The organism is Veillonella sp. T14073-2 (genome assembly GCF_002959875.1).
Classification (GTDB): Bacteria; Bacillota; Negativicutes; order Veillonellales; family Veillonellaceae; genus Veillonella; species Veillonella infantium.
Map to the genome: position 1 here is coordinate 1 of NZ_PPDC01000006.1, position 461,373 is coordinate 461,373.

Consider the following 461,373-nt stretch of genomic DNA (forward strand, 5'->3'; position numbering starts at 1 on the left):
TCCCATCTCGAACACAGTAGTTAAGCTCATAAACGCCGAAAGTACTTGGCTGGAGACGGCCTGGGAGGATAGGAAGCCGCTGATTAAGCTAAAGGCACACCTGAGGGTGTGTCTTTTTTGTTGTATGGCTTCCTATCCTCTCAGGGTACCTGGTGAGCAGGGCAGTAGAAGATGGAGGAATGAAATGACGACAGATTCACTGCATCGCTTAGTTCGGAGCGTAAGATGGACATGTAGCGAAGCTACATAAGTCCATCCACAGCGACGAACACCCAGTATCCTGGAGGGAAGAACCGTACATGAGAACTCACTGATTAAGCTAATCCTGCTAGAGCCGTCTCCAGCCAAGGTTGTACAAGTATTCTCTATGGATAGTAATCTAAGGGGCGGCGTGGGAAACCTAGGGCAATAGGGCGTAAAGGAGCGTAGCGACGCGTACGTCCATTGCATCAGGTTCGACGAAGCCCTACAATTAGCACCGTACATTAAAGAATTATTTTAAATACCGTCATGGGCGAGTGTGATAGGAAGCTGCGGCTAGTGGTAGAATTTTAACTTCATCTAAACGATACCGCGGTGCGTAGCACCTACGGTATCGTACCGTAAACCAGTTGAGTAACTCTAAGTACTTGTAATTAGAGCGGTAAATATAACTTCTATTGTAGTAACTATATAAAATATAAAAGCCCTATAAGCTACTTTAAATAGTTTATAGGGCTCATTTTTATTCATATGAATTTAACACGAAATCAATTTATAACAAAAAAAAGAGCCGCCGAAGCGACTCTTTCTTATTATTCTACACCAACCATTACGCTAGTGGATTTGATAACAGCCACAACTTCTTTGCCAACTGTTAAGCCTAATTCCTTAACGGATTGAACTGTAATATCAGCTGTAAGAATGTTATCGTTACCTACATTAATCTTTACAATTGCGTTTACAGCACCTTCTTGAATTTCAACGATTGTACCTTTTAATTGGTTTCTTGCGCTTAATTTCATGGAGTACTCCTTGTAAAAAAATATACAATATAAATTTATATTTATTATATCATTATACAAAAAAATAACCGTGATGTATATCACATCACGGAATTTTATATATGGAGCGGGCGAAGGGAATCGAACCCTCCTCTCAAGCTTGGGAAGCTCGCATTCTACCGATGAACTACGCCCGCATGATGTACATATTGTATCATACAATAATATTTACATTCAAGTGGAGCTTCTTTATATACTCTATACCCATAGTGGTTGCTGTATTGTGTTGATATAAGAATTGATGTATAAAATAATGAGAAAGGAGGCATATGTATGTCAAAAATTTATAAAATTCATAAATGGTTATCTATAGTTTCTGTGCTATTTTTCTTAATGTTCTGTATTACAGGTCTTGTCCTTATGTTCAGAACTGAATTAAATGCATGGGCTCAAGGAGGGTCACATCATTCCTCGTTATCAATGGCGATGAGCCAACAAGAAATGTCTATTTTTAATTATGCTGATGAAGGTGCCCTATTAGTGAAAGAAAAATATCCGTCTAAGGATATTTTAAATATTTCTCCAGCTATGGGGGCTACACATATTTTACGGTATCGTATTATTGATTCTTCCGCAACTGTAGCGCCTCCAGCGCGTATGGGGATGGGAGGGGATTATGTATTATATAACCCTAAAACAAAGTCTCTCATAACTACGCATCATGAAACGCCTGAGCATCCTTGGGTTCGAAGTGTGTTACATACGCTTCACCAATTACATACTCGATTAGATCTTGGCAAAACAGGAATTTATATTGTAACGATTTTATCTTTAGTATGTGGGTTATCTATTATTTCTGGTGTTTTTTTATATGGTCCATTTCGTAAAAGCTTTGCCAAATCTACTGTATTGTCTAATTATATGAAATTAAGTATATTACACCGAGAATTTGCTATGGTTGCCACTGTATGGGGATTTATATTATGCATTACAGGTGTATGGATAGGTGGATTTTTTATTGCTAATGACAGCTATAATGCAGATGTACTACACACTGCAAAGCAAGAACTTTCAGTTGGTCAATCTGACATTTTACAACCATCTGAAGCTATCTCTCGAATTATGAAAGCATACCCAGATCGTCAACTTATATCTATAGATTATCCATCTAAATTTAATAATCATCATTATGCATTTTATTTAGGTGCTGTTAATGATGATGATCCAGCTATGTTCTTGGGCCAACCAGTCTATGCTAATTTATATACTGATTCTACTAAGGATATGTATTCTACAAAAAATATCCCCTGGTATTTTACAGGCATGACTACAATGATTAATCTCCATATTCATAATCATAATACGATGGCTCTTAAAATATTATGGGCCATCTGGGATATTGTTCTTATTGTAGGCATTGTGACTGGTATTATTATGACTATTAAAAGGAAATTTGGCAGAGCTAGTGCTATAGAATCTAAAGTATCGGCTGAGATAAAACATGTTTGGCGTACACCAATCTGTTGTGGTACCTTAGTATTACTTGGATTTATTATGCCACTTTGGTCTAATCCAGTTACAAATACTATAGCAGGTATTTGTTTAACTATTCCTCTAGTAGTATTTTTTATTTCTTTAATTAGAGGATTTAATCATTAATTCATTGTATATTTTATACACTTAATCAATGAGGTTCATCATAAGTTTATTGATTTATTTCGAACTAAAATGATAAAATAATATATATTAGTTATAATTTTATGTAGTAAAATTTGTATTTATTTTATGATTGAGAAAGTGGTAGTTACTATGAATTATATAAAAGCATTTATTCAGTCTGAATCATCTGGCGGTATTATGCTCTTATTAGCCGCTATTCTTGGTGTTATTACAGCAAATTCTCCGCTAGCAGAACAGTATTTCTCCTTAATGCATGTGTATTGGGGCCCTATGGATATATTGGAGTGGGTAAATGATGGATTAATGGCTCTTTTCTTCCTATATGTAGGGCTAGCTATTAAATCAGAAATGATTTCTGGTGAGCTGAATACAAATTCAAAACGACTACTACCAGTATTAGCTGCTCTTGCAGGCGTTGTGACACCAGCTTTAGTATATTTCTTAATTGCTGGATCTGTGCCTGAGTATACTCATGGTTGGGGAATTCCAACAGCTACTGATATTGCATTTGCCATAGGTGTAATTATGATGCTCGGTAAGCGTGTATCACAAGCTATGAAGGCATTTCTTTCTGCATTGGCGGTTATAGATGATTTAATCGCTATTATTGTTATAGCTATCTTTTATGGTGCTGGTGTTGATTTCCCATACTTGATTGGTGCTGCTATCGTTACCGGTGCACTGTGGTATACTAATAAACAGGGATATGTTAGACCTGTATTATACGGTGTATTAGGTGCAGCTCTCTGGTACTTTGTATTAAAGTCTGGTGTTCATGCAACCATTGCAGGTGTTGTGTTAGCTATGACTATTCCTGCAACAGGTAAACTTGATGGTGAAACAGTATATCCTATGCATAAATGGGCTGATAAACTGAAGAATTGGGTCAATTTCTTGATTATTCCTTTATTTAGTTTCTTAAATGCTGGTGTATCCTTTACTGATGTTTCAGCAGATCACCTATTCCATCCTGTTGTACTAGGCGTTTCATTAGGCCTTATTTTAGGTAAACAGTTTGGTATTTTCTCTGCTGTTTTCGTTTTAGTTAAATCTAAGATTATTAAGATGCCTACTAATACAACATGGCCAGAGGTTTATGGTACAGCCATTATTTGTGGTATTGGTTTTACTATGAGCTTATTTGTAGCTACATTGGCATTTCCACCTGGTGTAACTCAAGAAATGTCTAAAATTGGTATCTTTATAGGATCTATTATTTCTGGTTTAATAGGTGCTATAGTTTTAATTGTAGCTTACAAAATAAGATCTATTAAGAACAAATAATGAACTTATTATATTAGGAAGGAATCATATGGAACGGATATTTGTACTTTTACGTTCTCCTGGTTCGGCTACTGCCGTTTTACTAGGAGCTACACTTATTGCATTAATCGTAGCGAATTCTCCATTGGTAACACAATATATGTCTCTGGTTAATTTGAAACTAGGTCCATTAACAACGATGGAGTGGGTTAATGATGCATTAATGGCGATTTTTTTCCTCTTTGTTGGATTAGAAGTAAAACGTGAATTGGTAAGTGGTGAACTTAATACGAATGCTAAGCGTATCATGCCAGGTATTGCTGCATTATTTGGTGTATTAGTACCTGCTATTATTTACTATCTTTTTGCTGGATTTAGTGAAGTTTACGTTCATGGATGGGCTATTCCTACTGCCACAGATATTGCCTTTGCTATAGGTGTAATAACTGCATTAGGCTCAAGAGTTCCTAACTCGATGAAAGTATTTTTGACCGCCTTAGCTGTTATTGATGACTTAATTGCCATCATTGTTATTGCTATATTCTACGCAGCAAATCTCAACCTGTTCTATTTATTCGGTGCTGTAGTTGTAACGGGGTTATTGATTTATTGTAATCGGTCTGGTTACGTTAGATCTTTGTCTTATATCATTCTTGGTATCATTTTATGGTACTGTATTCTTCGTTCTGGTTTACATGCTACAATGGCAGGTGTAATCTTGGCGATGACAATTCCTGAACGGGGCAAGATTGGTCGTAAATATGTTAGACCAATGCAACATTGGGAACATTATTTATCTAACTGGGTAAGCTTTGTTATTGTTCCTATTTTTGCTTTCTTTAATGCCGGTGTAAGTCTTGGTGGATTTGGTGTAGCAGATTTAACACATCCAGTTGTTTTAGGCGTTGCCCTAGGTCTTATTTTAGGGAAACAAATCGGTATCTTTGGTGCTATGTTTGGCATGATTAAGCTAGGTATTGTACCTATGCCAGCAGAAGCTAACTGGAAATTTATTTATGGTACATCCATTGTATGTGGTATTGGTTTTACTATGAGTATATTTGTTTCCGTTCTAGCTTTTGATCCAGGTCATGCTCAAGAGATGGCTAAAGGTGGGGTATTAATCGGCTCTATTATTTCTGCAATTATAGGTTATACATACTTACGTATAGTTGGTGCTAATCGTAAAGAGTGCCATATTGGTTTGTATCATAACTGCTAAAATTAAATAGTATTAGTAAAGTCTCCATTATTGACTCCCATACATCTAATGTTAAATTACATTTTACTTAGATAAAGTAGTCCATAATGGAGATTTTGTTTCATTGGTATCTTAGATTTCTATGATATATATGTAGTATTATAGTTGAAATGTAGTTAATAAAGTGCGTTATACATGCATTTTTTGTATTACTATCTCAATATGGTTTATAGATTATTTAAAACTATATAGTATACTATTTGTCGTAAGGTGGGGTGTATATGGTAAAAAAAATAATTATTGCATGTACGCTTGTTTGTATGACTACAATGGTATCATCTGTATCATTGGCGAAAACGATTGATAAGGGACAACGGGGGCACCATGTAAGTAAGGTGCAAACAATGTTAAAGCATCAAGGTTTTTTGCATGATTCTGTAGATGGCATTTATGGTCATAACACAGAACAGGCCGTACGAAAATTTCAAAAGTCAAAGGGACTCGCTGTCGATGGGCGTGTTGGTCCTGCAACAATGAATGCTTTAGAAAAGATGGAGACTCGATATGGTGGTCATGGCACAGCATTAAGTCATGATGGTGTGCCGAATAAATACTCTCGAGTGTTAACTATGCAGGCTAGTGCATATTCTGCTCAAGATCCTGGAAATGGAAATTATACGGCTACAGGTAGTCGCTTGAAGAAGGGAATTGTATCTGTAGATCCAAAATTAATTCCATTAGGTACGAGATTATACATTGAAGGATATGGTTATGCTGTAGCTGACGATGTTGGTGGTGCTATTAAAGGTCATAGAATTGATTTAGCCTACGATTCACGTTCTGAAGCATTGCAGTTTGGTCGTCAAACTGTGAAGGTTTACGTTTTATAATAAAAGCTCTCTAGTTCATATATTATTGTAATAGACTATAAGGTCTAATTTTACAGTATTATAGGAGGTCTAGAGAGTTTTTTGTTTTGCCGAATTATAGTGTTTTTATAACCTCGAATATTCGGAAATTATGGTATAATAAATAATAGATATATTTGAGATGACTCATGATTTTTATTGAATGAGTATAATCAATAGTTATATGATGAATGGTAAAGGAAATTCTATGGATAAAGTACGGCGTGTGGAACGAATGGTGGCAATGACAAAATTGTTAGTTGATTCACCGCAAAAATTGATTCCTTTAAATTATTTTTGTGACTTCTTTGGCATGGCTAAATCTACAGTTAGTGAAGATTTAACCTGTGTTAGACAGTCTATGGAACACTTTCAACTGGGCACATTAGAAACAGTAGCTGGTGTGGCAGGCGGGGTACGTTTTATTCCTCATCGGAAAGGTACTCAAGCAAATGATATTCTACGAGATGTACAGGCTCGTTTAATGGAACCAGATCGCATTATCCCTGGTGGGTTTATTTATATGTCTGATATCTTGTATGATTGGCATGTAATGACACGTCTTGGGGAAATTATAATGACTCGCTTTATGGACCGCAATCCAGATTATATTTTGACGGTTGAAACGAAGGGGATTCCTTTAGCTGTCATGGTGGCTAGAGCGTTTAATAAACCTCTCGTTATTGCTCGTCGTGATAGTAAAGTAACAGAAGGGTCTGCTATTAGTATTAACTATGTAACTGGCTCCTCTGGTCGTATTCAAACTATGACGCTTACTAAACGTGCTATTCCACCGAATGCTAGGGTCTTAATTATCGATGACTTTATGAAAGCTGGAGGTACAGCAAAAGGTCTTAAAGAACTTGTTCTTGAAATGAGTGGTATTGTAGTTGGTACGGGTGTTCTTGTATCAACGGCAGAACCAAACCCAAAATTAATTGATGATTATGAATCACTATTTACCTTCTATGGTATCGATGAAAATACAAAGAAAATAAGTATTGAACCAGTATTTGATGAAGAGTAAAGATTAATATTAAGTACATAATAGGTTGGTATAATAGTTTTATATTAAATATTAGCCAATGGGTTAAAAATGTAATTAATATTAAAATGTCAAACATATAAGAGATGATAGATAATAGATAGGAGATTACTATGAATATTGCAAGCCTTATTTTAGCTGCTGGTAAAGGTACGCGTATGAAGTCTAAATTGCCAAAGATATTGCACAAGGTTGGCGGCAAAGCAATGGTAGAGCGCGTTCTTGAAACAGTTCAGTCAATCGGTACAAATCGCGATGTGGTCATCGTAGGTTTTGGTGGTGATGCAGTACAAAATTATTTAGGTGATCGCGCTGAATTCGTTCGCCAAGAAGAGCAAAATGGTACAGGGCATGCCGTAAAAATGGCTCAACCAGTGCTTGGTGATTATGATGGTACAATCTTATTGTTGTGTGGTGATACTCCACTCATTACAAAAGAAAGCTTAGAGGCTCTTTTAGAGGAGCATAAAAACTCTGGTGCAGCTGCTACAATTTTAACAGCACATATGCCTGATCCAACTGGTTATGGTCGCATTATTCGTAATGAAGCAGGTTCTGTAGTTCGCATTGTAGAACAAAAAGATGGTAAACCAGAGGAATTAGCCGTTCAAGAAGTAAATACAGGTATGTACGCCTTTGATAGCAAAAAATTATGGCCTTGCTTAGATCAACTATCTGACGATAATGCGCAAGGTGAATTGTATATCACGGATGTTGTAGGTATTCTCGTAAATGGTGGCGATACAGTAAGCGCTTATATGACTAAAGACTTTGAAGAGTCTCTAGGCGTAAACTCTCGCTTGCAATTAGCCGAAGCAGAGTCTATTTTAAAACACCGTAAAAATATTGAATTAATGACAGCCGGTGTAACAATTATCGATCCAGCAAATACTTACGTAGCTCCAGAGGTAACAGTAGGGGCGGATACAATCTTGCATCCTGGTACAATTCTTGAAGGCGATACTGTAATTGGTGAGCGTTGTGAAATTGGTCCACATACTCGTTTAACAAATGTGAAAGTTGGTAACGATACGATTATCCACTTCACGTATGGTCATGACTGCGAAGTAAAAGATGGTGTAGATGTAGGTCCATATGTTCACTTGCGCCCTAATACAGTGCTGGGCAATAAGGTTCATGTAGGTAACTTCGTAGAGGTTAAAAACTCCAATGTTGGGGAAGGCACCAAGTTCCCACATCTTTCTTACATTGGCGACAGCGATGTAGGTTCTGGTGTTAATATTGGCTGTGGTACAATTACCGTAAACTATGATGGTAAAGTTAAACACCGTACTACAATTGGCAATGGCGCTTTTGTAGGTTGTAATAGTAATTTAGTAGCTCCTGTAACTGTTGGTAATTATAGTTATGTTGGTGCAGGTTCTACCATTACTAAAAATGTACCAGATAAGGCGTTAGCGGTAGGCCGCAGTAAGCAAATTGTGAAAGAAAATTGGGTAACAGACGATACTTTCAAAAAGAAATAAGAAAATATTATAAATTTTTAACACAATTTGGGCAAAATAGTATACAATAAAAAGGCAATAGTGTGTATCTGTAATGGATGATTATGGATAAGTAACCAGTATAGGAACAAATGAAAGGGTAACAAAATGGCATTTGAAGACGGCAAAAAACTCAAGATTTTCACAGGTAATGCAAATCCTGCATTGGCAAAGGAAATTTGTGATTATTTAGGTTTGCCTTTAGGTGAAGCATTTGTAGGTCGCTTTAACAATGGCGAAGTACAAATTATGATTGATGAAAGCGTACGTGGCAAAGATGTATTTATCATTCAACCAACAAGCTATCCTGTAAACGATAATTTAATGGAATTAATGGTTATGGCTGATGCGTTAAAACGTGCTTCTGCTCGTCATATTACAGCTGTAGTTCCTTACTACGGTTATGCTCGCCAAGACCGCAAAACTCGTGGTCGTGAACCAATTACTGCAAAATTAGTAGCAAACTTGATGCAAACTTCTGGTATTACACGTCTTGTAACAATTGACTTGCATGCAGGTCAAATTCAAGGCTTCTTCGATGTGCCTGTAGATCATTTATATGGTGCATCCATTTTAGCTAAATATATTAATGAAAAAAATCTTGAAGATGTTATTGTAGTATCTCCAGATCTTGGCGGTGTTACAAGAGCTCGTGATTTGGCTGACCGCATTGGTGCGCCAATTGCAATCATTGAGAAAAAACGCCCTGAACCAGGCGTAGCTAAAGTTATGAACCTCATCGGTGATGTAAAAGGCAAAAACTGTATCATCGTTGATGATATTGTAGATACAGCAGGTTCTCTTGTAGAAGGTGCTAAAGCATTAGAAGAATTTGGTGCTAAATCTGTTATGGCTGCTGTTACCCATGCTGTATTAACAGATCCAGCAAGTGAACGCATTGCAAACTCCAACATTAAAGAGCTTATCGTAACAAACACAATGCCATTACCAGAAAATTGCAAATTAGACAATGTAACGCAATTATCTGTAGCTCCATTATTGGGCGAAGCAATTATGCGTATCTTTCATGAAGTTTCAGTAAGTAATTTATTTGATAAATAATAGGTGATTCTTGAAGTTAGTAGTAGGCCTTGGTAACCCAGGCAAGCAATATGAAGCGACAAAACATAATATTGGATTTATGGTCATCGATGCCATTGCGGATAGCATTTCTCATACTCCTTGGAGAGAGGAACAAAAGGCAGAGGTGTGCAGTATTAATGTAGCTGGTGAAAAGGTATTGCTTGTAAAGCCTCAAACATTCATGAATGCCAGTGGCGAATCTGTAGGTCCACTAATGCGATACTACAAGATCGATCCATCTGATGTGTATTGTATTTATGATGATATGGATTTACCGGTAGGCAAATTACGTATTCGACCAAATGGTAGTTCTGGTGGGCATAATGGGATTAAATCCTTAATTTCTCATATAGGCACCGAAAACTTCCCGCGTTTTCGCGTCGGTATTGGTCGTCCATTACCACAATGGACTGTCATTGACCACGTGTTAGCACCATTTAGTGAAGAATCACAAGAGAAGGTACAAAAAGGTATCAAAGATACAGTAAAGGCTGTATTAGGTACTTTAGAGGTGGGCATAGACAAAGGGATGAATCAGTTCAATCCTAAGCGTCGTCCACAGCGATAAATAACATGCATAAGGGCATGAGTCTCATAGAGATTCATGCCCTTTTTACGAGGTATAGATGAGTAATCAAGAAAAAATGCCCTTTGTAGAGGCTTTAGAATCATATAAGGAACAACATTTTGTGCCCTTTCATACACCTGGTCATAAGATTGGTGTTGAAGCGCCTCAGTTACTAAAAGACTGGATGGGACCGGCACTGCCATATGATTTAGGGGTTATGTATGCTCTAGATGATTTACATGAACCTGAAGGGGAATTAAAAGAGGCTCAAGACTTAACAGCTGAGTTATATGGTGCTGATCACTGTTGGTTTTCCATCAATGGCACTACGGCCTTAATCGAAGCTATGATTATGGGAACTGTAGGTCCCGATGAAGCAATCATTATTCCTCGAGAAGCACATCGTTCCGTTATTAGTGGATTAGTGTTATCTGGTGCGAAACCTGTTTATATGGATTGCCAATTTGATGAGCGATGGGGCATACCTTTAGGTGTATCTTTAGAAGATGCCGTTAGAACCATGGATGCTCATCCAGAGGCTAAGGCGATTCTCTTAGTGTATCCAAACTATTATGGTGTAGGTGTAGATATTGTAAAGATTGTAAAAGAAGCGCATAAACGAGGGATGATTGTTCTTGTTGATGAAGCACATGGACCTCATTTACCATTTTCAGAAAATTTACCTGTTGAAGCCATTGCGGCAGGTGCAGACTTAGTGGCACAAAGTACGCATAAATCGGTAGGTTCTTTGACGCAAACCTCTTGGTTATTAGGCCAAGGCGAAAGAATTAATAAACGTCGTATTACACAAATGCATCAAATGCTACAAAGTACGAGTCCCAATTACATATTCCTTGCCTCTTTAGATATGGCGCGTCATCAATTAGCCACCGAAGGTAAGGCGCTAATAAGTCGAACCGTAGAATTGAGCCTATATTTGCGTCATGAGCTCAATAAGATTTCAGGTATTACTACTATGGAATATATAGACATTCAAGAGCGAGTAGTAAACTATGATTGTACAAAGGTACTAATTGATGCTAAAGTACTTGGACTGACAGGTGTTGAGTTTGAACGGATGTTGCGAGAATATCGTATTGAGGTAGAGTTAGTGCAAGCGCACCATGTGTTAGTACTCATTACTATTGGCGATACAAAAGAGTCTGTAACGTCTCTCATTCAAGCAGTACAAGCTATAAGTGATACGATATTACATACATCTAAAGTAGATAATAGTAACGTGGTGGAGCATGCAGAAAATCTTAGTAAAGATTCTTCATTGCTACCTAAGCCTATTGTGCGTGTAACTCCTCGCAATGCTATGTATGCTAATCGTGAGCAAGTGCCTTTACGAGATGCACTGCATCGTATTGCAGGAGAGACTATTGCTTATTATCCTCCAGGGATTCCTTGTGTAGCGGTAGGTGAAGAGATTAGCTCCTCTGTGTTACAATATATAGAGAATCGGAAGGCTCTAGGGTATGTGCCGAATGGAGCCGATGATATGTCATTGGAAACAATCTGGGTGTTACAGGAGTAATTATGGGGACTTTAATTATCTTAGAAGGCGGAGATGGTAGCGGTAAGGCTACACAAACTAAACTTTTAGTAGAACGCTTGACTAAAGAGGGGCATGCCGTTAAATCTGTGAGCTTTCCAAACTATGATAGCGGTGCTGCTATGCCTATCAAAATGTATTTAGCTGGTGAGTTTGGCAAAGATGTACATGATGTAAATCCTTATGTGGCAAGCTCCATGTATGCCATAGATCGCTTTGCATCCTTTAGAACTGATTGGGAAGAGTTCTATAAAAATGGAGGCATCATTATTGCAGATCGCTATACGACGTCTAATATGGTACACCAAATGGTTAAATACAATGATCCAAAGGAACGTACTGCATTTTTAGATTGGCTTGAAGACTTTGAATTTAACAAATTTGCTTTGCCCACACCTGATGCAGTATGTCTCTTAGATATGCCTCTCGAAGTGAGTGAAGCCCTTATGGCGGAGCGCACTGGTAAAACGGGCGGTAATACAGGGGATATTCATGAAGGAAATCATCAATATTTAGTAGCTGTTCACGATGCCTATGAAGAGCTAGTAGAACGCTATCAATGGCACCGAATTCCTTGTGCTACAAAAGATGATTCCAGTCAATATGCATTGCGCACCATTGAAGAAATTCATAACGATGTATATCAAGCAGTAGTAAATCTACTACCTTAGGATAGGGCGACTCTTTTAAAAGTCGCCTTTTTCTTATATAATATTAATATTGAGCATGTATTGATAGGAGGGGCTATGACATATTTTGATTCTATAATTGGTCAAGATTCGATCAAGGCACACCTATCGGAACTTGTAAGTCGCAATGCATTGCCACATAGCCTTTTGTTTTATGGTGAAGCAGGTCTTGGCAAGCTAGATATGGCAATCGGTTTGGCATCCTTATTATTAGGACGTCAAGTATTCTCTCAACCCAAGGGAGAATCGTATTTAGCTGACGTTAAAGAAGCACGTCTTGCTAATGGTGAGACTGAAAAACGTATTGAAGCAGAAGGTTTGCCTATCTATATGGATAAGGGGGATGCCTTTTGGATTCGTCCTATGAAGACGACCTTAAAGGTGGAACAGTGGTATTCCTTATTGCAAGATCATCTGTCAGTAGCAGGTAATGGTAACCGCGTAGTTATTGTAGAGGATTTTCATACGGCTAACGCAGTCATGGCAAATGCTATGTTAAAAACCATTGAAGAACCGCCAGAACAGGTGTATTTCATCATTATTACGAATAAAATTAACACCGTATTGCCGACCATCGTTTCAAGATGTATGGGCGTTGGTTTTAACAGTGTTGATGTAGATACGATTCGCACGGCACTTGTGGCACGTGGCATCACAGGTGATATTGAGCAGGCTTTATTGGCAGGTCATGGCAATCCACAGTTAGTGGAAAAATTGGCTACTCAAGGTCGCATTGAAATGCTAGAGTTAGCTGTTAAGGTAATGGACATGCTCGCTTTTGAAACAAGATGGTTTTCCATGATTTCTCTAGCTTGTGAAAGCTTACCTCGTGAAAGTCTAACAGAATTGATGCATTGGTTACGTCTTGTAAGTAGAGATATGATGGCTCTTAAAATGGGGGCTCAAGACGGACAATTACAAGTACCTATGTACAAAACTCAATTATTACGATTATTACCGCGCTGGTCTATGCAAGCATTGTCTCAGGTCATTACTGAAACATTGCAAGCGGAACGGGCTTTGCGTTTACATATAAAAACCGCTCTCGTGGTGGACGGTCTTAGTATCGCCCTTCATGATGCTCGGGAGGAGGATTAAATGCTAACCATAGTTGGCGTACGCTTTAAAAAGGCTGGGAAGATTTATTATTTTCTGCCTGAACAATTAGAACTATCCGTTGGTGATGGGGTTATCGTTGAAACGGCACGTGGCGTTGAATACGGTACAGTTGTGATCGGACCAAAAGAGGTCTTTGAAGATACTGTTGTAGCCCCTGTTAAGCCAGTTATTAGAAAGGCGACACCAAAGGACTTAAAACAAATTGAGAAGAATAAAGAGCGCGAAGAAAAAGCCTTTGATATTTGTCTCGAAAAAATCGAAAAACGTAAGTTACCTATGAAACTTATCAATGTGGAATACACATTTGATATGAATAAGATTATATTTTTCTTTACCGCTGATGGTCGTATTGACTTCCGTGAGCTTGTTAAAGATTTAGCAACGGTATTTAGAACGCGCATCGAGTTGCGTCAAGTAGGCGTTCGCGATGAGGCTAAGGTTTTAAATGGTATCGGCGCTTGTGGTCGACCTTTATGTTGCTCTAACTTCTTAGGTGACTTCACACCTGTATCGATTCGTATGGCTAAGGACCAAAATTTGAGTCTGAATCCTACAAAAATCTCAGGTGTATGCGGTCGTTTAATGTGCTGTCTTAACTACGAAGATGACTTATATAAAAAAGGTGGCGACCTATATGTGAAGAAGGAACGCCCTCAAGCCCCTCAAGATGTGGCGCCTCCAGGTATTGGTAAGGAGGTCGTCACCGATGAAGGCATCGGTAAGGTCTTGAAGGTAAATCATCACAAGCATACTGTAAAGGTACAGCTTGAAGCAGGTCGCACCATTGATTTGAAATGGTCCGAGGTGGCATTGCCTGATGAATGATCAAGAAAGACTTGATGATTTAATTATAGATGGCTTACAGCTTTATCAGCGTACTGATATGTTTCGCTTTTCCTTTGACGCTATTGCGCTCATTCACTTTTGCCGTTTTAACGGTCGTCATACCTATGTTGACCTGGGGACGGGAACGGGTGTCATGCCACTCATTGGTACGTCATTAGGAGCGGGCCATATAACGGGCATTGATATTAATAAGACTATCATTGAGTTGGCTCAACGTAGTGTTGAATACAATCATAAACAAGATGTGGTAACGATGTTGTGTGGTGATTATCGTCATATGTCGTATCGGGATGTACATTACAAGCCTTTTGATGGTGTTATTGTAAATCCTCCTTTTTATGATTATGAAAGCGGTGCAAAGCCCACTTCTGATGAAAGAGCGGTAGCTCTTCATGATAAACATACATCGTTACAAGAAGTTTTGAAAGCTGTACAGTCCTTTATTAAGTGTAAAGGTCGTTTATGGATGATTTATAGTGCTAGTCGCTTACAATATGTGATGCATGAACTGGAAATAGCTAACTTTCAAGCTAAGCGAATTCGCTTTATTCACGGTATGATAGATAAACCTGCGAAACTTGTACTAATAGAGGCTCTCTATCAAGGTCAGGCTGGTCTTGTGTTAGAGCCACCACTAATCGTTTATGAAAAGCCTAATGTGTACACAAAGGAGGTGTCCTCTTGGTATGAACGATAACGAATGGGGCATCTTATATTTAGTGCCTACACCGATAGGTAATTTAGAAGATATGACCTATCGGGCAGTTCGTATCTTAGGTGAAGTAGATGCTATCGCTGCCGAAGATACGCGCCATACAGGCATATTATTAAAACATTTTGACATTAAGAAGCCTTTGATTTCTTATCATGAACATAATAAGGACGAAAAAGGTGCTTATATTATAGAGCTTTTGTTAGAAGGACAGTCCATTGCTTGCGTTAGTGATGCAGGCATGCCGGCTATATCTGATCCAGGGGCTGACCTAGTAATAAAAGCGATTGAAGCAGGTATAACGGTGGTACCACTGCCAGGTGCTAATGCGGCATTAACAGCGCTTATTGCATCAGGCTTAGATACTAAATCCTTTGCCTTTGCCGGATTCTTACCCAAACGGGGCAAACATCGGGTTGAAGAACTACAGCGACTTTCACAAGTAACGGGAACCTTGATGTTTTATGAAGCACCTCATCGTTTGCAAGAGGTCTTACAAGATATGTATGAAGCCTTTGGCAATCGATCTATCACGGTGGCAAGGGAATTGACAAAGAAGTTTGAAACCTTTGTACGCACCGATTTAGAGAGCCTTGTAAATGATTTGGAACAGCTCACGTATAAAGGGGAATTCGTCCTCATTGTAGGTGGTGCTGATACAGTAGAGTCTGATGCTAGTGCTGTTTCGGATGAACCAGTATCGTATGTAGATGCTGTACAAGCCCTTGTAGAAACAGGGATACCTAAAAAAGAAGCAATTCGCCAGGTGGCAAAGCGTTTTAACGTTTCCCGCCGGGATGTATATAATATTGTAGAACGTTAAACCTTCCCATTCGAAGGTTAGAAGGAGGCTCATCATGGGAGACACAAAAAAAACGTATTATATTACGACACCAATTTATTATCCAAGTGCTAAGTTGCACATTGGTCATACGTATTGTACATCTGTAGCTGATACAATCGCTCGATTCAAGCGTTTGGCTGGTTATGATGTACGTTTCTTGACTGGTTCTGATGAACATGGTCAAAAAATTCAACGTGCTGCAGAAGCGCAAGGTATTACACCTCTTGAATACACTACGAATATCGTAAATGGCTTTAAGGCATTATGGGAAAAGATGCATATCTCTAACGATGACTTCCTTCGTACTACTGAAAAACGTCATGAAAAGGTAGTGCAAGAACTCTTTACAAAAGCTTATGAAAAAGGCGATATTTACAAGGCTGAATATGAAGGTTGGTACTGTACACCGTGCGAAACATTCTGGACTGAGCAAAAACTTGGTGAAAATCATACATGTCCAGATTGTGGCCGACCTGTAGAGAAGGTTAAAGAGGAAAGCTACTTCTTTAAACTCGCTAAATATACAGATCAATGGTTGAAATTTATCGAAGAAAACCCTGATTTTATTCAACCTGAATCTCGTCGTAACGAGATGATTCAATTTGTAAAACAAGGTCTTGAAGACTTGGCTGTTTCTCGTACATCCTTTGACTGGGGGATCAAGGTACCATTCGATCCTAAACATGTTGTATATGTTTGGTTCGATGCATTAGTGAACTATATTAGTGCACTCTCTCCATTTGATGGGGATGGCGAATTATACAAAAAATACTGGCCAGCAGATCTCCATTTAGTAGGTAAGGAAATCGTACGTTTCCATACAATTATTTGGCCTATGATGCTCATGAGCCTTGAGTTGCCATTGCCTAAAAAGGTATTTGGTCACGGCTGGATGATCGTTGACGGTACAAAGATGAGTAAATCTTTGGGGAATGTTATTGATCCAATTCCATTGATCGATACCTATGGTGCAGATTCTTTGCGTTATTACTTATTAAGTGAAATCACGCTTGGCAATGATGGTAACTTCACATTGCCTAATTTCGTTACAAAGATCAATGCTGACTTATCTAACGACTTAGGTAACTTATTGAACCGCACTATTGCTATGATTGAAAAATACCATGGTGGTGTGATTACAAAATGCGATGATATGGATGATTTGGATCGTGATGTTTCCACATTGGCTGTTCAAACGACAAAAGATTTTGAAGCAGCTATGGAAAATATGGAGCTTAATAAAGCTATTAAGTCCGTATGGGCATTTATTGGTCGCATGAATAAATACATTGATGAAACAATGCCTTGGGTATTAGCTAAATCTGAAGACGATCATGATAAAGCGCGCTTGCAATCTGCTATGTATCACTTGGCAGAGGCATTGCGTATCATTGCTATTTTAGTAAGCCCTGTTATTCCTGTAGGGGCTCCAAAAATTTGGGATCAATTAGGTCTTACAGGTTTTGGTAGTGCTACTATTGAGGATGCAAAAGTTTGGGGCTTAATTTCTACAGGTACTAACGTTGTAAAAGGCGATCCTATTTATCCTCGTTTTGAAATTCCGGAAATGGTAGAAGTAGTTGCTAAAGAGGAAGTTGAAAACTCTGTAGATACATCTAATATTCCACCATTGAAAGAAAATATTACGTACGATGACTTCGAAAAACTCGATCTTCGAGTAGCAAAAGTTGTAAGCTGTGAAAAGGTTCCTAAGTCCAAGAAATTATTGAAGTTTGTCTTGGATATCGGCATTGAAGAGCGCACAGTATTAAGTGGTATCTCTCAATATTACGAACCAGAAGCTATGGTTGGTAAAAAGGTAATTTACTTGTCTAACTTGGCTCCTAAGAAGATGATGGGCATCGAGTCTTATGGCATGATTTTGTCTGCATCTGATTGGGAAGAACATTTAGAAGTAACAAATATTGAATCATTACCAGCAGGAAGTGTGGTTAAATAATGAAACTCTTTGATACACATGCTCATGTGAATGACGGTCGTTTTGATAATGACCGGGATGAGATGTTACAAGCCTGCTTTGATGCTGGCGTAGAATACATTATGATTCCAGGGGTAGATAGAGATACTGTTGAATCAGGACTAGCTTTAGCAAAACAGTATGATCGTTTATATGCTGCTGTAGGCACACATCCTCATGAGTCAAAAGATTTTACAGAAGAAGACTACGAGTTCTATAAGGATCAAGCACTTAACAACGATAAGGTCCGCGCTATCGGTGAAATCGGATTAGATTATTATTATGATTTTTCTGACCGTGAAACACAGAAACGCGTATTCATTCGTCAATTAGAACTCGCTCGTGAAGTAGATTTACCGATCATCATTCATGATCGCGATGCACATGGCGATATTATGAATATCTTACGCAATGAAGGTAAGGATAACTGGGGGATTTTTCACTGCTATTCTGGCAGTTGGGAAATGGCAAAAGAAGCTATTAAATTAGGATTCTACATTTCCTTTGCTGGCCCTGTTGTATTTCCTAAGTCTACTAATCTTAAGGAAGTTGCTCGTCAAGTACCCTTAGATAGAATACTTATTGAAACAGATTCGCCATATTTGACACCACCTCCATTTAGAGGCCGTCGCAATGATCCAAGCAAAACTCAATTTGTAGCAGAGGAAATTGCAAGTCTTAAAGGCATTGATGTTGCTGAGTTTTCAGAGATTGCCTATAATAATGGTAAACATGTATTTGGTATTAAATAACTTGATTGCTCGTAATCATGTATGCTAGTAAATAATATTGGTCAAATTCTAAGAGCTTTAGTATTAGATATTACAAAATACACCAAGTATAACTAGAATAATAAATTATAAAACGCGATTCTCCCATATCGGTGAGAATCGCGTTTTTCTATGGTATACTTAAGTATATTCATACTGAACTATAGTAAGTCGAGGTTAGTAGCATGAAACGTATTGCATTTATAGATTTAGGATCCAACTCCGTTCGTTTTGTTATTTATGAGATTTCTAAGACCGGTAGTTATCGACTCATATATCAAGAAAAAGAAAGTGTTCGCTTAAGTGAAAATATGTGGGGCACTCATGAGTTAACGAAAGAGGCAATGGAGCGTTCTTTACGCGCATTAAAAGGCTTTGTTCATATGGCGAATGCTATGGAGGTAGATACCATAAAAGCTGTTGCTACGGCTGCAGTACGTCTAGCTAAAAATGGAGATGCTTTTATTAAAGCTGTAAAAGAACGAACTGGTCTTAATTTAGAATGTATTGCTGGTGAAGAAGAGGCTCGCCTTGGGTTCCTTGGGGTTATTAATACGATTGGGCTCAAAGATTTTATTATCTTTGACTTAGGTGGTGCTAGTACAGAGGTAACGCTAGTAAAAAATCGACATATCGTGAAAGCTGTTAGCTTACCTATAGGGGCTCTAACCTTAACAGGAACCTATCAAAAAGGTGATGAGTATACTCCTAAAGAACTAGAGAAGATGACGAAGGCCGTAAAGAAAACCATTAAGGAACATACGTGGCTTCAAAATATAAAACTACCTCTATTAGGTATAGGTGGTACAGCTCGTAATATTGCTAAAATAGATCAACGTAAACTATCATATCCTATTACGAAGCTACATAATTATGAACTACCATATCATAGATTTCACGAAATCTTGGAAGATGTAAAAGGTAAATCCTTAGAGGCTCGTAAAAAAATTAGTGGTTTATCATCGGACCGTGCAGATATTATCATTGCAGGGCTTACTATTGTGGATGAACTATTTAACTATGTAAATACTAAGACCCTCGTTGTGGGCGGTTGCGGTTTACGGGAAGGTTTGTTTTACGATTATTATGGAGAGAATTATTTAGGTGGAAATTCAATTATCGAAGATATTTTAGTCCACTCTGCGGAAAATGTGCTGCTAAGTATGACAAAGCATGAGCTAGTGCATGCTAAGTATATTACGAAATTAGCTACCACTTTGTATGATGCATTAGAGCCACTTCATAAGGCGGATAAGAATTTTAGACGATGCTTAATCGCAGCGGGATTATTGCATGATATAGGCAAACGAGTTAACTATTATAGTCATGCCCGCCATGGTTGTTACATGTTAGTTAATAGTAATTTATATGGCATTTCCCATGTGGAACAAGCTTTTAGTGCATTTTTAGTGATGAACTCTCATGGATTGACGCCAAAGGAATATAAAAATTTCTTGTATGGTAAATTATTAGATCAAGAGCAACGCTTATTAGGGCAAAAACTTTCCATTATTTTAGCCATAGCAGAGGCTCTTGATGAAAGTCATGAACAATTTATTAAGCGGTTAGAGGTAAATATTAAATATACGAGTGTAGTTATAAAGGTATTTTACCTAGAGGGACGCGATGTAAGTGTCACGAAAACTGCTGTAGAAAAGCTTTCAAAATCTTTCAAAAAGGAATTCAAGAAAATATTAGAAATAGAGTGGCATGAATCTCGTAAGGAGGCATAATGGCATTACCAAAAGCATTACGATATGCGGTGTTACATGTGGGCTCCAGTAGCATGAGCATTACCATATTAGAGTATAAAGGCATAGACGATGTACGTGTCATCGATTATGCAGCGCGAGAAGTAACCTTTGGGGAGGAGTTATTTCAAACCTCTCGGTTGAGTTTTAAAACAATTGAAGAAATCTGTCATATTTTAAAGGGATATAAGCAATTAATGGCCGATTATGGCGTGACTCGTTCCAAACTATATGGTACGACAGTAATACGTGAGGCTACTAATCGTCGTAGTATTTTAGATCAAATTTATATTCAAACAGGGATGCGTGTTGAGGTCATCGATATGCCGAAAGAGGTATATTACAAATACGCCTTACTATATTACAAGATGACACATCAATACCATCTAACTGATCCTACAAAGGCTACATTATTCTTAGATATTACATCTGGTGGGGTCGGTTTAACAGTTTGGCGTGGTGAAAGCTTACTGTTCCAACGCAATATGCATAGTGGTTCCTTACGTGTTATGGAGTCATTTAATCGAAATCAACGATCTTCTATATCATTTCCAAGGGCTATTACGGAATATTTACACCGTATGATTGGACCACTCCGTGAAGAACTACAAACCTTTAATATTGATAGTATTGTCTTATCTGGTGACGAAGCGCAATATATGACTCATTTAATGGGACAAGAAAATAATAAAGAAGATATCATTACTGTTGAGCCAGAACGATTTAAAGGTCTTATAAATTCTTTTGATGGTGTAACTGCAACAAAGTTGATGAACCGTTATAAATTACCTGAATATAAGGCTAATATTTTAATGCCTACCATGATTTTGTTTAATGAAATTATTACGGCTATAGGGCCGAAATCATTAATTTTTAGTAGCTTTTCATTCTCTCAAGGCATTAGTTGGTTCTATGGGGTAGAGTCAGAGAATAATCCATTTATGTATCAGTTGCGGGAGCAAAATGCACAGTTAGCCCGTGCTGTGGCCGCAAGATATCATACAGACCGTATTCATGATGCGGAGGTAGAAAAGTTTAGCGCTTTATTCTGTGATGCTTTACGCCATAAAGGCTTACCAGAACGATGGGGATATTTATGTAGTATAGCTGCCATTCTTTGCTCGGTTGGCAAGTTTGTAAATTTACGAAATCATGGAGAGCATGCGTATCATATCGTAATGGGAACCGATATATTTGGGCTTTCAGAAGAAGAAAAACAAGTAGTAGCTAATGTTGTATATTATCACTACAAGGGAACGCCAAATGATGACGATGCGTATTTCAATGCATTGACAGAATTACAAAAAATTCAGGTTACAAAGCTTGTAGCAATTATTCGTGTTGCTTGTGCACTCGATGCGGGGAGCAATCAAAAAATCTCTGATGTAACATTGGAAGAAAGAGATAATGTACTATATGTATTCTGTCGTACTAATGAGGATATCTCCTTAGAATGGTGGACCTTTAATCGAGATTCTGAATACTTTACAGAGGTATTTGGTATGGAAATCGTACTAGTAAGGGGAGGGGATCGTCATGTTCAATAATGCAAAGTATTATTTTAATCGTGAATTGTCTTGGTTAAAGTTTAATCAGCGCGTCCTATTAGAGTCTATTGATACAAATACTCCTTTATTAGAACGACTCCGATTTATTGCCATTGCCAGCTCTAATTTAGATGAGTTCTTTATGATTCGCGTAGCTGGTTTACGTCATCAAGTTGTGAATGGTATTGTTAAGTACGATGCTGCTCATATGGATGCTAAGGCACAGTTAAAGGCTATTGATGAATCTGTACAACGTCTAGTATCGATGCAAAGTACGTATTTGAACAACGTACTGACTGAGCTTGAATCATATGGTTTCTATTTTATTAAACCTGATCAGTTAGATGTAAAATCAAAAGCTTGGTTACGTCATTACTTTGAAGAACATATTTATCCCGTAGTAACACCATTGGCTGTTGACTCTGGTCATCCATTCCCATTTTTAACAAATCATACCATCAATGCTATTGTGCGTATCTTTCAAATACAACCAGATGGTACTAAGGATTATAAGATTGCTATCTTGCCTATTCCATCTGTACTGGATCGCATTATTGAAATCCCAAGTCGAGGTAATAAAGAACATCGATTCGTTTACCTAGAGGACGTCATTACATATTACGCAAATCAGTTTTTCCAAGGTTATGGCATCGAAGATTATATGGTATTTCGTATCACTCGTGATGCGGACTTAGAAATCGATGAAGAAGAAGCCACAGACTTGCTATCGGAAGTAGAGGCATCTTTGCGTCGTCGCCGTCGTGGTGATGCGGTACGATTAGAGGTGTGCGGTGAGGTAAAGGATAATTTATTAGACTTTGTGCTTACTAGTGTTGAATTAGAACCAAAGGATGTATACCGTATAGATGGTCATCTTGATTGTCGTATGTACTTTAATTTCTGTAACTATCCAGGCCTTGACCAGCTTCGTTATGTACCATTTGAACCTAAACTACCTAGTGAATTAGTTAATCATGAAGGTGAAAGTCTATTTTCTGTTATTGGAAAGCAAGATCTTTTCGTTCACCATCCTTTTGAGTCTTTTGCTGTAGTAGAACAATTTATTGCACAAGCAGCTACAGATCCAGATGTGCTTGCTATTAAACAAACCTTGTATCGCGTAAGTGGAGATTCTCCAATTATTGCATCCTTGATTAAGGCTGCGGATAATGGCAAGCAAGTAACCGTACTTATGGAGGTTAAAGCACGCTTTGATGAAGAGAATAATATCCATATGGCACGCCGCTTAGAAAAGGCAGGTTGTCATGTAATTTATGGTTTGAAAGGTCTTAAAACTCATTCTAAGATTACCATGGTTGTGCGTAGAGAGGATGCAGGTATTAGACGTTACGTTCATTTAGCTACAGGTAACTATAATGGTAAGACGGCTCGCATGTATACGGACTGTGGCATATTTACGTGTAACGATGAATATGGCGATGATGCATCTCGTTTCTTTAACTTAATTTCTGGCTATTCCGATCCTCCAATTTGGAATAAATTTATTGTCGCCCCTTTAAATTTGCGGGAAAAAATAATGGAATTAATTGACCGTGAAATAGAATTCGCTAAACAAGGTGAAGAAGCATATATTATTGGTAAAATGAATTCCTTGCTTGATAAAGAAGTTATTGCTAAATTATATGAAGCCTCTGCTGCAGGTGTTCGCATAGATCTTATCGTTCGTGGTATTTGCACACTAAGACCTGGTATTGCCGGTGTCAGCGATAATATAACGGTACGTTCAGTGGTAGGACGGTTCTTGGAACATCATCGTCTATTCTATTTCCAAAATGGGGGAAATGAAAGTCTATTCTTATCTAGTGCAGACTGGATGCCAAGAAATTTAAATGAACGTGTGGAACTTATGATTCCTATTGAAGATAAACAACATAAGGAGCGTGTTAAAGGTATATTGGATTTATATTTAGAAGATACCTTAAAAGCTCATATTATGAGAGCCGATGGTTCATATCGTAAAATTAATGATCGAGAACATCCGATTTCTGCTCAAGAAGAACTTATGAAAGAGGCTATTGCCCATGAGCATAAGGAGTCAATGACCGTAATTGAGCGTTTACAACCAATGTTTAAAATGAATAAATAATGAAATTCACACGTAGTGTTGAATGATGAATTTTAATACATTTTCATAATAGTGAAAAAGCCTGTTTTTACAGGCTTTTTTACATATATATATTTTTAAAAATGAGATAAAAATGAAGTTTCGGGATGTGTAGAAAAAATTGGTAACAATTCAAAAACACATAAAAATACAATTTATATTATAAAAAAAACTAACATACTATATATAGTAGTGGTATCGTATATATGTACACAATTCGGAATATATTGTATAGTATTAAAAAATGTCGATATGTACGTACACAGTGGACTTTTGCGAAAAATATAGAAAATAAAATAACTTAAAATTCAGTATTTACAAGCGTTTATCTCTTATTGTTAACCTATATCGTTTGACAGGTTATATCTATCTGTAGTAGAATAATTACATTACAGGAGGGATTACAATATGAGAATTCATAAGACACACAAACGATATATTTCGTCTGTTGTTGCAGGATTGATTGTAACAGCTGTAACTATGACAGGTTTTTCTTATAATGATAAAACTGTTACCGTTATGGTAGATGGTGCAGCACACACTGTTAGAACGCATTTAAATTCTAACGAAGGTATCGTACGCGATGCTGGGGTTAAATTAAATCCAAATGATAAAGTTATTTCCAGCTCGACATCTGTTCAAAATGGTACAACATTAACTGTTGTACGTGCCATCCCAGTTTACGTAACTGTTAATGGTAAAACTAGAGCTGTTTTCACTACAGAAACAACTGCACAAGGCGTTGCTAATGAACTTGGTTTTAAAATGCCTAACTATGCCGTAGTAGGTGATGCAAATGGTTCTGTATTAAGTGGTACACATATCACAATTGCACAAGTAACAAGCCGCTCCTTGTCCACAGTAGATCAAGAAATTGCTGTTCAAGTAATTCGACAAAAAGATGATACAATGGCACAAGGTGAAGAAGAGGTTGTTCAAGTTGGTCAACCTGGTTTAGAACGTGTACAACGTGAAACATTATATAGTAATGGTACGGTTATTAAGACAAATGACGTATCTAAAGTAACACAACGCGAAATGGTACCTACTATTATTAAAGAAGGTACTCGTGAAGTGACTACATCTCGTAATATAGCTGGTCGCTCATCTCGTGCTATCGTAATGGAAGCTTCTGCTTACCTTGCTGGCGATGGTGATGGCGCTGGTATTACAGCTACAGGCGTTCCTGCAGTACGTGGTATTGCAGCTGTTGACCCAGATGTTATTCCATTAGGCACACGTTTATTTATTCCTGGTTACGGTGAAGCTATTGCAGCCGATACAGGTGGTGCTATTGTAGGTAATAAAATCGACCTTGTAATGGACTCTTATGGTGAGGCCATGGACTTTGGTCGTCAAGACGTTACAGTATACGTATTGGACTAATATAATAATTTAGAGGATATATCTAATAGATATATTCTCTTTTTATTTGGTTTATATAGTTATCGCCTGCTTAGTAAATATATATCATAATATATCATACTTAGTAAGCAATCATTATGTATACTAAAAGGGCGCCTTATGATTAAGGCGTCCTTTTTTAGTCTTCAATATATGGAATTAGATATTCGTATTTTGTACCTTTTAATTTATCTTTAGGGATAAATCGTAAGGCGGATCCATTGATACAGTAGCGAAGTGAGCCGTTAGGGCCATCTTCGAATACATGTCCTAAGTGAGCATTGCCAATGCGGCTGCGCACTTCGATACGATTCATACCATGAGAGTCGTCTTGGTAGTATTTAATAACATCCTTAGCGATTGGTTTTGTAAAGCTAGGCCAACCACAGTGAGATTCGAATTTATGAGCAGAAACGAAGAGGGGTTCTCCCGTAGTGATATCTACGTAAAGGCCTGCTTTGAATTCATCAGTTAGCTCATGGCTGAAAGGCGCATCTGTAGCAGAGTTTTGTGTAACTTCGAACTCTTGCGGAGATAAAGCCTTGAGCTCTTCCTCAGAAGGCTTATTATAGGCGTTGTCATCTACAAGTGGTTCATTGGATAGGTCTAGTGGAATATGACAATAGCCATTAGGATTTTTATCTAAGTAATTTTGGTGATATTCCTCGGCAGCGTAGTAGTTTGATAGAGGTAATACTTCAATGGCAAATGGCTTACCTTCGAAGGATTGGGCACGTGCTAATGTACTTTCAATAATAGGCTTGTCCGCTGTATCGGTATAGTAGATACCAGTTCGATATTGAATACCTACGTCACCACCTTGTTTATTAACACTGAATGGATCAATAGCACGTAGGAAATATTGAATCAAATGGTCCAAGGAAAGTGTGTTTGCATCGTAGGTCACCTTGAGGGCTTCTACGTGGCCACTATTGTGACATACATCTTCATAACTTGGATTTTCAGTAGGGCCATTAGCATAGCCTACTTCGGTGGAAAGGACGCCTTCGATTTTTCTGATGTATCCTTGTAGGCCCCAGAAACAACCGCCTCCTAAATATATAGTGTGTTCGCTCATTTAATCACCCCATACTTCTTGAGCTATTTCTTTAACTAATGTAAGTTTAGCCCATTGTTCTTCTTCGGTCAATTGATTGCCGATTTCACAAGATGCAAAGCCGCATTGAGGGGATAGATAAAGTCTTTCGAGTGGAATATATTTGGTAGCTTCTTTAATACGTTCCTTGATGATTTCTTTATCTTCTAATTCAGGGCGTTTGGTTGTAATCAAGCCTAATACAACCTTTTTATTAGGAGACACTTCGCGCAATGGTTCAAAGCCACCAGAGCGGTTATCATCAAATTCTAGATAATATGCATCTACATTTTCTTTGGCGAATAGAATTGGTGCAACTGGTTCATAACCACCGCTAGCAGCCCAAGTAGAGTTGTAATTACCACGGCATACATGAGTTGTGAATGCTAGATCATGAGGTCGGCCTTCTAAGGCTAAATTATTAATGCGTAAATATTTGGCTGTTTCGCCTTCAATAGTTACACTTTTATCTTTTTGACGACCAGTCCAATAACCGTGGTCACAGCACATACCCCAAGTACAATCGTCAAATTGAATGTTGCGGCAACCTGCCTCGTAGAGGTCTTTAATAACTTGACGATATGCAGCAGCAATATCTTGAATTAATTCTTCTAAGTCAGGATAGAAGGAACGTGTTGTAATACCATTATTTTCGCGGAATAATTCAGCTAAGAATTGAGATGGAGCAGGAATGGTTTGACGAGCTGTAGTATGTTCGTCTTCAAACTGTTTTACAAATTTGAAATGCTCTACAAATGGATGGTTAGTGCCTGTGATTTTACCAGTAAGGGCGAGAGAACCAGGCGCTGTTTCTTGACCATGGAATTTATAACCGTGTTCAAGTTCAATTTCCTTTACGCCATTGAATCCCCACATGAAATCTAGATGCCAATAGGCACGGCGGAATTCACCGTCAGTAATAACAGGAAGTCCTGCAGCTTTTTGTTTTTGAATGAGGTCTGTAATGAGACGATCTTCTACAGCTGTTAGTTCTTCCTTAGTAATATTTCCTTTTGTAAAAGCCTCACGAGCTTCTTTTAATTCTGCTGGGCGTAGGAAAGAACCTACGATATCAAAATGGAATGGTGCTAATTGTTTGGACATATATAATCCTCCTTATATTAAACGGTATAACCGATAGATTCGATAGGTTTATTATAACTAAGGATGAGTATATATAAAAATATCAATATATTAATGTTACACATAGCTTTTAGTTATATCTGTGCGTTATTTTATGGTTTTAGTTATATCAAAATGTGATGTTAAGTTATAGTATCTACTCTGTTGTACAGTACCCAATGCTTTGGAAAGGGTTAATTTATAGTGTTGAGTTTTATGCATATGCAAAAAAGCACTCCAAATAGGAGTGCTTTTACTTGCAGTTAAACTATTATGAAGAGTCATTTAAACTATCATCAAATATAATACGATATTATTCCTTTGTTTTAGGTAATTTAATGTGTTTACCATAGTTACCTACATATTGTTCTAACGCTTGGATATATTCTTGCCCTAAACGGCTACGATGCATTTTATTATTTGTAATGTAACCGATATGCATTAAACCTTCCTCTGCAAGAGGCACGGAAATGATATTTTCACCGTTTACTTCCTCATCTATTACGCCACTAGATACGGTATATCCATCTAGACCAAGCAATAAACTGAAGAGAGAAGCCCGATCGCGTACCCTAATATGTTTTGGACGGACAACGGTACTAAAAATCTCTTCAGAGAAATAGAAGGAATTGTGATCGCCTTGTTCGAAAGAAATATAAGGATATTCCTCAAGTTCATCCATAGACACTACAGCCTTATTTGCTAATGGATGGTTTTTGCCAATAAAAATATGAGGATGAGCCGTAAATAATTCTGTAAAGGTCAATTCATTGGTGTGAATTAATTTTTCTAATACAGGGCGATTGAAATCATTATAATAGAGTAAACCAATTTCGCTCTTCATATGAGCTACGTCATCGATGATTTCATAGGTTTGTGTTTCTCGTAAGGATACATCGTATTGATCGATGCCTGCACCTTTTAAAAGTTCTACAAAGGCGTTAACTGCAAAGGAGTAATGTTGTGTAGAAACAGAGAATTGTTTTTTACCACCGCTTTGGCTTTTGTATTGCTCCTCTAAAAGTGCAGCTTGCTCTAATACTTGGCGTGCATAGCCAAGGAAGCGCTCTCCCTCTTTAGAAACAGTAATGCCTTTATTAGTGCGATCGAAAATGGTAATGCCCATTTCCTTTTCTAATTCTTTAATAGCCTTTGTAAGGCTAGGTTGAGATACAAATAATCTCTTAGCAGCTTCACTAATACTGCCTATATTTGCAATTGTTGTGACATACTTTAGTTGTTGTAAGGTCATAATTGGCCTCCTTTTATATATTACACTATTTATACTACTCGATTATAAGTATTTAAGCAACGTTATATATGTGTTACAATGTACTAATAGAATAAAGGAGGACCTATGCTAAAACAAGTCATCGTCGTAGAAGGAAAATCTGATATACAACGCATTGCTCAAGCTATAGAGGCTGACTGCATAGCAACTGAAGGCTTTACTCTTCGAAAAGGCGTTATTGATATGATACGCGTTGCTTATGAAAAACGTGGCATCATCATATTAACTGATCCTGACACGGCAGGGGAGAGAATTCGCCGAGTATTGACGAAAAAATTTCCCAATGCACAACATGCTTTTGTCCCTCGTGATGAAGCTTTTGCGAATGATGATATTGGCATAGAACAAGCATCTCCAGAGTCAATCCGAAAAGCTTTATCCACTTTACATGTAGAATCTTTAGAATCTTCTAACGAATTTTCTATGGTAGACCTCGTTCGTCATGGTTTATCTGGTATGCCTGATAGTGCAGCTCGACGAGCTATTATTGGTGCTAAATTGGGGATTGGTTATGGAAATGGGAAACAGTTTTTATACCGTTTAAATCATTATGGTATAACTCGAGATGCTTTTGAAGATGCTGTGAATAGTTAAAATAGGAGTTAAGATGTTAGAATCAGTAATTGCAAGCCCTGAGGTAGTGCATTATATATGTAAACGCTTCGATATTAAAATGAGCAAGAAATTAGGGCAGAACTTTCTTATTAAACGCGGCATTGTTGATGAAATAGTACATGCTGCTGAATTGACACCAGGTGAACCTGTACTAGAGGTAGGTCCTGGCATCGGTACATTGACACAGGGGTTAGCACAAAGTGGGGCAGATGTAACGGCCATTGAATTAGACCGACGTTTATTAGAGGTCCTAGACACTACTTTGGCCTCCTATGATAATGTACGTATTATTCATGGCGATGTGTTGAAACTTGATGTACCATCCATCATGAATCATAAACCATTTAAGGTGGTTGCTAATTTACCGTACTATATTACAACACCTATTATTATGTCTCTATTAGAAAGTAAATTACCAATTGAGCGCCTCGTTGTAATGGTACAAAAGGAAGTTGCCTTGCGAATGGTAGCTAAGCCAGGTACAAAGGATTATGGTGCATTATCTGTAGCGGTACAATATTATACTGAACCGGATATTGTGCTTGATGTACCACCTAAATCTTTCTTGCCAGCTCCAGCGGTGACGAGTTCTGTCATTCGCTGCGTATTACGAGATAAACCACCTGTTGATGTGATTGATGAGAAACTATTCTTCCGAGTTGTGAAAGCTGGTTTTGCGCAACGACGTAAAACATTTTCCAATACGATGAAAACTACGGGATTATCAAAAGATCGAATCGAAGAGCTGTTAGCAAAAGCGAATATCGATGGTCAACGAAGAGGGGAAACATTTACCCTTCAAGAATTTGCCGATGTAGCCAATGCGTGGGCTTCTTTAATTAAATAGTATAATGTAAAAAGAGCTTATTAGATTGATAATATCATTCTAATAAGCTCTTTTGTATTAATAAGCTCTTTTTATGCTAATAAGTATTTTGCATAAAAAAGGACCCGAATGGGTCCTTTTTGTTTAGTAAAGAATGCCAGCCATCGTTGTAATGAGGAAAGCATTTGCAAAGTCGATTAAGAATGCACCTACCAAGGAAACTACGAGCCATGCACGAGGGGATGGACCGTGTTTGCCCGCCAAGGATAACATGTTAACTAACGCATTTGGTGTAGCACCTAAACCGAAGCCGATGGCACCAGCGCCGAGCATAACAGCATCGTAGTTGCGACCAAAGATGAAGTAGATAAGGTATGCAAATACACAGATAAGTGCCATTTGCGCTACTAAAATAGTAATCAATGGTAATGCAAGATCGATTAATTGAACTAGTTTCAAGCTGTTAATAGCCATTGTTACGAATAAGGATAATGCTACATTGGATACTGCATCGAGAGCGGCATCATTGATTTTGTAGGCTTTAGTGAAGTCACCGAAGTTACGAATTACAGCAGCACAAATCATGGCACCGATGTATGCAGGTAGTGGAGTAAGGATGGATAAACCAGCACTTACGATAGTACCGATACCTAAAGCAAGGCCAATCCACATACAAATCGTTAAAAGATCTTGAGAGTTGAATTGCTTGCCGCCACCTTCAACGTGATCTTCCATCATGTCGATGCCTTCATCTTCCATTAACTCAGGATTTTCGTATGGTGTTTTAACTTTGTGCATTTTAATAATGCGTTCGCCTACAGGAGCACCGAGAATTGTACCAGCAACCATACCGAATGTTGCTGCTGCAACTGCAGCAGATGCTGTACCAGGGATACCAAGTAATTGTTCGTAGTATGGACCAAAGGCACCAGCCGTACCAAGACCACCGATCATAGATACGGAGCCAGCCATAATACCGATGATTGGTTCAATGCCTAAAGCTTTAGCAATCATAATACCTGCAGTGTTTTGAACAACAATCCACACTGCACAAGCTAGGAAGAAGAAGATAATGAAGATACCGCCCTTTTTGAGGACTTTTAAAGATGCCATCAAACCGATAGTAGTAAAGAAGGCAAGCATTAAGAATGTTTGTAGGGAACCTTCGAAGGTAATGTTCAAAATCTTGTAGTAAGAAAGAATAGCAGTTAAAAATGCAAATGGCAAAGCCCCTACAGCTGGTGCAGGCATACACATACGTTGTAAGAACTTGGAATGTTTGTTAATCCAAGTACCAATGAATAACGTGATTACAGCAAGGCCTACAGTTTGGATCATGGACAGTTTTAAGGTCCATACATCGTTGACTAAAGCTAAGTCAATAAGTGGCATAAAATCACTCCTTTAAAATAAAAAATAAAACTATATTTTATGGTATCATGAATGGTCGAAAAAGACTATAGAATATATAAGGTATAATAATTATATATTATTTATTTTCAACACTCACAACAACATTAAAACCATTTAGTTATTATATATCTATAATTAGATATATATCTTTTGTAGTACATTTATATTATATACAAAAATACGAGAAAGTAATAGTAAAAATCACTTATTTACATAATCATACTATATGTATTCGACTAAATTCTGTGATATTCCTGCCTATTATAAAAAAATAAACTGGAATATATTTCCAATTTTTATATATTGAGAAATATATTCCAGTTAATAACAGGAAAGCGTTTCTATAGTTCGTGATGAAGTTTTGGAGTGGTTAAGAATGTAACATCAGGATTACGTTCCTGAACCCAACCCATTTGCCACTCATTGGAAATGAGGACTACGGTGCGATCTCGATTATCCTTAACAATCATCGCATTATCTACACCTTTTAAAGAAGCGATATCTACTTCACCATCAATCCAACGAGCAACACTGTATGGTAATGTATTATTTAATAAATCAACACCATATTCATTTTTTAAACGGTATTCCAGAACCTCGAATTGAAGCATACCTACAGCGCCGACTACGAAGGAATCAAGAGCACCTGGTTGTTCAAAGATTTGAACAGCGCCTTCTTGGGCTAATTGTGTCATCCCTTTTTGGAACTGCTTACGCTTCATAGTATCTTTTGGCGATACGCGAGCAAAGAACTCTGGTGGGAATACAGGGAAGTCACCAAAGGTTACCTTGTGTTTTTGAGCACACAGTGTATCACCTACACCCATTGTACCAGCGTCAAAGACACCGATAATATCTCCTGGATATGCATCCTCTACGATGGTACGTTCTGTAGCCAAAAACTGTTGAGGCTGAGATAGACGAATCGTTTTATTGGATTGGCGATGCAATACGGACATGCCCTTTTCGAACTTACCAGAACAGATACGCATAAATACGATACGGTCATGGTGGTTAGGGTCCATATTCGCTTGGATTTTAAATACTAAGGCAGAGAAGTCTTCGCTTGTAGGTTGGACCATTTCTTCCACAGCTTGGCGTGGAGCAGGAGATGGAGCAAGTTCTAAGAATTTCTCTAAGAATGGTTTTACCCCAAAGTTAGTCATTGCAGAGCCGAAGAACATAGGAGTTAATTCACCAGCACGAACCTTGTCAAAATCGAATGGATCGCCTGCAACATCTAATAATTCAATATCATCAAGTAATGCTTGGTATACATCATCACCTAATAATTCTTTCATACGAGGGTCAGTCAAAGCTCCTTTTTCAGAGGCTAACTTTTCTTGACCATGTGTTTCATCTTTTGCGAAAAGCTCAATAGTTTCATGTTCTCTATCGTATACGCCTTTGTATTCGCCGTTTATACCAATTGGCCAGTTCATAGGGCATGTACGAATGCCAAGAACATTTTCGATTTCTTCCATCAAATCAAATGGGCTACGACCGAAATGGTCAATTTTATTTACAAATGTAAAGATAGGAATACCGCGTTCTTTAGATACAGCAAATAGTTTTTTTGTTTGTGCTTCTACGCCTTTTGCTACGTCAATCAACATGACAGCACTATCTGCAGCCATTAAGGTACGATATGTATCTTCAGAAAAGTCCTGGTGACCAGGGGTGTCTAGGATATTGACGCGACAACCATCATAGTCAAATTGCAACACAGAACTTGTTACGGAGATACCACGTTGCTTTTCGATTTCCATCCAGTCAGATACGGCGTGTTTTGCTGTTTTACGAGATTTAACGGACCCCGCTAAGTGGATAGCACCACCATATAAAAGTAATTTTTCTGTTAATGTAGTTTTACCCGCATCCGGGTGAGATATGATAGCAAACGTACGACGACGTTGCACTTCTTCTAAAAATGTCATAGTTCACCTCTATTGTTTCGTTTGTAAAAGCATTGTCTTATTATATAACTTTTACATCATTCATATCTTTAAAATTATACATGATTTTGGTAGTTATGACCACTAAATTGTAGTATAATGAGATTTCAAAGAGCGGCTTAGGGGAATAGCCGTTATTTTATGTTAAGGAGGGGACCATGCGGTTATTTATTGCGGAAAAGCCATCCATGGCTCGCGAAATTAGTAAATGCTTGCCGGAAAATAAGAATATCCAAAAACGGAATGGCTACTTTATCCAAGGTGATGATGTGGTGACATGGGTTGTAGGTCACGTATTACATCAAGCAGAACCGGGTGATTACGATGATAAATATGTTCGCTGGCGCCCTCAAGATTTACCTATTGTGCCTGATGAGTGGAAATTACTGGTTACGGATAGTAGTCGTCAACAGTTTGAAACGGTGAAAGACCTTATCGGTAAAGCTGACACTATCGTTAACGCCGGTGACCCGGATAGGGAAGGGCAATTGTTAGTTGATGAGGTTTTATATTATGTAGGAAATACAAAACCTGTACAGCGAATTTTATTAAATGCATTGGACGAAAAATCTGTTCATGCAGCACTTAATGATTTGCGAGATAATAAAGACTTTCACAATTTATATCAATCTGCACTGGCCAGAGCGCGTGCAGACTGGCTTATTGGAATGAACCTATCTCGCGCATATACCTTATCTGAACGATATAAAGGTAATAAGGTAACATTACCTATAGGTCGTGTTAAGACTCCAACGTTAGCCTTAGTAGTTCGTAGAGAACGTGAATTAGCCGCATTTAAACCGGTCGATTATTTCACACTAAAGGTTTTATATAATCATCCAAATGGTGTGTTCTGGGCTACGTGGCAACCTACAGATGAACAAAAGGGGCTTGATCCAGATGGTCGTCTCATAAATAAGGCTATTGCAAATGAATTGGTTGAGCGCTTGCAAGCTGGTCCAGATGGTATCATTAAGACGGTTACAAAATCTAAAAAGAAAGATGTACAACGCCTACCATTATCCTTGTCATCTTTACAGGTATTGGCTGGTAAAGCATTCTCCTATGATCCGCAAACTGTACTTGATACAGCACAGAAATTATATGAGAAAAAGTTGACTACGTATCCTCGTTCTGATTGTGAATATTTACCGCCAAATCAGTATGGTGATCGCAATGCTATTCTCAATAATTTGCAGAATGCTGGAGATGAAAGGTTAGCACAATGGGCTAGTGATGCTGACCGCTCTATTAAAAGTCGCGCTTGGAATGAAAAGAAAATTACGGCCCATCACGCAATTATTCCTACTACGGTAGCTTGCAATATGAATAGTTTGTCTCGTGAGGAGCGCAATATTTACTTCCTCATTAGTCAGGCTTATATTGCTCAATTCTATGGTGAGCACGTGTATGAACAAACTAAAATTGTAGTGGAACAATGTAAGGAAGAGTTTGTTGCTAATGGTCGTGTAGTTATAGACGAAGGATGGAAGTTACTTTATAAACGACAAAAGTCCAAATCGGTGACAGATAATGATGAACCTGATTTAACTGATGAACGTGGCGCAGAATCTGACTCTAAAAAAGAGGCTATTGAAGAAACGGATCATTTGCCGGCTGTTAAGAAAAATGATTCTGTTCTTTATACAGATTCCTCTGTAGAGGCGAAACAAACAAAACCACCATCTCGTTTTACACCATCTACATTGTTGCAAGCGATGAAGGAAATTCATAAATTTGTAAAAAACGAAGATTTGAAAAAACAGTTAAAGGCTGTATCTGGTATAGGCACAGAGGCGACTCGTGCTAATATTATTGACGAACTCATCAGTCGTGGTTTTATGAAGACTTCGGGGAAGAAGCAAGTTCTATCACCTACTGAAACAGGCTATCTTTTAGTAGACGCATTGCCTGATGAATTGTTGTATCCTGATGAAACGGCAGTTTGGGAAGAACGTTTGGCCCTCATGAGTGAAGGGGAGGATACATTGGATTCCTTCTTGTCTGATCAAGTTAAGTTTTTACAGTTATTGATTGATAAGCTTGGCTTTGATAAACAGGTAAACTCTGGTCAAATGATGCCAAATGTAGTTCGCACGATAACGAATCAAAATCGTAAACGACCTATGGATAATGAAAATGTAGATTTATCTACTTTGCCTATATGTCCGAAATGTAATAAGGGACGTATGCAACAGCGTAATGGTAAATATGGTGCTTTTTTAGGTTGTACCAATTATCCAACTTGTAAACATACACAACCAATCGATGGAGAGACTTCAACTGGTGAAAGTAATATCACTTTATCTGAAGAAGATAAGCAATATAAATGCCCACGATGTAAAGAAGGTTATTTTGTTAAACAAGAGGCGAGAGGCCGAATTAACTGGGTTTGCAGTAATCGATCTCAATGTAAGACACAATGTTCTGATGTAAATGGCATGCCAAGTATTTATGCGAACAAATAAAAAAGACGCGTACAGATTAATCTGTACGCGTCTTTAGTTTTATTTGCGTTTACCGCGACGTCCAGTTTGAGATGTAGAGGTACGACGTTGGCGTGTGTTAGCACCTTTGTGGCCACGAGCTTTATGAGCTTTAGCCTTTGTAGATTGATAGGAACTCGTAATCTTAGGCTTGCCAGAAGATTTTGCACGTTTTGGAGCAGCACTTGCATTACCTTTAGTCTTAATTTGTCCATCTTTAGTATATTTAGTAAGCGTTGCTTGGATGGCACGCTCAATACGTCGTAGCCAAGATTCATCCTGTGGCGTAGCAAATGTAACAGCTACACCAGAATTACCAGCACGACCAGTACGACCAATACGATGGATATAGTAATCTACGTCGCGTGGTACGTCGTAGTTATAAACATGTGTAATGCCTTCAATATCGATACCGCGAGCTGCAATATCTGTTGCTACTAAGATTTGTGTCTTAGCTTTTGCAAAATCGCGCAATATTTGAGTGCGGCGACCTTGTGTTAAATCCCCATGCATTTCAGCAATATTTAGGCCTGCAGCAGTTAACTCATAGGATAAGCGAACTGCACCTTCACGTTTATTACAGAAAACAATGGCCAAGAATGGATTGTCTTCTTCAATCATTTTGATGAGGCGTTCTGTTTTTTCCTCTGGATTCATCATGTACACACGTTGATCAATAGATTCTAATGTAACATGCTTACCTTCTGCTGTTACAGAGGCTGGGTTTGACATATAAGCTTTTGCAAGGTTTCTAATCTTATCTGGGATTGTTGCAGAGAATAGTAAAAGTTGTCTATTAGCATCTGTTTGGCTGATGAGATTTTCAATGTCCGGTAAGAACCCCATATGAAGCATTTGGTCGGCTTCGTCGAGTACGACACGACGAATGCAATCTAGGTGAAGTGAACCACGCTTAGCATGATCTAATAGACGGCCAGGTGTACCTAAAATAACTTGAGGGCGACGTCCTAATTGTTGTAGCTGTGCTTCAATCGTTTTGCCACCGATAAGAGGGAGGATATCCACATTTAAAATGGTACCTATTTCTTTTGCTTCATCAGAAATTTGTTTTACTAGTTCTCGCGTAGGTGCAATGATAAGTACTTGTTCTTGATGAACATCTGTGTGAACCCGTTGAAGAATAGGTAATAAGAAGGCTAATGTTTTGCCTGTACCTGTTTGAGCTTTTGCTATGACATCATTCCCTTTGAAAACTACAGGAATGGCTTGTTCTTGAATTGGAGTGGGCTCCTTGATACCTTGTTTTTGAAGGGCTTGGATGAGCTCATCGCAAACACCTAGAGATTTAAAAGATTTCATGGATCGTCCTTTCTATAATACATATTATATTTATTATACCTTATGCAGATAGGAGGGGCAAATAAATTGAATTGTTATAGCTAGACCACAGTAGTAGTGGGGGTGCGATAGACTATTTTAAATACATAGGTGTGAAATTATATTGAAGATCACAACTAGTTGATAATAAATCGATAAATAACGATGTGATGAATATTTATGAGAATGGAAAATATTAAAATATAAATGTTTAAAGAAATTTCAAAGTTATAAATGAGAATGATTAAATTATCAGTAATGATAATCTTAGTAGTATTTCTTATTTTCTGTCTGCACTATGAATTATGAGTAGATAGATAAATATTATACTTAGTGGGGTTTGTTTTGAATAATCATAAAGTGATTTTCATAGTTAATATGAGAAAAAAGTATATATATAAGAAAGAAAATAACCATAAAATTGATAATAATTGTTGAAATTAATGCTCGATTTGGTATAATATCTTAAGATATTAATACGCATTATTATTTGGTGTGTTTAATATGAGGTTGTTAGGTACAATAATTAGGAGGTGTCGTATGGCTATCAAAAAGTTAAAAGACATGAAACCAGGTGAGTCTGGTCTTATTGTTGCACTACATGGCAGTGGCAATGTTAAGCATCGTCTAATTGACATGGGTCTCGTACATGGTACAAAAATCCATGTTATGAAGTTTGCCCCTTTGGGTGATCCAGTGGAGATCAAAGTAAAAAACTTTGAATTAGCACTTCGTACAAGCGAAGCTGGCATGATTGATGTAGAGGTTCAATAGGAGGTTCACATGGCAGAAAAAGGGCAAATTCGTATTGCCTTAGCAGGTAACCCTAACTGTGGTAAAACGACAATGTTTAACAATATCACAGGGGCGAAGCAACACGTTGGTAACTATGCCGGCGTTACAGTAGAAAAAAAAGAAGGTTATACTAATTTTAATGGTCAAGAGCTATTATTTATTGACTTGCCAGGTACATATAGCTTAACAGCTCGTTCCTTGGATGAGTTAGTAGCTCGTAATGTTATCGTAAACGATAATCCAGATGTAATCGTAAACGTTCTTGATGCATCTAACTTGGAACGTAACTTGTATTTAGCGGCACAATTGTTGGAACTTGAAAAGCCAATGGTTATTGCTCTAAACATGTCTGACGTTGCTGAAGATATGGGCATTAAATACGACCTTAAAAAAATGGCTGAATTAACAGGTGCTACCATTGTTAGTACAGTAGGCCGTACAAATATTGGTACAAAAGAGTTGTTAGAAGCAACAATTAGCGTAGCTGCTTCTCAAAAAGCACCTGGTGTAACAGTTGACTATGGCGATTTACTAGAAGGCAAAATTGCTGAGCTTGTAGAAGAGCTTAAGAAATCTGGTACTGTTACATATCCACTTCGTTGGATTGCTATCAAGCTATTGGAAAAAGATGCTGATGTTATTGGTAAGGTTATGCGTTTTGATAATACAGAAGCTGTTATTCAAAAAGCTGAAGCTATTCGTGAGGAAATTAAAAATCAAGTTGATCTTGATATCGTATTCCAAGAATATCGTCACCGTTTTGCTGTAGAAGTATATAATACATGCTTAACACAAGCGCCAACAACATTGGAAACACGTTCTGATCGTTATGACAAAATTTTAACGCACCGTATTTGGGGTTTACCAATTTTTATGTTGGTTATGTGGTTATTGTTTAACTTCGTAAATACAGTTGGTGCTGTTCCACAAGGTTGGATTGAAGATGGCTTCACAGCATTGCAAGCATGGGTTGTAACTGCTATTCCAGAAGGTCAATTACAATCACTTATCTCTGATGGTATCATCGCCGGCGTAGGTGCGGTTCTTTCTTTCGTACCATTAATTCTATTATTATTCTTGGGCATCTCTTTCTTAGAAGATACTGGCTATATGGCGCGTGCGGCATTCGTTATTGACCGTGTAATGCGTGCTTGTGGTTTACATGGCAAATCCTTTATTCCATTGTTATTAGGTTTTGGTTGTTCCGTACCATCCGTAATGGGCGCTCGTATCCTTGATAACTATAAGGATCGAATGGTGACTATCTTGATTACACCATTTATGAGCTGTTCCGCTCGTTTGCCTGTATATACATTGTTTGCAGCAGCATTTTTCCCACCTGAATGGTCTGGTACTGTAGTATTTGGTGTATATGCATTAGGTATTGTATTTGGTATCATCTTTGCTAAAGTTTTCCGCAAATATTTATTCTCTGGTGAAGCTGAACCATTCGTAATGGAATTACCTCCATATCACTTGCCTACCTTAAAAGCAACTTTGATGCATATGTTTGAACGCGGTATTTTGTACCTCAAAAAAGCTGGTACATTTATCATGGCTGCATCTATCTTAGTATGGTTCATTACAGCGTATCCAATGGATGTTGAATACTCCAAAGATTATGATGCGTTGCATGATCAAGTAGCTCAAACATATGAAATGAAAGATGCAGAAACTTTGTCTCATTTTGGTATTACTACAGATGAACAAAAAGACCAAGTTAATGAAATCGTTGATAATATGAAATCTACCGTAGCAGATGCTACTTCAGCAGCAGAAAGTAATCAAGAACCTGCTCCTGAAGTTGCAGTAGAAGAAGATTCTGAAGCACCTGAACTATTTAATGATATTAAAGATGAAAATAAAGACTTGTTCCCTGCAGCATGGGCAATGTACAAAAACAGTGCTAACTTAGATGCAGAAAATCAAAAAATTGATGAAGAACAAAAATCTGAAAAATTAGAACAATCCTATGCTGCTATGTTTGGTAAAGCAATTAACCCAGTTCTTGAACCATTGGGCTTCGATTGGAAAATCGGTGTATCTCTTGTGGCTGGTTTAGCAGCTAAAGAAGTCGTTGTATCTACATTGGGTACTATTTATGCAGTAGGTGGTGATACAGATCATCCTCAAGCATTGACTGATTATTTACAAAATGACCCACACTTCACACCATTAATTGCATTAACATTGATGCTATTCGTACTAATCTATCCTCCATGTATCGCAGCTTTAGCTGTTATTAAACGTGAAACTGGTTCTTGGAAATGGATGTTGTTCATGTTCTGCTATGAAAATGCATTTGCATGGATTGCATGTTTCATCTTCTATAATATAGGTCGCGCATTAGGTTTCTAATCTAGAGTCGCTAAATAGGAGAGTTTAGCCACTTTTAGATTCTTTAAACAAAAATGAATTAGAAAAATGCGATTTTGTTATAAGTAATTTAAAAATAATACTTGATAATTATCAATATTCGTGGTTAAATGATAATGAGAAAAGGGAAATATCCTATAGATATTGCTTTTATCTTATTTATCACTAAGACACATATTGTAATTTAGTAGATATTGAGAAAGAGGCATAATAATGGATAATCTTGTTATAGGACTCATAGTTGTATTAGCATTAGCTTATATCGGTACTAAAATTTATAAGCAAGTGTCTGGAAAAGGTGGTTGCGGCTGTGGCGGTGGCTCCGATTCTGGCTCTAAAAAATCTTCTGGTTGCGGTGGTAACTGCAGCTGTGATGGTTCCAATAAGGCATTAGGCATAAAACGTACCGCTAAGTAAGCTAATACGAATTCTGAATTTGATAGAGGGGTCTCTATAATGGGCTCCTCTTTTCAAATATAGTAATTAAATTTTTTATCATATTTAGTAGAAAGGAATATTATCATGTTCAACATCGATCAAAAAAATCTTAAAAACGCTAATTTATTCGCAGCAGGTCTTGCATTGGGTACTGTAGGTCTTAAAGTTTTAACTTCTAAAGATGCTAAAAAAGTATATGCTGGTATCGTAGCAGCTGGCCTTCGCGCTAAAGAAACTGTATTAGAAACAGCTGAAAAAGTACAAGCATCCGCATCTGATGTATTAGCAGAAGCTCAAGAAATCAACGAAGCACGCAACGAAGAAATCTTTGAAGAAAATAAATAATAGAAGGATTTAACTATGTTACAATTTTCTGTTGTACGAAAACTCAGAAATCGCTTGCATGTTAAGGTAACAGGTCATCGCTTTACAGAAGCTGAAGCTGCTTATGTAGAGGATACATTACTCCTTAATGATGCAGTTGTAGATGTAACCTTCTACACTCGTAGCAGTCAAATCGCCATTAAACATAATGGCGATTCTGATTCTGTGCGTGATGCAGTGTTAGCTCTACGCGATTTAGATTTGTCTGAAGCTCCTGCTTTGAACGAATATTCACCACGCTTGGTAAATAAAAAATATCGTGAAATGATGATCAACCGCACTGCACTTTACTTAGGTAAAAAAGCAGTGCTTCCTGCACCGATTGCGGCTGCATGGGCTTGGTTTGACGGTGTTAAATTTATCGGTAAAGCCATTAAAACATTGTGGCAACGTAAGTTAACAGTAGAAGTACTTGATGGCGTAGCTATTGGTGCTGCTTTACTTCAAAAAGACTACCCTACAGCTGGCGCTGTTATGTACCTATTGGGTATTGGCGATATCTTAGAAGAATGGACTCACCGTAAATCCGTATTGAATCTTGCTCAAAGCATGTCCTTGAACGTAGATAAAGTATGGGTTTTAGTTGATGACATTGAAGTGAGCAAGCCAGTTAACGAAGTTGTGGCAGGTGATAAAATCATTATTCGCCAAGGTGAAGTGATTCCATTGGATGGCGTCGTTATCGATGGTGTTGTTCTTGTTAATGAAAGCTCCATGACTGGTGAACCAGAAGCGGTTCGTCGCGATCAAGACAGTTCTGTATATGCAGGTACTGTTGTTGAAGACGGTAAAGCTATTGTAGAAGTACGTAGCACATCCAAAACATCTCGTTACGAAAAAATCGTTAACCTTATCGAAGAGTCTGAACAAATGAAATCCGGTATGGAACAACAAGCATACCGCATGGCTGATAAATTAGTTCCAATAAGCTTTATTGGTGCTGGTTTGACATACTTGTTGACTCGTAATGTGATGAAAGCATTGTCATTCGTAATGGTTGACTTCTCTTGTGCTCTTAAATTATCCATTCCATTAGCAGTACTTTCCGCTATGCAAGAAGCATCTAAACGCGGTATCACTGTTAAAGGTGGTAAATTCTTAGAACAAATTGCACAAGCAGATATGATTGTATTCGATAAAACAGGTACTCTTACAAAAGCAGAACCTGAGTTTGAACAAATCATTCCATTTAATGGTCATGATGCAGATGAAATGTTAAAATTGGCTGCATGTATTGAGGAACATTTCCCTCATTCCATGGCAAAAGCAATTGTACGTGCTGCTAAGGATCATTCCTTGCCTCACAAGGAAATGCACTCCGACGTAGAATACGTTGTAGCTCATGGTATTGCATCTAAAGTTGGCCGCTACCGTGTACGCATTGGTAGTGCTCACTACATCTTTGATGATGAAAAAACAAAGATTCCTGCAGATGAACAAGAAAAGTTCAATAATTTACCAAATTCATCTTCCCATATTTACCTCGCTATTGGAGGTACACTAGCAGCGGTTATTTGTATTAAAGACCCTGTTCGTGAGGAAGCAAAACAAGTTATAGCTGATTTACATACATTGGGCATTAAAAAGGTTGTCATGATGACTGGCGACTCCAAACGTAATGCACAACGTGTAGCTGACGAACTCGGCATCGATGAATTGCATGCTGAAGTATTGCCAGAAGATAAAGCGGCTTATGTAAAACAAGCAAAAGCTGAAGGCTATACTGTTATGATGGTAGGGGATGGTATTAACGATTCCCCAGCAATTTCTGAAGCACATGTTGGTATCGCTATGAATGAAGGTGCACCAATCGCTCAAAAAATTGCAAATGTTACTATTTCTTCCGATCATCTACAAGCTCTTGTAGATTTACGCCGCATTTCTATGGCATTGATGAAACGCATCAAAGCTAATTACAATGGTATCGTTGGTTTCAACGGCGCCCTTGTTGGTGGTGGCGTTCTCGGTATTATGCCGCCAAGCCAAACAGCATGGTTGCATAATCTATTCACATTGGGTATTGGCTTAGAAAGCATGACTCCATTGTTGAAGAAAGAAGAACAAAAGGAAACTGTTCCTACAATTGATGTAACAGCTGACTCTGTAGTGGCTTAATTAAAAGCCTCCATATAAGGTATTTATTTACCTATATGGAGGTTTTTCTTTTTTGATGACATTTATCTATGATTATTGTAAAATACAAAGAGATTACATATCATAGGAGATCTTTATGAACACATTAATAGATATTTGTAAAAGATCCATCTACTTGAATATATTTATCGTAGTAATTCCTATTATTGCGTATATGATTCATAATGGATCGAGTGCGACAGTAGCACTTGCATGGTATTTGCTCTTATCGTTAATAATGCCTTGGGCATATTTATCGTTTAAAAGTAGTACCTTTGGCGAGGGTAAATCGATTAGCCGTATTGCCTATTTTATAAGTTGGATTATAATTCATGGTATTAGCTATAAAGGTATTTTTCTTGGTATAGATTTATCTATGTTATGGAGCTGGCCAACAGTTGGTCGAGATGTAGCTTTCTTAGTAGCTATGTATATTGGTGTTACTATTAGCTTGATTTTGGCATACGGTCTTACTCGTTTAGTAGGAGGCCGTAATGAATAAGAATTTCTGGTTATTTACCGTTGTCTGTGCATTATTTGTAAGTGCTGTAACGACAGTTCTATCTTTAAGTGGCGCGCTAGCTTTACCAATTTTAGTATTCCCCGTGTTGTCCCTCGTAATACCTCTTATGGTACGAAGACTTAAGAATGCTAAATTTAATGACGATCTACCATTGAGTATGGGATATCATATGTATAGTTGGGCTTGGTGGACTGTATTTTCATTTCTGCATACGCCCTTTAGCTTTACTGCAGATAATGGAATTGTAACAGCGTTGCTTCTCTTCGTGGTGTATTTTATAGTTCAAGTACTTATTGAACTTTGTGGGTTGCTAGCTACTAAGTTTTTCAATCGAAATCATCGATGGGGAATGGTAGATGAAGCACTCGATATAATTGGATATACTATTCCAATTCCATTCTTATATATTGGTTCACTTCTCTATATTGATCTACAAGATCCAATGGTTTATTTCATGTATGCGTCATCTATGAATGTAAATATACTCTTTGCAGAATTGGTGTCATTACTTATATCCTTATTGGTATTTGTATTCTATTTATATCCAAGAGAAATAGCCTATAAAGGTATACGATTATTTCGTATTGTTTTAACTGCTGGTTTATGGCTCGCTATGAATGCCCATATTTTATATGGTGGTTATATTCCAGAGTTTGTTTTATCTTTAGTTCCTACCGTTTTTCCAACGTATCAAGGTAATCCGCTAGTGTTTGTTACCCCAACTTTGTTAGAAGCTGGTATGACAGGTGTAGCAGTGATTATAGGTGCATTGGTAGAGCGTGGTATTATTTCACGACGCCGTGAACGTATTTAATTTCTAGTTTCGACTTATATCCGTAAGGAATGAGAACGAAGGAGGATCTATGAACAACAATGAACGTCTAGTGGATGATAACTCAACTGTATCAATCCAAGGCAATGAAACGACTAACTCCGTTGAACGTAAAAAGGTTAAAAAAGAGAAAAAGAGTGGTATTACTATTCGTGAGCTTACCATTATTGGTTTGTTGGCGGGGATTACAATCGCATTAGGTGTATCTGGATATGGGATTATTCCATTGGGGCCTCTTAATGTGACAACTCTACATGTACCGACTTTGATCGGTGCTATTGTAGAGGGCCCTAAGGTAGGTGCCTTTGTAGGCTTTATCTTTGGTTGCTATAGCTTGTGGCAAAATATTACAGCACCTAATATTTTATCCCCACTATTCATTAATCCAATCATTTCTGTGTTACCACGTATACTTTTCCCTGTATTAGCATATTTAGTATACTTATTATTGTGGAAAGCACCTCAAGGTCCACGCATTCTTGTATCTGCATTTATGGGTACTGTATTCCATACAATTATGGTTATGGGACTTATCTTCTTGCTTTACGCAGATATGTTTGCTATTAAAATGAACCTAAGCCCAGATCAAGTATTAGGCTCTATTGTATTCTTATCTGTTACGCATGGTATTCCAGAAGCTGTTTTTGCAGCTGTTATCGTTACTCCAGTTGCATTGGCATTACGTAAGGTATTGCGTAAGGATACTCCTAAGAAAGAAAAAACTGATGCTGTTACAAGCACTGCAACAACAGTAGGAGCGGATGCAAATAAAACTACTGAAGTTAATAAAATAAAATCTGTAGAAGAAAACATAACTAAATAGTATTTTACAGGCTTTTCATAAATATGATAAAATAAATATCATTCGATAAGTATTGAGGAGGATAACCATGGCTAAACGTATTCGTACTATCAACACTGAATCCTTGCAAAAAACTGCTAAAACTGGCGGTTGTGGGGAATGTCAAACATCTTGCCAATCTGCTTGCAAAACAAGCTGCACAGTTGGTAACCAAGTTTGCAAACAAAAATAATAAAGAGGCTCGCTTAGCGGGCCTTTTTTATTTATGTGTATAATACATACTTTATATGGTATATCTTTATGACTCTTTTCATAACGTTTAGCGTGGAAATGTGGTACAATTATCTAGAAAGTTCTATATAGTAGAACTTTTACCATACATAATAATTGGAGGTACCATGTTAGAATTAAAACCAATGATCCATAAGTTTCGGATGAAGGATAACTATTACTGCTTAGATGTTAATAGTGGTATTATTCACGTTATCGACGAACTCATTGATAGAGTTCTTGACATATATGATGGCACTAATCGCGATGCAGTACATGCTGCATTAGATGATAAAGAAGATGCCATAGAACTTGATGAGATTATGGATGAGTTAGATGAGCTCATTAAAGCAGAGCAATTGTTTGCTCCGATGAGTACAGAGTTTAAACTTGTAGTAGGTGAAAAACCTATTGTTAAGGCATTATGCTTAAATATTGCTCATGATTGTAATTTAGCATGTAAATACTGTTTTGCCAGCCAAGGTGATTACGGCGGTGTAAAACGTGAATTAATGAGTTTTGATGTGGCGAAGCGTGCAGTGGACTTCCTCATTAAAATGAGCGGCCCTCGTCAACATTGTGAAATAGACTTCTTTGGTGGAGAACCTTTATTGAACTGGGATGTTGTTAAACAAACAGTTGAATATATTGAATCCATTCAAGAAAAGCACAATAAGATTTTCAAGCTTACATTGACTACAAACGGCATGCTGTTAACACAAGATAAAATCGACTATGTAAACGAACATAAGATGAGCCTTGTATTATCTTTGGATGGTCGTGAATCTGTACATAATGCGATGCGTCCTGTAGCTGGTAGTGGTGCGGAATCTTATAAATATATTGCTAAAAACCTTATTAATGCAGTAAAACAACGCCATGGCCTTGAATACTACGTACGTGGTACGTATACACATAAAAACTTGGACTTTACAAAAGATGTTATGGCTATGTCTGATCTTGGCTTTGAACATTTGTCCATGGAGCCTGTAGTAGGTGAAGAGGGGGACTATGTTCTTCGCGAAGAGGATTGGCCTGTATTGGAAAAAGAATATGAAAAATTAGCAGATATTTATTTACAACGTCAATTAGATGGTTGGGGCGAGAAGTTTAACTTCTTCCACTTCCGTATGGATTTGTATCGCGGTCCATGTATGGCTAAACGCCTTCGTGGTTGTGGGGCAGGTCATGAATATATGGCAGTCGTACCTAATGGCGATATTTACCCATGTCATCAGTTCGTAGGTAAAGACGGATATGTGCTTGGTAATGTGTATGATGGATTACAAAATACAGAAATTCCTAAAGATTTCCGTAATACACATGTATTCTCTAAACCAACTTGTGCTGAATGTTGGGCGAAATTCTTCTGTTCTGGTGGTTGTCATGCTAATAACATTACATTAGGTGGCGATTTAGAAACACCTTATGAATTTGGCTGCCGCTTACAAAAGAAACGTATTGAATGCGCTATTATGATTCAAGCCGAGCTAGAACAAGCTGGCATTGATGGCAGTATTCCTGTAGCATTAGGTTAATAGCCATTAATTCTCCGTCTATAGTAGGAGTTTATATGAAACAAAATAGTAATCAAACTATAGAACGCTGGGGAATTCGTTATACCGGTATAGTTCAAGGGGTCGGATTCCGGCCCCTTGTTTCTATGTGGGCACATTCCCTAGGTTTAACAGGTTTTGTATATAATGATAGCCAAGGTGTTTACGTCGAGATACAAGGTTGTACTAGTGATTTGCAGTTATTTTTAGATGCGATTCAAGATGATCAACCTCGATTGTGCCGCATTACAAGTCAACGGGTACAACATCTTACTATACAAAACAATGAAGTTGAGTTCTCTGTGAAGCCCTCTCCATTAGGAGAAGATGTTAGTACGTTTATTAGTGCTGATACAGCGCCATGTGATGACTGTCTTAAAGAACTAGAACGGGACAAGCGTAGGAAAGAATATCCTTTTATTAATTGCACAAATTGTGGTCCTCGGTATACGATTATTAAATCTCTACCTTATGATCGTGAGCGAACGACGATGGATGAGTTTCCTATGTGTGAAGCTTGTAAGGCTGAATATGAGGATATAGAGGGGCGCCGTTATCGTGCTGAACCTAATGCCTGTTCTCTTTGTGGGCCGCATTATACTCTATATAAACCTAATCGTACGGTTGTAGATACAGTAAATGTATGGAATACGACCCGTGAATTAATCAACGAAGGTAGTATTATCGCTATTAAAGGGGTAGGTGGTTATCATCTTGTATGCGATGCGCGAAATGATGTAGTTGTACAACGGTTACGGAATCGTAAGAATCGGCCTCATAAGCCACTAGCTATTATGGTGGGTTCATTAGATACAGCTATAGAGTTAGTTCAAATTAGCGATGTAGAACTGGATGTATTGACGGGGATGGAACGTCCTATTGTGCTATTAGAAAGAAATCATAATAGCACTGTCCGTTTAAGTTCTCACGTAGCACCTGATAATCATATGCTAGGCGTAATGTTGCCTTATACACCGATGCACGAGGTCTTATTACCCTCTGATGCAGTCTGGGTTATGACTAGTGGTAACAGAAGCGGTGATCCCGTTTTATATGATGATAATCAAGCCTTTGAAGAGTTAGGGGCAGTTGCTGATTATTTTTTGGTCCACAATCGGAAGATTTATGCACCTCTCGATGATTCTGTTGTAACTGTTATTCATAAGAAACCTCGATTTATTCGTCGCAGTCGTGGCTATGTACCAGAACCTATTCATTGTGAAATTTCAGGGCAAACTTCGATATTAGCCATGGGTAGTGATTTAAAAAATGCTTTCGCTGTGAATAAAGGTTCTGAAGTTCTTGTAGGACCACATATTGGTGATCTACAGAATGCATCCACTCATGCAACTTTGGAGTGGACTATTGACCGATATGAGAAATTATTTTCTATACAACCAGAGAAAATCATTGTAGATAGTCATCCTCAATTTTTCTCTTCTCACTTAGGGGAACGTATTGGTAAAAGTTCACAGATTTCTGTTATACCTGTCCAACATCATCATGCTCATATCGCATCAGTTATGGCAGAACACAATCTAGAAGGGCCTGTTCTTGGAATTGCCATGGATGGTACAGGATATGGTCCAGATGGAAGCGTATGGGGCGGTGAATTTCTCCTTTGTAAAGGCAACGAATATCAACGATTAGCTCATATCCATGAAGCGCCGCTACCAGGTGGAGAAAAAGCGGTTTCTGAGCCATGGCGTCAAGCCTTATGGTATATCAGAAATTATTATGGTAATGATATTCCACCTGTTTACCAAGATTGGATAAATAGGCTACCTAAAGGTTGGGAAATATTAGATAAAGCATTACAATCTACAATGCCTATGATTCAAGCAACGAGCTGTGGACGTTTATTTGATGCAGTAGGTTCTCTTTTAGGATTAGGAATGATTCATACCTATGATGCGCAAATTGCTATTGCATTAGAATCTTTATGTGGTGATGAAAAAGGCACATTGCTTGATTATAACTATGACGGGCGAATTCTTGATTTTACTCCAACTGTTCAATCTATTATGGATGGTGTTGTTAAAGGTGAATCTAGAGCTCATCTTGCAGTATCATTCCATAAAACAGTTGCCATTGCATTATGTGAAACTTCAGCCGATTTAATGGAGCGATATAATATTAGTGATGCGGCCATATCAGGCGGTGTATTTCAAAATCGCAAATTAGTAGAGTTAATATATCGCGCTTGGCATGTAGGCAATTTATATATGAATGAGGCTGTTCCTTCCAATGATGGGGGCTTAGCACTCGGCCAATTATGGATTGGTAATCAGAAATAGTTATATACTCTTGTAGCTAGTATCACTTAATAAATACTATAATTGTGATACAATAATATTAGAAATATTTATATATAATGAGTTTACTTACATAAAAGTAAACTTATAGAATTTGTTATTAAAGTAATATATAAGGAGATAATATGTGCTTAGCTGTACCAGCACAGTTAGTAGCTGTGAATGATGTTATTGGCACTGTAGAATTAACAGGTGCCACCCGTGACTGCAGCTTACTCCTCGTACCAGAAGCAAAGGTAGGGGACTGGTTGTTAGTCCATGCGGGTTTTGCTGTACAAATTGTTGATGAAGAAGAGGCACAAAAAACATTAGAGGCCTTTAAGGAGCTAGAAGAACTTGAAGAAGCTTACTTTGCAGGAAAAGCAGAACAGTGCTGATGCATTGTTAAAACGTATCAATGCTCTTCATAAGCCAGGGGAAACCGTGAGACTTATGGAGGTTTGTGGTACACATACTGTATCGATTTTCCGTGAAGGTCTTCGTCAGTTATTGCCAAGTGGCATTGAACTTGTTAGTGGACCAGGATGTCCTGTATGTGTAACGGATCAAACGTATATGGATAAGGCTTTGGCTTATGCTGAACGTGATGATGTTATTATTGCAACCTTTGGGGATATGTTAAAGGTGCCAGGTAGTTATAGTAGTCTTAGTGAAGCTCAAACAAAGGGCGCGCATATCCATGTAATTTATACCCCTTTAGAGGTAGTAGAACTTAGTAAGAAATATCCGGAAAAGAAAATCGTATTTTTAGCCATAGGTTTTGAAACGACTATTGCCGTTATTTGTGCAACTGTAAAAGCAGTTCATGCAGCAGGCTTGAAGAACGTTTTCTTCCTTGTATCTCATAAATTAGTGCCTCCTGCATTGCGAGCTTTATTAGATAAACAAGAAGGTCATATTGATGGTTTTATTTTGCCGGGGCATGTGAGTGTTATTATCGGAGAAGAACCATATCAATTCTTACCTGAAGAATATCATATACCATCATGTATTGCTGGTTTTGATGGACTTGAAATTTTGTCTGCTATAGCAAATATTTTAGAGCAACGAAAAACTAGTAATTTTATAGTAGGAAATACATATCATTCTGTAGTTATGCAGAAGGGTAATCCTGTAGCCCAAGCGATGATCAAAGAGGTATATGATGTATGTGATGATGCGTGGCGTGGTATAGGTGTCATTCCAAATTCTGGTTTAAGATTAAAGGACGAATATGCTGCCTATGATGTAGAACGTGCATTACCTATCCATCTTGAACGACCTTCTCTTGATCCGAAGGGCTGTCAATGTGGCCGTGTATTGCAAGGTCTTATTAAGCCGAGTGAATGTCCATTATTTGGTAAAAGTTGTACTGCTGACCATCCAGTTGGTGCCTGCATGGTATCTGTAGAAGGTAGTTGTGCTGCATGGTATAAATATGGTTATTCCAGTGGTGGATCGACGTGGGAGGATTAATATGGAGCGAGTTCGCTTAGTCCATGGAAACGGTGGTCGATTTAGTCATGAGTTGACCGAGCGTTTTATTTTGAAATATTTTACAAATGATTTATTAGCTCCTTTACACGATGGTGCTCAATTTCCCGTTACAGAAGGACGTATGGCGTTCTCTACAGATTCATATGTAGTACAACCAGCGTTTTTCCCTGGCGGAAATATTGGTAAATTAGCTGTATGTGGTACAGTGAATGATTTAGCTATGAATGGTGCTATTCCACAATACTTGAGTTGTGGGCTCATTTTAGAAGAAGGCCTCGCCTTTAATGAGTTAGATGAAATCCTTCATACCATGTCAGATATGGCCAAAGCTGCAAATGTACAAATTGTTACAGGAGATACTAAGGTTGTTAAAAAGGGGGAGGTAGATAAAATCTACATAAATACAGCGGGGATTGGCATGATTCCAGAGGGGATTGATATTGGTCCACATCGCGTAAAACCGGGCATGGATGTTATCTTATCTGGTGCTATAGGGGATCATTCTATTGCTGTTATGGGACAACGGTTTGGATTAGACCTATCCGATTCTTTAAAAACTGACTGTGCCCCTTTAAATAACATGGTTCATGCTGTACTTGATAAAGTGGGGCCTCAAGTGGCTCTATTGCGAGATCCTACACGAGGTGGCTTGGGGACTGTTTTAAAAGAAATTGCAGATCAAAGTCAAGTTGGTATTAAGGTAGACGAAGCAGCTATACCGGTTCACGCTGAAGTGCAATCTGTTTGTGATATTTTAGGATATGATCCTTTATACTTAGCAAATGAAGGAAAGGTTGTACTAGTAGTAGAGTCATCCACTACAGAAGAAGTTCTCTCTATTCTTCACGGCTTTGAAGAGGGCAAAGAAGCAGTATTAATCGGGAGAACACTAGACAAGAATATTGGTAAGGTTGGCTTACAAACTGCTATTGGTGGAGTTCGCTTAATTGATTTGTTAGGTGAAGACCAAGTTCCTCGTATTTGCTAATCACATAATTGATTTTCTTTAAGTCTTAAGGATATGCAAATATAAGAAGTATTTTATACCTATAGAGCATGAGATAGAGTAGATATTGACACTAATTCTTTATGATGGTAGCATTAAATTAAGTTGTGTAAAATTCATTGATTGTTCATCGGACTTTTATACAATGCTAGTATCTTTATGTGTAAGTTCTTATACTTTCACTAGAATCTATGTATAGAATTTGTTAAAATATAAGTATCTATAGGAGGCTTATTATGAAAAAGAAGATTATTACAGCTGTTCTAGGGATTTGTTTAACTACAACTGCATTTGGTGGCATCTTGACTACTCAAGCTGGCGGCCTTAGCAGTATTCTTGGTGGTGCAGCTAAAATTGGTGGTATCGGTATTGTTATCAATAAATTCGGTCCTCAAATTGACTCTTTCTTAAATAAATTATTGAAACAAAATAACTTAAGCACAGAGTATACAACTAAAGTTGTACCTATCATCAGTATTGGTACAAAAGGTTATATTGGTGCTGCTCAAGTAACTGGTCCAGCATCTAGCATTGAACAAGTTAAAGCGGTTGCTCAAGTTGAAGGTAGCTTTAACGGCATGGTTCGTGTAAAAGGTTTAGTACCAGTTGATAGCACAAACCCAGTTGGTGCATCTCGTGTTCAAGGCGTAGGTGTATCTGCGATTATCGATTTGAAAATTTAATGGCCACTGAGCATATAAAATAGTAGACTCAGGGAATAAGCACGGTCTTAGGCCCGTGCTTATTCTGTTGTATAACAGTTATACATTAGATACGTTGTGGAGGAATTTATGAAGAAGCAAGTACTTACACTTTTAATGGCATCCTTGATTTCAGGCACTGCATTTGCTGCTCCTGGTACAGTTACAGAAAAAACAAATGTTTTAGAAACTACTGTATATGGCGCTGTACAAGATGGTGCTGTAGTGGACCGCATTAATCAACTTGATGAAACCGTGTATGGTACTGGTTTCAATGGCAATTCTGCTACATTGAGCAAACGTGTCGATTCCCTTTATAACTCCGTAGAAGGTAGCGGTACAAATATTTCTTTGCGCGAAGAAATGGACGCACTTGAATATACATATCAAAATAGCATTAATGCAGGTTCTCTTGTTGATCGTGTAGAAAAGATGGAACGTAGCGTTAATGGTCGTATTGGTAGTGGCTCTTTACAAAAACGTATCATTTCTTTAAAAACAAAAGTATATGGTAGCAATGTAACGCTCACAAATCAAGTGGGTACATTAGCTGGTAACCAAGTTTTCAAAGTTACATTGAATGATGCTGTTTCTTCAAAAACTAGCCATGAAGGCGATACTGTTGCTTTCACAGTAGCTGAAAATGTTATGGATGGCAATGTGTTATTAGTTCCTGCAGGTACAGTAGGTTCTGGTACAATTACTTCTTTGAAAAAGGCGCGTTCCTTTGGTCGTAATGGTGCATTAGATATTACATTCGATACTATTCCTGCTATCGATGGTACAGAATTCACTGCTGTACAAGGTAAAGAAGCGAAAGACAAAACTCGTAATGAAGTTAAAGCTGCAGGTGCATCCGTAGCTGGTGCTGTTTTACTTGGACCAGTAGGTTTAGTAGGTGGCGCTTTTGTTAAGGGTAAAAATATTGAGTACCCTGCTGGTGCAACAATTTATGTACAACCTCAAGATTCTGTAACAATTCAAGGTCTTGTAATTGGTGGTGACGGTTTAGCTCATAGTGATGATGAATTGGCTGAAGCTGTAACTGTACCGAATGCAGCAGATGAATCTGAAGAAGTTGTAGATACTAATGAAGCGGCTGTTGATGAAAATGAAACAACAACAGAGGAACCAGCAGCAGTAGAAGAACAAGAAGAACAAGTAGAAAATGTTTCTCAACCTATCGTGGTTGTAAAGCGTAATCAATAATTAACAAATTCTTAAAGCAAGAGGAGTTCTAGTAACCATGAGGAAACGTAAAGTACAATGGCTGGCAGCGGCATGTGTTTTCTGTTTAGCACAACCAGTATGGGCTGCTACAGAGTCAACCACGGTATATCAAGATCAATTGGATAGCGTTGATCAATCCTATCTTGGAGAAATCTCCAAAGCATCTACACCTGACAATAGTAATATCCGTGTTGTACGTCGTGGTGAAAAGGCAAAGTCTGATCAACCTACAGAACAATTGCCGACTCGTATTGATGCAGATAAAATGTCCTATATAGGGTCCACTGGTGATGTATATGCACAAGGTGATGTAGTAGTGACTCAAGGTAATCAAACCTTGATGTCTCCGCGTATAGAAGGTAACACGAAAACTACAGAATATCGTACTGTTGGTGGATATCGCTTTTTAGAAAATGGCGGTAAAACTAAGGATATTACAGGTCAAAATATGACATATCGTACTAGTGATCATCATTTTACAGCTGATCAAGCTTTTGGTTGGAATGACCCTTACTATGTAAAAGGGCAAAATGCTACATTTGATGGTGAAACTGGTCATATGGAAAAAGGCATGGTTACCACAAAACATGCGATGGCTTTTAAACATACACCTGACTATCGTGTAGAAGGTCAAGATATCAAGGTATATCCTGGCGATAAAGTAGTTATCAAAAAACCATCCTTCTATATTAAAAACTTCAAGGTTTTATCTTTGCCTTCTTATACAGCATCCCTTCGCCATGATAAAGAGGGTAAATTTAGTATTTTCTCCTTGGTTCCAAAACCTACATATAGTAGTGATGATGGCTTTGGCTTGCATGGTAGTACAGATTATCCAATCGGTAAGCATGGTGAAGCCTATATTGATTACCGTTGGTATTCAAAGTCTGGATTTAAACCAAAAGTAGGCTATAGACATTATTTGCCTTGGGCTACTGCATCCATAGGTTACAGTAAAGAATCTAATGAGTATAACGATGAAACTGTATGGGTAGAAAAGATTGGTGAAGCTCGTTTAGATACTCATACATATCATGTTGGTAAATCTCCTGTTACTGTACGTGGTGGTGTAAATGCGGGCTATTGGAAAGAGGGTTCTGTAAAAGGTTCTCATACAGAGTATTATACAGAAGTATCCCATGATCCAATTAAGCTTTGGAAAAATGCAGATTTACGTTTCTTAGGTGGTTATCAACGTGACTACTATGGTTACAATGACTCCATTCGTAGCATGCCTTATTGGGGCGCTCGTTTCCGCTCTAAAGTGGGAGATCGTGCTAATGTATGGGTTAGTTATAATCAACGTAATATTTCTTATAATAACTCTCCATATCGATTCGATACGACAGAGCTTCCTAAGGAGCTCATTTATGGTGGTTCTTATAAATTAACTCGCTTGGATGATGTTTCTGTCAGTGTGAAAACAAATATGATGAGTGGTCAAATAGACTCTGTATATTATACATGGCATCGTGACTTACACTCCTTTGATCTATACTTAACTTATAAGGATGCACATAGAAGCAACAATGATCAATGGAAGCTCAAATTTGTTGGCAAAGACTTTTAATTAGGAGATAATTATGCAACGTATTAGAAAGGCCGTTATTCCAGCAGCTGGCTTTGGTACACGGTTCTTACCAGCTACTAAAGCACAACCAAAGGAAATGCTTCCTATTGTAGATACACCAGCTATTCAATATATTGTAAAAGAAGCATTAGATTCTGGTATTGAAGAAATCCTAATCATTACAGGTCGTAATAAACGTGCTATTGAAGACCATTTCGATAGCAGTGTTGAATTAGAATTACTGTTACAAAGCCAAGGTAAAAATAAACAGTTGGCTATGATTAAGGATTTAGCAGATATTAAGGTTCACTTTATCCGCCAAAAGGCACCACGTGGTCTTGGTGATGCTGTACTATGTGCTAAAGCTTTTATTGGTGATGAACCATTTGCCGTGTTGCTTGGTGATGATATTGTATATAATCCTGAAAATCCATGCTTAAAACAGTTGATTGAGTGTTATGACGAATATCCTGGTATTATTCTAGGGGCTCAATTTGTACCGGAAGATAAAGTTAGCTCTTATGGTATCGTATCTGGTGAAGCACTGGCTGATAATTTATATCGCGTTCATAACTTGGTTGAAAAACCAAAAAAAGAAGATGCTCCATCTAGACTTGCTGTATTAGGTCGTTATATTTTAACGCCAGATATTTTCAATATTTTGGAAAATACAAAACCAGGCGTAGGTAATGAGGTTCAATTGACTGATGCGTTAGCAGCATCTAAAACTGACACGTATGCATTGGCCTATGAAGGCATTCGTTACGATACAGGTGATAAACTAGGTTACTTGAAAGCTACTGTTGAGTATGCATTGCGCAATGAAGAATTAGGTGAAAACTTCAAGGCATACTTAAAAGAGCTAGATCTTAAATAACAAATCTATAAGATTTAACCTTATGAAAGAACCTATGATATATCATGGGTTCTTTTCTTTTGGTAGTACATTTAGCTAATATAGATATATTATTTTATATTTGTTAACAAATGGATAATGACTTTTGTTGACGAATGAAAAGATGTTGATTATAATCAATTTATTGAATAAATAAAGGACTGTGATTATATGAGAACATTATTTAAAGCATTATGTAATAATGACTTAGATCTACCAGGACATAGTGTTATTAAGCATATGCATTATGATGCTTCAGGAAGTGATCAATCTATCTGTGGTATTTTATATCAAATCGCTAAAACTACTACAATTGGTATTCTAGATAAATCAGGTTTTTTAATAGTTGATTTACGACCGGTGCCGAGACAATTTAGCATTCGCACTACCGTACATCATGATGAAATTAGTGGCGCTATATCGTTCTCTAAGAATGATATAGTACAATTTGTAAATGATATTAATGATACGAATCCAATTCATCGAGAGGACCCTTACGTTGTACCTGGGTGCATGATTCTTGAAACATTGTGGAATTATTGGAATATTAGTAAATCTGCGCTGCAAATGGCGATTTACTTTCATGCCCCTGTCATTGCAGGGGATATGGTGACCTTAGTGGAAGTCCCTGAGGATGCTCATGTAGAAGGATATGTAGGTGACACATTAGCATTTTCTGCTACTTTTTTTGGTGAAAATGAAGATTCTACATCTTTGAAACAAAAATTTATTAGTTAGAGGTAATTATGGAATCAAGACGTTTAACAAAAATGGCTTTATTGACAGCCTTATTATGTATTTCAGCTTATATTTCGTTCCCATTGCCATTTAGTCCGGCAATGGTAACGGCATTGACTTTGGTGGCGACATTAACAGGCTTATTATTGCAACCAAAGGATGCTTTTATAGTATTTGTCGTGTATGTTCTGCTAGGCGCGGTTGGTCTACCTGTATTCGTTGGTGGCACAGCTGGTCTTGGTAAATTATTGGGACCTACGGGGGGATTTATCTTCTCTTGGCCAATAGCATATACTTTACTAAGTGTATTTAAAGGGCCTAAAAAGAGCTTTTTCTCTTATGCATGGCGCTCTCTTGTAATTACAATTCCTGTAGTATACCTATTTGGTGTGGCAGGCTTTATGATTGTTACCAAAACAGAACTTTGGGCGGCGTTGCCTGTAGTTATGTTCCCATTTATTCCTGGGGATATCGTAAAATGTCTCGTTGCATCCTGGCTAGCAACTAAAATTAAAATTTAGCATGTAATAATGAAAAGAGGCATTCCTTAGAGTGCCTCTTTTGTGCATTTTGTTATAGGAGCTTATATGTCAGTATATATTCATGGTGGGCTTAGAAGCCCTATAGGCGTGTTAAACAGCCAATATAAAAATACAAGACCTGAGATATTGGGTGCACAATTGATTAATGAGTTAATTAAAGGATATAAAATTAACTCTGTAGATGGTATTTTTTGTGGTAATGCAGTTGGTACAGGTGGAAATATTGGACGATTAATGGGTTTAATGTCTAATTTATCGGTATCGACGCCTGCTGTAACAATTGATATGCAATGCGCATCAGCATTGATGAGTATTGAAATGGCTTATACACATATTGCGTCAGGAGTGATGAATTCTGCTATTGCTGGTGGCATTGAAAGCTCTTCATTACAACCAGACCGAATCTATGCAACTGGAGATAATCGAGACGGTTTATATAAGGTGGCTCAATTTACTCCTCAAGATCGGTCTCCTTTAGCTATGTTAGAAGGGGCAGAAAGAACCATCCATAAGCACAATATAACTAAGGAAGAGTTGTATCCATATATTATTGGAAGTCATCAGAGAGCTACTAAAGCTTTAGACAATTCATTTTTGCAATCTTATATAATGCCTTTTTCTATAGATGGAAAAGAGTGTGTAGACGAATGTATTAGGCCAAAGATGAATGAAAAACTATTATCACGTATGAAGCCTTTATTAGGACCTAATTCCATTACAAATGCAGGCAATGCTTGTTTAACTCATGATGGCGCGGCTTTTGTATACGTATCTAATGAAAAAGGGCCCTTTAGAATTCATAGTATTATGCCTTGGGCGGGAAATCCTCAGTTTAGTCCAGAAGGAGCTTTAGAAAGCACAGAAGCGATTTTAAAACGCACTGGTCTAACGATGGATGATATTGATGTAGTAGAGTGGAACGAAGCCTTTGCTATCATTGATGTTCTCTTCAATAAGGCCTATCCTAAGCATTTAGAAAAATATAATAAATTGGGTGGTGCCTTAGCGTATGGACATCCTTATGGCTGTTCTGGTGCTATATTAGCTCTTCATTGTATGGCTGCTTTAGAATCTTGTAATGGTCGCTATGGTTTGTGTGCTATTGCCGGTGCAGGCGGTACAGGAACTGCTTTGATTATGGAACGAATGTAAAATGACAATTATTGAACGGTTACGACAATATAAAGACTTAAAGCCTCATAAGGTTGCTCTTATTGTAGATGATACACAGTATACATATGGTGAATTGTATGATGCTATTCTTTCAATAGATCTTGATGATACTAGTGGTATCGTACATCTTACTCAAGTTAAAGAAACATTAAAAAATAAAGTTCTTTTAATTCAGAGTCAATCCTTTTTAGAACAACTTGTACAATGGTTAGGTGCATTGTATAGATGTTACATTCCTATGGTATGCCATAATGAAATGGATACTGAGTATATAGACGAATTAGCTCATATTATAGCTGATGAAGGCGTGTTACCATTAACTGATTTTGGTGTACTTACATCAGGTACTACGGGGCGTCCTAAACCGTTGTGGAGAAAAGAGGAATCGTGGCGAGAGTTTTTTGATATCCAAAATGATATTTTTCATATAAACAAAGATACAAAAATATTCTTACATGGAAGCTTTAGTTTCACCGGTGTTAGTAATATGGTTATCGGTGTGCTGTGGGCTGGTGGAACAGTGATTACAACGAGTACATTACGTCCAAATCGATGGATACAGCTTATTAAGAAATATCATGTGGACCATATATATGCATTACCTACAAAATTACGATTATTAGTACGTCATTGCAAAAGTATACTAGACTCTATTAACTATATCATCGCAGGATCTCAAGTATTGGATCGACAGTTGATGAAACAGCTAGAACTAATATGTCCAAACATGGAGTTTATTCTCTATTATGGTGCATCTGAGCTTAATTATATAACTTATTGTACAGGTAAAGAGTGGTTAGATAGAGAAGGTACTGTGGGAAGACCGTTTCCATCTGTTAAAATTGCAGAGCAGAACGGCGTTATTTATGTGACCATAAAGTATCATATTGAAGGTATTCCCGATACATATACGGTAAATGATTGTGGCTATATTGATAGCGATGGGTATCTCATGTTTAATGGGCGCCAAGGTGATGTCATCAATAAAGGAGGTTATAAAATTTCTATTCCTGAAATGGAATCGTATTTACAATCCTTACAGGGCGTTTCTGAAGTCGCTGTTATTACGATTAATGATGATATACGCGGGGAAGATTTTGTTGCTTATGTAGTATTAGAGGATAATGCTGAATTAAGTGAAATTATAAAACGGATTTATCATGAAAGACCTTCTGTAGAGTGGCCAAAAACAATGTTACAGATTCCTATGTTACCCCTTACAGAATGTTCAAAAGTTGATAAACGAAAGCTAAAAGAGTGGTATAATAAAGGGTAATCGTTTTTTCTATAAAAAGGAGGCATCATGCAGATTAATAAGGCTGCGCTAGAGATTTTTGACTTTACGTCCTCTTTAGCCGTATATTCTGAACATGAACTAAAGGTTGGCGATCAAGCTATACAAGATTATATTGCTAATCATGTAGCTAAGGCTTTCAAAGATCCAGGCGCTAGAACAGGTACCTTACATGATGCAAGTCCATTTGGTAAACAGCTGGTGGAATATAAAAAGGGAGACCTCAAGTTTATAGATTTATCTAAGAATTTAGGTGAAAGCTTGTTTACCTATATGAAACAAGCAACGGACTCCGTAGTTATCGATACGATTATTTGTGAAGCTGTTATAGATACGACTTATATTTGTATTCTTTTGTGCCAAGCTCATGATGCTTTTACACATCAACTATTTAGTGAAGATGATGGCAGCTTAGCCACAGAACTTGTTTCTCATAAGGCTGTGTTGCCTATGCCATCACAGAAATTGCGAGCTTTTGCATCTATTAATCTACTTGATTTTAGTGTTCGCATTTTTGAACCTAAAGGTGAATTTGATGGTGAAGTATCCTATATTTTAGCCGATAAGGTATTACAATTAGGTACTAATCAGTCCTCCCGAGATACAGTGAAAAAGGTAAAAGCTATTGTAGATAAGGTGGCTCAAGCGCATGAGTCTGATGGCGTCGTTGAATTGACGACGGCAAAGTCTATGATTGCTAAAAATGCTGAAGTATCTGATACAGTTGATCCTGTTCGTATTGTGGAAGAGGTATTTAAGGCGAATCCGATTCAACAAGAGGCGGCTAAGAAAGAATTAGCTGATGCAGATATGATGCGGCCATTACCTGTAAACCGTGAGTTTGCCACGAAGGTCGGTGAGCATCACAAAATTAAAACTGACACGGGAATCGAAATTTCATTTCCTGTAGAATATATGAAAAATCGCGAGTTTATTGAAATTAAAACTAATGATGATGGAACTTTACGCATTGAATTGAAAAATATTAATAAAATTGTAAATAAATAAGAATAAGGCTATTTCTATTGATATATAGAAATTTATTATATATTGATAAGATTTATTTGTTACGCTAATATATAAGGTGGAATATAGTGAGTAAAGAGAAACATAAAAAAACAAACGCATTACGTATTTTAGACACCCATAAGGTTCCTTATAGTATTAGTGAATATGAGTGGTCTGAAGAGCGGGCAGCTGGTCTTCATGTAGTGGACGTATTAGGGCTTGATGAAAAACAAGTTTTTAAAACATTAGTTGGTAAGGGTGACAAAACAGGATATGTAGTATTTTGCATTCCTGTTGCAGCTGAATTAGATATGAAACAAGCTGCTCGTGTCAGTCATAATAAGTCTGTAGAGCTTGTTCATGTCAAGGACCTGCTAGGTATTACTGGCTATCTACGAGGAGGATGTTCTCCAGTGGGAATGAAAAAATTATTTCCCACATATTTTGATGCTACTATGGAGCCTCAAGATTTTGTATATGTAAGTGCTGGTCTCCGAGGGATGCAAATGAAGGTAAATCCAAAAGATTTGGCATCTGTTGTAAATGCTGAATTTATAGCACTTACAATGGATCATTAAGAGGTACGTATGGCAAAAAAGTATTATGCAGTTCGTCAGGGTCGTGTACCAGGTGTATATACCACATGGGCTGACTGTGAGAAGCAGGTAAAGGGCTTTGGTGGAGCTATCTACAAGTCTTTTCTTACGGAAGCAGAAGCTCTTGCTTTTGTGAAGGACTCAGGCTCATCCTTAAGCGACTTTATGAGTGCTAATAAGAGCGAACCTAAATCATCTCAAGACGTGAAGTCTAAATCGATAAGTTCTAGATCAGTAAAATCTAGTTCTAAGGCTCAAAATAAAGTATCAACAAGTGTTGTGAAACCAGATTTTACTCACCGAAATCATGTAGTTGCTTATATTGATGGTAGTTATAATAAAGGAACTAATACTGTTGGAGCTGGTGGTGTTATCTTCTTGAATGGGAATAGGGAGACCTTTTCATTTCCATCTACTGATGAACGATATACATCATTTTGGAATGTAGCTGGTGAGTTATTAGCTGCTATGTATGTTATGAAATATGCTGTTGATCGCGGCGTTTCTGAATGTTCACTTTATTATGACTATATGGGCATTGAAATGTGGGCTACGAAGGGTTGGAAACGGAATAATGCGCTTACTCAACAGTACGCAGCATTTTATGACTCCATAAAAGACCGTGTGCGCGTACACTTTCACAAGGTAGCTGCTCATACGGGCGATACATATAATGAAATGGCCGATGCACTAGCTAAACAAGGTGCAGGTATTTAGAAAAAAGAAGGGAGGGTACTATGAATATATGTGTTACAGGTGGGGCTGGATTTATTGGCTCTCATCTCGTTGATCGATTAATTGAATTAGGGCACAATGTGCTTGTTATAGATAATTTATCTACTGGTATGCGTTCTTTTGTACATGAAGCAGCTCAATTTATTGAGATGGATGTACGAGATCCAAAGCTAGTATCTATTTTTGAAGAGTTTAAGCCCTCTATTGTATTCCATGAGGCAGCGCAAACTATGGTTCAATCCTCTATGGAGAACCCTAGTTATGACTGTGATGTGAATCTATTGGGTCTTATTAATGTTTTAGATGCATGTCGTCAGGTGAAGGTTGAACAATTCTTAATGCCTTCGTCCGCTGCTGTTTATGGGGATTTAGCAGTATTACCGTTAACTGAGGAATTAAGTGGTATGCCTTCTTCCTTTTACGGACTAACAAAGCTTACTGCAGAAGGGTATTTACGTATTTATCGTGAAGCCTTTGGATTAAATACAGTGTGCTTTAGATATGCCAATGTATATGGACCACGTCAAGGTGATGGTGGTGAAGGTGGCGTTATCAGTGTCTTTAACCGTTTAATCGTTGAAGGTCAGCCTTTAACCGTATACGGTGATGGGGAACAAACTAGAGACTTCATTTATGTAGATGATGTGGTAGATGCTAATATTAAGGCTATGAGGAATAGTCAATGTACAGGTATTTATAATGTATCTACCAATAAGGGAACATCTGTTAATGAGTTGATTACGCGATTCCGCGCTATTAGTGGTGCAGACTTTATGGTGCACTATGAGGCTGAGCGGGTTGGGGATATCAAGCATTCTCGTTTAAGCAATGTCAAGGCGGAACGCGATTTTGGATTTGTAGCGTCTACAACATTAGATGAAGGCTTACAAAAAACATTAGAGTATTTTAAAGCTCATCATAAGTAAGGGATACAAGGTTTGGGGCTATGAGTGATACACAATTTTGGGTAACTGTAGGTGTCTGGAATCTTATCGTATTTAGTATGTATGGATATGATAAATTATGTGCCATCAAGGGATATGAACGAATTTCAGAGTTTACTTTATTATTTTTAGCATTTGCCTTTGGTGGTGTAGGTGCTTTATTAGGCATGGTTCTGTGGCGCCATAAGACATTAAAGGTTAAATTTAAGCTAGCTATCCCTATCGCATTGTTGTGGTCTGTTTATGCAGTGGGTTTTGGCTATGGTTTGTGGGTGAAATGATTGTATAAACTAATATTTTATTCATTGTTTTATGGTATAATGAGTAGAATATTGTACATAAAATGTCAGTAAAGGAGATATTTGATGTTGCGGTTACAATCGGGGTTCGAGTTAGATTACGCTAACATATATAATGAAAGTTGCATACAAGAACGAGACGTAAATAACTTTGAGCGTGCTATACAAAATGTTTGGCGTCATACAAATATTTTGCGTTCTACAGGCTTTGAAGAAGGACATGTTTCTAAGGATGGCTTGCCTGAACCGGTATTGTTTTACCAACTTCCTTATATTTCAGAAGATGGTATCAATACACCTGCAATGTTGAAACGACTTTATGAACTACGGGACTATGCTCGCCATAATATTGATACAGTTGTATCTGTAGGTATTGGTGGCTCTTACTTAGGGAGTAAGGTTATTTTTGATGTCCAATGTGGGGCGTTTTGGAATAATCTCAGTACGGAAGAACGAAACGGATATCCACGGATGTACTTTGCAGGCTTTAATGTAGATGGCGACTATTTAGCTGGTCTTATTCGAACTTTAGAGTACCAAGCTCAGACAAAAGGATCAGACTATAAGGTGATGCTCGTTATTACATCTAAGTCAGGTTCTACCATCGAGCCAATGGCTAACTTTATGATTTTGGAAAAAGCTTTACAAGATCGTAATATAAATTATGAAGTGGTAGCTGTTACCGATATGTCTGATGATGAACATCCTACAGTTTTACGCTCTATGGCAATAGAGAATCATTGGAAGACCTATAGTATTCCTTATGGTGTAGGTGGTCGTTTCTCTGTATTTACTGAAGTAGGTTTTGTTACAGCTGCTCTCGTAGGATTTGATATTGAAGGTTTCTTGGCAGGTGCAGCTTCAATGGATGCGGCCTGTCAAGAAGAGGATATTTTTAAAAATCCTGCTTTATTAAGTGCTTTACTAAAATATATTGCATCTGAACGGTACGGTCGTATTATTGAGGTGTTTATGCCTTATGGTGAAGCTCTTCACTCCTTATCTGATTGGTATGTACAACTATTATCCGAATCTTTAGGGAAGATGAGTAATACTTGCTTACCATATGGTCGTACGCCGGTTGCTGCAGTAGGGACTATGGATATGCATGCTCAAGTACAAGAGCATCAAGAGGGCCGTCTTAATAAGGTGGTTCAATTTATTAAGGTTAAGGATTGGAAACATAATCTCGTAGTGCCTAATACACATAGTCAATATGAAAGATTACAAGCACTTGGAAATGTAGGTATTTGTGATATTTTAAATATTGCCTTAGATGCCAATAGAGAGGCCTTATCCAGTGATAATCGCTTCAACATGACTATAACTGTACCAACGCTTAATGCATTCCATTTAGGGGAAATTATGTTTATGCATTGTTGGGCCGTTTATTTCGAGTCTATTTTTGCTGGTGTTGATGCCTTTGACCAACCAGGTGTTGAGGTCTATAAACGTCTCATCGGGCCTAAATTAGCTCGTGCAAAGGATACACATAATTCATAAGGGGGAACTATGAATATTTTAGTAACAGGTGGTGCTGGTTATATTGGGAGTCATACTGTACGTGCCTTACAACAAGCAGGTTATACACCAATCATTGTAGATAATTTATCTCGCGGACATGTGGAATCTATTCCTGAAGGGGTTACATTCTACAATATGGATATTGCAGATCCTAAGTTAGTCGATATTATGAAAGACCATAATATCATTGGTGTTATGCATTTTGCAGCCCACTCTCAAGTTGGAGAATCCATGGTAAACCCAGCTATTTATTATGAAAATAATGTGGTCGGTTCGTATCACCTTATTGAATCTGCTCGTGCTGCAGGTGTGAAGCATTTCGTATTCTCTAGTACGGCGGCAGTATATGGTGAGCCTGAGGTGGTACCAATTCGAGAGGATGCTCAATTGCATCCAACAAATGTATATGGTCGCACTAAATTGATGATTGAAGAAATGCTATCTGATTATAGTTCTATTTATGGTTCTACATACGTAGCATTACGTTACTTCAATGCGGCAGGTGCCGATCCATCTGGTACGATTGGGGAAGACCATCATCCAGAAACTCATTTGATTCCCCTTGTGCTCGATGCAGCTCGTGGTAAAAGAGAACATATAACTGTATTTGGTACTGACTATGATACAGCTGATGGTACATGTGTGCGGGACTATATTCATGTTAATGATTTAGCAGCTGCTCATGTACTAGCTATGGACTATTTGCGTAAAGGTGGCGAATCCCAAGTATTTAATCTTGGTAGTGGTAATGGCTTCTCCGTAAAAGAAATTATCGAAACTGCAAAAGCGGTTACAGGTATCGATATTCCTGTTCAATATGGCGAACGTCGTGCTGGTGACCCAGGTACTTTGATTGCTTCTTCTGAAAAAATCAAAAACTTACTTGGTTGGGATCCTAAATTCAGCAATGTAGCTGATGTTATCAAAGATGCTTGGAAATGGCATACATCTCATCCAGAGGGTTTTAATAGTAAATAAATGAGCACGAATCGCTTTGATTTGTCAATATAATGAATGACTCTATTAGTCACCTAGGTGACTGGTAGAGTCATTTTTTTGTAGGGTTTTAAAAGGGTCTCCTAGAAATAGTTTGAAGGAGGTGAATTATGAACTTACAAAACTATATAGAACAGCTTAAAGATTGGGTTTGTAGACAATGTTTTCTTGTACGACACTATAGAATTGCAATTTTTATTTTTTTTATACTTGCTTTAGCAATGATAGGAGTAGGAGTTTTTTATCCCCATGAAGAGGAACATATCAATATTAATTCAGCTCAATTAAAGGATAGTGTTGATAATCAAAGAAAGGTAGATACAAAAGAGCAATCGCAAAGGAAATCTAATAAAAATAGAAATTATAATGGGAAATCTAGTAAAGAAGGAGTAGATATTAAGGCTGTACATGATGAGAAAGACGACTTTATTGTTAAAGGACACTTACTATATGATGTGAGCGGTGTAGAACGGTCTCATCCTTGGCGAGAGGTCTTTAAAGATATTTCTAGTACCGATGTATTAAGTCAAAATAATGACACTAAAGATGTGGATAACGAATTAGCTAACGAGTTGGATATCATTAGCAATGATGGAATATCCCTTAGTAATAGTAAAGAAATACGTAATAAAAGAACTACGCAGCGACAAATGGGGAATAAGAATAAAACTATAAAAACGGATAGAAAGAGTACAGGTTTGAATGGCAATATGAACCCAGAACAACCGCTTGAACTTGTGGGAATTATTGAAGGCAATCAAAAGGTTGCTATTTTACGAAGAGGCTTAGAGGAACAAATGGTTACGATTGGAAGTAGTTGGCAAGGGATATCAGTATCTGCTATTACTGAAAATAGTGTAGAAATCGTTGAAGGAGGTTCATTACGATGGCTAAAAATCGAGTAATCATAAAAATAGTTACACTAATAGCTGTACTGACATATTTATTTTTAGTAGGACCATTAGTTGTGTTAGGAAATACTAAAGAAGAAATGTCAACAAATAATTTAAGAAATAATGTAACAAATAGTGTAAGCAATAATGAAAATAATAGTGAAAGTAATAGTGTAATCAATAATGAAAATAATAGTGAAAGTAATAGTGTAATCAATAGCGTTGATATTAATAAAGATAAAGAACCAATTACAATATCTGTACGGAACGGATCATTAAGAGAGACCGTATTAGGCATTTGTCGAAGTTATGGTATATCTGTTATCGGTGTAGAGTCATTAAAGGGAAATATTACGGCCACCGTAAAAGGGGAGTCTCCAGAAGAGGTTATTCAAGAGCTGGGGCGGATATATCATTTTTCTGTATCAAAGCAACATAATACATTACTGATTGAATCTGATGAGTCGGCACTGGAGAACAGAGAACTTTATGTATTATCCCCAGAACACTTACCAGCAGAATCATTGAAAATAGTAATGGGCACCGTAGTAAAGAATGATAAAATGGCCGTACTTTCAGAACAAAATGAGGTTATTATGCATTTAACGAGTGGTGAAAAACGGCGGGTAGAAACCTTAGTCCGTGCTATCGATAAGGAGCCTAAACAAGTGCAATTAGAAGCTACAATTATTGCTATGGAGCAATCGTACGCAAAAGAGCAAGGCTTTCGCTGGTCTTGGCTTAGTTTGACTGGTCATGGTGATGATAAGACTAATTCCTATGGAGCCGTTACCTTTGGTAAAACACCTAGTGGAGAAGCTTATAAGTTTTTTGTAAAGCCAGAACTAAGTCTTATGGAAAGTTCTGGAAAAGCTGTTCTAATAGCTAAACCATCTATTATGGCCCTTAATGGTGAGACGGCACATATATTAATAGGTGAACGTATCCCCGTTATAGAAGAGTCGGAGGTGAATGGAGAGCGCAAACGATCTACTCGCTATGAAGAGGTGGGGATTAAGTTAAACTATACTCCTATTATTACTGCTGATGGCGGTGTGGATGCAAAAATACATGCCGAGGTAAGTACACCAATTATGGTATCGGAAATGAAAGCTTATAAAATTAGTACAAGGCAGGCTCATACTAGAGTACGTTTACAACAAGGCGAAGTACTCGTCATAGGGGGACTCATGGATAATCGAGACCAGCATCAAATACAAAAGGTACCAATATTAGGCGATATTCCATTATTGGGCAAATTATTTAGGCATAGCAGAAAAACAAAAGACTCTATAGAAATGTTGATGTTAGTACGGGCAACTGTGGTATAATAAAGGGTAAATGATTAGGAGGTTGTGAATGGAACGCATTCGAATGATAGGCCTTGGAAAATCATTTGGGGTGCGCCAAGTATTTTCCAATGTGTCTTTTGAGATAAAAGAAGGTGATCGACTCGCCTTGGTAGGGCCTAATGGGGCGGGTAAATCGACCTTATTAAAATGCATATTAGGCTATGAGGATCTTGATGAAGGTAATGTAGTTAAGTCGCCTGTTGCAAGTATTGGTTACTTGCAACAAGATGTAAATCTTGGTGACGATAGTTTGGCTACTGAGATTGAAAAGGCTTGGGCTGATGTTCATGCATTGGAAGAACAACTTAAAGAACTTACGAGCCGCTTAGAAACTGAAGAGGCTAGTGAAGCTGATTTACAACGCTTAGATTATTTACAAAATCGTCTAGAATGGCTTGGTGGTTATGACTATGAGCAAAAGACAAAGCGTATTGTATATGGTTTAGGTTTTACTGATGAAGACCTAGACAAACCTGCTAATGCCTTTTCTGGTGGTCAAAAGACGCGCATTAACTTAGCAAAGGCCTTAGTTCGTCGGCCAGATTTTCTATTCTTGGACGAACCGACAAACCATTTAGATATGGATATGCTCGAGTGGCTTGAAGGGTACTTATCCGCCTATCCGGGTGGCATTCTCATCGTCAGTCATGACCGCTATTTCTTAGACCGTATCGTCACTGGTGTCGTGGAGCTAGATAATCATAAGGCTACAACGTATCGTGGCAACTACAGTCGTTATATTCAACAACGTGATGAACGGTTGAAGGCTGATATGGTGGCTTATGAGAAGCAACAAGAATACATCAAGAAAACAGAGGCTTATATAGATAAATACCGCGCAGGTATTAAATCTAAGATGGCTCGTGGTCGTCAGTCTCAATTGAATCGTTTAGAACGACTTGATGCACCGGTAACTTCACATCATTTACAATTTTCCTTCCCACCAGCGGCTATGAGTGCCGATAAGGTTCTAGTCTTAGAACACTTAGCTGTAGGGTATGGTCAAAGTCGCATCATTGATGATATATCTCTCGTTGTTCGCCGCGGTGAGTCTGTGGCTCTTATCGGACCTAATGGAGCAGGTAAATCGACTCTAGTAAAAACTATAGTAGGTGAATTATTCCCTGAATCTGGTCATGTAGATATTGGCAATCGCGTACAAGTAGGTTACTTCTCGCAAGAGCATGAAGAATTACATGATTCTTGGCAGGTTGTAGAAGAGGTTATGAACCACTTTAACTACACTGAAGATAAAGCCCGCAATGTATTAGGTTCGTTCCTATTTAAAGGGGATGATGTATTTAAGTTGGTAGGAGACTTATCCGGTGGTGAGAGAGCTAGGTTAGCATTGTTAAAATTATTCCTTCAAGGTGATAATTTCCTTATCTTAGACGAACCGACAAACCATTTAGATATTCCAACTCGGGAAATTGTAGAACAAGCATTACAACAATTTGAAGGTACTTGCTTCATTATTTCTCATGATAGATATTTCTTGGATCAAGTTTCTACAAAAACAGTAGTTCTAGATGATGGAAAAATTACTGAGTATCTCGGTAATTACTCATACTACAAGGAAAAGCTGAAAGAGAAAGAAGACTTATTGGCGTTAGCTAATGAGCAGAACTTAGAAGCTGATAAGGTTGAGAGCAAATCTGGTTCAGCCGATGAGCCAGTACTTTCAGTATCAGAATCTACAGAGGGAAATCAGAAGAAACCGAACGCTTATATGGTGGAAAAGCAATTAGCTGAGGTGGAATCTGAAATCGCTCGATTAGAAGCGACTATGAAAATGTATGAAATTCAATTAGCTAATCCTGTAGTACAGCAAGATTTAGATGAAATGTCCAAAATTTCCATACAAATTGAATCAACACAAAGTGAGTTAGATGCATTGTATGAAAAATGGGAACGATTATCTGAATAACTTATAATAGTATATATTATTATAGAGTTATTTTAATTGACAAAGGATTAAAAACTCTAATAATATAGATATAGATTTAAAGTTTTATGTTTCAAAGGAAGGGTGTAGCATGAATAAATCCATGTTAAAAAAAGCAGCCATTTTTGGTCTTGCTGGTGTAATGGCAGTTGCTGCTGGTTGTGGCAGTAATAAAGATGCAGGTAATGCAAATAGCAATGAAGCTAAAATTGCATTGTTAACAACAACAACTGGTGGTGCAGCAGCATATGGTGAATCCATTAAAGCTGGTGCAGAATTGGCAGTAAGCGAAATCAACGCTGATGCAAATGCTGTGAAAATCAACTTATTAGTAGAAGATACTAAAGGTGATAAAAACGAAGCTATCAATGCAATGAATAAAGTAATTTCTAAAGATAAAGTTGTAGCTGTTATTGGCCCAATGTTATCTGGCGAAATGATGGCAGCAGGTCCTGTAGCAAACAAAAGCAAAATCGTAGCTCTTGGTACATCTACAACAGCTGAAGGTATTACAGATATCGGCGATTACATTTTCCGTAATGCTGTACCAGAATCCTTGGCAGTAGATACTGCAATTAAAGAAGCACATAAAGTTTTAGGCTTCAAAACTGCAGCTATTATGTACTCCAACAACAATGACCAAATGGTATCTGTAAATAATACAGCTCGTAAAGCATTGGAAGCTGAAGGTGTACAAATCGTTGATACTGAAACATTTGCAGACAAAGATACAGACTTCTCTGCACAATTAACTAAGATTCAACAAGCAAAACCTGATGTAATTGTAGTTGCTTCTCTATACCAAGAAGGCGCATTGATCATGAAAAAAATGCGTGAAATGGGTATGAATCAACCAGTAATTGGTTCTAATGGTTTCAATAGCCCTGAATTCATTAAAATTGCAGGTGCTGCAGCGGATGGCGTTATCGTAGGTACACCTTGGTTCCCTAACAAAGACGATCAAAAGGTAAAAGACTTCCGTAAAGCTTACAAAGATAAATATGGTAAAGAACCAGACCAATTTGCAGCGCAAGCGTACGATGCAGTTTACTTGTATGAAGCAGCATTGAAAAAATCTGGCTCCACTACAGATCGTGAAAAATTCCGTGAAGCATTGAAAAATATTGCAGACTTCGTTGGTGTAACAGGTCAATTCAAATTCAACGAAAAACGTGACCCTTCCATGGAAGTTCAAGTTTTACAAATTAAAAACGGTCAATTTGACGCATTAAAAAAATAAAAAGTTGAGGTAGTATAGTGTTTTTACAACAATTAGTTAACGGGTTAACCCTCGGTAGCTTATATGCTGTACTCGCTATTGGCTTAACACTTGTGTTTGGCGTTTTAAATATCATCAACATGGCACACGGAGGCATCTTTATGATAGGTGCCTTCGTTGGTCTTTTTATGGTAACTGTTTTTGACGTTAACATTTTTGTAGCCCTTATCGTAGCTATGGCTGTCGGTGCTATCCTCGGTTATCTATTAGAATTTGTGGCGCTTCGTCCACTACGTAAGAAAAAGGTGTCTCACTTGGCACCACTTATTAGTACCATTGGTGTTTCTATTTTTCTTGAAAGTTTGGCATTATTGCTTTGGGGCCCTCAAACAAGATCTTTCCCACCAGACTATATTGGTGGCCTAATCGACTTTGGAGTTTTCAAAATTTCCATGGTACAAATTATTGGTTTAGGTGTTTCTGTTGTTTTAATGCTAATTCTTAATATAGTTATTAAGAAAACTAAAATTGGTAAGGCTATTCGTGCCGTATCTATGAGCACAGAAACAGCGGCTCTCTTGGGCATTAATCCAACAATGATTATTTCTGTTACCGTTATGATTGCATCTGCCTTGGGTGCAGCAGCAGGTGTATTGGTAGGCTTGTCCTTTAATGCTATTGAGCCTACTATGGGTGTTATTATTGGATTTAAAGGCCTTGCTGTACTTATCTTAGGTGGTCTTGGTAATATTACAGGCGCCATGGTTGGTGGTTTTATTTTAGGTGTAGCAGAAATCTTCTCTGTTGCATATGGGGCCTCTACATTCCGTGACGCGGTGGCCTTTGGCCTCATTATCTTATTATTATTCTGGCGCCCACAAGGCTTGTTTGGTTCTAAAGATAAAGGGGGTAGACCTTAATGGATTTATTAAACCCGTATTATCTACAGATCGTGATGTTCTTCATCATCAATGCCATCATGGGTATTTCTATTTACTTCACACTTGCAAGTGGTCAGCTTTCTTTAGGGGCTGCTGGTTTTATGAGTGTTGGTGCATACGTAGGGGCTATCCTTTCTTTGAAAGCTGATTTGCCTATTGTTCTAGGCATTATTATTGGTGGCCTAGTTGCTAGCCTTGTAGCCGTTATTATCGGCTTACCAACAACACGTCTTCGCGGTTTATATCTTGCCATTGCTACTCTTGGTTTTGGTGAAGTTGTGCGTGTTATTTTCTTGAATTTGGATATTACTAATGGTGCGTTAGGCCTTTCTGGTATTCCATCTATTCCTCAAGAATTAACAAATTTAGCCTATGAACTTGATATCGATGGTTTAATGGGCATCGATGCTGTTGCATGGGGCAACTTAATGGCTATTATTATTTTGCTAATCATTTTAGTATTGATTATTGCCTTCTGTGTACGCATTAATAATAGTCGTGTTGGTCGTGCCTTTGCAGCGATTAAGGCGGATGATCATGCAGCAGAATTAATGGGGATTAACGTTGTATACTATAAGATGATGGCTTTTATCATTGGTGCTTTCATTGCCGGTATTGGCGGTGGTTTGTATGCTCATATTACAAACTTTATCAATCCTACAGACTTTAGCTATCACAAGGTAGTACAAATCTTATTATTCCCTGTATTTGGTGGTTCTAATGTAGTATGGGGCTCCGTTTTAGGTTCCTTTATTCTTACATTATTACCAGAAGTATTACGCTTCTTATCCGATTATCGGGACATTATCTACGGTGCATTACTAGTTATTTTGATGGCAGTTCGCCCGGATGGTATTTTAACCGAATCTATGGTAGACAAAATTAGTCGTAAGTTAGGCTTTAAAAAGGCTCCATATATTCCTGAATCACAAGTATTAACAGAACGTTTTGAAGCGTATAAACGTAAACAACAAGAAGAAAAACAAGGATAGGAGGGAACTGAATGCTATTAGAATTAAATGACGTAAGTAAAAGCTTTGGTGGCGTTGCAGCTCTCACCGGTGTATCCTTTGGCGTTAAACAAGGTGAAGTGTTTGGTGTTATCGGTCCAAATGGTGCCGGTAAGACTACTCTCTTTAACTTGATTACTGGTGTATTCCCTGTAAGTTCTGGCGAAATCGTTTTTGACGGTATGTCTGTAGTAGGTATTAAGCCTCATAGAACTGTTGAAATGGGGATTGCTCGTACGTTCCAAAATATTCGTCTTTTTGGTAATATGACAGCTCTTGAAACTGTATTAACCGGCATGCATTGTCGTACTGGGTCTGGATTCTTGTCTAGTTTCTTAAAGACAAAACGTCAACGCATCGAAGAAGAGCGTTGTCGTGGTATTGCGTATGAGTTTTTAAAACTTGTAGGTCTTGAAGAAGATGCTGAAGAGGTAGCTACATCATTGCCATATGGTAAGCAACGTCGCCTTGAAATAGCTCGTGCTTTAGCAACACATCCACAATTAATTTTGCTCGACGAACCTGCAGCGGGGATGAATGATAGTGAAACTGAAGTTCTTCGCCAACTAATTGGTAAGATTCGTGATTTAGGTATTACTGTTGTAGTTATTGAACATGCCATGGAATTAATGATGAACATCTGTGATCGTATGGTTGTTCTTAATTTTGGTAAGAAAATTGCTGAAGGTACACCTCAAGAAATTCAAAATAACGAGGCTGTAATTGAAGCATACTTAGGTAAAGAGGAGGTGTAATATGTTAAAGCTAGAAAACATCGTGGCTGGTTATGGACATATTACAGCCTTAAAAGATATTAGTTTAGAAGTACCACAAGGTTCCATTGTATCTTTGATCGGCGCTAATGGGGCCGGCAAGTCTACTACGATGAAGACTATAATGGGCCTTGTAAAGCCTACATCTGGAAAAGTATTGTTTGAAGGTCAAGATATTACTGGTCATAAAACACATCAAATTGTACATGGCGGTATTTCTTTAGTTCCTGAAGGTCGTCAAATCCTTCAAGATATGACCGTTTATGAAAACTTAGAAATGGGCGCTTATATTCGCAATGATAAGGAAATCGAAGAGGATATCAAAAAAGTATTTAAACGCTTTCCAATTCTTGATGAACGTAGTTATCAATTAGGTGGTACACTATCTGGTGGTCAACAGCAAATGTTGGCTATTGGTCGCGCCCTTATGGCACGTCCAAAATTGTTATTATTGGATGAACCATCTATGGGTCTTGCACCATTAGTAGTAAACGAAATCTTTGAAACTATCAAAGAGATTAGTGCTGAAGGAACTACTGTTCTCTTGGTAGAACAAAATGTACGACAAGCATTAAAAATAGCTGATTATGCGTATGTATTGGAAACAGGTAAGATGGTATTATCTGGTCCTGCTGACGAAGTACGTCATGATCCTCGCGTTATGGAAGCATATTTAGGCGGTCGTGTTGAATAATTAATACTTTAAGTCGATAGACTTATCTAAAATTTTTAATAAGGTGTATATACTAGAAAACTAGTATATACACCTTATTTTTTTGTTTAATCAATAAAATTGATGAGAATTTGATGATTTTATGAATCGGCCATGAATTGAGTTTATATATTTTTTATTTATATATCTAAATTTAATGAAAAAAATCGAGTGAAATATGAGTGAAATGCGTAAAAAAATACACATAATAAAATGGTAAAAACCTTATATTTACGCGATTTATTCTTAAAGGTTTAATGAAGTTAGCTCAGAACGGGCTGTGTTTATGGAAGAAAGTTTAAAATAATGATAAAATAACTTAACCGATTTTTTAGGATTAATAATTCTAAAAAAATAAAGTGTTGTATTGAGTGAGTTGAATGTAAATCAAAGAGGTAAAATATGAATAAAAAACAGTATATGATGATGGCCGCATTCTTATGTGCCACAACAACATCCATGGCTGCACCTGTTAATGTAACAGCTGAACAGTCTTACAATTCTGAAGTATTACAAACTGAAGGACACGCACCACTAGAAACTAGTGCATCTGTAGTGAGTTCTGATAAGGTGTATCGTCTACGACAAGGTGATGAACTAACTATTCAAGTTGTACAACAACCAGATCTTGGTACACGTAATGGTAACGATATTATGTACACTGTTCGTCCTGACGGATATGTATCATTCCCTATGGTGGGACCGGTAAAAGCAGATGGTTTAACCGTCGATGAGTTCACCGCCCAATTACAGCAAGGTTTAGCTCGGTACATTATTAATCCGGAAATTACTGTAAATGTTACAAAACTCGGAGGAGTTCGGGTGTACGTATTCGGTGAGATTAATAAGCCTGGTGCTTATACATTGACTAAGTCTAGTACTGTTATTGATGCGATTGGTGCTGCTGGTAGCTTTAACTGGGATACAGCTAAAAAGAAAATTTACTTAATTCATCAAGACAATCCTGAAAAACCAATTCCTATTAATTTAAATCGCATGTTACAAACTGGAGATATGTCCGAAAACTATATTATGCGAGAAGGGGATGTTCTTTACTTGACTAAAAATAGTCGTATTAACTTTGCTCGTGATATTGCTCCAATTTTGACTGGTGCATACATGGTATCACGTATCGGTAAGGATTAAGGATAGGGTTTATCTCACATATAAGGGGGCGTTCTTTTGCGTTCATATTTATTACCAGCCATACTGTTTATTGCCGATATTGCGACGATTGTTATTGTTGCTTTCATTAGTTTATTTATAAGATTTGATGGCTATATAGAACCTCGATATATTGATCAAATGGTAGACGCATTGCCAATATTGTTGATTTCGTATATGTTGATGTTTTTGCTTATGCATTTGTACACGCGTATTTGGCGTTATGCAGGGATGCGAGAGGTATTGGCAGTATTTGTCGCTACGACAGTAGGTACAGCAATCTTTTACTCCTCTATGTTTGTATTTGGTAAATCATTACCAAGATCAATCTATTTTATTACTTGGTTCCTTACAACTGGTGCAGTAGGTATGGGGCGCATGTTACTTCATTATGTAGCACTTCATTATAGTAATGGGGATGATGGTGAAAGTGGCCAAGTAAATACACTCATTATAGGTGCTGGTGATGCTGGTGCAATTATAGCTCGTGAAATTGAACGGTATCATAAGCGTTCAAGACGTATTATTGGCTTTGTTGATGATGATATGTATAAACATAACCGGTTGATGAATGGTTTTAGAATCTTAGGGAATCGTGAAGATATTCCAATGCTTGTAGCAAGATATAAGGTTGAAGAAATTATCATTGCTATGCCATCGGTAAAGCGTGATGTTATTCGAGAAATTATGGAAATCTGTTCACCTCTAAAATGTAAGATCAACACATTACCTGGGATGTACCAATTATTAGATGATGAGGTTTTAGTATCTCATTTGCATCCTATTTCTATTGAAGATTTATTGGAACGTGATGAGATTCATCTAGACACATCAAAAGTAGAACCATATTTAAAAGATAAAGTCGTTCTTGTTACGGGCGCAGGTGGTTCTATTGGCTCTGAAATTTGTCGTCAAGTATTACGAGTAAGACCTAAAAAACTATTGTTATTAGGTCATGGTGAAAATAGTATTTATCTTATTCACCAAGAGTTGCGTTCCATTGTGCCTGAAGGTACATTGGTTCCCATTATTGCTGATATTCGAGATAAAAATCAGTTAGACCAAATCTTTACCGATTATGAACCCGATGTAGTGTTCCACGCAGCAGCTCATAAACATGTACCGCTTATGGAAATCCAACCGATTGCAGCGGTGTTAAATAATATTTATGGCACTCGTAATGTGGCAGATGTAGCGGGCGCACATGGTGTTGAGCGCTTCGTTATGATTTCCACAGATAAAGCGGTAAATCCAACAAGTGTTATGGGTGCTACGAAACGGGTGGCAGAAAAGGTTGTACTTGGTATGAATCACAAGTACGATACAAAGTTTATTACCGTTCGCTTTGGTAATGTTCTTGGTAGTCGCGGTTCTGTTATTCCATTATTCCGCAAACAAATTGAAGCTGGAGGACCTGTAACAGTTACAGATCCTGAAATGACTCGTTACTTTATGACTATTCCAGAAGCAAGCCAACTTGTATTACAAGCTGGTGCAATGGGGAATGGTGGTGAAGTGTTCTTATTAGATATGGGTGAACCAGTAAAAATTGTTGATTTAGCAAAAAATATGATTCGCCTTTCTGGATTTGAGCCTGATAAAGATATTCGCATTGAATTTACTGGCTTGCGTCCAGGTGAAAAGCTATATGAAGAATTATTAACTGCTGAAGAAGGTACTAATACAACTACACATAAGAAAATCTTTGAAGCTGCCTTAGAAGATGTAGATCAAGAATGGTTAAGCCGTGAAATTGATTGCTTTGAAACATGTAAATCTGACTTGGATGTGATCAATGTATTACAAGACATCGTTCCTACATATCATCCAAATCATAATGTATAACAATTTAGTTACAATCATTTATTTAGAGCTGTAGTCTACGTGAGAGGGAGATATACAGTAACGATTCCTAAGAGGGAGAGACCCTGTTGTTTGTATACTTTCACAGAAAGGGGTATATGGGTGGAACAAATTATTGATTTAAAAGAGGTCGGTAGAGTCCTCGTTAAACGACGTCGTAAGATTATCAATGTTACGGTAGCATGTATAGTATTGGGTGGTGCATATGGTCTCCTGGCACCATCTACATATCAATCTACATCTATGTTGCGCATTAAACAATCTCAAGGATTAAGTAATTCTGTTTTATCAAGTACTAATGGTTACTCTGACTCTATGGCGCGTCAATTGATGAATACAGATGCTGAAATTTTAAAGAGTCGTAATGTTGTAGAACCTGTTATTGCAGCGATTGAAGATCCAGAAGGAACAGGTAAAGCACCTACATACGAAGAGTTTGTTAAAACGCGTATTGAAACAAAACCATATAAAGAAACTGAATTATTACAAGTCAGTGTGACTGGTAAAAGTCCAGAACAAGCACAAGAGGCTAATCAATTATTAATTGATACATTCTTAAAGCGCTTGGCAGATATTTCCCATGTTGAGCAACGGACGACACGCGAATTTTTACAAAAACGTGTGGTAACTGCAAAAGAAGAATTGGGTCAAGCAGAAAAGAAATTACAACAATTCCAAGTGGACAATAAGGTATATTCCACGGCGGATCAAATGAAGGGGCTAACAGATAAGATTACCCTTATTGATCGTGAGAAAGCTCAAAACCAATTAGATTTGGAAACGGCGCAAGCAGCTTTAGGCAGTATTAATGAGCAATTAGGCTCTGCAGGTAAAAGTATTGCTGATAGTGCAACTGTTCAAGCATATAAAGGACAATTAGCTGACTTAGAATCTCGTAAGGCCTCCTACGTTGGTAAATATACTGATGAGCATCCGGCAATGAAAGAGATTAACCAACAAATCGAAGAAGCTAAGAGTGGTTTAAATGCTGAAATTAATGCTATTGCATCCCAACAAGCACCATCTAGCAACTCTGCACAGCAAGGTTTATTAGCAGATAAATTCAGAAATGAAGCAGCTTTAGCTGTAGCACAAGGTAAAGAATCTACATTAGCTGAACTTGATAAAGAAAATGAGGAAGCAATGAAAGGTTTGCCTGAAAAAGAACGTGGCTATATCCAGGCAAAACGTGATGTTGATGTAGCCCAAGACATTTACGAAATGTTATCTAAGCGTTTGGAAGAGGCTAAAGTAGCTGAAGTAATGGTACCAAATGAAGTTCAAATTGTAGATGCCCCTACATTGCCAGAAAAGGCTATTGCACCTCGTAAGATTCTTATTTTATTAGGCTCTGCAATTTTGGGTATTATCCTAGGCTGCCTTTACACATTGGGTCAGTTCTTCTGCAACCGCAAGGTTCAATCGGTACAAGAAATCAATGATATTCTTGGCATTGAAAATTTAGGTGTCATTCCAAATCATGAAGAAAAGGAATATGAAGAACCAAGCAATCGTATTGTAGCATTGTGGCGTAAAGTGAGAGGTTAATATGATTAGACTAATTTCTAATGAGCGTGGTGATACACCACTTGTAGAAGCATATCGTACATTGCGTAGTAATTTACAATATGTATGTAATCAACATAAATGTAAGATCATTTGTATTACCGCTGCTACTAGTGGAGAAGGAACCTCTGAGGTAGCGGCTAATACGGCATTAGCTTTATCGAAGAATAATAACAAAGTTCTTTTGGTAGATGGTAATTTACGTAATCCAGTTCAGCATGTAGCATTCAACGTGCAAAATAAAGGCCTTACTAACGCAGTTATTATGGATGAAGATTTGACGATTCATCGCAATATTGTCCCTCATCTAGATGTACTTACTGCAGGCGAAATAGTTGAACATCCTTCTGAAGTCGTAGATTCTAGTAAATTATCTACAATTTGGGATTATATCCGCGACGAATATGATGTAGTTATCATTGATACACCACCAGTATTAGATGTTACGGATGCCATTGTATTAGCTGAAAAATCTGATGGTGTTATGCTTGTTGTTAAAAATGAAGTAGCAAGTCCTAAAGATTTAACAGAAGCTAAGAAACGACTTACTCAAGTTGGAATTCCTTTACTAGGTTCTATCGTCATTGATGTGTAGTCAATAATTTAATATATATTCCATTAGATAAATCAAGCGTATCGACAAGGTACAGAAAGTAATGAGGTGATGTATATGAAAATTAATTTTTCCCCTCCTGATATTACAGAGTTAGAAATCAATGAAGTTGTTGAAGCCTTAAAGAGTGGCTGGATTACAACTGGACCGCGTACTAAAGAATTGGAAAAAAAGATTGCGGCTCAATTAGGTACACCTAAAGCTGTTTGTTTAAACTCTGCTACCGCGGCGCTTGAAATGTCTCTTCGTGTATTAGGTATTGGACCTGGCGATGAAGTTATTACTAGTGCCTATTCCTATACTGCTAGTGCAAGTCCTGTTGTTCATGTAGGGGCTACACTAGTTATTATAGATACCCAAAAAGATTCATTTGAAATGGATTATGATGCAGTAGCTCGTGCTATTACACCAAAAACAAAAGCTATAATTCCAGTAGATATTGCAGGGGTGCCTTGTGATTATGATCGCCTACGCGCCATTGTAGATGAAAAGAAATCTGTATTTACTCCAAATAATGATATTCAAAAAGCTTTAGGTCATATTCCTATCGTAGCGGACTGTGCCCATTCCTTTGGTGCTTCATACAAAGGTATACCAACTGGTAATGTAGCTGATTTTAGTAGCTTCTCCTTCCATGCAGTAAAGAACTTTACGACTGCCGAAGGGGGCTGTGCTACATGGCGACATATAGATGGTATTGATGATGATGTCATTTATAAGCAATTCCAATTATTATCTTTGCATGGACAAGATAAGGATGCTCTTGCTAAGACAAAGGCTGGTGCATGGGAATACGATATTAAGGGTACATATTATAAATGTAATATGACCGATATTATGGCGGCTATTGGTTTGGCTCAATTTGAAAGATACCCAAAACTGTTAGCACGACGTAAGGAAATCATCGCAGCTTATGATGCAGGTTTTAAAGATTTACCTGTTACATTGTTACATCATTATACTGATGATCATCAAAGTAGTGGACACTTATATTTAGTACGATTAGATGGTCAAGATGCTGAATACCGCAATAAAGTAATCGAAGCTATGGCTGAAGCTGGTATTGCAACTAATGTTCACTATAAGCCAATTCCTATGCATACGGCTTATAAGAACTTAGGATTTACCATTGATGATTATCCAAATGCTTATAATCAATTTAAAAATGAAATCACATTGCCTCTTCATACATTGCTAACGAATGAAGAAGTGCAATATATCATTGAAACATTTAAAAGGATTATTACCGAATGTTAGTAAAAAACTTTCACGATCTACCACAAGAGTTGCAGTGTGAAGAGGTGCGTCCATACTTTGAAATATTAAATCAAAGACGAACAAGCCTTCTTTGTAAAAGCATATTTGACCGTGTTATAGCCGCTGGTATGCTCATTGTTTTAAGTCCTGTATTTTTGGTGTTAGCCATAATGATTAAACGAGATAGCGAAGGGGAGGTCTTCTTCCGCCAAACTCGGGTGACGCAATATGGTCGTACCTTTGGTATCTATAAATTTCGTACCATGGTAAAAAATGCGGAATCATTAGGTGCTCAAGTAACATCACAAAATGATATGCGCGTTACAAAGGTAGGCAATATGCTTCGTAGCTGTCGTCTTGATGAATTACCTCAGCTAATCAATATCCTATTAGGAGATATGAGCTTTGTTGGTACAAGACCAGAGGTGCCTCGCTATGTGGCGGCTTACACAAATGAAATGAAAGCAACTTTGTTATTACCAGCAGGGGTAACAAGTATTGCAAGTATTGCTTATAAAGATGAAGATCAACTTTTACAAAATGCTAAAAATGTTGATGAAGTGTATATCAATGAGGTTTTACCAGGCAAAATGGCTTGGAATTTAAAGAGTATTAAAGAGTTTTCTTTTTTACAAGATATTAAAACGATGATTGATACCGTACTAGCTGTTTTACGTTAAGAGAGGTTCCTATGAGTACATCTATGACAAAGGAAATACAAGAAAAAGAGCTTAGTATGTTGCTGTACTTTAAAGAGTTTTGTGACAAACATAATTTGCGCTTTTATCTCTGTGGCGGTGGCCTCATTGGGGCTATACGTCATAATGGCTTTATCCCTTGGGATGACGACTTGGATTTATTTATGCCACGTCCAGATTACGAAAAGTTAGCTGAATTATGGCCTAAGTATGCAGATACGGAACGGTATACCTATTGTCGTACGGATCGGCATCATATCTATCATGATGCAGGTGCTTCTATTAGAGATAATTATACGACATTTATAAATCGTCATAGTATGCATGAAGATATTTGTCATGGTTTAGCTCTTGAAATTATGCCTATTGATGGTTGTGCACCAGGAAAAATTAGCCGCACTTTACAACTTATGTGGGCTATGACCTTTGCACTTTTTAATGCACAACGTTTACCGGATAATAAAGGACCGATATATCGTGCATTAGCAGGATGTATCTACAAGGTATTCTCTAGTCAGTCATTACGTTACCATATATGGCGCTTTGCAGAGAAGCAAATGACCAAATATGATTTTAATACGAGCAAGGAGTGTACTGAGTTAATTGGTAGTTTAAAAGGCATGAAGTTGCGTCATCCTCGAGAAGACTTTGATTCTGTTGTATATAAAGACTTTGAAGGTCATCAGATACCTGTTATGAAAGGGTATGAAAGATATTTACGTCTTATTTGGGGCGACTATATGCAATTACCACCAGTAGAACAGCGTGTAGCAAAACATGATGCTGTGTTTGCTGATTTACATACACCTTACAAGGAGTATAGAGGCATACATTATGCCAAGAACGAAGCTCAACCTTAAGGAGGGCCTATGAAACGAATAGCAGTAATCTTTGCAGGTGGCGTAGGTGCTCGAATGAATAACAGCAAGACGCCAAAACAGTTTCTAGAATGGAACGGTAGACCTATTTTGATTCAAACTTTAGATGTGTTTGAACAAACCGACTCTATTGACGGTATTGTTTTAGCTTGCAAAGCAGAGTGGATTGATCATACTAAAAACCTCATCAAAGAGGCTGGTTTACAAAAAATTGTATCCATTGTTCCAGGTGGAGACAGTGCTTTAGACTCTCAATATAATGGATTGACAGAGGCAAAACGATTATTTCCTAATGAAGAGGTTACCGTATTGATTCACGATGGTGTTAGACCACTTGTGGATAAGGCAACAATAGAGAGAAATATTGAATCTGTAGAAACAAAGGGTTCTGCTATTACGGTTACACCTGCTATTGAAACCGTTATGGTTACAGATAATGGTTCTATAAACCGAATTTTGAATCGTAGTGAATGCCTTATGGCAAAAGCACCTCAAAGCTTTAAACTAGATGATATTTTATCGGTTCATGATAAAGCTAAAACAGAAGGCATCCATAATTTTATAGATTCTGCATCCATGATGATGCATTATGGATACACCTTGTATCCAGTATTAGGAGAAACAGAAAATATAAAGATTACTACACCATCTGATTATTATATGTTCACAGGTATTATTAAAAACCGTGAATTAGGAGGATTACAAGATGAGTAATTCCGTTATTAAACGCGAGTTAACAGCTTTACTACAAGACAAAGAGTACTTTGAATTCCTCCGCCATCAGCGCATTCTTGTGACAGGTGCGACGGGACTTATTGGCTCTATGTTTATAAAATTGCTTATACTTGCCAATGAGACTTTTAACTTGGACATAAAGGTAATAGGTCATGTACGAAGTCATGATAAAGCACAGGCTATATTAGGTAACTATTTAGATAATGATTACATTACACTTATTGATGGTGCTTTAGAATCTATTGACGTACCGTGTGACTATATCTTACATGGTGCTGCACCAACACAATCTAAATTCTTTATGGAGCATCCGGTAGAAACTATTCGTACATCAATTCATGGCACTGAAGCTATGTTAGAGCTCGGTCGTCATAAAACGGTAAAAAAACTTGTGTACTTATCGAGTATGGAACAGTATGGTGTACCCTATGAATCTGGACAAGTGATGACAGAAGAACGATTAGGGTATTTAGATCATTTAAATATTCGCAGTTCTTATTCTGAAAGTAAGAGATTATGTGAGTGTTATTGTAAGTCCTATGCTGTAGAATTTGGAGTTCCTGCTGTTATAGCTAGACTTGCTCAAACTTTTGGACCAGGTGTTCCTGTATCTGATAATCGTGTATTCATGCAGTTTACTAAGAGTGCTCTACGAAATGAAAACATTATTCTTCATACAAAAGGTGACTCCATGTCGAACTATTGCTACATTACTGATGCATTAACGGGCATTTTAACCCTCATGAAGAATGGCGAAGCTGGTGAAGCATATAATATTTGTCATGATGAGGAAACTCGCTCCATAGCAAGTATTGCGCATCTAGTAGCTACGCATGTAAGTCATGGAAAAAGTGAAGTAGTTTTTGACATTCCCGAAGATGTACAGGGTTTAGGATACGCACCGACAGTTCACATGTTCTTAAGCTCTAAGAAGTTGAAATCTTTAGGTTGGCAACCTAAAGTGTCAATGGCACAGGCCTATGTAAGACTTGCAGAATATATCCAAGAGGAAGGCTTATGAAAAAGGAAATAATTATTGTTACCATCTCCCTCGGTAACGATGGAGCTGAACGTATTTTAACAGAGTTAGCTCGTCAGTGGGTGCATGATGGTCACCATATTACGGTTATCCAAACAAGCCCTAATCGTTATGGTAATGAATATGCTTTAGAGGAAGGTATTGAACAAATTCAGATTCATACTACAAGCTCTAATAAAGTAATTCGCTTTATTCAGGAAATTAAAGAGCTGATCAAGATTTTGAAGACAAGACCTAACGCAACATGCTTATCGTTTTTGTCAGCATCGAGCTTTATTCTCGCCATTAGCTCTTGGTTTGTGAAGAATCGCATCGTCTTTTCGGAGCGAAATAATCCGCGCAAGGTGCCTATTGGTTGGCATCAACAAGCATTGCGTAATTTTGCCTTTAGATTTGCTGATGCTCTCGTATTCCAAACAGAAGACGCTCGCTCTTACTTCCCAAAATCTATACAAGAACGTGGTGTTATCATTCCCAATCCTATTAATGGTAAATTGCCACCACCAATAGAAGGGGAACGTGAGAAGACGATTGTTACGGCCTGTCGATTACATCCTCAAAAGAATTTACCTATGATGATTAATGCTTTTAGTATGCTGGCAGATGAGTTTCCAGAGTATAAACTTGTTATTTATGGCCAAGGTGTTTTAGAGGATGAACTACGTGCTCAAATTAAAGCGCTCAATTTAGAGAATCGTATTTTATTACCTGGCTTTGCTAGTAATATTTTAGAGAAGGTTGCACCTTGTTCTATGTATGTTTCATCATCTGATTTTGAAGGTATTTCAAACTCTATGTTAGAAGCACTTGGCATGGGCTTGCCTGCTGTAGTTACAGACTGTCCAGTAGGTGGTGCTCGTATGGTAATAAATAGTGGAGAGAATGGTATCTTGGTACCTGTAGGAGATACAAAGGCTATGTATGAAGCTATGCGCAGTATTTTGAAAGACCCTGCATTAGCAGCAAAACTTTCACAGGAAGCTATCAAGGTGCGTGATAAATTTCCACTATGTAAAATTGCTAAACGTTGGTTAGATGTTTTATGAGTTGTAAGGAGGAGAACCATTGAAGTTAAATATAACGGCTATTGCTGACCGCATGATATGGTTCATAACTCTAATTTTTTTAGTGTTGTCGTTGACCATTTCCTTTGCCCTTGGCGATGCGAATTATGGTGCCTATGTATTATTTGTATGCCTGTTTGGACTTATTATTTTTTATCTCATACGGGAGCAGGGAGTTATAAAATTTAGGTTTACTTGGATGCATGGTTATATGCTGCTCTTTATTGGAGCCTGTTATCTGAGTACTATTAATGCTATTGAGCCATCTGTAGCACTCAGTCGAAGTTTTGATATCGTCAAGATATTCTTTATGCTTATCATTTTATACATGTGTTATCAAGATAAAACATCGGTGGACACATTATTAAAAATTGGTATGTGGACCGGTTATATAGTTTGTTTTTACACGGTATATTTCTATGGCTTAGATTACTTTATTACGGTTTTGTCATCTTCTGCACGTATTGCAAATGATGCATTAAATGCGAATACTGTAGGTTTATTAGGTGCCAATGCTATCGTTATGACATTGTATTACATGTTATACGATCGACCTCGTTGGTGGAATATTATAGCCTTACCTACATTGGGCATTCTAGCAGCTACTGGTAGTCGTAAAGCTTTAGTATTTGTTGTTGTTGGTACAGTATTACTATTTGTATTTAAAAGTTTACGTAGTGCTAATGTAGTAGATTCTATTGCGAAGATTATTGGATCATTGTTAGCTCTTACTATTATTGGTATTGCAGTTCTACAATTACCTATGTTTTCAGAGGTTCTGGATCGTATGTCGAGTATGGTGGATGCTTTCTCTGGTACTGGTGGTGATTCATCTACCATTATTCGTTTAGCCTTGGTTGATATAGGGTGGGATTTATTTTATCAATCGCCTATGACTGGGGTGGGGGTAAATAATCCATCTGTACTTACCTATTTTTTATATGGTAAAGAGAATTATTATTTACATAATAATTATATTGAACTATTAGCGGGGACAGGGATAATCGGCTTATTGGCGTATTACTCAATGTATGTGTATATAGCTTATAACTTAATTCGTTATCGAAATTTTCATAGCAATGAATACGTAATGGTGCTCATTTTATTCCTTTCTCAAATCGTCATGGATATGGGGATGGTGTCTTATGAAAGTAAGAGTACATATTTTTATATGATGATGTTTTATTTAGAGGTGCAATTGCTCCGGAAAGGACGTAAAAATGAAGCTCAGCAAGTTATGTAAAGTTGGCATGTCCTTTTTAACAAAACCTTACTATCGTACACGAGTTCTTATTAAATCAGGTTATTATGATAATTTATGTGATGAAGATTTTTTAAAGAAAGTATTTCCTAAATATATGGGATATCCCTTAGATTTAGAGAATCCTAAAACTTTCAGTGAAAAATTACAATGGCTAAAAGTCAATTATCGAAATCCTATACAAACTGTCATGGTTGATAAGCATGAAGCAAAACACTTTATTGCGGAACGTGTGGGAAATCAATATATTATTCCTACACTTGCTGTATGGGATTCAGTAGAGGATATCGATATAGATACGTTGCCAAATCAATTTGTATTGAAGTCAACTCATGATAGTGGAGGCATCGTAATTTGTAAAGACAAATCGACTTTTGACTTCGAAGCAGCTAAAGCGAAGTTAAGTGCATCTCTAAAACGTGACTATTCTAAAATTGCCAGAGAATGGCCTTATCAAAATGTTCCGCGGCGCATTATAGCAGAAGAATATATTTCAGAATTGGGCAACGATGATTTATTGGACTATAAGATGTATTCCTTCCATGGAGAACCAAAGCTAACTGTGGTATGTTCAAATCGCTTTTCAAAGATTGGAACACGTATGAATTTCTATGATATCAATTGGGAGCCCATGGGGATTCATTTTGGTCATTATCCGCCATTACCTACGGAGTTTCCGAAGCCAGCTACTTATGAGGAGATGAAACGTCTCACAGCTGAGCTAAGTAAGGATTGTCCGTTCTTACGTGTTGATTTTTACGAAATAAAAGGACACCTATTTATTGGAGAGTTAACATTTTTCCCTGGTGCTGGATTTGAAAAGTTTCGTCCTATGTCAAAAGATTATGAATTGGGAGAGTGGTTACACCTTGAAACTGTACATCGGGGCTGATTTTGTCCCAACGGATATAAATAGAGAATTATTTGAATCTGGTAATGGAGAGGCTTTGTTTGGTAAGGAGTTACTGGGAATTCTAAAGGAATCTGATTTAAATGTATTTAATTTAGAGGTGCCTTTAACAGATGCATCTACTCCGATTAATAAATTTGGTAATAATTTAAAGTCTCCTACAAAAACAATCTATGGTTATAAGGCTTTAGAGCCTATATTTTTAACATTGGCTAATAATCACTCCTTAGATCATGGTGTAGAAGGATTAACTACTACACTAGAGTTATTAAAAAAGCATGATATTAAAAATGCAGGTGCTGGTGCTAATGTAAAAGCAGCTAAAAAGCCATTTATCTTTGAAAAAGAAGGTATACGTATAGGATTTTACCTATGTGCAGAACATGAGTTTACCGTTGCTTCTTGTCATACAATGGGGGCTAATCCATTTGATGTATTAGAGAGCTTTGATGATGTAGAAGCTTTAAAGAAAACTTGTGATTATGTTATCGTCCTTTATCATGGTGGGAAGGAGTTTTATCGCTATCCATCGCCAATGTTACAAAGATATGGCAGAAAATTTGTTGATAAAGGAGCAGACCTTGTAATTTGCCAACATAGTCATTGTATAGGTTCTCGTGAGGACTATGGTAAGGGGACTATTATTTATGGCCAAGGTAACTTTATCTTTAACTCCGAATCCTATATACATCATAAGGAGTTTGTAAAAGATTCCTTATTAATCAGTGTGGAGGCTACAAAGGATACCTTTATTGTATCTGAAGTGCCAATTCGTGGTACCGAAAGGGGCACCCGTTTGGCTACTGAATCAGAAGCCATTGAAACATTGACGGAATATAAAAAGCGAAGTGAAAACATTAGAGATGCTCATTTTGTAGCTCAAGCATATAAGGACTTTGCTGATACTCATGTAAAGCGATATTTGCGTGAATTTTTAGGTAGATCTTTTATTATCCGCGCAATAAATGGATTATTTGGACGAAAATTAATGCAACTTATTTTAGGAAAAACAAGTTATTTAGCAATTCAAAATTACTTGGAATGTGAAGCTCACCATGAATTATTCTTGCGGGGCATTAAGAATATCAATAAAAAATAATGGATACAAAAATAGTAGCTGCTGCTAAATGGTCTGTCATAACAGAGGTTTTAGCAAAGCTTATTACACCACTAACAAATATAATATTGGCCCATATGCTAGCACCTACGGCATTTGGGATATTGGCAACAATTATGATGGTTATATCCTTTGCAGAAATGCTAGCTGATGCGGGATTTCAAAAATTTCTTGTACAGCATGAGTTTCAAAGTGATAAAGAAAAACAGGAGGCTACAGATGTAGCTTTTATTGCTAACTTAGTTCTTTCTTTACTCTTGTGGGGGGCTATTATAGTCGGTCGTGATGAATTGGCCGTATTAGTTGGAAATGATGGCTTAGGCATACCGTTAGCCATAATGGGGGCCATGATTCCGCTCTCTGCTTTCAGTAGTGTACAAATGGCCTTGTATAGACGGGACTTTAACTTTAAGTTTCTTCTTAACATTCGGCTCATCACAATTCTGACTCCTATATTGATATCCATACCTATGGCGCTCATGGGATATGACTATTGGTCATTAATCGCTGGTATGCTAGGGGCTCAGTTATTCACGGCTTTGGCTTTATTGAAGAGTAGGAAAAATCAAATCCATCTCTTCTTTAGTTCTCGAGTCTTTATGAACATGTTTAGTTATAGTGCATGGTCATTGGCTGAAGCATTTTCTATTTGGCTTACCGCTTGGGTGGATACCTTCATTATTAGTCGCTTTTTAGATGCCTATTATTTAGGGATATACAAAATGCCTATGGCTATTGTTACAACTGTCATGGCCATGGCTACTTCATCTTTAGCGCCTGTATTATTTGCCGCATTAAGTCGAGTTCAACAGGATGAACAGGCATTTTCAAATACATTCTTTACCTTCCAACGCTATATGGCTCTTTTTTTAGTACCTATAGGGATAGGCTTGTTTGTATTCCAAGATTTTGTTGTTGATCTTTTATTGGGACCACAATGGAAGTTAGCAGGTATTGTATTGGGATCTTGGGCCTTGAGTTCCGCTATTATGACAGTAACAGCGAATTTGATTTCTGAAGTGTTCCGTGCAAAAGGAGTTCCTAATTTATCATTCTGGACTCAAATATTACATTTAGTTGTATTAATACCGGTAATTTATATTTGCATTCAGTATGACTTTAGTACATTTGTCTATGCTCGTTCAATAGTACGCATGGAAATGTTAATGGTTGCCATGATTTTCTTAGCATTATTTATACATATGAGTGCCCTTCGGGTGATTACTAATATAGGTGTATATTTAATTACCGCATCTATTGTTGGTGCTCTTGCATATAGTATTTTACATTTATATGATGCGGTATGGTGGACTATAGCTTGTATGATTTTATGCGTTGTATTGTATGTGGTTATCTTATATCTCATACCATCTGAGCGCACTATTATAACTTCTGGCGTTGATAAATTATTAAGTAAAGTAAGACGCTCATAATTAACAGAACTATGAAAGGAGTACATATGCTTTCAAAAAATGTAGACTTAAACAATACGGTAATTCTAGTAACGGGAGCCGCTGGATTTGTAGGGGCGAATCTTGTTATGTCCCTGTTATCTGAAGCAGAAGGAACTCAAATTATCGGCATAGATTCTGTTAATGATTACTATGACGTGGCCTTAAAAGATTATCGATTGCAACAAATTGATGAGATGAGCAAAGATAATAAAAATACGTGGATATTTAAAAAAGGGAATATTGCAGATAAGACCTTTATTGAAGAAATTTTCTCTACTTATAAACCACGAGTTGTTGTTAATTTAGCAGCACAGGCTGGTGTGCGTTATTCTATTACGAATCCTGATGCTTATATTGAGTCTAATATTATTGGTTTTTACAATATATTAGAGGCTTGTCGGCACTCTTATGATAACGGTGGAAGTGGAGTAGAGCATTTAGTTTATGCATCATCGTCTTCTGTATATGGAGCGAATAAACAAATTCCATACTCTACAGATCATAAAGTAGATAATCCGGTATCTCTTTATGCGGCTACAAAAAAATCAAATGAATTATTGGCTTATTCTTATGCCAAGTTATATAACATTCCTAGTACAGGACTTCGTTTCTTCACTGTATATGGTCCTGCAGGGCGTCCTGATATGGCATACTTTGGTTTTACTAATACATTGCGTAGTGGCGGTACCATAAAAATCTTTAACTATGGTAATTGTAAACGTGACTTTACCTATATCGATGATATTGTAGAAGGCGTATCTAAGGTTATGTGTGCAGCACCAGAGCGTCGTAACGGAGCTGATGGATTGCCAGTACCACCATATGCTATTTATAACATTGGTAATAGTCATCCTGAAAATCTTCTCGATTTTGTGCGTATTCTTTCAGAGGAATTAGTTTCTGCTGGTGTATTACCAGAAGATTATAATTTTGAAAACCATAAAGAATTAGTGGCAATGCAACCCGGTGATGTACCTGTAACTTATGCAGATACAAGTGCTCTAGAAGAAGATTTTGGATTCAAACCGAATACATCTTTACGCGAAGGGTTACGGAAATTTGCTATATGGTATAAAGAGTTTTATATGACGGAGGGCAAATAAATGAAGATTGCAATTGCTGGGACTGGCTATGTAGGCCTTTCAAATGGTGTTTTATTAGCACAACATAATGAAGTAGTAGCCCTCGATATTATTCCTGAAAAGGTAGAAATGTTAAATCGCAAAGAGTCACCTATTGTAGATGCAGAATTGCAAGAGTATTTGACTACTAAAAAATTAAACTTTAAAGCTACATTAGATCCTGTGGAAGCATTTAAAGGTGCGGATTATGTAATTATTTCTACACCTACCAACTATGATCCACAAAAGAATTTCTTTGATACATCTTCTGTTGAGCAAGTCATTAAAACTGTTTTAGAAATCAATCCTGATGCTGTTATGGTTATCAAGTCAACAGTACCAGTTGGGTATACAGCTCAAATGCGTAAAGAATTCGACACGGAGAACTTGATTTTCTCTCCAGAGTTCTTACGTGAAGGTAAAGCTTTATATGATAATTTACATCCTTCCCGTATTGTGGTAGGTGAAGTCTCTGAACGTGCTCGTTGCTTTGGTCAACTATTAGCTGATGGTGCTATTAAAGAGAATGTACCACAGTTATATACGGATTCTACAGAAGCAGAAGCTATTAAATTATTTGCTAATACTTATTTAGCATTGCGCGTTGCTTACTTTAATGAGTTAGATTCTTATGCCGAAGTTCGTGGTCTTAGTACAAGTCAGATTATTAATGGTGTTTGTTTAGATCCTCGTATAGGAGACTTCTATAATAATCCATCCTTTGGTTATGGCGGTTATTGCTTACCAAAAGATACTAAGCAATTATTAGCCAACTATAATGATGTTCCACAAAATTTGATTTCTGCTATTGTCGATGCTAATAGAACTCGCAAGGATCACATAGCAGATGTTATTATAGGAAAGAACCCAAAAATTGTTGGCATCTATCGCTTGACTATGAAAATGAACTCTGATAACTTTAGAGCATCTGCAATTCAAGGTGTAATGAAACGAATCAAAGCTAAGGGGATTGCCGTAGTTGTGTATGAACCTACTCTTGATGCAGAAGACTTCTTTAATTCCCCTGTAATTCGTAACTTTGAAGACTTTAAACGTGTTAGTGATGTCATAGTAGCTAACCGTTGGGATAAGAGTTTAGAGGATGTGAAGGATAAAGTTTACACTAGAGATATTTTTGATCGCGATTAAGATAGATATGTGCTATGGCGTTTAGGAGAGTACTATGAAACGTTGGATGCTATATATCCTGTTAGGGCTAATAGTATTTTTTATATGGGATAATTCGATGCAGAATGGTGGATCATCAGATGGATTTAGCTTACTTTTTGCAGAAACTTTTGCTCCTATAGCAAATAAGTTAGGCTTTCATGGAAATATATGGACCTTGAATAGGATTGTTCGAAAATTAGCACATCTCACGGAGTTTACAATCCTCGGTGGCGTTTTATATGCAATCTTACGTCGTTATATTAAGTACGGAACTGTATTAAAAACGACTGGTCTAGGGATGGCTATAGCTATTCTTGATGAATTTATACAAAGATTTTCACCAGGTCGAAGCTCTCAGTTCTCCGATGTTGTTATTGATACAATAGGTGTGATTGTTGGTATATTCTTAGTAAAGTTAGCCTATAGGATAGGTCAGGAAAAGAGCATATATAAAAAATAAACTGTTACTAATATGCAACATGACTATAAAATGCCTCATAATCAAAAGGATTATGAGGCGTTTTTAATGAAAATAAAATGAAAATATAAATAAATTATTAAATGAACACATTATAATTTATCTATTTTTATATAAAAACCACTATACAAGCGACTTTTACCCTGTTATAATCATGAATAGAAAATGAAGCTTAAATGAGATAAACATGAACTTTATAAAAGAGGACGATTTCTGTAAGGGGTTATCGTAAGTAGAAGGGAAAGATTATGAATCGCGTGGTTGATTTACATGGTTGCATTTTGCCAGCTGTGTTAGGTCCTCAAGGGCCACAAACAATGGCAGAATCAGTAAAAATGATAAAATCTTTGGCTGAACAAGGAATTACAGATATTTTCAGTACACCTGATGTAATAGTATCTATGGATATGAATACTTGGAATGAAATGGAAACAACATTGAATGATGTAAAACTTGCAGTAGGTGAGCAACAAGTAGATGTTACTATACACAGTGGTGCTCGCGTTTTACTTTGTGATGAAATGGTTGAATATATCGTTGCTCATCGCAATCAGTATTTGTTGGGTAATAGCCATTTTATGTTAGTAGCATTACCTGAAAATAGTAAGGTTCACCATATTAATGCATGGTTGCTAAGCTTACTAGATATGGGCATTGTTCCTATCATTAGTGAAGTAGAAACGCATCGCCAATTATTTACAAAACCAGAACAGTTATTGGAATGGGTAGATAAAGGGATTTTAATTCAATGTAACATGGCATCCTTTAATCATAGTAATGCTAATTATCATAGAGCAATCGAATTGTATCGTAATGGATTAATTCACTTCTTTGGCACTGGTTATTGCAATGAAAATGATGTACAAGCGCATCAAGGGTATGTAGAAGCTATTTCTAAATTAGACAGTACATACAAAAAAGATTTGTTGCCAAATATTCATCTCAATGAACGCGATCTTTTAGCTGATCGCACATTCTATCCTACTGTTCCTTCTAGTTGGGTAGGTCAAAAATCTAACTTCTTGACTCGTCTATTTGGGTTTACATTATAATTTAAATAGGTTCTTTTATTCATGCTATATTAGCATGGCTAAAAGGACCTATTTTTACTTTATATAGTATTTGTTCTTGAAAACAACCACCATATATAGTATACTGAGTTAGCGGTAAAAATAGAGAATTTACTAATAATTCTTTACGTTTTTACATATAAATTTATAAAAGTATGGTATACCATACTTTTTTCTTTGTCATAACATATATTTCAGCGGTAACAAAATGGGGAGGTTGCCAATATGTTGCAGGTCATTAAACGGGATGGTACAAAGGTACCTTTCGACAAGAACAAAATTGCTTTAGCTATAGAAAAAGCTGAGCATAGTAGTACAGGGTTGTACGAAGAGGGGTTGGCACAGCGTATTGCTGATGAAATTGAAGAATATGCTACAAAGCTCCAAAAGGACATGACAATTTATGCTATTGAAGATCAAGTGTATTATAAGTTGATTGAGTATCATAATCCTGCAACGGCACGTGCCTATGAAGGTTACAAAGCTGTTCAAGCTTTTAAACGTCGTCAAAATACTACAGATGATGATGTAATTGGTTTATTAGACCGTAGTAATGTTAGCGTTCTTGACGAAAACTCTAATAAGGATGCTGCGATTGTATCTACACAACGCGATTTAATTGCCGGTGAAGTATCTAAGGATATTGCGCGTCGTAAATTAATTCCTACAGATATTTTAGAGGCCCATGATAGTGGTGCCATTCACTTCCATGATATGGATTACATTATCCAGCCTATGTTTAACTGTTGCTTAATCAATTTGGAAGATATGCTTACAAATGGTACAGTTATCAATGGTAAGAAGATTGATACACCTAAGTCTTTCCAGGTTGCATGTACAGTGACAACACAAATTATTGCTCAAGTTGCATCTGGGCAATATGGCGGTCAAAGTATTAATGGCATTGATCGCATTTTAGCACCATTTGTACGTAAGTCTTACGAAAAGATTCTTAACAATGTTATTGAAGAACAAGTTGAGATTTACGGTATGGAGCCAAATATGGAAAAGGCTCGTGAAATCGCATGGAAACGTACGCGTAAAGAGGTTAAGGATGGTATTCAAACTATCCAGTATCAAATCAATACATTGATGACTACAAATGGTCAGTCTCCATTTGTTACGTTGTTCATGTATTTTAAACCTGATTATGAATATGCTAAGGAAGCTGCTCTTATTACAGAAGAGATTTTGCGTCAACGTATTAAAGGTGTAAAAAACGAAGCTGATGTATATATTACACCGGCATTCCCTAAATTGATTTATGTTCTTGATGAACATAATGTAACGCCTGATAGTCCGTATTATTACTTGACTGAGCTCGCTGCACAATGCACTGCTAAACGCATGTACCCAGATTACATCTCCGCTAAGAAGATGAAGGAAAACTATGAAGGGAATGTATTTAGCCCAATGGGATGCCGCTCTTTCTTATCTCCTTGGAAGGATGAAAACGGAAACTACAAATTTGATGGACGCTTTAATATGGGCGTGGTGAGCTTGAATTTACCACAAATCGGTATTTTGGCTCGCGGTAGTGAAGAAAAATATTTTGAAATTTTAGACAAACGTCTTGAATTAGCAGAAAAAGCATTGTTATTACGCTATAATCTTTTAAAAGATGTAGTGAGCGATGTGTCTCCAATTCACTGGCAACATGGTGCCATTGCACGCCTTAAAAAAGGTGAAAAAATTGGTCGATTCCTCACAGGTGGCTATGCAACAATCTCTCTTGGTTACATTGGTATCTACGAAGCTACTCGCTTGATTACAGGTGAGTCTAATACAGGCGAAAAAGGCCGTGTATTTGCAATGAAGATTATGGATCGTTTAAATGCAGCTATTGATTTATGGCATGATAAACATAATCTTGGCTTTGGCTTATATGGTACTCCTGCTGAAAGCTTAACAAATCGATTCTCTTCATTAGATCGTGCTCGCTTTGGTGTAATTGAAGATATTACTGATAAAGGCTATTACACTAATAGTTATCACGTAAATGTTCGCGAAGAGATTAATGTATTTGATAAATTTGCCTTTGAATCTGAGTTCCAAAAGAAATCTACAGGCGGCTGTATCTCCTATGCGGAAATTCCGAATATGACTAATAATATTCCAGCCGTTTTAACTATGATTCAATATATTTATGACCATATTTCTTATGCTGAATTTAATACCAAGTCTGACTACTGTCACGAATGTGGTTTTGATGGTGAAATTAAGGTCAATGAAAATAATGAGTGGGAATGTCCTCGTTGCCATAACACAAACCGTGATAAATTAACTGTTATTCGTCGTACTTGTGGTTATTTGGGTGAGAACTTCTGGAATGAAGGTCGTACGAAAGAAATCAAAGATCGTGTAATGCATATCTAATAATAGATAGCATCACTGTTTATTATTATAATTCTATACATGGTAAAAGCTGTGCCCAGGGCACAGCTTTTACTATACATGTGAAAAATTGAAATATATCTATATAGTGTTGATCATTTGATATGCACTACTATGGAGGTAATTATGAGATATGGGCAAATAAGACAATATGATATTGCCAATGGAGAAGGAATTCGTACATCTATCTTTGTGACTGGATGTACGCATTGTTGTTATAACTGCTTTAACGAAGAATACCAAGATTTTAATGCCGGTAAAGAATGGACTCAAGCTGAAACTGATTTAGTTGTTTCCTATGTGAAAAATCCTACATGCTCAGGTTTAACTTTATTGGGTGGAGAGCCTTTCCAAAATATACAAGGTTTATTACCTGTAGTAAGAGCTGTACGAGGGGCTGCACCGGAAAAGAAAATTTGGGCCTATTCAGGATATGAAATAGATAATATTTTAGGGGATGAGTTGAGAAGTGCTTTATTACACGAAATTGATATCCTTGTAGATGGACGATTTGTAGATGAACTTAAAGATCCAGCATTACGATTTAGAGGTTCATCTAATCAACGTATTATAGATGTTAAGAAAACATTAGAAACTGGTGAAGTTGTGTTAGCAATGGAGTAAGTATGGCATTTGATAAACGTTTAATAGGTCTCATAATTGTTGTTGGATTTATAGCGGGATTAGTAGGGGCTTCTTATACACATTTAATGCATAGTATTCAGCATTTTGTATATAATTATTCTTCTGCAGATCATATGAGCTTTGGTGCTGCTGTAGCGCGAGTATCTCCAGTAGAACGATTGATACCACTTATTATTTGTGGTCTCATAGGTGGTGTGGGCTGGTTTCTTATTCACCGATATGGTAAAGGTGTTGTAGATATTAAAACTGCGGTTTCCGGTAAGATGGATATGAATCCCATCACTACTGTTTTTCATGCAACCTTACAAATTATTACGGTAGCTATAGGTTCACCTTTAGGGCGAGAAGTAGCCCCTCGTGAAGCAAGTGCGGGGATTACAACTTTTTTAGTTAAGCACTTTGACATAAAACAAGAAGATCGCCAATTATTGATTGCTTGTGCTGCAGGCGCGGGCTTAGCAGCAGTTTATAATTCACCATTATCGGCGGCAATCTTTACGTTAGAAACCTTGCTCCTTACTTGGAATATACGCGCCATGAGTGCTGCACTTATATGCTGTGGATTAGCAACTTTTGTAACTCGACAAGCTGGTGTAGGGGATGTCATTCAATATACAATGGCTCAACCTAGCTTGGGCAGTCATTATGTAGAATTCTCTATCGCCTTGGGCGCTATTGTTGCTTTAGGTGTAGTTTTATTTAATATTACTCAAGGTAAGTTACCTTCTATTCATCGTAGCAGTCCTATTATGATCCCAATATCTATCGTTGCGTTTACAATTATTGGTGCGTTAGCTATGTATTTCCCTGAAATTCTAGGGAATGGTAAGGCAGGGAACGAATTAACATTTGCTAATGATATTACCTGGACCTATGCATTAGGATTATTTGGTTCTAAGTGGGTAGCGGTATTACTCGCATTAGCAGCTGGAGCTTATGGTGGGCGTATTACTCCATCTATGATGTTGGGAAGTACGTTAGCTATAGTATTTGGTACTTTTTGGTCTATTGCAGTAGCTCCTATATCATTAGGGATGGCTGCCTTTATCGGTGCTGTAGCATTTTTAGGACTAGCACAGAAAATGCCTATGACATCTTGCGTATTTATGCTTGAGTTGACTAGATTTTCCGTAGAGATGTTCTTCCCTATAGCGTTGACCATGGGTACAGCACTTCTGGTGGAACAAATTGTTCAGGCCAAATTAAAAACGAGTAAATAGTTTTCGAACTAGAGTGTTTATCAATGTATCGTTTTAGATATTCTACTAACTTATAAGGCTATATTTAGTTATATTGAAAGCTAAGTCTAGTTCGCAATAAAAATAAAAGCGGATAGTTGTTTATCAACTATCCGCTTTTGCTATTTGTGTAACTTTTTTATATGCATTTATACGATTTTAGCGTTTTTATCGTATTCTTCGCCACCTGCATCAGGAAGCATACCGTACTCAATTGTCCACAAGTGTTTATATTTTAAAGCTTGATTGTGAATGCGTTCGATTTGTGTTTCGTCTGTGCGAACAACACGGGCTGGAATACCAACTACTAAGGAGTTTGGAGGGATTACAGTATTTTCTTTTACTACTGCACCAGCCGCGATAATGGAGCCAGATCCAACATGACAACCGCTCAACACAATAGCTCCCATACCAACTAAAACATTATCTTCGATTGTGCTTGCATGAACAATTGCACCGTGGCCGATTGTTACATAATCGCCTAAGATACATGCTTTATCGTCGTCTACATGCAAAACAGAGTTATCTTGTACATTAGAATAACGACCTACTACAATTTTGTTTACGTCGCCACGAAGTGCACAGTTTTGCCAAATAGATGCATATTCTTTAAGCTCTACATCACCAGCAAGTTCAGCACCGGGCATGACGCAACTTTTAGGATCTAATTTTGGATATTTTCCATGAAATGGTAACATATAGTACTCCTGATTCATTAAACAATTTCAAGAAGGCGTTGAGCCTTACGAATAGACATAATTGCTTCGTTCATTACAGTTTGAACAATTGTATGAGCTGGTTCGATAGCGACAAGACGATTCAAGGCTTGTCCAACTTGTACCGCACCATTTACAACATCGCCATCAATTGCGGCGCGTTTATTAGTGCCTTGAGACATTTTTGTACGCTCTTCAGGTGTAGTAACACCATCAGTTTCTGCTGCTAAATAGCGAGTAGTAAATTCATTTTTTAAGCTGCGAACACCGCCGTGGCCAGAGAGAAGACCAGTTACAACAGAATCAGTATCGCTTGCTTTGATAATTGCTTCTTTCATATTTTGATGTGCTTGACATTCTTCCGCTAGCAAGAAGCGAGAGCCCATTTGTACCCCTTCGGCACCCATTAATAATGCAGCTGCAAGACCGCGACCATCTACAATAGAACCAGCTACTACTACAGGAATAGAGATTTCTGGCAAAATATTCTCCATTAAGGACATTGTTGTTTGGCTACCAATATGACCACCAGCTTCCATACCTTCTACAATCATCGCATCAGCACCTGCTTCTTCGATACGTTTAGCCAATTTAAGGGAAGGTACTACAGGGATAACCTTAATACCAGCCTCTTGGAGCGGTTTGATATATGGTACAGGATTACCAGCACCGAGTGTTACAAATGCAGGTTTTTCTTCGATAATAACATTTACTAACTCATCTTTATTAGGTGCCATTAACATAAGGTTAACACCGAAAGGTTTATCTGTTAATTCTTTACATGCACGAATTTCATTACGAGTCCATTCAGCATCGCGGCCACCAAGGGCGATAACACCTGTTGCACCTGCATTAGCAACGGCAGCAACTAATTTGTGTTCAGATACCCAAGCCATAGCACCTTGGATAATAGGGTATTCAATTTGTAAAAGTTCCGTTAAAGCTGTTCTCATAAATCCTCCTATGATAACAAAATAAATGATGATTTCTCTAATCAATAGTTCATAGTAAGATAGTAAAATTCTTATTATACGTATATCGCATAGAGAAGTAAGTGTTCATAAGTACATACTTATATAATAAGTTATTAGTTTATTTGTTTTGAAATATAATGTAACTATATTCTCTTATATATAATAGTATAATATATAAATTATGTACACCTTAGGTAGTTGATTTATTTAATACTCTAACAATAATTGGTATAATAATAACTGTTTTTAGTATTGAAACAGCGTAGTGATGAAGTAGTGTGTTACTTTATATTTAAGTCTAAATTCATCTAATTGATAATGCATTTCAAATTTTCATATAGCACAAATCCGCATATTATATATGCTTTATAAATATTATAAAAAATGAGAAATTAAGAAAATGAGTATTGAAAAGTTTCGATATCTTTGATATACTACATTACAGATAGAGTATCTGAATTATAAAAGATAAACATTAAACAATAATTTTCAAGTGAAGGAGGAAATACTCATGGAAAAATACGTATGCGTAGTATGTGGTTGGGTTTATGACGAAGCTGTTGAAGGCGTAAAATTCGAAGATCAACCAGCTGATTATGTTTGCCCAATTTGCGGTGTTGGTAAAGACCAATTCGAAAAAATGTAATTGACTTACCAAAAAGACTATCTTGAGTCCGCTTAAGATAGTCTTTTTTATTTGACAAAGCACTATGTCATGTTTATAATATTATGAGTCGAGGTAAGATTATGAAACTGCAAGTAGAGCAAGCAAAAGAACATATAGGAAAGAAATTTCCTTATAGCTATACGATACCAACCTCTGAGCTTGGTGACGTAACTGCTTTTCCTTGGAGCCGTCATGATATAACCATTAATGGTGAGTTTTGGTTTGATGGTCAAAATTACATCGTTCAAGGTTCGATAGAGTCTAAAGGTGATTACGAGTGTTCACGTTGTTTAACTACAACAGAGCATGATCGTAAGGATTCCTTTGAGGAAATCTTTAGTGATTCTAGAGACGTTGCTGAAGATGTGATTCCTTTCGATGGAGAGGAAATTGACTTAACCGAACTAATTAGGGATACATTAATCATCAATGAGCCCTCTCAAGTGTTATGTCAGGATGATTGCAAAGGATTGTGCGTTCATTGCGGAGCAAATTTAAATGTTTCACCTTGTTCTTGTGAATCCTTTGTGGTGGATCCTCGATTTGCAGAGTTACGTGCTTTGCTTGATGAGAAAGATGATAGATTGTCCTAATGATTGTACTAAGGAGGTGCAGATAATGGCAGTACCTAAGCGTAGATTGTCTAAATGCCGTCGCGATCGCCGTCGTGCTAATTGGAAATTAGAAGCTCCTGGTTATGTAGCATGCCCACAATGCCACGAACCTAAGATGCCTCATCGTGTTTGCCCTACATGTGGTCACTATAAAGGTGAGCAAGTAGTAGCTAATGCTTAATATGTGAGCGGAAAAAAGACGCCTACTGTAGTAGTAGGCGTCTTTTTTGTATGCTTTTGTATACTTTTAGTAATATATATAACTTAATATACTTCATATGCATTAGTCAGTGCCGCTATTTTATAGTAATATAAAGCTGTAGAATAGTGGCATTTTTTTATACTTTTATAAACAAAATGATACTTAAACATAAAATAATATCTATATTTAGTATATATGAGTAAAATCTGTTACTATATATATGAAAAGCCTTGCCAATAGGGGAATTATTGTATATACTTAGGATGTAATATTAATACTAGGTCATAAAAGGTGGTCCCATGAGTCGGTTAAAGAAGCAAGAGCGCCAAAAGCAGTTACAAGAAAAACTGAATATTACGCCATTTCTTACTGATGAAGAATTGGCTACACACTTTAATGTAAGTGTGCCAACGATTCGTCTAGATCGTCTAGAGTTGGGCATTCCTGAATTGCGTGAACGCATACGCGTCATGGCTACAGGTCAATCACAAGAAGCGGTAGAACATGTACCGTACGAAGTGGTTGGTGAACTGATCGATGTTACGGAAGGACAACAAGCATTATCAATGCTACGTACTACTTCTGATATGGAAGATCGATTTGGACATGTAGAGCCACAGTATTTATATGCTCAAGCAAATTCCCTCGCAAAGGTAGTCATGGGGACTACTGTTTGTTCTGCGGAGGTTGGAAATATAAAATATAAAAACCCAGTTGGAGCTGGTACTAATCTGGTGGCAAAAGCAGAAATTGTGCGTCGCCGTGGTAATAAGTTCTTTATTTGGGTCATTATAAGAGATAAAATAAAAGAAGTATTTCGCGCAAAATTTATTATGGAATCCGTAGAGAATAGGGTGTAGATTATGAAAATTGCAATAGACGCCATGGGTGGCGACTTTGCTCCATTGGAGACTGTACTAGGATCCATTGAAGCCGTACGAGCAAATGAACACATTGAAGTGGTGCTCGTCGGCGATGAGCAGCAAATTTTTAATATATTAGAAGCTAGGAATGAAGCTAAGAATCCACGCATTTCTGTACACCATGCCAGTCAAGTTATCGGTATGGATGAGCATCCAGGACAAGCATTGCGTAAGAAAAAGGACGCATCCATTGTGGTAGCAACATCTTTAGTTCGTGATAATGCTTGCGATGCCGTGATTGCTCCTGGTAGTACAGGTGCAGCTGTAGCAGCTGCATTGTTTGGTCTCGGTCGTATTAAGGGGGTTGATCGCCCGGTTATTGCAACTCCGATGCCAACAGTTAGTGGTATTACTGTTATGCTAGATTCAGGTGCAAATTCAAACTGTAAACCAAAACATCTTGTACAAGGTGCATTGATGGGTTCTGAATATGCAAAACTTTTATTAGGTAAAGAAGAACCTACAGTAGGGTTATTAAATATTGGCGAAGAAGCCACTAAGGGGAACGATGTCGTTCTAGCTACATATCCAATTTTGGAACGTATGAAAACTATTAATTTCAATGGTAATATTGAAGGCCGTGATATTCCAAAAGGGGTCGTAGATGTTGTTGTTTGCGATGGTTTTGTGGGTAATGTGGTACTTAAATTCGCAGAAGGCTTGGTAACAGGTCTTACACAATTAGTAAAGGATAGCATTATGGCCGGTAGTATTTTTGCCAAAATTGGTGCTATGCTTGTAAAGCCAGCTTTAAAAAAAATGGCAAAACGCTTAGATCACACAGAAAATGGTGGTGCTCCACTCTTAGGGGTTAACGGGGTGTTTATGATTGCTCATGGTAGCTCCAAAGCTAAAGAGATTAAAACTGCTATTGAAATTGCTAGTGATTTAGTGGAACGTAAAATTATTCAACATATAAGAGAAACAATGGATATTGAAGGAGCCTTGAAGTATGACTATGATGAGTAAACCGGTTGGAATCATTGGTACTGGGAGCTTCCTTCCTGACAATGTTGTAACAAACTTTGATCTAGAAAAAATGGTTGATACCAATGACCAATGGATTAGAGAACGTACTGGTATTGAGGAACGACGCATTGCACCGGAAGGTATGAATACATCCTATATGGCGACTGAGGCAGCAAAAAAAGCTATGCAAATGGCTAAGGTTAGTGCCGAAGATATAGACGTGATTATTTTTGCTACCTTAACACCGGATATGATTATTCCTTCAGCCGCTTGTGTATTACAAGCGAATTTAGGCGCTAAGAATGCAGCGGCCTATGATTTACAAGCTGCATGCTCTGGCTTTGTATATGGATTGATTACTGCAGCTAGCTATATTAGCTCCGGTTTATACAAAAAGGTGCTCGTTGTGGGCGCTGAAATTCTCTCCCGTCGAGTAAATTGGAACGATCGTAGTACAAGTATCCTCTTTGGTGATGGCGCTGGTGCCGCAGTAGTATCTGAAGTCCCTGAAGGTTATGGCATTAAAGGTGTTGATATGGGTGCCGACGGTACTGGTGGTCCATCTCTTTGTATTCCTGCAGGTGGTACAGCCGTAGTTGCCAATGACCAACGCATTGAAGAAGGTTTAACATTCATTCATATGGATGGTTCTGAAGTATATAAATTTGCTGTTAAAACGATGGGGCGTACTGTTTTAAAATCTTTAGAACGAGCTGGAATGGAACTTAATGAGTTGGATTTCTTTATTCCACATCAAGCAAATATTCGTATTATTGATTCGGCTGCAAAACGCTTACATATGCCGATGGAAAAAGTATTTGTTAATTTACATAAGTATGGTAATACATCTGCCGCGTCTGTAGCGATAGCTTTGGACGAAGCTAATCGTGAAGGGCGCTTCAAACGCGGCGATAATGTTGCGTTTGCAGGATTTGGTGCAGGCCTTACATGGGCTAGCCTTGTCTTGAAATGGTATTAAGGAGGACACATCAAGATGATTAAGACTGACATTTGTGATTTATTGCAGATTGAGTACCCAATCTTACAAGGTGGTATGGCTTGGCTCGGTACTGCAGAATTAGCGGCAGCTGTTTCCGAAGCGGGTGGCCTTGGTATCATTGGGGCTGGTCATATGCCTCCTGATATTTTCCGTAATGAAATTCACAAATTAAAAGAGCGCACAAACAAACCATTTGGTTGTAATATTATGCTCATGTCTCCATTTGTTAAAGAAGTTATGGAAGTAGTTGTGGAAGAACGCGTTCCTGTAATTACAACAGGTGCTGGTAATCCTGGCGTGTATATTCCAGCTTTAAAAGAAATCGGTACTAAAGTAATTCCTGTAGTTGCTTCCGTATTACTTGCAAAACGCTTGTTGCGCGGTGGTATTGATGCAATTATCGCAGAAGGTACAGAATCTGGTGGTCACGTAGGCGATATTACTACTATGGCATTGATTCCACAAGTAGTAGATGCTGTAGATGTTCCAGTTATCGCAGCTGGTGGTATTGCTGATGGCCGTGGTATGGCTGCAGCCTTTGCATTAGGCGCTCAAGCAGTACAAATGGGTACGCGATTCGTATTATCCGAAGAATGTATTGCTCATGAAAACTATAAAAATGCAGTATTGAAAGCAAAAGATCGTGCCACTGTTATGACTGGTTTAACAACAGGTCACCCTGTACGTATCATTGATAATGCATTAGCTCATAAATATAAATCCCTTGAATTTAGCGGTGGTTCCAAAGAAGATTTAGAAAACTTAGGTGCAGGCACACTTCGTAAAGCTGCTATTGAAGGTGATGTAAAAGAAGGCTCTGTAATGATTGGTCAAATCTCTGGCATGTTAACAGATGTTAAACCATGTGCAACTATTATCAAAGATATCATGGCTGAAACTGAAACTGTAATTAAAAAACTTCAAGGTCTTGTTAAATAAGGAGGCCCTTATGAAAACAGCATTTGTTTTTCCTGGTCAAGGTTCCCAAAAAGTAGGCATGTTACAAGATTTGTACAATGCATATCCTATTGTGAAACAACGTTTTGAAGAAGCTGACGAAGCGCTTGGTTATTCTATTTCCAAATTGTGCTTTGAAGGCCCTGATACTGAACTTGTTAAAACTGCTAATACACAACCGGCTATCTTAACTGCATCTGTAGCTTGCTATGAAGTTCTTAAAGAACAAGGCTTTACACCTGATATCGTAGGTGGTCATAGTCTTGGTGAATACAGTGCTCTTGTAGCGGCAGGTGTATTGAATTTTAAAGATGCTGTGTATGTTGTTCATAAACGCGGTGAATATATGCAAGAAGCTGTGCCATTGGGCAAAGGTGCTATGGCAGCAATTCTAGCTTTACCTCGTGAACAAGTTGTAGAAATTTGTAAAGAGGTTAACGATTCTGTTGGTTCTGTGCAAGCAGTTAACTTCAACTGCCCAGGTCAAATTGTTATTGCTGGTGAAACAGCAGCGGTAGAAACTGCAGCAGAAAAGATGAAAGAAGCCGGTGCAAAACGTGCTGTTATGCTTCCTGTAAGTGCTCCATTCCACAGCCGTTTGATGGAACCTGCAGCTCTTCGTTTAAAAGAAGAGTTGGATAAAATCGAAGTGAGCGATGCTCAAATTCCTGTAGTGGCAAATGTGACAGGTAAAATTTTGACCAATGCAAACGATATTAAAGAGTCCTTAGTTACACAAGCTGCAAATCCTGTATTGTGGGAAGACTGCGTAGCTGAAATGGTTAACTTTGGTGTAACTCGATTCGTTGAAGTAGGTCCTGGTAAAGTACTTACTGGCTTTACTAAAAAGATCAATAAAGATATGGAATTAGCCAATGTTGAAGACATTGCATCCTTAGAGAAAACGCTTGAATTTTTGAAAGGGGTTCGATAAAATGCATTTAGAGGGTAAAGTAGCCATTGTAACTGGCGCATCCCGTGGCATTGGTCGCGCTGTAGCTATCAATTTAGCACAATCTGGTGCTGATGTGGTAGTTAACTATAGCGGTAGCGAAGGTGCAGCTCAAGAAACTGTTGAAGCTGTACAAGCTTTAGGCCGTAAAGCCATTAAAATTAAAGCCAATGTAGCTAATGCTGATGAAGTTGCAGCTATGGTGGAAGAAGCTCATAAAGAGTTTGGTCACATTGATATTCTCGTAAATAATGCGGGTATTACGCGTGATGGTTTATTGATGCGTATGAAAGACGAAGATTTTGATGCTGTTATAGATATCAACCTTAAAGGTGTATATTTAGTAACTAAAGCAGTATCTAAAATCATGATGAAACAACGTTCTGGTCATATTATCAATATGACATCTGTTGTAGGCGTTATGGGTAATGCAGGTCAAACTAACTATGCAGCATCTAAAGCTGGTGTAATTGGTTTTACTAAATCCTGTGCTAAAGAATTAGCAAGTCGTGGCATTACTGTTAATGCTATTGCACCAGGATTTATCAATACTGATATGACTGATGTATTACCAGAAAAAGTTAAAGAAGCTATGGTTGCAGAAATTCCATTGGGCCGTATGGCTAATGCTGAAGAAGTAGCGACAGTAGCAACATTCCTTGCTAGCGATTTTGCTAACTATATTACAGGCCAAGTCATCAATGTAGATGGCGGTATGGTGATGTAGTTTCAAAATTAGACTATATATAAATACACTTTGAAAGGAGGTGAACCACCAATGAACACTTTCGATAAAGTAAAAGCAATCGTTGTGGAACAATTAGGCGTTGATGAAGCTGAAGTTACCATTGATTCTACATTCATCGACGACTTAGGCGCTGACTCCTTAGATATCGTTGAATTGATCATGGCATTCGAAGAAGAATTCAATGTTGAAATCCCTGACGATGTTGCAGAAAAAATCAAAACCGTTAAGGATACAGTAGAATATATTGATTCTGCTAAATAAGCTGTAAAGCTGACAATTCAGCCGTACGGGAGGCCGAGTGGCCTCCCAACCGGTTTTATTTACAGGAGGATTTGATAGTGAAGCTCCCTGAACTTCGCATTGGGAATCTAGTGGCCAAAGTACCTATTATTCAAGGTGGTATGGCGATTAGATTGTCTACAGCTCGCTTGGCGGCAGCCGTTGCAAATGAAGGTGGTATCGGCCTTATTGCAGCATCCGGTTTGCCGTTTGATGAATTACGATACGAAATACAATTAGCTAGAAAATTATCACCTACGGGTATTATTGGTATAAATGCGATGGTAGCCGCAACACAATTTGCGGGCTTAGTTAAAACTGCCATCGAAGAGGGCATTGATCTTGTAGTAGCAGGTGCTGGTTTTTCAAGAGATATGTTCGCAATGGGCAAAGAGTCTGGTACGCCAATCGTACCAATTGTTTCGTCCGCAAAATTAGCTCGCATTTCTGAAGGTTTAGGTGCAGCAGCAGTAATCGTAGAAGGCTGCGAAGCTGGTGGCCACTTGGGGACGGATCGTTCCGCTCGAGAAATCGTTCCAGAGGTTGTAGCTGCTGTTAAAAACATTCCAGTTATTGGTGCTGGTGGTGTTCTTGATGGTCGTGACATCGTAGAAATGTTGAAATTAGGTGCTAGTGGCGTTCAAATGGGTAGCCGTTTTGCTGCTTCTGATGAATGTAATGCATCTGACGAATTGAAAAAAATGTATGTACGGGCTACTAATCCTGAGGATATTGTATTAATTCAAAGTCCTGTAGGTTTGCCTGGACAAGCAATTAAAAATAAATTTGCTGAATCTGTATTAGACGGTACTGTAGCACCTCCAACGGTGTGTGATAACTGTTTGAAACATTGTTCCCATAAATTCTGTATCATCCGTGCTCTTTCTCGTGCACAACAAGGTGATGTGGAAACAGGTTTGGTGTTCTCTGGCAATAATATGAGAAAAGTCGACAAGATTATGCCAGTTAAAGATATCTTTGCTCAACTAAAACAGCAAGTAGCAGAGATTGATTAATTTAAAAGGGCTGTATAGCTATAAGAGGTGGAATAATTGGAAAAACGTGTAGTAATTACTGGCTTAGGGGCAGTGACTCCTGTAGGTATCGGTAAAGAGAACTTTTACAATGCGTTATTGGCAGGTCAATCTGGTATTGGGCCAATTACACGCTTTGATGCATCTGACTATGCAACGCGTATTGCTGGTGAAGTAAAAGATTTTGATGTTACAAACTATGGCGTAGACAAGAAAGAAGCTCGTCGTATGGACCGTTCTGTAGAATTGGCTATCGGTGCTGCTGTTCTTGCTTGTGAAGATGCTGATCTTGATTTAGATAAACAAGATTTAGATCGTTGTGGTACTGTAGTTGGTACTGGTATTGGCGGTATCGACTCCATCCATGAAGTATATGAAACATTATTCGAAAAAGGTCCTGGCCGTGTAAGTCCATTTGCAGTTCCTATGATGATTGCCAATATGACATCTGCACGTGTATCCATCCGTCTTGGCCTTAAAGGTCCTGTTATTACAGACGTAACAGCTTGTACTTCTGGTACAAATGCTATTGGCGATGCTTTCCGTATTATCCAACGTGGTGATGCTGATATTATGTTTGCCGGTGGTACTGAAGCGGCTGTATCTCCTGCAGCTGTAGCTGGTTTCGCAGCTATGAAAGCTATGTCTACACGCAATGACGAACCAACAAAAGCATCTCGTCCATTTGACCGCGATCGCGATGGTTTCGTAATGGGTGAAGGTTCTGGTATCGTTGTTCTTGAAGAATTAGAACACGCAAAAGCTCGTGGTGCTCATATCTACGCTGAAGTTGTAGGTTATGGTACTAATGGCGATGCTTACCACATTACTGCACCAGCTCCAGGTGGTGTACAAGCTCGTAAATGTATGGAATTAGCAATTAAAGATGCAGGTATCGATCCTAAAGACGTTAACTACATCAATGCTCATGGTACATCTACTGGCCTTAATGACAAAAATGAAACATTGGCTATTAAAGAATTATTCGGCGATCATGCTAAAGACATCGCTGTTAACTCTACAAAATCCATGACAGGTCACTTGTTAGGTGCTGCTGGTGCTATCGAAACTATCGTTATGGCGATGGCTATCGAAACTGGTAAAGTTCATCCTACAATCAATTGTGACAATCCTGATGAAGGTTTGGATCTTGACTATGTTCGCGAAGGTGCACGTGACCTTCAAGTTAAATGTGCTCTTTCCAACTCTTTCGGTTTTGGTGGTCATAACGGTACACTTTGTGTACGCCGTTATGAAGACTAATGGTAGCTGTTGAAGCGCATAAGAGTAAGATGACACAAGCTCGTGAAGAATCTCTTCATGGGCTTGTTGCTCGTTTAGACATACCTGTGTCAGATATATCCATTTTAGATTGTGCTTTTACACATACATCTTATGCGAATGAACATAAATCAAAGCATATTAATCACAATCAGCGATTAGAGTTTTTAGGCGATGCTGTTTTAGATCTTATTATTGGGGAATACCTATTTAAGACATATCCAGACATGGCCGAAGGTAATTTGACGAAAATCAAGGCCGCTACAGTATGTGAGGATTCTTTAGCATCTGTAAGTCGTTCTTTACAATTGGGGCAATATTTATTGCTCGGTCATGGTGAACGTGCTTCTGGTGGTAATAATCGTAATTCTATTTTAGCGGATACCTTTGAGTCTCTCATTGGTGCTATCTATATTTCTACAGATTACCAAACGGCGATGGACTTCGTTTTAAAACATCTCATTACTTATATCAAGCAAGCTTTAGAAGGTAAACGGGGCAAGGATTATAAAACCTTGTTACAAGAATATGTGCAACGGGATGGTGATAAACATATCGTCTATCGTTTGCTCAGTGAAAGTGGTCCCGACCATGCTAAGACCTTCCATATGGTGGTTGAAATAAATGGTGTTACCTACGAGGCAGGCTCTGGTAAAAGTAAAAAAATTGCAGAACAACATGCGGCTCAATTAACGTTAGAAAAGTTAATGGCCAAATAGAAAAGCGCCTAATGGCGCTTTTTTCTGTATAATAGTATATAGAATTGTAAATATATTTATCTTATGATTGTTTGATCGTTGTATTGAAAGCCTTATATCTTAATATATTAATTACATATCATAAGGAATAAATACATGGATATTAATATATTAATATAAAAGGTTTTGGCTGAGTTTATTTTATATAAGAAAGGAAGGTGACTATGAAACCATTTGGTATGATACCTTTTTTTATACCTCATGTAGGGTGTCCTTATGTATGTACCTTTTGTAACCAGTCTCGTATTACAGGCCAATCTGGTATTAGTCACCTAACACCGGATTATATTAAAGCAACGATTACAGAGTATGTGGGAAGTAAACGAAATGATAAGTTTTGGGAAGTCGCCTTTTATGGTGGATCATTTACAGCTATCCATAAAGAGTTACAACATCAATTATTAGCTCCTGCTTCTGAGATGCTTAAGCGCGGCATAATTGATGGTATACGTTGTTCAACGCGGCCTGATGCTGTAGGTGATGAAGCAATTACCTTGTTACAGTCTTACGGGGTAAAAACAGTAGAACTTGGTGTGCAGTCCATGAATGACGATATTTTAGTAGATGCTAAGCGCGGTCATACCGCACAAGAGGTAGTAGAGGCTGTTACGCGATTAAAGCAACATGGGATGACTGTAGGTGTTCAGCTTTTACCAGGACTAAAAGGTGAAACTTGGCATACAATTCTAGAAACAGCTATTGCTGTAGTTAAACTAAAACCAGATTTTATACGAATCTACCCTGTTCTTGTTATAGAGAATACAGAGTTAGCTGATCAATATAGAGCTGGTGAATATAAGCCATTAAGTACTGAGCAAGCTATTAAATATTGTGCATTCTTAAAGGAATGGTTTGAACAGCATAATATTGAAGTTATACGTACAGGATTACAAAGCACGGAAGAGCTCGATTCAGGCAATAGTTTGGTAGCAGGTCCCTATGAACCTGCTATGGGTGAGCTCGTTGTAAATGAACAATATAAACAACGTATTGAAAGATGTATTGATGAACATCTTTCTTCAGAAAATTTATTAGGAAAGCAAAATAGTTACAATTTTTCTCATTTTGATTATTACCATACTCATAAGGTAGGATGTAGATTTTATTCGGATAGTGGTGATATTTTGATGAAACATAGAATTGTAATTTCTTATCCCAGAAGCAGTACATCAAAGGTGCGAGGCCTTAAAAATCGAAATATTTTATACTTCCAAGAAAAATATCCTCAATTTAGCATAGATTGGTGTGAAGATAGTACGAGAAATACTGTTCGTTGCTGTATTGATGGCCTACAATATGTGTTATAATAAAAGATATGATTATTCGGGGTTGTTAGTAGAAAGGAGGCAGTCATGCAATTACTTCGGTTAGAATTAAAGGGCTTTAAATCGTTTGCTGATAAAACGGTTGTAAAATTCTCACCAGGAATGACTGCCGTTATTGGGCCTAACGGAAGTGGTAAAAGTAATATTACGGATGCTATGAAATGGGTTTTAGGGGAATCCAATGTCCGTAATTTACGTGGTCAAAAAGCAGAGGATATTATCTTCTCTGGTACGGAAAAGCGTAAGCCAATGAGTGCAGCTGAGGTTACTCTTGTATTCGATAATAGTGACCATCAACTAGATGTAGATATGGCTGAGGTAGCCATTACACGTCGTATATATCGTACTGGTGAAAGTGAATTCCTCATCAATAAGCGCTCTTGTCGTTTAAAAGACATTCATCTATTACTAGCCGATACAGGTCTTGGTAAAGACTCTATGGCCATTATCGGTCAGAACCGCATTGATGCCATCTTGAATTCTAAGCCTGAAGAACGTCGTCTTATCTTTGAAGATGTAGCAGGTATTTCTCGTTTTAAAATAAATAAAGAAGATGCATTGCGTCGTATTGCTAGCACAGACCGCAATATGGAACGTGTACGCGACGTTATGGCTACCATTGAAGAACAACTTGGACCTTTATCTGAAAAGGCTGAAAAGACTAAGAAATATATGACCTTAAGTCGTACAAAGCGCGACTATGATGGGGCATTGGGCTATCATAATTACAAGACATCAGACCGGCTCTTAACGCGTTTTGAAAACGATAATATTGCTTTTAAGGATGAAGAAATTGAGCTTCAAACGGAATTGTCCAAATTAGAAGCTCGTCGTCATACATTGCAATCATCTTCCACTAAAGAGCAAGAACAGCTTAAATTGTGGGAAGCTCAGTATACGGAAAAGCAACGTGATGAAGAGCGTTTAGCTGGTCATTTACGTCTTTTAGAAGAACAGTTAAAGACCGCTCACCGTGAGCTAGATGAAATATCTATGCGTATTAGTGAGCTCGAGGCTACGCAAAAGGGTGAAGAGCAGCAATTACGCATTTTAAATCAATTGATTCAAGATGAAAGCGCCCAACTAGTAGAGAAAGAATCTAAATTAGAAGAGTTAGAAGCTAACTATAAAAAAGCTGTTGAAGATGTTACCGCCGAGCAAGCTAAGTTCCAGTCCTTGCAGTCTAATCGAGAAGCCTTTGAGCAACGTCAATTAGAGCTTGTGAGTGCCATTGAAACGGCAAAAGCTAGTATTCGTAGCTTAGAAGCTCGTAAGGAAGAGTCTACAAAACAATGTGAGGTTTTAAAGGCTGAAATAGGTCAAGTAGATAGTGAATTACAAGTAGCTCGCGGTGAATTTGACACATTAGGCCAACAGTTTAATGCTATTTCTGCACAACGACAAGCCCTCGTTGATGGCGGCAAAGAAGCAGCCATACAAGCTCGTGAAGAACGCAAAGAATTACAAAAATTACGTACCCAAGAGCAACGTGTTAAAGGTCGTATCGAACTATTAGCCCAATGGGAAGAACAACATGAAGGCTATTTAGAAGGTACTAAGAATATCCTAAATGGTAAAGGAGCTTGGCGCGAACAAATTACAGGTGCTGTTGGTGATCTCTTTACGGTAGAAGATAAATATACTACGGCTATCGAAACGGCATTAGGTGGTAGTGTTAACCATGTTGTAACTACTACAGCTCGTGCTGCTGCAGAAGGCGTTAAGTATTTGAAATCTATCCAAGGTGGTCGAGTAACCTTCTTACCGATGGGTTCTGTAAAAGGAAAACCCTATGATACGCCGGCTTTACATGAAAGTTGTGTAATAGGCACTGCTGTTGATTGTATTTCCTTTGATAATACATACACTCATATTTTCCAATACTTATTGGGGCGCACCTTGGTAGTATCCTCCATGGATGATGCTATTGGATTGCAAAAAAAATATAATCAACAATTGCGCATTGTAACCCTTACGGGGGAACAGTTCCAACCTGGTGGTTCTTTAACTGGTGGTGCTACAAAGCGTAAGCGTGCCTCTGTTTTGAGCCGTAAGGAAGAGGCGGCTAGCCTTGAACAAGAGCTCCTGCAAATTGAAGACCGAATTCGTTCCTTAACAGCTAGCTTGGAAAACCTTGAAAAACAGGTTGAAGAAGCTGAAAAAGAGCGAGCTACCCTTGATGAAAGCTACCAACATACGAACTTACTATATGTGGCTAGTGAAACAAAGGTACAAAATATTCAAAATCAAATGGATCGTAAGAAACGTGTTCTCCGTGAAGAAGAGCAACGTTTATTACAAATTGATATTGATTTAGCTAGTACAACGGCTAACTTGAAAGATCAAGAAGCGGCTCTTGCTTCTTTGCAAGAAGACCACGGTGTAGATGGTAATCAAGGGGCATTAATGGAGCGTTTAACTGTATTACAAAAGGTACAGCAAGAGGCTTATGAAGCTTTCACAGAGGCTCGCCTCACCTGTGATACGTTGCGACAAACCATTAAGGAACGTGAAACTCAGCGCGAACAACGTAATCAATCCATTGCTAACATTGTAGAGCGCTTAACACCGTTACGTAATTTACTAATTAGTACTACAGAGCGCTGTGAAGAGGAGCTACCTAAGGCTAAAGAATTGGCAGACCGTGAACTGGCTTCAGCTACAGCCGAAGTTGAACGTTTGCGTGCACTTCGCGATGAAGCCTATGATAAAACATCTACAGGTCGTGAGGAGTTAGAATCCATTCTTAGCGAGCAAGACCGTTTGAACCAACGCTATAAGGTGGTGCAAGGTCGCCTCGTTGATATGGAAGGTAAAATTACTCGTTATCGCATGGACTGCGAACGCTTTGTAGAAGAGTTACAAGAGCTGGGTTTTACCTTGGAAGATGCGCAGGCTCTTCGCATTGAAGGATCAGTTACTGATTGGAAGGACGAACAAGCTCGTTTGATGGCTGAAATTGCTGAGCTTGGTCCCGTTAATCCAAACGCCGTTGAGGAATACGAAGAAACTAAAGAACGCTATGATTTCTTAACTACACAATTGGCGGATTTAGATACGGCGAAGGAGCAATTGGAAGCGGTTATTGCTGAAATGGATAAGGCTATGAGTACACAGCTATACGATGTATTAGATGTGGTTGGTCGCAGATTCCAAGAGGTATTTAGCCAACTATTTGGTGGTGGTACAGCTCAAATTGTTCTGACAGATCCAGAAAATATCTTGACTGGTGGTATCGACTTTTACATTCAGCCGCCAGGGAAGAAACGCCAACAATTGACCTTGTTATCCGGTGGTGAGCGTGCCCTTACGGTTATTGCTTTATTGTTCTCGTTCCTAGATTATCGTCCTGCGCCGTTCTGCGTGCTTGACGAAGTTGACGCAGCCCTTGATGAAGCTAATGTAGAAAGATTTAGTTCTTACCTAAATCGAGTAAATAAAGAAACACAATTTATCGTAGTATCTCACCGTAAGAAAACTATGGAAGCTGCCGAAGTATTACAAGGGGTAACCATGGTTGAACGGGGCGTATCGCGATTATTAACAGTAGCATTTGAAGATGTGAAGGAGGATCTTGCATAATGGCATTCGGATTCTTTAATAAAATTAAAGAGGGCTTAGAAAAAACTCGTAAGTCCTTTGTAAAAAATGTAGAGACAGTTATCATTGGTTATGCAGAAATTGATGATGATTTCTTAGATGATTTAGAAGCAGTTATGCTTACTAGTGACCTTGGTCCTAAAACGACAGAATACTTGATGAAGGAAATTCGTCGTGGTGTAACAGAAGGCATTATCAACAATACTGGTGATGTAATGCCATTTATGGAAGACCGCATTACAGAAATGCTTGTTGACCAAGAGGATGAAATTACACTTCACCATCCAGAGGTTATCCTTGTTGTGGGTGTAAACGGCGTTGGTAAAACAACAACTATCGCTAAATTGGCTAACTACTATACTAAAGAAGGTAAAAAGGTTATTATCGCTGCAGGTGATACATTCCGTGCCGCTGCAGCTGACCAATTATCTATTTGGGCAGATCGTGTAGGTGTGCCTATCGTTAAACATAAAGAGGGTGCTGATCCTGCAGCCGTAGTATACGATGCAATGGAAGCGGCAAAAGCTCGTAATGCAGACCTCGTTATCGTCGATACAGCAGGTCGTCTACACACTAAAGTTAATCTTATGGAAGAGCTTAAAAAGATGGGCCGCGTAGCGAATAATCACGTAGAAGGGGCTCCGCATCAAACATTGCTCGTTCTCGACGGTACTACAGGTCAAAATGCTGTAAGCCAAGCTAAATTATTTGGTCAAGCAGTGCCAGTAAACGGCATTGTGGTGACTAAACTTGATGGTACAGCAAAAGGTGGCGTAGTTATCTCTATTAAAGAGGAACTAGGCGTACCAGTGCGCTGGATTGGCGTTGGCGAAGGCATGGATGATTTACGTCCATTTAATGCGAAAGAATTTGCTAATGCACTATTTAATAAAGGAATGATTCAAGGTGACAAATAAATATAACCGGGAATTCTTACTTGAATATGTAGAATCTGAAAATAAAAAAAATGAATGTAATGTTAGCCTAGAAAATATGGAAAAGATTGTTAGCTTAATCGAGTATTTCGGCATTGAATTATATCGTCCTATTACAAGATTGCTACTTTCAAACTGGGAAGAGATTACAGAACGTATTAATAACTATACTGAATCAGATTGGATGATGGCTGATGAAATTCAAAAGACTACGCCTACATTGGATCGTTTCTCCATTGCTATGCTCATCGAAGTCTTAGAAGGTGAAGATACGTTGAACCAAGCAGAAAATGCAGGTCGTCGTCTATCTGAAGAAGAGCTCAAAGCTATCCGTAAACATCAGGATGAACAGTAATGAAACATAATACATATAATTACGAAGGGGGCCAACCATTTAAAGTGGAGGCGCCCTTTACGCCTACTGGGGACCAACCAACTGCCATACAATCTCTAACAGAGGGTATTGAGCGCGGTGAATGGGCTCAGGTCTTGCTCGGTGCTACTGGCACAGGTAAGACATTTACGATGGCAAAGGTTATTGAGGCGGTACAAAAACCGACCTTGATTATTGCACACAATAAAACATTGGCTGCTCAATTATGTAGCGAGTTTAAAAGTTTCTTCCCTAATAATGCGGTAGAATACTTTGTGTCTTATTACGATTTCTATCAACCAGAAGCATATATTCCTTCAAGTGATACGTACATTGAGAAGGATGCGTCTATCAATGATGAAATCGATAAATTACGACATAGTGCCACTATGAGTCTTTTCGAGCGTCGCGACGTAATCATCGTTGCCTCTGTTAGTTGTATTTACGGCTTAGGTGACCCTGAGGATTACTCTGAACTCGTATTGTCCTTGCGTTTAGGTCAGACGAAATCTCGCGATGAAATTCTGTCTAAACTCGTAGATATTCAGTATACGAGAAATGATATGAACTTTATCCGTGGTACCTTCCGTGTACAGGGTGATACCATCGAGATTTTCCCTGCTGCCTATAGTGAAAGAGCCATTCGGGTGGAACTCTTCGGTGATGAAGTCGATCGCCTTGTAGAGGTAGATGCTTTAACAGGTGAAGTGATTGCTGAACGTAAGCACGTTGCAGTCTATCCAGCATCTCACTATGTAACAACGAAAGATAAGATGCGTATTGCTGTAGAGCGTATTGAAGCCGAATTAGATGAACAGTTAGCTAAGTTAAAAGCAGCTGACCATTTACTTGAGGCGCAACGTCTTGAACAACGTACGCGTTACGATATAGAAATGATGCAAGAAATGGGCTATTGCTCAGGCATCGAAAACTATTCACGCCATATGTCCGAACGTAAGGCTGGGGAAGCTCCATATACATTGATAGACTATTTCCCAGATGATTTCCTCATCATGGTGGATGAGTCTCATGTAACGATTCCGCAAATTCGTGCCATGTATAATGGTGACCGTGCTCGTAAGGAATCCCTTATCGAATATGGGTTCCGTCTACCATCGGCACTCGATAATAGACCGCTTCAATTTGATGAATTCGTAGAACGTATTAATCAAATCGTCTATGTATCAGCCACACCTGGTCCATATGAAATGGAAGTGGAAACAAATATTGCAGAACAAATTATTCGTCCTACAGGATTATTAGATCCATCTATTGAAATTCGTCCTATTAAGGGGCAAATGGATGACTTACTAGGAGAAATTCATAAGCGTGCAGCTAAGAATGAACGTGTTCTCGTTACGACCTTAACGAAGAAGATGGCCGAGGATTTAACGGAGTTCTTAAAGGAAATGGGCGTCCGCGTTCGTTATCTCCATTCTGATATCGTTACCATCGAGCGTGCTGAAATTATTCGTGATTTACGGGCTGGTGTTTTTGACGTACTGGTTGGTATTAACCTGCTCCGTGAAGGCCTAGATATGCCAGAGGTTTCTCTAGTAGCTATATTAGATGCAGATAAGGAAGGTTTCTTACGTTCTGATACGGCTATGATTCAAACAATCGGTCGGGCTGCTCGTAATGTGAATGGTCACGTTATTATGTACGCTGACCGCGTAACTGGCTCTATGCAACGAGCTATTGATGAAACCGATCGCCGTCGTGCCGTACAAGAGGCTTATAATATTGAACATAATATTACGCCTAAGTCTGTCTCTAAAGATGTAAAAGAGCTTATTGAGTTGACGAAAATTGAAGAAGATATGGTCACCGATGGAAAGGACTTTTCACCGAAGAAGGGGAAAAAGAAATCCTCTACAACAGGTATGGACCATGGACACGAACCATATGCACAAGATACATCTACTCCTAAGGTAGCAGATATAACGCCAGAAGAGTTGTTCAATAAAATTGAAGAACTGGATCGTCAAATGAAGGCCGCTGCAAAGCAGCTTGAATTTGAAAAGGCCGCTAAGTTGCGTGACCAATTGGGCGTATTACGTCAACAATGGTCTGATATGCATAGCGCAGGTGAAAGCATGTTAAAAAAACCGGCATCATCTAAAAGTAGAAAGCGGACTAGTCCAAAGAGTAAATAGCTTGTAATAAAACGCATAGATTATATAGATTGTAATAAAACACATAGATTATATAGACTATATGTGCGATAATATAGATATATTATTTCATGTTAGTAATCGAAGAGATGATGCCGTTTGGTATCATCTCTTTAAATAGGGAAAATAATGAAAGACCAATTGATTGTAAAAGGTGCGCGTCAGCATAACCTTAAAAATATAGATATATCCTTACCACGGGACCAGTTTATCGTGTTGACGGGGCTCAGTGGTTCTGGTAAATCGTCCTTGGCATTCGATACGATTTATGCAGAAGGGCAACGACGCTATGTAGAGTCTTTATCTGCGTATGCACGTCAATTCTTGGGACAAATGGATAAACCCGACGTAGACTATATTGAAGGTTTATCTCCAGCTATTTCTATTGACCAAAAGACCACAAGCCGTAACCCTCGTTCTACAGTTGGTACTGTAACAGAGATTTACGATTATTTGCGTCTATTATTTGCTCGCGTAGGTCATGCTCACTGTCCTGAATGTGGCAAGCCTATTACACAGCAAACGATACAACAAATGACAGACGATGTAATGAACTTCCCAGAAGGTACTAAGATTTTAGTACTAGCGCCTATGATTCAAGGGAAAAAAGGGGAACATAAATCCGTCTTTGATCAACTTCGCAAGGAAGGTTTTGTTCGTGCTCGCGTAGATGGCGTTGTACGTACATTAGATGAAGATATTACATTAGAGAAAAATAAAAAACACTCTATCGATATCGTGGTAGACCGACTCGTTGTAAAAGAAGGCATCGAATCCCGCTTGGCAGACTCTATGGAGACCGCATCAAAATGGGCGGAAGGCATCGTAGTGATTCAAGAGGTAGACGGCCCTGAACACATGTATAGTCAACACTTTGCATGTCCAGATTGTCATATTTCATTACCAAAAATTGAACCGCGCATGTTCTCCTTCAACAGCCCATTTGGCGCATGCCCATCATGTTTGGGGATTGGATCCACTATGGAAGTAGACGAAGAGCGCGTTATTCCAGATGGCTCTATTAGCTTTGCTGATGGTTGTGTGCAAGCATTGAGCTCTAATCCTAATGCATGGTTTATGCGTCAAGTAGAAGGTTTATTAAAAGCTAATGGATACTCTTTAGATTCTACTTATGATGAATTGCCAAAAGTATTACAGAAAAAAGTAATGTATGGCACTACAGATAAGGTTGCTTTCACGTACGAAAATATGCGCGGCGAAGTGAAGGAATTCTTTACGGAGTACGAAGGTATTTTACCAATGGTAAAACGCCGTCATAGTGAAGCATCTACTGATTCCATGCGCGAAGAGTTTGAAAAGTTTATGTCTATCAAGCCTTGTACTACTTGTCATGGGGCTCGTCTTAAACCTGAAGTATTAGCCATTACCGTAGGGGATAAGAATATTAATGAGGTAACGCAGTTAACGATTAAAGAAGCACTCGATTTCTTTGGTACCTTACAGCTTACGGAACGGGAACAAGTGATTGGTGCTCAAATTTTGAAGGAAATCAATGCTCGTCTTGGGTTCCTCAATAATGTAGGCCTAGATTACCTTACCATGAACCGTAGTGCAGGGACCCTTTCCGGTGGTGAGGCTCAACGTATTCGTCTAGCTACACAAATTGGCTCTGGGTTGGTAGGTGTATTGTACATCCTAGACGAACCGTCCATAGGGCTACATCAACGAGATAATGATCGACTCATCGATACCTTAAAAGGCTTGCGTGATTTAGGTAATACCTTGCTCGTTGTAGAACACGATGAAGATACGATGCGTGCAGCGGACTATCTCGTTGATATCGGTCCAGGTGCTGGTGAACATGGTGGTCAAATCATTGCAGCTGGTACAGTAGACGAAGTGATGAAGGTAAAAGATTCTATTACTGGTCAGTATTTGAGTGGTCGTAAATTTATAGCGCTCCCTGAAGAGCGACGTAAGCCAGGTAAGAATTGCATCGAAATTCGCGGTGCGAAGGAAAATAATTTACAAAATGTAAATGTAAAATTCCCTATCGGCCTATTTAATGTGGTTACTGGTGTCAGTGGTTCTGGTAAGTCTACCTTAATCAATGAAATTCTTTATAAAGGTTTAGCGAATCAGTTGTACCGTTCCTTCCATAAGGTAGGGGACCATAAAGAAATCCGCGGCTTAGAACATATTGATAAAATCATTAATATTGACCAAAGCCCTATTGGTCGTACACCTCGCTCTAATCCAGCTACCTATACCGGCGTATTTGATGCTATACGCGAGCTTTATAGCCAAACACCAGAGGCTAAGATGCGCGGCTATAAACAAGGACGCTTTAGCTTTAACGTAAAAGGCGGTCGCTGTGAAGCTTGTCGTGGAGATGGTATTATTAAAATTGAAATGCACTTCTTGCCAGATGTATACGTACCTTGCGAAATATGTAAAGGCGCTCGTTATAATCGCGAAACCTTAGAGGTTAAATACAAAGGCAAATCCATTGCTGATGTATTAGATATGACGGTAGATGATGCAGTAGAATTCTTTAGTGCTATCCCTAAAATTCATCGTAAGATGATTACCTTACAAGAGGTAGGTCTTGGCTATATCCGTTTAGGTCAAGCTGCCACAACATTATCTGGTGGTGAGGCTCAACGCGTTAAATTAGCTACTGAATTGGCTCGTCGTAGTACAGGCAAAACCCTTTATATCCTTGATGAACCTACTACAGGCTTACATGCTGAAGATATTCGTAAGCTCTTAGATGTACTACAAAAACTCGTTGATGGTGGAGATACAGTGGTCGTTATTGAACATAACTTAGATGTTATTAAGATGGCGGATCATATTATCGATTTAGGTCCAGAAGGTGGTAATCGCGGTGGTACCATTGTAGCAACAGGTACGCCTGAGCAAATCGCCAAGGTAAAAGAAAGCTATACCGGTAAATTCTTAGGCCCTGTATTAGAACAGACTAAGAAATTTATGAAAGCAGCTAAAAATAAGAAATAAAATATCTAAAAATCTTCGAAGAAAGGAGGACATATGCCATCTGAAGAATTACTAGAGAAGGTCAGTCATTTGCCGACTACACCGGGCGTGTATTTATGGCGTGATCAATATAACCGCATCATCTATGTTGGTAAGGCCATTAACTTGCGTAATCGTGTTCGTTCCTATGTGCGCAATGATGCCAATCGGGCGCCTAAGGTTGCGGCCATGATGAAACGTGCCGTCGATGTAGAAATCATTCAAACTAAGACGGAAATGGAAGCGCTCATCTTAGAGAACACGCTCATCAAGGAGCATGAGCCTAAATACAATATTAGGCTTCGCGATGATAAAACGTATCCGTACGTAAAAATCTCAGTACAAGAGGACTACCCACGTGTATATATGACGCGCCGGCTTGAACGAGATGGGGCCAAGTACTTTGGCCCTTTCACAGATGTAACATCTGTACATGTAGTATTGAAATTAATACGCCAGTACTATCCACTCAGGACATGTAAGTCTATGAAGGTGGAGCGACCATGTTTGCAATATCATATGCACTACTGTGAAGCGCCGTGCTTTAATAAAATATCTATACCGGACTATCGGAAATACATCGATGAAATTGTAGAACTCTTTGAAGGTAAGCCTATACCATTGCTTAAAGAAATCAAGGAAAAGATGGAAATAGCTGCAGAAGACTTACGCTTTGAAGATGCAGCACGCTATCGCGATCAGTTATCTAGTATTGAAAAGATACAAGAAAAGCAACGCATGGTTACACAGCGAGGCGACCTAGATGTGTTAGGTCTTGCGGTAGACACATCTATGGCCTGTGTACAGCTATTATTCATCCGTGGTGGACGACTATTAGGTCGTGAGAATTATTTTGTTCAACACGATGGAGATACTCCAGAAACGATTATGACGGACTTTATCAAGCAATACTATGGAGATACAAACTTCATTCCAAAGGAATTATTATTACCTATGGATAGCACCGATAGAGATTTGTTAAAGGAATGGTTTACACAGCTTAAAGGTCAAAATGTAGACGTATCTGTGCCACAGCGTGGTTATAAGATGGACATGATTAAGATGGCTCATGAGAATGCAGAAACCTTCCTAGAAGAGCGTCGTCGTCAGTGGCAACACCAAATTGATAAGACCGGTGGGGCTGTTAAAAAACTAGCTGAAGTCCTAGACTTGCCACGATTACCAGAGCGTATGGAATGCTTTGATATTTCCCATACACAAGGGGCCGAAACGGTGGCGTCTATGGTTGTCTTTGAAGGTGGTAAGCCGGCGAAGAAGGAATATCGTCGTTTTAAATTGAAGACTACGCAAGGTAAACCAGATGACTTCAAATCCATGGCAGAAATCATGGAGCGTCGCTACGGTAATGAAACAGATTGGCCTATGCCTGACCTTATTATCATCGATGGTGGTAAAGGGCAGCTCAACGCAGCCTTACCGTTAATTCGTGCCGTTGGTGTTACTGATGTGCCTGTTATCTCCTTGGCTAAACGCATTGAAGAGGTCTTTGTAGAAGGACAATCTGAAAGTATCATTTTGAGCCATCACACGCCAGAGCTTCAATTACTACAACAAATACGTGACGAAGCCCATCGCTTTGCCATTACGTACCATCGTAAATTGCGGGGGAAACGTAATTTGGAATCCATTTTAGATCATATAGAAGGGATTGGCCCTAAACGCCGCAAAGCATTATGGGCGCATTTTAATAGTTTAGAGGCTATGAAAGAAGCATCTATTGATGAGCTTTCAAAGGTAGACTCTATGAACTATAAAACGGCAGAAGCATTATATAATTTCTTCCGTATGTCCAAAGTAGAAAAACAAGATATATTGAAATAAAAAAGAGCATCTTACATAAGATGCTCTTTTACTGTATTAATTGTTATTTAGTTTTGTCTACGTTGAATGTACCAAGTACGCCAGGTGAATAATATACCCGCTACTAGTACGCTAGAGAGTAAGCCAATCCATACGCCAAATGGTCCATAATTAGGATTTTTGGCGAGAATATAGGCCGTAGGGAAGCATACGCCCCAATAGGAAACGAGGGAAATATAAAGAACTACTTTTACATCCTTATAAGCCCTCAATATACCTTGCAATGGGGTACCTATGGCATCGATAGCAGAGAAGAATACACCGTATCCAAGGAAGCTGTAGATAAGCTTGTATACTTCATCATCATTTGTAAAGAGATCTGCAATAGCATCCATATTAGTAAACGTAAATGTACAAATCATGATAGCCAATACAATGGCTAAGATGCGAGAAATATAAGAGTACTGGATAGCCTCTTGTTTACGACCTGCCCCAAGTTCATATGCAACTGCAATGGTAGAGGCCATAGCGATACTAAGAGGTAAACAGTAGAATACATTGGTAAAGGAAATAACAGATTGATGAGCAGCTACGACGGCGGATCCAAAGTGAACCATCAATAGGCCAGCAATACTAAAGATACTAGCTTCTAAGAAGATGGAAAAGCCAATAGGAATACCTATATGTAGCTGTTCGCGAATGTAGTGAAAACTTGGTTTACTGAAGTCTTTAAAGATACGATATCCCTTTAACTTCGGATGTAATAGTAATACTAAGCTGAAGAGAATAAAGTTAGTCCAGCAAGTACCTGCTATACCATAGCCAGCACCGACACCACCGATTTCAGGAAATCCGAAATGCCCAAAGATGAGCGAGTAGTTCAAGAATACGTTCACAATAAAGCTTGTAAATACGATGGCCATAGAATAATGTGTTAATCCATGACTGTCGACTGTATTGCGTAATGTATTAACCCAAAGTAGAGGGAATAAACCTATAGCGAAAGCTTTCAGATAACTAATACATACCTCTGCTGCTGCCGGTTCAAGATTGAGGGCTGTCAGTAGTGGACGTAAGCCAAAGAGTCCAATCATTAAAATGATGAATGCTAAGCCCGTACCTATATAAAGGCCTTGGTAGAAGATGGTTGCGATATCATCTGTTTTCTTAGCCCCTAATAACTGAGAAATAATCGGTGTAATACCTAATAATGTTCCTTGTGCAAAGATATAGAATAGGAGCCATAAATTATACCCCGTAGCAACCCCTGCTAAATCTATCGTACTATATTGTCCCGTTAAAAAGATGGCTATAAATGTACCACCTATAAGGGAAAATTGCGTTATGCACATAGGAGTAAATAGCTTAATGAACAACCATAACTTTTGTAATATAGAATATGTTTGATACATATTTACCTCCCTTATTAATGATATATTATACGATATCATAAAGTAGCCTAATTTAATAGATAAATTCCTTGAGAATTGGGAATTAAATATATATTATTGATTAGTCTATTATGAATCTATAATTAATGATTTTTTATATCCTAGAACTTCCATTTGTAGTGTTATGATTCTCATATTAATATGAATGGAGTATGCTAAAAATGAATATATATTTTACAAATTGAATTTTACACTACTGAACTATATCGATTATAATATATATACTATAGTTATATTCTAAGGAGGATACATTGGACATCTTATCTGTACAAGGTTTATTAGCGATGCTTCAGATCATCGTTATCGATATCTTACTTGCTGGCGACAATGCCATTGTAATTGGTATGGCAGCTCGTAACTTGCCAGCACATTTACAGAAGAAAGCCATCTTCTGGGGCACAGCCGGCGCTATTATTTTACGCCTTGTTATGGCATTCCTATTTGTAGAGGCATTGAACAATATTCCTGCACTTCGTTTAGTAGGTGGTATCCTCCTCTTATGGATTGGATACAAGCTGGTTGCTGATGATGAAAGCGAGCATAATATCGAAGCTAAGGATAATTTACGCGCAGCCATTACAACTATTGTTATTGCTGACGGTATCATGGGTATCGATAATGTTATCGGTGTAGTTGGTGCTGCAGGTGGTCATATGACAATGGTAGCCATTGGTATGCTCATAACTGTACCAATCATCATTTATGGCAGTACTTTATTTGTGAAAGTCATCGAACGCTTCCCAATTATCCTATACGTTGGCGGCGGTATCCTTGGCTGGGTAGGTGCTGGTATGGCAGTAGAGGATACATTGATTGCTCATAGTGTTGAACCATATGCACTGTTCATCAAAATAGCTGCAGTAATCCTCGTAGTAGGGGCATCTTTGATAGCTAAAAAACTCAAGAAATAATAGAATACATCTCTTCTCCTAATCATAGGAGGAGAGATTTTTTTATGTAAACTAATAGCTCTCTTTTTAGGTGAGAAAATAGAAAAATTATGGTATAGTTAAGGGATAGTTATTGAATTACTCGTTTGAATTGAGGTATGTACAGAATGGAATTTTTAGAAGTTGCCACGTGGGTGACCATTGGCAAGATTATTTTAATTGATATTTTGTTGGCTGGTGATAATGCTGTAGTAATTGGTATGGCAGCAGGTAAGCTAGCTCCAGAACTACAAAAGAAAGCCGTAATTTGGGGTACAGTAGGTGCCATTGTAATGCGCCTTGTATTTGCTACCCTTTTAGTAGAGGCGCTTACTTTAATTCCTCTTATCCACTTAGGTGGTGGCTTTGTACTTGTATGGATTGCCATTCAATTATTAAAAGGTGGAGATGAAGATGCACATATTGAAGCTAAGAATTCATTAATGGGTGCTATTTGGACGATTATTGTAGCCGACGCTATGATGAGTATTGATAATGTCATCGGTGTAGTAGGAGCTGCTAAAGGTCATTTAGAGCTTGTTATTGCAGGTATGTTAATTACTGTTCCAATTATCGTATTTTGCTCTACATTATTTGCTCGAATTATTAATAAATTCCCTGCCATTCTTTGGGCAGGTGGTGCACTCCTTGGCTGGGTTGCAGGGGAAATGATTGTGGAAGATCCACTTCTTATACCATATATTCAAGGTGAAGAATTACTCGTTAAAATCGGTACTGTATTCTTCGTTCTTATTGTGACAGGTATGATTAAAATTTGGAAGAAAAGAGACGCGTAATGAACGGTACAGGTCGTACATCTCGTAAACATAAATCGAAACAACAGAATAGAAGAGGGGCTCGTTCTAATCAAGGCCAGAACACTAGTGGTACAGTATCTAAAAAGCAACAAGCTATACTCAATGCACCTGTTAAACTAGGTGATGAAGTGCTTGTTACAATTCATGGTATTGGTAGCAGCGGTGAAGGGGTAGGTCGTGTAGACGACTTTACTGTCTTTGTTCCTTTTGCCTTGCCTGGAGAAACTGTCAAAGTAGTCATTAACATGGTGAAAAAGACGTATGCTACAGGTAGACTATTAGAGATTGTTACAATGGCGCCTAACCGAATCGATGCTAGCTGTGAACTTTATGGCTTCTGTGGGGGATGCCAACTACAGCACATTACCTATGAAGGTCAGCTTTCATTAAAAACACAAAAGGTGAAGGACGTTATTGAACGCATTGGTCATCAAAATCCAGACCTTGTAAAACCTGCATTAGGCCCTAAAGAACCTTGGGCATATCGCAATAAAATGCAGATGCCTGTAGGAGGTACTAAAGGCGATATTCAAATGGGATTCTATGCGATGGGATCTCACGATATCGTGCAAGGCACAAACTGTCCTATTCAAGATGAAGGGAATAATATCATCGCTCAAGCTTGTTACCAAATCGCTAAAGAGTTTGATATTGAACCGTATGATGAACATACAGGCAAAGGTATACTACGCCATGTAATCGGTCGTATTGGACAATCTGGATGGATGATTATCCTTGTAACGGCAACAGAACAATTACCACATAAAGAGAAGTGGGTAGAAAAATTAACGGAACGCATCCCTCAAGTAGAAACTATTGTTCATAACGTTAATGGTAAGCGAACTAATGTTATATTAGGACCTAAAAATAATATCCTCTATGGGGATGGGACGATTACAGACCATATTAAAGATTTACGGTTTACCTTATCTCCGCACTCCTTCTTCCAAGTGAATCCAGAACAAACTACAGTACTTTTCGATCAAGCATTAACTTATGCGGACCTAAAAGGTGATGAAACCGTTATCGATGCGTACTGTGGTACGGGGACCATTTCATTGTTTTTGGCCCATAAAGCTAAACATGTAATAGGCATAGAAATCGTAGAACCAGCTATTATTAACGCTCGTGAAAATGCCCAACGCAATGGCTATGACAATACTGAATTCATCGTCGCTGATGCGGCCGTAGAAATGCCAAAACTCTACAACGCTGGCGTACGACCAGATGTCATCGTATTCGATCCAATCCGCGCAGGCTGTAAAGAAGAAGTACTAACCTCTGCAGCAGGCATGAAACCAAAACGTATTGTTTACGTATCCTGTAACCCAGCTACCATGGCGCGAGACATTGAAATCCTTACACACTATGGCTATGAACTACAAGAAGTACAACCTGTAGACATGTTCCCAATGACCGCTCACGTTGAGGCAGTGGCTTTACTCACTAGGAGCAAAGCGACGCAGTGAGCATTAGCACTGGTCAGGGATGTCTAAGAATTCGAGCGAAGTGAAGAATGATTGGCTGCGTGCTACTGTAAACTGAAGTCCTAACATATAGATCTAATATAATTATTAAAATAGTGTAGACGAATTAAAATTTTTTGGAGGCACAGGTTATGGCTTCAAGTAAAGAATATTTAGATTTTATTTTAGAACAACTATCAGAGTTGGAAGAAATAACATATAGATCAATGATGGGAGAATACATTGTTTATTATCGCGGAAAAATTGTTGGTGGAATTTATGATGATAGGTTTTTAGTGAAACCTGTTAAATCCGCAATAGCATATATGCCAAATGCAAAGTATGAGTTACCATATGATGGAGCAAAGGAAATGCTATTGGTAGATGATGTTGACAACAAAGAATTTTTAAATGGCTTATTTAATTCAATGTATGATGATTTACTTGTACCAAAACTAAAGAAATAATCAAATTTGAATTTGGGGGGGGGGATTTTTATGTCTACAATTAAAATTGAAAACCTCAATTTCTCATATTATGGTTATGTAAACCCTGTATTTGAAAATGTATCATTTTCATTTGATACAAACTGGAAAATAGGATTGATAGGAAGAAATGGAATAGGTAAATCAACTCTATTTAAGTTACTTTTAAATCAAGAAACTTATCAAGGTAAAATAAGCAAGGATGTTGACTTTATTAAATTCCCACCCAATTTAAGTGATACTTCAAAATTAGGAATTGAGTTATATAAAGAACTAATATCGGATGAGGAAGAATGGAGATTATTTAGAGAACTTAATTTGCTAAATGTAGATGAGAACCTTGTTTACAGGGGATTTGAAACGCTTTCTAAAGGAGAACAAACAAAAATTCTTTTAGCTATTTTATTTACAAGAGAAGATGGTTTTTTACTTATAGATGAACCAACAAACCATTTAGATATGGACGGGAGAAAAATTGTAAGTGAATATCTGAAAAATAAAAAAGGTTTTTTACTTATATCTCATGATAGAGACTTTTTAGATGGCTGTATCAATCATGTTATTTCGATTAACAGAAACTCTATTGATGTTCAATCAGGAAATTTTACATCATGGCATGAAAACAAATTGATGAAAGATCAATTTGAAATTAGTGAAAACGAAAAATTAAGAAAAGAGATTAAACGATTAAAAGAAGCTGCAAGACAAAGTAAAAACTGGTCTTATAAAATTGAAAATACCAAAAACGGTGTAAAAGTATCAGGTGTAAAGCCGGATAAGGGACATATAGGTCATCAGTCAGCCAAGATGATGAAAAAATCTAAGAATTTAGAGAATAGACAAAATAAGGCAATAGAAAAAAAACAAAATTTACTAAAAGATATTGAAACAAAGGAAAGTCTATTATTGCATCCATTACATCACCACAAAAATTCTCTAATATTGGTTAGAAATTTATCATTATATTATGGAGAAAGACAGATATTAAGCGATGTAAATTTTGATATAAAGCAGGGAGATATAGTGGCTATATATGGGGGTAATGGTAGCGGAAAATCAACCTTAATTAAAATTTTATTAGGTTTAAATCACGAGTACGTAGGTGATGTAAAATTAGCAAGTAATTTAAAAATATCATATATTCCCCAAGATACATCAAATTTAACAGGCCACCTAAATGAGTATATTCATAAGCAAGGTGTTGATGAAACATTGTGCAAAACAATTCTTAGGAAATTAGATTTTGCAAGAGAATTGTTTGAAATGGATATGAAGAACTATAGCGATGGACAAAAAAAGAAAGTTTTAATTGCTGTAAGTTTATCAAAGCCGGCTCATATATTTGTTTGGGACGAACCATTAAATTATATAGATGTAATATCAAGGATACAGATTGAGGAAATTATAAAAGAAGCAAAACCTACACTTATATTTGTGGAACACGATAAGAGGTTTGTAGAAGATATAGCTAATAAAACAATACGATTATAAACTAAATAACAACTCTCAGTTTGTCGAGGTAATACCTTTTAACGATAACCTTATTCTATCGTTAAAAAGTATGTGGATATATTCCCACATACAAACGCAACTACTTGATATACTTGGTGTTCACTTAATCAACGTTTAGGCGGTGGCTTTGATCCCTAGAAACGAAGTGACGCAGTGAGTGATAGCACCGCCCATGGCAGGTATGTCTAAGAATTCGAGCGAAGTGAAGAATGATTGGAAACAGCCTACTGCTGAAGCTGTTGCTTTACTCACCAAGAGTGAAAGGATGCCCATATAATCAAATTTAAAATAGAAACACCTAGAATTTATTTAAATTACAATTTTAGATTTAATATTGTGAGGAATAATATGGAGTTTATACATGATAGAAAGAGTAATATTCTTTTCAGTCTTTATGGTAGTAAAGTAAATAGAATCAGAATTCATAATAAAACATTGACGTTAACAGTTAACGAAATATATCAATTGGTAGATGGTGAAGAAAGAGTATTTTCCGGTGAAATATCTTTTAAAGACTGTGATGTGGATTTGTGTAAGGTACTAATATTTAACAAAACCTTAGGTGAAGGTCGATTTAATGGAAAGTCCATTTGTTTACGTGATTTTATGAATGAGTATGTAGACTCAGAATTTGAAATAATTACGGAAGGCTATTTTGTTAATACAACTACATATACAGGTTGGCTTTGGGTCGATGAAAAACCTCCAGTATCTATCATTATGTATATTTGGAATAGAGGAGACATGGTGTATCGTGTCAAAAAATAAATCCTATTTTTTACAGATGAATTATGCTAGATATGGGGGAGAGAAAGATTGATATGATTCTTTTATAGGTATTGGGAGCATAGAGCAAGTCAGTATTAACGCTCGTAAGAACTCATGACATAATGGCTTTGCACACCAGGAACGAAGTGTCCTTATAATTTCTTGTTTTATAAGTTTATGGAGTGATCTATATATGGTATGGCTGAATCCCAGGGATTATCAAAAACAAGAGTATATAGAGCTTAGACTTAATGCACGATTAGGTGAGCACATACGATTAGACTTTAATCCGCTTAAAACTTCAGAAATAGCAGATGTTTCACCAAGCTGGAAGGATTGGCATTGTTATAGAAATCCATTACGGGTTTATAGTCCAGATTTTGATATCTTAGTTTCTTACTTTAATGAAGTGTATCCTATTATAGATGCATCAGATAATACTGAAAGAGATAGATTTGATGTATGCTTTGATAATTGGATTAAGAAAGATTACTGGATTAAAATAATTCATAATATTGAAGTTGATCTTATAAATTCTAGTAAAGATGAGCAAGAGTTTTTAAACACATTTATTACTTGGATAAAGGAAGCACTTCAACATACATCTGTTATAGTTGTTGAGGGAAATCTTTAAAAATCAAAACAGTATTTTAATAACATAATCAATAAAGATAAGTTAAGATATAAATTAATTGATATTAGCCCTTTGCTTTTGCGAAGGGCTTTTACAATATAATCATATATAAATATAATATAATTAGTATGAGTAGTTAAATTGTATTGAATGAGGTATGTGGTGTGGGACTAATTTTAGATATTGATAAAATAATGTACCAATTGAGTAGGTGGAGACCAATATTTCATTCGGAAGCAGATTTTCAGTTTAGCTTAGCCTGGATGATTAAAGAACAATATCCAAATTGTGATATTAGATTAGAGTTTGTACCTGAATTTAATCTTAATTTACATCTTGATATTCTTGTTATATTAGATGGTAAATGGATTCCTATTGAGCTTAAATATACGACAAGAAAATGTATTAAAACTATAAATGATGAAGTGTATGTGTTGAAGGAGCAAGGTGCTAAGGATCAAGGCTGCTATAACTACTTAAAAGATATAATGCGTATAGAGGAATTTAGGGATAAGAGTAATAACTTTATTGAAGGTTATACAATTAAGATAACTAGTGAAATATCTTATCTAAAGCCTCCGACAAAAGTAAATAGGCAATTTTAAAAGTTTTTGCAAACATTTGTTCTAAAACACTTGACCGAACATTCGTTCGTGTGCTAATATAAGCATGTAAACAAACAAATGTTTTCAGATATTATGTTCGATGTAAATGTGAGGTATGAGATGAAAAATATATTAATGATTGTACATACGCCGAATTTTCTATTGAGGATGGTTCTATAAAAACTGGGTGTATGAGTTGGGCCGCTAATACAGGAAAAGGAACAATGCGTGGAATGGAAGCACCTATAGAATTAACTGGGATATATCCTATAAATTGGAAAGAATATTCTAAAGTTGATGATACTAATAGTGGTACTTTTATGTATCTTGTAAATAAGATAAGTAAATAAAATTAGGAGATAGATTATGTTTAAACCAATTCGTATAAAGATAAATGAAATAGACCATAGTGCTGCAGAAGCTTTATTACAATCTAATCGTCGTGGAATTATTGCCATGAATGGTGTTGAGGGTTATCCTTATGCTATTCCTATTAATTATTTTTATGATTGTGATAATAAAAAGATTTATTTTCATGGAGCTAAAGCTGGTCATAAAGTAGAGTCATTGAAAACTTCAGATAAGGTATGTTTTACCGTATATGGTAATGAGAGAATTGATGAATCTGAATCCTGGGCGCCGTATGTACAAAGTGTAGTCGTATTTGGAAGATGTCGTTTGCTAGAGGCAGGTTCAGAATCTATAGATCGATTAAAAGAATTTGCTATGAAATATTATCCTAGTGAGCAGCTTGTAGACAAAAATATTGCTCATGCTGGTAGAGCAGTTCAAATGTTTGAAATCACCATTGAACATATGAGTGGTAAACAAGTACAAGAGAAATAATAGATTAGCCCTTCGTTTATACGAAGGGCTTTTACTATACACTCATACTTATAAATGTAATATAATGTAATTAGTGAAGAAAGAAAACAGCCTACGGCTGAGGCGGTGGCTTTGCTCACCAGAAATGAAGCATCACTTTTATATTTTGTCTTATAAGTTTATGGAGTGATCTATATATAGTATGGCTGAATTCAAGGGATTATCAAAAACAAGAGTATATAGAGCTTAGACTTAATGCACGATTAGGTGAGCACATACGCTTAGACTTTAATCCACTCAAAATTTCTGATGTGTCTGGTCAGGAACCAAGTTGGAAAGACTGGCACTGTTATAGAAATCCATTACGGGTTTATAGTCCAGATTTTGATATCTTAGTTTCTTATTTTAATCAAGTGTATCCTATTATAGATGCATCAGATAATACTGAAAGAGATAGATTTGATGTATGCTTTGATAATTGGATTAAGAAAGATTACTGGGTTAAAATAATTCATAATATTGAAGTTGATCTTATAAACCTTAGTAAAGTAGAACAAGAGTTTTTAAACACATTTATTGCTTGGATAACGGACGCACTTCAACATACATCTGTTATAGTAGTTGAGGGAAATCTATAAAATAATTAATCGTATAATATGGGGGAGTACTTTTATAATCATGAAACCTAGAGAATTATGTGAAAAAGCTTGGCAAGAGATTGCAAGTAAATTCCCTGATTTTAAGGTAGTTAGTAAAGGTCAGAAGTTAAAGAAATCATCTAAAAATAAAGACCTTACTTTTGAGATATACTTTCAGGCCAATAGAAATAACTATGCGTGTAGTGTAGAATTTGTTCCACATATTTTTATTTATTCAAAAGATATGAAGAAGGCTAATTATCATAATGGATTTGTTTATGGCGGAGAACTTGGAAGCTTATTAAATAGAAAAGCTTGGCACTGGTGGCAATTAGCAGGAGCAAGTTATCAGTATACTGTAGATGAAGTTAGCAAATTACTTAAGGAACATATCATACCAGTATTTGATGATTTTGAAGATACAGAAAGTAATATTGAAAAGCTTATAGATGGAGATATAATTGATCATAACTTACTGTATTATATTTATCACTTTGGTGGGAAAGCTAAGGCTCAGCAGTATTTTAATAAGATAATTGAAAAAGATAAGTTAAGAAGTAAATATATTGGCTTTTATAATCATTTGAAAGACTTGCCGAAGGAAAGTATCTTATTAGATGAAGGCGAGTTTTATGGAGCCGATATGATTAAATTTGCTTTTATCAATGGACTTGAAATAGACAAATAATAGTTAAGCCTTTCGCATAATAAGCGAAGGGCTTTTACTATACACTCATACTTATAAATGTAATATAATATAATTAGTGATAATCATTTTAAAAATATAGTTCATGGGAGAGATACATGATACAGATAAAAGACTTAGGTACATTTGAATCTGTGCCTCACATTGTAACAGATATTGTAACAGGAAATATTAGCGCCTTAGAAAATGAATTAGCCAATGGTTGGGATATTAATGAACCCATAGAAATTGGGGAATATAGTGAGCACACACCCTTAGAACTTGCTCTAGTCATGTGTTGTTCGGCAAGTATTCAATGGTTAGTAGAGCATGGCGTTGATCTTAATGATGAAGAAAATCCAAGTTTCTTATTAGCTGTACGGTATGGTAATAAAGAGATTATAGACTATGTTGTGGCTCATGGTGCCAATGTTCATGCTTTGAACCGCGTGAAAGTAGATGCTTTTCAAGCTGCCTTATATGGCAAGAAATATGAGAACCTACAAATCATTCATGACTTAGGCCATACAGTACAAAAGTATGGAGGTAAAGCTTTCAGAAATATCATTACAGATAGAAATTATGAGGTTCTAGATTTCTTTATTCATAATGGTGTAGATATTAATTACAATAAGCCTGATTCTATATATCCCTTTAAGCCGACTCCATTGTGTGTGGCAGCTCGTTATGTGGATTTACAGATGTGCAAATACTTGGTAGAACATGGTGCTGACGTGACCATCACAGAAAAAGATGGTATGCGTCCCTATAGCATTGCCATTGAAAAAGGCGATATGGAAATGGCAGAGTATTTTAAATCCTTAGAGCCTGCTGAGTTCCATGATATACAGAATAAGATGGATCAGTTAAAGCCCTTCAAATTACCAAAAGCATTAGTGAATTTTTTAGAGGGTGAACATCTTTACTTTGACTTACCAGACTCCGATTTTATATCTATAGAGTTTTTCCCACTTATTGATACGATTCCATTTAAATTAGATCGCCGTAATCTATTGCGTTTATCTAAAGAACTAGGCGAGTATAATGAGTGGCAAATTGTATGGGACCCTAAAAGTAAAAAGATTTCTTGTTATGATATAGAACATCAAGAATTACGAGAACTTTGTAAATTTGATGAATTTATGGCGGATATGTCAGGACAATTAGAAACTTTATTTTAATATGTGTCATAAAGGAGAGTAAGTACATATGCTAGCTGAATTCGATAAAACATATACTGATTGGTCAATTGATGTAGGTTCTTATAAATATGAAGGTATTACACTGAATGAAGTTGAACAAAATCTGTATGCTATTGAGGACCAAGAGCAAGACTTTGTAGTTATTTCTCCATCAAAGGCAATCTCCATAGATAATAAACTATATAACTTTGTACAGGTTTGTAGTGATCAAGATACCGATTTATTACATATAGAGCTTAGTGTAACTAATGCTGGTGACCGAGGCGCCATCATATATGGTAAGAATGAGCTGGGCCATCAAGAGGTATTACAGATTATAGAAGATTTTATTGCTCATCATAAGGTGCCATTATTAGATGATTGGGAAATCGTGTTAGATTTAAGACCGAAGAAGGAAAGCCTGTAAAGGATACTGTGGAGCATATCATGTTATACAGACCGAATAACCTTTTGTATAAGTATATTCGCTATCGATTTAGACGGATTCAGATTGAATGTAATATGGTATACGATGTAACACCAGAGGAAGAAGATGAGATTTGCCGTAATCTGTTAAAAAAGAGAGCGAAGATATTGATTCCTGTTGGCATAGTATATGGTTTGATATTTGCCCTTACTTTCACTTGGCTATTAGGCACAAGTGAGGAATTGAACCCATTAATGCAATGGGAAGTAAGAGTTATTGACTATGTTATACCATTTTTAAATACCATTGATTTTAAGTGGTATGCGTATTCACTGAATTTATTGTGGGCAGCCCTTATATTGGCCCCTATCGGGATTATAAATGTCTGTCCTTATATCATTTTTTCCTATATTATAGATACTATTTTGATACGGCGTGAGGTGAAAGCTTTAATAAAAAAATATTCTATTGATGACATAAAATGTGGTTAAATTATATCTATTTGGCTAGGAGAGAGTATTATGAGTAATCTAAAAGATTTCAATTGGACTGGATTTTGGAAAGACACCGATTATGCATTTGAGTCCTATATAGGTAGAGATGTTACGGATGAGGATATTAAGAATGCTGAAGCTGAACTAGGCTATACATTGCCTACAGCATATATAGAGCTACTTAAAAACCATAATGGTGGTGTAGTAAATAAGAATTGTTATATTAACGATGATGACGATTGTGTATATATAACAGGAATATATGGCATCGATAGAGATAAAAAATACTCTCTTTTAGGTGAGATGGGTAATGAATTTTGGATTTCAAAAGTAAAATATCCCCCTATCGGTATCGTTGTAGCCGATACGATTTCTGGCGGTCATGATATGATTTTCCTCGATTATCGTGAATGTGGTCCTACTGGAGAACCTAAGGTAGTACGTGTTGACCAAGAAGGTGATTACTCAATTACTCTGTTAGCAGATAACTTTGGTGACTTTATTAAGAACTTATATATCAGTATTGAAGAAATCACGGACGAAGAGTTTCAATCTTTAAGTGATGAGGATAAGGTAAAACTTATTAATGAACAAGAGGATCTAGATATTGATCGTGCTATGGAGCTGTTAACTAACATAGGCATCGATAATTTATCGCCTATCTTGCTAAGCACATTAGGACGTATGTATAACAATAATGGTCGTGCAGCAGAGGCTATCGAGTTATTTGATCGTATAGATGAGGCACATCGTGATTGGTCTTGGTATTATCGTTGTGGCTATGCTTATGCAACGGTAGCTTTGGGTGAAAGCTACGAATCTGAATATGTACAAAAAGCATTAGAGTTAATAGAGACGGCCATGAAAATGACGAAAGAAGCTCGATTAGATAAACAACTTAGTTGGTGTTGTGAAGTTGTAACATATCTATTAACTCAAATTAAGCCAAAAGACTACGAGACGGATTATCCTGTGATATATGAAGTTATTGAGAAATTCTCTGATAAGAAAAATAGTATAGATACTGCAGAAAATAAAGATAGTACAGACGTTAATGCATATGAAGAACTTAACTATCCTACATATGATGAAGTACATTGGGTATTTAATAAACTTACATATAGTAGAGAAGAGTTTTCCAAAGAATACAATGAAAATGTAAAGAAATATGTAGATGATGAAGCAGATGACGACGATAGATTAGATGAACCTGAAATCTTAGTAACCTATGAAGCTTGGATTGAAAGTGTAGACCAACTCTTTGATAATGAACGTGTAACTGATGGAGACCTACTTGAGGATGATAAAGAAGATGGTATGTGGCAAGTAGAAATCATGGCTCATCTCGTAGCGGATAATGGTACATATTTTACAAGAGAAGAGTTGCTCTTTAAATTGCATAATCTAATGGCTAATAAAGAACTGGGTGATCACGTATTCTTTGAAGGTATTGAATACGAAGGCCATGAATGTGAAGGGTATGGTCTCATAGATAACGAAGATGGTATACCTGTATTCTATATATGCTGTGGTAGCTAATTAATAGAGAAATAATAGATCAGCCCTTCGCTTATGCGAAGGGCTTTTACTATACTCTTAGAAATTATATATTTTGTGCTTTAGGCTACGTTATTTTATAGGGGCTTCGTGTAAAATGTTGAGAAAGAATTTTAGTATTTTTGAAATCAAAGCATTGTAAAGAGAGAGAGGATGCCTATGATAGAAAATGAACTCATATATGATGAGAAATATTGTGAATATAGACTTCTTTGTGAAGGTATAGAATTCTGTTGGGATGAGAAACCATCGGGTGATTATTTAGATACTGTAAAAGTCCTGGCAAAAAATTATCATAAAAATATTGATAAAATTGCAGCTTTCATGCTTGAAGACATTCAAGAAATGTATGATGAATCCATTACTATAGATGATGTGAAAGAACGGATAGGTGTCCCTAAGATTGAACCAGAGCTAGGTACTGTAACCTATTGTGAACAAACCTTTGATTATACTCATATATTTTGCTTTGAATTTTGGGACGATGAGTTTGAAGATTTAAATTACTTTGCTATTGATGGCTGATATATTGCCATAAAAATGGCAAAACAGCTACTTTAGATACATAGATTAGTTTGGTGTTGTGAAGTAGTAGAGTACCCATTAACCTCTATTATTTTAAAGGATGACAAGGAGGATTATCCTATGATTTTTGATGCCATAAAAAAACTTTTTAACAAGGATGAGAATACTGAGCAGATTGAATATCTCGGTGCTGATAAAGATGGTAATAAAATATATGAAGGTTACTATCATGAGTTTAAGGGCATTCCTTGGGTTTTCAATAAAACTACCTATACTAGAGAAGAGTTTGATAAGGAGTTTTATAAATGCTTAGAAGAGCATAATGTTAATCCTGATACATTACCGCCATTAGTAGAGCCTGAAATTCTTGTAAGCTATGAAGCTTGGATTGAAAGTAAAAGTCAGCTTCATCCTAATGAATACTTATACGAAGACGATGAATTAGAAGAATACGATAAAGAAGACGGTATGTGGCAAGTAGAAATCTATGCTCGCTTCAAAGCAGATAATGGCCAGTATTTTACTACTGAAGAGATTCTTTTCAAGATACATAACGCATTGGCTAATAAAGAGCTCGGTGATCATGTATTCTTTGAAAATCTAGCCTATGATGATCATGAATTCGATGCTGACGATGCCGACGATGTTGATGATGATGACGAAGGTACTCCTGTATTTGTAGTATGGCTTGGTAGCTAGTCAAATAGCTGGATTGTTATAAACTATTATTTTACAATCTGTAACGTATTGTTTTGTGTTGTTTGTCATAATTGTATTAAGCTGAGTTCATATACATATTGATGATATGAGGGGAAGTGTATTGTATGTCTATGAGTGTTGAACAATTTTTATCTTTATCTGATGCTGAACAGTTACAAACGATTAAAGATCTTAATGATATCGGTCAAGAGGAAATCATTATCGATGTATTGACGGGGGTTGGCATCGATAACTTATCTGTGCCTATATTAGGCGAGCTTGGTAGGGCTTATAACAATAACGATAAACCAGAAGAAGCTATTAAAGTATTTAAGGCTATAGACAAAAAATATAGAGATGCAGTATGGCATTATCGCTGTGCGTACTCCTATGGATCTATAGTTTCATTTAATCATGAGGCTTATACATCAGAGAACATGCAGCAGATGTTAGCTTTAGTAGATAATGGTGTACAATTAGCTGCTAAAGAAGGTCGAAACGATATAAGTGAATACTGCTTTGAAGTCATGGATATGTGCCGTTTACAAATGGATTTTGAAAAATGTGAAATTGACTATCCTGATTTATGCTTAAACTATAGCAAGTATATAGCCGAAAAAAAGAAGAAAAGAGAAGGTGTACCTCGTCAACGAACGATTACTGTAGAAGAAATTTTAGCTACAGACGATATGTGGACTATAAATGAGCCTGCCTATTGGACTATCAATATTTATGGTTCTTATGATGACTATTTAGAATCTACAAAAGGCTTCACTATTGAGCAGAGATATCTTAACGCTATATGCTGGTATTTCGCTGAGGTTAATAATGGTGGGCATCATCAGTTCTTCTATAACTCTACAGGCATTGTATGGGAAGATGCTCTTGCGGGGTTACGCCTCTTCAAGATGGATATACTAGCAGATAATTTACAATCTGTAATCGATTACTTTGGTGGCTCTATTCCATTTGATAGAGAAGAACGATGGACTATTTTAAAAGAATGGGACGATGAAGTATTTGATTTCCTAGATGGAAAAGATGATGTAGTCTATGAATATGATGGCATATTTGAAGATGTATTTGTACATGAACATCCAGAGTTATTTGTATTTGATGGAACCTATACAGTCTCAGAATAAGATTGGTGTATAATTTTGGTGTATAATTAACACATATATAGTTGCTTTCACTATGATGTTTACTTTCACCAAATTATATTAGAGGTATTACATGTTAGATAAACAAGGCGTATATGATTGCCTACGTGACCATCATATCGATTTTGAAATTACGGATCACGCACCGCTATTTAGTATGGATGACAAGCCCAATGTAGAGTTGCCATATCCTGAGTGGGATGCGAAGAATTTATTCATTCGAGACCATAAACGAGAACATTATTATTTGATTACTGTTCGTGGTTCTAAGCGTGTAGATCTAAAACAGTTCCGTAAGGATCATAAGCTTAAAAAGATTTCCTTTGGTTCCGAAGAAGAGCTATGGGATATTTTGAAGATTAAACCAGGTCACGTATCTCCATTCTGTTTGCTCCACGATGAAGAGCGTAAGGTACATTATTATATTGATGCGGATTATAAAGATAATCTAATCGGGATACATCCAAATCAAAATGATGCTACCGTATGGCTACAGGGAAAAGACTTAGTTAACTTAATTGAAGAACATGGTACAATAGTAGAATATATTACATTGTAATTTAGTAGAACTGGAGCATGTATGAATAAAAAATTATTAAAACGTATTCTAGTAGCATCTGCTATTTCTGTATTAGGTGTGAGCACGTCCTTCGCGGCTCTTGTTATGGAACGAGATCAATCTGTAGATACAGCACCTAGTGTCAATATGTATCGATTCGAAGTACCAGCAGATTTACAGGGCACATATAATAACGTAGGTGTATCTAATCTAACTGCATCTATGGAGAAAGAGCCTAATACATTATCTATGAATGTAGCCCATGTAAAAGGTAATCCATCTGAGTCTTATGTAGTAGAGATTTATAAGGATTTAGCGGCCATTGAAACACATCGCAAATCTGATCATTATCAAGCTTTTGTTAATGAAGTAGGTTCTAAATTAACAAACCGCAAAATGTACGATGTACAGTCTGTACTATTGTTTGAGAAAAAAGATGCTTTATCTATTATTAATGATGGCAAGGCAGTAGTGACTTTGACAGAGTTTACTGTTAAGAGCAATGATATGGACACAGTACAACGTCAATACCAACTTGATATTGAACGGGCCGTACGGGATGATGCGGGTTATAAGGCTGGCTATGTGCTTCGTGAAAGAAATGCAAAAAATCGTTGGTATGTCATTCAAATCTATAGCGACCAAGCAGCCCTTACAAAACATGTAAACAGTCCTGGCTATCGCTTTATGATGAGCCAAATCCAAGGTAGTTTACAAAACGTTACCACAAAGGTATTAGATGGGGATATCCTTGTCAACCATGGTGGTCAGGCGTTTGTAAGACCTTAAAACTGAATATAATATAATTACAGTAAAGTTACTGCTAGCATATACATATGTGCTAGCAGTTTTTTGTTATATAATAGTTAAAAGTATAGTCTATACTAAAAGGAGTTACATATGACACAGCAAGAACGGTTACGCTATTTACTTGAAGGTTTAGTAGTAGAATACAAAGAGAGACATAACGAACAGTTAGACATTCCTGTGAGTGAAGAAGAGCAATTTACGCTCTTTAGATCTTTATGTAATATTCGTCCTGCAGGTGGTATGTCTCTTGAATGGATGAAGATAGAGTCTGAATATTTAAATATATTGGCTCATGAAAAGGGCATCGTAACCATTCATGATATGGAAGAGCGAGAGCCTCAAATCTTTTTATGGCAAGGTGATATTACTCGACTAGCTGTTGACGCCATAGTTAATGCAGCTAATAATCAATTGCTTGGATGCTTTGCGCCTAATCATAAATGTATCGATAATGCTATCCATACCTTTTCTGGCATTGAGCTTCGTATGGAATGTGCAAGAATGATTGAGTATATGGAGATGCCTGAAAAAACGGGTGTAGCACGTATGACCTATGGGTATAATTTGCCGGCAAAGCATGTACTTCACACGGTGGGACCTATTATTTACGAAGAGGTAACAGATAAAGAGCGAAATGAATTAGCTTCTTGCTATCGTTCCTGTTTACAACTAGCCAATGCTTACAACTTACACTCCATTGCATTCTGCTGTATCTCTACTGGTGAGTTTAGATTTCCGAATGAAGAGGCGGCACAAATTGCAGTCCATACTGTAAGAAACTATTTAAAAGAAAGTAATAGTAGAATCCAAGTGGTATTTAATGTATTTAAGGATATAGATTATGACATCTACAACAAATTATTGGGATAATATACATCGTGTAAAAGAAGCGATTAACAATGCGGATGCCTTATTAGTCGGTGTAGGTGCAGGCATGTCAACTGCAGCAGGATTTACCTATAGTGGGGAACGCTTTCACAAATACTTTGACGACTTTTACAAAAAATATGGTATAACCGACATGTATTCAGGCGGATTTTATAATTATGAAAGTCTGGAAGAATATTGGGCGTTTTTTAGTCGTCTTACATACTATAATCGATATGACATACAAGTCGGGGAACCTTATCTTCAGTTAATGAAATTATTAGAAGGTAAAAACTATTTTGTCATTACTACAAATGTAGATCATCAAATGCAATTAGCCGGTGTAGATAAAAATAAGTTTTACTATATGCAGGGGGATTATGGGTTGTGGCAGTGCTCAGAGCCATGTCATCAAAAGACCTATGATAATAAAAAACAAGTACAGCGGATGGTAGAAGAGCAAAGAGATATGAAAATTCCTACACACTTGATTCCTCATTGTCCTAAATGTGGGAGACCAATGACCATGAATCTTCGTATTGATAGCACTTTTGTTCAAGATGAAGGGTGGTATGCGGCGCAGAAAAGATATACCGCTTTTGTAGAGACGTATAAAGATAAACCTATTGTATTGTTAGAATTAGGTGTGGGATTTAATACGCCCATGATTATCAAATACCCATTTATGCGGATGGCAGACGATAATATAGATGCATTATATGTGCCAATTAATGTGGAAAAGCAAACGATTCCATTTGAAATTCAGCATAATACAATACCATTTAATGATGATATACTAAAAGTGTTAAATGATTTGTTACTTTAAGAAGGAGTTAATGTACTATGAATTATAAATATACCTATGAAAGCCCATTAGGAACTATGATTATGCTTGGTACATTATCTTACTTAACAGATTTATTTTTTGTTGATGAGTCTTATGCCCCAAGTTATGATGATGCGGAGTATATAGAGCAACTAACAGGGCCTTTTGAAGTGACTAAGATGTGGCTCGATCAATACTTCTTCGGTAAGAAACCTTTTATTATTCCGCCTATTAAATTAGAAGGAACTGAATTCCGTAAGTCTGTATGGGCTGTGTTACAAACTATCCCTTATGGAGCCACTACAACCTATGGTGATATCGGCAAAAAGATTGCAAAACAGCAAGGGAAAGATACAATGTCTGCCCAAGCGGTAGGCGGTGCCGTAGGTCATAATCCTATTTCTATCATTATTCCTTGTCATCGTGTTATCGGTAGCAATGGTAAACTAACTGGCTATGCGGGCGGCATTGAACGAAAGAAATATATGCTAGACCTAGAGGCAAAGCATAAATAAAGTAATAGTTAATATAAAATATAGATAATCACCAAAGAACTAATAACAAAGTAAAAATAAGAAAAGAGATTACTCTTATGTATAGTTAGATATACATAAGGGTAATCTCTTTTTAAATGTACTTATATTGTAAATAGATGGTTTAGCTCGTATCTATAATAGTCATAAATAGGCTACTTTTATAAATTAGTATAAATCTACTACTTTAATAAATTAGCATAAATGTGCTACTTTAATAGACTATATCTGTTAGACGAATTTATTTTCTAATGTGCCAATACCACTTATAGAAATGGACACGGTATCACCTGGCTTAAGCCAAGGGTATTTACTTTCATTTTTACCGAGTACAACACCACTAGGTGTACCCGTAAAGATAATATCACCTTCCTGTAGTGTAATATATTGAGACACAAATTCTATAATCGCATCTGGTTTAAATATCATTTGTTGTAATTTGGCTTGTTGACGTACTTCGCCATTTACAGTGGTCGTAATAGTGGCGCTTTCAAAATCAAATGAGTGGGGCGGAATAATAGTAGGGCCAATAGGGGCAAAATTATCTAACGATTTACCGAGAATCCATTGGGAGCCTCTAAATTGTAATGTACGCGCAGATACATCGTTGCCAATTGTATATCCTAAGATATGATCTATAGCTTTTTCTCGAGGAATATTTTTACCAGATTTTCCGATGATGATTACCAGTTCGCCTTCGTAATCATAATGGAAGGATTCATCTTCAATAGTAATCGAATCGTGATTACCTGCTAGGGCATTAGAGATTTTCATAAAGATTTCTGGAAAATCATGAGTAGCAAGACTAGTTTCTGCAATATGATCTGCATAATTTAAACCAATACAAATGATACTTTTCGGATTGGAAATTAGGGTACGGTTAGTAGATTCTTTCATGAGAGATACCTCCTTAAGAGATGGGACATATATATCTTAAGCTAATTATAATATAAATAGGTATGTAAAGAATATTGTTGACGGAATAATTATATAGAGGCATTTTTGTCACATCCTATTTGTTATATTAAAAAAAAGTAATAAAAGGAGGATATCCTATGTACATGCATAGAAATATGACAGATGAATTTATAGGTTCCGTAGCAACTTGTGAGATTATTAGTACTGATAGGTGGTCTGGTAGTTTGCCCGATGGTGTTCCAAGTGAAGTGAAACTCCATCGTGTAGATTACTATATTAACGAAATACAGCATATCTCTATTAAGGATACCGTTAAGGTTGTATATAGTATCAAATGGGAGAATATAATAGAAGCCGATGAGGGGAAGATAGACTCTGTTGCTACTGAGGAGTACTCAATTAGTGAATCTGATAGAAATTATATTTTAAACCTTATAGGCTCTAGATTTTCTGATTGTGTATTTTTTCAAGAGGATAAAGCTGATTGTAATGTTAGTGTCAAGCTAATGAACAATGATAATCAAGAGTTTATCTATGAGTTTTCTTTTGATAATGAAATGACGGCTTTGTCTATATTGATACGTCAAATAATAGGTGCTCCTAGATTGCTCTTATTTGATGGCCATCGTGAAATAGACAAGATTCAACAAATTCATATTGAAGTGCGTAAAAATATATATGAAGAATATGGGGATGTTAACAGTTTAAGCTTTGATTGGAATACATCTTTTATCTCTATTGACTGTAAGAGTCACCAATTTAAACACTCTAGTAATAGTCAAAGTGAGTATGTAGATGGAAAAATGATTCATCAGTTGCAAAAAGATATTAACTTTCACATAGGGGATACATTATATGATTTGGATATATTTACTCTTGGTGAAAGTAATCAGTTTGATAAATGTCCCGCACGTGGGGGCATTGTAACAGTTAGGATTAAATGGACTCATAAAGAGGATACTCATTATATAGGAAATTTAACTGATCGATATATACCATCGTGGTATAAAAGTTTGATTGGTTTTATGAGTGTTTATATAGACGATAGATTATTGCAAGAATTTTTACCATCCACTAAAGAGTCAGACAAAAAAATCTATACCTATTGTTCTGTTTATATTTTTAAGTTTGATAAAGAATTTTACTATCGGACGGATAGAAATGATATTCGAGAAGGAGATCTTGTAAAAGTACCTTTTGGCTCAAATAATGAGGTCCGTAGTGGTCGCGTCGAATCAGTTACATATCATACTTGTTCAAATGTACCTTATGATTTATATCGAACTAAGTTTATTATCGATAAAGATACAGACTTCCTATGTGATTAATAATCATAAACTCTATAGGATGTGTTGAAATAACTTACTTATAGTGTTAAGATTATTAGTATATTAATATGCATGGAGGTTATTGTTATGAGCAAGAATATCGATTGGGATAATCTCGGTTTTGGTTATGTAGAAACCGACTACCGTTATTTAACGACATATAAAGATGGTAAATGGGACGAAGGCGGATTAATTACTGATGCTAACGTTGTTCTTAATGAATGTGCTGGTGTATTCCAATACGCTCAAACTGTCTTTGAAGGTTTGAAAGCATACTACACTAAAGATGGTCACATCGTATGCTTCCGTCCAGATTTGAATGCAGATCGTTTGAATCAATCTTGTGAACGCCTTGTAATGCCTACATTACCTGAAGGTCGTTTCCTTGAAGCTGTAAAAGAAGTTGTAAAAGCAAACAAAGACTTTGTTCCTCCTTATGGTCATGGTGCAAGCCTTTATATTCGCCCATACATGATGGGTACAAATTCCGTTATTGGTGTAAAACCTGCTGATGAATATCAGTTCCGTGTATTTACTACACCAGTAGGCCCTTATTTCAAAGGCGGCGCTAAACCAATTAAAATTCGTATCACTGATTTTGATCGTGCAGCTCCTCATGGTACTGGCCATATCAAAGCTGGTTTAAACTATGCTATGAGTTTATATGCTATCACTGATGCTCATAGCAAAGGTTATGCAGAAAATATGTACCTTGATGCGGCTACTCGTACACATGTAGAAGAAACTGGTGGTGCTAACTTTATCTTCATCACTAAAGATGGTAAATTAGTAACACCTAAATCTGATAGCATCTTGCCATCCATTACACGTCGTTCTTTGATGTATGTAGCAGAACATTACCTTGGTATGACTGTAGAACACCGCCCTATTCATAAAGATGAATTAAAAGACTTTGCTGAAATGGGTCTTTGTGGTACAGCTGCTGTTATTTCTCCAGTAGGTCAAATTGACACTCCAGAAGGTACTATTAATGTACCGGCTGGTATGGATGATATGGGTCCTATTACTAAAAAATTATATGACACATTACTTGGTATTCAACATGGTGAAATTGAAGCACCTGAAGGCTGGGTAGTTAAAATTTGCTAATCTTTAAATAGATTAATCTAGTAGATTATATAATTTAACATGTAAATAGAAATGGCATCTATCGTTGGATAGATGCCATTTTTGTCTTATTTTATTATGTTAAATTAAAAATTAGGGTATTGTACAATTAGTTATAGACTAATTAGTAAAACTTGTTATTAGTTAGATTTTGCACGACTTGTAACTTTAGCCATGAATTTTTCGTTATTAATAACAAATCGTTCATGAGTTCCTCGACCAATGATACCAACGCCGTCAGATGCTTCAATATCAAAGGTTATTTTACGTCCTTCTACAGCACTAACTGTAGCTTTAGCAGTTACTGTTGCACCAAGTGGAGTAGGGGCCTCATGAGTAATGGATAGAGCAATACCTACAGTGCCTTCACCTTCTTCTAAGTATGGTTGTACTGCTGCTTGAGCGGCTTCTTCCATTAAAGCACACATAGCTGGTGTAGCAAAGACCTCTAAAGAACCGGATTTCATTGTTTTAGCAATATTAGATTCTGTAACTGTTACAGTCGCCGTAGCTGTTTGACCTGCTGATACCATAATATACCTTCTTTCATTAAGAATATTCTCGTTATAATAGTATTATACATCTTTCGATAATTTTTATGCTAATGCTATTATACATATTTTATAGATACTACCAGTTAAAAGTAATTATTTTTAACTGGTAGTAATTAGATAAATAGAATGTTTAGGTTCTTACGTATAACAGTTCTATAGAATCCGTGATATAATAGAACTAGTTTTTTATAAAATGAGGTATATATGAGTACAAAAAAATTAAAGCCTTCTGGTGAAGGTTGGGTACAGTTAATAGCAGGCATTGGTTTTGTCATTCTATTAATTGCCATCAATATAGTAGATCCTACATTCTATCCTACTATGTGGCATTTAGCGACGAGTGGATCTATGGATGAAATAGCAGAGTATATTCAAGGCTTTGGCCCAATGGCCATGGTTGTTAGTATGCTCCTTGATATTTTTGTTAATGCTGTTGGTTTTCTACCATCTATCTTTATATCTACCGCAAACGGTCTCGTATTTGGCATGTGGCCAGGCATAATTATTTCTTGGCTAGCAGAAACGATTGGCGTAGTCATTAGCTTTTATATTATGCGTTACTTTTTACGTGATACAGCAGATAAGCTCATTGCTAAGAGTACAGTATTGATGAAAGTAGATGATTTTTCCGGTAAAAATGGTTTTGTGGTTATGTTATTTGCCAGATCCTTACCATATTTTCCATCTGGTGTGATCACAGCACTTGGTGCCATTAGTAAAATCAAACCGAGAGACTATATCTTAGCGAATTTAATCGGTAAATTCCCATCTACAGCTCTTGAAGTAGCTATCGGTACAGATATTGTAAATTTCCAGGAGAATATGGGGCGATTAGGAATCATCGTAGTTATTGCAGGTATTGTATACTTCATTCTTTGGAAAGTATATAAGAACTACATCAATAAGAAAAATGCTGAACAAGAGCATGATCCTAATGCTTAACAATCTTTAATTAAATGTTATTCAATTTAGTATATATGAAAGAGGCGATAGTATGAGCTTTTCTCTTCCTGAACGGGTAACCTTAAAAGGTCCTAATTTTATTCGTGAAGTTTTTGAACGTGGTGTAGGCGTAGAAGGTTTTATCAGTTTTGGTATCGGTAATCCTGCTCCAGAAGCGATTCCTGTAGAAGTTATTGAAAAAGCTTTTGACGAAGTGGTTCACTCTAATCCTATGAGTCTTTTACAATATGGTCCTATGCAAGGCGATGCAAAACTAGCTGAGCTTACATTGGAACGTTTAGTAAAAACACATAAGATGAATCCAGAAGGTCAAGGCTTAATTATCTCTAATGGGGCTGGTCAATTATTAGGTCTTGTACCGATTACTGTATTAGAGCCAGGTGATGAAGTATATATGGACGAATTCACTTTCACCAGTGCTATTAATTCCGTACGGAATATGGGTGGTAAAGCAGTAGGTATTAAAACAGATGAGCATGGCATGATTCCAAGCGAATTAGAAAAAGCCGCTCAATCTGGCAAGGGAAAATATATTTATCTCATTCCTAACTTCCAAAATCCAACAGGCATTACGATGCCGTTGGAACGTCGCAAGGAGATTTACGCCATTGCATCTAAATATGATTTGTTTATCTATGAAGATGATCCATACGGTGAGATTCGCTTTGCTGGCGAGTACATTCCAACATTTAAATCCTTTGATACAGAAAATCGTGTTCTCTATGCAGGTTCTTATTCCAAGACTTTGTCTGCAGGGTTGCGTGTAGGTTTCTTATTAGGTCCAGCTAACGTTATTGAAGCTATTCAAGCATTAAAAAATAATACGGCCGGTCAAATGCCATTAGTTACACAAAAGGTTGTAGCTAACGTGCTCGATACAATTGATTATGATGCGCATTTAGAAAATGTACGTAAAGTATATAAAACAAAATGTGAGGCCTTGTTAAATGCTTTTAACAAGTTTGCTAGTTCTAAAGTTAAGTTAACACAACCTACAGGTGGTATGTTTGCATGGATGACAATGCCTGCAGAAGTTAACTGTGATGAATTCTTCGAAGCTTGTATGGACCGCAATGTAGGTATTATTAAATGCGGTGCTTTTGCAGCGGATGGAGCAGGGGAAGGTCATGCGTTCCGCTTGAGCTATACTGTGCCAACTGTAGAAGAAATTACAAAGGGCATGGAAATTTTAGGTGGCTTAACTAAAGAATTTTGTGGCGAGTAATATATTGATAAAGTTTGATATGACATGATACAATGATATAGTAGATATATTCTATCTACCATATAGAAAAAAAGTTTTACATATAGATATGAGGTAGTTCCTCAAAGAAAGTAGGTGTTTACTATGGGTTGCGGTAGCAGCAGTGATTGTGGCGGATGCCCATCTCAATCTTCTGGTTGCGGTGGCGGCGCTCCTCAACAGCCTCAAGATCTTACAGCTCAATTACACGAGCTTAGTTCTGTTAAACATGTAATTGGCGTAGTATCTGGTAAAGGTGGCGTAGGTAAATCCTCCGTTACAAGCTTGATGGCCATTACAATGGCACGTAAAGGTTACAAAGTAGGTATCCTGGATGCGGATATTACAGGTCCTTCCATTCCTAAGATGTTCGGCATCAAGGAAAAAGCATATGCTGACGAAATTGGCATGTATCCTGTAAAATCTAAAGGCGGTATCGACGTTATGTCTGTTAACCTCCTTTTGGAAAACGATACAGATCCTGTTTTATGGCGTGGTCCTATTCTAGGCAATGTTGTAAAACAATTCTATACAGATGTAATTTGGAAAGACATCGATTATTTATTCGTTGATATGCCACCAGGAACAGGTGACGTAGCGATTACCGTATATCAATCCTTGAAATTGGATGGTATTATCATCGTTACATCTCCTCAAGACTTGGTATCCATGATTGTTGAAAAAGCAGTAAAAATGGCTGATTTAATGCAAGTGCCTATTATTGGCGTAGTGGAAAACTACTCTTACTTCCATTGCCCAGATAACGGTAAGGATTACCAAATCTTTGGTGAAAGCCACATTGAAGAAATCCTTCAAAAATACGGTCTTTTATTGTTAAACCGTTTACCAATTGATCCAACTATTGCAAACCTTTGCGACCAAGGTGATATTGAGTCTATCGAAAAAACAAATTTAGAGGACGTATCTCTACCTGAATAGGATTTATATGATAATGAAAGCTGTGCATACCTAGTGATGCACAGCTTTTTCTCACATCTTTTTATTTTGTAATATATTATATTATGATAAGAGGATGTAAATATATTTTTTGTTTTTTTCCTATGTAGGAGGTATGTGTATGAAAAAACTATTAAACTGGATTATTCCAGCGGCCTTCGGGTTAGGCCTTTGGTTTATTCCAACTCCAGAGGGTTTAACACCTCAATCTTGGCATTTATTTGCTATTTTTGTTGCTACTATCGTAGGCTTTATTACTCAGCCATTACCAATTGGTGGCGTATCTATCATTGTAATTACTGTGGCGGCTTTGACTGGCACTTTGAAAATCGGTGACGCTATCTCCGGTTTTGCTAACTCTGCTATTTGGCTAATTGTAGGTGCGTTCTTATTCTCTCGTGGCTTTATTAAAACTGGTTTGGGGAAACGTATTGCGTATAATTTGATTGCTGCTTTTGGTAGTAGTTCCTTACGTTTGGCTTATGCATTAGCATTATCTGATTTAATTTTGGCTCCAGCAACTCCATCTAATACAGCTCGTGTGGGTGGCGTTATCATGCCAATTACTACAAGCTTGGCAAAAGCGTTCGGTTCTGAGCCACAAGATGGTCCTCGTAAAATTGGTTCCTTCTTAATGCAATCTATTTACCAAGTCAATACGATTACATCTGCTATGTTCCAAACATCCATGGCTGGTAATACCTTGGTTGCAGCTTTAGCACTTCAATCTTTTGGTATTGGCATTACTTGGGGTGATTGGGCTATGGCAGCTATTGTGCCTGGTATCATTGCATTGATTATTATGCCGTACTTCATTTACAAAGTATATCCACCTGAAATTAAAGACGCTCGTGAAGCACAACAAATGATTAAGGAAGAGCTAAAAGGTCTTGGTAAAATGAGCTTCCAAGAGTGGGTTATGCTTGGCGTATTTATCTTGGCATTAGTATTATGGGCTACGTCTCAATTCACAAAAATTGATGCTACAACTGTTGCATTCTTAGGCATTTCTATTTTGCTTGCTACTAGCGTTCTTGTTTGGGATGATGTTAAAAGTGAAAAAGGTGCTTGGGATACATTAGTTTGGATGGGTACTTTAATGGGCTTTGCCGGTTTCCTTTCTAAATTAGGTTTCATCAAATGGGCAACAGTTCAAGTTGGTGGTTATATTCCAGAAGGATCTTGGATTATTGCCTTCGTTATAGCTGTACTTATTAATACATATTCCCACTATGTATTCGCATCTTTAACTGCACATATTTCTGCAATGTTCGTAGCATTCTCTGCAATTGCTATCTCTGCAGGTGCACCACCAATGTTGACATTGTTGATGATTGCATTCACATCTAACTTGTGTATGTCTTTGACTCACTATGCTGCAGGTCCATCTCCTGTAATCTTTAACACTGGTTATGTTCCTCAAAATACATGGTGGAAACTAGGTTTCTTTGCATCCGTAATCAACTTAATTATCTTCATGGGCCTTGGCTCTGTATGGATGAAAGCTATTGGTATGTGGTAAGAGCTGATAAGCATAAATTAATATACTTGTAATATACTAAGAATTATATATTTTATAGGTTCTCAAGATGTAGTTACAAAATATACGGAAAGCCGTCCCGTTTGGGGCGGCTTTTTTGTGATAAAATAAGAGTAGGTAATATATTATTAATGTATATGTTGTAATATTATACGTGAATGAACTATTCATTGTGAATATACGAATAGCATCATTATTTTACATAGGAGGAATCTATGAAATTTGATAATGAACAGTTATTGAAATATATTGGTGCTTGTACATCTCCGTATCATACAGTAGATACAAGTTTACAAATGTTATTGGACTCTGGATTTACAGAACTGAATTTAGATGATGAGTGGCAATTAGACTCTGGTTCTTATGTAGTTAATGTGTTTGGTACCACTTTGTTTGCTTTTCATATAGGAAAGAAACCAGAACACACATTACGTATTGCTTCAGCGCATACGGACTTTCCTGCAATTCGCGTTAAACCAAATCCTATTACATCAGTAAAAGGTTATACCAAGTTAAATGTGGAAATGTACGGTGGCCTCATTGAAAATACATGGCTTGATCGTCCTTTAGGGGCTGCGGGTACAGTCGTATTAAAAGGTGATAATGCTTTTGATGTAGACTCTGTATTGGTTGATACAAAACGTCCTATCGCAATCGTTCCAAACTTAGCTATACATATGAATCGTTCCGTTAATGATGGTGTTAAATTAAATCGTCAAAAGGAAATGCTTCCTATATTGATGATGGATCGTAAAGAAAAGGATAATTCTAGTAAATCTTTAAATGATCGCAACAATCCAAGCCTATTTACAGAGTATGATATTCAATACGATGAGTGGACTACGTTCTTGGCTGATGAAGTAAACTGTGATCCATCTGAAATTTTATCTTATGAAATGACATTATACCCAACAGAACAAGGCTGTGTATTAGGGACTGAAGGCGATTTTATTAGTGCGCCTCGTCTAGATAATTTAACATCTTGCTTTGGTGTACTATCAGGGATTATTAAGGCTCATAAGGCCAATGCTGATGGTGTACGTTGTGCTATTCTTTTTGATAATGAAGAAGTAGGGAGTCGTACTAAACAGGGCGGAGCAGGTATGCTTTTACCAAACCTTATTAAACGAGTATATGATGCATTAGGATATTCTAATCAAGAGATGGATAGTTTCATTTCAAAAGGATTTATGATTTCCTCCGATGTAGCACATGGTTTACATCCAAACTATCCTGAAAAAAACGATATTACTAATATTCCTACACTTAATAAAGGCGTAGCTCTAAAAATAGCGTGTAGTCAATCCTATGCTGGCGATGCACGGGCCATTGCAATCGTTAAAGGCCTTTGTGATGAGGCAGAGGCGAATTACCAAATTTATGTAAATCGTTCTGATGTACCAGGTGGCTCTACAGTTGGGTCTATTTCATCTGCTATGTTACCTATGAGAACAATGGATGTGGGGTTACCATTATTGGCGATGCATTCTGCACGGGAATTAATGGGTGCCAATGATCAAGAACAACTCAATCGATTAATGAATCATTTCTTAAGTGATTAATAACGTAGAATATAGAATTAGTTCGATGTGCATCGATAAAAGACATATGAGTTTTTGTCATGTACAGCAAATAATGTATTTTATGATTTCGTAATTAATATAATCCTTTAAATATGTGGAAAATATTGTATAATAGTAATATGTAATTATGAATATAATGCTTATCATAAAATTTGATAAGCTATCCAAATATATTATTTTGACTATAAGTATAGGAAATATTCATATATCAATAAAATTGAAAGCTGATAGTTCACATTAGTGGAAGCTAGTAGGAGGCAATACATGAGAAAAATTAAATCCGTATTGGTTGCCAACCGTGGTGAAATTGCAATCCGCGTGTTCCGTGCATGTAATGAAATGGGTATTAAAACCGTAGCCATTTACTCCAAAGAGGATACATTATCCTTGCACCGCAACCAAGCTGACGAAGCCTATCTCGTAGGGGAAGGTAAAAAACCAGTTGAGGCATATCTTGATATTGAAGATATTATTCGTATTGCAAAAGAACATGATATTGATGCTATCCATCCAGGTTATGGCTTCTTATCTGAAAATGAAGAATTTGCTCGCCGTTGTGGTGAAGAGGGAATCATTTTTATCGGACCTCATGTTGAACATTTAAATATGTTCGGTGATAAGGTTAATGCCCGTACACAAGCAAAATTGGCAGATATCCCAATGATTCCAGGTTCTGATGGGGCATTGCGTGATTTTGAACAATTAGAAGAGTTTGCAAATACTCATGGTTTCCCATTGATGATCAAAGCCGTAAATGGCGGTGGCGGCCGTGGTATGCGTGAGGTTCATCGTAAAGAAGATCTTCGTGATGCTTATGATCGTGCTAAATCTGAAGCTAAAGCTGCCTTTGGCGATGATGATGTATATGTAGAAAAACTCATTGTTGAACCTAAGCATATTGAAGTGCAAATCCTTGGCGATGAACATGGTAATGTAGTTCATTTACATGAACGTGACTGCTCTGTACAACGTCGTCACCAAAAGGTTGTTGAAATGGCTCCAGCTTTTGCATTGCCATTGGAAACTCGTAAAGCCGTATGTGATGCAGCTGTAAAAATCATGAAAAATGTTGGCTACGTTAATGCGGGTACTGTAGAATTCTTGGTAACTGCTGATGGCTCCTTCTATTTCATCGAAGTTAACCCTCGTATCCAAGTAGAACATACTGTAACAGAAATGATTACAGATATTGATATCGTTCATTCTCAAATCCGTATTGCTGAAGGTTATGACTTACATAGCCCAGAAGTAGGTATTCCAGCACAAGATGAAGTTCCTTGTAAAGGTACTGCAATCCAATGTCGTATCACTACAGAAGACCCTAAAAATAACTTCATGCCTGATACAGGTAAAATCTTGGCATATCGTAGCTCCGGTGGCTTTGGTATCCGCTTAGACTCTGGTAATGCTTTCACTGGTGCCGTAGTAACACCTTACTATGATTCCTTGCTTGTAAAAGCCACTGCATTCGGTCCTAACAACGAAGAAACTATTCGTAAAATGCTTCGTTGTTTAAAAGAATTCCGTATTCGTGGCGTTAAAACTAATATTCACTTCTTGATTAACGTTCTTGAAAATCCTGAATTCCAAAGCGGTAACTACACTGTTAACTTCATTGAAGACCATCCAGAATTGTTTGAATTAAAACCAGACCGCGATCGTGGTACTAAATTATTACGTTACATTGCTGACGTAACAATCAATGGCTACTCTGGTGCAGGTCCTCAAGTGGTACCTGATTTTGAACCAATTCAAATGCCATCTGATTTAGATGTATCTCCAGCAGCTGGTACAAAACAAAAATTTGATGAATTAGGACCAGAAGGCTTCAGTAAATGGTTATCTGATCAAAAACAAGTATTCTTTACAGATACAACATGGCGTGATGCTCACCAATCCTTATTTGCTACACGTTTACGTACCATTGATATGGCACGCGTAGCTGGTCGTGCTGCAAAAGGTGTTCCTAACTTATTCTCCTTGGAATGTTGGGGCGGTGCTACATTCGACGTATCCTATCGTTTCTTACATGAAGATCCATGGGAACGTTTACGTATGTTCCGTCGCGAAGTGCCTAATACATTACTTCAAATGCTTATTCGTGGCGCTAATGCTGTAGGTTACACATCTTATCCAGATAATGTAGTTCGTCAATTTATTCAACGTGCTGCTGCTAATGGTATTGATGTATTCCGTGTATTCGATAGCTTAAATAGCCTTGATAATATGCATGTAGCTATTGATGAAGTTCGTGCACAAAACAAAATTGCTGAAGTAGCATTGTGCTATACAGGCGATATTCTTGATAGCAACCGTCCTAAATACAATTTAGACTACTATGTAAATATGGCTAAAGAGCTTGAAAAAGCGGGTGCTAATATTATTGCCATCAAAGATATGGCTGGTTTACTGAAACCTCAAGCTGCTTATAATCTTGTATCTGCCTTAAAAGATGCTGTTACTGTACCGATTCATTTACATACACATGAAGGTTCTGGCAATGCTATCTATTCCTATGGTCGCGCTGTAGATGCTGGTGTAGACGTTATCGACTTAGCATACTCTGCATTTGCTAATGGTACATCTCAACCTAGCATGAACTCCATGTACTATGCATTGAGTGGACATGACCGTCAACCTGAAATGAACATTGATTACATGGAAGAAATGTCGCATTACTTTGGCAGCATTCGTCCTTACTACAAAGGTGTAGATAAAGCAGAAGCATATCCTAACACTGAAGTATATCAACATGAAATGCCAGGTGGTCAATATTCCAACTTGCAACAACAAGCTAAGATGGTAGGCCTTGGTGATCGTTGGGCTGATATTAAGAAAATGTACCACCAAGTAAACATGATGTTTGGTGATATCATCAAAGTAACGCCATCCTCTAAAGTTGTAGGTGATATGACATTGTACATGGTACAAAATAACTTGACTGAAAAAGATATTTACGAAAAGGGCGATGTATTAGACTTCCCTCAATCCGTAGTTGAATTCTTTGAAGGTCGTCTTGGCACTCCATACCAAGGATTCCCTGAAGAGTTACAAAAAATTATCTTGAAAGGTGCAAAACCAATCACAGTTCGTCCAGGTGCAGTATTGCCTCCAACAGACTTTGAACATGTTCGCAATGAATTGAGTGAAATGGGTGCTCAAACAACTGATGAAGATGTCAGTGCATACTGCTTGTACCCTAAGGTTTACCAAGATTACAATAAATTTAAAAAAGACTTTGGTAATGTATCTGTACTTGATACTCCAACATTCTTCTTCGGTATGAAACGGGGCGAAGAAATTCAAGTAACTATCGAAAAAGGTAAAACACTTATCATCAAAATGAATGGCTTATCTGAACCAGATGAAGATGGTAACCGTATCGTATTGTTCGAGTTCAATGGTCAACCTCGTGGTATTAAAGTTCATGATAAACATGCTAAGACTACTGGTGTTGTTCGTCGTAAAGCGGATGAATCTAACCCTGGTGAAATTGGTGCTACATTGTCTGGTTCCGTTGTTAAGATTCTCGTTAAAAATGGTCAATCTGTAGCTAAAGGTGAGCCATTGATCGTTACAGAAGCGATGAAGATGGAAACTACAATTACTGCTCCTATCGATGGTATCGTAGAAGAAATCCTAGTTCGTGAAGGTAGCCGCATCGAATCTGGCGACTGCTTGCTTCGCGTTGAAGATGCTCCTAAACGATAGTTAGAATAGTAGATAAAATTAAAAATATTATTTCTAAAGTATTTCATAACATAAAATGCTCTAGAATAATGGAAGAATCCCTAGGAAATCCTAGGGATTCTTTGTATTTTAAAGGCTTTCATGGTACTATATATAGTAGAGAAAATGGGCGTATTATGCACTATTTTAGAGTGATTATTAAAAAAGGAGTAGTAACAGATGAGATGTCCTTATTGCCAACATACAGACACGAAGGTAACAGACTCTAGAACGACTGATGAAGGTAATAGTATTCGCCGTCGCCGCGAATGTATCAATTGTGGCCGTCGCTTTACTACCTATGAAATTATAGAAGAAGTACCACTTATGGTATTAAAGAAAAACGGACGTCGTGAATTATTTGATCGCGGTAAATTATTAAATGGTTTATTGCGTTCTTGTGATAAACGTACCGTACCAATGTCTGTGATGGAACAAGTAGTGAATGATGTAGAGCGCGATATTCGTAATGAAATCAATCAAGAGGTAACTACTGATCGTATAGGTGAACTTGTATTGCAACAATTAAAAGATATCGACCAAGTTGCATATGTTCGATTTGCCAGCGTATATCGTAAGTTTGATAATATTGATAGTTTTATGGAAGAACTGAAAGCATTAAAAAAACTAGATGCTAAAAAACCAAAACGTAGTTAATTACTAATAGTATATGTGAGGCTTTATGATAGATTTACACTGCGATACGATTATGAAGTTAATAGATTATCCTAGTAATGGAGATTTGTATCGTAATACTTGGAAAATCGATATAGAAAAATTACAAAAGGCTCACAGCAAGGTGCAGGATTTTGCATTATTTATCAATCTTGGTGATACAAATGACCCTTATGGTCGTTATGAAGCGATGCGTAATTTATGTACATCACAAATTCATCACTATGGAGAGCACATACAACATGTGCTCTCTTATCAAGATGTAGAGTCTGTGTATGAGTCTGGCAAGATTGGAGCTCTCATGTCTATTGAAGAGGGCGGTGTACTAGGCGGCGATTTAGATAAACTAAAACAAGCTTATCAAGATGGGGTTCGACTTATTACGCTTACTTGGAATTATCCAAATGGACTAGGTGAGCCACATTGTGGTGAGCAGCATAAAAAATTAACACCAAAAGGTGTTGAATTTGTGGAGGCTATGCAAGACTTAGGAATAATTGTGGATTGCTCCCATCTTAACGATGCTGGTACAGAGCAACTAGGTGATGTATTAGATGTACCATTTGTAGCATCACACTCCAATGCGCGCGAAGTTACTGCCCATACAAGAAACTTACCGGATAATTTAATTAAGCTTATTGCTAATAAGGGTGGTGTTATAGGCCTTAACTTTGCCCAATCTTTTTTAGGCACATCACCGATAAGTCGAATTGAAGATATCGTAAAGCATGGCTTATATCTCATCAATAAAGGCGGGGAAGATGTTGTGGCATTAGGAACCGATTTTGATGGTATTAAGCCGGATACAGAAATTAAAGACACTTCTGAAATGTATCGATTATACGATGCATTTAAAGAAGCTGGTTTATCTGTGGAACAATGTGAAAAATTATTCTGGAAAAATGCAGATAGACTGTTAAAGGAGATTTTATAATGACTGATTTAAATCCAATCATTGCAGATTGTTTTACCGAGCATTTGGAAGTCTTTGGAAAGACAATGGAGCATATGGATACCATTCAAGAGATTGCATATCGCTGTAAGGCGGCTTTAGAGAATGGCAATAAAATTTTATTCTGTGGGAATGGTGGTTCTGCTGCTGATTCTCAACATTTAGCAGCTGAATTGATTTGTCGCTTTAAAAAGGAACGACGCTCTCTTGCTGGTGTTGCATTGACTACTGATACATCTGCATTAACAGCTATTGCAAATGACTATGATTTTGAATCTGTTTTTGCACGTCAAGTAGAGGGCTTAGGCCGTACAGGTGATGTTCTCATTGGAATTTCTACATCTGGGAACTCCAAGAATGTTGTAAAAGCTGCAGAAATGGCCCGTTCTATCGGCATGCATACCATAGCTTTCACAGGTGAAGGCGGTGGAAAACTAGCTGAATTATGTGATATCACATTAGCTATTCCAAGCAATGTGACAGCTCGTATTCAAGAAATGCACATTCTAGCAGGTCATATAATATGCGAAATCATTGAAGAAGATTATTAACCGTTACGGTCATATTTATAAATAGATACATGTTTGAAACCCAGTTTTTAGATAACTCGTTATACATGTATATTGTGGTAAGGAATAGGTGGATTATGATAAATGCTACCATTAATCAATTTTTGACAAAACAACTACCCAATCTAAAGATTGCCGTTATAGGTGATGTGATGGTAGATCGTTATGTTTTTGGTGATGTAAGTCGTATTTCTCCGGAAGCACCGGTTCCTGTAAACCGCGTGGCAAAGATGAAAGAAGTGCTTGGTGGCGCTGGTAATGTTGCGTCAAACTTATCAAATTTAGATTGCACAGTATATCTTGGTGCTATTGCTGGTAATGATGACCATGGTCGTTTATTACAAGAATTGCTAAAGGCTGATAAGATTGATACAACAGGTTTATTAACGAGTGATGATCGTTCTACCATTACTAAAATGCGTATCTTAGGGGATCGCCAACAGATGATGCGCCTTGATTTTGAAACGATTACAGATTTAACAAGTGAGGAAGAGGAACGACTGTCTGCTTGGCTAGAAAATCTATGTAAGACTGGTATCGATGGTATTGTCGTATCTGACTATGGTAAAGGTGTTTGTACACCAACATTGCTAAAAAAAATCTTTAGTTTAGCTAAGGAGTATGGCGTACAAACGATTGTAGATCCTAAGGGTTCAGACTGGTCTAAATATAATGGTGCAACCTGCATTACACCGAATGTAAAAGAACTAGGTGAATGTGTAGGTCATAAGTTAGCTAACGATGATGCCACCATCGTAGAGGCAGCTAAGTCAGTACTAGCCAATGTTGATTTAGAATATATTGTGGCTACACGGTCTGCTAAAGGAATTACTGTTATTGCAAAGGATGGACGCACATGGCATAATCCGGCTACACAACAAGAGGTATTCGATGTAAGTGGTGCAGGCGATACAGTTGTATCTATGATGATGACATGCCTTGCTAGCGGTTTATCTATGCGTTTGGCATTACATATCGCAAATGGTGCTGCTGGCATTGTCGTATCTAAGGTTGGCACATATCCAATCCACCGATCTGAACTATTGGATTTATGGCATTCTTATAAGCATAGTGTTCAATCTAAACCTTTATACACAAAAGAAGAGATGAAGCACCTTATTGCACAATGGCAAAACAAAGGTGAAACTGTTGTGTTTACTAATGGTTGTTTTGATATTCTTCATCGCGGACATATTACGTATTTACAAGAGGCGGCTCAGTTAGGAGACCATTTAATTATTGGATTAAATTCTGATGCTTCTGTTAGACGCCTAAAAGGGGAAACGCGTCCCATCGTACGTGAAGAGGATAGAGCAGCATTATTAAGTGCATTGCGTTGTATCGATGGTGTGGTCTTATTCGAAGAGGATACACCAGCTGAACTATTAGCTTATTTGCGTCCTAATACGCTTGTTAAGGGCGGCGATTATACGATAGAAGACATTATTGGACGAGAGTCCGTAGATCATGTAGAGGTGCTTTCATTTAAAGAAGGTTATTCTACATCAGATATTGTAGGGAAAATAGCTACTATGGCTAAGGAGGGTAAATTATGATTATCGTAACAGGCGGTGCTGGTTTTATTGGCAGTAATATTGTGAAAGCGTTAAATGACCGCGGTCGTACAGATATTCTTATTGTTGATGACCTTACAGATGGTCGTAAAATCCGCAATATTCAAAATCTAGAATTCTTGGATTATATCGATTGTGAAGATTTTGATTGTGCTATTGCTGATGGTACATTTGATGTAGGTCCTATCGAAGTTGTATTCCACGAGGGTGCTTGTGCGGACACAATGGAATATAACGGCAAATACATGATGAAAAACAACTATGAAGGTTCTAAAAATCTATTCCATTATTGCCAAGACCGTCGTATTCCATTCATCTATGCATCCTCTGCATCTACTTATGGTAATGGTACTAATGGTTTTGTAGAAAAACCAGAAGCCGAAGAAGCCCTCAATCCATATGCGTACTCTAAATTGTTATTCGACCGTTATGTGCGTAAATATGAAGGTGAGTATACAGCGCAAGTTGTAGGTTTACGTTACTTCAATGTATATGGTCCTAATGAAGCTCATAAAGATAAAATGGCTTCCTTAGTTCGCCAAATGTTCTACAAAAATAAAGAAACTGGTATTATCAATCTATTTGAAGGTACAGATGGCTACGAAGATGGTGGTCAAACACGTGACTTTATCTATGTTAAAGACGTAGTTAATGTAAACTTCTATTTCTGGGAACACCCTGAAATTTCTGGTACTTTTAACTGTGGTACAGGTAATGCTCATAGCTTTAACCAATTTATGCAAGCTGTTATCGACTACAACGGTAAAGGCAAAATTGAATACATTCCGTTCCCAGAGGTATTAAAAGGCAAATATCAAAGCTTTACAGAGGCTGATACTACTAAATTATTGGCTGCTGGTTATGATAAAGGGTTCCATAAAATGGAAGATGCTGTTAAAGAATATTGTGAACTACTCGATAATAACGAAGGGTATTTACGTTAATGCGCAAGGTATTATTTTTAGATCGCGATGGTGTTATCAATAAAGATGTTAGCTATTTATATAAAATCAGCGATTTAGAATGGGTGGATGGAGCTAAAGAAGCACTAGCTTATGCGTATAGCAAGGGCTATGACCTCATTGTAGTGACAAATCAAAGTGGTGTAGCTAGAGGTTATTATAAGGAATCTGATGTTCAGATTTTACATGATCACATGGCTCATGAACTAGATCGCAGTGGGGCACCAATTTTACATTTTTATTATTGCCCTCACCATAAAGAAGGATCTGTGCAACTTTATGCTGTCGATTGTGAATGTAGAAAGCCAAAGCCTGGCATGATTAATCAAGCTATTAAGGATTATGATGTAGACCCTAAAAGTAGTTTCCTTATTGGCGATAGTCAGCGCGATGTTGATGCAGCAGAAGCGGCTGGTGTAAAAGGCTATCTATTTACAGGTACTAATCTTTTAGATTTTATGAAAACTATCATTTGAGCTATTATTTAATTTACTGATCTACTATTTTAATCTACTAATCTACTATTTTAATATGCTATTTAGATTGTATTCGCTTTATTTTTAAATCTAATGTAAAGCTATTATAAGGTTGTTTTGCTGTTGTATTAGGGAGGCTATATGAAAGACTACAAGAATATACTCATCATTAAGATGAGTTCTTTAGGTGATGTGATTCATGCATTGCCTACCTTGTATGCAGTGCGTAAAAATTGGCCTGATGCGCATATTACATGGGCTATTCATGAGCAATTTTCTAGCCTCTTACCAGGTACACCATGGGTTGATGATGTGATTATTATCGACAAGAAACAACTTAAAAAGCCTGCTTATCTATGGCAGTTACGTAAGGATTTACATAGCCGTCATTTTGATATGACCTTAGACCTTCAATGTATTGCAAAGAGCGCCATTGTATCATTATTATCTGGTGCGCCTGAAAAATATGGCTACTGGGAGCTTCGTGAAGGCAGTAATTTAGTTAATAAAGCACTTGTTGGTGAACATAAATACGATCATGTTATCGAACGATACCTCGATACCGTACGTGCTCTTGGAGGTGATGTAGAAGGCGTAGAGTTTCCTATGCCTGCTTATGTGGAGGCGGAGAAGTCCGTTAAGCATAAGTTACAATCTCATGGTGTAGAAGATGAATATGTAGTAGTTGTACCAGGTGCTCGTTGGATTGTTAAGGAGTGGCCACTTCTTAACTTTGGCGAGCTATGTATCCGCTTATGTGAATCTGGTAAAAAAGTAGTTATTGCTGGTGCTCCAGATGATGCAGATAAAGGAGCTTTCATAGAAAACTATGTAAAAAATAAAAATCTCATCAACCTAGTGGGATCTACATCCATGCCAGAGCTAATTGAGTTGATTCGACACTGTGAAATTTTCATCAGTGCTGATACGGGTCCCTTGCATATTGCTAATGCTCTGAAGCGACCATTGATTGCCATGTTTGGTACTACGTCTCCTAAGCGGACGGGTCCATATGGTGGTAGTCATGTACATCTCATTATTTCACCTACATCAAAGGCTACACCTGAGCAACCTCTGGTAGATGATCCGGATTGTATGGCTCAAATCCCTGTAGATGCAGTATGGTCTGTGTATGAACAAGTACTTGGAAAGGAACTATAATGGAACTAGATTATAAGCGCATTGTGGTCACCTTTCTTATGCACTTAGGTGATGTTATTTTAACGACTCCATTCCTAGAGGTGCTACGTAAAGCTGCTCCACATAGCCATATTACATATGTAATAGATGAAAAACTGCAACAAGTGATGCAATATAATCCAAATATTGATGAACTTATCGTTGTAGATAAAAAGGGGCGTCATAATAGTATTTCTGGGCTCAATGAGATTGCTCGTGAGATTAATGCAAAGGGTAAACCTGATATCGTTATCAATTTACATCCTAATGAACGTACTTCCTATTTAGCTTGGAAGATTCATGCGCCTATTACGACTGGTATGAGTCATTTCCTATTTAGACCATTTATGACAAAGTATACCCGTCTAGACCGTAAAACTCGCCACGCTGCAGATATGTACATCAATGTACTAGAACAATTAGGTGTAACGGATATTTCTAACTCTGGTTTACATATTGAAACTTGTGAGGCATGGCGCCGTGAGGCTCAGGAGTTCTATGCTAGTCATGGTTTAACAGATAGTGATACGCTCATCGGTTTTAATATTGGTAGTGCTGTTCCTGAGAAACGCTGGCCTGCTGAACGATTTGCCCATGTAGCTGATTATTTGGGTCATTTAGGGTATAAAACAGTATTCTTTGGCGGCCCTATGGATCTCGAAATGGTGCAACCTGTAGTAGAACAAATGGAAACGAAACCGATTGTGGCTACCGGAAAATTCCAGTTAGGACCGTTGGCGGCGGCTATGAGCCGCTGTAATCTATTGATTACAAATGACTCTGGTCCTATGCATGTAGGCATCAGTCAAAAAGTGCCAATTGTGGCACTCTATGGACCATCAAACCCATTCTTTTATGGTCCTTACCAAGCTCATGCTATCGTTCTTGAAACGATGAACTCTTATGAAATTGGTAAAAGCATGAAGAAGATTATTAAAGAAGGAAATTACAAAGGGTTATCTGTAATTTCTGAAGAACAGGTTATTAAAGCGGCAGAAACGTTGCTTTCAGAATCGAAATAAAAGCCTATGAATTATATAGTATTTGATTTGGAGTGGAATCAACCATATAGCAACGACATTAGCTTTATGAAGCGCACTAAAATGCCGTTGACTGGTGAAATCATTCAAATCGGAGCGGTAAAACTGAATGACAAGATGGACATCGTAGATCATTTTACGATGTTCATCAAACCTCAATACTTGCCACGGATGCATAAGCATGTACGAGAGCTGACGGGAATAACCTCTAGAGAACTGAATCATGGTGTGCCCTTTAAGACGGCTATGCAATACTTTCAAAACTGGTGTGGTGATGAATATATGTTACTGTCTTGGGGTTCTGATGATATTCTTATCTTAAGAGAAAATCTTATGCTCCATAAGATGAAAGCCTTATCCTATGATCAATGGGTAGATGCACAAATGATCTATGCCTATCAACGATACGGTACAAATCAGCAGTATTCTGTGGCACATGCTATGGAGGATCTCAATATATCGACGGAGCATTTGTCTGCTCACAACGCTTTGCATGATGCCGTATTTACGGCTCATATATGTCAGAAACTAGATATTCCACAAGGAATTTTGCATTACGACCAAATTCGCAAGGAAGGTAGTAATCCTTTCTTATATCCACCGATTTTGACATTTTTTATGTATGAAAATTTCCCTGAGAAGAAGCGCATTGTTCATGATAGAAGGGTTCGATTATCATTCTGCCCGTATTGTCAGACCCGCTTGGAAATGACGCGGCCAGAACGATTGCAAGGTGATAAGCATCTCGCTATAGGCGTTTGTCCGAAACATGGCGATTTTGCAGTGCAACTTAAAGTTGGAAAATATACGATTAAGTCTGGTAGTACTAAATTCTACGTTACAAAGGTATTAACTCATTGTACGGACGAAATTCGTTCTCTATATACTCAGAAGTCTGAAATTAATCGAGAGAAAGAGCGAAAATATTTAGAATTTCGTAAGGCGGAACTTGAAAAGGACCGCCAAAAATAATTGTTTTAATAGCGGTTCACACTATAGAGCTATGATGTTTATATTGTGAGCTCATGGAAAGGATAGATTATGGAACGCAAATATGCTTGGCATAATTATGATGATGCCACAATGGAAAAGGTATATGCCTTAAGTGATACATATCGCCAATTTTTAGATAATGGTAAAACAGAACGTGAATGCGTTGTACAAGCTGTTGAATTTGCAGAAGCAAAAGGATATGTAAATTTAAAAGATATTATTAAATCCAATACGCCAATTAAAGCAGGAGACAAGCTTTATTACACACATATGGATAAATCCATTGCTTTATTTAATATTGGTACTGATGATATTGAATTGGGTATGAATATCTTAGGTGCTCATATTGACTCTCCACGTATCGATGTAAAACAAAACCCACAATATGAAGATAGCAATCTTGTATTTTGGGATACTCATTACTATGGAGGCATTAAAAAATACCATTGGGTTGCGATGCCTCTTGCTATTCATGGCGTTGTAGTAAAAACAGATGGTACTCGTATCAACATCAATATTGGGGATAACGAAAATGATCCTGTATTCTGTATTACAGACTTGTTACCGCATTTGGGACAAGAGCAAATGCAAAAGAATGCAGCTAAGGTAATTGAAGGGGAAGCCCTTGATTTACTCATAGGCAGTCGTCCTGTAAAAGATGAAGAAAAAGAAGGGGTTACTAAATTTATTAACAACCTTCTTGAAAAAGAATATGGTTTTGTAGAACGTGATTTATTATCTGCAGAGCTTGAAATTGTACCAGCAGGTAAGGCGCGTGATATGGGCTTTGATCGTTCCATGGTTATGGCCTATGGTCAAGACGATCGCGTATGCGCATACACATCTTTAGTGGCTATGCTTGAAGTAGACAATGTTAAACGTAGTACTTGTTGCTTGCTTGTAGATAAAGAAGAAATCGGTTCTGTAGGCGCCACTGGTATGCAATCTCGTTTCTATGAAAATGCAGTAGCAGAAGTTCTCACACTTATGGGTAAACCTAATTCTGTAAGTGTACGACGGACCTTGGAAAATTCTCGTATGTTATCTTCTGATGTTAGTGCTGGCTATGATCCTTTATATGCATCTGCATTCGAAAAGAAAAATGCATCTTACTTAGGTATGGGGGTTGTATTTAATAAATTTACAGGCTCTCGTGGTAAAGCTGGTTCTAATGATGCGAATGCTGAATATATGGGCTTTATTCGTCGTGTCATGGAATCTAACAATGTAACATATCAAACAGCTGAACTTGGCAAGGTTGATCTCGGCGGTGGTGGTACCATTGCTTATATCATGGCCTTATACGGTATGAATGTTATCGACTGTGGTGTGGCTGTGCTTAGTATGCATGCTCCATGGGAGGTTACATCTAAGGCGGATATTTACGAAGCAAAACAATGCTATGTGGCATTCTTAAATGCAGCTGATGAGTCAATCTAAAATTATGGGGCTTTCACCAATGGTGAAAGTCCATTCTATGTGAGGTATATATGAATCAAACAGATTTAGGCGCAGCCATAGAGGCAGCGAAGGGAGAGGCAACAGAGGTTAAGACTGTAAAGGTCGATATCTTTGATATTCCTGAAACAAAGGCTGAAGAATATATTGCTAATCGTGAAGAAGTAGCAGAAGCTGCAGCACAGGTCATGAAACCATACTGTGTAACGGTAAAGCGTGAAACTTTAGATCCTGATGAAGGGGAAGCTGTAGTTGGTTATTATGTAACGGGTGAAATTTTAATGTGTGTCATTCTCGATCCATTTGAAGTACCTGTTATGAAGGTAGCACTTGATAAGGGGACCCTTAAAGACTACATTTTAGCAGCTAATGATTTAACAGAAGACATGTTAGCATCTCTCGAAAAATAAGAGGATTTCATATCTTAATGTGTTCTATAAATGGACAAATGTAAAATACTTTAATCTGCTACATTGATGTAGTAAAGAAATTTGTTTATAATAGATGTATTATAGTCATTGCAGATAGGAAGGAAATCCCCATGAATTTAAAAAAAGGTATTGCCCTAGCGCTCACGGCGGCAGCATTGATGGCATTTACAGGCTGTGGCTCAAATGGAACAACATCTAATGGTGAATACAAGGTTGGCGTAGTACAACTGGTTGAACATCCTGCACTTGATGCAGCAAATAAAGGTTTTGTTGATGCTTTGAAAGAAAAAGGCTTGGCAGATAAAATTACCTTTGACCAACAAAATGCACAAGCTGATCAATCTAATTTGAACAGTATTGCACAGCGTTTTGTTTCTGATCGTAAAAACTTAATCTTAGCGATTGCAACACCTGCAGCTCAATCTATGGCGAATGCAACTCATGATATCCCAATCTTGGGTACTGCTATTACTGACTACGAAGCGGCAAAACTTGTTAAATCTAATGAAAAACCAGGTGGTAATGTATCTGGTACATCTGATATGAATCCAGTAGAACAACAAGTTGATTTAATTTTACAAGTATTGCCGAACGCAAAAACTATCGGTACTATTTATAGCTCTAGTGAAGTAAACTCTCAAATTCAGGTTGAGAAAATGAAAGCTTACGCAGCTACAAAAGGTATTAAGGTTGAAGAGGTTACAGTTTCTAATGTAAACGATATTCAACAAGCAGCACAAAATCTTGTGTCTCAACATGTAGACGCAATTTATGTGCCAACAGATAATGTAGTAGCTTCTGCGATGAGCAATCTTGTAGCGATTACCGACCCAGCAAAAATTCCTGTGTTTGGCGGCGAAGATAACCACGTAAAAGGTGGTGCTGTAATGTCCTTGTCCGTAGATTACTACAAACTTGGATACCAAACAGGTTTAATGGCAGCTAAAATTTTAACTGGTGAAGCTAAAATTGAAGATATGCCTATTGAAATGCAAAAAGAATTTAAATTAGTTGTTAATAAAGATAAATTACAAAAATTGGGCATCACATTACCAGAAGAATTGATGAACAAAGCAACTATGATTTAATACAGAACTGGTAAGGAGTTACATATGAATTGGAAAAAAGGTATTGCAGTAGCACTTAGTGCTATCTCTATTATGGCTGTGGTAGCTGGTTGCGGTTCCAATACAGCAACTAATGATCAAAAGAAAATCGGCGTTATTCAATTGGTAGAACATCCATCTCTTGATGCCGCGAATAAAGGCTTTGTTGATGGCCTTGCATCTAAAGGTTATAAAGATGGGGAAAACATCAAATTAGACCAACAAAATGCTCAAGCTGACCAATCTAATTTAAATAGTATTGCTCAACGTTTTGTATCTGATAAAAAGGATTTAGTATTGGCGATTGCAACGCCAGCTGCACAAACTATGGCAAACGCATCTCATGATATTCCTATCATGGGTACTGCTATTACAGACTACGTTACAGCAAAACTTGTTCAATCTAACGAACATCCAGGTGGTAATGTTTCTGGTACATCTGATATGACACCTGTAGAAAAAGAGGTTGATCTTATTATTGCGTTAGTACCAAATGTAAAACGTATTGGTGCTATTTACACATCTTCTGAAATCAATTCCCAACTTCAAGTTGAAAAAATGAAAGCCTATGCAGCTACTAAAGGTATCACTGTTGTAGAAGCAACTGTATCTAACGTAAATGATATCCAACAAGCGGCTACAAATCTTGTGAACCAAGATGTACAAGCTATTTATACACCAACTGATAATGTATTAGCATCAGCTATGGCTAACTTAGCTCAAATTACTGATGCAGCTAAAATTCCAGTATTTGCTGCCGATGAAGGTATGACAATGACTGGTGGTGTAGCAACATATTCTGTTGACTACTATAAATTAGGCTATCAAACTGGTTTAATGGCTGCCAAAGTGCTTTCTGGTGAAGCTAAAATTTCTGATTTAGCCATTGAAACACAAAAAGATATTAAGTTAACTGTTAACGAAGAACGTGCTAAAAAATTAGGTATCACAATTCCTGAAGCACTTCGTAAAGATATGAAACAATAGAGGAGATTTTGATGTTAGATTTAGTGGTAGGCACCATAACAACCGGCCTTTTATGGTCTTTGTTAGCGGTTGGTGTTTTCATCACCTTCCGTGTATTAGATGTGGCTGACTTAACCGTAGAAGGTACGTTTCCAATGGGGGCGGCCATTTCTGCAATTTTAATTACTAGTGGTATGAACCCAATCTTATCTATCTTGATTGCCGGCATTGGTGGTATGGCCGCAGGTGCCGTGACAGGTTGGATTCATACAAAATTAAAGATTCCTGCGTTGCTCGCTGGTATCTTAACAATGATTGCTTTATACTCCATTAATCTTCATATTATGGGTAAAGCTAACGTATCTTTGCTTCGTATGGATACAATTTATACAATTATCGGTAGTGTACTTCATACAGCAAATATGTGGTCTGCAGCTATCGTAGGTATCATCGTAGCTGTTGTAGTTTGCTTATTACTATTCTGGTTCTTCGGTACTGAAATTGGTACAGCATTACGTGCAACAGGTGTTAACCCTCAAATGATTCGTGCCCAAGGCGTAAACACAGACAACATGATCGTTTTAGGTCTTTTGATTTCCAATGGTTTTGTTGGTATGTCTGGTGCATTGATTGGCCAATTCCAAGGCTTTGCCGACGTAGGTATGGGTATTGGTACCATCGTAATTGGTTTGGCTTCTGTAATTATCGGTGAGGTAGTATTTGGTACAAAATCCTTTGTACGTAGCCTCATCGCTGTAGTACTTGGTTCTATCGTATATCGTATCGTTATTGCGGCTGTACTCTATATGGGTATGCCACCAAACGATTTGAAATTATTCACTGCTATTCTTGTTGCCATCGCGCTTTCCTTGCCTACATTGAAAGCAAAATGGTTGGCTCGTTAAGGAGGACACTATGTTAGAAGTAAAAAATATGGTAAAAACCTTCTTTAAGGGCACAATCAATGAAAAAACTGCTCTTCAAGGTATTGATCTTCGTTTAGAAGAAGGCGATTTTTGTACTGTAATCGGTGGTAATGGTGCTGGTAAAAGTACGTTGCTAAACTCCATCGCTGGTGTATTCCCTGTAGATGAAGGCTCCATTACAATCAATGATATTGATGTCACTAAAATGCCGGAATACAAACGTGCTAAATACATTGGCCGTGTATTCCAAGACCCTATGGTTGGTACGGCAGGTAATATGCAAATTGAGGAAAATTTGATCCTTGCTATGCGCCGTGGTAAAAACTTAGGTCTTAAATGGGCTTTCAAAGATAGCGAACAAGCTTTCTTTAAAGAACGCCTTGCACTATTAGGTTTAGGCCTTGAAGACCGCTTATCTGCTCGAATGGGCTTGTTATCTGGTGGTCAACGCCAATCCATTACATTGTTGATGGCTACTATGCTTCGTCCTGAACTTTTATTGCTAGACGAACATACAGCGGCTCTTGACCCTAAGACGGCAGAAAATGTTTTGCAATTAACAGATAAACTCGTGGCAGAACATAACTTAACGACTCTTATGATTACCCATAATATGCGTGATGCATTGCGCTTTGGTAATCGCCTCATCATGATGGATGCTGGTCGCATCATCTATGATGTAAAAGGGGAAGAAAAGAAAAAATTAACAGTTGCCGATTTATTACAAAAATTTGAAGTAGCTGGGGAAAATGCATTGAGCGACCGTATGGTGCTAGGTGCGAAATAATAGAAGAGGGCACAAGCCCTCTTTTGTTTATTTACTGTATTTATTCTTTACAAGATAAGGTAGATACTGTATACTAAATAAGGTCGTAAGACATATCGTAAGCGAAGTATTCGAATCTCCAACGGTTACTTAAGCTTATCGGGATTATTTATTTTTTTAGGAGGTAACATTAATGTTAACTACAGAAGCTAAATTAGCAGTAATTAAAGAATACGCTACTCATGAAGGTGACACTGGTTCTCCAGAAGTACAAGTTGCGATTTTAACAAGCCGCATCCAATACTTAACAGATCACTTGAAAGAACACAAAAAAGACCATCATTCCCGTCGTGGTTTGTTGAAATTAGTTGGTCAACGCCGTAACATGCTTGACTACCTTCGTCGTAAAGATATCGAACGTTACCGTTCCCTTATCGAACGTCTTGGTCTTCGTAAATAATAAAATTAGCCGTCCTATTGGACGGCTTTTTTATTTTATTTCTTTATGTTATAATAACTTTAGGCAAAGGGAAACGAATGCCGATATTCAATTGTGGCAACACAAAAAAAGGACAGAGCGGCTACTCTGTCCTTTTTTATTTGTGCTAGTTGCTTTTAATAAGGTTAAAAAATAGCTTATTTTTAACTGATGATATATAATAAGAAGGTATACATATAAGAAGATTTTTAGGAGGAATAGGAATGGAAAAATTCCAAATGGACCTAGCTGGTCGTACGCTTACGATCGAGACTGGGGAACTTGCAAAACAAGCTGGCGGTGCCGTAATGGTTGGTTATGGCGATACTCGTGTACTCGTTACCGCTACAGGTTCTAAAGAGGCGAAGGATATCGATTTCTTCCCACTTACAGTAGACTACGAAGAAAAAATGTACGCTGTTGGTCGTTTACCAGGTGGTTTTATTAAACGTGAAGCACGTCCACCTGAATCTGCGATCTTGAATAGCCGTTTGATTGACCGTCCTATTCGTCCATTATTTGATAAAGGTGTACGTAATGAAGTACACGTAGTAGCAACAGTTATGTCCGTAGATCAAGATTGTGATCCAGCAATCTGTGGTATGATTGGCGCTTCCGCTGCTTTATCTATTTCTGATATTCCTTGGAACGGTCCTATTGCAGGCGTTCGCATGGGTCGTATCAACGGTGAATTTGTTGTAAACCCAACAAAAGAACAATTAGAAGCAACAGACCTTAACATTGTTGTAGCTGGTACAAAAGATGCTATCCTCATGGTTGAAGGTGGTGCTCAAGAGGTTCCAGAAGAAACTATTCTTGAAGTCATTATGGCAGCTCATGAAGAAATTAAAAAAATCGTAGCTTTCCAAGAAGATATGAAAGCAAAAGTGGGCAAGGAAAAACGCGTATTTGAAAGTAAAGACGTGCCAGCTGAAATTGCTGATGCAGTTCGTGCGTATGGTCATGATAAACTTGATGCAGCAGTACGTTGTGCAGATAAACAACAACGTGATGCACAAGAAAGTGAAGTGCGTGCAGATGTATTAGCACACTTTGAAGAAATCTACCCAGATAACTTGGGCGATGTAAATAAAGCATTTGATGCTATGACAAAAGAAATCGTACGTCATATGATCACTGTTGAAAAAATTCGTCCAGATGGCCGTAAACTTGATGAAGTGCGTCCTATCTCTTGCCGTACAGGTGTATTACCTCGTACACATGGTTCTGGCTTATTTACTCGTGGTCAAACACAAGTGTTGAACGTTGCTACTGTAGCTCCATTGTCTGAAACTCAAACAATTGATGGCATTGGTTTAGAAACAGAAAAACGTTATATTCATCATTACAATTTCCCATCCTTCTCCGTAGGGGAAACTCGTTCTTCCCGTGGTCCTGGTCGTCGTGAAATTGGCCATGGTGCGTTGGCTGAACGTGCATTAGTACCTGTTATTCCTAGTGAAGAAGAATTTCCATATGCATTGCGTTTAGTATCTGAAGTGTTAGAATCTAACGGTTCTAGCTCCATGGCATCCGTATGTGGTTCCACATTATCTTTGATGGATGCTGGTGTACCTATTAAAGCTCCTGTCGCTGGTATCGCTATGGGTCTTGTAACGCAAGGTGAACACTACACAATCTTAACTGATATCCAAGGCATGGAAGATGCTCTTGGCGACATGGACTTTAAAGTGGCTGGTACAGCAAAAGGTGTAACAGCAATTCAAATGGATATCAAAATTTCCGGCTTATCCCGTGAAATCCTTCATGAAGCATTAGAACAAGCTCATAAAGGCCGTATGCATATCATGGGTATCATGCTTGATACAATTGCTGAACCACGTCAACAAATGTCTCAATACGCTCCACGTATTATTACAATGAAAATTGATCCAGATAAGATTCGCGATGTAATTGGTTCTGGCGGTAAAGTAATTCGTGGTATCATTGACGAAACAGGTGCAAAAATCGACATTGAAGATGATGGCACAGTATTTATCGCTTCTGTAGATCAAGATGGTGCTGCTAAAGCACAACAAATCATTGAAAACCTTACTAAAGAAGTTGAAGTAGGTGAAGTATACCTTGGTAAAGTAACTCGTTTGATGGCATTCGGTGCTTTTGTAGAAGTATTACCAGGTAAAGAAGGTCTTGTACACATTTCCAAACTTGCGAAAGAACGCGTTGAAAATGTAGAAGATGTAGTAAATGTAGGCGATGAGATTATGGTAAAAGTTATCGAAATCGATAAACAAGGCCGTATCAACTTGTCCCGTAAAGATTGTTTAAAATAAGAGGTGTTACATGGATATTCGTGGCTTTGAAGTAGTTTCTGCTTTTGAAGAACAAGATATCAATTTACCAACACGTAAAACAACAGAAAGCGCAGGATATGATATTGAATGCGCTGAAGCTGTTACTTTAGAACCAGGTCAAGTAGTATTAGTGCCTACAGGTATTAAAGCTTTCATGGCATACGATGAATACCTTGCCATTCACATTCGTTCTAGCATGGCCATTAAACGACATCTAGCACTTGTGAATAGCACAGGTATCATCGACAGTGATTACTATAATAATGAGGACAACGAAGGTCATATCATGATCGCGTTACTCAATTATGGTAATGAACCAGTTTCCCTTGAAAAAGGCGAACGCGTGGCCCAAGGCATTTTCTCTAAATACCTTATCACTAACGATGACGATGCAACAGGCGTACGTACTGGTGGTATTGGTAGCACTGGGACTATGTAAACTAAATACGATTCTGAATAGAATGGTGAAAGCCGCTCAACAAAAGTTGGGCGGTTTTTTTATGTGTAAAAATTTTAAAAATAATTATTGACACACACGGATGCGTGTATTATAATTACATCATCAGGTGAAAGATATCACCGACATATTGAACAGAAAGACTTAGATTCTAACAGCAATTCTATAACATAAATAGCTTGATTAAGATGAGTATAGAATCTAGTATAATTTCATAGTTATCGTTCATAAACGATTCATAAGGTTAGACACTATCAGCAATCCTTTGATTAAATAACCAAAAAAGTAGATTTGGAGACCCCTTGGTCTAGAGTTCCGTGTCTAGTTAACCTTAGCCTCAGTGAGGTTAGTAATTGTCTTGAACTTTGTATTGTAACCGCTTATGGTTGTCTTGTTTATTTTGCTTTCAAAATTTACGTTGTGATAATCTGGAGCGGTTTTTTATATGCTAAGGAGATAGGAACTATGAATACATTTATGAACGCTTTAACAAATAATGAAAAATCTTATACTGCGAATGATGGTACAGCATATCGTACAAGTGGTAGCCCTTTGGTGGACCTTAATTTCTCTGTGCCTGTATTGCGTCAGGCTGCTGTTGATTTCTATGGTAAAAGTAAACATAACAGTCATTTTTATAGTAATGATCGTACTATGGATGCTGTAGAGTCGTTACGTCTATTCATTACATCCTATGAGGAAGATCCTCTTTATACTATGAAATGGCTTATGTATGCACGCCATATTAAGCTAGGTCTTGGCGAGCGAGATATATTCCGTATGATGCTCACTAAAATAGGTGATTTACATCCAGAGATGGCATTGCAGTTTATCATCGGCACTGAATTGTGGAACTATGGTCGTTGGGATGATGTGTTGCGCATTTTCTTTGATACGACGAGTACTATCTTATATGATGGGCTAGGAGAAGTAATTTCCAATCAGTTTAGACGTGATGTTATTGGTTGTAGTCTCGGCGACTCTATTAGCTTATTAGCAAAATGGATGCCATCCAATAATACATCCTCTAAGGAGAAGCGTTCTGAGGCAGTTATTTTGCAATCCTTGTTACATTTAAGTGCACGTGAATACCGTAAAACCTTGTCTAGGTTACGCGAATATTTAGCGGTTGTGGATAGAAAGGCATCCCTTAACCAATGGAATGATATTAATTATAATCATGTACCCTCTAAGGCAAATCTTAAATATCGTAATGCTTTCTTAAAACATGATGAAGAACGTCGCCAGGTGTATCTTGCATCATTAGAAAAGGGAGACGACTCAGTTAAGATTAATGCAAGCTCTATGTTCTTGTATGATATTGTACAAGCATACGTAAAGGCGGATAGTTGCTGGGACAGTAGTCTAAATCCATATGACGAAACATTAGAGCAATTATGGAATGCCCAAGAATCTCCTAAGGATTATGACGATATCTTAGTTATACGCGACGGGTCTGGATCTATGGGGCAACAACTATCTGGTAATAGTTCCGTTACCGCACTTAGCGTAGCAGATTCGATTGCATTGTACTGTGCGCAACATAATAAGAATGAATCCTTTAAAAATCGATTTATTACCTTTAGCAATCGGCCTCAAATGGTAGATATTTCGATGTGTCAAACATTACGAGATAAGCTAAGACGATTGCATCGCTTTGACGATTATAGCAATACGGATATAGAGGCAACCTTTGACTTAATTCTTGATACGGCTGTTAAAAATCATCTGCCTCAAGATGAGTTACCTTCATCATGCCTTATCATTTCAGATATGCAGTTTGATCAGGCTACAGCTCATGATGATAATATAACTGTTATCGAATCGTGTCGCCAGAAATTTGAATCCCTTGGGTATAGTATGCCACGACTAATTTTCTGGAATGTATCCGTCTATGCACATAATACAATTCCTCTACAAGTACATCCAAGCGGTGTTATTCTCGTATCTGGTTTCTCGAAATCTATCGTAGATATGGTGGTGTCTAGAGAACTCAATCCTGAAACGGCACTCAAAGCTGAGCTAGATGCAAAGTGTAGTATTGTAGATACAGTACTACAGGACTATGTAAAGGTAGCGTAATATTTATATAGTTTTGTTCCATAAGGTTCTTATTAGTCTAGTTATGACTAGTAGGACCTTATTTTTGTGTACATAATTTGTGCTATAATTAAGAGTAAGTTTTATAAGGTAATATTCATTATATATATACGAGGAATTATATATGGCAATTAGCAAAGAGATACAAAAATCTAGCGAAATGAAATTTGATGGTAAACTAATTAAAGTTACTTATGATATAGCTGATGTTAATGGTAATGAAGCGTGGCGAGAGGTAGTTCATCATCCAGGGGCAACTGCGATTGTAGTTGTTACGGAAGATAATAAAATCGTAATGGAGCGCCAATTCCGTTATGCTCTGCAACAGCCTTTGCTTGAAATTCCAGCAGGTAAATTGGATCCTAATGAAGAGCCTCTAACTTGTGCTAAACGTGAGTTAGCAGAGGAGACAGGATATCGTGCTAACGAGTGGATTCCATTAGGTACTATTGCAACAAGTCCTGGTTTCTGTAATGAAGTATTACATTTATATTTAGCAAAAGATCTCACTATGGGTGAAACTAATTGGGATCCCGATGAGTATGTAGAGCTTGAGTATTTTACTTTGCCTGAATTATTAGAGGCAATTAAGGGTGAACAAATTAAGGATAGTAAATCTTTGGCAGCGCTTATGCTTGCAATGCCGTACCTCAAATAATAGTGCGTAATAGGAGGATATATGTTTAAACGAATTATCCTATTAGTTATGGATTCTGTCGGTATTGGTCACGCCGTGGATGCTGCAAAATTTGGTGATGAAGGTTCTAATACATTAGGCCATATTGAAGCGGTGGCAGGCCAGATTCATTGTCCTAATTTAAAATCTTTTGGCTTAGGTCGCATTGCTGATATTTCTGATGATGGTGAAAGTATTAAAGGTGCCTTTGGCCGCATGGCAGAGCTCAGTACTGGTAAAGATACGACTAGTGGTCATTGGGAGATGATGGGGCATCACGTTACCGTTCCATTCCCAACCTTTTACGAAGGTTTTCCAAAAGAATTAATGGATACTTTCACAAAAGAGACAGGCTATGGTTATCTTGGCAATGAAGTAGCATCTGGTACAGAAATTATTGAACGTCTAGGGGCCGAACATATTAAAACCGGAAAGCCTATTATCTATACCTCGGCAGATTCTGTATTTCAAATTGCCGCCCATGAGGATGTGATCCCTCTAGAGGAACTATATCGTATATGTCAAATTACCCGTGATAAGGTTTGCGTTGGCGATTATTATGTGGGTCGTATCATTGCACGTCCATTCGTAGGTGAGCTTGGCAGTTTTGTACGTACCTCAAATCGTCATGATTATAGTCGTATGCCAGAGAAAAAGATGGTACAACAAGAGTTACAAGATGCTGGTGTGCCAACCGTAGCCGTTGGGAAAATCGGAGATATTTATGCCCATGTAGGATGGGATGAAAGCTACCCAACAAAGACTAATTCCCATGGCATGAATATGGTTCCATACTTACTTGGCTCCTCTTTTGAGCATGGTCTAATGATGGTTAACCTTGTTGAATTTGATAGCTTATATGGTCATCGCAGAAATGTAGATGGATACAAACGGGCTATTGAGGACTTTGATTACCAACTAGGCGGCTTATTGCAATTACTGAATGATGACGATTTACTACTCATCACCGCTGACCATGGAAACGATCCAACTTGGAAGGGAACCGATCATACTCGTGAATTAGTACCAATTCTTGGTTATAGTCCACGTATTGATGGCCCCATAGACCTTGGCGATAGAAAAACCTTTGCTGATATTGGGGAAACTATATTAGAAAACTTTGGTCTGAAACAATGGGGCATTGGAACATCATTCTTAGAGAAACTTAGTAAATAATTTTCTAATATGTTTTTTGTACTTTTAGGTTCAGAATCTATATTATTACCTATGTACGACACTGATATAATTTCAAAATAACAAAATAATATGCTATATATGAGATACTACCAGTTAAAAATAAATACTTTTAACTGGTAGTATCTTTAAAATAGTTAGTTACATCATAAAGAACGACCAACTTATGTACATCATAAGTTGATCGTTTTTTTACTTTATAGAAGTATATTTCTTATTTAATTATAGCAAGCCTTTACGCTCCATCATTTCTTTTATATTTAGTAAGGTGGATTTACAAACTACATCATATTCTAGTGTACTCAAGAAATCTGCAAATTTTCTATCATCTTCGTTTTTACAGTTTTCGTAAGGAATTTTACCATTTTGTTGATATGGTTCTAGAATCCGGTTACGTCGGTGCTTCCAAGTATTATAATAAGGACCTTTAAATTTTGTCATAAAGCCATTGCTATCAACTAGTACAAATCCTTCAGACTCATGATGTGAATTAAGTTCCTTATTTATGATGCTATTCAGTTCGTCCATTGTATTAACTTGTTGAATTGTTTTTACAATAGATATTAACTGAGTGTCATACTTTTTAAGGATGGAATCTAGTTCTGCTAGTCGCTCCCTAGAGAAAGATACATCAATATGCTTGCCATTTACATCTAACGTATTTTGAATCATATCAAGTACATAAAGATGGTCTTGGTCATATTTTATAATATGTGTATCTTCTTGACTAATGACTTCAAACATCATAGAACAGCTATTACGTTTTAATAACTCTTTGATTTCTTCTTGTAAGCTTGTAGGTAGTTTTTGGAATAAATTTTTAAACAGATCTACGTGCATACCTTCTGTAGTAGATTTAGAAGCAAAGACTAACTCATCATTAATAACACCAAGAATAGCGAGGTATCCATTTTCTTTAGTTCGAATTTCTACAGGGAAGGAGAGAGTATTAGCTAAATTATTTAACTCAGTTTCTGGTCGTTCATTGAGATTAAAGAATTTATTATAACTACGTAATTTCACATCTCCTGTCATACGATCAACAAATAACCCTCGAGCCTGTACTGTATTTTCATTCCATAATCGTTTGTGGAATACACGTGAGGTAAAGTTCAAGGAATATAGGTTAGGGGAGCATTTTTTTACTTTTACTAATTTAGAATTACCTAAAATATTAATATCTTCATTTTGCGTGAAAATGACATGTTGTGTCATGTTTTGGTATTCATGGCGCATGTACTCTTTATAGTACACATCATTTTTAATACCATTTTTAGTAAAAGCATCTGCAGTAATATCAATGTATTTGAGTTCTCCACCAAACTCTACTTCTCCTTCTAAGCAGAAGGAACATTTACCATCCGGAACACCGCGATGACCATGAATTTGAATAAAGTCCTGACACATTCCTTTTTCATAATTTGTATCATATATTTTAGCAATATCTGTTTCGTAAGCTCCAAAACCATTTATAAAGGTAGAGGTAGCTATAAAGGTCATGTTAGGTACATAGGAAAGACCAGCATGGGATACTAAATATTTTTTGCCATGAAAGCTGAAAGGATAGCATTGACGAAGTGATTTATAAAAGAGGCGTAATTCTCGTTGAAGTGATTCTACATCTTTTTTCGTCATATCTTTTACGATAGGTGCCACTACTTCTTTCATAAATCGTTTGGAATGATCTAAGTTTGAATTGAATGCAAAGTTTGCAATATGTCGTTCGTGATTACCTTCCAACATAATCGTATTAGGCAATGTACTAAGACGCATCATTTCGTACATCATTTCTTTATTTTCAATACCGCGCTCCAAATAGTCGCCACAAAAGATATACAGTGTTTTTTCATCCCATGGAGTGATAGCTTGTTGTAATGCCGTGTAACAGCCGTGAATATCACCGATGACACGCACTCGTTCATATCGATTCGTTAAATTTACAGTAAAGTAATTGTTGATTTCATCGATAGAATTTATTTTCCTACAAAATTTTGGTAATGTAGTTGTTTTAATCATCTTGTGCATGCGTTGTATAACTTGCTCAGGTACTCGTTTGTAATCTGTTCGTGTAGCATTACGAGCTAAACATTCTTCTAATGAGGTATCTGGTTCGTAGTAATATACAGTATATTTATATTTGTTAAGCAATTCTTTATATGCATTAACAGCTTTAGATGTAGTGTGGGTAGCATCTAAAACGACAAAGTCGCCATTGCTCATTCGTTTCTCTAAGCAATCTAATAGGAGTTCCCAGGCCGGACCATTATCCTCTTGTGAAATATACCAGCCGTTTTCACCAAGGGAAGGGCTGCGTAATAGCATACGGAAATGATCGGCTTCTAAGGTGTAAGCCTCAAGATTGTTGTCACGAATCCACTGAGACTTACCACTAGCAGGAGCACCACGCATTAATAATAGTGTTCTCATAGTAATAGTCCTCTAATCTGCCCATAGGGCGTAATAAAATATAACTGTATAAAAAACGAAACAATCATTATATAAAAAAGGGCATAAAAAAACAGCCTCAACGGAAATCCGAGAGACTGTCTTACTTGCTTTTAAAATTATAAAGCGTTTACTTTAGCTGCAAGGTTGGATTTTTTGCGAGCTGCAGTGTTTTTATGAAGTACACCTTTGGAGGCTGCTTTATCAATTACGCTAGTAGCATGAACAAGTGCTTGTTTTGCTTCTTCTACTGCGCCTGCTTGAACAGCTTCTACGGTTTTACGACTTGCTGTACGGATTTGAGATTTTACAGCGGCGTTTTTCGCACGACGTTCAGCATCCGTTTTTACGCTTCTAATACTGGATTTAATGTTTGGCAATTGAGTCACCTCCTTAAAAATCGTTTCTTATACCTGAATGATTATATCATACCACATATTGATACGCAAGGACTTTTCAGCCCAATATTTTCCTTGTTAATATGAAGTATAAAACATTTTCTATTGTTATTTAACTATAGCATATAAGTCTGTTTTATGAAATCAAGATTATTAATATATTTGCTAGTGTTGTAATTAGTTATTTATTTTGATTTTAAAAGTTACTTAGCTCCCTTATGTTATAATAAAGGATAGAATTAAGCGAGGTGTATTATGAAAAAATTAATGATTATAGATGGCAGTAGTTTGTTATTCCGTGCTTTTTTTGCATTACCACCGTTGAAGTCTGCTTTGGGGACTCCAACGAATGCAGTGTATGGTTTTTTAACAATGCTCATCAAATTGTATGAAGAAATTAATCCTGATTATATTGCAGTAGCTTTTGATAAAGGTCGTCAGACTTTCCGTACTGAAATGTACAGCGAATATAAAGGCAATCGTCCAGATGCACCAGAGGATTTACGTCCACAGTTTAGTCTTATTCAAGATGTATTAAAAGCTTTAGGTATTTGTGTTATTGAAGAAGAAGGCTTTGAAGGGGACGATATTCTAGGATCTTTAAGTAAGAAATTTGGTACATCAGAGATGGCTGTTCAAATTATTACTGGTGACCGCGATAATCTCCAGCTCGTTACAGAGCATAGTCACGTGTTCTTAACTAAAAAAGGTATTTCTGATATGTTAGAGGTTACTCTTGATAACATGGAAGAACTCTATGGCTATGGTCCTGATAAGGTTATCGAAATGAAAGCCCTTATGGGTGATTCCTCTGATAATATTCCAGGTGTACCAGGTGTAGGAGAAAAAACGGCTCTTAAATTGATTACAGAATACGGTGATCTTGAGTCCGTATATGACCATATCGAAGATATTTCCGGTAAGAAATTAAAAGAGCGACTCGTAGAAAATAAAGACTTAGCATTTTTATCTCGTGAATTGGCAACCATTAAGACAGATATGGACTTATCTTACAAGGTTGAAGATTTTGTACAAAATTTCCATACCTCTGAGGTACAGCCTTTATTCGAAACCTTGGGATTTACTAAATTAACGCCTCGTATCGTACAAGTAATGGGCGGAGAGGAAGCTGATTTTGGTGATCCTGGTTCTTTATTTGCTCCACAAGAGGAAATTTCTCTAGATGATTTAGCAGATGCTAAGGCTTTAACCTCTGATTTCTATACAGATAAAACGGTGGCAATACATGTTGTGCTAGATGGTAAAACCCCATTTAGAACAGTAACGAATGTGTATTTATCTAATGGTGATACTATTGTAAAAACAGATGATACTAAAGCTGTATTAGCGGTTTTACAAGGGGCAAATGCTTTCGTTACTACTCAAACTAAAGAGATTATTGAAGCCTTTGGTGAAGATGCACCAGCCGAGATTTCTTTATTTAACGATGATAAAACTGCTCGTGTCCATGATATGTCTCTTCTTGCGTACTTGTTAGATCCTACGCGTACTAACTATGGTTATCTATATTTAACGGAACGTTTCTCCGTGCCAAGCATTGCTAGTGGTAGTGTAGATGTAGAATGCGTATCTATGGTAAAAGCTTTACTCGCTATGAACGAAGTAGCTTGTGAATCTGCACGCCGTGAAGAGCTTTGGTCTCTATATGAAACAATTGAGTTGCCATTGATTCATACTTTAGTAGTAATGGAGAAAAATGGCATTTATATTGATACAGAAAAATTAGCTGAAACTACGGCTCGTTTTAAAGAGGAACTAGCACAAGTACAGCAAGAGATTTACGATATCGCAGGGGAAACTTTCAACATTAACTCGCCTAAACAATTGGGTGTTATCTTGTTTGAAAAGATGAACTTACCAATCATTAAGAAAACTAAGACTGGCTATTCTACTGATGCAGAAGTACTTGATATGCTTCGTCATGAAAGTCCGATTGTAGAGAAAATCTTGGCATACCGTTCAGTAGCAAAATTAGTATCTACCTATTGTGAAGGCTTGGCGGTTCTTATTAATGATAAGACTAAGCGTATTCATACGACCTTTAATCAAATGGTTACCGCAACAGGACGTCTTAGCTCTTCTGACCCTAACTTACAAAATATTCCTGTCCGTACTGAAAAGGGTAGAGAAATTCGTGCCTTATTCTATCCAGGTGCAGGGTACGATACTTTGGTCAGTGCCGATTACTCTCAAATTGAGTTGCGTATCTTAGCTCACTTGTCTGGCGATGAGGCTTTAATTAAAGCCTTCGTTGACGGCAAGGATATTCACCGTTTTACTGCTGCGGAGGTACTAGGAAAATCTCAAGAGGATGTTACGAGTGAAGAGCGTTCCCATGCGAAGGCGATTAACTTCGGTATCATTTACGGTATTTCTGATTTTGGCTTGTCTCGTGACCTCGGTATTACACGGGGTGAAGCTAAAAACTATATTGATTTATACTTTAGCCGTTATCCGAAGGTTAAAGAGTATATGGATCGCATGGTTCAAGAAGCTCATGAAACTGGTAAGGTTCGTACTATGTTCGGCCGTCAACGTGAATTGCCTGATATTAACAGCCGTAACTTTAACCGTCGCTCCTTTGCAGAACGTACGGCAATGAATACACCAATTCAAGGCACAGCTGCTGATATTATCAAGTTGGCTATGAACCAAGTCGAGAAAAAGCTAGAAGATGGAAACTTTACATCTCGTCTTTTATTACAGGTACATGACGAACTTGTATTAGAAGTGGTCAATTCTGAATTAGAAGCAGTAGAAGAATTATTACGTACGACTATGCAATCTGTTGTGGAGTTACAAGTACCTCTTATTGTAGATGTACATCATGCGGAAAATTGGGCGTTAGTTAAATAATAGTTTTTTATATTAGTTTATTAAAAATAGAAGGCATATATGTTTAAAATAGGATTAACTGGTGGTATTGCATCGGGCAAGAGTACAGTCCTTACCTATTTTAAGGACAAAGGGATACCTTATATCGATGCAGATATCGTCGCTCGTGAGGTAGTAGAGCCCGGTACTGAAGGTTTAGAAGCAATTGTAGATGCCTTTGGTTCTAATGTACTGCATGATGATGGTACATTAAATCGTGAAGCATTGGGCGCTATTGTCTTTCACAATGAAGAAAAACGACAATTGTTAAATGGCTGTTTAAAAACACATATTCGCAATCGTATTTTGGAACTAACATCTCAATATGAATCGGTTAATACACCGATTTTAATCTATGATATTCCATTACTCATAGAGGGGGAATGGTATACCATGATGGATGAGGTTTGGCTTGTTTATGTAAACGAGCCTACTCAGATAGATCGCTTAATGAGTCGCAATGGATATACCAGAGAGGATGCTTTGGCTCGCATTAATAGTCAAATGCGGCTTGATGATAAACGTGCCTATGCAGATGTAATCATTGATAATAATGGTACACCTCAGGCTTTGACCGCAAAATTAGATACAATTTGGAGTGAGCGTCTAGAGCTGCTTTTACAAAAACCTCAATAATAACAATAGATGTGTCAAAATTGGTATATAAAAAATAGTATTAAATGGTATAATAAGCCCATGAAATTTAGTATTATAGTATCCTAGCATTTGGTTATAGCTAGATTATGGTAAATGTCATAGTAGTTATATGTAGAAAGGGGGATTTATGAAACGTGCAACGGCAACGGCGTTATCGTGCGTCGTACTTGGGTGGTTTTATTTTGCTCATTTAGATGATCCTTTAGCGCGTCAAGTGGCGTACCCCTTTAACTATAGAGATGTAGTGATGGCTGCAGCTGAGAAGGAACAGGTTCCACCGTCCTTGGTAGCTAGTGTTATCTTAGCTGAAAGTAAATATAAGAATACTGCTGAGTCTGAAACAGGTGCTCTTGGATTGATGCAACTCATGCCAGATACAGCGCGTTGGGTTGCTCAACAAGTTGGTCATGGTAATTATACAGATCGTCAGCTAAAAGAGCCTGAAACAAATATTGAGTTAGGAACATGGTATCTAGGCCATTTGTTAAAAGAATTTAATGGCGATGAGGTGCAGGCGTTAGCTGCGTATAATGCGGGACGCGGCCATGTTGAATCCTGGCTCAATGAGAATAAATGGAATGGCATGGTTGATACTATACCATTTCCAGAAACACGTAGCTATGTAAAAGCTGTTTTACAGTATCAACAGAAATATGAGGCATTATATGGAAACGATTATTGAAGCTTGTAAAGCATTAGATTATTCATGGTTGCCTCAGCAGATTGTGGGATTTACCTTAGTAGTATCCAATGAATCTGATTACACTGCGCTACTTGAACGCATTACAGCAGGTGAAGAGGTATTAAAGGTACCTATTTTCCATTATCAAAATGATCTAGGGTGGCGATGGTCTGCCTTATATGATAAAGAGGTAGAGGACTATACGGTTCATATTGAAATGCCACTCTTTTCCTTTGTGGATATTTCCTTTGTGCGTGCTGATTTAGAATCGTTCTGGAAGGGGTTACAAGATCGCTGTGTCAAAGGTTTAACTAATATGTTAATCGAGCCAGCAAATAACTTTACTTTTACATACCGTCGCCGAGGCATACCTGAATGGGATTTTTCCGAGGTCATGCCTAAAGAATTGGAAGGTTTTATATGTGATGTTGATCCATCTCACGGAATTCGGATGATTAATGGTTCTTTTATTATCGGTGAATATCGTAAGATGGATGAATGTACTGGATTATTGCTATATTATAACGAATTACGTGATGAGTACTTTGCAGAGCTTCGCTATAAAAACTATCCTGAAATAGACCATCATTTAGATGCTAAAAATTTAGTTGATTTAACAGCTGTTCTTCGTGAGCATCTAGGACCTATATTAATAGGATTAAATGATCGGGTTGACTAATAATTGTAAAGTGTGACTATGCTATTTTTTGAGTTATTTTATATTATATGAAATAATCTAAGTGGGAATGTTTGGTTAAAGCCCATAAGAAAGCGTAGAATTTGTATATACACAGTAAATGTGATATACTATATATGACTTTTATATAAATCTTTTAAAAGAGTGGGCTTATGTCCACTCTTTCATTTATGATTAGCCTAATTTTAAGGTGTTTGAAATCAAGAGATATATACAAGATGTAGTAATGAAGGAGGCGATGGCTATGAAGAGAGAAGCAGTAGAGGAATTTGTATCCTCTGTAGTTGAAGGTATTATAGCCGGCACCGAAATGGAACTAGTTGATGTAGATTACGTTCGTGAACGCGATTGGTATTTACGTGTCTATCTCGACAAGCCAGGTGGTGTAGATTTGGATGACTGTCAGTTGGTTAGCGAAAAACTAAGTGCTGTGCTCGACGAAAAAGATCCAATTACGGAAAACTATTTATTGGAAGTATCTTCTCCAGGCCTAGATCGAGTTCTTAAGAAGGATAAGGATTTGGTTCGCTATAATGGTCGTGATGTTGATATCCAACTATTTAAACCGATTAATGGCAGTAAACAATTTACTGGTGCATTAGAAGGTTTTACAGACACAACTATCGATTTTACTATCAATGGTGAAAGCATGACATTCGAACGGTCTGCCATTGCACAAATTCGATTACATCTTGATTTTTAATATATGGAGGCATACGAGTGAGTCAAGAATTAATTCAAGCGGTAATGGTGCTTACAAAGCAAAAAGGTTTTGCTCCTGAGGTTATTTTTGAATCCTTAGAGGCTGCATTGTTGCAAGCATATCGCAAAGAACCAACATCTAATCCAGATGCGTACGTTGTGATTGACCGTGAAACAGGCGTTTACAAAGTAATGGCTAAAAAACAAGTAGTAGAAACTGTGGAATTGCCAGAAACAGAAATTAGCTTGTTAGAAGCGCGCAAAATTGACAAACGTTTTGAAATTGGCGACGTAGTAGAAGTAGATGTTACTCCAGCTAACTTTGGCCGTAGTGCTGCCCATACTGCAAAACAAATGCTTATTCAACGTTTGAAAGAGGCTGAACGCAGCGTAGTATACGAAGAATACTATAGCCGTGAAGGCGATATTATTACTGGCGTTATTACACGTGTTGAAGGTAAAAATGTATTTATCGATTTAGGTAAAACAGAAGCAATCTTGCCTCCTACTGAGCAAATTGCTACAGAAACATATCGCGAAGGAGATCGTATTAAATGCTATATCGTAGAGGTTAAGAAAACTACGAAAGGGCCTCAAATCATGATTTCCCGCACACATCCTGGTTTATTAAAACGCCTCTTTGAGTTAGAGGTACCAGAAATTTATGAAGGTGTGGTAGAGCTTAAATCCGTAGCTCGTGAGCCAGGTATGCGTTCTAAGATTGCTGTTTATAGCCGCGATGAAAATGTTGACCCAGTAGGTGCTTGTGTAGGTCCTAAAGGTCAACGTGTACAACATATCGTTGATGAGTTACATGATGAAAAGATTGATATCGTTAAATGGGATGAAGATCCAGCAATTTATATCGCAAACTCTTTGAGTCCAGCAAAGGTTGTATCTGTTGATGTAAGTGAAGAAGAAAAATCCTCTTACGTTGTAGTTCCTGATTATCAATTATCCTTAGCAATTGGTAAAGCTGGTCAAAATGCTCGATTAGCAGCCAAATTAACTAACTGGAAAATCGATATTAAGAGTGAAACTCAAGCAGCTGAAGAACCTTTTGCGGGTTTTGGCAATGCTGAGGATGGAGAATAGTCATGAAACCGAAATCCCAACCTATGCGCACCTGTGTAGGATGTGGTGAGCCAAAGGTAAAACGTGAATTGATTCGCGTAGCCTTGAGCCCAGACGGTAACATCAGTATTGATCGCACTGGTAAAGCACCAGGACGTGGAGCCTATCTATGTGAATCCATGTCGTGCTTTGAACAAGCCTATAAGGCAAAACGATTAGAACGATCATTAAAGCATAGTGTATCGAAAGAAATATACGAAGCGTTACAACGTGATTTACAAGAGCATGAGTAATCACTGATATACATGAATGAAGATAAAATTTTGAATCTCTTAGGTTTAGCACAACGAGCAGGTAAGGTTATTTCTGGTGATTTTATCGTAGAAAAGGCTATAAAGAGAAAGGAACCAAAATTGGTGCTTCTCGCTGGTGACTGTGCAGCCAACAATGAAAAGAAATATACTCAATTAGCAGAAACACATCAGATTCCACTTCATAGTATTGCCAATAAAGAGGTGTTAGGAACAGCTATTGGTAAAGAAGTTAGGGTAGTAGTCGCCGTACTAGATGATGGATTTGCAAAGGCAATAGTAAAAGAGATTGATCGATAATAAGGGGGTATGTAGATGTCCAAAAAGCGCGTCCATGAAATCGCCAAAGAGTTCGGCGTAGAAAGTAAGCAGGTTATTTCTATTTTGCAACAACATAATGTAAATGTTACGAAAGCAGTTAATTCTGTAGATGATTCCGGTTATGAAATTGTAAAAAAACAATTGAGTAAGAAATCTGAAGCACCTAAAGTAGCACAAAAAACAGAACAAAAAGTAGAACAAAAATCTGCTCCAACTGCAGCTCATAAACAAGAAGCTGCGCCACATAAACAACAAAATCCAAATCGTTCTAACGAACAGAAAAAGGATAATCGTAAACAAGGTGGTCAAAAACAAGACGATCAATCTAAACAAAATGACCATAAAAAGGGCAATGTACGTCATGTACAAATCTCTGAACCTACACGTAAATCCGAAGGTAACCAACAATCTGGTGACCGCGCTAACAACCGCCCTAACAATAATAACCGCAATAATGACAACCGCAATAACAATGGTCGTCCTAATGATGCACGTAATAATGATAATCGCAATAACGACAATCGAAACAATGATAACCGCAATTCTAATAACAATGATCGTCGTAACAAGAAAAATAAAAAAGGCGGTAATAACCGTCCTCAATCCTTGTTATCTACATCTATGCAAAAGAAAAAGAATCGCGTAAAACATCGTAATGAACAGTACTTACAACAAAAAGCTGAGGCTGAACGTAAGGCTGAAGCAGCGATTGCTACGGAAATCGAATTATCCGGTCCTTTAACAGTTAAAGAATTAGCTGAAAAAATGGGCCGCGAAGTATCTGAAATCATCAAAAAGTTGATGCTTCTAGGTGTTATGGCTAGCATTAACCAAGAGGTTGACGTTGATACTGCTACAATCGTAGCTGAAGAATTTGGTGTAACTGTAACAGAAGTAGAACCTGAAGAAGATCCTACTGATATCATCGAAATCGAAGATGCACCAGAAACATTAAAACCTCGTCCTCCAGTTGTTACTATCATGGGTCACGTTGACCATGGTAAAACATCCTTGTTGGACGTAATTCGTCAAACTAATGTAACAGCTGGCGAAGCAGGTGGTATTACTCAACATATCGGTGCTTACCAAGTTCGTTATAACGACAATAAAATTACATTCCTTGATACTCCTGGCCATGAAGCGTTTACAGCTATGCGTCTTCGCGGTGCTAAATCTACAGATATCGCAGTTCTCGTTGTAGCTGCTGATGATGGTGTAATGCCGCAAACTATTGAAGCCATAAACCATGCTAAATCTGCAGATGTACCTATTATTGTTGCTATCAACAAAATGGATAAACCAGGTGCTAACCCAGACCATGTTAAACAACAATTGTCTGAACATGGCCTTTTACCAGAAGAATGGGGCGGCGATGTAATCATGGTTCCAGTTTCTGCGAAACAAAAACAAGGTATCGACGACTTGCTCGAAAATATCTTGCTCGTAGCAGAAGTTATGGAATTAAAAGCGAACCCTAACCGTAAAGCTTACGGCGTAGTTATCGAGGCTCAACTTGATAAAGGTCGTGGTGCTGTATGTACCGTATTAGTACAAAAAGGTTCCCTTCGTGTAGGTGATACTGTACTTGCTGGTACTGCTTATGGTAAAGTACGCGCCATGACAAATGAACGCGGTGAAAAGGTAAAAGTAGCTCGTCCTTCTATGCCAGTTGAAATCTTGGGCTTCTCAGAAGTTCCACAAGCTGGTGAAATCATCAATGGTATGGATGATAACGAAGCACGTGCAATCGCAGAAAAACGTATTGCTAAACAACGCGTTCAAGAATTGCAAGCTACTCACAAAGTTACATTGGATGATATCTTTAACCAAATTCAACAAGGTGAGTTAAAAGACCTTAACATCATCATTAAAGCAGATGTTCAAGGTTCTGTAGAAGCATTGCGTCAATCTTTAGAAGGTATTAAAAACCCTGAAGTTCGTATTGTTATCGTTCATGCTGCAGTAGGTGCTATTAATGAATCCGATATCATGTTGGCTTCCGCATCTAATGCAATCGTTATGGGCTTCAATGTACGTCCTGATGCTAATGTACGTCGCGCTGCAGAAAATGAAAAAGTTGACCTTCGTACATATCGCGTAATCTACGATGCTATCAATGACGTTGAGTCTGCGATGCGTGGTATGTTGGCTCCTCAATTCAAAGAGGTTGTCGTTGGTCGTGCAGAGGTGCGTCAAGTTATCTCTACACCTAAAGCTATCGTTGCCGGTTCTTATGTAACAGAAGGTCGTATTACTAACGATTCTGAAGTACGTTTGATCCGTGATGGTATTGTTGTATTTGAAGGTAAGGTTGACTCTTTACGTCGATTCAAAGACGAAGTAAAAGAAGTTAAAACATCCTTTGAATGTGGTATCTCCTTAGAAGGTTACCGCGACATCAAGGAAGGCGACGTAATTGAAGCGTACTTGATGGAAGAAATTGCACCTCAACTATAGGAGGTTTATATGAGTGACGTTCGTGTCAGAAAATTACAAGAATTCATCAAACAAGAGGTAAGTCAAATGTTGATGCGTGGATTGAAAGATCCTCGAATCGGCTTTACTACTATTACCGATGTTCATGTAACCGGTGATTTACGTGAGGCTACAATTTACGTTTCCTTGTTTGGTTCCGATAAGGAAAAAGAAGATACTCTTATTGCTTTAAAGCATGCAGCAGGCCATATTCGTACTGAGCTTGGTAAAGTACTTAAGTTGCGCCATATTCCTTCTATCACATTTGATAAGGATACGTCTTTAGACTATAGCATGCATATTGAATCCCTTTTGAATGAAATCAAAAAGGACGAAGAAAAAAATTAACACAAAGGATAGAGGACATGAGTAAGATTACTATTAATCAATTACATGTGGCTCTGTGTGAAGCTAATTCTATTATGCTAACCGTCCATGTTAGACCTGATGGTGATGCTATCGGGTCCATGGTGGCCTTTTACGAAGCCCTTGTAGGGCAAGGTAAAACTGTATATATGGTAGTGGATGATGTAGTTCCTGAGAAGTACTCATTCTTACAATATACGGACCACATCCATGATGTAGCGTATTTTGAAACAAATCCTGTTGATATTGATATGCTAATGGTATTGGATGCTAGCACGTATGAGCGAATTGGCAAAGTAGGTGCACTATGGAGTGCACCTATTTTTAATATAGACCACCATATTTCTAATACGGAGTTTGCTGATTATCTATATTTAAAGCCTAATTTTGCTGCCACTGGTGAAATTATTACCGATTTATGTACAAAATGGAATTGGCCTATCACTGAGTCTATGGGCACTGCATTATATATGGCTATTGCTACAGACTGTGGTTTCTTTAAGTTTAGTAATACCACAGCCAATACTTTAGAAATGGCTGCAAAATGTGTAGCAGCTGGTGCTAGACCTAATGTTATTTCTGAAACGATTGAAGCTGTGTCTGCCAGTCGTCTTGAATTAACAAAACAAGTTATGCAAACTATCGAGTTTTACAAGAATAACACAGTGGCTACAATCGAGTTGAATCGTGAAGCCATGACAATTCTTGGGGATGATACGGATGGTTTTGTAGATATTATTAGAAACGTCGATACTGTTGATATAGCTATTTTATTAAAAGCTGAAGCTGATGATAGAACGCGAGTAAGCTTGCGTTCTAAAGGAACCGACGTGAATGCTATAGCTAGTAATTTTGGCGGTGGCGGACATATTCGAGCTTCCGGTTGTACCATTAATTTACCATTACAGGAAGCAAAACAAGCTCTTATTGAGGTGATTAAATAATGGATGGCGTTTTACCATTTTTAAAACCTCCTGGAATAACAAGCCATGATGCTGTTGCCATTTGTCGCCGCATTTTAAAAGAGAAGCGCATAGGACATAGTGGTACTTTAGATCCTATGGCATATGGTGTATTGCCAGTATTTCTTGGTAAGGCTACGCGACTTATTGAATACACTGATGGTTTTGATAAAACCTATGTGGCAGAATGTAAATTCGGGACTTTTACAGATACTGAAGATAGTTCAGGTCAACCCGTATTGCCTGATAATGACATGGTATTGCGAGATGGCGTTCTATTAAATGAATCGACTCAAAGTTCAGAACTTGCTGATGCTATAGTAAAACCAACTTTTGAAGAATTAGTCAATACATTGAATACGTTCTCTGGAGTTCAAAATCAGAAACCATCAAAATATTCCGCTATTAAAGTAAATGGTATTCGTGCTTATGAATATGCCCGTAAAGGTATTCCTGTAGAATTGCCATTACGGAAAATTCATATAAAAAATATTGAGCTTGTAGCGTATGGCTTTCCATATTTTACAGTTCGTGTAACATGCTCTGGAGGCACTTATATTCGTTCATTATTACGTGATATATGTGTTTCATTAGGTATACCAGGAACGATGACATCTTTGGCGCGTACTCAAGTAGGGCCCTTTGATATTGGTTATGCAAAAATGGCTGAGGAACTGATGATTCATGGTGAAAGCCTATTGCTACCAACGGATACGGCGGTATCTCATCTTTCAAAAGTAACGGTAAATAGTGTACAATTAAAGATGATGGTTCAAGGCAAACAATTATCTATTGATAGTGAATTTTCCCATACCGAACCAGATCATTATTATAGAGCCTATGGTCCTCATGGATTCATTGGTATTATGAAACGAACAAACCACACATTAAAGGTGGAAAAAAATATTTTTATTGAAGGATAAGTATGAAGCAATTACATTCGTTTGATGAACTACGTCAAATCAAAGATACAAAAGTATATGCCCTAGGTACCTTTGACGGCATTCATCGAGGTCATCAACGAGTTATACGGAAGGCTGTTGAAGAAGCTGCATCAGTTAATGGTGTTAGCATTATCATTACCTTTGAACATCATCCGTTGACAATTCTACATCCAGAACGTGTTCCTAAGCGAGTTATTCAAGAAGAGGTTATGGATAACGTTCTTGATGATTTGAATGTAGATTATATTTTGCGATTACCTATGAATGAAGAACTACTGCAAATGAGTGCTGATGAATTTTTAGATGCTCTTTGTACGGATATGAATGTTCAAGCCATCGTAATAGGTGAGAATTTTACATTCGGTGCAAAAGGATTAGGTAATCCTACATATATGAAACAAGCATTGGCAGATAAGCATATACAAGTCCTAGTACAGCCTTTATTGCCTTGTGATGGTCTTACTACACCTATTTCAAGTACTGAAATTAGAAAAGCGATTCGAGAAGGGCGTTTAGAAGATGCTACTCATTGGCTAGGAAGACCATTTCAATTTAAAGGGACTGTTATTAAAGGTGATCAACGAGGACGTACACTAGGGTTTCCTACATTAAATTTATTACTTCCTAATGAAATGGCTACACCTCCAGATGGAGTGTACGCTAATCGCGTGTGTATCGATGGCATTTGGTATGATGGGGTAGGTAATATTGGGGATAATCCTACATTTAAAAATCAGTACCATAGATGCGAAGTACACTTGTTTAACTTTGACCAAGATATATATGGAAAAACAGTCCTTGTACAATTTATTTCATATATTAGAGGAGAAGTTAAATTTAACAACTTACAAGATCTTATTGATCAAATGAAGGTGGATGAAGAACAGGCTTTAGCTATTTTGGCTAATGCATAATAAGGGGGTTCTCATGGATATTAAAGAAGCTCGTAAACAAATAGATAGCATTGATGCTGTATTAGTCGCTGAATTTGAAAAAAGACTATCTTTAATCAAAGAAATTGGTAAATATAAAGATGAACATCATTTACCTTTAGTAGATGAAGCGCGTGATGAAAGTATTGTTGCATTGCATACTGCAAATTGCAAAGATAAAACGTTATCACCGTATGTTGAAAATTATATAAAGACTGTTGTTTCTATGAGCAATGAGTTTTTAAAAGAGCATATGCATAAGCATATTTTTCTCATCGGTATGCCAGGAGCTGGTAAGACTACAGTTGGTAAAATGTTAGCCAAAGAATTGGGCCGAGACTTTTACGACTTAGATCAAACAATTCAAGATAAAGTAGGGAAATCTGTACAAAATATTTATATTTATGATGGTAAAGATGCTTTCAGCGAGTATGAATACAGTACAATTAAAGAACTAATTCATAATAAGCCATCTGTTATTGCTACCGGTGGTGGTACTGTTACCTATGACAAAACAGTAAAGTTAATGCGCAATAATGGTCTTGTTGTATTTGTTAACCGCGATGTAAATCATATACTAGATGATTTGGATCTTGAAATTCGTCCACTTGTAAAAGAAAGTATCGAGTATATCTTTAATGTATATGAAGAACGATACCCTTTATACGAAGAAGTGGCTCATATCAAGATTGGCAATGAAGGTAGCATTACCGATGCGGTACAAGAAATTATTGAAGCCCTACCTAATACGGAGAAATAATGGACGCTATACGAGGATTTGTATACCGAACTATATATGAGAATACACAACGTACGTATTGCGTGTTTGTCCTTAAGGATTATAATGAGGAATACATTACTTGTACTGGTAAATTTGAGTCTCCTAAAGAGGGAGAAGATATCGAAGTTCGCGGCCGTTATGTAGAACATGAAAAATATGGTCGACAATTTGATGCTACTAGTGTAGAGAAGTTAAAACCTGACAATATGGGTGTTGCAAAGACCTACTTATTGAACTTAGGGATTAAAGGTTTTGGTGAAAAGTCCGTAGAAAAGATACTTGATTATTTTGGTATTCGTATATTAGAAATTTTACGACAGGAACGTCCTGAAGAAATTAAGGATGTTCCTGGTCTTCGAAAAAGTGTTAAGGATGAACTATTTAATACGTTACTTGGTGAAGGCATTTTGTCCGATTTAAATCACTTTTTTGAAAGTCATCATATTTCATCTAAATGGAGTCGAACTGTATATACTTATTATGGTGTTCAGTCGGTAGCTGTTATAGAGGATAATCCGTATACCTTGTTACGTGTGGCTCCAGACATGCTCTTTGGTACCGCTGATACGCTAGCAGAACACTTGGGTATTACAGGTAGTGACTCTCGCCGTTTAGAAGCAGGTTTAGAATGGATTTTGCGCAGTTTGGATAACCAAGGGCATACATGTTTGCCTGTTGATCAACTTATTGGTCGTTTAGATGATCTATTACAAACTGATGTAGATGATATTGCTAACTTTATTGAAAGTCTTTTAGAGCAGGGTGCTTTATATAGTACTTATTATGAAGACATTTTATATATTTACCCTCCAGAAATGTACGTGTCTGAAGTAGAAAGCGTTCATTATACAAAGGATTTCTTATTAGAGGCAGATCCAATTTCCCTAGATATTCCAAGTTTTATAGAGAAATTTGAACAAGATAACTATATTACTTTTGGGGATGCCCAAAAAGAGGCTATCCAGTTATCCTTCTTTGAAAAGTTTTCTCTTATTACTGGTGGCCCTGGTACGGGTAAAACGACGATTATAAAAGCCCTAGTAAAAGGATTTCAACTTGGTGGCTTGGGACGCATTATTCTATGCGCCCCTACGGGTCGTGCTGCGAAACGACTTACAGAGGCTACCGAGTTTGAAGCAACTACGATACATCGCTTATTAGTACCTGTTCAGGGCAGTGATTCTTATGATTTTACTAAGAATGAAGATGATCCTTTAGATATAGATGTTATCATCATTGATGAAGCATCTATGCTCAATGTACGTTTATTCTATTCGTTAATGGCAGCTATTCCAAAGGACGCTCATGTTATTATCGTAGGTGACGTAGATCAATTACCGCCTATTGGAGCAGGCTTTGTATTAAAAGATTTGCTCGATAGTGACTGTGTGCCTTATACGCGACTTAACCAGATTTATCGACAAAATTCTGGTAACACTATTGTAGAAAGCGCCTATGCTATTAACCGTGGTGAAATGCCAAAACTTGATAGTCTAAGTGAAGAGTTTTCCTTTATACCTGTTAAGTCTTACGATATGATGATGAAAGCTATCATAGATGTATATAAGCGAGAACAGGAGCATATTGAGGATGAATTAGATATTCAAATTATTTCTCCTATGCGACGTGGTGAAGCTGGAAGTACGCTCATTTCTCAGTATGTACAACAAGCAGTTAATCCTCCAGATAGTTTTAAAGGAGAAGCACGCGTTAATGGTATTACATACCGTGTAGGGGATAAAGTTATCCAAATCCTCAATGATTATGAGTTAGAAGTCTTTAATGGTGAGATTGGGATTATATATGCTATTACACGGACCGATATTTGTATCCGATTTATCCATAAAGAGGTTCGTCTACCTATCGACGAAGCACATATGATTATGCCAGCTTATGCTATTACGGTTCATAAGAGCCAAGGTAGCGAGTATGGTGTAGTTATCATTCCATTTGTTCCACGTTATGGTGGTATGTTGCAACGTAATTTGTTGTACACTGCTGTTACACGAGCTAAACGGAAGGTTATTATCGTTGGTACAACGAGCGCTATAGAACGTGCTGTCCGTACTGTAAACGGTGATGAACGATATACATTGTTTAAAGAACGACTACAAGGGAGATGTGATTCGTAATGAGTCTTTGGGATTTCCTGTTTCCACCTGTATGCCCACACTGTGGAGCCTCTGTAGCAACACAAGGGGATTGGTGTGAATCTTGTTTTACTGATCTACTGCATATTCGTCATGTACCAAATAAATTTCTACATTATGTAGAGGATGTATGTGTATTAGCTGAATACCGTGGTGGTCTAAAGTCTATGATTTACGATGTAAAATTCAACGAAAAAAAGGAGCAGTCCAAAGGGGTTGCTCCTTTTTTAGCATCGTACAACCTTTACATGAAATATGATGAGTTTCATATTGTTAATAGTAAGTGCTCTGTTATTTATGATTATATTATTCCTGTTCCGTCTAGCGAAAGGAAAAAAGCTAAGAGAGGATATAACCAAGTTGATTTATTTTTTATCAACTGGGCTAAATCTTTACAAAATATAGATAATAAACATTTTGCTTGGTTAGACTGTTTATACAAATTTGATACTTCTAATGATATGTGGGCGTTAACGAATAAGGAACGACATCAAAATATTGAGGAAGCCTTTGTCATTGGTGCTAACTATAAAGATATTGAATTAAAGGATAAAACAATACTTATAGTAGATGATATATATACTACAGGGGCTACGATTGAAGCCGTAGCAAAGGTCATTAGAGCATATAAACCCAGTAAAATTGATGCATTAACATTAGCTAGTGGTAGTTTTTAAGTATATAAAAAAGCGTTCACCTTATGGTGAACGCTTAATCATGAGACTAACCAAGAACATCGATAAATGCTTTTACTACATCTGGATCAAAAAGGGAACCGGATGCACTAAAGAGTTCTTCTTTTGCTTTAGCTTTAGTTTTTGCCCAAAACTCTGTAGATGGATTTACTGTTGTATCATAGTAATCGGCAACAGCAATGATTCGAGCTCCTAATGGAATGTTAGCACCTCGTAAATGTTTTGGATAACCAGAGCCATCCCATTTTTCATGGTGGTAACGAATATAAGGCAAGATTTGTTGGCAGCAAGGGTAGTTTTCAATCATATTGGCACCACTTGCAGCATGTTGCTTATATTTGGACATTTCTTGTTTATTCAAATATGGAGATTTTTGAATTAATGTATTAGGTACCATTAAAAGCCCTACATCATGCAGTAAAGCTGCGTGACGAATTTGCTCAATTTCATTTAATGGTAAGCCCATTTTAGCAGCAATACTAACTGCATAGTTTGAAACTTGGATAGAATGAGTATAGAGATGATAGCTCTTCATTTGTATCATTTGTAAGAGCTGAGCACTAATGGCTTCTAAACTGTCCTTCTCCAGTTCGTACAACCCTGATGGTTGCATTAATGATAACATAAACATAATAAACCCCTTTAACTAACATGTAGAACATATGGTACAACCCCTCGTACTTATGTTCATATCGTACAACTTTAGGCCGTTCTTATTTAATAGTATACAAATTATACACCATAAATAATATTTTGTGTATGATACGTATGTTCTGTTATACATGTTGTATTCATATTTAGCATACTAAAAATAATTGACATTTTAGGAATGCACTAAATATAGTACCTTGAAATATTAATTTTATAAATATTAAAATAATATGAAGAATATTTTAGGTTTTCTATTACAATTTTCTATACATCGGAAAAAAGGGGTTGCAAATTTTATTCTCATTTCAATGAGAAATAAACGTTAATATGTTCGACAAAGATACAAGTTTTATATATTGTATTTAATTATATATCTTCGTAAATCTAGACATGAATTATGTTATTCTTTATAATACGTCTATACGGGTCTGTGGTTGAAAGTCGATGCCAGTCGCAGGCAAAACGATCCACATAAGCAACCCAAGGGGTTGTGAGCATGGTGCGGCTTAGGTGTAAGTCCTGCCGGTAAAACCGAGAGGAGTAGTAGTGGGGAGTCTCGGACTTATGAGCGAACCTTCCAGCAGGCGAGTGTGGGGGCAAAGACCAGGTCAGCCGTATACGGGCACATGAGGCTTTTCTCATGTGCTTTTTTCTTTTTATACATCTGTATATTAAAAAATCTATAGAAAACCACTATCTATGGGAAAGTTTTTATACATTGATGTTATAATTATACATTAAGTGTATAAAGATGAAATACAAATATAGTGATTTATTGATATTAAAGAAATTTCTATACAAAATTGTTGACATAATTATACTAAGTGATATACTAGTGTAATAAAAATAGTTAGTTTAGTGAACGAGGATGATTTGATGTTAAATAGGAAGTTAAAAAAATTAATCATTGGTGGTTGTATGTTAGTAATGGCTGGTACTGTAATTGGCGGTTGTGGAACTTCTACACAAACAACTTCTAATAAATTAATCGTTGGTACTAATGCCACATTTGTTCCATTTGAATTTAAAGATGAAAAAACTCAAGACTATACAGGCTTTGATATTGATCTTATTCGTGCCATCGGTAAGCGTATCAATAAAGATGTAGAGCTTAAGAATGTTGCCTTTGATGCTTTAATTCCAGCGTTAAATACACATGATATTGATGTAGCAGCATCTGGTATGACTATTACAAAAGCTAGAAGTGAAAAGGTGTTATTCTCTTCTCCATATTATGAAAATGCACTTGCTGTAGTATATAAAGATGGTGCCAATATTACATCCCTTGATGATCTTAAAGGTAAAAAGATTGCTGCTCAATTAGGTACAACTGGTGCTGATTTAGCTCATAAAATTGAAGGTACTACTGTAAAAGAGTTTGACCATAGTAATGAAGCTTTGTTAGAATTACAAAATGGCGGTGCTGATGCAACTGTAATTGACTTGCCGGTAGCTCAATTTTATAGTACTAAACATCCAGACCAACATATTAAATTTATGGCATATCCAAATACGAAAGAATATTTGGGCTTAGCAATCAATAAAGACAACAAAGACTTGCAAGAACAAATTAATAAAGCAATCGCCGATATGAAGGCTGATGGTGAATTTAATACATTATATAAAAAATGGTTTAATGTAGATGCACCAGCTGATATGCCAGTAGTATTAGAATTTAAATAATAGGAGAGATCATGAGTTTTAATTGGGGGTTAATTGCGGATAATTTACCGCTTTTATTACAAGGTGCACTTGTAACCGTTGAAATTACAGCCATGTCTGTAGGCTGTGGTTTCTTTATCGGTCTATTAGTAGCCATAGCAAATTTATCTAAATTTACTGTAGTTAGATTATTAGCAAAATGCTATGTAGATATCATTCGTGGTACACCACTATTGGTACAAATCTTCTTGATTTACTTCGCATTGCCAATGATTACTGGACAACGTATTGATCCATTTATTGCTGCTGTTACTGCATGTAGTATTAACTCTGGTGCTTATGTATCTGAAATCTTCCGTGCTGGCATTCAGTCTATTGATAAAGGTCAAATGGAAGCGGGTCGATCTCTTGGTTTGACTTGGGGCCAAACTATGCGTTATATCATCATGCCGCAAGCTTTCAAAGCAATTATTCCACCATTGGGTAATGAATTTATTGCTATGTTGAAAGACTCCTCATTGGTTTCTGTAATTGGTTTCGAAGAATTGACACGCCGTGGTCAACTAATCATTGCCAAAACATATGCATCATTTGAAATCTGGGGGACAGTTGCTGTTATCTACCTTATTATGACAGTAACAATTTCACAATTGGTTGGTTACCTTGAAAGGAAATATAGCATTAAATGATTAAGTTAGAAAATGTACATAAATCCTTTGGTAAAAATGAAGTATTAAAGGGCATTGATTTACATATCGAAAAAGGTCAAGTTGTAGTTATTATTGGTCCATCAGGTTCTGGTAAAAGTACAGTATTGCGTACTATGAATTACTTAGAAGAGCCTACATCTGGTAAGGTCATTGTAGATGGTATGGATCTTTCAGATAAATCTAAACTTAATGAAGTCCGTGCGGAAGTAGGCATGGTATTCCAAAACTTTAATCTTTTCCCACACATGACTGTAATGGAAAATTTAACCTTAGCACAAACTAAGGTCCGCAAAACATCTAGTGATGAGGCTAAAAAAATTGGTCAATCTTTATTAGATCGAGTAGGTTTGAAAGATAAAGCAAATGCTTATCCTGACTCTTTATCTGGTGGTCAAAAGCAACGTGTTGCTATAGCTCGTGCTTTAGCAATGAAACCAAAGGTTATGCTCTTTGATGAGCCTACCTCTGCATTGGATCCAGAAATGGTTCGCGAAGTTCTGGATGTAATGAAGTCTCTAGCCGAAGAAGGTATGACGATGGTTATCGTTACTCACGAAATGGGCTTTGCCAAAGAGGTTGCGGACCGAGTATTATTTGTAGATGGTGGATTAATTCTTGAAGATGATACTCCTGAAAAAGTATTTGATGCACCAACAAATGATAGAACAAAATTGTTCTTATCGAAAATTTTATAATAATAATTTCTAACATAAAAGGAAGTAAATTCTGTTTACAGAGTTTGCTTCCTTTTTTGACTATTTTTAAAGTTAACTGAATTTGTACATATTAGATTTTATGATATATGAATCTATTTATATCTATTAATATATTTGATAACTTGATTTCAATTCATTCAATTAGCCCCTATAAATAAGCCATTCTAGGTATTAATTAATCTATGAAATACGATTATTGCCATAAATATTTGTGATATATAAATATTTTATACATACATATCTTATGACAATAATTTTTAATTCATATAATTTTATGATTATAAAATTATGCAATAAATTAATATGCTGTTCGCAAATATTTATAACGTTGATAAATAAAGGGTTTTATGTGATTTTTGTAGGGTGGGATACAAATAAGATATCTTTGTATATTCATTAAAAGTGTTAATATTATTGTTTGATATTTTATACATGCTGTGTTATGATACAAGTGTAGTGCAAGACAGTAAGACAATATATATATTTTTAGGAGGATGTTACCATGTTAGGTAAAGTAAAATGGTTTAGCGCAGAAAAAGGTTATGGTTTTATTGAACGCGAAGACGGTAGCGATGTATTCGTACATTACTCTGCGATCCAAGACGAAGGTTTCAAATCTTTGACAGAAGGTCAAAATGTAGAGTTTGATATCGTTGATGGTAACCGTGGCCCTCAAGCTGCTAACGTTGTAAAAGCGTAATTACATACCAAAAAATACATAAAAGCAACATATAGTAAAACTCTGATATCGCATGATATCAGAGTTTTTTTGCTACTACTGAAAGTAATATTTATAATTCTACAAAAAATATAAAAATTTTTTGAAAAAAAGAGGAGTTTTATATGTGAATGTAGAAATACTAAATATAACACGAGAGATAAGTAAAAAAAATACTACACACTCGTATCTCGTGGATGATTTTTAGAAAGGGTGTTGACTTATGAAAGTAGCAATCAGAGGTAAAAACATTGAAGTGACAGATGCTTTAAGAGCATACATCGAAAAGAGATTGAGCAAATTAACTCGTTACTTCGATGATGAGTTAGATGCACAAGCGGTTTTATCCGTTGTAAAAGATAAATCTACTGTTGAACTTACATGCTTCGTTAATAAAATTGTTCTTCGTGGTGTAGAAACAAACGATGATATGTATGCTGCTATTGATTTGGTAATAGACAAAATCGTACGTCAAATTCATAAACATAAAACTCGTTTAGCTAAACGCTTTAAAAAACAAGAGGCTTTCCATCCAGAAGCTTTAGCGGCTCCTGTAGAAGAAGAAGCTATCGAAGTTGTAAAACGCAAACGCTTTGCAGTGCGTCCTATGGATGTAGAAGAAGCTATTTTACAAATGAATCTTATTGGTCATGACTTCTTTATGTTCTTCAATGCTGAAACAGAAGCAATGAATGTAGTATATCGTAGACATGATGGATTCTATGGCTTGATCGAGCCAGAATTACAATAACTTATAATGTCGGCTGACAATAATCCTAACTCCTTTCTACTTTTTTAATCAGCCGATTATTATACTAAGGTGGATGACCATTTTGAGTCATCCACCTTTTTTATAAAAACCTATAAATAATCGTGAAATGCCTTGAATTCTTTGACTATTCAAGGCATTTTCGTTATAATAAATTAGATAAAATAATGTAAGATGTCCTATAGAGGAGTGATTTGTTTGTTAAGCTTTTTACAAAGGCTATTAGGCAATAATAACGCAAAAGAAATCAAGAAAATGCGTGCTATTGCTGATCATATTAATGAAATTGAACCGAATTATGTTAAATTAAGTGATGCTAACTTAGTAGCAAAAACCGATGAGTTTAAACGTCGTTTGCAAAAAGGGGAAACGTTAGACGACATTTTACCAGAAGCATTTGCCGTAGTTCGTGAAGCGTCTAAACGCGTGTTAGGCATGCGTCATTTTGATGTACAGTTGATTGGTGGTATTTGCCTTCATAGAGGTAATATCGCAGAAATGCGTACTGGTGAAGGTAAAACATTAGTTGCTACATTACCAGTATATCTAAATGCATTGACAGGCAATGGGGTGCATGTTGTTACAGTAAATGATTATTTGGCGACTCGCGATAGCGAACAAATGGGGCGTTTATATAACTTCTTAGGGCTTTCTACAGGTCTTATTGTAGCTAATCTCGATTTTAACCAACGTAAAGAAGCATATGCATGCGATATTACATATGGTACGAATAATGAGTTTGGTTTTGACTATTTGCGCGATAACATGGTATCTGATGTATCACAAATGGTACAACGTCCATTGAATTATGCAATTGTCGATGAAGTTGACTCCATCCTTATCGATGAAGCGAGAACTCCACTAATTATTTCTGGTCCTGGTCAACGTTCCACTGATAATTACTATAAGTTAGCTAAAATTGTTCCTCATCTTGTGAAAGATGAAGATTATACAATTGATGAAAAACAAAAAACTATTGCACCTACTGATTCTGGTATTGCAAAAGTCGAAAAAATGCTTGGTGTTGAAAACTTATATGATTCTGAAAATATTGAGTTAAATCATCTGCTTGGTGCATCTCTACGTGCTTATGCTATGATGCATCGTGATACTGACTATGTAGTTAAAGATGGTGAAGTTGTTATCGTCGATGAGTTTACAGGTCGGTTGATGTTTGGTCGTCGTTATTCTGATGGTTTACATCAAGCAATAGAAGCTAAAGAAGGCTTGAAGGTTGAACGTGAAAGCCAAACATTGGCTTCTATTACATTCCAAAACTATTTCCGTATGTATAATAAGCTTGCTGGTATGACTGGTACAGCTAAAACAGAGGAAAAAGAATTTATTGATATTTACGGTTTGGAAGTATTACCTATTCCACCAAATAAACCATTGGCCCGTGTAGATTTGCCTGATCAAATCTTTAAAACAAAGGCCGCTAAATATCGTGCTGTAGTACGTAATGCTGTAGAACGTCATAAAGTGGGACAGCCACTTTTGATTGGTACTACGTCTATTACACAATCTGAAGAACTTTCAGATATGTTATTACGTGCAGGGGTTCCTCATAATGTATTGAATGCTAAACACCATGAAAAAGAGGCGGAAATTGTTGCAAATGCTGGTCAAATGGGTATGGTAACAATTGCTACAAACATGGCTGGTCGTGGTACTGATATTACACTTGGTGAAGGTGTCCCTGAATTAGGCGGTTTGGCCATCTTGGGTACTGAACGTCATGAAAGTCGCCGTATTGATAATCAGTTGCGTGGTCGTGCTGGTCGTCAAGGTGACCCAGGTTCCTCTCAATTCTTCTTATCCTTAGAAGATGATTTAATGCGTATCTTTGGTGCTGATAATATTACAGGTATCATGGATAAATTAGGCATGGAAGAGGATGAGCCTATTGAGCATTCGTTGATTACTAAATCTATTGAACGTGCTCAAAAGAAAGTAGAAGATCATAACTATAATATTCGTAAATATGTCCTCGAGTATGATGATGTTATGAATCAACAACGTGAAGTATTATACGAACAACGTCGTCGTATTTTACGTAACGAATCCTTACGTGACACAATCAATGAAATGATTGATAAACTTGTTACTGAATCTGTAGATGCTTATGCAGATGAAAAATTATATCCAGAAGAATGGGATTATGAAGGTCTTTATAAGCATTTAAGTCAATATTTCTTAACAGAAGAGATCATGTCCTCTCAAGATATGGAAGAGTATAGCCGTCAAGAATTGTTAGAACGTTTACTTGAAATTGCTCATGCTGAGTATCAAGATCGCGTTGATATGCTTGGTGATGCTATGTTTGGACAACTTGAAAAGGCTATTATGTTGCGCGTTGTTGATAACAAATGGATGGAACATTTGGATAATATGGATATGTTGCGTGAAGGTATTGGTCTTCGTGCATATGGCCAAAAAAATCCATTGGTGGAATATAAATTTGAAGCCTTTGATATGTTCCAAAACATGATTGCTGCAATTCAAGATGAAACAATCATGGCGTTATACAAAATTCGTGCACAATTGATTCAAGAAATTGAAGAACCAGTTGACCACTTAGAAGGTGCACAACCCCATCATGAAGATGTGTTGGAGCCACAAAACATAGATTAAGATTTGTGAATGGCACGTTGCTCAATGGGATTTCCTTCTGGGCAACGGCCATTTTTCTATTTTATTAAGGTAATAATTTATCGATGTAATAAGCTAATAAGTTAAAGGTGGTGAACATAAATTGTTAGAAGATTTAAAACCGATTATTTCTAATCTAGAAGAACGTATTTATGGAATGAGGGATTCACTTTAACATTGCTCAGAAAGAAGATAGAATCTTTACATTAGATGTGCAAATGAGCGATCCTACATTTTGGGATGACCCTGATAAAGCTCGTGAGATTTCTCAAGAAGCCACACAATTAAAGAATGCTGTGGAAAGCTATAAACAACTTGTTAGTGATATTGAAGATGCTAATGTAATGCTTGAGATGGCAATAGAGGAAGATGATCGTTCTTTAGAAGGAGAGATTAAGGGTTATGTTCAACAAATAGAAGAAACTGTAGAAAAACAAGAGGTTCTTTTATTGCTTAGTGGTGAGTATGATGCTAATAATGCGATCTTAACATTCCATGCTGGTGCAGGTGGTACAGAAGCTCAAGATTGGTGTTCCATGCTCATTCGTATGTACTTACGTTGGGCTGAAAAAGCAGGATTCTCAATTGAACTGATGGATGAACAACCAGGTGATGAGGCCGGTACTAAATCTGCTACATTTTTAATTAAAGGTGAAAATGCTTTTGGGTATTTGAAATCTGAAAAAGGCGTACACCGTCTTGTTCGTATTTCACCATTTGATGCTGCGGCACGTCGTCATACATCCTTTGCTGCTGTTGATGTAATGCCAGAAATTGATGATACAGTAGAAATTAATATAGATATGAAGGATGTACAGGTAGATACATATCGAGCTAGTGGTGCTGGTGGTCAGCATATTAATAAAACTGATTCTGCTGTACGTATGACGCATAGACCAACAGGTATCGTAGTACAATGTCAAACTCAACGTTCTCAAATGCAAAATAGAGAACAAGCACTACGTTTATTACGAGCAAAATTATTTGAATTAGAATTAGAAAAACAAGCAGAACTTAAAGAGAAAATAGGTGGTACATACCAAGCCATTGAATGGGGCAGTCAAATTCGCTCCTACGTATTCCACCCATATAATCTCGTTAAGGATCATCGTACAGGTGTTGAAACAGGGAATGTACAATCTGTTATGGATGGTAATTTAGATCAATTTATGGAAGGTTTCTTGAAAAAAGAAGCAAATTTAACAATTTAGGAGATATTTATGAAAAAGTTTTTGCTATTCCTATTAGTGCTGATTATTGCTTTAGCAGCAGCAACTCAATTTTTATTACCTTCTTATATTAGTTCTCGTATTGAAAAACAGCTAAATGATTCGTTAAAACCATCTGCTCAAACTGTAAATGTTGAGGCTCAACCTGGATTTAAACTATTATATGGTGAAGCTGATCATGTGTATGGTTCTTTAGATGATGTGAAACTTGGTAAATTGAATTTTGCAAACTTTAAATATGATGCCACACAAATTCTTGTTAATCCAATTTCTTTATTAGCTAGCCAAGAAATTGATGTTGTCAGTGTAGGTAGCTCCAGTATTGATGGTACTGTTTCTAATGAAGACTTGGCTAAATTCTTAAGCACTCAAGCGGGTAGCGAAATTCAAGATGTACAAGTAAACATTACCAAAGATAACATAAGCTTAACTGGCAATATGAATGTAGGTATGGTATTTAAGGGCTCTGTTAAATTAGATGGTAATTTAGAATTAAAGGATAATACTTTACTATTTTCACCTAAGAAATTCACCATTAATGGTGCTACTATCCCAGGTTTAACATCTAATGTATTAGAAGCTACTGAAATCTATAACTTCAACAACTTCCCAATTCCTGTAAAAGCAGAAAGCTTGACAGTTGATAATGGTGAAATTCACATTAAAGTTAAACCAGTGCTCAACTAGAAAGGATTTGTCGTGAATCATCGGAACACCCAAAAAAGTAAGTACTCTTGGATTCTTATATTATGTATCATTGTTGGTCTTGTATCCTCTTTATACTTAGTATTTGAACGCCATCAGATTGAAAAATCTCAAAATCATATTGAAAATATCGTAGATTATGATGCTGTTCTAAGAGCAAATGCCTTTGAAAAGCGAAGCCAACAAGAAGCTTTTGATGCACTTCGCAATGCTGGTGTAACAGCATTTGCTATTTATGATCGTACTTTAGAAAAAGCAAAAGATGCTGGTCAAGTTAAGGTGTTAACCTCCGAAGAAATGGACTCTGTCCGCGTCAATGGTGCGTCCGTTAAACACGGTGCACTTTATGTAGGCTTAGTTTCTGGTAAAGAAGGCTATTATAAAGAAATTCGCGAGGATTTATATCATCGTATAGGTAAAGATAAGGTAAAAGAACTTAATACTAGTATTGGTCCAGTCCTTGAATTATATGGTGCCACTGCAGATAGTTATTTACAAATGAACCTTGGTATTTCCAAGTTACAAGCACAAGAAGTTGCTAATCGTGGATTTAATGTTATTGTTCGACCTACAAATTACAGAAATGTAACGTCTGAAGATCTTCAATATCTATTTAAACGTCTTGAAGGAATTCCACATGTTACTGGTATGATTTTTGCTGGCAAAGAAGCTCTTGGTGCGCCTAACTTAACTGATGAAACCTTAGAATTATTACATAAAAATCATATTCCTTTAGTTGGTATCGAAGCTGTTAACCAACTTCAATATGAGCCACAACAAGGTTTCTTAGAAATGGCTGCTAAAGAGAATTATAGCGTTGGTCGTGTATATACAATTGCTAAGGACGAATTAAAGAAAATTACTCCTGAAGAAGCCGCGCAACGTTTCTATATTAGTGATATTGAACGAAATATTCGTTTCAATTTATTCCCTATGTATGAAACTGGTGTAAATAATGAAACAGTATTACAAACTACCATTAACTATATTGGTATGACTACTGAAAAATTATCTACAAAAGGTTATGAATTTGGTCCTGCTGATATTTATCCAGCATATACACCTAATCCATTGTTAGTAGTTATTACTATGATAGGTGCTATTGCACTTTTCATTTACGTTGGTCAAATGTTAATTCCAATGTGTAAACATAAACAATTGGTAGCATTTTTCGGTATTTCATTACTATCTATTGTATTATTCATCATTACAAGTGGCACACTGATTACTCAAATTTGGGCATTATCTAGTGCTATTATGGCTCCTGTAGGTGCTATGATCCGTTTGATGGAAGAATGGCGTCGTTATGATGGGTCTCGTCCATTAGGTGCTATTAAATCAACAGTATTAGCAGTATTCTATCTCGTTATTGCTGCACTCTTTGCAGCTATTGGAGGAATGTATATTGCATCTTTACTAGGTAATACAAAATTCTTCATGGAATTTGCTATCTTTAGAGGTGTTAAATTAACATTTGTACTTCCAGTTCTATTGGTGATTATCGCTTATTTACAACGTTTCCCATTGTGGAAAGGTCGTATGATTAACTCTAAAGAAGAAGCAAAGAAATTTGTAGTTGAATTCTTAACAATGGATGTTAAATTCTACGTATTCTTTGTAATGGCTGCTCTTGGTGGCGTGGCATGGGTGTTTGTTGGCCGCAGTGGTCATACAGCAGGTGTTCCTGTACCAGGCTTTGAGCTCATGCTTCGTCGTTTCCTTGAAAATACACTGTATGCAAGACCTAGAGAAAAAGAGTTTATTATTGGTCACCCTGCATTAATGTTGGCTACTTTTGCATTCTTACGCAAATGGCCTACAGTGATTCATTTCTTATTAACTATAGCGGGTGTTATTGGCATAGCGTCTATGGTTGAAACATTCTGTCATATTAGAACTCCTGTATTCATGTCTATTATGCGTGGATATGATGGTTTATTAATTGGTGCTCTCTTAGGTTTGCTTCTTATCATTGCTGTACGTTTCATGATGTACGTAACACAATGGTTCCAAGCTCGGGAGGTTGACCATGAGTAATATTGTTATCTCTGGCTACTATGGTTTTGGTAATGCTGGTGATGAAGCAATGCTTTGTGCTATTATCGATGCCATTCGCAAAGAGGAAGCAGATGCGCATATTACTGTTATTTCTGGTAATCCTACAGAGACGAGCAAAAAGCATAATATTCATGCGGTGGGAACCTTTTCTGCATTCGGTATTCTAAAGGCAATTTCAAATTCTGATTTAGTTATCAGTGGTGGAGGCAGCCTGTTACAAGATGCTACTAGTATTCGTAATACATATTACTACTTAAGTATTATGGCTTTAGCAAAAATGATGGGTAAAAAGGTGATGCTATACTCACAAGGTATTGGACCTTTAAATCGTCCTTCCACAAGGAAAGCTGTTAGCTTTGTTTTACGTTTTGTGGATACTATAACGGTTCGTGATTCTATTTCTAAATCTGAATTAGATTCCTTAGGAATTGAAGATGTTGAGGTTACGGCTGATGCTGTATTAGCTATGCAACCAGCTGATTTGTATATTGGAAAACGCATTCTAGACGGCTATACATCAAAGCTACCTATATCCACAGAAGCTCCAAAACGAATCGGAGTAGCTGTTCGTAGTTGGAAAGATGATACAGAATACCGTGAATCACTAGCTAATGTGTTAAGTCGACTGCAAGAACAGGATAATGTAGAGATTATATTTATACCTATGTCTCATCCAGAGGATACAAAAGAAGCTAAAATTATTGCTAGTTATATGCCAAAAGGAGCTATTGTTCTTGAAGGACCATTCTCTACAGAGGAACAAGTATCCTTGTCTGGTAATGTAGACCTTATGATTGGCATACGTCTTCATGCATTAGTATTTAGTTCTTTAATGAAGAAACCTGTAATTGGCATTTCCTACGATCCTAAAATTACAAGTTTTTTACATATGATTGGTCAAGAACCAATCGGTACAATGACCCATCTTAGAGAAGAGGCTTTATATCAGAGATGTCATAAGCTCTTAAATTCAAGAGAAGAGTACCAAGCATCTTATGATCGTATTGAAGCATTACGTGTTAACTCTCAACGAAATGCAGAAATCGCTATTTCATTACTTAAAGATTATTAATATTTTGGATATGATCCAGAAAGTGAGGTCTCTATGGCTACATTAACACAAGATGTTAAACAATTAGTTCAAGAGAAGGCAAAAGCTATTCGCGTTAGTATTGTTCAGTCTGTAACGGCAGCGAAATCCGGTCACCCAGGAGGTTCTTTATCTATCGCCGATGTGATGGCCTTGTTGTACTATGTAGAAATGAATGTAGATCCAGCAAATCCAAAAGCGCCTAATAGAGATCGTTTTGTCCTTTCTAAAGGTCATGCTGCACCTGCATTATATGCTACATTGGCTGAAAAAGGTTACTTTTCTAAAGATGAGCTTTTGAATTTACGTAAAATTGACCATATGTTACAAGGTCACCCTGATATGAAACATACTCCAGGTGTTGATATGTCCACAGGTTCCTTGGGTCAAGGTATCTCTGCAGCATGTGGCATGGCATTGGCTGGTAAAATCGACAATGCAGATTACCGTGTTTATTCCATTCTTGGTGATGGTGAACTTGAAGAAGGTCAAGTATGGGAAGCTGCTATGTTTGCAGGCCATTATAAACTCAATAATTTAACTGCTTTTGTTGACTTTAATGGTCTTCAAATTGACGGCGATATTACAAAAGTACTTTCTCCATTGCCAATTCCTGAAAAGTTCAAAGCTTTTAATTGGAATGTTATTGAAGTAAATGGTCATGATATTGATGAACTTCATAATGCTATTGAAGCTGCTAAAGCTTTCACAGAAGGCCCTACATGCATCGTAATGCATACTGTAAAAGGTAAGGGCGTTGAAGAAATGGAAGGTCAAGCAGGATGGCATGGTAAAGCACCAAGCGCAGAGCAAGGTGTAGCCTTTGTTAATGAAATTATGGGGGTACAATAATGGGTAAAGCAACACGTGAAGCATATGGTAATGCGTTAGCTCGAATTGGTAAAGAAAATACAAATATTATCGTATTAGATGCAGATTTATCTAAATCTACGAAAACTGATACATTTAAAAATGTTTGTCCAGAGCGATTTTTTAATGTAGGTATTGCCGAACAAAACTTGATTTCTGTGGGGGCAGGACTTGCAGCAGCAGGTAAAATTCCATTTGTCTCTTCTTTTGCAATGTTTGCAACAGGTCGTGCATTTGAACAAATTCGCAATGCTGTATGTTATCCAAAATTAAATGTAAAAGTTTGTGCTACACATGCAGGGATTACAGTAGGTGAAGATGGTGCTACCCATCAAAGCTTGGAAGATATTTCTTGTATGCGTACATTACCTAATATGACTGTAGTAGTACCTGCAGATGAACGTGAAGCAGAAGCAGTAGTCGAATGGGCTGCATCTTATGAAGGGCCTGTATATGTTCGTTTAGGCCGTGCTGGTGTAGATGATGTAACTGCTGAAGGTTATACATTTAAGCCTGGTAAAGCTACTACTTTAGTAGATGGTTCTGACGTTACTATTATCGCTTGCGGCGCATTAGTAGGTCCTGCTGTAGAAGCTGCTAAAGTATTGAGCGAAAGTAATGTATCTGCTCGCGTTATTAATATGGCATCCATTAAACCTATTGATGCTGAAGCGATTGTAAAAGCAGCTGTTGAAACAGGTGCTATTGTTACTGCTGAAGAACATAATATCATTGGCGGGCTCGGATCTGCTGTGTCTGAAGTTGTAGTGGCTAATAAGCCTGTTCCTATGGAATTCGTTGGTGTTCAAGATACATTTGGGGAGAGTGGTACACCAAAAGAATTAATGGCTAAATATGGCTTAACAGCAAAAGACATTGTAGAAGCAGTAAAACGTGTAATCACTCGTAAATAATCAAAGGGGATCCCATGATTGAATTTAAGAATGTTAGTAAAGTCTATGATAATGGTTCTGTTGCATTAGACGATGTGTGTTTAACTATAAATGACGGCGAATTTGTCCTCATTTGTGGTCATAGCGGTGCAGGGAAATCAACTCTATTTAAATTATTAACTCATGAAGTAGTACCTGACACGGGTACTGTTATAGTTGATGATTTTGATGTTACGCGTATGAAGCGTAGTAAAATTCCAAAATTACGTAGAAAACTTGGTGTTGTATTCCAAGATTTCCGGTTATTACCGAATAAAACGGTATCAGAAAATATTGCTTTTGCACTTGAAGTAATTGAAGAGAAACCAAAAGTAATTAAAGAAAAGGTAAGTCATGTACTAGAGCTTGTTGGGTTAACTGACAAGGCAAATGATTTACCAGAGGATCTATCTGGTGGTGAACAACAACGTGTTGCTATTGCCCGTGCCATTGTAAATCGACCATCTGTGCTCATTGCTGATGAACCGACTGGTAATCTTGATCCTGATACAAGTAAAGGTATTGTAGATTTGTTTAAGCATATCAATAATTTTGGTACAACTGTTATTATGGTTACCCATAATATGGATCTTGTTTCGTATTTAAATAAACGTGTTATTCGTCTTAAAGATGGTCGCGTTCAAAGTGATAATATGAGAGGTGCTGAAATTAATGAAGCCTAGAACATTGAAATACTTTTTTAAAGAAGCCCTCAAATCTATGAAGCGTAACGGTCTTATGACGTTAGCATCTATTTCTACAGTGGCTTTATCTCTATTTATGCTTGGTGTATTCCTTTGCGGTGTTATCAATTTGAATAACATGGCATCTAGCTTAGAAAACCAAGTTCAATTGAGCATTTACTTAAAAGACGGCTTAACAACTGACCAAATTATGGCTGTAGGTAAGCAAATTAAGGCCATACCAAACCTTAAAAAGCTTGAGTTTGTTAATAAAGAGCAAGCCATGAAGGAATTCAAAGCTCGCCTTGGTGATCAACAACAATTAGTAAATGCCTTAGGTGATGTAAATCCATTGCCAAATTCTTATGTATTAACATTTGATAATCCTAGTGATGTTAAGGCTACAGCTAAATTAGCTACTACATTCCAAGGTGTTGAAAGTACACATTATGGTCAAGATATTGTGGAAGAACTCTTCCGTATAACTCAAGTTATCAGAATTGGTGGTATCGTATTAATTGCATTCTTAGCAGCAGCTACATTATTCATCATTTCTAATACAATTCGTTTGACTGTGTTTGCTCGTCGTAAAGAAATTGCCATCATGAAATATGTAGGTGCAACAAATGGCTTTATCCGTTGGCCATTCTTGATAGAAGGTATGTTATTAGGTTTAGTTGGAGCTATTATTGCCGTTCTTTGTGTAGGTGAATTCTACCATTTCATTACTATGGAAGTTTCTGAGTCTTTAGCATTCTTCCCATTAGTACCAATGTTCCCATTCTTCTATGATGTGGCTATCTATATTTTAGTTGGCGGTATTATAGTAGGTGCTATTGGTAGTACAATTTCTTTAAAACAATACATGAAGGTGTAATGTTTATGAAATACAACACAATCAAATCTCGTCTGGTGGCAACAATATTAACAGGTATAGTAGTACTGGGAACACCACTATACATTGTTGCGGAAGATGAGGATTTAACGAATCAATTAGATTCAATTCAACAACAAGTTAATCAACAAAACTCTATTAAAGCTGATGCTGAAACTGTTATTGTAAGCGTATCTGAACAGTTGCGTCAAATTGAAGAGCAATTGCGTCAAGCTCAACAACAGTTAGAGTCTATTCAACAACAACGTGTAGCCGTTGAAAATGATATTACTGTTAATGAAAAGCTACTAGCAGAAGCACAAAAACGTTTAGAAGGACGTGAGTCCGTATTTTATAAGCGTGTACGTGACATTTATATCAATGGTCGTCTAAGTTATTTAGATGTTGTTATTGGTTCTAAAGACTTTAGTGATTTTGCAAATCGACTAGAGATTTTAAAGCGCATTATTGATTCTGATATTAAATTAATCGATGAAATCAAAAAAGAACGTGCTGAAATTGCTGCACGTAAGCAAGCTCTTGAGCAATCTCGAGCTAAATTAGTGGAGCTTGAAAAGGCAGCAGTAACTAAACAAGCTGAAATTGAACAAAAGAAGAAAGAACGGGAAGTCGTTCTTCAAAAGGCACAAAATGATCGTGCCACTGCAATGCAAGCTGTGGAAGAACTCAATGCTTCTTCCGCTCAAATTACTGCACTATTAAAAGCACGTCAAGCGGAACGTGCAGCGGCTCGCGCTGCTGCAGAAGCGGCGGCCGCAGCAGCAGCTCAACAGTCTGCACCAAGTTACTCTTGGGTGCAAGGTTCTGGTCAACTAGGGTGGCCTGTAAGTGGTGAAATTACTTCACCATATGGTTATCGTACACATCCAATTTGGGGAACAACAATTTACCATTCTGGTATAGATATTGGTGTTGATGAAGGTACACCTGTTCATGCTGCTGATGGTGGTACTGTTGTTTGGTCTGGTTGGATGGGCGGCTATGGTTATGCGGTAGTTATTGACCATGGCAATGGCATGTCTACCCTTTATGGCCATAATTCTGAGCTTGCCGTCTCTGAAGGACAAGATGTTTCTAAAGGTCAAGTCATTGCCTATGCTGGTAGCACTGGTAATAGTACTGGACCACATGTACATTTTGAAGTTCGTATAAGTGGGGATCCTGTGGATCCTATGGGATATTTATAATATGAAATTTGATACACGTACGGTGTTATGGGGCCTATTGAAATACATAGGCTCCGGCATTGTTATTATGTGGCTCACGTTTTGGTATTTATCTGGTTCATTCTGGGGATTACCAAGACTATTTGTAGCCTACTATGCTGCGAGTCAAGTGTTTATGACACCAATGCCTAAAGCGACCCTTTATGATGGTATGCTTAAAGGCTTAATTGCCTCTTTGGGAGAACCCCATAGTATTTATTTAGATGCTGACGAATTTAAGTCCATGAAAATGCAAACATCTGGAACTTATGCAGGTGTAGGCATGGTTCTTGGTCATGATGATAAGGGTTTATATGCAGTTAGTATTATGGAAGATCAACCAGCTTTCAAAGCGGGCATTAAACCTGGGGACCATATTATTGCTATCGATGGTCAATCCACAAGTGATATAACTGTAGAAGATGCATCCTCTCGAATTCGCGGTGAGGCCGGTACTGTTGTAGCCCTTGATATAGAGCGTAATGGTGAAACATTGCACTTTGATATCACTCGTGAATCCATTGTGTTACCAACTGTTAAAAGTAAAATGCTCACAAGTACAGTGGGATACATTCGTATCAGTCAATTCGCTGAAAATACAGCTGATGATTTTGAAACACAGTTTAAAGAATTGCAATCTCAAGGTATGAAGGAACTGGTGTTAGATCTCCGAGATAATCCTGGTGGTTTGTTATCTACAACAGAAAAGATTTCTAACTATATTATGCCTCCAGGTACACTAGTAACGGTACAAAATCGAGCTGGTAAAAAAGATGTTTATAAGTCGAATGGCCCAGAAGTAGCTATGCCATTAGTAGTTCTTGTTAATAAAGGCTCTGCTAGTGCATCTGAAATTATAGCTGGTGCTATTCAAGACCGTAAACTAGGTACCATTTTAGGTACTAATACATATGGTAAAGGTACAGTTCAAACTATTTACCCTAGCCTTGATAATGAAGGTGTTAAGGTAACTATAGCTAAATACCATACACCAAATGACCGTGTTATTGATGGCATTGGTATTAAACCAGATGTAGAACTTGATCTACCAAAAGGTGTAAATCCATCTAGTACAGTAGATGATATTCAAATTAAAAAGGCATTAGAGTTGTTACAGCAATAATGCATAGGAGTTAAAATATGTTTATAGATAGAGCGCGTGTCTTTGTTAAGGCCGGTGATGGTGGGGACGGCATGTCTAGTTTCCGCCGTGAGAAATACGTGCCAAATGGCGGCCCTAGTGGCGGCGATGGTGGTAAAGGGGCAGACGTTATTTTTAAAGCGGATAAGAATATTAATACTCTTGTAGACTTTAGATATAAACGTCAGTTTAAGGCGCCTGCTGGTGGTAATGGGGAAAGCTCCAATAAGCATGGTCGCGGTTCTGAGCCACTTATTATCCCAGTTCCGTTGGGCACTGTAATTAAAGAAGAAGAAACGGGAAAAATTTTCTGTGATCTCGTTAATGATGGTGATACATTTGTTATTGCTAAAGGTGGTCGTGGAGGCCGTGGTAATGCACGTTTCCAAACAAGTGCTAACCGTGCACCGACATTTGCAGAGAAAGGTGAACCAGGCGAAGAGTTTTGGTTACAATTAGAATTAAAAGTATTAGCAGATGTAGGTCTATTAGGCTATCCATCTGTTGGTAAATCCAGTATATTGCGTAAAGTTTCTAAAGCTCAACCAGAGGTAGCGGCTTATCACTTTACTACATTGACACCTGTACTTGGGGTAGTAACAATCTCTGGAGACCGCAGTTTTGTACTAGCTGATATTCCTGGCCTTATTGAAGGTGCTAGCGAAGGTGTTGGTCTCGGACATAACTTCTTGCGTCACGTAGAACGGACTAATATTTTAATTCACGTCCTTGATGTATCTGGTATGGAAGGACGCGATCCAAAGATTGATTTTGATGCAATTAATGAAGAGCTTCGTAAATATTCTGAAAAATTAGCCAATAAAAAACAGATTGTTGCACTCAATAAGATTGATATGGTCTTTGATGATACAACAATTCCTGATACAAAAAAATATTTTGAAGATAAAGGCTATGAAGTATTCCTTATCAATGCATTAAGTGGCGAAGGTTTACCAGAACTTATGGAACGAGCATACTACTATGTAGAAAACTTTGAGCCAGAACCAGAAGCAACTGATGATACAGTAGTATACGAAGCAAAACCAGATGTAGAATTTGTTATCACCCGTGGTGACGATGCTGCATTCTATATTACAGGTAAACGTATTGAACGTTTAGTAGCAATGACAAATTTAAGCGATGATCAATCTCTTCGAAGATTCCAACGCATTTGGCGCTTTATGGAGCTAGATGCTAAATTAAAAGAAAAAGGTTGTAAAGACGGTGATGAAGTTGTGATTGGCGATCAACGCTTTACATTCCAAGAGTAGGAGTAATAATGACAGGAAAACAAAAACGGTATTTACGTTCTTTGGCAGCAACAATGCCACCAGTAGTTCAAATTGGTAAAAATGGTTTAGAAAATAGTGTTATTGATAGTGCTCGCGCAGCCTTAATGGCTCGTGAATTAATCAAGGTGAAATTACACAACAATAGCCCTGAAGATAAGACGATTTTCCAAGAGTTAGCCGATATGTTAGGTGCTGAATTAGTCCAAGTCATTGGTTTTAATGGTGTTTTATATAAAGCTAAAAAAGAACCTAAAATTATTCTACCTTAGTAAATCGTCATATTACTAAATTTTATTAAAGTGGGAACTTCACAACCTGTTGGCCTAGGAGGTTAATCTATGCGAAGTGCTATCATCGACGCAAAAAGAATAGTAGTTAAAGTAGGCAGTAGTACGCTATGTTATGCTAATGGACATTTAAACTTAGAGCGCATAGAAAGATTAGTACGCCAATTATCAGATTTAGCTAATCAAGGTAAAGAGGTTATCCTTGTTTCTTCTGGTGCAACGGGAGCTGGCCTTGCCCCTCTAGGATTTAAAGAAAAACCTAGAGACCTTGTTTTGAAACAAGCTGCTGCAGCAGTAGGACAAGGTATCCTCATCCATATGTATGAGCGTATGTTTCGTGAATACGGTCGTACAGTAGGTCAAATTCTTTTAACAAAAGAAGATAGTACAGGCCGCCATAGTTATCTAAACTTGCGCAATACACTACATACGTTATTGCAACTCAATGTTATTCCTATTATCAATGAAAATGACGTAGTTGCTATTGAGGAATTTAAAATTGGTGATAATGATACTTTATCTGCTACAGTTGCAGGCATTGTAGATGCTGATTTGCTTATCATCTTATCCGATATTGAAGGATTATATACAGCTAATCCAGCAACTCATCCTGATGCAACATTGATAGAAACAGTTTCTGAAATTACAGATGAAACGTATGCTATTGCAGGTGGTGCTGGTTCTAACATGGGTACTGGTGGTATGTATACTAAAATTAAAGCAGCTCACATGGCGACTAATTCTGGCGTACCTATGGTCATTACTTCTGGTGAAGTAGAGGACTCTGTGCGTCGCGTATGTAAGGGTGAAAATATTGGTACCCTATTTGAAGCACATGATGCCGGCTTATCAGGAAAACATCACTGGCTTGCTTTTGGTAAACGATTAAAAGGATCAATCACTATTGATGATGGTTGCGCTCGTGCTGTATTAGATAAAGGGGCTAGTATATTGCCTGCTGGCATTGTTGATGTGGAAGGTACATTTGGACCTGGTGATACAATTTCTATTTATCATAATGGAAAAGAAATTGGACGTGGCCTTATCAACTATAGCGTTGATGATATGAAGGCTATTAAAGGTCATAATACTAACGATATAGCTCACATTTTAGGTATTAATACGACTTATGATGAAGCTATACATCGTAATAATCTAGTTTTATTACACTGAGGATACTATATGAACCAGTATGAAGAAATTTGTAAAGATATGGGGCTAAGAGCTAAAGCAGCTGCTTTTGAATTGGCTCAACTTGATCAAGGTACGTTAGATGCTGCATTATTAGCAATCGCTGATGCTGTGGAAGCACAAACTGATGAAATTATGGCCGCTAATAAGCAAGATTTAGATAAATCTGGTGACTATCATGTACCTCAAACCATGATTGATCGATTAACATTGACACCTAATCGAATTGCTCAAATGGCTGAAGGGGTTCGTCAAGTCGGAGCTCTTGAAAGCCCTGTGGGCTCTGTTATGGAAAGGATTACACGTCCTAATGGGTTGACTATAGAAAAAAGAGCAGTACCTTTTGGTGTTATTGGTATTATTTTTGAAGCTCGTCCAAATGTAACGATTGATGCTGGTGTTCTTTGCTTAAAAACAGGAAATGCTACGATTTTACGCGGTGGCAAAGAAGCATTCCATACGAATCAAATCATTGTGTCTATCATGCGTAATACTCTAGAATCTTTGGGCATTAATGGGGATGCTATCCAATTAGTCAAGGTTCTTGATCGCGATATGGTTGGTGTATTATTACAACAACGTAAATACATTGATGTCATTATTCCTCGTGGCGGGGCTGGACTCATCCGCCGTGTTGTAGAGGAAAGTAGTATTCCTGTAATTGAAACTGGTAGTGGTGTATGTCATACGTTTGTAGATGAATATGCTAATCTCGATATGGCATTAGACATTGCTGTTAATGCTAAAGTGCAACGTCCATCGGTATGTAACGCTATGGAAACTTTGTTAGTTCACCAAGCAGTGGCTGCTGAATTTCTACCTCGCCTTGATAAAGCATTACAAGAATATGGCGTTCGGATTCACGGTGATGAAGCCGTAGCTCAATATATGAAAAATACAATTCCTTTAACAGAGATGTCCTTTAACACTGAATACAATGATATGGATTTAAATGTACGTATCGTTGAAAATCTTGAGGAAGCTATTGATCATGTAAATAGATATACTACTCATCATTCTGAGGCTATTATTACTGATGAGCCTATGCGTGCTACAGTATTTATGAATTTAGTGGACTGTTCCACTGTGTATCATAATGCGTCTACACGTTTTACAGACGGCTTTGAGTTTGGCTTTGGTGCGGAAATTGGTATTAGTACCCAGAAGCTTCATGCTCGCGGACCAATGGGATTACAAGCACTAACATCATATAAATACTTTGTATTTGGAGAAGGCCAAGTTCGAAAGTGAAGACCGTATATTACTTAATAAGGGCATACTACAGATATATTAAGACTCCAAAGGGGCGATACGAATGGATATCCTATGGGAAGGCATTGCTCTTGTTTATCGTTATCTGTGTCATTGTCATTAAGGGTGTGACATTATTATGGTAGAGAAACGTCGTATAGGAATCATAGGTGGAACATTTAATCCTATCCATTTAGGGCATCTAATGATTGCTGAGATGGCTTGTGAAAGTTTTAACCTAGAAAAGGTAATTTTTGTACCTGCCAATATTCCGCCTCATAAACAACATGATGTAATAGATAGTCGTCATCGATATGCCATGACGGCAGCAGCCGTATCAGATAATCCTAATTTTGAGATTTCTGATGTGGAGATGCGTCGAGAAGGCCCTTCGTATACAGTTGATACTATTCAACATTTTAAGGTTCTTTATGGACCAAATGTTGAATTTTACTTTATCGCTGGTACTGATACAATTCGTGCATTACCAACGTGGAAGTTTATTGAGGAATTATTAGATGAGGTCCACTTTATTGGTGCTACAAGACCTGATGGATCAAGTGCAATTGACGAAACATTAGCAATTTTAGGCCCTAAAGCATGTGAAAAAATACATCTTATGGAGGTTCCTGAGATGAAATTATCTGCTACGTATTTACGAGAACGTCTACGCTCTGGTAAAACAGTTCGATATATGTTGCCAAAATGTGTGGTGGAATATATAGAGGAAAACCATATTTATGGGAAGGAATAAAGGATGTTATCATTTGATGAAATACAACTTAGAGTGAGTCAATGGCTGAGCAAGAAACGATTTAAGCATACTCTTGGCGTTGTGGAATCGGCTACTCATTTAGCTAAGCTTTATGGCGTTGATGTTGAAAAGGCTAGATTAGCCGCATTACTACATGATTGCGCTAAAGAATTGCCTTTACAGGATATGCAAAATCTTGTGAAAAGTGAATCTTATGATGCTGATCAAGAATTATTAAGTAATGGCAATCTTTTACATGGCTTAGCTGGTATGATTCGAGCAAAAAAAGAGTTTTCTATATCTGATGATGAGGTATTAGAAGCCATTCGAGTTCATACGACTGGAAAGGTACATATGTCTACGCTAGATAAGGTGATATTTTTAGCAGACTATATTGAGCCTAATCGAGATTTTCCCGGTGTGGATGAGTTGCGTAACGTTTCAGAACTAGATTTAGAAAAGGCTGTATTGCTTGGTTTTGACAATACTATTATTCATCTTATAGAGCAAAATTTATCGATTTATCCGTTGACCATTCTTGGTCGTAATGATGTGTTACAATCTTGTAAATAATGGAGTTTATATATGGAAGAACGTGAACGAGCAAGAGCTCGCCGTCGCAGAAGAAGGCGTCAACAAAAGTCATCTGTTAAATGGCCTAGATTTATAGTAGCTGTTATTGTAGTACTTGCCTTACTTGGTGGTATAGGCTATGGTTTGTATACTGGAGTATCTTATGTGTATAGAGCTATTACAGGTACTACTGAGATAACTGATACAGCTGTAGATAATGGAAATAAACAAGATGGTAATACTGTATCTGTAGAACAAAAAGGGTTAGATAAACCATTATACATTCTCGTTGTCGGTACTGATGATAATAATCCTAGTCAAAGTGATAGTTTATTTTTGTTATCCATTAATTTAGATCAAAAAACAATGGATGTTATTGGCATTCCTAGTAATAGTAAAATTGATAATAGAGATCAGACAGATGCAAGTATGCTCAATAGCATCTATGAAAAAGGTGGTATTGATCTAACAAAGGCTGTCATTGAAGATATGTTCCATATTTCTATACCGTATTATGTTGTAGTTAATCAAAATGCTTTCAAAAAGACTAACGATGTATTAGGGAATCAACAAATCTATGTAGAACAAAATATGGAACATGTGGATGCAGAGGGAAATAAAGATATTGATTTACAACGAGGATATCAAACATTAGATAGTGATAAGGCTTTATCCTATTTACGGTATTCTGATCCAAAACACGATACATTTACACGTGTACAACGACAAGAAAGATTTTTGAAACTTTGGGTAGAAGAAGAGCATAATTCATTTTTCTTAACAAATGCATGGCATATTTGGAGAATTTGGGATCATTATGATAGTAATATTTCTACATTAGATGCCATTAAGCTTGTGTATAATGCTAGCAAAATTAATAAGGAAGAGATTCATTTCTATATTCTTCCTGGTGAAAAAGAGTTAGTTGGCGATATGACATATTGGAAGGTAAATCCAACGGAAGCACAACGATTAGTAGGCATTACGATGGGAAATCTACCAGCCAATGAAATGACACAATTTGTAACAGCTCCAACTAATAGCACAGCTAAGGTTGCACCTGAATCAGAACATAATGGCGGTACTATCACAAAGCCATCAGAACCGGGTGATGAGAGTACTAATAAACGTTAAAAGGGGAATAGTATGAAAAATAAAGAAGAAGTTAAACAAATCGTATTACAATTAGCACAAGCTGCTTTTGATAAAAAAGGCAGAGATATTGAAATTCTCGATTTAGAAGGTGTATCTATGTTAGGGGATTACTTCCTAATTGCTAGTGCAAATAATATTAAGCAATCTCAGAGTATTGCTGATGAAATGGAAGATAAAGCAGCAGAATTGGGCATGACAGTAAATCATAGAGAAGGTTATCGCGAAGGTGAATGGATTTTACTTGATTTTGGCGATATTATTTGTCATGTCTTTGGTGGTGATGAGCTGCGAGAATTCTACGGTTTAGAAGAATTATGGAATGATGCAGTTCGAGTTCCATTTGAAGGAGTATAGTATGGCTACAGAATTGTTGGAAAATACAATTGCCACATTAAAAGTATTGCGTACTAGTGATCAAGGGGCTTTTCTAGATGGTCAAACTGGCAATACAAATGATGATATTTTGCTTCATAAGGATCAACAAACATCTCCTGTTGCTATTGGTGATGAAGTAAAGGTATTTTTATATCGCGATCCAAAGGGGCGTTTGACTGCTTCTATGCGTTTACCAGCGATGAAGGTAGGCCAAATTGGGTATGTTGAAGTAATCAATACTACAAACTTCGGCTGTTTCGTAGAGGTTGGTACTGAGCGTGGTATCTTCATGCCTCACGCAGAGATGCGTGGTCGTCCTCAAGTGGGCGAAAAAGTTTGGGTTCGACTCTATACAGATAAATCTGGTCGTTTTGCGGTATCTATGGATGTTGATGACGAAATGCGTCGCGCATCTAAGGCTGCTACAGATGCTAAAGTAGGGCAAGTTGTTAAAGGAGCTATCTATAACTTGACTAGTGATGGGGCATTCTTCATCACTCCTGAACGATGGATTGCCTTTTTACATCGTTCTGAGATGACTAGAAAATTAAATGTAGGAGAAATGGTTGAAGGTCGAATTACTTTCAAACGTGAAGATGGTCGTGTCAACGTATCGATGCGTCCTACTAAGGAAAAGGCACTCATTTCTGATGGAGACATTATAATGGAGTACCTTCTTAATCGTGGAGGCAAAATGCCATATAGCGATGAATCTTCTGCGATGTTGATTAAAGATAAATTTAATATTAGTAAAGCTGCCTTTAAGCGTGCTTTAGGGCATTTGATGAAAGAGAAAAAAATTGTTCAAGATGATGGTTGGACATTGTTAACTGAAACAGGACGTCAATGGACACCTCCTGTTGGTAATGAATCACAAGAAGAGGAATAAAGGCGATGAAAATTGTCATTGTAGGTGCTGGTAAGGTTGGCTATTCCTTGGCACAACGATTGATACAAGATAATCATGATGTATATGTAATTGATCGTTCTCCAGAACGTATACAAAATCTTGAAAATACACTAGATGTTAGCCTTGTTCAAGGAAATGGCAGTGATATACAATTGCTCAACGAAATCGGTATGGATGATGTAGGAATGTTTATTGCTGTTACCGATTCTGATGAAGTAAATATGTTATCTTGTTCTGTAGCTAAAATTACAGGTGTTCCTACAACGATTGCTCGTGTGCGAGATAATACCGTAGCAGAACATATGGATGATGAGATGCGTGCTAAATTAGGGGTCGATTTATTTATCAATCCTGAAATGGTTACGGCTCAAGAGCTTTTACAAATTCTAGAGACTCCATCAGCTATTGATGTAGAAGAATTTGGACAAGGTACTGTACGCCTTATGGAATTTAAGATTACAGATGATATTCCATTAATAGGTCAACCTTTAAAAGAAATTAAATTCCCTGAAGGTGTTTTACTAGTAGGGGTTTTACGTTATGGTGAAATGATTATTCCCCATGGTGAAAGTATTCTACAAGTTGATGACAGTGTATTCTTCTTAGGCTTAAAAGAGTCTGTTGAAGAAGTAGAAAATCTTTGGTTCCATAATCACAGTACATTTTATAAACGGGCTGTTATCATTGGGGCTGGTCTATTAGGTAGAAATCTAACAGTTCTTTTAGAACAAGCTGGATTCTCTGTTAAGGTTATTGAAAAAGATTTTGACCGCTGTGAAAAACTTGCTAATCTTGTAGATAAGTCTATGGTTATCAATGGAGATGCTACAGACTTTGACCTTTTAGAAGCAGAAGAAATTGCAGATAGTGATGTTATAATTGCTGTTACAGATGATGATAAGCTCAACTTGCTCGTTGCTCTTGTAGGCAAGCATATGGGCATACCAAAGACAGTTGTGCGCGTAGGTCGACCTGAATACATTATGCTTATGGAACAAGTGGGGATTGATGTGGTATTCTCGCCACGTTTATTTACAGCGAGTCAAATTTTACGTTTCGTGCGTAGTGGAGAAGGTGTTTTATCTATTTCGACCTTTGAAGGTGGAAAAGCGGAATCTATAGAGGTTGCCATTACAAGTGAATCACCTGTGGCTGGTAAACAATTAAAGGACATCCGTTTACCAGGGAAGGCGTTAGTTGGTGTAATTTTACGTGGTGATGAAGCTATCGTACCACGTGGTAATACTGAAATCTTAGATGGAGATCATATTGTTCTATTTGCGTTACCTGAATCTGTAAGTAAATTACTTAAATATCTTACCTAGTATGGAGGGACTATGCGCATTCAAATTGTCATGTCCTTAGTGGGGCGATTATTATATATCTTTGGGATTTTTACATTAATTCCTTTTATATATGGTATTGTATTTGAAACTGCATATTGGTCGTTTTTGGTTACTACTGGTATTTCATTTGGCTTAGGTGGACTTTTATCTTATTATGGTCATGAAACTCAAAGCTTTAGTCTTCGTGATGGGTTTTTAGTTGTATCATCTACATGGATATTAACAATTATCTTAGGTTCCTTACCATTTATTCTTAGTGGTATATTAACCAATGTATTTGATGCTCTATTTGAAGCTACATCAGGGATTACAGCAACTGGTGCTACCATTATTAATAGCGTAGATGATTTACCTAAGACATATGTTTTATGGCGTGGATTAATGCACTGGATTGGTGGGATGGGGATTATTGTCCTTATTTTATCGTTCTTAAAGAACTTAGGTGCAGATGCAGCTCATATGTTTAATGCAGAAGCATCGGTACCAAAACCTGGTGTTGTTATGCCTCGTATTCAATCAATGGCCAGTAAACTTTGGCGTTTATATGTTGCTTTTACCGCCATTTGTTTCGTTATGCTATGGGCTGGTGGTATAGAGCCTTTTGATGCATTAAATTATGCATTTTCCATTATTGCTACAGGTGGTTTTGCACCTACATCTGCAGGTACATTTATTTATGAACAAAGCAACTATATCTGTTTTGTATTTATATTTTTCATGATACTTGCTGGTGGTAATTTTGCAGTATATTATAATGCACTGCAAAGAGGCATTCGTGTTTTGATTGATGATTTTGAAACACGTATGTATTGGCTAGTTATTTTTATTGGAATTACTATCATATCAATTTCGATGGCAGTACAATCAAATATTAATGATCCAATTCAAATCTTTAGAGATGTTTCCTTTAATTATGTATCGATTCAAACTGGTAGTGGATTTGCTGTAAGCGATTATGATTTATGGCCAGCCGCTGCACAGATGATGTTATTTATTTCATCATTTTTTGGTGGTTGTAGTGGTTCTACAACAGGGGGCGTAAAAATTATTCGCCTCATTATTCTAATTAAGAGCAGCATTATTTATTTAAGAAAATCAATTCATCCTGAGATGGTACAAGTCGTGCGCATTAATGGTAAACCGATGCCTACTAAATGGATACAGATGTCACAGCAATTTTTATTTTTATATTTAATGATTTACGTTATATCTGTTTTCCTTATGACTTGTTCTGGAATGTCTACTTATGATGCGATGCAAATTATAACAGCTTTTCTTAGTAATGTAGGCATTGGATTTGGTGGTTTTGGGCCTACAGATGCCTTTGGTAGTATGTCTGATAGTGCTAAATGCGTAGCCATGGCAGACATGTTATTAGGTCGTTTGGAATTATTTACAATTCTTGTTATGCTTCATCCTCAATTCTGGGAAGGGTATTTTATAAAAAAACAACCTGCTAAACGGTATCGTATCCTATAGGAGGGCGAATAATATGAATATTATAAAACGCCCTCTAGGGCTTTATAAAGCAAATTGTTATGTATTAATTAAAGATGGAAAATCTCTTATTATTGATCCCGGGTTTCATAGTAAGCATATAATTGAAATGGTAGGAGATTCTGAGCCTATAGCAGTATTATTAACACATGGTCATTGTGATCATGTGTCGGCTCTTGATGAGGTTTGTGAGTATTATAATATTCCTGCTTATTTACATCCTTTGGATCAAGAGTTATTACAACTAATCCGACGTAGACCTAGTGTATATAAAAAGAAGATGTACACGAATTGTAAAGATTTAGTGGCCGGTAAATTAGAGGTAGGGCCTTTTAAAATAATCGTACATCATACACCAGGCCATAGTGCTGGCTCAGTTTGTTTGGAGATCGGTGGACATCTTTTTTCTGGAGATACTTTATTTAAACAAAATGTAGGAAATACCGACAACTATAAGAGTAATCCGGATGATTTAATCATTAGTTTGAAGCATATATTAACGTTGTCAAAGGATTTAATTGTTGAACCAGGACATAAAGAATCTACAACATTAAAAGATGAAGAAGAATTCATCAAAAATATTGTAGGATAGTGTTGACAAAAGTCCTGATAACCGATATACTAAGCAAGTACTTTGGATACGGCCCCGTGGTGTAGCGGTTAACATGTCGCCCTGTCACGGCGAAGATCGTCAGTTCAAATCTGATCGGGGTCGCCATTCATGCCTCGGTAGCTCAGTTGGTAGAGCAACGGACTGAAAATCCGTGTGTCGACAGTTCGATTCTGTCCTGAGGCACCATGTACATGCGGGAATAGCTCAGCGGTAGAGCACCGCCTTGCCAAGGCGGGGGTCGCGAGTTCGAATCTCGTTTCCCGCTCCAATTTTATATGGCGGCATAGCCAAGCGGTAAGGCAGAGGTCTGCAAAACCTTTATTCCCCAGTTCGATTCTGGGTGCCGCCTCCACAATCGTTACCCATGCCGGGGTGGCGGAACAGGCAGACGCAACGGACTTAAAATCCGTCGGTTGGAAACAACCGTACCGGTTCGATTCCGGTCCTCGGCACCAATTAAGACTAACTTCGGTTAGTCTTTTTTCTTATGTAAATCTAAATTTTAAATGTGTATAATTTAAAAATATGAGAGTGCGTTTGTTATTAGATGATCTATTTCAAATACGATTCTCTATGTTTAATAATGTTATGAATAATAAAGCAAAATTATTAATTAGTGAATGTTTATGTGGCGTATCCTGTCGTTATGATGGGAAAGACAATCTTATAGAACAGTTACCACTGTTAAAGGATACTTTTGATTTAGTAACCGTATGTCCAGAAGTATTAGGTGGGCTTACCATACCTCGAGATCCTGCGGAACGACAAGGTAAACGTGTATGTACAGCTAATGGAACTGATGTAACCACAGAATTCCATAAAGGAGCTCAAATTGCATTGCATATAGCAATTCAACAGGGATGTAAGCAGGCTCTAATGAAAGCAAAAAGTCCTAGTTGCGGTTATAAGCGCATTTATGATGGTACCTTTAGTAAAACACTGAGAGAGGGGCACGGATGTACTGTAGAGGCCTTATTAATGAATAATATTGAGGTTTATACGGAAGAAGAAATTGACTTATTAATGGAACAAAAAAAGAGATGAGTTTTTAACTCATCTCTTTTTTCGTGTTAGTGAAACCTGAATTACATTATACTAACATAATAAAAATACTTTTATATTACTAGAAATGTTAAAAGTTTATTTTCCTGCGTTTACAGGATCATTAGTTAATGGTTGTTCCCCTAGTAAAGTAGTTAGGTTATGTAAATTGAATCTATACTTACCATTACTAAAGTCTCTTGTTACATCATACCGTTGATTAGGTGCGTGCATAAGACCAATCAATGTGTCATATAGTAAATCATTTGTAAAGTATTGATGTTCGTGTTTAGAGAGTTCTTCTGCTGTTTGAGGATACTCAGCACGATAGTGAGGGGATAAATATATCCAGAATGGAATATGTGTCATAACAAAGTCGAATGTATCTGGATTGTGAGACTTATCTAAGCTTTCACCGTGATCGGAGAAGTATACCATAGCTTGTAAATTCAATTTATCTTTACCATAGGTGTAAATTTGTTGTAATAACCAGTCTGTATATAACTGACTATTGGCATATGCTTCTTGGCCGTCAGGATACGGACCTTGTTTCCATTTACTAAATTCATGAGGGTAACGGTCATTGTAATAAATATGACTACCCATAATATGAATAACGATAAAGTTATTTTTACTTGGATCAACAGACTGTAATAAAGGTAAGAGTGATTCATCATAGCGATCAGAGAAAGCATAGGATTCATGTGACCATTTAGTGGTATCTGCTGTTTTTGCCATTAGTGAAATAGCTGTATCATATTCGCCAAATACACCTTGGTTACTAAACCAAGAAGTAGTATATCCTGCTTTTTTAGCAACATCTAAAATATTCGCAGAATCAAGGAACGGTTTATCGTCATATTGATTTCGTTCAGATAGAGCACGCTCTAAAGTTGGTACTGTCTGTACATAAGAGGAATAGGCGTTGTCAAAGAATACAAAATCTTTATTGTCTGCACGCATTTTTCCTTGCCATGGGGTATCATCATAAGGGAAGTTCGGATTATATACCTTCATATAATCACGAGAACTAGATTCACCGATAACTAATATGATAGTTCCTGGTGTTTTATTCGCAGAGGTTTCCTTTGTATCCAAATTGAAGGAATCGAATACTAAATGATGGTTATCATTATATTGTTGCATTTGTTTTACATAGTCGCCAGCTGCAATCCAGTTTGCTACAATACATGTTTTCGGGAATAAGAAGAATGGTACGTATACTAAGAATGCTACTATGGATACAATGAGCAATGTGGAGCGCATAGGTCGTGTAGTATTTAAGTTTACTACTGCTTTCATTCCTAGATTAGACCAGTAGAGTAGATAGGTCCATATTACAAGGCCAATACCGACAGCGATAAGACCAGGAATACCAGCAGCATTTTTTAAGAAACCAAATGCTTCTTCAGGATTTGTCATGTATACTGCTAGTAAACTAGCTGGCGTTAAACAATGCCATGTAGTTAGATAGTATCCTATTTGTAAGAATGGGATAAGGCTCAATATCATGGTAATAATTGCCATGATTAATGATGTAGTTTTATGGAGACGATTCGTTTGGTTCAGTAAAAATTGAATCCCCGATAAACCCATAAAGATTAATAAGCCAAATAAAAAGTCATTAGCAAATTCATAAAAATATAAAGGTTTTACATAGGACCAGTGGAAGAGAAGTGGGAATGTAAGGGCCCAAAGAATACCGACTAAGCCATATCCTAAAAATGGTCTATGAAAAACGGTACATCCCATAAAATATTGAAATAAAAAAGTACCTACAATTGTTGGTACTGCTAAAATCGTTATATCTTCAACATCTAGACCTAGTGTAATAGGTTCATAGATGAAAAATAGAGCTATATATAAAGCAATACCAATGATACCAAAGCGAAAGATGGGGTTTCTCCCAATTTGCTTTAAACTAGATGACATAATAAATCCCCTCTTGAAGGAATACACAATAAATTTTTTTCTATAATATATAATAATTACTATAATAAAGATAGCAGATGACTGTAAAAAAAACAATTATTTGAAAGTACTACTATAAATGCTTTATAATTATATGGTTAAGTATATTTTCTAAGGATTGGGGTTTATGGGAGATTATAATTATAAGTTGGATGTCTTTGAAGGTCCTTTGGACTTGCTTTTACATCTTATTGAAAAACATAAAATAGAAATCACCGATATTCCTATCGTTGAAATTACGAGTCAATACTTGGAATATTTAGATAATTGGAATCACTTTGATATTCATTATAGTAGTGAGTTTCTTGTAATGGCTTCTACTTTGTTACAGATTAAATCGCGTATGCTATTACCTAAAGCTGAACCTGAGCCAGAGGATGCTGAAGATCCACGTGATGAATTGGTAGCTAAATTAGTAGAGTTTAAAAAAATCAAAGATTTTACAGCTATACTGATGGAACGTACGGCTGTATCCGCCAATATATTTAGTAGACCTGAAGAAACAAGCGTACTTGGGTTAGATAATGTATATAATTTAGAACTTTCCCGATTATATGAGATTTTTTATCAGACCATAAAACGCGCTAAGGAATTACCTGAAGAAGAGCCTATTCGCGAGGTTAAGGTTGAAAAAGACAGTTATAGTTTAGAGGATATGATTTTGTCTTTATCTAGTCGAGTACGACGTGGTGAAAGTTTATATTTTAGGGAGTTATTAATAGCAATTGAAACAAAAAGTGGTATGGTAACAATCTTTATGGCTGTTTTAGAATTATTGAAGCAACAAGTTATGGAGATGCGCTATGAAGAGGATGATATTATATTCACTGCAGCCTTAGAAGGTACCGTATAGAAAGGGGGCTATATGAGCTTACCAACAATGCATTTAGAGGCCGTGTTGTTCTCAGCGGCAAAACCTATATCAATAGAAATGCTTGAAGAAGTATTTGAACTTTCAAAAGAGGAAGTACAAGATTATATAGATACATTACAACGGGAACTAGAAGAGCAAAATCGCGGCATCCGTTTAAGAGTATCTGGAGCAGGTATTGAGTTAGTTAGTGCCATGGAAAGTGCTGACTATGTAGGTCATATCCGTAAGAGAGAAGATAAATTATCTAATGCAGCGATGGAAACATTAGCTGTCATAGCCTATAAACAACCTATAACTAAAGCTGAAATTGAAGAAATCCGCGGTGTAAATAGTGATAAGATTATTAAACAATTACTCACTCGATCTCTTATTGCGGAACTAGGTCATAAAGATACTGTAGGAAGACCTATTCTTTACGGAACAACTGACGAGTTTTTAAGGAGTGCTGGCGTAGAATCTATTGAAGCTTTACATCAAGAAGTTTCAGAAACAGAAGGATAATATGGAACGATTACAAAAATTTATTGCTAGTTGTGGTGTAGCATCACGACGCAAGGCAGAAGAATTGATTACAGAAGGAAAAGTTCAGGTTAATGGTCGTAGAATCACTGAATTAGGTGTGAAAATTGATCCTCAAAAGGATAAAGTTAAGGTTAATGGTCAATTATTAGCCCAAGAGAAACCAGTTTACTACTTGTTAAATAAACCAAAAGGGGTTATAACATCTGTGTCTGATCCTCAAGGTCGTGAAACTGTTTTAGATTATATTAAAAATGAATCAAAACGAATCTATCCAATAGGTCGCCTTGACTTATATACAGAAGGGTTATTGTTGTTGACAAATGATGGTGAGTTGGCGCAAAACTTAACTCATCCGTCTAAGGGCGTAGAAAAAACATATGAAGTGCGTATTAAGGGCCGTGTTCGTGATGAAGATTTACAGGTTATTGCCAATGGTGTTGAACTGGAAGATGGTATAACAGCTCCTGCAACAATTGTAGATCTCGGTTTTGATGATCATAATGGTGTTCATGAAGTAGAAATTACAATCCATGAAGGTCGTAATCGACAAGTTCGTCGTATGTTTGAACACTTTGGGTACCGTATTCATAACTTAAAACGAATTGCCTATGCTGGGCTTACCTTAGGTGGTGTTAAACGTGGTGGTTCTCGTCAGCTTACAATTCGTGAAGTAAAAGCCCTAAAAGCGTTAGGAGCAGGTAAGGAATGAAACAAATTGTAGTCATTGGCGGTGGTGCAGCAGGTCTTATGGCAGCTGTTATAGCTGGTCGTGAAGGGGCACGTGTCATCTTACTAGAAAAAATGAATATGGTTGGTAAGAAGATGGGAATTACAGGTAAAGGCCGCTGTAATATTACAAATAGTGCAGATATGACCGAGTTCATTAAAAATACGCCTGGTAATGGTAAGTTCCTATATGGCGCTTATGAACGCTTTAGTAATGAAGACTTGCTTGAATTATTACATAGTTGGGGCTTAAAAACTAAAGTTGAACGAGGAGGACGTGTATTCCCAGAATCTGATTCTGCTTTAGAAGTACGCAATATATTCATGAAAATCCTTAAAAAGTATAAAGTACAAGTTCATTTAAATGAACCTGTTACATCTATTACTGTTGAGGATGGTCGTGTTGTAGGAGTTGCAACAGATAAGGAACAATATGCTTGTGATGCTGCTATCATCTGTACAGGTGGTGCCTCTTATCCGTTAACTGGTTCTACTGGTGATGGATATGCTTTAGCTAAAAAAGTTGGTCATACTATTACAGATATAAGACCATCATTGGTACCAATTGTAACAGAGGAATCTTGGGTAAAAGATATTATGGGGCTTAGTCTTCGTAATGTTGAGGTATCCGTTATTTCTAAAAATAAGGTACAAGCAAAACAATTTGGGGAAATGATGTTCACTCATTTCGGCCTTACGGGTCCTACGATTTTGTCTTTAAGTCATACAGTAGGCAAATTGTTGCGTAAGAAAAATCCACAAATCACTATTGAAATAAATCTGAAGCCTGCATTAACTGCAGAAGTTTTAGACAAACGCTTACAGAAGGATTTTGATTTATATTCAAAAAAACAATTAGCTAATGGTATGAAAGATTTATTGCCGGTAAATCTCATTCCTATTGTTATTAAGCTTGCTGAATTAGATCCAAGCAAACCAATTAATCAAATTACAAAAGAAGAACGTATGCGTTTATGTCATGTATTACAACATATGACATTAGCTGTAAAGGAGTTACGCCCTGTAGCAGAAGCAATTGTTACAGCCGGTGGTATTTCGTTAAAAGAGTTTAGTCCCAAAACCATGGAATCTAAATTGGTGAAAGGCTTATATGGTGCTGGTGAGGTTCTGGATATTGATGCCTTCACGGGCGGCTATAATTTACAAGCCGCTTTTTCTACTGGTTATGTGGCGGCTATGCATGCTGTACATGGTGATGAAGAATAGAGGTTATTATGAATACTAAAAAAATTGCCATTGCTATTGATGGTCCTGCAGGGGCTGGTAAAAGTAGTATTTCAAAAGTAGTGGCCAATGAATTGGGTTATTTATATATCGATACAGGCGCTATGTATCGAGGTGTAACATGGGCGGTTCTCGATAGCCATGTTAATGTGAAAAATCAAAAAGATGTAGAATCATTGCTCCCTTCATTAGATTTAACATTAGAGCCTACTGCAAATGCTTGTAAAGTATTTGTAAAAGGTCAAGACGTGACAGATTTAATTCGACAACAACAAATCAATGAGAATGTATCAACTATTGCCTCTTATAAAGGTGTTCGTGAATACTTAGTTGAACGCCAACAAGCTATGGCTGCTGTTGGTGGTGTTATTTTAGATGGTCGCGATATAGGTTCTGTTGTACTACCAAAGGCTGAGTTGAAAATATATTTAACAGCATCTGCAGATGCACGAGCAAAACGTAGATGGCTTGAAGTTCAAGGTACTTCTAATGAACAATCATTAGAAGACATCAAAAAAAATGTGGAAAGTCGCGATGAAATGGATAAAAATCGCGATGAATCTCCACTGGTGTGCGTTGAGGATGCTATTGTTGTGGATTCTAGTAACATGACGTTTGATGAAACAGTGGAACATATATTACATCTAGTACAGGAGCGAATCTAAGATGAATAAATTTTCTACATGGCTTTGGCGTACGGCCTTTTGGTTGCGCTATAAAGTCGGCTATGGACTAAAGGTATATGGGCGTGATAATTTTCCTATGGAAGGTCCCGTTATTGTTGTACCAAATCATTTGAGTAACAATGATCCACCTATCTGTGGCTATGCATTACCTAGACATGTACATTTCATGGCGAAACAGGAATTATTTGTGAATCCCATTTCTCGATTTTTCTGTACGTGGCTTGGTGCGTTTCCACTAAATCGCGGTGCTATCGATAAGGTAGCTATACGTCATGCCTTAGGATTATTGAAAGATAATAAGGTACTGGGGATATTTGCTGAAGGAAACCGCCAAAAGAGCGGTAAGCTTGGAAGATTTCATGATGGCGCAGCATCAATTGCATTGCGTACAGGCATTGGTATAACACCAGTTGCTATTATTGGATCCCATAATATGAAGAAAAATCAAGTAGCTTGTATTATTGGTAAACAAGTTCCTGTTAATAAAGCTAAACCAACACCTGAAGCAATCAAAGAGGTTAATGATCGTGTTAAAGGTGAAATTCAACGCATGATAGATTCGTATCATGAAAATCGTATAGAGGAGACTTTATGGAAATAATTTTGGCTGAAAACCATGGCTTTTGTTATGGTGTTAAGCGAGCCGTTGAAATGGCTAATGAAGCTGCTGATGGTAAGGGTAAAAGTTATACATTAGGTCCTATCATTCATAATCCTCAAGTTGTAGGTCGCCTTGAAAGTAAAGGTGTAAGTCCTATTCAAGAGGTAGCAGATATTGACGAAGGGACAATGATTATTCGATCTCATGGTGTAGGCCCTGCTATTTATGCAGAAGCTGAAGAAAAGGGATTACATATTTTAGATGCTACATGTCCTCATGTAAAAAAAGCGCAACAAGATGCTAAGTCTGTCATAGAAGATGGAATGACTTTGGTGATTTTGGGCGAAAAAAACCATCCTGAGGTAAAAAGTATCAATTTATGGGCAAATAACAAAGGAATAATCATCGAAGATGAAGAATCCGCCCAAAAACTACAAATTGTGGAAAAAATGGGTGTTGTTGTACAAACAACCTTTTCACAATTCAAATTTAACAGTATAATAGAGATATTAGAGAAAAAATCTAAGAATCTTAAGGTTTTCAAAACGATATGCAATGCAACGCAAGAACGACAGAACTCTGCCGTTGACTTAGCACGTAATGTAGATCTTATGATAGTGATAGGCGGTAAGAATAGCGGCAACACAAACCGATTGGCAGAGGTTTGTCGTGACGTTGGATGTACAACTTATCACATTGAAACTTCTACTGAATTACAACTGGAATGGTTTAACCGAGTACAGACGGTAGGAGTTACAGCAGGAGCATCGACTCCCGACTGGATTATTAAGGAGGTCATTGAGACAATGAAAGATTTTGCAGAATTATTAGCAGCAGAAGGTCAAGAAGAATTTAAGAAAGGGAACGTTGTAGAAGGTACAGTAGTTCAAGTTGAAGATGAACGCGCTTATGTATCTTTTGGCTACAAAACTGAAGCCATTTTGAACAGAACTGAAATTTCTTATCCAGCACCAGAATCTGCCAAAGATGTGTTGAAAAATGGTGATGAAATTAAAGCAGTTATCATGAACCACATCAAAGAAGATAATCCTATTTATCTTTCCATGACTCGCTTGGCTAAAGATGAAGATTGGCAATATGTTATCGAAGCACAAGAAAAAGATGAAGCTATCGTATGTAAAGGTATTGATGCTATCCCAGCAGGTTTGGTAGTAACAGTTAAATCCCTTCGTGGTTTCATTCCATTGTCCCAAGGTGATGTTCATTTCGTAAAATCCTTGGACAACTTGGTTGGTACAGAATTCGAAGCTAAAGTACTTGAAATCGACGAAAAGAAAAACCGTTTGGTTCTTTCCCGTCGTGCAGTATTGGAAGTAGAACGTCAAGCTAAATTAGCTGAAGCATTGAAAAACATCAACGTTGGCGACAACTATAAAGGTATTGTTCGTAAAATCATGCCTTATGGTGCTTTCGTAGATATCGGTGGTATTGAAGGTTTACTTCACATTTCCGACATTTCTTGGCAAAAAATCAAAAAAGTGGAAGATGTTCTTTCCGTTGGTCAAGAAATCGAAGTTAAATTACAATCCTTCGACGCTGAAAGCAACAAATTATCCTTGTCCTTAAAAGCTTTAACTAAGAGCCCATGGGACGTAGCTGAAGAAACATTGCATGTTGGCGATGTTATTAACGGCAAAGTTGTTCGTTTGGTAGCTTACGGTGCATTCGTAGCTGTTAACGACGACATTCAAGGTTTACTTCACATTTCTCAAATTACAAAACAACGTAATGCGAAAGTTGAAGACTACTTAAACCGCGGTCAAGAAGTAGAAGTTAAAATCATTTCTCTTAACAAAGACGAAAAGAAATTGGGTTTGGCTTTAACTGAATTGATGGAAGCAAAAGAAACTGCAGAAGACGCTGAATAATTCATTGTCTAATATAAGGCTAACCAAGGTTTCCTTGGTTAGCCTTTTTGCGTACCTTACATAGAATATGATAAAATATAGTAATGTATTAGATTAGATAATGAGGTGAAACCATGGCAAAACCATTAGTGGCTGTTGTAGGTCGTCCAAATGTAGGGAAATCTACACTTTTTAATGCCATTGTTAATAAACGAATCTCTATTGTTGAAGATATTCCTGGTGTAACACGGGATCGTATTTACTTTGACGCAGAGTGGTTAAATCGTGAATTTACAATGATAGATACAGGTGGTATCGAATTCATAACAGATAATAGTCATGTTATTCCTAAAATGATGCGTTTACAAGCTGAATTAGCAATTGAAGAAGCAGACGTAATATTATTTGTTGTTGATGGTAAACAAGGTATTGTTCCTGCCGATGAAGAAGTTGCAAATATCTTACGTGCTAGTGGCAAACCTGTAGTTTTAGTTGTAAATAAAATTGACAGTGTTAATCAAGAACCTAATATTTATGAATTCTATAATCTTGGCTTAGGTGATCCAATTGGTATTTCTGCTAAGAATTTAATGAATTTAGGTGACTTGCTAGACGATACAGTTAAACATTTCCCTCCAGTTGGTACAAATGTTGATGATGAAGATACTATTCATGTAGCGGTTATTGGCCGTCCTAATGTAGGTAAATCTTCTTTGACTAATGCATTATTAGGGCAAGACCGTGTAATCGTATCTGATGTAGCAGGGACAACACGTGATTCCATCGATACATATTGGACCCATGGAGATCAAAAATTTGTCCTTATCGATACTGCAGGCATGCGACGTAAATCTAAAATCGAAGAAGCTGTTGAACGATATAGTATTGTGCGTTCTTTACGCTCTGTAGACCGTTCTGATATTGTTGTTCTTGTGCTTGATGCTCAAGATGGTGTTACAGAACAAGATAAGAAAATTGCTGGTTATGCCTATGAAGCAGGCAAGGGTGTAATTATTGTTGTAAACAAATGGGATCTTGTTGAAAAAGATGATAAAACAACACTGCGCTTTACTGAAGATATTTATGATGAATTAGGGTTCTTACAGTTTGCGCCGATTCTATTTGCGTCTGCATTGACTAAGCAACGTATTCATCGATTAGCAGATATGTTGAAATTTGTTTCTGAACAACAGTATCGTCGTGTATCTACAGGTACATTAAATCAATTGTTGCAAGATGCTCAAACAGTAAATCCGGTACCATCTCGTAATGGCAGAATTCCAAAGATTTACTATATGACACAAGCAAGTGTTAAACCACCTACTTTTATTTTGTTTGTAAATGAACCAGAGTTAATTCACTTCTCGTATATGCGTTTCTTGGAAAATAGATTACGTGAGTCCTTTGGCTTTGAAGGAACACCAATTCGTTTAGTGTTGCGTGGTAAGAAACGGGATGATGAAGACTAATGGATATTATGGTTATCGTATATGCTATATTGGCATATCTTATTGGTTCAATTCCTAGTGGTTTAATTATCGGTAAAACCTTCTTTAATACAGATGTCCGTCAATATGGTTCTAAAAATATAGGTGCCACTAACACATATCGCGTTATAGGTCTTAAAGCTGCATTACCTGTATTTCTCTGTGATGCCTTAAAAGGCGCGGCTGGGGTAGTATTATTATCCTCTTATGGACCTATGTATATGATCTTAGGTGGTATCCTTGCTATGATGGGCCATAACTGGTCTATATTCTTAGGCTTTAAAGGTGGTCGTGGCGTAGCTACAGGACTAGGTGTATTAATTGCTTTGTCACCATTAGTTGCTTTGATTGCCTTCTTGGTATGGGGCGTTATTGTCTATTTCACTAAGCTCGTATCACTAGGATCAATTATAGCTGCCGCTTTGGTGCCAATCTTAATGTATTTTACAGGCGAATCGTATTGGTTCGTTGGCTTTGGCGCTTTGGCTGCTTTATTTGTCATTGTTCGCCATTGGGATAATATCAAACGTTTACTTGCAGGTAATGAGTTAAAAGTAGAACGTATCAAAAAGGATTAATATATGAATGTTGTTGTTGTCGGCTCTGGTAGCTGGGGGACTGCTCTTGCTATTAAATCCGTATTAGCTGGAAATACCACAACTTTATATTGTCGTCGCCCAGAATTTGCAGATCAATTAGCTAAAGATCTAGAGAATAAAGAGTATTTACCTGGCGTAACATTGCCAAATGAATTAGTATATAGTTCAGATCTTGCTACCTGTATTAAAGGGGCTGATATCATTCTCATGGTTACGCCATCTGTACATGTACGTACTAGTTTAGAGTCTATTAAACCATATGCTCATAAAGATCAATCGTATATACTTTGTTCAAAAGGTGTAGAGCGTACTACTGGTAAATTGCTGACTACAGTTATGAGAGAGGTTCTAGGAACAGTTGGATGTAATCTCGCTGTTTTATCTGGTCCAAATCATGCGGAGGAAATCGGACGAGATTTACCGGCTGCATCTGTTTTAAGTACAGAAGATCTTGATGTGGCTACAATGCTTCAGAAAGCATTATGTAGTCAAAACTTTAGAATTTATGCAAATACAGATATTACTGGTGTTGAGTTAGCGGGGGCTACAAAGAATATTATTGCTCTCGCTGCTGGTATTGTAGACGGTCTAAAGTTAGGGGATAACTGTAAAGCATTACTCTTAACACGCGGGTTGCATGAGATGACCCGCTTTGGTGTAGCCTTAGGGGCACAAAAAGAGACCTATGCTGGCCTAGCTGGAATGGGTGATTTAATTGCTACATGTATGAGTCCCCATGGTCGCAATCGAGCAGCTGGCCAACAATTAGCAGATGGAAAGACGATGGATTACATCATTAATCATACGAATATGGTTGTAGAAGGCTTCTTTGCTACTGACATTATTTATAAAATGGCTTGTGAGCATCAAATTGAAATGCCTATAACTAAGGCATTGTATGAAGTTTTATATGAAGAAAAATCTCCTGCTTTGGCTTTAGCTGAATTGATGGGACGAGATATTAAAATTGAAGTATCATAAATAAAAGATACTTTTAATTTACTGCTTTATATAATATAATTATTGAGTATAATCTTGTGAGGGTTGTATGCGAATTATTGGCGGAACTGCAAAGGGACATACTATAAAAGCACCTAAAGGGGTAGATACTAGACCTACACTTGATCGTGTACGTGAAAGTGTGTTTAACGTATTATCTAATAGAGGTATATTTGGTACTCATGTATTAGATATTTTTTCAGGTACAGGTGCAGTAGCTATTGAAGCCTTAAGTCGTGGTGCAGCACATGCAGTAGCGGTAGACTTTAAAACAGGAAGATTGATTTTAGAGAATGCCAAACATTGTCATGTGGAGGATCGGTTAGAAATCATTCCGAGGAAACTTTCACAATTAAAAAATTATATAATGGGACGACAGTTCGATTATATTTTTTCTGATCCACCATATGAAAATGGATTTATACAAGAGACCATAGATATGGTTGTAGACTATGATTTATTAAAGCCTGATGGTGTTTTACTTCTAGAGCACCATAAGGACGAGGCATTTACCTTGCCTGAATCATGGAAATGTATAAAAGAACAGAAATTTGGTTATACCATGGTTTCCTATTTTGTAAACACAGCTGAAAGGAGCTAAACCTGTGCGTATAGGTGTATGTCCGGGTAGTTTTGACCCAGTAACAAATGGACATGTTGATATTTTTGAACGAGGCAGTCGATTAGTTGATAAATTAATCATTGCTGTCAGCTCTAACCCAAATAAAAATTCCTTATTTACCATGGAAGAACGGGTTGAGATGATTCAAAATTCTGTCAAACATATTCCTAATGTTGAAATTGATTGTACAGGTGGTCTACTTAACCAGTATGTTAAATCTAAGAATGCGACTATCATCATTCGAGGATTGCGAGCTTTAAGTGACTTTGAATATGAATTTCAACGTGCGTTGTTTGCAAAATATTTGGATGATGATATTGAAACTGTATTTATTATGACAAATAACAAATACTCTTTCGTCAGCTCCACAGGTATTCGTGAACTTGCAAAATTTGGTGGTAAGCTAGATGGTTTAGTTCCGGATGATGTTAAGGAAAAACTTGAAGAACGCTTTAATACGGTCCATAATAAATAGGGGTGAAATGTATGAAAACAGAAAAATTATTAGAAGATTTAGAGGTTCTTATTGAATCTAGCAGCCGTATTCCTATGACTACAAAACGTATGGTTGAGGAAGACGAAATTATGCGTATTATTGATTCTATTCAAGAGTCTTTACCATTGGAACTTGAAGAGTCTCGTCGTATTGTAGCCGATAAAGATAAAGTACTAGCTGATGCTCAACGTCAAGCCGAAACTTTAATTGATCAAGCTAAAGACTACATTGCTAAATTAACTGCTGAAAGTGAACTAGTTAAACAAGCTCAAGAACAAGCTAATCAAATTATCAATGCAGCTAACCAATCCTCTGAGGAATTGAAATCCAGCTCCATTCAATATGCTGGCGATGTTCTTAAATATGTGGAAAACAATTTAGAAAAAACATTGGAAAGCTTACGTCAAAATCGTGAAAGTTTGAAACAAACTGAACAACGTACAGAAGAAAACCAATAATACTATAAGAAAAGAAGCGAAGGATTTCCTTCGCTTCTTTTCTTATTCGGCTTATAGGACAAAAAGTGTGTGTAAAAACCCTTATAACACTAGATATTTACTAGTGTTATAAGGGTTTAATCTTTTTTTGGAGAAGTTTGAGGGTGGACAAAAAGTGTGGGTGAAAACATCAATTAACCCTTGTAATTACTGACTAAAATGAGGTTATATCTTCCTATATATAAACAAATATGGAGGAAGAGTTTATGCGACAAATAAAATGTCCTGATTGTAATGAAACATGCATTAAACACGGTGTTTTAAAATCTGGTTCTCAGCGTTGGTTTTGCAAACATTGTAAGGTGGCATTTACCGTTAAAATTAATAATTTAAGTAAAGAGTTAAGCCTATTCTTGAATTGGTTATTCAGCACCAATATTCAAGCTGATATGCCTGGTAAAGGTCGTACATTCAGGCGTAAAACCGCTAAATTTTGGTCCATATGGCCATTGCCACCAAAAGTGGAAGAAGTACATGATGTGGTATATCTTGATGGAATTTACTTAGCTAGGAATTTATGTGTTTTGATTTGTTGCAATGATACTCATGTTCTAGGATGGTATGTCTGTCGTTATGAGCATGCTAGAGCTTGGCAGTGTTTAATGGAACGGATTGCCGAACCTAAAGTTGTTGTGTCTGATGGTGCTAATGGTTTGCCTAAAGCATTACGTAAAGTTTGGCCTCATAGCAGTCACCAAAGATGCTTGTTTCACATTTTTTGTCAGGTTAGACGATATACGACAAGTAGACCTAAAACGTTAGCAGGAAAGGATCTTTATACTCTGGCTAAAGATTTATTTAATGTGAAAACAATGGATCAAGCTCTTGTATGGATTAATGAACTTTCAGCGTGGCGAATGACATATTCTGATTTTTTACGAGAAATGACGATTGATGAATTCGGAAACAAACGCTCTACACATGAGCGTTTGCTTAAAGCCGAATCATCATTATGGCGTCTGATTAGGCAACAAACTTTATTTACATTTTTGGAATGTATTGATATTACAGTACCTACAACAAATAATCGTATTGAAGGTGGAGTAAATGCTCAACTAAGAAGTATGTTACGATCTCATAGGGGCCTTTCACTTGAAAGAAGACTAAAAGCGGTCTATTGGTGGTGCTATATGCACTCACCAAGACCGCTTTCTATTTCAGATATATTAAATTGTATGCCTACAGATGAATCGATTGCTGCTATCTACAAACGGTTATCTGATTATTGCCAAATAGATCGCTCAATACCTCAATGGGGTGATGCTCCTGTTTGGAATGAGCTACATATGTCTACAGATTTTCCAACTTATTGGGATTAGTCACACACACTTTTTGTCCTATAACCCTCTTATTCATTGTAATTATCAGGCTTTTTAGGTTCTACGATCATTGTTTGGTGAGTATTAAAAATAACAAAACCAAGTGGAGACCCTGGTGGCTTTTTGATATTTTTAATGTATGTATAATCTACAGGTACTTTGCTGGTTTCACGTGCCTTACTAAAGTAGGCTGCGTATTGAGCAACTTTAGATAGAATCATATCATCAGGCTCTACATTAAGTCTTAATATGAGATGTGAACCTTGAATATCTTGTGTATGGAACCAAATATCTGTTGGTTTCGCAAATCGATGAGTTAAATATTCATTTTGTTGATTGTTACGGCCAATAAATATTTCACCTTCATCGATGGTTAAATGAATGTAATTTGATTTACCTAATTTATATGATAATGGCTTTTTCGATTTTTTGATAATGCCTGCATCCATACATTCTTTACGAATTTCTTCTAAGCTTTCACGGGTAGTGGCTAATGAAATACTATATAAAATTGATTTGAGATATTCAAGTTTTGTAGTACTAGCATTAAGTTGATATTCACCACTGACCTTACGATTTTTTAATTTAGTATAGAGCTTATAATACCATTGACCGTTTTCTACAATTGTAAGATTTGGCTTTAGAGGAATTGTTAATAATTCTCCATCTTCAGAAAGAAGATTTGGTAATTGGATAGAAGGTTCATATTGAACTTGTAAGTGAGCATTAATCATTAAGATATCACCATATAGTTTATATGTATCCATTTTATTGGTGTCATCTAATTCATCTTTAATCTTTTGATGACGAACTTCTTCTTTTTTTATGGCTGCTGTTAAGATCTTTTCTAGTTCTTTATCTGCAGTGTGAATGGATTTTGTATTATGAATCGATTCTTCTAAGGCTTCTGAAATTGTACTATATTCTTTAAGGACTTTATAATTTTGTAGGATAAAAGTGGCGTGTGCTTTTTTATTATTATCATTAATTAAAGTAAGCAAACCATTACTTTCATTGAGCTTAACTTTTAACTCATATAATCCCTTAGCTAAGGCATCAACTTGCGCGAGACTTAAGTCACTTATGATTTCATTACCACTAAGATTTGAAGTCAATAATACTTCATCCAACAAAGGTTTACCAAAACCGTTAAAGATGGCACGTATAGATTGTTGTACAGTACCATCACCGAAGGAGTTAAGTAAATTTTTGATTTCATCATAATCAAAATCCATTAAACTTACACGATTAGCATTAGGTGGTAATTCATAGTGTAGTTTAGGACTAATAGAACGTTCCCGATTCATTAAAGGAGATACGTGAATTAAAGATTCTAAAATAACTCCATCTTGCACAAAAATACAGTTTGAATACTTGCCCATTAATTCTACATAAATAAATGTGCTCGTAATAGAACCATCCATTTCAAGCTTATCCGATTGGATGCACATGATCCGGTCTCCATTAATTTGTTCTACCTTTACAATGCGGCTTCCTTCAATATGCTTACGTAGGAACATACATAGTGAACTAGGTTCCTTTGGTAAATCTTGAATAGGTTTACTGAGATACATTGCAGGGGTTGCACCAACAGTGATGACCAAGCTTTGATCTTCGTTAAGTGCACGAATTTTAAATAGTAATGTAGTTTTATCTATTTGATATAATTTTTGTATTTGACCTGTTTGTAATCGCTCATTTAATTCTTTAGCGAGAACAGACATGGTAAGTCCGTCTAAATTCATAGTACTCCTTTCAATTCTATTTAGAAGTATAGTTTAGTATAACATAATGCACATATAATTCTTAGTATTTAAACACGGAATGTATAATTCGTGGTACAATAATAAAAACTGCTAAGGAGGATATCATATGAAAAGTATGACCGGTTTTGGTTCTGGTACGGCAACCAAAGATGGCATTACCTGTACGGTAGAAATTAAGTCTGTAAATGCACGATTCTTGGATTTATTTATACGTAGTCCAAAGCAAATCAACCCTTTTGAAAGTATTATTCGTGGATTAGTACAAAATCGGATTACTCGTGGTAAAGTTGAAGTATCTGTTTCTATTCAGGATGCAGGGGAAAGACCTAAAACTTTTACAATAAATAGTGTATTGAGAAAGCAGATACAAGAATTGCTTGTTCAAGAAGAGTTTTATGATGACCCTAAAAAAGTGCCTTTACAAGCGGTCAATTCCATTTCTAATGAATGGATACAACAACAAGATACTCCGATTGCAGAAGATGTGCTTTCAGAAATAGTACAAGAATCTACAAACCAAGCACTAGATGCCTTAATAACAATGCGTGCTGTAGAAGGTAAACATATTGAACAAGATTTATTGTCTCGTATTACTACTTTAGAAAATATAATTAAGAGTATCGATGAGAATAAGTCCGGCGCTGAAGATGCGTATCGTGAGAATATAAAGGGAAAAATTCAAGAATATTTAGTGTCTTTAGAGGCGAGTATAAGTGAAGATCGTTTTTTGCAGGAAATTGCTTTATTGGCTGACAAGACTGATATTACGGAAGAGATTGTCCGATTTACCTCACATGTGGTACAATTAAAAAACACACTTGTAGATGAGAATTCCATCGGTCGTAAGGTGGATTTTATTTTGCAAGAAATGAATCGTGAAGTGAATACAATTGGTTCCAAAGCTATGGATTCAAGTATTACAGAGTTTGTGGTTCAGCTAAAATGTGAGTTAGAGAAAATTAGAGAACAAGTACAGAATGTAGAGTAATAGGAGGTCCATAAATGAGTATTCAGTTATTGAATATAGGCTTTGGTAATATGGTATCTGCTAACCGTGTTATGGCTATTATTAGTCCCGAATCTGCACCGATAAAACGTATGGTTCAAGATGCGCGTGACAAGGGCCTACTCATTGATGCTACATATGGTCGTAAGACTCGTGCTGTATTAGTTATGGATAGTGGTCAAATTGTATTATCTGCAATTCAACCAGAAACCGTAGCACATCGACTTGTGCAATATGATGTAGACGAAGATACAGTAGAATCATAGGAGTACATATGTCAGACAGAGGATTATTAATCGTTATATCCGGGCCATCTGGCGCAGGTAAAGGTACGATTTGTGCGAATATTCGAAAGGAAATGCCTAATTTAGTATATTCCGTTTCAATGACCACACGGGCACCTCGTGTTGGTGAAGTGGAAGGGATTAATTACTTCTTTCGCTCGAAAGAAGAGTTTGAAACTCTATTAAGTGAAGATGCATTTTTAGAATATGCAAAAGTATATGATAATTACTACGGTACACCGAAGCAACATGTAATGGATTTATTGGATGATGGTAAAAGTGTACTGTTAGAAATTGATATTCAAGGTGCTATGCAAGTTAAAGAACGTTTTAGTGATGCTGTATTTATCTATATAGTACCACCGTCATTAACTGAGTTATCTGAGCGCTTACATAATCGCGGTACAGATGCGAAAGAAGTTATTGATAAACGGTTGTCATTAGCTTGTTCTGAATTGGCATTAGCCCATCGTTATGACTATATAGTTGTAAATGATGATCTCGGAGAGGCATCTGAGAAGGTTGCATCTATCTTACGAGCTGAATCCTGTAAGATTAGTCGCAATAAAGAGCAAATTCAATTTATTTATAAACAGTATCAAGAGTCTAAGGAGAAGTGATAGTATGATGGTAAAACCTCCATTGAAAAAATTGGAAAATCAAGTAGATAGTAAATATACTTTGGTAACATTGGCAGCTAAACGTGCTCGTGAATTAACAGATGGCGAACCATGCTTAGCTGAATCTACACATGCAACTGACAAGCCTGTATCCTTGGCATTCTATGAAATTGCCGAAGGTGAAGTAACTTATAAACGCACTAAAGAAGGCATTAAATAAGAACAACAATTCCTTGTATCATTGATACAAGGAATTTTTAAAAGGAGAAGAAAATGCGAGGAAAACATATCATTGTCGCTGTATCTGCAGGTATTGCTGCATATAAGGCAATTGAAGTAGTGAGCAGACTTCGTAAAAAAGGTGCTGAAGTAAAGGTGGTTATGACTCAAAATTCCACTCATATAGCTTCACCTCTTACATTTGGTGAAATTAGTGGACATCCTGTAGCTATCGACATGTTTGAACAAGTACATCAATGGGATGTGGAGCATATTGCATTAGCTACATGGGCAGATGCATATGTGGTTGTTCCGGCTACGGCAAATGTAATTGGTAAAATATATGCCGGTATTGCAGATGATATGCTAACAACAACAATAATGGCTACTAAGGCTCCAAAATATCTTTGCCCTGCTATGAATACAGAAATGTATAACAATCCGATTACTCAACGTAATTTGGAAGGTTTACGTTCTCTTGGCTACCATATTATGGAACCTGCGGAAGGATGGCTTGCTTGTGGGGTTACCGGTGTTGGGCGTTTACCAGAGCCTGAAGCCATTGTAGATTGGCTTGAATCACAGATGTGCAAAACTAATGAACTTGAAGGTATTACAGTACTTGTTACAGCTGGTGGTACACAAGAGAATATTGATCCTGTTCGTTATATTGGTAATCGATCTAGTGGAAAGATGGGGTATGCTATTGCTGAGCAAGCAGCCCGGATGGGGGCTAACGTTATATTGATCAGTGCACCGACATCTTTAGACGTACCTAGTGGAGTGGATTTTGTTCCTGTTGACTCTGCTTTATCTATGCAAAATGCTGTTGAATCTCGATATGGCGAGGTAGATGTGGTTATCATGGCGGCAGCAGTATCTGATTTTAGAGTCCTTCACAAGGCAGAACAAAAAATAAAGAAAATGGAGTCCATGACATTAGAACTTGTTAAAAATCCAGATATATTACAAGGTTTAGGTGCTAAAAAGACTCATCAAATTCTTGTAGGTTTTGCAGCAGAAACTGAGCATGTTATTAAATATGGTCAAGATAAAGTAATTAGAAAAAACTTAGATATGCTCGTAGCAAATGATGTTAGTAAATCTAATGCAGGCTTTAATGTAGATACGAATGAAGGTTACTTCTTATATCCTCATAAAGATCATAAAGAAATACCTAATATGAAAAAATCTGAATTGGCCCATAATATTATGAAAGAAGTTGTGGAATTAGTAAAAAATAAATAACACGATACATGAGAGTCTCTTATGTTTGTAGTTTGTAATTGATAGTGCCCTTCATAAGGCAGAGCATGATTTAGCATTAGAAGAAGCTAAATAGATATAATAATGACTTGCTTTATCACTGTAAATACACTATAATATTTCTGTAACTCATCAAGAGTAGTGGAGGGATAGGCCCTGTGAAGCTACAGCAACCATTCCAAGAGGAAAAGGTGCTAATTCCTATGACAAATGTCGTTAGATGGGAGGGTCTCTCATGAGTACATGAGAGGCTTTTTTTCGTATTAGGAGGATAAAATGGCTGAAAAACATATGTTTTTTACTTCTGAATCTGTTACTGAAGGCCATCCAGATAAAATAGCTGACCAAATTTCTGACGCTGTTTTGGATGCGATTATTGAAAAGGATCCAACTGCTCGTGTAGCTTGTGAAACTTTAGTTACTACTGGTCTAGTTCATGTAGTAGGTGAAATTTCTACTAATACATATGTAGATATTCCTCGCATCGTACGTGATACAGTTCGTGAAATTGGTTATACACGTGCAAAATTTGGCTTTGACTGCGACACTTGCGGTGTACTTGTTTCTATTGATGAACAATCTGCTGATATTGCGATGGGCGTAGATGAAGCTCTTGAATCTAAAGATGGTAATGGTGAAGCACTAGATAAAATCGGTGCTGGTGACCAAGGTATGATGTTTGGTTATGCATCTAATGAAACACCTGAACTTATGCCAATGCCTATTTCTTTGGCTCATCGTTTATCCCGTCGTCTTACAGAAGTTCGTAAAGACGGCACCTTAACTTACCTTCGTCCAGATGGTAAAACTCAAGTGACTGTTGAATATGTTGATGGTAAACCAAAACGTATTGATACAATTGTTATCTCTACGCAACATAGCCCTGAAGTTACGCAAGAACAAATTAAAGCTGATTTAAAACGCTTTGTTATCGATGCAGCATTGCCTGCTGAATTTGTTGATGAAAACACAAAATATTTCATTAACCCAACTGGCCGTTTCGTAATCGGTGGTCCTCATGGTGATGCTGGTTTAACTGGCCGTAAAATCATCGTAGATACTTATGGTGGTATGGCTCGTCATGGTGGCGGCGCTTTCTCTGGTAAGGATCCATCCAAGGTGGACCGCTCTGCGGCATATGCAGCTCGTTATGTAGCTAAAAACGTTGTTGCAGCAGGTCTTGCTGATAAATGTGAGGTACAAGTTGCTTACGCAATCGGCGTTGCTCATCCTGTATCTATCTTAGTTGATACCTTTGGTACAGGTCATGTTGAGGAAACTAAAATTCAAGAACTCGTTAAGAAACATTTCGACCTTCGTCCAGCAGGTATTATAGAAATGCTTGATTTGTTAAAACCTCATTATCGCAAAACTGCAGCATATGGTCACTTCGGTAGAACTGATGTAGATTTACCTTGGGAACGTACTGACAAAGCAGCAATTTTAAAAGCTGAAGCTGGCTTATAATACAAAAGGTCTTAGTAGAATTTCTACTGAGACCTTTTATAGTAAATGAAAGGATATAATGTATGCGTGTCGCAAAAGTTATTATTAATAGAGCGGCCAAACAACTTCATAAACCGTTAAGCTATTTAATGCCTGAAAAGTTTGGTAATGTCTTACCTGGTACACGTGTACTTATTCCTTTAGGTAATAGTCGCGAAGAGGGAATTCTGATTGGTTATGAAGAATTAAGAGAGCCCCCTGAGTTTACATTGCGAAATATTGTTCAAGTATTAGATAATGAACCTTGGTTCACACCTGAAATGATGGATACTGCTCGTCGTTTAAATGAATATTATTTATTTTCTTATGGCGATGCATTGCGTTTATTTACAGTTAATAAAACCCTAAAATCTTATGAAGCGCCTAAGGAAGAATGGCTTGTCACTACACCTGCTTTCACGGTAGAACAATTTAGTGAACGAAAAAAGAAACAACGAGAGTTGGCAAAATATTTACTTGAAGTAGGGGGCGCATCAAAAGCTTTATTATTGGCTAAAGGTTTTTCTCGAATGGTCATTAAACAAGTTAGTGAAGCTAAGGGGATTACTATTGAATCTAGATTTAAAGCTACAAAAACCTCTTTTGATGAACTATTAACAGAAGAAGTAAATATACCATTAACTGATGCACAACAAGCTGTGTATGAACCGATACAAGTGGTGATGAATTCACATCAGCATAAAACCTTTTTGTTGCATGGCGTAACAGGTAGTGGAAAAACTCAATTGTATTTAAAAGCTACAGCAAAATGTATTAGCCAAGATAAAACTGCTATTATTTTGGTTCCAGAAATTATTTTGACAGATCAGATAGTGCGTCGTTTTGTAGAAACCTTTGGAGATGAAGTTGTAGTATTTCATAGTAAATTAACAGTTCAACAACGCAATAATAACTGGGAGCGTTTACGTCGCAAGGATAGTCATATTATCATTGGTGCACGATCAGCAGTATTTGCTCCAGCTGAGGATATTGGACTTATCGTAGTAGATGAAGAGCATGATACTTCTTATAAGCAAGAGGACATGGTTCGTTACCATGCTAGAAATGTTGCATTATGGCGTGGGGAAGCACATGGTTGTCCTGTAATACTAGGTTCTGCAACACCATCTGTAACCTCCTATTACAAAGCTAAGCAAGGGGAGTATCATTTGCTTGAATTACCACATCGTATTTTTGAACAACCAATGCCAAAAGTAACTATTGTGGACATGAAGGAAGAAATTCTTCATGGCAACTATTCTGTTTTTTCTGATGCTATGAGTAGCTTAATTCAAAAAACATTGAATGAACATAACCAAATGATTATTCTTTTGAATAGACGTGGGTACAATACATTTGTTATGTGTAGAGATTGCGGGGAAACTATTATGTGTCCTCATTGTGATGTAGCTATGGTGTATCACCAAGCAGGTGAAGAATTACGGTGCCATTATTGTGAACATCATGAACCAATTCCTACTATATGTCCTAATTGTAATAGTAAACGCATTAAATTCTTTGGATCAGGTACACAAAAGGTGGAGGAAGAGTTGCGACGTCATTTTAAATCGGCTCGCATTGCCCGCCTTGATCAAGACGTAACTAAAAACAAACAATTAGCAGAAGATATTTTACATGATTTTGGGACTCATAAATATGACATCTTACTGGGAACACAAATGGTGTCAAAAGGTCATGACTTTAAAGATGTAACAGCTGTTGGTATTTTAACGGCTGATTCAGTTTTAAATATTCCTGTATATTCCGCATCTGAAAGAACTTTTGATTTACTTACACAGACATCTGGCAGGGCTGGTCGTGGTGATAAACCGGGCAGTGTAGTAATACAAACATATAATCCGTTAAATTATGCTATAATAAAGAGTAAGGCTCATGATTATGTAGGCTTTTACAATGAAGAAATTCAAAATCGTAAAGCCTTAGGATATCCTCCATTTAGAGAGATGATACATATGGTAGTGCGTCATCAGAACAGGGACACATTGGAGACCATTGCTAATCGCATTGTAAGCGATTTAGAGGCTCATAAAGGTGATACCGATATCTTTATTAATGGACCTTATGAAGCAAGTATCAAAAAAGTACGGGATATGTATCGTTTAGCGATTATGATTCGCGGTACTGACTTATCAAATTTAAAAGAATATATATATAATTCATGGATCTTCACACAAGAAGGACTTTTGATTGATGTAGATCCTGTTTAGTATAGGAGTATAAATGGCAGTATTAGATGTTGTGAAAGCAGGTCACCCCGTTTTAAAACAAATTGCGGAACCTGTAGAACATGTTAATAAAAAACTTAGAGCCCTTATCGATGATATGGCGGAAACAATGTATGAAACTGAGGGCGTTGGACTTGCTGCACCTCAAGTAGCAGTGTCAAAACGAATTATCGTCGTAGATGATCATGCCGGTAGTGGTCTCATTGCATTAATTAATCCTGAAATTACACATGCTGAGGGATCTCAAGTGGGACCAGAGGGTTGTTTAAGTGTACCAGGGTATTTTGGCGATGTGGAAAGATTCGACAAAATTTCCGTTAAAGGTATAGACCCTCATAATAAAAAGGTAACAATTAAAGCTGAAGGATTTTTAGCGCGTATTTTTCAACATGAGATTGATCATTTAGAAGGTCATTTGTTTATTGAAAAAGCAACTAACTTACGATTGATTACTGATCACCTAGAGGAGAAAGAAATTGTCTAATCAAAAACAATTGCGCGTCGTATTTATGGGGACGCCTGACTTTTCGGTTCCTACTTTGGAAGCATTAATAAAGGCTGGTCACTCTATTGTTGGTGTATACTGTCAGCCAGATAAACAAAAAGGTCGCGGTAAACAAGTTCAAATGCCACCTGTAAAAGTGGCAGCTTTAAAACATAATTTACCTGTATTCCAACCGGTAACATTACGTTATGAACGAGTACAAGCAGAACTAGAAGCTCTAAATCCCGACGTAGTAGTGGTTATTGCATACGGTAAAATTTTACCGCCATGGCTTATTCGTTTACCACAATATGGATGTATTAACGTACATGCATCTATTTTACCTAAGTATAGAGGGGCTGCACCAATTCATTATGCCATATTAAATGGTGATACTAAGACAGGTGTTACAATTATGCATATGGATGATGGCCTTGATACAGGCGATATTATTGACATAGTAGAGACTGATATTTTGTGTGGTGAAACAACAGGTCAATTATTTGAACGTATGGCGGTGCTTGGTGGCGAAACTATTGTTCCCGTATTAACTCGGTGGGTTAATGGAGAAATTGTGGCTACGCCACAAGATGATACAATGGCTACACATACTGCTAAGATTTCAAAAGAAATGGGGCACATAGACTGGTCTAAGCCTGCTAATGAAATTGCAAACCTTATTAGAGGTCTTAATCCAGCTCCTGGATGTTATACGTACCTCGATGGAAAACGTTTAAAAGTATGGTCTGGTGAAGTGGTTCCAAGTGATACGACTCACGGTTTGATAGATATCCATGGTAAACATGTACCAATTGCTATATCAGCCACAACTATACCTGGTACAATCGTATCTAAAATAGCCGGTTTAGGTGTATTTTGTGGTGATGGAAATATAATTTTATTGACAGAAGTCCAACCAGAAAATAAAAAGCGCATTTCTGCTATTGATTTTATTAATGGACATCAGATTAAGGAAGGTATCGTTTTTGGAGACTCAATATAAGCAGTACGAAACGTATCCGTTATACCTGATATTATCATCAATTACATGTGTCATAATTACTGTAATTATGGGATTTCTAATGTATATATTAGAGCCTGGGCTATCACAATTACATCCTATTGCACCCATAATAAGTACAGTGATTTTTTCTGTATGCATTTGTGTTATATGGTTATTGTGCGCATCCTTGATTATTGCTAGTTTCGGTATACTACGGTTACATCCTATTGTTTTAAGGCTTGCTAACCAGTTTATATATGGATTGTTTCCAGTGTCCCTATTGATTGGTAAAGTGAGAGGGGTTACTAAGGATCAATTGCGTCAGTCTATGATTGACTTAATTAATCATCTAGTGATGCTTGATATGTATACAGTTGATCCAGAACGTATATTGTTATTGACACCTCATTGTTTACAGGAAAGTTCATGTGTTCATAAGGTTACACATGATGTATACAATTGTAAGCAATGTGGTAGATGCCAAGTTGGAAGTTTATTGCAAATTGCTAAAGAGTATGGCTGTCAATTTATAGTGGTAACAGGTGGTACATTAGCGCGAATGAAGGTAAAAGAAGCACGACCAAAGGCTATTGTAGCTATTGCTTGTGAACGTGATTTAGCAAGTGGTATGGCTGATGTATTTCCCATACCTGTCATTGGCGTTTTAAATGAAAGACCTAATGGACCTTGTTGCAATACTACAGTAGATCCTGAACGTGTTCGAGCCGCAGTTGAACAATTAATTGGTAGGAAAAACGATGACTGAAGTTAAAACGAATCAACAACTAAATATTCGATTGCTCGCCGTGAAAGCTTTGAGTGATATTAATCGTAATGGTGCTTATGCCAATATCATGTTACAAGAGTATTTACAAAAATATCATTTATCCGATTTAGATCGAAGATTTTTCACGGAGTTAGTCTATGGTGTCATCCGTAGAAAAAATTATTTAGATGCCATTATTGTTCATTTCGCGAAAAGACCATTAAAGAAATTATCGTCCATGGTTGTAGAAATCCTTAGACTTGGCATTTATCAAATTATCTATATGGATAAAGTCCCTGAAAGTGCAGCGGTCAATGAATCTGTAAAACTTGCAAAAAAGTTAACTAGAGGATTATCTGGCTTTGTAAATGCTGTATTACGTTCAGTATTACGTGAAAGTGGTACTATTTCTATTGGTGAACTTGCTAAGTCTGAGGCTGAAGAAATTTCTTTCATTTATAATCAACCTTTATGGTTAGTTAATTTATGGATGAATGAAATGGGGAAGAATAAGACTATAGATCTTTGTGCTTGGTTTAATGAACAACCTCGTTTGACAGCACGTATAAATACTGTAAAAGTATCTATTGAGGATTGCTTAAAAGAACTACGAGATTTAGGTTGGACTATTGAACAGGACAATGATATTCACGAAGTAGTCTATATTGATAGTCACCAAGGTCAATTAGAAAAAGTAAAACCAGTTATAGAAGGTCATATTACCTTTATGGATAAAGCATCTATGCTCGTTGCTCATGTAGTAGACCCCCAACCAGGGGACCGTATCTTGGATTGCTGTGCTGCACCAGGTGGTAAGTCTATGCATATGGCAAGTCTCATGAATAATACGGGTGCTATTATGAGTTGTGATATATACGATCATAAATTGGAGCTTATGAATCAAAATGCTGAACGACTTGGAGTATCCATTGTTTCAACTAAGCTACAAGACGGTCGTTATTTACCCGATAATTGGAAAGAACAATTCGATCGCGTCTTAGTAGATGCACCGTGTTCTGGACTTGGCATATTACAAAAAAAATTGGATATGCGTTGGCGTAAAACAGAATCTTTACTTACTGACTTGCCTCCATTACAGCTTGAAATATTAGAAAAAGCTGCTGAAATGGTTAAAGTTGATGGATATTTAGTATACTCTACTTGTACTATCAATAGTGGGGAAAATGAGGATGTACTAGAAAAATTCCTAGCAACTCATAAGAACTTTATCATTGATCCTGTATCATTTGATGGATTGCCACAAGCTGTAGAGGGTATGATTATAACATATCCGCCACGAGATCAGATGGATGGATTCTTTATGGCTCGTGTAAAACGCATATCATAATAATAGAAATGGAGTACCATGATAGAATTATTGGGTAAGTCTTTAGAAGAGTTACAATCTATCTTTAAGACCCATAATATACAAAAGTTTCGAGCGAAACAGTTAATAGACTATATTTATCATAGATATATATTTGATTTTGAAGAGATGACGCAGTTTCCTAAAGAATTGCGTCAATGGTTAAGTGATAACTGTGTTATTTCTTTACCAACATTAATTACTGAGTCTGTATCTCCAGATGGGAAGACTCGTAAAATCCTTGTTGAAATGACAGATCAAAGCCGGGTAGAAGCCGTTTTAATGGAGCAACATTATGGATACTCTGTATGTGTTTCTTCTCAAGTAGGGTGTGCTATGGGCTGTGTTTTCTGCGCCTCTACACAGGGTGGTTTATATCGTGATTTAACAGTGTCTGAAATCATTGGACAAGTCGTTATTTTTGGAGCTCTTACAAAAGAGCAAATCCACTCTGTTGTAGTTATGGGGGCAGGGGAACCATTACAAAACTATGATAATGTTTTGCAGTCACTGCAACTATTACATGATCCTATGATTTGTAATATTAGTTATCGAAAGATGACTATTTCCACTTGTGGGTGGGTTCCGAACATCTATAAATTAGCTGATGAAGGATTACCTATAACTTTGGCACTCTCATTACATGCTACAAATAATGAAGTGCGTCGTAGTATTATGCCAGTTGGGGCTCGTTATGAATTGACGGAAGTCTTAGATGCGGTAAAATATTATTATGATACGACTCAACGTCGTATCACCTTTGAGTATATTCTTATAGATTCAGTAAATGCATCTATGGAGGAGGCTCATGAATTGGGGCGAATCTGTAAAGATTTCCCAAATTGCCATGTTAACTTAATACCTGTTAATGGCAATGAACATATAGAATTATATAAACCATCTATTACGAATATGAATACATTTAAAGACATCGTTGCTTCCTATGGTGTGTCTGTAACGGTACGCAAAGAGATGGGCGATGCAATCCAAGCCGCATGTGGGCAATTAAAAGCAGCTCATGGTCGGAAAAAGGAGAATCATGAATAATTTTGTTGGTTTAAGTAAAATTGGACTTGTGCGTCAGCGCAATGAAGATCGATTTTTTATAGACGGTCCTATTTGTGCTGTCACTGATGGCATGGGTGGATATAGTGGCGGTGAAATCGCTAGTACCTATGCTGTTGATGAAATTAAAGAGTATTTAGCCTCCCTTGAAACAGTGGGGCAACAAGATTTATGTGATGCTATTATTCATGCCAATGAACGTATAGCCAATCGCGTAGCTCATGAAGAACGTCTTGCTGGTATGGGCACTACTGCTGTTGTTACGGCCGTTGATGGTGACCAATTATACTGGGCAAGTGTTGGTGATAGTCGTTTGTATGTATATAGAGATGGTCTTTTACGACAAATTACTACAGATCATTCTATGGTACAAGAATTATTAACTGCTGGAGAGATTACAAAGGATGAAATGCTAAATCACCCTCAACGAAACTTATTGACCCGTGCAGTTGGGGTTGATGATACTTTAGAGGTTGATAGTGGTGTAGAATCTATTCTTCCAGGTGATCGTATTTTACTTTGCACTGATGGACTATGTGGTTATGTATCAGATGATGTTATTGCTAGTGCATTACAATCTAATAATGATGATATGAAGGTTGTAGAATCATTGATGAAAGCCGTATATGATGTCGGAGCAGGAGATAATGTGACCATTGTGGTGGGAACAATCTAATCTAGAAATGGAGAAATAATGAGTACTATGAATATAAAAGGTATACTTCTAGATAACCGCTACCGAATTGTTGACAAAATTGGCGTTGGCGGAATGGCTGACGTATACCTTGGAGAAGATACCTTATTAGGTAGACAAGTAGCAATTAAAGTATTGCATGCTAACTTTGCTAATGATGATGAGTTTGTTACGCGTTTTAAACGAGAAGCACAAGCGGCGGGCAAACTAAATCATCCTAATATTGTAAATATGTATGATGTAGGGTTTGATCAAGATTTACACTATATCATTATGGAATATGTAGATGGTGAAACATTAAAAGAGTATATAACGCGACATGGAAGACTATCCATAGACGAGGCTGTAAAATTCACTATTGCTATCGCAGAGGGGTTAGAACACGCGCATACGATGGGAATTGTGCATTGTGATATTAAACCTCATAATGTCATTATTACTCGTACGGGGCGTGTAAAAGTAACTGACTTTGGTATTGCTCGAGCTATGAATGCTACTAATACAGTTATGTACACGAATTCAATTTTAGGCTCTGCTCACTATTTATCACCTGAACAAGCTAGTGGGAAACCAGTAGATGGTAATACTGATATCTACTCTTTAGGCGTAGTTTTATATGAAATGCTTACAGGTAAAGTTCCTTTTGAAGGGGAGACTCCAATTGCAGTAGCATTAAAACATGTACGTGAAAAAGTAGCCCCTCCAACTCGATATAATCCTTCAATCCCACCGCTTTTAGAAGCTGTCGTAATGAAGGCATTATCTAAAAACCCTGTAGATCGTTTTGATTCTATTTCTGACATGATAAGTGATTTACGATTGTCTCAAGGCTTTACAATGGGGAAAACTCAACGTCATGAACCGTATGATTTTGCAACTCAAATGATTCCAGCTGTTGATCCTGAAGCACTTGAGGATTTCAGTGATATTCAAGAAGAGCAAAAAGATGAGGGTAAAAAGAAGAGCATGTTAAGTAAAATAGCATCTATCCCACAAAAATATATCGTCCTAGGGGCTGCTGTAATTTTCTTAGTAGCTTTCTTAGGTGCCTTCTTGAGTTATGGTAATTTCTGGAGTAACACAACTGTAGATGTACCTAATGTTGTGGGGAAACAAGTTTCTGTAGCTAAAAATATTTTAGAAGATAAACATTTGCGTGTTTCTACAAGCGAGGTTACTAATCCTGATGTACCAGCTGGTCAAGTTATTTCTCAAACACCAGGTGCAGGAGAGAAGGTTAAAGAACAACGTACAATTCACCTTGTTGTATCTAAAGGTGTTGGTGATATTACAGTACCGGATTTGTCTGGTTTAACAGTAGACCAAGCTCGACAACGACTTAAAGATGTTGGTTTAGTTGTTGGTAAAGTAACACAACAGTCTGTAGATAATAAACCTGATGGTGTTATCATAGCTCAAAGTCCATCTGGTGATTCTAAAGTTTCTAAAGGTACAACAATTGATCTCGTTGTAAATAAAGCAAAAGCTAAAAAAATTCAAATGCCAAATGTTATTGGTATGACTTTAAAAGATGCACGAGATACATTGAGTAATGCTCATCTTGGTGTTAATCAAGTCGCTGGTTCTGTAGAGGAGAAATCTATTGTAACAGAACAAAGCATAAAAGCTGGCGATGAAATTGATGAAGGTACTGCAGTAAATCTAACTACTGAATATAAAGATGGCAAAAAGAAAGATGATAAAAAATCTGACAGTAGTAGTAATAAAACCACTGGTACGGTAGATATTACAGTACCGGCAGGCTCTAAAAACCAAGAGTTAAAAATTGTCGTAAAAGATGATGACGGTTCAGCTGTTATCTACGATGATACAAATAAACCTGGAGATCGTATTGTTAAAAAAGTGTCTGGTGTAGGTAATGTTCGTATTGAGGTTTATCTCAATGGTGCATTAGTACAAGAAACAGCATTATAGGGGAATTATGATTACAGGTATTGTTGTCAAAAATATGAATGGTTACTTTTATGTACAAGATGATGCAAGTACTGTTCATGAATGTAAAGTTCGAGGTAGATTAAAGAAAGGTCGCTATAGTTTACTTGTCGGTGATCGTGTTACGATTTCTGAGGATGGATTCGTTGAATCCATCCTCGATCGTCATAATTCCATGGTTAGACCTGCAGTAGCTAATATTGATCAAGTTGTATTGGTTGTAGCTGCTCATGAACCAGATATTAATGAGCTTTTACTAAATAAAATGCTTGTCATGATTGAACATGCAGATATCCCGATTGTATTATGTATTAACAAATGTGATTTGATGGATCCAGATACAGAAGCCATGGTAAAGCTTTATAAATCTATCGGCTATGAAGTATTGATGACATCTACATATAATATGACAGGTATTGATGAGTTACGTCATGTGTTAGAGCATAAGGTAACTGCCTTTGCAGGCCCTTCTGGTGTTGGTAAAAGTAGTCTATTAAATGCTGTTGATCCTAAGTTTGCATTCCAAACGGGGGAGGTTAGTGACAAAATAAAGCGCGGTAAACATACCACTCGTCATGCTTCTTTATATAGTTTGGATTCAGATTCTTTTATTATGGATACACCTGGATTTAGTGCGATTGAGTTTAACGATGTTTCATTAGAACGGTTACCCACGTTATTCCCTGAATTTAGTAATTATGTTGATACATGTAAATTTAATCCTTGTTATCATGAACATGAACCTATTTGTGGCATAAAAGATGCTTTAGATGCAGGCCATATTCATCAAGGACGATATGATGCATATATGTCTATACGTAATGACATAGAAAGTCAACGAAAGAGGTTTTAAAATGATTAAAATTGCACCATCTATGCTCTCTGCAAATTTTGCAACATTAAGTGAAGAAATAAAATCTATTGAATTAGCTGGAGCTGATTTATTGCATATTGATATTATGGATGGTCATTTTGTACCAAACTTAACATTTGGTACACCTATCGTGAAAGCAATCCGTCCTTATACACAATTACCATTTGATGTTCACTTAATGGTTACAAATCCTGGTGACTATGTAGAAGAATTTGCAAAGATTGGTGTAGAGTATTTTACATTTCATCAAGAAACTGTGCCACATATGCATCGTTTAATCCAGCATATTAAACAATGTGGCATGAAAGCAGGGGTTGCACTTAATCCGGGTACACCAGTGTCCTTGTTAGAGGATGTGGCTGCTGACCTAGACATGATTTTAATTATGTCTGTAAATCCTGGCTTTGGTGGGCAATCTTTTATTCCAAATGCTATTAAAAAAGTTAAGCAAGCTAAAATGCTACTAGAGGAAGTTGATAATACAACTGCAGTTATTGAAGTAGATGGTGGCATTAATGATATTACATGTGTCCCAATTAAAAGAGCAGGTGCTACTGTTTTAGTAGCAGGATCTGCTGTATTTGGTGCTGATGACCGAGCACATATGATTGAAGCTATTAGAAATAATTAATATTATTTTTGATAAAGTACTGATATATATAGTAACTAATCCATATTATTAACTCTATAGATTTTATAAATTTTAGGAGTGAGGAATTCTTTAAGAAATCCTCACTCCTTGCTTGCTTTTACCATAAATTTTTGTTAAAATTATCAAGTATGAAAAATATGCACGTCGGTGGACTTCGGTACTGTGCCTAATTTTGGGTGACCCGAAGGATGAAGCGGCGGAGGTTAATTAACAGGAGGTGCCACAATGGCAGTAGTATCAATGAAACAATTATTAGAGGCTGGTGTACACTTTGGTCATCAGACTAGAAGATGGAACCCTAAAATGGCGAAATTCATCTTCACTGAACGCAATGGTATTTATATCATTGACTTGTCTAAAACAGTTAAAAAAGTAGAAGAAGCTTACTCTTTCTTACGCGAAGTTGCTTCCCAAGGCGAAGTAATCTTGTTCGTAGGTACTAAAAAACAAGCTCAAGAAGCTATTAAAGAAGAAGCTATCCGTGCTAACATGTTCTTCGTTAACGAACGTTGGTTGGGCGGTATGTTGACTAACTTTAAAACAATTGAAACTCGTATTAAACGTTTAAAACAATTGGAAGCTATGGCAGAAGATGGTACTTTCGAAGTATTGCCTAAAAAAGAAGTTATCGGTCTTCGTCATGAAATGGAAAAATTGGAAAAATACCTTGGCGGTATCAAAGATATGCCTAAAATGCCAGGTGCTCTTTTCGTAGTTGATCCTAAAAAAGAAAAAATTGCTATTGCAGAAGCTAAAAAATTGGGTATTCCAGTTGTTGCAACAGTTGACACTAACTGTGACCCTGATGAAGTAGAATTCCCAATCCCAGCAAATGATGACGCTATCCGTGCTGTAAAATTATTGGCTGGTAAAATGGCTGACGCTGTTCTTGAAGGTCGTCAAGGCGAATCCTTGGACGGTGCTGAAGCTGCAGAATAATTCTGTTAAGCTACTTAATCATTTCTGATTAGCATTTGAAAGATAAATCTATAACATATATAATTAGGGTAAGGACTATATCCTTACCTTAATTAGTACTAGGAGGAATAAAATAATGGCAATTACTGCTGCTTTGGTAAAAGAATTGCGCGACATGACTGGCGCAGGTATGATGGACGCTAAAAAAGCATTGGTTGAAACTGACGGTAATATCGAAAAAGCGGTTGACCTTCTTCGTGAAAAAGGTTTAGCTGCTGCAGCTAAAAAAGCTGGTCGTATCGCAGCTGAAGGTGTTGTACAATCTTACATCCATGCTGGTGGTCGTATCGGCGTATTGGTAGAAGTTAACTGTGAAACTGATTTCGTTGCTAAAACTGATGATTTCCAAAACTTGGCACGCGATATCGCTATGCAAATCGCAGCTGTTAATCCTACATACTTAAATCGTGAAGAAGTTCCTGCTGAAGTAATCGAACATGAAAAACAAGTATTGTTGGAACAAGCTAAAGCAGAAGCTGAAGAAGACGTTAAAGCAGGTCGTAAACCAAAACCTGAAGCTGTTTTGGAAAAAATGGTTAATGGCCGTATTGAAAAATTCTATAAAGAAAATTGCCTATTAGAACAAGCGTTCATTAAAGATGGTGACAAAACCGTTACTGATATCATTAATGAAAATATTGCAAAAATCGGTGAAAACATCAACGTACGTCGTTTTGTTCGCTACGGTTTGGGTGAAGGCATTGAAAAACGCCAAGATGACTTCGTAGCTGAAGTAATGGCATCTGTTGGTAAATAATTAAGATATAATAAGAGAACACCGTACAGTGTTCTCTTATTTTGCAATAGAGGAGTAAACACATGGCAAAGAGAAACTTTAGACGTATTGTTTTGAAGTTAAGTGGTGAAGCATTAGCGGGTGAACAAGGTTTTGGTATTAACCCTGATGTTGTTGAAGAATTTGCAAAAGAAATTGCGGCTTTAGCAAAATCCACCGATTTAGAAATCGCAATTGTTGTTGGTGGCGGTAACTTGTGGAGAGGGTTAGCTGGTAGTAACCAAGGTATGGATCGTGCTACAGCTGACTATATGGGTATGCTAGCAACAGTAATGAACTCCTTAGCATTGCAAGATGCATTAGAACAAGCAGGCGTAGATACTCGCGTTCAAACTGCTATCGAAATGCAAGAAATTGCAGAACCTTATATTCGTCGTCGTGCCATTCGTCACTTAGAGAAAAAACGTATCGTAATCTTCGGTGCTGGTCTTGGTAAACCATATTTCTCTACAGATACGACTGCTGCATTACGGGCTGCTGAAATTGAAGCAGATGCAATTCTGATGGCGAAGAAATTCGCTGACGGTGTATATGATTCCGATCCTAAAACGAATCCTAATGCCGTTAAATTTGATGAATTAACATATAATGATATCATTACAAAAGAATTAAAGGTTATGGATGCAACATCCACAACTTTATGTAAAGATAATAATATTCCTATTATTGTATTTAGCATGGACATTCCGGGTAACATTACAAAAGCCGCTAAAGGTGAAGAAATTGGTACCATTGTTCGAGGAGAATAATTCAAATGGAAATTAAAGAATTGTTACAACAAGCAGAAGAACGCATGAATAAGTCTATTGAGGCTTTAAAACATGAATTCGCATCTATTCGTACAGGCCGTGCTAGTGTAGCATTGCTTGATAAAGTAATGGTTGATTATTATGGTAGCCCTTCTCCAATTAACCAAGTTGCGAATATCTCTGTACCTGAGCCTCGCATGATTGTAATTGCACCTTGGGATAAAACTATGATTGGTGCCATTGAAAAGGCAATTTTACAATCCGATCTTGGTTTAAACCCAGGTAATGATGGTGCTCAAATTCGTTTAACTATTCCTCAATTAACTGAGGAGCGCCGTAAAGAAATCGTTAAAGTTGTTCATAAAAAAGCTGAAGATGCTAAAGTTGCAGTACGTAATATTCGTCGTGATGTAAATGATGCATTGAAAAAAGAAGAAAAAGCTAAAACAATTACTGAAGATGATGCTAAAGACGGTTTAGATCAAATCCAAAAACTTACAGATGCTAAAATTAAGCAGATTGATGAGTTAAAAGCAGTAAAAGAAAAGGACGTATTAGAAGTATAATGTTAGATTCTAATAGCCTTATTGGAATGCCATGGCAGCTTGCAAAGTCTCGTTTGCAGGCTGCCCATATTCCTTTTAAGGTAATGATTGGGGGATCCTTTAATCGCTTTTTTGATATTGCCGATAAAGGACTTTATGTAGCACGTATTACCAAGGTTGATGAGTGTTTACATATACTAGTGTATAGACCAATGATTGCCAGCGACTTCGGAAATTCTATCGAGGTAGACTATGCTAAAGAAATTATTTAACCGTAAACCATCTGATACGCCTGATATTGATAGTAATGCGATACCAAAACATGTTGCTATTATTATGGATGGCAATGGTCGTTGGGCTAAACGAAGAGGGATGCCACGATCTATGGGGCATCGTGCAGGAGCCGACGTATTAAAGCAGATTGTTATTGCTGCAGATGAGATTGGAATTAGAGCTCTTACGGTATATGGTTTCTCCACAGAGAACTGGAAGCGTCCTGAACAGGAAGTTTCTTTACTTATGGCTCTCATAAAAGAATACTTAAACAATAATGTTAAGTATATGCATGAACATAATGTACGCATTCGCTTTATTGGATATATTAGTGCTCTTTCAGAGGAGCTTCAAAAGATTATTCGCGATGCAGAATTATTAACTCAGAATAATACAGGCCTTACCTTACAGTTAGCTATAAACTATGGTGGGCGTGATGAAATAGTTAGGACTATCCGCAACATTACAAACTCTGTTGCAGATGGAACTTTAACTACAGACGATATTACAGAAGACTATGTTAGCTCTCAACTTTTCACTAAAGAGTTTAGTGACGTAGACTTATTAATTCGTCCAAGTAGTGATTTTAGAATTAGTAACTTTTTATTGTGGCAGCTAGCTTATGCTGAATTCTGGTTTACTGATTTACATTGGCCGGATTTCACTAAAGAAACATTATTGGAAGCTGTTGCAGCATATCAAAAACGAGAACGCCGATTTGGTGGCTTACGTGATGAGGAATAAAAAATGTTAAAAACACGTGTTATAACCGCTGTTATAGGTTTTATTATTGCCTTAGGGGCCATTACATTAGGCGGATCTGTGTATGATGTTCTTATTACATTATTAGCTCTATTGGGATGGCGTGAGTTTGTTTTGCTCGGCAAGGCTAAACATGTGCGAATATCCATTTTATGGGGTTATATTAGTATTTTATTATTGATGATTGCTTTTGCATGTCATCAGTATATTTTAACAATAGCTATATTAGTATTGAGTTTATCAGCCAATTATATGTTATGTACATTTGGTGAAAATAAATACTCTTTAGCTAGCGTTTCTTTTAGTGTATTTGGTTTATTATATGTTGGTATTGGCATGATTTCTTTGCTCATGATTCGTCATGACTCTATTTACATGTCTTTATCAATGCCATTTGAATTATATAATTGGGGAACAATTACTCTTTGGCTAGTATTGTTTACCACATGGGCTAGTGATACTTTTGCGTACTTTGCGGGTCGTGCTTTTGGTAAACATAAAATTGTTCCATCCATTAGTCCTAATAAAACATTAGAAGGTTTTATTGGTGGCTTTATTGGTTGTATTATTACAGGTGCTGTATTTTCGTATATCGTAGGTATTCCATGGTGGATGGGTATTCATGTTGGTATGATTAGCGGTATACTTGCACCATTAGGTGATTTATTTGAATCAAAGATTAAGCGATTATGTAATGTGAAAGATTCTGGTACTTTATTACCAGGTCATGGCGGTGTATTGGATCGGTTTGATAGCTTATTATTTACGGCACCTATTACATTGATTTATATATTACTATTCTCGTTCTAATCTAATAGAGGTAAGCTTATGAAATACCTAAGTATTATTGGCAGTACTGGCTCAATCGGTACACAGACACTAGATGTAGTGTCTCAACATCCAGATCAATTCAAGGTGGTTGCCTTAGTGGCACATCATAATATTGACCTCTTAGAAAAACAAATTAAAGAATATCAGCCATTAGTAGCCGGTCTAGTTGATGAAAGTGCTTTTAAAGAACTACAAGGACGCTATACAGGTCCTACAAAACTTGTGGGCGGTAAGGAAGCACTCATAGCTGCTGCTACGATTCAAGAAGCAACAATGGTTGTAACTGCTATTGTTGGTGCTGCAGGTATCGAACCTACTGTAGAGGCTATAAAGAAACGTAAGACTATAGGTCTAGCTAATAAGGAAACATTAGTTGCTGGTGGACCATTGATTACATCTTTGGCTAAGGAGTATGGCGTACAAATTCTACCTATTGATAGTGAACATAGCGCAATATTCCAGTGTTTAGAAGGGCAAAATCGCGAGAATGTTGATTCCTTAATTGTTACTGCTTCTGGTGGCCCTTTACGCACTTGGGACTCTGATAAAATTCAAACTGCCACAGCTGCTGATTGCCTACGTCATCCAACTTGGAATATGGGGAACAAGATTACGATTGACTCTGCATCTCTATTTAATAAAGGGTTAGAAGTAATTGAAGCTCATTGGCTATTTGGTTTTGATTTTGATCATATTGACGTAGTGGTACATCCACAAAGCATTGTTCATTCAATGATACGAATGAAAGATGGGGCCATCTTAGCACAAATGGGGAATCCTGATATGAGGGAGCCTATTCAGTATGCTTTGACATATCCTAAACGTGAAACTTTACATATGAATCACCTAGATTTTTCAAAGGCTTTACAATTAGAATTCTTGCCACCTCGATATGATGATTTCCCGGCTCTTCGTCTTGCTTATGAAGTGGGCCGATCAAGCGGTTTTAAACCAGCTGTGTTTAATGCTGCAAATGAAACTGCAGTTTATGCATTTTTAGATGATAAAATCGCCTTTGGTGATATTTATAAAGTCGTCACATCAGTCCTTGAATCTATGGGACCTGAAGATGACTTTACATTAGACAATTTATTGGCCATTGATAGATGGGCTCGAGAAAAGGCCACATCATTGATGGTATAGGAGTATATATGACAACGGCATTAGCCACAATATTTGTATTTGGTTTAATCGTGTTTATTCATGAATTAGGCCATTTTATTACAGCAAAAATGTCAGGTATGCAAGTAGACGAATTTGCTATTGGTTTTGGACCTGCCATATTCAAGGTTCAAAAAGGGGAAACTTTATACTCGATTCGTATCATTCCTCTTGGTGGATTTAATCGTATTGCAGGTATGACAGCTGACGAGCCTCTTAATGAGCGCTCATTTTATACTAAACCTGCATGGAAGAAATTTATTGTTATTTCTGCAGGTGCTGTATTTAACTTTTTATTGGCCATAGTTTTATTCTTTGGTCTCAATGCAACAGTAGGTAATCTCACGTATACAAATGATCCTGTTATTGGTAATATCATCCCAGGTAGCGCTGCTGAACAGGCACATTTACAATCTAACGATAGAATTCTTACCATCGATGGTAAAAAGATTTCTACATGGGATGAAATCCGCCCTAGCCTACAAGGTACTGCCAATCATGGTGTTACTGTTGTAGTAGATAGAGAAGGAGAAACTGTAGAAACTACAGTGATTCCAAAAATGGAACAGGATAGTCCTAAAATTGGTATTTATCCTAGTTATACTCGAGAAACTTATAGTATTGGAGAATCTTTTAGTTTAGCCGTTACTCGCACAGGTCAAACAATTGTTGCTATGTTAAGTGGCTTATATGATATGATTCGAGGCACACAGGCAGCAGAGCTATCTGGCCCTGTAGGGATTTCACAAATGGCTGGTACTATTGCACAATCTGGCTTTGCGCCACTATTAAGTTTTGCAGCATTTTTAAGTATTAACTTAGGGGTTATTAATCTTTTGCCATTACCTGTATTAGATGGTGGTCATTTAATTATTATTTTGGCTGAAGCTGTCACAGGTCGTAAGTTACCTGCTAAGGCACTTATGTATATTCAAATGGTTGGTGTTGCTTTGATGGTAGCATTATTCTTATATGTAACAACTCAGGATATATTCCGATTACTATAAGATAGATGGGAGATTACAATGATTGTACGTAAACCAACAAATGGTATCTATGTAGGTACAGTTAAAATAGGTGATTATGCACCGGTAAGCATTCAATCAATGATTACCACTGATCCGGTTCACACGGAAAAGGCTATTGCTGAAATAAATCGCTTAGCTGAGGCTGGTTGTGAATTAGTACGTGTTGCAGTACCTACAATGGCATCTGCAAAAGCTTTAAAAGCAGTTCGTGCTGGTATCGATATTCCTTTAATTGCTGATATTCATTTCGACTATAAATTAGCTTTAGAAGCTATTGAGAATAATGTTGATGGATTGCGTATTAACCCAGGAAATATTGGTGGAGAGGATAAAGTGTTAGCTGTTATTGAAAAAGCTAAACCTAAACAAATTCCAATTCGTATAGGTGTCAATGCTGGTTCTTTACCTAAGCATATCCTCGATGCTCATGGTGGCCATCCTACAGCAGATGGCATGGTAGAGACTGCATTAGAACATGTGCGAATTCTTGAAAAGCTCGACTATCGCCAAATGAAATTATCCATTAAAGCAACGGAAGTTCCTTTAATGGTAGAAGCCTATCGTAAGTTATCCGATAAGATTCCTTATCCTTTGCATTTAGGTGTTACTGAGGCTGGGACGATAAAACAAGGTACCATCAAGTCTGCTATGGGCATTGGTGCTTTATTATTAGACGGCATTGGTGATACATTACGGGTATCTTTAACGGGTGACCCAATACATGAAATAGAAGTAGGCCGAAGTATTTTAAGTAACTTGGGATTACGCAACTTTGGTGCTACAATGATTTCCTGCCCTACATGTGGCCGATGCCAAGTCAATCTATTTGACATGGCGGGAATTGTAGAGGAGCGCTTAGCATCTATTAAAGCACCAATTAAAGTTGCTGTTATGGGATGTGTTGTAAATGGGCCTGGTGAGGCTCGTGAAGCTGATTTTGGTATTGCTGGTGGTAATGGTCAAGGTATTGTTTTCCGAAAGGGTGAAGTTATCAAGACTGTACCAGAAGCTGAATTAGTCGATACATTATTTAGAGAAATTGATCAATATTTAGAAAACTTAAATGAGGAGTCTTTATGTTAGCCACTAAATTATATGCACCTACATTGCGGGAGGTTCCATCTGACGCTGATGTAGTTAGCCAACAGCTTATGCTTCGCGCAGGTTTTATGCGAAAAACTGCAAATGGTTTATATAGCTTTTTGCCATTGGGTTGGAGAAGTATCAAAAAAATTGAAGCCATTGTACGTGAAGAAATGGATCGTGCTAGTGCTCAAGAAATTATGATGCCTATCTTACAACCTGCAGAAATTTGGAAAGAGTCTGGCCGTTGGAACGCATATGGCGCAGAAATGATGCGTATTAATGATCGTCATGATAATGAATTCTGCTTGGGGCCAACTCATGAAGAGATGATTACAACTCTTGTAAAAAATGAGATTAACTCCTACCGTCAACTACCAGTAAATTTATATCAAATCCAAAGTAAATTCCGTGATGAACGTCGTCCACGTTATGGTTTGATGCGTAGTCGCGAATTTATTATGAAAGATGCATATTCTTTTGATGTAGATGAAGCTGGTTTAGACGAATCTTATAAATCTATGTATGATGCATATACACGTATTTTTACGCGTTGTGGTCTTACATTCCGTCCTGTAGAAGCTGATAGTGGTGCCATCGGCGGTAGTGGAACACATGAGTTTATGGCAATTGCTGAAGCTGGTGAAGCTGATATTGTATATTGTACAAAATGTGACTATGCTGCAAACATTGAAATTGGCAAACCTGGTATTATGAAACAGGAAGAAGAAGCACTGCAAGAATTATCCGTTGTAGATACTCCTAATGCTAGTACTATTGAAGCTGTGGCAGAAATGTTGAACTTACCACTACATAAAACTATCAAAGCTGTAGTATTCTCCATTGATGGTAAAGTGGTATTAGCAATTGTTCGTGGTGATCATGAAGTTAATGAAGTGGCAGTACAACATGCTGTACTTGGTTCTGTAGAGCCAGAAATGGCTACACCTGAAGAATTAGAAAAAGTTGGCTTAACAGCTGGCTTTATCAGCCCAGTAGGATTAAAACAAACAGAGGAGTTTGCTATTGTTGTAGATGAATCTGTTATGGAAACTTACAATGTTTGTGGCGGTGCCAATAAAAAAGATGCGCACTATGTTAATATCAACCCTAAACGTGACTTTAATGTAGAAGATATTATTGTTGCACCAATTCGTTTAATTACAGATGATGATGTTTGCCCAACTTGTGGTGGTGCCTTAGAACATGCCAAAGGTATTGAAGTTGGTCAAGTATTTAAATTAGGCACAAAATATTCTGAAGCATTACAAGCTACATTCTTAGACCAAAACGGTCGTCCTAATCCAATGATTATGGGCTGTTATGGTATTGGTGTATCTCGTACATTAGCTGCAGCTATTGAGCAATACCACGATGAAAATGGTATTATTTGGCCTCGTTCTATTGCACCATTTGAAGCTGTTATCGTACCTATTAATGCTAAAGACGAAGCATTGATGTCCACAAGTCAAACCATTTATACTGCATTACAAAATGCAGGTGTAGATGTGTTACTTGATGACCGTAAAGATCGAGCTGGTGTAAAATTTAAGGATGCTGATTTAATTGGTTATCCACTTCGTATTACAGTAAGTAAAAATACACTTGAAAATAATGAAGTAGAAATTCAAATTCGTAAGTCTGGAGAGACCATTACATGTGCCATTGATTCTGTAGCAACTAAGGTTACTGAATTGCTTCAAGATTTATAATTAAATTGCGATTCTAGTGAATACTCATTAGGGTCGCAATTTTTCTATCTTAACTTGAATTAATAGACTAAATCAGTCATAATTAAAAGATAGGATATTTGTAATGGGAGGTACTATATGCTTGTAGATTTTCATATGCATTCTGTTTATTCCGATGGTATTGAAACACCAAAGGCATTATTGCGTCATGCCTTAGATTGTAATCTATCTATGATGGCTTTAACTGATCATGATGAAATTGATGGCATAAAAGCATTGCGTACTGCTCAACAAGATTTAGATCCTAATAAAACGATTAAAATTATAAACGGCTGTGAATTTAGTGCTGATTATAAAGATAAGTCTATTCACATTTTAGGATATTGTTTTGATGAAAATAATAAAGAGTTAAATGATTTTATTACGTTCTTTAAAGGAAAACGTGAAGAACGTGTTGATGAAATGATAAGACGCTGTAATAGCGAAGGATATCATATTACAAAAGAAGAATTAATCAAACAATTTCCTGATACTAAAGCTTATGGACGTCCACATATTGGTAAACTTTTAATTGATGGTGGATATGCTAAGGATGTTAATGAAGTCTTTAGAGGAATTCTACGTAAGAACAGTCCTTGCTATGTGCCTAAGGTAAAAGTTGAGGTTCAACATATTATTGATATTATTCATAAAGCTGGTGGTTTTGCCGTTATGGCACATCCCAAATTAGTTTCCAGTGATGAATATGTGCTAGAAATGTTAGATTTTAATTTTGATGGTATAGAGGTGTATCATTCAAAACATAATGATGAAGATGTAGAACGATACAAAGCGTTAGCTAAACAGTATAAACTTTTTATCACTGGTGGTTCTGATTATCATGGAATTCCAGGAAAAGAACCAGATAATTTTGGTGATTATTTAGTATCTGGACATGATGTATCAGAATTTATTAGTTTGTTATAAATAATGAGGTTGACTATGGAAGTCGTTGCATTTGTAGGTAGTAGTGGCACTGGTAAAAGCCATCGTGCGCTCGTAGTTGCTCATGAAAATAATATTGATTGTATTATCGATGATGGCATTTTAATTCACGATAATAAGATTGTAGCTGGCTTTTCTGCAAAGAAGGAATCTAGCCGATTAAAAGCTGTTCGTCGTGCCATTTTCCAAGATGAAGTGCAAGTAAAATCAGTACGTGAGCAATTAGATAAAATCAATCCTAATAAACTTATGATTATTGGTACATCCGATAATATGGTTAAGAAAATTACTAAAGCATTAGGCTTGCAAGATCCTGATCGGTATATTCGCATTGAGGACGTTGCTACACCTAAAGAAATTGAAAAGGCACAACATGCTCGTCTAAAAGAAGGTAAACATATTATTCCAGTTCCAACGATGGAATTGAAACCTCACTTTAGAGGGTACTTAATTGATCCAATCAAAACTATGTGGCGTCGACGTACATTAAAAAAACAAGACCAAGATACATTGGGGCAAATTGGGTCAGAAGGCTTTGAACGTTCTGTAGTACGCCCTGCTTTCAGCTATTATGGACGACTCACCTTTGATGATGATGTAATTATTAAATTGATTCGCAATGGCCTTAAAAAAGTAGCTGGTGTTGACGAGTCTAGTGTTATTTCTTTCAAAAAAGGTGATAAAGGCCAAAATGGTCTCGTTGTAGATATGGCTGTTGTTATTGAACATGGTTATCCTGTAAAAACATTGATGCAGCAAGTACAAAAATCTGTACGCAATGAGATTGAATACATTACAGGCATGTCTATAGAACGGATGTCCATAAAAGTTAAAAATATTATAGAAACAAAACGTAAGATTGTTAAAGTATAGGAGTTAGAATGAAGTCTTATTATATTTACACCTATGGTTGTCAAATGAATACTGCTGATTCTGAGCGCTTATCGCATCAGTTAGAATCTGTTGGGTATACGCCAACAGAGGACGTAGAAACTGCAGATTTAATATTATTAAATACTTGTGCAGTACGTGAGAATGCAGAAACAAAAGTCTATGGCCGCATAGGTGAGCTAATGAGACTGAAGAGAAAAAATAAAAACTTAATTCTTGCTGTTACAGGATGCATGGCACAGAAGAATCAAGCAGAAATGTTTAAGCGCGCTCCACATATTGATATTGTCTTAGGTACTCATAATATTCAACATATTAATGAAATGATTGAAGAGGTACAACGAGGTCATACACACCAAATCAATGTAGATATGGATAATTCCGTGTTACCTGAATTGGAAGCAAAACCTAATGGTACCTTTTATGCATGGGTACCTATTATGAATGGGTGCAATAAGTTCTGTACGTACTGCATCGTTCCTCACGTTCGTGGTAGAGAAATTAGTCGTCCTGTAGAGGCCATCGTAAAAGAGGTAACCGAACTAGGGGCAAAAGGGTTTAAAGAGATTACTTTGTTGGGGCAAAATGTAAACTCTTATGGCTTAGATTTTAAAGATGGTACTGATTTTGGTACATTAGTGGACGCTCTTGATGGTATTCCAGGTATTGAACGTATTCGGTATATGACAAGTCATCCTCAAGATATGACTAAATCTATGATAGATGCTCTTGGTCGATCTTCTAATATTGTTACTCATTTACATTTACCGATTCAATCTGGTTCAGACCGTATTTTGAAGAAAATGAACCGTCATTATACGGTGGAGCATTATAAAGAATTACTCTCTTACTGTCGTGAGAAAATTAAAGATGTAGTAGTTACTACAGATATTATCGTAGGTTTCCCGGGTGAAACAGAGGAAGATTTCCAAGCTACACTACAATTATTAAAAGATGTACGTTATGATATGGCGTATACCTTTATTTATTCCAAACGTTCTGGAACGCCAGCAGCGACTATGGATGATCAAGTACCAGAAGAGGTTAAACGCGTACGTTTACAAACATTGATGGATGTGCAAAATGAAATCTCTTATGAATTAAATAAACCTATGGAAGGGCAAGTGTTTGATATTATTGTAGAGGGGCCAAGTCCTCGTGATGAAGATATGTGGTTTGGTCGCACATCAGGAAATAAAATGGTATTATTCCCGAAAGACGATTCTTTATCAATTGGCGAAACTGTACCTGCATATATTGATAAAGCACAAACTTGGGTTTGCTACGGTACAATACAAAAGGGGTAAGTATGGCAAAAAAGCAAACACCTATGATGGAGCAGTATTTAGATATTAAATCTAGATATTCTGAAGAATTACTGTTCTTTCGGTTAGGTGACTTTTATGAATTATTTAATGATGATGCATTAATTGCATCTCGTGAACTTAATATAACCTTAACCGGTCGCCCAACAGGAGATGAGGAACGCACACCAATGTGTGGCGTTCCTTTTCATGCTGCTGAAAGTTATATAGAAACATTGGTAAAAAAAGGTTATAAAGTTGCTATTTGTGAACAATTAGAAGATCCTAAAGCAGTTAAGGGTATCGTTAAGCGTGACGTTATTAAGGTTATTACACCGGGAACTGTAATGACTGAAAATGGTAATGATGCACGGTCAAACAATTTTTTATCATTATTTTATATGGTAAAAGATGCATGGATACTCGTATTTTCAGATGTATCTACTGGGGAAGTTATTTGGCATCGTATTACTGATTGTGAAAAACGAAGTGATATGTTTGATGCACTCAGTATGTATCGTCCAAGTGAAATTATATTGCCTGAAGGAACTGTATTACCGCAAGATATAAAAGACTTTATGGATAATCAATTCAGCAATATTGTATTATCTCCATTTAGTACATATCATACACAACGAGAGGTAGCGGAAAAAGCAGTTACTCACTTTGGTGATTTAGGCCTTATGGAAGAGGATGTATGGGAAGCATTAGGGTATATGCTTTTATATTTAGAGGATATTATTAAGTCTGAAATTTCCCATATTAACTATGTACATCAATTGAGTGTAGGTAATCGTCTAATCTTAGATACATCTTCCTTACGTCATCTTGAAATTACCCATAATTTACGTGATGGCGGTCAAAAAGGTACATTACTCGATGTACTTGATCGAACATTGACACCAATGGGGGCGCGCCTATTAAAACAATGGCTTGAAAGTCCGTTGACTGATGTAAATCAAATTCAACGTAGACAAGCTGCCGTAGCAGAACTTATTACACGCGGTGCTGAACGGTCTCATATCCGTAGCTTATTAGATTGTATTTATGATTTTGAGCGCATCGTAGGTCGTGTAGAAACTGGCTCTGTGTCACCTAGAGATTTAACGGCTCTTCGTGAATCTCTAGCAGTATTGCCAGATATTAAAAATGTATTAGGTACATGCTCAAGTTTAGCATTAACATCTATTAATGACCGCATCCAAGATCATAAAGACATTTATGATTTATTATGTCGTGCTATTGCTGACCAACCAGCATTGACATTAAAAGAAGGCCGAGTTATTAAAGATGGTTTCAATCCAGATTTAGATGAACTACGTTCTTTAGCTACTAATAGTGAGCAATGGCTAGCTAAGATGGAAGCTGATATTAAAGAGGCTACTGGTTTATCTAAAATTAAAACTGGTTATAATAAGGTATTTGGATATTACTTTGAAGTATCTCATAGTAAATCTGAACAAGTACCTGATTACTTTATTCGAAAACAAACTTTAGCTAATGCAGAGCGTTATATTACGCCTGAGTTAAAGGAATTTGAAATCAAAATTCTTAGCGCTAAAGACAAGATAATCGCTTTAGAGCATGAATTATATCAACAATTACGAAATGATATAAAACTTGTTATTAAAGATGTACAAGAAACAGCTCGTGCTCTTGCTGAGCTTGATGTATTGTGTTCTTTGGCACTAGTAGGTTACGAAGAAAATTATATTTGCCCTACCATCGTAATGAATGGCCAAATCAATATTCGAGATGGTCGTCATCCTGTAATTGAAAAATTCTTGAAGCGTGAAGTTTTTGTACCAAATGATATCGTTTTAAATCATGATGATGAGGAATTCTTGCTCATTACAGGTCCTAATATGGCCGGTAAATCAACATATATGCGTCAAGCGGCTATTTTGATGATTATGGCTCAAATAGGCTCCTTTATTCCTGCCCGTGAAGCATCTATTTCTCCAGTGGATCGCATCTTTACCCGTGTAGGTGCTAGTGATGATATTTCTACTGGTCAAAGTACGTTCATGGTAGAAATGAAAGAGGTAGCCTATATTTTAGAGAATGCTACACATAACAGCTTAATTATCTTAGATGAAATTGGTCGTGGCACTAGTACATTTGATGGTTTAAGTATCGCTCAAGCTGTAGTTGAGCATATTTGTAAGCATATTCACGGCAAGACATTATTTGCAACCCATTACCATGAGCTAATTAGTTTAGAAGATAGCTATAGTAAACTAAAAAACTACACTGTTGCTGTTAAAGAAAAAGGTAAGGATGTTGCCTTCTTGCGCCGTATTATTAAAGGTGGTGCAGATCGAAGCTATGGTATTCATGTTGCTAGATTGGCAGGCTTACCGAACTCTGTATTAAAACGGGCAGAGGTAATTTTGGAATCTTTGGAAGACCAAAGTCATGATGCTAGTGATTTAAATAATCGTGTTATGGGAGCTCAACTTAATAATGTAGTGAAGCCAGTTACTAAACAAGTGAGTGATTCTTCACTAGGTAACTTATTTACTCATTCTGTAGTCGATAGCTTACTCGAAGTGGATGTAATGAGTATGACACCGATTGAAGCATTAAATAAATTATATGAACTACAAGAGGAGGCTCGTAAAGGAGGCGGGAAATAATGGCAACCATTCATGTATTGGATGAAACCACAATCAATAAGATAGCTGCTGGTGAAGTTGTGGAACGTCCCGCATCAGTTATTAAAGAGCTCATTGAAAACTCCATTGATGCGTCCGCCACTAATATTGAGGTTGAAATCGGCGATGGCGGTGTAGCTTACATGAGGATTACCGATAATGGTATCGGTATGACAGAGGAAGATGCACGCCTTGCAATTTTACGTCATGCTACCTCTAAAATACAACAGGTAGAGGATTTATTTGATATAGCATCCCTCGGCTTTCGTGGTGAGGCTTTGGCTAGTATTGCCTCGGTGTCTCATTTTTCTTTGACTACACGTAAAGCTGACTCTGATTTGGGCACTCGTATTACCGTAGATGGTGGTACTTTCACCGATTGTATTCCTTATGGTGCGGCACCTGGTACAACAATTGAAATTAAAGATTTGTTTTATAATACGCCAGCGCGTCGCAAATTCTTGAAAACAGAGCGTACCGAATCTTCTAAAATTCAAGATATTGTAGGCAAACTGGCCCTTAGTAATCCACATATTTCTTTTAAACTCATCGTAGATGACCGTGTAGCTATTATTACTCCTGGAAACGGCATTATTGGTGATACGGTAGCTGCATTATATGGATATAAAACGAAGGATGACATTTTCACTGTTGCTTATGAAAGTGACTCTATTTATATTGATGGTGTAGTTAGTAAACCTACACTTCTAAAAAGTACAAGAATTTGGCAAACTATTATCGTTAATAACCGTGTTATTTCCGATAAAACAATAATGAAGGCTATCGATAATGCTTACCATGCATTGTTACCTAAAAACGGTCATCCTTTAGTGGTACTTAATATTACTGTACCTGCTGGTATGGTTGATATTAACGTTCATCCACGAAAGAGTGAAGTAAAATTCTCGGATGATAAGATTATATTTAAAGCTGTTTATCATGGTATTTTAAACGCCTTGAATAATCCTCTACATGAGCGATACGAACGAGAATCATCTTCTTATATGAATGGCACAATTAATAATGGAGCTGATTTCCGTAATAATGAAACCAATAGTAATGACGTAAATACTAACAGGAATGCTACAGTTACTAATTCTAGTTCATATGGTAGTTTATCTCATCATGGCAATAGTACGTATGATTCGTATAGAACGCCTTCTGTTGTACAAGATGAGATGCAGTCTGCTGAGCATATAGCTACTGCGGTAGATTATGACAAAGTATTTGGTAGTCGCCGTACTAAAGGATACGAAGTCATGCGTGGCGAAACTACACAGTTTGTGGAGAACCTTAAAGCTAAGGGATATACGCCACCTCCGCCAAAGGCTACTTATGAACAATCATCTTTTATAGATGAAAGTTTTGACGCTGTTCCTAAGGAATACACTAGTTATACTAAAGAGGATATAGAACGCTTTAAATCTTTATCTCATGACATCCGTGAACAAGATGTGGAGGAACGAACAATTCAAAACTCTGGCTTCCTACCTATGGGCCAAGTCGCTTCTTGTTATATTTTAGCTAAAAAGGGTGATGATCTCTACATAATAGACCAACATGCAGCTCATGAACGTGTACGTTATGATAAGCTTTGTAAGTCTTCTGAATCCATTCCTATGCAATCTATATTAGTTCCTCAATATAGCGAGGCTACTGATGATGAAATGAATTTGGTAGAAGAGGAACGAGAAACCTTACTTGATCTTGGCTTTGATGTAGAGTTAGGTGGTCCTACGAAAATAAAATTAGTAGGGGCGCCTGTAGATTTAGTAGAGTCAAAGGCTTTTGAAATTCTCCAGTATGTATTCTCTTACTTACATGAACATCAACAGCCTACTAAGGCTCAGTTACGTCATGAAATGCTAGCGTATGCATCTTGTAGAGGGGCCATTAAGGCAGGTCATAATTTAAATATGTATCAAATGACTACCTTAATTGAGGATTTATTTAGTACTGAGAAACCGTACGTATGTCCTCATGGCCGTCCAACGATAATCAAGTTTACACCTGATGAATTAGGTAAATTATTCTTACGGTCTTAATATGAATATACTAACCACATCTCAAAAATCTAATGAGGTCATTCAGGAGGAAGCCAAAGCACTGGCTTCCTCTATGCATATGACATATATTAAACGAGGTAAAACATCGATACCAGCCTTATTCGGTAAGTATCAATGCGAATATATTGCGGTTCTTGCTGGTTCTGGATTAACTATTCATTTCCCAGAAAATCAACAACATACCTTTCATTTGTCTATGGCTCAATTACGTATATTGCGTTTACAACGCGGTGAAGGCGATCATCTCGTTAATGCGGTACATGTCATATTAGATAAAAAAGGATTATCTAATAGAGATAGATTTACGTTTTTAGACTGTACAATTGGACTTGGTAGTGACAGTATTGTAGTGAGTTATGGTTACCCACAGGCTCAAATAACTGGCCTAGAAGGTTCTTTACCTATATGGCTTGCCACTAGTTATGGTTTAGCTCATTATATTCATAGTGATGATAGTGTGACGAATGTATTGCGACGTATTATAGTAAATCATGATACCTTTGAGCACTATTTACCAAACCTACCTGACAATAGTATTGATATTATTTATTTTGATCCTATGTTTGAAGTTCCTGTAGAGGAAAGTCCTCAATTCAAACCTCTTCGGGGACATACAGTGGAAAGTCGTATAGATGATAAAATCATGGCACAGGCTATGCGTGTCGCCACTTATGGTGTTATTATTAAAGAACGACCATTTAGTTCGGTCTTTCAAAACTATCCACCTCATCAATGGGTGGGCGGAAAATATAGTCGTATAGGCTATGGTGTATATATGAAGGAGTTAATGTGAATCCCTTAATTACCATCGTTGGATCAACGGCGGTAGGCAAAACAGATCTTACCTTGAACTTAGCAGAACAGCTACATTCTGAGGTTATTTCTGGTGATGCTTATCAAGTATATAAACAACTCAATATTGGTACCGCTAAACCATCGGCGGATGAACTTAACCGTGTGAAGCATCATCTTATCGATATATTAGAACCAAATGATTCATATTCAGTATCTATTTTCCAACATCAAGCTAAAGAGATAATTGGTAGATTAAAAGACAAAAATATTCTACCTATTTTGTCTGGTGGTACAGGGTTATATGTTCAATCATTATTAGAGAACTATAACTTTAATGACGTTAAGCCTGATGAAAGTTTACGATTAGAACTAGATGAGCTATTTAATGCTAAAGGTATTGATGGTTTACGCGAATATGCTTTCACCTTAGGAACAAAACATAATATAGAAATTCAATATAGTGATAAGCATCGTTTGTATCGAGCTATTGAAATATTGCATCATGGTGATGTAGATTCGTTACGTAATCAAACAAAAGATGGTGTATCTTATAAAGGGCCTGTTATTGGTCTTATGAGAGATCGTGATCAGTTATATGAACGCATTAATTTACGCGTTGATATGATGTTTGATGCAGGTTTAATTGAAGAAGTTGAGCAACTTGTTAAGTCCGGTGTAAATCCTGATTGCCAAGCCTTTAAAGGGATTGGTTATAAAGAGGTTGTAGACTATATAAATGGCACTATTAACCTTGATGAATGTAGAGATTTGATCAAGAAAAATACTCGTCATTTCGCAAAGCGACAAATCACTTGGTATAAGCGTATGCCATATATTGAATGGATTCATATTGATAATAATATATCTAAAGATTTTATATTTAATAAAGCTATGGAATTAATCCGTAGAGAAGGATTAGCATGACATTAGAAGAAATACGTAGTAAAGCCCTCGAGATGGCTGAACCTGAATTTAAAAAGTTTGAACCTATTGCATTGGCCAATACAAAAAAGGTATTAGAAGCATTTAAAGAATGCCAAGTTTCTGATTATCATTTTACAGGTACTACTGGATATGGTTATAACGATGTGGGCCGTGAGAAGTTAGACGAAGTATTCGCCTATGTATTTAAAGGTGAAAAAGCCATCGTTAGGCCACATTTTGTTTCTGGCACACATGCACTAGCAACAACTTTGATTTCTTTAATGGGGAATGGTTCAAAAGGGACTGAATTTATCTATGCAGTAGGGGCTCCTTACGACACGATGCAATCTGTTATCGGTGCATCTCGTGAGGTGCGTGGATCTCTTGTAGAAAAAGGATTTACCTATACTGAGGTACCTTTGAAGGATAATACTTATGATGTAGATGCCATTGCTAATGCTGTTAATGATAATACGCGTGTGGTCGTGATTCAACGCTCTCGTGGTTATAGTACGCGCGAACCATTATCTATTGCTGATATTAAAATTATTGTAGATGCTGTAAAAGCTAAAAATCCTAATACGATTTGTTTTGTAGATAATTGCTATGGTGAGTTTACAGAGCTTCAAGAGCCTTTAGAAGCAGGTGCAGATATTATGGCTGGTTCTCTTATTAAGAATGCAGGGGGTGGATTAGCGCCAACAGGTGGCTATATCGTAGGTCGTGAAGACTTAGTTGAAGATGCAGCGTACCAACTCACTGCTCCAGGACTTGGTGATCATATGGGTTCTTATGCGCCTGGTTACCGCTTGTTCTTCCAAGGTTTATTTATGGCTCCTCACGTAGTATTACAAGCTCTTAAAGGTGCTGTATATACGGCTGCAGTAGGTGAATTGTTAGGCTATGATGTCTTCCCTAAGGTAAATGCTGATCGCTATGATTTAATTCAAGCTATTAATCTAAAAAATGGAGAAGAAATGGAGCACTTCTGTGTAGGTATGCAAGCATATTCTCCTGTAGATGCTCACGTACATCCTATTCCTGGCGATATGCCTGGGTACGAAGATAAAATCATCATGGCCGGTGGTACCTTTGTACAAGGTTCATCCATTGAATTGAGTGCAGATGGTCCTGTTCGTCCTCCGTATACGATTTTTATGCAAGGTGGCTTAGTATTTGAACATTCCATGCTCGGTATTCTAGGAGCCGCTGAAGAGCTTTTAAAACATAGATAATCATTTGAATCCCTTTTGTTATAAGAAAGGGATTCTTTTTATTTCAAATCTTTTCAATATACCTAATTCTAGGCTATAATATAAGTTGCTATAATTTCATAGCAATACTACTCGGACTTTTACACCGAACTAGTGTTTTACACGTCAGGCTTTCACCCTGATTAGTTTTATGATCAAGAGATCATTAAAAGGAGAAAGTATGGAAAAAGTTATCGCTGTAGCTATGAGTGGCGGCGTAGATAGTTCTTTAACTGCTGCAATGCTACTAAAACAAGGCTATAAAGTATTTGGTATTACCCTATGGTTGTGGGTGAGTGGTACACCTTATGATTCAGTGCCTCTCGCTGTAACAGATGCTAAGAAGATGTGTGATTTTCTTGGTATTGAGCATCATGTTATTGATGCTCGTGATGTATTCTACGATAATGTAGTAGATTACTTCGTAAAAGAATATGCCTATGGTCGTACACCAAATCCTTGTGTATTCTGTAATAAAAATATCAAATTTGATTTGATGCTCAATCGAGCCCTTGAACTTGGTGCAACACATATGGTTACTGGCCATTATGCACAGGTTAAGCATAATGAAGAAACTGGTTTATATGAATTACATAAAGGCGTTGATCCTACCAAAGATCAAAGCTATGTTATGTACAATATGAACCAACGCATTTTGAGTCACCTCATGTTCCCACTAGGTGGACAATATAAGACTGAAACACGTAAATTAGCTGCTGAATATGATTTGCCAGTAGCTAAAAAACCAGATAGTGTAGATATTTGCTTCTTGCCTCACGGTAACTACCAAAAACTCGTAGTAGAAGAAATGAAGGATAATCCAAAGTCTGGTAATATCGTTACTGAAGATGGTGAGGTATTAGGTAAGCATAATGGCTTATTTAATTACACTATTGGCCAACGTAAGGGCCTTGGAATTGCATATAAGCATCCATTATATGTAATTGGCTTTAATGGTGAACGCAATGAAGTCATTGTAGGTTCTAATGATCGACTTTTTACGAATCGTATGATTTGTAAGTTCTATAATTTCCTGGATGATACGATTCATAAAGAATTAAAAGCAGAAGGTAAAATTCGCTATGCAGCAAATCCTTCACCTTGTACTGCACGTATCTTAGATGATGATACGATGGAAGTTATCTTCGAAGAACCACAACGGGCTATTACACCAGGTCAGTCCGTAGCCTTTTATAATGGCACTCAACTATTAGGAGGTGCTGTTATCGATCGCGTATGTTAGAAAGGAGAATACAAGTTCCTTGAACTTGTTTACATAGTATGTCAACGAAAAAGATTAGAAACTTCTGTATTATAGCTCATATTGACCATGGTAAATCTACCATCGCCGACAGATTAATTGAATATACTGGCACATTACAAAAACGAGAAATGGAAGCGCAAGTCTTAGACTCCATGGATTTGGAACGAGAACGCGGTATTACTATTAAGGCGCAATCTGTTCGCATTTTGTATAAAGCACAAGATGGAGAAGAGTATACTTTGAACCTTATCGATACTCCTGGCCATGTGGATTTCAGCTATGAAGTATCTCGTTCTCTTGCAGCTTGTGAAGGTGCATTGCTGGTAGTAGATGCTGCACAAGGTGTAGAGGCTCAAACGTTGGCAAATGTGTATCTCGCTTTAGAACATGATCTTGAAATTATTCCTGTTATCAACAAAATAGATTTGCCTTCTGCCGATCCTGAACGGGTTAAACATGAAATTGAAGATATCATTGGTTTAGATGCATCAGAAGCAGTATTATGTTCTGCTAAATCTGGCATTGGCATTCCAGATATTTTAGAAGCTATTGTAAATAAGGTGCCTGCACCACCAGATAAATCTGATGAACCAACAAGAGCATTGATTTTTGATAGCCGCTTTGATGCCTATAAAGGTGCTATTGCTTATGTGCGCGTAAAAGAAGGTACTATTAAAGCAAAAGATACGATTCGCATGATGCATGATAATAAGGATTTTGATGTAACTGAGCTCGGTATCTTTACTCCAAATCTTGTGCCTGTTCAGGAATTACCATGTGGTTCTGTAGGTTGTATTGCGGCAAGTATTAAGAATGTAGCAGACTGTCACGTAGGTGATACGGTAACATTAGCTGATAATCCTGCACCAGAACCATTACCAGGTTATCGTAAGGCTGTATCTATGGTATATTGTGGTCTCTATCCGACAGAGTCTAAAGATTACGAAAATCTTCGTGATGCATTAGAAAAATTACAGCTTAATGATGCTGCCTTAGAATATGAAGCTGAAACATCCTTGGCATTGGGATTTGGTTTCCGTTGTGGCTTCCTTGGACTTTTACATATGGACGTTATTCAAGAACGGTTAGAGCGTGAATATAATTTAACGCTCATTACGACCGCTCCATCTGTAAACTACAAGGTATATAAAACAAATGGGGAAATGCTAGAAGTAGATAATCCTGCTAAATTGCCACCTCCTACAGAAATCGATTACATTGAAGAACCATATGTAAAAGCTACTACAATTGTGCCTAAAGACTTTGTTGGTACTATTATGGAGTTATCTCAAGATAAACGTGGTGAATATCAATCCATGGAATATTTGGATGAAACACGTGTATCTGTTGTGTATCACTTGCCTTTGAGTGAGATTATTTACGACTACTTTGATAAATTGAAATCTGCTACCAAGGGTTATGCATCTCTTGACTATGAGTTGATTGGGTATAAACAATCTCCAATGGTTAAGATGGATATTCTGTTAAATGGTGATCCTGTGGATGCATTGTCTATTATCGTACATAAGGACCGTGCTGCTACACGTGGTCGTGCGTTAGCTGAAAAATTAAAAGAATTGATTCCTCGTCAAATGTTTGAAATTCCAATTCAAGCAGCGGTAGGCACGAAAATTGTGGCTCGTGAAACCGTAAAGGCTTGGCGTAAAGACGTTTTAGCAAAATGTTATGGTGGCGATATTTCTCGTAAACGTAAACTCTTAGAAAAACAAAAAGCCGGTAAGAAACGCATGAAGTCAGTGGGCTCTGTAGAGATTCCACAAGAAGCATTCATGGCTATTCTCAAGGTTGAGGACTAATATAATGAAAACAGATTCTAATACTTTGAATCTGTCTACACTTGGGGATATGGGCTTGTATGTCCATATCCCTTTTTGTAAACAGAAATGTATGTACTGTGATTTTCCTGCCTATCAAAATTTACAAGATTATTATGAAACCTATGTATATGCATTAGTACAAGAAATGGATCTTTGGGTTTCGGAACACCCAGAGTCTAAAGCTAAACCTATTGACACTATTTATTTTGGTGGTGGAACACCTACTGAATTATCAATTCAACAACTACAGATGATTGTAGATAAAATCAAAAGTACTTTTACTATTACTGACGATTGTCATATGACTATAGAGTCTAATCCTGGTGAAGTAGATCTACAGTATCTAACTAAGTTAGTTAAACTAGGTTTTAATCGCATTAGTTTTGGCGTTCAAACCTTTGATGATAAGGCGCTTACCATGCTACATCGCAGTCATAATGGAGAAAAGGCAAAACAAGCTGTTTATGAAGCTAAAGAGGCTGGCTTTACAGATATTAATATTGATTTGATCTATGGATTACCTCGACAGTCTTTAGAAGACATAAAGCGTAATTTAGAGATTGTAAAAGATCTGCCTATAAACCATATTTCTACTTATGGATTACAGGTGGAGGTAGGAACCTATTTATACCATCTAGTACAAAAGAATCTCATTTCTATTCCTAGTGAAAGTATTGATGAATCCATGTATGATACGATGATGGAAGGCTTAAAAGAACTAGGTTTTGAACGATATGAAATTTCCAATTTCGCTAAGGGTAATTCCTATAGTCGTCATAATTTAAAATATTGGCACTATGTAGACTACTTAGGATTTGGTGCTGGAGCTCATTCCTTTTATGATGGTATTCGCCGCAGTAACAATCGAAATGTGATGCCTTATATACAATCTGTTGATCGATACACTATGCCTACTATCGATACGGAGACGATTACTGTAGAGCGAGCGCAAGAGGACTTTTGCTTCTTAGCGCTTCGCACTAAGTGGGGCCTTGATGAGCAAAAATTTGAGGATAGATTTGGTGTATCTGTTCATAATTTATTTGGTAATATATTAGAAGATTTGGTTACTAAAGGCTTATTAGAGTATCAAAATGGTAGTTATCATTTGAGTTCTGAAGGGGCTAAGCATGGTAACTATGTATTTAGTCAATTTATTCGAGAGTAATTTCTCACAGTTTCTCAAAATCTAATATGTTAGTATAAATAGGATGATGATGAATAAGCATGCTAGATTTGAGGAGGAACGATGAAGACATCTGTCATATTACACGGTTTACATAACGAATTTACTTTAGATCAAATGAAGGCATGCATAGAATTAGCTGAAAAATATGGTGGATCTTTCCGCCATGTTGTAACAGGTATACAAATTACAGGTATTGAAAAAGACGATAAGGAAAAACTTATCTCTGAATTACCAGAAGGTGTAACCACTGTTATTCATAGAGGTGTTAATTCCTTAATTGCCTGTGTAGGTAAAGGCTACTGTAAAAATGGCCAAATGGAAACTAAAGAATTGGCTGATTATGTAGAGAGAAAACATTACGGCCGAAAAACATCTCACAAGTGCAAAATTGGAATTAGTGGCTGTGGTCGTAACTGCCCAGATGCAATGGTAAAAGATATTGCTTTTATTGGAACATCCCAAGGTTTCATGTTAGCTGTTGGTGGCAATACGGGAATGCGACCAGAGGCTGGTAAAATTTTGGCTAGAAAGCTTACTGTTGAGCAATCCAAAAAAGCTGTAGATATCTTAGTAGATTGGTATGCAGAACATGGCGAGCCCCGTGAGCGTATGGGAAAACTATTAGAACGCCTAGGTAATCCCTTAGAAGGTGTAGAATTATAAGTTGCTATATTTTTAGTGCTAATGGTTTTATAGTTCTTGATCTGTACGTTTAACTAGAGAGTGATTAGTTTTTCTCCGAATTTTAGTAACAATAAAATTATTACATATAAACACTTATACTATTTTATGGTTTTAATAATAAAAATTTTATTAGACCATCATATTCTACTTTTTAGATTTTAGAATATGACATAAATGTAGATAGTATAAGTGTTTTCTTATTATTACACTTTGATTTTTTGACTAATTAATTTAAAATATTCAATTGTCTTTTTGACTAAATAGATATTATTTGACTTTTTAAGGATTTTTTTGCTTGACAATTTTTTCCTATGTGATAATATTATACATGCGATTAGCACTCAAAGTTTATGAGTGCTAACAAGAGGTGTCATTATGGATGAAAGAAAACAGCGCATCTTGCGAGCCATAATTGAAGACTACGTTAAATCTGCTGAACCTGTAGGTTCCAGGACGATTGCAAAGAATTATAACCTTGGTATTAGTCCTGCAACAGTACGAAATGAAATGTCCGATTTAGAGGAGTTAGGCTTTTTGGAGCAACCTCATACATCGGCGGGACGTATTCCTTCAGCTAAAGGCTATCGCTTATATGTTGATTCTATGTTGAGTCAACAACCTGTTCCATTACAGGATGCTGAGAAAATTGAAATGTTATGGAAACATTCTAATGGATCTACCAGTGAGCTCTTCTTAAATATGGCTAAATTATTATCACAAGTGAGCCATAGCATGAGTTTGTTCTTAGCTCCAGCCCATGATAGAGCATTAATCAAATACATTCATGTATTGCCCCTTGATTCACATCAAGCTGTCATGGTTGTTATTACTGAGACTGGTGCTCTTGATAATGAATTAATGTACTTTACTGAAGGCGTTTCGCCTGATGTATTACAAAGTTTAGCTATGCAATTTAGCAATGCTTTACAGAATATAAGTATTGGTCATGTAACGGCTGAAGCGTTAGGAACACTTTTGATTCATATGGAAGGTCCACAAGGGATTTTAATGATCCTTTCAGAAACATTATTACGAGCAATTAATAAACGTAAGTTGTTCTATTCTGTAGGTACCACAGAGTTATTAAATCAACCAGAGTTTAAGTCTGTTGAAAAGGTACAACCCTTACTTTCATTAGTGGAAGAACAAAATCAATTGGGGCAACTATTAAAGGATGATTCACCTACACCTGTAAAGGTAAAGATTGGCAATGAAAATGATACCGAAGCACTTCAATCGATGAGTGTAGTACAAGCTGATTTTACAAATCAAGATCAACCTATCGGTACTCTTGCTATTCTAGGACCGACACGAATGGAATATGGTCGTATCATTGGCATGTTGTCTCATATGAAACATATAATGGAATCTATGGTAAAAGAACAAAAATAGAAAGGGCATATAATGGCTGAAGAACAAGACATTAAACAAGAAACAGTTGACGAAACAGTGGAAACTACAAATGTAGAGACGCCAGCTGTTGAGGAAGCTGAAGAAGTTATGGCGGACGCAGCTCAAGTATTAGAGGAGCTCAAAGCAGACTTTGATAATCGCTATAAGCGTTTACAAGCGGACTTCGACAACTTCAAACGTCGTACTAATCAAGAAAAAGAGCAACTTGCAGGATATGTTAAAGGGGATGTACTTACAGATCTACTTCCTGTATTAGATAACTTTGAACGAGCTGTTCAAAGTCCAGCAGAAGGTGATGCAAAAGTGTTCCTTGATGGATTTATCATGATTCATCAAAACTTGATGGCTATGTTATCTAAACATGGTTTAGCCGTTATCGATGCGGTAGGTAAACCATTTGATCCAAATTTCCATCAAGCGATTATGCGAGTGCCGTCAGATGAATATGAATCTGATACGGTATGTGAAGTATTACAAACTGGCTATACTGTTGATGGTCGTTGTATTCGTCCAGCAATGGTAAAAGTTGTTGAATAGATTATAAAGGTTTTAGGAGGCATATATTATGGCAAAGGTAATTGGTATTGATTTAGGTACTACAAACTCTTGTGTTGCGGTTATGGAAGGCGGCGAACCTACGGTTATCACTAACCAAGAAGGCGCTCGTACAACTCCTTCCGTTGTTGGTTTTGCAAAAAATGGCGAACGTTTAGTTGGTCAATTGGCTAAACGTCAAGCTGTATCTAACCCAGAAAACACAATCATTTCTATTAAACGTCACATGGGTACTGACTACAAAGTAACTGTAGAAGGTAAGTCTTATACCCCTCAAGAAATTTCTGCAATGATTCTTCAAAAAATCAAAGCTGATGCAGAAGCTTACTTGGGCGAGCCTGTTAAACAAGCCGTTATTACAGTTCCTGCTTACTTTACAGATGCTCAACGTCAAGCTACAAAAGACGCTGGTGCCATTGCAGGTCTTGAAGTACTTCGTATCATCAACGAACCAACAGCAGCTGCTCTTGCATATGGTGTAGATAAAGATGAAGACGGTAAAGTTCTTGTATTTGACCTTGGCGGTGGTACATTCGACGTATCCATTCTTGAACTTGGTGATGGCGTATTTGAAGTATTAGCAACATCTGGTAACAACCATCTTGGTGGTGATGACTTCGACCAACGCATTATGAACTACCTTATCGAAGAGTTCAAAAAAGAAACAGGTATCGATTTATCCAATGATAAATTAGCTGATCAACGTTTAAAAGAAGCTGCTGAAAAAGCTAAAATTGAATTGTCTGGCGTAGCAAGTACAAATATCAACTTGCCATTCATCACAGCTGATGCTACAGGTCCTAAACACTTGGATGTAACATTGACTCGTGCTAAATTCGAAGAATTGACTGCTGATTTGGTACAAGCTACTATCGAACCTACTCGTAAAGCTATGAACGATGCTGGTTTATCTGCATCCGATATCGATAAAGTATTGTTAGTTGGTGGTTCTAGCCGTATTCCAGCTGTACAAGAAGCTATTAAAAAAGTATTGGGTAAAGAACCAACTAAAAACGTTAACCCTGATGAATGTGTAGCTATTGGTGCTGCTATTCAAGGTGGTGTATTAGTAGGTGAAGTAAAAGACGTATTGTTGCTTGATGTAACTCCATTGTCTCTTGGTATTGAAACAATGGGTGGTGTATTCACACGTATTATCGATCGTAACACTACAATTCCTACATCTAAATCTCAAGTCTTCTCCACTGCAGCAGATAATCAACCATCTGTAGATATCCATGTATTACAAGGTGAACGTGAGTTCGCAGCAGATAATAAAACATTGGGTCGCTTTAACTTGGATGGTATTCCAGCAGCTCCTCGTGGGGTTCCTCAAATCGAAGTAACATTCGACATCGATGCTAATGGTATCGTACATGTAAAAGCAAAAGACTTGGGTACTCAAAAAGAACAAAAAATTACAATCACTTCTTCTAGCGGTTTAAAAGAAGACGAAATCGATCGCATGGTTAAAGAAGCTGAAGCACATGCAGCAGAAGATAAAGCTAGAAAAGAAGAATTAGATGTTAAAAACAATGCAGATTCCTTGGTATACCAAGCTGAAAAAGCATTGAAAGAACTTGATGGTAAAGGCGACACAGCTTTGTTGAAAGAAGTTGAAGAAGCAAAAGATAAATTGAAAAAATCTATCGAAGCTGGCAACATTGAAGACATCAAAAAAGATAGTGAAGCTTTGGAACAACCATTACATAAATTAGCTGAGCAAATGTATGCAGCAGCACAACAAGCTCAACAAGCAGCTGGTGGTGCAGAGCAAGGTCAACAACAAACAAAATCTGATGACAATGTAGTTGATGCTGATTACACAGTAGTGGATGACGATAAGAAATAAGAAGGGTTGGTAACTAATGGCACGTGATTATTATGACATCTTAGGGGTCAGTAAAAATGCCTCTCAAGATGAAATCAAAAAGGCCTTCCGTAAAAAGGCACGCCAATACCATCCAGATGTAAATAAAGATAATCCAAAGGAAGCGGAAGCAAAGTTTAAAGAAGCGAACGAAGCTTACGAAGTATTGTCTGATGAAACTAAAAAAGCTCAATATGACCAATTCGGCCACGACGCCTTCAAACAAGGAGGCGGCGCTGGCGCCGGTGGTTTCCAAGGTGGCTTTGGCGGTTTCGGTGGTCAAGCTGGAGGCTTTGGTGATATCTTTGGCGATATTTTTGGTGGCATGTTTGGCGGTGGTCGCCAGCAACAAGGACCTCAAAAAGGTAATGATTTGCGCGAAGATATTGATATTTCCTTTGAAGATGCAGCCTTTGGTAAATCTATGGAAATAGAAGTGCATCGTCATGAAGAATGTGATCACTGTCATGGTACTGGTGGTGAACCAGGGTCTCGTGTCGATACTTGTCCAAACTGTCATGGTTCTGGTCAAGAAGCGGTTATTCAAAATACTCCATTTGGTCGTATGCAGTCCGTTCGCACTTGTTCTCGCTGTCATGGTACTGGTAAAAGCATTGAAAAACCTTGTTCTAAATGCCGTGGTACTGGTGAAATGCTTGCTAAGCGCAAGATTTCTATCAAGATTCCAGCTGGCGTAGACAGCGGTTCTCGCTTACGTGTAGCTAATGAAGGGGAACCAGGTATTTTGGGCGGTCCTAAGGGTGACCTTTACGTATATATCTTTGTTCGTCCTCATAAGGAATTTGAACGAAATGGTAATGACGTTATTAGCCGTGTAAATATTAGTTTTGCTCAAGCTGCATTAGGTGCTACTATACAAGTTAACACCTTAGATGGTAAAGTAGAGTTAAAGATCCCAGAAGGTACTCAAACGGGAACGGCATTCCGCGTAAAGGGCAAAGGTATTCCATATTTGCGTAACCCTAAGCAACGAGGGGACCAACATATTGTGGTAACTGTTCAAACGCCTAAGAAGTTGACAGATACTCAACGTGAGTTGTTATTACGCTTTGCAAACGAAAGTAACGAAGATGTAAATAACTTACAAGTGAGCAAAAGTCTTTTTGAAAAAATTAAGGACGTTTTGACTAAATGAACAGCTCATGTGAAGGAATGGTTTGTTCCGTCACATTCCCTATAAAGGAGCATATATGCAGTGGATAGAAGTATCCATTGTCTGTGAAAGAGTAGCCACCGATGAGGTGACTACTCTTTTTGACGATTATGCAGACAATGGAATTATAGAAGAAGATGTAGAAAATCAACCAAATTTAATTAAATTAACTATGTATGCAGATCCATCATTGGACTCTAATACAATTAAGTCAGACTTAGAAAAACGTCTTACAGAAGCAAATATTAGTGTCACATCCGTTGATACAAATATATTAGATGAATCTACATGGCTTAATTCTTGGCAGCAATATATTGAACCTACAGAAATTCTACCTAATTTAATTATTAAACCTGCTTGGCAAGAATATGATAACGTCCACAATAAAACAATTATAGAAATCGATTCCGATATTTCCTTTGGTACTGGCTCTCATGAGACAACACGTACATGTGCCGAACTATTGAAATCTTATTGTGAATCCATGGATCTTAATCAAGTTACTTGTTTAGATATTGGTACAGGAACGGGTATTCTCTTATTGGTAGCAGCACATTTAGGGATCAAGCATTTGGTTGGGATTGATATTGAGGAATATGCTGCCAATCAAGCTCGCGTTAACTGTGAGAATAATCATGTATCTGCAGAGATTATTTGTGGTAATTTGGATAGTGATTTCAATGGTACTGCCCAATTAATTTTAGCTAACTTAACAGTGGATCCACTTAAAATACTATTACCTCAAATTGGTAAAAAACTAGAGGATAAGGGGATTTTAATTATAAGTGGCATTATAGATGATCGGCATGATGAGATTATGCCATATATTGAGGCTGATTGGCATATTATTGAGGAGCGCATTGCAGGGCCTTGGCATACATTTGCGCTAGAAAAGCGATGAAAAAGATTTTTATTCCTACACCATTAGATGAAAGAATAGAATTACCGAAAGATGTGACACATCATGTGTTACATGTATTTCGTTATAATATGGAGAAACCCATTACTGTAACGGGCGGTGATAATCGTTGTGGTATCTATCAGATTACCGATGAAGTGGATGGTATAGCACAGGCTAAACTTATTGAATATGTAGCGTCTGATATATCGTCGTATCGAACTATTCTAGTTCAATCCTTATTGAAAGGTGAAAAGTTAGAATGGGTATTACAAAAGGCGACGGAGTTAAATGTAGATACCATTTATCTTGTATCTACGGCAAACTGTGTAGCTAAATATGATGATAAGAAACTACAATCAAAAGTCAGTCGTTGGGAAAAAATTATGCTAGAAGCAGCCCAACAGTGTGGACGCAATCAACTGCCCACACTTGTAGTAGGTGAAACGCTTTCACAAGTATTAACAATCGAAGCTGACGCATTAAAACTAGTAGCTTATGAAAATGAAGATGGTCATACTATTAAAAATGCACTACAATCAGTACACACTAATCAAACTATAACTGATATTCTAATCTGTGTTGGTCCTGAAGGGGGCTATCAAGAGAAGGAAATCAATGCTATTATAGAGAGTGGTGGCAAATCAGTATCGCTGGGCAATACTATTTTACGAGCTGAAACAGCTGCCATTGGATCATTAGCAATGATTCAATATGAATTAGAACTATAAATTAAATAAGAATAGAGAGGTGCAATGAAAACCGTTGCTTTTACAACCTTGGGCTGTCGTGTCAATCAGTATGACACAGATGCTATGAAAGGTTTATTTTTACAAAATAATTACGAAGCAGTAGACTTCGATGAAAAAGCTGATATATATGTAATTAATACATGTTCTGTAACCAATATGGGGGAAAAGAAATCCCGTCAATTGATTCGGAAAGCAAAGCGTCAAAATGAAGATGCTTATGTAATCGTTACTGGTTGTTATGCTCAGCTTGATCCAGATGCGATTGCTGCTATTGACGGTGTTAACCTTGTTATTGGTACCAATAATAGATCTAAAATCGTTGAGCTAGTAGAGCAATTAGAATCTACAGAACGTCAAATCAATGCTGTTAGAGATATTATGAACGAGTCTAACTTTGAAGAAATGCCATTATATGGTAATGAATCTGATAAAGCTCGTGCTTTCATGAAAATTCAAGAAGGTTGTAATAACTACTGTGCCTTTTGTATCATTCCGTATACTCGAGGAAAATTAAAATCTCGTAAAGTAGATGATATTGTACAAGAAGCAAAACGTTTAGTAGACCATGGATTCCATGAAATTGTATTAACAGGTATACATTTGGGGAATTATGGTGTAGAATTGCCAGGTCGCCCTACATTAGCCGATGTAGTAAAAGCTTTATTAGAGATTCCTAATTTATATCGTATTCGTTTCGGGTCTATTGAGTCTGTAGAGGTTTCTGATGAGTTAGTAGAATTAATGGCTACTAATAAACGTGTTTGTCCACATTTACATTTACCACTACAAGCTGGTTCTGATCATGTATTAAAGTTGATGAAACGCCATTATACATTGCAAGAATATAAAGACTTGATTGCAAGTTTGCGTTCTCGTATTAAAGATTTATCTATTACGACTGATATAATTGCAGGTTTCCCGCAAGAAACAGATGAAGACTTTGAAGAAACATTAAATACAGTACGGGAAATTGGGTTTACCCATATTCATGCATTCCCATACTCTATTCGTGAGGGCACACCTGCAGCTACTATGCCGGATCAAGTACCTGAAGCTGTAAAGAAAACTCGTGTAGCGCTTTTAAATGGTCTTAGCCAATCTGGCTATGAAGCATACGCAAAATCTCGCATTGGTAAGCCTGGTGAGATTCTCATCGAAAAAGAAGAGAATGGATATTATATGGGCTTAACAAATGAGTATGTAAATGGTAAAGTAAAGTCTGATGGATTACATAAGATTGGTGATCTAATCGGAGGTACTGTTGTAGGTTTAGAAGATAATTATTTAATTATTGAATAAGGAGTTATCGTATGAGTGACTGCATTTTCTGTAAAATTATCAATGGTGAAATTCCATCTAAAAAAGTATTAGAAAACGATAAATTTTATGCATTCCATGATATTGAACCAGTGAAAAAAGTACATGTTCTTATTGTGCCAAAAAATCATGTAGCTAACATTGCTCATCTTACTGAAAAAAATGAAGACTATGTGGAAGGTTTATTGCCATTCGTACGTGATGTAGCAAAAGAACTAGGTATTTCTAAAGATGGTTATCGTTTGATCTTTAATACTGGCGCAAAAGCAGGTCAAACTGTATTCCATATGCATGCACATCTTTTAGGTGGCGAAGAAATGGGCTGGCCTGAAGCTTAAAATGGAGTATAATGTATTCTTTTTATAATACTTATTAAAATTCCTATAAAATATACCGGAAAATATTGACAACATCTATACCTATACATATAATATTATATGTGCGTATGTAAATTATCAGCACTTCCCGAGATTATTTTTGGAGGGAGGGATATAGATGTCTGAAATCAAAGTCGGTAAAAACGAAACGCTTGAAAGTGCTCTTCGTCGATTCAAACGCTCCTGCCAAAAAGCGGGTGTTTTGTCTGAAGTAAGAAAACGCGAACACTACGAAAAACCAAGCGTAAAAAGAAAGAAAAAATCTGAAGCAGCAAGAAAACGCAAATTCAGAGCATAAGATGATTACCCTAATTCTGCCTTTTCATGGCTTCATGAAATCCAGAATTAGGGTTTCTTTATATATAAAATAGGAGGAACTATGAGCTTAAAAGATCAATTAAAAGAAGATATGAAAGCGGCTATGAAAGCGCGTGAAGAAGGTAAAACCGCTCTTTCTGTAATTCGAATGGTTAATAGTGCTATTAAGAATACAGAAATCAATGATAAAGTGGAGCTTGATGATAATGGTATTCTTGGTATTTTGGCAAAAGAAATGAAAACTCGTCAAGACTCGTTAACTGAGTTTGAAAAAGCTGGCCGTGAAGATTTAATTAGTCATGTTAAAGAAGAAATGGCAGTACTACAAAAATATTTACCAGCTCAAATGAGTGAAGATGAAATTCGTACAGTCGTAAAAGAAGCGATTGCTGCATGTGGCGATGCTGTAAATATGGGAAATGTTATGAAACATGTAATGCCAAAAACTAAAGGCCGTGCAGATGGTAAAGTAGTTAATAATATCGTTAAAGAGTTACTTGGATAATATATTGTAAAATAGCTAATTAAACAGTTGATATAGTTAGTATATTTAATTCATTAACATAGAACTCTTAAAACTATACTTAAGAGAATTATGAAATTCTATAGAAAGTTATTGACATGTATTTTCACTATATGATATTATGATTTCAACAAAATAATTGGTCAACGAAGACTCCACGTTAGATATATGGAATATATATCTATTTGTTGGAGTCTTTTTATTTTTAGGAGGAACCATTATGACAAATACTAAAGATTTATTGTATTACATTCCAGCAGGTCAATATGGTAAAGAAGGTGTTCTTGCACTATTAGAACAACATCCAGAAATTAAATTTGTATCTCTTGTAGGTATTGATTTAGCTGGTAATGATACAGATGAAAAAATCCCTATGGCAGCATTCTTTGATGATTATGAGGCATTCTTCGAAGGTCGTGCTGTTCAAACAGATGGTTCTTCTGTAGTACTTACAAATATTGCCACATTGAATAATGCACGTGTAGATATGTGGGGCGACCCAAGTGTAAACTGGTTCGTTGATTATAACTATGAAAATATCGATGAAGCAACAGGTTTACCAACTGGTACACTTCGTATTCCTGCATTCTTGATGCATAACTACCGTTATGTTGACTCTCGTTCTATCTTAAAAAATAGCTGTGATTATGTTCGTGCAGAACTATTATCCTTGATCAAAGAACATGGTCTACCTGGTATGCCTCATGTGAAAGCTGATGACGTTGTAGATATTATCTTTACATCTGCTACAGAATTGGAATTCTGGGTAAAAACTCCATCTAGAACAGTTACTAAAAAAGAATTATCCGTATCTCAAAAATTACAAGAACAATACTGGCAACGTACACATGGTACAGTTCGTACTGCATTAGAACAAGCAGTTGAACGCTTAGACCAATACGGTATGGTTGCAGAAATGGGCCATAAGGAAGTAGGTGGCGTTAAAGCTAAACTTGATGAAGATGGTCATGAAGCAGTTGTACTAGAACAATTAGAAATCGACTGGAAATTCTCTAATAACCCATTACAAACAGCAGATAATGAATTACAAGCTCGTATTATTGTTCGTGAAGTGTTCCGTGAAAATGGTCTTGATGTAACATTCAATGCAAAACCTATTATTGGCGTAGCTGGTTCTGGTGAACATACACACTTTGGTGTTATGGCTAAATTAAAATCTGGTAAACTTGTAAACTTGTTTAGCCCAGAAGATATGCGTAAAGAATCTGCTAGCTCCTTGGGTATTGGTGCTATCATGGGGTTATTGAAACACTATGAAGCAATCAATCCATTTATCAGTTCTACAACAGACTCCTTAAATCGTTTAAAACCTGGCTTCGAAGCTCCAGTATGTATCGTTACATCTTTAGGTACTGATCCTTCCGAACCAAGCCGTAACCGTACAATCCTTTGTGGTTTGATTCGTGATATCGATAATCCTATGGCTACACGTTATGAATTGCGTTCTCCAAACCCTTACACAAATACATATACTGCATTAGCATTGATCTTCATCTCTGCATTTGATGGTATGAAATATGCTATTACATCTGGTAAAACACAAGCACAATTAGAAGCAGAGCTTTCCAAAGAAGTGGGTGAATCTGCTGATTACCTTGCTACAAATCGTGCATATCGTACAGAAAAAGACGTATTCGATGATTTCACTCAAGAAGAACGTAATCAAATGTTTGGTGTTGCACCAGCTACTGTATGGGAAAATATTAAAGGTTACCATAACAATCCTGAATTAGTTGAAACATTAGCTCAAGGCAATGCATTCGCTAAAGACTTGATGGATTCCTTCATCGCATCTATCTTGAAACGTTGGAAACTTGTATTGGCTCACCGCTTAATTCCTGATAATCTTGATACAGTTCGTAAGATGGTAGCTATTCATACTGATAGCCGTAATAGTGTAGATGATAAACGTTTTGCAGAAGTTAATGACTTACGTTTCTATCTTGCTAAAGATAGCGATGATCGCAAATCTTTATTCACTCGTTTAATCGATGCACTTAATGCTGGTGAATATGACTTAGCATCTCAATTGCAAATTGAAATGAACGATAAAATGGAAGAATTAGAAGCTAAATATGCTAACTATGCAAAAAACATCTTCTAATATCGGTTGATTCTATTACTCAAAAAGGGCTCCTACATTTGTAGGAGCCCTTTTATTCATATTAACTTTTTATAATTTAGTCGTTAAAGCTATTACTCGTTATGTCCTATAAACTTTTCTACTAAAACTAAGCTACATACAAGTACAAAAATTGCAACAGACCAGATTAAATTATCATATGACGATTCATGATCGATGATTAGCAGTCTAACAATTGCAGTTATGCCAATATATAAAAAGAAATTAAGCGGGAAGTGGAAGTTATTTTTAAAGTATTTTACGATGAGAGCAATAAACTCAAAGTATAAGAAGAAGGTAATTAATTCTTCAATTAATAAATAGTAAGTGCTATAACCTTGGATATTTGCCCACGTAATAAATCCTAGGCTAATTAAGGTATTAATGAGGGCAATACAAAGAGCAATGCCTACACCTACAAGGGCTATATTTTTTATAGTTAATAATAATTTAGAAATACGTATCCACATATATAATTCACCTACAATAAATATCTAAATACTATACCACATAAAAAAGACCGTACACCGTACGGTCTTTTTACGATTACACCACAGTATAATCAAGAGAATATCAAAGGATTAGATATCAGCTTTAATTGCTTCTAATGCAGCATCGAAGTTAACTGCTTGAGTTACTTCAGGAACGTATTCAACATAAGTTACTTTATTTTCTTTGTTGATTACTACTACGCCACGAGTTAAAAGACGAAGTTCTTCAATCAAGAAGCCATAGTTTTCACCGAAGGAAGCGTCTTTGTGGTCAGACAAAGTAATAACTTTATCTACGCCAGCAGCGCCACACCAACGTTTTTGAGCGAAAGGCAAGTCCATAGAAATTGTCAATACTACAACATCATCAGAAAGTGCAGTAGCATCTTGGTTGAACCAACGAGTTTGAGCGTCACAAACGCCTGTATCAAGGGAAGGAACAACGGAGATAACTTTTACTTTACCTTCGAAATCTTTTAATGTTTTAGGTTGTAAGTCGTTGCTTAAAACTGTGAAGTCAGGAGCTTGTTGACCTACTTTAACTTCTGGACCAACCAATGTGATAGGGCCACCTGCAAATGTTACTACGCCAGTACGTTTTTCCATGTTGTATTCCTCCTAAGAGTTTTAATTCTAATGTTCGTAAGGATACGTTTTGTATCTATGCATAGTATAACACTTACATTACCATAAGTAAACTAAAAAATTCGATATAGTGTTTTTAAGGGAATAAATAGTATGTTATTGGCTTCATAATCAAGAAAATATCTTAAAACTACATTATATACGTATAGGTGTATTATGATATATGAAAAAAATGTGTATACTATAAGGAGTATATTTAAATAATGATAATCCTGTAATACAGAAATTTAACTGAGAGGTCCTATGAAACCTATAGATCTATTTATGCAGTTTTTCCGCCGAGAAGGCTGGGTATATGCCATCGGCTTAACTATGCTAATCGCTATTGATATAGCATTTTTATTTGTTCCACAATTCATTGGTAATGCCATCGATACACTAAGTCACAATAAAGAGGGCTTAGTCAATTATATTATTTACTTTATTTTATTATTTATTATTATAACGATTCTAAAAGTTATTTCGCGACGCACCTTACTTGGTTCCATCCGTCGTATGGAGTACCTTTTTCGTGAAATCTTGTGTAGAAAAGCATTACAAATAAAAACAACATATTATGAGGCAAATGGACCTGGTAAAGTTATGGCGTTGATGACAAATGATGTTACATCTCTTCGTGTAGCGTTAGGTTTAGGTGTAATGATCGTGGTGGATATTATATTTTATTCCATTGTAGGATCTATTATTTTAATACAAAAAATAGATGGTCTATTAGCTTTTAAAATCATGACACCTGTATTCTTCATCATTGTTGCAATATTTGTGTTGGGCAGAAAATTACGTGCTAAACAGCGTAGTGCTCAAGCTACTTATAGTGATATGACAGAGTTTGGGCAAGAATTATTCCAAGGTATAGATGTAATTAGAGCCTTTAATCGAGAACGTATTATTTCTGACTCGTTTGAAAAAATAAATAAATTGAACTATAAGAAAAATATGGAGGTTGCCTTATTAGATTCTGTACTAACACCGTTAACAAGAATTGCACCGTTTATTTGTATTAGTATCAGTATTTTCATATGTGGTCACCTAGCTGTAAATGGTCAAATGTCCATAGGTGAATTTGTAACTATCAATTCATTCATTATGCTAATCGTAGGACCTTTAATTGGCTTTGGTGGACTCATTTCGATTGTACAAAAAGGCTTGGCATCGTTAGATCGTATTACCGATTTCTTACGACTACCAATAGAGTCAATTGATGACTCAACTGAAGTATTACCACTTGAGGATATTAATATACAATATTTAGATTTTAATTATGAAAATTCTAAAGGTCATGCATTGTCTCAAGTATCTACAACTATTCGTAAAGGCTCTTTTATAGGCATTGTTGGTAAACCTGGATCTGGTAAGAGTACGCTCTTTAAATTACTTATTGGTTTACAACAAAGCCCAGCTAAAGCTATTTATTTTGGGAACCAAGATATTTCAGACATACCTTTATCTAAGCTTCGAAATTCAATAGCTTATGTACCAACTCAGTCTTACTTGTTGAGTACTACTATTGAAGATAATATTAAATTTGGTAAAAATTTACCTATGCATGAATCTGTAGAGGTGGCTGCTAAAAAAGCCGACCTATATAGAGATTTAGGAAATCTATTAGATAATGACTTACATACTCTCGCAGAAGAAGGACATGACTTATCTGGTGGTCAAAAGCAACGTATTAATATGGCTCGAGGATTTTACAAAAATGCACCATATTTATTATTAGACGATTGTTTCTCAGCTTTAGATGCAGTAACAGTAAATACTATTTTAGAGACATTACATACGGTAAATGATCAAACCATATTATGTATTTCGCAACGATTAGAGGTTATTGAAAAAGCAGATAAAATAATTGTCTTTGATGAAGGCCATATAGTTGAAGAAGGTACACATGATGCATTATTAAATCGAAACGGTTTATATAGAACACTTTATGATGCACAGAAAGGAGAGGCGCACAGTGAAAAAGCATAATATTAGAAATGATTGGGCTCTATTCTCCTATATAACTACATATATTAAACCCTATTTAGGAATCTTATTAGTAGCAACAATTGCTCTTGCGGGTAATCTTGTACTACTATTATTTAGACCATATCTTACAAAACAAGTCATCGATCTTGGTTTTGCTACAAATGATATTCATGTCATTGAATATTATGCTGTTTTATATGGTCTCACTATCATTGGCAGTGTGTGCTTTATTTTCATAGAAAATTACTTTTTAAAAAGTTTTGGCCAAAAGATTATCTACAATATTCGCCATATTGTGTTCCAAAAAATTCTACATAAATCACATGATGAATTCTATAAATTGCCTATTGGTAATTGGGTAACACGCATCACAAATGATGTGGAATCACTGCGTACCTTATATACCGATGTATTATTGAATTTAGCTAGTAGTGGATTAATGATTATCGGCATATTGGTCTTCATGTATGCCATTAATGTACCGTTAGCTATTATTATGACGATTTTAGTGCCTATCATGGGGGGCATTATTTGGGTCTATCAAAAGTTTTCTAGAAAAGCTTTTCGCCAAGTAAGACGATCTGTAGCAGCATCAAATTCGAGTATTAAGGAATTACTAAATTATATTGTTATTGTAAAAGCCTATGGCGGAGAAAAGGTTATAGAAGGCAGATATGATACAGTTAATAAAGGTTTCTTAGAAGCTGGTCTTTTTGAAGTTACTACATTTTCTATTTTTAGACCTCTCGTGGATGGATTGTTCTTTGTAGCTTTAATTGTTATATTTACTACTACAAACTTAATTGATTCTGTAGCTGATGCAGGTACGGTTTTTGCTTTCATTCAGTATATGGATCGATTCTTTCAACCATTAAAGGAAATTGCAGATAAATATAATTCATTACAAAGTGCATTAGCTGGCGCAGAACGGTTAGTTCCATTACTAGAAGAAAAAGATAGAAATATGGCTGATGAAGTTCCACAGGAATTAATTCCAGTAGAAACAATCGATTTTGATCATGTTTGGTTTTCCTATGATAATAACGATATCTATGCATTGGAAGACTTTACATTGCATATTAAGTCTGGAGACTTTATTGGCATTGTAGGACCCTCTGGCAGTGGTAAATCAACACTGTTATCTTTATTAATGGGTATTTATATACCTACAAAGGGTGCTATCTATATCAATGGAATTGATATTGCAAAATATGATAGTTCTGTACTTCGTCATTTAATGGGCTATGTATTCCAACAAGCTTACTTATTTAAAGGTTCTATTAAAGATAATCTTACACTTTTTGATAACTCTATATCTCATGATGAAATGGTAAAAGCTGCAAAACAAGTAAATTTAGATTCTATGATTGAACAATTACCTGAAGGCTATAATACACCTGTTGGGTACTTAGGTTCTTTATTATCAGATGGACAAAAGCAATTACTAGCCTTTGGTCGTACATTAATAAGAAATATACCTATTTTATTATTAGATGAAGCAACTGCTAATATTGATAGTCATACGGAAAAACAAATACAAGCAAGTATCGAAAATATCCGTGGCAGTAAAACAATCGTAAGTATTGCTCATCGGCTATCCACCGTACAAGACGCCAATGAAATTGTTTATATTGAATATGGTAAAATAAAAGAAAAAGGTTCTTTCAACGAATTGATTGAGTTAAAGGGCGCCTTTTATAATCTATGGATTCGTCAAAAAAGTGGGAGTTAGCATGGAATTTATCCAATCTAAAGATAATAAAACTATAAAGCATATAGTTTCTCTAGGGCAACGCAAAAATCGTAGTAAATATGGTGAATACATTGTAGAAGGGATTCGTTCCATTCGTGATATTTCAACTATGGGAGTAATAAAAGCAATTGTTATACGCGAATCTAAATGTAAAGATAAAAATATAGAGGCATTATTATCCTTAGAGTCGATGCAATCGATACCTACTTATATTGCTCAAGATCCGGTATTTGATAAAATTGATAACACCGTAAATGGACAAGGTATCGTTGCAATAGTATCTAAACCTAAACATAGTATGGAATCAATTTCTATTGAAGATGGTGTATATATTACATTAGATGGCGTACAAGACCCGGGTAATCTAGGTACGATTTTACGTACCGCTGTAGCGGCAGGTGTGAAGGGGATATTTTTAATGAAAGGTACTGTTGATCCATATAATGATAAGACTGTACGTAGTACAATGAGTGCATTACATAAAATACCTGTTTATGAAGATGTTACATTATCTATGCTTAATGATCTTATTGCAGAATCTAATATGTCTACCTATGTAACTGCCCTAGATAATTCAAAACCATACCATATGGTGGCCTATGATAAACGATGTATGTTGATTTTAGGCAATGAAGGGAATGGTGTAACACCAGAGGTTATGAATCTATGTAAACACCGTATTATGATTCCTATGTATGGAGATATAGAATCCTTAAATGTGAGTGTGGCAGCAGCTCTATGTATGTATAAAGCACAAGAACAATTGATGTGCTAATTAAAATATATTAGGGTTGAATTATGTATTTATGATAAAAATTTATAAGTATATCGAAAGTCCTCTACTAGTATACAAGTAGAGGGCTTTTGTATTGATTTTATAGCTCTGTATTTGGTACAATAACATATATCCTTTGTGGGAGAACAAAGTTCTCCCTTTTTTTTATGAAAAGGAAGTAAACTATGTCCAAATTAATAGTAAATGCAGATGACTTTGGTCTTCATAGTGCAGTTAATGCTGCCGTCATTGATGGTCATCGTACAGGTATCATTACGAGCACCTCTCTATTAGCGGGAGGCGAAGCTTTTACAGAAGCTGTAAGTATGGCAAAAAATAACCCTAAGTTGGGCATTGGTGTTCATATCGCCTTAGTAGGTGGACTTAAACCAGTATGTAATCCAGCTGAAGTTCCATCGCTGCTGACCTCTGAGGGCGTATTTCCAGAAACATATATCGATTTTATGAAGCGAATTTATACTGGAAAGATTAATTATAGTGAATTGCGCAAAGAAATTCACGCTCAAATGGAACGTATTATGGATTCTGGTTTACATGTAACACATATTGATGGTCATCAACATATGCATGTATTACCGACGGTACTACCAATCGTAATAGAGCAAGCAAAACAGTATGGTATTAATGCTATACGCATTCCAGATGAGTCTTCTTTATTTGTCAATTATATGTACTCTCCTGTGCGATTGTTAGGTAAGGTGGGATTATCTACTGTGGCTGCAAAAGCACGTCCTACAATACGTGATAATGGCATGTATTCCACACAATATTTTTGGGGTATGGTAAATGGGGGACACATTAACCAAAAAACGTTAATGGGTATATTAAAATCCATATCTAAAAAATCGGGTACTCATGAATTGATGATTCATCCAGGTTTAAATAATACGCTTCTTGGAAATCAATATAAATGGGGCTATCATTGGGAAGATGAATTACAAGCTGTATGTTCAAACCATACGCATTTATATATTAGACAACATAATATTGAGCTAATTAATTATGGAGACTTGATATGAGTAAAATGATGAAGAGAGGCATTTTTATGTTTCTCTTACTATTGGCTGTGTCAATTGGTATCATTTACTACACTATTGATCTAGATGCATTAAAAACAATTTCATCATTTAATAGTATTTCTTTATTATTAGCTTTAGTGGCCTTAATAGCAGGCATGTATTTTGATGGTTTACGGTTACAAAGACTCGTAAAAATCGGAGGATATAAGTTATCTATAAAGGCTGTACTTCGTGTAATCTTTAGTAATTATTTCATGGCTATGTTAACCCCAGGTGCTAGTGGGGGTGCTGTTGCACAAGTATTAGTATTACGGAGTTATGGTGTGCCAATATCTAAAGGGACTCCTATTGTGTTAATACGTACCGTATTTTCTATTATGTTCCTTGTTATTATGTTACCCTTCGTATTCTTAAGAGATGCTATTGAAATTCCATATATTTCAAGAGATATGCTATTGATTTTTGCAGTAATATCTGTCATTGCAATACTGGTAGGTACTTATATCTTACAAACTAAATATATGCGTCAATTTGTATATAACTTAGCGCAACGGTTTAAAGCACATAAAACGAAAGATTGGCTTTCTAAATTAGAAACGTTAAATCAAGGTTTAGGATTACTATATAAACAACCAATTCAATCGTTTATTGTATTTATTGAATCTGGGTTGAGTCTATTATGCTTATACTGTATTGCGCCAGCATTAATGTATGCTTTTACACCGGATATTCCGATCATTAATATATTAGATCGAATGATTCTATTGAATCTTATTTTATATTTTGCACCAACACCAGGGGGAACAGGGATTGCAGAAGGACTATTTGTAGTATTGTTTAGTACCTTTGTCCCTAATGGAACGGTTGGTATTATTGCTGTAGCATGGCGCGTTATGGCAGAGTATTTGCCATTTTTTGTCGGCATGTATGCGGTGTTAACATTATATGGGCGTCAATTTGTAGCCCAAGAAACTTCAACAGAACAATAAGGGAGTGTGTGTTCTATGACTAAACCAAAAAAAGATAAGTTTTATCTGGTGCAAGAAGATATTTTACCAGAAGCGATAAAAAAGACGATTAAGGTAAAAGAAATTTTGAAACTAGGTGAGGTTAAGACTATTAATGAAGCAGTGGAAAAGATGGATTTGAGTCGTTCTGCATACTATAAGTATAAAGATTATGTATTCCCATTTTTTGAAATTGCTCAAGGTAAAATTGTAAGCATTTATGTTTCAATGTCTAATGAATCAGGTATGTTATCTAGTGTGTTAAAAGCAATTGCAGAGCGCAATGGTAGCATATTGACAATCAATCAAGACATTCCACTACAAGGTATAGCTAATAGCAGCATTTCCTTTGAAACTAAAGACTTACAAGGTTCATTAGAAGATTTATTATTAGATATTCGCTCTATGAAGGGCATTATTAAAGTAGAAATTTTAGGCCAAGCATAGGCTAATTAAGAGAGTAGGACAATTATGACCAATATAAAAATTGCGTTATTAGGTTTTGGTACTGTTGCACAAGGTACATTTAATTTATTGCAAGATAATGCTGAGTTAATTAGAAATCGTACAGGTGTTAATGTTGAAATTTCTAAAATCTTTGTACGTAATCCTGATAAATATAGCCATATTACATTGCCTGAAACAGCTCAATATGTAACAGATATTGATGAAGTACTAAAAGATGATTCCATTCAAATGGTTGTGGAATTAATGGGTGGTACAACCTTTGCTAAAGATTGTGTAGAAGGTGCTTTAAAGGCTAAAAAAAATGTAGTAACTGCAAATAAAGATTTGTTAGCAGAATCCGGCCCATATCTATTAGACTTAGCTAGCAAAAACGGCGTAGATTTACGCTTTGAAGCATCTGTATTAGGTGGGATTCCAATTATCCGTACATTATATGAGTCTTTAGCTGGCAACCGTATTACTGAGCTCATCGGTATTATGAATGGTACTACAAACTTTATTTTAACTAAAATGTCTGAAGAAGGTTTAAGCTATCAAGACGTACTAAAGGAAGCGCAAGATCTTGGTTATGCTGAGGCCGATCCTACAGCAGACGTTGAAGGTCTAGATGCGGCACGTAAACTTGCTATCCTTGCATCTATTAGTTTCAACCGTCGCATTTTCTTTGAAGATGTATCCGTAGAAGGTATTACTTGCATTGATACGGAAGATATTAAATTCGGTAAAGAATTTGGTTATAACATCAAACTATTAGGTATTGCAAAAGAAACTAGTCAAGGGTTATCTCTAAATGTATACCCAGCATTTATTCCTACTACACATCCTTTAGCATCTGTTCGCGGTTCTTATAATGCGATTTATGTAAAAGGTAATGGTATTGATGATGTAATGCTATACGGTCGTGGTGCTGGTAGCTTACCTACAGGTAGCTCTGTAGTATCCGATATTATGGAAGTGGCTAAAAATGTTTCATACAACGAAACAGGTCGTTTGAAACCATTCTATTATGACCAAAAGAATATTTACTCTCCTGGTAAGATTCAATCTAGCTATTACTTACGTTTGGAAGTAGATAATAAAACAGGTGTATTGGCTAAAATTTCTGCTAAATTAGCAGAACAAAAGATTTCTGTTTTATCCATCGTTCAAAGAAATATGGATCCAGAAACTGCTGTATTAGCGATTGTAACCTCTAAATGTCCTAGATCTTATATTTTAAATCTTATCGATTCCTTTAACAGCTTGCGTTCCGTTAAGTCTGTTAATAGTGTAATTCGTATTATGGAAGCTTAAACTATGAACACTGTTCGCGTACAAGTACCAGCCACTAGTGCTAACTGTGGACCTGGTTTTGATTGCTTAGGTTTGGCACTCAATCTATACAATATTTTTAGCTTTACACCTGATGTAAAAGCTACTGAATACACCTATACTTTTGAAGGTTTTGGCGCAGACATTTTACGTGCTGAAGATCCTAAAAAAAATCTTATTGGCTTTGCAATGGATCAAGTTTTTGCTACTGTGCAAGAACCAATTCAATATGGACATATTACGTCTGAAACCTTAATTCCACCATCTCGTGGTTTAGGTAGTAGTAGTACGGCAATTGTAGGTGGGCTTTTACTAGCAAACGCGTTAGTAAAACATCCTCTTTCAAAGGAAGAGTTACTTGTTATTGCAAATCGCATGGAAGGTCATCCAGATAATGTAGCACCGGCTATTTATGGTAATCTATGCTGTGCAACTGGTTTGAAAACCAAAGTGCTTAACACAGTTATTTCTGTCCCCTCTGAATTGCATTTTGCTGTTGTAGTACCTGAGGTCATGGTTTCTACAGAATACGCTCGTTCTGTTTTGCCTAATCATGTACCATTTAAAGAGGCTGTGCAAAATGTGAGCCATGCATCTTTATTTGTAACTAGTTTGATTACACATCAATTAAGCAATTTATCTGTTGCATTAGATGATAATTTACATGTTCCATATAGAAAAACATTGATACCACATTGTGATGCAGCCTTTGATGCTGCTAAAGCAGCTGGCGCATATGGTGCTACAATTAGTGGATCAGGTTCTACTTTAATTGCCTATGTAGATAAAGCCCACGTACAAGCCGTAGCAGATGCTATGGGTGCTGTATTTACAGCTAATGGTATTGAAAATAAAACCTACTGCTTAGAAGCCGATAGTACAGGAGCGTCAATTATCTAGTTTGTGGTATAATTATAGTGTTAGGCATAGTCCATAACTATAATTGGAGGAAACTATGAACAATATGAAAACAACGCTTTTATTAGCGACTTTGACGGCCATTTTAGTGGTCTTAGGTGATATGATTGGCGGTAGAAGTGGTATGATGATTATGTTCGTTATATCCATGGGCATGAATTTTATGTCCTATTGGTATAGCGACAAAATCGTTTTAGCACAATATGATGCACAACAAGTTACTGCACAATCTAACCCTAAATTATATGGTATGGTAGAACGTTTGGCTAAGAATGGTAAGTTACCAATGCCAAAAGTTTATATCATTCCAAGTGATGTACCTAATGCATTTGCAACAGGCAGAAATCCGAGTCATGCAGCAGTTGCTGTTACAGAAGGTATTCAACGACTATTAACAGATGACGAGCTAGAAGGTGTTCTAGGACATGAATTAACCCATGTTAAGAATCGTGATACATTGATTAGTACTATTGCAGCTATGATGGCGGGGGCTATTTCTATGATTGCTCACGTTCTTCAATTTTCTGCAATCTTTGGTCGCTCCGATGATCGAGAAGGTTCTAATCCTTTAGAATTAATAGGTGCCATAATTATTGCTCCTATCGCAGCAGGTCTTATTCAGATGAGCATTTCTCGTGCCAGAGAATTCTTGGCTGATGAAGGTGGCGGAGACATGTGTCGCAATCCTTTAGCTTTGGCATCTGCCCTTGCAAAAATTGATTACTATTCAAAACATGGTGCATTGCCAAATGCAAGTAATGCAACAGCCCATATGTTTATCATCAACCCTATGGTTGGTATTGGTGAAAGCTTGAGCAATCTTTTTAGTACACATCCTCGTACAGAGGAACGTATTGCAAAATTGAAACAACAAGCAATGAATCCTAAATATAAAGAGAAAGCATTATTTTAATTAATATCTACAGGAGGATATCATGCAAGAAACATTAGTTTTAATAAAACCAGATGCAGTTAAGCGTCAATTAAGTGGTGAAATTCTTAGTCGCTATGAACGTAAGGGTCTTGTTATTAAAGCACTAAAGCTACTACAGGTACCTCGTGAACTCGCTGAAGAGCATTATGCTGAGCACAAAGAAAAACCGTTCTTTGGTGAATTGGTTGACTTTATTACATCTGGTCCAGTTCTCGCTTTTGTTTTAGCTGGTGAGAATGCAATTGTATCCGTACGTGCTTTAAACGGTGCCACAAATCCTGTAGATGCGGCCCCTGGTAGTATTCGTGGTGACTATGCCTTAACAATGGACGCTAACGTAGTACATGCTTCTGATTCTCCAGAATCCGCTGCTCGCGAAGTTAGTCTTTGGTTCCCAGAATATAAATAATCTCAAGATTGAGAACATATAGCTTTTCATTCTACATTTATGTATTTCTATAGGAGGTAATACATATGGCAAGTAGTGTTTACACAAAAACAGGCGATGCTGGTACAACTGGTTTATATACCGGTGAACGAGTACCTAAATCCTCATTACGCGTAGAAGCTTATGGTACAATCGATGAATTACAAGCCTTTTTAGGCTTGGCTCGGTCCTATGCGGAAAATTCACGTGTTGCTACTGAATTATATGATATTGAGCGCAATTTATGGACTTTAATGGCCGATATTGCTAGTTTAAATGCAGCGCCAGTCATTACAGAGCAACATGTTAAACATTTAGAAAAGGTCATTGATCGCTTTGACGAAAAGCTTGAACCATTATCTAATTTTGTGATTCCTGGTGAAAAACAATCTTCAGCTTATTTACATGTAGCGAGAACGATTACTCGACGTGCTGAACGCGCTTTATGGCGTGTATTAGATGCTGGTGAAAGCGTTCACGAATCTAATTTAAAATATTTAAATCGTCTATCCGATCTTTGCTTTATTATGTGTCGCGTAGAAGAGGAAATTGGAGCTGAATAAACAAAAAAAGCTATGTATTTTACATAGCTTTTTGCTCGTTATAGACCTTATTGTGAAATTGTTTGATTTAAAACATCGTGCGGACTTGGATAGTAGAAGAAAATATGAGGAATTTCATAACGGAATTTTTCTCTCAATAGATCAGAAAGTGTTGTTTCGAAGTTTATAATCTTATCAGCTCCAAAATCAAAATCTTCTACCAAAACCAATAGCTGTGGTTCTACTTGAGGTGCATTTTCTGGTAACATTTCTGGTGGTAGTGGAACATTTACTACTACACGTGCGGTGCCAATATATTTACCTTGTCCATCGTCGATGGCAACACGATAGGTATTATCCCATAACGTAGCCATCATTTTTAGTTTCATATTCATAATTTCCATAGTATCGCTCCTTTGTTATACTTATAATGATACTGAAATTATAAATTCTTGTATAGGTGCATTATGAAATCACAAATTATATTGTGTTCCGGTGGGGCACGAAGTGGAAAAAGTGAATTTGCAGAACGTTTAGCCCTTGCTACAGAAGGTCGAAAAGCTTATGTAGCAACAGGACAAGCTTTTGATGATGAAATGGTTGATCGTATAAAGAAACATCAAGAGCGACGTGGTAATATATGGACGAATTTTGAAATACCATTATATTTGGCCGAAGAGTGGCAACATATTAGTAGTGTAGCGGATGTAATACTCATAGACTGTTTAACCATGTTTACAACAAATCATATGATGGCTCATGGGTCAATTCAAGGCCAACAAGATGCAAATCGGTTAGAAGATACGGTACTTTCAGAATTAGAAGCATTATTAAATCTAATCAAAGTAAGTGATGATAAAATAGTTATATTTGTAACTAATGAAATTGGTCTTGGTATTGTACCAGATAATAAGCTAGCAAGATATTTTAGAGATATTGCAGGCCGCGTCAATCGAACAGTAGCAACTGAGGCTGACAAATTATACTTAACGATTAGTGGCGTTACCATTGAATTAAAATCCCAGGAGGTTCATATAAATGGCTAAGAAAATTATGTTCCAAGGAACAAGTTCCAATGTAGGTAAAAGTATTTTATGTACCGCATTATGCCGTATCTTTTATAGAAGAGGTTTTAAAACTGTTCCCTTTAAAGCTCAAAATATGGCCCTCAATTCTTATGTGACAAAATGGGGCGATGAAATTGGTCGTGCTCAAGTAGCGCAAGCTGAGGCTGCTGGCATAGATCCTATTGTACAAATGAACCCTGTGTTATTAAAACCTACAGGTAATCAATCTTCTCAAGTTGTATTGATGGGTAAACCTGTGGGCGTTTATAGTGCTAAAGAATACCATACCAAATATTCTTTAACCGCCCTTGATAAAGTAAAAGAATCTATCGATTTCTTAGATTCCAATTTCGATATGATGGTTATTGAAGGTGCAGGTAGCCCTGCAGAAGTAAATCTCAAGGCTAATGATATCGTAAATATGCGTATTGCTAAAATGACGAAAGCACCTGTATATCTCATCGCTGATATCGATCGTGGTGGTGCTATTGCATCTATTGTGGGTACATTAGAATTACTCGAACCAGAAGAACGAGATCTCATTAAAGGTATTGTTATCAATAAATTCCGTGGTGATATTAAACTATTAGAACCTGCACTTACCTTCATTGAAGAAAAAACAGGAAAAAAGGTAGTTGGTGTCATTCCTGCCATTGAAAACCTTGATATTGATGAAGAAGACTCTGTTGCACTGGAAAACAAACGGAATAGTGGTACTAAAGATATTCAAGTAGTGGTTATGCAAACACCTAAAATTTCTAACTTTACTGACTTTGATGCATTAAATTATGAACCAGATGTATCTGTTCGATTCGTAGGCCCTGGCGATGTTATAGGCAAGCCGGACTTAATCATTTTACCGGGCTCAAAAAATACACTAGCAGATCTTACATATCTTCGTAACTCTGGTTTTGCCGATGAAATAAAAAAACTTGCTGACCAAGGTACACCTGTCATTGGTGTATGTGGGGGCAATCAAATGTTGGGTAAAACGATTTATGATCCGCATCATATGGAAGGAGATATTGAAGAAATTGAAGGTCTTGGTTTAGTCGATTCTTCTACGACTATGAAGGATCAAAAAACAACACATCAAGTAGAATTCAATGTTTCAAATCTTCAATTTTTGAATGGTACATTTACAGGTGAAAAACTAGTAGGCTATGAAATCCATATGGGTGATACTACACCATTAGTAGATACTGTGCACCGTTGTTTCACCATTACAAGTCGCAGTGAAAAAGCCGTTAATGTAGTTGATGGTTTTATCGATGGTAATCACCAAGTAATGGGGACATATATTCATGGTGTGTTTGATAATGATGAGTTTAGACGCTTTATTATCAATCAGTTGCGTGAACGTAAGGGGTTAGAACCATTAGATGTAGTATTCCATTATTTCGAACACAAGAATGCAGCTTATAATCGATTAGCTGATATTGTAGAGGAACACTTAGATATGGATTATATTATGTCTACCTTGGGGTAATAGGGGAGATATATGGAACATTTAACAATCTTGCATTGGTTTACAAAGTATAGCTTTGCATGTATACCAGTCTTAGCATTTTTATTAGATTTACTCATTGGAGATCCCAATAGTAAATACCATCCTGTAGCTATTATTGGTCGCATCATATCTTTTTTTGAAGCAGTTCTCTATAAAGATACTGATAACGATACTAAAAAATTATGGTACGGTGGTATTGCGGTTGGCTTAATCCTCGTTTCTGTATATATTATAGTGTCTTTAATACTATGGCTTGGTGGCGTAGTTGATGAATGGGTAGAATATGCTCTTGAAGTAATTATTTTATATATTGCTATATCTCCACGTTCACTAGCTGGTGCAGGCTTTACTATTAGCCAATTAATTAAACAAGATAATATTGTAGAGGCACGTAAGCGATTATCTTGGATTGTAGGTCGCGATACAGAAGAATTAGATGAGAGTGAAATTACACGAGCTACGGTAGAAACCATTGCTGAAAACACAGTAGATGGAATTATTGCTCCCTTATTCTTCTTTATCCTTGGCGGTCCAATGGGTGCAATTCTATATAGAACAGCCAATACTATGGACTCTATGCTTGGGTATAAGAACCAAAAATATTTATACTTTGGTCGAGTAGCAGCTCGCTTTGATGACGTGCTCAATTGGATTCCTGCACGCATTACCTTTATATTATTAATAATTTCTGCATTCTTTTTACGCTTTGATGCTAAAAAAGCCCTACAAATTGGCTTGCGTGATGCCCATAAGCATCCAAGTCCTAATGGCGGTTATGCAGAAGCACCAGTTGCAGGAGCCTTACATATTCGATTAGGTGGTTACAACCAATATTTCAAAAAAATGACCTTCCGTGAATACATGGGAGATCCTATTGAAAAATTAAATCGTAACCACATTACACGTACAATTTATATGATGTATTTTACGACTATACTAATGATCATAATTAGTACAGCCATTACTTATGGGATGAATGTATAATGACACCTTTTTTCATAGCATTACAGTTTCTAACACGTTTAAAAATCGTTAATCAAACAGAATGGTCTGTAGAAGATTTTGGTAAATCCGTTGTAGCCTTTCCCTATGTAGGCTTAATTATTGGCCTTATTTTAGCATTATTGTATGGTATATTATCACCATTTATACCGTTAGTACCATTGATGTTAATCCTTGTGATAGCGGAATTCTTAATTACAGGTGGTCTTCATGCTGATGGCCTAATGGACACCAGTGACGGTTTATTTTCTGGACGTGAAAGGGACCGTAAGTTAGAAATTATGAAAGATAGCCGTATAGGCTCTTTTGGTGTTGTTGCTTTTGTATTTGTTACACTTTTAAAATGGCAATTATTAACAGCGATTCCAACAGCGGAATTTATTCCAATGGCACTGATTATGATGCCATTAATGAGCCGTTGGTCCCTTGTTTTGAGTATTCGATCCTATCCCTATGCACGAGAGCAGGGGATGGGGGCTGCATTCGCCAATTTAGCACCAAAACATGTTATTACGTACAATACACTTTCAACCTTCTTTATGCCTATTGTAATATTACTAATTGGTGTAATTTTATATACCCTTTTATATGGTGTATATTCTATTTTTTCTGTAGCTGATGTAGGCTATGTTGTTGGATTAGGTGTATTGGTTTACGCTACATTAGGTATTTTTCAAATCAATATTGTAAGTATGATTATTACCTATATTATCAATCGTATACTTAACCATTATATTGTTAAGCAACTTGGTGGTACTACAGGTGATACTTACGGATTTGTTGTTGAAGTTACAGAGGTTATACTACTTTTAATTTATATTATTATATTATCTGTATTATCTGCTTCTGTGGCCTCTAACACTACGATGTTTTAATAATTATTTATCCATTGTTTTGTAAAAATAATTACTATTTTTGTTTAATGCGAAAGGAGTTTAATGTGACCTATTATGTAAGAGCCCCAGGTACATGTGGGGAATTTCTACAAGGTTCTATTAATGGCCAGTCATTTTTAGTGACTTGTCCTATTAATCGTTACTCCTACGCATTAAGTAATGTAAAACATCCATTTTCAAAACATTATTGTGCATTACAACCTAAGTCAGCTCTGGCAAGACAATTAGTACAACGATTATTAAAGAAAAATAATAAAGATCAAACTTGTCCACCTGTATATGTACGTTCTGACATTATACAAGGTAAAGGAATGGCTTCAAGTTCTGCGGATATTTCTGTAACGGCTATGGCTACTGCTTTAGCTATGGATTATAATTTATCACTAAAAGAACTAGAACAAATCTGTTTATCCGTAGAACCTACAGATGCTTCATTTTACCAAGGTGTAACGCAGTTTGATTATATTAAAGGTACCATTTCTCAACCACTAGGAATGTGTCCGCCATTGAAAATTCTCGTATTTGATGAAGGCGGTAGTATAGATACCATTACCTTTAATCAACAAGTAGATTTACAAACTAAAATTTTAGAAAAAGAGCCTATTATATGTGAATCACTAGATCTATTTAAACGAGGCTTAAATACACATGATATCAATTTAATTGGTCAAGCAGCTACATTGAGTGCTTTTGGTAATCAACGCATACTATATAAAGCAAACTTATATGATTTTCACGATATAGGTAATTACTATAACAGTGTTGGTACAATCATAGCTCATAGTGGTACCATAATGGGACTTCTATTTCCCGTAGATTATGGTCGCATTGATGATTGTAAGCAAGAAATCATACGTAAGTTACCTCACTTATCCTATGTGGATACAGTAGAAACCACAAATGAAGGATTAACCTATATTAAACGATAATATATTTAATAGAAAGAGAATTAAATGTCTAAGATACATGGGGGCAATATATTTCAGTTTGCCCATGAACAACGAATTGAACCATATGAGGTAGTCGACTTTAGCGCTAATATTAATCCCCTTGGACCAAGTCAACGTGGATTAGATGCTTTAAATGCACAATTACGCTATATTTCTCATTACCCTGATGCTACCAATGATGATGTATTAAATGCTATTGCTGATACATATGGAATGAATAAACATCATATTATAGTTGGTAATGGTGCAGCCGAGCTATTATATGCTATTTGCCGTTTACCTGGCTATACAGGTGCTTTTGTTCCAGCACCAGGGTTTTCTGAGTATAAAGAGGCTCTTGAAGCAAGTAAGATTCCTGTACGTGATATTTTTTATCGACCTCGGGAAGATGATAATGGAAAACCTTATTTTGAGGTACCATATTTGGCATTAGAAACCTTTGCAGCTGAACTAAAAGGGCAAGATGGTCGCATCATTGTATTTTTAGGTAATCCTAATAATCCAGATGGTACATTACTTGATAAAGATCATATTCGCACTGTAGCGAGCATGTTGAAAGATGCAAATAGCTTACTTGTTATAGATGAATCATTTATCGATTTTGTTGGTAATGATCCATTACAAGATAATGAGTATTCTATGCGCTCATTAGTAAATGAATTTGATAATATCATCGTAGTTCATTCCTTCACAAAATTCTATGCTGTACCTGGTTTACGCATTGGTGCCGCTTTTGCTAACAAAACATTAATTACTCAATTACAGCAATATATCCCTAGTTGGTCTGTAAATACATTAGCGCAAGCATATACAAAGGCTGCCTTGAATGATGTGGATTACATTAAGCGAACAAAACAAGAATTGAATGAAGAAAGAGCATTCATGTACAATGCATTAGATGCTTTAGAAGGAATTACTGTATATCCACCTTCAGCTAACTTTATTTTATTCCAAGTTAATCAAGAAGGAATTACAGCAAACTATATTAATGAAGAGCTGAAGAAATATAATGTGATTGTGCGCAATTGTGACTCCTATATAGGTTTAACTAATCACTGGGTACGCATTGCTATTAAAGATCATGAGACTAATATCAAACTAGTGGATAAACTGACAGATATTTTGAAAGTATAGGAAGATTATGAAGACATTATATATTGTGCGCCATGGTGAAACTGATTGGAATAAAATGGGGAAATATCAAGGTATTACAGATGTTCCTCTCAATGAAAACGGTTTAAATCAAGCTAAAGCATGTGCTAATGCCCTTAAAGATGTTACCTTTGACCGTATCTTATCTAGTGATTTAAGTCGTGCCTTAGTTACAGCGGAAACGATTCGAGGTGACCGCACAACATCTATCACAGTAGATAAACGATTGCGAGAGCTTAACTTTGGTGACTGGGAAGCTATGCTATTTTCAGACATTGAAGCACGTTGGCCTGGCCTTATTGATGAAATGTATTTGCGGCCTCATCTTGTAAAAGTACCAAATGGCGAAAGCTTTAAAGATTTGCAAGATCGTGCCTGGGCAGGTCTGGAAGAATTCCTCAATGTTAATGATGAGGAAGAGACTCTTTTAATAGCATGTCATGGCGGAACTATTAGAACCTTATTATGTAAATTATTAGATATTTCTATTAGTCATTGTTGGAATTTCAGCCAAGGTAATACAGCTATTAACCGTATTTTCTATAATGGTATGGGCGAATATGATCATAATATTTTGAATTTGCTCAATGATACAGCTCATGTTGAATTACTCCAAGGACATGTATGATGCGACTCGATAAATTATTAGCTAATAAAGCTTATGGCAGTCGAAAAGAAGTTCATCAACTCTTAAAGGATCAAAGAGTTACTATTAATGGTGAAATAACAACAAAAAAAGATATCCACGTTGATATTGAGTCTGATGTAATAACAGTTGATGGACAAGTAGTTAATACTAAGCAGCAGTATTATGTAAAATTTCATAAACCCAAAGGCTATGTTACCGCTGTGGAGGATGCAAATCATCCTGTTGTAATGGATTTATTGCCACCTGAATATATTAAAATGGGAGTAGTTCCAGTCGGAAGGTTAGACAAGGATACAGAAGGATTACTGTTGCTTACCAATGATGGTGTTTGGGGACATTCAATCATTAATGGTAATAAACATGTATCCAAGGTTTATTACGTAGAATATGATGGTAAGTTAACAGAAGAAGGAATTCAACGTATAAAAGAGGGGATTGTACTAGGTGACGGAACCCATTGCAAGCCTGCTTTAATTGATGTTGTATCTTCTCAATCTCTGCATATTACCATTGAAGAAGGCAAATATCATCAGGTAAAACGTATGATTGGTGCTGCAGGCGGTACTGTTACATATTTAAAACGGTTAACTATAGGTCATATAGATTTAACAGGGATTGAAGAGGTTGGTTCTATACAGGACTTAACCATTGGTGATATAGAGGCTTTCAAAAAATAGCATAAAATTCTATTCAATATAGGTATTTTATGGTAAGATTAATTGTACTTTATTGACTAGGAGCATGATTATGAATGGTTTAAATCTGCTACAACAGTATATTAAAGAGCAAGAATTAACAGGTGTCATTTTGATGAGCCCTATTAATCTACATTATTTTGCTGGTTTTACTGGTACTACAGGCTTTGCTATTATTACACAAGATAAAGCCTTTATGATTACTGATTTCAGATATACTGAGCAAGCTACAAAACAATGTGAAGGATATACAGTCATTCAATATGAATCCTCTGTTATGGATACTCTTGTTGATATATTCAATGAGCATCATATTTACGAAGGTTTATTCGGTATTGAAGGCAAGCAAATGCCGGTAGATACGTATGAAACCTTATGTGATACATTAGATGAACGCTTTAATTTTACATCTATCAATTTTGCTAAACTACGAGCAGTTAAGCGAGAGGATGAATTAGAATTATTGCGAAAAGCCGCTAAAATTGGTGACGACGCCTTTGCTGCATTACTGCCACAATTAAAGGTAGGAATGACAGAAAACGAAGCGCGCATCATATTAGAAACAGAAATGTTAAAACGTGGATCAGAGGAACCTTCCTTTGCAACCATCGTTGCTTCTGGTAACCGTTCTAGTATGCCTCATGGTGTAGCCAGTGATAAGGTCATTGAAGCAGGTGATTTTGTTACCTTCGACTTTGGCTCCGTATATAAGGGTTACCATTCAGATATGACTAGAACTATTGTAATGGGTCCTGCCTCTGAATTACAAAAAAAGCTGTATAGTATAGTTTTAGAAGCACAAAAACGCGGTGTAGCTGCTGTTCGGGCTGGTATTACTGGTAAAGAACTCGATGCAGTATGTCGTGATTATATTAAAGAACATGGATATACCAAGGAATTTAATCACGGCACTGGTCATGGCGTAGGTCTTGAGATTCACGAAGAACCAGTGGCTAATACAAAATTCGATACAGTATTTACAGAAAATATGATCATTACGGTAGAGCCTGGTATTTATATTACAGGTACTATCGGATTGAGAATAGAGGATAGTGTCATCGTCAAATCTGACGGCTATGAGGTGTTGACACATAGTCCAAAAGAGTTAATTGAAATAGGTATTTAGAAGGAGAAGAGTTAGATGATTTCCAGTAATGATTTTCGTCCAGGTGTAACCGTTGAAATCGACGGTAATGTATGGCAAGTAGTTGATTTCCAACACGTTAAACCAGGTAAAGGTGCTGCATTCGTACGTACTAAAATGAAAAATTTGCAAACTGGTTCTGTAGTAGAACGTACGTTCAATGCTGGTGAAAAAGTGCCTAAAGCACATGTTGACCGTCGTCGTATGCAATACTTATACGAATCTGATGGCGCTTACACATTCATGGATAACGAAACTTATGATCAAGTTGAACTTAACCTTGAACAACTAGGTGATGCTAAAAACTTCCTTCTTGAAAATATGGAAGTATCCATCATGTTCTTCCAAGGTATCGTAATCGGTATCGATTTACCTGTAGCTGTTGAACTTCGAGTAGTTGAAACAGACCCTGGTATCCGTGGTGATACTGCTACTGGTGGTAACAAACCAGCTGTATTGGAAACAGGCTACACTGTAAAAGTACCTCTCTTCATTGAAGTAGATGATGTACTTCGTATTGATACTCGTACAGGTCAATACATCGAACGTGCCTAATACGTATTGATATGTATTGGGGCTAGATCTTTTCATGGAATCTGATTCCCCATATATCTAACATTTGCACTGTAAGCACTTGTCGTCTATGTAATTATATATAGGGACAAGTGCTTTTTTTGAAAGAGGCCAGTATGACCAAGAAAAATACTGAACTAGAGTCTGGTAAAATTAAGATTAGTGAAGATGTATATGCTACGATTGTTACTATAGCAGCGCTTGAAACAAAGGGTATACATCATATGAGCTCCACCTTTAATGATGATGTAAATGCCTTCTTTAGACGTAAATCTGATTATGAAGGTGTAAAGATATCATTTAACGATGAAGGAGCTCTTTCTGTAACATTATATGTTTGCATTCAATATGGATACCGTATCCCTGATGTGGCCTTACGTTTACAAGAACGTATCAAAACAGCTTTAGTTTCTTATACCGAAATTGAGGTACAAACCATTGATGTAGTGGTACAAGACATTATTTTTGATGATTTAGTAACACCATCACAGCCTTAGGAGGGTATCTATATGAGTTCAGACAATCAATTAAACTATGGATTAGATATGGATACCATTGATATTGCAGACTCTGTCATCATCGATGTAGCTACTAAAACGTTAGCTACGATTCCAGGTATTCATTCTTTAAGCCCTCGCTTTTACGATGAACTAGTAGAGGGCATTACACATGCCTTTGGTCAACGTAGTTTACCAGGTATTAATGTTAAACATCGTAAAGGTTTTATTGAAATTAATATTTATATTAAAGCCTTGTATGGATACAATCTTATTGAATTATCCAAACAATTGCAGTTAGAAATCAAACAAACCTTAAAGAATATGCTTGATCTTAATCATGTTAAGGTTGATGTTCATATTGAAGGTATTGTTAAAGAAAAGGAGTCAACTCCACATGGTAATTAAGCGAAATCGACGTGAAGCACGTCAATACGCATTTCAAATGTTATATGCTAATGAATTTCATTCAGACCAAAGTGATGTTCAATTTCCAGAAGGACATATGCATAAATCTATGGATAAGGCCTATGCGAATAATATTATAAATGGTGTATTATCCACTTCTGATACTATAGATGCAACATTACAGCCATTTTGTAAATCACGTAAAGTTGAAAACTTAGACAAGGTTGATCGTGCTATTTTACGTATTGCTCTATGGGAAATGACAAATGAAGATGAACTTTTAGAACCATCTATAGCTATTAATGAAGCTATTCAATTAGCTAAAGATTTTGGTTCTGATTCTTCTTATAAATTAATTAATGCAATTCTAGATGCATATAATAAGAGTAAATAATGAAACGATATTACTTAGGCATTGATACTAGTTGCTACACTACAAGTTGTGCCATTATAGATAGCGACTTTCAAATAGTTGGGGAAGCCCGCAAAATATTAGAGGTCAAACAGGGTGAGCGAGGACTACAACAATCAAATATGGTCTTTCAACATACAAAGGCATTGCCTAAGTTGATATCTGAATTGCCACAACTACCAATTAGTGGTGTCGGTGTTAGTGGTTTTCCTAGACGTGAGGAAAATTCCTATATGCCAGCCTTTATGGTAGGGCTAGGGTATGGTCAATCTCTAAGTCATATGATGAATGTACCTTTACAAGTTTTTGCACATCAAGAAAATCATATTTTAGCTGCCCTTCGAGAACTAAAAACAATTCCTAAAGATCCATTTTTAGCACTTCATTTATCAGGTGGTACTACGGAGCTCGTATATTGTCATTATAAAGGAGAAGGCATATTTGAGTCTCACATTATTGGCGGCTCTAAGGATTTACAAGGCGGTCAATATGTAGATCGTATTGGTGTTGCAATGGATTTGCCATTTCCTGCAGGTAAGCATCTAGAAGCATTAGCATTACAAACTACAGAATATGAACCATTACCATCTTCTGTAAAAGAAGGTTGGATAAGCTTTGCTGGGCCATGTAGTGCGGCTATGCGTCGCATTAGTGATTCCATGAATGATATAGAAAAATCTAATCTATCGCGTGCTGTATTCACCTCTATTGGAAATGCACTAGAAAAAATGATTAACTATCATTTAAAAAATAAACCTGTTAAAACATTAATTGCCGTTGGTGGTGTAATGAGCAATAGTATACTTCGTCATCGTATGGATCATTATTGTAGACGTAATCACATTACATTACACGTGGCACAACCACAATTTTCTGTTGATAATGCCACTGGCAATGCTTTTGGCGCTGCTTTTTTAGAGGAAACTAGAGGATAATCGTGAATGTATTAACCATTACACAATTAAACAATCTTATAAAGCGCACCTTAGACCGTGAATATCTACTTAAGAATGTCTATGTTAGCGGCACCATTATTAATGCAAAGCGTCATAGTAGTGGTCATATGTATTTCTCTTTAAAAGATGAAGAATCCGCTATTGATGTTACCATGTGGTCTAGCACTGTTATGCAAAAAGGGTTGGCTAATGCCATTCAAAATGGTCTATTAGTAACTGTAAAAGCATCTGTTAATTTTTACAATAAAATGGGCCGTTTAAATCTCATTGCATCCGATATGCAAATAGGTTCTAAAAGCCCATTACAGCTTGAATTTGACGCTTTAAAACGAGAATTAACTGCCTTAGGATACTTTGATGATAGCCATAAACAAAATTTACCGTACATGGCAAGTTGCATAGGGATTGTTACATCTCAATCTGGCGCTGTATTACATGATATTTTACATGTCAGTGAAAGACGAAACCCATTAGTTCGATTTAAATTGTTCTCCGTTCCTGTCCAAGGTAATACAGCAGGACCTGTTATAGCTAAAGGAATAGCAGCAGCTGATGCTGACCCAGAGGTAGACCTTATCATCGTTGGTCGTGGTGGCGGATCTATGGAGGATTTATGGTGTTTTAATGATAGAGCAGTTGTAGAGGCTATTTATACTGCTAATACACCAGTTATCTCAGCAGTAGGTCATGAAACAGATTATACCTTATGTGATTATGTAGCAGATGCTCGTGGAGCAACGCCAAGTCACGCTGCAGAAATGGCTGTACTTCCTATTATTACACTACAAGATCAATTAACAGAAAAAGAAGAATACCTACACGAGTTTATACGTTATACTTTACAGCAGAAACGTACAGATTTAACATTGCTCTTTAATCGTAGATTAGGTATTCCAGCTCTACAATTTTTGCATAAACAGAAAACGCATTTACAAGAGCTTTCACAATCATTAACTAATGCTACAAAAGAACGATGCAATACAAAGAAACACAGTTTAGCATTATTAACTCAACAATTAGAATCTCTTAATCCATTACAAATGATGGTAAAAGGGTTTGCAAAGGTTGAACATAATGATAAACCTATAACGTCTGTTACTCAATTACATCCAAAGGATGATATACGAGTTACACTTGCTGATGGTTATGTGAATGCTACGGTAAAGGAGGCGCATAAAGATGGCCGCATCACTAAAAAGTTATGAAAAAAAATATAAAGCCTTAGAGGATATTGTGAAACAATTGGACGATGGTGATATGACCATCTCTGAACTCTTAACTCAATATAAAAAGGGCTTAACACTAGTAAAAGAATGTGCAGAAATGCTCGATTCAGTTGAAAATGAAGTTCAACAAATTATCGAAGAAGTTCGCATCAGCGAATAAGGAGATTCTATGTTCAAAGATTATTTAGGGTCTAGCAAACAACATATTGAACAATGGTTAGGTGAGGTATTAAGTAGCCCAAATCAAGAATTTAAACCTCTTTATGAATCCATGAGTTATAGCTTAATGCAAGGTGGTAAGCGAATCCGACCAATCTTATCTAAAGCTGTGTTAGAAATGCTTCATAAAGATCCAGCTGATTATAAGGAATTTCTATGTGCCATGGAGTGTATCCATACATATTCCTTAGTACATGATGATTTACCAGCTATGGATAATGATGATTATCGCAGAGGTAATTTAACAAATCATAAAGTTTATGGTGAAGGTATGGCTATTCTAGCTGGTGATGGTTTATTAACTTATGCTTTTCAACTAATGACTGAGAATAAAACTGCTACGCCTCAGCAAAAAATAGATGCTATTAAATGTGTAGCTGCTGCAGCAGGCCCGGAAGGTATGGTCGGTGGTCAAGCCTTCGATATGCTCAGTGAAGATAAGCATATCCCACTAGAAGAGTTAAAGGTTTTGCACAGTGGAAAAACGGGTGCATTATTTAATGCGTCAGTAGAATTAGGCCTTATTTTAGGCAATGCAGATACGGCTACTCGAACAGCGCTTATGGAATATGCTAATTGTTTAGGATTGTTATTCCAAATTACTGATGATATTCTAGATGTAACTGGAACAATTGAAGAATTAGGAAAGACTCCTGGTAGTGATATTCGACAACATAAATCGACGTATGTATCTTTCCTTGGTTTAGAAGGAGCAAAAGAGCAAGCCGCATTAGTTGGCCAACAAGCTCACGATGCATTAGATTCTGTTTCTTATGATACATCTATATTATCTGCTCTAATTGATTATCTTTTAGAACGAACTAATTAATTGGTATTACCTGAAGAAGGTATAAATAATGATTGATATATTACCACAAATAGCACACAACTACATAGCGCAAGCTGCATTTTGGGGATGGTTTACTGCGCAGGCTATCAAATTTGTATGGCAACTAGTTCGGCATGGTAAATTTAGTCCAGAACGCCTTGTGGGTTCTGGGGGATTTCCCAGTTCCCATACATCCTTTGTAATCGCTACAACTACGGCTATATATCTAAAAAGTGGAGCTTCGGATTTATTTATTCTATCCTTAGTATTTTCTATTGTAGTTATGTATGATGCATCTGGGGTGCGATTAGAAGCTGGGCGTCAAGCTCAAATTCTAAATCAAATTGTAGATTATTTTACAAAGAAAAACATACCTGTTGTCATTACTCGTAAAGAGGCCTTAAAAGAATTATTAGGACATACACCAATAGAGGTATTTGGGGGATTAATCCTCGGTATTCTTGTTGCATGTATTCAATTTTATTATATTTATAATGGTGTTATATGAGCAGTAAAGAACGTTTAGACATACTCCTCGTTAACCGAGGACTTTTTGAAAGTAGAGAAAAGGCAAAAGCGGCCATAATGGCTGGCCAAATCTTCATGGATACTACGCGTATTGATAAGGCAGGTACCAAAATTCCTATAGATGCCAATATTGTAGTAAAGGGCAATACTTTGCCTTATGTTAGTCGCGGTGGATTAAAGTTAGAAAAAGCCATTCAAACGTATCCTATCAACTTACAGGATGCTATTATGGTTGATATAGGTGCTAGCACAGGTGGTTTTACAGATTGTGCCCTACAAAATGGTGCATCTAAAGTCTTTGCCATTGACGTAGGCTATAATCAATTGGCTTGGAAATTGCGTCAAGATCCGCGTGTGATTAATATGGAAAAGCAAAATATCCGTACTGTTACACCTGAGCAACTTGGTGAACTTGTGGACTTTATTTCTATTGATGTAGCATTTATTTCTTTGGACAAGGTTCTGCCAGTTGCGACTACCTTATTAAAGGATACAGGAGCTCTTGTAGCTTTGATTAAGCCTCAATTTGAGGCGGGTAAAGAGAGTGTAGGTAAAGGCGGTATTGTACGGGATTCTGAAATCCATAAAGAAGTTTTACATCGTATCTTACACGTTGCTCATGATTGTGGATTATATATTCACGGCTTAACGTTCTCACCAATTAAAGGCATGGAAGGTAATATTGAGTTTTTAGGTTATTTTAAAAAGTACGAAGAAGGGGCTTTAGCCATTGATAATGCTTTAATTGATTCAGTGGTTGCAGAAGCCCATTCATTATAGGAGATTACAATGCGTATCGGATTCTTCCCAAACATGGGGAAAAGCAATATTATGGCAGTTCTAAAAATGGCTGCACATATTTGTAAAGATGAAGGTATCGAAGTATTTTTGCCAGATGATCTCGAATCAGATGCACCTGCACGAGTACTTAAGATTCCTGAAACTCATATTTTAAGTCGTCCAGAAATCTTTAAACAAATTGATATTGCCTTTAGTTTTGGTGGTGATGGTACCATCATCCATTTGGCAAGACAAATTTACCCATATAATGTACCTGTTTGTGGTATTAACCTTGGTGAGCTAGGCTTTTTAAACCAAATTGAAGTTCATCAAATGCAAAGTCACATTAAACGTATTGCAAATGGTGATTATAATATAGAAAAACGTGGACATTTATATGCATATATTGACCGAAATAATGGTAATGAAGAAGAATTAGTACCTATCATTAATGAAATCGTTATTACCCGTGCTGAGCCAGCAAAAATGGCACGTATTAATATGTCCATCAATAATCAACATACACAAATGTATCCTTCAGATGGCTTGATTATTTCCTCTGCAACTGGGTCTACGGGATATAATCTATCTGCAGGTGGTCCTATTATGAAGCCTGATAATAGATCCATTATTGTTACACCTGTAGCGCCACATCTGATTCAAGGTGTTTCACTTGTATTAGAAGAGCATGATACAATCCAAATCACGATGCCAGAACGTGAACCACAATTACATATCTGTATAGACGGTACATTTGACTATACGTTTACCAATAAAGAAACACTACATATAAGCTCTAATCCTGTATATTGTTTATTCGTACGTTTTAAAGATCAATGTTTCTTCGGTACATTATTTAAAAAACTAGCATCTCGTCGTGACGAGTTGTTGTAATACTAAAATCTCAAGTGGGGTGATTTTGTGATTAACATTAACAATGCTGTTCAGTTTCAACATTTAATCTGGGATCGAGTAATGAAACACGCTAATATAGTGGTAGACGCAACATGTGGTAATGGCCATGATTTACTATATTTGGCAGAACGAGCAAAAAAGGGCTGTCATCTATATGGCATCGATATTCAAATGAAAGCTATTAATAGCAGCCAAGAGTTATTGCAGTCAAATGACATAGCACAAGATGTAAGTCTAACATTTATTCATGACTCCCATGATCGTGCATTAGCTAATCAATTAAAAGATGAAGTTATTGATTTAATGATCTTTAACCTAGGCTATTTACCAGGTGGTGATCATCAAGTTATAACTAAACCGCATCAAACTATTGATGCCATAAATGAAGGCTTAGAAAAATTATCGAAGTCTGGAGTTATCACAATTGTTGCTTACCCTGGAACAACAGAAGGGTTTGAAGAAATGCAGATGCTTAAATCGTATTTATCAGATTTAGAACAAAAATTGTATAATGTATGTCATTGGCATCCAATGAATCAAATCAATAATCCACCTGAGTTATTTATATTGCAAAAACGATAAAACGAAATATATCTTTATTCATTATGAATAAAAGTCATAAGAAATATGTAAAAGCCCCTTTATAGGGGCTTTTATTTATACATGTATAATGTTCTAATTTTAAATTATTAATTTCATATAAATAGATGAAGCCTATAGGATATGTGTTTATACGCTATCAGTATATAGAAAATTAACAATATTTTAAATATTAATATAATATGCATAACTAGTATGAGACATGCAATTTATACCATATATTAATTATGAATATATGGTATAATAATAGCAGAAAGATACTATTCTCTTTTATGTGCAAGGTTTAAAAAAGGGAGTTCAAAATGAAACGCTATCGCTATAACAAAATCAAAGAAATCGTGCAGTCCAAGGCGATTGAAACTCAGGAGGAATTAGCAGCGGCCTTATTAGAAGAAGGTATTGAAGTAACGCAAGCTACAGTTTCTCGTGATATTAAGGAATTGATGTTAATCAAAATTCCTACAGGCGATGGACACTATCGATATGCATTATCTCCAGAAGAAAATGTAGTTCTATCTCGTAGTCGAATCAATCGATTATTCCAAGATTCTCTAATTAAGGTAGATCACAGCTTAAATCAAGTTGTATTACATACAATTCCTGGTTCAGCTCAATCCGTAGCATTTTCCATTGACCATGCAAAATGGTCTGAAATTATTGGTACATTAGCTGGTGATGATACAATTTTGTTAATTGCAAAATCTGAAGCTGAAGTTCCAGCGATTTTAGCTAAAATTCAAGATTTAATGAAGGACTAAATAGATGTTAACGCAAATGAGCATTCGCAACTTTGCGTTGATTGAGCAAATGAATATTTCATTTAATGATGGCATAACTATCTTTACCGGCGAAACTGGGGCAGGGAAATCCATATTAATGGATGCCTTTAGTATCCTTTTGGGAGAACGCGCAAGCAGCGAGTTCATTCGTCACGGTAAAGATAGTTTTGTTATAGATGGAATATTTGATATTGCCGATCACCAAAGTATACAAGAGCTATTAGAATCTAAAAATATTATGGTTGAAGAAGGGGAATTAATTCTCTCCCGTTCATTTAATCGCAATGGTAAATCTACTATCTTAGCTAATGATCAACCTATACCATTAAAAGCATTAAAAGAAATTGGTCAACATTTAGCAGATATTCATGGTCAATATAGCAATCAACGATTGTTAGATGCAGATACTCATCATGAATATTTGGATACGTATAATAAAGAAGGACAAGTAGCTTATAAGGCCTATTTAGACGCTTATAAAGTATATAAGCAAGCTAAACAAGATGTGGATCACTTACAAGAAAATATGTCTGAACGAGCACGTGAGCTCGATATGCTACGATATCAAATTGATGAAATTGAAGAAGCCGGTCTCACTATGGGTGAAGATGTCTCTATTGCAGAAGAATTAAAACGTCTTGATAGCTTTGAGCATATTGATAAGGTATTAGGTTCTTGTTATGACGCCTTCTATAATGGAAGCCAACCATTACTAGACACTATTAACTCTATCAAGGTAGAGGTTAATGATCTTGTAAAGTATGATAGTGAATTAAAGGAAGTATCTGAAATGGTTGACTCTGCTTATTTTCAATTAGAGGAAGCAGCCCAATCATTAGATCGCTACAGAGATACTATCAGCTATGATGAAGAGCGCTTTAAGTATTGCCAAGATAGAGATACAACTATTTACGGCTTAAAGAAAAAATATGGTGAAACTGTAGAAGAAATTTTAGCATACGAAGAAAAAGCACAAGCCCGTTTAGAAGAACTTGAAAGCCTTGTATTTGCACAAGATGAATTAGAGGCTCGTCTTCATAAAGCGCAAAAAGTAGCAGAAGAGGCTTTAACGGTTTTACATGACATTCGTCAAAAAAATGCAAAAGCTATAGCTAGTGCATTACATCAAGAATTAGTAGATTTAGGAATGCCAAAAGGTGATATTCAGTTCCATATAGAGGACGGCGAAGGATTATCTCCTTTAGGTGCTAAATCAATTGAACTACTATTTTCTGCCAATAAAGGGGAGAAATTATTACCGCTTCACAAGGTAGCCTCTGGTGGTGAATTAGCTCGTATTGCGCTAGCCTTCAAATCTGTATTCCGTACTGACACTTTCAAAACAATGGTATTTGATGAAATCGATGTTGGTATCAGTGGAGATATAGCGTTAAAAGTAGCTGAAAAGATTCTACATCTATCTAAAACTAATCAAGTATTCTGTATCACTCATTTACCTCAAACTGCAAGTATTGCTAAGCAACATTATCACTTGTCTAAAATAGAGCAAGATGACCGTACAGTTTCAACATTATCTGTACTTAATGAGGATGAACGTGTTACGCAAATCGCTTCCATGATGTCTGGTCGAGGTATGTCCTCAACAGCATTAGCAGCGGCAAAAGAACTAATTGCCCATTTTAATTGACTAAAATCGCATAATTACTTATACTAATAGTATTAAGTGAATATGTTGATAGAGGTGCGAGTATAAATAGTAATCATGAGGAGTAGGCATGCATTGATCCATGATAAAAGGGATGCTTGCCGAAGTTCGGTGATTGCGACTCATCGTTCTGGTTGTCTATTTAATAAATGGACGACTGTCATCAATTTGAATTGGTGGAGTGCTATCATTGAGCTTTTAGTAACAGTTATAAGCTATATAAACTATAAGGCCAGTGGATGCATCCACTGGCTTTTTTGGAGGTATATATGATTCGAGTAATGGTAAATGGCGCTGGCGGTAAAATGGGCCGCGAAGTAGTCAAAGCAGTACATAATGATCCTGAGTTAACATTGGTAGGCGGTATCGATCCTACTAAGGCAGGTCAAGATGTAGGCTCCGTAGCAGGCATCGAACAATTAGGAATTGCAATGAATGCCTCCATCGATGAGGTTCTAAATACTAATAAACCTGATGTAATTGTAGATTTTACAAATCCTGCTGTTATTTATGAAAATGCTAAAAAAATGTTATCTGCAGGTATTCATGTAGTTATTGGTACTACAGGTTTAACTGCGGAACAACGTGACGAATTAGATGCTATTGGTCGACAAAATAATGCAAATTGCCTTGTTGCACCTAATTTCTCTCTTGGTGCAGTTATGATGATGAAGGTTTCTGCAGAATTAGCACCATATTTCCCTAATGTAGAGATTATTGAACTACATCATAACCATAAATACGATGCCCCATCTGGTACATCTATTTTAACAGCTAAATTAATTAACGAAGCTAAACAAGCTGCGAATGCAACGCCTGATGAGGATTTGACTCGTGAAAGTTTACCAGGTGCTCGTGGCGCTAAGGTTAATGACGTAACAATCCACAGCGTTCGTTTACCTGGTTACGTAGCTCACCAAGAAGTACTATTTGGTGGCTATGATGAAACGTTAACAATTCGTCACGATAGTTTAAGCCGACTTTCCTTCATGCCAGGTGTAGTATTAGCATGTAAAAAAATTAGTGCTAAAACTGGTTTAACTTACGGCTTAGAGCATTATTTATAATATTAGAGCAAGGAGATATAGTAATGAAAAAACCTAATGTTGCAATTCTTGGTGCTACTGGTGCAGTAGGTGCTGAATTTATTACACTGATTGAAGAGCGTAATTTCCCATATGAAAATTTAAAGTTGTTAGCTTCTGCTCGTTCTGCAGGTACTGAACTTACAGTGAATGGAAAAACATATGTAGTAGAGGAAGCAAAGCCAGAATCCTTTGAAAATATTGATATCGCATTATTTGCAGGTGGTTCTATTTCTAAAACATTAGCACCAGAAGCAGCTAAACGTGGTGCAATTGTTATCGATAACTCTAGTGCATTCCGTATGGATCCTGAAGTACCTCTTGTTGTACCAGAAGTAAATCCAGAAGATATCTTAAAACATAAAGGTATTATTGCTAACCCAAATTGCTCTACTATTATTATGAGCTTAGGTCTAAAACCACTACATGATATTTCTCCAATTAAACGCATCGTTGTAAGTACATATCAAGCAGTATCTGGTGCTGGTAAAGAGGGTATTGAAGAACTTGAAAACCAAGTAAAACAATATGCTGCTGGTGAAGAAATGACTGCAAACTTATTGCCAACAGGTTCTGCCCCTAAACATTATCCTGTAGCATTTAACTTATTGCCACAAATCGATGTGTTCTTGGACAATGATTACACAAAAGAAGAAATGAAAATGGTCAATGAAACACAAAAAATTCTTCATGACGACACAATTCAAGTAGTACCAACTACTGTACGTGTTCCAGTGTATCGTTCCCACTCTGAATCTGTTTTAGTAGAAACAGCTGAACCAGTTTCTGTAGAAGCTTTCAAAGCAGCATGTGAAAAATTCCCAGGTTTACAAGTAAAAGATAATCCTGCAGAACAAATTTATCCAATGCCATTATATACGTCTAATCAAAATGACTGTGAAATTGGTCGTATTCGTAAAGATTTATATAACGACAAAGGTATGAATTTCTGGATTGTAGGGGACCAAATTCGTAAAGGTGCAGCACTTAATGCGTTGCAAATTGCTGAGTACTTGGTAGAAAAACAAGCATTTTAATCTATCAAGGGGAGGACAGATATGAAAACCTTTGGTCGAGTATTAACGGCTATGATTACATCATTTAATAATGATGGATCCCTTAACATAGAAAATAGTGTAGCTATTGCTCATCATTTATTAGATAATGGATCCGATGGACTCGTTGTATGTGGTACAACAGGGGAAAATCCATCCATGTCAAAAGAGGATAAATTAGCATTATTTACAGCTATTGCTAAAGAATGTGGTCATAAAGGTTCTATTATTGCTAATGTAGGTTCAAATGACACAAAAGCTTCTGTAGACTTTGTAAAAGAAGTATCTAAAATTGATGGAATCGATGGTTTATTAGTTGTAGTACCTTACTACAATAAGCCAAATCAACAAGGTCAATACTTACACTTTAAAGCTATTGCAGAGGCTACTACACTGCCAATCATGGTATATAATGTACCAAGCCGTGTAGGAACAGGCATTTTCCCAACAACACTAGCACAATTACATAGTGAGTATCCACATGTATGCGCCATAAAAGAGGCTAGTGGCAATCTTATGATTGCATCTGAAATCAAACGCTTAATGCCTGAGGACGACTTCATGGTATATAGTGGGGATGATGGTCTTACATTACCAATGCTATCTGTGGGAGCATGCGGTGTTGTATCCGTAGTTTCTCATGTAGCGGGCAAAGATATGAATGCGATGATTCAAGCTTATGAATCTGGTCATAATCACGAAGCTCTTCGTATTCATCAAAGCTTAGCGGATATCATAAAAGCTATGTTTATTACTACAAATCCTATTCCTGTTAAATATGCAGTCCGTAAAATAGGTTTACCTGCTGGCGTATTTAATTTACCAATGTGTGATCCAACTGCCGATGAAGCAGCATATATTGATAAAGCATTAGCGGAATATTTACAATAATATATTAGTAACTATAAAACCAGTAGCTACATTGTAGTTACTGGTTTTGTTTTATAGGGTTATAGGACAAAACGTGTTGGTTTTATAGGCGATGGAGCCAGTAAATTACTGGCTCCATCGCTATTTTAAGTTCTTTTGATAAACTTAGAGGGTGGACAAAATGTGTTGGTAAAAAGTCCCAAACCCCTTGATTTTACTGGCTTCAATAAGGTTATATCTTCTTAGAAAATCGTGTTCTAAGTGGAGGGAATAATCATGCTGGTAAGATGTATAAATTGTGGATTTTCTTGTCAAAAATATGGGAAAACTAAAGCTGGATCACAACGATGGCATTGTAAGCAGTGTAACATCACCTTTACACAAACTATTGATAATACTACTAAATGTTTTCATCGATTTCTAAATTGGTTATTTAGTAAAGAAACACAACAGGACATGCCTGGGCAGGGCCGTACATTTCGTAGACAGATAGCTGATTTCTGGCAAATATGGCCTATGCCGCCCAAAATTGAAACCTCGAGAGATGTGGTATTCGTTGATGGTATTTACTTAGCTAAAAAAGCTTGTATTTTGATCTGTTATGATGGTGAATATGTATTAGGGTGGTATTTATGTAGGTCAGAACAGTCTCGCTCATGGCAAGCTCTTATGCAGCGAATAGCGACCCCCATTGTGGTCGTTTCTGATGGTGGACCTGGTCTTAGAAAAGCATTAAAAAAAGTTTGGCGTACCGCCAAGCTTCAACGTTGTATTGTTCATGCCGTATGGCAAGTACATCGTTACACTACTAGGCGGCCTAAGACATTAGCAGGCATTATGTTAAAAGATTTAGCAAGCGATTTATATAACGTAAAAACACAGGAAGATGCAAAAATATGGATTCAACGATTATTTAATTGGAGGGTGACTTTTAAAGAGTTTCTAAATGAAATGACACGTGATAGTAATGATAATTTAAGAGCTACGCATGAACGATTACTAAAAGCCTATAACTCTCTAGTGGCATTAATTAATACAGAGACAATGTTTCGATATTTAGATGAAACATTGGTGTTGGATAAAGAATGTCCGAGGACTAATAACCCTATTGAAGGCGGAGTAAACGCACAACTCAGACGTTTATTGCGTTACCATCGAGGAATGTCTGTAGAAAAACGTATAAAAGCGGTCTTTTGGTGGTGTTATTTACACTCACCAAGACCGCTTTCTGCAAAAGAAATACTTAAGGTAATGCCAACTGATGCAAGTATTTCTAAAATATATAGTTCTATGAATGAAAGAGCCCAACTTCAAGGCATAATTCCAACTTGGGGAGATGCCATTTCTTGGGGTGATTTGCATAACTATGACAAATTATCTTTCAATGATTGGGATTAAAGTACCAACACGTTTTGTCCTATAACCCGTTTTATAATTCTTCTATTAGTTACTAACAGTTATAGCCTAATAATAAAAAATCGGCAACCGTAAGTTGCCGATTTTTTCTATATTCTATCTCGTACAAGACCAATAACAAGACCTTCAATATGACAATCATCTACGATGATTGGATCAAAGTCGTCATTTTCAGGTTGTAAACGAATATGACCATTTTCTTTATAAAAACGTTTTACTGTAGCTTCATCATCGATACGTGCTACAACAACATCACCATTATTAGCAGTATTTTGATGGCGTACGATGAGCATATCACCTTCATACATACCAATATTCATCATGGATTCACCTTGAACACGTAGTAAAAAGCAGTCAGAATCACCAGTTAATTGAACAGGTAATGTAAGAGTAGACTCTAAATTTTCTACCGCTGTAATAGGCATACCTGCTTGTACGGTACCAATAAGAGGCACTTGTTTCAACCCAGCCCCTAAGAACTCAAAATTATCAGAACTTGATGTTTCATTACCGTCTACAGAAATAGAAGGCTTTGTATCCTCTAATACTGTAATAGCCCGATTTTTATTAGGATCGCGTTTAATATAACCAAACTTTTCAAGAGCATTCAAATGAGATTGCACAGTAGAAGTAGAACTAAGGCCTACATGCGTACAGATTTCTCGAACAGTAGGACAACGATATTCATTATGTAAAGAGTCCTTAATAAAATCTAATATACGGCGCTGTTTTGTATTAATATCTGTAGCAGGGCGTCTCACGATGAACCTCCATAGTCAATATAACATCAAAATAATATCAATATATGCATGAGGAAAAAATTACTCATTTAGTACTATATAATAAAGATATAAGATAATTACTAATCTTATATACCTATTATAGGCAATTTTAAAAGTTTTTGCAAACATTTGTTCTAAAACACTTGACCGAACATTCGTTCGTGTGCTAATATAAGCATGTAAACAAACAAATGTTCTCAGATATTATGTTCGATGTAAATGTGAGGTATGAGATGAAAAATATATTGATGATGGTAGGAATGTGCTTAACAATCTTGTTCGGCTATAATATGACAACCCCTGTAACAGAAGCAAATACACATGCTGTCCGTGAAGTAAAAGTTCAAGCAGGAGATACTATGTGGGATATTGCAGCTCGCACAGCTCATAAAGATATGGATGTTCGTGAAATGGTATATGCTATGAAGGAACTTAACAAAATTGATGACTCTGGTGCATTAGTTCCTGGTACAGTTTTAAAAGTACCAGTTAAGAAAAATGATAGTCCAGTTAGAGCTTTGGACTATGTGGCTCAAAACTAAATATATATGGGTATAACCCACGCAAAAAAGCAGCTACTCAGATAGAGATAGCTGCTTTTTGTTATTTAAATTTTGTTTTTATCTAAATCGTTTTTCAAAGATTGTTGAAATAGGATTATCGACAAACTTATTCGCTTCATTAATGTAACGACGAACCATATTAACACTATGATGACGTGTTTGTCTCATAATATTACGTTCTTCCACACCATAAGCTGCTGCAGTTGTGGCGAAGCCATGACGTAAACTATGGGCTCCATACATAGATGGATCAAGACCAATAAGAGTAATATATTTTTTCACAATTTCTGCAATCATTTTATCGGATATAGCTGTTTTACGAAGTGACATATTTTTAGTAAAACCTCTAAATACAGGGCCTTCCGTAATACCAGAAGTACGTAACCATTGCTGTAAGGCGCGTACTGCATCTAGCGGAGAACCAGATAGGTGAGGAATCGCTACAACAGCACCTTGACCTTCTTGATCGGCTTTTGAAGATGGAACAAAGATTTCAACACCTTGGGGAGAAAACTGAAGATGTTCTACTGTAATGGCCGCAATTTCACTGCGACGAAAAGCGCCCATAAATCCAATTAAAAGAATAGCTTTATCACGTAATAATTGCAACTCAGGCACATCTAGTTTATCCATACACTCCAAAATATCTTCAATATCTTCTAGAAGAACTGGTGTTTTGCCTTGCTGGAAAGTACCTTTTAACCGTCTAATCCCTCGTAACGCTTGTTTTACTATAGGTGCCATACAAGGATTATCTCTATGTCCAGAGGCATTATAATTCTCTGATATGGCGCTAATGCGACGAGATATTGTGTTAGCCTTAGCATAGTCAGCTAGATCATTTATATAGTTCACAATTGTTTCTGGTGTGGCTGGAAAATAAGATACCTTTTGATAGGTACACCAATCAACGAAATCGTCCCAATCCGATTCGTACGCATCAACAGTATTTTCAGCCTTAGATAATAATATGCTTTGTTTTGCTTTCATAGACAACTTAGTACTATTCATAAGCGCATCATTGTTGCGCAAATAGAAATGTTTCTGTTGCTCTTTAGACTCTGACATAATTCACCCTTACCCTTAAAAATATCAATATAATTGTACCATAGATTAGACGGTAATATGCTATAATTAGAGAATATGATAACTAATTCGGGAGAGTTTATAACTAATGATGAAGAAATATATTTTAGTAGGAACTATGCTTGTTCTCATGGGGACAAGCGGCTGTTCATACATTCCAACAGAAAATATTTCTTATGGTGTATATTACAATGATACAGATCTATCTAATACACCTAAGAATGAATTACAAGCTCGCTTACAAGATTTAAATAGTAAAATTCCACAAACCATATCTATTGATATGGGCAATAATAAAAAACAACAAGCTTCCTATCATGATTTAGGGATTCAAATCGATACAGAGGCTATGGTAAAAACTATTTCTACCTATGGCTATGAAGAGGATTTGTGGACACTGCTTTCACATAGATTCCATGCATTCTATTATGGACAACACTTTACACCACAATATAAGCTTGATGAAGTTAAGGGTAAAACATATCTAACAGAGTTGGCAAAAACAATTGATACCCCTGGTCATGATGCATATTTAAGTCTTGAGAATGGACAAGTGGTATTCCATCCTGCAAAGGAAGGTAAGCGTATCGATATTGATGCTACCCTTAAGAAATTAAAAGATGATTTACAGGCCGGTGATAGTATTAATTCCTTGTCTATGGTATTTACTACACAGAATACTGTAAAAGTAAGTGATGCCGATTTAAAACCATTGAATACGGTATTAGCGTCTTACACTACAGAGTATGATCCTAGTAATGAAAGTAGAACCCATAATATCCAATTAGCATCTGATAAAATAAACGGTACCCTAATTAAACCGGGCGCACAGTTCTCCTTTAACGATGTTGTAGGTGAACGTACTGCAGAGGCCGGCTATGATGATGCACCTGTTATGATTGATGGTAAATTGGTTCCAGGTATTGGTGGTGGCATTTGCCAAGTAAGTTCAACTATATTTAATACAGCGTTATTATCCGGTATGAATATTATCGAGCGTACACCACACTTTGAGCCAGTAGGATATATTCAAGCTGGTCGGGATGCTACAGTAGCTTGGGGCTATTTAGACTTTAAGTTTAGAAATCCTTACCAACAATCCATTTATATCCTTAGTGTTATGAATAATGGAACGTTAACGATCTACATTATAGGTACAGCTCAAGATAAGCCTAAAAATGTTTCTATTTCTGTAGGTGATTATGGCGAAATTCCTAATAAGACTATCACTAGGGTAGATCCAGCATTAAAAGAAAAAGAAGTGCAGGAGGGGCATGTAGGTTTAACAATGAATACGTATAGAACCATTACCTATGGTAATTGGGTTACACAAACAGATTCCTTTGAGTCTGTATATGATCCAGTAGATACGATTATTACAATGCCTGCAGCAGCGCCACCAAATCCACCTAACAAAACGGATAAAAAGAAATCATAATTAAAGATTTTATTAAATATAGCCTAAACTATTGACCATATGAAACAAATAGTTTAGGCTATTATTTGAACTATAATTGAGAAATCATTTGATACATAATCCAGTATGTTAGAATAAATTACTCAATAACAGAGAACATTATCAATTCATTCTCAACGATTATCATTTAATAAAAATAGAAGAGGACACTATGGACACAATCTTACAATTTGATCACTCTTTAATCTTCTATGTACATGATCACCTTGTATATAGTTTTTTAACGCCTATTATGGCATTTATTTCAAAAATTACTGGCAGCGGTGCCTTATGGATTGTAATTGCCTTGTTATTAATGTTACAGAAAAAATATCGTGTATTAGGCGTAGCTATAATTATTGCCTTAGGATTTGTATTTATCATCGGTGACCAAGGTTTAAAACCACATGTAGCTAGATTAAGACCATTTGTAGATTTTCCTAATATAACAGTACCATTAGAATCTGCATTACCTAAAGCAAATAGTTATTCATTCCCGTCAGGCCATAGTTTTGGTTCATTTGCATCAGCCATGACCATTTACCTAGGCTTGAGCCAAATAGCGCCTCAGAAGCGATATTTGGGAATTATAGCATTACTTGGGTCATTAGTAGTAGCATTTTCTAGAGTATATCTATTTGTACATTATCCAACAGATGTATTAACAGGTTTAGTATTGGGAATTATCGTAGGGTTCATTGCTTGGAAGTTAGCAAGAGTTGGTTGGAACTGGTGGACTAACCGTAATAAAGATGTAGAATACGAACCATATACATTTAAACGTAAATAAGCTTAAAAAACTAAAAAATCATATAACATAAGGGATTGGGCCAATTAGGCCCAATTTTCTTAATATAATTACTTCCGATAATATATCGTTATCGGAAGTAATTTAAAAACAAAAGAAAAACTAGCCTATATTTCTATAAGCTAGTTTTACTAATATAAACTAAAAAATACTTTTATCATTGTGTAATGTATCTGAATTAAATAAATTCTATCATACAATTATTTTTTTATCAGTTCAATCCAACCTAGAGATTTATCACCAAGAGCCTTCATAATTATATTTGGTTGTTCACCTTGTAATTTCTCTATTTTAAATTGAATAATATTTCCTTTTTCTTTTGCCTTTCTGTCTGTAATTATATAAATTTCCCGTCCGGTTGATTCATCTATACCTTGGTACTCAATAATAAATACTTTTTCATTGATTGGAAAATCTCGTAATATTTTTCCAGGGTGTTGTTCTGTAATCGCACTATTATAGACACCTGTTATATTATGAGCTGTTGCTTTATTATAATTTATTACTAATGTAATGATTATAACAGATATTAAGATCGCTATAAGATTAATTACTCGATTGTTCATTTTAATTACCTTTCTTCATATTGAAGCCATTAATATCCTTTTTTTATAATTTATCATATTAATATAATAATTTACATATTATTTAGCTGGCTATCTACAAATAAAGTCTATATATTAATAAAGATATATATCGGGCAAATTTTTACTATTATAGATATATGTGTAGAATTATTATTATTTAATTTTAAATACATATTGAAATTTTTGATATAACGTTGTAAAATAAGCATATAAATTATGTAATTTACTCATATTAACTCTCATGGAGGTATTATATGTGCTGGTGTGATATCGTAAGTAAAGCTAAAATTGGCAGTTTAAAACATTTAGGTAATGGTATGGAAGGTTCTTTAAGATTTTTAGCAGAAATCATTGTAGGTCTTAGTATCCTTCGTGTATTCGTAAACTGGATTTTTGGTATTTAGACCTTACAATTAAATGGAAATATATAAAAGACGCTTAGTAATCTAAGCGTCTTTCTTAGTATGTTATTAAGCTATCAAGCTATATATATATCGCTAGATTATATTATTGATATGCTTCGCTGCAATCAATATATTCCATAATCAATTGGCAGATTTGACCATCTTTATCAAATGCCCAGTATACAGGGTATAAACCATCACCAAAGCCAGATTGAATCATTGGTACAGTCAATTCGGTTTCAGGAATTGTAAAGTTAATCCAGTCCCCTTTAGAGCGTTGGTATTGAGGATATGCCATAGCATTTAATTGGAATAAATCGCTATAGTAATCATCGTAAATGTTCTTATCCGGATAGTTAGTATGCCATTGATCGTAAAACTTTCTGTAGGTCTCAATTGTTTCAGCATCAACTACTGTAGCAAGACCAGAATCTACAGGGAATCCTATATAGCTTTCACCATCATCGAGATCTGTTAAATCTTCTGTACCTTTTAATGCTAATTCATAGTTCACTGGCTCATTACCACTAAAAACAATGCGGCTTGCCACATAGCGATACTCATTTGGCTCCATTTCAATAATTTTTGTTTCCAATAAATAGGTACCTGGTTCTACCGTTCTAATATATGTATCCGGTTTATTAGGTAGTGTCACCAAGGGATCGCAGCATGTAATATGACCAGTTGGAAATGTTACAGTCCACATTGGCAATGTATGCAATGGAAATCCTTTTAGCTCTTTACGGTTAAATAAATCATGATATGGTACAGTAGGTTTTAATTTACCTTCAGAACCTAAACGATTAAACGCTTGAATCCATTCACTTGTTAATTTAGATTGATCCATGTTACTCCTCTGCTTCGTGTTTACAATGTACATACTCGCCTTCTAACACTTCGTAGGCTGCGGTTTTACGAATAATTTGTTTAACTAATGTATCTAACTTTGAACCATTTGTATAGTCTGCAGGTGCATAATAACGTATGCGATGATGACGCATCATCTTATACACCTTATCTTTATCCTTCTTAACAGGATCATAAACACCTATAGAATGACCGCCATTAGCGTTAACTAAGCTCATACAAGGAATATCTGTATCACTATCCCCAATATATATCATATTGCGGAACGGTACACGTTGATCTTCAGGCTTAACATAATCATTAACGCCCGTATCATTGATATCTAAAATTCCTTTTTGAATACGGAATAAAAACTGTGTTTTATTTGTATAGTTAATGGCTTGTGCAGGCCATACGGCTACACCTTTATCATCAAACATGAATGCACTAGCATAGATTTTGGTGAAAGCTCCCTCTTTCGCCATTTCAGTACCTTCTATCATCTCTTTTAAACCAGAAGATATGATGTAATGTTCAATGCGTACACCGTGTTCTAAACCATATTCACGAATACGCTCAAACCAAGTGCGAACACCCTCATATAGTTCCACTTGATTCCCATATTCCATAAGCTTTTCTCGAGTTACATAAAAACGACCCACTGCTTCTTGAATCATCTTATACATATAAGCCAAGTTATTATCCATATCATTTTTCTTAGCCAGTTGATTAGATTCTTGCCAGAACTGTTTGATTTGCTCTTCATCATAGCCAACAGATTGGATAAAGCCTTGTGCTTGCATATCATCAGGTGTTAAGGTCTTATCAAAATCATAACACATGGCAAGAACTGGCATAGACGATTCAGATGATTGTAATGAATCTTTACTTTCATTCTTATAGGTGATCATACTCCACCTCCTTGTAATAATAAAACAATAAACCAAAAATAGTCTTTACACCCTCTTATATTCCTGAGATGTCCCTTTGACAACCCCTTTTGTCTATATTTTACACGATACGTCAACGCTATAGGCGTAAAAGCAGGTCATAATTCTCTTAAAATAAAGAATCTTGTGTGTATTTTGTATCTACAATCCAGCTTTTTTCCGCACTTTCTTTAATAATTGCTGTTTTTGAAAGTTTTCCAATTAGCAAGCTAGAGTTCGGATCATGTAATAAGCAATTTTGGCGAACTGCAGCCTGATTTGTATTTGCATAACAATAGCGACAAAAATGGCTACAAGTATCATAGGCACCTATATCACCATGTAAATAACAATTACACTCTGGTCTAGCTGGTGTACGTTTCGGTGCTTTTAATTTTACGTTCCAAGCTCGTTCATAACAGTCTAGTGTAAGACAGCCCTCTGTATTAACACCTAATGCTTTGAAAACGTCCCCTTCTCCACAGGTTTTAAGTATCATATGATGAGAATGAGCTATAGATACTAATTCTTTAATGATCTTCCTTTGAATATCTAAACTCGGTCTATACCCTTCGGGAAAGTTCTGAGCTACCTTATCAAATATATCTATGAAACTGACAACTACGGTATCTGTGTAGCCTTCTAGAGACTTAGCCATTTTATAAAAGCTTTCAAAATGAAAATCAACTGTATAGTTGTGGGTTAAAATAATAGGATCATAACGCCACACCATGGACTGAGGATTACGTTTTGTAGATATTCGTTTAAATCCGTCTATTACTAAATCTACTTTTGGTACATTAGTCTCTATATCCGCTCCATATGGAGTTATAGTCATATGCCAATACTGTCTATAATCATTTATTTCATGTAAGAGCGGAATGAAAGGCAACGGATTCTTTGTACAAAACGCAATACCATCTACAACTTCATGATTAATAGGATATCGAGTTATCTGCATCGGATTATAGGGATTGCGTACATCTACAAATCCTTGGCGGACGCGATTAATTAACCATTGCCCATAAAAGGCAGGAATATCCGTACGCTGTCCCGTCTGTAAAATCATAGTCCTGCCCTTTCATAAAACAAAAATATAGATGTATTATATCATACTCAATATTAATTATTTATGTAATAAGTGTGATATTTATAGTATGGTACATTCTCATTTTATGGTACTATTAAGTGTATTAAAAATGAGGAGAACTGAAAAATGAATGATATATTTGAAAAAAATCATCCTATGAAGGATGATAAAGAATTTATTGCCTCCTATTGGAGTGATCGAGCTCGTGATTTTGGCTCTTTACGAGCTAAAGAATTAGAAAGCCCTAAACTTAAACTTTGGCGTGATGAGTTGATGAGTCATATTTTTGAATCTGACCGTTCTTTACGTATTTTAGATATTGGTTGTGGTGCAGGTTTTTTCAGTATTATTCTTTCTGAATTAGGCCATTCTGTACATGGTATTGATATTACGCCTAATATGATTAATGAAGCTAATCAGCTTGCAGAATCTCTAAATTCTGACGCTACATTCTCTGTTATGGATGCTGAAAATCTTAGCTTTGATACGAATACCTTTGATATCGTTGTAGCTCGCAATGTAACATGGAATTTACCACATCCAGATAAAGCCTATGCTGAATGGTTGCGTGTCATCCGTCCTGGCGGTTTAATTCTTAATTATGATGCAGAACACGCTCGCAATCATCATGATTTGCCGAAATCCGTACATCATGCACATGAACACGTTAGCAATGAATTAAAAGAACGTTGTCATACAATATATCATATGCTAGAAATTTCATCCTATACACGTCCACAATGGGACAAAGAACTGCTCACTAAGATGGGAGCTAGCTCAGTATCTATTGATCCTACTGTAGGTCCTCGCATTTATAGTGAAGAAGATGAATTCTACATTCCAGTACCTATGTTTTTGGTAAAAGCAATTAAATAGATATTGGATAATAGGTCAGTAAAATTAATATTACATAATACAAAACCCACTCTATGAAATATCATGAGTGGGTTTTCTTTATATGCTAATCAATATATTAGCCCATAGACAAGTTAATAGTAATTAATAAATATTAGTTTCTAAAATATTCTTGAGCTTTTGTAATTTCAGCACGAAGTTTTTCTTCGTCAATTGTAAGCAATTCTTTGTCTTTCATAAGGACTTTACCGCCTACAATTGTAGTATTTACATCAGAACTATTTGCAGAGTATACAAGTGCTGCTAAATCATTATAGCGAGGCATCCAGTGCATACCAGATACATCATATAAAACGATATCTGAACGATACCCTTTTGCTAATACTCCAAGATCTTTATAGCCTAATGCTTTTGCACCTTCTACGGTACCCATACTCCATGCAGCTTGTGCAGGAATGGCTTTAGGATCGTAGAGGCGTGCTTTATGTAATGTAGCAGCAAGGCGTACTTCTTCAAGCATATCCGCATTATTATTAGATGCGGAACCATCTGTACCAAGCCCAACAGTGATACCTTTTGCAATCATTTCAGGCACTGGTGCAATACCACTTGCTAATTTAAGGTTAGATTGTGGATTATGTGCTACAGCTACATTGTTTTTAGCCATAATGTCCATATCTTCGTCTGTTACATGAACACAGTGTGCAGCCAATGTAGTATTCCAGAATAACCCTAGATCATGCATATGAGCAATTGGAGTTTTACCTGTAGCTTTAATAACATTCTCCACTTCCCCTTTAGTTTCGGACAAGTGCATATGAATGCCACAGTTTAATTCATGAGATAAAGCGATAACCTTTTCCATGTACGCATCTGGACAGGTATATGGTGCATGTGGTCCAAGTAACACTTTGATGCGGTCATTATCAAAGCCATTCCAAGTGCGGAATAAATCAGCATTTTCAACTAATGCTTGATCTGCTGTTGGAGAAACACCTGCTAAGCCGCGAGATAATACAGATCGAATACCAGTTTCTTTTACTACCTCAGCCGTAGTATTCATAAAGAAATACATGTCACTAAAGGTTGTAGTACCAGTGCGCAGCATTTCAGCAATACCAAGTTGTGTGCCATAACGTACATAATCGTCGTTTAGTTTTGCTTCTGTCGGCCAAATTGCAGTTTCAAGCCATTCCATAAGCTCAAGATCATCTGCATAGTTTCTAAATAGCCCCATCGCAATATGAGTATGCGTATTTACAAGACCTGGCGCTGCCAATTGGCCTTTACCATCTAGCACTTCCTTAGCATTGTCTTTTGCCTTGATAGCTTCACTATCATTTAAAATAGTTGTAATATAACCATTTTCAATTTCAATAGCATGGTTTTTAAGAACACCCTCATCGGTGAGGACATCTACGTGAGTAATCAATAAATCAGACATAATCTTCCCTCATAGGTATAACCGAGCCATAATAGCTCGGTTATATTTGGTTAATTAGTTTACTTTTGTAAGGTAGTCGATTTGATCTTGTGTTAAGGAATCTAAGTCGTACCCCATGGAGTTCAATTTAAGTTTTGCAATTTCCGCATCTAATTCATGAGGCAATACATATACCTTAGGTTCCATATCTTTACCATTATGTAAAATATGTTCTGCTGCAAGAGCTTGCATAGCAAAGGATAAGTCCATAATTTCTGCAGGGTGACCATCACCAGCTGCAAGGTTAACAAGACGACCTTCAGCTAATACGTAAAGCTTGCGACCATCTGCCATAGTATAGCCTTCGATGTTTTGACGAACACGTTCATGACTTATCGCAAGTTCTGTAAGATCAGCTACATTAACTTCACAATCAAAGTGACCAGCATTACATAAGATAGCTTTATCTTTCATTACTTCATAATGTTCTTTTACAATAACATCTTTACAACCTGTTACAGTACAGAAAATATCCCCTACTTTAGCAGCTTCAATCATAGGCAATACTTTGAAACCATCGAATACAGCTTCAATCGCTTTAATTGGATCTACTTCTGTTACATATACATGAGCACCAAGGCCTTTTGCACGCATAGCAACGCCTTTACCGCACCAACCGTAACCAGCTACGACAACATTTTTACCTGTTACAGTTAAATTAGTAGTACGCATGATACCATCCCAAACGGATTGGCCTGTACCATAACGGTTATCAAAGAGATATTTACAGTAGGAATCGTTTACTGCAATCATAGGGAATGTCAATTGTTTAGCGTTCTCTAATGCATATAAACGATGTACACCTGTTGTAGTTTCTTCACTACCACCTAACAAGCGTTCTTTTGCATCTTGGCGTGTTGTGTGCAACAAGTTTACCAAGTCACCACCATCATCGATAATAATGTGTGGTTTATGATCAAGAGCCTTGTTAAGGAAGTTGAAATATTCTTCCTCAGTACAATCATACCAAGCGTATACAGTTAGGCCCATGTCAACAAGACCAGCCGCAACATCATCTTGTGTAGATAATGGATTGGAACCAGTTACGATAACATCAGCGCCACCTCGTTTTAATACAGTGGCTAAATATGCTGTTTTTGCTTCCAAGTGAACACTTACAACAATAGTTTGACCTTTGAAAGTTTGTTCTGCTTCAAAACGGTCGCCCAAGGTATTCAATGTAGGCATAAAGTTAGAAACCCAATCAATTTTTTTACGGCCTTCTGCAGCTAAATTAATATCTTTAATTAAAGATTGCATAATAACTCCTTTTACTAATATGAGTTGATATAGTTAAAATAAAGATTTGATAGTAAACCCACTTGGATTTGTTTGTTATTTAGATTCTACAATTTGACGCAGCTTATCAATAGACACTTCATAATTTGGTTTTAAAACACCTTCTTCAGTAATGATAGCAGTCACTAGATCATGTGGTGTAACATCGAAAGCTGGATTTAGTATATCAATACCATTAGGTGCTGTTTGAACACCATGTAACGATGTCACTTCATAATCATCGCGCATCTCGATAGGAATATCGCTACCATTTTCCAATGTAAAGTCAAATGTGCTATATGGTGCGGCCACATAAAACGGAATATTATGGAATTTAGCGAGAACGGCTACACCATAGGTACCAATTTTATTAGCTACATCACCTTTTGTAGTGATGCGGTCTGCACCGACGATTACAGCATCAATAAGGCCATGTTGCATCGCATAAGCAACCATATTGTCAGTTTCTAATGTTACAGGAATGCCATCCTCATGTAGCTCAAATGCAGTAAGTCTAGCACCTTGTAATAATGGTCGTGTTTCATCCGCATATACTCGTTCCAATTGACCATTTTCATGAAGCTTACGGACAACACCAAGTGCTGTACCTAGACCACCTGTAGCTAGTGCACCGGCATTACAATGGGTCAAAATACGAATATTCTTTTGACCTTCAAATAAAGTTGCTCCTGCTTCTGCCATACGACGATTCAAAGATACGTCTTCTTCATGAATAGTAATGGCTTCCTTCGTAATGAGATCCACCACATCACTCATAGAGGACATGCTTTCAACTTGACCTTTTACTAAAGAAATCACCCGATCTATAGCCCAAGCCAAGTTGATTGCAGTAGGCCGAGTTTCTTTTAAAGTCTCGCTAAATTCATATAAGCTTGTAAGTTGTTCACTAAATGGAGACTCTAAACGGCCTGCTTCCATAGCAGCTAAAATTAGACCATAACTAGCAGCTACACCAATGGCAGGTGCCCCGCGAACGCGAAGCATTTTAATAGCCTCAGCCACTTGACGCCAATCCGTGCAGTGAACATAAGTAATTTCAGTAGGTAATTTAGTTTGATCTAATAGCACCAACGTATCTTTACGCCATTCAATATTAATCATACCTTCTCCTTCGATGAACTATTGTGCTTCGTTATGAATGTATTATAGTTTAAAGCCACCATATTCATGCATGCGATTATGCGCATCATAACGAGCATCTACATCGATTACATCAATAGCACCTAAAATAAGTGATTTAAGTTGAGCAGCCATATCCCCCATCATTTCAACCACTTCACTATGTGTTAGAGCAGATTCAGAAATACCTGCTGCATAGTTGGTAATCATAGAAATCGTAGCATATGCCATTTCAGCTTCATTAGCTAAATTTACTTCAGGTACATTTGTCATACCTACTGTATCCCCACCGAGCATGTGGAACATTTTAATTTCCGCTGGTGTTTCAAAGCGTGGACCTTCCGTACATACATAAGTACCGCCATTATGAATTGTAAGACCTTGTTCAGTACCTACCTTTTGAAGAACATCACGTAATTCTGGGCAATACGGATTTGTTACATCCAAGTGTGCTACTGGACGGTCACCACCTTCATAGAATGTAGTGATGCGGTTTTTAGTAAAATCTAAGAATTGGTCAGTCAAAACGAAATGACCAGGCTTGAAGTTTTCATTCAAAGAACCTACTGCAGTGGTAGAGATGATAAATGTAACGCCTAATTTTTTGAGCCCCCAAATATTAGCACGATAATTGATTTTGTGTGGAGGAATTGTGTGATCTTTGCCGTGACGAGCCACAAAGATTACTGTTTTCCCATGGTATGTACCTTGTACATAATCTATTTCACCATATGGTGTCATTAAGGATTCTTCATGAATATTTTCAAAGATGGACGGATCATAAACACCAGTACCACCAATTATGCCAATTGCACTCATTGTGACCTCCTAATATTAATAACTCTTATCTTTTATTTTCTCATAGAATACAAAAACAGGCTATAGGAAAAACCTAGTAGCCTGTATTTTTTCTATATATTATAAAGTTTTTATTGAATTGGACCTTTAGGCGCGAACATATCTTGTAACTCTTCACGACTAAAATGATACTTTTCATTACAGTAATGGCATACAAGTTCTGTTACTTCATCTTCCAAAATGGCCTGTTTATCTTCTTCTCTTAATGTCATAAGTACAGCTCCAAAGCGATCCCGTCCACAACGACATTGGAAGTGAATTGGTTCATTATATACTTCATTCACAGTCAAGCCATCAAGAACGCGTTCCATTAGGCCCTTACCATCTGGATGAGCTTTTAAATATTCTGTAATAGGACCAAGTTCGTTTATATTCTTTTCTACTTGTGCTAATGCTTCGTCTGTAGCATCTGGTAAAGCTTGTACGATAAAGCCACCAGCTACAACTGTATGATAATCTGGGTCTACCAATACACCTAAGCTAATAGTAGAAGGTACTTGTTCAGACGCATATAAATAGTACGCCAAATCCTCTGCTACTTCACCACTTTGAATTGGGCTTGTAGAGGTATAATCTTGTGCTAATTGAGTAAAGCGAGTAACTTGTACTTCACCATTATGACCAACAGCAGCACCTACATCAAGCTTACCAGCTCGTTTTAAAGGTACATCTACATGTGGCTCATCCACATAGCCACGAACCGTATTATCTGCAAAAGCATCTACGTGAACTACGCCTAGAGGACCATCACCTTTAATACGCAAACTTACATTTTCATGATTTTTAAAATCACCAGCTAATAAAATAGCGCCTGTCATAGCGCGACCTAAAGCAGCCGTTGCGACAGGCCATAAATCATGACGTACACGAGCCGTTTCAACTGTATCTGTTGTTACAGCTAAAGACATACGAACCCCTTCTCGGGTCGTAAAACGTTTTATATAATCCATTCTGTCATTCCTTATTTCTAATTAATACATCATATGCACTTATAAGTGCTTATATAGTATATCATGTCATAGAATTACATTTCAAATTATAGAGAATATATGTTCGTCTAGATTGCTTTTAATGTAAAAGAACATATTTTCGATATTATAAAAACACCCAGTACTATAGGATACTGAGTGTTTTTAATAGTCTTCTTAGAATTGATCGATAAGGTTAACCATTTCAATAGCGCCCATAGCACAATCGTAACCTTTATTACCAGCCTTAGTACCAGCACGTTCAATAGCCTGTTCAATATTTTCAGTAGTTACTACACCGAACATAACAGGAATTCCAGTTTCTAAGGAAACATGTGCAATACCTTTCGCTACTTCATTACATACATAGTCATAATGAGTTGTAGCACCACGAATAACAGCACCAACGCAAATAACCGCATCGAAGCGACCAGATGAAGCAGCTTTTTTAGCAATCAATGGAATTTCATAAGCACCTGGTACCCAAATAACAGTAATATCCTCTTCTTTTACATCGTGACGTAATAAGCAATCTTCAGCGCCACCGATTAATTTGGAAGTAATGAACTCATTAAAACGAGAACCGATAATAGCAAATTTTTTACCGCTACCTAGTAAATTACCTTCTTGAACCTTCATTATGTAGACCTCCTATATTCCTATAAAGGAAATTCTTATGTGACGAGCAATTTGTTAAATAGAACTAAATAATTAGTCTTCTAACATATGGCCCATTTTTTCTTCTTTTGTCTTTAAATACCCTGCGTTAAATTTGTTTGCCGCAATAATGAGCGGTACCCGGCTAGTTACATCGATACCCCAATGTTCTAATCCATGACGTTTTTCTGGATTGTTTGTCAACAATCGAATACTCTTAATCCCTAAGAAACGGATAATTTGAGCAGCTAAGGAATATTCGCGCATATCTGCAGGGAAGCCCAATTGCTCATTTGCTTCTACGGTATCTAATCCTTGCTCTTGTAAAGCATAGGCTTTGATTTTATTTGTTAAACCGATACCACGGCCTTCTTGACGCATGTATACTACAACGCCTTTACCTTCTTTTTCGATAGCACGTAACGCATTATCTAATTGTTCGCCGCAGTCACAACGTTTAGAGCCGAACACATCGCCAGTTAAACATTCGGAGTGAATACGTACAAGGACATCGCTACAGTTTTGGACATCACCTTTAACGATAGCTAAATGCTCTTTTTTATCTAATTCATTCTTGAATACAAAGATATTGAAATTACCAAATTTAGTAGGTAATTTAGAACAAGCACCAAGCTCAACCATGTCTTCATGCTGTTTACGGTATTCAATAAGCTCTGCTACAGATGCAATTTTAAGATTATGTTCTTTAGAAAATTTTAATAGATCTGGCAAACGAGCCATATCACCATCGTCTTTTGTGATTTCACAAATAACAGCTGCCTCTTGTAAGCCTGCTAAGCGACAAAGGTCGATAGATGCTTCAGTATGTCCTTGGCGTACTAAAACGCCACCCTCTTTATAGACTAAAGGGAACACATGACCAGGACGACGGAAGTCTTCAGGTTTAGCATTAGGATCTAGTAATTTTTGAATTGTATAAGCACGTTCTGCTGGAGATACGCCTGTTGTAGTATCTACATGGTCAACAGTAACGGTGAAAGCTGTTTCATGATTATCTGTATTTTTAGCAACCATGGCTGGAATACCAAGTTTTTCTAAAGCTTCGCGGCGCATAGGTGTACAAACGATACCGCGCGCGTATTTAACCATAAAATTAATATTTTCTTGGGTAGCAAACTCAGCCGCAATGATAAGATCGCCTTCGTTTTCACGGCTTTCATCATCAACGATAATAACAGGTTTGCCAGCTTTAAGGTCTTCTAAGACCTCTGTAATAGAATGTAATTGTTCGCTCATAGGAACGCTCCTTACTTTATATAAATCCATTCTCTACTAAGAGGGATTGCATAGATTTCTTAGGTTTTTCTTCGGTAGGTTCACTACCGAGATTCATAAAATGACGAATGTATCGACCAGCGATATCCGTTTCTAAATTAACCTCCGTACCAATGTGGGCAGAACCTAAAATAGTTTCGCCCAAGGTGTGAGGAATGATAGATACGGAAAAACTACTGTCCGTTCGTCGCATAATTGTGAGGCTAATGCCATCGATCGTAATGGAACCCTTGTAAATAACGTAATCCATAACAGATTTTTGGGCCTCTACGGTAAAGATAATAGCATTATCCGTTTGTTCGCGATTAATGATGCGGCCCGTCCCATCTACGTGACCAGCCACAATGTGACCACCAAATCTACCATTGGCGAGCATAGCACGCTCTAAGTTGACTGGTTGATGAACTTTTAGATTTGTAAACGTAGTCATCTTGATCGATTCAGGCATAACATCAGCTGTAAATACGCCATTACCAATCGTTGTAGCCGTCAAACATACGCCGTTAACAGCTACGGAGTCACCAATTTTTAAATCGCTAAATATTTTATTCCCTCGAATTGTTATGGCTAAGGATTTAGGGCCCTTTTTAATGCTCTCTACACGGCCAATTTCTTCAACGATTCCCGTGAACATAAGCGCCCCTCCTTCCTTGACGATACGCTTCGATGCGAATGTTATTATCTAATACTTTAGTTTTTGTAAAAGTTAATTGAGGTGAAGCTTCTAAACTTTCAAAGCCACGACCACCTACAGCCGGCGTTGCCTCAGTGCCACCAATAATAGTGTTTCCTATGTAAGTAACAACTTTATCAAAATTCATCGTTTCTACAAAGGAACTAATGATAGCAGAACCACCTTCGACGAGAACTGATGTATAACCAAGTTCTCCAAGTTTAGTTAAAATATCATCGATGGATAATTTTTTAATATCGATAGCAATATCAGTACTTTTACTTTTACGAGCAGAAATAGATTCTACAATCGTAACAATGGCACCTATATTTTCTAAAGCTTGAATTCGATCCTTTGGACAACCTTTAGATACAAAGATGTGAACCTTACGATTTTCTACGTCAAAAACCTGACTATTAGTAGGCGTTCTACCTAGACTATCTAAGATAATTACATCTGGTTGATGAACATGTATGGGCTCGTTAAGTATGCTTGTATCTAATAAAGCCTCTGATAATTCAGCATCAGTTAAACGACAGTTTAATTGAGGATTATCTGCCAAAATTGTACCAATACCGACAAGCATCGCATCATGTGTGGCACGCAGTACATGGCCATCGCGGCGAGAGGACTCATTTGTAATCCATTGGGATTGGCCTGTAAAAGTGGCAATCTTACCATCTAGTGACATAGCACTCTTTATAGTTACAAAGGGTTTACCTGTCTGTATATACGTAAAGAAATGCTCATTGAGTTCAGCACATTCTTCACTACATAGGGGGCACACAACCTCTATGCCTGCTTCACGGAGTAAATCCATGCCCTTTCCAGATACTAGCGGATTAGGATCTGTACTACCTACTACGACTTTAGCTATGCCAGCTTCGATAATACGCAGCGCACAAGGTGGCGTTTTACCATAATGAGAGCATGGCTCTAATGTTACATATAAAGTAGCACCTTTAGCATTATCACCAGCTTGGTTTAAGGCATGAACCTCAGCATGAGCTGTACCAGCTTTATGATGATAACCTTCACCGATTATTGTATTGTCTTTAACCACTACGGCACCAACCAAAGGATTTGGCGAAGTATGCCCTGTGGCTAATTTTGCCAGTGCAATGGCGCGTTTCATATATGCTACGTCATCCACCATATCACCTCAATAAAAAAAGGACTATATACATAGTCCTTGGGTAATCATAAATACGCACGTTAAATGTGCTTCGTCTTTTCTCATCCAGACTATACTGTCGGTATCGGAATTGCACCGATTCATACCCATAAGGTTCGCGGACTATACCGCCGGTAAGGAATTTCACCTGTCCCCAAAGACTCATCTATTTTGTTTCTGAATTAATAGTAACACTTTTATTATGGTTATGCAAGAATCAGAGTTTTGTATTGAGAAAAGATATTAAATATTGAACCTATAATAAAAATACTATTATTATATTTCTATTTTTTTTAGATGGAAAATATGTTAATACAAACAATATAAACATATATAAACTATCTATACATTAAATAGTGATATTTATCACATAATTACATTACAAAGAGGTCTAATATAATATATATATATGGTTTTGATAACCATGCGTAATTGATATTGTTTATTAAATATAGGTGATAATATGGCAAAAAAACGAATTTCTGATGTACTTATAGAAGTCTTAGCCAATGCGGGTATCGATCGCATTTATGGTATCACTGGCGATAGTTTGAATTCTGTAAACGATAGTTTACGTCGCAATGGTAAGATTGCTTTTGAACATGTTAGACATGAAGAAACAGCAGCCTTTGCTGCAGGTGCAGAAGCTTCTTTAACTGGAAAACTTACAGTTTGTGCAGGTAGTTCTGGTCCTGGTAACTTACATTTGATCAACGGTCTCTTTGATTGTCATCGCAATCGTGTTCCAGTATTAGCTATTGCCTCTCACATTCCTCAATCTGAAGTTGGGTTAAATTATTTCCAAGAAACACATCCAGAAAACTTATTCAAAGAATGCTCTTGTTTCTGCGAACTCGTATCCAATCCTAAACAAATGCCTGAAATCCTATTCCGTGCTATGAATGCAGCAGTTGGTAATCAAGATGTTGCTGTTATCGTCCTTCCTGGCGATGTAGCAGTAATGGAAATGGAAATTGATGAATTACCAGTATGGCATCACCCTCGTTTACCTCATATTGTTCCACAACGCGAAGATATCGAAGAAATGGCAGCCCATTTAGAAACAGGTAAACGCATTACCCTCTTCTGTGGTGCAGGCTGTGAAGGTGCTCACGATGAAGTCGTGGAATTAGCAAAACGCTTACAAGCTCCTGTAGTACATGCTTTTAGAGGTAAAGAATGGGTTGAATGGGACAATCCATATGATGTAGGTATGACTGGACTATTAGGATATACATCCGGTTATCGTGCTATTGAGCAATGCGATACACTCGTAATGCTTGGCACAGACTTCCCTTACCGTCCATTCTATCCGGAAAATGCTAAGGTAATTCAAGTGGATAGAGATCCTAGTGCTTTAGGTCGCCGTGTACCTCTTACACAAGGTATTATTGGTACTGTAAAAGATACATTGAAAGACTTGTTACCTCTAGTCGCTCAACGTGGCGATACTGAGTTTATTGATACTGTACGTAAAGCATATGCTAAATTTAGAGGTGATTTAGATAGCTATGCAGTAGCTGAGCCAGATGGTGTGGCTATTCACCCTCAATACTTTGTAAATCGTCTTAATAAATTAGCTGCAGAAGATGCAATCTTTACCTTTGACGTAGGTACACCAGTAATTTGGACTGCACGTCATTTAAAAACAAATGGTAAACGTCGCATCTTAGGTTCTTATAATCACGGCTCTATGGCCAATGCTATGATGCATGCCATCGGTGCCCAAAATGCATGTCCAAATCGTCAAGTCATCTCCCTCTCTGGTGATGGTGGTTTCACAATGATGATGGGTGAAATGTTAACATTAAAACAACTTAACTTACCAGTTAAAATCTTTGTATTCAACAACGAAGAACTTAGCTTCATCGCCATGGAAATGAAAGCTTCTGGCTACCTAGACTATGCTACGGACTTTGTAAACCCAGACTTTGGTAAACTTGCTGAAGCAGCTGGCATCAAAGGTGTAAGCATTACAAACTCTAGCGAAGTAGACGAAAAAATCATGGAAGCTCTCAACCATAATGGTCCTGTTATCGTCAATGTTCGCGTAGACAAACAAGAACTTGCTATGCCTCCTAAAATTGCTTACCAACAAGCTAAAGGCTTCAGCAAATACTTGATCAATGCAATCCTTGATGGCCGTGGTACAGAACTTAAAGAAATGGCCAAAACAAACTGGATGAAATATAAATCTCTGTACTAAGATCTGCCAAATAGGGTTATAGGACAAAAAGTGTTGCTGTTAATGCCGATAGAGCTAGTTAAATACTGGCTCTATCGGCATTTTATCTTTTTGAGTAACTTTTAAATATAGGACAAAAAGTGTTGCTAAAAAGTCTGAACCCCCTTGATTTTACTGGCTCAAATAAGGTTTTATCTTTCTAGAAAGATATATTTTTTAGAAGGAGTATAATTATGAAACTAGTCAGATGCCCTAGTTGTGGTTTCGTTTGTAAGAAAAATGGTAAAACAAATGCGGGTTCTCAACGTTGGTATTGTAATCAATGTTCTTGCTCATTCACAAATAAAGTGAATAAAACTAACAATAATTTACAGATGTTTTTGGATTGGTTATTTGGTAAACACACACAGTTAGATATGGCTGGTGATGGACGTTCATTTCGGAGAAAAACATCACAGTTTTGGGATCTTTGGCCGTTACCACCAAAAGTTGAATCATCAAGTAGCGTAGCATTTGTTGATGGTATTTATTTAGCTAGAAATGCTTGCGTTTTAATCTGTTGTAATGAGACGCATGTCTTAGGATGGTATGTTTGTAGATATGAACACTCTAAGGCTTGGGAGGCTTTATTACGACGTATTTCATCACCTACAGTAGTTGTATCCGATGGTGGTACCGGCTTTCAAAAGGCATTAAAAAAAGTTTGGCCGAAAGCCAAACTACAAAGATGCTTATTTCACGCATTTCAACAAGTAAAACGCTATACAACAATACGTCCTAAAACAATTGCTGGCTGTGAATTATATGGAATTGCAAGGGATTTATTAACGATACACACGCAAGATCATGCCGTGAAGTGGGTACAAAACGTTATGTCATGGAAAGTGCGACATAGAGTATTTCTATCAGAAATGACCGTTGATGAAAATGGTACGATACGACCTAAACACGAACGACTTATAAAAGCAGAAAATTCCTTAGTTAAATTAATCAATAAAAGATGTTTGTTTACTTACTTAGGTACATCGTTAACATGTACCTGTCCAGCTACTAATAATCGTATAGAAGGTGGCGTAAATGCTCAGTTACGCGCTATGTTACGTAATCATAGAGGAATGTCTATTGAAAGACGAATAAAAGCGGTGTTCTGGTGGTGCTATATGCACTCACCGAACCCGCTTTCTAATGCAGAAATACTTAAGGTTATGCCGACCAACAAGAGTATTTCTGATATATATCATACCATACATGAACAGTCTAGGTTAGAAGCCTCTATTCCAACTTGGGGTGATGCTATTGTTTGGAGTGATTTGCATAATTATGATCGCCTATTTACCAATCTTTGGGACTGAAATAGCAACACTTTTTGTCCTATAACCCGCCAAATATTCAAAATCTTTCAAAATAAATAAACTGCAAAACTTTCAAAAAATAGGTGTCATCATTTGATGACACCTATTTTTTTGATTAATTTTAATCATATACTGTTATAAAGCCTTCAGTCCATCCCCTTAAATTAAGAGTGATAGTAGCTATTCCCAAATTCTCTATGCCATATACTTTAAATATATCCCAAGTTTTATACCACTCTAATGCATTCTCAGCATATTTTAAAGTACTAAATAAACCTATGTATCCTGAACATGTATAATAATCATCTATATCATAATCATACCAAACACCATAAACTTTATTGTTTATTATTTCATAACTAACTTCATTACCTATATGAGCACAATCATTTAAATAATGAGTTGTTATCGAAAATGAATCATCAGCCAAATCAGAAAAACCTATCAAATTTTTTGACTCAGTTAATGCCTTTTCTGCTAATGATAATTTAGAAAAAAAGCCTAGGCCAAAATACTCCGTATAAGGTAACTCATTATTCTTTTTATAATGAGCTACAGCTTCATATATTGGAACTCTCATAATTACCCACTCGTTACACAATAAAAACAATATAAATATGACACTATAATAATTTCTATCTATAATAATCGTCCTCGTAGTCATCTTTATACCGTATTGCATCTAGATCTGATGGTGACAATACATTCCCCTCTTGATCAACATATTCCCTAAATTCATTAAAGTATACACCTGGAATATCTGATTCTTCTAACTCAGGAATATCCTCGGGCTCAATATCCCAAAATTCAATCTCTATAGGTTGATTTTGTCGTTCCTTAGTAATATTAGATCCAGTTCCATTATCTTCTGATTTCATTTTCGGTTCTTTAGTAATATCACTATCTGATGAATTAATTCCTAGAAATTTCAATAATCCACTTATCATTACACAACACTCCCTTGTACCAATGATATATCAATTGTATTGTAACAAAATATAGAATCATAACCACCCGTAGAACGGGTGGTTTGCTCTGACCCTATAAGGGTCTTTCTCTAGTGGTGGCCCTCTAAAGAGGGCATTGAATGATCTGACAACCACTCTATTACCACTGGCTGCCCCCTACTCGGGGGCTTTTATTTTGCCTATTTTACTGGCTCACCTGTAAACGGGTCGGTATATTCTTTAAAGTTTAATGTATCTTGCGCTATATCCTCTTGTAGTTGATTGCGAATATACTCTTTTATCGCTCCTTCATATCGTCCTACCGTATCCACATAATATCCTCTACACCAGAAATGTCTATTTCCATACTTATATTTTAAATTTGCGTGTTTATCGAATATCATGAGGCTACTTTTACTTTTTAAATATCCCATAAAACTCGATACGCTTAAATGTGGTGGTATCGTTACTAACATATGAATATGATCCGGACAGCATTCCGCCTCTATAATCTCTACATTTTTTCTCTTACATAAATCTCTTAAAATTTTACCTACATCAGCTTTTATCCGACCATAAATTATTTGTCTTCTATACTTCGGAGCAAAAACAATATGATATTTACATCTCCATTTACTATGTGATAAGCTTTTTACGTCATTCATTGACATTGAACCTCCTATATTTAAATGTTGTGGTTGCCAGACCAACTCCATTTTATCACTAGGAGGTTCTTTCCTTTTCTCTAAGAATTTTTACCGACCCCCAGTTTAACTGGGGGTTTAGTCATGCCTATTCGGCGTACAAAAATAAGCACTATATCCACATTTAGGTATAGTGCTTATTTTGTATTTAGGTTTTATCTTGTATTTTATTATGCCCCAAATAGTGACATTTGTTCGTCTTCAGGTAATTCACCACAGCATTTGAGTTCTTTCATAAGATCAATGATGGTATTAGATACTTTACAACGGCGTTGTAAGTCTTTTAAAGATGTAAACGGACGTTCTTCTCGTTCAGCTACGATAGCATCAGCTACTGTTTCACCAAGGGAATCAATAGCTAAGAATGGCGGCAATAAAGCGCCATCTTTAATGCTAAAACGTCTAGCTTCGGAGTGTTGAATATCTACATTAATAAATCGATAGCCTCGTTGGTACATTTCCATGGATACTTCTAAGGCGCTCATAAGATCCTTATCTTTAGGACTGGCAGCTCGATCAAGAGCCTTAATACGGTTAAACTCAGTCATTTGCGTTTTAAGGTCTCCCGTCATAATGCGCAAATCAAAGGCCTTTGCTCGAATGGAGAAGTATGCTGCATAGAATGCCAATGGATGATATACCTTAAACCAGGCAATACGAAAGGCCATCATTACATAGGCTACCGCATGGGCCCGTGGGAATAGATAGGAAATCTTTTTACAAGATTCAATAAACCACTCAGGAATATTGTTTTCTCTCATTTCTGCTTCGAATTCCGTCGTCGCTTGACCTTGTTTATTCCGTTTTTCGATGCCCTTCCCTTTACGCACATTTTCCATTACAAAGAAACTATGCTTTCGATCCATACCGCGATGAATTAAGAAGTTCATTACGTCATCACGAGTAGAGATGGCTTCGTTCAACTTACAAGTGCCATTCTTGATAAGGTCTTGCGCATTATCGAGCCATACGTTGGTACCATGAGAGAAACCAGAGATACGCACTAAGTCGGAGAATGTTTGAGGACGAGAGTCTTCTAGCATGCCCCGTACAAATTTCGTACCACATTCTGGTACAGCCAAGCTAGCTACTTGGTCTCCTTGTAATTGCTCAGGTGTTAAGCCAATACCCTCTGTAGAGGAGAATAGACTTAAAGTACGAGGATCATCGAACGGAATAGTTTTAGCATCGATACCAGTCAAATCCTCTAGCATACGAATGATAGTAGGATCATCATGGCCTAAAATATCAAGCTTAGTCATACGACCTTCGATAGAGTGATAGTCAAAGTGTGTTGTTAATACGCCACTTTCCTTCTTATTCGCCGGATGTTGTATAGGCGTAAAGTGATGCACATCCATATCGCGAGGACATACCATGATACCACCTGGATGTTGGCCAGTAGTATTCTTTACGTTTGTAAAGCCTTTTGCTAGATGTTCAAAGAAACCACTACGAGCTTGAATATCTCGAATTTCGGCGTACTTTTTAACATAACCAAAGGCCGTTTTATCCGCAATAGTACCGATTGTACCAGCTTTAAATACATTGTCACGACCAAATAGCTCTTCCGTATATTTGTGAGCTTTAGCTTGGTAATCACCAGAGAAATTAAGGTCAATATCTGGAACCTTATCACCTTCGAAACCAAGGAAGATAGCAAACGGAATATCGTGACCATTCGTTTGTAGCGCATGACCGCACTCAGGACAGTCTTTACGAGGCAAGTCAAAGCCACCTGCATATTCGCCCTTTTCAAAGAATTCAGAATGCTTACAATTAGGGCATACATAATGCGGCGGTAAAGGATTTACCTCGGTAATTTCAGACATGGTTGCTGCAAAGGAAGAACCTACAGAACCACGAGAACCTACGAGGTACCCATCATCAAGAGATTTTTTTACCAGTTTATGCGCGATGTAATACAATACACCATAACCATTGGAGATAATACAATCTAGTTCATAATCGAGACGCTCTTGCACTACGCGAGGCAATGGATCACCATAAATGGCTTTCGCATTTCGATAGCACATTTCTGTGAAAGCTTCATCAGCACCTTCAATTTTAGGTGAATAGGTACCATCAGGAACTGGCTTAATATCTTCAATGCTATCATTGATAGCACGAGTGTTGGTAACAACTATTTCATAAGCTTTTTCTTCACTTAAATAAGGGAAGGATTCAAGCATTTCATCAGTTGTACGCAAATGTAAATCCGGTTGTTCATCTGCATCTGGATAACCACAGGCAGTCAACATGATTTCACGGTAAATCTTTTCTTCTGGTGTTAAATAGTGAACGTCACACGTTGCACAAACAGGCTTATGTAATGCTTCCCCTAATTCGATAACCGTTTTGTTCATATCGATAAGGGCTTGCTCATCTGGCATAAGCCCTTTACGAACCAAGAACATATTATTTGTATGTGGCTGAATTTCAAGATAGTCATAGAAAGATGCAATCTCTAATAGTTCTTCCTTTGTAGCGCCGCGAACAATGGATTGCATAAGTTCACCAGCTTCACAAGCAGATCCTATAATAATGCCTTCACGATGTTCTTCAATAACAGAACGAGGCAAACGAGGACGTACCTTATAGTGTTCAATGTGAGAAATAGATATCATCTTATAAAGATTGCGCAAACCTACCATATTTTTAGCTAATAAGATAATATGGTAACGTTTATCTTTTTCCTTTTTCTTCTTCTTATCTACTACAGGCTCTTCATCACGAGCAACAATTTCATCATCGATGAGATAACCTTCTACACCATAGATAACCTTAACGCCCAACTCTTTACCAAGAGCTTGAGCTTCAGGAAAGGCTTGTACAACGCCGTGATCTGTAATAGCTACCGCAGGATGACCCCATTTTTTTACTGTTTTAAATAGGTCTTTAACAGATACAAGGGCATCCTTATCACTCATCTTAGTATGCAAGTGAAGCTCTACACGGGAGTCTGGACGGTTTTCTGTGCGCTCCACACTATTAGTTTCCATAGCTTCAATGCTTCGAATAGATAAGATATAATCCTTATCAAATCGATCATCAAAGCTGACGCTACCTTGTACGCGTACACGTTGTAAACCTTTTAATTGTTTAAGTAGTGCATCCCCTTCTTCAGGGCTATTCGTAAACTTGATGAATTTGATACTATTCGTATCGTCTACAATACTACCGTTAACGATACTTTTACCAGTCTTAGTATCACGTTTATCTAGACCAACAAATACACCTTCAAAAATAACACTAGGCGTATCCAAAGTGCCCATAATTTTAGAGGTAACTCCCTCAATTTTAGGCCCTAAAATCATGCCTTCATCAGTAGGAGCATCCTTCGGGGCACGACGAGGATATTTACTTTCCCCTTCACTACCTTTAGCAGTAGATTTTGTAGTACTTTTATGTGCAAAACCTTTACTTGCTTTAGGTGTACTGCTCACAGATGCGACAGTATCACTATTGCTAGATGCTGCAGCCGTTTGATTAGAACGAGATACAACGACAGGACTATTATTAAAGTAGCCCAGCTCAACAGCCTCTACAAATGGGGCGAAATCATCTTCATCAACATCATCATATTCATCTTCTTGGTCATAACCAGCAAAAGACTTACCTCTAGGCACTTTATTTTTAGCCTCTTCAGCCTCACGTTGCGCTTCTGCCGCTTCAATCCATTCACCAGCACCACAGCCACCACCATAATAATAGGTATCTAAGCCTTCCCCTGTTTCAGTATCTACCTTCCAGGCGAAACAACAAGCTGTATCTGTATTCGTTGGAATATTATCAAAAGAAATATTTTTTTCCTTATACCATGCAGATAATCTTTCACGTAAACTAAGCAATGTAGAAAACGCAGAATCTGCAGCTTGTATCGTCACATGTTGGCTATGACAGTTTACATAGAAGGATGATTTCTTATTCTGTTTTGATACAACACGATAACGTACTTTCATTTTTATCCTTTATACCCACAATAGGTAATACATAAATCTCTAAATCGCCAAATATCGCCCTTACTGCTACGACTATCTAAAATAATCTCATAGAGCCCTTTTAATAAAGCTCGTAAGGCCTTAACTGAAATTCTAGGACTTGCTTCGTAAGCCAACTTAATCGGATATGGTTTAAATGATGAGTCATGATCCTTACATAAGTTTTGTATGGCTTGAACAGACATTCCCGCTTGGCGACATTCACTGACCAGTAGCTGTAAACGTAATTGCCCCTCAATATAGCTCATAGCACGGTCTAATTCTTTATAGCCAAACATAAATGGAAATAGTTCAAGCAATGTATCAATATCTCGTTTCAACAGAGCCTCTTTAAAAGTAAAAATATTTTTAGCTCCATAGTCACTGCCATTTTCTTCAAGGAATTCTTTGGTAATGACTTTTTCCCCTGTAATTTGCAAGAAATAACGGTCAAATTCGGTTCTCATAAAAGAAACTGGTACATCTTGCCACAAATCGATGAGATGAGCTACATATTCCTGTGCATCAGGCGTCATTTTAAAGCCATTAGACGTACAGTACTGACGTATCCACATCACAAGGTCTGCCCCTTCAAGGCGCTTGCATTGATGATTTGGTATTTTATCCAGAATCTCTTTATTCTGTTTAATCCGTTTATCAATCATATCATGATAAATCAACAGAATGGGATTATCCCCATTATATTCCATTATAAGCTCATACAATGGAATCCAAGCATCGCTATTTTTGCCGCTTTTACGAATGATGGGCAAATTAACTAAGCAGAATACCTTTCGATCCCCAAAAAGTGAATCTTCACATAGCTTTTCACTTATCTTCTGTGGTCCAGCTTCATCATCTAATACGGTCACTGGAAGGTCAGGATAGGCACTAAGAAACTTGCGTTTTTCTTCTTCAATTAATTGTGGCTCATCGCCATAGATGAGTTTAATTTCAGCCATACATCCTCCTTTCACAGATACATATCATCGATAAAACTGTACCCCATAATATACATATGTTCTGATGATGGATCCACATCGCGTAAAGCCCCATGTGGACTGCCAAATAGAACTATATTATGCGGCAGTAATCTGCCAATTTCATTCATTGAACTAGATCGACTCGTAATAAATAATGTATTAATCTTATCATTTAATTTTAGATTTTTTTCTCCTCTTTGTCCATTATATACATCGATTTCTTTCATACTATTTTTATATATTGTTTTTGCAGATCCGTTACTATGAAAGTAATCTACCTTAACAACTTTTGGATTCACACCATATGCCCTTATAGCTTGATTAATAAGCCTTTCATTAGGCGTCGTTTTAATATGGTCTGGCGCATCAATTAATAGATGAGCCCCTTCATGATTAGGTTCTATGCAAAGCAATACATTGCATTGCTTCATTGGAATATAATGAACTAATGTTTCCTGATGATGATGCGTAACATAATAAGAAGCACCAAAGGTTAAAATCATTAAAGATAATGATATTACTATATGTACAGTATATCTTTTTCTATGCGTCAAAAAGTACGTAAATAAACCTAATAGCACATAATATATATAAGCACAATAAGGGTGTATCATACCAAGCCAGAGTAGACTATCACTACGCCCTAACACATGATTTAAATATAAGGATATTCGCAGTAGTACATCTACTAAAGACCACATTAACGATATAGGAAGTACGTAACTGACTAAAGTACTTACAAATATTAAAACTATGGATATATCTAATAGGGGCGCCACTATACAGGCTGCTAGCAAACTAGCAATGCTAATATAATGAAAGTAATAGAGCTGTAACGGCAAAATTAATAATTGTGCGGATACACATAATACTAGTGGTGTTTTTATCCATCTTGGTAACCACTGTATCCGCTCATATAAAACCTTTCCCCATATGAGTAAGCCATAAGTTGCTCCAAAGGACAGTTGAAAGCTTACATCAAATAAGGAGAACGGATCATATATGATACATACAATAGCGCATATACATAAGGCTTGTTTGGCCTGGTATAATCGTCCCTTTATATAAGCGATACACATGAGTATACTCATCATCGTAGCACGTACAACAGGTGCATCGCCGCCTACAATACCACAATATATACAAGCAACTATAATACCAAGGATTAAACATGTACGTTTTTTTAATTTAATAAGTCGTCCAAGTCCATACACAAGTGCTAACAGTAAAGCAATATGTGATCCTGAAATGGATAAAATATGGATTAGGCCTGTATAGGAGAAAGCCTTCATTTGGTCTTCTCCGAGTTCACTATAATGACCACCTAAAGCTAACGCTTGAGCTAATACCTTTTGTGGTCCCTCTAGATTGTGACCAATATTGTTATCTATCGATTCCCGTAATACACCAGCAATTAATAGGCCTTTCCTATATAATTTGTCAATAAATGTATCTTTATAGTGAAACCTTTGTAAATCTTTATTGCTAGCAGTGCGATATACACCATCATAGATACGACCTCTAGTATTAGAGCTCATATATCGGCCTCTAAGATTAATACGACCTTCCTCTTCAATGAGAAATAAGGGCTTAGGTGTACCTTCAATAATTGCATATTCTCCTAGTCGTATGGGATAGTTCGTAGTAGATTCCTTTGAGTATACCTGTAAACGGCCCTGTGCTTTAATATAGTCATTTTTTGCAGTATCTTTATAGGGATGTAGACCATGGATTTCAATAGTATATTTGTAATACTCCTGTCCATTTAAATTTACTTTTTCAGAAGCATCTACAACCGTACAAAGGTATTCCCCTTCTTGGTGTAAATAATATGATGTATAACTATTGAAATTTACAATCCGTAAATCAGTTTGATAATACGATAAACCAACTAAAACAAAGACTAAGATGATTAACTTGCTAAGTAAATGCCATCTATCAGGCGATTGTAATGCGTTAAACGATTGTAATGCTTTAAAAATACCCACAACTATAATAGCTAATCCCATAGCAAAGATGTAGCGCATCTGATTAAGTACTGGATAATATTGACCGTATCCTAATATTGTACCCATAATTATAGAACCCAATATAACATGTGCCCATTGACTATGAGTTAACCCCCTAGTGTTCCCATTAACAGCATTTCCATCAAGGAAGAGTCCATCATTCTTGCTATCTTGATGACTAAATTGTAATTTTGTCTTTAATCTTTTTAAATACTCCATCACCAATTCCCTTCACCCCCTTGATTCCTTCAACGGATGTAAAGGGACCTTTCTGTGAGCGATATTCTTCTATTCTTTTAGCCATAGCAGGACCAATGCCTGGAAGAGAATCTAGGTCTTTTGCAGTAGCTGTATTAATATTTATCTTATTACCACGCAATAATGCTTCAGGATTTCCGTGAAAGTTAAATACTACGTGGATATGATCTCCTCCGGTAACTGATTTAGCCATATTAATAGACTCTACATCTGCATACGGTAACAGTCCTCCTGCTAGCTTGATAACATCGCCTACTGTTGCAGAATTTTCAAGCTCATATAGACCAGGTGAAACTACGGCACCCGTAATATAAGCAATCGGTTTATTAGATATGTCTGCTACATTTGATATAGAAGAATTTCCATCTACTCCCCCTTCAACAAGGACAGAATCGCTTTCATCTGTTATAATAGGCCATAGGAAATAAATTCCTACTAAAATACATAGGATTAATATAATTGTCATATACGGCTTCAATTTATATTTCATAGTGCACCTCCTACTGAAGGATTTCCCTATAAAATAGTAAAGTCCTATCGTTGACTCTATTAGTCACATATGCAGGACTTTTATAATTGATGTCGAATAAAAGGAGAATTCATGAATCAAGAAACATTAAAAAAATACGCCCATACATTACTAAAGTACGGCGTAAATTTACAGCAAGATCAAACATTAGTTATTTCAGTTGATGTAGAAAATAAAGACTTTGCAGTAATCGTTACAGAAGAAGCCTATGAACTAGGCGCAAAAGAGGTAGTTCTTAACTGGAGATGTTCCCCTATCGCTCGTCAACGTTTATTACATGCTAAAGAATATGTCTTAGAAAAGCCTGCTAACTGGATTCCTGAATTCTATAAGCAGTACATCGATGATAAAGCAGCATTTTTATCGTTAATCAGTGCTAATCCTAAAGCATTAGAAGGTATTCCAACAGATCGTATTTCCTTACAATCACGCAATTTAAATAAAGCATTATCCTTCTATCATACAGCTATTATGAACTCGTCTGTGACATGGTGTGTTGCATCTGTACCGACCGTTCTCTGGGCAGATTTACTTGGCTATGAAGGTACTGACGAAGAAAAAATCGACCAATTATGGGCAACATTATTAAAACTTTGTCGCATTGAAGGTATCGAACCAAAAGATACATATCGTCATCACATGGCAAAATTGCGTCGCCGCTGTGAAGCATTGAATAAATTAGACTTAAAATCATTGCGCTACACTTGTGAAAACGGCACCGACCTTTTATTAGAATTGCCAGAAGGCCATATCTGGCTAGGTGGTGAAGAATCCTCTAAAGATGGTACTATTTTCAATGCTAATATTCCTACTGAGGAAGTGTTCTCCGCCCCTCAATATAATGGTGTAAATGGCGTTGTGTACAGCACAAAACCATTAATTTATCATGGCAATACGATTTCAGATTTTTCATTCACGTTCAAAGAAGGTAAAATCGTTGAATATACAGCCAAAGAAGGTTATGAAGTTCTAAAAGAATTAGTAGAAACTGATGAAGGGTCCCACTACCTTGGCGAAGTAGCATTAGTGGATCACTTCAGCCCAATTAGCCAATCTAACCAAATCTTCTACGAAACATTGTTTGATGAAAATGCGTCCTGCCATTTAGCCATTGGCGCATCTTATCCTACATGCCTCAAAGACAGCGATGGTTTATCTGAAGAAGAATTAAAGGAACGCGGCCTTAACCACTCCTTAACACATGTGGACTTTATGATTGGTCATGAACGCATGAATATTAAGGGATACACTCGTGACGGTCAAGCTATTGATATTATGATTGACGGTCGTTTACAAGTATAATTGTTAGGCCACAACCTATTATGTAACTAATGGAAAAAAAAACCCCTACCTACTTATAGTAGATAGGGGTTTTCAAGTAGTAACACATGTTACACCGTAATATGCAAAGTACGTCCTGTAGGTTTATATTCAATAATTTCTACACCTGCCGTTTTGAGCATCCGTTTAGATGCCTTAACCTCTTTAGTATCTTTGTAGAGGTCATCTCGATAGATAACAGCCTTAATCCCACTTTGAATAATGGCTTTTGCACATTCATTACATGGGAAAAGGGTTACATAAATCTTAGAGCCCTCTAGAGAGCCTCCTCGATAGTTTAAGATAGCATTGAGTTCGCTATGAACGGTATAGAAATATTTATTATCGTCTGCTGTATCGCGTTCCCATGTGAAATCATCATCACTACAGTTTAAAGGCATGCCATTGTAACCAATGGATAAAATTTTATTGTCATTACTTACAATACAGGCACCAACTTGTGTATTTGGATCTTTAGAACGCTGCGCCGCTAAAATGGCAACGCCCATGAAGTATTCATCCCAAGAAATATAATCGCTACGTTTTGCCATAATTACCTCACTTAAAAATAAGCCCCCTTCTACCTATGTAGTTGGGGGCTTACATTATTAAACGAATAGAATATCGTTATTTAACAACGATATTGACAAGTTTACCTGGTACGTAAATAACTTTTACAATATTTTTACCTTCAGTAAACTCTTGAACACGGCTAGATTCTTTAGCCATTGTTTCTAATTCTTCTTTTGTAATATTTACGGAAACAGTAAGTTTATCACGAACTTTACCATTTACTTGTAATACTACTTCTACTTCATCTACAACAAGAGCTGCCTCTTCATATACAGGCCAATTTTCAGTGTGGATGGATGTAGTTTCACCTAATTCATGCCACAACTCTTCTGTCATATGTGGAACGAATGGAGCTAATAGAAGCAATAAGGAACGAGTCAATTCATTAGCAAAAGCGCTATTGATAGTGTCAGCTTTGTCCTTATGAGCATACATAGCATTTACAAGTTCCATAATAGCAGAAATAGCTGTATTGAAGTTGAAGTTATTATCAAGGTCTTCTGTAACTTTTTTGATAACCCGATGTAACTCACGACGCAATGCGAATTCGTCTTTTGTAAGTTCACCAGTTACATTTTTCTTACCTTCTTCGTTGTATGCATCAACGATACGCCATACACGGCCTAAGAAACGGTAAGAACCTTCAACACCTTGGTCAGACCAATCGAGGTCACGATCTACAGGAGCCGCAAATAGAATGAATAAGCGCGCCGTATCTGCACCATAAGTATTGATAATTTCTTCAGGGGAAACTACATTACCTTTGGATTTAGACATTTTGCTGCCTTCTTTAAGTACCATACCTTGTGTTAACAAACCACGGAATGGTTCGTTAGCTTCGATAAGGCCTAAATCGTGAATAACTTTCACAAAGAAGCGAGAGTACAACAAGTGCAAGATAGCATGTTCAATACCACCGATATATTGGTCTACATTCATCCAGTAGTTAGCAATTTTTTTATCGAATGGAGCTTGGTCGTTTTTAGCGTCTGTATAGCGCAAGAAGTACCAAGAGGAATCGATGAAAGTATCCATAGTATCTGTTTCACGATGTGCTGGACCACCACATTTAGGACATGTAGTGTGCAAGAAGTGTTCAGATGTAGCCAATGGAGATACCGCACCAGATTCAAATTTAACATCCTCTGGCAAGCGTACTGGCAACTCTTCTTCAGGAACGAGTTGTTCACCGCATTTTTCACAATATACTACAGGAATTGGCACGCCCCAGTAACGTTGACGAGAAATCAACCAGTCACGAAGGCGGAAGTTTACTTTACCTTCACCAATACCGCGCTCATTAAGTGCAGCTGTAATATTTTTACGAGCCTCTTCAGATGTTTGGCCGTTAAATTCACCAGAGTTAACTAGAATGCCATCTTCATGGTACCATTCTTGCCATTTTTCAAGGCTATATTCTTCGCCTTCCCGAGCTACAACCTGTTTAATTGGCAAATCGTATTTATGAGCAAATTCCCAGTCACGTTCATCATGTGCAGGGGAACCCATTACAGCACCTGTACCGTAGTCTACTAATACATAGTTTGCAATCCAAACTGGAACTTGTTCGCCAGACATAGGGTTTACTGCATAGGAACCAGTGAACATACCTTCTTTTGGTGCATCTGTAGATGTACGGTCGATATCGCTCATGTTGCGCATGCGCGTAATGAAAGCTTCCAATTCAGCTTTGTTAGGAGCATTTTCGATAAGGCGTTCTACATATGGATGTTCAGGAGCCAATACAACATAGCTTACGCCATAGATTGTATCAACACGTGTAGTATACACAGAGACACGTTCGTTAATGGATGGTACTTCAAAGGAGAATTCTGTACCTTCAGAGCGGCCAATCCAGTTCTTTTGCATCAATTTAACGCGTTGAGGCCAGTGATCAAGAGTATCCAAATCTGTTAATAAGCGATCAGCATATTCGGTAATGCGCAAGAACCATTGAGATAAGTCTTTTTTCTCAACTGGATTATCACAGCGCCAGCAAGCACCGTCGATAACTTGTTCATTCGCCAATACAGTATGGCACGTTTCGCACCAGTTTACTTTAGCTTCTTTTTTGTATGCTAAGCCTTTTTTGTAGAACTGTTGGAAGAACCATTGTGTCCATTTATAGTAATCTTCTTTACATGTTGCAACTTCACGGTCCCAGTCATAGGACAAGCCAAGTGCTTTTTGTTGCAATTTCATGTTCTCGATATTATCAAGAGTCCATGTTTTAGGTGCAATACCATGTTTGATAGCCGCATTTTCAGCAGGCATACCAAAGGAGTCCCAGCCCATTGGATGCAACACGTTGAAGCCCTTCATTTTTTTGAAACGAGCTACTACGTCACCGATGGAATAGTTACGCACGTGACCCATGTGTAAGTTACCAGATGGGTACGGGAACATTTCTAATACATAGTATTTCTCTTTAGATTCATCATATTCTGTTTTAAATGTATGGTTATCTTCCCAATACTTTTGCCACTTTTTCTCAATATCTTGGGCTACATATTTTTCGTTCATGTAGGGGCCTCCTCATATAGTCAACCTCATTAGTTGCCGTTTTATAATCAATATTTTTATTTTACTACTTCAAGTAAAAGCAGTCAAACTCTAGCGTTTTACTACTTGAACGGATTTTGTTAATTCGTTTTTAGTTGTTGTATTTTGAACAGAGCTATGACTCTTATAAGAAGCAATTTTATCCTTTGCCTCTTGTGCATCACGTTCCTTTTGAGCCTTAGCCGCTTCTTCTAAACGCTTTTTCTCTGCCTTAGCTTCCTCAGCTTGACGTTTTTTCTCTGCTTTTGCTTGTTCAGCTTCTTCTTTAGCTTTGCGTTTTGCTGCTTCTTTTTCTTCTTTAGCCTTGCGTTTCGCTTCTGCTTTAGCCGCTTTAGCCTTTTCTTTTTCTTCTAAGCGCAATTTGTATTGTTCAAGCTTAGTTAATGGTTTTGTTTCTTTTACTACAGGTTCAGGAATAACTTCAGTAGCGGATTTAGGAATGCCACGTCCTAAATCTTTACCTTGAATCATAGCGATTGTAGATTCATCTTCAAAGCCTTTACGCCATGCAGCAAAACCACCAAGTTTTAATTCTTTTACAAGATCAAGCTTTAACCCTAAAGACGTATTATCTTCAAACCAAATGCGATCGGAGCCAGAGCCAGTTGGGATAGATAAATAATACAATTTTAATCGATCATCCCAAGTCATTTTATCTTTGTAGTTAGCAAAGTAGGTACCAGTATTCTTCATAGCCAATGTTTCGCCCTTAGCATAGCCATTTGTATCATGCCACAAACGCATATAGAATGGTACACCAAGCACTAACTTATAAGACGGAACCTCTGAAAGCATTCTTTCAGTATGGTTACGAACCCAAGGATAACTTGCTACAGGACCAGCTGTAGTACTCTTAGCCCATGTTTCGTCATAAGCCATAAGAACCACATAGTCTACGGAATTAGCAAGGGCACTGCGATTATATACTAAAGACCATTCTGGACTATCAGAATAACCTGTTACATCGATAGAGGTTTTAATATTATATTGGTGTAAATGGTTAGACAAATACTCTACAAAAGCTGTTAAACGATCACGGTCAGCATAATCGATGTTTTCAAAATCAAAGTTATAACCATCAAAACCATAAATATAAGCATATTGAACAAGGTTATGAGCATATTTTTTCCATACCGATTGGTCTGCTAAAATGCCACTAGTAAAGCCTGGATCAAATCGATTCGTAATTAATGGCCATACGTGGTAACCTTTACTCTTATAATCATTAACATAATCAATGCTTACATTAGGACTTGCTTCTAGGCCGAGGCTATGTAGTTTAAACCAACTTGGAGAGATAATATTATCCCCGCTTACATTAAGTTTTGCTTGATACGGAGTTCCTTGTGTTGGCCATGGGTCAAAGGCCCAAGACAATGGTGTTTGCATTGTATACGGAGCTTTTACAGTAGAGGCTTGCGGAGCAGGACCTAATGTTAATTGTCCATTATTCTTTGTATAACTTACACCAAGCATAGCTGGATCAGACTCTATATCAACATAAGTCATCCCATTTTTACTTGTGGTAGGCAATTTTACAGGTTCACCTACAGCAGCAGGATTTAAAATAATAGTATTTCCTTGTAACTCTGTTTGAGGTACATATACTGTATAGGATGTTTTATATTGATTAGCTTCGTAATGACGCGTTGTGTTTGCTAAGAATTGGTCAATGGGAACCAATACCTCAGCTTGTGCTGCAGTACTGGATAATGCAGTCATTACTAAAGCTGTTAAGGATTTTAAAATAGTAGATTTACAAATCATAAACGCTCCTAACTCTAGCCCCATAAGGGGATATAATTTCAATCTCTATATTATATCATATTATATAGAGTTCATCTCTCTTGTTGCATGAAGGGTACATGTAATTTATAATTTACTTTATATAGTATGAATTCTTACATAAGGAGATTTATATGCATCAATATCTATTCTTTATAGGGGACTTCCCTATTAGAGCCTATGGTGCCATGTTAGCTTTAGCAATTATCTGCGGCGCATCTGTAGCATACGTACTATTAAAAAAAGACGGCCGAGGTTGGCATGAACACATCATCGACTTTTCCATTACCGTTGCCGTAGCTGGTCTTATCGGGGCTCGACTATGGGACGTATTCTTCTTTGACTGGAGTTATTATGGCAACCATTTATTGGAAATCCCCTTCGTTTGGCAAGGTGGTATGGCCATTCAAGGAGGTGTCGTTCTTGGCACCATTGCAGGCTATTGGTACTTACGTAAAAATAATATCGACTTTTGGGCCTTTGCCGATTTATTCGCACCAGCATTGATTTTGTCACAATCTGTAGGCCGTATGGCAAATCTTTTAAACGGCGATGCCTTCGGTCATCCTACGGGTGGTAATTTTGGTATTCTTTATCCTGAAAGTACCCTTGCATACCGCACCTATGGCAATCAACCACTATGGCCTGCCGAAGTGTGGGAAGGTCAGATTGATATTCTTATCTTTGTTGCCCTTTTATTATTCGGTTCCTTCAAACATGCCAAAGGCCAAGTATTTGTCCTATACGCTATTCTCTACTCTACAGCTCGTTTCTTCTTAGAGTTTTTGCGTGGTGATTATGTAAACTTAACATTAGGCTTAAAATCTGCGCAAATTACTAGCTTGATTGTCATCATCATTGGTATCTGTGTATTTATCTATCTAGGATATCTAGAAAAGAAAAATCAAAAAATAATTGTTGCTACAGAGCCTACAGTTAAAACAAAAAAGCGTAAATAAAACAGTAAATAATAAAAAATCCTTCATTCCTAGGTATGTGAATGAAGGATTTTTTATGTAAGTCATAATTTACGATTGACCTAACAGGCTAAATCAATACGTAAATAACTTATCCTATAAATTTTCTTTAGCTTTTAATGCATCTAGTTCTTCTAATGCTCGATTAGCAATGAGTGCATTTTTCTCTTTTTTCTTACGTACTTTTTGAGGCCATGGATCCATAATGCCAAAGTTGACATTCATCGGTTGGAAATTAGACCCTTCATAATTAGAAATATAGTGGCTAAGAGAGCCGATTGCCGTAGTTTTAGGGAAATCAATAAATGACCGTTCTTCTAAATAACGTTCTACTTGAAGACCTACCATGAGACCGCTCGCAGCAGATTCTAGATACCCTTCTACGCCTGTCATTTGACCAGCGAAGAATAGACGTGGTTCCTTTTTAAGTTGGAATGCATGATTCAATAACTCCGGAGAGTTAATATATGTATTGCGATGCATTACACCATAACGGATGAATTCAGCATTTTCAAGACCTGGAATCATACCAAATACACGCTTTTGTTCGCCCCATTTTAAATGAGTTTGAAAGCCTACCAAATTAAACATGGTACCTTCTTTATTCTCCTTACGCAATTGCACAACTGCATAAGATTCCTCATTGGTGCGTTTATCCACTAAGCCCACAGGCTTTAAGGGACCATAACGCAATGTATCTTCCCCACGGCTGGCCATAATTTCTACGGGCATACAGCCTTCAAAGTAGATTTCCTTTTCAAAATCTTTTGGTTGTACGGCCTCAGCCGTTGTAAGCTCATGCCAGAACGCTTTATATTCCTCTTCTGTCATAGGACAGTTAAGATAATCTGCATCGCCCTTGTCGTATCGAGATGCGGCAAATACTTTGTCGTAATTTAAAGATTCTGCCGTAACAATAGGAGCTGCTGCATCGTAGAAATAAAAACCTGTTTCACCTGTTAAGGCTTTAATCTTATCTCCTAATGCTTCAGACGTAAGTGGACCAGAAGCAAAGATAACAGTGCCTTCAGCAGGAATCTCAGTTACCTCTTCGTGGTGAACTGTAATATTAGGATGTCCCTTTACCTTCTTCGTCACCATTTCACTAAACAAATGACGATCAACGGCTAAAGCACCGCCGGCAGGTACAGCAGTTGCATCAGCACATTCCATAATAAGAGACCCTAAACGACGCATTTCTTCTTTTAAAAGACCTACTGCATTTTCAATATTGCCAGCTCGCAAGGAGTTACTACATACGAGCTCTGCAAATTGATCTGTTTGGTGCGCAGGAGAACTCTTCACGGGGCGCATTTCATATAAATCTACATGAATACCACGATTAGCGAGTTGCCAAGCCGCCTCAGAACCTGCTAGGCCCGCACCAATAACAATAACATTTTTATTATTCAACTGTTGTTTCCTCTTTTTTAGCTTTGCTAGACTTTTTAGATTCTTTAGATATTTTGGATTCTTTAGACTCTTTAGATTCTTTTACAGTTTCTTCACTAGCTTCGCTCTTTTTCTTTCTTGTTTTCTTTGGTGGTCTAGTTGGACATGTTTCATTGGAACAGAACTTTTTAGTTGTACCATTTTTATACGTCTTTTCAACCATAATAGAACCACAGGTTTCACAGAAATCATGGGTTGGTTTATCCCATAATGTAAAGTCACATTGTGGGTATCGATTGCAGCCGTAGAATAGACGACCACGGCGAGACTTACGCTCTACGATTTCCCCTTCCTTACATTTAGGGCAAGTTACACCTGTACCTACTGTAATAGGTTTAGTATTTTTACATTCTGGGAAGTTAGAACATGCTAGGAACTTACCATAGCGACCAAATTTATATACCATTGGGCTATTACAAAGTTCACAAGTTTCATCACTTTCCATAGATGCAATTTCAATGCGATCTACATCGCTCGCTTCTTCTAGCTCTTGCGCAAACACCTCATAGAAGTCAGATAGTACTTTTACATATGTGTCCTTGCCAGATGCAATTGCATCAAGCTCTTCTTCAAGGTCTCGTGTAAAGCCAGTATTGATGATCTTTTCAAAGTACTCTATCAAGAAGTCTACCACAACAAAGCCTAGCTCTGTGGGAATAAATTGTTTATTCGTATTTTCTACATAGTTACGGCTTACGATAGTATCTAGAATTGGCGCATACGTACTAGGACGACCAATACCGAGTTCTTCTAGTGTTTTGATGAGGCTCGCCTCAGAGTAACGAGGAGGTGGTTGTGTGAAGTGTTGTTCAGGCAATACCTCTACCGTATGAGCAGCATCATTCTTTTTAAGGGCAGGCAATTGAGGAGCATCCTCTTTTTTCGTATCTTCATAAACGGCGCTAAAACCAGGGAAGATTACGCGAGAGCCTGTCGCTTTAAATGTGTAATCATCATGAACGGTCAATTCAATAGTTGTAGATTCGTTTTGTTGTGGTGCCATTTGACTCGCCATAAAACGATTCCAAATCAATGTATATAATTTAAGCTCATCACGACTCAAGAAGGGCTCTACCATTTTAGGTGTTAACTCTAAAGATGTAGGACGAATTGCTTCATGAGCATCTTGAGCAGAACCCTTAGCACCATACTTATTTGGTTTAGAAGGATAATAATCTTCACCATAGTTGCGAAGAATATAGTCCTTAGCCATAGCTTGCATCTCTTTAGAGATACGCGTTGAGTCTGTACGCATGTACGTAATCAAGCCTACGTGGCCATAGGATCCGATTTCAAGACCTTCGTAAAGATGTTGCGCAATCATCATGGTACGTTTCGCACCAAAGTTCAATTTACGCACACCATCTTGTTGCAACGTAGACGTTGTAAACGGAGGTGCTGCTTTACGAGAACGCTTGCGCTTTTCAATATTTGTCACTACTGCATCGGCTCCGCCAATAGCATCCACTACGGCTTGTGCTTCACTTTCAGTAGTAATATCGATTTTTTCGCCTTTAATATGAGTCAGTTCTGCTGTGAAAGCCTCTTTTTTAGGCGTTTCAAAATTGCCTTCAATAGTCCAATATTCTTGTGGCACGAAAGCTTGAATTTCTCGCTCTCTTTCACAGATAAGTCGAACTGCAACGGATTGCACACGACCTGCGCTGAGGCCTTTACACACCTTTTTCCATAACAAAGGACTCAATTTATAGCCTACGATACGGTCTAATACACGGCGTGCTTGTTGGGCATCAACCATGTTCATATCAATAGTACGTGGATATTCTAAAGCCTCTGCTACGGCATTTTTAGTAATCTCATTAAACGTAATACGACATGTAGATGTAGGATCTACATTTAAAATGTACGCTAAATGCCAAGAAATAGCTTCCCCTTCGCGGTCAGGGTCAGTTGCGAGCAATACGGCGCTGCTTTCATCGGCGTAGGAAACGAGTTCATCAATAACCTTTTTACGAGTAACCAAATTACTATAACGGGGCGTAAAATCATGTTCGATATCGATGCCCATTTGTGACTTTGGCAAATCTCGTAAGTGGCCCATACTCGCCTTTACAACGTAGTTAGGGCCTAAGAATTTTTCAATTGTTTTAGATTTAGCAGGAGACTCTACGATAACCAACACTTTGCCATCAGGATTATATACGCGTGGTTCACGCTGCTCTGGTGGCACGGAAGTTTGCAATACAGATTTATCCCGTACAATCCCCATTGGAGTAAGGGCTTCTTTAGCAACCTTACGCTTTATCGTAGTACTCTCTTTCTTTGTACTTTTCTTTTTAGTATCTTTACTAGTACTAGCTGCTTTTGGCTCGCCAATAACGATAGATCGTTTAATGGACAAGTATATCACTCCTAGTCATATTAATATAGCCTCTCGGCGGATGATTCTCTATAGCCCCTTCCATTTCTAACTCTAGTAATAAGGGCTGCAGTTGTTGTAATGGTATAGAGGTCGCTTTCAAAATATCACTAACGGTGACACAACGATCATGAGGTATTTCGCTCAATAGTAGACTCCTATCCACATTAAAGCTTAACATAGAGAGCCCTTGTGTATCAACACCCTGACCCTGATTCCCTATTTGATTACTATCTTTTACGCTCATACTATCTTTTTTATTCGGTGGTGAAAGTGTTTCTTTAGTACTAAACATATCTCGCAAGGTTAAATGATATTCCTTAACGATATCTTCATAACCAGTTAATACAAACGCTCCATTACGCATGAGAAATTTATTGCCATCTGCTGTATGATCCAATAAATTACAAGGCACCACAAATACATCTCGCCCTTCGCTAACAGCCATATCCGCTGTAATGAGAGAACCACTACTTGCTTTTGCCTCTACTACGATGACACCTCTACTAAGGCCACTAATGATACGATTACGAGCAGGGAAATGTTTAGCAGATGGGGGTGTACCAGGAGGGTATTCAGATACAAGTAAACCATTGTTTTGTAAAATTCGATCAAAGAGTTTTGTATTCTCTCGTGGATATGCTATATCTAAGCCACAACCCATAACCACAATACCGTACCCTTGACTAGATAACAGTCCTTCGTGACCATGTGCATCGATACCTCGTGCACCACCACTGACGATAATAGTGCTGTATTTACCGAGCTCTTTACCAAGCATTCTCGCCACATTACGACCATACAACGAGCAGCGCCGTGCCCCTACAAGAGCAATCCGATTTAACCGTTTATCTAAAAGGGCTCTATTACCTCGCATAAACAATATAGCCGGAGGATTATAAATGTGGTTCAAAATAGATGGAAAATCTTTATCTAAAAAGGTAGTAAAGTCCATCTTATATTCGTCTATTTTATGAATGATATAATCTAACTTTTCATCCTTAGCCGATGATGCAATAGCACGTTTATCAGCGTTAGGAATATGTGTGTAAGGCTTTAAATTTTCAACCTTCTTAACGGCATCCCAAGCATCATAGGGCGACCCAAAATCCTCTATGAAACGCCGTACATGTGTAGCTCCCACATTATATAAACTTTGCAAGCCTGCAATATAAATATTATCATCGTATCTAGTCATCTTTTCACCTATTTACCTATTTACCTGTTCTAAACAACATAGCCTCAGAAATATGATGAGGCTCCACTTGTGGGTTTCCTTCAAGGTCAGCTATAGTACGGGCTACCTTTAATATGCGATCAAAGGCACGTCCACTTAAATGAAAGTGGTCAAATATATTACCTAAAACACTCCAAGCCTTATCTGTAATATTACATAACTCACCTATAGCCTTATGAGGTACAACTCCATTAGAGTTAAACTCTAAGTTTTCATAACGCTTTTGTTGCAAAGCAGTTGCCATAATCACTTGTTGTCTCATGCTTTCACTTGTCATAGTAGACATGGAATGATCTAATAATTGTTCTAGTGTAGGTCTCTCAATGGGAATATGTAAATCAATGCGGTCCATAATAGGACCTGACAATCGTTGCTGATAGTTTTTGACCATCGTTTCAGAACATATACATTCCCTATGAGGATCATGATAGTAACCACAGGGACATGGATTTGCAGCCAATATACAAATAAAATTAGCCGGATATATATAATTGCCTTGAGACCTATTGATAGTAATTGTACGAGACTCTAAGGGCTGCCTTAGGGCATCAATAACTTGACGCTGAAACTCTGGTGCTTCATCCATAAATAAAACACCTCCATGAGCAAGTGTCACTTCCCCAGGGCGTCCTTGTATACCTCCACCCACCATACTCGCCAAAGTCGCCGTATGATGTGGATGCCTAAAAGGCCTATTTCTAACGAGCCCATTATCACCGAGTAAACCGATCACATCTTGGATACGACTAACCTCAACCATCTCATTCCAAGACATGGGTGGCAATATGGTCGGTAATCGTTCGGCCATCATCGTTTTACCACCACCTGGCGGACCTATCATAATACAATGATGATGACCGGCAGCACTAATAAGCATGGCCCGTTTACCAAGCTCTTGACCTTGTACATCTCCAAAATCTACATCATACATAGTACTAGGGTTTATATTATCCATCGTATCTGTTAGCATCTCATTTTGATTTTCACAATGTATCTGAAGATTACTATCATACTTTATCTGAAGTTCACTATTATTATTTACCTTTTTTTGAACTTCATTTATATGTTTTGTTGGTTGTTTCTGTCTTTTTACCTGTTTTGAATTTGAATTAGATTTAGATTTAACCTGTTCTTCTAACACGCTAATAATATCTTGTAATGAAGACTCGCCATATATAGTAAGATTCGGAATAGCTTTTAGAGTATGTCCATTTTCTACGCTTGTATATATAGTGGAGTAATTAGCTTCTAACCCTGCCAATGACATCGCCAAGGTTCCAAAGGTAGGTAGCAGTGAACCATCTAAGGCTAGCTCACCCATAAATAGACATCTATTCAATAAAGCTGAAATATTAGCTTTACGCCCCCTTATCTGCCCCGATGCAACGAGAACCCCTAAAGCAATCGCTAAATCGAGCCCTGCGCTACTTTTGCGAATTGTAGCAGGTGCTAGATTTACTACGATACGCCTCATAGGGAAGTCATAGCCACTATTTTTGATAGCCGCCCTCACACGTTCACGAGCTTCCTTTACAGATTGATTAGGCAGTCCTACCATATCAAATACAGGCAAACCTTGCGATATATCTACCTCAACCGTAATGATACATCCATCTATACCATGTAAGGTGGCTCCATAAAGTTTTGCATACATAGGTAACCTCTCTAAAAGCACTGCGGCAAATAATGAATGGAACTTTGAAAGTCTTCATGCAAGTACACTTCGATTACATCAAAAGATAACTCTTTCCAGCGCCGTCTTTTCTGATGTAGATCATACAAAAATAACATGGCTGCCCGTTTAATATGCTTCTGTTTCTTCTTAGTTACCGCCTCACGGGCCAATCCGTGCTGCATGCCGCGACGAGCTTTAATTTCTATAAAGTGATACACTAAATCACGTTTAGCAATAATATCGATTTCACCTAATCTAGTTCGATAATTCGTATCTACTACAGTAAGGCCTATTTTTTCAATATATTTAATGGCCACCCGTTCTCCCCATTTTCCTAGCTCCTTGGAATCGAGTTCATTAAATGCTTTACCTGTACTAATCGTTTTCATATATACCTCCTATTTACATGTAGTAACTACAATAATTTATAGAATAGTTATCACTCAATCTACATCTAAACTTTCAACAGGTAACACTTACTTGTAGCGTAGAGTATGGAGACTATAAAAGTAAATACAAAAGAGGTTCCTAATAGTCACATCGGTGACCAATAGGAACCTCTTTACGGTTATGAACTATATGCGATTTATAATGATACAACTAATACAATTAATACAAATATAGAAGTTAACTTAATAGTCGAATCATAAAATAAGTTTATTAATAATCACTCAGGTTTAACCCAACGTACGATAGATTTAATAGGTTCAAAGCTCTTACGGTGAAGTGGTGTTACCCCTTGTTGTTCAACAGCTTCTTTATGTAACTCCGTATAATAACCTTTATGGATACCAAATCCATAGCCAGGGTATTCGTCATCAAGGCTCTTCATATATCGATCTCGCGTAACCTTTGCAATGATTGATGCAGCAGCAATATTAGCGCTTTTACTATCCCCTTTAATAATGGATTCCACAGGAATCGTTAAATCAGGTAATTTCATAGCATCTGCTACTACTGCTTCCGCAGGTACGCTAAGTGTACGAATTGCTTCATACATCGCTTGTCGCGTTGCTTCATAGATATTAAGCTCATCAATCTTTTCTGGGCCGTAAGAAATACAGCTAACTGCTACAGCTTCTTTCATGATGATATCGTAGAGGGCTTCACGCTTTTCTTCGGTTAGCTTTTTAGAGTCATTTAAACCAGGAATTAATGTCATAGGCGGCAATATAACGGCAGCTACCGTTACAGGTCCTGCAATAGGGCCACGACCTACCTCATCAACACCAGCTACATGATACATACCTTGATCGTAGAACATGCCTTCATAGTCATACATGCTCATGAGCCGTTGCTGTTCTTTTAACTCTTTTTCTTGACGCTTAATGTAAGAAGCGGCCAATTTTTGTACAGAAGTACGAGTATCCTCTTGAGCTAAAGACAAAATCTCTAAGGCTTGTTCAGTTTCAAAAAGAGCTTTTATATCTGCTACTTTTAATTTACTAAATGTATCCTTATCCATTTTGTGTTTCCTCACCATCTTCAGGATAGTATGGTTCTTCATCTACTTTGTCTAGTGTAATTGTACCAAGTTTAGTATTGCGATAGTCTTGCAAAATGATGCGGCGTGCTTTATCAAAATCTACTACGCCACCACTAACGAGACAACCACGACGACGACCGATGCTTTCAAGAATAGTATCCACATCTGTCATCTCTTCTTCTTTTAATTTATAACGTTCAACCAAAATATTTGGTGTATTCGTCAATAAGTGATTAATTAGCTGTTTAATAACATGCTCTAAGTCGTACACATCATCAGAAACAGCACCCGTCATAGCAAGGCGAGCCGCTGCGCGTTGGTCCTCTAATTTAGGCCATAATACGCCTGGTGTATCAAGCAATTCAAGGTTCTTACCAATTTTAACCCATTGTTGACCACGTGTATGACCAGCCTTGTTAGCTGTACGTGTTGCTGCAGAACCAGCTAAGGAGTTAATTAACGTAGATTTACCTACATTAGGAATACCTAAAATAATAGTACGTACAGAACGACTACGAATGCCTTTTGCTACCCAACGATCGATGATAGGCTTGCTCAAACGCTCTACAGTAGATATTAACTTCTTATTACCCTTGCCAGACTTAGAATCAATAGCCAATACCGTAATGCCTTGTTTAGTAAAGAATTCAGTCCATTCCTTTGTGGCTTTAGGATCTGCTAAATCTACTTTATTTAACAGTACGATATGAGGTTTCTGACCAACCAGCTCTGTGATTACAGGGTTTGCACTAGAACGAGGAATACGCGCATCTAGTAACTCGATAACTACATCTACCTTTTTTATATACTCCGTAATCATACGTGTGGCTTTCGCCATATGCCCAGGGAACCAATGTACGATAGGTGAATCTGCCATAGTATTTCCTTTCATATCTAAATTTTAGCAAAAATAAAAGGCTGCCAACGGCAGCCTTTTATGAACATTAGCGTTTTTCGCGAATACGAGCAGCTTTACCAGTAAGGTTACGTAAGTAGTACAATTTAGCACGACGAACAACACCACGGCGCATAACTTCGATTTTAGCTAAGCGTGGGCTGTGAAGTGGGAATGTACGTTCTACACCTACACCGGATGCAATACGACGAACTGTGAAAGTTTCACGTACGCCACCGTTTTGACGTTTAATTACCAAACCTTCGAATACTTGGATACGTTCACGAGAACCTTCCACTACTTTTACGTGTACGCGAACTGTGTCACCAGCGCGGAAAGTAGGGATGTCTGTACGAAGTTGTTCTTGTTCAAGTACGTTAATAATGTTCATTGTTTCCTCCTGTTTGCAGACATTCAATACCTACACCTTATAGGCAGCGGACTGTCTCAAATTAACAGCAATATAGTATCATAAATCACGTACTGTTCGCAAGTATTTTCTATATAATTTTAAGAAACTGATTATTTACTTAAAATTGGGCGCTTTAACTTACCTAACAAGCGGTATAAATCATCTTTTTCATCATCAGAAAAATCAGAAAATAGTACATTAAGAAATTGGTCATATGAATGTAATAGTGATTTACCCAATCGTTTCCCCTCTTCAGTGAGCCCTACTACGGAAATTCGTTTATCCATATAATCGATGTGCTTTGTGACATACCCTAATTCAATAAGAATATCGGTCTGCTCTGATACTGTAGCAGGACGCATATTAAGAGCATCTACCAATTGTTTTTGAGATGCTCCTTCAGATCGCATATATAATTCTATAATTATTTTATCACGAGACTTTTCTTTACCATTTGGCACCTTACATAAGGCTTTATATAATTCATCATGATTCATGACAGTTATCTCCTCATACAACTTTGTATATTATAAGATATTCGCCATGGCCTCAAAAAATCCTGCATAAAATTTGTATATTCTTCGTAAAAGCAAAAAGAGGTACCAAATGGTACCTCTTCTTTCATATATTACTGTAAAAGTTTTATCTATCTTTTACCCAATAAATTATTTCAATGCGCTAATATCGCCGATAATAGCCATTACGCTGTAAGCCAAGCGAACAAGTTGTAAACGGTTAGCTTTAATAGCTTCGTCTTTGTCCATAACCATTACATCTTCAAAGAATTTGTTGATGGCTGGAACTAAAGTAGCAGGAACAGCTACAACAGCAGTGTAATCATTTGCTTCCCATGCAGCAAGGCTAGCTTCGGAAGCTTTAGAAGCAGCTTCGAATAATGCTTTTTCAGCATCTTCTTTCAACAAGTCGGTATTAACACCTGTATATTCCACATCTTTTACAAGATTATACATACGAGTATAGGCTTGAACAAGCTCAACATTTTCATCGATGCGATTTGCTAACAATGCGTTTACAAGACCTTCTGCATCAGCAACGGACAATTCGTTGTTAGACAACAACAAGTCGATGACATGATGAGGCACTTCACGATCAAGGAAGATATTTTTCAAACGAAGTGTGAAGAACTCTTCAACTTGGTTAAGCAATTCTTCTTGTTTGTCAGCAGCTACGTTCAATAACTCCATAGATGCTTTGAAGATTGGACGCAAGCTGATGTTCCACTCACTACCAAGTAAGATGTTCAAGATACCAATTGTTTGACGACGCAATGCATATGGATCTTGAGAACCTGTAGGGATTAAACCACGGCTGAAAGTAGCAACGATGTTATCTACTTTATCGATGATGGATAATACTTTACCTGCTTCAGTTTGAGGCAATACATCGCCTGCAAAACGTGGTAAATATTGTTCAAAAATAGCTTCTGCTACCTCAGGAGATTCACCATCAAGTAAAGCGTACTCTTTCCCCATTACACCTTGTAATTCTGTGAACTCTGTAACCATACCTGTTGTAAGGTCAGTTTTAGCAAGCTCTGTAGCGCGTTCCAATACAACAGCTGCATCTTCGTGCAAGCCACATTCTTCACCAAATACACGGCCCAATTTAAGCAAGCGTTCAGTTTTATCTGCTAAGTTACCAAGACCTTCTTGGAATACGATTTTAGTCAAACCATCTTGACGGTCGATAAGAGGCTTCTTCCGGTCTTCGTTAAAGAAGAATTTAGCATCATCAAGACGTGCGCGCAATACACGTTCATTACCAGCTTGAACTACTTCGATGGAATGATCAGAGCCGTTACGAACCGTTAAGAACATTGGCAACAATTTACCATCTTGGTCAACCAATGGGAAGTAACGTTGATGGTCTTTCATAGGCGTAATGATAGCAGCATCTGGAAGTGCCAAGTAAGACTCTTCAAAGCCGCCGCACAATGCTGTAGGCCATTCAACAAGATAGTTGATTTCTTCTAACAAATCATCATCCCAAACGATGGATGCATTTTTAGAAGCTGCAATATCATGTAATTGTTTAGAGATCAATTCACGACGTGCGTCTTGATCAACCATAACAAAGTTTTCTTTTAATGTGTCTACATAGGATGCTGCATTCTTAATAGTGATTTCATCAGCACCTAAGAAGCGATGACCACGTGTTACATTACCAGATTTTACAGTAGCAAATTCTACAGGAATTACTTCTTCATCAAGTAATGCTACAAGCCAACGTACTGGACGTACAAATTTAGCATCTAGATTGCCCCAATGCATGGATTTAGGGAAGTTAAGGCCTGTAATCAATTGTGGCAACATGTCTGTAACAATATCTTTTGCAGGTACACCGGCAGTTTTAGTTTCAGCGTAGATATAACCGTCTTCTACAACAAGATCAGCTACATCAAGACCTTTACCACGAGCAAAGCCGATAGCTGCTTTTGTAGCATTGCCGTCGGCATCGTATGCGATGGATGCAGAAGGGCCTTTATGACGTTCACTGATTTCAGCAGATGTATCAGCAAGACCTTTCACGATAAGAGCCAAACGACGTGGTGTACCGTATGTTGCGATGCTTTCAAAAGGAAGATGGGCATCATTTAATTTTGTTTCAGCCAATTGTTTCAATTGACCTAAGATATTTGGCATAAAGCCGGCAGGAATTTCTTCTGCACCGATTTCAAATAATAAATCCTTTGCCATCTTATTTATCTCCTTTCAAAAGTGGGAAACCTAATTCTTCGCGTTTAGCGAGGTATTGTTGTGCGCAAATACGAGCTAATGCACGTACGCGGCCAATGAAAGCAGTACGTTCACTGATAGAAATAGCGCCACGGGAATCAAGCAAGTTGAATGTGTGGGAACATTTCAATACATAGTCGTAAGCTGGTAGTACATAACCGGCTGCACAAACGCGTTTTGCTTCTGCTTCGTACATATCAAACAATTTGAAAAGCATATCTGTATCTGCTAATTCGAAATTGTAAACGGATTGCTCAACTTCGTTAGCATGCCAAACGTCACCGTATGTAACGTTTTCATTCCATTTAAGGTCATATACGTTTTCTACGCCTTGAATGTACATAGCCAAACGTTCTAAACCGTATGTAATTTCTACGGAAACCGGTTTACAGTCGATGGAACCAACTTGTTGGAAATATGTAAACTGCGTTACTTCCATACCGTCGAGCCATACTTCCCAACCAAGGCCCCAAGCGCCCAATGTTGGAGACTCCCAGTTATCCTCTACAAAACGAATGTCATGATCTTCAGCATGAATACCAAGAGTTGCCAAGGATTGTAAATACAATTCTTGGATATTATCTGGAGATGGTTTCACGATAACTTGGAATTGATGATGTTGGAACAAACGGTTAGGATTATCACCATAACGACCGTCTGCTGGACGACGAGAAGGCTCTACATAACATACAGCCCATGGTTCAGGACCAATTGCATGCAAGAATGTAGCAGGGTTCATTGTACCTGCACCCTTTTCGATGTCATATGGATTTTGAACGATACAACCTTGATCGCTCCAGAATTTTTGTAGATTTAAAATAATCTCTTGAAATGTCATTGCTGCCTCCACTTTACACAACCGACATAAAATCAACCATTTCGTTACAAACAAAAAAGTCCCTGTAACGAAAAACGTTACAGGGACGAGTATACCCGCGGTTCCACCCTATTTGGCTTGCGCCCTCTTTTTTCTATGTTGGCCTTTACTAACAGATACCTGCGTTCCTGCCAATGCTCTACAGCGCCTTCAACCAAATGTGAGCTTACACCATCCTCACTCGCTAGAGAGGTTTACTACTCTGCTTCATCGCATATATTATACACAATATTGTAGCAATACAGGGGGATGAATGTCAATCTCTAAGAACACTATAATTGTTTAACCAAGAGCTATTAAAAGCAATAAACCTAGTTCTAGATATATATTCCATAAATATACTCCATAAACAAAAAAACTAATACACCTACTAATACAGCTAAGACAAATAATACTAAGAAAGTACGAGTCAGAATCCATCCTCTTTTTTCATACTCCGTTAGTGTTCCAGCTTTATTTTTACGCCATAAGATATAAGTACCTACCATACCTATTCCAAGCATAAATAGTGCATTAAAGTCCTCAATGAATTTAGGTAACCCAAAATACGATTCTATTAAAATACTGATTAAGAAATAGTTGCCAATTAGTGTTAAAATTGTAACCTTTCGTGTACCCCAAGATTTAATCATATAATAATTAAAACCTAAAAGTAAAAATATATTTACTATTTGTTTTTCCATTTGTCTTCTTTCTAATGAGATATTACGGCCATAAAATAAAAGTGTATTTTAATAGCATTATTAAATTAGTGAAATATAATCCATAAGATAAACACGATTCCAATTATGTATATATAATTTTCATTACGTCCATCTTTATATGTACTAGATTCCTTTTTCTGTATATTTCTGATGAAATCTTTAAAAAAGTGAGTTACTAGAACTGCACCTAATGGATAAAAATAAGCATATCCAAAATTAAAGAACATATAGAATATTAAAAAACCAATACAAGCAACTATACTTACTAAATTTGTAAATTTATATAAATATGGGTATCGCATATTATTTACCCATTCTTGTTGCTTACGAGTTAAATTCTGTTGTAATACATTTTTATAATACGCACGAAGATCCCAAAGCAAAATAAATAATACTATCCCAAAAGTATAATCAAACTTATCTATCATTTAACAGACTTACCTCCTAGCTAGTTTTACATAACTCTTATATAAAATAATAGTCATGTTAAATCATATTTAAATAAACCATTATAGTTATATAAATAAATTGTAAACCACCTACCAAAGATAATCAATTCATCTTCGATAGGTGGTTTATTTTATTCGCCCTTAGCAATATTATCTAAGAGTTCAATATAGCTTTGTTTATTTAATGCTGGTGTAAAGTTATCTAATACATCTTTAGCACCTGCGGCATCATCGTATAGTAGGTCTACGATTGTCATAGCCAAGGCTTGTGCCGTTTTAATGTACGCTACATCAGGCACAGAGATTTCATATTCTGCACTGTGTAATACGCCACTAATACAACCAACCCAAGGGTGGATAACAGGCATCAAGTGAGATACGTCCCCCATATCTGTACTAGCTGTAATATGTGGACCTTGATATACATTGGCTTCACCAAAAATAGGATTTGAATTTTCTCGTAATAATGCATTCATACGTTCATCATTACGCATTGGTAAATAACCAGGTAAGTCTTTGATAACACATGTGGCGCCTACTGCATCGCCACCAGCTTTCAAGGCACGATTAACACGATGGTTACCATCTACAATAGCTTGAATATTAGAGGCACGCACATAGCTTTCAACTTGTACATAATCAGGTACACAGTTTACCAATGTACCACCTTGATTAATAATTGGATGGAATCTAAAATAATCGCTTTCTTTGAAAGTTTCACGAATGGAGTTAACCCCCATAACGCCCATCAAAGCAGCATTAAGGGCATTGATACCTTCATGAGGAGCTTGAGCCGCATGAGCTACCTTACCGTGATACTCAATCAATTTAGATACGAATCCATTGGAGGTGCTGCCTAGTCCCATCTCACCAGCTGGTGTTTTAGCTGTCTCTACATGCATTTGCATAGCCATATCGATATCATCAAAAGCACCTTCATAGATGAGCTGTTGCTTACCACCCATATACTTAAGCTTACCTTGTTCACGCAATTTATTGCGGTAATCAATTTCAATCATTTCCTCTGCAGGAACAGCAAATAATACGACATCCCCACCGAGTTGATCCATCACAGCTTGTAAGCCTATAGCAACAGCTAACATATTGGTAATTTGTATATTATGACCACAGCAATGGGCAGCGCCTGTTAAATCATCAGCACGAGGATGGCGAGGACACAGAATAGCATCTAATTCCCCAACCATTGCAACCGTATATTTACTATCTCGGCCTTTCATACGACCTTTTACACCTGTCAATGCATGCCCTGTAGTATAAGAAATACTAAGTTCATCAAACATAGCTTGAACCTTCTTAGAGGTTTTTACCTCTTTAAAACCTAGTTCAGGTTCAGCCATAATAGATTCAGCTAATTCTCGTAACCGCGGTTGTGCATCAACAATAGCTTTACAAACACGTTGTTTTACTTCTTCCTTTGTCATACGGCTCATAATGTCTCCTTTATAAAATCGACCGTATAAAATACGGTCGATCATCTCATCATGATGTATAGATATCTTCTAAAATATAAATCTATAATTATATCTTAACATAATTTAGACATCTAACATTATGATTTAGTATTAAATTAAACCTTCTAAGTGAAGTACTAATTGGGCTAATGCTGTTGCACAGATGAAAGTACCTGCTGTTACAGCTAGTGCAACAGGAATAATGCGCCAAGATAAGCGACGGAATGCACCAAGGTCTTTTCCTAAGGATAAACCTGCATAAGCAAGTACTGGTGTTGTAGTAGCAAGGAATGTTACTTGGCTAGTTTTAGCTATAATCCATTCTTGGCCAGGCATACCTGGTAAGGATGCAACAACACCGACTAAGGAAACCCAGAATACCATAGGTAATTTATTAGCGTATGGCAAGTAAGAGATCAAAGCACCAATTGTAGCAAGGACTGCTAAGATAGCTACGCCAACTAAGCTATCACCAAATAGATGTTTACCGTCCATTACATTACCTACTGCAGTAATGATAGCAGCAATACAGATAACGATGACAAATTGTGTAATTTTTTCGCTTTTACTCATGATTTGCTGCCTCCTCTGCTAAATCTTGTTCACGTGTGCGACCAGTAAAGAAGTTATAAGCTTTTTCCATTACCGGTAAGGAAATAAATAGGCCGAAGTAAACGCCTAATACTGTAGTCAACAAGTTTGCTGCCCCTGCAAGAGCCATAATTTGTTGTTCAAACTCAGGATATACAGCTACAATTGGTGCCGTAGCCGCAGCCATCATACTAGCACTACCTACACCAGCACCCATAGCTAATGCCAAAGGATGGAACCAACCAGATTGTGCCAACATACCTGCTAATACAGAAGACCACATAGCGCCAATAAGAACACCACAGATGTACATGCCCATAACACCACGGCCCTCGGGAGAGCTAAAGCCAAATTTGTCGATAATAATCGCTACATTTGGTTCACGGTCTACGGAGTAACAAGCACCTACTGCTTCTCGACGCATACCAACTAATAATGCCACAGGTAAACCAAATACAATAGTACCAAAGAAATGACCAAGCTCTTGTAATAACAATGCCCAGCCAGCACTTGTAAGAATACCAAGATTTGGTCCGATACCTAAACCTACTTTTACCATCAAAATCATAACGGCAATACCGATATAATCTGCAGATTTTTCCATCTGTTTAATAGTAAGGATTTTAAACTTAGGAATAGAAATTAATAAACCTAGAATCAATGTGTACAATAATGGCAATAATACAACAGGACCTAGCTTTTTTATGCCTATAAATTCAGCGACTACAGTTAGTACGAGCGCTAGAAAATGTATTTTGAGATTTCCCAAAAGCTGCATAATGACCTCCTATAAAAACATATAATATAACATTGTTATATTATAAATAATTGTTATTAAAAGTGTCAACTACAGATGTACATATGTCTATTAGTATTATATTTTTTCATACGTGTCTTGAGATACAGAAAATATATAGTAGTTATGCTTACTGGAAAATGATATCTCCATTTAACATCTCATAACATGTAAAAAAGGCAGTTTGATTTCTCAAACTGCCTTTTGACTATCATTAAATTATGGAGTTCAAAAACTTAACACTTTGTAGTTGTTTTCCTATTTCTTGCTCGCAGTATGCAAATAGTAGTTTTTCTAGTTCCTTCCATATTGTTTTGGGAAGTTCTATAGGCGTGTCTTCGCCCCACTGGTAAGAAAGAATTTGAGGTAATCCAGCTTTTACAGAAGGAGAAATACTGAGATTCGTCGTTTCTCGTACCTGCAACCAAAATGGATCAATACCATCTTGATGAGTAAAAGCATTAGCCCTAGGCACAACCCCTGCGAGGGATAGTAATTGCCATCCTAGCATTATCGTTCCTAGCTGTACATTGCGGCGCCGTATTTGCTTGGAATAGTTTACAACGGTATCAAACACCTTGCGATCTACATCATACATAGCAAAAAGTTCTTGAATGAGCTCACTGGCCACTGCAGCATAAGCAATATTATCTAAATTCACATCTAATGATTCTACCACATAGGAACCATCAATTTGTGTAACATTTACATATTCACCATCAGGTACCACTGTGATATACATGGCACTAAAGGGACGTAAATATGAACTGTTACGCATAGTCATCATACGCTTATGTGGTATGGATGCACGAATTAGCCCTAAGCTAGGTGTGATAAAGGTAAATACAGAGTATAGCTTATGTTTTTTTCGACTAATGACGATGGCAGGTGTGTTAAAACCACCATTAAGCTTCTTCATGTTCTTCTTCCGTTATTTCCTCTTCAGGTAAAGGTGTTACTTTAATACGAGAAACGCGATAGCCTTGCATTTGTGTTACTTCAAAGGTATATCCCAATGCATCCACAGTATCACCAACGATTGGTGTCCGTTCTAAGAGACCAAATACATAGCCCCCAATTGTATCAGAATCGGAATCGTCGATTTCAACGTCCATCATTTCCTCTACTTCGTCTACGAGGACCTTACCATCAAACTCGAAGGATCCATCTGCATAAGCAATTTTAGCTGGTAAGTGTGGTTCATGTTCATCTTGAATATCCCCAACGAGCTCTTCGATAATATCTTCAAGACCTACGAGACCAACCATACCACCGTACTCATCTACAACAATAGCTTGATAGATACGACGAGTTCTCATGTATTGTAGCAGTGTGGATAACTTCATTACCTCTGGCACAGTTAAGATATCTCGTTTTACATTACGCAAATCCTTACGCGCTTGGTTAGGACGTTCCATGAGGTCCTTAATATGAACTAGACCAATGATATGATCCTTATCCTCCACACATAGAGGGTAACGGGTATGAGCCTTAGAGCGAATAAATTTCATCGCTTCATCGTAACCGTCTTCAACGAAAATGCAGTCCACATCTTGACGCGGTACCATAACCTCTTTAGCTCTACGGTCTACAAAGTTAAATACATTGTCGATTAACTCAGATTCCACTTGGTCTAGTTGACCTTCTTCATGGCTTCGAGAAATCATCATACGAATCTCTTCTTCAGAGTACACAAGGTCTAGCTCTGTTAAATATTTTGTTTTGTAAAAGCCCAAAATAACAGTGGAGATTTTGCTAGCAATCCAAATGAACGGATATACCAAACGACCAGCAGCTACTACGATACGGCTATAGGTATTTACATACTTTGTTGGGAACGATAAGCCCAATGCTTTAGGTACGATTTCACCAAAAATTAAAACGATTAAGCTAATTAATAACAATAAAAGTATATCTAGTACGAAGTGCATCCATGTACTATGCACATTAAATACTGCTACAAGTTGATCTACGATGTTATCAAATACATAGGTACCTGTACCAGCAAGAGCTAAAATAAAGAATAAAATCAAAAACTGTGTCGTATTTAAAAAATACTCAGGGTTTTGATAGAGTTTTAATAAAAACTCTCGATCCTTCTCTAAAAGGATATCCATATCCTCAACATGCTCTTTACGAAGTCGAGCAAAGGAGAACTTTGCGACCACAAAAAAGTTAATTAAAAATATACATACAAGACCAAACCCTATGGGTAACAGGCCATCTACACTATCCATCTTAATTCCTTTCATACAATAGGGAAAACGAGTTAGTTTTTATTATAGCAAAAATTATTTTCTATAACCAAGTTCAGATAACATGCCGGATTTATTGCGCCAATCCTTTTTTACCTTAACCCAAAGGTCTAAGTACACCTTTGTAGCCAATAGTTTTTGAATATCTACACGGGCTTCAGCACCGAGTTGTTTCAACAAGGCACCTTTCTTACCGATGATAATGCCCTTTTGAGAGTCTCGTTCACAGTAAATAGTAGCACGGATATAGGTTGTACCATCATCACGTGTTTTCATTTCATCTACGTCTACAGCGATAGCATGAGGGATTTCATCACGTGTAGCCAATAGGATTTTTTCACGAACAATATCGGAAATGATAAGACGTTCTGGTTGGTCCGTAATCATATCCTCTGGGAAGTATTGTGGACCTTCCGGTAAAGTTTCTTCTAATACATTTAGAACTTCATTTAGATTCTCTTTATCCTTTGCAGAAATAGGAATAACCCCTGCAAATGGATATGCATCTTGATAAGACACGATGGCTTCTAAAAGCTCCTCTTTTTTGAGGGTATCAATCTTGTTAACAACTAAGAAAACAGGAACCTTTACACGTTTCAATTGTTCAATAATGAAGTTGTCCCCAGGTCCTCGCTTTTCATTGCCTGCTACTACAAATAAAACAGCTTCCGTTTCTTTCAAGGACTCAATGGCAGCATCTACCATGAATTCACCTAATTTATGTTTTGGCTTATGTACACCTGGTGTATCCATGAAAACGATTTGTTTTGCCTCATCTGTATATACACAGATAATACGGTTACGCGTTGTTTGAGCCTTATCGGATACGATAGCGATTTTATCGCCAATAAGGGCATTAATTAATGTAGATTTACCAACATTAGGGCGTCCTACAACGGCAACAAAGCCAGATTTAAAATGTTCGTTCTTATTCATTATATGGTGCATCCTCCCGCACATAACCGAGATTACCTAAGATAAATTCTTCTTCAGTACGCATCTCTTTTTTATCTTCATCGTTCATATGGTCATAGCCTAAGATATGTAAGCAACTGTGAGTCGTTAAATACGCTAGTTCTCGTTCAAAGCTATGTCCATATTCGATAGCCTGTTCACGAGTGCGCTCTAAGGAAATAATCATATCACCAAGTAAGTGATGTTCCTCTTCACTGCCTTCGTAGTCATCCCCTTCATTAAGGGCAAAGGACAATACATCGGTAGGTCTATCGATGCCGCGATATTCCTTATTGAGCTCGTGAATCTTAGCATTATCGCAGAGTAAAATACTCATTTCATCTTCTTCAAGACCATATACGCGACTCACTTCATCACAGACCTTGCGTATAACAGCCTCAATATTGGAATCCTCTTGAATTCCTTCATCATAGCTAATATGTATATACATGCTTATCCTTTCACTACATGCTCTTTGGATGCTGCGTTAATTTCCGCAGTCTCACCAGCTAATTTGCGTTCATGATACTGATCGTAAGCTTTTACAATACGACCAACTAAATCGTGACGAACAACGTCTTGATCGCTAAAGTAAACCATATTAATACCAGGTACATGACGCAATACCTTTTCAGCCTCGCCAAGACCAGATACAACACGTGGTGGCAAGTCAATTTGTGTCTTATCACCGTTGACTACCATTTTAGAGTTGTTACCTAAACGGGTTAAGAACATCTTCATCTGCTCAGCCGTCGTATTTTGAGCTTCGTCTAGAATAACGAAGGCGTTTTCTAAGGTACGCCCACGCATATATGCTAATGGTGCTACCTCGATAGTACCGCGTTCCATAAAGCGTTGTACTTGCTCGATGCCAAACATTTCATGTAATGCATCATAAAGAGGTCGCAAATAAGGATCTACTTTGTCTTGTAATTCACCAGGTAGGAAGCCTAATCGTTCACCAGCCTCTACAGCAGGACGAGTCAAAATAATTTTATCTACATTGCGGTTTTTTAAATAGAATGCGGCTAACGCTACGGCTAGGAATGTTTTACCTGTACCGGCAGGGCCTATACCAAAGGTAATGGTATTTTTACGGATGCTATCTACATAGTATTTCTGACCTTCCGTTTTAGGCGTAATATTTTTACCGCGCATATTAACGGATAAGGTATCTTCAAACATAGTATGTACAGCATCAGCTTTACCGTTCGCTACGAGTTTTGCCGCAATACGAACTTGGGACTCAGTGATGGTGCTGCCTTCACGATATAAAAATACCAGTTCCTCTAACGTACGATACAGGGCCTCTACTTGCTTTTCATTGCCCTTGATAACCACAGTATCCCCGCGTGCCACTACATCTGCAGAGATAACTTCAAGCATCATATGCAAATATCGATTATGTTGACCTAGTATGGATTGTGCTAGGTCATATGTAGGAAATGTAAATACTTGTTCGCTCATATAACCTCCTAATCTATAAACTTACGAACAGCTTTGCCGTTTAAATAATCACATAAATCACCTTGATGAGCATCCAGTTCGTCTAATTTATCATCAATTAAGTCTTGTACGCGCCACCATCCCATAGACCAATTTGTAAAGAGTGTATTATCTTCAGGCGCTCGTCCTACAAGACGTTGTAGGACAATGTCAGGGTGTAAATGACGGATAAAGTTGACTACACGGTCAGCATATTCTTCTGCACTGATTAAGGTGAACTGACCTTCTTGGTACCACTTGGCCATCAATGTATTTTTAACGATATACAAGGCATGTAATTTAACTTGATCGACACCGAGGGCTGATAAGATACGGGCTCCTTCGATGGTATCTTTCATAGTATCCCATGGAAGATTTACTATCATATGGGTTGTTACATTAAATCCATATCTCTTAATCCGCAATACAGCATCAATAAACTGAGCTAAATCATGGCCTCGATTAATTTTCTCTAATGTATCATAATTGACCGTTTGCAATCCTAATTCAATATAGATATCCTTTTGAAAGCGATCTCTAATGTCAGCCAATATGTCTAAATATTCATCGGCAATACAATCTGGTCTCGTAGCAATGGCGATACCTACTGCTTCGTCGATGCAGCCTTGCTCCATATAGCTTTTAAAATCATCAAGTCCCAAATAAGTATTACTAAAGTTTTGATAATAAGGTATAAATTTTTTCGCCTTATATTTAGGACCTATGTGAGCAATATTTTCCTCTAATTGCATGCGCACTGTCATCCACGCAGGACGATTTTCATAGCCCGCACCGATTTCACCGCAGAAGGTGCAGCCCCCTACGCCCGCCGAACCATCTCGATTTGGACAAGTTAGCGGTAAGGCAACAGGCAATTTATAAACCTTTTCCCCATAGGTTTCTTTATAATATTTAGATACCATGCGGTATCGTTTTGGTCTCGTTGTATCGGTCATAACACTCCTATTTAACTAACCAATCATCGCTTGTAAAATTTAACAAGCCTCTATTTCAGGACGTATAAAGGGTTTTACCTCTTTATTAACGTCGATAATTACTGTAAATGGTGTATTAGGTACATTCTCTATGCCTAATACATGTGCCGTATCTTCAGACATTGGCATTTCTACATATTGTTGGCGAATTTTGCGCCATTCTTTGAAGGTATAGTTTGGAATATACTGAGATGCAATTTCTTCGTTGCGCCAGAATGATTCCCCTTCTTGTAAAAGTTCCTTTGTTTGTTTTGGCAAACCAACAGCTTCGCTACGAACCTTACCACGATAGCTAACAAGTGTATCGTACTGTAGTAATTCAGCGGCCACATTGTCGCCTTTAGACAAAAAGAAATTATATAAGAACTCGATTTGGTCGATATCTTTCAAGTTAACCTTGTGATTGTCAGCATCGAGCCAAGCTTGTGTCATTTCACAAAAATAAGAAAAAGCGTCTTTTTTAGGCTCCACATTGGTAGGATCATACTTTTTCATAGTCGGTACATGATTTGTTGCTGTATCCTCACCAGTTATAGATGTGTCAGTATGTTCCTTTATGAGCTTGCTACCAATATAGCCAAAGACTGTTCTAAAACGCTCACTATTATAGAAGCGTTCAAATACATCTTCAAAGTGCTTTAAGAAGCGTACATCATTATATGGTAATACATGAGTGCTCAAAACCTCATATGGCGCTAACGGATCACTAATATATTGGTATTCCTTCATGCGGCGTACACCAGAGCCTTTTAAAAGTTTCAAGAACCCTATTTGCAGCGCATGAGGTTGTAAGCTAAATAAATCGTTGAAGGATAATCCAAATCGTGCTTTATTTTCGTAAGGTAAGCCTACAATTAAATCCATATGAACATGAGTTCTACCTGCTTCAATAATAGGTCTAATTGCCTTTTGAATGTACGGCCAATCGTTATATCGGTTAATAGCATCTAAGGTTTTCTTATGTGTACTTTGTACGCCCACTTCGATTTGAATACGCCCTGGCGGTGTTTCACAGAGAATATTTGTTTCCCATTCCGTCATGAGCTCAGGTTCCATTTCTAAATGGAAGTTCGTCTCTGTATTAGCATCTCGCATAAATTCCATCAATGGACGATGGTGATGTGGTGCACAGTTAAATGTTCTATCTACAAACTTAACTTGCTTTACCTTATGGTCGATAAACCATTGTAACTCTTTGAAGGTTCTCTCCTGTGGGAAGAACCGCACTGTATTCTTATTACCAGATAAGCAATACTGACAAGAGAATGGACATCCGCGAGAGGATTCATAATAGATGATTTTATGTTCTAAATCCTCCATATCCTCTTCTACATATGGGAATGGAATGGTACTAAGATCTTTAACCTCTACGGCCTCAGTGGATCCCATAAGTTGACCTGTAATATGGCGGCCCCGTACACCAGGGATTTCTTCTCCTAATCCATCCTTACCATTTTGTAATGCACTAATGAGTTGGTAGAAAGCTTCTTCCCCTTCGCCTTGTACAACATAATCCACAGCATGGCAACGATTTAGAATTTCATCGGCAGTGAAAGATACCTCCGGACCGCCTAAGATAATTTTAATATCTGGTCGAACGGCTTTCACCATATCCACCACATGTAAGGTCATTTCAATGTTCCAGATATAGCAAGCGAAGCCCAATACATCTATATTGCGCTCTGTAATATCGCTAAGAATATGTAAAACAGGCATATTAATAGTATATTCTACTATATCGTATGCCTGTCCGTGAGCCTGCCCGTAGGCTTTCAGATACCGCAAAGCCAGGGAGGAATGTATAAATTTTGAGTTTAATGTGGATAAAACTACGTTCATAGGTCCCCTTTAAATCATCGAATGGCTCAGCCACCGTCTAGTCATAATATATATATTATACCATTAAAAGAGCCCAAAGATAAAGGAAACAATAGCCCCCACTAAAATGACAACCCCGACTACAGAGAGGATAATGCCACCGAAGAATACAACTGCTGCTAAAACAACAGCTAATATGATAATCAAAATGATGCGACTAAGCCAGCTTGTACTATTAAAGCTATACACCTTAACATGAGGGCCATATTGATTGTACTCTTCACTGCGTTGATACTCTTCGTTCATATTACTAGGTGTAGAGTCCACATGAACAAAATCTCCTACCTCTTCAATAGTTACACCATCAAAGTCACGGCGTTCATCATCAGATAATACTCGTGTATTTGGCTCTCCGAAGTGAGCATTACCACCAAAGCTATCGCTACGTTCATTATTTCTATATGTATTTTGATTGTTATTTGTATTGTGTTGATCAGACATCGTTACGTCCTTTATATGACCAAAAGAATAATTAATTTTATACAACTTATTATACCATATTTTTCTGATAAAAATGCAAATAAATATCCCCTATAGATATGAATTCATATATCTATAGGGGATATTTTTGTTTGTATTGCTTATATGACTATAGGCTAACGGCCAAATTAGTCTTTCAAGTATTTTTGAAGCAATTGATTTACCATACCTGGGTTAGCACGGCCTTTAGATTCTTTCATAACTTGACCTACTAAGAAGCCAATAGCTTTACCATTGCCACCTTTGAAATCTGCCACTGGTTGTGGATTATTAGCAATAACTTGCTTAACAATTTCTTCAATAGCACCAGTATCTGTGATTTGAACAAGACCTTCTTCTTTTACGATAGTATCAGCATCCTTGCCGGATTCCCACATGGATACGATAACTTTTTTCGCAATTTTACCAGAGATTGTACCTTTATCGATAAGGGCAATCATACCAGCCAAGTTTTCTGGGCTTACTTTAGATTCAGCGAATGTTAAACCACTTTCATTAATCATCTTGGACAAGTCACCAAGCATCCAATTAGCCACAGTCTTAGCATCTGCACCTGCTTTTACAGTAGCATCTAAGAAATCTGCAGTTTTACGAGATACAGTAAGGATTGTTGCATCTTCACGAGACAAACCATATTCAGATACAAAGCGTTCAATCTTAGCATCTTGCAATTCAGGTAACGCACGGCGTACTTCTTCAATTTTTTCGTCCGTAATTACAATTGGTACCAAATCTGGCTCAGGGAAGTAACGGTAATCGTTTTCTTCATCTTTCTTACGCATACCAATCGTAATGCCTTGAGCATCATCCCAAGTACGTGTTTCTTGATCTACTTTACCGCCAGCTTCGATCAACTTAGCTTGACGCAAGGCTTCATATTCAACAACCTTTTGAATAGCTGTTAAGGAGTTAACATTCTTAGTTTCTGTACGTGTACCAAACTCTTTAGTACCGCGCAAACGTACGGATACGTTACAATCACCACGCAAGGAACCTTCTTCCATACGACCGTCAGATACTTCTAAATATTGCAAGATGGAACGTAGTTTTTCAACATATGCTCTTGCTTCTGCACCAGAACGAATATCTGGTTCAGATACGATTTCAAGAAGAGGAACACCTGTACGGTTGTAGTCAACATTAGAAGATTTAGAATCGGAAATAGTGTTACCACTGTGAACGAGTTTACCTGCATCTTCTTCCATGTGAATACGCGTAATACCAATGCGTTTAGTTTCACCATTTACTTCAATGTCCAAATGACCATTTAAGCAAATTGGCAAATCATATTGAGATGTTTGATAGTTTTTAGGCAAATCCGGATAGTAGTAGTTTTTACGGTCAAATTTGTTAAAGTTTAGAATTTCACAATTCAATGCTAAACCAACTTTGATAGCAAATTCTACTACTTGTTTATTTAATACAGGCATAGCACCAGGTAAGCCAAGGCATACTGGGCATACGTGTGTATTTTGATCGCCGCCGAATTCAGTGGTACAACCACAGAAGATTTTAGACTTAGTCTTAAGCTCTGTATGAACCTCTAAACCAACGACTGTTTCGTATTTACTACTCATAGAGAAACCTCCCCAGTTGGTGCTACTAATTGACAGTCCGGACGTGCTTGTTCAAATGTGAAAGCAGCACGTAATAATGTTTCTTCACCCATAGCAGGGCCAAGTAATTGTAAGCCAATTGGCAAATTATTGCTACTCATACCTGCTGGGATGCTAATACCTGGAATACCTGCAAGATTTGCTGGTACTGTACAGATATCTTCTAAGTACATTGCCAATGGATCATTAGCTTTTTCACCAAATTTGTAGGATGTATTAGGTGCAGTTGGTGTCAAAATCAAATCCACCTTGGAGAATGCTTCGTCAAATTCGTTTTTAATAAGGCGACGAACTTTCAATGCTTTCAAATAATAAGCATCATAGTAACCAGCACTCAATACATAGGTACCTAACAAGATACGGCGTTGTACTTCAGGACCAAAGCCTTCTGTGCGAGTTTTAGTAGACATATCTACTAAGTTATCTGCAGGTACCCGCATACCATAACTTACACCGTCATAACGAGCCAAATTGGAGCTAGCTTCTGCCAATGCGATGATATAGTATGCAGACAATGCATATTTAGAATTAGGCAAGGAAACCTCAACGATTTCAGCACCTAATTTTTTGTATGTTTCGATAGCTTCTTCCACAGCTTTACGAACTTCGCTATTGAGACCTTCACCAAAGAATTCTTTAGGTACACCAATTTTTAGATTTTTTACATCATTTACAAGTGCTGTAGTGTAGTCTACACGAGTGCCTGGAATGGACGTTGAATCTTTAGCATCGTGACCAGAGATTGCATTTAATACTAACGCTGCATCTGTTACATCACGTGTAACAGGTCCAATTTGATCCAAAGAAGATGCGAAGGCAATTAAGCCATAACGAGATACATTTCCGTATGTTGGTTTTAAACCTACAACGCCACAGAAGGATGCTGGTTGGCGAATAGACCCACCTGTATCAGAGCCAAGAGCCCAAATAGCAGATCCGCTGGATACAGCTGCTGCACTACCGCCAGAAGAACCGCCTGGTACACAATCAGCATTCCAAGGATTAGATGTTTTAGCTAATGCAGAGTTCTCTGTAGAGCCACCCATAGCAAATTCATCCATATTAAGTTTACCAAGGCTAATATAATGATTGTCTTGTAAACGTTCAATAACTGATGCATTGTATGGAGGCACAAAGTTTTCCAACATTTTAGATGCACATGTTGCAGGTTCATCTTTAATACAAATATTATCTTTAATTGCACCAGGAATACCTGCCAATGGGGAAATAGCATCACCTTTAGCAATTGCTTCATCTACAAGCTTAGCTGTAGCCAAAGCACGATCATGAGAATCGTATAAGTACGCATGTACAGTCGGTTCCACTTTCGCTTTATGTGCAATAACAGCATTCGTCAATTCAACAGCGCTGATTTCTTTATTCACTAGTTTCTTGTGTAATTCATGAATTGTTGCCACAGCGAAACCTCCTATTCTTGTACAACGCGAGGTACCTTAAAGTACCCATCCTCTGCTTCTGGAGCATTGGATAAAGCTAAATCATGATTAAGGGATGGTTTTGTTTCATCCTCTCTAAATACATTGTGCAATGGTACTGCATGAGCCATAGGCTCCACACCATCAAGTTCTAATGCATCTAGTTCAGCAACATAAGTCAAGATGTCGGACAACTCTTTTTCTACATGTGCCATATGTTCTTCCTTAACTTCCAAGCGTGAAAGTAAGGCGATTTTTTTAATTTCCTCTTGGCTGATTTTCATCGAGACACATCCTTTCATAATTATTTATTATAAAGCAAATAATATATATTTTCAAAATATTGTAGAATGTATGTCTATTGGATTTCTCCGAGTTCGCGTAGGAGTTCTACAAACTCTTCTTCATTCATAACACGAATACCCAATTCATTTGCTTTAATAAGCTTACTACCACTGTCTTCGCCAGCAATAACAAGGGTTGTTTTCTTAGAGACGGAACCTGTCACCTTAGCCCCATGAGCTTCAAGAATCTTACCAGCTTCACTGCGGCCCATAACCTCAAGCTTACCTGTGAGAACGACGCTTTCGCCTTCCATTTGGTTGCCTGCTGCTTCAACAACATCTACAGTCATTTTAAGTCCTACCGCTGTTAAACCTTCAATGATTGCTACATGAGCAGGATCTTGACGGTATTCAACAATACTATCAGCCATAGTAGGACCGATTTCTTCTACCGCCACCAATTCTTCTTTAGTAATTGTCATGAATCGTTCCATAGATTTCACAACGTTAGCAATTGTGCCGGCTGCTTTAGATCCAATTAGGCGAATACCGAGGCCATACAATACGCGGTCTAATCCACGAGTTTTAGAGTCTACGATGGCTTTCACCAAATTTTCTGCAGATTTCTTACCCATCCTATCCATGGTAACTAGTTGATCTACCGTTAAATGATATAAATCCACCACATTAGTGATTAACTTATTATTAATCAAGTTTTCTACAATGCTAGGACCCAAACCATCAATATTCATAGCATCGCGAGATGCAAAATGGATAATTTGTTCTTTTTCAATGGCAGGACAGTGTTTATTAGTACAACGAACAGCGGCTTCACCTTCACGACGAACTGTAGGAGAGTCACATACTGGACAGCGATTTGGAATAGTGAAAGGCACCTCAGAACCATTACGTTTTTCTGGAACTACGCGGATGACTTCTGGAATAATTTCAGCCGCCTTGTGAATGATAACGTGGTCACCAATGCGAATATCCTTTTCATTGATAAAGTCTTGATTGTGTAATGTTACACGACTTACATTCGTACCAGATACGAATACGGATTCAAGCTCGCCTGTTGGCGTAAGAACACCTGTACGTCCTACATTGATAGTAATATCCTTAAGAACGGTTTCTACCTCTTCTGGAGGATATTTGTACGCTGTTGCCCACTTAGGATCCTTCGCAGTACTACCAAGTACCTCTTGGTCATCAAAACTATTGACCTTAATTACCATACCATCTGTATCGTATGGCAACTCATGGCGCTTTTCACCCCAATAATTAATAGCCTCTATGACCTCGTCAATTGTTTTGCATACGCGGTAATGAGGGTTTACAGAAAACTTAAACGTTTCTAAGCTTTGTAATAATTCCTCTTGGCTATGAATATTAGCCCCCACTTCAGAACCGATTGCATAGGCAAAGAATGCTAAATTACGACTAGCCGTAATGGCAGGATCTTGCTGACGCAAAGAACCGGCTGCTGCATTACGAGGATTTACGAAGGTAGGTAAGCCCTCTTCGTCACGTTCTTCATTTATACGTTTAAATTCACTATGAGGCATATACGCTTCACCGCGAACCTCGATAAATTCTGGCGCATTCTCTAAATATAAAGGAATGGATTTAATAGTACGCACATTAGCAGTTACGTCTTCACCAATGCGACCATCACCACGTGTTACGGCACGTACAAACATGCCGTTCTCATAGTGCAAATTAACAGCTAAACCATCGATTTTAAGTTCTACCACATAAGCAGAAGGCTTATGACCTAATTCCTTCTCTACACGACTAGCAAATGCACGTACTTCATCAGCACTAAATACATTAGATAAGCTCAACATAGGACGGCCATGAACGACCTTTTCAAAGGAACCTTCCACCTTCATGCCTACCCGTTGTGTTGGAGATGATGGCACAATATATTCAGGATGAGCTGTTTCCAAATCAACAAGCTCACGATATTTTTTATCATATTCAAAGTCACTCATTGTAGGAGCATCTTTTACGTAGTATAAATACTGCGCATGAGTTAGCTCTTGTTGTAACTCTTTAATTCTATCTTTCGGATTCATATTACATCCCTTTTACAGTGCAGTAACACTCTATACGTTCCTTACAAGTAAGGTAGAGAGGTTAACTGCCATACACAAATTTTATCCCTTCTTAACAGGTGCAAATTTTGCCATTACTACACGTACACCTTGTGTGGGGAATTCAATTGTCAGCTTCATACCAGCCCCTTCGCCGGCAACATTGATGACTTTACCATTGCCCCACTTGCTATGAATAGCCGTATCACCAACCTTCCAATCGGCAATTACTTCATTGCGAACGATTGGCTTTGTAACTGGTCGGCTTGTGACACTCATATGTTGCGGCACATGACGCTTAATATCATCAGGTACTTTACGCTTAGCACGCAAACCATCTACTAACTCTTCTGGAATTTCATCGATAAAACGAGATGGTAAATAGCTGCTAGTCCGTCCAAATACGGTACGCGTAGTGGCATTAGAAATATATAATTCCTTTTCAGCACGAGTAATACCTACATAAGCAAGGCGGCGTTCCTCTTCAATTTCCTCAGGATTCATCAAGGTGCGACTATGAGGGAATAAACCTTCCTCCAAGCCACCTAAGAATACAATAGGGAATTCCAAACCTTTCGCAGCATGTAATGTCATCAATGTAACTTTAGACTCTTCTTGCTCGAAAGAATCAACATCATTTACAAGTGCTACTTGTTCCAAGAAGTCTTCCACTGTACCAGTTGGATTTGTATCTTGGAAGTCTTTAGCTACAGATAAAAGCTCACCGATATTCTCAGCGCGAGCTTGATCTTGTGGATCTGTACTTTCTTCCAACTGAGCTAAATAACCGGTTCTATCTAAAATGGACTCTAGAATATCTAGTACTGTTCTATCTTCCATTTCAGCTACGAGAGTAAAGATAAGGATACCAAAGTCCTCTAACTTTTCCTTTGTCTTACCTTTAATCGTATCTACTAGATGCAGCTGTGTTAATGTCATAAACAAGGACGTGCCATTCGAGCGAGCATAATCTTGTAGTTTTGCCACTGTAGTAGCACCAATACTACGCTTAGGTACATTGATGATGCGCAATAAACTTAAATCATCGAATGGATTATATAACACACGTAGATATGCCAAAACGTCCTTAATTTCTTTGCGATCGTAGAACTTTGTGCCCCCTACCATAGTATAGGGCAATGCTCTCTTAATCAGTGCTTCTTCAAGTACACGAGATTGAGCATTTGTACGGTACAAAATAGCCATATCACCATAAGGTACACCATGAATATCGTGCTTTTTAGCGATGGTATCGCCGATGAAAGCAGCTTCTTCATGTTCAGACTGAGCCGTAAAATGTTGAATTTTAGCCCCTTCTGTCTTATCTGTCCATAAATTTTTCTTAGGACGACCTTCGTTATTTTCAATTACTGCATTGGCTGCATCAAGAATAATCTTTGTAGAACGGTAGTTTTGTTCCAACTTGATAGATGTGCAGTTTGGATAATCCTTTTCAAAGTCCAAAATATTTTGAATATCTGCGCCACGCCATGCGTAGATACTTTGATCAGCATCACCTACAACGGCAATATTTTTCCAATGAGAGGCTAATAATTTAGCCAATAAATATTGAGCATGGTTCGTATCTTGATATTCGTCGATCATAACATAACGAAAACGCTTGCTATATTTATCTAACACAGCCTCATTGGACTGCAATAATTTAACGGCTACCAATAAAAGATCATCAAAATCTAGAGCATTATTCTTACGCAATTCCCGTTCATAATACTCATATACATCAGCAACCTTTTGTTGGTAAAAGTCTCTCGCTTGCTTTCTAAAATCTGAGGCAAATAACAATTTATTTTTTGCATCAGATATGGCACCAATCATAGCACCTACAGGATAGTATTTATCGTCGAGGTTTAATGCTTTTAAAGCAGCCTTAATAACAGCTTGCGAGTCAGATGTATCGTAGATTGTAAAGTTACTGTTATAACCTAAGAAGTTATCTAATTCAAAACGCAAAAATTTCGCACAGAAGCTATGGAATGTGCTGAGCCAAATTCGATTAGCTACATCACCTACTAAACCTTCTACACGACTTTTCATTTCTTTTGCCGCTTTATTGGTGAAAGTAATAGCTAAGATTTCATAAGGATTAACACCTTGAGCCAATAAATGTGCAATACGAACAGTTAAAACCTTTGTTTTACCAGATCCTGCACCGGCTAAAATCAATAAAGGGCCTTCCGTATGTTGAACGGCTTGTTGTTGCTCTTTATTTAAACCTGTTAATAATGAATTCATCGGAACACCCCTATCGCCCTTACATATACTATAGTTTCATAATCATATAAATAGAGAAGAAGAACGTTGCAAGCAACGTTCTTTTCCCTTTGTATACTACTATACTATTTCATAGCACCAAGAATTGGTGGTACGATTTGTTTTTTACGAGACATAGTATTTGGCAAGAATACACCATTATCTTTAACTTCTTTTTCGAATGCTTTTGTTACTACAGCTTCTACATCACCGCTGAATAACAATGTAGTGCTTTCATCAAGAATATTTGTAATCATGATGTAAGATGCATCATAGTTATTAGCACTGCGAAGAGCTTCTAACGCTTGTACTAATTCACCTTGTTTAGCCAATACGTCTGTTGTATCCATAACGGAAATTTGACCGATAGAAATTGTTTTACCTGCTTCGGAGAATTCTTTCATGTCTGTACGAACGATGTCGTCGTTAGTCAAATCAGTAATATCTGCACCAGCTTTTAACATATCAAGGCCATAGGACTCGATATCTACACCAGCGATTTCCGCCAATTTATGTGCCATTTCTTTATCTGTTTCTGTGCATGTTGGAGAGCGGAATAAAACAGTATCAGAAATGATAGCGGACAACATCAAACCAGCAATAGTTTTAGGAATTTCTTGATTGTTTTCCATGTACAATTTAGTAATGATTGTATTAGAGCAACCTACTGGTTCTAAACGCATAAATACAGGACCATCAGTTTCGAAATCACCAATGCGGTGATGATCCACAACGCCGCACATATTCATAGACTTGTAACCGTCAATGATTTGTTTAGATTCATTGTGGTCTGTTAAATATAAGTTACCACCTTCTGGAGCAAATTCTTCCCAATTCTTAACGATTTGAGGGTGTTCAAAACCAAAATGATTCAATACGTATGTTGTTTCCTTATTTGCTTCACCTGCACATACTGGAGTAGCTGGTGTACCCATTTGTGTTAAGAAATTAGCAAAGGAAATAGCAGAACAAATAGAATCTGTATCAGGGCTTTTATGACCTGCTACATATGTTTTTACATCACTCATAATATACCTCTTTTATATAAATTTCACACTTAATATCGACTTACGTCAATCCGATTTTTAACTCTATTATTATATCATAAATTATATAAAAAAACACGCCACTACTAAGTAGTGACGTGTTTTTGTCATTCTACAAAATTATCTAATGTAAATGATTAGTCGTGATTTTTTTTACGGTTTGTAAACATACCAGGTCCAAGTGTTTCAATGATGATGAACAGCATTGGAATGATAAAGATACCAAACAATGTAGCTGTGGTCATCCCTGCTACTACAGTAATACCCATGGATGTACGAGCACCAGAACCAGCACCAGTAGATACTGCCAATGGCAATACACCAAGGATGAACGCAAAGGATGTCATCAAGATTGGACGTAAACGAATTTTTGCAGCTTCGATAGCGGCATCAACAACGTTCATACCACGTTCGTCAACACGGATCTTAGCGTACTCGATGATTAAGATCGCATTTTTTGCAGCCAAACCAACAAGTGTTAAGAGACCGATCTGCATGTAAATATCATTAGCTAAGGAATATCTGCCTGTGAAGTTCAACAAGAATGGAACTAAAGAAGCACCAATCATACCAGATGGTACGGAGAACAATACGGCAAATGGAACCTTCCAAGATTCATACAAGGCAGCCAAAATTAAGAATACAAATACTAGACCTAAACCAAGAATCATAATGGTTTGAGAACCAGCTTTCAACTCTTCACGAGATTGACCTGCCCAGTCATATGTATAACCGGCTGGTAATGTTTTAGCTGCCGCCTCTTTCAATGCATTTATGGCATCACCAGAGGAGTAACCATTCGCTTGAGAACCACCGATTTGTACAGCCATGGCATTATCAAAACGAGTGATACTAGATGGTGTGCCAGTTTGTTCCTTTGTAATATAGTTAGAAACTGGAACCATAAGGCCCTTGCTATTACGAACAGCTAACATATTAAGCTGATCTGCATTTTGACGGTATGCATCTTCAGCTTGAACTACTACTTTATAGTTTTTACCATATGTAGTGAAGTCATTAACTTGAATACTACCATAGAAACCTTGCAATGTAGTAAAGATATCAGCTAATGCCACACCATCTTGAGCCGCTTTTTCACGATTCACATCAAATTGTAAGGATGGTGTAGATGTATCAAAGGTAGTGTAAATAGATTGAATTGCGGGACTCTTACGAGCTTCTGCTAAGAATTCATTAGCACGTTCCGCCATAACTTGTGGGCTGTCACCAGCTTTATTAATGATATACATACTGAAGCCACCAGTAGCACCTAAACCAGGAATAGATGGTGGATTCAAAGCAACTACAGTTGCTTCTGGTACGCCTTGAGCAGCAAAACCAAAGGTTTGACCAACCATTGCTTTAATAGATGTAGCTTGTGTAGTACGATACTTCCAGTCAGACATAGTAGCAAAGATTACACCTGCACTAGATTTTTGACCGTTCCCTAAGAGGTCAAAGCCAGCTACTGTAAATACCTCTTGGAATAATTGCTCATCTTTTGGCTTTTCTGGATCATTTTTGCCTTCTAAGAAGGAAGCAATTTTTTCAAGTGTTGCCATCGTACGCTCAGATGTAGCACCTGGCGGTTCATTAACGGCAATCATATAATAACCGCTATCCTCTGCTGGTACAAAGGATGTAGGCAAGAAGTGGAATACCAAACCAGTACCACCTGCGAAAATTAAAAGAGCAATAACAGTTAAGCTCAAACGATGGCTTAAACGAGCCAATTGAATACCATACCAATTGCTGAAACGTTCTAGAGCTGCATTGAATTTATTTAACTGACGATGCACCCAATCTTCACGCTCTTTAGGCGTATGAGGTTTCAACATCGTAGCACATAACGCTGGTGTTAACACAAGAGCTACAATTGCAGAGATAACAACAGACACAGCAATTGTTAGGGCAAATTGTTTGTATAAGATACCTGTCATACCGCCCATAAAGGCAACTGGTACGAATACTGCGACTAATACGAAAGCAATACCAATTACAGGACCTTGTACATTTTCCATCGCTTTAATAGCCGCCTCTTTCGGAGGTAAGCCATTATATTTTAATTCATACTCTACCGCCTCTACTACAACGATAGCATCGTCAACAACAAGGCCAATAGCCAATACCATAGCGAATAATGTTAACGTATTGATGGAAAAACCAAGCAATACGAAAGCACCAAATGTACCTAGCAAGGATACTGGAACAGCAATCATAGGAATGATCGTAGATCTCCAGGATTGTAGGAACACATATACTACGATAAGAACGAGTAACAATGCTTCTACAAAGGTATGCTCTACCTCATTGATAGATGCACTTACGAATTTAGTATTATCTACAACCACATTATATTGCATATCTGGTGGGAAAGATTTAGATTGTTCATCTAGTACCTTCTTAACATTCGCAATAGTTTCTAATGCATTCGCATCATTTTGTAAAGAAATAGCAAAACCTGCAACCTCTTTATGAGCGGACTTAGCAATAAAGTCATATCCTTTAGCGCCAATTTGAATGCGAGCAACATCTTTTAGATGCAATACCTTACCATTAGAACTTTTAATAGCAATATTGCCAAATTGTTCAGGCGTCACAAGACGACCTTCAATTTTGATAGGATATTGGAATGCTTGCTCCCCATTAGTAGGATTTTGACCAACTGTACCTGCCGCAGCCTGTAAGTTTTGCCCCTTAATAGCTACTGTTACTTCAGAAATGGTAACACCAAGATTTTGCATCTTCGCTGGATCTAACCAAATGCGCATAGCATAGTCAGAGCCGAACTCTTGTACAGAACCGACACCCTTAATAGCTTTGATGGCATCCATCATATAGTTAGTACCATAGTTTTTTAAGAATGTGGAGTCATATGTACCGTTTGGGGAGTTCAAAGAGAAAATCAAGGCCATATCACCAGAGGATTTAGTAGTTGTAACACCAACTGCTTGTACCTCTGCAGGCAACTGTGCAAGTGCTGCTTGAACACGGTTTTGAGTATTAACCGTATCCATATCGGCATCTGTACCTTGATTGAACTGAACAGTCAAAGAGTAGCTACCATTACTAGAGCTACTAGATGTCATATAGTCCATATCTTGTACGCCTACAATTTGTGTTTCAATAACACTAGCCACGGTATCATTTACAACTTGAGCCGTTGCACCAGTATAGGCAGTATTTACACGAACTGTAGGTGGAGAAATTTGAGGATATCGAGCTACCGGGAGGTTCATCATAGAAATGAGACCTACCAAAGTAATAACAATGGCTATTACGATGGCAAAGATAGGTCGATTAATAAAGAATTTCGACACGATCTAGCCCCCTTCTATTTTGTAGCTTTTAATTGTTCTTTGGAAAGCAATTTAGCATTAACTTTCGCACCGTTTTTAACCTTAGTCAAACCATCAACGATGATTGTGTCTCCAGGTGCTAAACCAGCTTTGATAATTGTATCGCTACCACTTGTACCGCCAACTTCAACACTTTTTTGTTCTACTACACCATCAGCATTTACAACAAAGATAAAGTTTTTATCCATAATTTGAAGAATAGCGCGACTAGGAACAAGGATAGCATTTTTAAGTTTTTGACCAGGTGAGATTACTGTGGCAAACATATTTGGCAATAACAAATGATCAGGATTTGGGAAGGACGCTTTTAACACGAGCTTACCTGTAGACTGGTCAAGGCTTTTTGCAGCTTGAACAATAGAGCCTGGTTGATTATATGTTTCACCATCAGCAAGCTTTAACTGAATATTTGGACCATTGGAATCATCACCAGTTGGATTTTTCATGAAGTCAAGATATTCTTGTTCAGTCATACTAAATTCAACAAAGATAGGATCAATGGAGTCAATCGTAACCAAAGTAGTGGAGCCAGCTTGAACAAATGTCCCTAGATCGATATCATCCATACGTAATGTACCAGAATATGGAGCATATACAATTGTATCACCCAAATTGTCTTGAGCAATTTTTACGGATGCTTGATAAGCCTCATAAGCAGCCTTAGCTTGTTCTGCAGTACTGCGTTGCGTATCTACGCGTTGTTGCGCAATAGCATCTTGTTGAGCTAAGGTTTCATAACGGTTAAGATCTACTTCAGCATTTTTATAAGTCGCATTAGCCTGAGCCGCTTGTGCTTCTGCATTAGCAAGAGTAGCTTCGTATTGACGAGAATCAATACGATATAATGGTTGACCAGCTACAACTTGTTCTCCACCTTTAACATATTTTTCAACTACATAACCTGATACACGAGCATGTACAGCTACAGAGTTTTCTGCAACTACAGTACCAGCATAGGTTTGATTTACCTGTGCATCACTGGCAGTAATTTTGTATGCATTGACACTCACGTCGCCTGCTTGCTGTTGATTGCTCCCACAACCAGCAACCATTACAGCGGATACAACGAGAGCCGCTAACATACGGGAATAACGGAACTTCATTATCTGTACTCCTTTACACGAAACTAATCATTTATGTGTCATAATTACATAAATATCTATATATATTTTACAGGATTCTATAGACAAAGTCAATTTTTTCGATACTCCTCCACCTTTATAGAACATAGATAAAATCTAATTAAATTCATATTCATTGCATACAATCAAAACGACAAAAATTATTGACATTTTAGATTCTTTGTGTACACTTTTTTCTAATTAAATATCTATGCTCCGTGGGGAAATCATGGTGAAATCATGGTGAAATTTCAAGCGAACAAATGCGTATTTAAGCGATCATATAGGAACACTAAAAAAAGCTAGAAGATTAGGTAACTACTGATTTTATCCAGTAAATACGTATCTTCTAGCTTTAGCTTGAATATTGGTGGAGATGAGGGGAGTCGAACCCCTGTCCAGAAGTGTTGCCATATAGACTTCTCCGAGCACAGTCTATGATTTAAGTCTCAGGTTGCTACCGCTCACAGACAAGCTACACAACCCCAGTTCATATTGTCTCGCCTAATTCATATGAACAACTGAATTAAGCCAGCCTACGATTTGACGTCCATTCACACTTGGTAGGCACAAGTATGAGGGACGTAGCTTATGCAGCTAATGCAAAATTTTCTTCTGCGTTTAAATGTTTTCCCACCGTTTAACGGCCTCATGGAACGCCGACTCGCTATCTATACCACACGCACCCCTGTCGAAACCTTTACATCCCCGTGCGTCGGTCTCATAATTATAAGCCTATTTAGTATTACTGTCAATTATATGAAACCTTCACCAATTCGGTATATTCACTACTCTTAGCCTTCTCAACTTATCTAAATTTGACAGCTTTACCAATCCAAGGATTCTTTTATCACTTATTACTGTCTTTAGTGAATATATTATCTATTATCATGATTATAACTGTTTCATAGCATTATGCAGTGATTGGCACACATAATCTATTTGTTCTTTATTATGCGCAGCAGTCACCGTAAGTCTAATTCTGCTTTCACCAATAGGTACTGTAGGGGGACGAATAGCAGTCCCAATAATACCACTCTCATATAGATACTCAGATACTGCAAGTGTATCTTCATTACGCCCAATTAATATTGGGAAAATTGGTGTTTCATTGGTAGCATTAATCCCCATGGAAATCAATTTGTCTGCCATATAATTTACATTTTCATGTAAACGCTGTAAAACGGATATATCTGATTCAAGAACATGTAGTGCAGCTAAGGCAGCCCCTATATCAGCAGGAGATAATGCGGTAGAAAATATAAAACTGCGGCTTGTATTAACAAGATAATCAACAATTGTACTATTAGCAGCCACATAGCCCCCCACTGAACCAAGGGATTTACTCAATGTGCCAAGTTGTATATCTATCTCTTTTTCAAGACCGAAATAGGTAGCTGTACCATGTCCATTGCCGATAGTCCCTGTAGCATGTGCGTCATCCACCATGAGCAATGCATTATATTCACGGCTCAGCTCATATAGCTTATCCAATGGTGCAATATCACCATCCATGCTAAAGACACCATCAGTAACGATGAGTTTTCGTGCACTAAGATCCGTTTGTTTTAGTAGATACTTTAATTCCTCTACATCGCAATGACTGTAAGCCTTTATGGAGGCTTTGCTTAAACGACAACCATCAATGATACTAGCATGATTTAAAGCATCACTAAAGATAATAGTGTCCTTATCTGCAATAGCTGAAATTGTTCCTACATTAGCCATATAACCTGTATTAAATACGAGCGCTTTTTCTGTATTCTTAAATTTTGCCAATGCATTTTCAAGCTCTGTAAACAATGGAAATGTTCCAGACACAAGTCGAGACCCACCTGAGCCAGTACCATATTCTTGAGTCCCTTTCAGAGCCCCTTCTATTACACGAGGATCAAAGGTTAGGCCTAAATAATTGTTAGAAGCCATCATTAAGTATTCTTTATCATCTCGTTTTACTCGCACTGCATCTAGAGGACAGTATTCTCTTAAGGTTCGTAAATTATGGTTCTCTATCTTAGAGTCCAATTGTTCTTTAAAAAATTTGTACATTCTATCTCCGTTGAACAAGTACTGGAGCACTCTCCAAATACTCAATTACACTTTCACTATCTATATCAGACCGTACAAAGAAAACACGGCCCCCTATATTTGAGCCCAATTCTTTCATATTAGGAATGCGATGGTATACACCATTGCAAGCAACATAACCTACTGTATAGTCTGGATCATCAGACCAACATAATTCTCCAACAATACCATCTGCTGATTGAACCTTTGAAGCTAATACTAAAGCCTCTCTCATATGTTCATTATCACCTAATGCATAAGAGTCAAAGGAGTCCATATGACTAACACGTACTCCGCGGTCACCTGTATCTAAGCGCTCGCCAGTAATTGTATCCACTAACATAGCGCCGCGCATAGATTTATCTAAACCTTTTAACAAAGATATAGCTTTATGAACAGCTGCCTTACTAATATTAGGACCTTGTAAAAGCTCAGTCGCCAATTGATGAGATTCAGAAATGCTACTAGTTTTATGTTCCTCTACCTTTAGACAGTCAATATATCTAATCTTCTCCGGTGGGATTAAATCTACAGTAATATTGATAAAATCAGCTGTTCCTTTACTGTGATGCAATGCGCGATCAGCTAACGATTGAGCTATAGTCCCTACTTCTTCTAACTTCACAATCCGCTCTGCCCCAGAAATATGGTGGCCCCCTTTTTCATGGGGACCACCTTGTGCTGCACGCATGCGTACACTATATAATTCAGCCATTATGACACCTTCCCTTTAACAAGATCATTTTGAGGTACTTGGCTGTGAATTTTACGGAATACTTTCACAAATACTGGTGCCATAATAACAGTAAAAATCATGCCAGGCACTGCTAATGCAACCATAGGCAATGCAGCCTTACCGATATATACAGACAAGGTCAATCGCGCTAATGCAGATGCAATCGGGCCAGAAATCATAATACCTATCATATGATTGTGGCACATCCAAAGAATTAGCCCTACGATAAGTCTAAATTGCATAGCAATCATAACATTCAAAATAGTTTGTGTACCTAGTGCTAAACCGATTAAACTAGATAGACATCCGCTAATAATATATTTCTTAAATCCGAATACGGCACATATGGCTACCGCCAATGGAGCTGACAGTTGAAACTCTATACCTGGAATGACATTAGGTATTTTAATAGCACCTAATACAGTAATCATAGCCGTTAAAATAGCAACCTCTGTAATGTACCGAATGTTCTGATTCATGATATTTCTCCTCTACTTAGAAAATGTCAACTACAAACACCACTCTTTGTTTACATTATAATTTCAATATACATATTTATCAACTAAAAATGCAAGACAAGTTAACAATTATCACAAAAAAAATCGAGTCATCATGACTCGATCTTTTTATTTTAATATTTTTGTTGTTCTTTGAGACGCTTTGCAATATCTCGCTTAGCATCGCGTTCCGCCATATCTTGACGCTTATCGTATAACTTTTTACCAGTTACAAGGCCTACAGTTACCTTTACATAACCATGGCTAAAATGGAAGTTTAGCGGCACTAAAGAGAATCCTTTCTCCTTAACCTGCGCATGTAATTTATTGATTTCAGATTTATGCATCAACAATTTACGGGTCCGTTCAGGTTCATGATTAAAACGATTGCCCTGTTCGTATGGACTGATATGGACCCCATACAACAAAAGCTCGCCTTTATCAATGCGACAAAAGCTATCCTTTAAGTTCAGTTTACCTTGACGTATCGATTTAATTTCAGTCCCTGTCAAAGCAATGCCTGCTTCATAGGTTTCATGAATATTAAAATCGTGACGGGCCTTACGATTATCAGCAATAAGAGATGGACTAGATTGTTTTGCCATATGTACCTCTATCGTTTACGTTTACTTTTAGATTTCTTTGATTGACTGCGCTTAGTCGTTTTATTAGACTTCTTACGACTTGATTTGCCTTTACCAGATTTTTTACTGAAAGCATCGTACCTAGAATGACTAGATTTATTACTATCACGTCGTGAAGATTTTTTACTGGATTTTCCTGAAGATTTACGACCTTTACGACTACCATAACCATCGCGACTACTTGCATAGTCAGAATCGTTTTGCAATTGTTCTTGTATAGCCATTAAGTTATTGACTTCACCAAGTGCAAAATCGATCTGTTTCTTTTCTACATCGGCTTTTACTAATGTAACAGTTACCTTTTCACCTAAGTGATAGGTTTTACCTGTTCTTTTGCCTACAAGCACAAAATGTTCTTCATCAAAGAAATAGTAATCATCATTCATCATGCTCATATGCACAAGGCCATCGATACCATTTTCTAATTCTACAAACATCCCAAAGGATGTAATGCTAGAAATAGTTCCTTCAAAGACTTCCCCTACAAATGGAACCATGTATTGAGTCTTTTTAAGATCTACTGTATCTCGTTCAGCCTCAGTAGCTACTTGCTCCTGTATAGAAGAATGTTCAACGGCTCCAGCTAAGAATGCTTCGTCTACATCCCGTTTAGAATAACCATTTTTCCAATGCATATCCGCTTTTAAAAGGCGATGAACCATTAAGTCTGGATATCGTCTAATAGGAGATGTAAAATGCGTATAACATGTAGATGCTAAGCCAAAGTGTCCCACATTGCTAATACTATATTTAGCCTGTTGCATAGAACGCAAGGTCATAATTTGAGCTACTTGCTCAATATCTTGGCCCTTTACTACATCTAAGATTTTTTGGAAATCTCTTGGTGTTACACCATCAGCACTAAGAACGAGATTTTGCCCCAAGTAATTTAATACCTTTTGGAATAAATCTAACTTTTCTTCACTTGGGTTCTCGTGAATACGATATACCGATGTACGATGCGTATTCTTTAAGTGTGTAGCCACTGTTTCATTGGCAATGAGCATACATTCTTCGATAAGTCGTTCCGCCATGGTTCGATCTCGTTTTACAATACGTAACGGTGTACCATCATGATCGAGTAATACTTTATATTCAGGGAAATCAAAATCTAAAGCACCTCTACGACGACGCATTCGATTCAAAATCTTGGAAATTTCTGCCAAATCATGCAGCATAGGCATAAAGTCTTGTAAATCATCAGGAATGATGTTTTCTTCCAGTGCTTTATATACCTCTTTATAACTACAACGACGTCCTACATGGATAATAGATGGACGAATACGATAATTTACAACCTTACCATCTTTATCTATTTCCATCATACATGTCATAGCATAACGGTCTTCATGAGCATTTAAACTACATATGCCGTTAGATAGGACCTCAGGTAACATCGGTACTACACGATCTACTAAATACACAGATGTGCCGCGTTTATAGGCCTCATTATCAATAGCCTGTCCGGATACTACATAATGACTCACATCTGCAATATGTACACCTAACTCATAATTACCATTTGGTAATTTTCGGCCACTCACAGCATCGTCTAAATCTTTTGCATCTTCCCCATCGATAGTGACCATTTGTAAGTCACGAAGATCCCAACGGGCTGGGTCTTCATGAATAAGGGTATCAATTTTCTGGCTCGCTTTGATAACATCATCAGGGAAATTAAATGGAATCTTATGATTAGCCATGATGCAGTTAATATCAAGACCTACATCGCCCTTATAACCAAGAATTTCAGTAATAACACCTTCTGGCTTTTTATCGCCTTCAGGCCATTTAGTAATTTTCACTAATACCTTTGCTCCACTACGAGCATCTAATGTATTTTTTAAATCTACAAAGATATCAGTCCCAATTCGCTCATCATCAGGGATGACAAAGCCAAAGTGTTGTTGTCGGTCATAAGTACCCACTATGGTTTCATTAGCTCGTTCAATAACATCGACGATAATGCCTTCTCGTTTATGCTTTGTATAATTAGAAGGTACGACGCGAACGCGAACCTTGTCATTATGCATGGCAGTACCTTTATTTTGTTCTGCTACATATATATCTTCATCTTCAGGCATAATGACAAAGCCAAAAGACTTACGATAGCCCTTATAAATACCTTCATATTCTTCATATTGTTGCTCTGCATATTGATATACATCAGGTCGTGAAGATGTTAATACCCCTTCTCGAGCAAGCATTTTTGCAGAACGAATAAACATCTCAAGATCTTTACCACCACGGATGTGGTTATCCAAGGCAGCATCTTCAATATGATATGCATGTGGTTGTATAGATTTATAAAAGTCTAATACTTTCTTCTTCAAATCTTCACCTCCTTATTCTGTAAAAAAGAAAAAGCCTGCAAAGCAGGCTTTCATCATTAGAATTGATTAATCATTGCCCCTAACACTAAGCTCAACACAGCAAAGATAATCCCCAATATAATCGTACATTTAGATAAGAAAGCGTCTAAACCGCGTTGCTTACCACCAAAAGAAGAGTCTGCCGCACCAGATACAGCACCGCCCATGCCTGCGTTTTTACTCTCTTGTGCAACAACTACTACGATTAATAAAATAGATACAATAAGTTCTACAATCATTAAGAAATTTGTCACGACTGTCATCCTTCCTGTGTGGTTCTTGGAGAATCCAAAACCCGATGTTCTAAATACTTCTCTAATTTACGTTTAACCCTTTGCAACGCATTGTCTATAGATTTGACACTGCGATCAGTGACCTCAGCCATTTCTTGGTAAGAACGTCCGTCTAGATATCCTTCCAAGACCTCCCACTCGAGTTCACTTAAAATATGACCAATATTGCGCTCAATATCATCCAATTCCTCTTGGCTGATAATAAGGTCCTCAGGATTGGTAACCTTTGCTGAAGATAGCATCTCGATCAATGTACGCTCTGATTCCTCTGTATAAACTGGTTTATTTAAAGATACATAGGAATTTAAAGGCGCATGTTTTTGTCTAGTAGCCGACTTAATAGCCGTAATAATCTGTCTAGTTATACAAAGCTCCGCAAAAGCTCTAAAGGACGCCAATTTATCATGTTTAAAATCCCGCGTAGCCTTATAAAGACCAATCATCCCTTCTTGAATGATGTCTTCACGATCTGCGCCTACTAAAAAGTAAGAGCGCGCCTTTGCACGAACAAAGTTTTTATATTTATTAACAATATAATCGATTGCAAACTCATTTTGCTCTTCTTGAGCTATGACCACAACTTGCTCATCGGTCATTTCTTTGAAATTGTAATCGGGCTTGCCTGTATGAATTGTGTTCATATGCTCCTCCTTACAATTGAGCAGAAAAACCAATATATTCATTATACTGGAACTATATGTGATTTTCAACTATCAATGGCCACGCCGTAATTTCTCTAGCTTTTCAGCTACTTCAGGAGATAATAACCCTCCTACTTCATTACGTCGCAAGCTAAATTGATCTCGTCTATGTTCATGAGCGTATTGTAGTCGTTCCTCTTCCTTAGCTATGCGAATCATATTTTGTAATTCTCGAGCTGGAATGCGCAAGCCTCCAGATCCAAGAATTTGATTTTGTTCAGCTCCATCAGAGGTCACAACATATACATTGGTGTATTTGCCTTTTCGCAAAAACACCTCTCGCTCAATAAAGGAATCCGCCGTTTCCCCGTCCTCAGTATACACTTCGAGGAATCCACTCGTAATAGCCTCTACAGAACCGCCAGATTTTGTATATTTACCATCAAATACAAGGATAACTTCGTATCCCTTAAATTTTCCGTAATTCAATAATCTATCTCGAAGCTCCATACGGGCATGTTCTAATGATTCATGAGCGAGTTTCTTTAGATGAGTCCAGGCGAATATCACATTATATCCATCTACAATTAAAATATCTTTTAGCATAATTATTTCGCTTGGCGCTGACGCACAGCTTCATACATAAGAACAGCAGCAGCCACAGATGCATTCAAAGAATTTAAATTTCCATACATAGGAATGGTAACGAGGAAATCACATGCGTCTTTCACAACGCGGCTAATGCCCTTTCCTTCGTTACCAATGACGATAACAGTAGGAATTGTCATATCTGCCTCATATAAAGTGCGATCCCCTTCCATATGAGCTCCCATAACCCAAAAGCCTTGTTTTTGAAGTTGTTTAATGGTTTGAGCTACATTTCCAACCTGCACTAGTGGAATTTGTTCAATAGCACCGGCTGATGTTTTAGCAACTGTCGCATTAATAGGGGCATTATGTCGCTTCGGAATAAGTACCGCTGTAGCACCCACACATTCAGCAGTACGAATGATAGCCCCCATGTTATGAGGATCCTCAACGCCATCTGTTAAAATAAGCAAAGGCACTTCATGATTCGTCTCTTGTAGCACTTCACCTAGTTCTTTAAATTGAACGGCAGAAACAAGAGCTATAACACCTTGATGAGGTACCTCTAAATCATATTTATTCATTTGTTTGATAGGCGTTGGACGTACTTCAATACCTTGAGATTTAGCAAGACCAACAATATCAGCTAGACCAGTTTTAACCTTATCTTCACTGACCATAATGCGTTGAATAGAGCGCCCGCTTTTAAGGGCCTCTTTAACTGCATTGCGACCTACAATATAATTATCCATACTACATACCTCGTAGAGTTATTGAAAAGGCTTGCTTCATAACATCTTGTAATCGCTCATCTTGACGCGTTTCATAAAGAAATCCCAGTACTGCTTCAAAGGCCGTACTACTACGATATTCTTGAACTGAACTGCTTTTCGGTACATTCACACTACTATTTCTAGCACGTCGTGCAATAGCTTGTTCTTGTTCTGTAAAAGTATCCTCTATTTCTACCAATACCTTCGCTTGTGACTTAGCACAAATAAACTCGGTAACAATTGTGTGCAACACTTGCACCTTCGTTATATTCATTTGTACCACTCGTTCACGCACATACATGGAGTATACTGCATCACCAATATAGGCAAGCATAACTGCATCTGTACTAAGGCATTCCTCTATAGTTCTTTTACGCAAACGAAGCGGCTCTTGTTCAAGAGCCGTCAACTTTTTTATCGCTTCATTCTTTAAGAATTGAAATTGTTTAAACTTCACGTTTTTTCCACCGTGCACCTTGAGGAGAATCCTCAATAGTAATACCGATTTCAGCCAAACGATCGCGGATACAATCAGCTAGTGCCCATTGTTTTTGATCACGACATGCTTGACGTACAGACAAGATAACCTGCATTAATTCTTCATATTCAGCAGCATTGGCACCTGTGTTGCCTTCCCATGCTTTTTCAAGAATACCAATAACCTCTGTCATGAACTTGAAAATACGTTTAACTTCAGCAATTGCTTCTTGGCAAACAACGCCTTCACGGCCTGTCACAGCTTGGTAATAGATATTGATTTCTTTAGCAAGACCAAACATGCTAGATGTAGCTAAAGCAGTATTGAAATCATCACTCATTGCTGCTTCGAATTCTTCTTCATACTCTTTAGCTTTTTCTAATAAATGTTTAGCCTCATCACAAGGACCTGGTTCACATTTTTCAAGGTACAATAGATTTTCAATAGCTGTACTTAAACGTTCTAAGGATTTATTTGCTTCTTCTAAACGTTCATCAGAGAAATCTAATGGACTACGATAATGTGTACTTAACAAGAAGTAACGTAACGCATCTGGACTATATTGTTCTAAAATATCTTTTACCAAGAAGAAGTTATTCAATGATTTAGACATTTTTTCAGAATTAATAGTGATGAAACCATTGTGTAACCAATAGCGTACAGATGGATGTTGACCAGAGCAGCCTTCAGATTGAGCAATTTCATTTTCATGATGTGGGAAGATCAAATCACTACCACCACCATGGAAGTCAAATTCTGTACCTAAGTACTTTTGGCTCATGGCAGAACATTCAATATGCCAACCTGGACGGCCATTACCCCAAGGGCTTTCCCAATATGGTTCGCCTGGTTTTGCAGCCTTCCATAATGCAAAGTCCATAGGATTTTTCTTACGACCATCAACTTCGATACGAGCACCAGCTTCCATATCATCTAAGGTACGACCAGATAACTCGCCATAATGTTCAAATTTATCAACACTATAATATACATCACCATCGAGTTCATAGGCAAAGCCTTTTTCAATCAATGTAGAGATCATAGCAATAATGTCTTCGATATGTGTAGAAACACGAGGATAAATATCAGCACGTTGTACACCAAGGGCATCCATTACTTCGAAATAGCTGTCGATATAACGATTTGCAATAGTATCCCAAGATACGCCTTCACCATTGGATGTATTGATGATTTTGTCATCCACATCAGTAAAGTTTTGTACATAAGTTACTTTATAGCCTACATGTTTCATATAGCGACGAATTACGTCCCAAGTTACAAATGGACGTGCATTGCCAATGTGAGGATGGTTATATGGTGTAACACCACATACGTACATCTTTGCCTCACCTGGTGTTACAGGGTTGAACACCTCTTTTTGGCGCGTCATAGTATTATAAACTGTAATTTCTCTCATCGTTACCGATGCCTCCATCTTCGTAAAATAAAAAAGACCCCTCATCTCATACAGAGACGATGGTCCGCGGTTCCACTCTGTTAGGTACCAATGTAGTACCCACTCATCGCATAACGGCGCGTCACCGGACAAACCTACCTATAATCGGAATGTCAGCTCGTGAATGCATTTCGCCTACCTATCCTTGAACCCTCCCACCATCGGTTCTCGCTAAAAAGTTAGTTGTAGAGTACTTCTTTCAGTCTCAGCTTTTACTATTAAATCCATATTCAGATATAGAGATATTGTATCAATTTTCCTATAAAATGTCAATGAAAACAAGAAAACCCTCATCTTTCAATATATCCAAATAATGTATTAGACATGCATATTTCGGATATAAATTTGAAAGATGAGGATGATGAATTAACTATTAAGCATTTTCCAATTTTTCTTGATCATCATGTTTTCGGCAAATACCTGCAAAGATAGATCCTGTAAAGTTATGAATGATAGAGAATACTGCACCTGCTACTGCCGCTTGAGGAGTAAAATGTTTAAGTGCTAAAGATACGGATAATGCAGAATTTTGCATTGCTACTTCGATTTGCATTGCACGGCGAGAAGAAATATCGATGCTCAAAGCCTTACATATAAAGTACGTTACAATATAACCACTCACATTTTGTACTAAACAAGCAACAAAGATGATAAAGCCTGTTTCAGCAATTTGTTTTTGATTTACTGCTGTAACAGCAGCCAAAATGAGCAATACTGCAATAGCCGCAATTGTAGGACATACATCTTTAACAGGTTCAATTTTAGAGCCAATGAAGTAATTCAATACGATACCTAAGATGATTGGTACCAATACGATTTTTACGATAGAAATAAACATCGGCATGAATTGAATTTCAATAGAAGATGTGGCACCTGCATACAATACAACGAATAAAGGTGTTAATACTGGAGCCAATAATGTAGAAACAGTCGTTGCAGATACGGATAATGGAACATTACCATTTGCAAGGAATGTCATAACATTAGAAGCAGTACCACCAGGACATGCACCTAACAGGATGAATCCGATACCAATTTCTGGTGGGAAATTAAAGATTAGGGCTACCAAGAAACCTGCTAATGGCATCCATAAGAATTGGATAACAGATACAAGGATAACTTTCATCGGTTGCTTAAATACATCAAGGAACACTTGAGCTGTTAATGTTAGCCCCATGGCAAACATTACAAATTGTAGCATGTACGCAATGTACGGCGTCATCCAAGAAAATACAGTTGGTAATAAATACGCTAACACTGCCATCAATAGCACTATCCATGAAAGATAGCTATTGAATAAGTGATTAAGAGAACGAATAATACTCATAAAAGCACTCACTTTCATAATAAATAAAAATAAAAGACGCCGATTATTATAGCATTTCTATAGAATAATCTCAATATATATAAAAAAGCTCTCATAACCATAGCTATGAGAGCTTTTAAATTAACTTACGTTACTATTTTGTTAAAGCACTGACATTATCTAAACGATGTAAGCATTTTTCTTTGCCAAGCAATGTAACAATATTATTCAAATCTGGACCATGCATTTGACCTGTTAAGGCAACGCGGATAGGCATAAATACGAATTTACCTTTTAAAGCAGTTTCTTTCATGACTGCTTTAATTGTTGCTTTTACAACATCAGGCGTAATTTCATCAAGTTCAGCCAATGCATTGCGGAATGCGCCGAGAACGGTTGGTGCTGTTTCTTCATTTAATACAGCACGCAATTCCTCTTCGTGACCTTCTTCAAGGAATACAGTTTCGCCCATGAACATGCCTACGTGATCTTTAATTTGAGCACCATAGCTAATATGGTCGCGGAATGTAGAGCATAATAATGTCAACCAATCGATATCCGCCTGATTTAAGCTATCTGGTGCCAAACCAACCTCTTTCAAATGAGGCAAGCAAAGATGGAATAACTCTTCATCGCTTAAGTTTTTCATATAGTGGAAGTTGATATGGTTCAATTTATCAATATCGAATACAGCAGGGTTTTTAGCTACGCGATCCATGGAGAAGGCTTGAATCAATTCATCTTGTGTGAAAAATTCTTCTTCCCCTTCTGGAGCCCAACCAAGAAGCGCCAAGAAGTTTACAAGTGCTTCTGGCAAATAGCCCAATTGTTTGTATTGTTCAACAGATGTAGCACCATGGCGTTTGGACATTTTTTTGTAATCTTTGCCAAGAATCAAGGAAATGTGACCAAACTTAGGTATTTCCCAGCCTAGTGCTTCATAAATAGCCATTTGACGTGGAGTATTAGATAAATGTTCCTCTGCACGAATAACGTGAGTAATACCCATCATATGGTCATCCATTACTACGGCAAAGTTATATACAGGAATACCATCAGATTTTACAATTACAAAGTCACCTACACCATTGGATTCAAAGGATACATGACCACGTACCATATCATCGAAAGCATATGTTTTATTCAAAGGAACGCGCAAGCGAATGGTTGGTTTACGACCTTCTGCAATATATTTAGCCTTTGTTTCTTCATCTAAGTGTTGGCAATGGCCATTATATTTAGGTGTTTCACCACGATCCATTTGTTCTTGGCGAACAGCATCTAATTCTTCAGGTGTGCAATAGCATTCATATGCTTTGCCTTCGTCCAACAAACGTTGTGTTACTTCTTTATATAAGTCAAGACGTTCTGTTTGACGGTAAGGACCATTATCGCCACCTACATCAATGCCTTCATCCCAGTTCATGCCAAGCCATTGCAAGGAAGCTTTGATATTTTCTTCACTTTCACGGGTAGAACGAGCCAAATCTGTATCTTCAATACGCAATACAAATGTGCCTTTTTCTTTACGTGCTAATAGCCAGTTAAACAAAGCAGAACGAGCGCCACCAATGTGGAATGGACCCGTAGGGCTTGGAGCAAAACGAACTTTCATGGAACTCATGATTATACCTCTCCTTCATATACAGAAACGACAGCTTGTGCAGCAATGCCTTCACGGCGCCCGATGGCACCAAGCATTTCATTTGTTGTCGCTTTAATACTAATACGTTCTAATGGTATTTCTAAAACAGATTGTAAGTTAGCCTTCATCGTGTCGATGTGTGGCTTTAACTTAGGTGTCTCTGAAATAACCATAATATCTATATTATAGGCTTGTAACCCACGTTCTTTCAATAAGGAATTAACCTTTTCTAGTAAAAGCATGCTAGAAATCCCTTTATACTGGTCATCTTCAGGCGGGAAATAATATCCAATATCGCGCAAACCTGCAGCACCTAACATAGCATCCATCAATGCGTGAATGAGAACATCCGCATCGGAATGACCATCAGGGCCGAGTTCAGATTCGATATGAACACCGCCAAGAATACATGGGCGACCTGCTTTTAATTGATGAATATCATAACCAAATCCAACGCGCATACGTGTATCCTCAATTCCTAAATATCGTTTAGCTACTGCAATATCATTTGGTGTTGTCACTTTAATATTACAATAATCCCCTTCAACTATATGCACAGGCTTACCTACATACTCAGCTAGTGATACATCATCAGTACCAAGATACTTAGTTTCATATGCCGCTTGATGAGCCTCTACAAATAACTCTTTTTGAAAGCCTTGTGGCGTTTGAATTTGGTATAACTCACTGCGCTGTAATGTTTCTAGAACATTATGATCCATATCAACCCGTTTAATGGTATCTGTAGCAGGAACACCTACAGTAGCCGCTCCATAGGTATTAGCCGCGTCAGCAACATTATTAAACATTTCTGTAGAGGCTAAAGGTCGCGCTCCATCATGAACAAGAACAATATTGGTATCCGCTGATACAGCCTTAAGGCCACAAGCTACAGAATCTTGCCGTTCTTTTCCACCCAGTACGATGTGTACGGGAACAGCCAACTCCAACTCCTTAATATGTTTTGTCATATATTCTCGGTCGCCTTCAGCTACAACAAGAATAATTTCATTCAAGCCATCAACATTTGCTACATTTTGTAATGTACGCTGAATAATAGAGAATCGTCCCAAAGGGATAAATATCTTATTTTCTTTGTACCCCATGCGACGCCCTGCACCAGCGGCGAGAACAATACAACTAATTACCTTGTCCATTTTGTCCTCCATCTACACGAGCAAAGATCATGCGACCAGCACTAGTTTGTAAGATAGATGTAACCATAACCTCTACAGTTTGACCTACATAAGGTTTACCATCTTCAACGACAATCATGGTACCATCGTCGAGATAAGCAACACCTTGATGTACCTCCTTACCTTCTTTCATAATTTGCACGCGAATCCATTCGCCTGCAATGAGGGCTGGTTTCAGTACATTGGCTAATTCATTCAGATTAAGCACCTCAATGCCTTGCACTCGAGCCACCTTATTTAAGTTGAAGTCATTAGTCATCAACTTCCACTGCTTATCCAAAGCAAGACGCATTAATTTAGAATCTACTTCTGTAAGATCATCATAATCATCTTCTACCACTTCAATAGCTACCTTGTTAGCATCTTGCATCTCTTTCAAAATATCGAGGCCACGACGACCGCGATTTCGCTTTGTAGCATCAGCAGAGTCAGAAATAATTTGTAACTCATTCAATACAAAGAGGGGAACCATTAGAGGGCCTTCAATAAATCCTGTATTACATAGTTCCTTAATGCGTCCATCAATAATAACAGATGTATCTAGTAGTTTTGGTGTGCTCGTAGTTTTATCAGATTTATGAGTAGAGAACATTTTAAAACGACTTGTTTTTTTAGTGCCTTCTCCACCCCATTGTTGTACATAGTTATTGTACATTTCAGGGCCTTTACGAGCCATAATTTTAAGGCCACTATATCCAAAGATAGCACTCAATATAATAGGAATATAAGGTCCTATAATAGGTACTTGATTGAATGCAACACCAATTAAATTTGCAATAATAAGACCGAATAATAAACCGATGGTGCCTGCAATCAATTCTTGATTTGGAATATGAGTAAGAATGCGTTCTAAACGTTTAGCAATGACTAAGCCTTGTTTTAAAATAAATGAAGAAATTAAATACCCAATAATAACGCCTAATAGAGTACCAAAAATTAATACTGAAATACGTGCAATGGTCAATGACATATCCCCAAAGGACTCAAATTGAGAAACCAAATATGGGTCGATAATAGGTGCTAAGCTATCCATTCCAACATAGGCCGCTGTGCCCACAAGAATAGCTATTACATAGCGCAAAATCCGATAAATCATTACATCACCTCCTAATTAAGAAAATACCAACTGCATTGCCTCTTGAATAGATTTAACGCCTCTAATCTTGATAGAACTATCATTATCCTTGATTTGTTTATAATTGCCTTCAGGGATAATAAACTTTTTAAAGCCTAATTTCTTAGCTTCATTGATACGCTGCTCGATGCGTGGAATGCTACGAACATTACCAGTGAGTCCTACTTCACCTAAAATGACCATATCCGTAGGAACAATGCGATTTTTTAAATTAGATACGATCGCAACGGCCATAGACAAGTCACAAGCGGGTTCATTTACCTTGAGACCACCAATAACGTTAACGTACACGTCCTTATTACCTAATGTAAAACCACAACGTTTTTCTAATACTGCCAAAAGTACTATTAAACGATTAAGGTCATAACCGATTGCCGTCCTTCTAGGCATACCGAAAGCAGTCGTAACAACAAGGCTTTGTACCTCTACAAGGATAGGACGAACCCCTTCAAGATAAATCATAACGGCGCTGCCGCTTTCCTCATCAGATCGTTCTGCCAATAAGGAAGCTGATGGATTAGATAACTCTTGTAACCCTTCCTCAACCATGGCAAAGATACCTGTTTCAGATGTAGAGCCAAAACGATTCTTAATAGAGCGCAAAATACGGAATTGGTAAGACCGTTCGCCTTCAAAATAAAGCACTACATCCACCATATGTTCTAACATACGTGGGCCTGCGATATTGCCTTCTTTTGTGACATGACCAATTATAACCGTCGGAATATTGCGTTCCTTACAAAAGCGAAGAAGTCGAGATGTACATTCTCGCACTTGACTAACACTACCTGGGGCAGCATCGATATCTCCGGTATACATGGTTTGAATGGAGTCGATAACTAACAATGAAGGCGTCATTGCATCAGCTTGCTCTAAGATATGATCTAAATCTGTATCAGCAATAACTTGTAGTCGCTCACTATTGATATGTAGTCGTTCTGCCCGAAGCTTAAGTTGTAACTGAGACTCTTCCCCTGATGCATAGAGAACAGTACCTACAGTATCTGCTACCTTTTGAGAGACTTGCAATAAAAGTGTAGATTTACCAATACCTGGATCGCCACCTAATAGCATTAATGCACCAGGTACTATACCTCCACCTAATACGCGGTCGATTTCACCAAAGGTAGTAGATACACGAGCGATAGATGAAATTTCAATATCTGATAAAGCTGTTGGTTTTGTTGTTTGATTTCCCACACCTCGTGAAGGTGTTCGGCTATGTTTAGTTTCTTTAATTATCTCTTCAACTAATGTATTCCACTCACCACATTGTGGACAACGTCCCATCCACTTAGAAGATTCTGCTCCACAATTTTGACAGAAGAATACTGATTTTGCTTTTGCCATAATACCTCAAAACTGTTATAAAAGATAAAAAAGGTCATGAATGATAACCATTCATGACCTTTTATGCATAATTTTACTACATGGTTACTATCATTATTCTATAGTATACCATTTAAGCCATATAATTTATATGAAAGGTAGTCATTAACTATTTATTTTTGTATTTATATTAAATCGTTACAACAATATCGCTATCCTTTGCATCTGCTTTAATAGTTTTGCCTGCTATCGCCTCTCCTTTCAAAATAAGATCGGATACAGGGTCCTCAATTAAGCGTTGAATAGCGCGTTTTAAAGGCCGAGCACCCATAGTAAAATCGGAACCTTCTTTAACGAGTAATTTCATAGCCTCAGGTGTAATTTCTAATTGTAAATCACGTTCTCCAAGACGTTTTATTAGATCACTCATCAAAATTATTACAATTTTTGTTAAGTCCTCTTCAGTTAATGGATGGAATACAATCATCTCATCAATGCGATTTAAAAACTCTGGTCTGAAGTGACGTTTTACTGCATCCAGAACAGACTTCTTAGCATCTTTAAAATCTATACCTTTAGTATCTTGTGCATGAGATTCTGCTTTTTTCGGTGCCAAGAAACCTAATTCTGTAGAGTTCTTATGTAATGCTTTAGCACCTAAGTTACTAGTCATGATGATAACCGTATTTCTGAAGTCTACGGTTCTCCCTTGACTATCTGTAAGACGGCCATCATCAAGAACTTGTAATAAGATATTAAAGAAATCTGCATGAGCCTTTTCTACTTCGTCAAGTAAAATAACGCTATATGGTTTACGACGAACTGCATCAGTCAATTGGCCTCCCTCTTCATAGCCTACATATCCAGGAGGTGCCCCAACTAAACGGGAAACAGTATGTTTTTCCATATATTCAGACATATCAAGTCTAATCATAGCAGATTCATCGCCGAACAAGGAGGATGCAAGCGCTCTTGCTAGCTCAGTTTTACCAACCCCTGTTGGTCCAAGGAATAAGAAGGAACCAATTGGACGTTTTGGATCCTTTAATCCAGCCCTTGCACGGCGCACAGCTTTTGCTACAGCTGTAACAGCATCATCTTGACCGATGACGCGTTTATGTAACTCATCTTCTAAATGAAGCAAGGTTTCTGATTCTTCTTCTCCGATTTTTGCAACCGGAATACCAGTCCACTGAGATACTACAGCAGCAATATCATCTTCTGTAACAATTAGTTTTTGATCACTTTCTTCTTTAGCAACAGATTTTTTATCATCGATTTCTTTAACTAGAGCTTGCTCTTCATCACGAAGTTTAGCGGCCTTTTCAAAATCTTGTGATGTGACAGCCGCTTCTTTTTCCTTCTTAACCGAATTGAGTCTGTCTTCTAAAGCTTTAACATCTGGTGCCGCCGAAAATACCTTCATACGGACCTTAGATGCAGCTTCATCAACCACATCGATAGCTTTATCCGGCAAAAATCGATCTGTAATATATCTACTAGATAAAGTAACAGCAGCTTTTAATGCTTCATCTGTAATTTTAGCCTTATGGAAGGCCTCATAACGATCTCGTAAGCCTCTCAAGATTTCAAGAGCATCCTCTTCATTAGGTTCCCCTACTTGAACAGGTTGGAAACGACGCTCTAAGGCAGCATCTTTTTCAATATGCTTTTTATATTCATCAAGGGTTGTAGCGCCAATAACTTGGAATTCACCGCGTGCCAAAGCTGGTTTCAAGATATTTGCCGCATCCATAGCGCCTTCAGTGGCACCTGCTCCAACTAATGTATGAATTTCATCAATGAAGATAATCATATCATCATGTTGTTGAACTTCATCAATAGCTTTTTTTAAACGCTCTTCAAATTCGCCACGGTATTTAGCACCGGCAAGCATAGCCCCTATACTAAGGGAAATAATTCTCTTATTCCGTAAAATCTCAGGTACATTACCTGTAACAATACGCTGCGCTAAACCTTCAGCAATGGCAGTCTTACCTACCCCAGGCTCACCAATGAGAACAGGATTATTTTTGGTCCTACGGCTTAGAATTTGAATAACCCGTTGAATCTCAGTGTCTCGACCGATAACAGGGTCAATTTTACCTTGTTTTGCAGACTCATTAAGATCTGTGGCAAAATCAGATAAATCACCTAATTCGCCATCTCCGTGAGAGCCTTCTTGACCATCATTATGGCCCTTGGAATTAGAACCAAGAATATTACGAATAGCATCTACTATATCATTAGTTCTAACATCCATGGATTGTAATATGGCAGCTGCAACACCGCTACCATCACTTAGTAAGCCTAGTAGAATATGCTCAGTACCTACATAATTATGGTTCATGCGGTTTGCTATTTGAACTGCAAGTTCAAGTATATATTTAACCCGAGGGGTCATGTATATAGAGCTCGCTTTTTTATTACCGCGACCTACATGCTTCTCTACAGCTTCAAAAATATTTTCTGTAACTATGCCAAGCTCTTCTAAAGCCTTAGCAGCTACACTATTTTTAACCTTTGTAAGGCCGATGAGTACATGTTCAGTTCCCACATAGTCGTGCCCTAGCTCTAAAGCAGCCTCTTGTGCTAAAGAAAGGACTCGCTGTGCATCGTCTGTGAACCGTTGCATCATAATATCACCTCATCTATCTATGTAAATTGTAATTGTATCTCTTCAAATATATGTAAACAATGGTGGGAAACACCATTGGAATATCAATTGATTATCTGTAAAATTAATGTTATTTTGAAAGTTTTTGACGTATTACTTTAGCACGATAGCTATCACGCTCAATATCTGTTAGATCATCATTTCCTGCATACTTTGAAAGGAAATTAGGTCTAGTTATAGCAATCAACTCATTAAAGGAATCCTTACCCCATTGAGGTAAAATATTTAAGTCAACGCCTAACTGGATATCACTAAGCTTTGTTAAGGCCTCTTTACCATTTACACGGCGTGCATTCTGTAGAACCCCATAAGAGCGCCATAACACATCTTCTAACCCTTCTTTATCATTATGTAATAATAACTGACGGGATTTGCGCTCTTCTGCAATTATGCCTTCTACAATCTTTGTTAATTGTTCTATTGTATCTTCTTCACTAGTACCCATGGTACGTTGGTTAGAAATTTGATATATATTTCCTAATGCTTCTGAACCTTCACCATATAATCCACGCACAGAGTAGCCCAACTGAATAATACTACGAATGAGGCGTGTAATTTTTCCAGATATAGTCAAGGCTGGCAAATGTAGCATTACAGATGCTCTTAATCCGGTTCCCACATTTGTAGGGCATGCCGTCAAATACCCAAAGCGTTCATCAAAAGCATAGGGATGCTTTGCTTCGATAGCCTTATCGATTTGCACTGCATGGTCATAGGCCCGTTTCAATTGAAGTCCAGAAGCCATTGATTGAATCCGTAGATGATCTTCTTCATTCACCATAATTACAATAGATGCATCATCAGATACAACCAAGTTACGATATGGCAATTTTTCTTCAAGAGCAGGGCTCATTAAGTGTTTCTCTACTAATACAGCCCGCTCACCTTGACTTAACTGCTCTAGGTTAATATTGGAATATTGATGTCCATCTACGTCTTTTAGGGGTTTAAGCAAACTTCTAGAAATAGAATTTACTTTTTCTAATGACGACATATCATTTCGATTTGTAAAAAGCACACCATCAAAGTTTCTTGCTAATCGAATCCGACTAGAAATAACAATATGATCAGTTGCATCTATATCATGCTGTAACCAAGGACTTAGAGGAGAGTCTAATATAACATCTAACATAATAAGAACCTCCTACTCTTTATCTCTACCAATGATGGCTTCCAATTCTTTAATTTTGTCCCTTAAAATAGCTGCATCTTCAAATTTCTCTGCTTGAATTGCCGTCTCTAATTGATTACGCAATTGTTTAACTTCATACTTAGCTTTAAACACATTATTACCATGACTAGGAACTGACCCTTCATATTCAGAACTACCTTGAATACGTTGTAATAACGGTTTTATTTCACTAGCAAAGGTTTCATAGCATGTATCACAACCAAACTTGCCTACCCGATTAAACTCATCATAAGTAATACCACATTGAGGACACCGTTTAGATTGATGAGATTTTAATAAGTTATCAGGATAGACCATGTTTTTAAAGAAATCGTTAGTAAAGAAGCTATCATCCCACATATCAGTCATAAAAGAACTATAGGGAGATAATTTTCCCTCTTGTTGTAGTGCTGTAGCACAAGTATTGCACAAATGTTGTTCCGTTTTCTGATTATTTACAATATTTGTCATATGGATAGTAGCTTCATTTTTATGGCAATGATCACATATCACTGATCATCACTCCTTCCGTAGTGTATCCACCATTGTTGCGTATAGCTCACGAATTGCATCATTACGATGTTCAATATCGGTATTCTCAATCAATGTAGCAAAAGAATTATGCATTAATTGAGCTTCGCGACGAGTAATTTTTTCTGCTTGTAGTAATTGAAATAATGATTGGTCTACATCTTTTATATCAATTAAACGATCCACTGTATTTTGACCTTCATAAATACGATAGGTTGTTACAGCTGGTAGAGAATCAGAACTTTCTGGATTTAATTTTGTAATTCGAATATATCCACCTAGGCCACGTCTTGATTCCACATCAAACCCACGCTCATTGGAAAAACGCGTACTTAGAACATAACTAATTTGCGAAGGTGCACAATCTAACTCATCAGCTAATTCATTACGCTTTAAAATTAATTTCTCTTGTTCTTCACGCATACGATCCAATATAAACTTTTCTATTTTATCAGCTATCATACTCATAAAAAACACCTCTTTAACATTTTATTTAATATATATTTTGACTATTTGCTTTTTACATATATCTATTATATTTGACTTTTTGACTTTAGTCAATATAAAGGTCAAATTTTTATACTATACATTTGACCTTTTAATACATTCCCCTATAATTGGACTTAATCTTAAATTATAGGTATAATAAATGAGATATATTTTTATGAAAGAAGGTGTTGTTATGGCAGAAGCATTAGGACAAGAACTGTTAATTGATTTATATTCCTGCGATGAAGATGCAATCTCATCCGCTACAGCTGTACAAGAAAGTGTAGCAACCGCATTTGATTTAGCTGATCTTGATGTTGATGAAATCAGTTGTCAAGTTATGGACGAGGAGATCGCCCTCCTATCTGTTGCACCAGGCTTTCACTTTACATTGCACACGTATCCTGCGCTAGGTTATGTGGCTGTTGATTTGTACTCCTTCGAACAATCCTTACCGCTCACATTGATTATGAAAGCGTTGCGTAAATCTTTCAGAGCAGAAAAGGTAAAAGCAACAAGTGTACAACGTGGCGACTTTGGTAACGAACGCGATATGAAGCCACGTCGTAAAACAAAGATCACTACACTTGGTCGTGTTTCTCGTACACGTATTCAACTCAAACAAACAGGCGGCAAATTGAAAAAACAAAGTGCTAAGGTTATCAAAACATTAGCTAAAAAAAGCGGTCTAAAAAAATAATACAAAGGACTAACCTTACTGGTTAGTCCTTTTATTAGATAGATACAAAAAGGCTAGAGGAAATCCCTCTAGCCTTTTTAAGGTTAATATTTTATTTATAATAGCTGCTTATCTACGAATCATCATTTCTTCAAGATCGAGAACATCAGCAATTTCATCAACATCATCACAGATGTATTCTGCATCGGCTTCTTTTAGTTCAGCTTCTGTACCATAACCATAGGTAACGCCGATAGAAATACAACCAAGTTCGTTAGCTGCCTCTACATCATACTTACGATCGCCTACCATAAAGGCCAAACGACGACCATTTTCATCAGTTAAAGGATTGCCACAAAGTTTAAGAGCTTTTTCGAGAATCTCTTTTTTATGCAATAAACCACTTTCATAATTAGCCCCCACAATTACATCAAAGTAAGGTGTTAATTCAAAGTGATCTAAAATATCCTTAGCATAATGCTCAGGCTTTGCAGTAGCAACGGCAATAGTATATTGTTCTGTTTTGCATTTAGCCAACAAGTCTACAATATTCGGATACACTTGATTTTCAAATTTACCGATTGTACCATATCGTTCGCGGAATTTAAAGTACGTTTCTTCCGCTTGGTCAAAGGTCATGCCACAATGCTCTTGAAAAGCATCTACCAATGGTGGTCCTAAAAACAATTGTAATGTTTCTTCATCTGGCACATCATAACCGAAATGTTCTAGTGCAAATTTAATACTTTTAAGAATACCCTCTTGAGAGTCAGTTAAAGTTCCATCTAAGTCAAATAATATTGTTTTCTTCATATTATTTCTTTAAAGCCTCTTTTAATGTATGCCATGCAAGAACCGCACACTTAACACGTGCTGGCATGTTAGAAATATTTTGCAATGCCATAGCATCTTCTAATTCTTCTAACTCATTTTCATCGGTAATTTCTTTTTTGATCATACCTAAGAAAATTTCTACCAAACGAAGAGCTTCCTCAACAGATTTCCCCTTAATAATATCAATCATCATAGATGCAGATGCTTGACTGATAGCACAACCAGAGCCGGTATAAGCAGCATCTTTGATAATGCCATCTTCTACGTTGAGTTGTAATGTTAGATCATCACCACAACTAGGGTTATGGCCATGTTCAGAATTTGTAAAATGAGCTAACTCATGTTTATTACGCTTATCTTGGTTATGTTCCAAAATAAGTTCTGTATATAATTGATCCATTTCCATTGATGGTAAATCTCCTAATCTTTAAAACCCATTACTGAACGAACTGTCTTTAATACTTCTAGGAATGCATCTAAATCTTCCTTACGAGTATATAAGTACATGCTTAGACGAGTAGATGCAGATACATTGTAGAATGCACCTAATGGTTGTGCACAATGGTGTCCAGAACGAACACAAATGCCTTTAGAGTCCAAAATTGTAGCTACATCATGAGGATGTACATCATCTACAGTGAACGCGATTACACCATGTTTTTCCTTAGGATTTTGGGATCCAATCACGTGAACATGTGGCAATGCAACAATTTTAGGAAGAATATATGCTACTAATTCCTCCTCATAAGCCTCAATAGCATCCATGCCAAAGGATTCTAAATAATCAATTGCCGCATGCAAGGAAACGGCACCATCAGCATTTGGTGTACCTGCTTCAAACTTATATGGAAGCTCATTGAATGTAGCAGTTTGTTCTTTTACATATTCAATCATATCCCCGCCCAATAGGAAAGGTGGCATAGCCTCTAATAACTCACGTTTACCATAAAGTACACCAATACCTTGAGATGCACACATTTTATGACCAGAGAATACGAAGAAATCACAATCTAATTCTTGGACATCAATTTTTTTATGAGGTGTAGATTGAGCACCATCGAGAACTACTACAGCACCTACGGAATGCGCTTTTTCAGTTAATTCCTTTACAGGGAATTCCATACCAAGCACGTTACTAACATGAGCAAAGGCTACAATTTTAGTGTTCTCATCAATTTTATTGATTTCACCATCTTTTAAATGCCCATGTTCATCAAGGTACATATATTCTAAGGTTGCCCCTGTTTGTTCTGCTACATATTGCCATGTTACAAGATTGGCATGATGTTCCGCAACAGTAATGACAATCTTGTCACCTTTCTTCACATTATGAAGACCATAGCTATGAGCAATCAAGTTCATAGATTCTGTACTATTACGTGTAAATACAACTTCTTCACGTTCACGAGCATTGATAAATTCAACTACGCGATCACGTGCATTTTCATAGTCTTCAGACGCTTCAATAGCTAAAATATGAGAGCCACGATGTGGATTACCATTACGTTGTGTCATATGTTCCACAACACGATCAATTACGGATTGTGGAATTTGTGCAGTAGCACCGCTATCTAAATAGATAACGCGGTGCCCATTATGCTCTTTATGTAGTATAGGAAAGTCTTTGTATGCTTCTGCAATTGGTCTCATAAAAACGCCTCTTTAAATTTTATTACGTACAGCTGCTAACGCTGCTTCTTCAATCGTTTCATCACCAATGCGATCAATAATAGGTCGAATCATAGATTCTACAATGATATGTTTTGCTTCTACTTCACTAAAGCCACGGCTCATGATATAGAACAATTTATTATGATCAATTTGGCCTGCACTTGCTGCATGATTACCCACTACATTATCTTCTTTACACAATAATAGAGGTAAAGAAATAGATTTTACAGTTGGATCTAACAATAAGCAAGTATCTTCTTCCGCACCTTCAGAAGCTGTTGCACCATGAAGGAAATCAAGAGTACCACGGAAAGATTTTTTAGAATGCCCACTAAGAGCACCTAATGTATGAATATCACTGAAGGATTTTTTACCACCATGACTCATAATCATGGAAATATCAAATTTTTGTTCTTCGTTACCAAGATAAGCAATATCATGAACCATACGAGATTCTTGACCTACTAAATCATGATAGTAGTTCAAAATATTTTCGCTACCACCAAGTTCAATGTTAATGTATTCTACATCTGCTTTATCTTCCAATTTTGTATAACGATGTTCAATATGTTGTACATGTTCAGGTAAAAGATTTACCTTTTTCACTACAACTTTACCGCCTTCTTTTACATCGTATTCATTTAGATAACTAACATTTGTTAAAGCTTCACCAGTGCCAGTTACATAGAATTGTACCTCTAGTTCTGCCCCTTCACCAACGATGAATTGGAAACGGTTAGCTACACGTGCATTAGCATCAATACGGATGCCTACAACTTCCTTTTCCTTAGCAGGAACATTGATAGCATAACCTTCTGCATTATCCACCAATGCTTGAACAGCATCCTTATTAGCACCTTCATATTTAGCATTTAACAGTGCTGTTCCTGTAGGCAATGGTGAAAGTATATTTTGATTCGCTTCTACAGCGATGGATTGAACAGATGTATCTTCTCCAGCTAGAGAGCTTACAGTATGGTTAACACGCAACCATCTGAATGTCGGTCTAGGGAGTTCATTAAATAGTAATTCGCTCATAATTCCTCCTTAACCGATAGAACCTTCTAATTCAAGATTGATTAGATTGTTCATTTCTACAGCATACTCAAGTGGTAATTCTTTGGAGATTGGCTCAACGAAACCACGAACGAGCATTGCACGAGCTTCTTCTTCGCTAATACCACGTGTCATGAGATAGAAAATCGCTTCATCTGAAATACGACCGATTTTAGCTTCATGACCTAAATCCACATTATCGTTTTCTACGATAATAGCTGGAATTGTATCAGATTGAGACTCTGCATCAAGCATCAAGGATTCACAAGATACAGTCGCTTTGGAATGTTCTGCTTTAGGGCCAATTTTCAAGAGACCACGGTAAATAGCAGCACCACCGGATTTGGAAATAGATTTAGAGTTTACATTACTAGTTGTGTAAGGAGCATTATGAACTACTTTACAACCAGTATCAAGGAATTGTCCTTCACCAGCAAATGTTACACCTGTGAATTCAGCATGTGCACCTTCGCCATTAAGGATACTCATTGGATACAAGCAAGATACTTTAGAACCGAAGGAACCTGATACCCACTCAATAGTACCACCTTTACCAACTACACAACGTTTTGTGTTAAGGTTGTACATGTTTTTGGACCAGTTTTCAATTGTAGAATAACGCAATGTAGCATTATCCTTTACAAACAATTCAACGGCACCGGCATGAAGGTTAGATACGTCGTATTTAGGAGCAGAACAACCTTCGATGAAGTGCAATTTAGCACCTTCTTCTACGATGATCATAGTATGTTCAAACTGACCAGCACCTGGTGCATTCAAGCGGAAATAGGATTGCAATGGAATCTCTACTTGTACGCCTGCTGGAACATATACGAAGGAACCACCAGACCAAACGGCACCATGAAGAGCAGCCCATTTATGATCTGTAGGTGGAATCAATGTCATCCAGTATTTTTTTACAATTTCTTCATGCTCATGAAGTGCGGTTTCGATATCAGTATAGATAACGCCTTGTTTAACAAGATCTTCTTGGATACTGTGATATACAACTTCAGAGTCATATTGAGCACCAACACCTGCAAGAGATGTTTTTTCCGCTTCTGGAATACCTAAGCGGTCAAAAGTACTTTTAATTTCTTCTGGAACTTCGTCCCAGTTTTCTTTCATATCTACTTTTGGCTTAACATAAGTATGGATATTTGCCATATCTAAGCCAGAAATATCAGGAATCCAATTTGGAATACCCATGCGATTGTAGATTTCTAAAGATTTCAAACGGAAGTCAAGCATCCATTCAGGTTCATTTTTATTAGACCAAATTTCACGGATAATATCTTCTGTTAAACCAGCATCAGAAATATAAGAATATTCAAAGTCATTCTTAATATCGTAGACACCACGGTCCATATCCGCGACTTGGGTTTTCTTTCTTTCTTCCATTGTGCCTCCTATGCTAATGCTTTGTATGCGTCGTAACCTTTTTCTTCGATTTCACGTACAAGAGAAGCATCACCAGTTTTAACGATCTTACCATTGATCAATACATGAACGAAATCAGGTTTTAACTTTTGCAAGATTTGGTTATGATGAGTGATGATCAATACAGCATTTTCTTCGTTGTGGAAACGTTGTACACCTTCAGATACGATACGAACCGCATCTACGTCAAGGCCGGAGTCTGTTTCATCAAGAATAGCCAATTTAGGATTCAAAATGGACATTTGAAGAATTTCATTTTTCTTGCGTTCACCACCGGAGAACCCTTCATTTACATAACGTTGTGCATAAGATACATCGAAGGATAATTCATCCATTTTTTCTTTCAATTCTTTTTTGAAAGATAAAGCACGTACATTTTCACCAGTAATTGTAGATTTCGCAGTACGGATGAAGTTTTCTACTGTAATGCCAGGAATAGAAATTGGATTTTGGAAGGACATAAAGATACCTGCTTTCGCACGATCATTTACTGCATCTTCCGTAATATCTTTACCATCAAAAATAATAGAGCCGCTATCTACAGTATATGTAGTGTTACCCATGATAGCATTGGCAAGTGTAGATTTACCTGCACCATTTGTCCCCATTACAACATGAATTTCACCTTTATTAATTGTTAAGTTGATACCTTTTAAGATTTGTTTACCTTCAACGGATACCTTTAAATCTTTTATCTGAAGTAATTCAGCCAAAATGTTCACTCCTTCTCATAATGTATGTATTGATAAAAAACATACAAGCATTATATGTAAAACGTATATATTGACACATATAAAAAGGCGGTACGCACTAACGTGAATACCGCCGTAATTCTCGCCAACTTAGCAAGTATGTGCATAACAATCTATAATCATTATACAGTCTTATCTAAATGATAGCAAGATATTCCTACTAAAATATACAGGAATTAAAAGAATATCATATATTACATATATTGATAGGTTATATTTAATATTCATTCTCATCCTATTCGATTCTCAATATTAAATTATAGGTTAGAGAAATCGAGGGTGCCAAACAAATCATCATATGTTTCAGCACGACGAATTTGTGTAACAGAACCGTCTTTATGTAATAACAACTCAGCAGAGCGCAATTTACCATTATAGTTGAAGCCCATAGAGTGACCGTGCGCACCAGCATCATGAATGATGATACGATCGCCAATATCGATTTTTGGCAACTCACGTTGAATAGCAAATTTATCATTATTTTCACATAAAGAACCAGTTACATCGTACACATGATCCTTAGGAGCATTTTCTTTACCCATTACAGTAATATGGTGGTAAGAACCATATAATGCTGGACGCATAAGATTAGCCATACAGGAATCTAAACCGATGTAGTGACGATAAATATCCTTTTTGTGAATTGCTGTAGAAACTAAGTAACCAAATGGACCTGTAACCATACGACCACATTCATAAGCCAATGCTACATCACCAAGGCCATTAGCTACTAGAATTCTATTATAGGCCTCTTCTACACCTTTACTAAGTGCATTGAAGTCTACTGGTGTTTGTTCTGGTTTATAAGCAACACCTACACCACCACCAAGGTCGATAAACTCAACATTGATGCCTAGTTCATTTTTAATATCTACTGCTAGATTGAAGCAAAGTTCAGCAGTACCAACTAAGCCATCAATATCAAGCTCGTTAGATACAACCATTGTATGGATACCAAAGTGTTTTACACCTTTAGCTTGCAATTGTTTATAAGCTTCAAAAATCTGTTCACGTGTCATACCATATTTAGCTTCTTCAGGAAGGCCGATAATTGTATTGCCCCCTTCTTTTAAGGAGCCTGGGTTATAACGTACGCAGAATGTATCAGGCAAAGAACCATGATTTTTTTCCAAATATTCAATATGAGTAATATCGTCAAGATTGATAATAGCACCTAATTCAAGTGCTTTTTTATATTCCACATATGGTGTGTCATTAGATGTGAACATAATATCATGACCTGTAATGCCCACTTTTTCACATAGCATTAACTCTGCTAAGGAAGAACAATCGGCACCTACACCAAGCTTTTGTAATACACGCATAATATATGGATTAGGAGTTGCTTTTACAGCAAAATATTGTTTGAACCCTTTATTCCAAGAAAATGCATTAATGAATGCTTTCATATTTTCAATGATACCTTCTTCATCATAAATATGGAATGGTGTTGGGTATTGGGCAATAATATTTTCCAATTGTTCAGCTGTAAACGGAACTGTTTTTGTGTTCATAATAACCTCGCTATACAAATAAAAGACCCATCAAACGATGAGTCTATTATCCTAATTATTATTTAAATAAAGCTTTATCAAGACTATAGCGACCTGCGCCAGCGAAGAACAACATAAGAGCACCGAAGCCCATTTGAGATGGGTAATCCCAACTAAAGAAACTACCGTTAATACTCAATGTTGTTGCCATAGCTAATGTACCGATGAGCATAAGAGATCCAATTCTAGTGAATAGACCTAAAACAATAAGAATACCACCAATCATTTCAGCACAAGATGCCATAGTACCTAATATTTCATATCCACCAGGTACGCCTAATGGAGCCAACATAGATCCAACTTTATAAAGGCCTTCAGGACCACTTAACCATTTTAGATAACCATGATAAAACATGGAAATACCAAGTGCCAAACGGTAAATTAAGAGGCCAAAATTAACATAATTAGGTTTACTTTTAAAAATAAAGCTTAACATAGTAATCCTTCTTTCAAATCAAAATAAAATCGAAATAATTCGATATCGTTATTATAGAGGAGAAAAACTACCATGTCAAACTAGACTCAATATTAAATTCTATAGAATTATAACATATGTGGTATACAAAATCAATTTTATCGATTTGATAAACCTCACATACTATTCTGATTCAAATAATTTAATCGTCAAGAATACTCATATACCATCTATACTATTAGTAGTATCTATAATATCTGTACCATATGTATTGTAAACTAACAGGAATAATCTTCTTAAATACAAAAATAATCCTAATGAAAAAGTGAACATATAGTTCCCAATTCATTAGGATTATTCTAAATTTTATAGATTATGCGCTAAGCAGTTGATTACATCATTCCGCCCATGCCACCCATTGGAGGCATTGCAGGTGCTGCAGCATTTTCTTCTACTTTATCAGCTACGATTGTTTCAGTAGTCAATACAAGAGATGCAATGGATGCAGCATTTTGAAGTGCAGAACGTGTTACTTTAGCAGGGTCCACGATACCAGCTTTAACCATGTCGATATATTCTTCAGTCAAAGCGTTGAAACCAACACCAGCTTCTGTATTTTTAACTTTTTCTACTACAACGGAACCTTCAAGACCAGCATTGTAAGCGATTTGACGAAGAGGTTCTTCTACTGCACGTTTAACAAGGTTAATACCAGTTTGAACGTCACCAGTTTCTTCTAATGTGTTCAATGCAGGGATAATATCGATGAATGTAGTACCACCACCAGCTACGATACCTTCTTCAACAGCAGCACGAGTTGCGTTCAATGCGTCTTCGATACGAAGTTTTTTATCTTTCATTTCAACTTCTGTAGCAGCACCTACTTCGATAACTGCAACACCACCGGATAATTTTGCAAGACGTTCTTGTAATTTTTCACGGTCGAATTCGGAAGTTGTTTCTTCTACTTGTGCACGAATTTGGCTTACACGTTTAGCGATTACGTCTTTATCGCCTACACCATCGATGATTGTAGTTTCATCTTTAGTGATGCGAACTTGACGAGCTGTACCAAGATCTGTAAGTTCTACAGAATCAAGTTTACGGCCCATATCTTCAGTAATTACAGTACCACCAGTCAAAATAGCGATATCTTCAAGCATAGCTTTACGACGGTCACCGAAGCCAGGAGCTTTTACAGCTACTGCTTTGAAAGTACCACGCAAGCGGTTTACTACCAATGTAGCCAATGCTTCACCTTCTACATCTTCAGCGATGATAAGAAGTTCTTTACCTACTTTTACCACTTTTTCAAGTGTTGGCAACATATCAGCAATAGCACTGATTTTACGGTCAGTAATCAAGATGTATGGGTTATCCATAACAGCTTCCATACGATCAGGATCAGTTACCATGTAAGGGGAAATGTAACCACGGTCAAATTGCATACCTTCTACTACGTTTAATGCAGTTTGCAAGCCTTTGGATTCTTCTACAGTGATAACGCCGTCGTTACCTACTTTTTCCATAGCTTCAGCAATTAAGCCACCGATTTCTTCATCCGCAGCGGATACACTTGCAACTTGAGCGATTTCAGCTTTACCAGAAACTTTAATGGAACGTTTTTTAATTTCTTCAACCAAAGTTTTAACTGCTGTTTCAATACCTTTTTTCAAGATCATTGGGTTTGCACCAGCTGCTACGTTGCGCATACCTTCTTGAATCATAGCTTGAGCCAATACTGTTGCAGTAGTAGTACCATCACCTGCTACGTCGTTAGTTTTAGTAGCAACTTCTTTAACTAATTGAGCGCCCATGTTTTCAAATGGATCTGGAAGTTCGATATCACGAGCAATAGTTACACCATCATTTGTGATTGTTGGGGAACCGAATTTTTTATCCAATACAACATTACGACCTTTTGGTCCCAATGTAACTTTTACAGCGTTTGCCAATTGATCAACGCCACGACCTAAAGCGCGACGAGCTTCTTCATTAAACAAGATTTCTTTTGCCATATGTATTACCTCCTAGATAATAACAGTATCTAATGTAAGGGAATGTATATGCCCGTAGGCAGTATAGAATGTATCAATAGTATGTTTAGCTCTATACAGATATATTAGCTATTATAATACTGCTAAGATATCGCGTTCGCTAATGATCAAATGAGTAGCGCCATCGATTTCTAATTCGCTACCAGCATATTTTGCGAACATAACAGTATCGCCAACTTTAACTTCTGGAGCTACACGTTGACCATTGTCATAAACTTTACCAGCACCTACAGCTACTACTACGCCTTCTTGAGGTTTTTCTTTTGCTGTATCAGGAAGGAAAATACCACTTTTAGTTTTTTCTTCTTTTGCTTCTAAACGGATAAGAACGCGGTCAGCTAATGGTTTTAACATATGATGTCACTCCTTATTTACTAGTTATTATTTACAATTCATTAGCACTCTAAGTAGTCGAGTGCTAATCACATGTATTATTATAACCTATGTCAAAATAAATGCAAGTAGAAATTTTGATTTTTTGACTTTTTAGTTTTTATTTGATGTTAGGCACAAAAAAACTAGTATAAGTTTTGATTCTTATACTAGTCTTTGTATCTATTTTGAAACTTGATTAATTAATGCTTTACAGATATTAACAATACTATCTCGTTTCTTCATACTTAAGGCACGAATACGATTGTACGCTTCCTCTTCTGATATAGAGTATAGCTCCATCAATATACCGGTCCCTTTTTGAATGATTTTACGATCTTCTAATGATTGTTCTAATTCAGCCATTTTTTCACGTAGCTCAGCATCACTATGATAGCGCCCTAATGCCATTTCTAAGGTTGGAACCAATTGTTCTTCACGAATAGGCTTAATTAAATATCCATATACGCCAGATTCTCTAGCCTTATTTATTAAATCCTGTTGACTATAACTAGTTAATAGAACTACTGGTGCTTCATGGTGAAAGCCAATTTGACGTGCTGCTTCGATGCCATCTAATTCTGGCATTTTTACATCCATTAAAACAATATCAGGTTTATATTCTTTGCAAAGCTTGATGGCTTCAACACCATTAGTCCCTTCTGCCACAACTTCATGACCACAGGATTCAATAATATCGCGTAGATCCATACGTATAAGGGATTCATCATCCACTATTAAAACGCGCATTTACTTCTCCTTCTTCATATGTATTGTCACTAGAACACCGGTATCAGTATTTTTAACAGATAGACGCCCTTTTAACTCATGTGCAACTAAATTATTAATAATAGTTAATCCTAATCGCTTATTCGAGTTAATAGAGAAATCTTGAGGTAACCCTTTTCCCGTATCAGAAAAATCTAATACAATATATTCCTCTAATTCCGAAACTGCTAGACGAATCTCCCCTGCTTTACCATCTAAACCATGTTCGAGACTATTAGTGATTAACTCATTAATTATGAGGGATACATAACTTGCCATATGGGATGAAATCAATATATCTTCTCCACTATAGGTAAAGGTAACCTCTTGGTCTTGTCGAATCATACTCATGCGCAATAAACGACATAACTCGTCATAGATTGATCGGATACCAATATAATCCTCATCATAATGGGACACAATATCATGAACCAAAGCCATACTTTCAATACGATTGATTCCCTCTTGTAAGGCTTGTTTAACTTCTGGCAGGCTAGAACGTCTTGCTTCCATACGTAGTAATCCCGCTACAGTTTGTAAATTGTTTTTTACACGGTGATGAACCTCTTTGATAATAGAATTTTTTACTAGCAATTCTTGTTGCTGCTTACTTTCACGGGTACAATCGTGAAGCACGAGGAAACAACGTGTTTCATTGCGTCCCATAGCAATAGGAATCATATGCTGACGAATTACCATATCTTGATAAATTTCTTCACTAGTGTATATCGTTCTATCATCCAACACTTGTTGTATGGCGGAAATTTTTAAGGTACTGCTATAAATTGATGACCCTACTAGTCGTCGATCAAATCCAAGTAAATCTACTAATTGTATAGCTGACTCATTACCATAGAGAATTCTATGAGAATCATCAAAGATGATTAAACCATCAAAATAAGAAATTGGCTCATACGATTGTATTTGCTCATCTGTAGCAGTTAGCATGAGGCGTTGCATCGTATCAGATAAGATATATTCTTGTTCATATTGATTTTTTTTAATAGATGGAGATACTGTAAAAGCTATCCCCCCAATAATACGACCACCATTATCGACAACAGGAAAAACATGTTGTCGTTGATCATGCTCTCCCCCAATAAGAGGTTGACCATTTTCCATCATAGAATGCCACGTATTATTTCCTTTTAATTGTCGAGTAATAACACCTTGCTCGGTCCGTTCAATGCATAGCATATCTGCACGTTGCTGCATATCACCTTGTGGTTTTTCTAGAAGAGGCGTAAAAATCTGTATCCTTTGACGGGTCAATGACTCGCCAAAGGATATAAGTTTACTAATATGCTCTAGTAATGAGGTTTGTAATGGGCCTAATGATGTTGTATTTAAAATATCTTGACCGATATCCACAATTAATCCTCTTTCCAAGATACATGACCAATTTCAACACTTGGCTTTGCATTCAATGTTAAATCGCCAAATTTACCAGCTTGAGCCATATAATAGGCACGACAACCAATCATAGCAGCATTATCGGTGGACAGAATTTTATGAGGCTTGTAATAGGTAAAGCCTTCTTCCTTACACATAACCTCTAAGGCTTGTTGTAAGCCTTTATTAGCAGATACGCCTCCCGCAATGGTAATACGCGTTTCACCTAATGTATGAGCTGCATCTTTCGTTTTCTCAACTAATACATCAACAATAGCCTTTTGAAAGGACGCGGCAACATCGGCTTGGTTAATAGGTTCATTCTTTTGTTGCTTGCTATTTAAATAGTTTAATACAGCAGACTTTAAACCACTAAAACTAAATTCAAAATTACCAGGCTCACTTAAAGCCTTTGGAAATTCAATCGCATCTGGATTACCTTCAAGGGCAAGTGCATCAATATGAGGGCCACCGGGGTAAGGGAAGCCCATAACACGAGCAATTTTATCAAAGGCTTCACCCGCTGCATCATCACGAGTCTGACCAAGAATATCAAATTCTTCGTACCCTTTTACATGAACTAGCATGGTATGACCACCAGATACGACGAGGCTCAAAAATGGAGGTTCTAATTCTGGATTAGCTAAGAAGTTAGCAAAAATATGACCTTCCATATGGTGAACTGGTACCAAAGGAATGCCTGTAGCAAAGGATAATCCCTTTGCAGCAGCTACACCAACCAATAATGCCCCTACGAGACCAGGACCATAGGTAACACCAATGTGGTCGATATCTTGTAACGTTACATTCGCATCGCGTAGCGCTTGATCAATAACTGGTATAACTTGTTCTATATGGTGACGTGATGCGATTTCTGGCACAACACCACCAAATTTTCTATGAATAGGCACTTGGCTAGAAATTACATTAGATAAAACAGTGCGACCATCCTTTAAGACAGATGCAGATGTTTCATCACAACTACTTTCCAAGGCTAATGTGTATATACTCATTCTATTTCCTCTGAAACAAGAGACATAATATAAGCATCCTCTTTTGGCTCTGAATAATAATCTTTACGAATCCCTTTAACAGAGAATCCAAGATTTCTATACATCGCTAAGGCGGGCAAATTGGATATGCGTACCTCCAAGAAGATTTCGTGCATACCTCTCTTGAAACATTCATCTATTAATTGTTTAGTAAGTTCTGACCCATATCCCTTACCACGAGCAGAAGGAATAATGGCAATGTTTGTTATTTGTCCTTCATCATATACGAGCCAAGCACCAGCATAACCAACAATATGATTATCTTCGTAAATAACCATATATAATTTATTATCGGCCCCTTCAAGTTCAGCAAGTACAGATACCAAACTCCATGGAACTGAAAAGGACTGCTGTTCTATATCATAAATGACCTGAGCATCATCGATAGTTGCTAACCGAATCTCCATTATTCTGCTCCTGCCGCTTCAGTCACTACCACAGTAGGATTTTGATTTAACATTTCAGGATTATCCTTATGTCGTTCCTCCCATAACACCTCTGCCTCAGAGCGACGAATATAATAAGGAACCATATCCATTGGATCACATATCTCTTCACGTTCGACCAATTCACGCCCCGCTAATAGTAACGAACTTGCCTTTGGAATACGTTGAGAAATATCTAGTATAGTCAAATTAGTATCGCCTTCCTCTAAGAGCTTTTCAATGCGCTTGATGCCATCCCCTAAGAATAGAACCTCTTCCTTTGTTTCTCTAAATTTATCTAATAAATCACTAGCAGCAATAACAAATGGCTCCTCTTTACATACTAGTTTATTATTTTCATATCTATATAAACCAGCATATACATGCTTTTTCTGAGCATCGATAACGGTACAAATTGTACGATTTGTATATGAAACATTATGAGCTAAGCTGTCCATTGTCATCACACCATACAATGGAATTTGTAAGGCGTAAGCCATTGCTTTAGCAGTCCCCATGCCAATACGCAATCCAGTGAAAGAACCAGGCCCGATACTAACGATAATACCTTTTAACTCATTCTTTTTTACTTGTGAGGCACGCAATAACATATCAATGTGAGGTATTAGTTGCTCAGAATGAGTTAATCCAGCTTGGATAGTCAACTCACCAATAAGGTTATGTTCATCCATTAAAGCCACACTTGAAACGAGTGAGCTTGTCTCAATTCCTAACCACATATGGGCCTCCTATTTCTACTAAATCACCCTCTGAAAGGTAATCACTACCTAATGTGATAGATCGGCTTGTATCATCAATGCGCGTCAAATAAATCCATAATGTTTCATCTGGTAATTCATCTGGGAATTTATCCGCCCATTCCACAATGGATACACAATCCTCTGTATATTCGTAGAAGCCAATATTTTCAAGCTCGCTTATATCATCCAAACGATATACATCAAAATGATATAAATGTGTTCTATCCACATCATAAGTATTCATGATTGCAAAGGTAGGGCTTGTAATCTCCTCTGTAACTCCAAAGCCTTTCGCAATACCTTGGGATAGGTGCGTTTTTCCTGTCCCCAAATCACCAATTAAAGCAATACATAAAGGTTCTCCGCTTTGTTTGGCCCATCTGCCTAATAACTGTCCAAATTGTTGTGTATCTTCTACTGTATGAGTTTCTAATTGAACATGTGCCTTATGATTCATGAAAATGATTATATCCTTTCGCTTCTATGGTCTTAATCGTTTTATCCGGTGTTACCATCTGAACATGACATGGTCCAGATATAACTTCACCGATTATAGTAATGCCAGATAAACTCTCTAATTTAGGAATCAATGCTTTAGGAGCCGTGAATACTAGTTGAAAATCCTCACCACCATATAATGCATAATCCACTGGATTAGTCTGTAAATACTTAGCTAATTCATAAGTTTCTTCATGAAGTGGAATAGCTTTTTCCTCTATAACAATGGATACGTTACTAGCCGATGCAATTTCATTTAATTCACTACCAAGACCATCACTAATATCATTCATACTATGAATTCCCAGTTGTCTCAATTGTTGACCTAATTCAATTTGTGGATCAGGTCGTTGATGACCAACCTTCGTCATAGCATAGCCATCTAAATTATAGGATAACGCACCTAAACCTGTGGCAGCATAACCTACATAATTTGTAATGCCCACAATATCGCCAACTTGTGCACCACTACGCATAATAGCAGTGCCAGTAGGAACCTCGCCTATGATGGTAACAGTCCACACCATAGGTCCTTCCGTACGTACCGTATCTCCACCAAGTATATTGAGATGATATCTAGCACATTGAGCTTTAATGCCTCTATAGATTTCATCTAGAATAACAGTATCAACATATTCAGGTGCCGCCACAGATAAGACTATTTGTCGAGGGGTCCCCCCCATAGCAGCAATATCACTTAAATTAGCTGTCATGAGACGATAGCCTACATCATAAGGTTTCATGTAGCGAAAGCTAAAATGAATACCTTCCACCATCGTATCTGTACTAATTAATTGATCTGTTTCATCTGTAGCACGATACACTGCACAATCATCACCAATCCCTGTAATTACAGTGCTCGAATCATGTATCGTATCATTTTGAATGTGGCGTATGAAATTAAATTCCCCTACATCTTTTAATTGCATCTCATCACCTGGCTTCCGATTAGTATACATATTGTATTGTAACATATATAAAAGACAACAAAAATAGCAGATAGTTGATATATCAACTATCTGCTATCAATGAGCCTAATATAATTATTTTTTAATTAGGTTTGTCATCCGTTTAACAGGATCTTTCGTATCAAAGGAACCTACAGTAAGAACCTTTTTACCATTATTAACGAAGAGAACGCCATTAATATTATCAAAGGATGTCAATGTATTTACAATGGCAGCCATTTGCAATTTAACAGTTAAGTCCCCACCATTACCTTTTACGAAAGCGTCATTAACCTCTACGGAAGCAATGCCGTCCTTTACAGTAACGGATGTGATTTCAATATCCTTAGAGAATACTGGATATTTTTGTGCTCTATCAGCTTTTAGCATCGCTAGAAGAGCAGCTTTAGGCGTTACTTTATCCGCCTCCATCTCAACAGTTGATTGTGTTACCCCTGAGCCATCCTCTGTTGGAACAAAGAAGGCCATCTTAACCTTTTCTTGAGATACTTTCGTTGTTTCTGCATCCTTATTGACTTTCGTCTCTTGCACAGGTTCACTTTTACCTGTTGTAGGAGCTTGATTAGGTGTACAACCTGCTACAAATGCAAGCAAGCCTACACAGAGGATCGACAGAACTTGTTTACGTAATTTCATCGATTAACCTCCAAAGTAACTAGCAATACCATTGGCAATGCGATTAGCAAAGTCTTCTTGTGTTTGAGCAGATTGCAATGCACGTTCCTCATTAGGGTTAGAAATAAATCCAAGCTCTACAAGAATGGCAGGCATATTAGTATGTCTTAATACATACAAATTGCCTTCTTGAATGCCACGGTCACCATTGAATCCTGGTTCACTAGCAATTTGAGATTGTACCTTTTGAGCTAAACGAGCATCATTACCTGTTTTAGAATAGTAGTATGTTGCAATACCACCAACACTTGGGTTGTTAAATGCGTTAATATGCACACTGATGAGCGCATCAGAATTGCTACGGTTCGCTACATTAACACGAGCGCCTAATTCATCAACACCACTTGCATTAGGACCATATACGTCTACGTCTGTAGTACGAGTCATAAGCACTTTAGCGCCACGATTTTCTAAAGCTTTTTTCAAGTACATAGAAATCGGTAGTGTAATATTTTTCTCTTGTACACCATGTGGTCCAACGGCACCAGAGTCACTACCACCATGACCTGGGTCAATAGTAATTGTCTTGCCAGATAAACCACCGCTAATAGAATAGTTACCAGATCCTGTCGGCATATTTTTCGCAGGATGTGCAGAAGGAGATGGACGTTTGCCATAGTAAGCAGGTTTAGGTGCCACACCTTTTTTCTGTACATCTACAACGATGCGATACGGTTTCTTATTAACCGTATCTTTTTTCAAGGAAAATACCTTTACATCACTCGTATCGATAGATGAAGGTGTCTTGATTGTTACTTTCACATCTCTGCCATCCTCTGTAAGTCTAGCAGAACTAGCTATGCTAGAGTCCATATTAATATTCACTTTAGCAGTTTTTAGCTTTGTGTTCTTTAAGGTAACAGTCGTCGTTTTCCCATCTTTGCTAATCGATGCAGATGCTTTCACAGGTGTTGATAGATCCATTACCATACGAACATATGGTACAGGTGCATCAGTTCGTGTCACCCATCGAGCATCTTCAAGATTAGCTGCCTTTGCTTGAGTCAAGAATAGAGGTAAAGCCATCAAGACAGCAAGGCACATAAAAAATAGTTTACGCAATACATTCACTCCAATCTAACTGACATACGTAGTGTCCAAACCATAGAGATGAGTCGATGATATCTTTGTGAATCAAAGTCTCATCGTTCCAATCTATCCATAAACTAATGTTAGATTATAGATAGATTATTTCATACAAACATGAAGATTAGTATGCCGATTATACATATTACTATATAAAGTCTTTATACAGTAAACACAAAAATCAGTTGCTTAAAATTATTTTTTGTGCTATACAATCGATACTAACGTTCAGTTGTAATTTGCCATTCATTCCCATCCGTACTAATGTGAATACGTCCCATCGTATCTGTACGGTAAATGGCAATATTGTTCTCCTGCAAACGACGCAATGTTATATCGTGAGGATGACCATAACTATTATACATGCCATTTGAAATTAATGCACTTTCTGGTTTAATAGATTTCAAAAAATCTTCAGAGCTACTTGTACGAGAACCGTGATGTCCTACCTTAAGAACGCGAGCAAACAGTCTAGAGTTCTGCTCTTTTATGAGTTTTTTCTCTTCTTGTAATTCTGCATCACCAGTAAAGAGCATAGAGAATTTACCAAAAATTAATTTACCTACGATAGAGTTATTATTAAGATCTGGCTCCCCTTTTTTATCTGTTAAAGGTTCCGCCCATGGTGCATATACTACAAATACAGCACCATGTCCAAAATCAACTACATCTCCACTACGCAATGTAGAGCGGTGGATTTTATTTTTATCAATCCATTTCTCATAGGTTTTATACATATTATTATCAACAGAAATGCCATCATCATACACATGTTCAATGGGCATAGCTTTCGCAATAGCATAGAATCCCCCCATATGATCAGCATGTGGATGTGTAATGATAATATTTTTTAACTTAGTAACACCCATAGATTTTAGCTGAGCTACAATATTCTCACGATGCTCTATGTCACCTGTATCGATCATACTATATTCATCGCCAACCTTAAGCAGTATAGCATCCCCTTGACCGATATCTAACATATATACGTCTAGATGGCCTTCAGGGTTCGTTTGCTTAGTATCGATAGAATAGCCTTCATTTGTACTAGAACTAGTCTGAGATGCTGCATTAGCTACATCTTTATGCGTACATCCTGCAATAGCAAAGATTGGAATACATAGCACTAATAAAAAGGCTATAAAGCGCTGTATTTTATTTGTCATTCTTATTCTCCCAATAATTCACTAATGACACAGCCTATAGAAGTACTTACATCACTAGGTGTATATCCCCAAGTTTTCGTATCACTTAGTATATCTGCACTGCGACTATGTACATAGACCCCTAAAATGGCACTATCCTGTAAGGAATACCCTTGGCTGATAAAGCCTGCAATGACTCCGGTTAATACATCCCCCATACCGCCAGTTCCCATACCAGCGTTTCCGATAGTATTAACATAAACTGTACCGTCAGGTAGTGCCACAACAGAAGGAATTCCTTTTAGAACAAGTACTACCTGATGAGCCTTAGCAAATGATCGTGCCAATGTAATATAGTGACGTTCAATCCATTTTATAGGTAAATCAATGAGCCTACTAAACTCACCTAAGTGAGGTGTCATAACACAATAAGGTAGATCTCGTTCCACCATGTATATAGACTCAATCGCACCATCGCGTAAGGCATCTTTATCAACAGAACCTACATGGCCCAACGCATAAAGCGCATCTGCGTCAAGAACTAATTGACCTTCGTAGCTATCTAAAATAGAATCTACAAAATCAGGAATATCACAAGTACGTCCTAGTCCTGGTCCCATAGCAACCACTTGGCGACCTTCTAACATAGCTTGATTAGCCTCTGTAGAGGTGACCATAACTTCCGGTATAATGCGACCTTGTACGATCTGTTTAATCGATTCTGGAACCCCTAATGTCACCTTGCCAGCACCACTATGAACTGCAGCCTCTGCAGCTAAAATAGGAGCACCAATCATATCACTAGAACCACCAATAATTAGGGTATTTCCATTTACTCCTTTATGAGCCATTGGAACTCGATAATTAATTAGTGTTTCTGCTAAATCTGAATCAATAGTTATAGTACTATCACGATTAACTAATACTTGCTGCCAAGGAGCTCCTAAAGGGGCAACAATAACTGTTCCCCCTATAGCCTTGCCCGGATACAACAATAGACCTTGTTTTATAGCACCAAAGGTTACTGTATAATCATAAGACAATGTGCCCTCTGAGATTTGACCAGAAGTTGCATCAACACCTGCAGGTACATCAATAGCCCACAAATCAAAATTATATTGACTGCGCATAGTATCAATAACGTGCAATATGTCTATTGTCGTATCTCGAAGACGTCCAGCTAACCCTGTTCCCATAATGCCTTCTACAACTATAGCTACATTTGACCAATCATTAAAATCATCAAACATATCAATGATACAGCCCATTGCTTCACATCTCTTGAGTTGAACTGCAAAAAGATCGCTACATTTGCTCGTATCTCCTACTAGTGCAACTTGTACCGGTACACCTTGCTCTAAAAGATAACGAGCTGCTACAAGGCCATCTGCCCCATTATTACCTGTACCACAGATAAATAGTACAAAACTATTGATAGAACGTGCATTATCTAAAGAAAACAAGTCATATTGTCCCCACAAAGCATCCACAATGCCACGTCCTGCATTTTCCATTAAAATTTCTAAAGAGACACCTAATTGCTTAGGTACTTCTTGATCTATATATCGAGCATCTTCAGTTGTTAATATTTGCATCTTATGCTCCTTCAAGTATAACTGTACTCATTGCATATGCTTTGCAATGACTAATCGATACATGTGTATCCGTATAGCCTAATGTTTCATAAATATCTTTAAAAGTATTTTGTAATCGAATTAAGGGTGCCCCTAATTCATCATGACCGATTTCTATATCTTGCCATGATCCATGACGCATTCCCGTACCTAATGCTTTAATGAAAGCCTCTTTAGCGGCATATATACCGGCATAAGACTCGTAACGCCCCTTATTTCGGCTTTCACAATAATCAATTTCATGAGGCGTATATACACGGTCGCGAAATGATTGAGATTTCTCTAAAGCTTGACGGATGCGGTCAATTTCTATAATATCATTCCCTAATTTCATAATAACTCCTAAATTACCCTAACATTTATATTATACACTCTTAAAGTGGATAAAAACATAGATAAAATCTAGGCATTTACAGAGAATGGCAATGTGGCTAGACTGTAAATTTCTACCTTACCTTTACGGTTAACCGCCACGTACATCTGACCATTACGGTAATCCATATCCTCTACTTCCATTCCTGAAGTATAAGGGCTTATATTCTTTACTACGCCTTCATCATCGACGAAAACGAAGGTCGTTAAGGTTGTAAAAATAGTGTTACCATTAGCAGCATAAGCACCATTATTATTTAAGTCGGTATGCTCTGCATCAATCTTATACGTTTTTACCTTATTAAAATTTGAATCATAGTAGTTAATAGTACGATGGGAATTTGTTAAAGGCACAATCGACACATATTCATTACGGTCTTTATCAAAGGCAAAATTAAATACCTTTTCTTTCAATTTAATGGGCGCTTCAACAATCATACTATCAGCTTCAATAGGTGTAACAATATATCCATCTACAACAGCATTAGTAGTATAGTAACGATTGTTATTCGGATTATAGGTTAACGTATTCATATGACCTAATAAACGTTTTTGACTATATTCATACTTAGCAGCTACTTGCAACGTTGTAGGATTAATTTCATAAATAATTTGCTTTGTATTATCAGCATTTATACATGCAAGGACAAATACATCTTTTTTTGAGTTATAACAAAAGCCTTGGCACTGATTAACAGAACTATCTAATGGTATCTCCGCCAATCGTGTTAACGGTAAAGGCATTTGGACAGCACTTACAGGTTGTGCAAGCTTTGGTATATCAAAGACATTAGCAATATAATCAATCATACCTTGATCCATATTATCACCTCAAGCGAACAAAAATGTATATAATCGTATATTAATTCACAAATATAAATATATAAAAAATAGGCGGTAAGACAAAAGTCTTACCGCCTAAAGTTGGTGCCGGAGGTGGGACTTGAACCCACACGGTGTTACCCGCTTGATTTTGAGTCAAGTGCGTCTGCCATTCCGCCACTCCGGCGTCTCGGAACATTTGTTATTATACAGATATCCCAAAACAATGTCAACACATTTTTTATATTTTATCTAAAATATTTTTAACCGTTTCCATACCGATGTCACATTGTTGCTTCCACGTAAGAGCTACACCTGTTATATAGCCTTTACGAGCATATTCCACATCAGTGGGAACACTTTCAGCACCATAATCTAGCTCGCCTGCCAGCCAATAGTAATCCTGCCCTCTTGAATTAATGCGAGCATCAATAATATTGCTATAAGTTTGTAAACCTTGGCTAACCATTTTAAAATGATCCCAATCACATACGCCACGTAACGGAAAGTTCACATTTAATAGGCCATCAAAATTCCCTTTCACATAAATCTTTTCTATCAATTCATGGATAAAGGGATGCAGTTCATCCCCTCGTTCAGGAGAATATCGTTCCACAGATAATGCTAACCCTGGAATGCCATAAAAACAACTTTCCATAGCAGCAGATACAGTACCAGAATATAGCACATCTGAGCCCAGATTAAAGCCATGATTAATACCTGAAATAACAAGATCAGGCATATCATCGGTCAATAAATAACTAAGGCCAAACTTCATGCAATCAGAAGGAGTTCCCGTTAGAGCATAAAGGCGAGGATTTTCATCCTCGCCATTGTACGCGTCTAATTTTAAAGGAATCTCAGTCGTCAATGCATGGGATTTAGCACTTTGCTCATTTGCAGGTGCTACAACGGTAATTCGATAATATTGACTTAAGTACGATGCAAGACGGCGTAAACCATCTGCTAAAATACCATCATCATTACACATTAAAATATGCATATTCACTCCTACAGATTCTATTTTTTATTCTTATTCATATTGCCCATACGTGTTAATTTCACGTCATTCAAACCAACAGCTCGCGTATGAACTGTATGAGACCATTCCTTATTATGACGACGGAACCAACCTAAAATATTTACAGGAACCCAAGAGTATACAAAAATTGGATATAACAAATAGTAGAACCAAATTTTAGGTGGAACTTTAATTTTTAACAACACAATAAGTGGGAACAAATATTGACCAATACCGATAATTTGCCATACAGACATCGGCATAATTTGATACAAAATATTTGTATAAATTGGCACATATGCATTGATATATGAAAATACTAAATATATAGTTGTCAACAACAAGAAATAAGGCTGACTAACTTGTAAAATGCCATCTAGGATAACGATATTTCCTTGTTTAATGCCTGCGGCAAATAATTTAGGAATATATCGATCCGCACAGTCAAATTGACCTTGTGCCCAACGTAAACGTTGTTTACAAGAAGCCATCATAGTCGTAACCTTTTCATCGTATACAATGGCATCATGAGCCCAAGTAGTTTTAAGACCATGTGTTAATAGCTTCATAGAGAATTCCATATCCTCAGTTAAGCTATTACAATCCCAGCCATATTCACGGATGATAGATGTACGTATACACATACCAGTACCACCTAGTGCAGTGGACAAGCCAATGCGGTATTTTGCCAAATGCCACATATGATTAACCATCCAAAACATGATGGAAAATGTACCCGCAACCCAAGAGTCTGTTGGGTTTTTAGAGTTCAAATAACCTTGAATTACAGACTCACCTTTTTCAAGATGATCATTCATTTCTAACATAAATTGTGGATGTACTAAATTATCGGCATCAAAGATAAGAAAGGCATCATATTTCCGATCCATTTTTTCCACACGATCAAACATCCATCCCATGGCATAGCCTTTGCCTACTTCTTCTTTATTGAATCGTTCATGTACATTGGCACCTGCAGCACTTGCTACCTCAGCAGTCTTATCTGTACAGTTATCGGCAACAACAAAGATATCGTACAACTCATCAGGGTAGTCCAAACTACGTAAGTTTTTTACTAACTCACCAACTACTGCTTCCTCATTATGAGCACATACAACGATAGCAAAGGAATTTTTAGGGGTATAGTTTTTATGTACTCGAGACCGCCACATACCAATTACGGCGAGCACAAAATAATAAACCGTATAAATTACGATTATTACCTGCATAGGGATCAATATCAGATCCAGTAGGTAATTCATACTATTATCCTCCACACACTTATTTACGCACTATATTTAACGCCCCATTAACAAGGCCAAATACTACATAACCAGCAAAGATCATCACTGCCCATGTATGCCAATCATATACGAGACAAGCTATAACAAAAATAGCAGTTAGTACAATGGAAAGTTTATTAATATAGATTGCAGTTTTACCTTTGAAGTCTGGGTATTTTACTTCACTAACCATTAAGAAGCCTACACCAATCATGCAAACTACTAATACAAATTGAGGAACCTCTACACCACACAATACGTAGGTAGCAGCCAAACAACCTGCAGCTGGAATTGGCAACCCTTCAAAGTAACCATGAACTTCTTCAGTTTTAATGTTAAAGCGAGCAAGACGGAATGCGCCTAATACAGCAAATACTAATAATGGTACATAGGCAATCCATCCCAAACCATAAAGCTCTTTCATATATAACATATAAGCTGGTGCTACACCAAAGCCTACAACATCTGACAAAGAGTCTAATTCACGACCCATAGGTCCTGCCACACCTAAAGCTCTCGCTACACGACCATCTAAACCATCAGCAACTAAAGATAATAGTACGCAGATAGCAGCAAAGAAGGTATTTCCTGTGGCAGAAAATGTGATACCTAGCACACCAAAAGCTAAATTAGCACTAGTAAATAAATTTGGA

Annotated in this window: 432 protein-coding genes, 7 tRNA genes, 1 rRNA gene, 1 other RNA gene, 3 riboswitches and 1 other annotated feature (1 of these 445 only partly in view); of the genes, 315 read left to right on the forward strand and 126 right to left on the reverse strand. The window is 37.2% G+C overall.

What is annotated here, in order from left to right:
* Positions 1-85: ribosomal RNA gene (rrf, locus tag VCHSUH04_RS03450) — 5S ribosomal RNA — on the forward strand; the annotation flags it as partial.
* Positions 86-794: 709 nt separating this feature from the next.
* Here the strand turns inward: rrf and VCHSUH04_RS03455 are convergent.
* Both VCHSUH04_RS03455 and VCHSUH04_RS03460 read right to left on the reverse strand, forming a co-directional pair.
* Entirely contained in the window at positions 795-1,004 is a 210-nt protein-coding gene (locus VCHSUH04_RS03455; RefSeq protein ID WP_105085362.1) for a molybdopterin-binding protein, read from the reverse strand.
* Positions 1,005-1,106: 102 nt separating this feature from the next.
* Positions 1,107-1,180 (reverse strand) — tRNA-Gly (locus VCHSUH04_RS03460).
* Positions 1,181-1,316: 136 nt separating this feature from the next.
* On the opposite strand from VCHSUH04_RS03460, the gene VCHSUH04_RS03465 reads away from it, so the two are divergent.
* The 20 genes from VCHSUH04_RS03465 to VCHSUH04_RS03560 all read left to right on the forward strand — a co-directional run bounded on the left by VCHSUH04_RS03465 (position 1,317) and on the right by VCHSUH04_RS03560 (position 25,561).
* Positions 1,317-2,642, forward strand: a complete 1,326-nt coding sequence (locus VCHSUH04_RS03465; RefSeq protein WP_105085363.1) for a PepSY domain-containing protein — start codon at positions 1,317-1,319, stop codon at positions 2,640-2,642.
* 150 nt (positions 2,643-2,792) lie between these two features.
* Entirely contained in the window at positions 2,793-3,947 is a 1,155-nt protein-coding gene (gene nhaA / locus VCHSUH04_RS03470; RefSeq protein ID WP_105085364.1) for a Na+/H+ antiporter NhaA, read from the forward strand.
* A 28-nt stretch (positions 3,948-3,975) separates the two neighbouring features.
* Positions 3,976-5,148 (forward strand): Na+/H+ antiporter NhaA, encoded by a 1,173-nt coding sequence (gene nhaA / locus VCHSUH04_RS03475; RefSeq protein WP_105085365.1) that lies wholly within the window; start codon positions 3,976-3,978, stop codon positions 5,146-5,148.
* A 260-nt stretch (positions 5,149-5,408) separates the two neighbouring features.
* On the forward strand, positions 5,409-6,017 hold the full coding sequence (locus VCHSUH04_RS03480) for a peptidoglycan-binding protein (RefSeq protein ID WP_105085366.1): 609 nt from the start codon (positions 5,409-5,411) through the stop codon (positions 6,015-6,017).
* A 226-nt stretch (positions 6,018-6,243) separates the two neighbouring features.
* Complete coding sequence (gene purR, locus VCHSUH04_RS03485; RefSeq protein WP_105085367.1) at positions 6,244-7,062, forward strand: pur operon repressor; 819 nt, start codon at positions 6,244-6,246, stop codon at positions 7,060-7,062.
* Between the two features lie 131 nt (positions 7,063-7,193).
* On the forward strand, positions 7,194-8,567 hold the full coding sequence (gene glmU, locus VCHSUH04_RS03490; protein WP_105085368.1) for a bifunctional UDP-N-acetylglucosamine diphosphorylase/glucosamine-1-phosphate N-acetyltransferase GlmU: 1,374 nt from the start codon (positions 7,194-7,196) through the stop codon (positions 8,565-8,567).
* A 126-nt stretch (positions 8,568-8,693) separates the two neighbouring features.
* The gene (locus VCHSUH04_RS03495) at positions 8,694-9,647 is read left to right on the forward strand and encodes a ribose-phosphate pyrophosphokinase (RefSeq protein ID WP_005387130.1); all 954 of its coding nucleotides are present in this window, start codon (positions 8,694-8,696) and stop codon (positions 9,645-9,647) included.
* Positions 9,648-9,657: 10 nt separating this feature from the next.
* On the forward strand, positions 9,658-10,236 hold the full coding sequence (gene pth / locus VCHSUH04_RS03500; protein ID WP_105085369.1) for an aminoacyl-tRNA hydrolase: 579 nt from the start codon (positions 9,658-9,660) through the stop codon (positions 10,234-10,236).
* Between the two features lie 58 nt (positions 10,237-10,294).
* Positions 10,295-11,776 carry an aminotransferase class I/II-fold pyridoxal phosphate-dependent enzyme gene (locus VCHSUH04_RS03505; protein WP_105085370.1) on the forward strand — a complete coding sequence of 494 codons (1,482 nt, stop codon included), beginning with the start codon at positions 10,295-10,297 and terminating at the stop codon, positions 11,774-11,776.
* 2 nt (positions 11,777-11,778) lie between these two features.
* Positions 11,779-12,465: a thymidylate kinase gene (locus VCHSUH04_RS03510; protein WP_105085371.1), complete on the forward strand. Its 687-nt coding sequence runs from the start codon at positions 11,779-11,781 to the stop codon at positions 12,463-12,465.
* 75 nt (positions 12,466-12,540) lie between these two features.
* Positions 12,541-13,581, forward strand: a complete 1,041-nt coding sequence (locus VCHSUH04_RS03515; protein ID WP_105085372.1) for a DNA polymerase III subunit delta' — start codon at positions 12,541-12,543, stop codon at positions 13,579-13,581.
* On the forward strand, positions 13,582-14,427 hold the full coding sequence (locus VCHSUH04_RS03520) for a stage 0 sporulation family protein (protein WP_024064291.1): 846 nt from the start codon (positions 13,582-13,584) through the stop codon (positions 14,425-14,427). It begins immediately after the preceding gene.
* Positions 14,420-15,145: a tRNA1(Val) (adenine(37)-N6)-methyltransferase gene (locus VCHSUH04_RS03525; RefSeq protein ID WP_105085373.1), complete on the forward strand. Its 726-nt coding sequence runs from the start codon at positions 14,420-14,422 to the stop codon at positions 15,143-15,145. The genes VCHSUH04_RS03520 and VCHSUH04_RS03525 overlap by 8 nt, the downstream gene beginning before the upstream one ends.
* Positions 15,135-15,983 (forward strand): 16S rRNA (cytidine(1402)-2'-O)-methyltransferase, encoded by an 849-nt coding sequence (gene rsmI, locus VCHSUH04_RS03530; protein WP_105085374.1) that lies wholly within the window; start codon positions 15,135-15,137, stop codon positions 15,981-15,983. The genes VCHSUH04_RS03525 and rsmI overlap by 11 nt, the downstream gene beginning before the upstream one ends.
* A 34-nt stretch (positions 15,984-16,017) precedes the next feature.
* Positions 16,018-17,964, forward strand: coding sequence for a methionine--tRNA ligase (metG, locus tag VCHSUH04_RS03535; protein ID WP_105085375.1), 1,947 nt, complete (start codon positions 16,018-16,020; stop codon positions 17,962-17,964).
* Positions 17,964-18,734, forward strand: a complete 771-nt coding sequence (locus tag VCHSUH04_RS03540; RefSeq protein WP_105085376.1) for a TatD family hydrolase — start codon at positions 17,964-17,966, stop codon at positions 18,732-18,734. Before metG ends, VCHSUH04_RS03540 begins: the two co-directional genes overlap by 1 nt.
* Before the next feature lie 203 nt (positions 18,735-18,937).
* Complete coding sequence (ppx, locus tag VCHSUH04_RS03545) at positions 18,938-20,485, forward strand: exopolyphosphatase (protein WP_105085377.1); 1,548 nt, start codon at positions 18,938-18,940, stop codon at positions 20,483-20,485.
* The gene (locus VCHSUH04_RS03550; RefSeq protein WP_105085378.1) at positions 20,485-22,050 is read left to right on the forward strand and encodes a phosphatase; all 1,566 of its coding nucleotides are present in this window, start codon (positions 20,485-20,487) and stop codon (positions 22,048-22,050) included. The genes ppx and VCHSUH04_RS03550 overlap by 1 nt, the downstream gene beginning before the upstream one ends.
* Positions 22,040-24,157 (forward strand): polyphosphate kinase 1, encoded by a 2,118-nt coding sequence (gene ppk1 / locus VCHSUH04_RS03555; RefSeq protein ID WP_105085379.1) that lies wholly within the window; start codon positions 22,040-22,042, stop codon positions 24,155-24,157. Before VCHSUH04_RS03550 ends, ppk1 begins: the two co-directional genes overlap by 11 nt.
* Before the next feature lie 426 nt (positions 24,158-24,583).
* Positions 24,584-25,561 (forward strand): 3D domain-containing protein, encoded by a 978-nt coding sequence (locus tag VCHSUH04_RS03560; RefSeq protein ID WP_105085380.1) that lies wholly within the window; start codon positions 24,584-24,586, stop codon positions 25,559-25,561.
* 157 nt (positions 25,562-25,718) lie between these two features.
* Here VCHSUH04_RS03560 and msrB read toward each other — a convergent pair whose 3' ends face one another.
* From msrB to VCHSUH04_RS03575, 3 genes are all read right to left on the reverse strand, one after another.
* Positions 25,719-26,657 (reverse strand): peptide-methionine (R)-S-oxide reductase MsrB, encoded by a 939-nt coding sequence (gene msrB / locus VCHSUH04_RS03565; RefSeq protein ID WP_105085381.1) that lies wholly within the window; start codon positions 26,655-26,657, stop codon positions 25,719-25,721.
* On the reverse strand, positions 26,658-27,779 hold the full coding sequence (locus VCHSUH04_RS03570) for a 5-methyltetrahydropteroyltriglutamate--homocysteine S-methyltransferase (RefSeq protein ID WP_105085382.1): 1,122 nt from the start codon (positions 27,777-27,779) through the stop codon (positions 26,658-26,660). It abuts the gene before it with no gap.
* A gap of 331 nt (positions 27,780-28,110) precedes the next feature.
* Positions 28,111-29,049 (reverse strand): LysR family transcriptional regulator, encoded by a 939-nt coding sequence (locus VCHSUH04_RS03575; protein WP_105085383.1) that lies wholly within the window; start codon positions 29,047-29,049, stop codon positions 28,111-28,113.
* Between the two features lie 105 nt (positions 29,050-29,154).
* On the opposite strand from VCHSUH04_RS03575, the gene rnmV reads away from it, so the two are divergent.
* Both rnmV and rsmA read left to right on the forward strand, forming a co-directional pair.
* Complete coding sequence (gene rnmV, locus VCHSUH04_RS03580) at positions 29,155-29,682, forward strand: ribonuclease M5 (RefSeq protein WP_105085384.1); 528 nt, start codon at positions 29,155-29,157, stop codon at positions 29,680-29,682.
* 13 nt (positions 29,683-29,695) lie between these two features.
* Entirely contained in the window at positions 29,696-30,550 is an 855-nt protein-coding gene (gene rsmA / locus VCHSUH04_RS03585; protein ID WP_105085385.1) for a 16S rRNA (adenine(1518)-N(6)/adenine(1519)-N(6))-dimethyltransferase RsmA, read from the forward strand.
* A 123-nt stretch (positions 30,551-30,673) separates the two neighbouring features.
* On the opposite strand, the gene VCHSUH04_RS03590 is transcribed toward rsmA, so the two are convergent.
* Positions 30,674-31,921: a sodium/glutamate symporter gene (locus tag VCHSUH04_RS03590; RefSeq protein WP_105085386.1), complete on the reverse strand. Its 1,248-nt coding sequence runs from the start codon at positions 31,919-31,921 to the stop codon at positions 30,674-30,676.
* Positions 31,922-32,283: 362 nt separating this feature from the next.
* Positions 32,284-33,879 carry a peptide chain release factor 3 gene (locus VCHSUH04_RS03595; protein WP_060924805.1) on the reverse strand — a complete coding sequence of 532 codons (1,596 nt, stop codon included), beginning with the start codon at positions 33,877-33,879 and terminating at the stop codon, positions 32,284-32,286.
* A gap of 176 nt (positions 33,880-34,055) precedes the next feature.
* Between VCHSUH04_RS03595 and VCHSUH04_RS03600 the strand changes: the two genes are divergently transcribed.
* Positions 34,056-36,365, forward strand: coding sequence for a DNA topoisomerase 3 (locus VCHSUH04_RS03600; RefSeq protein ID WP_105085387.1), 2,310 nt, complete (start codon positions 34,056-34,058; stop codon positions 36,363-36,365).
* A 39-nt stretch (positions 36,366-36,404) separates the two neighbouring features.
* Here VCHSUH04_RS03600 and VCHSUH04_RS03605 read toward each other — a convergent pair whose 3' ends face one another.
* Complete coding sequence (locus VCHSUH04_RS03605; RefSeq protein ID WP_105085388.1) at positions 36,405-37,703, reverse strand: DEAD/DEAH box helicase; 1,299 nt, start codon at positions 37,701-37,703, stop codon at positions 36,405-36,407.
* Positions 37,704-38,261: 558 nt separating this feature from the next.
* Here VCHSUH04_RS03605 and VCHSUH04_RS03610 point away from each other — a divergent pair.
* The 58 genes from VCHSUH04_RS03610 (at position 38,262) to VCHSUH04_RS03895 (ending at position 99,434) form a co-directional block, all read left to right on the forward strand.
* Entirely contained in the window at positions 38,262-38,495 is a 234-nt protein-coding gene (locus VCHSUH04_RS03610; protein ID WP_094028542.1) for a FeoA family protein, read from the forward strand.
* Positions 38,496-38,504: 9 nt separating this feature from the next.
* Positions 38,505-40,874: a ferrous iron transport protein B gene (gene feoB / locus VCHSUH04_RS03615; RefSeq protein WP_105085389.1), complete on the forward strand. Its 2,370-nt coding sequence runs from the start codon at positions 38,505-38,507 to the stop codon at positions 40,872-40,874.
* Positions 40,875-41,105: 231 nt separating this feature from the next.
* A complete protein-coding gene (locus VCHSUH04_RS03620; protein ID WP_105085390.1) occupies positions 41,106-41,309 on the forward strand; it encodes a FeoB-associated Cys-rich membrane protein in 204 nt (67 codons plus the stop codon).
* A 105-nt stretch (positions 41,310-41,414) separates the two neighbouring features.
* Complete coding sequence (locus VCHSUH04_RS03625; RefSeq protein ID WP_004697111.1) at positions 41,415-41,675, forward strand: DUF6110 family protein; 261 nt, start codon at positions 41,415-41,417, stop codon at positions 41,673-41,675.
* A gap of 15 nt (positions 41,676-41,690) precedes the next feature.
* Positions 41,691-43,829 (forward strand): heavy metal translocating P-type ATPase, encoded by a 2,139-nt coding sequence (locus tag VCHSUH04_RS03630; RefSeq protein WP_105085391.1) that lies wholly within the window; start codon positions 41,691-41,693, stop codon positions 43,827-43,829.
* Positions 43,830-43,944: 115 nt separating this feature from the next.
* A complete protein-coding gene (locus VCHSUH04_RS03635) occupies positions 43,945-44,349 on the forward strand; it encodes a hypothetical protein (protein ID WP_105085392.1) in 405 nt (134 codons plus the stop codon).
* Complete coding sequence (locus VCHSUH04_RS03640) at positions 44,342-45,184, forward strand: hypothetical protein (RefSeq protein ID WP_105085393.1); 843 nt, start codon at positions 44,342-44,344, stop codon at positions 45,182-45,184. The genes VCHSUH04_RS03635 and VCHSUH04_RS03640 overlap by 8 nt, the downstream gene beginning before the upstream one ends.
* A gap of 49 nt (positions 45,185-45,233) precedes the next feature.
* Positions 45,234-46,025, forward strand: a complete 792-nt coding sequence (locus tag VCHSUH04_RS03645) for an ECF transporter S component (protein WP_105085394.1) — start codon at positions 45,234-45,236, stop codon at positions 46,023-46,025.
* Between the two features lie 67 nt (positions 46,026-46,092).
* The gene (gene scfA / locus VCHSUH04_RS03650; protein WP_004693318.1) at positions 46,093-46,236 is read left to right on the forward strand and encodes a six-cysteine ranthipeptide SCIFF; all 144 of its coding nucleotides are present in this window, start codon (positions 46,093-46,095) and stop codon (positions 46,234-46,236) included.
* 166 nt (positions 46,237-46,402) lie between these two features.
* The gene (scfB, locus tag VCHSUH04_RS03655) at positions 46,403-47,812 is read left to right on the forward strand and encodes a thioether cross-link-forming SCIFF peptide maturase (RefSeq protein WP_105085395.1); all 1,410 of its coding nucleotides are present in this window, start codon (positions 46,403-46,405) and stop codon (positions 47,810-47,812) included.
* A 35-nt stretch (positions 47,813-47,847) separates the two neighbouring features.
* Positions 47,848-50,127, forward strand: a complete 2,280-nt coding sequence (hypF, locus tag VCHSUH04_RS03660) for a carbamoyltransferase HypF (protein WP_105085396.1) — start codon at positions 47,848-47,850, stop codon at positions 50,125-50,127.
* Between the two features lie 143 nt (positions 50,128-50,270).
* On the forward strand, positions 50,271-50,522 hold the full coding sequence (locus tag VCHSUH04_RS03665) for a HypC/HybG/HupF family hydrogenase formation chaperone (protein ID WP_005387071.1): 252 nt from the start codon (positions 50,271-50,273) through the stop codon (positions 50,520-50,522).
* Positions 50,482-51,600, forward strand: coding sequence for a hydrogenase formation protein HypD (hypD, locus tag VCHSUH04_RS03670; RefSeq protein ID WP_060924795.1), 1,119 nt, complete (start codon positions 50,482-50,484; stop codon positions 51,598-51,600). The genes VCHSUH04_RS03665 and hypD overlap by 41 nt, the downstream gene beginning before the upstream one ends.
* A 1-nt stretch (position 51,601) precedes the next feature.
* Positions 51,602-52,609, forward strand: coding sequence for a hydrogenase expression/formation protein HypE (hypE, locus tag VCHSUH04_RS03675; RefSeq protein ID WP_105085397.1), 1,008 nt, complete (start codon positions 51,602-51,604; stop codon positions 52,607-52,609).
* A gap of 254 nt (positions 52,610-52,863) precedes the next feature.
* Entirely contained in the window at positions 52,864-53,310 is a 447-nt protein-coding gene (locus VCHSUH04_RS03680) for a hypothetical protein (RefSeq protein WP_005387067.1), read from the forward strand.
* 108 nt (positions 53,311-53,418) lie between these two features.
* A complete protein-coding gene (locus tag VCHSUH04_RS03685) occupies positions 53,419-54,537 on the forward strand; it encodes a hypothetical protein (RefSeq protein ID WP_105085398.1) in 1,119 nt (372 codons plus the stop codon).
* A 37-nt stretch (positions 54,538-54,574) separates the two neighbouring features.
* The gene (locus VCHSUH04_RS03690) at positions 54,575-56,128 is read left to right on the forward strand and encodes an LptA/OstA family protein (RefSeq protein WP_105085399.1); all 1,554 of its coding nucleotides are present in this window, start codon (positions 54,575-54,577) and stop codon (positions 56,126-56,128) included.
* A gap of 13 nt (positions 56,129-56,141) precedes the next feature.
* The gene (gene galU, locus VCHSUH04_RS03695) at positions 56,142-57,005 is read left to right on the forward strand and encodes a UTP--glucose-1-phosphate uridylyltransferase GalU (protein ID WP_105085400.1); all 864 of its coding nucleotides are present in this window, start codon (positions 56,142-56,144) and stop codon (positions 57,003-57,005) included.
* A gap of 189 nt (positions 57,006-57,194) precedes the next feature.
* Positions 57,195-57,761: a hypothetical protein gene (locus VCHSUH04_RS03700; protein ID WP_105085401.1), complete on the forward strand. Its 567-nt coding sequence runs from the start codon at positions 57,195-57,197 to the stop codon at positions 57,759-57,761.
* Between the two features lie 8 nt (positions 57,762-57,769).
* Positions 57,770-58,282 carry a biotin transporter BioY gene (locus VCHSUH04_RS03705; RefSeq protein WP_105085402.1) on the forward strand — a complete coding sequence of 171 codons (513 nt, stop codon included), beginning with the start codon at positions 57,770-57,772 and terminating at the stop codon, positions 58,280-58,282.
* Positions 58,283-58,348: 66 nt separating this feature from the next.
* Positions 58,349-59,455, forward strand: a complete 1,107-nt coding sequence (locus VCHSUH04_RS03710; protein WP_105085403.1) for a thiolase family protein — start codon at positions 58,349-58,351, stop codon at positions 59,453-59,455.
* Between the two features lies 1 nt (position 59,456).
* Positions 59,457-60,752, forward strand: a complete 1,296-nt coding sequence (locus tag VCHSUH04_RS03715) for an AMP-binding protein (RefSeq protein WP_105085404.1) — start codon at positions 59,457-59,459, stop codon at positions 60,750-60,752.
* Between the two features lie 27 nt (positions 60,753-60,779).
* Positions 60,780-61,778, forward strand: a complete 999-nt coding sequence (locus VCHSUH04_RS03720; RefSeq protein ID WP_105085405.1) for a nucleoid-associated protein — start codon at positions 60,780-60,782, stop codon at positions 61,776-61,778.
* Between the two features lie 86 nt (positions 61,779-61,864).
* Positions 61,865-62,356: a Cys-tRNA(Pro) deacylase gene (gene ybaK / locus VCHSUH04_RS03725; RefSeq protein ID WP_105085406.1), complete on the forward strand. Its 492-nt coding sequence runs from the start codon at positions 61,865-61,867 to the stop codon at positions 62,354-62,356.
* 9 nt (positions 62,357-62,365) lie between these two features.
* Positions 62,366-63,091 (forward strand): viroplasmin family protein, encoded by a 726-nt coding sequence (locus VCHSUH04_RS03730; RefSeq protein WP_105085407.1) that lies wholly within the window; start codon positions 62,366-62,368, stop codon positions 63,089-63,091.
* 20 nt (positions 63,092-63,111) lie between these two features.
* The gene (locus tag VCHSUH04_RS03735) at positions 63,112-64,035 is read left to right on the forward strand and encodes an NAD-dependent epimerase/dehydratase family protein (protein WP_105085408.1); all 924 of its coding nucleotides are present in this window, start codon (positions 63,112-63,114) and stop codon (positions 64,033-64,035) included.
* Between the two features lie 20 nt (positions 64,036-64,055).
* Positions 64,056-64,334 (forward strand): DUF1294 domain-containing protein, encoded by a 279-nt coding sequence (locus tag VCHSUH04_RS03740; RefSeq protein ID WP_105085409.1) that lies wholly within the window; start codon positions 64,056-64,058, stop codon positions 64,332-64,334.
* An 84-nt stretch (positions 64,335-64,418) separates the two neighbouring features.
* On the forward strand, positions 64,419-65,855 hold the full coding sequence (locus tag VCHSUH04_RS03745; RefSeq protein WP_105085410.1) for a glucose-6-phosphate isomerase: 1,437 nt from the start codon (positions 64,419-64,421) through the stop codon (positions 65,853-65,855).
* A gap of 9 nt (positions 65,856-65,864) precedes the next feature.
* Positions 65,865-66,854: a UDP-glucose 4-epimerase GalE gene (gene galE, locus VCHSUH04_RS03750; protein WP_105085411.1), complete on the forward strand. Its 990-nt coding sequence runs from the start codon at positions 65,865-65,867 to the stop codon at positions 66,852-66,854.
* 128 nt (positions 66,855-66,982) lie between these two features.
* Positions 66,983-67,777, forward strand: a complete 795-nt coding sequence (locus VCHSUH04_RS03755; RefSeq protein ID WP_105085412.1) for a hypothetical protein — start codon at positions 66,983-66,985, stop codon at positions 67,775-67,777.
* Complete coding sequence (locus VCHSUH04_RS03760) at positions 67,759-69,096, forward strand: type II secretion system protein GspD (RefSeq protein WP_105085413.1); 1,338 nt, start codon at positions 67,759-67,761, stop codon at positions 69,094-69,096. Before VCHSUH04_RS03755 ends, VCHSUH04_RS03760 begins: the two co-directional genes overlap by 19 nt.
* A gap of 28 nt (positions 69,097-69,124) precedes the next feature.
* Positions 69,125-71,044, forward strand: a complete 1,920-nt coding sequence (locus VCHSUH04_RS03765; protein ID WP_105085414.1) for an ABC-F family ATP-binding cassette domain-containing protein — start codon at positions 69,125-69,127, stop codon at positions 71,042-71,044.
* Between the two features lie 109 nt (positions 71,045-71,153).
* Positions 71,154-72,302: an ABC transporter substrate-binding protein gene (locus tag VCHSUH04_RS03770; protein WP_105085415.1), complete on the forward strand. Its 1,149-nt coding sequence runs from the start codon at positions 71,154-71,156 to the stop codon at positions 72,300-72,302.
* 17 nt (positions 72,303-72,319) lie between these two features.
* On the forward strand, positions 72,320-73,201 hold the full coding sequence (locus VCHSUH04_RS03775; RefSeq protein ID WP_105085416.1) for a branched-chain amino acid ABC transporter permease: 882 nt from the start codon (positions 72,320-72,322) through the stop codon (positions 73,199-73,201).
* Positions 73,201-74,214 (forward strand): branched-chain amino acid ABC transporter permease, encoded by a 1,014-nt coding sequence (locus VCHSUH04_RS03780; protein WP_105085417.1) that lies wholly within the window; start codon positions 73,201-73,203, stop codon positions 74,212-74,214. The genes VCHSUH04_RS03775 and VCHSUH04_RS03780 overlap by 1 nt, the downstream gene beginning before the upstream one ends.
* Positions 74,215-74,225: 11 nt before the next feature.
* Positions 74,226-74,987, forward strand: coding sequence for an ABC transporter ATP-binding protein (locus VCHSUH04_RS03785; RefSeq protein ID WP_105085418.1), 762 nt, complete (start codon positions 74,226-74,228; stop codon positions 74,985-74,987).
* Position 74,988: 1 nt separating this feature from the next.
* Complete coding sequence (locus VCHSUH04_RS03790) at positions 74,989-75,699, forward strand: ABC transporter ATP-binding protein (RefSeq protein WP_105085419.1); 711 nt, start codon at positions 74,989-74,991, stop codon at positions 75,697-75,699.
* 420 nt (positions 75,700-76,119) lie between these two features.
* A complete protein-coding gene (locus VCHSUH04_RS03795) occupies positions 76,120-76,863 on the forward strand; it encodes a polysaccharide biosynthesis/export family protein (protein WP_105085420.1) in 744 nt (247 codons plus the stop codon).
* 36 nt (positions 76,864-76,899) lie between these two features.
* On the forward strand, positions 76,900-78,726 hold the full coding sequence (locus VCHSUH04_RS03800; RefSeq protein WP_105085421.1) for a nucleoside-diphosphate sugar epimerase/dehydratase: 1,827 nt from the start codon (positions 76,900-76,902) through the stop codon (positions 78,724-78,726).
* Between the two features lie 120 nt (positions 78,727-78,846).
* Positions 78,847-80,292 (forward strand): GumC family protein, encoded by a 1,446-nt coding sequence (locus VCHSUH04_RS03805; protein ID WP_105085422.1) that lies wholly within the window; start codon positions 78,847-78,849, stop codon positions 80,290-80,292.
* A gap of 1 nt (position 80,293) precedes the next feature.
* Positions 80,294-80,905 (forward strand): CpsD/CapB family tyrosine-protein kinase, encoded by a 612-nt coding sequence (locus VCHSUH04_RS03810; RefSeq protein WP_105085423.1) that lies wholly within the window; start codon positions 80,294-80,296, stop codon positions 80,903-80,905.
* Positions 80,906-80,974: 69 nt separating this feature from the next.
* Positions 80,975-82,180 (forward strand): DegT/DnrJ/EryC1/StrS family aminotransferase, encoded by a 1,206-nt coding sequence (locus VCHSUH04_RS03815; protein WP_369819985.1) that lies wholly within the window; start codon positions 80,975-80,977, stop codon positions 82,178-82,180.
* Positions 82,174-82,860: a sugar transferase gene (locus VCHSUH04_RS03820; protein ID WP_105085425.1), complete on the forward strand. Its 687-nt coding sequence runs from the start codon at positions 82,174-82,176 to the stop codon at positions 82,858-82,860. The genes VCHSUH04_RS03815 and VCHSUH04_RS03820 overlap by 7 nt, the downstream gene beginning before the upstream one ends.
* 11 nt (positions 82,861-82,871) lie before the next feature.
* Positions 82,872-83,738: a phosphorylcholine transferase LicD gene (locus VCHSUH04_RS03825; RefSeq protein ID WP_105085426.1), complete on the forward strand. Its 867-nt coding sequence runs from the start codon at positions 82,872-82,874 to the stop codon at positions 83,736-83,738.
* Between the two features lie 9 nt (positions 83,739-83,747).
* A complete protein-coding gene (locus tag VCHSUH04_RS03830; RefSeq protein WP_105085427.1) occupies positions 83,748-84,470 on the forward strand; it encodes a 2-C-methyl-D-erythritol 4-phosphate cytidylyltransferase in 723 nt (240 codons plus the stop codon).
* On the forward strand, positions 84,463-85,512 hold the full coding sequence (locus tag VCHSUH04_RS03835) for an NAD(P)-dependent oxidoreductase (protein WP_105085428.1): 1,050 nt from the start codon (positions 84,463-84,465) through the stop codon (positions 85,510-85,512). Before VCHSUH04_RS03830 ends, VCHSUH04_RS03835 begins: the two co-directional genes overlap by 8 nt.
* Positions 85,509-86,576: a glycosyltransferase gene (locus VCHSUH04_RS03840; RefSeq protein ID WP_105085429.1), complete on the forward strand. Its 1,068-nt coding sequence runs from the start codon at positions 85,509-85,511 to the stop codon at positions 86,574-86,576. The genes VCHSUH04_RS03835 and VCHSUH04_RS03840 overlap by 4 nt, the downstream gene beginning before the upstream one ends.
* Before the next feature lie 19 nt (positions 86,577-86,595).
* On the forward strand, positions 86,596-87,837 hold the full coding sequence (locus tag VCHSUH04_RS03845) for an O-antigen ligase (RefSeq protein WP_105085430.1): 1,242 nt from the start codon (positions 86,596-86,598) through the stop codon (positions 87,835-87,837).
* Positions 87,815-88,747 carry an ATP-grasp fold amidoligase family protein gene (locus tag VCHSUH04_RS03850; RefSeq protein WP_105085431.1) on the forward strand — a complete coding sequence of 311 codons (933 nt, stop codon included), beginning with the start codon at positions 87,815-87,817 and terminating at the stop codon, positions 88,745-88,747. The genes VCHSUH04_RS03845 and VCHSUH04_RS03850 overlap by 23 nt, the downstream gene beginning before the upstream one ends.
* A complete protein-coding gene (locus tag VCHSUH04_RS03855; protein WP_105085432.1) occupies positions 88,725-89,864 on the forward strand; it encodes a CapA family protein in 1,140 nt (379 codons plus the stop codon). Before VCHSUH04_RS03850 ends, VCHSUH04_RS03855 begins: the two co-directional genes overlap by 23 nt.
* A complete protein-coding gene (locus VCHSUH04_RS03860; RefSeq protein WP_105085433.1) occupies positions 89,864-91,315 on the forward strand; it encodes a lipopolysaccharide biosynthesis protein in 1,452 nt (483 codons plus the stop codon). The genes VCHSUH04_RS03855 and VCHSUH04_RS03860 overlap by 1 nt, the downstream gene beginning before the upstream one ends.
* Before the next feature lie 26 nt (positions 91,316-91,341).
* On the forward strand, positions 91,342-92,439 hold the full coding sequence (locus tag VCHSUH04_RS03865; protein WP_105085434.1) for an NAD-dependent epimerase/dehydratase family protein: 1,098 nt from the start codon (positions 91,342-91,344) through the stop codon (positions 92,437-92,439).
* Positions 92,440-93,606, forward strand: coding sequence for a nucleotide sugar dehydrogenase (locus tag VCHSUH04_RS03870; protein ID WP_105085435.1), 1,167 nt, complete (start codon positions 92,440-92,442; stop codon positions 93,604-93,606).
* A 34-nt stretch (positions 93,607-93,640) separates the two neighbouring features.
* The gene (locus tag VCHSUH04_RS03875) at positions 93,641-94,087 is read left to right on the forward strand and encodes a VanZ family protein (RefSeq protein ID WP_105085436.1); all 447 of its coding nucleotides are present in this window, start codon (positions 93,641-93,643) and stop codon (positions 94,085-94,087) included.
* 266 nt (positions 94,088-94,353) lie between these two features.
* Positions 94,354-95,157 carry a CpsB/CapC family capsule biosynthesis tyrosine phosphatase gene (locus tag VCHSUH04_RS03880; protein WP_105085437.1) on the forward strand — a complete coding sequence of 268 codons (804 nt, stop codon included), beginning with the start codon at positions 94,354-94,356 and terminating at the stop codon, positions 95,155-95,157.
* 243 nt (positions 95,158-95,400) lie between these two features.
* A complete protein-coding gene (gene nrdD, locus VCHSUH04_RS03885) occupies positions 95,401-97,551 on the forward strand; it encodes an anaerobic ribonucleoside-triphosphate reductase (RefSeq protein WP_105085438.1) in 2,151 nt (716 codons plus the stop codon).
* 144 nt (positions 97,552-97,695) lie between these two features.
* Complete coding sequence (nrdG, locus tag VCHSUH04_RS03890; protein WP_105085439.1) at positions 97,696-98,193, forward strand: anaerobic ribonucleoside-triphosphate reductase activating protein; 498 nt, start codon at positions 97,696-97,698, stop codon at positions 98,191-98,193.
* 2 nt (positions 98,194-98,195) lie between these two features.
* Complete coding sequence (locus tag VCHSUH04_RS03895; protein ID WP_105085440.1) at positions 98,196-99,434, forward strand: chloride channel protein; 1,239 nt, start codon at positions 98,196-98,198, stop codon at positions 99,432-99,434.
* Between the two features lie 167 nt (positions 99,435-99,601).
* Here VCHSUH04_RS03895 and VCHSUH04_RS03900 read toward each other — a convergent pair whose 3' ends face one another.
* Positions 99,602-100,150 (reverse strand): gamma carbonic anhydrase family protein, encoded by a 549-nt coding sequence (locus VCHSUH04_RS03900; protein ID WP_060924757.1) that lies wholly within the window; start codon positions 100,148-100,150, stop codon positions 99,602-99,604.
* A 17-nt stretch (positions 100,151-100,167) separates the two neighbouring features.
* Positions 100,168-101,121: a nitronate monooxygenase gene (locus tag VCHSUH04_RS03905; RefSeq protein ID WP_105085441.1), complete on the reverse strand. Its 954-nt coding sequence runs from the start codon at positions 101,119-101,121 to the stop codon at positions 100,168-100,170.
* A gap of 532 nt (positions 101,122-101,653) precedes the next feature.
* On the opposite strand from VCHSUH04_RS03905, the gene VCHSUH04_RS03910 reads away from it, so the two are divergent.
* The 20 genes from VCHSUH04_RS03910 (at position 101,654) to uvrC (ending at position 124,775) form a co-directional block, all read left to right on the forward strand.
* Positions 101,654-101,788 carry a rubredoxin gene (locus VCHSUH04_RS03910; protein ID WP_004693422.1) on the forward strand — a complete coding sequence of 45 codons (135 nt, stop codon included), beginning with the start codon at positions 101,654-101,656 and terminating at the stop codon, positions 101,786-101,788.
* Between the two features lie 101 nt (positions 101,789-101,889).
* The gene (locus tag VCHSUH04_RS03915; protein WP_105085442.1) at positions 101,890-102,402 is read left to right on the forward strand and encodes a DUF177 domain-containing protein; all 513 of its coding nucleotides are present in this window, start codon (positions 101,890-101,892) and stop codon (positions 102,400-102,402) included.
* A 25-nt stretch (positions 102,403-102,427) separates the two neighbouring features.
* Positions 102,428-102,604, forward strand: a complete 177-nt coding sequence (rpmF, locus tag VCHSUH04_RS03920) for a 50S ribosomal protein L32 (RefSeq protein WP_004693428.1) — start codon at positions 102,428-102,430, stop codon at positions 102,602-102,604.
* 320 nt (positions 102,605-102,924) lie between these two features.
* On the forward strand, positions 102,925-103,485 hold the full coding sequence (fapR, locus tag VCHSUH04_RS03925; protein WP_105085443.1) for a transcription factor FapR: 561 nt from the start codon (positions 102,925-102,927) through the stop codon (positions 103,483-103,485).
* A 3-nt stretch (positions 103,486-103,488) separates the two neighbouring features.
* Complete coding sequence (gene plsX / locus VCHSUH04_RS03930; protein WP_105085444.1) at positions 103,489-104,517, forward strand: phosphate acyltransferase PlsX; 1,029 nt, start codon at positions 103,489-103,491, stop codon at positions 104,515-104,517.
* Entirely contained in the window at positions 104,501-105,496 is a 996-nt protein-coding gene (locus tag VCHSUH04_RS03935) for a beta-ketoacyl-ACP synthase III (RefSeq protein ID WP_060924752.1), read from the forward strand. The genes plsX and VCHSUH04_RS03935 overlap by 17 nt, the downstream gene beginning before the upstream one ends.
* 15 nt (positions 105,497-105,511) lie before the next feature.
* Entirely contained in the window at positions 105,512-106,456 is a 945-nt protein-coding gene (gene fabK, locus VCHSUH04_RS03940) for an enoyl-[acyl-carrier-protein] reductase FabK (RefSeq protein ID WP_105085445.1), read from the forward strand.
* Positions 106,457-106,466: 10 nt separating this feature from the next.
* Entirely contained in the window at positions 106,467-107,408 is a 942-nt protein-coding gene (fabD, locus tag VCHSUH04_RS03945) for an ACP S-malonyltransferase (protein ID WP_105085446.1), read from the forward strand.
* Between the two features lies 1 nt (position 107,409).
* On the forward strand, positions 107,410-108,153 hold the full coding sequence (fabG, locus tag VCHSUH04_RS03950) for a 3-oxoacyl-[acyl-carrier-protein] reductase (protein WP_105085447.1): 744 nt from the start codon (positions 107,410-107,412) through the stop codon (positions 108,151-108,153).
* Between the two features lie 51 nt (positions 108,154-108,204).
* On the forward strand, positions 108,205-108,435 hold the full coding sequence (locus VCHSUH04_RS03955; protein ID WP_004693441.1) for an acyl carrier protein: 231 nt from the start codon (positions 108,205-108,207) through the stop codon (positions 108,433-108,435).
* Positions 108,436-108,512: 77 nt separating this feature from the next.
* Positions 108,513-109,469 carry a nitronate monooxygenase family protein gene (locus VCHSUH04_RS03960; protein WP_005386972.1) on the forward strand — a complete coding sequence of 319 codons (957 nt, stop codon included), beginning with the start codon at positions 108,513-108,515 and terminating at the stop codon, positions 109,467-109,469.
* Between the two features lie 36 nt (positions 109,470-109,505).
* Entirely contained in the window at positions 109,506-110,750 is a 1,245-nt protein-coding gene (gene fabF / locus VCHSUH04_RS03965; RefSeq protein ID WP_105085448.1) for a beta-ketoacyl-ACP synthase II, read from the forward strand.
* Positions 110,750-111,487 (forward strand): ribonuclease III, encoded by a 738-nt coding sequence (gene rnc, locus VCHSUH04_RS03970; protein ID WP_105085449.1) that lies wholly within the window; start codon positions 110,750-110,752, stop codon positions 111,485-111,487. The genes fabF and rnc overlap by 1 nt, the downstream gene beginning before the upstream one ends.
* 203 nt (positions 111,488-111,690) lie before the next feature.
* Complete coding sequence (locus VCHSUH04_RS03975; RefSeq protein WP_105085450.1) at positions 111,691-112,833, forward strand: elongator complex protein 3; 1,143 nt, start codon at positions 111,691-111,693, stop codon at positions 112,831-112,833.
* A 45-nt stretch (positions 112,834-112,878) separates the two neighbouring features.
* Positions 112,879-116,433, forward strand: a complete 3,555-nt coding sequence (gene smc / locus VCHSUH04_RS03980; RefSeq protein WP_105085451.1) for a chromosome segregation protein SMC — start codon at positions 112,879-112,881, stop codon at positions 116,431-116,433.
* On the forward strand, positions 116,433-117,368 hold the full coding sequence (gene ftsY, locus VCHSUH04_RS03985; RefSeq protein ID WP_024066706.1) for a signal recognition particle-docking protein FtsY: 936 nt from the start codon (positions 116,433-116,435) through the stop codon (positions 117,366-117,368). Before smc ends, ftsY begins: the two co-directional genes overlap by 1 nt.
* The gene (locus VCHSUH04_RS03990; RefSeq protein WP_105085452.1) at positions 117,358-117,741 is read left to right on the forward strand and encodes a hypothetical protein; all 384 of its coding nucleotides are present in this window, start codon (positions 117,358-117,360) and stop codon (positions 117,739-117,741) included. Before ftsY ends, VCHSUH04_RS03990 begins: the two co-directional genes overlap by 11 nt.
* Positions 117,741-119,915: an excinuclease ABC subunit UvrB gene (gene uvrB, locus VCHSUH04_RS03995; protein WP_105085453.1), complete on the forward strand. Its 2,175-nt coding sequence runs from the start codon at positions 117,741-117,743 to the stop codon at positions 119,913-119,915. Before VCHSUH04_RS03990 ends, uvrB begins: the two co-directional genes overlap by 1 nt.
* A 147-nt stretch (positions 119,916-120,062) precedes the next feature.
* A complete protein-coding gene (gene uvrA, locus VCHSUH04_RS04000; RefSeq protein ID WP_105085454.1) occupies positions 120,063-122,915 on the forward strand; it encodes an excinuclease ABC subunit UvrA in 2,853 nt (950 codons plus the stop codon).
* Between the two features lie 33 nt (positions 122,916-122,948).
* A complete protein-coding gene (gene uvrC, locus VCHSUH04_RS04005; RefSeq protein WP_105085455.1) occupies positions 122,949-124,775 on the forward strand; it encodes an excinuclease ABC subunit UvrC in 1,827 nt (608 codons plus the stop codon).
* Between the two features lie 47 nt (positions 124,776-124,822).
* Here the strand turns inward: uvrC and VCHSUH04_RS04010 are convergent, their stop codons facing one another.
* The gene (locus VCHSUH04_RS04010) at positions 124,823-126,166 is read right to left on the reverse strand and encodes an MATE family efflux transporter (protein WP_105085456.1); all 1,344 of its coding nucleotides are present in this window, start codon (positions 126,164-126,166) and stop codon (positions 124,823-124,825) included.
* A gap of 290 nt (positions 126,167-126,456) precedes the next feature.
* On the opposite strand from VCHSUH04_RS04010, the gene VCHSUH04_RS04015 reads away from it, so the two are divergent.
* From VCHSUH04_RS04015 to VCHSUH04_RS04135, 22 genes are all read left to right on the forward strand, one after another.
* Positions 126,457-127,116: a TerC family protein gene (locus VCHSUH04_RS04015; protein ID WP_105085457.1), complete on the forward strand. Its 660-nt coding sequence runs from the start codon at positions 126,457-126,459 to the stop codon at positions 127,114-127,116.
* 146 nt (positions 127,117-127,262) lie between these two features.
* On the forward strand, positions 127,263-127,931 hold the full coding sequence (locus VCHSUH04_RS04020; RefSeq protein ID WP_105085458.1) for a TerC family protein: 669 nt from the start codon (positions 127,263-127,265) through the stop codon (positions 127,929-127,931).
* The gene (rlmD, locus tag VCHSUH04_RS04025) at positions 127,931-129,421 is read left to right on the forward strand and encodes a 23S rRNA (uracil(1939)-C(5))-methyltransferase RlmD (RefSeq protein WP_105085459.1); all 1,491 of its coding nucleotides are present in this window, start codon (positions 127,931-127,933) and stop codon (positions 129,419-129,421) included. The genes VCHSUH04_RS04020 and rlmD overlap by 1 nt, the downstream gene beginning before the upstream one ends.
* A gap of 149 nt (positions 129,422-129,570) precedes the next feature.
* Positions 129,571-129,885, forward strand: coding sequence for a TfoX/Sxy family protein (locus VCHSUH04_RS04030; RefSeq protein WP_105085460.1), 315 nt, complete (start codon positions 129,571-129,573; stop codon positions 129,883-129,885).
* Positions 129,886-129,915: 30 nt separating this feature from the next.
* The gene (locus tag VCHSUH04_RS04035) at positions 129,916-131,394 is read left to right on the forward strand and encodes an Lsa family ABC-F type ribosomal protection protein (RefSeq protein WP_105085461.1); all 1,479 of its coding nucleotides are present in this window, start codon (positions 129,916-129,918) and stop codon (positions 131,392-131,394) included.
* Positions 131,395-131,763: 369 nt separating this feature from the next.
* A complete protein-coding gene (locus VCHSUH04_RS04040) occupies positions 131,764-132,183 on the forward strand; it encodes a hypothetical protein (RefSeq protein WP_105085462.1) in 420 nt (139 codons plus the stop codon).
* 193 nt (positions 132,184-132,376) lie between these two features.
* Complete coding sequence (locus tag VCHSUH04_RS04045; protein WP_233188258.1) at positions 132,377-132,817, forward strand: BdrN protein; 441 nt, start codon at positions 132,377-132,379, stop codon at positions 132,815-132,817.
* A gap of 164 nt (positions 132,818-132,981) precedes the next feature.
* On the forward strand, positions 132,982-133,422 hold the full coding sequence (locus VCHSUH04_RS04050) for a hypothetical protein (protein ID WP_233188261.1): 441 nt from the start codon (positions 132,982-132,984) through the stop codon (positions 133,420-133,422).
* Between the two features lie 366 nt (positions 133,423-133,788).
* Entirely contained in the window at positions 133,789-134,268 is a 480-nt protein-coding gene (locus VCHSUH04_RS04065) for a pyridoxamine 5'-phosphate oxidase family protein (RefSeq protein WP_105085463.1), read from the forward strand.
* A gap of 657 nt (positions 134,269-134,925) precedes the next feature.
* Positions 134,926-135,573, forward strand: a complete 648-nt coding sequence (locus VCHSUH04_RS04075; RefSeq protein ID WP_105085465.1) for a DUF4304 domain-containing protein — start codon at positions 134,926-134,928, stop codon at positions 135,571-135,573.
* 116 nt (positions 135,574-135,689) lie between these two features.
* Positions 135,690-136,751, forward strand: a complete 1,062-nt coding sequence (locus VCHSUH04_RS04080) for an ankyrin repeat domain-containing protein (RefSeq protein ID WP_105085466.1) — start codon at positions 135,690-135,692, stop codon at positions 136,749-136,751.
* Between the two features lie 28 nt (positions 136,752-136,779).
* On the forward strand, positions 136,780-137,178 hold the full coding sequence (locus tag VCHSUH04_RS04085) for a bacteriocin (protein ID WP_105085467.1): 399 nt from the start codon (positions 136,780-136,782) through the stop codon (positions 137,176-137,178).
* A 20-nt stretch (positions 137,179-137,198) separates the two neighbouring features.
* Positions 137,199-137,669: a glycosyl transferase family 4 gene (locus VCHSUH04_RS04090; RefSeq protein ID WP_105085468.1), complete on the forward strand. Its 471-nt coding sequence runs from the start codon at positions 137,199-137,201 to the stop codon at positions 137,667-137,669.
* Between the two features lie 30 nt (positions 137,670-137,699).
* Positions 137,700-139,211 (forward strand): SMI1/KNR4 family protein, encoded by a 1,512-nt coding sequence (locus tag VCHSUH04_RS04095; RefSeq protein ID WP_105085469.1) that lies wholly within the window; start codon positions 137,700-137,702, stop codon positions 139,209-139,211.
* A gap of 177 nt (positions 139,212-139,388) precedes the next feature.
* Entirely contained in the window at positions 139,389-139,754 is a 366-nt protein-coding gene (locus tag VCHSUH04_RS04100; RefSeq protein WP_233188263.1) for a hypothetical protein, read from the forward strand.
* A 120-nt stretch (positions 139,755-139,874) separates the two neighbouring features.
* On the forward strand, positions 139,875-140,453 hold the full coding sequence (locus tag VCHSUH04_RS04105) for a hypothetical protein (RefSeq protein WP_105085470.1): 579 nt from the start codon (positions 139,875-139,877) through the stop codon (positions 140,451-140,453).
* Positions 140,454-140,578: 125 nt separating this feature from the next.
* Complete coding sequence (locus VCHSUH04_RS04110) at positions 140,579-141,595, forward strand: DMP19 family protein (RefSeq protein WP_105085471.1); 1,017 nt, start codon at positions 140,579-140,581, stop codon at positions 141,593-141,595.
* A 91-nt stretch (positions 141,596-141,686) separates the two neighbouring features.
* Positions 141,687-142,172: a prolyl-tRNA synthetase associated domain-containing protein gene (locus VCHSUH04_RS04115; protein ID WP_105085472.1), complete on the forward strand. Its 486-nt coding sequence runs from the start codon at positions 141,687-141,689 to the stop codon at positions 142,170-142,172.
* Between the two features lie 21 nt (positions 142,173-142,193).
* Positions 142,194-142,961 (forward strand): putative quinol monooxygenase, encoded by a 768-nt coding sequence (locus tag VCHSUH04_RS04120; RefSeq protein ID WP_105085473.1) that lies wholly within the window; start codon positions 142,194-142,196, stop codon positions 142,959-142,961.
* Positions 142,962-143,072: 111 nt separating this feature from the next.
* Positions 143,073-143,852 (forward strand): protein-ADP-ribose hydrolase, encoded by a 780-nt coding sequence (locus VCHSUH04_RS04125; protein WP_105085474.1) that lies wholly within the window; start codon positions 143,073-143,075, stop codon positions 143,850-143,852.
* On the forward strand, positions 143,824-144,675 hold the full coding sequence (locus VCHSUH04_RS04130; RefSeq protein ID WP_105085475.1) for a Sir2 family NAD-dependent protein deacetylase: 852 nt from the start codon (positions 143,824-143,826) through the stop codon (positions 144,673-144,675). The genes VCHSUH04_RS04125 and VCHSUH04_RS04130 overlap by 29 nt, the downstream gene beginning before the upstream one ends.
* Before the next feature lie 17 nt (positions 144,676-144,692).
* Complete coding sequence (locus VCHSUH04_RS04135; RefSeq protein ID WP_105085476.1) at positions 144,693-145,190, forward strand: methylated-DNA--[protein]-cysteine S-methyltransferase; 498 nt, start codon at positions 144,693-144,695, stop codon at positions 145,188-145,190.
* A 249-nt stretch (positions 145,191-145,439) separates the two neighbouring features.
* On the opposite strand, the gene VCHSUH04_RS04140 is transcribed toward VCHSUH04_RS04135, so the two are convergent.
* Positions 145,440-146,105: a fumarylacetoacetate hydrolase family protein gene (locus VCHSUH04_RS04140; RefSeq protein WP_105085477.1), complete on the reverse strand. Its 666-nt coding sequence runs from the start codon at positions 146,103-146,105 to the stop codon at positions 145,440-145,442.
* A gap of 158 nt (positions 146,106-146,263) precedes the next feature.
* Between VCHSUH04_RS04140 and VCHSUH04_RS04145 the strand changes: the two genes are divergently transcribed.
* Both VCHSUH04_RS04145 and VCHSUH04_RS04150 read left to right on the forward strand, forming a co-directional pair.
* Positions 146,264-147,454: a hypothetical protein gene (locus VCHSUH04_RS04145; protein ID WP_105085478.1), complete on the forward strand. Its 1,191-nt coding sequence runs from the start codon at positions 146,264-146,266 to the stop codon at positions 147,452-147,454.
* 87 nt (positions 147,455-147,541) lie between these two features.
* A complete protein-coding gene (locus VCHSUH04_RS04150) occupies positions 147,542-148,564 on the forward strand; it encodes a branched-chain amino acid aminotransferase (RefSeq protein WP_105085479.1) in 1,023 nt (340 codons plus the stop codon).
* Positions 148,565-148,722: 158 nt separating this feature from the next.
* Here VCHSUH04_RS04150 and VCHSUH04_RS04155 read toward each other — a convergent pair whose 3' ends face one another.
* Complete coding sequence (locus VCHSUH04_RS04155; protein ID WP_105085480.1) at positions 148,723-149,115, reverse strand: thioesterase family protein; 393 nt, start codon at positions 149,113-149,115, stop codon at positions 148,723-148,725.
* Positions 149,116-149,340: 225 nt separating this feature from the next.
* Here VCHSUH04_RS04155 and VCHSUH04_RS04160 point away from each other — a divergent pair, with 225 nt between their 5' ends.
* The 27 genes from VCHSUH04_RS04160 to VCHSUH04_RS04290 all read left to right on the forward strand — a co-directional run bounded on the left by VCHSUH04_RS04160 (position 149,341) and on the right by VCHSUH04_RS04290 (position 180,426).
* Positions 149,341-150,078, forward strand: a complete 738-nt coding sequence (locus tag VCHSUH04_RS04160; RefSeq protein ID WP_105085481.1) for a TVP38/TMEM64 family protein — start codon at positions 149,341-149,343, stop codon at positions 150,076-150,078.
* A gap of 52 nt (positions 150,079-150,130) precedes the next feature.
* Complete coding sequence (locus VCHSUH04_RS04165; RefSeq protein ID WP_105085482.1) at positions 150,131-151,324, forward strand: PLP-dependent aminotransferase family protein; 1,194 nt, start codon at positions 150,131-150,133, stop codon at positions 151,322-151,324.
* Between the two features lie 123 nt (positions 151,325-151,447).
* Complete coding sequence (locus tag VCHSUH04_RS04170) at positions 151,448-152,281, forward strand: Mrp/NBP35 family ATP-binding protein (RefSeq protein ID WP_105085483.1); 834 nt, start codon at positions 151,448-151,450, stop codon at positions 152,279-152,281.
* Between the two features lie 139 nt (positions 152,282-152,420).
* The gene (locus VCHSUH04_RS04175; protein WP_105085484.1) at positions 152,421-153,821 is read left to right on the forward strand and encodes an anion permease; all 1,401 of its coding nucleotides are present in this window, start codon (positions 152,421-152,423) and stop codon (positions 153,819-153,821) included.
* A 233-nt stretch (positions 153,822-154,054) separates the two neighbouring features.
* Positions 154,055-155,401: a M18 family aminopeptidase gene (locus tag VCHSUH04_RS04180; protein ID WP_105085485.1), complete on the forward strand. Its 1,347-nt coding sequence runs from the start codon at positions 154,055-154,057 to the stop codon at positions 155,399-155,401.
* Positions 155,402-155,686: 285 nt separating this feature from the next.
* Entirely contained in the window at positions 155,687-159,133 is a 3,447-nt protein-coding gene (locus tag VCHSUH04_RS04185) for a pyruvate carboxylase (protein WP_105085486.1), read from the forward strand.
* A 198-nt stretch (positions 159,134-159,331) separates the two neighbouring features.
* Entirely contained in the window at positions 159,332-159,808 is a 477-nt protein-coding gene (nrdR, locus tag VCHSUH04_RS04190) for a transcriptional regulator NrdR (RefSeq protein ID WP_105081086.1), read from the forward strand.
* 25 nt (positions 159,809-159,833) lie between these two features.
* The gene (locus VCHSUH04_RS04195) at positions 159,834-160,760 is read left to right on the forward strand and encodes a dipeptidase (RefSeq protein WP_105085487.1); all 927 of its coding nucleotides are present in this window, start codon (positions 159,834-159,836) and stop codon (positions 160,758-160,760) included.
* Positions 160,760-161,329: a D-sedoheptulose 7-phosphate isomerase gene (gmhA, locus tag VCHSUH04_RS04200; protein ID WP_105085488.1), complete on the forward strand. Its 570-nt coding sequence runs from the start codon at positions 160,760-160,762 to the stop codon at positions 161,327-161,329. Before VCHSUH04_RS04195 ends, gmhA begins: the two co-directional genes overlap by 1 nt.
* Positions 161,330-161,424: 95 nt before the next feature.
* Positions 161,425-162,903 carry a D-glycero-beta-D-manno-heptose-7-phosphate kinase gene (rfaE1, locus tag VCHSUH04_RS04205; RefSeq protein WP_105085489.1) on the forward strand — a complete coding sequence of 493 codons (1,479 nt, stop codon included), beginning with the start codon at positions 161,425-161,427 and terminating at the stop codon, positions 162,901-162,903.
* Entirely contained in the window at positions 162,900-163,865 is a 966-nt protein-coding gene (rfaD, locus tag VCHSUH04_RS04210) for an ADP-glyceromanno-heptose 6-epimerase (protein ID WP_105085490.1), read from the forward strand. The genes rfaE1 and rfaD overlap by 4 nt, the downstream gene beginning before the upstream one ends.
* Entirely contained in the window at positions 163,865-164,359 is a 495-nt protein-coding gene (locus tag VCHSUH04_RS04215) for a D-glycero-beta-D-manno-heptose 1,7-bisphosphate 7-phosphatase (RefSeq protein ID WP_105085491.1), read from the forward strand. Before rfaD ends, VCHSUH04_RS04215 begins: the two co-directional genes overlap by 1 nt.
* Before the next feature lie 141 nt (positions 164,360-164,500).
* On the forward strand, positions 164,501-165,520 hold the full coding sequence (locus VCHSUH04_RS04220; protein ID WP_105085492.1) for a glycosyltransferase family 9 protein: 1,020 nt from the start codon (positions 164,501-164,503) through the stop codon (positions 165,518-165,520).
* Positions 165,520-166,560: a glycosyltransferase family 9 protein gene (locus tag VCHSUH04_RS04225; protein ID WP_105085493.1), complete on the forward strand. Its 1,041-nt coding sequence runs from the start codon at positions 165,520-165,522 to the stop codon at positions 166,558-166,560. Before VCHSUH04_RS04220 ends, VCHSUH04_RS04225 begins: the two co-directional genes overlap by 1 nt.
* Before the next feature lie 6 nt (positions 166,561-166,566).
* Entirely contained in the window at positions 166,567-167,550 is a 984-nt protein-coding gene (locus VCHSUH04_RS04230; RefSeq protein WP_105085494.1) for a 3'-5' exonuclease, read from the forward strand.
* Between the two features lie 69 nt (positions 167,551-167,619).
* Entirely contained in the window at positions 167,620-169,011 is a 1,392-nt protein-coding gene (locus VCHSUH04_RS04235) for an aminopeptidase (protein ID WP_105085495.1), read from the forward strand.
* Between the two features lie 50 nt (positions 169,012-169,061).
* Positions 169,062-169,439, forward strand: coding sequence for a hypothetical protein (locus tag VCHSUH04_RS04240; protein ID WP_024066231.1), 378 nt, complete (start codon positions 169,062-169,064; stop codon positions 169,437-169,439).
* A gap of 131 nt (positions 169,440-169,570) precedes the next feature.
* Complete coding sequence (locus VCHSUH04_RS04245; RefSeq protein WP_105085496.1) at positions 169,571-170,548, forward strand: ABC transporter substrate-binding protein; 978 nt, start codon at positions 169,571-169,573, stop codon at positions 170,546-170,548.
* Between the two features lie 24 nt (positions 170,549-170,572).
* Positions 170,573-171,553 carry an ABC transporter substrate-binding protein gene (locus VCHSUH04_RS04250; protein WP_105085497.1) on the forward strand — a complete coding sequence of 327 codons (981 nt, stop codon included), beginning with the start codon at positions 170,573-170,575 and terminating at the stop codon, positions 171,551-171,553.
* A gap of 11 nt (positions 171,554-171,564) precedes the next feature.
* On the forward strand, positions 171,565-172,437 hold the full coding sequence (locus VCHSUH04_RS04255) for an ABC transporter permease (RefSeq protein ID WP_024066234.1): 873 nt from the start codon (positions 171,565-171,567) through the stop codon (positions 172,435-172,437).
* Between the two features lie 10 nt (positions 172,438-172,447).
* Positions 172,448-173,245 carry an ABC transporter ATP-binding protein gene (locus VCHSUH04_RS04260; protein ID WP_024066235.1) on the forward strand — a complete coding sequence of 266 codons (798 nt, stop codon included), beginning with the start codon at positions 172,448-172,450 and terminating at the stop codon, positions 173,243-173,245.
* Positions 173,246-173,417: 172 nt separating this feature from the next.
* Positions 173,418-173,684 carry a 30S ribosomal protein S15 gene (gene rpsO / locus VCHSUH04_RS04265; protein ID WP_005386879.1) on the forward strand — a complete coding sequence of 89 codons (267 nt, stop codon included), beginning with the start codon at positions 173,418-173,420 and terminating at the stop codon, positions 173,682-173,684.
* A 242-nt stretch (positions 173,685-173,926) separates the two neighbouring features.
* A complete protein-coding gene (locus tag VCHSUH04_RS04270; RefSeq protein ID WP_105085498.1) occupies positions 173,927-175,996 on the forward strand; it encodes a polyribonucleotide nucleotidyltransferase in 2,070 nt (689 codons plus the stop codon).
* Positions 175,997-176,006: 10 nt separating this feature from the next.
* Positions 176,007-176,456: a dUTP diphosphatase gene (dut, locus tag VCHSUH04_RS04275; protein ID WP_105085499.1), complete on the forward strand. Its 450-nt coding sequence runs from the start codon at positions 176,007-176,009 to the stop codon at positions 176,454-176,456.
* A gap of 483 nt (positions 176,457-176,939) precedes the next feature.
* Positions 176,940-178,556: a DUF2828 family protein gene (locus VCHSUH04_RS04280; protein WP_105085500.1), complete on the forward strand. Its 1,617-nt coding sequence runs from the start codon at positions 176,940-176,942 to the stop codon at positions 178,554-178,556.
* Positions 178,557-178,698: 142 nt separating this feature from the next.
* A complete protein-coding gene (locus VCHSUH04_RS04285) occupies positions 178,699-179,232 on the forward strand; it encodes an NUDIX hydrolase (protein WP_105085501.1) in 534 nt (177 codons plus the stop codon).
* A 21-nt stretch (positions 179,233-179,253) separates the two neighbouring features.
* Positions 179,254-180,426, forward strand: coding sequence for a phosphopentomutase (locus VCHSUH04_RS04290; protein ID WP_105085502.1), 1,173 nt, complete (start codon positions 179,254-179,256; stop codon positions 180,424-180,426).
* Positions 180,427-180,666: 240 nt separating this feature from the next.
* Here the strand turns inward: VCHSUH04_RS04290 and VCHSUH04_RS04295 are convergent, their stop codons facing one another.
* Positions 180,667-182,871: an RNA ligase gene (locus VCHSUH04_RS04295; protein WP_105085503.1), complete on the reverse strand. Its 2,205-nt coding sequence runs from the start codon at positions 182,869-182,871 to the stop codon at positions 180,667-180,669.
* A gap of 137 nt (positions 182,872-183,008) precedes the next feature.
* Entirely contained in the window at positions 183,009-183,269 is a 261-nt protein-coding gene (rpsT, locus tag VCHSUH04_RS04300; RefSeq protein ID WP_009351773.1) for a 30S ribosomal protein S20, read from the reverse strand.
* Between the two features lie 273 nt (positions 183,270-183,542).
* On the opposite strand from rpsT, the gene polA reads away from it, so the two are divergent.
* From polA to VCHSUH04_RS04380, 16 genes are all read left to right on the forward strand, one after another.
* Complete coding sequence (gene polA / locus VCHSUH04_RS04305; RefSeq protein ID WP_105085504.1) at positions 183,543-186,164, forward strand: DNA polymerase I; 2,622 nt, start codon at positions 183,543-183,545, stop codon at positions 186,162-186,164.
* Between the two features lie 39 nt (positions 186,165-186,203).
* Entirely contained in the window at positions 186,204-186,818 is a 615-nt protein-coding gene (gene coaE, locus VCHSUH04_RS04310; protein WP_105085505.1) for a dephospho-CoA kinase, read from the forward strand.
* 148 nt (positions 186,819-186,966) lie between these two features.
* Positions 186,967-187,521, forward strand: a complete 555-nt coding sequence (locus tag VCHSUH04_RS04315; RefSeq protein ID WP_105085506.1) for a lytic transglycosylase domain-containing protein — start codon at positions 186,967-186,969, stop codon at positions 187,519-187,521.
* Positions 187,505-188,200: a hypothetical protein gene (locus VCHSUH04_RS04320; protein ID WP_105085507.1), complete on the forward strand. Its 696-nt coding sequence runs from the start codon at positions 187,505-187,507 to the stop codon at positions 188,198-188,200. The genes VCHSUH04_RS04315 and VCHSUH04_RS04320 overlap by 17 nt, the downstream gene beginning before the upstream one ends.
* A 262-nt stretch (positions 188,201-188,462) precedes the next feature.
* A complete protein-coding gene (gene rimP / locus VCHSUH04_RS04325) occupies positions 188,463-188,921 on the forward strand; it encodes a ribosome maturation factor RimP (protein WP_105085508.1) in 459 nt (152 codons plus the stop codon).
* A 17-nt stretch (positions 188,922-188,938) separates the two neighbouring features.
* Positions 188,939-190,015 carry a transcription termination factor NusA gene (gene nusA, locus VCHSUH04_RS04330; protein ID WP_105085509.1) on the forward strand — a complete coding sequence of 359 codons (1,077 nt, stop codon included), beginning with the start codon at positions 188,939-188,941 and terminating at the stop codon, positions 190,013-190,015.
* A gap of 2 nt (positions 190,016-190,017) precedes the next feature.
* Positions 190,018-190,287: an RNase P modulator RnpM gene (gene rnpM, locus VCHSUH04_RS04335; protein WP_105085510.1), complete on the forward strand. Its 270-nt coding sequence runs from the start codon at positions 190,018-190,020 to the stop codon at positions 190,285-190,287.
* Positions 190,288-190,299: 12 nt separating this feature from the next.
* Positions 190,300-190,605, forward strand: coding sequence for a ribosomal L7Ae/L30e/S12e/Gadd45 family protein (locus VCHSUH04_RS04340; RefSeq protein WP_105085511.1), 306 nt, complete (start codon positions 190,300-190,302; stop codon positions 190,603-190,605).
* 15 nt (positions 190,606-190,620) lie between these two features.
* Positions 190,621-193,083: a translation initiation factor IF-2 gene (gene infB / locus VCHSUH04_RS04345; protein ID WP_105085512.1), complete on the forward strand. Its 2,463-nt coding sequence runs from the start codon at positions 190,621-190,623 to the stop codon at positions 193,081-193,083.
* A gap of 9 nt (positions 193,084-193,092) precedes the next feature.
* Positions 193,093-193,449: a 30S ribosome-binding factor RbfA gene (rbfA, locus tag VCHSUH04_RS04350; protein ID WP_005386857.1), complete on the forward strand. Its 357-nt coding sequence runs from the start codon at positions 193,093-193,095 to the stop codon at positions 193,447-193,449.
* 17 nt (positions 193,450-193,466) lie between these two features.
* Positions 193,467-194,411 carry a bifunctional oligoribonuclease/PAP phosphatase NrnA gene (locus tag VCHSUH04_RS04355; protein WP_105085513.1) on the forward strand — a complete coding sequence of 315 codons (945 nt, stop codon included), beginning with the start codon at positions 193,467-193,469 and terminating at the stop codon, positions 194,409-194,411.
* Positions 194,411-195,352, forward strand: a complete 942-nt coding sequence (locus VCHSUH04_RS04360; RefSeq protein WP_105085514.1) for a tRNA pseudouridine(55) synthase TruB — start codon at positions 194,411-194,413, stop codon at positions 195,350-195,352. Before VCHSUH04_RS04355 ends, VCHSUH04_RS04360 begins: the two co-directional genes overlap by 1 nt.
* A gap of 2 nt (positions 195,353-195,354) precedes the next feature.
* On the forward strand, positions 195,355-196,287 hold the full coding sequence (ribF, locus tag VCHSUH04_RS04365) for a riboflavin biosynthesis protein RibF (protein WP_105085515.1): 933 nt from the start codon (positions 195,355-195,357) through the stop codon (positions 196,285-196,287).
* 13 nt (positions 196,288-196,300) lie between these two features.
* Entirely contained in the window at positions 196,301-197,065 is a 765-nt protein-coding gene (locus VCHSUH04_RS04370; protein ID WP_105085516.1) for a shikimate kinase, read from the forward strand.
* Complete coding sequence (locus VCHSUH04_RS04375) at positions 197,065-199,218, forward strand: ATP-dependent RecD-like DNA helicase (RefSeq protein WP_105085517.1); 2,154 nt, start codon at positions 197,065-197,067, stop codon at positions 199,216-199,218. The genes VCHSUH04_RS04370 and VCHSUH04_RS04375 overlap by 1 nt, the downstream gene beginning before the upstream one ends.
* Positions 199,218-199,913 carry a ComF family protein gene (locus VCHSUH04_RS04380; RefSeq protein ID WP_105085518.1) on the forward strand — a complete coding sequence of 232 codons (696 nt, stop codon included), beginning with the start codon at positions 199,218-199,220 and terminating at the stop codon, positions 199,911-199,913. The genes VCHSUH04_RS04375 and VCHSUH04_RS04380 overlap by 1 nt, the downstream gene beginning before the upstream one ends.
* Positions 199,914-199,959: 46 nt before the next feature.
* On the opposite strand, the gene VCHSUH04_RS04385 is transcribed toward VCHSUH04_RS04380, so the two are convergent.
* Positions 199,960-200,562 carry an HD-GYP domain-containing protein gene (locus VCHSUH04_RS04385; protein WP_105085519.1) on the reverse strand — a complete coding sequence of 201 codons (603 nt, stop codon included), beginning with the start codon at positions 200,560-200,562 and terminating at the stop codon, positions 199,960-199,962.
* A gap of 896 nt (positions 200,563-201,458) precedes the next feature.
* Between VCHSUH04_RS04385 and VCHSUH04_RS04390 the strand changes: the two genes are divergently transcribed.
* The 34 genes from VCHSUH04_RS04390 to VCHSUH04_RS04555 all read left to right on the forward strand — a co-directional run bounded on the left by VCHSUH04_RS04390 (position 201,459) and on the right by VCHSUH04_RS04555 (position 230,905).
* Entirely contained in the window at positions 201,459-202,265 is an 807-nt protein-coding gene (locus VCHSUH04_RS04390; protein ID WP_105085520.1) for a basic amino acid ABC transporter substrate-binding protein, read from the forward strand.
* Between the two features lie 11 nt (positions 202,266-202,276).
* A complete protein-coding gene (locus VCHSUH04_RS04395; protein ID WP_024066676.1) occupies positions 202,277-202,933 on the forward strand; it encodes an amino acid ABC transporter permease in 657 nt (218 codons plus the stop codon).
* Entirely contained in the window at positions 202,930-203,649 is a 720-nt protein-coding gene (locus VCHSUH04_RS04400; protein ID WP_105085521.1) for an amino acid ABC transporter ATP-binding protein, read from the forward strand. The genes VCHSUH04_RS04395 and VCHSUH04_RS04400 overlap by 4 nt, the downstream gene beginning before the upstream one ends.
* Positions 203,650-204,172: 523 nt before the next feature.
* Positions 204,173-204,370: a cold shock domain-containing protein gene (locus VCHSUH04_RS04405; RefSeq protein WP_005386847.1), complete on the forward strand. Its 198-nt coding sequence runs from the start codon at positions 204,173-204,175 to the stop codon at positions 204,368-204,370.
* 241 nt (positions 204,371-204,611) lie between these two features.
* Complete coding sequence (gene hpf, locus VCHSUH04_RS04410) at positions 204,612-205,139, forward strand: ribosome hibernation-promoting factor, HPF/YfiA family (protein ID WP_024066679.1); 528 nt, start codon at positions 204,612-204,614, stop codon at positions 205,137-205,139.
* A gap of 216 nt (positions 205,140-205,355) precedes the next feature.
* The gene (gene secA / locus VCHSUH04_RS04415; RefSeq protein ID WP_105085522.1) at positions 205,356-207,791 is read left to right on the forward strand and encodes a preprotein translocase subunit SecA; all 2,436 of its coding nucleotides are present in this window, start codon (positions 205,356-205,358) and stop codon (positions 207,789-207,791) included.
* A gap of 121 nt (positions 207,792-207,912) precedes the next feature.
* Positions 207,913-209,020 (forward strand): peptide chain release factor 2 gene (prfB, locus tag VCHSUH04_RS04420; protein WP_233188267.1). Its coding sequence is split into 2 segments (ribosomal slippage): positions 207,913-207,969 and positions 207,971-209,020, totalling 1,107 coding nucleotides; the frame shifts between segments, so codons are not numbered across the junction.
* A gap of 9 nt (positions 209,021-209,029) precedes the next feature.
* Positions 209,030-209,725: an LmeA family phospholipid-binding protein gene (locus VCHSUH04_RS04425; protein WP_105085523.1), complete on the forward strand. Its 696-nt coding sequence runs from the start codon at positions 209,030-209,032 to the stop codon at positions 209,723-209,725.
* A gap of 12 nt (positions 209,726-209,737) precedes the next feature.
* Positions 209,738-211,780 (forward strand): DUF5693 family protein, encoded by a 2,043-nt coding sequence (locus VCHSUH04_RS04430; protein WP_105085524.1) that lies wholly within the window; start codon positions 209,738-209,740, stop codon positions 211,778-211,780.
* Complete coding sequence (csaB, locus tag VCHSUH04_RS04435; protein WP_105085525.1) at positions 211,773-212,873, forward strand: polysaccharide pyruvyl transferase CsaB; 1,101 nt, start codon at positions 211,773-211,775, stop codon at positions 212,871-212,873. The genes VCHSUH04_RS04430 and csaB overlap by 8 nt, the downstream gene beginning before the upstream one ends.
* Positions 212,874-212,906: 33 nt before the next feature.
* Positions 212,907-213,743 carry a transketolase gene (locus VCHSUH04_RS04440; protein WP_105085526.1) on the forward strand — a complete coding sequence of 279 codons (837 nt, stop codon included), beginning with the start codon at positions 212,907-212,909 and terminating at the stop codon, positions 213,741-213,743.
* Positions 213,743-214,675, forward strand: a complete 933-nt coding sequence (locus VCHSUH04_RS04445; protein WP_105085527.1) for a transketolase family protein — start codon at positions 213,743-213,745, stop codon at positions 214,673-214,675. The genes VCHSUH04_RS04440 and VCHSUH04_RS04445 overlap by 1 nt, the downstream gene beginning before the upstream one ends.
* A gap of 14 nt (positions 214,676-214,689) precedes the next feature.
* Positions 214,690-215,376, forward strand: a complete 687-nt coding sequence (gene ftsE, locus VCHSUH04_RS04450; RefSeq protein WP_105085528.1) for a cell division ATP-binding protein FtsE — start codon at positions 214,690-214,692, stop codon at positions 215,374-215,376.
* On the forward strand, positions 215,366-216,253 hold the full coding sequence (gene ftsX, locus VCHSUH04_RS04455) for a permease-like cell division protein FtsX (protein ID WP_105085529.1): 888 nt from the start codon (positions 215,366-215,368) through the stop codon (positions 216,251-216,253). Before ftsE ends, ftsX begins: the two co-directional genes overlap by 11 nt.
* Positions 216,253-217,458 (forward strand): murein hydrolase activator EnvC, encoded by a 1,206-nt coding sequence (locus VCHSUH04_RS04460; RefSeq protein WP_105085530.1) that lies wholly within the window; start codon positions 216,253-216,255, stop codon positions 217,456-217,458. Before ftsX ends, VCHSUH04_RS04460 begins: the two co-directional genes overlap by 1 nt.
* Before the next feature lies 1 nt (position 217,459).
* A complete protein-coding gene (locus VCHSUH04_RS04465) occupies positions 217,460-218,599 on the forward strand; it encodes a S41 family peptidase (protein ID WP_105085531.1) in 1,140 nt (379 codons plus the stop codon).
* Positions 218,600-218,616: 17 nt separating this feature from the next.
* Positions 218,617-219,888, forward strand: coding sequence for a GTPase ObgE (gene obgE / locus VCHSUH04_RS04470; RefSeq protein ID WP_060924669.1), 1,272 nt, complete (start codon positions 218,617-218,619; stop codon positions 219,886-219,888).
* An 8-nt stretch (positions 219,889-219,896) separates the two neighbouring features.
* The gene (gene yhbY, locus VCHSUH04_RS04475; protein ID WP_105085532.1) at positions 219,897-220,178 is read left to right on the forward strand and encodes a ribosome assembly RNA-binding protein YhbY; all 282 of its coding nucleotides are present in this window, start codon (positions 219,897-219,899) and stop codon (positions 220,176-220,178) included.
* A 69-nt stretch (positions 220,179-220,247) separates the two neighbouring features.
* Positions 220,248-221,369, forward strand: a complete 1,122-nt coding sequence (gene proB / locus VCHSUH04_RS04480) for a glutamate 5-kinase (protein ID WP_105085533.1) — start codon at positions 220,248-220,250, stop codon at positions 221,367-221,369.
* A gap of 9 nt (positions 221,370-221,378) precedes the next feature.
* Positions 221,379-222,638: a glutamate-5-semialdehyde dehydrogenase gene (locus VCHSUH04_RS04485; protein WP_105085534.1), complete on the forward strand. Its 1,260-nt coding sequence runs from the start codon at positions 221,379-221,381 to the stop codon at positions 222,636-222,638.
* Between the two features lie 139 nt (positions 222,639-222,777).
* Entirely contained in the window at positions 222,778-223,392 is a 615-nt protein-coding gene (gene nadD, locus VCHSUH04_RS04490; protein WP_105085535.1) for a nicotinate-nucleotide adenylyltransferase, read from the forward strand.
* Between the two features lie 3 nt (positions 223,393-223,395).
* Positions 223,396-223,965, forward strand: coding sequence for a bis(5'-nucleosyl)-tetraphosphatase (symmetrical) YqeK (gene yqeK / locus VCHSUH04_RS04495; protein WP_105085536.1), 570 nt, complete (start codon positions 223,396-223,398; stop codon positions 223,963-223,965).
* Positions 223,966-223,977: 12 nt separating this feature from the next.
* Entirely contained in the window at positions 223,978-225,099 is a 1,122-nt protein-coding gene (locus VCHSUH04_RS04500; protein WP_105085537.1) for an LCP family protein, read from the forward strand.
* A gap of 12 nt (positions 225,100-225,111) precedes the next feature.
* The gene (rsfS, locus tag VCHSUH04_RS04505; RefSeq protein WP_024066146.1) at positions 225,112-225,474 is read left to right on the forward strand and encodes a ribosome silencing factor; all 363 of its coding nucleotides are present in this window, start codon (positions 225,112-225,114) and stop codon (positions 225,472-225,474) included.
* 1 nt (position 225,475) lies between these two features.
* Positions 225,476-226,384, forward strand: a complete 909-nt coding sequence (locus VCHSUH04_RS04510; RefSeq protein ID WP_105085538.1) for a S1 RNA-binding domain-containing protein — start codon at positions 225,476-225,478, stop codon at positions 226,382-226,384.
* A gap of 5 nt (positions 226,385-226,389) precedes the next feature.
* On the forward strand, positions 226,390-227,730 hold the full coding sequence (gene trkA / locus VCHSUH04_RS04515) for a Trk system potassium transporter TrkA (protein WP_105085539.1): 1,341 nt from the start codon (positions 226,390-226,392) through the stop codon (positions 227,728-227,730).
* Positions 227,731-227,742: 12 nt separating this feature from the next.
* Positions 227,743-229,230 carry a TrkH family potassium uptake protein gene (locus VCHSUH04_RS04520; protein ID WP_105085540.1) on the forward strand — a complete coding sequence of 496 codons (1,488 nt, stop codon included), beginning with the start codon at positions 227,743-227,745 and terminating at the stop codon, positions 229,228-229,230.
* Positions 229,231-229,243: 13 nt separating this feature from the next.
* Positions 229,244-229,840 (forward strand): MBL fold metallo-hydrolase, encoded by a 597-nt coding sequence (locus VCHSUH04_RS04525; protein ID WP_105085541.1) that lies wholly within the window; start codon positions 229,244-229,246, stop codon positions 229,838-229,840.
* A gap of 50 nt (positions 229,841-229,890) precedes the next feature.
* Positions 229,891-229,966, forward strand: a tRNA-Asp gene (locus tag VCHSUH04_RS04530).
* Positions 229,967-229,971: 5 nt separating this feature from the next.
* A tRNA-Phe gene (locus VCHSUH04_RS04535) sits at positions 229,972-230,047 on the forward strand.
* A 7-nt stretch (positions 230,048-230,054) separates the two neighbouring features.
* A tRNA-Gly gene (locus VCHSUH04_RS04540) sits at positions 230,055-230,129 on the forward strand.
* 9 nt (positions 230,130-230,138) lie between these two features.
* Positions 230,139-230,213: transfer RNA gene (locus tag VCHSUH04_RS04545), tRNA-Cys, on the forward strand.
* Between the two features lie 14 nt (positions 230,214-230,227).
* Positions 230,228-230,316: transfer RNA gene (locus VCHSUH04_RS04550), tRNA-Leu, on the forward strand.
* 133 nt (positions 230,317-230,449) lie between these two features.
* On the forward strand, positions 230,450-230,905 hold the full coding sequence (locus tag VCHSUH04_RS04555) for a DUF523 domain-containing protein (protein ID WP_105086000.1): 456 nt from the start codon (positions 230,450-230,452) through the stop codon (positions 230,903-230,905).
* Positions 230,906-231,001: 96 nt separating this feature from the next.
* Here the strand turns inward: VCHSUH04_RS04555 and VCHSUH04_RS04560 are convergent, their stop codons facing one another.
* On the reverse strand, positions 231,002-232,834 hold the full coding sequence (locus VCHSUH04_RS04560; RefSeq protein WP_105085542.1) for a phosphoethanolamine transferase: 1,833 nt from the start codon (positions 232,832-232,834) through the stop codon (positions 231,002-231,004).
* A 166-nt stretch (positions 232,835-233,000) separates the two neighbouring features.
* Here VCHSUH04_RS04560 and VCHSUH04_RS04565 point away from each other — a divergent pair, with 166 nt between their 5' ends.
* The 14 genes from VCHSUH04_RS04565 to VCHSUH04_RS04630 all read left to right on the forward strand — a co-directional run bounded on the left by VCHSUH04_RS04565 (position 233,001) and on the right by VCHSUH04_RS04630 (position 245,414).
* Positions 233,001-233,726, forward strand: coding sequence for a ScpA family protein (locus VCHSUH04_RS04565; RefSeq protein WP_105085543.1), 726 nt, complete (start codon positions 233,001-233,003; stop codon positions 233,724-233,726).
* Positions 233,727-233,738: 12 nt separating this feature from the next.
* Positions 233,739-234,248 carry an SMC-Scp complex subunit ScpB gene (gene scpB, locus VCHSUH04_RS04570; protein WP_105085544.1) on the forward strand — a complete coding sequence of 170 codons (510 nt, stop codon included), beginning with the start codon at positions 233,739-233,741 and terminating at the stop codon, positions 234,246-234,248.
* 1 nt (position 234,249) lies between these two features.
* Positions 234,250-234,978 (forward strand): pseudouridine synthase, encoded by a 729-nt coding sequence (locus VCHSUH04_RS04575; protein ID WP_105085545.1) that lies wholly within the window; start codon positions 234,250-234,252, stop codon positions 234,976-234,978.
* Positions 234,975-236,222, forward strand: coding sequence for an NAD(P)/FAD-dependent oxidoreductase (locus VCHSUH04_RS04580; protein ID WP_105085546.1), 1,248 nt, complete (start codon positions 234,975-234,977; stop codon positions 236,220-236,222). Before VCHSUH04_RS04575 ends, VCHSUH04_RS04580 begins: the two co-directional genes overlap by 4 nt.
* An 8-nt stretch (positions 236,223-236,230) precedes the next feature.
* A complete protein-coding gene (gene cmk, locus VCHSUH04_RS04585; RefSeq protein WP_105085547.1) occupies positions 236,231-236,905 on the forward strand; it encodes a (d)CMP kinase in 675 nt (224 codons plus the stop codon).
* A 1-nt stretch (position 236,906) separates the two neighbouring features.
* Positions 236,907-237,527, forward strand: a complete 621-nt coding sequence (locus tag VCHSUH04_RS04590) for a 1-acyl-sn-glycerol-3-phosphate acyltransferase (protein ID WP_105085548.1) — start codon at positions 236,907-236,909, stop codon at positions 237,525-237,527.
* Positions 237,518-239,416 (forward strand): bifunctional 4-hydroxy-3-methylbut-2-enyl diphosphate reductase/30S ribosomal protein S1, encoded by a 1,899-nt coding sequence (locus VCHSUH04_RS04595; RefSeq protein WP_105085549.1) that lies wholly within the window; start codon positions 237,518-237,520, stop codon positions 239,414-239,416. The genes VCHSUH04_RS04590 and VCHSUH04_RS04595 overlap by 10 nt, the downstream gene beginning before the upstream one ends.
* Before the next feature lie 113 nt (positions 239,417-239,529).
* Positions 239,530-240,864 (forward strand): ribosome biogenesis GTPase Der, encoded by a 1,335-nt coding sequence (gene der, locus VCHSUH04_RS04600; RefSeq protein WP_060924659.1) that lies wholly within the window; start codon positions 239,530-239,532, stop codon positions 240,862-240,864.
* Positions 240,864-241,460, forward strand: coding sequence for a glycerol-3-phosphate 1-O-acyltransferase PlsY (plsY, locus tag VCHSUH04_RS04605; RefSeq protein WP_024066174.1), 597 nt, complete (start codon positions 240,864-240,866; stop codon positions 241,458-241,460). Before der ends, plsY begins: the two co-directional genes overlap by 1 nt.
* 3 nt (positions 241,461-241,463) lie before the next feature.
* On the forward strand, positions 241,464-242,462 hold the full coding sequence (locus tag VCHSUH04_RS04610) for an NAD(P)H-dependent glycerol-3-phosphate dehydrogenase (RefSeq protein WP_105085550.1): 999 nt from the start codon (positions 241,464-241,466) through the stop codon (positions 242,460-242,462).
* A 67-nt stretch (positions 242,463-242,529) separates the two neighbouring features.
* Complete coding sequence (rsmD, locus tag VCHSUH04_RS04615) at positions 242,530-243,081, forward strand: 16S rRNA (guanine(966)-N(2))-methyltransferase RsmD (RefSeq protein ID WP_105085551.1); 552 nt, start codon at positions 242,530-242,532, stop codon at positions 243,079-243,081.
* Positions 243,082-243,085: 4 nt separating this feature from the next.
* Positions 243,086-243,577, forward strand: coding sequence for a pantetheine-phosphate adenylyltransferase (gene coaD, locus VCHSUH04_RS04620; RefSeq protein WP_024066177.1), 492 nt, complete (start codon positions 243,086-243,088; stop codon positions 243,575-243,577).
* 11 nt (positions 243,578-243,588) lie between these two features.
* Complete coding sequence (locus tag VCHSUH04_RS04625) at positions 243,589-244,056, forward strand: hypothetical protein (RefSeq protein WP_005386756.1); 468 nt, start codon at positions 243,589-243,591, stop codon at positions 244,054-244,056.
* Positions 244,057-244,301: 245 nt separating this feature from the next.
* A complete protein-coding gene (locus tag VCHSUH04_RS04630) occupies positions 244,302-245,414 on the forward strand; it encodes an IS1249 family transposase (protein WP_105085552.1) in 1,113 nt (370 codons plus the stop codon).
* Positions 245,415-245,443: 29 nt separating this feature from the next.
* On the opposite strand, the gene VCHSUH04_RS04635 is transcribed toward VCHSUH04_RS04630, so the two are convergent.
* Complete coding sequence (locus VCHSUH04_RS04635) at positions 245,444-247,159, reverse strand: NFACT family protein (protein WP_105085553.1); 1,716 nt, start codon at positions 247,157-247,159, stop codon at positions 245,444-245,446.
* 127 nt (positions 247,160-247,286) lie between these two features.
* Here VCHSUH04_RS04635 and VCHSUH04_RS04640 point away from each other — a divergent pair, with 127 nt between their 5' ends.
* The 50 genes from VCHSUH04_RS04640 (at position 247,287) to VCHSUH04_RS04885 (ending at position 300,231) form a co-directional block, all read left to right on the forward strand.
* Positions 247,287-248,168 carry a YicC/YloC family endoribonuclease gene (locus VCHSUH04_RS04640; protein WP_105085554.1) on the forward strand — a complete coding sequence of 294 codons (882 nt, stop codon included), beginning with the start codon at positions 247,287-247,289 and terminating at the stop codon, positions 248,166-248,168.
* A gap of 14 nt (positions 248,169-248,182) precedes the next feature.
* Positions 248,183-248,452: an extracellular matrix/biofilm regulator RemA gene (gene remA / locus VCHSUH04_RS04645; RefSeq protein WP_005386753.1), complete on the forward strand. Its 270-nt coding sequence runs from the start codon at positions 248,183-248,185 to the stop codon at positions 248,450-248,452.
* Positions 248,453-248,460: 8 nt separating this feature from the next.
* A complete protein-coding gene (gmk, locus tag VCHSUH04_RS04650) occupies positions 248,461-249,090 on the forward strand; it encodes a guanylate kinase (protein ID WP_105085555.1) in 630 nt (209 codons plus the stop codon).
* A 4-nt stretch (positions 249,091-249,094) separates the two neighbouring features.
* Positions 249,095-249,310 carry a DNA-directed RNA polymerase subunit omega gene (rpoZ, locus tag VCHSUH04_RS04655; protein WP_060924653.1) on the forward strand — a complete coding sequence of 72 codons (216 nt, stop codon included), beginning with the start codon at positions 249,095-249,097 and terminating at the stop codon, positions 249,308-249,310.
* A 53-nt stretch (positions 249,311-249,363) separates the two neighbouring features.
* Complete coding sequence (gene coaBC, locus VCHSUH04_RS04660; protein WP_105085556.1) at positions 249,364-250,557, forward strand: bifunctional phosphopantothenoylcysteine decarboxylase/phosphopantothenate--cysteine ligase CoaBC; 1,194 nt, start codon at positions 249,364-249,366, stop codon at positions 250,555-250,557.
* Positions 250,558-250,701: 144 nt separating this feature from the next.
* A riboswitch (SAM riboswitch) is annotated at positions 250,702-250,802 on the forward strand.
* A gap of 49 nt (positions 250,803-250,851) precedes the next feature.
* A complete protein-coding gene (gene metK, locus VCHSUH04_RS04665; RefSeq protein ID WP_105085557.1) occupies positions 250,852-252,042 on the forward strand; it encodes a methionine adenosyltransferase in 1,191 nt (396 codons plus the stop codon).
* A 62-nt stretch (positions 252,043-252,104) separates the two neighbouring features.
* Positions 252,105-254,288 (forward strand): primosomal protein N', encoded by a 2,184-nt coding sequence (priA, locus tag VCHSUH04_RS04670; RefSeq protein ID WP_105085558.1) that lies wholly within the window; start codon positions 252,105-252,107, stop codon positions 254,286-254,288.
* Between the two features lie 13 nt (positions 254,289-254,301).
* Positions 254,302-254,790, forward strand: coding sequence for a peptide deformylase (gene def / locus VCHSUH04_RS04675; protein ID WP_105085559.1), 489 nt, complete (start codon positions 254,302-254,304; stop codon positions 254,788-254,790).
* A complete protein-coding gene (gene fmt / locus VCHSUH04_RS04680; protein ID WP_105085560.1) occupies positions 254,783-255,793 on the forward strand; it encodes a methionyl-tRNA formyltransferase in 1,011 nt (336 codons plus the stop codon). The genes def and fmt overlap by 8 nt, the downstream gene beginning before the upstream one ends.
* Positions 255,777-256,559 (forward strand): DUF116 domain-containing protein, encoded by a 783-nt coding sequence (locus VCHSUH04_RS10425; RefSeq protein ID WP_105085561.1) that lies wholly within the window; start codon positions 255,777-255,779, stop codon positions 256,557-256,559. Before fmt ends, VCHSUH04_RS10425 begins: the two co-directional genes overlap by 17 nt.
* Positions 256,552-257,907, forward strand: coding sequence for a 16S rRNA (cytosine(967)-C(5))-methyltransferase RsmB (gene rsmB / locus VCHSUH04_RS04690; RefSeq protein ID WP_105085562.1), 1,356 nt, complete (start codon positions 256,552-256,554; stop codon positions 257,905-257,907). Before VCHSUH04_RS10425 ends, rsmB begins: the two co-directional genes overlap by 8 nt.
* A gap of 18 nt (positions 257,908-257,925) precedes the next feature.
* Positions 257,926-258,972, forward strand: coding sequence for a 23S rRNA (adenine(2503)-C(2))-methyltransferase RlmN (gene rlmN / locus VCHSUH04_RS04695; RefSeq protein ID WP_105085563.1), 1,047 nt, complete (start codon positions 257,926-257,928; stop codon positions 258,970-258,972).
* Complete coding sequence (locus VCHSUH04_RS04700; protein WP_105085564.1) at positions 258,965-259,666, forward strand: Stp1/IreP family PP2C-type Ser/Thr phosphatase; 702 nt, start codon at positions 258,965-258,967, stop codon at positions 259,664-259,666. The genes rlmN and VCHSUH04_RS04700 overlap by 8 nt, the downstream gene beginning before the upstream one ends.
* 27 nt (positions 259,667-259,693) lie before the next feature.
* Positions 259,694-261,619 (forward strand): Stk1 family PASTA domain-containing Ser/Thr kinase, encoded by a 1,926-nt coding sequence (gene pknB, locus VCHSUH04_RS04705; protein WP_105086001.1) that lies wholly within the window; start codon positions 259,694-259,696, stop codon positions 261,617-261,619.
* Positions 261,620-261,626: 7 nt separating this feature from the next.
* Positions 261,627-262,490, forward strand: a complete 864-nt coding sequence (gene rsgA / locus VCHSUH04_RS04710; RefSeq protein ID WP_105085565.1) for a ribosome small subunit-dependent GTPase A — start codon at positions 261,627-261,629, stop codon at positions 262,488-262,490.
* Position 262,491: 1 nt separating this feature from the next.
* Positions 262,492-263,142, forward strand: a complete 651-nt coding sequence (rpe, locus tag VCHSUH04_RS04715) for a ribulose-phosphate 3-epimerase (protein ID WP_105085566.1) — start codon at positions 262,492-262,494, stop codon at positions 263,140-263,142.
* A gap of 246 nt (positions 263,143-263,388) precedes the next feature.
* Positions 263,389-264,102 (forward strand): 30S ribosomal protein S2, encoded by a 714-nt coding sequence (gene rpsB / locus VCHSUH04_RS04720; RefSeq protein WP_060924643.1) that lies wholly within the window; start codon positions 263,389-263,391, stop codon positions 264,100-264,102.
* Between the two features lie 115 nt (positions 264,103-264,217).
* Positions 264,218-264,898, forward strand: a complete 681-nt coding sequence (tsf, locus tag VCHSUH04_RS04725; RefSeq protein ID WP_105085567.1) for a translation elongation factor Ts — start codon at positions 264,218-264,220, stop codon at positions 264,896-264,898.
* Between the two features lie 62 nt (positions 264,899-264,960).
* Entirely contained in the window at positions 264,961-265,686 is a 726-nt protein-coding gene (pyrH, locus tag VCHSUH04_RS04730) for a UMP kinase (RefSeq protein WP_024066541.1), read from the forward strand.
* A 5-nt stretch (positions 265,687-265,691) separates the two neighbouring features.
* A complete protein-coding gene (gene frr, locus VCHSUH04_RS04735) occupies positions 265,692-266,252 on the forward strand; it encodes a ribosome recycling factor (RefSeq protein WP_005386731.1) in 561 nt (186 codons plus the stop codon).
* Positions 266,252-266,503 carry a hypothetical protein gene (locus tag VCHSUH04_RS04740; protein WP_105085568.1) on the forward strand — a complete coding sequence of 84 codons (252 nt, stop codon included), beginning with the start codon at positions 266,252-266,254 and terminating at the stop codon, positions 266,501-266,503. The genes frr and VCHSUH04_RS04740 overlap by 1 nt, the downstream gene beginning before the upstream one ends.
* Positions 266,484-267,248, forward strand: coding sequence for an isoprenyl transferase (locus VCHSUH04_RS04745; protein WP_105085569.1), 765 nt, complete (start codon positions 266,484-266,486; stop codon positions 267,246-267,248). The genes VCHSUH04_RS04740 and VCHSUH04_RS04745 overlap by 20 nt, the downstream gene beginning before the upstream one ends.
* Positions 267,249-267,251: 3 nt before the next feature.
* Positions 267,252-268,076: a phosphatidate cytidylyltransferase gene (locus VCHSUH04_RS04750; protein ID WP_105085570.1), complete on the forward strand. Its 825-nt coding sequence runs from the start codon at positions 267,252-267,254 to the stop codon at positions 268,074-268,076.
* Positions 268,077-268,094: 18 nt separating this feature from the next.
* Positions 268,095-269,240, forward strand: a complete 1,146-nt coding sequence (locus VCHSUH04_RS04755; protein WP_105085571.1) for a 1-deoxy-D-xylulose-5-phosphate reductoisomerase — start codon at positions 268,095-268,097, stop codon at positions 269,238-269,240.
* A gap of 8 nt (positions 269,241-269,248) precedes the next feature.
* Positions 269,249-270,265 (forward strand): RIP metalloprotease RseP, encoded by a 1,017-nt coding sequence (gene rseP / locus VCHSUH04_RS04760; RefSeq protein ID WP_105085572.1) that lies wholly within the window; start codon positions 269,249-269,251, stop codon positions 270,263-270,265.
* Between the two features lie 18 nt (positions 270,266-270,283).
* The gene (ispG, locus tag VCHSUH04_RS04765) at positions 270,284-271,369 is read left to right on the forward strand and encodes a flavodoxin-dependent (E)-4-hydroxy-3-methylbut-2-enyl-diphosphate synthase (RefSeq protein ID WP_105085573.1); all 1,086 of its coding nucleotides are present in this window, start codon (positions 270,284-270,286) and stop codon (positions 271,367-271,369) included.
* Entirely contained in the window at positions 271,363-273,081 is a 1,719-nt protein-coding gene (locus tag VCHSUH04_RS04770) for a proline--tRNA ligase (protein WP_105085574.1), read from the forward strand. The genes ispG and VCHSUH04_RS04770 overlap by 7 nt, the downstream gene beginning before the upstream one ends.
* A 135-nt stretch (positions 273,082-273,216) precedes the next feature.
* Complete coding sequence (locus VCHSUH04_RS04775; protein ID WP_233188272.1) at positions 273,217-274,026, forward strand: PHP domain-containing protein; 810 nt, start codon at positions 273,217-273,219, stop codon at positions 274,024-274,026.
* Between the two features lie 15 nt (positions 274,027-274,041).
* The gene (locus VCHSUH04_RS04780; RefSeq protein WP_105085576.1) at positions 274,042-274,917 is read left to right on the forward strand and encodes an Asp23/Gls24 family envelope stress response protein; all 876 of its coding nucleotides are present in this window, start codon (positions 274,042-274,044) and stop codon (positions 274,915-274,917) included.
* 8 nt (positions 274,918-274,925) lie between these two features.
* Positions 274,926-276,242, forward strand: coding sequence for a tRNA (N6-isopentenyl adenosine(37)-C2)-methylthiotransferase MiaB (miaB, locus tag VCHSUH04_RS04785; protein ID WP_060924636.1), 1,317 nt, complete (start codon positions 274,926-274,928; stop codon positions 276,240-276,242).
* Between the two features lie 2 nt (positions 276,243-276,244).
* Complete coding sequence (mutS, locus tag VCHSUH04_RS04790; RefSeq protein ID WP_105085577.1) at positions 276,245-278,878, forward strand: DNA mismatch repair protein MutS; 2,634 nt, start codon at positions 276,245-276,247, stop codon at positions 278,876-278,878.
* On the forward strand, positions 278,878-280,941 hold the full coding sequence (gene mutL / locus VCHSUH04_RS04795) for a DNA mismatch repair endonuclease MutL (protein ID WP_105085578.1): 2,064 nt from the start codon (positions 278,878-278,880) through the stop codon (positions 280,939-280,941). The genes mutS and mutL overlap by 1 nt, the downstream gene beginning before the upstream one ends.
* A 1-nt stretch (position 280,942) precedes the next feature.
* The gene (locus VCHSUH04_RS04800) at positions 280,943-281,755 is read left to right on the forward strand and encodes a class I SAM-dependent methyltransferase (protein WP_105085579.1); all 813 of its coding nucleotides are present in this window, start codon (positions 280,943-280,945) and stop codon (positions 281,753-281,755) included.
* Complete coding sequence (miaA, locus tag VCHSUH04_RS04805; RefSeq protein WP_105085580.1) at positions 281,752-282,681, forward strand: tRNA (adenosine(37)-N6)-dimethylallyltransferase MiaA; 930 nt, start codon at positions 281,752-281,754, stop codon at positions 282,679-282,681. Before VCHSUH04_RS04800 ends, miaA begins: the two co-directional genes overlap by 4 nt.
* A complete protein-coding gene (locus VCHSUH04_RS04810) occupies positions 282,678-283,916 on the forward strand; it encodes a methionine gamma-lyase family protein (protein ID WP_105085581.1) in 1,239 nt (412 codons plus the stop codon). Before miaA ends, VCHSUH04_RS04810 begins: the two co-directional genes overlap by 4 nt.
* Positions 283,917-284,115: 199 nt before the next feature.
* Positions 284,116-285,177: a tRNA 2-thiouridine(34) synthase MnmA gene (gene mnmA, locus VCHSUH04_RS04815; protein WP_105085582.1), complete on the forward strand. Its 1,062-nt coding sequence runs from the start codon at positions 284,116-284,118 to the stop codon at positions 285,175-285,177.
* A gap of 38 nt (positions 285,178-285,215) precedes the next feature.
* Entirely contained in the window at positions 285,216-287,015 is a 1,800-nt protein-coding gene (gene lepA / locus VCHSUH04_RS04820; protein WP_105085583.1) for a translation elongation factor 4, read from the forward strand.
* Positions 287,016-287,019: 4 nt separating this feature from the next.
* On the forward strand, positions 287,020-288,204 hold the full coding sequence (gene hemW, locus VCHSUH04_RS04825; protein ID WP_105085584.1) for a radical SAM family heme chaperone HemW: 1,185 nt from the start codon (positions 287,020-287,022) through the stop codon (positions 288,202-288,204).
* Positions 288,205-288,285: 81 nt separating this feature from the next.
* Entirely contained in the window at positions 288,286-288,888 is a 603-nt protein-coding gene (locus VCHSUH04_RS04830) for a nitrite/sulfite reductase (RefSeq protein WP_060924627.1), read from the forward strand.
* A 396-nt stretch (positions 288,889-289,284) separates the two neighbouring features.
* Positions 289,285-290,301 carry a heat-inducible transcriptional repressor HrcA gene (hrcA, locus tag VCHSUH04_RS04835; protein ID WP_105085585.1) on the forward strand — a complete coding sequence of 339 codons (1,017 nt, stop codon included), beginning with the start codon at positions 289,285-289,287 and terminating at the stop codon, positions 290,299-290,301.
* A 12-nt stretch (positions 290,302-290,313) separates the two neighbouring features.
* Positions 290,314-290,859, forward strand: a complete 546-nt coding sequence (gene grpE, locus VCHSUH04_RS04840) for a nucleotide exchange factor GrpE (protein WP_105085586.1) — start codon at positions 290,314-290,316, stop codon at positions 290,857-290,859.
* A 28-nt stretch (positions 290,860-290,887) separates the two neighbouring features.
* Positions 290,888-292,729 carry a molecular chaperone DnaK gene (gene dnaK / locus VCHSUH04_RS04845; RefSeq protein WP_105085587.1) on the forward strand — a complete coding sequence of 614 codons (1,842 nt, stop codon included), beginning with the start codon at positions 290,888-290,890 and terminating at the stop codon, positions 292,727-292,729.
* Between the two features lie 16 nt (positions 292,730-292,745).
* Positions 292,746-293,903: a molecular chaperone DnaJ gene (gene dnaJ, locus VCHSUH04_RS04850; RefSeq protein WP_105085588.1), complete on the forward strand. Its 1,158-nt coding sequence runs from the start codon at positions 292,746-292,748 to the stop codon at positions 293,901-293,903.
* A 55-nt stretch (positions 293,904-293,958) separates the two neighbouring features.
* Positions 293,959-294,822 (forward strand): 50S ribosomal protein L11 methyltransferase, encoded by an 864-nt coding sequence (locus tag VCHSUH04_RS04855; RefSeq protein ID WP_105085589.1) that lies wholly within the window; start codon positions 293,959-293,961, stop codon positions 294,820-294,822.
* Positions 294,819-295,550 carry a 16S rRNA (uracil(1498)-N(3))-methyltransferase gene (locus tag VCHSUH04_RS04860; protein WP_105085590.1) on the forward strand — a complete coding sequence of 244 codons (732 nt, stop codon included), beginning with the start codon at positions 294,819-294,821 and terminating at the stop codon, positions 295,548-295,550. Before VCHSUH04_RS04855 ends, VCHSUH04_RS04860 begins: the two co-directional genes overlap by 4 nt.
* A gap of 24 nt (positions 295,551-295,574) precedes the next feature.
* A complete protein-coding gene (mtaB, locus tag VCHSUH04_RS04865; protein ID WP_105085591.1) occupies positions 295,575-296,870 on the forward strand; it encodes a tRNA (N(6)-L-threonylcarbamoyladenosine(37)-C(2))-methylthiotransferase MtaB in 1,296 nt (431 codons plus the stop codon).
* 11 nt (positions 296,871-296,881) lie between these two features.
* Entirely contained in the window at positions 296,882-297,226 is a 345-nt protein-coding gene (locus tag VCHSUH04_RS04870; protein WP_024063776.1) for a histidine triad nucleotide-binding protein, read from the forward strand.
* A 157-nt stretch (positions 297,227-297,383) separates the two neighbouring features.
* Positions 297,384-297,563 (forward strand): 30S ribosomal protein S21, encoded by a 180-nt coding sequence (rpsU, locus tag VCHSUH04_RS04875; protein ID WP_004695751.1) that lies wholly within the window; start codon positions 297,384-297,386, stop codon positions 297,561-297,563.
* Between the two features lie 81 nt (positions 297,564-297,644).
* Entirely contained in the window at positions 297,645-298,088 is a 444-nt protein-coding gene (locus VCHSUH04_RS04880) for a GatB/YqeY domain-containing protein (protein ID WP_060924619.1), read from the forward strand.
* 238 nt (positions 298,089-298,326) lie between these two features.
* Positions 298,327-300,231, forward strand: coding sequence for a glutamine synthetase (locus VCHSUH04_RS04885; RefSeq protein ID WP_105085592.1), 1,905 nt, complete (start codon positions 298,327-298,329; stop codon positions 300,229-300,231).
* A gap of 92 nt (positions 300,232-300,323) precedes the next feature.
* Here the strand turns inward: VCHSUH04_RS04885 and VCHSUH04_RS04890 are convergent, their stop codons facing one another.
* Both VCHSUH04_RS04890 and tpx read right to left on the reverse strand, forming a co-directional pair.
* The gene (locus VCHSUH04_RS04890; RefSeq protein ID WP_024066740.1) at positions 300,324-300,719 is read right to left on the reverse strand and encodes a phosphate-starvation-inducible protein PsiE; all 396 of its coding nucleotides are present in this window, start codon (positions 300,717-300,719) and stop codon (positions 300,324-300,326) included.
* A 111-nt stretch (positions 300,720-300,830) separates the two neighbouring features.
* On the reverse strand, positions 300,831-301,346 hold the full coding sequence (gene tpx, locus VCHSUH04_RS04895) for a thiol peroxidase (protein ID WP_024064190.1): 516 nt from the start codon (positions 301,344-301,346) through the stop codon (positions 300,831-300,833).
* A gap of 282 nt (positions 301,347-301,628) precedes the next feature.
* Here tpx and VCHSUH04_RS04900 point away from each other — a divergent pair, with 282 nt between their 5' ends.
* The 11 genes from VCHSUH04_RS04900 (at position 301,629) to VCHSUH04_RS04950 (ending at position 312,552) form a co-directional block, all read left to right on the forward strand.
* Positions 301,629-303,356, forward strand: coding sequence for an ABC transporter ATP-binding protein (locus VCHSUH04_RS04900; protein WP_105085593.1), 1,728 nt, complete (start codon positions 301,629-301,631; stop codon positions 303,354-303,356).
* Positions 303,319-305,088 carry an ABC transporter ATP-binding protein gene (locus tag VCHSUH04_RS04905; RefSeq protein ID WP_199176439.1) on the forward strand — a complete coding sequence of 590 codons (1,770 nt, stop codon included), beginning with the start codon at positions 303,319-303,321 and terminating at the stop codon, positions 305,086-305,088. The genes VCHSUH04_RS04900 and VCHSUH04_RS04905 overlap by 38 nt, the downstream gene beginning before the upstream one ends.
* Position 305,089: 1 nt before the next feature.
* Complete coding sequence (locus VCHSUH04_RS04910; protein ID WP_105085595.1) at positions 305,090-305,884, forward strand: RNA methyltransferase; 795 nt, start codon at positions 305,090-305,092, stop codon at positions 305,882-305,884.
* Positions 305,885-306,069: 185 nt separating this feature from the next.
* Positions 306,070-306,924: a ChbG/HpnK family deacetylase gene (locus VCHSUH04_RS04915; protein WP_105085596.1), complete on the forward strand. Its 855-nt coding sequence runs from the start codon at positions 306,070-306,072 to the stop codon at positions 306,922-306,924.
* On the forward strand, positions 306,921-307,913 hold the full coding sequence (locus tag VCHSUH04_RS04920) for a lysylphosphatidylglycerol synthase transmembrane domain-containing protein (RefSeq protein WP_105085597.1): 993 nt from the start codon (positions 306,921-306,923) through the stop codon (positions 307,911-307,913). The genes VCHSUH04_RS04915 and VCHSUH04_RS04920 overlap by 4 nt, the downstream gene beginning before the upstream one ends.
* 15 nt (positions 307,914-307,928) lie before the next feature.
* Entirely contained in the window at positions 307,929-308,378 is a 450-nt protein-coding gene (locus tag VCHSUH04_RS04925; RefSeq protein ID WP_005386672.1) for an ACT domain-containing protein, read from the forward strand.
* Between the two features lie 24 nt (positions 308,379-308,402).
* Positions 308,403-309,692, forward strand: a complete 1,290-nt coding sequence (locus VCHSUH04_RS04930; RefSeq protein WP_105085598.1) for a homoserine dehydrogenase — start codon at positions 308,403-308,405, stop codon at positions 309,690-309,692.
* Positions 309,693-309,695: 3 nt separating this feature from the next.
* Positions 309,696-310,610, forward strand: a complete 915-nt coding sequence (thrB, locus tag VCHSUH04_RS04935; RefSeq protein ID WP_105085599.1) for a homoserine kinase — start codon at positions 309,696-309,698, stop codon at positions 310,608-310,610.
* 55 nt (positions 310,611-310,665) lie between these two features.
* A complete protein-coding gene (gene htpX / locus VCHSUH04_RS04940; RefSeq protein WP_105085600.1) occupies positions 310,666-311,541 on the forward strand; it encodes a zinc metalloprotease HtpX in 876 nt (291 codons plus the stop codon).
* A gap of 22 nt (positions 311,542-311,563) precedes the next feature.
* Positions 311,564-311,971: a nucleoside-diphosphate kinase gene (ndk, locus tag VCHSUH04_RS04945; protein ID WP_105085601.1), complete on the forward strand. Its 408-nt coding sequence runs from the start codon at positions 311,564-311,566 to the stop codon at positions 311,969-311,971.
* A gap of 65 nt (positions 311,972-312,036) precedes the next feature.
* A complete protein-coding gene (locus VCHSUH04_RS04950) occupies positions 312,037-312,552 on the forward strand; it encodes a cob(I)yrinic acid a,c-diamide adenosyltransferase (RefSeq protein WP_105085602.1) in 516 nt (171 codons plus the stop codon).
* A 47-nt stretch (positions 312,553-312,599) separates the two neighbouring features.
* On the opposite strand, the gene VCHSUH04_RS04955 is transcribed toward VCHSUH04_RS04950, so the two are convergent.
* Positions 312,600-312,935 (reverse strand): hypothetical protein, encoded by a 336-nt coding sequence (locus tag VCHSUH04_RS04955; RefSeq protein ID WP_105085603.1) that lies wholly within the window; start codon positions 312,933-312,935, stop codon positions 312,600-312,602.
* A 63-nt stretch (positions 312,936-312,998) separates the two neighbouring features.
* Here VCHSUH04_RS04955 and cobU point away from each other — a divergent pair, with 63 nt between their 5' ends.
* From cobU to VCHSUH04_RS05090, 27 genes are all read left to right on the forward strand, one after another.
* On the forward strand, positions 312,999-313,577 hold the full coding sequence (cobU, locus tag VCHSUH04_RS04960) for a bifunctional adenosylcobinamide kinase/adenosylcobinamide-phosphate guanylyltransferase (protein WP_024066073.1): 579 nt from the start codon (positions 312,999-313,001) through the stop codon (positions 313,575-313,577).
* Positions 313,570-315,087, forward strand: a complete 1,518-nt coding sequence (locus tag VCHSUH04_RS04965; RefSeq protein ID WP_105085604.1) for a cobyric acid synthase — start codon at positions 313,570-313,572, stop codon at positions 315,085-315,087. Before cobU ends, VCHSUH04_RS04965 begins: the two co-directional genes overlap by 8 nt.
* A 12-nt stretch (positions 315,088-315,099) precedes the next feature.
* The gene (cbiB, locus tag VCHSUH04_RS04970; protein ID WP_105085605.1) at positions 315,100-316,092 is read left to right on the forward strand and encodes an adenosylcobinamide-phosphate synthase CbiB; all 993 of its coding nucleotides are present in this window, start codon (positions 315,100-315,102) and stop codon (positions 316,090-316,092) included.
* Positions 316,092-316,985 (forward strand): adenosylcobinamide-GDP ribazoletransferase, encoded by an 894-nt coding sequence (cobS, locus tag VCHSUH04_RS04975; protein ID WP_105085606.1) that lies wholly within the window; start codon positions 316,092-316,094, stop codon positions 316,983-316,985. The genes cbiB and cobS overlap by 1 nt, the downstream gene beginning before the upstream one ends.
* A 65-nt stretch (positions 316,986-317,050) precedes the next feature.
* Positions 317,051-317,935, forward strand: coding sequence for a GHMP kinase (locus VCHSUH04_RS04980; protein WP_105085607.1), 885 nt, complete (start codon positions 317,051-317,053; stop codon positions 317,933-317,935).
* A 24-nt stretch (positions 317,936-317,959) separates the two neighbouring features.
* Positions 317,960-319,090 carry a histidinol-phosphate transaminase gene (locus VCHSUH04_RS04985; protein WP_105085608.1) on the forward strand — a complete coding sequence of 377 codons (1,131 nt, stop codon included), beginning with the start codon at positions 317,960-317,962 and terminating at the stop codon, positions 319,088-319,090.
* Between the two features lie 7 nt (positions 319,091-319,097).
* The gene (locus VCHSUH04_RS04990) at positions 319,098-319,736 is read left to right on the forward strand and encodes a histidine phosphatase family protein (RefSeq protein WP_105085609.1); all 639 of its coding nucleotides are present in this window, start codon (positions 319,098-319,100) and stop codon (positions 319,734-319,736) included.
* On the forward strand, positions 319,736-320,434 hold the full coding sequence (locus VCHSUH04_RS04995; protein ID WP_105085610.1) for a pseudouridine synthase: 699 nt from the start codon (positions 319,736-319,738) through the stop codon (positions 320,432-320,434). The genes VCHSUH04_RS04990 and VCHSUH04_RS04995 overlap by 1 nt, the downstream gene beginning before the upstream one ends.
* A 70-nt stretch (positions 320,435-320,504) precedes the next feature.
* Positions 320,505-321,578, forward strand: a complete 1,074-nt coding sequence (locus VCHSUH04_RS05000; protein WP_105085611.1) for a Xaa-Pro peptidase family protein — start codon at positions 320,505-320,507, stop codon at positions 321,576-321,578.
* Positions 321,579-321,593: 15 nt separating this feature from the next.
* Complete coding sequence (efp, locus tag VCHSUH04_RS05005) at positions 321,594-322,151, forward strand: elongation factor P (protein WP_060924599.1); 558 nt, start codon at positions 321,594-321,596, stop codon at positions 322,149-322,151.
* Positions 322,152-322,285: 134 nt separating this feature from the next.
* On the forward strand, positions 322,286-322,666 hold the full coding sequence (locus VCHSUH04_RS05010; RefSeq protein ID WP_105085612.1) for an Asp23/Gls24 family envelope stress response protein: 381 nt from the start codon (positions 322,286-322,288) through the stop codon (positions 322,664-322,666).
* A gap of 12 nt (positions 322,667-322,678) precedes the next feature.
* Positions 322,679-323,074 carry an Asp23/Gls24 family envelope stress response protein gene (locus tag VCHSUH04_RS05015; RefSeq protein ID WP_105085613.1) on the forward strand — a complete coding sequence of 132 codons (396 nt, stop codon included), beginning with the start codon at positions 322,679-322,681 and terminating at the stop codon, positions 323,072-323,074.
* A complete protein-coding gene (nusB, locus tag VCHSUH04_RS05020; protein ID WP_105085614.1) occupies positions 323,064-323,468 on the forward strand; it encodes a transcription antitermination factor NusB in 405 nt (134 codons plus the stop codon). The genes VCHSUH04_RS05015 and nusB overlap by 11 nt, the downstream gene beginning before the upstream one ends.
* Positions 323,468-324,421 (forward strand): metallohydrolase, encoded by a 954-nt coding sequence (locus VCHSUH04_RS05025; protein ID WP_105085615.1) that lies wholly within the window; start codon positions 323,468-323,470, stop codon positions 324,419-324,421. The genes nusB and VCHSUH04_RS05025 overlap by 1 nt, the downstream gene beginning before the upstream one ends.
* 2 nt (positions 324,422-324,423) lie before the next feature.
* Positions 324,424-325,647, forward strand: a complete 1,224-nt coding sequence (gene xseA / locus VCHSUH04_RS05030) for an exodeoxyribonuclease VII large subunit (RefSeq protein WP_105085616.1) — start codon at positions 324,424-324,426, stop codon at positions 325,645-325,647.
* Entirely contained in the window at positions 325,622-325,828 is a 207-nt protein-coding gene (gene xseB / locus VCHSUH04_RS05035) for an exodeoxyribonuclease VII small subunit (RefSeq protein WP_105085617.1), read from the forward strand. The genes xseA and xseB overlap by 26 nt, the downstream gene beginning before the upstream one ends.
* Before the next feature lie 9 nt (positions 325,829-325,837).
* On the forward strand, positions 325,838-326,716 hold the full coding sequence (locus VCHSUH04_RS05040; RefSeq protein ID WP_105085618.1) for a polyprenyl synthetase family protein: 879 nt from the start codon (positions 325,838-325,840) through the stop codon (positions 326,714-326,716).
* A 28-nt stretch (positions 326,717-326,744) separates the two neighbouring features.
* Entirely contained in the window at positions 326,745-327,224 is a 480-nt protein-coding gene (locus tag VCHSUH04_RS05045) for a divergent PAP2 family protein (protein WP_105085619.1), read from the forward strand.
* Entirely contained in the window at positions 327,221-328,024 is an 804-nt protein-coding gene (locus VCHSUH04_RS05050) for a TlyA family RNA methyltransferase (RefSeq protein WP_105085620.1), read from the forward strand. Before VCHSUH04_RS05045 ends, VCHSUH04_RS05050 begins: the two co-directional genes overlap by 4 nt.
* Before the next feature lie 9 nt (positions 328,025-328,033).
* Positions 328,034-328,918: an NAD(+)/NADH kinase gene (locus VCHSUH04_RS05055; protein ID WP_105085621.1), complete on the forward strand. Its 885-nt coding sequence runs from the start codon at positions 328,034-328,036 to the stop codon at positions 328,916-328,918.
* A 27-nt stretch (positions 328,919-328,945) separates the two neighbouring features.
* On the forward strand, positions 328,946-329,521 hold the full coding sequence (locus VCHSUH04_RS05060; RefSeq protein WP_060924590.1) for a class I SAM-dependent methyltransferase: 576 nt from the start codon (positions 328,946-328,948) through the stop codon (positions 329,519-329,521).
* A gap of 320 nt (positions 329,522-329,841) precedes the next feature.
* Positions 329,842-330,297, forward strand: coding sequence for an arginine repressor (gene argR, locus VCHSUH04_RS05065; protein ID WP_024065706.1), 456 nt, complete (start codon positions 329,842-329,844; stop codon positions 330,295-330,297).
* A 4-nt stretch (positions 330,298-330,301) separates the two neighbouring features.
* Positions 330,302-331,966, forward strand: coding sequence for a DNA repair protein RecN (gene recN / locus VCHSUH04_RS05070; protein ID WP_105085622.1), 1,665 nt, complete (start codon positions 330,302-330,304; stop codon positions 331,964-331,966).
* A 41-nt stretch (positions 331,967-332,007) separates the two neighbouring features.
* A riboswitch (Lysine riboswitch) is annotated at positions 332,008-332,179 on the forward strand.
* 74 nt (positions 332,180-332,253) lie between these two features.
* Positions 332,254-333,051, forward strand: a complete 798-nt coding sequence (dapB, locus tag VCHSUH04_RS05075; RefSeq protein WP_105085623.1) for a 4-hydroxy-tetrahydrodipicolinate reductase — start codon at positions 332,254-332,256, stop codon at positions 333,049-333,051.
* A gap of 23 nt (positions 333,052-333,074) precedes the next feature.
* Entirely contained in the window at positions 333,075-334,106 is a 1,032-nt protein-coding gene (locus VCHSUH04_RS05080; protein WP_105085624.1) for an aspartate-semialdehyde dehydrogenase, read from the forward strand.
* A gap of 21 nt (positions 334,107-334,127) precedes the next feature.
* Positions 334,128-335,015 carry a 4-hydroxy-tetrahydrodipicolinate synthase gene (dapA, locus tag VCHSUH04_RS05085; protein WP_105085625.1) on the forward strand — a complete coding sequence of 296 codons (888 nt, stop codon included), beginning with the start codon at positions 334,128-334,130 and terminating at the stop codon, positions 335,013-335,015.
* 255 nt (positions 335,016-335,270) lie between these two features.
* Positions 335,271-336,392, forward strand: a complete 1,122-nt coding sequence (locus VCHSUH04_RS05090; protein ID WP_105085626.1) for an IS1249 family transposase — start codon at positions 335,271-335,273, stop codon at positions 336,390-336,392.
* A gap of 107 nt (positions 336,393-336,499) precedes the next feature.
* Here the strand turns inward: VCHSUH04_RS05090 and lexA are convergent, their stop codons facing one another.
* Entirely contained in the window at positions 336,500-337,171 is a 672-nt protein-coding gene (gene lexA, locus VCHSUH04_RS05095; RefSeq protein ID WP_005386617.1) for a transcriptional repressor LexA, read from the reverse strand.
* Positions 337,172-337,425: 254 nt separating this feature from the next.
* Here lexA and VCHSUH04_RS05100 point away from each other — a divergent pair, with 254 nt between their 5' ends.
* Positions 337,426-337,734, forward strand: a complete 309-nt coding sequence (locus VCHSUH04_RS05100; protein WP_105085627.1) for a LysM domain-containing protein — start codon at positions 337,426-337,428, stop codon at positions 337,732-337,734.
* 78 nt (positions 337,735-337,812) lie between these two features.
* On the opposite strand, the gene VCHSUH04_RS05105 is transcribed toward VCHSUH04_RS05100, so the two are convergent.
* Positions 337,813-338,823 carry a site-specific integrase gene (locus tag VCHSUH04_RS05105; protein ID WP_105085628.1) on the reverse strand — a complete coding sequence of 337 codons (1,011 nt, stop codon included), beginning with the start codon at positions 338,821-338,823 and terminating at the stop codon, positions 337,813-337,815.
* A 106-nt stretch (positions 338,824-338,929) separates the two neighbouring features.
* On the opposite strand from VCHSUH04_RS05105, the gene VCHSUH04_RS05110 reads away from it, so the two are divergent.
* Positions 338,930-340,279: a VanW family protein gene (locus tag VCHSUH04_RS05110; protein ID WP_105085629.1), complete on the forward strand. Its 1,350-nt coding sequence runs from the start codon at positions 338,930-338,932 to the stop codon at positions 340,277-340,279.
* A gap of 190 nt (positions 340,280-340,469) precedes the next feature.
* The gene (locus VCHSUH04_RS05115) at positions 340,470-341,087 is read left to right on the forward strand and encodes a phosphatase PAP2 family protein (RefSeq protein ID WP_105085630.1); all 618 of its coding nucleotides are present in this window, start codon (positions 340,470-340,472) and stop codon (positions 341,085-341,087) included.
* Between the two features lie 218 nt (positions 341,088-341,305).
* Here VCHSUH04_RS05115 and VCHSUH04_RS05120 read toward each other — a convergent pair whose 3' ends face one another.
* On the reverse strand, positions 341,306-341,671 hold the full coding sequence (locus VCHSUH04_RS05120; RefSeq protein ID WP_105085631.1) for a hypothetical protein: 366 nt from the start codon (positions 341,669-341,671) through the stop codon (positions 341,306-341,308).
* Positions 341,672-341,946: 275 nt separating this feature from the next.
* On the opposite strand from VCHSUH04_RS05120, the gene VCHSUH04_RS10255 reads away from it, so the two are divergent.
* On the forward strand, positions 341,947-342,096 hold the full coding sequence (locus VCHSUH04_RS10255; RefSeq protein WP_024066213.1) for a hypothetical protein: 150 nt from the start codon (positions 341,947-341,949) through the stop codon (positions 342,094-342,096).
* Positions 342,097-342,199: 103 nt separating this feature from the next.
* Here VCHSUH04_RS10255 and VCHSUH04_RS05125 read toward each other — a convergent pair whose 3' ends face one another.
* The 3 genes from VCHSUH04_RS05125 to VCHSUH04_RS05135 all read right to left on the reverse strand — a co-directional run bounded on the left by VCHSUH04_RS05125 (position 342,200) and on the right by VCHSUH04_RS05135 (position 344,940).
* On the reverse strand, positions 342,200-342,943 hold the full coding sequence (locus VCHSUH04_RS05125; RefSeq protein WP_105085632.1) for a DUF4241 domain-containing protein: 744 nt from the start codon (positions 342,941-342,943) through the stop codon (positions 342,200-342,202).
* Position 342,944: 1 nt separating this feature from the next.
* On the reverse strand, positions 342,945-343,853 hold the full coding sequence (locus VCHSUH04_RS05130) for an HAD family hydrolase (RefSeq protein ID WP_105085633.1): 909 nt from the start codon (positions 343,851-343,853) through the stop codon (positions 342,945-342,947).
* 148 nt (positions 343,854-344,001) lie between these two features.
* Positions 344,002-344,940, reverse strand: coding sequence for a DUF1848 domain-containing protein (locus VCHSUH04_RS05135; protein ID WP_105085634.1), 939 nt, complete (start codon positions 344,938-344,940; stop codon positions 344,002-344,004).
* A 147-nt stretch (positions 344,941-345,087) separates the two neighbouring features.
* Between VCHSUH04_RS05135 and VCHSUH04_RS05140 the strand changes: the two genes are divergently transcribed.
* On the forward strand, positions 345,088-345,837 hold the full coding sequence (locus VCHSUH04_RS05140; protein ID WP_105085635.1) for a class I SAM-dependent methyltransferase: 750 nt from the start codon (positions 345,088-345,090) through the stop codon (positions 345,835-345,837).
* Positions 345,838-345,970: 133 nt separating this feature from the next.
* Here the strand turns inward: VCHSUH04_RS05140 and VCHSUH04_RS05145 are convergent, their stop codons facing one another.
* The 9 genes from VCHSUH04_RS05145 to ribD all read right to left on the reverse strand — a co-directional run bounded on the left by VCHSUH04_RS05145 (position 345,971) and on the right by ribD (position 355,325).
* Positions 345,971-347,260 carry an amidohydrolase gene (locus tag VCHSUH04_RS05145; protein WP_105085636.1) on the reverse strand — a complete coding sequence of 430 codons (1,290 nt, stop codon included), beginning with the start codon at positions 347,258-347,260 and terminating at the stop codon, positions 345,971-345,973.
* Positions 347,261-347,314: 54 nt separating this feature from the next.
* Positions 347,315-348,559, reverse strand: a complete 1,245-nt coding sequence (locus VCHSUH04_RS05150) for an adenosylhomocysteinase (protein WP_105085637.1) — start codon at positions 348,557-348,559, stop codon at positions 347,315-347,317.
* A gap of 75 nt (positions 348,560-348,634) precedes the next feature.
* Positions 348,635-349,699 (reverse strand): S-methyl-5-thioribose-1-phosphate isomerase, encoded by a 1,065-nt coding sequence (gene mtnA, locus VCHSUH04_RS05155; protein WP_105085638.1) that lies wholly within the window; start codon positions 349,697-349,699, stop codon positions 348,635-348,637.
* A 42-nt stretch (positions 349,700-349,741) separates the two neighbouring features.
* Positions 349,742-350,536, reverse strand: a complete 795-nt coding sequence (mtnP, locus tag VCHSUH04_RS05160) for an S-methyl-5'-thioadenosine phosphorylase (protein ID WP_105085639.1) — start codon at positions 350,534-350,536, stop codon at positions 349,742-349,744.
* 110 nt (positions 350,537-350,646) lie between these two features.
* Entirely contained in the window at positions 350,647-351,525 is an 879-nt protein-coding gene (gene hslO / locus VCHSUH04_RS05165; RefSeq protein WP_105085640.1) for an Hsp33 family molecular chaperone HslO, read from the reverse strand.
* Between the two features lie 195 nt (positions 351,526-351,720).
* Positions 351,721-352,182, reverse strand: a complete 462-nt coding sequence (gene ribE / locus VCHSUH04_RS05170; RefSeq protein ID WP_105085641.1) for a 6,7-dimethyl-8-ribityllumazine synthase — start codon at positions 352,180-352,182, stop codon at positions 351,721-351,723.
* Between the two features lie 72 nt (positions 352,183-352,254).
* Positions 352,255-353,457, reverse strand: a complete 1,203-nt coding sequence (locus VCHSUH04_RS05175; RefSeq protein WP_105085642.1) for a bifunctional 3,4-dihydroxy-2-butanone-4-phosphate synthase/GTP cyclohydrolase II — start codon at positions 353,455-353,457, stop codon at positions 352,255-352,257.
* Positions 353,458-353,473: 16 nt separating this feature from the next.
* Positions 353,474-354,130 (reverse strand): riboflavin synthase, encoded by a 657-nt coding sequence (locus VCHSUH04_RS05180; RefSeq protein WP_105085643.1) that lies wholly within the window; start codon positions 354,128-354,130, stop codon positions 353,474-353,476.
* Positions 354,111-355,325 (reverse strand): bifunctional diaminohydroxyphosphoribosylaminopyrimidine deaminase/5-amino-6-(5-phosphoribosylamino)uracil reductase RibD, encoded by a 1,215-nt coding sequence (gene ribD / locus VCHSUH04_RS05185; protein WP_105085644.1) that lies wholly within the window; start codon positions 355,323-355,325, stop codon positions 354,111-354,113. Before ribD ends, VCHSUH04_RS05180 begins: the two co-directional genes overlap by 20 nt.
* A gap of 68 nt (positions 355,326-355,393) precedes the next feature.
* Positions 355,394-355,509: riboswitch (FMN riboswitch) on the reverse strand.
* Positions 355,510-355,806: 297 nt separating this feature from the next.
* Between ribD and poxB the strand changes: the two genes are divergently transcribed.
* Both poxB and VCHSUH04_RS05195 read left to right on the forward strand, forming a co-directional pair.
* Positions 355,807-357,549 (forward strand): ubiquinone-dependent pyruvate dehydrogenase, encoded by a 1,743-nt coding sequence (gene poxB / locus VCHSUH04_RS05190; protein WP_105085645.1) that lies wholly within the window; start codon positions 355,807-355,809, stop codon positions 357,547-357,549.
* A 212-nt stretch (positions 357,550-357,761) separates the two neighbouring features.
* Positions 357,762-358,880 (forward strand): IS1249 family transposase, encoded by a 1,119-nt coding sequence (locus VCHSUH04_RS05195; protein ID WP_105085646.1) that lies wholly within the window; start codon positions 357,762-357,764, stop codon positions 358,878-358,880.
* 121 nt (positions 358,881-359,001) lie between these two features.
* On the opposite strand, the gene VCHSUH04_RS05200 is transcribed toward VCHSUH04_RS05195, so the two are convergent.
* The 7 genes from VCHSUH04_RS05200 to VCHSUH04_RS05230 form a co-directional block, all read right to left on the reverse strand.
* Positions 359,002-359,460: a hypothetical protein gene (locus VCHSUH04_RS05200; protein WP_105085647.1), complete on the reverse strand. Its 459-nt coding sequence runs from the start codon at positions 359,458-359,460 to the stop codon at positions 359,002-359,004.
* Positions 359,461-359,515: 55 nt separating this feature from the next.
* Positions 359,516-359,758, reverse strand: coding sequence for a hypothetical protein (locus VCHSUH04_RS05205; protein ID WP_233188277.1), 243 nt, complete (start codon positions 359,756-359,758; stop codon positions 359,516-359,518).
* Positions 359,759-360,027: 269 nt separating this feature from the next.
* On the reverse strand, positions 360,028-360,492 hold the full coding sequence (gene tnpA, locus VCHSUH04_RS05210; RefSeq protein ID WP_038125930.1) for an IS200/IS605 family transposase: 465 nt from the start codon (positions 360,490-360,492) through the stop codon (positions 360,028-360,030).
* A 209-nt stretch (positions 360,493-360,701) separates the two neighbouring features.
* Positions 360,702-364,493, reverse strand: a complete 3,792-nt coding sequence (locus tag VCHSUH04_RS05215) for a PolC-type DNA polymerase III (protein WP_105085648.1) — start codon at positions 364,491-364,493, stop codon at positions 360,702-360,704.
* A 2-nt stretch (positions 364,494-364,495) separates the two neighbouring features.
* Positions 364,496-365,473: a DNA polymerase III subunit delta gene (gene holA, locus VCHSUH04_RS05220; RefSeq protein ID WP_105085649.1), complete on the reverse strand. Its 978-nt coding sequence runs from the start codon at positions 365,471-365,473 to the stop codon at positions 364,496-364,498.
* An 11-nt stretch (positions 365,474-365,484) separates the two neighbouring features.
* On the reverse strand, positions 365,485-367,722 hold the full coding sequence (locus VCHSUH04_RS05225; RefSeq protein WP_369819986.1) for a ComEC/Rec2 family competence protein: 2,238 nt from the start codon (positions 367,720-367,722) through the stop codon (positions 365,485-365,487).
* Entirely contained in the window at positions 367,682-368,251 is a 570-nt protein-coding gene (locus VCHSUH04_RS05230; RefSeq protein WP_105085650.1) for a helix-hairpin-helix domain-containing protein, read from the reverse strand. Before VCHSUH04_RS05230 ends, VCHSUH04_RS05225 begins: the two co-directional genes overlap by 41 nt.
* A gap of 111 nt (positions 368,252-368,362) precedes the next feature.
* On the opposite strand from VCHSUH04_RS05230, the gene VCHSUH04_RS05235 reads away from it, so the two are divergent.
* Entirely contained in the window at positions 368,363-369,592 is a 1,230-nt protein-coding gene (locus VCHSUH04_RS05235; protein WP_105085651.1) for an aminopeptidase, read from the forward strand.
* Positions 369,593-369,681: 89 nt separating this feature from the next.
* Here VCHSUH04_RS05235 and VCHSUH04_RS05240 read toward each other — a convergent pair whose 3' ends face one another.
* The 3 genes from VCHSUH04_RS05240 to VCHSUH04_RS05250 form a co-directional block, all read right to left on the reverse strand.
* Positions 369,682-370,161, reverse strand: a complete 480-nt coding sequence (locus VCHSUH04_RS05240; RefSeq protein WP_009352594.1) for a dCMP deaminase family protein — start codon at positions 370,159-370,161, stop codon at positions 369,682-369,684.
* A 76-nt stretch (positions 370,162-370,237) separates the two neighbouring features.
* Positions 370,238-372,706 (reverse strand): leucine--tRNA ligase, encoded by a 2,469-nt coding sequence (gene leuS, locus VCHSUH04_RS05245; RefSeq protein WP_105085652.1) that lies wholly within the window; start codon positions 372,704-372,706, stop codon positions 370,238-370,240.
* Between the two features lie 90 nt (positions 372,707-372,796).
* Entirely contained in the window at positions 372,797-374,512 is a 1,716-nt protein-coding gene (locus VCHSUH04_RS05250) for a glycosyl hydrolase family 18 protein (protein ID WP_105085653.1), read from the reverse strand.
* A 152-nt stretch (positions 374,513-374,664) separates the two neighbouring features.
* Between VCHSUH04_RS05250 and lgt the strand changes: the two genes are divergently transcribed.
* Positions 374,665-375,489, forward strand: coding sequence for a prolipoprotein diacylglyceryl transferase (gene lgt / locus VCHSUH04_RS05255; protein WP_105085654.1), 825 nt, complete (start codon positions 374,665-374,667; stop codon positions 375,487-375,489).
* 114 nt (positions 375,490-375,603) lie between these two features.
* On the opposite strand, the gene trmFO is transcribed toward lgt, so the two are convergent.
* The 53 genes from trmFO to VCHSUH04_RS05520 form a co-directional block, all read right to left on the reverse strand.
* Complete coding sequence (gene trmFO / locus VCHSUH04_RS05260) at positions 375,604-376,920, reverse strand: methylenetetrahydrofolate--tRNA-(uracil(54)-C(5))-methyltransferase (FADH(2)-oxidizing) TrmFO (protein WP_105085655.1); 1,317 nt, start codon at positions 376,918-376,920, stop codon at positions 375,604-375,606.
* Entirely contained in the window at positions 376,913-379,321 is a 2,409-nt protein-coding gene (topA, locus tag VCHSUH04_RS05265) for a type I DNA topoisomerase (RefSeq protein WP_105085656.1), read from the reverse strand. Before topA ends, trmFO begins: the two co-directional genes overlap by 8 nt.
* Positions 379,311-380,537, reverse strand: coding sequence for a DNA-processing protein DprA (gene dprA / locus VCHSUH04_RS05270; protein WP_105085657.1), 1,227 nt, complete (start codon positions 380,535-380,537; stop codon positions 379,311-379,313). Before dprA ends, topA begins: the two co-directional genes overlap by 11 nt.
* Positions 380,538-380,553: 16 nt before the next feature.
* A complete protein-coding gene (locus tag VCHSUH04_RS05275) occupies positions 380,554-382,230 on the reverse strand; it encodes a YifB family Mg chelatase-like AAA ATPase (protein WP_105085658.1) in 1,677 nt (558 codons plus the stop codon).
* An 11-nt stretch (positions 382,231-382,241) separates the two neighbouring features.
* Positions 382,242-382,640 carry a YraN family protein gene (locus VCHSUH04_RS05280; protein ID WP_060924313.1) on the reverse strand — a complete coding sequence of 133 codons (399 nt, stop codon included), beginning with the start codon at positions 382,638-382,640 and terminating at the stop codon, positions 382,242-382,244.
* Between the two features lie 278 nt (positions 382,641-382,918).
* Positions 382,919-383,716 carry a ribonuclease HII gene (locus VCHSUH04_RS05285; RefSeq protein WP_105085659.1) on the reverse strand — a complete coding sequence of 266 codons (798 nt, stop codon included), beginning with the start codon at positions 383,714-383,716 and terminating at the stop codon, positions 382,919-382,921.
* Entirely contained in the window at positions 383,709-384,614 is a 906-nt protein-coding gene (gene ylqF / locus VCHSUH04_RS05290) for a ribosome biogenesis GTPase YlqF (RefSeq protein ID WP_105085660.1), read from the reverse strand. Before ylqF ends, VCHSUH04_RS05285 begins: the two co-directional genes overlap by 8 nt.
* A gap of 67 nt (positions 384,615-384,681) precedes the next feature.
* Positions 384,682-385,023: a 50S ribosomal protein L19 gene (gene rplS / locus VCHSUH04_RS05295; protein ID WP_005377523.1), complete on the reverse strand. Its 342-nt coding sequence runs from the start codon at positions 385,021-385,023 to the stop codon at positions 384,682-384,684.
* A gap of 131 nt (positions 385,024-385,154) precedes the next feature.
* Positions 385,155-385,541, reverse strand: coding sequence for a MarR family winged helix-turn-helix transcriptional regulator (locus VCHSUH04_RS05300; protein WP_005386549.1), 387 nt, complete (start codon positions 385,539-385,541; stop codon positions 385,155-385,157).
* 168 nt (positions 385,542-385,709) lie between these two features.
* Positions 385,710-387,761: a glycine--tRNA ligase subunit beta gene (glyS, locus tag VCHSUH04_RS05305; RefSeq protein WP_105085661.1), complete on the reverse strand. Its 2,052-nt coding sequence runs from the start codon at positions 387,759-387,761 to the stop codon at positions 385,710-385,712.
* Between the two features lies 1 nt (position 387,762).
* Positions 387,763-388,638 (reverse strand): glycine--tRNA ligase subunit alpha, encoded by an 876-nt coding sequence (glyQ, locus tag VCHSUH04_RS05310; RefSeq protein ID WP_060919832.1) that lies wholly within the window; start codon positions 388,636-388,638, stop codon positions 387,763-387,765.
* Positions 388,639-388,994: 356 nt separating this feature from the next.
* Positions 388,995-389,360: a hypothetical protein gene (locus VCHSUH04_RS05315; RefSeq protein ID WP_233188279.1), complete on the reverse strand. Its 366-nt coding sequence runs from the start codon at positions 389,358-389,360 to the stop codon at positions 388,995-388,997.
* Between the two features lie 65 nt (positions 389,361-389,425).
* Positions 389,426-389,809 carry a hypothetical protein gene (locus VCHSUH04_RS05320; protein WP_105085662.1) on the reverse strand — a complete coding sequence of 128 codons (384 nt, stop codon included), beginning with the start codon at positions 389,807-389,809 and terminating at the stop codon, positions 389,426-389,428.
* 152 nt (positions 389,810-389,961) lie between these two features.
* Positions 389,962-391,281 (reverse strand): amidohydrolase, encoded by a 1,320-nt coding sequence (locus tag VCHSUH04_RS05325; protein WP_105085663.1) that lies wholly within the window; start codon positions 391,279-391,281, stop codon positions 389,962-389,964.
* A 132-nt stretch (positions 391,282-391,413) separates the two neighbouring features.
* Positions 391,414-391,875, reverse strand: a complete 462-nt coding sequence (locus VCHSUH04_RS05330; RefSeq protein ID WP_105085664.1) for a hypothetical protein — start codon at positions 391,873-391,875, stop codon at positions 391,414-391,416.
* Complete coding sequence (locus VCHSUH04_RS05335; RefSeq protein ID WP_105085665.1) at positions 391,868-392,671, reverse strand: DUF3100 domain-containing protein; 804 nt, start codon at positions 392,669-392,671, stop codon at positions 391,868-391,870. Before VCHSUH04_RS05335 ends, VCHSUH04_RS05330 begins: the two co-directional genes overlap by 8 nt.
* 232 nt (positions 392,672-392,903) lie before the next feature.
* Positions 392,904-393,608, reverse strand: a complete 705-nt coding sequence (locus VCHSUH04_RS05340; protein WP_105085666.1) for a DNA repair protein RecO — start codon at positions 393,606-393,608, stop codon at positions 392,904-392,906.
* Positions 393,595-394,926, reverse strand: a complete 1,332-nt coding sequence (locus VCHSUH04_RS05345) for a hemolysin family protein (RefSeq protein WP_105085667.1) — start codon at positions 394,924-394,926, stop codon at positions 393,595-393,597. The genes VCHSUH04_RS05340 and VCHSUH04_RS05345 overlap by 14 nt, the downstream gene beginning before the upstream one ends.
* A 54-nt stretch (positions 394,927-394,980) precedes the next feature.
* Positions 394,981-395,880, reverse strand: a complete 900-nt coding sequence (gene era, locus VCHSUH04_RS05350; RefSeq protein WP_005386518.1) for a GTPase Era — start codon at positions 395,878-395,880, stop codon at positions 394,981-394,983.
* The gene (ybeY, locus tag VCHSUH04_RS05355) at positions 395,873-396,349 is read right to left on the reverse strand and encodes an rRNA maturation RNase YbeY (RefSeq protein ID WP_005386517.1); all 477 of its coding nucleotides are present in this window, start codon (positions 396,347-396,349) and stop codon (positions 395,873-395,875) included. Before ybeY ends, era begins: the two co-directional genes overlap by 8 nt.
* 2 nt (positions 396,350-396,351) lie before the next feature.
* The gene (locus VCHSUH04_RS05360) at positions 396,352-397,365 is read right to left on the reverse strand and encodes a PhoH family protein (protein ID WP_105085668.1); all 1,014 of its coding nucleotides are present in this window, start codon (positions 397,363-397,365) and stop codon (positions 396,352-396,354) included.
* Positions 397,366-397,373: 8 nt separating this feature from the next.
* Entirely contained in the window at positions 397,374-398,339 is a 966-nt protein-coding gene (locus VCHSUH04_RS05365) for a TIGR01212 family radical SAM protein (protein WP_105085669.1), read from the reverse strand.
* Positions 398,340-398,378: 39 nt separating this feature from the next.
* Positions 398,379-400,217 (reverse strand): B12-binding domain-containing radical SAM protein, encoded by a 1,839-nt coding sequence (locus VCHSUH04_RS05370; RefSeq protein WP_105085670.1) that lies wholly within the window; start codon positions 400,215-400,217, stop codon positions 398,379-398,381.
* Between the two features lie 63 nt (positions 400,218-400,280).
* A complete protein-coding gene (locus VCHSUH04_RS05375) occupies positions 400,281-400,697 on the reverse strand; it encodes a transcriptional regulator (RefSeq protein WP_105085671.1) in 417 nt (138 codons plus the stop codon).
* A gap of 167 nt (positions 400,698-400,864) precedes the next feature.
* Positions 400,865-402,313 carry an Asp-tRNA(Asn)/Glu-tRNA(Gln) amidotransferase subunit GatB gene (gatB, locus tag VCHSUH04_RS05380; RefSeq protein WP_008714014.1) on the reverse strand — a complete coding sequence of 483 codons (1,449 nt, stop codon included), beginning with the start codon at positions 402,311-402,313 and terminating at the stop codon, positions 400,865-400,867.
* On the reverse strand, positions 402,310-403,770 hold the full coding sequence (gene gatA, locus VCHSUH04_RS05385; protein ID WP_105085672.1) for an Asp-tRNA(Asn)/Glu-tRNA(Gln) amidotransferase subunit GatA: 1,461 nt from the start codon (positions 403,768-403,770) through the stop codon (positions 402,310-402,312). Before gatA ends, gatB begins: the two co-directional genes overlap by 4 nt.
* 11 nt (positions 403,771-403,781) lie before the next feature.
* Entirely contained in the window at positions 403,782-404,072 is a 291-nt protein-coding gene (gene gatC / locus VCHSUH04_RS05390) for an Asp-tRNA(Asn)/Glu-tRNA(Gln) amidotransferase subunit GatC (RefSeq protein ID WP_105085673.1), read from the reverse strand.
* Between the two features lie 74 nt (positions 404,073-404,146).
* Entirely contained in the window at positions 404,147-406,150 is a 2,004-nt protein-coding gene (ligA, locus tag VCHSUH04_RS05395; protein ID WP_105085674.1) for an NAD-dependent DNA ligase LigA, read from the reverse strand.
* Positions 406,151-406,231: 81 nt separating this feature from the next.
* Positions 406,232-408,421: a DNA helicase PcrA gene (pcrA, locus tag VCHSUH04_RS05400; protein ID WP_105085675.1), complete on the reverse strand. Its 2,190-nt coding sequence runs from the start codon at positions 408,419-408,421 to the stop codon at positions 406,232-406,234.
* Positions 408,422-408,525: 104 nt separating this feature from the next.
* Positions 408,526-409,467 carry a manganese-dependent inorganic pyrophosphatase gene (locus VCHSUH04_RS05405; protein ID WP_105085676.1) on the reverse strand — a complete coding sequence of 314 codons (942 nt, stop codon included), beginning with the start codon at positions 409,465-409,467 and terminating at the stop codon, positions 408,526-408,528.
* A 155-nt stretch (positions 409,468-409,622) separates the two neighbouring features.
* Positions 409,623-412,805: an efflux RND transporter permease subunit gene (locus VCHSUH04_RS05410; RefSeq protein ID WP_105085677.1), complete on the reverse strand. Its 3,183-nt coding sequence runs from the start codon at positions 412,803-412,805 to the stop codon at positions 409,623-409,625.
* 14 nt (positions 412,806-412,819) lie between these two features.
* Positions 412,820-413,947, reverse strand: a complete 1,128-nt coding sequence (locus VCHSUH04_RS05415) for an efflux RND transporter periplasmic adaptor subunit (protein ID WP_105085678.1) — start codon at positions 413,945-413,947, stop codon at positions 412,820-412,822.
* A gap of 386 nt (positions 413,948-414,333) precedes the next feature.
* Positions 414,334-414,675, reverse strand: a transfer-messenger RNA (tmRNA) gene (ssrA, locus tag VCHSUH04_RS05420).
* A 184-nt stretch (positions 414,676-414,859) separates the two neighbouring features.
* Positions 414,860-416,014 (reverse strand): 8-amino-7-oxononanoate synthase, encoded by a 1,155-nt coding sequence (gene bioF / locus VCHSUH04_RS05425; protein WP_105085679.1) that lies wholly within the window; start codon positions 416,012-416,014, stop codon positions 414,860-414,862.
* Between the two features lies 1 nt (position 416,015).
* Positions 416,016-416,747 (reverse strand): 6-carboxyhexanoate--CoA ligase, encoded by a 732-nt coding sequence (locus VCHSUH04_RS05430; protein ID WP_105085680.1) that lies wholly within the window; start codon positions 416,745-416,747, stop codon positions 416,016-416,018.
* The gene (locus tag VCHSUH04_RS05435; RefSeq protein ID WP_105085681.1) at positions 416,747-417,247 is read right to left on the reverse strand and encodes a hypothetical protein; all 501 of its coding nucleotides are present in this window, start codon (positions 417,245-417,247) and stop codon (positions 416,747-416,749) included. The genes VCHSUH04_RS05430 and VCHSUH04_RS05435 overlap by 1 nt, the downstream gene beginning before the upstream one ends.
* A 152-nt stretch (positions 417,248-417,399) precedes the next feature.
* A complete protein-coding gene (smpB, locus tag VCHSUH04_RS05440; protein ID WP_004697155.1) occupies positions 417,400-417,870 on the reverse strand; it encodes an SsrA-binding protein SmpB in 471 nt (156 codons plus the stop codon).
* A gap of 8 nt (positions 417,871-417,878) precedes the next feature.
* Positions 417,879-420,242 (reverse strand): ribonuclease R, encoded by a 2,364-nt coding sequence (gene rnr, locus VCHSUH04_RS05445; RefSeq protein WP_105085682.1) that lies wholly within the window; start codon positions 420,240-420,242, stop codon positions 417,879-417,881.
* A 56-nt stretch (positions 420,243-420,298) separates the two neighbouring features.
* Positions 420,299-420,535, reverse strand: coding sequence for a preprotein translocase subunit SecG (gene secG / locus VCHSUH04_RS05450; protein ID WP_105086005.1), 237 nt, complete (start codon positions 420,533-420,535; stop codon positions 420,299-420,301).
* 5 nt (positions 420,536-420,540) lie between these two features.
* Positions 420,541-421,215 (reverse strand): RNA polymerase sporulation sigma factor SigH, encoded by a 675-nt coding sequence (sigH, locus tag VCHSUH04_RS05455; RefSeq protein ID WP_105085683.1) that lies wholly within the window; start codon positions 421,213-421,215, stop codon positions 420,541-420,543.
* Positions 421,216-421,287: 72 nt separating this feature from the next.
* Complete coding sequence (locus VCHSUH04_RS05460; RefSeq protein ID WP_004697429.1) at positions 421,288-421,821, reverse strand: NYN domain-containing protein; 534 nt, start codon at positions 421,819-421,821, stop codon at positions 421,288-421,290.
* A 2-nt stretch (positions 421,822-421,823) separates the two neighbouring features.
* Positions 421,824-422,555, reverse strand: coding sequence for a 23S rRNA (guanosine(2251)-2'-O)-methyltransferase RlmB (gene rlmB / locus VCHSUH04_RS05465; protein WP_105085684.1), 732 nt, complete (start codon positions 422,553-422,555; stop codon positions 421,824-421,826).
* 1 nt (position 422,556) lies between these two features.
* Positions 422,557-423,033, reverse strand: coding sequence for a Mini-ribonuclease 3 (locus tag VCHSUH04_RS05470; protein ID WP_105085685.1), 477 nt, complete (start codon positions 423,031-423,033; stop codon positions 422,557-422,559).
* Positions 423,023-424,471, reverse strand: a complete 1,449-nt coding sequence (cysS, locus tag VCHSUH04_RS05475) for a cysteine--tRNA ligase (RefSeq protein ID WP_105085686.1) — start codon at positions 424,469-424,471, stop codon at positions 423,023-423,025. The genes VCHSUH04_RS05470 and cysS overlap by 11 nt, the downstream gene beginning before the upstream one ends.
* Before the next feature lie 49 nt (positions 424,472-424,520).
* Positions 424,521-424,726 (reverse strand) — a binding site (T-box leader).
* A 157-nt stretch (positions 424,727-424,883) separates the two neighbouring features.
* Positions 424,884-425,837: a bile acid:sodium symporter family protein gene (locus VCHSUH04_RS05480; RefSeq protein ID WP_233188282.1), complete on the reverse strand. Its 954-nt coding sequence runs from the start codon at positions 425,835-425,837 to the stop codon at positions 424,884-424,886.
* A 133-nt stretch (positions 425,838-425,970) separates the two neighbouring features.
* Positions 425,971-427,440: a glutamate--tRNA ligase gene (gltX, locus tag VCHSUH04_RS05485; RefSeq protein WP_105085688.1), complete on the reverse strand. Its 1,470-nt coding sequence runs from the start codon at positions 427,438-427,440 to the stop codon at positions 425,971-425,973.
* A gap of 2 nt (positions 427,441-427,442) precedes the next feature.
* Entirely contained in the window at positions 427,443-428,618 is a 1,176-nt protein-coding gene (gene ispD, locus VCHSUH04_RS05490; protein WP_105085689.1) for a 2-C-methyl-D-erythritol 4-phosphate cytidylyltransferase, read from the reverse strand.
* On the reverse strand, positions 428,602-429,753 hold the full coding sequence (locus tag VCHSUH04_RS05495) for a PIN/TRAM domain-containing protein (RefSeq protein ID WP_105085690.1): 1,152 nt from the start codon (positions 429,751-429,753) through the stop codon (positions 428,602-428,604). Before VCHSUH04_RS05495 ends, ispD begins: the two co-directional genes overlap by 17 nt.
* 15 nt (positions 429,754-429,768) lie before the next feature.
* Positions 429,769-431,142: a DNA repair protein RadA gene (gene radA, locus VCHSUH04_RS05500; protein WP_105085691.1), complete on the reverse strand. Its 1,374-nt coding sequence runs from the start codon at positions 431,140-431,142 to the stop codon at positions 429,769-429,771.
* A gap of 169 nt (positions 431,143-431,311) precedes the next feature.
* Positions 431,312-433,759: an ATP-dependent Clp protease ATP-binding subunit gene (locus VCHSUH04_RS05505; protein WP_105085692.1), complete on the reverse strand. Its 2,448-nt coding sequence runs from the start codon at positions 433,757-433,759 to the stop codon at positions 431,312-431,314.
* A 109-nt stretch (positions 433,760-433,868) separates the two neighbouring features.
* The gene (locus tag VCHSUH04_RS05510) at positions 433,869-434,930 is read right to left on the reverse strand and encodes a protein arginine kinase (RefSeq protein WP_105085693.1); all 1,062 of its coding nucleotides are present in this window, start codon (positions 434,928-434,930) and stop codon (positions 433,869-433,871) included.
* Positions 434,931-434,942: 12 nt separating this feature from the next.
* Positions 434,943-435,440, reverse strand: a complete 498-nt coding sequence (locus VCHSUH04_RS05515; protein ID WP_233188284.1) for a UvrB/UvrC motif-containing protein — start codon at positions 435,438-435,440, stop codon at positions 434,943-434,945.
* A 48-nt stretch (positions 435,441-435,488) separates the two neighbouring features.
* A complete protein-coding gene (locus VCHSUH04_RS05520; RefSeq protein WP_105085695.1) occupies positions 435,489-435,968 on the reverse strand; it encodes a CtsR family transcriptional regulator in 480 nt (159 codons plus the stop codon).
* Positions 435,969-436,182: 214 nt separating this feature from the next.
* On the opposite strand from VCHSUH04_RS05520, the gene VCHSUH04_RS05525 reads away from it, so the two are divergent.
* Complete coding sequence (locus tag VCHSUH04_RS05525) at positions 436,183-436,689, forward strand: S-adenosylmethionine decarboxylase family protein (protein ID WP_005386379.1); 507 nt, start codon at positions 436,183-436,185, stop codon at positions 436,687-436,689.
* Between the two features lie 108 nt (positions 436,690-436,797).
* Here VCHSUH04_RS05525 and VCHSUH04_RS05530 read toward each other — a convergent pair whose 3' ends face one another.
* From VCHSUH04_RS05530 to pssA, 27 genes are all read right to left on the reverse strand, one after another.
* The gene (locus VCHSUH04_RS05530) at positions 436,798-437,481 is read right to left on the reverse strand and encodes an HAD hydrolase-like protein (RefSeq protein WP_105085696.1); all 684 of its coding nucleotides are present in this window, start codon (positions 437,479-437,481) and stop codon (positions 436,798-436,800) included.
* A gap of 1 nt (position 437,482) precedes the next feature.
* On the reverse strand, positions 437,483-437,908 hold the full coding sequence (gene sufU, locus VCHSUH04_RS05535) for a Fe-S cluster assembly sulfur transfer protein SufU (protein WP_024066921.1): 426 nt from the start codon (positions 437,906-437,908) through the stop codon (positions 437,483-437,485).
* Positions 437,909-437,922: 14 nt separating this feature from the next.
* Positions 437,923-439,152, reverse strand: coding sequence for a SufS family cysteine desulfurase (locus tag VCHSUH04_RS05540; protein WP_060924276.1), 1,230 nt, complete (start codon positions 439,150-439,152; stop codon positions 437,923-437,925).
* Positions 439,153-439,164: 12 nt separating this feature from the next.
* Positions 439,165-440,211 carry a SufD family Fe-S cluster assembly protein gene (locus tag VCHSUH04_RS05545; protein WP_105085697.1) on the reverse strand — a complete coding sequence of 349 codons (1,047 nt, stop codon included), beginning with the start codon at positions 440,209-440,211 and terminating at the stop codon, positions 439,165-439,167.
* Positions 440,212-440,220: 9 nt separating this feature from the next.
* The gene (gene sufB / locus VCHSUH04_RS05550; protein ID WP_060924274.1) at positions 440,221-441,630 is read right to left on the reverse strand and encodes a Fe-S cluster assembly protein SufB; all 1,410 of its coding nucleotides are present in this window, start codon (positions 441,628-441,630) and stop codon (positions 440,221-440,223) included.
* Between the two features lie 8 nt (positions 441,631-441,638).
* On the reverse strand, positions 441,639-442,382 hold the full coding sequence (gene sufC / locus VCHSUH04_RS05555) for a Fe-S cluster assembly ATPase SufC (RefSeq protein WP_060924273.1): 744 nt from the start codon (positions 442,380-442,382) through the stop codon (positions 441,639-441,641).
* Positions 442,383-442,678: 296 nt separating this feature from the next.
* A complete protein-coding gene (locus VCHSUH04_RS05560; protein WP_105085698.1) occupies positions 442,679-443,935 on the reverse strand; it encodes a diaminopimelate decarboxylase in 1,257 nt (418 codons plus the stop codon).
* Between the two features lie 58 nt (positions 443,936-443,993).
* Complete coding sequence (locus VCHSUH04_RS05565; RefSeq protein WP_024066583.1) at positions 443,994-444,410, reverse strand: DoxX family protein; 417 nt, start codon at positions 444,408-444,410, stop codon at positions 443,994-443,996.
* A 371-nt stretch (positions 444,411-444,781) separates the two neighbouring features.
* Entirely contained in the window at positions 444,782-446,407 is a 1,626-nt protein-coding gene (groL, locus tag VCHSUH04_RS05570) for a chaperonin GroEL (protein WP_024066582.1), read from the reverse strand.
* Between the two features lie 111 nt (positions 446,408-446,518).
* Positions 446,519-446,800, reverse strand: coding sequence for a co-chaperone GroES (gene groES, locus VCHSUH04_RS05575; RefSeq protein ID WP_004696047.1), 282 nt, complete (start codon positions 446,798-446,800; stop codon positions 446,519-446,521).
* Between the two features lie 201 nt (positions 446,801-447,001).
* Complete coding sequence (locus VCHSUH04_RS05580) at positions 447,002-447,568, reverse strand: ANTAR domain-containing response regulator (RefSeq protein ID WP_105085699.1); 567 nt, start codon at positions 447,566-447,568, stop codon at positions 447,002-447,004.
* Positions 447,569-448,957: a sensor histidine kinase gene (locus VCHSUH04_RS05585; RefSeq protein ID WP_105085700.1), complete on the reverse strand. Its 1,389-nt coding sequence runs from the start codon at positions 448,955-448,957 to the stop codon at positions 447,569-447,571.
* A 2-nt stretch (positions 448,958-448,959) separates the two neighbouring features.
* Complete coding sequence (gene tsaD / locus VCHSUH04_RS05590) at positions 448,960-449,991, reverse strand: tRNA (adenosine(37)-N6)-threonylcarbamoyltransferase complex transferase subunit TsaD (RefSeq protein WP_024066579.1); 1,032 nt, start codon at positions 449,989-449,991, stop codon at positions 448,960-448,962.
* Positions 449,988-450,437, reverse strand: coding sequence for a ribosomal protein S18-alanine N-acetyltransferase (gene rimI / locus VCHSUH04_RS05595; protein WP_105085701.1), 450 nt, complete (start codon positions 450,435-450,437; stop codon positions 449,988-449,990). The genes tsaD and rimI overlap by 4 nt, the downstream gene beginning before the upstream one ends.
* Complete coding sequence (gene tsaB / locus VCHSUH04_RS05600; RefSeq protein WP_105085702.1) at positions 450,437-451,195, reverse strand: tRNA (adenosine(37)-N6)-threonylcarbamoyltransferase complex dimerization subunit type 1 TsaB; 759 nt, start codon at positions 451,193-451,195, stop codon at positions 450,437-450,439. Before tsaB ends, rimI begins: the two co-directional genes overlap by 1 nt.
* Entirely contained in the window at positions 451,179-451,673 is a 495-nt protein-coding gene (tsaE, locus tag VCHSUH04_RS05605; protein WP_024066576.1) for a tRNA (adenosine(37)-N6)-threonylcarbamoyltransferase complex ATPase subunit type 1 TsaE, read from the reverse strand. The genes tsaB and tsaE overlap by 17 nt, the downstream gene beginning before the upstream one ends.
* Positions 451,663-452,643, reverse strand: coding sequence for a thiamine-phosphate kinase (gene thiL / locus VCHSUH04_RS05610; protein WP_105085703.1), 981 nt, complete (start codon positions 452,641-452,643; stop codon positions 451,663-451,665). Before thiL ends, tsaE begins: the two co-directional genes overlap by 11 nt.
* Positions 452,644-452,757: 114 nt before the next feature.
* A complete protein-coding gene (locus tag VCHSUH04_RS05615) occupies positions 452,758-453,318 on the reverse strand; it encodes a GerMN domain-containing protein (protein WP_105085704.1) in 561 nt (186 codons plus the stop codon).
* Positions 453,319-453,321: 3 nt separating this feature from the next.
* On the reverse strand, positions 453,322-454,419 hold the full coding sequence (locus tag VCHSUH04_RS05620) for an N-acetylmuramoyl-L-alanine amidase (protein ID WP_105085705.1): 1,098 nt from the start codon (positions 454,417-454,419) through the stop codon (positions 453,322-453,324).
* 245 nt (positions 454,420-454,664) lie between these two features.
* Entirely contained in the window at positions 454,665-455,609 is a 945-nt protein-coding gene (locus VCHSUH04_RS05625) for a ComEC/Rec2 family competence protein (RefSeq protein WP_105085706.1), read from the reverse strand.
* A 2-nt stretch (positions 455,610-455,611) separates the two neighbouring features.
* Positions 455,612-457,183 carry an NAD(P)H-hydrate dehydratase gene (locus tag VCHSUH04_RS05630; RefSeq protein ID WP_105085707.1) on the reverse strand — a complete coding sequence of 524 codons (1,572 nt, stop codon included), beginning with the start codon at positions 457,181-457,183 and terminating at the stop codon, positions 455,612-455,614.
* Between the two features lies 1 nt (position 457,184).
* Positions 457,185-457,556 carry a holo-ACP synthase gene (acpS, locus tag VCHSUH04_RS05635; protein ID WP_105085708.1) on the reverse strand — a complete coding sequence of 124 codons (372 nt, stop codon included), beginning with the start codon at positions 457,554-457,556 and terminating at the stop codon, positions 457,185-457,187.
* Positions 457,557-457,624: 68 nt separating this feature from the next.
* Entirely contained in the window at positions 457,625-458,416 is a 792-nt protein-coding gene (locus VCHSUH04_RS05640) for a hypothetical protein (RefSeq protein WP_105085709.1), read from the reverse strand.
* Positions 458,417-458,519: 103 nt separating this feature from the next.
* Positions 458,520-458,603 (reverse strand) — tRNA-Leu (locus VCHSUH04_RS05645).
* A 54-nt stretch (positions 458,604-458,657) separates the two neighbouring features.
* Positions 458,658-459,419 (reverse strand): 5'/3'-nucleotidase SurE, encoded by a 762-nt coding sequence (surE, locus tag VCHSUH04_RS05650; protein WP_105085710.1) that lies wholly within the window; start codon positions 459,417-459,419, stop codon positions 458,658-458,660.
* A gap of 17 nt (positions 459,420-459,436) precedes the next feature.
* A complete protein-coding gene (locus tag VCHSUH04_RS05655) occupies positions 459,437-460,699 on the reverse strand; it encodes a glycosyltransferase family 2 protein (protein ID WP_105085711.1) in 1,263 nt (420 codons plus the stop codon).
* Positions 460,700-460,718: 19 nt separating this feature from the next.
* Positions 460,719-461,373, reverse strand: partial view of a CDP-diacylglycerol--serine O-phosphatidyltransferase gene (pssA, locus tag VCHSUH04_RS05660; RefSeq protein WP_105085712.1) — the 3' portion only. Its footprint extends 17 nt past the window's final position; the window shows 655 of its 672 coding nt (coding positions 18-672); the start codon falls outside the window, past its right edge; its stop codon occupies positions 460,719-460,721.

What these genes read in the sequence shown, in the direction of transcription:
- VCHSUH04_RS04500 (WP_105085537.1), top strand. Translation starts at nt 223,978, where the DNA reads ATGGAAGAACGTGAACGAGCAAGAGCTCGCCGTCGCAGAAGAAGGCGT.
- VCHSUH04_RS03935 (WP_060924752.1), top strand. Translation starts at nt 104,501, where the DNA reads ATGACTATGATGAGTAAACCGGTTGGAATCATTGGTACTGGGAGCTTC.
- VCHSUH04_RS04295 (WP_105085503.1), bottom strand. Translation starts at nt 182,871, where the DNA reads ATGAGAACACTATTATTAATGCGTGGTGCTCCTGCTAGTGGTAAGTCT.
- rsfS (WP_024066146.1), top strand. Translation starts at nt 225,112, where the DNA reads ATGAAAAATAAAGAAGAAGTTAAACAAATCGTATTACAATTAGCACAA.
- VCHSUH04_RS03630 (WP_105085391.1), top strand. Translation starts at nt 41,691, where the DNA reads ATGTTACAATTTTCTGTTGTACGAAAACTCAGAAATCGCTTGCATGTT.
- mtnP (WP_105085639.1), bottom strand. Translation starts at nt 350,536, where the DNA reads ATGAGTGCAATTGGCATAATTGGTGGTACTGGTGTTTATGATCCGTCC.
- VCHSUH04_RS05080 (WP_105085624.1), top strand. Translation starts at nt 333,075, where the DNA reads ATGAAAAAACCTAATGTTGCAATTCTTGGTGCTACTGGTGCAGTAGGT.
- VCHSUH04_RS04440 (WP_105085526.1), top strand. Translation starts at nt 212,907, where the DNA reads ATGGCTACATTAACACAAGATGTTAAACAATTAGTTCAAGAGAAGGCA.
- VCHSUH04_RS04360 (WP_105085514.1), top strand. Translation starts at nt 194,411, where the DNA reads ATGGATGGCGTTTTACCATTTTTAAAACCTCCTGGAATAACAAGCCAT.
- rnpM (WP_105085510.1), top strand. Translation starts at nt 190,018, where the DNA reads ATGAAACCGAAATCCCAACCTATGCGCACCTGTGTAGGATGTGGTGAG.
- scfA (WP_004693318.1), top strand. Translation starts at nt 46,093, where the DNA reads ATGGCTAAACGTATTCGTACTATCAACACTGAATCCTTGCAAAAAACT.
- VCHSUH04_RS05250 (WP_105085653.1), bottom strand. Translation starts at nt 374,512, where the DNA reads ATGATTTGTAAATCTACTATTTTAAAATCCTTAACAGCTTTAGTAATG.
- recN (WP_105085622.1), top strand. Translation starts at nt 330,302, where the DNA reads ATGTTAACGCAAATGAGCATTCGCAACTTTGCGTTGATTGAGCAAATG.
- VCHSUH04_RS03605 (WP_105085388.1), bottom strand. Translation starts at nt 37,703, where the DNA reads ATGAAATCTTTTAAATCTCTAGGTGTTTGCGATGAGCTCATCCAAGCC.
- VCHSUH04_RS04425 (WP_105085523.1), top strand. Translation starts at nt 209,030, where the DNA reads ATGAAAAAGTTTTTGCTATTCCTATTAGTGCTGATTATTGCTTTAGCA.
- VCHSUH04_RS05235 (WP_105085651.1), top strand. Translation starts at nt 368,363, where the DNA reads ATGAATCAAGAAACATTAAAAAAATACGCCCATACATTACTAAAGTAC.
- VCHSUH04_RS04020 (WP_105085458.1), top strand. Translation starts at nt 127,263, where the DNA reads ATGGAATTTTTAGAAGTTGCCACGTGGGTGACCATTGGCAAGATTATT.
- rsmA (WP_105085385.1), top strand. Translation starts at nt 29,696, where the DNA reads ATGTTAGAATCAGTAATTGCAAGCCCTGAGGTAGTGCATTATATATGT.
- VCHSUH04_RS04165 (WP_105085482.1), top strand. Translation starts at nt 150,131, where the DNA reads ATGAGCTTTTCTCTTCCTGAACGGGTAACCTTAAAAGGTCCTAATTTT.
- VCHSUH04_RS03875 (WP_105085436.1), top strand. Translation starts at nt 93,641, where the DNA reads ATGAAACGTTGGATGCTATATATCCTGTTAGGGCTAATAGTATTTTTT.
- pknB (WP_105086001.1), top strand. Translation starts at nt 259,694, where the DNA reads ATGAATATAAAAGGTATACTTCTAGATAACCGCTACCGAATTGTTGAC.
- VCHSUH04_RS05320 (WP_105085662.1), bottom strand. Translation starts at nt 389,809, where the DNA reads ATGATAGATAAGTTTGATTATACTTTTGGGATAGTATTATTTATTTTG.
- rpoZ (WP_060924653.1), top strand. Translation starts at nt 249,095, where the DNA reads ATGATGGTAAAACCTCCATTGAAAAAATTGGAAAATCAAGTAGATAGT.
- VCHSUH04_RS04915 (WP_105085596.1), top strand. Translation starts at nt 306,070, where the DNA reads ATGTCCAAATTAATAGTAAATGCAGATGACTTTGGTCTTCATAGTGCA.
- VCHSUH04_RS05090 (WP_105085626.1), top strand. Translation starts at nt 335,271, where the DNA reads ATGCTGGTAAGATGTATAAATTGTGGATTTTCTTGTCAAAAATATGGG.
- VCHSUH04_RS03715 (WP_105085404.1), top strand. Translation starts at nt 59,457, where the DNA reads ATGACAATTATTGAACGGTTACGACAATATAAAGACTTAAAGCCTCAT.
- VCHSUH04_RS04250 (WP_105085497.1), top strand. Translation starts at nt 170,573, where the DNA reads ATGAATTGGAAAAAAGGTATTGCAGTAGCACTTAGTGCTATCTCTATT.
- VCHSUH04_RS04220 (WP_105085492.1), top strand. Translation starts at nt 164,501, where the DNA reads ATGAAAGACTACAAGAATATACTCATCATTAAGATGAGTTCTTTAGGT.
- proB (WP_105085533.1), top strand. Translation starts at nt 220,248, where the DNA reads ATGCGAAGTGCTATCATCGACGCAAAAAGAATAGTAGTTAAAGTAGGC.
- VCHSUH04_RS03790 (WP_105085419.1), top strand. Translation starts at nt 74,989, where the DNA reads ATGTTAAAGCTAGAAAACATCGTGGCTGGTTATGGACATATTACAGCC.
- VCHSUH04_RS03765 (WP_105085414.1), top strand. Translation starts at nt 69,125, where the DNA reads ATGGAACGCATTCGAATGATAGGCCTTGGAAAATCATTTGGGGTGCGC.
- rnc (WP_105085449.1), top strand. Translation starts at nt 110,750, where the DNA reads ATGGTAGCTGTTGAAGCGCATAAGAGTAAGATGACACAAGCTCGTGAA.
- rlmD (WP_105085459.1), top strand. Translation starts at nt 127,931, where the DNA reads ATGAACGGTACAGGTCGTACATCTCGTAAACATAAATCGAAACAACAG.
- VCHSUH04_RS05640 (WP_105085709.1), bottom strand. Translation starts at nt 458,416, where the DNA reads ATGGATCAAGGTATGATTGATTATATTGCTAATGTCTTTGATATACCA.
- remA (WP_005386753.1), top strand. Translation starts at nt 248,183, where the DNA reads ATGAGTATTCAGTTATTGAATATAGGCTTTGGTAATATGGTATCTGCT.
- hpf (WP_024066679.1), top strand. Translation starts at nt 204,612, where the DNA reads ATGAAAGTAGCAATCAGAGGTAAAAACATTGAAGTGACAGATGCTTTA.
- VCHSUH04_RS05580 (WP_105085699.1), bottom strand. Translation starts at nt 447,568, where the DNA reads ATGCGCGTTTTAATAGTGGATGATGAATCCCTTATACGTATGGATCTA.
- VCHSUH04_RS05520 (WP_105085695.1), bottom strand. Translation starts at nt 435,968, where the DNA reads ATGAGTATGATAGCTGATAAAATAGAAAAGTTTATATTGGATCGTATG.
- VCHSUH04_RS03880 (WP_105085437.1), top strand. Translation starts at nt 94,354, where the DNA reads ATGAATCGCGTGGTTGATTTACATGGTTGCATTTTGCCAGCTGTGTTA.
- rseP (WP_105085572.1), top strand. Translation starts at nt 269,249, where the DNA reads ATGACAACGGCATTAGCCACAATATTTGTATTTGGTTTAATCGTGTTT.
- VCHSUH04_RS04800 (WP_105085579.1), top strand. Translation starts at nt 280,943, where the DNA reads ATGAATATACTAACCACATCTCAAAAATCTAATGAGGTCATTCAGGAG.
- rimP (WP_105085508.1), top strand. Translation starts at nt 188,463, where the DNA reads ATGAAGAGAGAAGCAGTAGAGGAATTTGTATCCTCTGTAGTTGAAGGT.
- VCHSUH04_RS05560 (WP_105085698.1), bottom strand. Translation starts at nt 443,935, where the DNA reads ATGAACACAAAAACAGTTCCGTTTACAGCTGAACAATTGGAAAATATT.
- mutL (WP_105085578.1), top strand. Translation starts at nt 278,878, where the DNA reads ATGGCAACCATTCATGTATTGGATGAAACCACAATCAATAAGATAGCT.
- VCHSUH04_RS03760 (WP_105085413.1), top strand. Translation starts at nt 67,759, where the DNA reads ATGGCTAAAAATCGAGTAATCATAAAAATAGTTACACTAATAGCTGTA.
- VCHSUH04_RS04280 (WP_105085500.1), top strand. Translation starts at nt 176,940, where the DNA reads ATGAATACATTTATGAACGCTTTAACAAATAATGAAAAATCTTATACT.
- VCHSUH04_RS04315 (WP_105085506.1), top strand. Translation starts at nt 186,967, where the DNA reads ATGAAACGTGCAACGGCAACGGCGTTATCGTGCGTCGTACTTGGGTGG.
- VCHSUH04_RS03465 (WP_105085363.1), top strand. Translation starts at nt 1,317, where the DNA reads ATGTCAAAAATTTATAAAATTCATAAATGGTTATCTATAGTTTCTGTG.
- VCHSUH04_RS04075 (WP_105085465.1), top strand. Translation starts at nt 134,926, where the DNA reads ATGAAACCTAGAGAATTATGTGAAAAAGCTTGGCAAGAGATTGCAAGT.
- VCHSUH04_RS04925 (WP_005386672.1), top strand. Translation starts at nt 307,929, where the DNA reads ATGACTAAACCAAAAAAAGATAAGTTTTATCTGGTGCAAGAAGATATT.
- VCHSUH04_RS04930 (WP_105085598.1), top strand. Translation starts at nt 308,403, where the DNA reads ATGACCAATATAAAAATTGCGTTATTAGGTTTTGGTACTGTTGCACAA.
- VCHSUH04_RS05330 (WP_105085664.1), bottom strand. Translation starts at nt 391,875, where the DNA reads ATGAGTAAAAGCGAAAAAATTACACAATTTGTCATCGTTATCTGTATT.
- VCHSUH04_RS04860 (WP_105085590.1), top strand. Translation starts at nt 294,819, where the DNA reads ATGAAAAAGATTTTTATTCCTACACCATTAGATGAAAGAATAGAATTA.
- rpe (WP_105085566.1), top strand. Translation starts at nt 262,492, where the DNA reads ATGATTAAAATTGCACCATCTATGCTCTCTGCAAATTTTGCAACATTA.
- VCHSUH04_RS03610 (WP_094028542.1), top strand. Translation starts at nt 38,262, where the DNA reads ATGGCTATCAAAAAGTTAAAAGACATGAAACCAGGTGAGTCTGGTCTT.
- VCHSUH04_RS04565 (WP_105085543.1), top strand. Translation starts at nt 233,001, where the DNA reads ATGGGAGATTATAATTATAAGTTGGATGTCTTTGAAGGTCCTTTGGAC.
- def (WP_105085559.1), top strand. Translation starts at nt 254,302, where the DNA reads ATGGCAGTATTAGATGTTGTGAAAGCAGGTCACCCCGTTTTAAAACAA.
- VCHSUH04_RS03665 (WP_005387071.1), top strand. Translation starts at nt 50,271, where the DNA reads ATGTGCTTAGCTGTACCAGCACAGTTAGTAGCTGTGAATGATGTTATT.
- VCHSUH04_RS03910 (WP_004693422.1), top strand. Translation starts at nt 101,654, where the DNA reads ATGGAAAAATACGTATGCGTAGTATGTGGTTGGGTTTATGACGAAGCT.
- sufB (WP_060924274.1), bottom strand. Translation starts at nt 441,630, where the DNA reads ATGGAAGAAAGAAAGAAAACCCAAGTCGCGGATATGGACCGTGGTGTC.
- smpB (WP_004697155.1), bottom strand. Translation starts at nt 417,870, where the DNA reads ATGGCAAAACAATCTAGTCCATCTCTTATTGCTGATAATCGTAAGGCC.
- metK (WP_105085557.1), top strand. Translation starts at nt 250,852, where the DNA reads ATGGCTGAAAAACATATGTTTTTTACTTCTGAATCTGTTACTGAAGGC.
- VCHSUH04_RS04145 (WP_105085478.1), top strand. Translation starts at nt 146,264, where the DNA reads ATGTACATGCATAGAAATATGACAGATGAATTTATAGGTTCCGTAGCA.
- VCHSUH04_RS04580 (WP_105085546.1), top strand. Translation starts at nt 234,975, where the DNA reads ATGAAACAAATTGTAGTCATTGGCGGTGGTGCAGCAGGTCTTATGGCA.
- pyrH (WP_024066541.1), top strand. Translation starts at nt 264,961, where the DNA reads ATGGCAAAGAGAAACTTTAGACGTATTGTTTTGAAGTTAAGTGGTGAA.
- VCHSUH04_RS03595 (WP_060924805.1), bottom strand. Translation starts at nt 33,879, where the DNA reads ATGACATTTTTAGAAGAAGTGCAACGTCGTCGTACGTTTGCTATCATA.
- sufU (WP_024066921.1), bottom strand. Translation starts at nt 437,908, where the DNA reads ATGGAAATGGATCAATTATATACAGAACTTATTTTGGAACATAACCAA.
- cobU (WP_024066073.1), top strand. Translation starts at nt 312,999, where the DNA reads ATGAAATCACAAATTATATTGTGTTCCGGTGGGGCACGAAGTGGAAAA.
- VCHSUH04_RS05525 (WP_005386379.1), top strand. Translation starts at nt 436,183, where the DNA reads ATGGCAGAAGCATTAGGACAAGAACTGTTAATTGATTTATATTCCTGC.
- xseB (WP_105085617.1), top strand. Translation starts at nt 325,622, where the DNA reads ATGGCCGCATCACTAAAAAGTTATGAAAAAAAATATAAAGCCTTAGAG.
- VCHSUH04_RS05215 (WP_105085648.1), bottom strand. Translation starts at nt 364,493, where the DNA reads ATGAAAGTACGTTATCGTGTTGTATCAAAACAGAATAAGAAATCATCC.
- ftsE (WP_105085528.1), top strand. Translation starts at nt 214,690, where the DNA reads ATGATTGAATTTAAGAATGTTAGTAAAGTCTATGATAATGGTTCTGTT.
- efp (WP_060924599.1), top strand. Translation starts at nt 321,594, where the DNA reads ATGATTTCCAGTAATGATTTTCGTCCAGGTGTAACCGTTGAAATCGAC.
- VCHSUH04_RS03840 (WP_105085429.1), top strand. Translation starts at nt 85,509, where the DNA reads ATGAAAAAGGAAATAATTATTGTTACCATCTCCCTCGGTAACGATGGA.
- fapR (WP_105085443.1), top strand. Translation starts at nt 102,925, where the DNA reads ATGAGTCGGTTAAAGAAGCAAGAGCGCCAAAAGCAGTTACAAGAAAAA.
- hypF (WP_105085396.1), top strand. Translation starts at nt 47,848, where the DNA reads ATGAAACAAAATAGTAATCAAACTATAGAACGCTGGGGAATTCGTTAT.
- rimI (WP_105085701.1), bottom strand. Translation starts at nt 450,437, where the DNA reads ATGGAGATTCGGTTAGCAACTATCGATGATGCTCAGGTCATTTATGAT.
- VCHSUH04_RS04035 (WP_105085461.1), top strand. Translation starts at nt 129,916, where the DNA reads ATGTCTACAATTAAAATTGAAAACCTCAATTTCTCATATTATGGTTAT.
- VCHSUH04_RS03680 (WP_005387067.1), top strand. Translation starts at nt 52,864, where the DNA reads ATGAAAAAGAAGATTATTACAGCTGTTCTAGGGATTTGTTTAACTACA.
- miaB (WP_060924636.1), top strand. Translation starts at nt 274,926, where the DNA reads ATGAAGTCTTATTATATTTACACCTATGGTTGTCAAATGAATACTGCT.
- VCHSUH04_RS03755 (WP_105085412.1), top strand. Translation starts at nt 66,983, where the DNA reads ATGAACTTACAAAACTATATAGAACAGCTTAAAGATTGGGTTTGTAGA.
- VCHSUH04_RS04610 (WP_105085550.1), top strand. Translation starts at nt 241,464, where the DNA reads ATGAATGTTGTTGTTGTCGGCTCTGGTAGCTGGGGGACTGCTCTTGCT.
- VCHSUH04_RS04355 (WP_105085513.1), top strand. Translation starts at nt 193,467, where the DNA reads ATGAGTAAGATTACTATTAATCAATTACATGTGGCTCTGTGTGAAGCT.
- VCHSUH04_RS04955 (WP_105085603.1), bottom strand. Translation starts at nt 312,935, where the DNA reads ATGGAAATTATGAATATGAAACTAAAAATGATGGCTACGTTATGGGAT.
- trkA (WP_105085539.1), top strand. Translation starts at nt 226,390, where the DNA reads ATGAAAATTGTCATTGTAGGTGCTGGTAAGGTTGGCTATTCCTTGGCA.
- mtnA (WP_105085638.1), bottom strand. Translation starts at nt 349,699, where the DNA reads ATGATTAATATTGAATGGCGTAAAGATACGTTGGTGCTATTAGATCAA.
- VCHSUH04_RS04375 (WP_105085517.1), top strand. Translation starts at nt 197,065, where the DNA reads ATGGACGCTATACGAGGATTTGTATACCGAACTATATATGAGAATACA.
- VCHSUH04_RS04460 (WP_105085530.1), top strand. Translation starts at nt 216,253, where the DNA reads ATGTTTATGAAATACAACACAATCAAATCTCGTCTGGTGGCAACAATA.
- VCHSUH04_RS03520 (WP_024064291.1), top strand. Translation starts at nt 13,582, where the DNA reads ATGCTAACCATAGTTGGCGTACGCTTTAAAAAGGCTGGGAAGATTTAT.
- mutS (WP_105085577.1), top strand. Translation starts at nt 276,245, where the DNA reads ATGGCAAAAAAGCAAACACCTATGATGGAGCAGTATTTAGATATTAAA.
- VCHSUH04_RS05180 (WP_105085643.1), bottom strand. Translation starts at nt 354,130, where the DNA reads ATGTTCACGGGAATCGTTGAAGAAATTGGCCGTGTAGAGAGCATTAAA.
- scpB (WP_105085544.1), top strand. Translation starts at nt 233,739, where the DNA reads ATGAGCTTACCAACAATGCATTTAGAGGCCGTGTTGTTCTCAGCGGCA.
- VCHSUH04_RS04900 (WP_105085593.1), top strand. Translation starts at nt 301,629, where the DNA reads ATGAAACCTATAGATCTATTTATGCAGTTTTTCCGCCGAGAAGGCTGG.
- VCHSUH04_RS04870 (WP_024063776.1), top strand. Translation starts at nt 296,882, where the DNA reads ATGAGTGACTGCATTTTCTGTAAAATTATCAATGGTGAAATTCCATCT.
- nhaA (WP_105085364.1), top strand. Translation starts at nt 2,793, where the DNA reads ATGAATTATATAAAAGCATTTATTCAGTCTGAATCATCTGGCGGTATT.
- VCHSUH04_RS03570 (WP_105085382.1), bottom strand. Translation starts at nt 27,779, where the DNA reads ATGTCCAAACAATTAGCACCATTCCATTTTGATATCGTAGGTTCTTTC.
- thrB (WP_105085599.1), top strand. Translation starts at nt 309,696, where the DNA reads ATGAACACTGTTCGCGTACAAGTACCAGCCACTAGTGCTAACTGTGGA.
- VCHSUH04_RS04905 (WP_199176439.1), top strand. Translation starts at nt 303,319, where the DNA reads ATGCACAGAAAGGAGAGGCGCACAGTGAAAAAGCATAATATTAGAAAT.
- VCHSUH04_RS05510 (WP_105085693.1), bottom strand. Translation starts at nt 434,930, where the DNA reads ATGTTAGATGTTATATTAGACTCTCCTCTAAGTCCTTGGTTACAGCAT.
- VCHSUH04_RS04555 (WP_105086000.1), top strand. Translation starts at nt 230,450, where the DNA reads ATGAATAATAAAGCAAAATTATTAATTAGTGAATGTTTATGTGGCGTA.
- VCHSUH04_RS04755 (WP_105085571.1), top strand. Translation starts at nt 268,095, where the DNA reads ATGAAATACCTAAGTATTATTGGCAGTACTGGCTCAATCGGTACACAG.
- VCHSUH04_RS03540 (WP_105085376.1), top strand. Translation starts at nt 17,964, where the DNA reads ATGAAACTCTTTGATACACATGCTCATGTGAATGACGGTCGTTTTGAT.
- VCHSUH04_RS05145 (WP_105085636.1), bottom strand. Translation starts at nt 347,260, where the DNA reads ATGTCTGATTTATTGATTACTCACGTAGATGTCCTCACCGATGAGGGT.
- rbfA (WP_005386857.1), top strand. Translation starts at nt 193,093, where the DNA reads ATGAGTGACGTTCGTGTCAGAAAATTACAAGAATTCATCAAACAAGAG.
- ylqF (WP_105085660.1), bottom strand. Translation starts at nt 384,614, where the DNA reads ATGGCAGATTCACCTATCGTACATTGGTTCCCTGGGCATATGGCGAAA.
- VCHSUH04_RS03795 (WP_105085420.1), top strand. Translation starts at nt 76,120, where the DNA reads ATGAATAAAAAACAGTATATGATGATGGCCGCATTCTTATGTGCCACA.
- tpx (WP_024064190.1), bottom strand. Translation starts at nt 301,346, where the DNA reads ATGGAAAAACGTACTGGCGTAGTAACATTTGCAGGTGGCCCTATCACA.
- VCHSUH04_RS03975 (WP_105085450.1), top strand. Translation starts at nt 111,691, where the DNA reads ATGAAACCATTTGGTATGATACCTTTTTTTATACCTCATGTAGGGTGT.
- VCHSUH04_RS04750 (WP_105085570.1), top strand. Translation starts at nt 267,252, where the DNA reads ATGTTAAAAACACGTGTTATAACCGCTGTTATAGGTTTTATTATTGCC.
- VCHSUH04_RS04770 (WP_105085574.1), top strand. Translation starts at nt 271,363, where the DNA reads ATGTTAGCCACTAAATTATATGCACCTACATTGCGGGAGGTTCCATCT.
- VCHSUH04_RS04110 (WP_105085471.1), top strand. Translation starts at nt 140,579, where the DNA reads ATGTCTATGAGTGTTGAACAATTTTTATCTTTATCTGATGCTGAACAG.
- VCHSUH04_RS04525 (WP_105085541.1), top strand. Translation starts at nt 229,244, where the DNA reads ATGAATATTATAAAACGCCCTCTAGGGCTTTATAAAGCAAATTGTTAT.
- VCHSUH04_RS03915 (WP_105085442.1), top strand. Translation starts at nt 101,890, where the DNA reads ATGAAACTGCAAGTAGAGCAAGCAAAAGAACATATAGGAAAGAAATTT.
- metG (WP_105085375.1), top strand. Translation starts at nt 16,018, where the DNA reads ATGGGAGACACAAAAAAAACGTATTATATTACGACACCAATTTATTAT.
- fabK (WP_105085445.1), top strand. Translation starts at nt 105,512, where the DNA reads ATGATTAAGACTGACATTTGTGATTTATTGCAGATTGAGTACCCAATC.
- bioF (WP_105085679.1), bottom strand. Translation starts at nt 416,014, where the DNA reads ATGTACAAATTTTTTAAAGAACAATTGGACTCTAAGATAGAGAACCAT.
- argR (WP_024065706.1), top strand. Translation starts at nt 329,842, where the DNA reads ATGAAACGCTATCGCTATAACAAAATCAAAGAAATCGTGCAGTCCAAG.
- VCHSUH04_RS03860 (WP_105085433.1), top strand. Translation starts at nt 89,864, where the DNA reads ATGGATACAAAAATAGTAGCTGCTGCTAAATGGTCTGTCATAACAGAG.
- VCHSUH04_RS05135 (WP_105085634.1), bottom strand. Translation starts at nt 344,940, where the DNA reads ATGATTTTACAGACGGGACAGCGTACGGATATTCCTGCCTTTTATGGG.
- cmk (WP_105085547.1), top strand. Translation starts at nt 236,231, where the DNA reads ATGAATACTAAAAAAATTGCCATTGCTATTGATGGTCCTGCAGGGGCT.
- ribD (WP_105085644.1), bottom strand. Translation starts at nt 355,325, where the DNA reads ATGGTGGATGACGTAGCATATATGAAACGCGCCATTGCACTGGCAAAA.
- VCHSUH04_RS03820 (WP_105085425.1), top strand. Translation starts at nt 82,174, where the DNA reads ATGTTAGTAAAAAACTTTCACGATCTACCACAAGAGTTGCAGTGTGAA.
- hslO (WP_105085640.1), bottom strand. Translation starts at nt 351,525, where the DNA reads ATGGATTATATAAAACGTTTTACGACCCGAGAAGGGGTTCGTATGTCT.
- VCHSUH04_RS03815 (WP_369819985.1), top strand. Translation starts at nt 80,975, where the DNA reads ATGTATATGAAAATTAATTTTTCCCCTCCTGATATTACAGAGTTAGAA.
- gatC (WP_105085673.1), bottom strand. Translation starts at nt 404,072, where the DNA reads ATGAAAATCAGCCAAGAGGAAATTAAAAAAATCGCCTTACTTTCACGC.
- VCHSUH04_RS05300 (WP_005386549.1), bottom strand. Translation starts at nt 385,541, where the DNA reads ATGAATCATGATGAATTATATAAAGCCTTATGTAAGGTGCCAAATGGT.
- dprA (WP_105085657.1), bottom strand. Translation starts at nt 380,537, where the DNA reads ATGACTAGATACGATGATAATATTTATATTGCAGGCTTGCAAAGTTTA.
- VCHSUH04_RS05615 (WP_105085704.1), bottom strand. Translation starts at nt 453,318, where the DNA reads ATGAAATTACGTAAACAAGTTCTGTCGATCCTCTGTGTAGGCTTGCTT.
- VCHSUH04_RS05100 (WP_105085627.1), top strand. Translation starts at nt 337,426, where the DNA reads ATGAAAAATATATTGATGATGGTAGGAATGTGCTTAACAATCTTGTTC.
- VCHSUH04_RS04465 (WP_105085531.1), top strand. Translation starts at nt 217,460, where the DNA reads ATGAAATTTGATACACGTACGGTGTTATGGGGCCTATTGAAATACATA.
- VCHSUH04_RS05530 (WP_105085696.1), bottom strand. Translation starts at nt 437,481, where the DNA reads ATGAAGAAAACAATATTATTTGACTTAGATGGAACTTTAACTGACTCT.
- plsX (WP_105085444.1), top strand. Translation starts at nt 103,489, where the DNA reads ATGAAAATTGCAATAGACGCCATGGGTGGCGACTTTGCTCCATTGGAG.
- dnaJ (WP_105085588.1), top strand. Translation starts at nt 292,746, where the DNA reads ATGGCACGTGATTATTATGACATCTTAGGGGTCAGTAAAAATGCCTCT.
- VCHSUH04_RS03810 (WP_105085423.1), top strand. Translation starts at nt 80,294, where the DNA reads ATGATTAGACTAATTTCTAATGAGCGTGGTGATACACCACTTGTAGAA.
- VCHSUH04_RS05195 (WP_105085646.1), top strand. Translation starts at nt 357,762, where the DNA reads ATGAAACTAGTCAGATGCCCTAGTTGTGGTTTCGTTTGTAAGAAAAAT.
- VCHSUH04_RS05045 (WP_105085619.1), top strand. Translation starts at nt 326,745, where the DNA reads ATGATTGATATATTACCACAAATAGCACACAACTACATAGCGCAAGCT.
- VCHSUH04_RS05120 (WP_105085631.1), bottom strand. Translation starts at nt 341,671, where the DNA reads ATGAACAATCGAGTAATTAATCTTATAGCGATCTTAATATCTGTTATA.
- VCHSUH04_RS04125 (WP_105085474.1), top strand. Translation starts at nt 143,073, where the DNA reads ATGACACAGCAAGAACGGTTACGCTATTTACTTGAAGGTTTAGTAGTA.
- nrdD (WP_105085438.1), top strand. Translation starts at nt 95,401, where the DNA reads ATGTTGCAGGTCATTAAACGGGATGGTACAAAGGTACCTTTCGACAAG.
- ppk1 (WP_105085379.1), top strand. Translation starts at nt 22,040, where the DNA reads ATGTTCAATAATGCAAAGTATTATTTTAATCGTGAATTGTCTTGGTTA.
- VCHSUH04_RS04910 (WP_105085595.1), top strand. Translation starts at nt 305,090, where the DNA reads ATGGAATTTATCCAATCTAAAGATAATAAAACTATAAAGCATATAGTT.
- rsmB (WP_105085562.1), top strand. Translation starts at nt 256,552, where the DNA reads ATGACTGAAGTTAAAACGAATCAACAACTAAATATTCGATTGCTCGCC.
- VCHSUH04_RS04255 (WP_024066234.1), top strand. Translation starts at nt 171,565, where the DNA reads ATGTTAGATTTAGTGGTAGGCACCATAACAACCGGCCTTTTATGGTCT.
- msrB (WP_105085381.1), bottom strand. Translation starts at nt 26,657, where the DNA reads ATGAGCGAACACACTATATATTTAGGAGGCGGTTGTTTCTGGGGCCTA.
- hypE (WP_105085397.1), top strand. Translation starts at nt 51,602, where the DNA reads ATGGAGCGAGTTCGCTTAGTCCATGGAAACGGTGGTCGATTTAGTCAT.
- VCHSUH04_RS05505 (WP_105085692.1), bottom strand. Translation starts at nt 433,759, where the DNA reads ATGATGCAACGGTTCACAGACGATGCACAGCGAGTCCTTTCTTTAGCA.
- VCHSUH04_RS05545 (WP_105085697.1), bottom strand. Translation starts at nt 440,211, where the DNA reads ATGAGCGAATTACTATTTAATGAACTCCCTAGACCGACATTCAGATGG.
- VCHSUH04_RS04830 (WP_060924627.1), top strand. Translation starts at nt 288,286, where the DNA reads ATGAAGACATCTGTCATATTACACGGTTTACATAACGAATTTACTTTA.
- VCHSUH04_RS03850 (WP_105085431.1), top strand. Translation starts at nt 87,815, where the DNA reads ATGAAGCTCAGCAAGTTATGTAAAGTTGGCATGTCCTTTTTAACAAAA.
- VCHSUH04_RS04105 (WP_105085470.1), top strand. Translation starts at nt 139,875, where the DNA reads ATGATTTTTGATGCCATAAAAAAACTTTTTAACAAGGATGAGAATACT.
- VCHSUH04_RS03825 (WP_105085426.1), top strand. Translation starts at nt 82,872, where the DNA reads ATGAGTACATCTATGACAAAGGAAATACAAGAAAAAGAGCTTAGTATG.
- ispG (WP_105085573.1), top strand. Translation starts at nt 270,284, where the DNA reads ATGATTGTACGTAAACCAACAAATGGTATCTATGTAGGTACAGTTAAA.
- VCHSUH04_RS04855 (WP_105085589.1), top strand. Translation starts at nt 293,959, where the DNA reads ATGCAGTGGATAGAAGTATCCATTGTCTGTGAAAGAGTAGCCACCGAT.
- VCHSUH04_RS03495 (WP_005387130.1), top strand. Translation starts at nt 8,694, where the DNA reads ATGGCATTTGAAGACGGCAAAAAACTCAAGATTTTCACAGGTAATGCA.
- VCHSUH04_RS03525 (WP_105085373.1), top strand. Translation starts at nt 14,420, where the DNA reads ATGAATGATCAAGAAAGACTTGATGATTTAATTATAGATGGCTTACAG.
- coaE (WP_105085505.1), top strand. Translation starts at nt 186,204, where the DNA reads ATGTTTAAAATAGGATTAACTGGTGGTATTGCATCGGGCAAGAGTACA.
- groL (WP_024066582.1), bottom strand. Translation starts at nt 446,407, where the DNA reads ATGGCAAAAGAAATCTTGTTTAATGAAGAAGCTCGTCGCGCTTTAGGT.
- VCHSUH04_RS03480 (WP_105085366.1), top strand. Translation starts at nt 5,409, where the DNA reads ATGGTAAAAAAAATAATTATTGCATGTACGCTTGTTTGTATGACTACA.
- ribE (WP_105085641.1), bottom strand. Translation starts at nt 352,182, where the DNA reads ATGAAGGTTCAAGAAGGTAATTTACTAGGTAGCGGTAAAAAATTTGCT.
- VCHSUH04_RS05125 (WP_105085632.1), bottom strand. Translation starts at nt 342,943, where the DNA reads ATGGATCAATCTAAATTAACAAGTGAATGGATTCAAGCGTTTAATCGT.
- VCHSUH04_RS04390 (WP_105085520.1), top strand. Translation starts at nt 201,459, where the DNA reads ATGTTAAATAGGAAGTTAAAAAAATTAATCATTGGTGGTTGTATGTTA.
- VCHSUH04_RS05040 (WP_105085618.1), top strand. Translation starts at nt 325,838, where the DNA reads ATGTTCAAAGATTATTTAGGGTCTAGCAAACAACATATTGAACAATGG.
- VCHSUH04_RS04995 (WP_105085610.1), top strand. Translation starts at nt 319,736, where the DNA reads ATGCGACTCGATAAATTATTAGCTAATAAAGCTTATGGCAGTCGAAAA.
- VCHSUH04_RS04140 (WP_105085477.1), bottom strand. Translation starts at nt 146,105, where the DNA reads ATGAAAGAATCTACTAACCGTACCCTAATTTCCAATCCGAAAAGTATC.
- glyQ (WP_060919832.1), bottom strand. Translation starts at nt 388,638, where the DNA reads ATGACATTTCAAGAGATTATTTTAAATCTACAAAAATTCTGGAGCGAT.
- rnmV (WP_105085384.1), top strand. Translation starts at nt 29,155, where the DNA reads ATGCTAAAACAAGTCATCGTCGTAGAAGGAAAATCTGATATACAACGC.
- VCHSUH04_RS03455 (WP_105085362.1), bottom strand. Translation starts at nt 1,004, where the DNA reads ATGAAATTAAGCGCAAGAAACCAATTAAAAGGTACAATCGTTGAAATT.
- VCHSUH04_RS05495 (WP_105085690.1), bottom strand. Translation starts at nt 429,753, where the DNA reads ATGATTTATCGGATTTTGCGCTATGTAATAGCTATTCTTGTGGGCACA.
- gatB (WP_008714014.1), bottom strand. Translation starts at nt 402,313, where the DNA reads ATGAGTAGTAAATACGAAACAGTCGTTGGTTTAGAGGTTCATACAGAG.
- VCHSUH04_RS04780 (WP_105085576.1), top strand. Translation starts at nt 274,042, where the DNA reads ATGGAAGTCGTTGCATTTGTAGGTAGTAGTGGCACTGGTAAAAGCCAT.
- VCHSUH04_RS04010 (WP_105085456.1), bottom strand. Translation starts at nt 126,166, where the DNA reads ATGTATCAAACATATTCTATATTACAAAAGTTATGGTTGTTCATTAAG.
- VCHSUH04_RS04520 (WP_105085540.1), top strand. Translation starts at nt 227,743, where the DNA reads ATGCGCATTCAAATTGTCATGTCCTTAGTGGGGCGATTATTATATATC.
- VCHSUH04_RS03730 (WP_105085407.1), top strand. Translation starts at nt 62,366, where the DNA reads ATGGCAAAAAAGTATTATGCAGTTCGTCAGGGTCGTGTACCAGGTGTA.
- VCHSUH04_RS04990 (WP_105085609.1), top strand. Translation starts at nt 319,098, where the DNA reads ATGAAGACATTATATATTGTGCGCCATGGTGAAACTGATTGGAATAAA.
- rlmB (WP_105085684.1), bottom strand. Translation starts at nt 422,555, where the DNA reads ATGGATAATTATATTGTAGGTCGCAATGCAGTTAAAGAGGCCCTTAAA.
- VCHSUH04_RS03645 (WP_105085394.1), top strand. Translation starts at nt 45,234, where the DNA reads ATGAACAACAATGAACGTCTAGTGGATGATAACTCAACTGTATCAATC.
- hrcA (WP_105085585.1), top strand. Translation starts at nt 289,285, where the DNA reads ATGGATGAAAGAAAACAGCGCATCTTGCGAGCCATAATTGAAGACTAC.
- VCHSUH04_RS05010 (WP_105085612.1), top strand. Translation starts at nt 322,286, where the DNA reads ATGACCAAGAAAAATACTGAACTAGAGTCTGGTAAAATTAAGATTAGT.
- rpsU (WP_004695751.1), top strand. Translation starts at nt 297,384, where the DNA reads ATGTCTGAAATCAAAGTCGGTAAAAACGAAACGCTTGAAAGTGCTCTT.
- VCHSUH04_RS05340 (WP_105085666.1), bottom strand. Translation starts at nt 393,608, where the DNA reads ATGAAGAAGCTTAATGGTGGTTTTAACACACCTGCCATCGTCATTAGT.
- VCHSUH04_RS04235 (WP_105085495.1), top strand. Translation starts at nt 167,620, where the DNA reads ATGGAACGCAAATATGCTTGGCATAATTATGATGATGCCACAATGGAA.
- yhbY (WP_105085532.1), top strand. Translation starts at nt 219,897, where the DNA reads ATGACAGGAAAACAAAAACGGTATTTACGTTCTTTGGCAGCAACAATG.
- VCHSUH04_RS04080 (WP_105085466.1), top strand. Translation starts at nt 135,690, where the DNA reads ATGATACAGATAAAAGACTTAGGTACATTTGAATCTGTGCCTCACATT.
- VCHSUH04_RS05275 (WP_105085658.1), bottom strand. Translation starts at nt 382,230, where the DNA reads ATGTATGCAAAACTTTATGGAGCCACCTTACATGGTATAGATGGATGT.
- VCHSUH04_RS04095 (WP_105085469.1), top strand. Translation starts at nt 137,700, where the DNA reads ATGAGTAATCTAAAAGATTTCAATTGGACTGGATTTTGGAAAGACACC.
- rplS (WP_005377523.1), bottom strand. Translation starts at nt 385,023, where the DNA reads ATGAACATTATTAACGTACTTGAACAAGAACAACTTCGTACAGACATC.
- nusB (WP_105085614.1), top strand. Translation starts at nt 323,064, where the DNA reads ATGGTAATTAAGCGAAATCGACGTGAAGCACGTCAATACGCATTTCAA.
- VCHSUH04_RS04320 (WP_105085507.1), top strand. Translation starts at nt 187,505, where the DNA reads ATGGAAACGATTATTGAAGCTTGTAAAGCATTAGATTATTCATGGTTG.
- VCHSUH04_RS04115 (WP_105085472.1), top strand. Translation starts at nt 141,687, where the DNA reads ATGTTAGATAAACAAGGCGTATATGATTGCCTACGTGACCATCATATC.
- VCHSUH04_RS04640 (WP_105085554.1), top strand. Translation starts at nt 247,287, where the DNA reads ATGAAAAGTATGACCGGTTTTGGTTCTGGTACGGCAACCAAAGATGGC.
- VCHSUH04_RS03690 (WP_105085399.1), top strand. Translation starts at nt 54,575, where the DNA reads ATGAGGAAACGTAAAGTACAATGGCTGGCAGCGGCATGTGTTTTCTGT.
- VCHSUH04_RS04270 (WP_105085498.1), top strand. Translation starts at nt 173,927, where the DNA reads ATGGAAAAATTCCAAATGGACCTAGCTGGTCGTACGCTTACGATCGAG.
- frr (WP_005386731.1), top strand. Translation starts at nt 265,692, where the DNA reads ATGGAAATTAAAGAATTGTTACAACAAGCAGAAGAACGCATGAATAAG.
- galU (WP_105085400.1), top strand. Translation starts at nt 56,142, where the DNA reads ATGCAACGTATTAGAAAGGCCGTTATTCCAGCAGCTGGCTTTGGTACA.
- VCHSUH04_RS04045 (WP_233188258.1), top strand. Translation starts at nt 132,377, where the DNA reads ATGGTATGGCTGAATCCCAGGGATTATCAAAAACAAGAGTATATAGAG.
- VCHSUH04_RS05335 (WP_105085665.1), bottom strand. Translation starts at nt 392,671, where the DNA reads ATGCAGCTTTTGGGAAATCTCAAAATACATTTTCTAGCGCTCGTACTA.
- plsY (WP_024066174.1), top strand. Translation starts at nt 240,864, where the DNA reads ATGGATATTATGGTTATCGTATATGCTATATTGGCATATCTTATTGGT.
- hemW (WP_105085584.1), top strand. Translation starts at nt 287,020, where the DNA reads ATGAAAACAGATTCTAATACTTTGAATCTGTCTACACTTGGGGATATG.
- VCHSUH04_RS05460 (WP_004697429.1), bottom strand. Translation starts at nt 421,821, where the DNA reads ATGCTAAAAGATATTTTAATTGTAGATGGATATAATGTGATATTCGCC.
- grpE (WP_105085586.1), top strand. Translation starts at nt 290,314, where the DNA reads ATGGCTGAAGAACAAGACATTAAACAAGAAACAGTTGACGAAACAGTG.
- purR (WP_105085367.1), top strand. Translation starts at nt 6,244, where the DNA reads ATGGATAAAGTACGGCGTGTGGAACGAATGGTGGCAATGACAAAATTG.
- VCHSUH04_RS03905 (WP_105085441.1), bottom strand. Translation starts at nt 101,121, where the DNA reads ATGAGAACAGCTTTAACGGAACTTTTACAAATTGAATACCCTATTATC.
- VCHSUH04_RS05025 (WP_105085615.1), top strand. Translation starts at nt 323,468, where the DNA reads ATGAAACGATATTACTTAGGCATTGATACTAGTTGCTACACTACAAGT.
- VCHSUH04_RS05105 (WP_105085628.1), bottom strand. Translation starts at nt 338,823, where the DNA reads ATGTCAGAGTCTAAAGAGCAACAGAAACATTTCTATTTGCGCAACAAT.
- VCHSUH04_RS03830 (WP_105085427.1), top strand. Translation starts at nt 83,748, where the DNA reads ATGAAACGAATAGCAGTAATCTTTGCAGGTGGCGTAGGTGCTCGAATG.
- VCHSUH04_RS03705 (WP_105085402.1), top strand. Translation starts at nt 57,770, where the DNA reads ATGGAATCAAGACGTTTAACAAAAATGGCTTTATTGACAGCCTTATTA.
- VCHSUH04_RS04030 (WP_105085460.1), top strand. Translation starts at nt 129,571, where the DNA reads ATGGCTTCAAGTAAAGAATATTTAGATTTTATTTTAGAACAACTATCA.
- dut (WP_105085499.1), top strand. Translation starts at nt 176,007, where the DNA reads ATGGATATTCGTGGCTTTGAAGTAGTTTCTGCTTTTGAAGAACAAGAT.
- VCHSUH04_RS04485 (WP_105085534.1), top strand. Translation starts at nt 221,379, where the DNA reads ATGAACCAGTATGAAGAAATTTGTAAAGATATGGGGCTAAGAGCTAAA.
- VCHSUH04_RS03740 (WP_105085409.1), top strand. Translation starts at nt 64,056, where the DNA reads ATGAGTGATACACAATTTTGGGTAACTGTAGGTGTCTGGAATCTTATC.
- VCHSUH04_RS05015 (WP_105085613.1), top strand. Translation starts at nt 322,679, where the DNA reads ATGAGTTCAGACAATCAATTAAACTATGGATTAGATATGGATACCATT.
- VCHSUH04_RS05285 (WP_105085659.1), bottom strand. Translation starts at nt 383,716, where the DNA reads ATGGATAAGGATACATTTAGTAAATTAAAAGTAGCAGATATAAAAGCT.
- VCHSUH04_RS05110 (WP_105085629.1), top strand. Translation starts at nt 338,930, where the DNA reads ATGATGAAGAAATATATTTTAGTAGGAACTATGCTTGTTCTCATGGGG.
- VCHSUH04_RS03590 (WP_105085386.1), bottom strand. Translation starts at nt 31,921, where the DNA reads ATGCCACTTATTGACTTAGCTTTAGTCAACGATGTATGGACCTTAAAA.
- cbiB (WP_105085605.1), top strand. Translation starts at nt 315,100, where the DNA reads ATGGAACATTTAACAATCTTGCATTGGTTTACAAAGTATAGCTTTGCA.
- VCHSUH04_RS03575 (WP_105085383.1), bottom strand. Translation starts at nt 29,049, where the DNA reads ATGACCTTACAACAACTAAAGTATGTCACAACAATTGCAAATATAGGC.
- VCHSUH04_RS04890 (WP_024066740.1), bottom strand. Translation starts at nt 300,719, where the DNA reads ATGTGGATACGTATTTCTAAATTATTATTAACTATAAAAAATATAGCC.
- rfaE1 (WP_105085489.1), top strand. Translation starts at nt 161,425, where the DNA reads ATGATAAATGCTACCATTAATCAATTTTTGACAAAACAACTACCCAAT.
- VCHSUH04_RS05375 (WP_105085671.1), bottom strand. Translation starts at nt 400,697, where the DNA reads ATGTCTGATCAACACAATACAAATAACAATCAAAATACATATAGAAAT.
- VCHSUH04_RS03560 (WP_105085380.1), top strand. Translation starts at nt 24,584, where the DNA reads ATGAGAATTCATAAGACACACAAACGATATATTTCGTCTGTTGTTGCA.
- mnmA (WP_105085582.1), top strand. Translation starts at nt 284,116, where the DNA reads ATGGAAAAAGTTATCGCTGTAGCTATGAGTGGCGGCGTAGATAGTTCT.
- mtaB (WP_105085591.1), top strand. Translation starts at nt 295,575, where the DNA reads ATGAAAACCGTTGCTTTTACAACCTTGGGCTGTCGTGTCAATCAGTAT.
- VCHSUH04_RS04920 (WP_105085597.1), top strand. Translation starts at nt 306,921, where the DNA reads ATGAGTAAAATGATGAAGAGAGGCATTTTTATGTTTCTCTTACTATTG.
- VCHSUH04_RS05050 (WP_105085620.1), top strand. Translation starts at nt 327,221, where the DNA reads ATGAGCAGTAAAGAACGTTTAGACATACTCCTCGTTAACCGAGGACTT.
- VCHSUH04_RS04775 (WP_233188272.1), top strand. Translation starts at nt 273,217, where the DNA reads ATGCATTCTGTTTATTCCGATGGTATTGAAACACCAAAGGCATTATTG.
- ppx (WP_105085377.1), top strand. Translation starts at nt 18,938, where the DNA reads ATGAAACGTATTGCATTTATAGATTTAGGATCCAACTCCGTTCGTTTT.
- VCHSUH04_RS04700 (WP_105085564.1), top strand. Translation starts at nt 258,965, where the DNA reads ATGAATAATTTTGTTGGTTTAAGTAAAATTGGACTTGTGCGTCAGCGC.
- VCHSUH04_RS04445 (WP_105085527.1), top strand. Translation starts at nt 213,743, where the DNA reads ATGGGTAAAGCAACACGTGAAGCATATGGTAATGCGTTAGCTCGAATT.
- VCHSUH04_RS03745 (WP_105085410.1), top strand. Translation starts at nt 64,419, where the DNA reads ATGTTGCGGTTACAATCGGGGTTCGAGTTAGATTACGCTAACATATAT.
- VCHSUH04_RS03710 (WP_105085403.1), top strand. Translation starts at nt 58,349, where the DNA reads ATGTCAGTATATATTCATGGTGGGCTTAGAAGCCCTATAGGCGTGTTA.
- VCHSUH04_RS05140 (WP_105085635.1), top strand. Translation starts at nt 345,088, where the DNA reads ATGAATGATATATTTGAAAAAAATCATCCTATGAAGGATGATAAAGAA.
- smc (WP_105085451.1), top strand. Translation starts at nt 112,879, where the DNA reads ATGCAATTACTTCGGTTAGAATTAAAGGGCTTTAAATCGTTTGCTGAT.
- htpX (WP_105085600.1), top strand. Translation starts at nt 310,666, where the DNA reads ATGAACAATATGAAAACAACGCTTTTATTAGCGACTTTGACGGCCATT.
- uvrB (WP_105085453.1), top strand. Translation starts at nt 117,741, where the DNA reads ATGAAACATAATACATATAATTACGAAGGGGGCCAACCATTTAAAGTG.
- VCHSUH04_RS04590 (WP_105085548.1), top strand. Translation starts at nt 236,907, where the DNA reads ATGAATAAATTTTCTACATGGCTTTGGCGTACGGCCTTTTGGTTGCGC.
- tnpA (WP_038125930.1), bottom strand. Translation starts at nt 360,492, where the DNA reads ATGAATGACGTAAAAAGCTTATCACATAGTAAATGGAGATGTAAATAT.
- VCHSUH04_RS04240 (WP_024066231.1), top strand. Translation starts at nt 169,062, where the DNA reads ATGAATCAAACAGATTTAGGCGCAGCCATAGAGGCAGCGAAGGGAGAG.
- glmU (WP_105085368.1), top strand. Translation starts at nt 7,194, where the DNA reads ATGAATATTGCAAGCCTTATTTTAGCTGCTGGTAAAGGTACGCGTATG.
- thiL (WP_105085703.1), bottom strand. Translation starts at nt 452,643, where the DNA reads ATGCAATTAAAAGATGTAGGGGAATTTAATTTCATACGCCACATTCAA.
- holA (WP_105085649.1), bottom strand. Translation starts at nt 365,473, where the DNA reads ATGGCTGAAATTAAACTCATCTATGGCGATGAGCCACAATTAATTGAA.
- VCHSUH04_RS03510 (WP_105085371.1), top strand. Translation starts at nt 11,779, where the DNA reads ATGGGGACTTTAATTATCTTAGAAGGCGGAGATGGTAGCGGTAAGGCT.
- VCHSUH04_RS05280 (WP_060924313.1), bottom strand. Translation starts at nt 382,640, where the DNA reads ATGAAAACGATTAGTACAGGTAAAGCATTTAATGAACTCGATTCCAAG.
- tsaB (WP_105085702.1), bottom strand. Translation starts at nt 451,195, where the DNA reads ATGTGGTTAGGAATTGAGACAAGCTCACTCGTTTCAAGTGTGGCTTTA.
- VCHSUH04_RS04290 (WP_105085502.1), top strand. Translation starts at nt 179,254, where the DNA reads ATGTTTAAACGAATTATCCTATTAGTTATGGATTCTGTCGGTATTGGT.
- VCHSUH04_RS04155 (WP_105085480.1), bottom strand. Translation starts at nt 149,115, where the DNA reads ATGGTATCAGCAGGTCAAACAGCTACGGCGACTGTAACAGTTACAGAA.
- VCHSUH04_RS04225 (WP_105085493.1), top strand. Translation starts at nt 165,520, where the DNA reads ATGGAACTAGATTATAAGCGCATTGTGGTCACCTTTCTTATGCACTTA.
- ftsX (WP_105085529.1), top strand. Translation starts at nt 215,366, where the DNA reads ATGAAGCCTAGAACATTGAAATACTTTTTTAAAGAAGCCCTCAAATCT.
- VCHSUH04_RS05625 (WP_105085706.1), bottom strand. Translation starts at nt 455,609, where the DNA reads ATGACAAATAAAATACAGCGCTTTATAGCCTTTTTATTAGTGCTATGT.
- VCHSUH04_RS05415 (WP_105085678.1), bottom strand. Translation starts at nt 413,947, where the DNA reads ATGAAGTTCCGTTATTCCCGTATGTTAGCGGCTCTCGTTGTATCCGCT.
- VCHSUH04_RS05480 (WP_233188282.1), bottom strand. Translation starts at nt 425,837, where the DNA reads ATGAGTATTATTCGTTCTCTTAATCACTTATTCAATAGCTATCTTTCA.
- nrdR (WP_105081086.1), top strand. Translation starts at nt 159,332, where the DNA reads ATGAGATGTCCTTATTGCCAACATACAGACACGAAGGTAACAGACTCT.
- rlmN (WP_105085563.1), top strand. Translation starts at nt 257,926, where the DNA reads ATGATAGAATTATTGGGTAAGTCTTTAGAAGAGTTACAATCTATCTTT.
- VCHSUH04_RS05325 (WP_105085663.1), bottom strand. Translation starts at nt 391,281, where the DNA reads ATGAGCCGTATGACAAAGGAAGAAGTAAAACAACGTGTTTGTAAAGCT.
- ybeY (WP_005386517.1), bottom strand. Translation starts at nt 396,349, where the DNA reads ATGTATATACATATTAGCTATGATGAAGGAATTCAAGAGGATTCCAAT.
- VCHSUH04_RS05150 (WP_105085637.1), bottom strand. Translation starts at nt 348,559, where the DNA reads ATGCAATCTTTAATTAAAGATATTAATTTAGCTGCAGAAGGCCGTAAA.
- VCHSUH04_RS05430 (WP_105085680.1), bottom strand. Translation starts at nt 416,747, where the DNA reads ATGGCTGAATTATATAGTGTACGCATGCGTGCAGCACAAGGTGGTCCC.
- VCHSUH04_RS05225 (WP_369819986.1), bottom strand. Translation starts at nt 367,722, where the DNA reads ATGGAGTATTTAAAAAGATTAAAGACAAAATTACAATTTAGTCATCAA.
- gmhA (WP_105085488.1), top strand. Translation starts at nt 160,760, where the DNA reads ATGACTGATTTAAATCCAATCATTGCAGATTGTTTTACCGAGCATTTG.
- VCHSUH04_RS04185 (WP_105085486.1), top strand. Translation starts at nt 155,687, where the DNA reads ATGAGAAAAATTAAATCCGTATTGGTTGCCAACCGTGGTGAAATTGCA.
- VCHSUH04_RS04040 (WP_105085462.1), top strand. Translation starts at nt 131,764, where the DNA reads ATGGAGTTTATACATGATAGAAAGAGTAATATTCTTTTCAGTCTTTAT.
- VCHSUH04_RS03865 (WP_105085434.1), top strand. Translation starts at nt 91,342, where the DNA reads ATGCTTTCAAAAAATGTAGACTTAAACAATACGGTAATTCTAGTAACG.
- groES (WP_004696047.1), bottom strand. Translation starts at nt 446,800, where the DNA reads ATGTTAAAACCATTAGCTGACCGCGTTCTTATCCGTTTAGAAGCAAAA.
- VCHSUH04_RS03955 (WP_004693441.1), top strand. Translation starts at nt 108,205, where the DNA reads ATGAACACTTTCGATAAAGTAAAAGCAATCGTTGTGGAACAATTAGGC.
- dapA (WP_105085625.1), top strand. Translation starts at nt 334,128, where the DNA reads ATGAAAACCTTTGGTCGAGTATTAACGGCTATGATTACATCATTTAAT.
- csaB (WP_105085525.1), top strand. Translation starts at nt 211,773, where the DNA reads ATGAGTAATATTGTTATCTCTGGCTACTATGGTTTTGGTAATGCTGGT.
- VCHSUH04_RS05240 (WP_009352594.1), bottom strand. Translation starts at nt 370,161, where the DNA reads ATGGCAAAACGTAGCGATTATATTTCTTGGGATGAATACTTCATGGGC.
- rpsB (WP_060924643.1), top strand. Translation starts at nt 263,389, where the DNA reads ATGGCAGTAGTATCAATGAAACAATTATTAGAGGCTGGTGTACACTTT.
- VCHSUH04_RS04740 (WP_105085568.1), top strand. Translation starts at nt 266,252, where the DNA reads ATGTTAGATTCTAATAGCCTTATTGGAATGCCATGGCAGCTTGCAAAG.
- rfaD (WP_105085490.1), top strand. Translation starts at nt 162,900, where the DNA reads ATGATTATCGTAACAGGCGGTGCTGGTTTTATTGGCAGTAATATTGTG.
- VCHSUH04_RS04560 (WP_105085542.1), bottom strand. Translation starts at nt 232,834, where the DNA reads ATGTCATCTAGTTTAAAGCAAATTGGGAGAAACCCCATCTTTCGCTTT.
- VCHSUH04_RS05515 (WP_233188284.1), bottom strand. Translation starts at nt 435,440, where the DNA reads ATGACAAATATTGTAAATAATCAGAAAACGGAACAACATTTGTGCAAT.
- tsaE (WP_024066576.1), bottom strand. Translation starts at nt 451,673, where the DNA reads ATGAATCATAAGGCACATGTTCAATTAGAAACTCATACAGTAGAAGAT.
- galE (WP_105085411.1), top strand. Translation starts at nt 65,865, where the DNA reads ATGAATATTTTAGTAACAGGTGGTGCTGGTTATATTGGGAGTCATACT.
- gmk (WP_105085555.1), top strand. Translation starts at nt 248,461, where the DNA reads ATGTCAGACAGAGGATTATTAATCGTTATATCCGGGCCATCTGGCGCA.
- VCHSUH04_RS03835 (WP_105085428.1), top strand. Translation starts at nt 84,463, where the DNA reads ATGAGTAATTCCGTTATTAAACGCGAGTTAACAGCTTTACTACAAGAC.
- rsmI (WP_105085374.1), top strand. Translation starts at nt 15,135, where the DNA reads ATGAACGATAACGAATGGGGCATCTTATATTTAGTGCCTACACCGATA.
- VCHSUH04_RS03735 (WP_105085408.1), top strand. Translation starts at nt 63,112, where the DNA reads ATGAATATATGTGTTACAGGTGGGGCTGGATTTATTGGCTCTCATCTC.
- VCHSUH04_RS04625 (WP_005386756.1), top strand. Translation starts at nt 243,589, where the DNA reads ATGAAAACAGAAAAATTATTAGAAGATTTAGAGGTTCTTATTGAATCT.
- lepA (WP_105085583.1), top strand. Translation starts at nt 285,216, where the DNA reads ATGTCAACGAAAAAGATTAGAAACTTCTGTATTATAGCTCATATTGAC.
- VCHSUH04_RS03600 (WP_105085387.1), top strand. Translation starts at nt 34,056, where the DNA reads ATGCGGTTATTTATTGCGGAAAAGCCATCCATGGCTCGCGAAATTAGT.
- ligA (WP_105085674.1), bottom strand. Translation starts at nt 406,150, where the DNA reads ATGAATCCGAAAGATAGAATTAAAGAGTTACAACAAGAGCTAACTCAT.
- VCHSUH04_RS04260 (WP_024066235.1), top strand. Translation starts at nt 172,448, where the DNA reads ATGTTAGAAGTAAAAAATATGGTAAAAACCTTCTTTAAGGGCACAATC.
- cysS (WP_105085686.1), bottom strand. Translation starts at nt 424,471, where the DNA reads ATGAGAGAAATTACAGTTTATAATACTATGACGCGCCAAAAAGAGGTG.
- VCHSUH04_RS04885 (WP_105085592.1), top strand. Translation starts at nt 298,327, where the DNA reads ATGACAAATACTAAAGATTTATTGTATTACATTCCAGCAGGTCAATAT.
- rsgA (WP_105085565.1), top strand. Translation starts at nt 261,627, where the DNA reads ATGATTACAGGTATTGTTGTCAAAAATATGAATGGTTACTTTTATGTA.
- feoB (WP_105085389.1), top strand. Translation starts at nt 38,505, where the DNA reads ATGGCAGAAAAAGGGCAAATTCGTATTGCCTTAGCAGGTAACCCTAAC.
- VCHSUH04_RS03635 (WP_105085392.1), top strand. Translation starts at nt 43,945, where the DNA reads ATGAACACATTAATAGATATTTGTAAAAGATCCATCTACTTGAATATA.
- VCHSUH04_RS05655 (WP_105085711.1), bottom strand. Translation starts at nt 460,699, where the DNA reads ATGAATTACCTACTGGATCTGATATTGATCCCTATGCAGGTAATAATC.
- VCHSUH04_RS04245 (WP_105085496.1), top strand. Translation starts at nt 169,571, where the DNA reads ATGAATTTAAAAAAAGGTATTGCCCTAGCGCTCACGGCGGCAGCATTG.
- uvrA (WP_105085454.1), top strand. Translation starts at nt 120,063, where the DNA reads ATGAAAGACCAATTGATTGTAAAAGGTGCGCGTCAGCATAACCTTAAA.
- poxB (WP_105085645.1), top strand. Translation starts at nt 355,807, where the DNA reads ATGGCAAAAAAACGAATTTCTGATGTACTTATAGAAGTCTTAGCCAAT.
- VCHSUH04_RS04180 (WP_105085485.1), top strand. Translation starts at nt 154,055, where the DNA reads ATGAAATTTGATAATGAACAGTTATTGAAATATATTGGTGCTTGTACA.
- uvrC (WP_105085455.1), top strand. Translation starts at nt 122,949, where the DNA reads ATGCCATCTGAAGAATTACTAGAGAAGGTCAGTCATTTGCCGACTACA.
- VCHSUH04_RS04395 (WP_024066676.1), top strand. Translation starts at nt 202,277, where the DNA reads ATGAGTTTTAATTGGGGGTTAATTGCGGATAATTTACCGCTTTTATTA.
- VCHSUH04_RS05130 (WP_105085633.1), bottom strand. Translation starts at nt 343,853, where the DNA reads ATGATCACCTATAAGAATGAAAGTAAAGATTCATTACAATCATCTGAA.
- VCHSUH04_RS04810 (WP_105085581.1), top strand. Translation starts at nt 282,678, where the DNA reads ATGACATTAGAAGAAATACGTAGTAAAGCCCTCGAGATGGCTGAACCT.
- dapB (WP_105085623.1), top strand. Translation starts at nt 332,254, where the DNA reads ATGATTCGAGTAATGGTAAATGGCGCTGGCGGTAAAATGGGCCGCGAA.
- VCHSUH04_RS04135 (WP_105085476.1), top strand. Translation starts at nt 144,693, where the DNA reads ATGAATTATAAATATACCTATGAAAGCCCATTAGGAACTATGATTATG.
- VCHSUH04_RS03505 (WP_105085370.1), top strand. Translation starts at nt 10,295, where the DNA reads ATGAGTAATCAAGAAAAAATGCCCTTTGTAGAGGCTTTAGAATCATAT.
- coaBC (WP_105085556.1), top strand. Translation starts at nt 249,364, where the DNA reads ATGCGAGGAAAACATATCATTGTCGCTGTATCTGCAGGTATTGCTGCA.
- nadD (WP_105085535.1), top strand. Translation starts at nt 222,778, where the DNA reads ATGGTAGAGAAACGTCGTATAGGAATCATAGGTGGAACATTTAATCCT.
- VCHSUH04_RS05370 (WP_105085670.1), bottom strand. Translation starts at nt 400,217, where the DNA reads ATGAACGTAGTTTTATCCACATTAAACTCAAAATTTATACATTCCTCC.
- VCHSUH04_RS04340 (WP_105085511.1), top strand. Translation starts at nt 190,300, where the DNA reads ATGAATGAAGATAAAATTTTGAATCTCTTAGGTTTAGCACAACGAGCA.
- VCHSUH04_RS04965 (WP_105085604.1), top strand. Translation starts at nt 313,570, where the DNA reads ATGGCTAAGAAAATTATGTTCCAAGGAACAAGTTCCAATGTAGGTAAA.
- VCHSUH04_RS05540 (WP_060924276.1), bottom strand. Translation starts at nt 439,152, where the DNA reads ATGAGACCAATTGCAGAAGCATACAAAGACTTTCCTATACTACATAAA.
- VCHSUH04_RS04130 (WP_105085475.1), top strand. Translation starts at nt 143,824, where the DNA reads ATGACATCTACAACAAATTATTGGGATAATATACATCGTGTAAAAGAA.
- yqeK (WP_105085536.1), top strand. Translation starts at nt 223,396, where the DNA reads ATGTTATCATTTGATGAAATACAACTTAGAGTGAGTCAATGGCTGAGC.
- VCHSUH04_RS05435 (WP_105085681.1), bottom strand. Translation starts at nt 417,247, where the DNA reads ATGAATCAGAACATTCGGTACATTACAGAGGTTGCTATTTTAACGGCT.
- VCHSUH04_RS04160 (WP_105085481.1), top strand. Translation starts at nt 149,341, where the DNA reads ATGAGTACAAAAAAATTAAAGCCTTCTGGTGAAGGTTGGGTACAGTTA.
- VCHSUH04_RS04215 (WP_105085491.1), top strand. Translation starts at nt 163,865, where the DNA reads ATGCGCAAGGTATTATTTTTAGATCGCGATGGTGTTATCAATAAAGAT.
- fabD (WP_105085446.1), top strand. Translation starts at nt 106,467, where the DNA reads ATGAAAACAGCATTTGTTTTTCCTGGTCAAGGTTCCCAAAAAGTAGGC.
- VCHSUH04_RS04880 (WP_060924619.1), top strand. Translation starts at nt 297,645, where the DNA reads ATGAGCTTAAAAGATCAATTAAAAGAAGATATGAAAGCGGCTATGAAA.
- ispD (WP_105085689.1), bottom strand. Translation starts at nt 428,618, where the DNA reads ATGGACAAGGTAATTAGTTGTATTGTTCTCGCCGCTGGTGCAGGGCGT.
- ftsY (WP_024066706.1), top strand. Translation starts at nt 116,433, where the DNA reads ATGGCATTCGGATTCTTTAATAAAATTAAAGAGGGCTTAGAAAAAACT.
- VCHSUH04_RS04635 (WP_105085553.1), bottom strand. Translation starts at nt 247,159, where the DNA reads ATGAATTTAGACGGACTTACCATGTCTGTTCTCGCTAAAGAATTAAAT.
- VCHSUH04_RS04170 (WP_105085483.1), top strand. Translation starts at nt 151,448, where the DNA reads ATGGGTTGCGGTAGCAGCAGTGATTGTGGCGGATGCCCATCTCAATCT.
- VCHSUH04_RS03515 (WP_105085372.1), top strand. Translation starts at nt 12,541, where the DNA reads ATGACATATTTTGATTCTATAATTGGTCAAGATTCGATCAAGGCACAC.
- VCHSUH04_RS04630 (WP_105085552.1), top strand. Translation starts at nt 244,302, where the DNA reads ATGCGACAAATAAAATGTCCTGATTGTAATGAAACATGCATTAAACAC.
- VCHSUH04_RS04380 (WP_105085518.1), top strand. Translation starts at nt 199,218, where the DNA reads ATGAGTCTTTGGGATTTCCTGTTTCCACCTGTATGCCCACACTGTGGA.
- VCHSUH04_RS10255 (WP_024066213.1), top strand. Translation starts at nt 341,947, where the DNA reads ATGTGCTGGTGTGATATCGTAAGTAAAGCTAAAATTGGCAGTTTAAAA.
- VCHSUH04_RS04370 (WP_105085516.1), top strand. Translation starts at nt 196,301, where the DNA reads ATGGATATTAAAGAAGCTCGTAAACAAATAGATAGCATTGATGCTGTA.
- VCHSUH04_RS05205 (WP_233188277.1), bottom strand. Translation starts at nt 359,758, where the DNA reads ATGAAATCAGAAGATAATGGAACTGGATCTAATATTACTAAGGAACGA.
- priA (WP_105085558.1), top strand. Translation starts at nt 252,105, where the DNA reads ATGCGTGTCGCAAAAGTTATTATTAATAGAGCGGCCAAACAACTTCAT.
- VCHSUH04_RS05365 (WP_105085669.1), bottom strand. Translation starts at nt 398,339, where the DNA reads ATGACCGATACAACGAGACCAAAACGATACCGCATGGTATCTAAATAT.
- VCHSUH04_RS03870 (WP_105085435.1), top strand. Translation starts at nt 92,440, where the DNA reads ATGAAGATTGCAATTGCTGGGACTGGCTATGTAGGCCTTTCAAATGGT.
- rpsO (WP_005386879.1), top strand. Translation starts at nt 173,418, where the DNA reads ATGTTAACTACAGAAGCTAAATTAGCAGTAATTAAAGAATACGCTACT.
- ribF (WP_105085515.1), top strand. Translation starts at nt 195,355, where the DNA reads ATGAAGCAATTACATTCGTTTGATGAACTACGTCAAATCAAAGATACA.
- acpS (WP_105085708.1), bottom strand. Translation starts at nt 457,556, where the DNA reads ATGAAATTAGGGAATGATATTATAGAAATTGACCGCATCCGTCAAGCT.
- polA (WP_105085504.1), top strand. Translation starts at nt 183,543, where the DNA reads ATGAAAAAATTAATGATTATAGATGGCAGTAGTTTGTTATTCCGTGCT.
- VCHSUH04_RS03770 (WP_105085415.1), top strand. Translation starts at nt 71,154, where the DNA reads ATGAATAAATCCATGTTAAAAAAAGCAGCCATTTTTGGTCTTGCTGGT.
- obgE (WP_060924669.1), top strand. Translation starts at nt 218,617, where the DNA reads ATGTTTATAGATAGAGCGCGTGTCTTTGTTAAGGCCGGTGATGGTGGG.
- glyS (WP_105085661.1), bottom strand. Translation starts at nt 387,761, where the DNA reads ATGGCAAAGGATTTATTATTTGAAATCGGTGCAGAAGAAATTCCTGCC.
- VCHSUH04_RS05200 (WP_105085647.1), bottom strand. Translation starts at nt 359,460, where the DNA reads ATGAGAGTTCCAATATATGAAGCTGTAGCTCATTATAAAAAGAATAAT.
- VCHSUH04_RS04090 (WP_105085468.1), top strand. Translation starts at nt 137,199, where the DNA reads ATGTTATACAGACCGAATAACCTTTTGTATAAGTATATTCGCTATCGA.
- sigH (WP_105085683.1), bottom strand. Translation starts at nt 421,215, where the DNA reads ATGAACACAATTCATACAGGCAAGCCCGATTACAATTTCAAAGAAATG.
- pcrA (WP_105085675.1), bottom strand. Translation starts at nt 408,421, where the DNA reads ATGAATTCATTATTAACAGGTTTAAATAAAGAGCAACAACAAGCCGTT.
- der (WP_060924659.1), top strand. Translation starts at nt 239,530, where the DNA reads ATGGCAAAACCATTAGTGGCTGTTGTAGGTCGTCCAAATGTAGGGAAA.
- VCHSUH04_RS04950 (WP_105085602.1), top strand. Translation starts at nt 312,037, where the DNA reads ATGGCAAGTAGTGTTTACACAAAAACAGGCGATGCTGGTACAACTGGT.
- VCHSUH04_RS05230 (WP_105085650.1), bottom strand. Translation starts at nt 368,251, where the DNA reads ATGAAATATAAATTGAAGCCGTATATGACAATTATATTAATCCTATGT.
- VCHSUH04_RS05405 (WP_105085676.1), bottom strand. Translation starts at nt 409,467, where the DNA reads ATGAGTGATGTAAAAACATATGTAGCAGGTCATAAAAGCCCTGATACA.
- era (WP_005386518.1), bottom strand. Translation starts at nt 395,880, where the DNA reads ATGAATAAGAACGAACATTTTAAATCTGGCTTTGTTGCCGTTGTAGGA.
- VCHSUH04_RS03780 (WP_105085417.1), top strand. Translation starts at nt 73,201, where the DNA reads ATGGATTTATTAAACCCGTATTATCTACAGATCGTGATGTTCTTCATC.
- VCHSUH04_RS05115 (WP_105085630.1), top strand. Translation starts at nt 340,470, where the DNA reads ATGGACACAATCTTACAATTTGATCACTCTTTAATCTTCTATGTACAT.
- VCHSUH04_RS05175 (WP_105085642.1), bottom strand. Translation starts at nt 353,457, where the DNA reads ATGAGCGAACAATTACATTCTATTACAGAGGTCTTAGAAGACCTTAAA.
- VCHSUH04_RS04385 (WP_105085519.1), bottom strand. Translation starts at nt 200,562, where the DNA reads ATGTTTATGTTATCATTAATGCAACCATCAGGGTTGTACGAACTGGAG.
- dnaK (WP_105085587.1), top strand. Translation starts at nt 290,888, where the DNA reads ATGGCAAAGGTAATTGGTATTGATTTAGGTACTACAAACTCTTGTGTT.
- fabG (WP_105085447.1), top strand. Translation starts at nt 107,410, where the DNA reads ATGCATTTAGAGGGTAAAGTAGCCATTGTAACTGGCGCATCCCGTGGC.
- leuS (WP_105085652.1), bottom strand. Translation starts at nt 372,706, where the DNA reads ATGAACGAAAAATATGTAGCCCAAGATATTGAGAAAAAGTGGCAAAAG.
- VCHSUH04_RS04575 (WP_105085545.1), top strand. Translation starts at nt 234,250, where the DNA reads ATGGAACGATTACAAAAATTTATTGCTAGTTGTGGTGTAGCATCACGA.
- VCHSUH04_RS03625 (WP_004697111.1), top strand. Translation starts at nt 41,415, where the DNA reads ATGTTCAACATCGATCAAAAAAATCTTAAAAACGCTAATTTATTCGCA.
- VCHSUH04_RS04985 (WP_105085608.1), top strand. Translation starts at nt 317,960, where the DNA reads ATGTCTAAGATACATGGGGGCAATATATTTCAGTTTGCCCATGAACAA.
- VCHSUH04_RS04065 (WP_105085463.1), top strand. Translation starts at nt 133,789, where the DNA reads ATGTTTAAACCAATTCGTATAAAGATAAATGAAATAGACCATAGTGCT.
- nrdG (WP_105085439.1), top strand. Translation starts at nt 97,696, where the DNA reads ATGAGATATGGGCAAATAAGACAATATGATATTGCCAATGGAGAAGGA.
- tsaD (WP_024066579.1), bottom strand. Translation starts at nt 449,991, where the DNA reads ATGAGTATATACACATTAGCCTTGGAAAGTAGTTGTGATGAAACATCT.
- cobS (WP_105085606.1), top strand. Translation starts at nt 316,092, where the DNA reads ATGACACCTTTTTTCATAGCATTACAGTTTCTAACACGTTTAAAAATC.
- scfB (WP_105085395.1), top strand. Translation starts at nt 46,403, where the DNA reads ATGTTAGAATTAAAACCAATGATCCATAAGTTTCGGATGAAGGATAAC.
- nhaA (WP_105085365.1), top strand. Translation starts at nt 3,976, where the DNA reads ATGGAACGGATATTTGTACTTTTACGTTCTCCTGGTTCGGCTACTGCC.
- VCHSUH04_RS04100 (WP_233188263.1), top strand. Translation starts at nt 139,389, where the DNA reads ATGATAGAAAATGAACTCATATATGATGAGAAATATTGTGAATATAGA.
- radA (WP_105085691.1), bottom strand. Translation starts at nt 431,142, where the DNA reads ATGGCAAAAGCAAAATCAGTATTCTTCTGTCAAAATTGTGGAGCAGAA.
- VCHSUH04_RS03785 (WP_105085418.1), top strand. Translation starts at nt 74,226, where the DNA reads ATGCTATTAGAATTAAATGACGTAAGTAAAAGCTTTGGTGGCGTTGCA.
- tsf (WP_105085567.1), top strand. Translation starts at nt 264,218, where the DNA reads ATGGCAATTACTGCTGCTTTGGTAAAAGAATTGCGCGACATGACTGGC.
- VCHSUH04_RS04405 (WP_005386847.1), top strand. Translation starts at nt 204,173, where the DNA reads ATGTTAGGTAAAGTAAAATGGTTTAGCGCAGAAAAAGGTTATGGTTTT.
- VCHSUH04_RS03720 (WP_105085405.1), top strand. Translation starts at nt 60,780, where the DNA reads ATGCAGATTAATAAGGCTGCGCTAGAGATTTTTGACTTTACGTCCTCT.
- VCHSUH04_RS04120 (WP_105085473.1), top strand. Translation starts at nt 142,194, where the DNA reads ATGAATAAAAAATTATTAAAACGTATTCTAGTAGCATCTGCTATTTCT.
- VCHSUH04_RS03895 (WP_105085440.1), top strand. Translation starts at nt 98,196, where the DNA reads ATGGCATTTGATAAACGTTTAATAGGTCTCATAATTGTTGTTGGATTT.
- VCHSUH04_RS04230 (WP_105085494.1), top strand. Translation starts at nt 166,567, where the DNA reads ATGAATTATATAGTATTTGATTTGGAGTGGAATCAACCATATAGCAAC.
- VCHSUH04_RS04510 (WP_105085538.1), top strand. Translation starts at nt 225,476, where the DNA reads ATGGCTACAGAATTGTTGGAAAATACAATTGCCACATTAAAAGTATTG.
- VCHSUH04_RS03900 (WP_060924757.1), bottom strand. Translation starts at nt 100,150, where the DNA reads ATGTTACCATTTCATGGAAAATATCCAAAATTAGATCCTAAAAGTTGC.
- infB (WP_105085512.1), top strand. Translation starts at nt 190,621, where the DNA reads ATGTCCAAAAAGCGCGTCCATGAAATCGCCAAAGAGTTCGGCGTAGAA.
- VCHSUH04_RS03685 (WP_105085398.1), top strand. Translation starts at nt 53,419, where the DNA reads ATGAAGAAGCAAGTACTTACACTTTTAATGGCATCCTTGATTTCAGGC.
- VCHSUH04_RS03550 (WP_105085378.1), top strand. Translation starts at nt 20,485, where the DNA reads ATGGCATTACCAAAAGCATTACGATATGCGGTGTTACATGTGGGCTCC.
- VCHSUH04_RS05565 (WP_024066583.1), bottom strand. Translation starts at nt 444,410, where the DNA reads ATGTTAAGCTTTATTTTTAAAAGTAAACCTAATTATGTTAATTTTGGC.
- rpmF (WP_004693428.1), top strand. Translation starts at nt 102,428, where the DNA reads ATGGCAGTACCTAAGCGTAGATTGTCTAAATGCCGTCGCGATCGCCGT.
- VCHSUH04_RS04745 (WP_105085569.1), top strand. Translation starts at nt 266,484, where the DNA reads ATGCTAAAGAAATTATTTAACCGTAAACCATCTGATACGCCTGATATT.
- VCHSUH04_RS05055 (WP_105085621.1), top strand. Translation starts at nt 328,034, where the DNA reads ATGCGTATCGGATTCTTCCCAAACATGGGGAAAAGCAATATTATGGCA.
- VCHSUH04_RS05630 (WP_105085707.1), bottom strand. Translation starts at nt 457,183, where the DNA reads ATGCAAATATTAACAACTGAAGATGCTCGATATATAGATCAAGAAGTA.
- rsmD (WP_105085551.1), top strand. Translation starts at nt 242,530, where the DNA reads ATGCGAATTATTGGCGGAACTGCAAAGGGACATACTATAAAAGCACCT.
- ndk (WP_105085601.1), top strand. Translation starts at nt 311,564, where the DNA reads ATGCAAGAAACATTAGTTTTAATAAAACCAGATGCAGTTAAGCGTCAA.
- VCHSUH04_RS04175 (WP_105085484.1), top strand. Translation starts at nt 152,421, where the DNA reads ATGAAAAAACTATTAAACTGGATTATTCCAGCGGCCTTCGGGTTAGGC.
- gltX (WP_105085688.1), bottom strand. Translation starts at nt 427,440, where the DNA reads ATGAGTTCCATGAAAGTTCGTTTTGCTCCAAGCCCTACGGGTCCATTC.
- VCHSUH04_RS04085 (WP_105085467.1), top strand. Translation starts at nt 136,780, where the DNA reads ATGCTAGCTGAATTCGATAAAACATATACTGATTGGTCAATTGATGTA.
- VCHSUH04_RS04150 (WP_105085479.1), top strand. Translation starts at nt 147,542, where the DNA reads ATGAGCAAGAATATCGATTGGGATAATCTCGGTTTTGGTTATGTAGAA.
- VCHSUH04_RS05360 (WP_105085668.1), bottom strand. Translation starts at nt 397,365, where the DNA reads ATGAGCGAACAAGTATTTACATTTCCTACATATGACCTAGCACAATCC.
- VCHSUH04_RS04400 (WP_105085521.1), top strand. Translation starts at nt 202,930, where the DNA reads ATGATTAAGTTAGAAAATGTACATAAATCCTTTGGTAAAAATGAAGTA.
- VCHSUH04_RS03620 (WP_105085390.1), top strand. Translation starts at nt 41,106, where the DNA reads ATGGATAATCTTGTTATAGGACTCATAGTTGTATTAGCATTAGCTTAT.
- surE (WP_105085710.1), bottom strand. Translation starts at nt 459,419, where the DNA reads ATGCATATTTTAATGTGTAATGATGATGGTATTTTAGCAGATGGTTTA.
- VCHSUH04_RS03700 (WP_105085401.1), top strand. Translation starts at nt 57,195, where the DNA reads ATGAGAACATTATTTAAAGCATTATGTAATAATGACTTAGATCTACCA.
- lgt (WP_105085654.1), top strand. Translation starts at nt 374,665, where the DNA reads ATGCATCAATATCTATTCTTTATAGGGGACTTCCCTATTAGAGCCTAT.
- VCHSUH04_RS04595 (WP_105085549.1), top strand. Translation starts at nt 237,518, where the DNA reads ATGGAAATAATTTTGGCTGAAAACCATGGCTTTTGTTATGGTGTTAAG.
- VCHSUH04_RS04285 (WP_105085501.1), top strand. Translation starts at nt 178,699, where the DNA reads ATGGCAATTAGCAAAGAGATACAAAAATCTAGCGAAATGAAATTTGAT.
- VCHSUH04_RS05315 (WP_233188279.1), bottom strand. Translation starts at nt 389,360, where the DNA reads ATGGAAAAACAAATAGTAAATATATTTTTACTTTTAGGTTTTAATTAT.
- VCHSUH04_RS03640 (WP_105085393.1), top strand. Translation starts at nt 44,342, where the DNA reads ATGAATAAGAATTTCTGGTTATTTACCGTTGTCTGTGCATTATTTGTA.
- VCHSUH04_RS05345 (WP_105085667.1), bottom strand. Translation starts at nt 394,926, where the DNA reads ATGGATAGTGTAGATGGCCTGTTACCCATAGGGTTTGGTCTTGTATGT.
- VCHSUH04_RS05000 (WP_105085611.1), top strand. Translation starts at nt 320,505, where the DNA reads ATGAATGGTTTAAATCTGCTACAACAGTATATTAAAGAGCAAGAATTA.
- VCHSUH04_RS04195 (WP_105085487.1), top strand. Translation starts at nt 159,834, where the DNA reads ATGATAGATTTACACTGCGATACGATTATGAAGTTAATAGATTATCCT.